The following is a 461,373-nucleotide window of genomic DNA, read 5'->3' as shown; positions in this document are numbered from 1 at the left end:
CACTGTGGGTCTCTCCCGCCTGTCGCTGCCCATGAAAATCGTCGAAGTGCGTCACCCCCTCGTCCAGCACAAGATCGGTCTGCTGCGCGATGCCGCCTTGAGCACCAAGGGCTTCCGCGAACTGGTCACCGAGCTGGGCACCCTGCTGGCCTACGAGGCCACCGCCAATCTGGACACCGAATCGCACGTGCAACCCGGCTGGGCCGGCCCGGTGACCGTGCAGCGGATAGCCGGCGCAAAAATCACCCTGGTGCCGATCCTGCGCGCCGGGTTGGGCATGCTGCCCGGCGTGCTGGCGCTGATCCCGGCCGCGCGCGTGAGCGTGGTCGGCCTGCAGCGCGACGAAGAAACCCTGCAGCCGGTGCCCTACTTCGAACGCCTCACCGGCCGCCTGGAAGAGCGCGATGCACTGATCCTTGACCCAATGCTGGCCACCGGCGGCACGCTGATCGCCACCATCGACATGCTCAAGCGCGCCGGCGCGCGGCGGATCAAGGGCATCTTCCTGGTCGCCGCACCGGAAGGCCTCAAGGCACTGGAAGCCGTGCATCCGGATGTAGAGGTCTACACTGCCGCGATCGACGACCACCTCAACGACAAGGGCTACATCCTGCCCGGCCTGGGCGATGCAGGCGACCGGATCTTCGGGACGCGGGTGGAGTGAGCTGCGGTGGCTTGAAGCCCCTCTGCCTGCGGGGCGAGAAGACACCGCTTGCGCGCCATTGGCGCGCGTGCCTTGAAGCGCCCGCGCCGCAAGCGCGGGCCGGGGCGCGCAGTGGGGGTTGGGGTGAAGGTCCGTCGAGCGAAGCAGTCGGTGAGTCACTTCTGACGGCGCGTGACGACGCGTTTGTCATTGCCGGCATTGGTAGCTCCCCTGAGGCGCACCCTCATCCGGCGCTACGCGCCACCTTCTCCCGGTGGGAGAAGGAACGGCGGCGGCATCGGGCATCGCATTGAAAAACGCACGCCCTACTGCGTCGACGCCTGGATCGCCGCACTCACATACACCAGCGGCGCGTTCCAGTTGATGGCCACCTCGTTGCTGGCATAACTGCAGGTGTTGTCCAGATACGACAGCGCCGGCAGCCTGGAGGGATACGCCACCTTGCAGTCCTTGGCGTCCTGCTGGCCCGGTTGCGGACCGCCGGCCAGCCAGCCCGGCACCGGGGCGTCGATGCCGTCGGCCTCGGAGGGGCGATGGTGGATATGCATCGGGCTGCGCAGCCCGACGCCGGTGACGAACGACAGGCCCAACGGATTGCGCCCCAGGATGTAATCCAGCTGCGACTGCGCGGCATCCAGATACGGCCGCTGCCGGGTCAGCCGATAGCCCTGCATCAACATCATCGCGCGGTTGAGCACCACCGCATTGCTGCCCCACACGAAGTCGGTGTCGGTCATCGCCAGACGCCAGGGCGAGGCCTGCCACTCATCGGCAAGACGCTGCGCCAGGCCACTGATCTCACCCGTGATGCGTGCGCGATCGGCATGCGGGGTGAGCCGGTCGCGATGTTCGGCCAGCGACATCCAGGCCAGGCCGCCCACGTTGCTCCAGCCCGGCACGCTCGCCGGTACGTTGCGCGCAATCATTGCGTCGTAGAAGCCGTCCTCACGCGTGCTCACGTACAGCTCGGCCGCAGCCCAGGCGAATTCGTCGTCCACCTTCGCATCGTCATAGCCGCCGGTGCGTACGTCGTCGGGCTGGCGATAGATCACATCCGGGTGTTGCTGCGCCCACGCCCAGGCACTGCGCGCGGCGTTCAACATGCGCGCCGATGCGCCCGGATACTGCTTGTCGAACGGCGCATAGACGCGGCTGGCTGCCGCCATCACTGCGGCGAAATCCAGCGTGGCGGCGGTGGCCTTCATCACCACGTAGCGTTGTTGCGTGGCCTGCGCCGGCATCACCAGTCCGTCGAACTGCTTGTCGGTGAGCTTGTGGTACACGCCGCCATCGGCCGGGTCCTGCATGGCCAGCATCCATTCCAGATTCCACCAGGTCTCTTGCAGGATGCCGGGCACGCCGGGCGCATCGTCAGGGATGGTCAAGGCCTGCGCCTTGAACAGCGCCGGGTATTGCTCATAGGCGGCCAGCAAGGTGTAGGTGCTGATGCCGGAATTGACGATGTACTTGTTGTAGTCGCCGGCGTCGTACCAGCCCTTGGGCGCACTGATCACGCTGTCGGCCGGGCGCGTGGCCGATGCCGCCGAAGGGTGGATGCGCACCTGCGTATCCGGATGCCCGGCCGCACGCGCATATGGCCCGGCGAACTGCGCCGGCAGCGCAGTACTGGCGCGATTGAAATAGAACGCCTTCAGCGATGCGTCGAGCACGGGCCGATACGCGCCGGCCGCGATCGGGAACGGTTCGGACACCGGCTGCCCGTCGATCTTCAACCGGTAGGTACCCGGCGCGCGCAGGCTGGAAAAATCCGCCACCCGCGCCTGCTGGCCGGCCGGCGTCCACAGCGCGGCGGCCTGCAGCCTGCCCTCCAGCACCTGGCGGCCCTGCGCATCCTCGACCGTGAAACGGTCCGCGGTGGGCGCCGCGCCTTGCGGCAATCCGAGCACCGCAAGCTTGGCCGAACCCGGCAGATAGCCGAGCTGATTGACGTGGATGGCAGCGCCCGTTGCCGCTGCGGCCTGGTCGCCGGTGGTATCGGCCGCGCAAGCGGCGATGGGCGATGCGATCACCATGCCGGTGAGCAGAGTCTGGAAAATGTTCATGCCACGATGGTCGCTGCATTGGCGCAGGGCGACAAGTCCAATCCAGGCATAGGCAACCGCGTGGAAATGCATCGCTGCGGCCGCGTGCCTGCATCGATGGAGGCGAGCACCTGCGGCCAACCGCAGCATCGCGCAGGCCATGCCATGGCACGGCGCGGAACATGCAATGGGACAACACCCGCTGCCTTCCGACCATGCCTGCCCTCGCCGACGAGGACAGGCATATCTCGATCACTCAGCGATCAGCGCGCCGCAGCCTCCAGCTGCACCTGCGCCTTGCCCACCGGGTTGCGCGGGTCGCTCCCGCCGGTGAGCACGTTGCTGCGCTTGTCCCATTCCACCGTCTGCAGGTTGCCCCAGACGTGGCTGGAACCGCGGCCGCCCTCGGCGGTATCGCCCGGCAGCTTGAGCGCGTGGCCCATCGCCTGCAGCGCCTTGGCGGTCTGTGGCGAGAACGCATTGCTCTCGGCCTCGATCACGTCCGGCAGCCACTGGTGGTGATAGCGCGGCAAGGCGCTGACCTGCTGCGCGTCCAGGCCGGCGTCGTAGCCCAGGATGCCGAGCAGCACCATGGTGATGATGCGGCTGCCACCCGGCGTGCCGATCACCGCGACCTTGTCGGCCGATTCCATGAAGGTCGGCGTCATCGAGCTGAGCATGCGCTTGCCCGGCTTGGGCGCGTTGGCCGCGTAGCCCATCACGCCGAAGGCATTGGGCGTGCCCGGCTTGAGCGCGAAGTCGTCCATCTCGTCGTTGAGCAGCACGCCGGTGCCCTTGGGGATCAGGCCCGAGCCGTACAGCAGGTTGACGGTCTGGGTGGCGCCGACGCGGTTGCCTTCGCCATCGATGATGGAAAAGTGCGTGGTCTCGTCGTCTTCCAGCGGGGTCGGGTTGCCCGACAGCAGGTCGCTGGGCGTGGCCTTGTCAGGGTTGATCGTGGCGCGCAGGCCTTGCGCATAATCCTTGCTGGTCAGCACGCGCTGCGGCACGGCGACAAAATCCGGGTCGCCCAGGAAGAAGGTGCGGTCGCGGTAGGCGCGGCGCATCGCTTCCACCACCAGATGGGTACGGTGCGCATCGTCGAGCGTGTCCAGTTCCCAGCCTTCGAGGATCTGCAGCATGGCGGCAAGTGCGATCCCGCCGGAGGACGGCGGCGGCGCGGTGGTGATCTTCCAGCCGCGGTAATCGAACTGGATCGGCGTGCGCTGCTTGACCCGGTACCCGGACAGCTCGGCGGCCTTCCACTGCCCGCCGGCCTGCTTGACGCCGGCCAGCAGTTTCTTGGCAGTTTCGCCCTTGTAGAAACCATCGAAGCCCTTCTCACCGAGCAGCTGCAGGGTATGCGCCAGCTCGGGCTGCTTGAAGATGTCGCCTTCGGCAATCGGCTTGCCGCCGCGCAGATATACCTCACGCGTGCCGGGATAACGCTCCATCACCTCGCGCCGCGAGGCATAGCCCTTGGCCATGCGCGCATACACCGGGAAGCCTTCGCTGGCGATGCGGATCGACGGCGCCAGCGACTGCTTCAGCGGCAGCCGGCCGTGCTTGGTGGCCAGCTCCACCAGTGCTGCCGGCAGCCCGGGAATACCGGCCGACCAGGGGCCGTTGACCGAGCGGTCGCGGTCCAGCGCGCCCTGCTTGTCGAGGAACTGCGCCTCGCTGGCCGACTCGGGCGCGGTCTCACGCGCGTCCAGCATCACGTCCTTGCCGGTCTTGGCATCGTGCAGCAGGAAGAAGCCGCCGCCACCCAGCCCCGAGCTGATTGGCTCGACCACCGCCAGCGTGGACGACACCGCGATCGCCGCATCGAACGCATTGCCGCCCTCGCGCAGGATCTGCAGGCCGGCGTCGGTGGCCAACGCATGACCGCTGGCAATCGCCGCACCGGGCGGGTGCCCCGCCACCGGCGAGGTCGTGGCTGCTGCAGGCTTGGCGCCATCGGCAGCCCAGGCCGGCGGTGCCAGCACCAGGGCCAGCAGCAACAGGCCGCGCGAAGAGAAACGTCGGGAAAAGATGCTCACGGGGCGGGAGGCTCCTGTTCGTACAGTTCGGGGTGGTCGCGCTGCAGCTGCATGAGCTTGGCGAGCAGTTGATCGTGGGTTTCCGGTATCGCCGGATCCGGGTCGATGCATTCGACCGGGCACACCACCACGCATTGCGCTTCGTCGAAATGGCCCACGCACTCGGTGCAACGTGCCGGGTCGATCACGTAGATGGTTTCACCCATCGAGATGGCCTGGTTCGGGCACGCCGGCTCGCAGACATCGCAGTTGACGCAGAGCTCGTTGATCTTCAGCGACATATCGGCACCACCATGCGATGCGGCGCGGCGCGATGCAACGCCAGGCGCTGGAACGCAACGTACTGCCGGAAGCAGACGCACGGGGCGTGGCGCGATGCACGGACAACGCCACGCGTGTGGCCGGCAACCGGTCCGAGCGGACCGGCGCCGACGGCGTGCGGGATCAGCAGCATGCTGCGATCCCGCACGGCGGCCGGACGCGCCCTCCCGCGCCTCCGGCCTGGTACGGCATTACTTGGCTTCAACGAAGGTGTATTCCACGCCCTTGGGCTGGACGATGCCTTGCACCCGCGCATTCTCAGCCGCATTGCCGATGAACAGCACGCGCACGCCCTTCATCGAATCGGCCGGCACGTCCTTGAACGCGGCGTCGATCAGGTCGGCCATCTTGGTCGAGGCGGACGAACCGAAGGCCAGCATGTTGCCCGGCTGCACGCCGCGCGCGAGTGCGGTCTTGACGCTTTCCAGCTGACGCTCGTAGCTGCCGGCGAACTCGGCATCGGACTCCGGCGGCAAGTAATACAGGAACGGGCTGTTGGTGGTGGTGCCCAGGTTCTGGCCGACCACTTCCTGCAGGTACTTCTTCCAGCCGGCGTTGTCGTCCTTGGCCGGCGCGGTCAGCGCAGCCGGAGCGGCGGCGGCGGTCGGTGCCGGCTCTTCCTTCTTGCAGGCGGTGACGGCCAGAGCAGCGACCGAAGCGAGCACCAGCGCGCGCATTGTGTGTTTCATGAAACTCCTCCCTTTGAAAAGCATGTGGTGATGTGACTGCTAGAGAATCAGGCCTGCGCGCGGGACTCGCGCACCTGCCGCAAGGCTTCGACGACCGAAGCCGGAACGAAACCGGACACGTCCCCGCCCAGCCGCGCGATTTCGCGCACCAGCGAGGACGAGATGAAGCTGTACTGCTCGGCCGGGGTGAGGAACAGCGTCTCCACCTCCGGGATCAGATGGCGGTTCATGCTGGCCATCTGGAATTCGTATTCGAAGTCGGACACCGCGCGCAGGCCGCGCAACAGCACCCCGGCGCCCATGTCGCGCACGAAGTGGGCCAGCAGCGTGTCGAAGCCGCGCACTTCCACATTGGCATGCGCGGCCAGTGCTTCCTGGGCCAGCTCCACGCGGCGCTCCAGCGGCAGGGCCGGACCCTTGGAGGGGCTGTAGGCCACGCCGACCACCACGCGCTCGAACAACGGCGCGGCGCGGTTCACCAGATCGATATGCCCGTTGGTGATCGGGTCGAAGGTACCGGGATAGACGGCGGTGCGGCTATTGGCCACGCTCATACGGAAACTACCGGGGTCGGATCGCCGTTCAGTGTAGCAGCGGCCCGGCGGTACAGCGCATAGCGCACCTGCTGGGTGGCGCCTTCGCGGTGCAGATGCCAGCCGGCCGGCACCTGCGGCGGGACCTCGGCCGGGCCTTCCAGGTACAGCCAGGCGTCGGCGCTCAGGTGCGCGGGCAGGCGTTCCAGCACGCTGGGCCACAGCCCGGCGGCAAACGGCGGGTCGACGAAGGCGATGCTGGCCTGCGCCACCGGCGCACGCTCCAGCCAGCGCAGCGCATCCTCCTGCAGCACCTGCACCTGATCGGCCGCATCCAGCCTGGTCACGTGCTGGCGCAAGCGCTGCACCAGGCCAGGGTCGCGTTCGATCAGGGTCGCGTGCGCGGCGCCGCGCGACACCGCCTCCAGGCCCAGCGCGCCCGACCCGGCAAACAGGTCCAGCACGCGCGCACCGGGCAGGCGCGGCATCAGCCAGTTGAACACCGTCTCGCGGACGCGGTCACTGCTCGGGCGCAGGCCGGGCAGGTCCGGCACCGCCAGCTTGGTGTTGCGCCAGCGCCCGCCGACGATGCGCACCTGCCCTTCCGCGCCGCGTGGCGCCGGCCGTGCGGGGCGGCTCATCGCCACACGCCGGGTGCGGGCGAACGGGTGCAGGACGGCGGCAGTGCAAATGGCGACATGACTCAAGGCAGACGGGTTGGCCGGCCATGATACCGCCGCGATCGCCGCAACCACCCTCCCCGATCGCCATGGACGCAGGCCATCTGGCGCACGCCCGCCTTGAAAAATCCCCACGCGGCCTCATCCCCCAGGCCATCGGCCGCGTTGCGGCCTGGGCCACCATGGAGCACGACCCCAATGACCGTTGATACCGACAAGCAGACGCTTGGCTTCCAGACCGAGGTCAAGCAGCTGCTGCAGCTGATGATCCACTCGTTGTACTCGAACAAGGAAATCTTCCTGCGCGAGCTGGTCTCCAATGCCGCCGACGCCGCCGACAAGCTGCGTTTCGAGGCACTGGTGAAGCCGGAGCTGCTGGAAGGCGGCGGCGAGCTGCGCATCCGCGTGGACTACGACAAGGACGCGCGCACCGTCACCATCGACGACAACGGCATCGGCATGAGCCGCGAGGATGCGGTCTCGCACCTGGGCACCATCGCCAAGTCCGGCACCGCCGACTTCCTCAAGCACCTCAGCGGCGATCAGAAGAAGGACGCCAACCTGATCGGCCAGTTCGGCGTGGGTTTCTACAGTGCCTTCATTGTCGCCGACCAGGTCGACGTGTACTCGCGTCGCGCCGGCCTGCCCGCCAACGAGGGCGTGCACTGGTCCTCGCGTGGCGAAGGCGAGTTCGAGGTCGCCAGCGTCGACAAGCCCGAGCGCGGCACCCGCATCGTGCTGCACCTGAAGGACGGCGAAGACAGCTTTGCCGACGGCTGGACGCTGCGCGGCATCCTCAAGAAATACTCCGACCACATCGGCCTGCCGATCGAGATGCGCAAGGAGCACCACGGCGAACAGGCCGACGCGCCCGTCGAGCCGGAGTGGGAAGCGGTCAACCGCGCCAGCGCGCTGTGGACGCGGCCCAAGTCCGAGATCAAGGACGAGGAATACCAGGAGTTCTACAAGCACGTCGCGCACGATGCCGGCAACCCGCTGGCGTGGAGCCACAACAAGGTCGAAGGCAAGCTGGAATACACCTCGCTGCTGTTCGTGCCCGGCCGCGCGCCGTTCGACCTGTATCACCGCGATTCGGCCAAGGGCCTGAAGCTGTACGTGCAGCGCGTTTTCATCATGGACCAGGCCGAGCAGTTCCTGCCGCTGTACCTGCGTTTCATCAAGGGCGTGGTGGATTCGTCCGACCTGTCGCTCAATGTGTCGCGCGAGATCCTGCAGTCCGGCCCGGTGGTCGACTCGATGAAGTCGGCGCTGACCAAGCGCTCGCTGGACATGCTGGAGAAGCTGGCCAAGGACAAGCCGGACGACTATGCAACGTTCTGGCGCAACTTCGGCCAGGCGCTGAAGGAAGGCCCGGCCGAGGATTATGCCAACCGCGAAAAGATCGCCGGCCTGCTGCGCTTCTCCTCCACGCATGACACCACCGGCGCGCAGAGCGTGGGCCTGGCCGATTACGTGGGTCGTCTGGCCGAGGGCCAGGACAAGCTGTACTACCTCACCGGCGAAAGCTACGCGCAGATCAAGGACAGCCCGCACCTGGAAGTCTTCCGCAAGAAGGGCATCGAAGTGCTGCTGCTCACCGACCGCATCGACGAGTGGCTGATGAGCTATCTCACCGAGTTCGACGGCAAGTCGTTCGTGGACGTGGCACGCGGCGACCTGGACCTGGGCAAGCTGGATTCGGAAGAAGACAAGAAGGCACAGGAAGAAGTCGCCAAATCCAAGGAAGGCCTGGCCTCGCGCATCAAGGCCGCCCTGGGCGACGACGTGGCCGAAGTGCGCGTCTCGCACCGCCTGACCGATTCCCCGGCAATCCTGGCCATCGGCCAGGGCGACCTGGGCCTGCAGATGCGTCAGCTGCTGGAAGCCAGCGGCCAGGCCGTGCCGGAGTCCAAGCCGGTATTCGAATTCAACCCGGCCCACCCGCTGATCGAAAAGCTGGATGCGGAACAGGATATGGACAGGTTTGGCGATTTGAGCCGCGTGCTGTTCGACCAGGCTGCATTGGCAGCGGGTGACAGCCTCAAGGACCCGGCCGGGTATGTGAAGCGGTTGAATAAGTTGTTGTTGGAGTTGTCGGCGTAAGCCTTGCGACACCTTTGGTGACACACCAAGACCGGCGCATGCGCCGGTCTTTTTTTTGCGTCTCTCTTCTGTCGGGCACGCCCGGTGCCTGCGCGCATCGTGCGCGCTACGATCAGGGCGCGGGCAACGTCATCGACGATCTACTGCGACAGCATTCACGCCGACTCCAACACCCAGCATCCGAATGCCGGTCCGGCCGAATAGCCAGTTTCCGGTTCAATACGGATCTGCAGGATGGCGCGGCCGGCGACCGCTGCAGGCAAGGCGTAATCCACGTCGACGAAGTCCAGGCCGCGGTTGCCGTCCAGGCGTTCGTTGGCGATGAGTTCGCCGTCGGCGAGGATGCGGAAGCGGCGGCGGGTTTCGTCGCCCCAGTAGCGTAGGCGCAGGATGCGGGCCTTCGCGGTGTTGCGCAGGGTGAAGGCGATGAAGCCGCCGGTGCGGGCGTCACGACCGGCGCGGCGGCGGTAGCTCAGTGCGTAGGAGCTTTCGCTGTGCAGGCCGTGGGCTTTTTCAGAGGCTTCATCGCCCAGGGCAATGCGGTCCAGTGCGCGCGTGTCCAGCGCCTGTTGTTTCGCGTCTGCTGCGGCCTGCTCGGCTTGATGCTGCTGCCATGCAGCGGCGTCGCGATGCTCCAGATAGGGCGCGCTGCGGCGATCGAACTGCGCGTAGAACGGCGAGAAGCGCCACAGCTGGTCGCCGTGGCGGTAGTCGAATGCGGTCTGGCCCGCCACCGGCTGCAGGCGCTGCAAGACCTCATCGCCGCCGATCAACGCCAGGGTCTTGCCCGACCAGGGCTTTGCCGCATCGCCTAGGTCAGCAGCCAAGACCAGCGGCCCGCGCAGCACCGAGACCCAGGCCGGGTCGTCCGGCGTGGCTTCCAGGCGCAGCGGCATCTCGAACGACAGCGTGAGCGTGTCGCCGGCGCGCCAGACGCGGGCGACGCGCAGGTAGCCCTCGTTGACGGTGGCATCGACCGGTTGGCCATTGAGCTGCAGCCTCGGCGACTGCGCCCAACCGGGCACGCGCAGTGCGAGCGTGCGTTGCTCGGCCGGCGCGGCGTCGATGCGTAGCGAGGCGCTGCCCTGCTCCGGCATCGTGCTGCGCAGGGTCATGTCCAGCCCGGCAGCATCGCGCACGCTGGAGGGCACATACAGATTGACGTAGACGCCCTGCCCGTCCTGCCAGTAAATGGAATCGCCGAACTGGGCATGCGCTTCCATGCCGCTGCCGACGCAGCACCAGAAATCGTCGAACGGGGACGACCAGGCGCGCGCTTCGCCGGCCAGCATCGGTGTCATGTAGGTGAACATGCCGGTGCGCGGATGCTGCTGCGCCATCACGTGGTTGAGCAGCGTGCGCTCGTAGTAATCGAAGAACTCGGCCTGCGGGCCCCACTGGTACAGATGCCGGGTGAGCTTGAGCATGTTGTAGCTGGCGCAGTGCTCGCAGGTCTGCTCGGTGACAAACTTCGAAATGCTGTCCGGCTGCTGGAAATACTCGCGGTCACCGTTGCCGCCGATCACGTAGGTATGGTGGTCGGTGACGGTGTGCCAGAAGAAGCGCGCGGCCGCGCCCGACGCGGCATCGCCGGTGACCTCGTACTCGCGTGCCAGGCCGATCAGCTTGGGAATATTGGTATTGGAATGCTGGTGCACCAGCTCGTCGCGTTGGGCGATAAGCGGATCCAGCACGGCGTGATGGTGCAGGCGCTGCGCCAGTGCCAGCCATTGCGCATCGCCGGTCCGCACATGCAGCTCGACGAAGGACTCGTTGAGGCCACCGAATTCGCAGGACAGCACCTTCTGCAGCTGCGCATCGTCCAGCGCCGCGAAGATGCCCTGCAGATAACCGGCCAGGCTTACCGCCACCTGCAGCGCCTGTGCATTGTCGCAGTGCGCATGCACGTCGAGCAGGCCGGCAAACAACTTGTGCCAAGTGTAGAGCGGTGCCCAGCTGCCGTTGAGGTAGAACGGCGCCGGGTCGATCTTGCCGCGCCTGAGCTCATCGAACACCGCGCGGCCGCTTTCGATCTTCCCTGCTGCATTCTTTCGGGTGAAGCCAGCCACATAGCCATCGCCTGCGTGCGCCTGGCAGCGTGCCAGCTCTGCGACCAGGTACCCGGCGCGCGTGCGGCATTGCGCATCGCCGGTCTGCGCATGCATCAGTGCCAATGCGCTGAGATAGTGACCGAGCGTATGCCCGGCGATGGTGTCCGCCTCCCAGCCGCCGTATGCAGGCGCCTTGGGATCGAGGCCGGCGTACAGCATGAAGTTGTGCAACAGCCGGTCCGGCTCCAGCCGCATCAGGTAACGACGGTTGGTGTGCAGCGCGTCCAGGAACAACGACGGCGTGAGCCGCACCTGCGCCAGCGGCACTGCGCGGACGCTGCCGGGTTGTGCGGCGCTGGCCTGCGCCGGAAAGCGCAGGAAACCCGCCGCAACCGCCAGGCTGCTCCAGGCCAGAAAACGGCGCCGCGACAGACTAGGCGCGTGGTCGTTGGGCAACTCGATCGGATACGTCTCGGTCATGGGCTCAGCTTAGCTCCTGTCGGCGCGCACAGACCGCGCGCGCCGTTGCAACAACCGCCTATGCAATCGCGACAACACGCGCGTGCATACGCATGACGCCCACGACCGATGGCATCTGGCCGCACGCCACCGCGACACACCGGCCCGATCAGAACTTCACCGTGGCACGCGCCCAATAGAACCGACCGAGCAGATCGTAGGTGGCCACATCGGTATTGGCGTTACCGACGTTGTTGGAGTAATACAACGGCGGCTGTTTGTTGGCGATATTGTCCACGCCCACTTCGAAGCGCGTGTGCCACGGTTCGACGTTGTAGCCGAGCTGCAGGTTGTTGTAGACGTAGGCGCCGATCTTGCGCACCACCATCGGCTCGCTGGAATCGGCCGACAGGCTCTGGTCCGGATCCGAATTGCCGATGGCGGTGTGCCCCACATAACGGATGCGCCAGGTGGCGCTCCAGTCGTCCAATGCCCAGTTCACCGTGCCCAGCGCACGCCAGCGCGGAAAGTTGCCGTAGGCCTGGGTGTAGCGGCCGACGTTGTGGATGGTGACCGAGCTGGGGTCGGTGGTATCGGGCAGCACGTCGTAACGGGTGAGATAGGTGCCGTTGAGCCCGGCGCTGAGATTGCCCCATGCGGTGGGCGGCGCGCGGTAGGTCAGGTTGAAGTCCATGCCCTTGGCCCACAGCTTGCCCAGGTTGACGGTGGGTTCGGCAATGTAATTGATGGTGCCGTTGCCGTTGCGATGGATCAACGCGCAAAAGGAGCTGGCCGGGTTGGCGAAGCATTGATTGAGCACGGTCTGCGCCGACACCGTGGTGATGGTGTCTTCCAGATCGATGCGCCACCAGTCCGCGCTCAGCGACAGCCCATCGATCCACTGCGGGTCGTACACCAGTCCCACGTCGTAGGACTTGCCGGTTTCCGGCTTGAGCTGGTACCCGGCCACTGCTGCGCCGGACACCTTGCCCGACACCTGGCCATCGGATTGCTGGTAGCTGCCATCGGTGGGCACATTGGCGCAGGCCACGCTATTGCCACCCGTGTAGCCATTGCACGGGTCGTTGACGGTGGCCGCATCGCCGGCCACGCCGGCGTACAGCTCATTGATGTTGGGCGCGCGGAACACCTCCGACACCGTGCCGCGGATCAGCAGGTTCTCGATCGGGCGATATTCCAGCGACACCTTGCTGTTGGTCTTGCTGCCGACCGAGCTGAAGTCGGAAAAGCGCGTGCCCAGCGTGACGTTCAAGGCGTTGATGCCGGGCAGGTCCTTCAGCAGCGGAAACAGCGCTTCGGCATAGGCCTCCTTCACGTCGAAACTGCCGGCCAGGGTGGACGAACAGAATTCGATCACCCCGCACAGGCCGTCTTCATCGCCGGTCCATAGCGGGTCGGAGGCGGTGGTCGAACGCTCCTTGCGATAGGAGACGCCGGTCGCCAGGCTGACCGTGCCGGCCGGCAGTTCGAACAGCGAACCGTTGGCATTGGCCTCGAATTGCTTGACCGTGTAGACGCTGGTCACGATGGGGTTGACCACCATGCCCTGCAGCGCGGACAGGTTGGCGCTGTCATTGAGGTTGAAGAAGTTCAGCGGTGTGCAGCCGGCGATCGCCGCGCCCGCGCTGCCGCACTTGACCACGCCATCGCTGTCCAGGAACGAGGGGCCAATGGCCTGATTGAACGCGGCATAGTCCAGAAAGCCGTTGTTGATCGACTTCTGTTTGACCTTGCCGTAGTTGAAGGTGGCATCCCACTGCCAGGAACTGTCGCCGAAGCGGCCGCGCAAACCGGGGCTGATCTGGAAGTTGTAGGTGTTGTATTGATAGCTGCGATTGCCCAGCACGGTGGCGCGCGTGTTGAGGTCGTTGTACGAGGTGCCGGTGCTGCGATCGGTGCCGAAGTTCACGCCGAACGGGTTGTAGTAACTCTGCGACGACACCAGGATGTTGTCGCCGTTGGCGAAGATCGGGATCGGCGCAATGATCGAGGCGGATTCGGTTTTACTGAACCAGGTGTTGACGTAGCCCTCGACGTTGTCAGTGAAGCGATAGGTGCCCAGCAAAAACGCATTGGTGCGCTTCTGCGGGGTCTGCAACAGGTTGAACGGCTGGTAGTTGTAGGAGTCGGCGCTGGCGTTGTAACAGTGGAAATCGCCCGGGCCGGCGCGACCGCTCACGCCGCTGTTGAGGGTGACACGCCCGCAGCCGTTGGCTTGCGCAAGCTGCGTGGACTGATCCGAGCCATCGTTGAAATTCACGGTGCCGGTGGGCGTTGCGGACGAACCCTGCTTCACCGGTTGCCCGTTGGTCAACGCAAGCGCGTCCTTGGAATAGTCGCGCGCCGCTGCCGAGACCGGATCGATGTTGTGGTACGACAGGCCGCCGATCAGGCTGCCACGCTCCCAGGTCTTGCCGGTGGTCAGGGTGAAGTTGCGCCGGTTGCCGTCGCCTTCGCTGCTGGTGCCGAAGTCGCTGCTGAACTGCACACCGTCGAACTGGCTGCGCAGGATGAAATTGACCACGCCACCGATAGCGTCGGAGCCATACACCGCGGAGGCACCGTCGCTGAGCACTTCGATGCGCTCGATCATACTGGACGGAATCGCGTTGACGTCGTTGTAGGCCAGACGAATACCGTTGACCAGCACCAAGGTGCGCTTGTCGCCCAGACCACGCAGCGAAATGGCCGACGCACCGGTGCCGCCGCCGTTGTTGGTATACGGATTGGTGGCGTTGCCGGCGATCGATGGCAGCTCCTGCAGCAGATCGCCGACCGTGGCCTTGCCGGTCGCGGCGATCTGTTCCTGGCTGACCGTGACCACCGGGTTGGCGGTTTCGGTATCCACGCGGCGCAGACGCGAGCCGGTGACGACCACGCTGTCCAGCGTTTGCGGCGCGTCACTACTGCCGCCGGCCTGCTGCGCAGACACCGGTGCGCTGACGCCTGCAGACAGCGCCAGCAGCAATGCGGTGCTGAGCATGCTCGGCACCGGGCGCGTGGGCGTGCCGGAGGTCCGGGAGAAAGGCAACAGCGGCATCGGCATGCAAGGCTCCTGATTCGTATGGCAGACAAACGATGGGCAACACACACCCGTGCCGGCGGACACCAGCGCAGGGCAAGATGGATGGCAGACGCGCACGCAGCGAAACTTCTCGCCAGCGCTGTGCTGCAGACATGCAGACAACCTGCGACGCGCATGACCACGCAGGGTCACGCAGCAGCGCGTGTTGTCAAAAAGGGTGTTGGTTCCGCACCGGAGGCGCCCATGCGCTCCAGTTTCATCAGCTGGTCACAATGTGCCTGTGCGCACGCGCTACGTCTTGTCGCATTTGGCGACAGCGCGTGCGGAAAACTGCATGGTTCGCAAATGAACCAGCCTGCCTTGACGTTGCACTCTGCAGCAACGTCTGCAGCTGGACACCACGCGTAAGGCGATGGACGGGACACCCGAGGCGATGTATCGCCTGCAACCATGTGCGATGACAGTCGATCTAAAAGATGACAGTCGATCTAGAAATCGAGCACTGCGCATGCATGCAGCAGCGCGGTGGCGGCAATCAGCATGCACTGCACTGCCCGCCCTGTTTCAGCGGCTGTGGTCTAGCCACTGCAGTCAAACGGTCGGCCGGCAGACCTGCCCTTACGGAATCACGGCGCCTGCGTCGTCGCAGGCTGGTCGTGGTTCCAGTCCGGCGTTGGCGCCTGCTGCATCCAGCGCAGGAAAAAATCCAGCAGGCGGCGCTTGCCGTACTCGCCACCGGCGCCATGATCGCCGCCGGGCACCACCAGCAGGTCGAAATCCTTGCCTGCCTTGATCAGCCGATCGGCCACCTGCAAGGTGCTGGCCGGATCGACATTCATGTCCATGTCGCCGGTGACCAGCAGCAGGTGTCCTTGCAGACGCGCGGCGTTTTCCACGTTCGACGATTCGGCGTACCACGGCCCGACCGGCCAGCCCATCCATTGCTCGTTCCACCAGATCTTGTCCATGCGGTTGTCGTGGCAACCGGAATTGGCCACGCCTGCCACATAGAATTCCGGATGGAACAGCAGCGCACCCAATGCGTTCTGGCCACCGGCCGAGGTACCGTAGACACCGACGCCGCCGTCGATGGCGTACCACGGGTACTGTGCGGCAGCGGCCTTGTGCCAGGCGATGCGATCCGGCAGGCCCGCATCCTTGAGGTTGCGCCAGGCCACATCGTGGAAGGCGCGCGAGCGATTGTTGGTGCCCATGCCATCGATCTGCGCGACCGCAAATCCCAGTGCGGTCAGCGCTGACATGCGGGTGGTGAACGTCTTGGGCACGAAGGACCCCTGCGGGCCGGCGTAGATGTATTCGATCACGCGATGACGCTGCTGTGGCTGCATCTGCATGGGGCGCTGGATCACGCCCCAGATCTCGGTCTTGCCATCGCGGCCGGTGGTGTGGAACGGCAACGGTGGCTGCCAGCCGGCGGCCTGCAGACGGCTCAGGTCGGTGCGCTCTACCGTGCGTGCCAGGCTGCCGTCGGCGCTGCGCCGCAGCTCCAGCACCGGGCCCAGGTCCACGCGCGAGTACAGGTCCAGATACCATTTGCCGTCCGGCGAATAACTCACCTGGTGATCGGCGGCCGCCGGCGTCAATGCAGTGAGCCCGGTGCCGTCCAGACCGATGCGATAGGCATGGCGGTAATACGGGTCCTCGCCGGGTTGCATGCCGGAGGCGGTGAAATACAGCTGGCCTGCGCCCTCGTCGAGGTAGTCGAGCTTGCGCACCACCCAGTCGCCCTGCGTGACCTGGCGGATCACCGTACCGCTGTGGCCGTCGTACAGATACACGTGCTCCCAGCCATCGCGCTCGGAGGCCCACAGGATCTGCGCGCCGTCGGCCAGATCACGCCGCGCATGCTTGCCGCCGTCCTCGTGCGTTCCGCTGAGTTCGGAGTATTCGATGAAGGTGGGCGAGGTCTCTTCGATCAGGGTGCGCGCGTCAGCCGTGCGTGCGTCCACTTCGATGACCCGATACAGCTGGTGCCCGCGCGCGTTGTATTCGAAGGTGAGCCCGCGGCTGTCCTTCCACCAGACCATCTCGCTCAAGCTGAAGGCATTGGGCAGCAGCGTCATCGCCACCGGATGCGCGGCGCGCGTGGCGATGTCGAACAGCACCGGCTGCATCACCGGCAAGGCATCGCCGGGCTTGGGATAGACCTGCTGGTGCAACTTCGGCTGCAGCTGATCGGCCGGCGCCGACTCGATGTAATAGACCATGCGTGGCGGCGGTGCCTTGACCCGATACGCAGCCAGATGCTGCGAGTCCGGCGACCACACCACGCTGTCGAGTGCGTAGTAATCATCGGCACTGCCATCGCGGCTGAGCACGCTGCGCTCGCCACCATCGACCGGCGCGATCACCAGATTGGCCTGCTCCACCCAGGCGCGCCAGCGGCCATCCGGCGATAGCTTGGCCTGCCGCTCGCCCTGCTTGAGCGGCAGGCGCATGTCCATCGACTCGGCCTGCACGTCGCGTTCGGGCACGTGCGCGCAGCGATAGCGGGCCAGATCGCACTGCCAGCCCAGCTTCGCCAGCTGAAAGCCCAGGCGCTGCCGGTCCAGGGTGGGTTCCTCCAGCTGCAGTTGCGTGGCGTCGATGGCTTGCGCACCGGCCTGCGTCAGTGCCGCCGCCAGCCGCGCATGATCGAAGGCCAGCGTGTTGCGACCGCTGGCCGCATCCACCAGGCGGTACTCGATGGCCGGCGCCTGATCGGCACGTACCACGCCACGCCGATACACGAAATGCCCTGCATCGATCCATACCGGCGCCGTCGGTTGCCTGTCGACCAGCGACGCATAGCGATCGGCCAGACCGATCGCCTGCACATACTGCGCCGGTGTGGGCGTGGGCACGGGCGTGGTTGCTACGGGTGCAACGGATGCAGCCGCTGCGCTTGCCGAGAGCGTCCAGAGTGCGATGCTCAGGCACCATGCTGCGACGCTACGCCGCCTGGAGGTCTGGGTGTGATACAGCAGTGGCTTCATGCGTTTATCCGCGGAGATGGTGTGGTCATGGCTGGCACGGTCATCGCGCCAATGGGCCATCACCCGTACCAGGCCTGCACCTTCACCGCCGCTGTGCTGCCGGGCAATGCCACGCGATCGGCATGCGGGCCCTGTGGACGCGCCGGCTTGCCGTCGACGAGCACGCGGGTGAGCTTCTTACCCTTGGGCACGCGCAAGCTCAGCCAGGTGTGCCTGGGTGACCGTTCCGGCAGTTGCACCTCGGCATCGATGCGGCGTGCCGCCACGTCGGCGCGCAAGGTCAGCGTGAGTTTGCCCCAGCGTGTGGGCGCTGCGGTGATGCCGATCGCGGCGCCACTGCCCAGCCATGCGCGCGGCAGCGCACGCGCAAGGAACAACTGCTCGCCTGCGCTGTCGTCGCTGACCAGCATCCAGCGCAGCAGCAACGGGATGGTCATCTGCGCGGGGATGCAGAACAGCGGCATGCCACCGGTGATGCCGCTGACCTCGCCGGCGGTCCAGCTGCCGCGGGTATGCACCTGGTAGCGGTGCGCGTAGACGAACAACAGATACTCTTCGATACGATCCAGCCGCAGCAGCTGTTGCGCATAGCCGTAAGAAATGAAGCCGAGCAAATCGCGACTGCCCGGCTCCGGCGGCGCGATGTTGGCCACCACGCCGATGCTGGTGCCGCCATGGCCGCGCAGGCAATCGATCACCAGGTTGGCCAGGTCGTCGGGCAGCACATCGGCCTGCAGCAATTCCGCATACGCACGGTGCGGCCATTGCTGCTCGCTGGGCTTTTCCTGCAGCAGCGATTGGCGAAACGTGAGTTTGGTGCCCGGCAACGGGCCGATATACGGCGGCGACAGCTCGCGGCGCACGTTGGCACGCAGGCTGGCCTCCAGCCGTATGCGCAACTGCCTGGCGCGATGCTGCCATCGCGTGGCCAGACCGGCATCGCCACCGAGCGTGCTCCAGACCTGGGCGATGTCTTCCCAGCCGCGTATCGTCAGCGCGCTGTTGGCGTAATACGGTTTCCACCACAGCGACGGGTCGGGGAACAGGCAGGCATCGGATTCGTTCCAGCCGTGCAGCAGGCCATGGCCATGCGCGTTGCGCGGTAATGCCAGCGCCTGGTCGTGCAGCTCGCACAGCAGCTGCGCGGTGGCGGCGATCTTGGGCAGCAGGCGGCGCAGCCGCGCCGCATCGCCGGTGTAGCGTAGATAGCGCGCCAGCAGCGACAGGGTCAGCCCGAACTGCCCGACCTCCGGCCCGCGCATGTTCGGCAGGCCATCGTCCTGCACGAAGTCGTCGAAGTAGTTGTCCAGTACCGCAGCGGCCTGCGCGAAGCGGCCCCATTCCAGGTTGGCGTAGAACGAGCTGGTAAAGGTGTCCTGGAAACCGTCGTACTCGTTGCCGTAGTAGTCGCGTTCCACCGCGCCGTACTTCGGATAATCGCCACCGGGGCGCACCACCAGCTCGCGTGCGAACGCGAACTGCGCCATGTCGTTCCAGCTGGCATCGGGCAGCTGCGCCTGCACCGTGCCGTCCAGGGCCTGCTGCCAATACGCGGCGAAGTCGATCAACGCCGCGTAGAACTGCTCAGCCGTGGCCGGCTTGCGCGACGGCGCAAACGCGGGATAGCTGTGGGTGTAATGCACGCCGACGATCTCGCCGCCGCGCACCTGCATCGTGCGATGCCAGGTCTGCACCACGAAGCGATCGCTGGCACGCACATCGGCGAACACCAGCACGTCGTACCAACTATCGACCTCGCCTTCGCGCCGCATCACCTTGCGCACCGCCGGCATCCAGCCACCCAGCAGGCCTTCCTCGCGCCGTTTGATCAACGCCTCTTCGCCCAGCTCGGCGAAGGCGTGTTCCGGCCGCGAGGTGCGGCTGCGGCCGTTGGGCAGGATCGGCATGGTATCCAGGCTTTCGCGCGTGCCGACGAAGGTGGTCCACGGCCAGCGGCCGCCATTGTCCTTGGGGTCGAGCAGCGAGGCCGGCGGCGGCGCGACATCGCGCACCTGCGCCTCGTCCGGGTCGCCATCGCGCAGCAGGCGGTCGGCGAGCAGATCTGCCTCGGCCATCGCCACCTCGGCCAGCGACATCCCGAAGTACGGCTTGCCCTCGGCCGGATAGGCCGGCTCGGTACGTTTGTCCAGGCGCAGCATGCCGCTGTCGGTCCATAGCGTCAGCTGGCCCTGCGGGTTGTCGAGATGCTCGTAGACGGTCCACTGCTGCAGGTGTTCAAAACTGCACAGCTTGCTGCCCACATGCGCGGCCGACGGCAGCGCCTCAAGACGCGGCAGCGCCGGTGGCGGCAACGTCGCCGGGCTGTGCGGCATGCCCGGCAGCGCGAGCGCGGCACCCGCGCCCACCGCCGCGGTTGCCGCCATGCCCTGACGCAAAAAGCTTCTGCGGTCCATCGTCGCGCCCTCGGTTGATCTCATCCACATCCTGCGCGACGGCGCGGCTTGCGTCTTGTGGCAGCTGTCTGGCACGTATGCGGAAATCCGCACACAAGCAGCTGTTGCTGCGCTGCCATCGCAGCAACGGCGCAGCGCCCAGTCACCGCCCCCCTGCCATTTAGCCACGTGACTTTCTGGCCACGCCGGCATCTGCGGTGACAGCCACACTGGCTGCACAGACGCAGGCAGCACTGTCGCCAGACCGCCACGCAACCCAAGCCCACCCACAAGGACCGTCATGCAGCCATCCCTACCGCGCGTCGCGCACAGTGCCCGCGCCGCAGCGCGATTTTTCGATGTCGGCAGCGCGTCTGCCAGGCGGTTGCAACGTCCGGCGCATCGCTGGCTGTGGCTGGCCTTGATCGCGCCCTGCATCGCGCAGGCGCAGGTGGATCTGTCGCAACTGGATGCCGAGATGGCCGCGCCACGCACCCAGGTGCTGGTGCTCGGCAGCGTGCATCTGTCGCAGTTGCCCAAGGGCAGCGATATCGGTGCAGCACGGCTGCAACCATTGATGGACCGGCTGGCCGCGTATGCGCCCACCATCATCACCACAGAGGACCTGGCGGGCGAAACCTGCGACCTGATGCGGCGCCATCCGGCGGTGTATCTGCCCGAGGACACCACGACCTATTGCCCCGACACCAGCGAGGCGGCGCGTGCCACCGGGCTGGACGTTCCCACCGCTCTCGGCCAGGTCCGTGCAGCGCTCCGCAGCTTGCCCAGTGCGCCCACACCGGCACAGCGTCGGCACCTGGCTGCGCTGTTTCTGGCCTCGGGCGAGCCACCATCTGCGCTGGTGCAATGGATGCAGCTTGCGCCAGCCGAACAGCGCAGCGGCGATGGCCTGGATGCGGCGCTGGTGGCGCGACTGCGCAGCATGGAACAGCGCCCCAACGAGAGTTACCAGATCGCCGCACGGTTGGCGGCACGCCTTGGCCTGCAGCGCGTCCATCCGGCCGACGATCACACCGGCGACAACGTGGACGTGGCCGACCCGGCGGCGTACGGCAAGGCAATCCAGGCCGCCTGGGACAAGGCCGCGCCGCGGGCGCGCGCCATGCGTGAGCGCGAGGACCAACTTGCAAGTCAAGGCAAGCTGCTGGAGCTCTATCGCGCGATCAACCTGCCGGCCAGCCAGCAGTTGGCCATCGCGGTGGATTTTCGCGCCGCACTGAGCGAGGGTTCGCCGCAGCGCTACGGCTATCGCTACGTATCCGGATGGGAGATCCGCAACCTGCGCATGGTGTCCAACGTGCGTGCCAGCTTTGCCGACCAACCCGGTGCGAAGGTTCTGGCAGTGGTCGGTGCCATGCACAAGCCCTGGTTCGACAACTGGTTGGGACAGCTGCAGGGCGTGGATATCGTGGATGCGGCGCAGGTGCTGGGCAGTGACGGGCCGTGAGTACAACGCCGTCAGCATGACGCTCCAGGCCAAACGCGAGTCAGTCGAAGGCGCGGTGCCCTCGCCGCTCGCCGGACACGCCCGTGAACCCGCCCGTGGGGGCTCAGTGGCGGCATTGATGCCGCCGCACGGTCCCGCAATCGGTAAGGACATCGCACCCGGGAGCTACGCTAGCGTTGTGAAAAGCGGTCCATCTCGCGGATTCCATCGGCTTGCTGATTTGGGCCGCAACCACATGAACGTTAGCGAATCAGAAGCGCGTCATGCACTGCTTGCACACTGCAAACCGACACTCTCGACTGGCCGTTGGCCGCCCACCGTCGCGGGACCTTACGCGGCATGGATGCCGCGTAAGAGCCTACACGGACGTACTTGCGGCGTGTCCTGCGATGGTGGGCGGGCAACGGCCCTGCGGCCAGCTATCAGACCAGCTGCTCCACGCTTGCGCTCTATCCGCACTGCCCTAAAAACCCGCAGCCAAGACAAGCGCACTATCGAGTCGTCTATCGATACCGGCATAAGCAGAAGCCATCAATTCGCTGACTCCACAAAATGCAGAACGTAAATCCGGTTTCAGGTGCAGCCAGATGCGGCATCAAGGCGAAGGCCGCGCACCTAATGCACCAGACCGACAACCGGCCTTCGTCAATCCAGGCTCTCAGCTCAGCACATCCAGCAAGCTACCCAGCATTTCGTCGGAGCGCCGCAGCGCAGTGGCGTTGGCCTGGAAGTCGTTGCGTGCCGAGAGGCCTTCGACCAGATCGGTGGCCGGTGCCGATGGATCGGCGTTGGCGTCGACCACGCTGGCTGCCACTCCACCATTGAGCTGCGTGCTGGCTGCAACGGCCTGACGCGGACTGCCGTCCACCGGCTGACGCGCCACATTGCTGGCGGCCACCTGCTGGCGCAGTGCGGCGACCTGCATTCCGGAACTGGCGATGCTACTGATGCTCATGATGGCTCCGGTGCAGAAACTGAGAAATAACCAATGACGTTTGTTTACCAACCAATCAACACAATTATTGCCGGCAGTCGCGCCGCACTGCTGTTGTTCTTACGCCCACCGAGGCGCGTGGCGAGCGTGTCTCACGAGGTGGAATCAGCTGACAGGAACCGCAATGACGTGTCCCACCCACCGATTCCGATCACGCCCACCTCACGGCTGCCCAGCCGCCTCACGCAGGCTCAATAGGTGCCTACCCGCACACGCAAGACCACTGGAACCTCTCCCGCCGCATCCACACGACCGAAGTTGAGCCCGTAGTCGGTCTGGTCGCCGTTGAGCTGTCTTTCGACCTGCCAGCGCCCGTCCACGTACCGCCCCTGCTCCACCCGCAACAGTTGTCCATGACGGGTATCGGCCGCCTCGCGGAAAAATTCAATCCGCGCGGCCATTCCGGTGACCAGGAACTCCTCCGGCCCCAGCTGCGCCACCAGCAGCCGGCCGGCGTGGTCGTCGTTGCCGGGCAGGATCGCCGGCGCATCGCCCCACATCGGCGCACCGAACGACACCTTGGCCTGCCAATCGCCGAAGCGCAGCGTGCGTTGCGGCGCGCCGGGCTGTTCGGCCACCGCCTGCAGCCGGCCATCGAAGGCGGCCTGGGCGATCACGCGCTGCAGCGGGGCCAGCAGCTTGAAGTTGGCGGCGTGTGCAGCGATCGCGTCACGGTTGGTCTGGCTGTCCTGGTTGCCATCCATGCCGAACACCGAAAAGCCGATCCCGCCCTGCCCCAGCACATGGAACAGATAGGGCGCGGTGGCCGCCTCGAAGCCGGTCTCCGAAACCCAGGCCGGGTTGTCCGGTCGCGCGTACTGGCCGATGACCTTGGTGTACTCGTTGTAGTCGCTGGTGTAGATATCGGTGCCGATGAAGTCGATCGACGGCGTGGCCGTGCGCCACAGCGCGAACACATTCACCGTCGCACCGCCGGACGGATAATCCATGCCCGGGTAACGCTTGCCCTTGTAGCGCAGCCAGGTGTTGACGTAGAGCGGCAGCGGATAGGCGCGCTTGCCGGCCGCGGCCACCTGTTCGATGTACGCCGCCGTCGCATGCGCATTGAAGGCTTCGGCCGCTTCGGCACCGAACAGCTGCTGCCAGCTGCCTTGCGGCTTGCCCAGTTTTTGCGCGATCGCGGCGGGCACCGGTTGCGCGAACGCCGCCTCACCGGCCGGGCCATGGTCGCGCACCGTGCCGATTGCGCCGGGCTCGTTTTCCACCTGTACCAGGATCACCGTGTGGCGGTCGCCGTCGACCTTGCGCAGGTGCTGCATCAATGCGGTGAACGCACGCACATCTGCCTGCACGTTGGCGGCCACATGCGGCGACAGCACATCCACCGGCTCACCATTGGCATCGCGCATGCGCGGGTAGGTGGCGTCGTCGCGCTTGATCCACTCCGGCACGTAATGCATCTGGCCGTTCTTCCAGCTGCCGAACCACAGCAGGGCCACGCGCAGGCCACGCTTGCGCGCGCCGGCAATCAAGGCATCCACGTTGGTGGTATCGAAGCGCCCGGGCGCCGGCTCGAACTGCTCCCAGTACACCGGCGCTTCCACCGTGTTGGCATGCAGCGCCACCACCTCGTCCAGCGCCTTGGGCAGCACCGCCGGCCAGGCGCTGGAATTGTGCAGCTGCGCGGCCAGCACGGTGTACGGCGCGCCATCGACGAACAGGGCATGGCGGCCGTTCTGGGTAACGTAGCGCGGCAGCTCTTCCGCGCTGGCCAGCAATGGCACGCAACCGGCCAACATCGCCAGCGACCACAGCAGGGCTGCGATGCGGCCGCGCGGCCGCGGCATCTTCAGGGCAAGCAAACGCATCATCGCGCCTCCGACGGTAGTGAATTCCAATGCGGCGTGGGTTCGTCGCGCAGATGGCGCACGAAGAAGTCGTACTGGCGACGCTGCACATAGTCGATCGGCCCGCTAGAGCGGCCTACCGAATGCTCGCCACCAGGCACGTTGAGCAGCTCGAAGTCCTTGCCGGCCTTGATCAGCGCATCGACCACCTGCGCGGTGGAGGCCGGGTCCACATTGCTGTCCTGCTCGCCGACGATCAGCAGCAGGTCGCCCTGCAACTTGGCCGCATTGACCACGCCCGAGGCCTGCGCATAACCGGCATCCACCGGCCAGCCCATCCACTGCTCGTTCCAGCTGATCTTGTCCATGCGGTTGTCGTAGCAACCGGCGAACGCCACGCCCACCTTGTAGAAGTCCGGATGGCGTTCGAGCGCGCCCAGCGTGCTCTGCCCGCCGGCCGAGGCGCCATAGATGCCGACCCGGCCGATGTCGTAGGAAGGGTCCCTGGCCGCCAACGCACGGTGCCAGGCAATGCGATCGGCAAAGCCGGAATCGCCCAGGTTCTTCCACGCCACATCATGGAAGGCCTTGGAGCGGTTGGCGGTACCCATGCCGTCGATCATCACCACGATAAAGCCCAGATCCGCCTGCGCCTGCATGCCGATCTGCTTGTCGCCACCGGAGTGATAGCCAAACGGCCAGAACGTCTTGGGCACAAAGGAATCGTGCGGGCCGGCGTAGATGTTCTCGATCACCGGATACTTCTTGTGCGGGTCGTAATCGCGTGGGCGCACCACCATGCCCCAGATGTCGGTGCGGCCATCGCGGCCCTTGGCCACGAAGGTCTCCGGCGCGCGCCAGCCGGCGGCCAGCAACCTGTCGATCTTGCCCTGCTCCACCTGCTGCAGCAGCCGGCCATCGATACTGTGCAGCTCCATCACCGGCGGCAGATCCGGGCGCGAGTAGACATCGACGTAATGCCGGCCGTCGTCTGCGATCGCCACATCGTGATCGGCATCACTGTGGGTCAGCCGGGTCAACCGGCGGCCGTCGAAATCCACGCTGTACAGCTGCCGGTAGTACGGGTCCTTGCCCGCATCCATGCCGCTGGCGGTGAACCAGATGCGCCGCTGCGCGTCGTCCACGCGCAGCACATCGCGCACGATCCACGGCCCGCGCGTGAGCTGCCGCTTGAACCTGCCGCTGCGGCCATCGACCAGGTACAGGTGCCGCCAGCCGTCGCGTTCGGAGATCCACAGCAACGCGTCGCCGCGCCCATCCACGTCATGGCGAAAGCTGCGGTCGGCATAGACGAAGGTGCGCGCATCCTCGCCAACCGCCACGTGCGCGCGACCGCTCTGCGCATCCACCGCGATCACCCGCATGCGCTGAAAGCCGCGCTGCACGTAGTCGAAGCTCACGCTGCGGCCATCGCTGCGCCACTGCAGCGGCGACAGCGCATACGGATTGGCGAACAAGGCGGTGTCCACCTCGCGGCGCCTGCCATCCACGGCGAACAGCACCGGCCGCTCCACATCCACCGCATCGCCGGGCTTGGGATATAACTGGGTATGCACGCGCGGCTGGCCGCCGCCTGCAGGCGCTGCTTCCACGCGGGTGACGCGGCGGGGCAACCCGGGACGCACGCGATACACCGCCAGCCGCTGCGAATCTGGCGACCAGGCGATGCTCTCCGGGTCGAAGTAATCATCTGCGCGGCCATCGTCGCTGAGCCGGGTCAGCTGGCCATCGGCAACGCGGCGCAGCAGCAGGTTCCAGCCATCGGCGAGCGCTTCCCAGCGGCCATCGGGCGAACGGCGCGGCGTGGTGTCGGCTGGCACCGCAGGGTCGCGCACCACACCGAAGCCGCGTGGACGCTGCTTTGCAGCGGTGTCATCGCGGACGCAGCGGTCGTCCGTCAGGCTGCAACGCCAGGGCGCTTCGCCAAGCGCGAAGCGAATCGCCCCGTCGCTGCGCTCGCCGTCCGGCGCATAGGCAAAGCGCTCGAACGGCAACTGCAACGCGGTGTAGGGTGTGCCGGTCGCTGCACTCAATGCCTGCGCCACGCGCAGCTGATCGAACGCCGGCGTTTTCTGCAGCGTGGCGACATCCATACGGACGAAGGCGAATCCGCCCGGCACCGTCTTGCGGTAATAGAACGTGCCGTTGTCCTGCCATTGCACCGGCCAGGCCACGTTGTCGGTCAGCGTGCTCCAGTGCGCGCGCAAGCCCAGCGCGCGTTGGTAGTCGGCCACACTGGGCGCGGCCTGTGCCGCCGTCGACAGCAACACGATGCACGCAGCCACCCCGTTCAAGCAGCCACGCAACCAGCGCGATGCACCCGCGCCGTGGCGCAGCTCACTCGCCATCGTCCTCCTCCAGCGCCAGCTCATCGCCGCGCAAGCCGCTGCGCGCGCCCCAGTGATAGATGAAGAATGCAATCACCGCCACGCTCAAGGTGTCGAACGGATGCGCGATCCAGCCGTGACCGCCGAACGTGCCGGCCCAGGACACCGCCATCACCAGCACGAAGAACACTATCAACCACAGCGATGCGCGCACCTGGCGCAGCAGGCGTGCCCTGCCCTGGCGCGATGGCAGGCGATACAGCACATACAGCACGAACGCGACCACCTGCAGGCCGAGCAACCACGACAAGGTGGGCCAGGTCGACCAGTAGACGATCAAGGCGGCGACAATGAACGACAGCGGCCCCAGCACGGCAAGGCCACGGACGCGGAACGGCCGCGGCAAGTCCGGCGCACTGCGGCGTAATGCGGCTACGGTGACCGGTGCCACTGCGTAACTCAGCACCAGGGCGGCCGACACCACGCCGATCAGGGTCTCCCACGAGGGGAACGGCAGCGTCCAGAAGATCGACAAGCCCAGGCTCAACCACAATGCCGGACGCGGAATGCCCGATTGCGGATCCACCCGCGTCAGTACCGGCAAGAACCCGCCGCTGCGCGCCCAGCCGTACACCACGCGCGGGGTGGCATTCATGTAGATGTTGCCGGTGCCGCTGGGCGAGACCATCGCATCGCAGATCACCAGCGCAGCCAGCCACGCCATCCCCAACGCCAGCGCGATGTCGTGGTACGGCAGCGCAAACACCTTGTCGATGCCACTCCAGCCCGGCGCCAGTTGCGCGGCCGGAATGCTGCCCAGAAACGCCAGCTGCAGCAGCACGTAGATCACCGTGGACAAGGCCACCGACAGGATCAGGGCGATCGGAATATTGCGCTGCGGGTCGCGCACCTCGCTGGCCACCGACACGATCGGGGTCAGGCCCAGGTAGGCAAAGATGATGCCGCCGGCAGAAATCGCCGCTTCCACCCCGGCCATGCCCGAGGGCGCAAACCCGTGCACGCTCAGGTTGCCCGGATTGAAGTGCTTCATCAGCAGCACGATCACCAGGATCGGCACCAGGAACTTGAAGATGCTGACGATGTTGTTGGCGAGCGCGAAGGTCTTGACGCTGAAATAGTTGAGCAGGAAGAACAGCACCAGCAAGGCCAGTTGCACCAACCAGCCCCACACGCTGGGATGGCTGCCGCCGGGTTGGTTGAGCAGCGGAAACCACGCCGCCGCGTACTGCCGCGCTGCCTCCACCTCGATCGCGATCAGGCTGGAAAACGCGATCAGGGTGATGAAGCCGGTCAACGAGCCGAGCAAGGCGCCATGCGAATACTCCGGGTAGCGCACCACGCCACCGGCGCGCGGCAGCGCGGCACCGAGTTCGCAATACACCAAGCCGAGCAGCAACACCGCGATGCCGCCAAGGATCCACGACAGGATGCCGGCCGGTCCGGCAATGGAAGAGACATGGCTGGCCGAGAACAACCAGCCCGAGCCGAAGATCGAACCCAGCCCGATAAAGGTCAGGTCGGTCAGGCTGAGTCGCTTGTGGAACTTGCCCTGCGTGGTCGCACCGTGTGTGGTCATTGGTCGCCCCGAAGCGTGGATAGCGCGGTTGGTGTTGCGAAGAACGTCGGCTGGTGATGTCCTGGATCAGTCGCTGGCAGAGGCCTTGGCCGCTGCTGCCGCCGACCCGGCAGCATCTTCGGCGGCATACGGCGAGACACCACCGTCGGCGATGAAGCGGTCGATGCGCGCCTCCAGCACCGGCAATGGCACCGAGCCGGTCTGCAGCACCGCATCGTGGAAATGGCGCAGGTCGAATTTTTCGCCCAGGGCGGCTTCGGCCTTGCGCCGCAGCTCCAGGATCTTCAGCTCGCCCAGGTAATACGACAACGCCTGCCCCGGCCAGGCGATGTAGCGGTCCACCTCGGTGGTGACTTCGTGCTCGCTCAAGGCGGTGTTGTCGCGCAGGTAGGCCTGCGCCTGCGCGCGCGTCCAGCCCTTGTGGTGGATGCCGGTATCGATCACCAGGCGGCAGGCGCGCCACATCTGGTAGGTGAGATAGCCGAAGCGGTCATAGGGCGTGTCGTACATGCCCATTTCCTGGCCCAGGTACTCCGAATACAGGGCCCAGCCTTCGCCATAGGCAGAGATGTAGGCGTAGCGGCGAAACTCCGGCAGCCCCTGCGCCTCTGCCGCCAGCGGCATCTGCAGCGCGTGGCCGGGCGAGGACTCGTGCAGCGTCAGTGCGGTCAGGTTGTACAGCGGCCGCGACGGCAGGTTGTAGGTGTTGACCAGATAGATGCCCGGGCCACCGCGCCCGCCGGTGTAGAACGGCGCCAGCTCCGGCGGCACCGGCTCGATCGCGAAGCGTCGGCGCGGCAGCCGGCCGATGTAATCGCCCACCTTGGCGTCCACGCGCTTGGCGATCCAGGCGGCCTGCTTGAGCAACTGTTCCGGCGTCTTGGCATAGAACTGCGGGTCGCTACGCAGGAACTGCAGGAAGGCAGGAAACACCGCCTGCCCGGCCGGTGCCTTGAAGCCGCTGGCGGCGATGGTCTGATCCATCTGCGTGCGCAGCTTGGCCACTTCCTGCAGACCGATCTGGTGGATCTGCTCCGGGCTCAACTCCAGCGTGGTGAATTCGCGGATCTGCGCGCGGTAATACGCCTGCCCGTCCGGCAAGGCTTCGCCGGCCAGCGTGGTGCGCGCGCGCGGCTGGTACTCGTTGCGGATGAAGTCCAGCAGCTTCGCGTAGGCCGGCAGCACCTGCGTATCGATGGTCTGCACTGCCTGCTGGCGCAATTGCGCCTGCACATCGGCAGGCAGCGTGGCCGGCATCTGCTTGAACGGTGCGTAGAACGGATTGGCCTCGCCCTTGGCCTGCACCACGTCGGCGATGGACTGGTCGCGCCCGGTCAGGGTCACCCGGGGCTGGCTGAAACCGCGCGCCAGGCCGGCACGCATATTGTCGGTGTGCTCGGCGAAATAGCGCGGGATATCGGCGAGCATCTTCAGATAGCGCTGGTAGTCCTCGCGCGTACGCAGCTTGGCTTCGGCGCTGAAGCCCAGGTCGCTCCAGAACGCCGAGTCGCTGTTAAACGGCATTTCCCAGGCGCGAAAATGCTGCTGATCCATCAGCACCAGCAGCTGCTGCCGGTACACCTGATAGCTCACCTGATCTTCGGCCGGCAACTGCGCTGCCGGAATCGCATCCAGCTCCTTCAACGTCTGTTGCCAGTACGCGGTGCGCAGGTTTTGCGTGGCCACATCGACCTTGGGCAGATGGTCGGACTGCCTGTCCTGGGTGGCCTGGTTGTCTTCATCCACCGCGCCGGACAGCTGCGCCTGCCGCCAGCGCCATTCGCGCGTGTACAGCGCCTTGAAGCGTGCCGCTGCACTGTCCTGCGTGCTTGCTGCGGGTGCAGGTGCTGCGGCCTGTGCTTGCGACACGGTACCGCCCAGGCTGGCAGCAATCAGCACGCTCAATGCGCTCGCGCGCCAGACGCTGTGGGTGCTCATCCGCGTGCCTCCGGCGCCGCCTTGGCCTGCGCGATCCACTGGCGCACGCGCTGCTGCAGCATCGCCAGCGGCATTGCGCCGCCGCCGAGCACCGCATCGTGGAAGGCGCGCACATCGAAGCGATCGCCGAGTTCTTTTTCCGCCTCCGCGCGCAGCGCAAGAATCTGCAGCTGCCCCAGTTTGTAGCCCAACGCCTGGCCCGGCCAGACGATGTAGCGATCGGTTTCGGACTGGATGCTGGGCTCGTCATCGGACGGATGCGCGTGGAAGAAATCCACCATCTGCTGGCGGTTCCAGCGCTTGTAATGCACGCCGGTGTCGAGCACCAGGCGATTGGCGCGCAACAGCTCGCCGGACAGCCGGCCGTAGTCGTTGTACGGGTCCTTGAAGAAACCGATCTCCTTGCCCAGGCGCTCGGCGTACAGCGCCCAGCCTTCGATATAGGCGTTGTAGCCGGCCTGCTGGCGGAACGGCGGCAATGGCAACGTCTGCGCAAGCGAGATCTGCAGGTGATGGCCCGGCACGCCCTCGTGATAGGCGGTGGTTTCGATATTGACCAGCGTGCGGCTGGCGAAGTCACTGGTGTTGACCTTGACGATGGCCGGCTTGGTGCCTTCCGGATTGCTCTGCCAGTATTCGGCGCCGGGCGCGCTGCGCCGGAATGCCGGCATCGCCTGCACTTCCAGCGGCGTTTTCGGCAGGTGACCGAACAGCTTGGGCAACTCGGGTTCCATCGCGGCGATGTGATCGCGGTACTGCTGCAGGATCTGCTCGCCGGAGCTGGCGAAGTGGCGCTTGTCGGTATCCACCGCCTTGCGGAAGCTGGCCAGGTCGGCAAAGCCCTGCGCCTTGGCGATCACCGTCATCTCGCCTTCGATGCGCGCCACTTCCTTCAGGCCGATCTGATGGATCTCCTCCGGCGCCATGTCGGTGGTGGTCTGGGTATGGATGGCGTAGCGATAGCGGCGTTCGCCATCGGGCAGCGACCATACCCCTTCCTGCGCACGCCCTTGCGCGGCGTACTCGTCGCGCACGAACGCGGCCAGCTTGGTGTAGGCCGGGCGCACCTGCTGCTCGATCGCCGCAAGCAACTGCGTGCGCAGCGCAGCGCGCTGCTCGGACGGCACCGCGGCGTCGAGTTTTTTCAGCGGCGAGGCGAACGGGCTCTGCTCGCCGGTCAGCGCGGCGATCTTGTCGATCTGCTCGGGCAGGCGCTCCAGCAGATAACGCGGCTGCACCAGCCCCTCCTTGGCGCCCTGCCGCGACACCGCGATCACCTGGTCGATCACCGTCGGAATCGTCTGCAGGCGCTTGATGTAGTCCTGATAATCCTTGGCGTTCTCGAACGGAAACGCATCGCCGTAACCGGCCAGCCCCAGCTGGATGCCGCCGATCGGCTCCAGCGGCATCGCATAGGTCTTCAGGTCGATGCCTTCCAGCTTGTCGCGCAACTGGCCGAGCATCATCTGCAGGCTGAGCTGGCGCTGTTCGTCCAGCGTCTTGCTGTCGATCGCTTCGAATTGCGTGAGCAGCTCGGCAGTGGCGGTGCGTTCGGCCTGCACGGCCTGAAGCGAATAGTCGCTCCAACGATCGTTGTAACGCTTGTCGCCGATGATGCTGGCGAACTCCGGGTTGTGCTGCAACTGGTACTGCCATTGCTTGTCCAGCAGCGCATCGAAGGCCTTGGCGGCTTGCTCGCCGGTTGGCGCAGCGGTGGCTGCAGCCGCCGTTTCCGCTGCCGGCGGCGCCGGCTTGCAGGCTGTGAACAAGGCGGCGGCCAGCAGGCCGATGGCGACGGGACGCAGGTGGTTCATGCAGTTACTCCAAGATGCAATGGCGGCTGTAGGAGCGCGCCTGAGCGCGACGGCCTTATCGGGACTGCCCGTCGCGCCCGGGTGCGCTCCTACGCGTGCGTGAGCCTGTAACGGCTCATGCAAACGGTTGATCGATCGCCGGCGACGGCGGGGTAAACCACTGCGCGCCGGTATCGGTGACGTAAAAGTGGTCTTCCAGGCGCACCCCGAATGCACCGGGCACCACGATCATCGGCTCGTTGCTGGCGCACATGCCCGGCTGCAGCGGCTGCGCATTGCCGCGCACCAGATACGGCGCTTCGTGGATCGCCAGGCCGCAGCCATGGCCGGTGCGGTGCGGCAATCCTGGCAAGCGGTAGTCCGGGCCCAGCCCAGCGGCCTCCAGCACGCTGCGCGCGGCCTGGTCCACCGCTTCGCAGGCGAGCCCGGGGCGGATCGCCGCAAACGCGGCTGCCTGCGCCGCCTGTTCCAGATCCCAGATGCGCCGTTGCGCGTCGTCGGGCGTGCCGTAGATCCAGGTACGGGTGATATCGGAGTGGTAGCCCTGCACGGTGCAGCCGGTGTCGATCAGCACCAGCTCGCCTGCACGCAGGTGCTGCACGCCGGGAATGCCGTGCGGGAATGCGGTGGCATGGCCGAACTGCACGATGCAGAAGGTCGAGCCGTTGTCCGCGCCCAGCGCGCGGTGCGCCTCGTCGATGAAGCGCACCAACTGGTCGGTGCCGATGCCTTCCTGCGCGATGCCGGCGGCCAGCCGCTGCACCAGCAAGGTCATGTCGCAGGCCTGCTGCATCAGCGCCAGCTCGGCCGGTGACTTGCACATGCGGCAGCCGTCGATGATGGCCGCGGCATCGCGGATCGCCGTGCCCAGGTGTGCGCGCAGGCCGGTGTGTACGGCAAAGGCGATGCCCGGATCCAGCGCCAGTGCATGCGCGTGGCGGTCGTCCATCACCTGCACCACCAGTGCGTACGGGTCCTCGTGTTCTTCCCACAGATGTTTGGCGACCGCGATCTTCAGCACCGCATCCAGCGAGCCTTCTTCGAACGCGGGGCAGATCAGCACCGGGTCGCCGTCCAGCGTGAGCAGCAGCGCGACCAGCCGCTCGCTCGCGCCCCAGGGCACGCCGGTGAAATAACGCAGCGACGTGCCAGCGCCGATCAACAGCGCATCCACGCCGTGCGCGCGCATCAGGCGGCGTGCGCGTTCGATACGCTGTGTGTATTCCTGCGCGGCGATCGGCGCGGCGCGCTGCGTCCACGGCGTCAATTGCGCGCGCGCCTGTTCCAGCGACAGCCCGCCGATCTGGCTGCTCATGCGCCGGCCCCAAGGTCGGCGGTGCTCCATTGCCCATCGACCAGGCGCGCCACGCCACCCGGATTGCGCTGGCGCAAGTCGGCCGGCAGCAAGGCGTCCGGCACCGCGTCGTAGCTGTGCAAGGCGGCGAAGCGGCGGATCGAACCGGGCATGCCCACCGCGGTGAAGCCTGGGTGCCCGGTGCTGGGGAACGGCCCGCCATGATTCTGCGCCGCGCTCACCGCCACGCCGGTCGGCATCTTGCTGTTGATCAAGCGCCCCACCCGCGCCCGCAGCACCGGGGCGATGGCCTGCCAGGCCGCATCGTCGCTGCCATCGTCCGCGCGGTACAAGGTGCCGGTGAGGTTGCCTTCGAATGCAGCGGCGATTTGCGCCATCTGCGCCACGTCGCGTGCACGCACCAGCAGGCTCACCGGGCCGAAGGCCTCGGTCTGCAACGCATGCGGGCTGGTGAGGAAGGCCTGCGCATCCACGCTCAACAAGGTCGGCGCATGGCGATAGCCGTCTTCGCCGGTATGCCCGCCGGCAAGCAGCGCGGCGCCGGCAGCGCGCAGGGCTGCCACACCGTGTTGCACGCCTTCCACGCCTGCGCTGGAAAACAGCACCATCGGCATGGCGGCTTCGAAGTGCGCCGTGGTCGCGGCCACGAACGCATCGCCGGCCTCGCCCTGTGGCACCACCACCACCCCGGGATTGGTGCAGAACTGGCCGCTGCCCAGCGTGCACGAGGAGAAGAATTCCTGCGCCAGCGCCGCGCCGCGTTCGGCCAGTGCGCCCGGCAGCAGGAACACCGGGTTGACGCTGGACAGCTCGGCATAGAACGGCACGCCGGCCGCATCGGCGGCGGCCTTCAGCGCCAGCCCGCCCGCACGGCTGCCGGTGAAGCCGATCGCCCCCAGCCGCGCATCGCCGGCCAGCCGCAGGCCGGTGGCGTTGTCGACGTGATACAGCAACTGCACCGCCGCAGCCGGCAGGCCCGCCGCAAGCAAGGCTGTGTGCGCAAGCTGCGCCATGCGCTGGCTGGTGGCCGGATGCAGCGGATGCGCCTTGGCGATCACCGGGTTGCGCGCGGCAATGGCCGAGGCGAAATCGCTGCCGGCAATCGCATTGAAGGCGAACGGGAAATTGTTCGGGCCAAACACCACCACCGGCTTGCCGAGCGGCGCCAGATGCGAACGCAGATCGGCAGCGGTGTCGATGATGGGTTGGGTCCAGCTATAGCTGCGCACCGCCTGGGCCGCCTGACGCAACTGCCCGCTGGTGCGCGGCAGCTCGTTGCCGCGCAAGCGTGTGGGCGCCGGCAATGCGGTCTCTGCGTGGGCAAGCGCCACCAGGGTGTCGGCATCGGCATCCAGCGCGTCGGCGTAGGCGTCCAGGAATGCGGCAATCCGTTCGACCGGTGCCGCGGCAAGTTCCGCTGCAACCGCTTGCGCTGCCGCAACCGCGGTTTCGACATCCTCCGCACCGCTGACCGGAAACTGCGGCCCGATCGCCTCGCCCGTGCTCGGGTCGGCGGCACGGAAGCTGGCGCTCGCCGCGCGGCTGGGTTGCCACCGGCCGGCCAGCAACACCTCGGCCTGCTGTGCGGGAGGGGATTGGAGCGTCTCGTTCATTGCGGCACCTTCGGTTGCATGAGGACAGACCCTGCGCACTGTGCGGCAGCGGCCGACCAAAAAACGACGAGGATGCCGCGCTGATGCGACATCCTCATCGACCCACCTCGCGCTACGCCGGCCACCGCGTCCGCGCGTGCATCCGTGCGCGGCGCTCGTCCGGTGGCGTGCAGCGCGAGCTCATCGTCAGGACAGTGTGGGCGCAGTGGCGATGGCATGGTCGATGACCTTGAGCGCGGCCTCGCGCTCGGCACCGTCGACCACCAGGCGCGGCGCGCGCACGCGCTCGCTGCCCAGGCCGACCTTTTCCTGCACCAGTTTGATCAACTGCACGAACTTGGGCACGGTATCCAGGCGCAGCAGCGGCAGGAACCAGTCGTAGAGTTCCTTGGCCGCCGGGTATCCACCGTCGCGCGCGAGTTCGAACAGGCGCACCGATTCCTTCGGGTAGGCGTTGACCAGACCGGCGATCCAGCCCTTGGCGCCCATGCTCAGGCCTTCGACGATGGCATCGTCCATGCCCACCAGCAGCGCCAGACGATCCCCCAGCAGCTCTTGCAGCGCGGCGAAGCGGCGCACGTCGCCCGAGGATTCCTTCACTGCCTGCAGGTTGGGGAATTCGGCGGCCAGCTCGGCGATCTGCGCCGGGCCGAAATCGGTCTTGTAGGCCACTGGGTTGTTGTACAGGATCACCGGAAGGTCGGTGGCGGCGATCACCGCGCGCACATGCGCTCCCATCTCGCGCCAGTCGGTGGAGTAGACGTAGGGCGGCAACACCATCAGCCCGCCGCAACCGAGGTCCTTGGCCGCCTTGGCCAGCGCCACCGCCTCACCGGTCGCCAGGCTGGCGATGCCCGGCACCACCGGCACGCGGCCATTCAATGCGCTAACCAGCGTCTTGAGCACGGCGATCTTGTCGTCCACGCTCAAGGTGGCCGCTTCGCCCAGCGAGCCCAGCGGCACGATCGCGGTGCAGCCGGCATCCACCAGTTGATTGGCGTGCTTGGCGAGGAAGTCGTGATCGATCTCGCCGGAGGCGGTGAACGGGGTGGTGATGGCCGGCAGCACGCCGTGCCAGAACGCAGCAATACTCATGGATGATTCCCTTGCGAGTCGGAAGTGAACGGGTCGGCCAGCGCCGCGAGGCGGACCGGGAACAACGGCGGCCGGCGGCCGGCGTCGGTGGAAAGCGCGGGCGGGCAACGCCCAAGCTCGGCGAGCGCGGTGCCGCAGATGCGGCCCTGGCAGGCGCCCATGCCGCAGCGCGAAGTGAGCTTGGCATCGCGTGCATCGTTGAAGTTGTCCAGCGCGCCCAGCGGCACGTCTTCGCAGCGGCACACCAGCGTGTCCGGCTGCGCCAGCGCGCGGATGCGTGGATCAAGCGCGAACTGCTGTTGCAGCACCCCGGCGAACGCACGCGCGGCACGTCGCTGCGGCTGCAGGCGCAGCGCAGCGTCCGGCGCGTCGGCAGCCATATGCCCGGCCATCGCACCTTCGATCAGCGCGCAATCGCGTCCGCCGATGCCGCAGGCCTCGCCCGCTGCAAAGACCTGCCGCACGCTGGTGCGCAGCAGCGCATCCACATGCACCTGTTGATGCGCGCCGTACGCGTCCAGCCGGCAACCGAGCAGCTGTGCAAGTTCGGTGTTCGGCACCAGGCCATAGCCCACCGCCAGTTGATCGCAGGCAACACGGGTGCGACCGGTGGGCCCTTCGATCTCGATTTCACGCAGTTGCGTATCGCCATGTGCGGCAACGACAAAACTGCCGGCGCGATACGCCACCGCGCGCAATTGCAGACGCAGCGCCACCGCCTGCGCGGCCTTGCCCGGCCAACGCCACAGCTGCAATGCGAACTGCCGCAACGCAGCTGCAGAGGTCTGTTCGTGGATGCCAAGCACCTGCGCGCCATGCCGTTGCAAGGTCGCCGCACTGGCCAGCAGCAGCGGGCCGCTGCCGGCGACCACCACACGCTTGCCGGCCAGCGGCCAGCCCTGTTTGGCCAGCGCCTGCGCCGCGCCGGCGCCGGTGACGCCGGGCAAGGTCCAGCCCGGAAACGGCAGCAGCAATTCGCGCGCGCCGGTGGCCAGCACCAGGGCGGCGTAATGCAGTTGCAGGGGACCGTGCGGGCCATCGGCCAGCAGCCAGCCCGGCTGCGCCAGCAGGATCTGCGTTTGCGTCAGCAGCGTGATCGACGCCGCGCCCTGCACCTGCCGCAACAGCGCGCGCGCATCGGCCGGCGCGCCGTGCCGCACATCGTTGCGCCACACCTGCCCGCCGGCACGCGGCTGCAGGTCGACCACGCCCACCCGCACGCCATGACTGGCCGCTGCCTGCGCCGCCGCCAGGCCGGCCGGGCCGGCGCCGATCACCAGCACATCGAAATGCTGCACGCGCTCAGCCATCGGTGCGTACCTGCATGCCATCGCACGCATCCACCAGGCAGGCGCGTTGCTGGCCGATGCCATCGATGCGCACCCGGCATTCGAAACACACGCCCATGCCGCACAACGGCGCGCGCGGCTGGCCGCTGCACGACTGCCGGAACTGCAGCGTCGCCTGCGCCACCGCAGCGGCCACGCTGGCGCCGGCCGGCACCTCGACCGCTTGCGCATCCACGTGCAGGCGCACCGTCGCGCTCATGCGGCTGCACCATGCACGGCGCGCGCCGGAGCGTACGGGCTGGGGTCGATGGCCGGGGTGCGCCCAAGCAGGCTGTCCACGATCACCCGGGCGCTCCCCAGCGCCGTGGTGACGCCCAGCCCCTCATGACCGGCGGCTACCCACACATCGCGCCGGCCGGGCACCGCCCCGAGATACGGGCGCCCGTCCGGCGTGGCCGGGCGCAGTCCGGTCCACACCCGGATCGCCTGCAACTCGCGCAGCACCGGCAGATAGGCGAATGCGCGCTGCAGCATCTGCTGCAACACCGGCAGCGACAGCGCGCGGTCGTGCTCACCGAACTGGCGCGAGGAGCCGATCAGGATCTGCCCGGTCGGCCGCGGCTGCACATTGAAGGCCACGCTGGTGGCGTCGGCGCCATGCGCCGAATCGGCATAGCCCAGTTCCAGTAGCTGATGCCGGATCAAACCAGGATGCCGGTCGGTGATGACCAGATGGCCCTTGCGCGGGCGCAGCGTCAGCTCCGGCAACAACTGCGGCAAGGCCACCCCGCTGGCCACCAGCACCGGGCCGGCCAACAGCTGGCCATCGTCCAGACGCACACCATGCGCCTGCAACTGCTCCACCTTGCGGCCGGCAAACAGCTGCGCGCCCGCCTTGCAGGCCAGGCTCACCAGATGCCGCGCCACCCGCGGCGGATACACCACGGCCTCACCCGGCACCAGCATGCCGCCGGCCAGGCCCGCCACCAGTTGCGGCTCCAGTGCATACAACTGGCCGGCATCAATGGCGTCGGCATGCAGGCCGGCCGCCGCCAGCCGCGCGATCTTGGCCGGCACCGCCGCCAGTTCGCGCGCATCGCGGGCCACCCACAGCGTGCCGCAGCGGCTGAATTCGGCCTCGCTCAGTTGTGCGAAGCGCTCCCACAGCCGCAGCGAATACGCCGACAACGCCAGCTCGGCCGGGTCGTCGTCCATCGCCACCAGGTGCCCCATCGCCGCCGCGGTGGAACCGCCGCCGATCGGCCCCGGCTCGACGATCGCCACGCGCAGCCCTTCGCACGCGGCCGCCTCGGCGCAGGCCGCGCCGACGATGCCCGCGCCCACCACGATCAGGTCGTAGCTGCGTCGCGTGGACGCTGCCGACGGCGCCGCATCGGCGGCCGGCGCGCTGCCAACTCCCTCCGATGGGGGCCGCACTTCGTCCATCAGGCCACGATGCCCCAGGCGAACGGGTCGGCCGGGTCGATCAGCAACTGCGCGCGCGCGGTGATGTAGGCGTGCCCGCTGATGCGTGGCGCAATGCCGCGCCCGCTGAGGCGATAGCTGCCTTCGAAGGCGCTGCCCAGAATGCCCTGCTGTACCCAGCGCTCGCCTTCGGCCAGCTTGCCGTCGGCGGCCAGGCAGGCCAGCTTGGCGCTGGTGCCGGTGCCGCACGGCGAACGGTCGTAGGCCAGCCCCGGGCACAGCACGAAGTTGCGCGCCACGCCACTGCCGTCCGGTGCGCTGCCGTTGATTTCGATATGGTCGATCTCGCCACCGGCCTCGCCGGTGATGCCGGCCGCTTCCAGCGCCAGCCGGATCGCCTCGGTATAGGCGGTCAGCTCGCGCTGATGTGCCAGGTCCAGCGCACACGGCGCCTGCCCGGTGATGAAGAACCAGTTGCCGCCCCAGGCCACATCGCCACGCACCGGCCCGTAACCGGGCACGTCCACGTCCACGTCGGTCGCGACGCGATAGCTGTCGACATTGTCGACCGACACCGTGCCGTCTTCGGCCAGTTCCACGCCGACCGTGCCGACCGGCGTCTCGATGCGGTGCTGGCCCGGCGAGATGCGCCCCAGCTCGGCCAGCGTACGCACCACGCCGATGGTGCCGTGCCCGCACATGCCCAGGTAGCCAACGTTGTTGAAGAAGATCACCCCGGTGCAGGCGCTGGGGTCGCGGGCCGGCAGCAGCAAGGCGCCGACCATGGTGTCCGAGCCGCGCGGTTCGCAGGCGATCGCGCTGCGCCACTGGTCGAAATCGCGGCCAAACCGCTCGCGGCATTGCGCCAGATCGCCATCGCCCAGATCGGGGAAGCCGGAGAGGACCACGCGGGTAGGTTCGCCGGCCGTATGGGAGTCGATGACGTCGATGGTGTGCATGGCTCATGCTCCCACTGCCGGCTGGCGGACGACTAGCGTCCAATGCGAGTTGCAAATGCGGAAATCCGCACAATCGACAACCCGGTTCACAGCCCCGCGTTTGCGCTAGGATCAATACAGGGCCGCGCCTTTCGTGCAGCCGTCAATCGTGACCGCCACCATGACGCCGATGGACCTCAACCTTCCCGCGCTGGAAATGCAGACGCTGTTCGATGCGCTGCCGGACGTGGTGTTCTTCATCAAGGACAGCGAGGGCCGCTACACCCATTGCAACCTGACGCTGGTGCGCCGGCTCGGACGCAAATTGCGCAGCGAAATCATCGGCCGCTCGCCACTGGAAGTGTTCCCGCTGCCGCTGGGCGGCAGCTACATGATGCAGGACCGCCGCGTGCTGTGTGGCGAGCTCATCGACAACCAGTTGGAGGTGCATCTGTATCCCAACCGCCTGCCCGGCTGGTGTCTGACCTTCAAACGCCCGCTGTGCGAGGCCAATGAGGTGATTGGCGTGGTCGGCATTTCGCGCGATCTGGGCCAGCCCGACAGCCGGCACTCGGCGTACGAGCGCCTGAGCCAGGTGATGGATCACATGCAGGCCAACTTCGGCGACAACCTGCGCGTGCAGAGCCTGGCCGACCTGGCCGGCCTGTCGGTGGCGCAGCTGGAACGGCACTTCCGCCGCGTGTTCCAGGTGACCCCGCAGCAACTGCTGACCAAGCTGCGGATCGAATCGGCGATGCGGCTGCTGTACGGCGACGACAGCATCGCCAGCATCGGGCAACGCTGCGGCTTTGCCGACCAGAGCGCATTCGCGCGTCAGTTCAAGGCAACCGTCGGCATGACCCCGCGCGATTACCGTGCGCTCAAGGGTCAGTTGTAGGCACGCAAACACACGCTGACACACCATTGGCACAAATGCCGAATTCGGCAGCATTGGCGATGCCGCGGCGATGCGGTTTGCGCGGGTTGTTGCACCGCTGTCGCGGCGTGCAGGAGGCGGCGCAGGCAGGCTCGCGCTGAAGGTCGCGTCAAGGCGACCCTGGGCCCGGATGGTAGAATTTCGGGTTTCCCCTACCGCGTTGCCAATGGCCAGCTTTTTCCGCCGTAACAAGCCCACCACGCCCGACAGCGCGCGTACCTCGCGCTATAGCCTGGAAGAACTGGCAGCCGCATTCCCCACCGCGCCGTCTGCCGCCACCCCGGCATCGCCGGTCGAGGCAATGCCGACTGCCGAACCTGGCACATCGGCCACACCATCATCACCCGCGCCTGCCGCACCCGCGCGCAGCGATGCGGTAACGCCGACGCCCGCCGCAACGCCGCCTGCCGCGGCACCGGCCGACCAACTTGCCCAGGACATCGCCACGCGCACTGGCCAGGCGCAGAGCATTGCCGCAGTCCCCAACGCACCCACGTCGTTGGCCACGCCGACGCCTCAGGCATTGCAGGCGCTGCCCGATCCGCTTCCGTCTGCCGCGCCGCACGCTCCCACGGTAGTGGTACCGCCGCCGGTGGTCGTGCAGCCGCACAGCGCACCCGCGCAACCGGCAGGCACGCCTGCGCCGACGCCTGCACAAGGCGCCGCGCCCGCAGTCGTACCGTCGACTGCAACGCCTGCTGCCACGCTTACCGTCGTGACACCCGCTGTCGTGACACCTGCCGCCGCAACAGCTGCGCCCGCAGTGCAACCGGCCGTCGCCCCGTTGCCCACCGCCGCGCCCAGCGTCGTCGCCCCGGCCGTGATCAGCGCCCCAGTGCCGGCCAGTTCCGACAACGACAGCATCGTCGGCCAGCGCGATGCGCTACCTGCCGCCCCGGCCGGCAAGCCTGGCTGGCGCGACCGCCTGCGCAACAGCAGCTTCGCGCGCAGCTTCGGCGGTCTGTTCTCGCGCAACCCCAAGCTTGACGACGACCTGCTCGACGAGATCGAAACCGCGCTGATCACCGCCGACGTTGGCATCGGCGCGACCACCGCCCTGGTCGAAGGGCTGCGCAAGCGCATGAAGTCGCGCGAGTTCGCCGATGCGCAGGCGATGTTCAAGGCCTTGCGCGCCGATCTGATCGCGCTGCTGCAGCCGGTTTCCAAACCGCTGGTCATCGACCGCTCGGCCAAGCCCTTCGTGGTGCTCACCGTCGGCGTCAACGGCGTCGGCAAGACCACCACCATCGGCAAGCTGGCCAAGCGCTTCAAGGACGACGGCAACAGCCTGATGCTGGCCGCCGGCGACACCTTCCGCGCCGCGGCGGTGGCGCAGCTGCAGGCCTGGGGCGATCGCAACGGCGTGGCCGTGATCGCGCAGGGGCAGAATGCCGATGCCGCCTCGGTAGCGTTCGACGCGCTGCAGGCTGCCAAGGCGCGTGGCACCGAGGTGTTGATCGCCGACACCGCCGGCCGCCTGCACACCCAGACCGGGCTGATGAACGAGCTGGGCAAGATCCGTCGCGTGCTCGGCAAGATCGATGCTGCCGCACCGCACGAGGTGCTGATGGTCATCGACGGCACCACCGGCCAGAACGCCATCTCGCAGCTGCGCCAGTTCCATGCCGCGGTCGGCGTCACCGGCCTGGTCGTGACCAAGCTCGATGGCACCGCCAAGGGCGGCGTGGTGTTCGCACTGGCGCGCGAGTTCGGCATTCCGATCCGCTTCGCCGGCATCGGAGAGCGCCCGGAAGATCTACGCGTGTTCGACCCGGTCGCCTTCGTCGATGCGTTGTTGCCGGAAGCACTGGGCAGCTGAGTGGCAGAGGCCTGCCCGCATCTGCAAGCGCTGTGCGCGCAGGCGCTGCAGGCAGGCTGCACGGTGCGCGGAGTGTCCGGCGACTGGTCGCGCGCCAAGCGTGTGCTGGAGTTCGCCCAGCCATTGCCGGCGGCGTTGCGCAAGCAGGCGCGGCGCCATGCAGAGCTGGTTCATTACCATGCACCGGCCGCACCGCACTGGCCTGGCGATGAAGGCTTCTTCTGCGACCAATGCCGGGTTGGACTTGCGTTTCCGCTGCACTGACCGGTCCACCGCCATACGCGCACAGCCGGGCGTCATCCGCCCGCCGTCATCGCCTTCCTTCGCCAGCAGACCCCATGCCAGCCGATCACGCCACTGCCACCGCTGACGCCTTCGTCGACCGCCTGCTGCACTGGTTCGACGGCCACGGTCGCCACGACCTGCCCTGGCAACATCCGCGCGCGCCTTACCGGGTGTGGTTGTCGGAAATCATGCTGCAGCAGACCCAGGTTGCGGTGGTCATTCCGTATTTCCACAAGTTCGTCGCCCGCTTTCCGACCCTGGCCGACCTGGCCGCAGCCGACAACGACACCGTGATGGCGCACTGGGCCGGGTTGGGCTACTACGCACGCGCACGCAACCTGCATGCCGCAGCCCGGCAATGCGTCGCCCTGCACGATGGCGAGCTGCCACGCGACTTCGATGCGTTGCTGGCGTTGCCCGGCATCGGCCGCAGCACCGCCGGCGCGATCCTCAGCCAGGCCTGGAACGACCGCTTCGCGATCATGGACGGCAACGTCAAACGCGTGCTGACGCGCTTCCACGGCATTGCCGGCTACCCCGGCCTGCCGGCGATCGAAAAGCAGTTATGGCAACTGGCGACGACGCATGTGGCGCAGGTGCCGGCCGGCCGCCTGGCCAACTACACCCAGGCGCAGATGGATTTCGGCGCCACGCTATGCACACGCGCCAAACCGGCCTGCGTGCTGTGCCCGCTGCAGGACGATTGCGTGGCGCGCCGCGATGGCCTGGTCGACGCACTGCCCACGCCCAAGCCCGGCAAGGCGTTGCCCGAGCGCGAAGCCACCGCCTTGCTGCTGGAAAACGCAGACAGGCAGATCCTGCTGCAGCGCCGCCCACCGACCGGCATCTGGGCCTCGCTGTGGACGCTGCCGCAGGCCGAGACCGACAGCGGCATGCGCGCATGGTTCGACAAACACATCGATGGCAACTACGACCGCGCCGACGAACTGCCGCTGATCGTGCACACCTTCAGTCATTACCGGCTGCATCTGCAGCCCTTGCGCCTCGGCAAGGTCGCACTGCGCGCGGCGGTACGCGACAATGACGACCTGCGCTGGGTCGCCCGCGCCGATCTCGCATCGCTGGGCTTGCCGGCGCCGATCCGCAAACTGCTCGACGCCCTCTAGGCGCGCACTCAAAGGAATCCGCATGTCCCGCACCGTGTTCTGCCAGTACCAGCAATGCGACACCGAAGGCCTGGATTTTGTGCCGTATCCCGGCGAGCTCGGCCAGCGCGTGTTCGCGCAGATCGGCAAGAGCGCATGGCAGGCCTGGCTGGCGCATCAGACCATGCTGATCAACGAAAACCGGCTGTCGCCGCGCGACCCCAAGCACCGTGCGTTTCTCGAAGCCGAGTTGCAGAAGTTCCTGTTCGAACGCAATGCCGACAAGCCGGATGGCTATGTCGCGCCGATGAGCGAAGAATAAGCACGTCGGGATTCAGCGCGGCCAACAGACCACTGCGCTCACCGCCGGACAGGCGCGGCCTGTGACCGGGATCGGCATGCATCACGCATGCCGTCCAGATCCTGCGCAACACTTCCTTCGGGCCGGGCATTGCTGGCCGCGGCTTTAGCCGTTGTCAGACAGGACAGAGCGAGCGCAGCCAAGGATAGGCCTGCAACGCATCAGCCGCTACACGATCGCAGCGACCATCTGCAGGCGACTTCAGGGCATCGCACCGCCCTGAATCGCACCGCCCAGATGCGTGCGCCTCAACCGACGCCGGTCGGCCCGTCCAGCAGCATGCGGATCCGCTTGAGCAGCTCCTTCTGCGTATACGGTTTGTTGACCACGTCGAACTCCGCGCCGCCCACGTCGGTGCGCTGAATGCTGGCATCGGCATAGCCGGTGGTCAGCAGGACCTTGATCCTGGGCAGCATGCGCCGCGCCTCGCGGGCCAGCACCACGCCATTCATGCCGCCGGGCATGATCAGATCGGTGAACAGCGCATCCACTTCCGCATGCTGCTCGAGTAACTCGATCGCCTCGCGCCCGCTGGCTGCAGAGAGAATGCGGTAACCGGCGTTTTCCAGGAACATCCTGGCCACCACCGCCACGTCCTGCTTGTCTTCCACCACCAGGATGGTTTCGCTGCCGCCCTTGTCGATGGCACGGCTCTTGACGGCCTGCAGGTCGTTCTCGAACTCGTTGGATGCGGGGAAATACAACCGCACCGTGGTGCCTTCGCCCACTTCGCTGTAGATGCGCACGGTGCCGCCGGACTGCTTGACGAAGCCATACACCATCGACAGACCCAGGCCTGTGCCCTGCCCCTCGTCCTTGGTGGTAAAGAACGGCTCCATGACGCGGCTGGCCACCTCCGGCGGCATGCCCAGGCCCGTGTCGCTGACGGCAATGCTCACATAACGACCCGGCGCCAACTGGTGGTGCATGGCCAGATCGTGGCTGGTGATTTCCACGTTCTGGGTCTGCACGGTCACTTCCTTGCGCTCGGACTGCGCCATCGCATCGCGCGCATTGATCAGCACGTTCAACAGCGCCACTTCGGCCTGGGTGGTGTCGATCTGGCAGTTCCACAGCCCCTCTTCCAGCGACTGCCGCAGGCTGATGCCGCCCCCCAGCGTGCGCTCGGCCATGTTGTTCATGCCCGACACCAGGCCATTGAGATTGACCACCCGCCCCCGCAATTTCTGCTTGCGCGAAAACGCCAGCAATTGCTGGGTCAGGGTGGCCGCCTTGGCCGCGGCGGTTGCGGCATGTTCGGCGCTGAAGGCGATGCGTTCGGCATTCCTGGCGGCATCGCCGGAGACCATCATCTGGATCACTTCCAGATGCCCGGACATCACCTGCAGCAGATTGTTGAAATCGTGCGCGATGCCGCCGGTCAACTGCCCCAGCGCTTCCATCTTCTGCGCCTGGCGCAAGGCGTCCTCGGCATCGCGACGACGACTCACGTCCAACTGCGAACCGAAGAAGTAGACCAGGTTGCCTTGCTCGTCGAACACCGGCGAGACGAACAGCGCATTCCAGAACGAGGAGCCATCCTTGCGGTAATTCAGCACCTCGGTGGCGAATTCGCGGCGTTGCTCGATGGACTCGCGCACGTCCTGCACGCTGGCCGGATCGGTTTCCGGGCCCTGCAGGAAACGGCAGTTGTTGCCGATGATCTCCTCGGACGAATACCCGGTCATTTCCAGAAACGCCCGGTTGGCGAACACGATCGGATTGTCGGGCAGATGCGGGTCGGTGACCGTCATCGGCATGCGCGTGGTTTCCACCGCGGCAAAAAAGATATCCGAGCGATGCTTCTCCACAGGCAGGCTGCGAGATTCGCTGATATGAGGCGCCCGCAGCTCTCCGTTACCAGGATCGTTCAAGTGCATGTTCTCCGCGGGGCCATTCCCGTGGTGATAGTCTAGTTGGGGCCGGTGAGTTGATTCCTCACATCCATGAGCCTTTCCCGTACGGCCGCGCCCGCCGATGCAACCCGGCGTGCGGCAGGCAGCACGCGCTAATGCGGCGCCACCTTGGAAAACACGTTGATGACCACCGCACCGGCCACGATCAGGCCCATGCCCAGCAGCGCCGGCGCATCCAGCCGTTGTCCGTGCACGGCCCAGGCCACCAGCGAAATCAACACGATGCCCGCGCCCGACCACATGGCGTAGGCGATGCCGACCGGGATCACGCGCAGCGTCAGCGCCAGGAAATAGAACGAAATGCCGTAGCCCAGCACGGTGAGCAGCGATGGCCACATGCGCGTGAAGCCTTCGCTCGATTTGAGCGCCGCCGTGGCGGTGACTTCTGCGCAGATCGCGATTGCCAGGAATATCCAGTTCTTCATCGCCGCACCTTGCCCGTGGAATGCGGCGACCATAGCGGCAGGCACCGGCTTGCTTGCAAGCGCGCCGCTGTGCGCCATTGCCTGCGCCGTCGCTTGCTGAAAGCAGGCTAATGCAGGCACGGCGGGCGAGCACTGGCAGGCAGGTGCATCGGTCGTTTTGCCGTAGCATGCGCAGGCAGCAAGCAGCTCTTGCGCTTCATTCGGCCGTTCTGGCGCCGTTGCGCGCGTCTTTCCAGCCAGCGCAGGCTCTGGCAATCATGCGATGCCACCATGCCGGGCTACCAGACCCAGATTCACGAGTTGACCTTCGGGCAACTGACCTACGTCATCCGCGCACTTGCCGACAAACAGCAATACGCCGATCCGGACGAGAGTGCGGCCGATGCCGGCATCTCCTCGGCGCAGTGGAGCCTGTTCGGGCAGGTCTGGCCTGCCGGCCAGCTACTAGCAGAAGCAATGGCCACGCGCCCGATCGAAGGCCGGCGCATTCTCGAACTCGGCTGCGGCCTGGGGCTGGCCAGCCTGGTGTTGCGCCGGCGCGGCGCCGACGTGGTCGCCAGCGATCATCACCCGCTGGCAGAGGTGTTCCTGGCGTACAACGCCGCACTCAACTCCCTGGACTCGGTGCCGTATCGCCGGCTCGACTGGGACGCCGGCGCGCTGAACATGGGCCAGTTCGACATGATCATCGCCAGCGACGTGCTGTATGAAACCCGCCACGCCACCATGTTGGCCAGCCTCATTCCCGCGCTGGCCAGGCCTTCGTGCGAGATCGTCATCAGCGATCCGGGCCGCGGCAACGCCAACGCGCTCTCGCGCATGCTGGCGGACATCGGGTTTTCGTTGGTCGCCGGCGAACGCCAGGCCGCAGCGCAGGTGGCCAAGGCGCCGCGCCTGTTCGTCTACCGGCGCAACATGGACAACTGGTGGCCCGCAGAGGGTTAAGTGTCCCTGCCGCGTGACTCGGGTGCAGACGTATCGGCAGACAGCGCGATCGGCCTGCACGGATCGGCCTTGCGCTTCTGGCGCCCGCTCATGCGCATCGGCGGAGCCTGGCGCCGCAGAGCGGGCGCCAAGTCGTCAGAGCCGGTATTCCTTCGGGTCCAGAAACTCGGCAAGACAGGAACCCACGCGCAGTGCCTGCTCGCGCGCATCGCCGCGGTATTCGCCCTGCCCTGCGCCTTCGATCGTGGCGATCGGCGAAGGATGGTCGCGGTGATACACGAACGCCGTCGACGACCACTGGGTCTGTCCAGGGGCCTGACTTTCCATCGTTTCCACGCGGAACTCACCGCAGTAGCCGTGAATCAACGTGCGTCGAAGTGTTCTGTGCGTCATGCCCGGAAGTATCGCCACGCGCAGTTGAAGACCATGTGGAAAACCGCCGCCGCAGGCGCCAGGTCTGCCGGCAAACGCAACAAGTCCATCCGCAGCAATCGCCGCAACGTTGCATCGACAAAACAAGGAAGAGAGTTTGCACATCCGGCGATTGCCGGGACGCCTTGCGAACGAAGGCGTGGAAATGGTGGCCGAGGACGGAATCGAACCGCCGACACGGGGATTTTCAATCCCCTGCTCTACCAACTGAGCTACTCGGCCACTATCGCAACATGCTGCCTGCGTTGCGAGGACGCGCATCATAGCGAGCAGGCGCAGTTTGAGCAAGCGTTGCGATGAACTTTGTTGCGGGCCGGCGCGGCGACCGCGCTTTCCTGCATCGGTTCACACCGCGCGGAAGGCGGCATGGCCTAGCCTGCGCAGATCCCGAGGAGAATGTCATGCGCCTGCCCTGCCTGCTGTTGTCGCTCGCCTTGCTGCTGCCGTTGATGGCTGCGGCCCAACAGCCGGTACGCGCAGTGCCGCAACTGGACATCTCCCGCTATGCCGGGCAGTGGCACGAGATCGCGCATCTTCCGGTGTCGTTCCAGAAGAAGTGCCGCAGCGACATCACCGCCAGCTACACCTTGCGCGACGATGGCTTGATCGGCGTGCGCAACGGCTGCCGCAGCGCCGATGGCGAGCTGACCCAGGCCGAGGGAGTGGCACGGCCGGTCGAGGGCCGGCCCGGGCAGCTGCAGGTGCGCTTTGCGCCGGAGTGGCTGAGCTGGTTGCCGCTGGTGTGGGCCGACTATTGGGTGATCGCGCTCGACCCGGACTACCAATGGGCAGTGGTCGGCGAGCCGGATCGCAAATACCTGTGGATCCTGTCGCGCTCGCCACAGATGCCGCGCGCGCAGCTCGAGCAACTCAAGCGTCAGGCTACGCAGATGGGCTATGACCTGTCGCCGCTGATCGTGGCTGCGCCCTTGCGTTGACGCCAGCAGCCTGAACGCAGGCCGTGCTGCGTCGTGTGCCGCAACGCCTGCGCACGGACACGCCGCAAGGCAGCAAGGCAGCGTCCGTACTGCGTAGTATTCTTGGCGCCGCCTTACACCCGCCAAGGACCTCAGTACATGCGTCGTGCCTACCGTCTCCTGATCGTGTCGCTGGCCTGCGGCCTGCTGCTGAGCGCCTGTGGCGGTGCGGTCCGCCGCGTGTCCGAGCCGGCCGCCAGCATCCAGCAATTGACCGTGCGTGCCGATGGCTCCTGGTCGGTCGATCTGCGGCTGCAGAACTACAGCAGCATCCCGATGCAGTTCGAGCGCGTGGCGCTGGAGATTTCCGCCGGCGATCAGTTGGCCGGCAAGCTCGACCAGAGCGTCGGTATCTCGATCGGCCCGGAAACCGCCGACGTGGTGACCGTCAGCGTGCAGCCGACCTCGCTGGGCCGTCTCACTGTGGCCGATGTGCTCGCCGGCGGCCGCTCGCTGCCTTACTCGCTCAAGGGCACGGTGTGGGCGACGCCGCAGGACAAGAAGCAGCGCGATTTCAGCGTCGAATCACGTAACACGCTCAGCCCGGCCCCCGGCCTCAACGGCGTGCTGCGCTGACGCGCACGCCTTCCCGCACTCGTTTGAAGGATCCCGCATGAGCAGCTACACCGCCCCGCTGACCGATTTCCGCTTTGCCCTGCACGACGTGCTCAGCGCGCAGGCCCTGTTCGCCCGGCTCGGCTATGCCGACGCCAGCACCGACATCATCGACGCCGTGCTCGAAGAAGCCGGCCGCTTCACCGCGCAGGTGCTGGCGCCGCTCAACAGCATCGGCGACGAAATCGGCTGTGCCTTCGACAAGAGCACCCATGCGGTGACCACCCCGCCCGGCTTCCGTGCGGCCTACGACCAGTTCGTGGAAGGCGGCTGGAACGGGCTCACTGCCGAGACGCAGTTCGGTGGCCAGGGCATGCCGCACACGCTGGGCGTGCCGTTGAGCGAAATGATCAACGCCGCCAACCTGGCCTGGGGCAACTTCCCGCTGCTGTCGCACGGCGCGATGGAAGCGCTGCGCCAGCACGGCGAAACCTGGCAGCAGGATGTCTTCCTCAAGCCACTGATCGACGGCCGCTGGACCGGCACCATGTGCCTGACCGAGCCGCATTGCGGCACCGACCTGGGCCTGCTCAAGACCCGCGCCGAGCCCAACGCCGACGGCAGCTATGCCATCACCGGCACCAAGATCTTCATCACCGCCGGCGAGCACGACCTCACCGACAACATCGTGCATCTGGTGCTGGCCAAGTTGCCGGACGCACCGGCCGGCGCCAAGGGCATCTCGCTGTTCGTCACCCCCAAGTTCAAGGTGGACCGCGACGGCAACGTGGGCGAACGCAATGCGCTGCACTGCGGCTCGATCGAGCACAAGATGGGCATCAAGGGCTCGGTGACCTGCGTGATGAACTTCGAAGGCGCGCAAGGCTATCTGGTCGGCCAGCCGCACAAGGGCCTGCAGGCCATGTTTACGATGATGAATACCGCGCGCCTGAGTGTGGGTCTGCAGGGCATCGGCCTGTCCGAGCGTGCGTATCAGAACGCGCTGCGCTACACCCGCGAGCGCCTGCAGTCGCGCGCGCTCAGCGGTGCCAAATTCCCCGACAAGCCGGCCGACCCGATCATCGTGCACCCGGACGTGCGCCGCATGCTGCTGACCATCAAGTCGCTGACCGAAGGCAGCCGCCTGCTGGCGCTGCACGCGGCCAGCCTGGTCGATGTGGCCCACCGCGGCACCACCGAGCAGGAACGCGCCGACGCCGAGACCCTGGTGAGCTTCCTCACCCCGATCTCCAAGGCCTGCCAGACCGAGTGGTCGATCGAGAACACCTACCACGCGCTGCAGTGCTTCGGCGGCCATGGCTATATCCGCGAATACGGCATGGAGCAGCTGGCCCGCGACGCGCGCATCACCACCATCTACGAAGGCACCACCGGCATCCAGGCGCTGGACCTGATCGGCCGCAAGACCGCTGCCAGCCAGGCGGCGGGACTCAAGCTGTTCCTGGCCGATGTGGAAACCTTCGCCAATGCGCAGGAAGGCAATGCCGCGCTGGCTGAGTTCATCAAGCCGCTGCGCGACAAGTGCAGCGAGTGGGCGATGCTGACCCGCGACGTGCTCGATCGCGCCGCCCGCAACCCGGACGAACTCGGTGCCGCCAGCTACGACTACCTGTTCTATTCCGGCTATGTGGTGTTGGCGTACTGGTGGGCGCGTAGCGTGGCCGCTGCCGATGCGTCCGCGCACAGCGAGGAGTTCAAGCGCGCCAAGCGCGAAACCGCCCGCTTCTACTTCGCACGCATGTTGCCGCGCACGCTGACCCATGCCGCCACCATCCGCAGCGGCGCAGCGCCGTTGATGACGCTGGAAGCGGAATTGTTCGGCGAAGCCTGAGCAAGCGTCATCATCGCGGCGGGCTGCCGCTGTCGCAGCGGACCTGGCCGCGATGAGGCGGCACCGATCGGCAAGACGTCGCGCCCTGGTGCGCTCCTACGGCAACACCGCAGGACTCCGCCGCTGTCGTAGGAGCGGACCTGGCCGCGACGAGGCAGTACCGATCGGCAAGACGTCGCGCCCGGGTGCGCGCCTACGGCAACATCCCAGGATTCCGCCGCCTTCGTAGGAGCGGACCTGGCCGCGACGAGGCGGTACCGATCGGCAAGACGTCGCGCCCTGGTGCGCTCCTACGGCAACATCCCAGGATTTCCGCCGCCGTCGTAGGAGCGGACCTGGCCGCGATGAGGCGGTACCGATCGGCAAGACGTCGCGCCCGGGTGCGCTCCTACGGCAACACCGCAGGATTCCGCCGCCGTCGTAGGAGCGGACCTGGCCGCGACGAGGCGGTACCGAACGGCAGGACGTCGCGCCCGGGTGCGCTCCTACGGCAACACCGCAGGATTTCCGCCGCCGTCGTAGGAGCGGACCTGGCCGCGACGAGGCAGTACCGATCGGCGAGACGTCGCGCCCAGGTGCGCTCCTACACGGCTAAGCAAGGCCTGCAAGGCGTCAGAACATGGTTGCGCAGCGGGGCGGCTGCGCGGAGACGTGCCGACCGATGATTGCAAGACGCGCACCAAAGCCGTTCGCTGCGATACACAAACTGTCAACGATCGGGTATAAGCTGTTTTCCCGATGGAGACAGACACGCACGCAGGTGATGTGATCTTCCCCGGAGGCTCTTCTGCTCCGGTCGCGGGCAGCGCTGTCGCTGCAATCCAGCAACTTCCCACCTTGCGCCTGCTGTCGCTCGATGCGCATGGCCGCGTGCTGGACTGGATCAATTGGCAGGACGCCGCCTGTCTTTACGCACGCGATGCGGTGTCCTGGACGCTGGGCGAGCCCTGCATGCAGATCCATGGCGGCATCTCGCGCCTGACCGGCGAGCGCAGCGTGCTGGAACTGCATCCCATCATCGCCGCACGCGGGCACGCGCGTTCGCGTGCGCTGGACCCGACGCCGACCCTCAGCAACACCGCCCTGTTCGCGCGCGACGCGCAGCTGTGCATGTATTGCGGCCAGCATTTCAGTCGCCCGCAGCTGACCCGCGATCACGTCATGCCGGTCTCCAAGGGCGGCCGCGACAGCTGGGAAAACGTGGTCACCGCCTGCTTCCAGTGCAACTCGCGCAAGGCCAACCGGACGCCACAGCAGGCGCATATGCCGTTGCTGGCCGTGCCGTACCGGCCGAGCTGGATCGAACATCTGATCCTGTCCAACCGCAACATCCTCTCCGACCAGATGGCGTTCCTGCGCGCGCAGTTGCCCAAGCGCTCGAAACTGTCGCTGTAGTCCGCCATACCGGCTCGGCGTGATGTTGCGAGCGCCAAATACGACCGTTGGCAATGGCCGATCGAGAGAAAGGCATCATCGACGGTGTCGAGCGATCGGCTCACGACGGCGCATTGCCTCGCATGGCCTCGTACCCGTTATCCCCTGTGCACCGGCTTCATCCGCGAGCCATACGACGGCCAGGCAACCCTGACCTATCCCAGGCCGCTGACCCAGGTGCGGCAGATTGCCGCAGCCCTGGAAACCCGGCGCGTCCGCCTGCGCTGCCAGCACGCTCGGCCATCACTTCCCGCTGACAGCTGAACCGGTTTGCTTGCCGGGCCTTCGCATGGGGAGGACAATACGGCTTCAGAACATTGACACGATGATGATCGACTCCACCCGCTATCCGCGCCTGTCCCGCATCCAGACCCCCGACGATCTGCGCACTTTCGACGAGGCCGATCTGACCGCGATCGCCGAAGAGCTGCGCGCCTACCTCATCGAATCGGTGGGCAAGAGCGGCGGGCATTTCGCGGCCGGACTGGGCGTGATCGAGCTCACCGTCGCCCTGCACTACCTGTATCAGACCCCGGTCGATCAGCTGGTGTGGGATGTGGGCCATCAGACCTATCCGCACAAGATCCTCACCGGCCGCCGCGACCAGATCCACACGGTCAAGCAAAAGGACGGTGTGGCGCCTTTCCCCAAGCGCGAAGAGAGCGTCTACGACACCTTCGGCGTCGGGCATTCCTCGACTTCGATCTCGGCCGCGCTGGGCATGGCGATCGCCGCGCAGCGCAACGGCGACGAGCGCAAGGTGGTGGCGGTGATCGGCGACGGCGCGATGACCGCCGGCATGGTCTACGAGGCGCTCAACCACGCCGGCGGCATGGACCCGGAGCCGAACCTGCTGGTGATCCTCAACGACAACCGCATGTCGATCTCCGAAGCGGTCGGCGGGCTGACCAAGATGCTGGGGCGTGCCAGCGGCAGCCGCACCCTCAACGCCATCCGCGAGGGCGGCAAGAAGATCCTCGGCGACAAGAAGAACAATCCCACCGCGCGCTTCGTGCGGCGCTGGGAAGAACACTGGAAGGGCATGTTCGTGCCGTCCACGCTGTTCGAGGAAATGGGCTTCCACTACACCGGCCCGATCGACGGCCACGACCTGCCCGGCCTGGTCGGCGCACTGAAGACCCTGAAGACGCTCAAGGGCCCGCAGTTGCTGCACGTGATCACCACCAAGGGCAAGGGCTACGAGCTGGCCGAAGGCGACCAGATCGGTTATCACGCCGTGGGCCCGTTCGATCCGAGCAAGGGCCTGGTCGCCAAGGCCGGCGCCAAGAAGCCGACCTATACCGATGTCTTCAGCGACTGGGTCTGCGACATGGCCGCGGCCGAACCCAGGCTGCTGGTGATCACCCCGGCGATGCGCGAGGGCTCGGGCCTGGTGCGTTTCAGCAAGGAATACCCGCAGCGCTATTTCGACGTGGCGATCGCCGAGCAACACGCGGTGACGCTGGCTGCCGGCATGGCGACCCAGGGCGCCAAACCGGTGGTGGCGATCTACTCCACCTTCCTGCAGCGCGGCTACGACCAGCTGGTGCACGACGTGGCGGTGCAGAAGCTCGACGTGCTGTTCGCGATCGACCGCGGCGGCGTGGTCGGCCCGGATGGCGCCACCCATGCCGGCAACCTGGACCTGAGCTTCCTGCGCTGCGTCCCGCACATGGTGGTGATGGCGCCGGCCGACGAGGCCGAATGCCGTCAGATGCTCACCACCGGCGTGCATTACGAAGGCCCGGCGGCAGTGCGTTACCCGCGCGGCACCGGCCCGGGCAGCGCACTCGATGCATCGCTCACCAGCCTGCCGATCGGCAAGGCGCAGCTGCGTCACAGCGGCACACGCATCGCCCTGCTGGGTTTCGGCGCCAGCGTCGATGCCGCAGAAGCGGTCGGCCGCGAACTCGGCCTGACCGTGGTCAACATGCGCTTCGTCAAACCGCTCGATAAAGCCATGCTGCTGGAGCTGGCCAAGAGCCACGAAGGCTTCGTCACCATCGAAGACAACGTCGTTGCCGGCGGCGCCGGTTCCGGCGTGGCCGAGCTGCTCAACGCCGAAGCGGTCACCATGCCGCTGCTGCACCTGGGCCTGCCGGACAGCTTCCAGCATCACGCCAGCCGCGAAGACCTGCTGGCCGAGGCCGGCATCGACCAGGCCGGCATCCGCGCCGCCGTGCTCAAGCGCTGGCCGCAACTGATGGCAGGCAAGCCGCCCGCGTTGAATGCCGCTGCAGGCTGAGGCCTGCGCGGGTCACACACGGCGGCAGTTGCGGCAGGCGGTTGCAGAATCGCCTGCCCGTGCCGGCAATGACGGATGCCGCATGCTGACGCCGATGTAGTGACCCGCAACACGACCGATCCCGCGCGATAACGCATCACACCTGCGGCACCGCCCCGGTGCGTGCAAACGCCTCCACCAGCCGCAGGATGCGCGCCTGCGCATCGATGTCGTGCAGCTCCGTCTGCAATCTGCGCACGCCTACTGGCAGCTCGGTGGCAGCGAGTGCCTCGCGCAACAGCGCAGGCAGGCCGTCCAGCTCGCGCAGCCACCACGACGCACCTGCGCGCTGCAGGCGCGCGGCATGGTCGAACTGATCGTAATCCAGCGGGTAGACGATCGACGGCAAGCCCGCGGCCAGGCAGGCATACAGGATGCCGGCACCGCCATGGTGGACCACCAGCTCGTAGCGATGCAGCTGCTGCGCGTAGTCCACGTACGGCAGGCGCTGGTAGTTGCCGTGCGTCTGCGCTGGCGGCGCGGCGGTATCGCCATCGCTGAAGTGGAAGATCACCTGCGGAAACTGCACTGCGACGGCACGCAGCACCTGGTCCATCCGCTGCTTGACCCATTGCAGATGCGTGCCCAGCGTCACCAGCACATGCCGACGACCGGGGACGAACTGCGGCGGCGCAACCGCCGCGGGCGGCGTGCACAGCTGCGGACCGACGAAGCGCACCGCCGCCGGCCAGCGCCGTGCCAACTCGAACGATGGCAGACCCAGGGCCAGGATGCAGTGCGGCGAATACACCGCCTCGCTGCGATCGCTGCGATAGATCGCCGGCAATCCGGATGCGCGCATCTGACGGCGGTAACACAGGTGCAGGCTCCGTTTGAAGCCGCGCGTCAGCCGCCGCGCCATCGCCTGCCAGATCCGCTGCGCTGCCGTGGATGGCGGAAGCAGGCCGCCGAAATACGCCGGAGGCCCGTCGCCGGTTTCGATCACGCATGGCGACGGCATGCTGGTCCACCAGGCGATGCCCATCGCCTGCGCTGCCAGCCCCGCGCTCGGCAGAGTGAAATCGGCGATCACCAGGTCCGGCCTCCGCTCGCTCCAGCGCTGCCGTACCGCATCGCCCACGCGCGCCATCAGGCCAAGCGCGCTGTGCAACTGTCGGCGCAGCCGCAAGGGATTGTGGCCTACCGCATGCGGTGGATTGGCGATATCGAGCAACTGCCGGTCGGCTTGTGCATCCAGCACGCCGACCGCGCTCAGCCCGCATGCACGGATGCGCGCCAGTGCCGCCGGCGTGCTGATGACCTGGACATCGTGATGTGGCGCCAGCTGCCGGGCGATCGCCAGGATCGGATGCAGATGCCCGCTATACGGCGGCGCGATCAGATCAATGCGCATGTTCCCTCCCCTGCACTGCCTGCTCGACCTGCGCGATGAAGGCCTGGCACTCGGCCAGCACTGTCGCATCGCGCAGATAGTGCAGATGCCCGCAGGCAGGCGTCAGATCGGGCGCATCGGCGAACAGCGCGCGCGAGATCCAGTCGCCGCTGCCCTGGACGACGCGCAGCTGCCCGAACGTGCCAGGCGTATTGCACACCGGGCCATAGGCGAACACCGCAAGACGCGTGCGCAGCGCCTGCGGCAGCCGTAAGGCTGTCAGCAGCTGCAGGCCACAACTGCCGGCCAGTAGTACCGTCGTCGGCACCTGGTCCAGCAGCGCCACCACGCGCATGCGATCTGCATCGGCAACGCGTGCGGCGCGCGCGGCCAGATACTGGCGCGCGTTGGACACGCTGGCACGCCACAGCGGCATGTGCCGGTAAGTTGGACTAGCGGAGCGATACGGATAATTGCAGTCGATCAGCCGCCGGCCCGGGCCTTGCAGCTGCTGCAGAAAATGCTGCTGTTGCATGCTCAATGCGCAACTTTCCGGATCGCTTTGCCCGGTGAGGAAGGCGATCTGCAGGCTGGCGCCGTCAGTCCGCACGAAAATGCCCATCCGGCAACACGCGATAACGCCGGGTGCGCCAGCGGATCGTGCGCACCAGCGCGGCATGCAGCAGATGCAGCGGCTGCAGGCACTCCGCAACGACCGACAGCAATGGACGGTGGCGAACCGCGCCGCTCACCCGCCATTGCACCAGGCACAGCAGCAGCGCACGCAGCAGCACGGTGCCCAGCACCCAGGCCAGCGCCGGCCAGCTCGCCTGCGCGCAGGCACAGACCAGCAAGGCCAGCAGCAGCAACGGCGGCAGCCCCTGCAGCACGCCGATCGCCGAACACACGCCGACGGTCTGCCGACGCAGCAGGATCAACGCAAACAGCATCCATCGATGCATCTGGCGTGCGTAGCTGGCCAGATCCGGCATCGCGGTGCGCATCGCCACCGGCGCAACGGATTGGCGGAGTCGCCCGCCGCGCTCACGCACCAAGGTGGCAACGGCCAGATCGTCGGTGAGCTGCTGCAGTAGCGCAGCAAACCCGCCCCAGGCACGCAGCTGCTCGGTACGCGCGGCATAGCACATGCCGTTGATGGTCAGCGGCGCGGCGAACGGCAGCCAGCCCAGATAGGTCAGCGCCGCGTTGTTGTTGACGAACTGCGACAACAGCCGGCCTGGCAGCGTGGTGCTGTCCTGGTAGTACGGCAGCGCGGTGACCATATCGGCGTCGGTCAGATCCTGCAGCAGGCGCGCGAGCGCGCTGGCGCTCAGCTGTGCATCGTCGTCGAGGATCAGGCTGATCGGCGCGCGCACATGCGCCAGCGCGTGCTCGAGCTTCCAGGCCTTGGGGTTGATGCCGGCTGGCGCGGCCGGCACCCGCATGCGCTGGATGCGTGCATGCGGATGCAGCGCGACCAAGGCATCGGCAACGCCATTTCCCGGGATGTCGTCTGCATCCAGCAACCAGACGAACTGCGCGTTCGGCAGCGCTTGCAGGTTGGCCGCAAGCACCTGCTGCAAATGCGCATCGCCCCCTAGCACCGGCTGCAGGATCGCCACCTCGGCCAGGGTTGCGCTGGCGCCCCCCGCTGGCAGTGCGCGTGCACCACGCAGCACCCACAGCACTGCAGCCGTCTTGACCATCAGCACCGCCAGGTAGGCAGCTGCCACTATCGGAACGACTACGCCCACTGCGCCGCCTGCCAACGCACGAATGCCTCGATGCCTTGTTCCAGACTGACGCTGGGCGGCCCGAGATCGGCGAGCGTGCGGCGTGGGTCGAAGGTCTTGGAATAGGCAAATGCACCCACGCCGAAGCGCGTGATCGGCGGCTCGCCGCGCAGGCGCAGCACGCGATACGCCGCTTCCACCACGCTGGCCATGCGCAGTGCGGTAGCGATGCGCACCTCGCGTTGCGGCAGCGGCAGCTGCAGGCGCGTGAGCAGGTCCAGCAGCAACTGCTGCAGATCCACCGGCTGCGCATTGGTGAGGTTGTAGGCCGGCTGCAACTGCGGCGCGGTCGCAGCGCGATAGAGGTAATCGCACAGCGTAACGATGTAGATCAGGTCGCCGATCACCGGCTGCGTCTGGCCGACGAAGCGTGGCAGCGCCCCCTTGCGCGCAGCGGCGATCACGCGCGGGAACAGCACCGTGTCTCCCGGCCCGAACACCGCACGCGGGCGTAGCACGGATTTGTCGCCCGGATACTGCTCCAGCAGCGTCTCGCCAAGGTATTTGGTCTGCGCGTAGGTGTTGACGAACGTCGGCCCGATCGGGCTGTCCTCGCTGAGGTCGTATTGATGCTCCTCGCGATAGAACACCGAACTGGACGACACATACAGCAGACGCGGGCAGCCATGGCGCTTGCAGAAGTCGATGACGTTGGCAGTGGCCTGGACGTTGTGCAACTGGAACTGCGCGCGCGTGCCCCACGGCGAGGCCAATGCCGCAGCGTGGATCACCACATCCGGCTGCCACTGCAACGAGAACGGCTGGCTCAGATCGATACGATGGTAGTTGGGCAGATCGCTGGCGCGGCGCCCGATGCCGTGGATCTCCACGCCCGGCTGCCCCTGGAAACGTCGCAGGAAGGACCCACCGACAAAGCCGGATGCACCGGTCACGAGAATACGCAGGCTCATCGCCACTCCGGTTGATAACGGTCAAGACTGGGTTGGCAATGCGACGGCAGGATGGCCAACTCCGGATGTGCATGCGACAGCGCGTGCAGCTGCTGCACGGTGCGCCGGAACGCGCGCCAATCATGCATCAACAAACGTGTGGGCCAGGCAGGCCACTGCAGCGCAGACCAGGTCGCCGACGACCACACCGCGTCGGCGCACAGCAACACCTCGCGGTCGTGTTGATCGCGTAACCACAGGCCCATCTGCCCGGGCACGTGTCCGGGCAACGGCACGGCCAGCACGCTGCCGTCCTCGAACAGATCGTAGGCCGCGCCCAGCCCTTGCCAGGCGCCGGTCAACGCACGCAACGGCGCCTGCTCGGCAAACTGCAGGCGCCGATCGAAATCCTCGGGGAGCAGCTGCGGCAACAAGGCACGCCGCAGGCCGCCGATGCGCGAACAACTGCGCAGCTGTTGATAGTCGGCGCGCAGGCACAGGAAGCGCGCGTTGGGCAGATCGCGCAGACCGCCGACATGATCGGCATGGAAGTGCGAAATCAGGCACCAGGCGATCTCCTCTAGCTGCACGCCACGGCGTGCCAGCTGTGCGCCCAGCGTTTCGTGCGCGGGCAGGTGCACCGGCGTGGTCCAGCGATACAGGCGCTCGGGCCAGGGATCGGTCGCGCGGAAAAAATGCTCCGCATACCCGGTGTCGTACAACAGCGCGCCGCGCTGCGGATGCCGGATCAGCACGCTCAACGCGGGAAATTCCACGGCATGCCAGTGGCCGTCCGCACGCACCATGCGCTCGCAATGGCGGCAATGGCCGATGCGCAGCAACTCGAGCGACACGCGCGGCGGCATCAGGGCGCGACCTGGTCGGAACATGCGCACACGCCCTAGTACCGCAACACCATGCCGCCGATCGCCAGCCCGGCACCGGTGCCGAGCAGCGCAACCAGATCGCCACGCTGCATGCGCTGTTCGATCCGGGCGTGATGCAAGGCATGCGGCAGCGAGGCGGCGACCTGGTTGCCGGTGGCCTGCAGGATGCGAATCACCTGATCGGGGCGCAGCCCCAGCGCCTGCACCACATGATCCAGGCCGCCCCCGGAGGCCTGGTGCGGGACCAGGCAGCGCAACGCTGCCGTGGTGGTGCCGGCCTCGCCCAGCAACCGTTCCCAGAATGCAGGCAGATGGCGCGCCGCGAACCGGTAGGCGCCGCGCCCATCCATGCTGAAGCTACGCAAGGCTTCGGGCGACTGTTCTTCGCCGCGCGGATAGCGGGTGCCGCCGCCGCGAATGCGGCACAGCTCCGCGCCATCGCCGTAACTGGACAGGCGGCTGGACAGCAGTGCCGAGCCGTCATCGGCGGCGCTGCGCCCCACGACCACCGCGGCCGCGCCATCGCCAAACAAGCCGGCGGTGGCCGGCGTCGATGCCTCCAGCCCGCCCGATGCCACCTCGCTGGAAACGATCAACACGCACCGGTAGCGCCCGAGCGCCAACGCATTCGCGGCCATGTCCAGCGCCACCAGAAAGCTCAGGCAGGTCGCATTGACGTCGAAGGCCGGAATGCCCGAATCGCCCAGCCCGAGCGCGCGCTGGATCAGCACCGCCTGGCAGGGAATCGGCTGCTCCATGACGCTGCAGGCCGAGATCAGGCAATCGATCTGACCGGGGTCGATGCCCGCGCTTGCCAGCGCCTGGGTCGCCGCCGCCGCACCCATCGACGAAGCCGTCTCGCCCTCGCCCACGTAATGGCGCGTGGCCACTCCCGAGCGCGCGAAGGTGGTGCCTGCCGGCAGCTGCCAGCGTTGATCCAGCTGTTGCGAGGTCACCTCCGTGGCGGGGACATGGCGCCCGGTGCCCAGAATGCACAGCGGCAATGCGTTCAACACGGAGGTCTCGTTGGACAAGGCGCGCAGCATACCGTGGCTGGCGTGGGCCGAGCCGATCGATCGCCGAAGCGCGCAATGCGCATCGCCCGCCTGCGAGGACGGCGATCGGTCAGTCGATCGCCACCTCGTTCCAGACCACAACCGCCGGGCAGTCGTGCCGACGTGTCAGGGCGCTTCCACCGCATATCCCAGCGCCTGCAAGCGCGCCAGATAGCCATCGGCTGCGGTCAGCCGGCTGATCGGCAGCACTGCGAAAGTGCTGCGATTGCGTTGCAGCGCGGCGGTGGCGATGCTCAACCAGTGCTCGCGCATGCGCCGTTCCAGATCGTCGATGCCGCGCTTCCTGGCGGCGCCGGAACTGGCCATGGCGCTCATGCAGGCGGCCTGCGGATCTTCGCGTGGCAACTGGCGCAATGCCTCGATGTCGCCCACCGACCAGGCGTTGGCGCGCTCGACCATCGTGGGCAGGTCGCGCTCGACGGTGACCAGGATGCTGCGGAAGCACGCGGTATCGTCCATGCCACCGGCGCGGAACTCCTTGATGGCCTGGCGCGGGTCGGCGATCTTGTAATCCAGCGCGGTGGGGGTCGGCTTGATCCCGGCGCGCTTGGCGGCACGCTCCACCACCGACCAGATCACCGGCGAGCGCGCCAGGCCGGAGCGTTTGATCGCCGCCTGATACAACTCGCCGGCGGCAAGCATCGGGCGCTTGCGCTCCACCCCACGGTCGCTGCCGAGATAGCGTGCCTTGGCAACCGACCAGCGCGCATACAGATCGGCCGGCAGCAGCTCGCGCAGTTCGCGGCCGTCCTCGTTCTTCATCGCCTTCATCGCCGAGGGCAACAGGGTCAGTTTGCCGAAAAACCCCATGTCCGCATCGATCTGGACGGTCGGGGCCATCAGCACCTGCTGCGACTGACCGATGATCGTTTCCACCTCGGCCGACTGCCACTGCAGCCGCTTCGGCAGCGGCGACACGGTGCCCAGGATCCACAGCACATGATCGCCCTTGCTGACCTTCCACAGGCCTGGGCCGGGCTGCACGCCGCGCACCACCATCGCTTCCAGATCGACCACGGCCGGCGGCGATGGCGCGGCTGGCTGCGGCTTCGTTCCATCGCTGGCCGACGCCAGCAACGACACCAGCATCATTCCCACGCCCCACCCCGCCCGCTGGCCTCGCATCACGTCTCGCCCCCTGTGTGAGAACGCGGACACTACGCCAAGCCGGCCATGGCCGCGTTAGGGAAATGTTCGCCGCCGCAGCCGCAGATGGCTCAGCGTGGATCCAGGCTGGCCAGGTGCGCAGCCAGCGGCGAGGCGCCGTCGAGCAGCGCGAATCCTTCCCAGACGAATCCCGGCGAGACCGTGCAGCCCACCAGGGTGAAATCGCCAAGCGACCGCGCCGCCTGCCAGCACCCTGCCGGCACCACGTGCATCGGCTCGCCGCGCTCGGCGGCATCCAGGATCAGGCGTTGCAGCTGTCCGCTGGCCTCGTCGTAGATCGATAGCTCCAGCGCATCGCCCTGCTGCCAATGCCAGCTTTCTTCCGCATCGACGCGATGCCAGGCGCTGGACTCGCCGGCAGCGAGCAGGAAGCGGATGGCGGTCAGCGCCGGGCGCGGTTGACCGCCCTCGCTCACCTGGCGCACGGACGCATACACGCGACGGAAATGCCCGCCCTCGGGATGCGGAGCGAGTTCGAGCGAATGGATCAAGCTGGCGGCGGTTGGATGCATGCCTACATGCTAAGCCAGCCAACGCCGCGCATGCATCACGGCAGGTGCTTGCCCGCACGCAGGCAGGTGCGGGAGAACACCAGCAGATCCCAGCTATAGCGCTTGAGCAGACGACGCGGCTCGTTGAGCAGCCGGTACATCCATTCCATATGCACGCGCCGTACCCAATCCGGCGCACGCTTGGCGGTGCCGGACAGGAAATCCAGCAACGCGCCGACCCCGAACACCAGCGGCACGTTCAAGGCCTGGCTGTGATCCAGGATCCAACGCTCCTGCAGCGGGTTGCCGAAGGCCACCAGCAGCACATCGGCGCCCGAGCGATTGATGCGCTCGGCCAGGCCCTCGCCGGCGGCGGCAAATTCGCCGTAGCCGTCGCACATGCCGACCACCTGCTGGCCCAGGGTTCCAGTCAAGGTCGCGGCAGCGGTCTTGCCCACGCCCGGACGACCGCCGAGCAGGAAGAACTTGAGCGGCTGCGCGGCCTCGCGACACAGATACGGAATCAGGTCGGTGCCATTGAGGTTGCCGGCAAAGCGGCGGCCATGGATCAGGCGTGCTGCCAGATCCATGCCGATGCCGTCATTGACGATGCGCACGCTGGGCTCGCGCATCCGCAGACGTAGTGCCTGGCATTGCACGATGAAATTGGTGTTGGCGAAAAACACCCGGCGTGGTTGCCGGGCGGCCAATGCGTGAAACAACTCCAGTGCAAACGCTTCCTGCGTGGTGGAAAGCACCGGAAATCCGCCGAGCGGAATCACCACGCCCTGCGGCATCGCAGTGTTGGCGGTTGCTGTCGTCTCCGTATCCACCTGCCGGCCGTGCATCATTGAATCACCAAAGGTCGTAAGGAAACGCGGCCAGCAGCCCGGCCTGCAGTTTCTCCAGGTCGAAATCGCCGTTACCGCCAAGCTTCAGGCACTCTTCCACACTGTTGCCCGAGTGCCACTGCATGCGTCCGGTGCCGTTGTAGTAGTCGTCGTACTTGAAGCGATCCTCGCCGTTGCCCCAATCCAGGTACACCGCCGGAATCCCGTACGCTTCGGCAAGAATCAGCCCGTGCAGCGAACTGCTGATCACCAACTCGGCGCCCAGCAACGCACTCATGAAGGTCGCAGGCTTGACGTTGGGAAACACCAAATGGTCCGCATACGCGCTGTACTTCTCGACCGGCTCGTTGAAATGCGGAACGATGGCAAAGGGGCGCTTGTTTGCCGTTCCCAGCGCATCGGCGGGGAAAAACATTGGTGTCAGCAGACCGGGGTCGCCATAGACCTCCGGCACCGCGATCCCGCGATCGAGCAGGAATTGACGCGTCTTCGGACCACGCACTGCACGCACATCAAGCGTGCTGAAGGTATTTCGCTCAGCGGGAATCTTGCCGTTGATGCCGCTGCCCCAGACGGTGTCGCCGTCCTTGGCAAAATGCAGCACCGACCCGATGGCGATCAGCTTCTTGCTGAGATCACGCTTCTCGATCAGCGTCTTGTCCTGCAAGGAGAGCACACAGGACACAATCACCTTGGACAGATGATCGCCCATGTTGACGCCAGCGTTCTTCGGCTGCCACCAGAACAAGGCACGGCGTTCCGCATGTTCGATCCATTTCTGCAGCAAAGCATTGGCCATAACGAGCAGTCTCCTTCTAAAGTTGGGTGCGCTGCATCAGTGCGAGAGCGCGGCCTCCGAAGAAGCACGCACCGCTGCGCCATCTTGCTGCGGGTACAAACGGGTTTCCGGATACGCACCGGGATTCAGTACGCGGTCGGTGGTGTCGGACCAATTCAGGCATTGGCGGTAACGCACGCGCGGTGCTTCCAGCGCGCGACTGATGGCCGCAATGACCGACTCACCGTTGCCGGGAGTGTAGCCGAAACGCGATTGATACGGCCCCACGACGGCATTTGGACACACCGCAGGCAGGCCGAAGAAATCGTATTGCAGCAACTTCATCGAACTATCGGCCAGATACACCGGCACCTGCTCGGATGCATAAGGTGCGATTCCGAAACGGGCGTGCTTGATGTAGCCGATGGTCTCGGCGTGCTTCATTTCGCCATAGACGACCACATTGTCGCCATAGCCGGGATGCCGGCCCATACCCGAGCCGATCACATGGAACGTGACCTGCGGGAACGCCTTGCTGGCAACCACGAAGAAGTCCGGATCGAACAACATCGAGCCCACCGCGACCGCATGGATGCCCTCGCCGTACGGCGACGGGTCGCCCAGCTGATCCAGGTTGTGATCCACACCGTGACCGACGTGATACACATTGTCGCGGCTTGCCACTTCCTCCGCCATTGCCGGCGACACCAATGCGATCACATCCAGCGTCGGTGCAACCCGATCGAACTCGCGCTCGATATAGGACGCGACATTGATCGTGCTCAGGCCGTCGGAAGCACGATAGACCAGCTTCGCTGCCGGATTGACGCGCTTGGCCAGCTCGATGAAGGCCACCGCGATACCGCTTTCGAACACGATCACGTCCGCCTCGCGCATCCAGTCCAGCAACTGGCGTGGCGGATGCGCGGCATACCAGCGGAACATCGCATCTTCGACAGAACGCAGCCAGGCGCGGCGCGTGTTGAACGGATGCACCGTCGTGCGCCACAGATAGCACTCCACGCCCTTGTGCGACACCACGGTGTTTGCGGTGTCGTCCAGCGGCAGCCGCATGTCGCCCTTCATGCGCGATAGCCGGCTATAGCGCAGCGAGAAAAACCGCGTGGTGCCGCGCAGCGCGAGTTGATCGGTGATGAAGTGGATATTGGCGCGCCGTGGCGTGCGGTAATCGTGGGCGGACAAGACCAGATAGCAAGGCCGGCGAATGCCGGAAGCGGCGGCGGGTGTATCGCTCATGGGCCGTGTCCTATGAATGAGTGGGAGAAAGCATGCAGGAACGCAGGCGAAGACGATGTCGATCTCATTGGCGTGCCTTGGCCTGCCTCAGCAACTTGCGGATGTTGAGAATGGCAATGACGTCGCGACGGAACGCCGGCCAGATCGCCAACGCCAGCAGACAGACCGCCGCCATCGTGGCCGCACCAACGGCCAGCTGCTGCCACAGCGGGCCACCGACGGTGATGGATGCGTAATACGCGCACACGCCCGCCACGCCGTACGCGGTCATCGCGCGCACCGCATTGGTGAACAGTGCAACCACCGGTGCGTCGGAGATCTTGCCGACCCAGATCAGCGACAACGGCCAGGTCACCAGCAGGCCGAACGAATAACCGATCGCCACGCCCATCGCGCCCCAGCGCGAGCCGACGAAGATGCAGCCGATCAGCACGATGCGGCTGACCAGCGAGAACAGCAACTGCGCGCGCATCAGGCCCCTGGCAAGAAACACCCAGTAGGTTGCATAGGACGCGGTCTGGAAAATACCGCCCAGCGTCAGCACCTGGAACAGGGGCACCGCCTCGCGCCACTGCTCGCCCAGCACCAGCACGATCAGCGGCATGGCCAGCGCGCAGGCGAAGGCGAACAGCGCAACGATCAGATGCACCATCACCGTCTGCCCGCGCAGCAGGAAGGCGCTGAAGCGTTCGCGGTCGTCCTGCAGCTGCGACAACACCGGCAACGCCACGCTGGTGGCCGGCGCGTTGATCTGATTCAACGGCATCATCAACAGCTGAAACGCACGGTTGTACAGGCCCAGTGCGTCCGGGCCGGTGCGCCAACCGATGATGACCTGGCCAACGTTGCGGCTGGCATAGCCCAGCAACTGCGCAGCCATCAGGTTCCAGCCGAAGCTCATGAAGTCGCGCATCGGCGCCGAACGTTGGTACCCGCCCGGCAACCAGCGTGCACAGCTCGCCGCGATGATGAAATTGACCACCGCCTGCACCACCTGCTGCACCACCAGCGCCCAATAGCCCCAGCCCAGCAAGGCGGCAGCGACGGCCGCGCCCAGGCCCAGCACCTGCGATCCCACATCGCTGAGCGCGACTTGGCCAAACCGCAGCCCACGGCTCAGATGCGCGCGGTACTGCGTGGTCATGCCGTTGATCAGGAAGGTCACCGCCAGCGCCTGGGAGATCGTCACCAGCGCCGGCTCCTTGTAGAAGTTGGCGATCACATGGGCAGAGGCGTAGACCACCACCGACAGCGACAAGCCGATGCCGCTGTTGATCCAGAACAGGTTGTCGCGCTGCTCGCGGCTGACATGCTTGGCCTGCACGGCAGCGGCAGACAGGCCGAAATCGCGCAGGATCTCGGCCGCACCGACAATCGCGGTGACCATCGCCATCAGGCCGTAGTCGTAAGGCGTCAGGAGGCGCGCCAGCAGGATGATGCCGCCGAACTGCACAACCATCTTCGCCGACTGGCCGATCATGGTCACCGCTGCCCCACCGGCGGCGCGCGAACCGAGGCTGCGCTGTGGCGGCGGCGTGGGGGAATTCATCGTCGGGATCTCTGCGGTCACAGCGCGGCGTCTCCATCCTTGCCGAGCGCTTCCAGGTAGGTGCGGTAGTGCAGCTGTCCGATCCGTGGCCAGTCGCGTTGCGAGAGATCCGGTGCCGGGCCGCGCGGCGCGGCACGCACCTGGTCCAGCATGCCGGTCAGCAGCGCCGCATCGAATTCGCCTTCGTAGAGAAACACCCAGCCCGGCCCCACTTCTTCGGCAATCGCCGCATTGGATTCGCTCCACGGTGCCAGCACCGGGCGCGCCAGCGACAACGCCAGCAACAAGGTGCCGGAGTTGTGCATCTGCCGGTACGGCAGCACCACCAACTCGGCCTCGCTGACTTCGCGTGCGAGCACCGGCTCTTCGACATAAGCCAGCAAGGCACTCACACGCGGATCCTGCGCGCAGGCCTCCTCCACCAGGCTGCGCATCTGCGGCGTGGCCGGATTGCCGACGATACGCAGCTTCAGGCGCGGATCGTCGACCTGACGCATCACCTCCAGCAGCGTTTCCACGCCCTTGTACGGGCGGATCAGACCGAAATGCAGCAGCCGCCCCGGAACCGGCGTGCCTTGCGGCATCTTTGCAAACCACTCGCGATAATGGCCGTGCAGGATGGTGTCAGTGAATGGCGGTCGCGGCGGCGTGGTCGCGTTGATGCGGATCCAGCGACGCGTCAGCCGATCGATCCAGTGCAACAGGCCGCGCTCGCGCCAGCCGCGATCCTCGTGCGGTGCCAGGTTGTGCAAGGTGCGCACCACCGGCGTGCCGGTCAGCTGCAGCTTGAGCAGCAACAGCGCCGCACACATCTGCTTGGCCAGGGTGCCGACCGCGCTGGGATGGCGCAGCAGATATTCCGGCCAATGCATATGCAGCACGTCGTAGCGCGACAGCAGCGCATCGCGCATCGAAAAGAAGCGCGGCTGCACTGCAGCGGGCAGCGATGCGTAAAGCTGGGTCAGATACGGATTGGTGCTGGCATTGGGCTTCTCGGTGGAGAACAGCACGGTGACCTGCGGCTGCGCGGACGCACGCACAGTCGCTGCCGATGCAGGCGCGCTCATCGCACTGCCTCCTGGGTACGGCGGGTGCCCAACGCGGTGTGGTATTCGTCGACGTAGCGCCCGACCACATGCTTCCAGTCGTAGCGGCTCACGTACGCCATCGACGCTGCACGACGCGTATCGAAATCGGCATCCGCCTGCAGCGCAAGCGCCTGTACCTGGTCTGCGGCCGCATCGATCCGGTCGCGGTTGACGATCACGCCCTGCCCCGATTCGCTGGCAAGACGCACGAACGGCGGGATGTCGCTGAGGATCGGAATCAGGCCGGCACTCATCGCTTCGACCGCAGCGATGCCGAAGCCTTCATGGCGCGACAGGCAGACGAAGAACTGCGCCTGCTGCATCAGGCTGCGCAGCTGCTCCTGCGACGGCGACATGCTGAGCTGGACCTTGTCCTGCAAGCCCCGCTCGGCGATCGCCTTGCGCAGGTCGGCCTCGTTCAAATCGTATTCGCGCCCGGCAATGATCAGGCGCCACTGCGGATCGCGCTGCAGTACCGCCTGCAGCAGCTCCAGGGTTTCGATCAGGCCCTTGTTCACCGACCAGCGGCCGAAATACATCATGGTCCGTCCCGGCGTCGCTGCGCCCTGCGCTGCGTATTTCTCCACGTCCACGCCGTTTTCGATCACCCGCAAGCGCGCCGGCGACACCACCTTGGCGAACAGCTCGCCGTCGTTCTCGCTGGTGGCGATCACCCGCGCATACGCCAATGCCGAAGTGCGGGTGAGCGTTTGAAACCATAGCTGCTTCGTCCGCGAGGCATACGCGGTGTGGAAGAAGCCGCCGTGCGTGGACACCACCATCGGCTTGCCATGCAGCGGCCTGGTCAGCGCCAGATAGTCGTAGAAAAAATCGATGCCGTGCAGGTGCACCAGATCGGCCGAGCGGATCGCGCTCAGCACGGACGGCGCCAACGGATAACGCGACGAGCCGCGATAACCGATGCGTCGGATCGGCAAGCCCTGATACGTCTCCTGCTCCGCAAGCTGCGCGCCCGGATCGGTAAACACCCGATCCAGGGTCACGACCTCCACCGTATCGGCACTGGTGGCCTGGTGTTGACGGGCCACATTGAGAACGACTTCCTCCATGCCTCCGATCGAAGGATGGAATTGGCGGACGACATGCACCACTTTCATTACGCCAATCTCCTGTGCCAGCGACGCAGACACATCTGCATGCTCGGCTGATCATTCTGGAAGCTCGTCATTTGCGTTTCAATCCCAACATCCATGGTGCAACGCGCACCAGCACCGCGCGCATCGGCACACTGACCGCGACAGCAAATGCGCTCAGGCCCATCGCCCAGGCCGGTGTGCCGATCAGGCTGCGAGCGATCACACCCGTTCGTGCCACCACACTGGTGAGCACCAGAAACACCAATGTGTGCGTGCACAGGATCAGCAAGGTATTGCCACCGATCCACTGCAGCCAACGCCACTGCCGGACGAAATACGCCACGCACAAGGTCATTGCGGTGCCCAGCAGGCTGACCAGCAGGAATACCGCAGCGGAATGCCCGAACTGCAGATTGTTCACATCCACTTGCCCGTTCCATCCGGCCAGCCACCACCACGCTGCTGCCAGCACCGGCAGTGCCAATGCCCATGCCGAGGCGCCAAGCGCGCGCAGTGCATCGGCGTAGCGCGACAGCCATCCGCCCACGGCGATGAAGAACAGCGCGACAGGCAATACATCCAGCGCCAACGGAAGCCGCAGATGCAACGACGGAAACCAGCCTGCCCATGCCAAGGCGAGCAACAGACTGACTGCCGCCAGGGCCGCCGTCGTCAGGCGCGTGCGCAAGGCGATATAGGCCAGCGTGGTGACGAACAAGGCCGGCAGGAACCACAACGCCGGAAGCACGTACAGACGCGTGCCGTTGGCCCAGAACAGGCCGATAAACGGATCCCACCACGGCAACACATGCGATGGATGCGCCGCGCGGCTGGTCACTCCCATCAGCAGCCAGCAGGCGTAGGCCACCAGGAAAAACGCGACATAGGGAACCAGCAACGTGCGCGCCAATTTCGCAATCGTCGCCACCGTCATTGCGCGGTGGCCGAAGCGCTCGCCGACCCAGCCGGACAGCACGAAAAACAGCGGCACATGAAAACTGTAGGCGAACAACTTGTAGGCGGCCGGCATGCCGTTGGCATGCCCCAACACCACCAGGACGATGGCCAGCGCCTTTGCTGCATCGATCTGCCAATCGCGGGCCAATGCAGGCGTTGGCGCGGCCTTGGCACCCAGACCGCCGTGCCGGGCCGCGTTGGAATACGGTGCGGTCGTCATTGCGCAGCGCTGCTCATGCCGCCACCGGGCGGGCACCCAGGGTCCACGGCGCAAAACGCATCAGCAACAAGCGCAGCGGCACGCACGCGAGCAGCGCAAACACCGTCACGAACACTGCCCAGCCCAGGCCCGGGCGCGAGGCAGCGAATCCGCCAGCCAGCGCCGCGACACCGGAGAGCACGAAGAACACCAGCATATGGGTGCACAGGATCAGCAAGGTATTGCGGCCGATCCACTGTATCCAGGCCCAGCCCTGCACCAACCGTGCGGCACAGATCACCATCAGTGAGCCGAGTACTGCGCTGACCACAAACCCGGCGTGGTTGCGGCCAAACTCCAGCATGTTGACGTCGATGCGGCCGTTACGATCGGCCAGCCAGGCCACCGGCAACGCCAGCAGCACCGTCGCCAGCGCGCTCGCCGGCAAGGAGCTCGGCAGACGTGCGGAGACGTGGATCAGCAAGGCGCCCAGCGCGTAGAAGCACAGCGACACCGGTAGAACGTCCAGGCCGAAAAAAAGCCGGACCTGCTGGCCCGGAAACCAGCGCATCCAGCACCAGGCAAGGATCAACGATGCCACCGCGATCACCACAGGCGACAGCCAGCGGCGCAGCACCACATAGCTCAGCACCGTCACCAGCATCACCGGCAGGAACCATAGCGGGGGCTGCACATACAGATCGGGGCCGATCCCGGTGAACATCGCCACGATCGGCTCCCACCACGGATGGCTGCCCCAGCGCGCCGCCTTCTCGCCGATATTGCGGGTCAGCAACCAGTATGCATAGCCGAGCAGATAAAACGTCACATACGGCAGCAACAGGCTGCGTGCCTGCTTGCTGATGGTCTGCGGCAAGCCGGTGGTCCGCGACGCATAGCCCGCCGCCAGCCAGCCGGACACCATGAAAAACAGCGGCACGTGGAAGCTGTAGGCAAACAACGTCATCGCATGCGGCACGCCCTTGGCGTGGCAGAACACCACCAACAGGATCGCCAGGGCCTTGGTGGCATCGATACGCGGGTCGCGGCTGCGCCCGCCGGTGGCAACGGACGCACCGACGACCGGTGCCACCGGTTGTGGTGCTTGCGTTGCCGCCACACTCATCGCGTACCTCCCGCGGGCAGTGGCAATCGCGCATCCTCGTCGGCCGGATCCTGTCTGGGCAGCTGCTTAGCGCTGGCAGCAGACCAGGTCGGCCGCATGTGCCACAGGCAGCCGCACACGAACCACCACAATGCCGACGTCTTGATCGAGAAGTAGCCGTTGGACACCAGCAGGCTCAGCGCGAACGCAAAGATCGCCAGGTTCTTGAACAACTGCCCTTCCTTGCTCGGCATCAACAACAGGAACGAATACGACAGCAGGAAGGCGAGCACGCCGACGATCGACTGCGATGCGATGAAGTAGGCAATGCCGCTGTCGAAGTAACGGTACGCCTGCGCAAAATCCAGGCCCATCCACGAGTTGAAGGACAGGTTGTTCATCGAATTGACGGTGAAGAAGATCCGGCCCATCGTGTTGTCCTGATAGGCCGTGATCCCGGTGATCCACACCAACAGCCACGCCGTCATGATCACGAGCAGGAAGACCAAGAACGCCAGCCGTTGATCCAGGCGTTTCAACAGCGGCGACAGCAGCACCATCAGCACGCAGGTGCCCGCCGCAAGTCGGCCGTCGGAGGCCACGACCATGAAACCGATCAAACCGACCGACAGGATCAGCATCGCCGGCCGCATCCAGCGCCAGAACACCAGCACGATCGCGGTAAAGAAGCAGATGTAGTTACCCATCGTCACCGGCTCGATGAACATCGAGGAGGCGCGGGGAAGATTGGAGCCCGGCAGGAAGTTGCGCTCGCCCGGACGCGTGGCGCTGACGAACAGGTTGCTGTCTTCGTTCCAGAACCCTTCCGCGCTCATGCCGCGCGCGTTGACGAAGAAGCTCTTCGGGTTGACCAGATCGCCATAAGCGCTGGGCATCGCCAGTTCGAACGCCGCAACCAACGACACGATGATGGTCATGCGCACGAACAGCTTGGGCACCGACCCGGTATAAGCCGAACCAAGCACCACGAACGCAAACACCACCAGCGCGTCGCGGAAGAACTTCGGATCGATCTGCCAGTTCACCAGGAAGCGCACGAACATCAAGGTGACGATCAGCCCCAGGCCGCTGATGATCAATGCAATGCGCTTGCGGCTCATCGAACCCAGGCCGAGCAGGAAACACGCGGCGTAGACCATGAACTCGACTGCGTAAGTGATCACCGGACGTACGGTGAAAACGTTCGCGTTGATCAGCGCCAGCAGCAGGTTGTAACCGACGCCGACCAGCAGCGTCAGCTCGATCAGCAGGTTGTGCCAGCGAACGCGGGCCTCGTCGCTCATTCGGATCAGCATGCAGACGCCTGCTTGAAAGGGGCGGCTGCGATGCAGCCGCCCGCGGCGCTCGGCGCGCCAGGTCGCACACTCCCCGCCATCATCAGTACGCGGTCTTCTGTCCGAGCACACGCACTGCAGTCAGCACGATGATGCGGATATCCAGCCACAGCGACCAGCGACGGATGTAGTCCAGGTCGTACTGGATGCGCTTCTTCATCGTGCGCAGCTCCGGGGTTTCACCACGGAATCCATTGACCTGCGCCCAACCGGTGATGCCCGGCTTGACGTAATGGCGCTGCATGTAGTGATTGATCAGCTTTTCGTAATGGGTGTTGTGCTGCGCGGCATGCGGGCGCGGCCCCACGATCGACATGCTGCCACCGAGCACGTTGAAGATCTGCGGCAACTCGTCCAGGCTGCTGCGGCGCAGGAACGCACCGAAACGGGTGATACGGGTGTCGTTCCTGGTCGCCTGCTGGATGGTGGTGCCATGGTCGTCATGCACACGCATCGAGCGGAACTTGAACATGTAGAACTCGCGCCCACCCAGGCCATGACGACGCTGGCGGAAGAACACCGGGCCCGGCGAACTCATCTTTACACCGACCGCAATCGCAGCCATCAACGGCCACAGGCCCATCAGCGCAACCACGGCCAGGATCTTGTCCTGCAGCGCCTTGGCGACCACGAAGTAGTTGTCGCGGTCCACACCGCCCTGGCGCAGGTTGATCACCGGCACGTTGCCAATCTGCTCGCCGGACTGGTTCAACAGACCGAAGTCGAACAGGTCCGGCACCAGCTTCACGTTGATCGGATAGCGATCCAGGCGCTGCAGCAACTGCTTGATATGGTCACGTTCGCCCAGCGGCAGCGAGATCCACACCTGCTCGACCTGGTTGTCCTTTAGGTACTCGATCAGCGCGTCCGGATCGCCCAGGCACGGCAGCGACTGACGCTGCTCGGTCACGGCGATGTCGTAAGGTGTGCGGAAATAACCGACCAGGTTCATGCCGACCCAGGGGTTGCGGCTGAGGTAGTGATTGATCTTCATCACCGGGTGGCGCAGACCGACCACCACCACCCGCTGCACATCCACGCCCTGGGTGCGCAGGTGATTCAGGAAGCCGCGCAGCACCGTGCGGGCCGCCACCAGCGAGGCCAGCCCACCGACGAACCACAGGCCGATCCAGCCGCGCGAGACCTGCTCGCCAACCTGCACGATCAGCGCATGTACCGCGAACAGCGCAAACACGCCGCCGAATGCACCGCCCAGCACCATCAGCTCGCTCAACAGCCCGCGACCGCGCCAGCTGCGATACAGCGGGAACAGCGCAAAGCAGATCACCGAGTACAACAGCGTGGTGGCGATGGCGACCCGGTACGGTGCCGCAGGCACCCAGGAACCGAAGACGATGCGATAGGCGATCAGCCCGGAAACCACGACCATGGTGAGGTCGAAGACGCGCAGGACCAGATCGGCCGCAGCCGAATACTTGGACAACAATCGCGGCGAGGATGTGGTGTAAGTCGCGCTACTCAAGTCTGCCAAAAGCATGGGGATGTCCTCCAAACTCGATACGGCGCATGCGGGGGAACATACGAAACGCACGCGAGCTTTCAATCATCTCCGTCGGGCGATCACCGCGGTAATACCTACCGACCCCAGATCGCACGACAGCCCTTTGTTTCAACAGAGACAAACTTTCAAACGAAGGAGCCCGAAACATACGGGATCCAACCTTTTCCACGCTGAATCAGTTGTCACTTCAATTAACCATCGTTGTGCAACACGACGATGTCAGTCCAACCGCGTCTGCGCTGCCGTGCCACGCAGGAAGTAGCGCACCAGTGCCACAGCCACACCCAGGAATACGCCAAAGATGAAGCCCAAAGCGAGGTTCAATTTGAGTTTCGGCGAAGTCTTAGACGTAGGCACGTCTGCGGTATCGATGATGGTCACGTTGTTGGCGCCGACGTTGCTCGCCACACCGATCTCCTTGTAGCGCTGCAGGAGCGCATCGTAGAGCTGGCGGTTGGTATCGACGTCGCGCTTGAGCATGTTGTAGCGGATGCTGCGGCTCTGCAGATCGAGCTCATCGTTACGCAATCCGGCGATGCGTTGGTTGAGCAGCTGCTCCTGATGCACCGACGCGTCGTAGGTCGCCTTCAGCGACTGGCGGATATTGAGGACCTCGCCATTGATCTGGCGACGCGACTCTTCGATCTGCGCCTTCAGACGCTGCATTTCCGGATAGTCCGGCTTGAAGGTCGACAGCTTCTGCTGATATTCGGTGTTCAAGCGGATCTGCTCGCCGCGCAGGCTCTGGATCAGCGGATTGCTCAGCACTTGCGGCAGCGACATCGCGTCACCGCTGCTGACCTGACGCCAGGCTGCCTCGGCCTTGATGCGGGCGTCCTGCGCCGATGCCAGCATCGCATTGAGGTCGCTGAGGTTCTGCGCCGGAAGCGATGGCTTGTCGTCGCCCACCGACACGATCTGCTCGTCGGTGGAATAGGAGACCAGATTCTTCTCTGAGTCCTCCACCTTGTCGCGCAACTGCTCCAGGCGCTCGGCCAGGAACTTGGTCGCGAACGAGGATGCCTTGATGCGGCGTTCCTGCGTGCTGACGATGAAGACCTTGGTATAGGTGTTGGCGATCTTGGCAGCCAGCACCGGGTCCGGCGAATCGTAGTTGACGTAGACCAGGCGCGAATTGAGGATCGGCTCGACCACCAGCCCGGCCAGCAGCGTATCGGTCAGGCTGCGCTCGATGATGGCCTGGCGCGAGTCGACCGACTTGCCGGCTTCCGGATTCTTGGCAGCAGCCTTTTCCAGCGCTTCGTCGACCTGCTGCTTGAACGCCGGCTCCTGATCGAGCTTGGCTTCGCGGATTACCGCACGGGCCAGCGAGCGGCTCTGCAGCAGCTGGTACTGGGTCTGGTAGAAATCGCGATCCTGCGGCGATTCCACCGGCATCAGGTTGTCGACATTCACCACGTTGAGCGAGTCGCGCTCGATCTGCAGCGTGCTGGTGGCGCGGTACTTTTCCGGCATCAGCAGGGTGACGCCAAACGCCAGTGCCACTGCCCCGACGGTGATCAGAATGATCAACCAGCGCTGTGAGACCAGCGCGCGCCAGTAGTCGAGCAAGCCAACGTCGGCCAGCTCGAGATGCCCGTGACGATGAGACGGGGAAGAACGATTGTCTGAATTCATACTCATCGGTAAGCGCGCCACACCATCACAAGGGGGGTCAGTTCCAGCATGGTGCGCAGCCAGACGCGTGCGTCGGAGCGGTACACCACAACGATGTCGCCGCCGTAGATCTCAGGATCCGGGTTGGCCCCTTTCTCGATCTGGGTCAGATCGAATCTGGCGATCATCTTTTGACCGTTGACGGTGCGAAACACGATGACGTTGCCGCGGCTGGCCACGGTGCTGACGCCCTTGGCCTGCGCGATGGCCTGCTGCAGGGTCAGGTTGGCGCCGATCACCGGATAGATGCCCGGCTCGTCGACCGCACCGGTCACCGTGACCCGGCGACCATTGGATTCCTGCACGAACACCGACACCTGCGGCTGCTGCAGATAACCGGCGGCGTAGCGTTCTGCCACCAGCTTTTCCAGCTCGCCGACACCCAGGCCGGCTGCCTTGACGTCGCCGATCAACGGCAGCGAGATGTGGCCGTTCTGATCGATGCGGACCTGCCGCTCCAGATCGTCGACCTGGAACACCTTGAACAACAGCAAGTCGCCTGGGGCAAGTCGATACTCCGGTTGCACGGCGGACATCGCGAGCGGATCCGGAAGCGGCAGCGAATCGGCCATCTTCGGACCGGTGCTGCATGCGCCCAGTGCCATCGAGCAGATCAACGCCAGGCTGAGGCCTTGGCAAAATCGTCCGATCAGTTTTTTCATGCGTGTGGCTGGCTGCCTCGGTTGGGTGGGACAGGACCTCGCGCAGCATTCAACCGGCCAACACGCCAGCAAGAACGTACGACAGAGAAATTCATCCCAAGACGCTTGGGATCACGACAGGTGTGACGTGTTGCAGTGCACTATGGCATAGAACCAACGCATCGCAAGACGCTGCTCGCCATTTTTTTGACGGCGTTGGCCTATTGATTCAAGTTCGTCGTTGCGGCGTTAACAAAACGTGATCCAAGTACAAATCCGCCGCCAATGATTTGGAGCATTTTCGGGGACTTAGCGACATTGCGTGACCCAGGTCCATAGCGAACAGAACCGCAACCAAACGGGCTCGGCCAGGCATTTCATGCTGCTGTGCAGTATGCCGATGGACATATCGTGTCAGGCGCATGACAGACCGCCGATCGCATTGTGCGGCGCAACAAAAAAGCCCATGTCCGTGAAGACATGGGCTCCGTGTTTGGTCGGGGTAGCCGGATTCGAACCGACGACCACTAGTCCCCCAGACTAGTGCGCTACCAGGCTGCGCTATACCCCGAAGATGTTGCGTCCGCCGCGAGGGCGGCCTGCGATTATAGCGGCTTTGTGAAACGTTTTCCTAGCGGCGCAGCAGTTGCAGAACCTCTTCCAGCTCCATGCGCACCTGTTTGATGATCTGGTTGCTCAGCGCCGACTCGCTCTTGGCGCCATCGCCTTCAAGACGCAGGCGTGCGCCGCCGATGGTGTAACCCTGCTCGTACAGCAGGCCACGGATCTGGCGCACCATCAGCACGTCGTGGCGCTGGTAGTAGCGCCGGTTGCCGCGCCGCTTGACCGGTTCCAGGCTCGGAAACTCGGTTTCCCAATAGCGCAGCACATGCGGCTTGACGTCGCACAGCTCGCTGACTTCGCCGATGGTGAAGTAGCGCTTGGCCGGGATTGGCGGTAGTTCGCGATTACTGCCCGGATCCAGCATAAGCCTCCACCCGCTCCTTGAGCTTCTGGCCCGGACGGAAGGTCACCACCGTGCGGGCCGAGATCGGAATTTCCTCGCCGGTCTTGGGATTGCGACCGGGCCGTTGATTCTTGCGCCGCAGATCGAAGTTGCCGAAACCGGACAACTTCACCTGACGGCCCTGCTCCAGCGCATCGCGCAGCACATCGAAGAACGCGTCGACAAATTCCTTTGCCTCGCGCTTGTTCAGACCGACCTCGTCGAACAGACGTTCGGCCATCTCCGCTTTCGTCAATGCCATGCCAATCCCCTGGTTACCGCCTCAACTCCGGATCCGGGCGCGGTGTTCGCGCTCGATCACGGCCACCACATCGGCAACGACTGCGTCGACGTCCCGGTCGGTGAGAGTGCGCGAGTTATCCTGCAAAATCAAGCCCATAGCCAGACTCTTGAAACCTGGCTCGACCCCCTGCCCGATGTAGCGGTCGAACAGCTGCACCTCGCGCAACAACGGCCCGACGGTGGTGCGCACGCTGCTCGACAGCGCCGCCCAGCTCACCTCTTCCGGCACCAGGAAGGCCAGATCGCGACGCACCGAGGGGAACCGCGACAGCTCGCCGGCACGCGGCAGCGCACGCTTGACCAACGCCGTCAGCTGCAGTTCGAACGCGATCACATCCACGTCGATGTCCAATGCCTTGGCCAGGCGCGGATGCACCTGCCCGATCCAGCCGATGCACACGCCATCGCGATGGATGTCGGCCGAGCGCCCCGGATGCCCGAAGGGCTGGGCAGAGGGCTGGAACTCCAGCACCGCGCCACTGGCCGCGGCCAGCGCCATCAGGTCGCCCTTCAGATCGTGGAAGTCCACCTTGCGCGCGGGCTCGCCCCACTGCAGCGCCAGGGCATCGCCGCACACGGCCGCGGCGACATGCTGCGACTCCTGCGGGGCGGCGCCGGCATCGGACGCGGCCGCGAACACCTTGCCCAGCTCGAACAGGCGCACCCGCCCGGCCTGGCGGGCGGCATTGCGGCCCAGCGTCGCCACCAGGCCCGGTAACAGGCGCGGACGCATGATCGCCAGCTCGGCGCTGAGCGGATTGGCCAACGGCACCAGGCCGTCGGTCAGCTGCCAGCGCTCCAGCAAGGTGGCGTCGACGAAGGCGTAATTGATGGTTTCCTGCAGCTCGCGCGCCACCAGCTGGCGCCGCACGCTGAGCTCATCGAGCTGGGTTTCGCTCGGCATCGCAATCCGGCTTGCGCCGCCCGGCAGCGTGGTTGGCACGCGATCGTACCCATGGATACGCGCCAGTTCCTCGATCAGATCCTCTTCGATGGCGATATCGAAGCGACGGCTCGGCGCCATCACCTGCCAGCCTTCGGCAACCGCCTCCAGCTGCATGCCAAGCGCACCCAGAATGCGCACGACCTCGGCATCGTCGATCTGGATACCGAGCACGCGCGCAATCCGCGCACGCCGCAGCAGGATGCGCGCCGGCTGCGGCAGATGCTCCGGCAATTGCGCATGCACCACCGGGCCCGGCGTACCACCGGCCAGTTCCAGCACCAGCCGCGTCGCCACTTCGATCGCCTGTGGCGGCAATGCCGGATCCACACCACGCTCGAAGCGATGACCGGCATCGGTATGCAGACCGAACTTGCGGCCACGCCCCATGATCGCCGCAGGATCGAAGTACGCCGACTCCAGGAACACGTTACGCGTGGTGTCGGTGACGCGGGTATCCAGGCCGCCCATCAGGCCGGCCAATGCGACCGGGCGGTCGGCATCGGTGATGGTCAGGAAGCTGTCGTCCAGCGTGACCTGACGCCCGTCCAGCAATGCCAGCTGCTCGCCGCTGCGCGAATGGCGCACGCCGATCGGACCTTGCAGGGTGTCCAGATCGAACGCATGCATCGGCTGGCCAAGTTCCAGCATCACGTACTGGGTGATGTCCACCAGCAGCGAGACCGGACGCACGCCGCTGCGACGCAGCCGCTCGGCCAGCCACACCGGCGTTGTTGCGGCCGGGTCGATACCTTCGATCACCCGTCCGCAATAGCGCGGCGCAGCGTTGCCGGCATGCAATTCCACCGCCAGCGTGTGCGTGGACACCGGCGCCACCGCACCGGCTTCAAAGGCCACCACTGTGCTGGCGCAGGCGGCCGCCACATCGAAGGCGATGCCGCGCACGCTGAAGCAGTCGGCGCGATTGGGCGTCAGCTTGATCTCGATGCTGGCATCGGGCAGCCCCAGATACTCGGCCAGCGCCTGACCCACCGGCGCATCGTCGGGCAGCTCGAACAGGCCGGACGCATCGCTGTCCAGCCCCAGCTCCTTGGCCGAGCACAGCATGCCGTTGGACGCCACCCCGCGCAGCTTGGCCGCAGTGATGGTGAGCGCGCCGATCTGCGCACCGACCAGCGCCAGCGGTGCTACCAGACCGGCACGCGCATTGGGCGCGCCACACACGATCTGCAGCAACTCGCCCTGCCCTGCGTCGACACTGCAGACCTGCAGACGATCGGCTTCCGGATGACGCACCGCCTCGACGATACGCGCCACCACCACCTGCCCCAGCGCCTCGCCCAGTGGCGTGACCTCTTCGACCTCCAGACCGATCGCCGTCAGCGTCGCGGCAAGCTCGTCGCGGCTCGCCTGGATGGGAACGTGGCTGCGCAGCCAATTTTCAGAGAATTTCATGAGGAGCCGGGATTGGGGATTCGGGATTGGGGATTAGCTAAAACGCGTCGACGGAGTCTGGGGCGGACCGGGGCGCCGTTGCGAATCCCCAATCCCGAATCCCCAATCCCCGCCGTCAGGCGAACTGCCTGAGAAAACGCACGTCGTTTTCGAAGAATGCGCGCAGGTCGTTGACGCCGTAGCGCAGCATCGCAAAGCGCTCCACGCCCAGGCCGAACGCGAAGCCGGTGTAGCGCTCCGGGTCGATGCCGACGCTGCGCAGCACGTTGGGGTGCACCATGCCGCAGCCGAGCACTTCCAGCCAGCGGGTGCTGCCGTCCGGCTGCTGCCAGGCGATGTCCACTTCCGCGCCCGGTTCCACGAACGGGAAATAGCTGGGGCGGAAGCGCATCTCGAAATCGCGCTCGAAGAACGCCCGCACGAACTCGGACAAGGTGCCCTTGAGATCGGCGAAGTTGGAGTGCTCGTCGACCAGCAGGCCTTCGACCTGATGGAACATCGGCGAATGGGTCTGGTCCGAATCGGAGCGGTACACCTTGCCGGCCGCGATCATGCGCAGCGGCGGTTTGTGCGCATCCATGTAGCGCACCTGCACGCCGGAGGTATGGGTGCGCAACAGGCGGCCATCGCCGAAATAGAACGTGTCGTGCATTGCGCGCGCCGGATGGTGCGGCGGAAAGTTCAGGGCTTCGAAGTTGTGCCAGTCGTCCTCGATCTCCGGACCATCGGACAACTCATAGCCCAGGCGCGCAAAGATCTCGACGATGCGCTCGAGCGTGCGCGTAACCGGGTGCAATCCACCGCGTTCGCTGCGACGCCCCGGCAAGGTGACATCGATCCGCTCCCCGGCCAGACGTGCATCCAGCGCGGCGTTTTCCAGCGTGTGCTTGCGCTCGGACAACGCCGCGGTCAGCGCATCGCGCGACAGGTTGATCGCTTCGCCAGCGGCCTTTCGCTGATCGGCCGGCAGCGTGCCGAGCTGCTTGAGCTGGGCGGTGATGCTGCCGCTCTTGCCGAGCAATGCGACGCGCAAGGCTTCCAGTTGGTCCGGCGTCTGCGCGGCGGCGACATCGGCCAGCGCACGCTCGGTCAGGGATTGAATCTCACTCATTGCACTCGCGCCTCAACTGCGTCTACCGAACGGTGTTTCCGGATGCACCGGAACGCATTGCCACTCAAATCTGGTCTAGCCCGGCATCCAGTCAGCAATGCCGGCCATCTAAAAACGCAAAAGGGGAAGGACTCGCGCCCTTCCCCCTGCATATCTGCTTGCCCTCGCCGGAGGCCTGCACACGAATGCGCAAGCTCCCTCGAGAAACTACCCCTCCAAAAGTCCGCACATGGATGTGCGGGCTCTTGCGAGGGACTCGCACCTATGCCGCCAGCGCGCCCTTGGCCTTCTCCGCCAGCGCGGCAAAGCCGGCGGCGTCGTGCACGGCGATATCAGCCAGCACCTTGCGGTCCAGGGTGATGCCAGCCTTGAGCAGGCCATTCATGAAACGGCTATAGCTCAAGCCGTTGATGCGGGCAGCCGCATTGATGCGGGTGATCCACAACGAACGGAAGTTACGCTTCTTCTGCTTGCGGCCAATGTAGGCGTACTGCTGCGCCTTGATGACTGCCTGCTTGGCAACGCGGAAGACCTTACGGCGAGCGTTGTAGTAACCCTTCGCCAGGGTCAGAATTTTCTTGTGGCGGCGACGCGCCTGTACGCCACGCTTTACTCGTGCCATGGGTCAGTCCTCAGAGGTAGGGAAGCATACGATCGAGACGGCCAGCATCCTCGGCACGGACGTGGTTCGTCTGCCGCAGGTTGCGCTTCCGCTTGGTCGCTTTCTTCGTGAGGATATGGCTACGGTTTGCGTGGCCGCACTTGTACTTGCCGGAGGCGGTCTTGCGGAAACGCTTGGCCGCCGCCCGGTTGGTCTTGATCTTGGGCATTGCAATGTCCTTGATGGTGTTTTGTCACTGACCCGGGCGGCAGTCTTGCGACCACGCTTTCCATCCTTGCCCTTGCCTGCTTGTAAGTCCTTGATCGAACACGATCCGGACAGGTCCTGTACCGCTTGCGCGGCGCCCCGGCAAAACCGGGCCGCGCAGTATGCCCGTTGCCGGGGATTCTTGCAAATGGATGCTGTCGCCGGCCAGGACGGGCCCGTCGGGCCCACCCTGGCGCGGGATCAGATCTTCTTCTTCGGCGCGATCATCATGACCATCTGGCGCCCTTCCAGGCGCGGACGCGACTCGATGACGATGTCGTCGCCCAGGTCGGCCTCGATCCGGGACGCCATTTCGCGCCCCAGCTCCTGGTGGCTCATTTCACGGCCACGGAAGCGGATATTGACCTTGACCTTGTCGCCCTCTTCCAGGAAGCGGCGCATGTTGCGCAGCTTGATCTGGTAGTCGCCCTCGTCGGTGACCGGACGGAACTTGAGCTCCTTGATCTCGACCTGCTTGGTCTTCTTCTTGGCCTCGTTGGCCTTTTTCTGCTGCTCGAACTTGAACTTGCCGAAATCCATGATCTTGCAGACCGGCGGATCGGCCTGCGGCTGGATTTCAACCAGATCCAGGCCTTCTTCCTCGGCCTTGGCGAGCGCTTCGTCGCGCGACAACACGCCGACCATCTCACCGTCACTGCCGATCACGCGGACGCGCGGCACACGGATTTCTTGGTTCTTGCGGTTCTGTTTGTTGTCAGGGGTACTGATATTGCAATCTCCCAGGGGAATCGAACCGGCGCATCCGGATCATCCAGACCGGCCGGGGTTGGCTCACGCTGCCTGCTCTGCCTGCAGACGTTCGATGAAGGCCGAGACCGTCATGGTCCCGAGGTCCTCTCCCGAGCGTGTCCGCACGGCGACGGCGCCGTTTTCCTTCTCGCGGTCACCGACGACGAGCAGATAAGGCACGCGTTGCAGCGTATGCTCGCGAATCTTATATCCGATCTTCTCGTTACGCAAATCGGCGCTCACACGGAAGCCTTGATTTGCAAGGGTTTTCCGAACCGAGTCGACATAGTCTGCCTGGGCGTCGGTGATATTTGCGACAACGACCTGGACCGGGGCGAGCCAGGCGGGGAAGGCGCCGGCGTGGTGTTCGATCAAGATGCCGATGAAACGCTCCATCGAGCCGACGATCGCCCGGTGCAGCATGACCGGATGCTTCTTCTGGCTGTGCTCGTCCACGTACTCGGCGCCGAGGCGGCCCGGCATCATGAAATCGACCTGCATGGTGCCCAGCTGCCAGGTACGGCCGATCGCGTCCTTGAGGTGGTACTCGATCTTGGGGCCGTAGAAGGCGCCTTCGCCCGGCAGCTCCTGCCACTCCACGCCGCAGACGCCCAGCGCGCTGCGCAGCGCGGCTTCGGCCTTGTCCCAGGTGACGTCGTCGCCAAGGCGCTTTTCCGGACGCAGCGCGATCTTGATCTCGATGTCCTCAAAGCCGAACGCGGTGTAGACCGCCAGTGCCTGCTGATGGAACGCGGTGACTTCGGCTTCGATCTGCGATTCCAGGCAGAACACATGCCCGTCGTCCTGGGTGAAGCCGCGCACGCGCAGGATGCCGTGCAGCGCGCCGGAGGGCTCGTTGCGGTGGCAGGCGCCGAACTCGCCGTAGCGGATCGGCAGGTCGCGGTAGCTGTGCAGGCCCTGGTTGAACACCTGCACGTGACCCGGGCAATTCATCGGCTTGACCGCATAGGTGCGCTTCTCCGACTCGGTGAAGAACATCGCGTCCTGGTAGTTGTCCCAGTGGCCGGATTTCTGCCACAGCGACACGTCCAGGATCTGCGGGCAGCGCACTTCGCCGTAGCCGCTGTCGCGATAGACCTTGCGCATGTACTGCTCGACCACCTGCCACAGCGACCAGCCCTTGGGATGCCAGAACACCAGGCCCGGCGCCTCTTCCTGCAGATGGAACAGGTCCTGCTGCTTGCCGATGCGGCGATGGTCGCGCTTGTCGGCTTCTTCCATGCGCAGGATGTAGGCGTCCAGCTGCTTCTTGTCGGCCCAGGCGGTGCCGTAGATGCGCTGCAGCTGCTCGTTCTTGGCATCGCCGCGCCAGTAGGCGCCGGAAATACGGGTCAGTTTGAAGGCCTTGAGGAAGCGCGTATTGGGCACGTGCGGGCCGCGGCACATGTCCACGTATTCCTGGTGGTAGTACAGGCCCATCGCGGTGATGTCGTCGGACATGTCCTCGATCAGGCGCAGCTTGTACTCCTCGCCGCGCTGGGCGAACACCTCGATCACCTCGGCGCGCGGGGTGACCTTCTTGATCACGTCGTAGTCCTGCGCGATCAATTCCTGCATGCGCTGCTCGATCGCGGCCATGTCGTCCGGCGTGAACGGGCGTTCGCTGTAGATGTCGTAGTAGAAGCCTTCGGCGATGACCGGGCCGATCACCATCTTGACCTCCGGGTACAGCTGCTTGACCGCATGCCCGACCAGATGCGCGCAGGAGTGGCGGATGATCTCCACGCCTTCGGCGTCCTTGGCGGTGATGATGCGCAGGCTGGCATCGTGGTCGATGACGTCGCTGGCATCGACCAGCTGGCCGTCGACCTGGCCGGCGATGGTGGCCTTGGCCAGGCCGGCACCGATCGACTGGGCGACCTGCATCACCGAGACGGGGGATTCGAATTCGCGGCGGCTGCCGTCGGGGAGCGTGATGTTGATCATGGGCAAGGATGAGGTCTGTGCTGGCTGCAGCGCGGCGGCTGCAAGGGAGATCTGCCCGTTGCGGGACAGGCTCGGATAAGGGTATGGCGAGAGGTGGGACGGAAAGAACGCGGCGCGGGCGCCCTGCGGACTGGCGCGGCCGGAATCAGCGGTGGGCGGTGGTAGTGCTCATGTCGCACGCTGGGCCGGCGCGGGGCGCGGGCCACCTTCTCGCAAGGGGTCTTGGAAGCGAATGGTAAACCAATCAGCCCGCTGTTGCGCATGCCGGCACGGGGCCGGCGGGCGCGTGGCATGATGCCGGCCACCTGTGCTGCCAGTGCCGACCATGACCATCAAGGGTAAAGCCACCTCGCTGGATATCGCCTACCTGGCCGGCGTGTCGCAGCCGACCGTGTCGCGCGCGCTGCGCGGCAGCCCGATGGTCAACGAAGAGACCCGCAAGCGAATCCTGCGCATCGCCAAGGAATTGAACTACAAGGTCGACAAGAACGCCTCGTCGCTGCGGCTGCGCAATGCCGGCACGCTGGCACTGCTGTTCTTCGAAGACCCCACCGCCGACGATTCGCTGATCAACCCGTTCTTCCATTCGATGCTGGGCTCGATCACCCGCGCCTGCGCGCTGCAGGGTTACGACCTGCTGGTGTCGTTCCAGCAGCTGTCCAAGGACTGGCAGGCCGATTACGAAGACAGCAACAAGGCCGACGGCATCATCCTGCTCGGCTACGGCGATTATCAGCAGTCGCGCCAGCGGCTGCAGTTGCTGGTCGAACAGGGAACTCACTTCGTGCGCTGGGGCGCGGCGCTGCCGGGGCAGCCGGGCATCTCGATCGGCAGCGACAATTACCAGGGCGGGCTGGATATCACCGAGCATCTGCTGGCGCAGGGCTGCCGCCGCATCGCCTTTCTCGGCCACGCGTCCAACCACTATCCCGAGTTCGAAGAGCGCTACCGCGGCTACGTGGCTGCGCTGAAGCAGCAGGGCTTGGTGGCCGATCGCGCGCTGCAGTTCGACGCGATCACCACCGAGTCGTCCGGCCATGCCGCGTGCCTGGCGCTGCTCGACAGCGGCAAGGCATTCGATGCGGTGTGCGCGGCCAGCGACCTGATTGCGATCGGCGCAATGCGCGCCTTGCGCGAGCGCGGCCTGCGGGTGCCGCAGGATGTGGCGGTGAGCGGCTTCGACGATATCGCATTGGCGGCGTCGGTGGCACCGGCGCTGTCGACGGTGCAGCAGGACACCAAGCAGGCCGGCACGCTCCTGGTGGAAAGCCTGGTGGCGCTGATCCGCGGCGAAGCGGCGCAGAGCCGCACGATTCCGGTGAGGCTGGCGCTGCGTGATTCCTCGCGCAGCAGTGGGCTGCAGCCACCGTTGGGCTGGAGACCGTCCGGCGCGGAGACCGGCGAGGCGGTGCTTGGCCGGGCGGCTGATGGGGCTGTCAGGCGTTGAATCGGGAGTCGGGAATCGTTGGAGCATACGTGGCGGGCTGCGCGGGGTCGGCCGCAGCCATTGACGCCTCGTAGGAGCGCACCCGGGCGCGACGTGGCGTTCCCGGCAATACCCCATCGCGCCCGGGTGCGCTCCTACCTGTTGCGGGCATCGCGCGCGGCTTGCTCGGCCATCTGCGCGTCGAGCTGCCTGCGCAAGGCCGGGTCGGTGATCGGCGCGTCCGACAGCAGCACCCGCACCCCATGCGCGGGCACCGGCGCCAGCAGCCGACGCTGCACCGGCACCTGCTCGCCACTCATCGCGTCGCGCCAGGTGCCGGGCTGCAGAAAACGCGCCACCTCGATGTTCGCCGCCGCATCGCCCTTGTTGAGCAGCACCAACGCCGTCTGGCTGGCGCCCGCATGCTGATAGACCCGCAAAAATGCCGCGTGATCCCCGCGTAGCAGCACATCCACCTGCACGCCGCGTTGCAATGCCGGGGTATCGCGACGCAGCCGCGCGATCTGCTGCAACGGGCCGAAAATCGGGCTGTGCGGTGCAGTGCGGATGCGCTCGGCACCGAAGTAATTGCGGTTGCCTGCATGTTCGGCGCGCCCGCGCATGAAGCCGGTCTCCGAGCCGTAATAGATCACCGGGATGCCGCGCGCGGTAAACAGCCAGTTGTGCGCGTCGATGAAGCCGGTGTCGCTGGCATCCAGGCGCGCCATGTCGTGATTGTCGTAGAAGCTCATCAGCTCGTACGGGTTGGCATATGGCCCCCGACGCAGAAACAGCGGCGCGGCAAGCTTCTCGAACCCGGCCTGCTCATGGCCGAAGACAGCGGACAGCTGCTGCTTCAACGGGAAATCCAGCACGCTGACGCCGGCATTGCGCGCCCAGGTATGCCCGGCAATCTTGCTGGCGTCGTAATCGAAGGCTTCGCCGAACATGAAGAACCCCGGACGTTTTTCGCGGATGCGCGCAACGAAGGCATGCCAGAAACGGTCGGGCATCCAGCCGATGGTGTCGATACGGAACGCGTCGGCGCCCTGCTCCATCCACTGCAGATACGCGCCGGCCAGATAATCGAGCACGGCGGGATTGTTTTCGTTGAGATCGGACAGCTCGGCCAGGCCGCCGCCGGTGTTGTAGAACGCGTGCAGCGGAACGTGCTGCGGATCCAGCTGCGCCGGTGGCAGATTCTGGTGATCGGCGACCAGGCGGCCATCGGCGTCGTACAGCTTGCCGAAGCCCGGCTGCGCCACCGGCATGCTGTAGGCCGGCGAGCCGTGATTGCCCACGATATCCAGCACTATCTTCAAGCGGTTGGCATGCATGGCGCGGGTGAAGCCGGCAAAGTCCAGGCCCGGACTGGGCAGATGCTCGTCGAGCTTGTAGAAATTCACGCCCCAGTAGCCGTGATAGCCGGTCTTGCCGTGGTCGCTGAGCGTACTGCCGCAGCTGATCGGCTTGCCGCCGGTGAAGGCCTCATCCGGATTGTCGACAATCGGCGTGATCCATACCGCGCCAAAGCCCATGTCGCGGATGTAGTCGGCATGTTCGACGATGCCCTTGAAGTCGCCCCCCAGGTAACCGATGTTGTCGCCGACTCCATCTGCGCAAGGCGTCGGCACATCGAACGTGCGATGCGCACCGCCCTGGTCGCGCTGGTCGTTGCCGGGGTCGCCATTGACGAAACGGTCGGTCACCACGAAATACACCGCGTCGGCAGCGAACGGCTCCAGCGTGCCGTAGTAATCGCCGGGTGCAGCCGCCGCGCTCGCCGCTCCTGCAGATACGATCAATCCAGCCATCATCACATGCCGCATCACTGCCCTCCCGAGGCCATTGGAACCCGCACCACGCACACACCGGCAATGAGCAAACTGGCGCCACCGATGGCCAGCGCATGGATTGGCTGACCGCCCAGCCAGACGCGCAGCACGAAGCCCAGTGCGCTGGCTGCGACCAGCTGCGGAATCACGATGAAAAAATTGAAGATGCCCATGTACACGCCCATCTTGGCGGCGGGCACGCTGTCGGACAGCAAGGCATAGGGCAGCGACAGGATCGAGGCCCAGGCAAAGCCGACACCCAGCATCGACAGCAGCAGCCACTGCGGGTCGCGGATCACCAGCATCGACAACAGCCCGGCCGCACCCAGCCACAGGTTGCACAGATGACTCCAGCGCAGGCCTATCGCACGCACCAGCAGTGGAATGACCAATGCCGCCAACGCCGCAAATCCGTTGTAGGCGCCAAACAACACGCCTACCCAGTTCGCACCTTCGTTGTAGGCCGCCGATGCCGTGTCCTTGGCACCGAAGTGCACCTGGGTGACTGCGGCGGTGGTGTAGATCCACATCGCAAACAGCGCGAACCAGGAGAAGAACTGCACCCAGGCCAGGCGTCGCATCGTCAGCGGCATGCTGCGCACGTCCTGCACGATCGCCACCAGCATGCCGGTCGATGGCAACACGCGCGCCAACGCAAGCAGCACACCGTAGGCGATGCACAGGCCGGCCAGCACATAGAGCATGCGGTCGCCGTGCTGCCAGGCGATCGCAGCGGCGAGCAGCACACCGATGCCGCACCACAGCACACTTGCACGTTGCGGCGGCAAGGTGCCGGCGATCGCTGCAGCCGCTACCGACGGATGCGCATCGTCAAAACCGGCAAGCTGCTGCGGGCTGTATTCGCGCGTGCGCAGCACCGTCCAGCTGATCGACAGGAACAGCACCGCGGCACCGAGGTAGAAGGCGTAGCGCACGCTGTCGGGCAACTGCCCCGGCGGCGCGGTATTGGCCACGCCCCAATGCGTGAGCAACCAGGGCAGGAAACTCGCCACAATCGCGCCAACCCCGATGAAGAAGCTCTGCATCGCATAGCCGGTGGGCCGCTGCGCCGGTGGCAGTTGATCGCCGACCAGGGCGCGGAATGGCTCCATCGAGATGTTGATCGATGCATCCAGCACCCACAACGTGCCGGCGGCAATCCACAGCATCGGCGCGTTGGGCATCACCAGCAAGGCCAGTGTGGTGAATACCGCGCCGACCATGAAATACGGACGTCGGCGCCCCCATGGCGTCCAGGTGCGGTCGGACAGGTAGCCGATGATGGGCTGCACGATCAGACCGGTGAGCGGTGCGGCGATCCACAGACCGGGCACATCGTCGACCTGCGCCCCCAGGGTCTGAAAGATGCGGCTGGCGTTGGCGTTCTGCAGCGCGAAGCCGAACTGGATACCGAGAAAGCCGAAACACATGTTCCAGATCTGCCAGAAACTCAGGCGTGGCTTGGCGGTCATTGCGCAGCCTCCGTGCTCGCTGCGGGGCCGACCAGCAGCGCGCTCACCTGCGCGGTGTTGACCACGCCATCGCGACCACCGCGGCCGCCGTTGTACTGCGCAAAATGCGCGAGCGCGCTCATGTTGAAGCCGTTTTCCAGCCGGAACCTGCACTGCTGCCCGTCTACCACAGTGAAGCTGACCTGCGTGGACAGCTGCTCGCCCACGCTATGCGGCATCACCACGACCTGCGACTGCGTCGCCTGCCCCGGGCATTCCAGCAGCAGCCGCTTGACCGCCGCAGTGACGCCGGTATTGATCGGCCCGTTGGGGTTGCGATAACGCAGCGATACGCGATGCTGGCCCGCGCGCGTGGCAGTCCAAACCCAGGCCTCGCTGCCCGGGACTTCCTGCAACGGGCCGAGCGTCAACGCGGGACTGTGGAGCGACTCCAGGCCATCGGCGCGGCGGGTCAGGCTGAGCACGTGCAGCCGGCCGTCCTCGCGCAGGTCTAAGTGCCGCGTGGCGTCCAGCGCATGCCCATCCATGTACAGCGTCGTCCCAGCTGGAATCACGATGCGGTGGCCGTCGCCCTGCCGTTGTGCGACGGGCGCCTCCGGCGTGCTGGGTGCGAACACCTGGCCTGGCTGCGGCGGGGCGGTGGTATCGGCCTTGCGACCGATCAGATGCACCAACGTGGTCTGGCCTTGTTGCTCGACCTTCCCCGCCACCAGCAACTCACCCGCACTCGCCGTCGGCCGCTGCAGCACATAGCGTCGGGCGCCCTGTTCAAGCACGATCTGCTGGCGATCGCCAAACAACAACGGCACCAACGTACGCGGCAGTTTCGGCGTCACGCTGCCATCGGCACCAATGCCGAACACGCCTTCCAGCACCGCGGAGAGATAGCCGGCAACCGACCACAACTGGCGCGGCGAATTCACCACCGGGCCACTGCGGGGCCCCTCCTCCACATGCACCGCCAGGCTCTGCATCTCGTAGTTTTCCATGTTGGAACCAGCCAGCGCGCTGCCGCGCATCAACGACTGCAGCTCCAGCGCAATGCGCGGCGCGTCGTCCAGCTGGCGTGCGGCGCGTAGCGCGTACGCACTGACGAAGGGCCAGACGGCGCGATTGTGATAAATCGGCTGTTCGGCGTCCTGCGGCCACACCACCGGGCTGCCGCCGGCAACCAGCGGATACCCGCGCAGCGCGGCACGTGCACGCTCCTTCGGAAACACCTCGGCCAGCACGCCAAGCGACACGCCGAGCAGATCGACCTTGGCATAGCGCACCGGATGCGCCGCATTGCCCAGATAGCTCACATACTGATTGCTGGGCGCATCCCAGAAGCGCGTGGCGATGGCCTGACGCAGCGCATCGGCCCACTGGGCGTACCTGGACGCACGCGCATCGCCATGCTGGCGCGCCAGCTGCTCGGCCAGGCGCAGGGCCTGGTAGTGCAACACGTTGGTGGACAGGGCGAAGGACTCGGCAATGAAGCGCACATCCTGGCGCGTCCACTCCGGGTAGGTCTGCTCGCGCCAATCCAGAAACGAGGTTTCGCCGCGGTAGAGGCCGATCTGCGCATCGAAGACCGCGTCACGATCCTGCGCGAGGGTGGCCTGCAACGCCTCCCACACCTCTTCAGCGAACGCCTTGTCATCCAGCAGGCCGCGCGCGGCAAGAAACCACACCACGCGGTCGCTGCTGATCGGCCAGCTGCCACCGGAGCCGGTGTCCTGCGCAACAAACACCCCTGGCGTCTGCCCATCGCGCGCCGCCGACAGCTTGAAGCGCAGCGCATTGCGCGTGCGCTCCGGCTCCAGCCGCGCCAACGCCAGATCGGCGGCGAAGCTGACATCGCGCGTCCACACGTAAGGCCAGCGCTCACCGGTTTCGAAACACGCGCAAGGCACCGGCTTGCCGTCGTTGAAGGCCGGATCGCGAATCGCCTCGACACGGTCGTCGGCCATTTCCTGCTGCGCCATGGCGAACAGGGTGTCAAACAACGGACTGGCGGTATGGGTGCGCATCGGCTGCGGCCCGATGCGGCGCTCGCCCTGCGGCCAGCGCAACACGAAACCGCCGTCTTCGAGCGCCTGCGCTTGCGCATGGCGGCCCTGGAACTCCAGCTCATCGGCCAACACCGGCGAGCTTGCCGCAACGCCGAGCGTTGCAGCCATGCAGATCATCTTCAGCATCGAAGCGGCCAGACGGCTTGCACCGTCGGCCTCCCTCCCTCGTTGCACGCGTTGTAGTGCGCGGCACTGGCGTGCCACGGGCGCGGACCCTCCCAGGTGCCGTGACGCCATGGTAGACGCGCGCTCAGCGGTTCCGCATCAATGCATACGTATTCATGGCAATGGCCGCAGTGCAGCATGGCCCATCCACGCCACAGCGCTGCATAGTCGCCGCTGACGCAACGGCCGCCTTGGGAGGGGATATGCCGCTGGTTTCACATCGCGTGCGTTCGATAGCGCGCGCCGCACGCAGTGCGCGACTGCTTGTCCTGTTGCTTGGCAGTCTTGCGGGCATCGCGCAGGCCGAGCGCATCGCCATCAGTGCCGATTCGCCCGGCAACGTCCTGCAGGTCACACTGGAAGTGGACGGCGGCACGCCCTACTACCGCGTGCAACGCCTGGGCCAGCCGGTGCTGGAACGCTCGCGCCTGGGTTTCCAATTGCGCGACGGGCGGCTGGACCGCGGCCTGGTCGTCCTCTCGCAAGCACGCCAAGCCCATGACGATACCTGGGAACAACCCTGGGGCGAGACGCGCCTGGTGCGCAACCACTACAACGAACTAAGCGTCAGCCTGGGCGAACGCAGCGGCGCGCAACGCCGCTTCGATGTGATCTTGCGCGTGTACGACGATGGCATCGGCCTGCGCTATCACTTTCCCGAGCAGGCGGGATTGCGCGAAGCCATCATCGACGAGGAAGTCACCGAATTCGCCGTCGCGCAACCGTCCGAGGTATGGTGGATTCCGGCAGGCGAGCCGATCCACTACGAATACCTGTATCAGCGCACGCCGTTGAACCAGGTCGCGCTGGCACATACGCCGCTCACCTTGCGTACCGAGAGCGGGCTGCATGTCGCGCTGCATGAGGCGGCGCTGGTCGACTACGCCGGCATGTGGCTGCGCCGTACCGAAGGCCGGCGCCTGCGCGCGCAGCTGTCACCCGCTGCCGAAGGCTGGAAGGTGCGGCGCAAGCTGCCGTTCGATACGCCGTGGCGCACGCTGCAGATCGCCGACCAGGCCACCGGGCTGGTGGAGTCCAACCTGATCCTCAACCTCAACGCGCCCAACGCCCTGGGCGATGTGGGCTGGGTCAAGCCGTCCAAATACGTCGGGGTGTGGTGGTCCATGCATCTCAACCAGCAAACCTGGGCGACCGGGCCGACACACGGCGCCACCACTGCCAACACCAAGCGCTATATCGACTTCGCTGCGGCACACGGCTTTCGTGGCGTGTTGGTGGAAGGCTGGAATCCGGGCTGGGACGGCGAATGGTTCGGCAACGGCGGCAGTTTCGATTTCACCAGGCCGACACCGGATTTCGACCTGCCCGCGCTGAGCAAATACGCCGCCGGCAAGGGCGTGCATTTGATCGGCCATCATGAAACGGGGTGCGCAGTGGATCATTACGAAGACCAGATTGCCGAAGCGATGGACCTGTACGCCCGGTTCGGCGTGGACTCGGTCAAGACCGGCTATGTCTGCGACGACGGCCAGGTGGAACGTCGTAACCCGGCAGGCGGCACACCGCTGCGCGAATGGCACGACGGCCAATGGATGGCACGCCATCATCTGCGCGTGGTGCAGGAAGCTGCCGCGCGCCACCTTGCAGTCAATGCGCACGAACCGATCAAGGACACTGGCCTGCGCCGCACCTATCCCAACTGGATCTCGCGCGAGGGCGCGCGTGGCATGGAATACAACGCCTGGGGCCAGCCACCGAATCCGCCCGAGCACGAGGTCAACCTGGTGTTCACCCGCCTGCTCGCCGGGCCGATGGATTACACGCCCGGCATCCTCAGCCTGAAAGGCCGCAACGGCCAGGCGATTCCCAGCACGCTTGCGCGCCAGCTGGCGCTGTACGTGACGCTTTACAGCCCGATCCAGATGGCTGCCGATCTGCCCGAGCATTATCTGCAGCACCGCGATGCCTTCCGCTTCATCGAGGACGTGGCGGTGGATTGGGATCAGACCCGCGCCTTGAATGGCGAAGTCGGCGACTACGTCACCATCGCGCGCAAGGATCGGCATAGCCGCGACTGGTTCCTGGGCAGCATCACTGACGAGCATGGCCGGCTGCTGCAGGTGCCGCTCGGATTCCTTGAGCCGGGCGTGCGCTACACCGCGCAGATCTATCGCGACGGCGACGGTGCGGACTATGTCAGCAACCCATTCGCCTTTGTCAGCGAACAACGCCAGGTCAGCAGTGCCGATACGCTGGAGCTGCGTCTTGCGCCAGGTGGTGGGCAGGCGATTCGCTTCGTGCCGGTGGATGGCAGGCGCTGATTTGGTCGCAACGGGCTGAGGAGCCCTTCAACGCGACCGAGTGCATCACGCAACGGCACCGCAACCGCTGCAGATTGCGCATTGGCGTTTCCTCACGACAGGCCAGGAGCGTACCGCGCCGCAGCAAAGCCGGCGTGGAATCGATTCCAGCGCCATCAGCCGGGTTGAATACGTATGCATTGCCCGTTTGCACCCAGATGCCGTGTCTACCATACGTCGCAGTCGTGATGTCCGTCGTGGCGCGCGATGCAATGCATCCAGGCGTCTGCCGGATCGAAAATTCAAAGAACAACATGTACCTGGGAGGGGAAAATGTTGAAGCACAAGCGCTCTGCGCTGAGTATCGCCCTGGCCGTTGCCATGGCACCGACGTTGGCTGCCGCGCAATCGGCAACGCCGGCGCAAGCAACCGACACCGAACAAACCGCCGGCGCGGTGACCGACTTGGACAAGGTCCAGGTCACCGGCCTGCGCCGCGCGATCGAAGGTGCCATCTCGGTCAAGCGGGATTCGACCTCGATCGTGGAAGCCATTTCGGCCGAAGATATCGGCCGGCTGCCCGACGTCAGCATCGCCGAGTCGCTCGCGCGCCTGCCTGGCCTGGCGGCGCAACGTGTGGCCGGTCGCGCACAGGTCATCAGCGTGCGCGGGCTGTCGCCGGACTTCTCCACCACCCTGCTCAACGGCCGCGAAGTGGTCAGCACAGGCGATAACCGCAGCGTGGAATTCGACCAGTACCCGTCCGAACTGGTCAGCGGTGTCACCGTCTACAAGACGCCCGACGCCGGCCTGGTCGGCCAGGGCCTGTCCGGCACCGTCGACATGCAGACTGCGCGCCCGCTCAGCTACAACGAGCGGGTGATCGCCATCGGTGGCCGTTACCAACGCAATTCGCTGGGCAAGGCCGCCAACGTCGACCCATACGGCAACCGCTTCAATGTCAGCTACATCGACCAGTTCGCCGACCGCACCATCGGCCTGACCATCGGCTACGCACACACCGACATGCCGATCCAGGAAAATCAGGTCGGCTTGTACGAGCCGTGGCAACCGGTCAACGCACAGCGCCCGCGCCCCGGCGTGGCCGACGGCGTGTATTTTTCCGACGGCATCAAGGCATTGCGCCGCACCGGCAACCAGAAGCGCGACGGCGTCATGGCCACCTTGCAATACCGCCCGTCCAACGCCTGGACCAGCACGCTCGACGCCTTCCACACCAAGGCCGAGCAGATCGACACCGCCAACCAGTTCGAGCTCAACCTGAGCAACTACAACGGTGGCTACACGCCGGGCCTGAACATCAGCAACGTGCGCGTCAACGACAGCAACAGCTTCACCGGCGGCGACGCCAGTGGCGTCTATCCGCTGGTCCGCGGCATGTACAACAAGCGCGAAGACACCATCGATGCGTTCGGCTGGAACAACGAGATCACTGCCGGTGCGGTCAAGATCACTGCCGATCTCAATTACTCCAAGGCCACGCGCGACGAACTGAACCTGGAAAACAATCTCCAGCGTGCGCCGATGCCACAGCTGGATACCGTCGGCGTAACGGTTGTCGGCAACGGCTTCTCTCAGCTAGCGCCCGGAATGGATTACTCCAATCCCGATCAGCTGTTTCTCACCAACACCATCTACGGCTCCGGCTACGGCAAGGTGCCGAGCGTGGAAGATGTGCTCAAGGGCGCACGCCTGCAGGCCAGCTTCCCGATGCCCGAAGCGCTGAGCTGGTTCTCGGATCTGGATGTGGGCGTCAACTACGCCAATCGTGAAAAACAGAAAACCCAGCCGGAAGGCAACATCACCCTTGGCGCGCAGGGCGAATCCACCATCGCATCGGACCTGCAATACGCGCCGGTCAACCTGGGCTTTGCCGGCATCGGTGCCCTGCCCGCCTGGAACGTCCCGGCGGTGGTCTCGCGTTACATGCTGTTCAATCCCAGCGACGATGCCTCGTTCCTGGTGTCCAAGGCCTGGACCGTCGAAGAGAAGATCACCACCGCCTGGCTGCGCGCCAATCTCGATACCGAATGGGGCGATGTGGGCGTGCGCGGCAATATCGGCGTGCAGCTGCAGAGCGCCGACCAATCCTCGCGCGCAAATTATTGGGACGCGTCGCAGCCGGCAGGCAGTGAAGTGCGCCCGATCGACGACGGCAAGACCTATCGCGACTGGCTGCCCAGCCTGAATCTGGCCTTCCAGTTCCCGTACGAACAGACACTGCGCTTTGCGATGGCAAAGCAGGTCGCACGCCCACGCGTGGATCAGCTGCGTGCCTCGCTGGAATTCGGTGTCGACACCTCCACCGGCCGCCCCGGCGCCAGCGGCGGTAACCCGATGCTGGACCCCTGGCGCGCCAACGCCATCGACCTTTCCTACGAAAAGTATTTCGCCGAGCGCGCCTACGTGGCCGCCGCGTTTTTCTACAAGGACCTGAAGAGCTACATCTACACCCAGAGCCGCGACAACTACGACTTCTCCGCGCTGGTGGCCGGCTATGTGCCGCCGCCGGGCTCGGCGCCAGTACTGACCACCGGCACCTTCAGCGCCCCGTTCAACGGCAAGGGCGGCATCCTGCGCGGCGTCGAACTCACCGCTTCGCTGCCGCTGGATCTGGTCTTCGCTCCATTGGAAGGTTTCGGCATCCAGGCTAGCGCCACCTTCAACGACAGCGACGTCAAGATCCGCGACCCGGAAAGTGCTTCCAGCGTCGGTGACGGCGAAATCAGCCTGCCCGGCCTGTCCGAACGCGTCTACAACCTCACCGCCTACTACGAGCACAAGGGCTTCGAAGCACGCGTCAGCCAGCGCCGCCGCTCGGACTTCATCGGCGAGATCGGCAACTTCAACGGCAACCGCACGCTGCGCTACGTGGTCGGCGAAAACATCACCGATGCGCAGATCAGCTACAGCTTCAACGACAGCAGCGATCTTGCCGGCCTGACCTTGCTGCTGCAGGCCAGTAACCTCAGCAACTCGCCCTACCGCACCTATGCCGAAACCAAGGACCGTCCGCTGGAATACATCGAATGGGGCCGCACCTTCGTGCTGGGCGTCAACTACAAGTTCTGATGAGCTGTGAACTGCAAACGATGCGCTGATTGGCGACATCTTTGTCTGTGGCCACATCGCTAACTGCGGCTACGCTACCTACGTGACAACCGGCGCATCACCTGGCTGGCCGGCCCCGGTGCCAGCCCTCTCCACCGGGACACCAAAGCCCCTCTCCCGCCGGGAGAGGGGTTGGGGTGAGGGTTCGGCACAAGCGCAACGCGCGCCAATCAAGCAGGGCCAGTTCTGCTCTGTCGGGCTCCATGGGCCGTCATTCAAGATGCGGCCTCTAACTAAAAGAACCGAATGCTCTCCTGATCAAAACGACAACATTGACCAAAGAAAACCCGCCGATGTGACACCGGCGGGTTTTCTTTTGATCCAAGATTTTCAAAATCCAAGCTTGCATTGCCCTTCGCAAAGCGCACAGGATCGACCGCCACCTGCGCATCAGCACCTCCCTGCGCATAGCATTCGCCTGTCGCACCGGAACGGGGCCAATCTCCCGACACCATCAGCGCCTGCCTGCACCAACACGAATCCAAGCCGTTGCTGCAGGGCCGCCGGCAACGCTGACGTCCTCGCAGTCCATTGCCATCCACATGCAGCCTTTTAGTCAAACCACCCCCGACTGGCATGGAGAACAGCACACCCTGCCTCATCCAGAGAGCAAGGACCTGATCGACTGGGAAATAGCCGCACAGCTGGCGTAACGCTATAAATGCTTGGCAAACCAAGCAATCGTCACTACAAAAAAAAAGCGAGGCATTCCCCTAAGGAATGCCTCGCCGCGTTCCAGACAATCACGCACAGACAGCTAGCTGGCGCGACACACCGTCAGCGAACTTCGATCGCACAAACCACTGCATGCCCGGCCAAGCGCAGGCAGTCATGTTCGATGGCTCCGCGCTCCACGCCGGGCACATCGACCTGCTTCCACGCGCCAGCCGGCAGCCCAAGCTCGGCTGCATCGGCCGACAGATTGAATGCCAGCAACATCACCTGGCCGGCGTGCTCGCGCCGGAACATCAGCACAGGTTCGGCGGTGTCGTAGAACGTGATCGCCCCCTCGCGCAGCGCAGGCTCGCCTTTGCGCCAAGCCAGGAACTGTCGCACCGCACTGAGCACGGACAACGGATCGTCCTGCTGCACGCTCACCGCAGCCGCACGATGCTCCTCAGCCAGCGGCAACCACGGCTTGCCGCTGCTGAACCCTGCCGACGGCGCATCCGTCCATGGCATCGGCGTGCGGCAGCCATCGCGACCCTTGAAGGTTGGCCAGAAGGTGATGCCATACGGATCGCGCAGATCCTCGAACGCCACATCTGCCTCGCCCAGGCCCAGCTCCTCGCCCTGGTACAGGCAGATCGAGCCACGCAGCGAACACAGCATTGCAACCACCATCCGCGCAAACGTCGGCGATGCATCGGCCCCGCCCCAGCGTGTCACCGCGCGCACCACGTCGTGGTTGGAAATGGCCCAGCATGGCCAACCTTCCAGCATCGTGGCTTCGAGCCGGCTCACCGTCTCGCGGATATAAGCAACACTGTAGTCCTGCACCAGCAGCTCGAAGCTGTAGCCCATATGCAGGCGGCCATGAGCGGTGTACTCGGCAGTGGTCGCCAGCGAGTCCTCCGACGAGATCTCGCCAAGGCTCACTGCATTCGGATAAAGATCCAGCAGTCCGCGCAAGCGCTCGAGGAACGCTAGATTTTCCGGCTGCGTGTTGTTGAAGTAGTGGTACTGATACGCGTAAGGGTTGTCGGCACTGAACCCACGCCCCACCCGCTTGTCGGCCGGCTTGGCCGGATTGTCACGCAGCTGCGCATCGTGGAAGCAGAAGTTGATCGCATCCAGGCGGAACCCATCCACCCCCCGATCCAGCCAGAAGCGTACGTTATCCAGCGTCGCCTGTTGCACCTCGGTGTTGTGGAAATTGAGGTCCGGCTGATCCACCAGGAAGTTGTGCAGGTAATACTGTTCCCGCCGCGGCTCCCATTGCCACGCCACCCCACCGAACAGCGACAACCAATTGTTCGGCGGCGTCCCGTCCTCACGCGGATCGGCCCACACGTACCAATCCGCCTTTGCGTTGGTCCGGTCCTGCCGGCTCTCCTGGAACCACGCATGCGCGATCGAGGTGTGGCTCAACACCTGGTCGATCATCACCTTCAAGCCAAGGCCGTGCGCCTTGTCGAGCAGCCGATCGAAATCGTCCAGCGTCCCGAACAGCGGATCCACTGCACGGTAGTCCGCGATGTCGTAGCCGAAATCGGCCATCGGCGACTTGAAGAACGGCGAAATCCAGATCGCATCCACGCCCAACTTGGCGATGTAGTCGAGTTTGGCGATGATGCCGGGCAGATCGCCCACCCCATCGCCATTGGAATCCAGAAAACTGCGCGGATAAATCTGATAGATGACGGCCCCGCGCCACCATGGTGTCTGCGACATTTACGCCCCTCCCGGGCCATTGCGGGCGCCAGATAGACGCTCAGCCAAGTCCGTTAGCGTAGCTGTGCCCACCGCATGCGGGGCATTTTTGCATACGTATTCATAGCGCTACGAAGCGACGCGCAAATACCTCAGAAACTTGCATTATGACGCGCACCATTTCACTCGTCGTCAAGGGAGATGGCAGGGAAGAAGCTTCACTCAAAAAATCAAACCGTCGCATATGGAATGTTGTTCTGCGACTGAAACAACCTTAGAGCAAACGACACTAAATACGATTTAATAAAAAATCTTAATCAATCAGTATATAGCCCGTACACCAATCCGTGACGGGCTTTAAAAACGTTGCGTCTACAGGGGAGAGGTTATGCGCGACTCTCAAGGTCGTCGTCTTTGGCCCGCTTGCGTTTTCCCGAGCCCTTTCGGTTCGCATAAAAGTCTTCCAGCCACTGCTCCGGCGTCAGCTGGTCTACGCTTACACCCAGCTTGTCGGCTTTCCGCGACAAAATTTGATGCATGATTTCAATATTGTCGGTTGAAGATGAAATCACCGAAAGGGCATCATCCATCCCACGCAGGTTGAGCTGGCACACCGCCGAGGCATGGCCCTGCTTGACCAGGAAGCAACGCGAGCGCTCGTCCAGCGACACCACCACCTGATATTCGGCGTCGGTGAGCTTGAGCCCCTCCATGTAGTCATCGCGGCTGGCGCTGGGATTGGGCAGCAGGATCATGGTCGCGGTCTGTTCGATCAATGCAGCGGCGATGTCGCTGGCAAGTGCATCCTCCGGACTTTGGGTGGCAAAAATACCCAGGCCATTCTGCTTACGGATGGTCTTCTGCTTGTTCTTGGCGAATTCCTTCAGCCCACCCTTGCCGTCCAAAATCTTCCAGAACTCATCCATCACGTAGATCAGCGGACGGCCATCAATCAGCGCCTCCAGCCGATGCAGCAGATAGTTGATCACCGGCACACGAACTTCTGCATTATCGATCACATCGGTGTAGTCGAAGCCGATGATCGATGCGCGCGTCAGGTCGATGGTGTCCACCGGATTATCGAACACCCAGCCGAGCGAATTGCCGGCAGTCCAGCGGCGCAGGCGCGCATATAGCCCATCGTCGCCCATGTTCGGCAGGCTCTTACGGAAGTTGCTCATGCTGCGCAGATGCATCGGCGTGTCCAGCATGCCCTCCACCGCACGATAAATGTCTTCTTCCTCGCGCGAACTGTACTCCGACTTGCCGCCCAGCACCTTCATCAGCTCAGCCAGAAATTGCGTGTTGGCCTCATTACGCTCGCACTGAAACGGATTGAAGCCGGTCGGGGAGCCGTTTTCTAAGGCCAGATAATTGCCCCCGCAAGCGCGCACGAAGATCTCCGCGCCGCGATCCTTGTCGAAAAAGAAGATCGTCGGGATCGGATCGAACTTCTGCACCTGACTCAACAGGAAGTTGATCAGCGCCGTCTTGCCGGTACCGGACTTGCCGATCACCATGGTATTGCCGATAGCCTTCTCGCCCAAGGAATTCTCCGCCGGATGCGTGGCGTGGAAATTGAAGTAGTACGGCTGGCCGTTGGTAGTCTGCAGGGTTGTGACACAGTCGCCCCACGGATTGTTGTGCTGCTTGCCCTGGGCGAAATTGTGCAACGGCGACAAACCGAGGAAATTGAGCGAACTCAGATTGGCAATACGCGTGCGGAAACGCCAATTTCCCGGCAGCTGCGCGTAGAACGACGAGGCAATTGCAAGGTCTTCCTTGGACGACACGAAGCCGGCGTTTGAGAGCTCGGCACGCGTGGTCGCGATTTGTCGGGCAAGCTTTTCCTGGCTATCGGCATACACCGCTACAGTGAAGTGATATTCGCCCAGCACGAAGTTGCCCGAGGCCACATCATCCATTGCCAGATCGAGATCGCGGATCTGGCTAGACGATTTGTCGCCCGAGGAAATCATCATGCCCTTGGTACGTTCCAGCACCTTCAGCGCGTCGTGGCGACCGACCGGGCTGAAGGAATGCGTCATGACATACTCGAAATCAAGATACTTCAGACCATTGAGAATGCCGGGATAGGTTCCGTCTGCGTATTCCTTGATATTCAGGATTGCGCCGAAGTGATTGATGCCATCTGGCGTGCGGATGACGAAGTCACCGGTCTTGTTTGCGAACATATGTTTGCTGACAGGCAGATACGCTGGAACCGGCGCCTGCAGCACCGGGACCGGCTCGTCAATGCGATTTAATAAGTAACCAAGAAACTCTAAGGTCTCAGAAAACACCACACCGTTCTTAGCTTCGTACATCCCAAGCCGATAGGGGGAATAGTCTTTGAGCACCGCCTCCACGTTGGTCGCCAGCTCGATCACCTTCGCAATCGCCTGCTCTTCTTCGACCCGAATCCTGTCAGGATCACTGGATTTCTCGACCAGTCGGCGTCCGCTAACCACTGGGCGGTAAATCATGCTGAAATATAATTCATTCTGCATGATTTTCTGGGACGACAACGCTGCGTAGTATTCGTTGGACAGTGACTGATTAAAAGCCTGCTGGAAACGGCCGGAGTTGCCGATCCTGCGACGACGTCGGACATCATGTGCCCAGAACGCCACGTTGGCGAAATCAGGCGCGCGCAGGGTCTGTACAAGACGGTTGAACGTATTGTGTCGCTGTTCCAGCTCGAATTCGTCACGTCCAACGAAAGGCAGACCCGCAAGATGCCAAATCAAAAGATAGTCACCACCGGTCGTTTTTAGAACGGACGGTGCGACATGCGTCGAAATGGAGACGAATTCGCTGATCGGACTATCTGGGCTGAACATGGCCTTACCAGTTTAAGAGGAAGCATCACAGTTATGTAGTCGCGCAAAGCGCCAACCCCACGCGACTTGCGGGCGTGGGGTCGGTTAATAGCCTATTCGCTTACTGACGTTTTCCAGCGGGATTCTTTCGATATTCGTTAGGACTGAACACCCACATTCCCGAGTAACGTTCGGCATTCCGCGCGCGCATGCGAAATAACCAACGCAACCCCAGCAACCTGAAGATCATCTCGTCTCGTTTTGCCATCTGCTGCATAGCAAAAATAATGACCGGAATTGTCAACAGATACCAAAGATCAAAATACATTCCCAACAGCAGGCCACTGCCGGCACCGATGAAAAACGGGATGTAAGGCACTCCCAGGAACATCGCCGGACGGGTACACCCACGAAAGAGAACGTCTTTATGCATAGTACTGAGCAATTTGAAGCAGCGTCATGGAGGCAGCGGTGCAGTCCTGACCACTACCGTCTTTGCCAATCACCATGTTAGCAATCTGGGCGGCCGCGCCGATCAATACACCACCGATCAAAATCGGAGACACTTCAGAAATTCGCTTGTGAGCAAATGCAATTTGATAGCCGGCAATGATCACCGCAATCGTGACAACAAGCGCTGAGCCCATGTTCAACAGACCATTGACGTTTTCAAGGAAACCGCACATCTTTTCGCCGGTCTCTCCGAGGCCACTACCATTTGTTGCCAAGGCCCCACCGGCGACCAGTAGCAACGAAGTAAATACCAGCGCTTTCAGGGCTTGGGTTCCAATCATCTTGGCGTCGGCGGCCGTCTTCTTGTCAACTTCAAACTTCATGTCAATCTCCTTGGGAACAGGGGGGGGTCTAGCAGCCAATCCGTGGCAGGTTTTCCATCCTGGTTAAAAAACAAATGCGGTATCTACCTGCTGTGTTGCAGGCATCGGTCGTGCCGGGGCCACACTGGCCGGTGTTTGATTCGTTACGGCTGGGGTTTGCTGCATGCCTACAGGTAGGGCAACCCCCCGCCCCTGCCCGGTTGCCTTGACGACATATAGCTCGTCGTCGGCAGAACGGGCCGGGGATACCTGGGGCGGTGGCAATTGCGCTGCTGTGGGCAATGCAAGCATAGGGCCTTGCTGTGAAGCTTCTGTGCGCCCGGGATTTGCAAGGTCCTGAATCCGACGTGCCACGATCGCATCGGCTAGCTCGGTGGCTGCCTGACGCAGGGGATTTTCGACACGAACCTTGATCGGGCGATTCGGAACCACGGCGATCGGCTCGGCTCCTGAAGATGCCACCGACTGACGAATGGAGGCATAGATCTTCTGGACATAGCCATGCTTGAAGCCGGTTTCGAAATTACCTGAATAGTAGCAACTGAATGACTTGCCCCAGTTGGCACCCGATCGCGAATGACACTCGGCCAGAATTCTGGAAGCAGCCACTAGGTTAGGACACTTGGCAAATGCCATCTCGTAACTAGTCAGCCCATACTTCTGCAGGTTGTAGCGATTGACCTGGCCAAGTCCCAAGGAGAAATTGTAGCCCTTCTGCTCCAGCATCTTGGCCGTAGCCACGGCTTCTTCCAGCCCACGCGGTTCGCGTACCAGTCGACCGCCGACCACGCCGATGGCGTACGGATTGCGCGAAGACTCCACGCGAACGACGTGCTGCATGACCTCACCGGGGACGGCAAGTCCAGTACAACCCATCAATTCCATGCCAGGCAGCATAGCGGTCTCCTTGAAGCTGAATCAACGTCAATCATTGGCGGCCGGTCAGCCGCCACGCAGGGTTCTTGCCGGATCGAAATCGATCCCGGTAATAAAGCGGCGCCCGGCGTGCGCCTTGATGTGCACCACGATATCGATGGTCATACGCAGCAGCCGTTTGATCACCTCGAACTCCAGGCCGGAACCTTCGTTCGACGCCTTCACCATGAGCGCCAGCTGGTCCCAGGTCTGCTCTACGCTGCCAGCATGGCAGCTGGTGATCGAACCTGGGTGGCCGGATGCGCAGTTACGGATGAAGTAGAACGATTCATCGCCGCGCAACTCAGCCAGGATGATTCGATCCGGCTTCATACGCAGGCACGCCTCCATACAGCTCTTAGCAGTCACATTACTCGCACTTTGGCCGCCTTTCGAGTACAGCAGGTGCACCGAATTGGGCTGACTGATGAATAGCTCGCGGGCGTCTTCGATGGTGACCAGGCGTTCCTCGTTCGGAATGTGATTGACCAGAGCCTTCATGAAGGTGGTCTTGCCGCTACCTGTCGCACCCGCAACCACTACATTTTTCTTGTAAAGCACCGATTTTTTGAAGAATTCGGAATATTCCCTGTTGCGACGCAACTCGAGCAGTTCGCGGTCGTGATCGCTGACATCGGTAACCTGCTCAAGCACCTGGTCGAAAAACCCGTCGCTGGTGTACTGCTCAAGCGTCTTGGTGTGCTTGGACGGCAAGCGAATCGTGATCGAGACCTTGCCGGCATCGCAGGCTGGCGGAATAACGAACTGCGCACGCTGACCGGTGGGGAAGGTAAGCGACACCACCGGATCGGCATCGGTAATGCGCTGCCCGGTATTGCTTTCATTGACGACAGCCGTGCAAAACTGCCTAGCCCGATCAAAGGTCAGGGATGGCACCTCCACACGTTGCCAGCCATTGATCGTCTCCAGGTATAGCTCACCGGGACGATTGATGCAGATTTCTGTGACTTCGGGCGAATTCAAATAGTCCAGGATTCCCAGTACCGAGTACTGGTAATCCAGGAAATCATTCGAGATCCGCGCAGTCGGAGAATCATCGATCGTCATGGCGGTCGTCGCGCTCACTTAGGCAGCACCGCCGAGAAATCGACATCCTTTGCAACATAAACGTTCAGTACCGTCCCTTGATTGATCGTCAGCGTTGCAGGTCGACGCCCGGATTTTTCCACCGCCTGCTGCGCGAGTTGCTGCACGCTCTGTGCGGTATTGCTCTCGAATGGCTGCTGCGTGATTACTCCAGAACCCAAGCCAATGGTGGTCGTCTCAGGACCATACTCTGCAGCCGCGTACTTGAACGCATCGCTTAAAAGACTGATGAACAAGGCAGAAGCGATCTTGTTGCCCCAGTGCGCATCGTACTGTCCGGGGTGACCGGCGCTACCGAGCGTGTCAATACCTGGGCCGACCAGAGTGACATCGAGCCCGGTAGGCGTAGTCACGCGATCCCAAACGACTTGCAGGCGCCGGGTAGTTGGCTCGCCGGCGCCATATTGACCAAGCATCTTCGAACCCTTCGGCAACAGCAGATTATGCCCGTTGATCGAATAAACCGGTTCTGTAACGATGCAGGATGTGTAGCCACCGAAGTCGGAAATGATCCGCGTTTCGAGAATGCAACGGATATAGGTACCGCGCACGAGCAAACCGTCAGGATTGCTGATTGGCTTGGCCAGCGTAACCTGCTCATCTTCTTGAGCTCTAGGTTGTGCACCGGGCTGACCCGGCATCCCGGGAATGCCGTCACTGCCGCCAGCTGCAGCGGACTGCTCGGCCAGAATGCGTCGCTCCAGCAAGGTCGGAGCCCGCGGACGCTCTGGAACGGCAGCTATGCTGTCGCTATCGTCGGTAGGCATGGGCGGCAGCGGCGGCAAACTTGGCTGTTGCACAAGAGGCACCGGAGCCGTCTCGACGGGTGCGATCATATTTTGCGGAAGCGCCGGCGCGACGACCGTCTCGGCACGCGGCTTGACCGGTGCAGAATCGTCCGAGCCGTCTTTCGCTAACCAGAAAATTGCCAAAAGCAACAAGCCGGCAATCAGTGCGAGAAAAACCATCGCCTTGCGGTTCAGCCGTTTGATGTCGCTGGACCGCAACACAGGCTCATTCGCATCCAGATCCGGCTCCGCAGCCGCCTGCTGGCGCGCGAAATAAGGATTGCTGCGCTCGTCGTACTCGTTTGTCGTGGGCTCGTCCGCTCGGTTGTCCCGGGAGCGTTCATCAGGGCTGTTTGGAATGTTCGAGTTCACTTTTGCTTGTTCCTTCGCAGGCCGACGACATTATCGCCATGACGAACCACCAGGAAGGGATAGGTTCCATGAACGATCAAGGTATTACCCTCAACGGTCGTATTCACGAGAAAATCCTCGCTATGCTCTTTCTCGCGAGCAAACACCGCTGGGAAGTTACCAGTAGGGAATCGTGTTAAATCCATATTTATATAAGTGAATTTACCGTCATCATAGACCCGACTCGGAACTAGCCAGGACTTTTTAGTCCGTGTGGCATAGTCATAGTCGTAGTAATAGCGACGATCCTTGAGAATTTTTGCATTCAGCAGCGGACCATTCTTGGCGGCAGCTGCATCTTCGACGTTGTTGAAGCTCGTATCCTTGGGATAACTGAATACGACTTTGTATTGTACGCCGGCCTGTTTGGCCTGCTCCAAGCGCTGCCAGTCGGTCGCAACGACCTTGAGCTCGAGGATATAAGAATGCGTGGCCGTACGAATCATCATATTCGTATCGACATCGACATTCTTGGGCTTCAAATAAAAGACATTTTCACGACGGGTCAGCTCCCAGCCCCCAGTGAAACCGGTGCTGTAGTCGAGAATCTTTTCATTGGGACTGAGTTCGATCTGGGTGGTGATGCCCAGTCCGGTACGCACCTGATAGATGCGGTCAGGTGCATATTCGTATTCTTGTACGACCTGGGCTGCAGCCGAGAATGCGCACAATACAAGTGGCAATACTGCAGCCAATGCAGCCCTGTAGGGGTTAGAGGGTTTCATCGACCGCTTGCTCCATTGACATTGTTCGGCATCCCTTGGGGTTGGATCGTTGGCTGGGCTTGAATCTGGCCGGCCGGCTGAGGCTGTGCCTGGCCAGGATATCCGGGCTGCTGCACCGGGGCGCTACCTGGAACAACCTGCATGCCCTGCTGCACCGGAACACCGGCCGGCGCTGCGGCGCCAACTGCATTCGGATCAACCGCGCCAGGTGTTATGGGCTGCTGATAAGCGGCGGCCTGTGGCGCAGCTTGCGCTTGCGTGCTGATCGCGGACGGAGCGGCGGGCAAGGCCGAGTAATCGTTATCGACACGATAATCGGTCACTCGGAAACCTAGCGGATTTTCCACCCTAAGGCTATCATTCATCTGGAGGTTATCCTGGTACACGAACCCCATAGTTGCAATCTTGCTATCCAGCAGCGTGGTGACAGTAGACGTCTTGTCGTAGACATTCCGCTGAAAACGTACCGTTGCGCCGGTATAAGGCTTACCCTTGCCGCCGATAAGGGTGATGCTAAGAATATTGATGCGGACTGCCCGCAACCTTCCATACGTGTTGAAAGGCCTCATTGGATTATTGCCGGCGTGCAGTGCGCGATACTCGGCAAGTACATTCGTCGCGGCCATCGAGGCGACCGTATTCCAATCACGATCACCGATCGTGGACGCATCAAATGATTCACGCGCCAGAATGAAACGCGCGATATTGCTGCGCGCTAACGCCTCGCTGGTACTGATTGTTCGCCCGCCGTAATTCGCTTCGAGCTTGGCGATGGTACTGGTGCCAGAATACGCATCAGCCATTACCAGGTACGGAACCTTCTCTTTCAGCGGCAGCATGTAGTAGTAGCCGCCGGCCGTCATGACGGTAATGAGCATGGAAACGGTCGCTACCATCCATGCACGCTTTTCGCTGCGGCGCGCGAGATCGGCGATGCTCACCTCGTAGTTCACCGCTTTCTGGACGGCTGCACCCACTTGGGCAGATCCGTCCTTTTCACTGACCTTCTTACGCAACATGTCTAGATCCGTCACCGTAAGGCCTTGTCAGGCCTGAAACTATCGCCGCGACGAGCGCGGGCACATGGGAGGCTTGAGCTCAGTCACCGACCGAATGCCGTTAGCATCGGATCAGCGGTTCAGCTCTTAGAGCTTGGCTCCAGACGATACCGGCACCGGCTGTACCAGCAGCTTGTTGGCAGAGACCGAGACCGAGACACCTTGCGCTGCGTAGACCGCGCTCAGCTCGGTGGCGGCTTGCTGCACGCTGGTGGTGCTGATATTGGAAACCGGGGCGATCAGGGTGTAGTCCGAAGGCAGGTTGTAGGACAGCTGCATGTTGGAATCCGCAGCCCACCGCTCCAGCATCGTCTTCAACGTGCCGTCCATCGGCGTAGCCTGATACGTGTAGGAGGTGTAGAGCGGAATTTCGGTAGGGGCTTCGTCAAAGTGATTGACGTGCTTCCAACGTCCACCAAAATCGGGAGCAGGCTTGGTCGCGCAGGCACCGACCAACGCAGCGACCACCAAGACCAGCGACAGCTTGGACACATACATCGGATTCACTCTGACTTCTCCAACTCATGAGATTTCGGGCTTAAGACGGACAGCACAACAGCTCCGCTCACCCTGGGGCGGCGGAGTGAATCTGTCTTTGATGACTCGCTTGAGCGGACATGCCTGGCCGACCCAGCACACATAGGCAGGTCAGCACCACGCCACGCAATCGATAAAAATGAATACGCCGAAGAACCATCCATAGCCTTACTCCTGTACGACCCCGTCCGGCGCCGCCCCTCTTAACAAAAAATCAACACTGCGCGAATTCTGGGTAACTTTGCCCTTAACGAACACATGAGTCAAGAATTACCGGCGCCCCTTCGCAGCCGTTGTGCGACAACCGTCACAACCTGATGGGAAGCGTTTTCACGTCTGTCTTGGGCAGCAGGCGTGCGGTGAAATAGCGGTCTTCGTAGTAGCGGATCTTGTCGCATTTCACCGGATGCGGGATGCCTTCGTACAGGAAGACCTCCTTCTCGTTGCCCATCGCCTTCAGCTCCTGCGGCAACATGAGCGCACGCCGCTCCTCGGAAATACTCCGGGTGGTTTCCCTGCCGCGTGTGACGTTCTTCTTCTTGATGGTGGTGTAGCCCAACATCTCGGAGTAGTCGTTCGCATCCTGCTGCTCGCGCGGCGCGTAGAGGATTTGCAGCGCATGGTTGGTGATGATGGTGCGCGACAGATCCTTGCCATAGGTGGCGTCCAGCTGCGCCATGCTCTGAATGATCGGCAGCAGGCGAAGGTTGTAACCCGCCATATAGGCTACCGCGGTGGCAATGATGTCCACTTTGCCGATCGAGGTGAATTCGTCCATCAACAGCAAGCATTGATACTTGAGTTCCGGATTGGACTTCGGAAGCTCGCGGGTATTGAGGTTGATGATCTGACTGAAGAGCAAGTTGATGATGAGCCGGCTTTCGGCCAGCTTGTTCGGCTGGATGCCGATGTAGATCGTCATCTTCTTCTTGCGCAGGTCGGTGAGCAGGAAGTCGTCCGCGCTTGTTGCCGCATCTAGGACCGGGTTGATCCACGCGTTGAGCGGCTCCTTCAGGGTTCCCATGATGGACGCAAAGGTCTCATCGGCCTGTGACAGCATGTTGGCAAACGCTGAGCGCGCATTGCTGCTGAGGAATCTGCGCTCGGACAGTGACTTGAGGTATTTCTTGAGGTCTGTGCCATCCCCGGACGAGAGGCGATAGATGCCGCCAAGCGTGGGAGCCCCTGCCCCGCCCGGGAAGCCGAGCGACAACTCTTCGTCCTGGTTTTCGAACAGATACAGGGCGAACGCCATGAACGCGTTACGTGCCTGACTGACCCAGAACTTCTGGTCATCCGACCCGTCGGGATACAGCATCGCGGCGATGCTCATCAGATCCGACACACGGAAGGCGGGGTCGCTGGACACGTAAGTCAGCGGATTCCAGCGATGGGTGCGCCGGTCTTCGGCGAAGGGATTGAAGAGGAAGACCTCATGCCCCTGACTGGCGCGCCAGCCGCTGGTGAGGTCGAAGTTCTCCTGCTTGATGTCCAGGACCACTACCGATTCCTGGTACTCCAGCAGGTTGGGAATGACCACGCCGACGCCCTTGCCGGAGCGCGTTGGCGCGGCCAGGATCACGAACTGTTGCCCGCTCAGCCGTACAAGCTTGCCGTTGAACTTGCCCACCACAATGCCGTTGCCGCTCGGCTTGAACAAACCGTGCTTGGAAAGGTCTGCCGCTCCGGCAAAGCGCGCGTCGCCATGCAGCGCCCGCGCCTTCGGCTTGAGCAGGAGCACGACCGTGATGGCCCAGATGATCCCGGGCAGACCAAAGCCGAGAATGCCGGACAGCTTGATCTTGGTTGCGTAAGGCGCCACTTCCGGCAAGCCCAACGCCTTGACGTAGCGGTAGTAGGTATCCCACGCGTACAGCGCGGTATCGAGCCGCAACAACAGAAGCGTCAGATATCCGGACAGGAAATATCCAACAAGCAATGTCACCACGGTGGCGATTGCAATTAGTTTGGCTTTGGACACGCGGCCCTACTCCTTGGCTTACTTCTCGACGGCACTCAGCGACGAACGACGGGTCTGTGATCGAGCAGATCCGACTTGCGTCCGCCACTCTCGCTCTCGACGAGCGAGTCGATCCAGACTCTGGCTTGATCCAGGGAAAGATCCGGCGTGATCCGGGTTCCGGCATCCGTCACCACGGCATAGGCCACCACAGCGTCGGGCGCATAGGTGTCTTCCCGGGTGATTGCCACGACACGGTACCCGCCCCTGGTCAGCACGGTGTGCTGATACTCGTCCATCGCCAGCCTTCCTTTTCGTCAGCGCGGAGGCGATGCTAAAGCAAGACGTGTGATGGAGAAAGCGGTTTCGGTGAAGCCGGCACAACCGCGCGCGCATTCGAGGCAAGGCGCGGATCGGGATGGGTCAGCGCCGGCGGAATTCCGTCAGCACTTGATGTGCTTTCTTGGCAACACACGCGCCTGGCACTAAAAAACCTGCTCACCGCTTCGGGGAAAGGGTGACCAGCGCTGAGACGAAATGGCACGCTGAGCGGAAGCTTGGCCTGACGCCAGGGCCTCGTCCGCAGGGGCGAAAGAGTGCCCAGCTTGCTAGCCAACCGTTCCGCCGTCCGCAATACCCGACTACTGCACGAAATTCGTCCAACACGCCTGGTCAATGCACAGAAGGAAGTGAAAGCGATCGTCGAAGACCAAATACAGGACACGCGGAAGCTGCAAGAGCTGCTGCGTAAGTGACTTTCGGATCCGCGGCAGCAGTAGCTGCCGATGTTGAAGCCACTCAAGTCGCCATGCTGCTGGACTTGGAGTGGTGGGCGGTACAGGGTTCGAACCTGTGACCCCTACCATGTCAAGGTAGTGCTCTACCGCTGAGCTAACCGCCCGTTTCCTGCGTCAGCATTGCGCTGTGCAGGGCGCGCATTCTAGCGCAGGGTTTGGATCACCACAAGCCCTCCCTGCGCTCGAACCTTCGGGCTGTCGCCCTGCCCTACGCCAGGCTGGCAGCTTTCAGTTTTTGGATCTGGTCGCGAATCTGCGCGGCCGCCTCGAACTCCAGGTCCTTGGCGTGCTGGTACATCTGCTGCTCCAGGCTCTTGAGCTTGCCGGCGATCTGGGCAGGCCCCATCGCGCGGTAATCGGGCATTTCCTCCGCCACCTGACGCGACTTCGAGCGTCCCTTGCCTGCCTTCTTCTCGGCGGCATCCTCGCGCGCACCTTCCATGATGTCGGAAATCGGACGCGCCACCGATTTGGGCGTGATGCCATGCTCCAGGTTGTACTCGACCTGCTTCTCGCGGCGACGGTCAGTCTCGTCGATCGCGGCCTGCATCGAACGCGTCATCTTGTCGGCATACAGAATGGCCTTGCCGCGCAGATTGCGCGCTGCGCGGCCGATGGTCTGAATCAGCGAGCCGGTCGAACGCAGGAAGCCCTCCTTGTCCGCATCCAGGATCGCCACCAGCGACACTTCCGGCATATCCAGGCCCTCGCGCAACAGATTGATGCCGACCAGCACGTCGAACTTGCCCAGACGCAGGTCGCGGATGATCTCCACGCGCTCCACCGTGTCGATATCCGAATGCAGATAGCGCACGCGGATGCCGTGCTCGCCGAGGTACTCGGTGAGGTTCTCGGACATGCGCTTGGTCAACGTCGTCACCAACACGCGGTCGCCGAGCTTGATGCGCTCCTGGATTTCGGACATCAGGTCGTCCACCTGCGTTCCGACAGGACGAATCTCGACCACCGGATCGATCAGGCCAGTTGGCCGCACCACCAACTCGGTGATTTCCCCCGCAGACTCGCGCAACTCGTAGGGACCCGGCGTGGCCGACACGTAGATGCTACGCGGCGAACGTGCCTCCCATTCCTCGAAACGCAGCGGCCGATTGTCCAAGGCCGACGGCAGCCGAAAACCGAACTCCACCAGTGTCTCCTTACGCGAGCGGTCGCCCTTGTACATCGCGCCGATCTGCGGAATGGTCACATGCGACTCGTCTATGACCAGCAGCGCATCCGGCGGCAAGTAGTCGAACAGCGTCGGCGGCGGCTCGCCGGGCGCCTTGCCGGTGAGATGCCGCGAGTAGTTTTCGATACCGTTGCAGAAGCCGACCTCGGCCATCATTTCCAGATCGAACTGGGTGCGCTGCGCCAGGCGCTGCGCTTCGACCAGCTTGTTCTGCGAATACAGCTGCTCCAACCGTTCCTTCAATTCGTCCTTGATCGTATCCACCGCGCTCAACGTGCGCTCGCGCGTGGTCGCGTAATGCGTCTTGGGGTACACGGTGTAGCGCTGCAGCTTGCGCAGCGTTTCGCCGGTCAACGGATCGAACAGCGTCAGCCGCTCGATGTCGCCATCGAACAACTCGATCCGCAACGCCTCGGTGTCGGATTCGGCCGGGAACACGTCCAGCACTTCGCCGCGCACGCGGAACGCGCCGCGGGTCAGCTCGAATTCGTTGCGGGTGTACTGCAGATCGGTGAGATGGCGGATCAACTGACGTTGATCGATGTGCTCGCCCACCGACAGGATCAAGCGCAGCGACAGATAGTCTTCCGGCGCACCCAGGCCGTAGATCGCCGACACTGTGGCCACCACCAGTGAGTCGCGACGCGACAGCAGGGTCTTGGTCGCCGACAGACGCATCTGCTCGATGTGCTCGTTGATCGAACTGTCCTTCTCGATGAAGGTGTCCGACGAGGGCACGTAGGCCTCGGGCTGGTAGTAGTCGTAGTAGCTGACGAAGTACTCCACCGCGTTGTGCGGAAAGAACGACTTGAACTCACCGTATAGCTGCGCCGCCAGCGTCTTGTTCGGCGCCATCACCAGGGTCGGTTTCTGCACCTGCTGGATCACGTTGGCAATGGTGTAGGTCTTGCCGGAGCCGGTCACGCCCAGCAAGGTCTGCTTGGCCAGACCGGCCTCGAAGCTGGCCACCAGCTTCTCGATGGCAGCAGGCTGATCGCCGGCTGGGGAGTACGGGGATACGAGCTGGAAACGGTCGGTCATGAAGCGGATCTCGGGGGGAGGACTGCACAAATGGCGGAGGCCACTTTCGGTGAAAGTCTGACACCTCATCACGTGGGAGCCGACCTTACCTGAGCCTTGGACGCCGTAGAGACTGCTTGCTTCGAGCCGAGGAGCAGGACGGTGAAAGCAGTGACTCGTTCGTATGCAAAAGGGTACACGGCGCTACAGCTAGTGATCGTGATGGCGATCGTCGGGATCATGGCGGCCATCGGCCTGCCCAGCTTCAAAGGTCTGGTCGAGTGGCAGCGCGCACAGGCACGGGTTCACTTGCTCACCGCACACTTGGCGATGGCGAGGAGCCTGGCCATCACCCATCGCCTGCCAGTTAGCGTCTGTCCATCCGTCGACGGTGCCAGTTGCCGACCTGACAGTGACTGGGGCCAGGGGTGGATTCTTTTTAAGGATCCAGCGCGCAGTGGGCAGCCTGCGGACGCGGGCTCGATCCTGCGGGTCGAGCAGTATGCTGCGAGCGAGGGCATCAGCATCACTGGAACGATTGGCCGATCGCTTGTCCGATTTCTTCCGAACGGCCGCAACGGCGGCACCAACATCACGATCAGCCTCTGCACCCGTGCGCAGCGCCTGGCAGACGTCATCGTCAACAACTCAGGGCGGACGCGCTCTGTCCGCTACAGGCAACCAACCTCCTGCCCTGCACGGTGAGCTACAGCAAAAACGAAGAGGCCGCGACTAATCGCGGCCTCTTCAACATCTTGGCGCCCGAAGTTGGACTCGAACCAACGACCCCCTGATTAACAGTCAAGTGCTCTAACCGGCTGAGCTATTCGGGCGGGGAGGCGTATTCTAGATGCAAGCTTTCGATAGTGCAACACCCCAGGCTCTGGCTACCAGCACCCTTGGGTCGTGGCAGCACTCGGCGTCTTCACCCCCGCCTGATTCAGTGTCATCGTGCCGCAGGTATCCCTAGCCTGATTGCCTTGTGGCGTGGCAGTTATCGTGAAGGTGGCCTGGTTACCAACGAACCTGATGGTGTATTGGGCAGTCCCGCCCTCACGCGGCGATTGGATGGTCGTCGAGCCGTTGCCAAAAAGAAAATTCGCATAGGTGTTGTTCGTCGTATGCGAGCGCTCGGCCAATTGCGCGTATTCGACCAGATCCGCCTTGGCCTGCGCGCGGCGCGACTTGCGGATATGTTCGGCATAGGAGGGATATGCCACTGCCGCCAGAATTCCGACGATAGCGACAACCACCATCAATTCAATCAAGGTGAAACCATCGCCCCTAGTGTACTGAGACAGCCGACGAGAGGCGAAACGGGACAGGCGTAGCGACATTGAAAACCTCCGTCACTGAATCTGGCGCCAGGATTGGCGACCGCAGGGATAAGGGACATACATGGGCGCGGCGCCTGCTACGTTGACGACCATCCAGCAACCCGCACCTGACGGGACAGCGGGCGCGGCTGAACCGTCTTTTGGATTGACTTTGGGTTCAAGCCGAGGCACGACCGATACACCAACATCCTTGACCGGAGCATTTCCGCCAGTGTTGAGCGAGATACCGGCGGAACCGGTAGCAAGCGTGGAACCACTGATGCCCCCCATTCGAACACCAGATAGTGCGCCTATGCCGGTACGCGGGTTCAGGCCAAACAACCAATTCACACCATCGGTACTGCAACCGCTACTTGCAGCAAGTGGCGCGTAGGTGGGCATGAACAGAATTCCCGAAACAAGTTCCGGATAACCCACAAACCGTTCACCAGCCGGCAGATCCACATACCATCCCAGCGATGTTGTTGGGACAGTACCCACCTGCAGGGTACGCGTCCCGCTACCAGCAACGGTTGTGACTGAGTATGGCGTCAGGCTCGCTCTGCTCAAGGTCGTAGCGATCACGCCATCTATCTGATCCGTAAATCCATACAAGCTTTGTATGTGCTGCGAAGAGCTCGGCAGGCTGTCGTCATTGAACGAAAAACTACCGGTACCAAATAATACAAGGACTCCGCCGTTTTCACCGGAAGCTGCCTGCAGTCCGCCGGTAATGGGTTGCCGGTAGGTACGCCCACCCTCGACATATGTCGCCGTGGTAAATGCAGGCACAGTCACCGAAGCTGCGGTCGAGGTGAGATCAAACTTCCAGATGGCACCACGAAGATCGGCACCATAAACCGTATCGGCATAGCCATCCCGTGTACGAGCAGGCATGCCAGACGGGTCGGTCGTCAGGTTGTCCACCCGATCCAGGACAATGATATTACCCAGCCCGTTCCGGCCACTGATCGCGTTCCCCGGCTCCGTTGCCTCGATCATACGAACGACCGGGGTTGAAGACGTTCCGATGTCCACCACGAACAAGACAGCCTTGCCGTTAGCGCTGTCATAGCCGTTACCAAAGATCGCTTTCCAGCTCACCGTGCCATTAGCAGCACGTACTGGGACAATGACCGGCTTACCGAGCACGTGTCCAATATTGGAGCGCACCGTAGCATCACCACTGAGATCGTTGATCTCCCACAGGCGACTGCCACTACCAAACGCGCCCGGATTGGTCACATCCAGGGCAAACGCACCGCGGCCACCAGCCCCGGTCGTGCCAACCAGTGTCGTCTTCCAGCTGTTGTTGTAGTAGGTATCTCCCACCGCAAGCGGACCATCGACGAAATAGCGATGATCAAACGGCTGAGCAGAGGCTTTGTTGGCTTGATAAGGCAGTAGCAGATTACCCATGTGGCCGTAGGAAGTTGCCGGAATATAGGCAAAGCGCTCACGTCCCCCACCACCGACGACAGTCCCACTACCATTCATGCCACCGTCGAAAGCATGCAACATGCCGTCGTTGGCCCCCGCATATACCATGTACCCTTGATTGGCGCGCTTGGTATTCAAGTAGTTGGTATAGGTCGTTCCCAGTGTTCCTCCCAAAGCACGGTATCCGTAGTCATCGATAGGCGCACTGATCAACGGTGCAGAGTTGATGATATCGCCTAGGACGGTGGTCCGGTCACGCAACTTGCCCTTCTGCTGGACCTCACCACTTCGATCTCCCAGTAGATAGCCAGCCGCTGTCGCCGCCGTTGCTCCAAGATTGATTAAATCTTGCTCCGAACAGATAGATTGACTTGGATATAGTGTCCGTGACAAGCCGCAAAGACCACTCAGACTGATTGTCGTACCATCAAATTTACGAAAATTAGTTCCGTCACTAAAGAAAACATTGCGAGCAGCAGATGCAGGCATTTGTTCGGAGGCTTCCCAAAACGGGGTAAAACGGGCCTCTCTTGTCTCCGGATCGACAGACGCCTGACTGGCCTTAAGCTTACTGGACCAATCAGTCCCATTATTTCTGATTTGGTATTCAGGCGACACAGTCAGGGAGCCCGCACCAATGCGAGCACCCGTTAAGGCCAGAGTTCCAGAAGGAGAATTAGCTGCACTGGCCGCCGAAAGAACTTGGCGCATCGCACTAGTCACTTCATCAGGGCTCTTGGCATTAATGAACTGACCGCGACTGTTAATAGTGGCATGCCAGAGTTCGTCGATCACGCGACCGTCATCATCCGCAGTTGGGTTCCCATTACTATTCCAGTCGGGTGGATTAGCATATGGATCGCCGGTGGCCGCTTGATTAACTTCGTATATATTCCCCTGCGCACCTAGAGTAATTGCATAGAAATTCATATGCAAATCCTTCTGACAATCCAGTCGCTTCCAGTCAGCAGACGTCTTGGAAAGTGTCGCGCACTTGTCATCCACGGGTACAAGTCCGGCCGGAAAACTTGGGCCAGTCACCAGTGGAGTAGAAGTGCCCGAATAGTAGCTCGCAGCAATATCGGCAATCGTATTGCTATAAGAGTCAGCGAATGGAGCGCCAGAGAAATCAACCGTACCGGTAGAGTCGGCATTGCCGTACCCACTGACAGAATTGTTAGCGTTCGTATATCCGTCGGTAAATAACATGCCGCCGTTCTTTTGGCATGCGCGCAGGACCGGCGCACCATCCCCGGTTCGCAAGAACTGCCTTCCCAAATAGTCGACAGCCGTACGATTTGGGGTACCGCCATTCGGCTTGAGACGGTAAATCAAATCGAACAATGAGGTACGCGCGGCGTCGTCGTCCATGTCGTACATGGTAGCCGCGGTCAAATTATTGATAGTGAAGTAGCCGACCCGCATTTTGTCGACGTCGGCCAACGATCGGGACGCGGATCCGACGATCGACAAGATACGATTATGACTATACTGAAACCAGTTGGCAAAATTCTGCCGCGCATTATTATATGCCGCAGTATTAGACCCATAATTGGCTGCCAATATCTGATAACGACGCATATTGCACCCGGGACCACAGGCATTTGCAATGATCGGCCTATTGACGTCACTGGTTAGATACCCAGCTGGAGCCGGGGCATCCACTGGCAGATAAAAAGTTGCCGGCACATAACCCATTTGTACCGCACAATTCGCCGCGACTGAGACTGCTGAATTCAACGTAGTCCAGCGCCCGCCACTGCTCGGCAAGCCATTACCGTTATTTGAGTTACATGATCGCGCACTTGATCGATAGCGTGTTCCAGCAGGAATTGTCATTCCCGTCAAAAACTGGAATGACTCGCCATCGCTTTCACGATAGGCAAGGTCATAGATAGTGTTGTACCCTGCACTGAAATCATTGCCATAGACAAGAGGATTACGCGGATCAACTCTTGCTTGGTCGAATGTAGCCGCCGGCCAAAGATTGGCGCTTGTTGACGTTTGCGCAGGAGGCGTCCACGGCTCATAGAGAACACTGGGATTATAGTAACCAGCATTGTAAGTTGGCGAGCGCGCAAACCCGAAAACGTCGAGCGGAGGAATTGCACGACCAATTGAATAAGACGAGTTATATCCAGAGTGCGGAAACAAATAAACATAACAATCGGAAAAGTTGTTTGCACACGACTCACTGGAATTAAAAAATACACCAGCCGAACTGAAGAAGCTGCTACCGTTCCACTGCAGACGCCCATCTCCGCCCTTGAAGATGCGCTCGAACGTCATCGAATTCGAGTCATCCACTGCCATGATAAATGCTGGCGGAATTGAGGTCGCGTTATTCAGCGGAGCTTGCGCCAAAGCTCCCTGTCCTTGCGCAGCAATCAGGCCGTAAATGAAATAGCCGCCAGCCGCGACAAGAACGATTGCAGAGACGACAACGGCTCGGAAAATGCGACGGGACATATCGGCAGCCTCAGAGCTTGAAAATGGTGTCGATCGATGCCGATGACGAGGCATCTGTTGCGGCATCGTTAGCGAATGTAGTGATTTGATATACCGGAGTCACGGGATCGAGCGGATCCCCCATCGCAAGCGACCCCCCGCCGATGATGCACGAGTCGATGCGCCTTACGTTGACCGCCTCACTCACCGATGTTGCCTTGCTGCGTCCCCATTCAACCGGATCAAATGCGGCATCACAGTTTTGCTGGATATCGGTATCAACCAAGGGAGCGCTTGTTGGCGCATCCGTACGATTGGCAATGGCCTCAATGGCACGCTCGCTCCGACGCGTCACTCCTTCAGCATGTTGGAAAGCAATATTGGTCGCCAAGTAATTGGATGCCATTTTTTCCTGCATCCCCGCTACTTGCATCCCGGCAATTCCGATCAACGCCAACAGGATTAGCATGATCAGTGCAACATAGAGCACCGCGCCACGAGGGCGAGCGGGCATAGGACGCAGGCGAGCGTAAGCATTCATAAGTTAGTTCCCGAACAGTCGATTACGCAAGGCGATCGTGGACTCGTACGTCATTCTGTACCGCCCGTCAGTTTGGGCAGGCGGCGCAAAAGACACTCCCAATGCACTTGGATAGCGCAGCGCACTCGCCGGTCTCTCTGCTGTGGCAGGTGACGGACTACGGGCAAGAATACCGACCTGGACCTGCCCCACTCGCCGCCACTGCCCAGCCGCTGCAGCATCTGTACCAATAGAAACATCACTTGCAGTCGCTTGTGTATTGATGTTCCCCAATGGTGGGGAGGTGGTGGACATGCTGGCGGTCTGATCAAGACCGAACAGCAGTTGCATGTTCTCGATACCTTCAACCAGTTCCTCGGGCGTTCCGTAATCGTCAACGCCGTTAGAGCGCGCCCGCATCAGCGCCGGCTCGCCCGTTGTTGCCGAGGTCCCGATGTAATACACCAGCGATTCCGCACGGTAGATCAACGCTTGGCCGGTTGGCCTTGCCGAGTAGTTTGATAAATTGGTTCCGTTGGCGGTGATCTTGCCGCTGGCGTAGACGCCCTTGAACACCGTTGCATGGGCACAGTCAGCGATTCCAAATACAGTCGGAGCCGCCTGCCCCCCCTCGGTCAGGCGCAGGCCGTTAGTGGCGTTGAAGCTGACCACGCTGTTACTGCCCGACGTGAGCGAAGTGATCGGCACGCTCTCTGGGGCCAAGTAGCGTAAGACCAGGATGTCGCTGCCCCCGCGCGGATTTAACTTGGAAATCGATGCTGGAAGATTTGTTGGCACAGCCCAGGTGGCCCCGATAGTCAGAACGCCGAGCGGCTTTGTATTAGGCGCTTCGTAACCTTGCACGCTAACGCTGAAATCCAATGGATGACCCGAACCGCTTGCGGCGCCGGTGGTGATGACCGGGTCCCCCTCGCCACGCACAAAATGTGCCTGGTCATTGACACAGCCAAAATGCCCTGCCATGCGTATGTCGCGCTGCAAGAACTCCAAGGCAAACCGCCCGTTCTCCTGCGCGCGCGCACTCCCTTCTGCAAGCATTGATGCGGTACGGGATGCCGAGAAGACCTGGATAACCCCCAGCATCAATACCAAGCCGATCACCATGGCGATCATCATCTCGATCAAGCTGATGCCTGCAATCGCACGCTTGGATACAGAGCTACAAGTCATAGCTGAGACACCAAGGTGAACGTTGTGAGCGCATCCGGGTTGCTTGCATCCCAGCGCTGATCGCCCCAACTGATGCCAACGGTTACCTGGCCGTTGGCATTAAGCACGGTCGCACTGGCGCCTTCTCCTAATGCCTGTACCACCTGACACTTCCAGCGTGCGACGTTGGTTGCGATAGTGAGATTGGTCCCAAGCGGGCGGCTGCAGCTGGCAGCAGTGACCGTGTTCGCCGAAAAGGTGGCGTCGGTATACCAGGACGATTGAAAACGATTGCTGCGCATCTGGTCCAGCAAGTCGTAAGCCAGGTTGGTGGCCTGGGTGCGATAGTTGGCGCTCTGCACGAATCTCACGTTGGCGGTCTGCAACAGCGCAAACCCGAGCAAACCAAACGCAAGAACGATAATGGCGATCAACACTTCGAGCAGGCTGAAGCCGTCGGAACGAGCGCGAGATACAAAGGATCGGGGGAGCATCACTGACAGGCGCCTTTCTGGGAGGTGATCTGACCGGCACCGTTGACGACTAACGTGCGACGCAATGCCTGCCCATCACACGTGGTTGGCTGCAGCGTGATCTGCTGATTGGTGGAAGCAAGCCTACGCCCCCGTCCATCGAATGCAATCGCGGTGCCGGAAGGACCGGAATTGCTCAGCGACCGGTCTATCGAAACGAAACGCAGGACGGTGTCGCCGCTCTTGAAGGCTCCGTCTCCGTCAGTATCCGCCCAAGCCAGCATCCCGCTCCCCCAGTTGTTGTCGCAAGCGGTTCCCGATGCACTACCGCAAACCCCACCACCTCGGCGATTGCGTATCGCCTCACTGCGGGCGAGAGACAGTAACCCGAGGGTCTCATTGGCGCTGCTCGCTACCCGATTGGAGCGAATTACTCCACGAAAGCTTGGAAGCGCGACCGTAAGCAAAATTGCCAATACGGCGATCGCAATCATCAATTCCACAAGTGTGAAGCCGGTAGATCGGCGAAAAGACATTGGACGCTCCCCAGCGTGACCTAGCCAAGATGCTTCGACTGCCCCCTCAGGAACAAGCACCGGGGGGACGAACGGTCGTTTTAGGGTTGCCGACGTGAGTGTTAAGACTTACCGGGCCTACAACCCGCACTCGGCCCGCCCCCTCCCCCCTCCCCCGGAAGTAGGATCTAAATCCAGAAGGCGTTAAGTCACCACCCGATAGCAAGGCCGGTAGTCCCCCGAAATCTTCATCCGGCGCTGCTCGACGAAGCCGCGCAGCAGTTCGTCCAGGGCCTGCATGATGTCCGGGTCGCCGTGGATTTCGAAGGGGCCGAATTCCTCGATGCGGCGCATGCCGTCTTCCTTAACATTGCCGGCGACGATGCCGGAGAAGGCACGCCGCAGGTCGGCGGCCAGCGCGGGCGCTGGGCGGCCGTGGTGCAGGTCGAGGGCGGCCATGGCCTCGTGGCTGGGTTCGAACGGCTGCTGGTACTCGAGCGGGATGTGGACGGACCAGTTGAAGTAGTACGAATCCTTCTGTTCCTTGCGGTGCGCGCGCACGTCGTGGATGCCTTCGGCCATGCGACGCGCCACGGCAACCGGGTCGCCGACGATGATCTCGTAGCGGGAAGCGACAGCTTCGCCCAGGGTGAGCCGGATGAAGCGGTCGATCTGCTCGAAATACGGCGCGGCAATGGTCGGGCCGGTCAGGATCAGCGGGAACGGCAGGTCGGCGTTCTCTTCGCGCAGCAGGATGCCGAGCAGGTAGAGGATTTCCTCTGCCGTGCCGACGCCGCCCGGAAACACCAGGATGCCGTGGCCGATGCGGACGAAGGCTTCCAGGCGCTTCTCGATGTCCGGCATGATCACCAGGTGGTTGACGATCGGATTCGGCGACTCGGCGGCGATGATGCCCGGCTCGGTCACACCGATGTAGCGCGTGTGATGCTTGCGCTGCTTGGCGTGCGCGATGGTGGCGCCCTTCATCGGGCCCTTCATGGCGCCCGGTCCGCAGCCGGTGCAGATGTCCAGACCACGCAGGCCCAGCTCGTAGCCCACCTGTTTGGTGTAGAGATATTCGTCGCGCGAAATGGAATGGCCACCCCAGCACACGACCAGGTTCGGGTCCGACGGCTGCAGGATGCGCGCATTGCGCAGCTGCCCGAACACCGCGTTGGTGATGCCTTCGCTGGTGTCCAGATCCCCGCGCTGGGCTTCCAGCTCGATTGCCATGTAGGCCAGGTCGCGCACCACGGCGAACAGCAGTTCGGCAACACCCCGGATGATCTCGCCATCGACAAAGGCCATCGCCGGTGCGTTGCTTAGATCGATGCGGATGCCGCGGTCCTGCTGGTTCACTTGGATATCGAAATCCGGATACAGGTCGCGCGCTGCGCGCGGGTCGTCCGACGCGCTGCCGCTGGTGAGCACGGCCAGCGCGCAGCGGCGCAACAGCTCATGCATGCCACCGCTAGAGGCATCACGCAGACGCGCAACTTCCGCCTTGGACAACACGTCCAGGCCACCACGCGGGTAGATCCGCGCATCCACCACCGGCAGCGCCCGTGCTGCCGTACTGCTGAGTTCCATAGCTTGCTCCTGTCGTATCTCAGAACTTTAGCGTACTCACCCGCACAAAAGAAAACGGCCGGGAGAACCCGGCCGTTTCTGCAAGCTTCGAGACGCTAGCCAACTTTAGAACTGGTAGCGGAAGCCCAGCTGCAGCGCCCAGCGGGAGATGCCCTTGTCGTCGTAGATGGTTGACGGATCAGGCGTATTGAAGCGGTAAACGTATTTACCGGTAGCCGCATCGATACCGCCGTACTCAACCACGCCGCGCATACCCGGGAACGCGTACTCGTCCACACGGCCCCACTTCTTATTGAGCAGGTTTCCGACGTTCATCACGTCAAGCCAGATCTGCGCCTTGTTGCCTTCCAAGAAGCCAGGCAGCTCCTGCTCGATGTGCAGGTCGAACTGGTTTACCCACGAGTTGCGCACTGCATTGCGCTGCGCAACCTGTCCCTTATGGGACGACAAATATTCATCATTGTTGACGAAGTTCCAAAACGCAGCTTCTTCCGCTGCCGAGCCAAAGCGAACATCACCCGGACCTGCGGGGATGTACAGCAGATCGTTCAAGCGGCTGTCGCCATTTGCATCGTTGTCAAAGGTATAGCTGTAGGGACGGCCACTACGGCCCTGGTAGATCAGGCCGACCTTGGTGGCAAAGTCGCCGAAGAAGTTGTGCTTCCACTGCAACGTTCCGAGGAAGCTATTGCGGATCTCATAAGCAGACGTCGCATTGACCTCTTCGTTGGCCTGAAACACCGCCGTATTGCCCAGCTGCGAACCGGAGGTGGAGCTTGTCAGGCCACTCACTTCGTCGGCATTGGCGAAGGTATAAGCCAGGCTCCAGGACCAATCGCTATCGTTGAACGGCTTATTCAATCCAACGGTCAGGCTCTGGCTGCCACCCTTGCTGGTAGAGCGCGCAATGATCGCATCGTTGTAGCTGCGATAACGATTGCCACGCGGGTCGACCGAAATGCCAGTCGGCTGAGTTCCGTTGACATTCCAGTTGGCGGGATTTAAGCCCGCCTGATTCCAATAGATCTGACGGCCATCCTGACCGACCGCAGTCGGTCCGGTCTGGCTAAGATTCAGCTGTTGGTAGTAAATAGCTTCTTTGACCTTCGTAACGACGCCCTCGACCGACGCCACTACACCGTACCAAGGCAACTCGGTATCGAACGCCAAGTTCGCCTTCCACACAGCAGGTTGACCCAGATCCTTGTCAACGAAGTCGACAGACTGAGTGGCGCCGTTCAACGTCCCGTTACCACGCGGCTGGTTGTTGATGTCCGGCGTAAACGCGATGCCGTTGCTATTGACCAGATTTACGCTTGAGAAGTTGTAATCGGTGTAAGCCAGACCGGTATTCGAGTAAGGATTGGACAGCCATACCGACGCCGCTGCGCCTTGGAACAGGCCAACACCGCCACGCAACTGCGTGGGACGGTCTGCATCGAAGGTGTAATTGAACCCAAAGCGCGGCTGCAGCAGCCCGTTGCCATCTATGGTTTCGTCATTACGGACACCAAACGTGGTCGAGGCAGCTGCATTATATTGCGGCTTGTTCTTCACCATCGGCTCGTCGTAACGGACACCGAAGGTCAAGGTCAGGTTGCTGTTGACAGCCCATGTGTCCTGCAAAAATAGGCCGACATTCTTCATGCCCCACTGAGCTGCGATATCGTCGATATTTCCGCTGGTGGACTGAGAGTAACGGTAGCTAGCCGGACGATTGTTGCGATAGTCGGCAATCGAGTTGAAGTTGTACGAACCAAAGACACGCTGAGCAAACAAGTTGAAGATGTCGTTGTCTTCGTAGTCGCCACCAAACTTCAGGGTGTGATCATCCAGATACAGATTGGCAGCAAAGAACGCATTCCACGTTTCAGTACGCAGTGCATTGGCCTGTGTACTCTGCTCGGTACCGAAGTTGACGAAGTTGTTGCCGATCCGGACACCGACAGCCGGCAATTGCGAGGCAGCGTCACGCACTGCAGAATAATCGCGGTAGGAAACCTTGGCTTCGGTAGAGAACTTCTCCGTCCAGTCACTGAACAATTGAGCGGTGTAGGTTTCAAGCTCGAAATTGCGGGTGTAATGGTACGAGTTCAATGACAAGGCGGTAGCGCTGAAGCCATTGAGGTTAGCGGTCTCCTGTTCGGACTTGCCGTAACGAAACGAGGCGCGGTGCTTGTCGCTGATGTTCCAGTCGATCTTAATGCCCTTCTCTTCCGACTCAGAATCAAGTGCTGGCAGAGCCAGTGTTCCCGGGTCGAAGCCATAGACATTGCGCGAAATGTCGACGATCTCGTCAACCTGTGCCTGGCTCACGCCAACGATATTGCTGGCGCCCGAGCCGGTCGGACCGTAGCCGGATGCTCCGGTGAATACGCCTTTGCCCTTGTACTTTTCGTAGTTAGCGAAGAAAAACAGCTTGTCCTTGACAACCGGCCCCCCCAGGGTCAGACCATAAGTGGCTTCATTATCGAACAGCTGCGGGCGGATACCGTTTTGGTTCTTTCCGGACCAGTCGTTCTCACGATAGGTTCCATAAACTGAACCGTGAAATTCGTTGGTACCAGACTTGGTCACGGCATTAATGACGCCGCCGGTGCCACCGGTGATGGCCACATCGTAATTGGCCACGTCCACCGAGATTTCGTCGATGACGTCCATCGAGAACGGCTGGCGCGGAGTCGGCAGGCTGTTGGATTCCAGTCCGAAAGCATCGTTGGTGCTGATGCCGTCAACGCGGATCGCGTTGTAGCGCGGGTTCTGGCCGGCGATGGAGATTTCGTTGCGCGCCTTGTCGGTCTGCGCGACGCGCGGATCCAGACGCACGTAGTCCTGCAGGTTGCGGTTGATCGACGGCAGCGACTCGATTTCTTCGCGGGTCACGTTGGTGCCGGTGCCCATCTTGTTGGCGCTGAAGATCGCTGAGCCGTAGATGCCTGCGATCGCCTGCACGGTACCGAGCGTGGCCAGATCGCCACCCAGGGCTGCATCAACCTGATTGACCTTGTCCAAATTCAAGTACACGCCTTCACGCGTGGTGTTGCCCGCGCCGGAAGCGGTAATGGTGATCGTGTACGGCCCACCCACACGCAGGCCGCGCGCGTTGTAGCGTCCGCTGGCATCGGTGGTGGCGCGGCTGACCGTGCCCGATTCGACGTGGGTGATCGTCACTTCGGCATTCGGCACCGGTTGACCGGCGCTGCTGGTCACCAGGCCAGCGACGCCGGCAGAGGTGCTCTGGGCGAACACGGGGGCGGCGGCGAGTGCGGCGACAAGGCCAAGCGTCAGCTTGGACATGCGGAGACAGCGGGGGTGGGTCATTTCGGTAGCCTCGATACAGGTTGGGCAGTGACAAAAAGGCGCAGTCAGCCCAACCGTTCCCGGGGGTGGGCTGCCGATGATCTGGGGTCCCTTGCCGCGCGGCTGGTTGCTGCCGCAACGGTTAACAACAGATTAACACGCTAAGGCCTGATTGTGACGGCGGCGTGACAAAGTTCGCGCGGTGCAACATGAACTTCGCATGTGAAGGCCTAAACGCCAGCTTGCGCAAAGTCGCGCGGCATTTGCGACTGGCGTCGCGCTATCGAGCTGGCTTGTCGCAAACCGGCAACGTTTGGCCTGAAAACGCAGCGCTGGCTATCGGCCGCCATCCCGCGCTGTGGTCGCCAGACACCGCCAGCCGCTCATGCCACGGGTCGGCGACGCGGCTTCAAAGCCCGCCAGGCATCCAACAAGCCGTCCCCATGCCACGCACCCTGCCCGCCCATCGCCAACTGGACTCAGATCGACACCGGCAGCTTGAAATAGGTGCCAAGGCCGTCCAGAAACATCTGCACCGAAATGGCCACCAGCAACATGCCCATCAGGCGCTCGATCGCGGTCAGTGCGCGATGACCGAGCAGTTTGTACAACAGCGGTGCCGAGGCCAGGATGGTGGATGCACCGATCCAGGCGATCATCAGCGCCAGGCTCCAATCCCATAACCGGGTGGGTTCGTTGCTGCCCATCAGCATCACTGCGGCCATGCCGGACGGGCCGGCCACCAGCGGGATCGCCAGCGGCACGATGAAGGGCTCGCCGTCGGGAATCTCGCCCATCAGGCCTTCCGGGCGCGGGAAGATCATGCGGATGCCGATCAGGAACAGCACGATGCCGCCGGCGATCGCCACCGACTCCTGGCGCAGATGCATCAGCTCCAGCGCGTACTTGCCGCCCCACAGGAACGCCATCAGCACGAACAGGGCGATCAGCAACTCGCGCGCGAGCACGAAGCGCTGGCGCTTCGGCGGCAGCGGCTTGAGCACACTGAGAAACACCGGAATGTTGCCCAGCGGGTCGAGGATCAGAAACAGCAGCAGTGCCGCCGACAGAATGGTCATGCGGAAGGACTCCAGATCGCGCCGCGGTGCGCGCCACCGGCCGTGGACAACAGGGTGACGCAGGCGGCGGCATAGCGCGTGGGGTCCAGCGCTTCGCTGTCTTCCTGATGGGTGAAGGCGCGCGCGCGCAAGGCGGTGCGCATCGGGCCGGGCTGCAATCCGCTGATGCGGACCGGGCCGGCGACGGTTTCGTGATGCAGGCTGGCGAGCAGGCCACGCTGTGCATGCTGGGCAGCGCCATAGGCACCCCAGTACGCCTGGCCAACACGTGCCGGGTCATCGACGACGAAGACCACCGCCGCATCGCCTTGCTGCCGCAACAGCGGCAGGCAGGCCTGGGTCAACCAGGCGCGCGCGGTGAGGTTGATATGGAGGTTGCGTGCGAAGTCGGCAGGCGCCGCGAGTTCGGCCGGGGTCAAGCCGGCAAAATCGGCGGCGCAGTGCAGCAGGCCGTGCAGGCCACCGAGCTCGGACTGCAGCCGCTGCGCGAGCGTGGCGTAGTCGTCCGGCGTGGCACCGGCCAGATCCAGCGGATACAGCAACGGCTCCGGACCCAGCTTGGCGACCGCGTCGTAGATGCGCTCCAGCGGGCGCAGCTTGCGGCCGAGCAACACCACGGTCGCACCGGCGGATGCACACGCCTGCGCCGCCGCGCTCCCCAGCCCGCCGGCTGCACCGGTGATCAGCACCACGCGGCCGGCAAGTGCCGCCGCGTCGGGCCGGGCCTGCGCCAGACTCACGGCTGGTAGGCCTCGCTGACGATGCGCTTGAGCTCGCCGGCTTCGAACAGTTCCAGCGTGATGTCGCAACCGCCGATCAGCTCGCCGTGGATGAACAGCTGCGGGAAGGTCGGCCAGTTGGAATAGCGCGGCAGATTGGCGCGCACTTCGGGCTCTTCCAGCACATTGACCGTGCGCAACTGATCGGCGCCGGCAGCCACCAGGGCCTGCACGGCACGGCTGGAAAAACCGCACATCGGAAATTGCGGGGTGCCTTTCATGAACAGCACGATCGGGTGTTGTTCGACTTCGGCCTGGATCCGTTCCATCACCGGCATTGGACTCTCCTGACTGGGAGCGGCAGGCCCGACCGCCGGGTCGGATAGACTTCCGCAAAGGCGCGCATTGTAAGCCTTCAGCGCGACCTGTCGCCGCACTCCCTTCGCTGCCCTTGCCATCATGCCGATCGAACACCTTGCACTGCCCTACTCCCGCGTCGCCCTGGAGCCGCATCTGTCTGCCGCCACATTGGAGGCGCACCACGGCGTCTGTCACCGCAGCGAGGTCGATCGGCTCAATGCGCGCATCGAAGGCAGCGAGTTCGCCGAGCTGACGCTGGAAGACATCATCGCGCAGGCGCAGGGCACGCTATTCCATCTGGCTGCGCAGGTGTGGAACCACAATTTCTATTGGCAGTGCCTGCGCCCGCGCGGCGGCGGTGAGCCGCTGGGCCGGCTGGCCGACCGCATCGCCAAATCGTTCGGCGACTTCGTGCATTTCAAGCAGGAATTCAACCGCGTCGCCCTGGGCAGCTTCGGCTCGGGCTGGGTGTGGCTGGTGCAGCGCCCGGATGGCGCACTGGCGATCGTCGCCACGCCGAATGCGTCCACGCCGCTCACCGGGCCGGACACCCCGCTGCTCGCCTGCGACCTCTGGGAGCACGCCTATTACCTGGATTACCGGCAGGACCGCGCGCAGTACCTGGACGCGTTCTGGAAGCTGATCAACTGGGAGTTCGTGGCCAGCCGGTTGGGTTAGCCGCTTGCGCCGTCGCAACAGGTCAACGATCAGGTGACCTGTTGTAACAGCGTCCGGCGGCGTCGCGCACTGCGTGCATCTTCGCCACGGACCTGCGCATCGGCGAGGCCAGCAGTGCCACCGATGGCTCTGCGAATCACCCTTCGCTCAAGCGCGCGAGCACCGGTCCGACCTGCGCATCACGCTGCAGCGCGGCGCCTGCGTCGCTCAGGGCCCGAGCAAGCAGCTGTGGCGTCTCGGCGTGCAGTGTGGCATGGCCGACCTTGCGGCCCTCGCGCGATTGCTTGCCGTAGTCGTGCCAATGCCCACCGGGCACCGCCAAAAATGCAGTCGCGTCCGGCATCGCGCCCAGCCAGTTGAGCATGCAGGCATGCCCGCGCATCGCGGTACTGCCAAGCGGCAGACCGAGCACGGCGCGCACATGATTTTCGAACTGTGAGGTCTCGGCACCCTCGATGGTCCAATGCCCGGAGTTGTGCACGCGCGGCGCCATCTCGTTGGCGAGCAACTGGCCATCGCGTACGAACAGTTCCAGCGCGAACACGCCGACGTAGTCCAGCCGCTCGGCGATCGCACGCGCATGCGTCTCTGCCGCAGCCTGCAAGCCGGCATCCACACGCGCCGGCGCAAGACTGGCCGAGAGCACGCCGTCCACATGCCAGTTCTCGGTCAGCGGCCAGGCGCGGAATTCGCCATCACGCCCACGCACTGCCACCACGCTGACCTCGCGCTCGAACGGCACGAAGGCCTCCACGATCAGCCCGACCTTCGCCGCCTGCGCGCCGAGCGCGTCCCATGCGGCGTCGGCATCGGCCAGCGTCTTGATGCGGAACTGGCCCTTGCCGTCGTAGCCGAAGCGACGTGTCTTGAGCACGCACGGCGTGCCGATACGGGCCAATGCAGCGTCGAGCCCTGCACGGTCGTCGATGGCGGCGAACTCGGGCACCGGAATGCCGAGCTCGCGGAACAGGGTTTTTTCGCTGAGCCGGTCCTGCGCCACCGCCAACGCGGCAGCGCTGGGAAACACCGGCACCTGCGCAGCCAACTGCTGCGCGCCGGCGGCCGGCACGTTTTCGAAATCGAAGGTGATCACATCCACGTGCGCGGCGAATGCGGCAAGCGCGGCGGTGTCGTCAAAGGCGCCTGCCTGCAGCGGCGCCACCTGCCCTGCGCAGGCATCGGTGGCCGGGTCGAACACCGCAAACCGCAAGCCCAGCGGCGCACCGGCCAACACCAGCATGCGGGCCAACTGGCCGCCCCCCAGAATGCCGACCGTGGTCATTGGCGCGGGTCGTCGCTGGCCATGACATCGTCGGTCTGCCTGGCGCGGAACTGCGCCAGTGCCTGACCGATCTGCGCCTGCTCCGGCGCCAGCATCGCAGCGGCGAACAAGGCCGCATTGGCCGCACCGGCATTGCCGATCGCAAACGTCGCCACCGGAATTCCGGCCGGCATCTGCACGATCGACAGCAACGAATCCATGCCGTTGAGCGCCTTGGACTGTACCGGCACACCGAGCACCGGCACCGCCGTCTTGGCCGCCAGCATGCCCGGCAGATGCGCCGCACCACCGGCACCGGCAATGATCGCGCGCAGACCGCGTGCGCCAGCCTGCTCGGCATAGCTGAACAACACGTCCGGTGTGCGGTGCGCCGAGACCACCTTGACTTCGTAAGGCACGCCCAGCGCATCGAGCTTCTGAGCTGCGTGTTGCATGGTTTCCCAATCGGAACGGGAACCCATCACGATGCCGACCAGCGGCGCGGAGTGGTTGGAGGTCATGGCCCTGCCCTGCGGTAAAGACGTATTCTAGCCATCTTCCACGCAAGACAAGACTTCGATGGATCGCAAACTGCTCGACCTGCTGTGCTCGCCCGACACCCGCCAGCCGCTCTCGCTGCTCGACGGCAAGGGCCTGGAGGCACTCAACACCGCCATCGCCGGCGGAACCCTGCAGCGTGCCGACGGCACCGCGCAGACACAGCCACTGCGCGAGGCGCTGATCACGCGCGACCGCAAGCAGATCTTCCGCGTCGACGACGGCATTCCGGTGCTGCTGGCCGAAGAAGCCATCGGCACTGCGCAGATCGCCGACTTCCCCGAAAAGTGAATCCTTCTGTTCGCACCACCGTGCCGGAGGCGCCACCGGCCGCGCTGGTGGAGGCCGATGTGGCGCGCGCGCTGGCCGAGGACATCGGCAGCGGCGATGTGACCGCGGCGCTGTTGCCCGATCAGCCAGACAGCGCATACCTGCTGTGCAAGCAGGACGCCGTGATCGCCGGGCGGCCGTGGTTCGACGCCACGCACCGCGCGCTCGATCCGCAGGTGCGGATCGACTGGCAGGTGCACGAAGGCCAGCACGTCGCCGCCGGCACGGTGCTGGCGCTGCTGCATGGCCGCAGCCGCAGCCTGGTCAGCGCCGAGCGCACCTCGCTCAATTTCATGCAGACGCTGTCGGCTACCGCGACCGCCACCGCTGCATACGTGGCTGCCGTGGCCGGCACCGGCACGCGCATCCTGGATACTCGCAAGACGCTGCCCGGCCTGCGCGCCGCGCAGAAATACGCGGTGCGCTGTGGCGGTGGCGACAATCACCGCATCGGTCTGTTCGACACGGTGATGCTCAAGGAAAACCACATCCGCGCCGCCGGCTCGCTGAGCGCCGCCGTGCATGCCGCTCGTGCGCAGCAACCGCAGTTGCCGCTGGTGGTGGAAGTGGAAACGCTGGAGCAGTTGCGCGAGGCCTTGCAGGTCGGCTGCACGCGCATCCTGATCGACGATTTCGACCCGGTAATGCGTCGCGACGCGGTGCGCATCGTTGCCGCCCTACCGCGCGAACAACGCATCCCTCTGGAAGTCTCCGGCAGCGTGGATCTGGCCGGCATTGCGGCCATTGCAGCCGATGGGGTGGATTGCATCTCCATCGGCGGGCTCACCAAGCACGTGCACGCGGTCGATCTGTCGCTCAAACTCGGCCCACCGCCGCGCTGATTTCACGCGTGCCCGCAGCCGGCTCTGTCAGCCTGCTGCGATTGTTCTGTGCAGGATCTGCGATGACTGTAAAACCTTGGCCGTGGCTCTGTCTGGTGTTGGCCGCATGGGGCGGCACCGCGGCCGCCGCGGAAGTCTGCGATGTGCCCCCGCGCTTCGGCACCAGCCCTGCAGCAATCGCCATCGTGCGCAGTGCCTGCAACGAGCACCGCTTGTGGCAGCACCCGTTTATCGATGCCAAGGGCCGTCTGGCAAGCCTGGGCGTGACCGAGGCCGAATCGGGCTATCTGGCCGACCACGGCGTGGTCGCGTGGCAACGCGTGGCCGGCTACTGGCGCGACAGCGGCACGCTGGCATCGATGGGCGGCCGCCCCGGCGCATCGAGTTGCGCGGCACTGGATGGCACGCGCTACACCGCCAGCGATTGCCGCGCGTTCCTGATCGACAACCCGTGGTCGGCCGCCTTCATCTCGTGGGTGATGACGCAGGCCGGATTGAGCGGTTTCCACCGCTCTGCACGCCATCTGGATTACATCCGCAGCGCCTACAACGATGGCGCCAGCGGCCCGTACCAGTTCACCGACCCGGCGGTGGAAAAACCAGCCCCCGGCGATCTGCTGTGCCTGCTGCGCGGGCGCAGCGCTGCGCTCGGCTACGCCGGCCTCAAGGCCGGGCTTGGCGGCAGCGCGCCGATGCCGTGGCAATCGCATTGCGACGTGGTGATCGCCGCCAACGTCGGTGGCGATCGCACCCTGTACCTGATCGGCGGCAATGTGTTCAACACGGTGATGATGCGCAAGATGCCGCTGGACCGCGCCGGCCGCGTGGTGTTGCCGACGCCCCAATCCGACGGCAGCCAGGACCAGAGCGAAGACGGCCTGGGCATCGCCAGCGAGTGCACGCCGGCACACGAAGAACTCTGCGACTTCAATCGACGCGACTGGGCGGCCCTGTTGAAGCTGCGCCCGGATGCGGTGATGACGGCGCCACCACCGGTCGAACCGCTGCCTTCGCCAACCACCTTACCCACCACGATGCCACCGGGTTTCCCGCGCGTGGTGCCGCCGCGTCCGGAAACACAGCCCGCGCCGACACAGCAGCCCAGGTAAGCAAGGCTCAAAGCCCCGCTCCCATCCGGAGAGGGGTCGGGGTGAGGGTACGGCGGCGAAGTCTTGGCCAAGGCTCAACCACGCGAGGCTTCGTCCGTACCCTCATCCGCCCCTGCGGGGCACCTTCTCCCGCAGGAGAAGGATCAAGTCAGGCGCCCTTGCCGAACACCCAACAAAAAAGCGGGCCGAAGCCCGCTTTTTCGTGACGCATCAACCAGCAGCGATTACTCGGCCGACGGCGGAACGCCCTCGCCTTCTTCCACTGCCTTGATCGACAGACGGATACGGCCCTGCTTGTCCACTTCCAGCACCTTGACGCGGACCAGATCGCCTTCCTTCAGCTTGTCGCCGACCTTTTCCACGCGCTCGCTGGAGATCTGCGAGACGTGCACCAGGCCGTCCTTGCCCGGCAGGATGGTGACGAACGCACCGAAGTCCATGATCTTGGCGACCTTGCCTTCGTAGATGCGGCCCGGCTCCACGTCCGAGGTGATCTGCTCGATGCGCGACTTCGCAGCCTGCGCAGCAATGGCATTGACCGAAGCGATGATGATCGTGCCGTCGTCCTGGATGTCGATCTGGGTACCGGTTTCCTTGGTGATGGCCTGGATGGTCGAGCCACCCTTGCCGATCACTTCGCGGATCTTGTCCGGGTGGATCTTGATGGTCAGCAAGCGCGGCGCGTAGTCGCTCAGTTCCTGACGCGGAGTGGTCAGCGCATGCGCCATCTCGCCGAGGATGTGCAGACGGCCGGCCTTGGCCTGCTGCAATGCCTGCTTCATGATTTCTTCGGTGATGCCTTCGATCTTGATGTCCATCTGCAACGCGGACACGCCTTCGGAAGTGCCGGCAACCTTGAAGTCCATGTCGCCGAGGTGATCTTCGTCACCCAGGATGTCCGACAGCACCACGAAGTCGTTGCCTTCCTTGACCAGGCCCATCGCGATACCGGCGACCGGCGCCTTGATCGGCACACCGGCGTCCATCAGCGCCAGCGAGCTGCCGCAGACCGATGCCATCGAGGACGAACCGTTGGACTCGGTGATTTCCGAGACCACGCGGATGGTGTACGGGAATTCTTCCAGGCTCGGCATCACCGCCAGCACGCCGCGCTTGGCCAGGCGACCGTGGCCGATCTCGCGACGCTTCGGCGCGCCGAAACGACCGCACTCGCCCACCGAGTAAGGAGGGAAGTTGTAATGGAACAGGAAGTTCTCTTTGTACTCGCCCGAGACGGCGTCGATGACCTGACCGTCGCGTGCGGTGCCGAGCGTGGTGATCACGATCGCCTGGGTCTCGCCGCGGGTGAACAGCGCCGAACCGTGGGTACGCGGCAGCACGCCGGCCTTGGCGCTGATCGGACGCACGGTATCCAGTGCACGGCCGTCGATGCGCACCTTGGTGCTCAGCACCGAGCCGCGCATGGTCTGGTATTCCAGCTCGCCGAATTCCTTGGACAGGTCACCGGCAGCCCAGCCTTCGACCGTGGCGCGCGGTGCCAGCGCACCCAGCACGTCCTTCTTGATCGCCGAAATCGCGTCGCGGCGCTGCAGCTTGTCGCGCACCTGGAACGCCGACGCGAGCTGGTCGCCCACCGCTTCCTTCAGCGCAGCGATCATGCTGTCGTTCTTGGCCGGAGCCACCCAGTCGGACGGCTTGGTGCCGGCTTCGACGGTCAGCTCGTTGATGATGTTGATGACCTTCTGCATCTCGCGATGGCCGAACGTCACCGCGCCCAGCATCACTTCTTCCGACAGCAGTTCGGCTTCGGACTCGACCATCAGCACCGCATTGGCGGTACCGGCCACGACCAGCTCCAGCTGCGAATCCTTCAGCTCGGTCACGGTCGGGTTGAGGATGTATTCGCCATTCTTGTAACCGACCTTCGCCGCAGCGATCGGGCCGTTGAACGGGGTGCCGGCCAGCGACAGCGCGGCCGATGCGCCGATCAGCGCGGCGATATCCCCGTCGATGTCCGGGTTCATCGACATCACGGTGGCGATGATCTGCACTTCGTTCTTGTAGTCCTCCGGGAACAGCGGACGGATCGGGCGATCGATCAGGCGCGAGATCAACGTTTCCTTCTCGGTCGCACGTCCTTCGCGCTTGAAGAAGCCGCCCGGGATGCGGCCGCCGGCGTAGAACTTCTCCTGATAATCAACCGTCAGAGGAAAGAAGTCCTGCCCTTCGCGCGCGCTCTTGGCGGCGACGGCGGTGACCAGCAGTACGGTGTCGTCGAACTTGACGATGACGGCGCCGCCTGCCTGGCGAGCGATTTCGCCCGTCTCCAGGGTGACGGTGTGCTTGCCGTACTGGAAGGTTTTGGTGATTTTTGCCACGGAGGTTTTTTCCCTTAGGTGTTGCTGTCTTCGTTGGACCGTCGTCGACCCATGCCGAGAACGGGCGGCCGGGAGGCTCCGGCCCATGAACTGCATGCTGCAGATAACGTGATGCGAATGACCAAAACAAAGCCGCGGCGCATCGCTGCGCCGCGGCGGTGTGACTCGATTAGCGGCGCAGGCCGAGCTTCTCGATCAAGGACTTGTAACGCTCGTTGTCCTTCTTCTTCAGGTAGTCGAGCAGGCTGCGGCGACGGTTGACCATCTGCAGCAGGCCACGACGGCTGTGGTGATCCTTCTTGTGGGTCTTGAAGTGACCAGTCAGCAGCTCGATGCGCGCGGTCAGCAGGGCGACCTGCACTTCCGGCGAACCGGTGTCCTGGGCGCTGCGCTTGTTGTCTTCAATAACTTTCTGGGTGTCGACGGACATGATGTTTACTCGATAGATGCGTGGTCGGCAGGAACGTGCATGACGCACCGCCGGACTCGCCGTTTGCTAGGGATGAGCGCGCTTGGCGCTGGAGGTGCCCCGATCGGGGCCGCAAAATTGTAACGTCGTGCGGGCCCGGGAACAAGTTGACTAAACCTTAACAAGCCCCTGCTTCGTTCAGTCCATTGAACAATCGCTGCGGCGACAAACGCCCCTCCGCGTCCACCAGGCCTAGCCCTGAGGGGATCCCGTCGGGTCCGAACACGGCCACCTGGCCGGTCGGGAATGCAGGATCGCGCAGACGCTGACCCATGCGAAAACGCGCCGCATGCGACGCATCGAGCACGATCCGCGCAAAATCGGCCAGTCCGGCCTCGATCGGCAGCAATAGCTCCTGCGCGTCGGTGCCCGCTTCCAGGGCTGCCGACAGCGCTTCCAGCGTGATCATCTGCGGCGCGCGAAACGGCTCCACCCAGAGCCGGCGCAGCGAGGCGATATGCGCACCGCAGCCAAGCACCTCGCCCAGATCGCGCGCCAGGCTGCGGATATAGGTGCCCGAGCCGCAGGTCACACGCAACTGCAGCCGCGGCGCGGCGTAACCGAGCACATCGATCGCATGCACATCGACCTCGCGCACCGGCGCCTCGATCACCTCGCCACGGCGAGCCTTGGCGTACAGCGGCTCGCCACCCTGCTTGAGCGCAGAATAGATCGGCGCCTGTTGGCGGATGCGCCCGATGAAGGGCGTCAGCGCTGCACGCAGCGCGTCTTCGCCCAGTGCCGGCAACGCACGCTCGCGCAACACCTGACCATCGGCATCGTCGGTATCGGTGGTGACACCCAGCACGATCTCGGCGTCGTAGGCCTTGGCCGAACCGAGCAGCAGGCCGGCAATCTTGGTGGCCTCGCCCAGACACAGCGGCAGCAAGCCGGTGGCCAGCGGATCCAGGCTGCCGGTGTGGCCGCCCTTTTCGGCACGCAACAAACGGCGCGCGGACTGCAAGGCCGTGTTGGAGCTGACTCCAGCCGGCTTGTCGAGCAACAGGATGCCGTGCAACGGGCGATAGACGATACGGGGTTTCAACAGATCGGTGCTCGAATCGGGCACTGTGCGTGCCCGTTGAAATCGGGGCCGCTGATCGACAGGCGGCGGGCCGGCAGCGCTCAGCGCTGCTCGGCGTCCTCGTCGCTGGATGCGGCCTCGGGGCCGACATCGTCCAGGTCACGCAGCAGGTTGTCGATACGCTCGCCGCGGTCGACCGAATCGTCGTAATGGAAATGCAGCTCGGGCACGTGGCGCAGCTTCATCGCGCGCGCCAGCTGCGTACGCAACTGACCGGCGATTTCCTTGAGCCCCTTGACCGCTTCGGCCGAGCGTTCCTGCTGCAGCGCGGTGACGAACACCTTGGCATGCGCCAGGTCGCGGCTGATTTCGACGTCGGAAACGCTGACCGACGGCAGGCCGTGGTCGCGCACGGCCGCGTGCACGATCGTGCCGAGGTCGCGACGCACCTGCGCCGAAACGCGGTCGGTGCGATGAAATGATTTGGTTGGCATGGTCATGGACCTGGTTGATTCGGAGGGCCAATTGGCACCGAAGCCAAAAACGGACGCGGGCGGCCATGCCGCCCCCGCCTTGCAGAACTCGCGTTGCAACTCCGCCTGGCGGAGTCCGGGGCCCGCAGGCCCCGGCAGCCCTTACAGCGTGCGGGCGACTTCGATACGCTCGAAGCACTCGATCTGGTCGCCGGCCTTGACGTCGTTGTAGGCCTTCACGCCGATACCGCACTCGGTACCGTTGCGCACTTCCTCGACGTTTTCCTTGAAGCGACGCAGCGATTCCAGCTCGCCCTCGAACACCACGACGCTGTCGCGGAGTACGCGGATCGGCTTGCTGCGCTTCACCACGCCTTCGATGACCATGCAGCCTGCAACCGCGCCGAACTTCGAGCTGCGGAACACATCGCGGACCTGTGCGATGCCGATGATCTCTTCGCGGATTTCCACGCCGAGCAGACCGGAGGCCACCTGCTTCACCTGGTCGATCACGTCATAGATGATCGAGAAGTAACGCAGATCGATGCCGTTGGACTCGACGATCTTGCGGGCCGAGGCATCGGCACGCACGTTGAAGCCGATCACCGTGGCCTTGGAGGCCGCTGCCGAATTCGCATCGGATTCGGTGATGCCGCCCACGCCGGAGTGGATCACGTTGATGCGGATGTCGTCGTTGGACAACGCCACCAGCGATTGCTTGAGCGCTTCCACCGAGCCCTGCACGTCGGCCTTGATCACCAGGTTCAGCACCTGCTGGCCTTCACCCTTGCCCATCTGGGCCAGGATGTCTTCCATGCGGTTGCTGGCCGAGGCCACCAGACGCGACTCGCGACGCTTGGTTTCGCGCTGCTGCGCCACGTCCTTGGCCAGACGCTCGTCGTCGACGACCACGAAGTCGTCGCCGGCTTCCGGCACGCCGGACAGGCCGAGCACCTGCACCGGGATCGACGGGCCGGCCGAGGCCGGCTGGTGGCCGGTCTCGTCGAACAGCGCACGCACGCGGCCGTACTGGATGCCGCACACCAGGTAATCGCCACGCTTCAGCGCGCCCTGCTGCACCAGCACCGTGGCCACCGGGCCGCGACCCTTGTCCAGCGAGGATTCGATCACGGTGCCGCTGGCGCGGCCTTCGGCCACTGCCTTGAGTTCCAGCACTTCGGCCTGCAGCGAGATCGCGTCCAGCAGCGTGTCCACACCGGTACCGACCTTGGCCGACACTTCGATGAACTGGGTATCGCCACCGAACTCTTCGGCCACCACGTTTTCGGCCAGCAATTCGTTCTTGACCCGCAGCGGATCGGCACCGGCCTTGTCGATCTTGTTCACCGCCACGATCAACGGAACGCCTGCCGCCTTGGCATGCGCCACCGCTTCCTTGGTCTGCGGCATCACGCCGTCATCGGCTGCAACCACCAGCACCACGATGTCGGTGATCTTGGCGCCACGGGCACGCATCGAGGTAAACGCGGCATGGCCGGGCGTATCCAGGAAGCTGATGACGCCACGGGCGGTTTCGACGTGGTACGCACCGATGTGCTGGGTGATGCCGCCGGCTTCGCCGGAGGCGATCTTGGTGCGACGGATGTAATCCAGCAGCGAGGTCTTGCCGTGATCGACGTGACCCATGATGGTCACCACCGGCGGACGCGGCGTGGCATCGCCCTGCGCATCCTCGGCATGTGCCAGCAGCGCATCCTCGAAGTCGGCATTGTCGGCACGCACGGCCTTGTGGCCAAGTTCTTCGGTCACCAGCGCGGCGGTGTCATGGTCGATGCTCTGGGTGATGGTCGCCATGACGCCCATCTTGAACAGCGCCTTGACCACGTCGCCGCCCTTGAGCGCGAGCTTCTGCGCCAGATCAGCCACGGTGATGGTCTCGCCGATCGCCACTTCGCGCACCACCGGTGCGGTCGGACGTTCGAATCCGTGCGGACCGCTGTTGCCCTGGTTGCCACCACGGCCATTGTCGTTGCCACGACGCGAGGACGACGAGCCCGGACGACCGGTCGGCTTGCCGCGCACGTTGGAACGGCGCGCACGATCTGCCGCGGACAGGTGCAACTGCCCGGCAAAACGCTTGGTCGCATCGTCGTCCTCGACACCGGCCACCATGACGTGCGAACCGCGCGTCTTGTGCTTGGCGGCATTGGAACGGTCGTCCGGACGCGCCGGCGTGGCCGGGCGCGATGCCGGCGATGCGCCAGCCGGACGGGCCGGACGCGGCGCAGACGACGGCGACGGTGCGCGTGCGGCAGGTGCTGCAGACGGTGCGGGTGCGGCAGCCACCGGCGCCGGCGCACTGGCAGCCGCAGCGGCTTCCTCGGCAGCCTTGCGCTCGGCTTCGGCGCGGTCGCGCGCAGCCTGTTCCTCTTCGCGCTTGCGCTGGATCGCCTCGTCGCGCAGGCGGTCGCTTTCGGCCAGTGCCTGCTGCTCGTCGAGATTGCGCTGACGCGAAGCGGCGAGCTTGGCCAGGATGTCGGCGCGCTCTTCGTCCGGCGTCATCGGCGCAGGACGGCCGCCGCCTTCGTTTTCGGACTTCACATAGGTGCGCTTCTGCCGCACTTCCACGTTGACCGTGGTCTTGGTGCGGCCGGCGCTGACCGTGACTTCCTGCAGCTTGCGCCGGTTGAGGGTGATCTTCTTGGCTGCTTCGCTCGCCGCCTCGGCAGGCGTCTCGGCCTTGCCATGCGTGCGACGCAGGAAGCCAAGCAGTTTCATCTTCTCGGTGCTGGTCACGACCTGGTCGGGACCGCTGAACTTCATTCCGGCCTCGGCCAGTTGAACCAGCAGTTTATCGACCGGCGTATTGACCAGTTCGGCAAGCTTGCGGATGGTGGTTTGCTGCGACATTCGGATCCTATGATCTGGTTGGCGCCCCCTCGCCCAGAGCAAGGGAAACGCTGATTCTAAGCCCTGATGGGGTCAGGGCGCGGTTCATTGCCGGCTCATTCGCCGCGCTCCAAACGGGCGATCTCCTCGGCGCGGGCCGCCAGGATCAGCGCCGCGGCGCGCTCCTGGGTCAGACCCTCGATGCCGAAGTCGACGATCTCGTCCGCTGCCAGGTCGGACAAGTCCTCGCTGGTGCGCACGCCGTGCTCGGCCAGAGCAAAGGCCGTTTCCTCGTCCATCCCCTCCAGCGCCAGCAGGTCCTCGGTGGGCTGAGTTCCTTCCAGGCCTTCTTCTTCTGCCAGCGCAGCGTTGAGCAACGCATCGCGGGCGCGGGCGCGCAACTCTTCGACGATGTCTTCGTCGAAGCCTTCCACCGCCAGCAACTCGCCGACCGGCACGTAGGCGATTTCTTCGACCGTATTGAAGCCTTCAGTCACCAGGATCGCTGCGATTTCCTCGTCCACTTCCAGGCGATCCATGAACAACTGGCGCGCGGAGGTCTGCTCGGCTTCGGACTTGGCGGCCACCTGGTCGGCGGTCATCACGTTGAGCTGCCAACCGGTCAGGCGGCTGGCCAGGCGCACGTTCTGGCCGCCCTTGCCGATCGCCTGGGCCAGGCGGTCTTCGGCCACGGCCAGATCCATCGAGTGCTTGTCTTCATCGACGATGATCGACTGCACTTCGGCCGGCGCCATCGCATTGATGACGAAGTTGGCCGGGTTCTCGTTCCACAGCACGATGTCCACGCGCTCGCCATTGAGCTCGTTGGATACCGCCTGCACGCGCGAACCACGCATGCCGATGCACGCGCCGATCGGATCGGTGCGGGTATCGTGCGCGATCACTGCGATCTTGGCGCGGTCGCCCGGATCGCGTGCGCAGGCCTTGATCTCGACCAGGCCCTGACCCACTTCTGGCACTTCGAGCTTGAACAGCTCGATCATGAATTCCGGCGCGGCGCGGCTGATGAACAGCTGCGGGCCACGTGGCTCCGAACGCACTTCGGCCAGATAGCCGCGCACGCGGTCGCCGGGGCGCAGCACGTCACGCGGAATGCCCTTGTCCTTGGGAATGAAGGCTTCGGCATTGCCGCCCAGATCGACAAAGATGTTGCCGCGCTCGGCGCGCTTGACCACACCGGTGATCAACTCGCCGACGCGATCCTTCCAGGCATCGACCACCTGCTGACGCTCGGCCTCGCGCACACGCTGCACGATCACCTGCTTGGCAGCCTGCGCCGCGATACGGCCGAAGTCCGGGTTTTCGATCTGTTCTTCGATGTAGTCTCCCACCTCGACGCCGTCGGCTTCGTCAACGGCATCCATCAGACGCACCTGGCGATCCGGGGATTCCATCACGACATCGTCGGCAACCACTTCCCAACGACGATAGGTTTCGTAGTTACCGTCCTTGTGGTCGATGGTCACGCGCGTCAGCACGTCCTGGTCGGGATAGCGCTTCTTCGCTGCGGAAGCCAGCGCGGCCTCGATCGCATCGAAGATCACTTCGCGCGGCACGCCCTTTTCGTTGGCCACCGCATCCACTACCAGCAAAAGTTCCTTGCTCATTTCGTCACTCCGCGCGCGGCTTGCCAGCCGCCGACTCGTTGGATGGTTTCTTCTTGTCGTGCCCGGGTTTTTTCGGGCCGGGCTTGTTCGGTTTTTGCGGGGCCAGGCCCAGGGCGACCCAATCCGGCAGGATGCGCGCCTTATCGATGTTGTCGAAGCCGATCTGCACATCCTTGCCGTCGACGGCGAAGACCACCGCATCCGCCTCGGAGTCGATCCGCACGATCTGGCCCTGGAAGCGGCGCCGGCCATCCTGCGCCAGCTTCAGCACGATCTTGGCGGACTCGCCAACGTGACGGCCGAACTGCTCCAGCGTGAACAACGGACGGTCCACACCCGGCGAGGACACCTCGAGCGTGTAGTTGCCGGTGATGGGGTCTTCGACGTCGAGCTGGGCCGAGACTTCGCGGCTCACACGCTCGCAGTCGTCGACGTTGATGACACGCTCGGGCTGTTCGGCCAGCGGCACATCGATGTACAGGCGCAATGTGGCGCCACCTGGAGCGGGAAGATATTCCACACCCAGCAGTTCCAAGCCCAAGGACTCAACCGTTGGACTCAGCAGATTCGCGATTTCGGTCGCTTTTTCGCTCACAGACTGCCCTGATCAGATGATTGCCAGTAGAACCCCGGCAACCGGCAGCAAACTTTCCGGTTCCGGAAAAAACAAGGGGCCCGATGGGCCCCTTGCGTGAAAAAAGCCCGACCTCTCAGGGTCGGCGCAAAGACGGGAACATGCGTCTTTGCGATCCAAGAAGCTGAAGGACTGCCCTAAGGCATTGCATTAAAGCAGTACTTCAAAACTTGGTAGCGGGGGCAGGATTTGAACCTGCGACCTTCGGGTTATGAGCCCGACGAGCTGCCAGACTGCTCCACCCCGCAGCAGAAGCGGAATTATGAAGAACTTGAGCGGCAATTGCAAGCCCTAGTTTTTCATCGATTGAAAACCCCGGGGGGTCTTCAACGTCGCGGCAAATGATAACCGCATTGCAACAAAAACGAAACAGCAATCACGACTTTATTTCAGCCCTCCCTCGACGGCGCGCGTAACACACGCGCCGCGAGGTCATACAAGGACGCCTGACTCAGGCGAGGCCTGCAAATGCACGCTGGCACCACACCATGATCGGGCTCCAGGCCAGGCCCAGCGCAAGCAACGCAAGCGCGTTGACACCGAGCACGGTACCTAGCACACGATCGTTGTTGGCCGGCAACGGCTCGCCCACCGGCTCATCGAAGTACATGACCTTGATGACGCGCAGATAGTAGAAGGCGCCAATCACCGCGCAGAGCACGCCGACCAGGGCCAACCACAGCATGTCGCCCTTCACCGCGGCGCCGAGCACCGCCAGCTTGGTCCAGAAACCCAGGAACGGCGGGATACCCGCAAGCGAGGCCATGATGCACAGCACCAGGCCGGCCATCCACGGATTGCGTGCGTTGAGTCCCTTGAAGTCGTCGATATTCTCCGCTTCGAAGCCATTGCGCGACAACGCGATGATCGCACCGAACGCGGCAGTCGACATGATGGTGTAGCTCACCGCGTAGAACATCGCCGCCGCATAGCCTTCCTCGCCACCCCCGGCCACGCCCATCAACAGAAAGCCGATGTGCGAGACGGTCGAGTACGCCAGCATGCGCTTGAGATTGCTCTGCGCAATCGCCATCAGGTTGCCGATCACCAGCGACACCGCGGACAGGCCGCCGATCAACAGATGCCACTGCGGCGACAGCGGCCCCATGCCAACCTCGAGCAGGCGATACGCCATACCGAAGGCAGCGAGCTTGGGCGCAGAGCTGATGAACAAGGCGATCGGCGCCGGCGCACCCTGGTACACGTCAGGCAACCACATGTGGAACGGGGCAGCACCCAGCTTGAAGGCCACGCCGGCGATCATGAAGATGGTGCCGGTCAGCAGCAGCGTGCGCTCGTTGGAGCCTTCGATCGCGTCGTGGATGCCGCTCAGGCTCAGCGTACCGGTGGCGCCGTAGACCAGCGACATGCCGTACAGCAGCAGGCCCGAGGCCAACGAACCGAGCACGAAGTACTTCATCGCCGCTTCGGTGGCCAGGCCGTTGTCGCGATTGGAGGCGACCAATGCGTACGAGCACAGCGCGAGCAGTTCCAGGCCCAGGTACACCATCAGCAGGCTGCCGGCCGAGGTCAGCAGCATCATGCCGGCGGTGGCGAACAACACCAGCACCGGGATCTCGCCCTGATAGAGATTGCGTTCGCGCAGGTAGGTCCAGCCATAGACCAGGCTCAGGCCACTGACCAGCACGATCACCGTCTTCATCACGTCGGCCGCAGTGTCGCGCACGAACATGCCGTGGAAGATCTCGCCCTGCCCGCCCGTACCGGTCGCCAACAGCGCGAACACCACCGCGAGCACGGCGACGGAGAACAGGTGGGTCCAGACCTTGTTCCGCTGGCTCACGAACAGGTCGAGCATCAGCAGTGCAAAGGCGCCGCCGATCAGCACCAGCTCCGGAACAAGCGGAGCCAGGTCAGCGGTGGTCAACGGCGCGAGCGTTGGCGTGGTCATCATCAAATCCTGGAAATCAAAACGTACGGCAAGCTGTTACAGCTTGGACGCGGCAATCTGGGTAGCCAGCTTGGCGATCGATGGTTCCATCAGATCGGTCAGCGGCTTCGGATACAGGCCCAGGGCCAGCACGCCAACGGCGAACACCCCCAGCACGAACGCCTCACGGCCATTGATGTCCTTCAGCTCGGCCACATGGGCATTGGCCACTTCGCCGAAGAACACGCGCTTGTAGAGCCACAGCGTATACGCGGCGGTGATCACCAGCGTGGTGGCGGCAGCGAAGGCAACCAGCGGATGCTTCTGAAAGCTGGCCAGGATCACCATGAACTCGCCGACGAAGCCACTGGTACCCGGCAGGCCGGCATTGGCCATGAAGAACAGCATGGAGAACGTCGCGAACCACGGCATCACGTTGACCACGCCGCCGTAATCGGCGATGCGGCGGGTATGCATGCGGTCGTACAGCACGCCGATGCAGGAGAACATCGCACCGGACACGAAGCCGTGCGAAATCATCTGCACCATCGCACCCTGCAGGCCCAGACGGGCGGCGTCGGTGCTGCCGTACTCACGGACCAGGGTGAAGGCGATGAAGGTGCCAAGGGTGACGAAGCCCATGTGCGCGATGGACGAATACGCCACCAGCTTCTTCATGTCGTCCTGCACCAGGGCCACCAGACCGACGTAGACCACCGCGATCAGCGACAGCGTGATCACCAGCCAGGCGAACTCGTGGCTCGCATCCGGCACGATCGGCAGGTTGAAGCGCAGGAAGCCGTAGCCACCGATCTTCAACGCGATCGCAGCCAGGATCACCGAGCCGGCGGTCGGCGCCTCGACGTGCGCATCCGGCAGCCAGGTGTGCACCGGGAACATCGGCACCTTGACCGCAAACGCGATCAGGAAGGCGAAGAAGATCCAGGTCTGTTCCTTGGCGGTCAGCTGCAACGCGTACAGGTCGGCCAGCTGGAAGCTACCGCCCTTCAGGTACAGGTAGACCAGGCCCACCAGCATCAGCACCGAGCCGAGGAAGGTGTACAGGAAGAACTTCATCGCCGCGTAGATGCGCCGCGGACCGCCCCAGACGCCGATGATCAGGAACATCGGGATCAGCATGGCTTCGAAGAAGACATAGAACAGCATCGCGTCGGTCGCGGCAAAGATGCCGACCGTGACGCCTTCCAGGATCAGGAAGGCGGCGACGTACTGATTGACGCGCTTGTCGATCGAGCGCCAGGCACCGATCAGCGCCAGCACCGTCACCAGCGTGGTCAGCACGATCAACGCGACCGCGATGCCGTCCACGCCCAGGTTGTAGCCGATGTTGTAGGCCGGGATCCAGGCATGCAGTTCGATGAACTGCAGGGCGTCATTGGCGGTGTCGTAGCCCAGCAGCGGCAGACTCAGCACAAAGGTCGCCACCGCCACCGCCAGCGATGCCCAGCGGGCAGTCTCGGCGTTGCGCAACGCAAGGATCAAGGCGCCACCGATAATCGGCAGCCAGATCAAGATAGACAGTAAAGGCCAGTTCGACACGTTTTCTTATTCCGTACAGGTCAACGCCAGAAATGCATCAGTACCGCCAACAAGGCGATCAAACCGATGATCATTGCGAAGGCGTAGTGATAGAGGAAACCGGATTGCGTGCGACGCAGCAGATTTGCAGCCAGGTCGATCAGTCGGGCAGAACCATTGACGACGACACCGTCGACCACATGGGTATCGATGGCACGTGACGCCTTGCCAAGGACCACGCCGCCACCGGCGAAGCCATTGATCCAGAGCTTGTCGAAGCCGTACTTGTTTTCCAGCAGCCACACCACCGGCGCGAACGCCTTGCGCGACTTGGTAGCCAGTTCCGGCTTCCACAGATAGAACAGCGCAGCCAGCAGCAGGCCGGCGACCGTCAGGAAGAACGGTGCCGCCATCATGCCATGCAGCGCGAAGGCGACCGGGCCATGGAACTCTTCGGCCAGTGCGCCGACGGTGTCACGCGCCGGATCGTAGAAATCGACGATGCCGGTGAAGAACGACACTGCCTGCCCCTTGAGCGCATGCGCGGCGTGGTGGCCCTGCCAGTCGGTGCCGAACAGCATCGGACCGATGGTGAAGAAACCGATCGCCACCGACGGGATCGCCAGCAGGATCAACGGCAGCGTCACCACCCACTTGGATTCGTGCGGCTCGTGGGCACCATGGTGGCCATGACCGTGGTCGTCGTGGCCGTGCGTATCGTGTGCATGCACGTCGTGCGCATGACTGTCGTGCGCGTGGACCTGCGCCTCGGCATCGGTGTGCGCACTGTCGTGGTGTGCATGCGCATCGTGCGCATGGGCATCGCGGAAGCGTTCCTTGCCGTGGAAGGTCAGGAACAGCAGGCGGAAGCTGTAGAAGCTGGTCACCAGCACGCCGCCGAGCACTGCCCAATAGCCATAGGTCGCGATCCAGCTATGCGACTCATGGGCATGGTGTGCGGCTGCCTCGATGATGGTGTCCTTGGAGTAGAAGCCGGAGAAGAACGGCGTGCCGACCAGTGCCAAGGTACCGATCACGCTGGTCCAGTAGGTCACCTTCATGTACTTGCGCAGGCCGCCCATCTTGCGCATGTCCTGCTCGTGGTGCATGCCGATGATGACCGAACCGGCCGCCAGGAAGAGCAGCGCCTTGAAGAAGGCATGCGTCATCAGGTGGAACACGGCGGCCGAATACGCCGACACGCCCAGCGCCACGGTCATGTAGCCCAGCTGCGACAGCGTGGAGTACGCAACCACGCGCTTGATGTCGTTCTGCACGATGCCGATCAGGCCGGTGAAGAAGGCCGTGGTCGCACCGATGAACAGGATGAAGTTCAACGCGGTTTCCGACAGCTCGAACAGCGGCGACATGCGCGCGACCATGAAGATGCCGGCGGTCACCATCGTCGCGGCATGGATCAGTGCCGAAATCGGGGTCGGGCCTTCCATCGAGTCCGGCAGCCACACGTGCAACGGCACCTGCGCCGACTTGCCCATCGCGCCGATGAACAGGCAGATGCAGATCAGCGTCATCACGCTCCACTCATGCCCCGCGAACAGCTGCACCTTGGCACCGGCCATGGTGGTCGCGTTGGCGAACACGGTGGAGTAGTCCAGCGAGCCGAACCACAGCAGCACACCGGCGATGCCGAGAATGAAGCCGAAGTCGCCGACGCGATTGACCAGGAACGCCTTCATGTTGGCGAACACGGCGGTCGGGCGCTTGAACCAGAAACCGATCAACAGGTAGGACACCAGACCCACCGCTTCCCAGCCGAAGAACAGCTGCAGGAAGTTGTTGCTCATCACCAGCGTGAGCATGGAGAAGGTGAACAACGAGATGTAGCTGAAGAAACGCTGGTAGCCCGGGTCTTCTTCCATGTAGCCGATGGTGTAGATGTGCACCAGCAGCGACACGAAGGTCACCACCACCATCATCATCGCGGTCAGGCGATCGACCATGAAGCCGACATGCGCCGAGTAGTTACCGACATCGAAGAAGGTGTACAGGTTCTGGTTGAACGGGCTGGCGCCCTGCTCCACCAGTTGATACAGCGTCAGGCACGACAGCATGCAGCTGACCGCCACACCCAGGATGGTGACGTATTGCGCGCCCTTGCGCCCTACCTGGCGACCGAACAGGCCGGCGATGATGCTGCCGACCAGCGGTGCAAGCACCACCGCGATCAACAGACTCTTGGAGAGAGTGATTTCCATCTACAGGTCAGCCCTTCAACGTATCGACTTCGGCCACATTGATCGTGCGGCGCGTGCGGAACAGAGTCACCAGGATCGCAAGGCCGATCGCAGCCTCCGCGGCGGCAACGGTCAGGATGAAGAACACGAACAGCTGACCGGCGGGGTCGCCAAGCTCGCGCGAGAACGCAATGAAGTTGACGTTGACCGACAGCAGCATCAGCTCGATCGACATCAGCAGCACGATGACGTTCTTGCGGTTGAGGAAGATGCCGGCCAGGGAGATGCAGAACAGCACCGCGCCCAGTCCCAGCAGGTGGCCCAAGGTAATCAAGACTTCGCCTCCTGTCCGTCGGCCGCATCCAGCTTCGGCGCGACCTGTACCGGCTTTTCAACCGCCATTTTGACCATGCGCAGACGATCGCCCGCCTTCACTCGCGACTGCTCGCCCGCATTCTGGTGCTTGATGCCGGTGCGCTTGCGCAGGGTCAGCATCACCGCGGCCACCACGGCCACGGTCAGGATCACCGCGGCGAACTCGAACGGCAGCAGGAACTGGGTGTAAAGGGTCTTGGCTAGCCAGGTCAGGTTCGACACGTCGGCGGCCTGCGCAGCGGCGTTATCGGCCGGGAACGGTGCGGCACTGCGCGCCTTGACCCCGATCAGGGTGACCATCTGCGCCAGCATGGCAACCGCCACGATGACACCGACCGGCATGTACTTGACCCACCCTTCGCGCAGGCGGCTGGTGTCGATGTCCAGCATCATCACCACGAACAGGAACAGCACCATCACCGCGCCGACGTAGACCAGCACCAGCGTCACGCCGAGGAACTCGGCACCGACCAGCAACCAGATGCATGCCATCGAGAAGAAGGTGAGGATCAGGCACAACACGGCGTACACCGGGTTGCGCACGCTGATCACCGCACCGGCGGACACGACCGCGACGGCGGAGAAGGCGTAAAAAGCAATAGTGACCCAGTCCATCATGACCTCAACGGAAGGCGGCATCGGCAGCGCGACGCTCGGCGATCTCGGTTTCAAACCGGTCTCCGATCGCCAGCAGCTGCGGCTTGTTGACAATGTTCTCGCCACGCTTCTCGAAGTGGTACTCGAGGATGTGCGTCTCGACGATCGAGTCCACCGGGCAGCTTTCTTCGCAGAAGCCGCAGAAGATGCACTTGAACAGATCGATGTCGTAGCGCGTGGTGCGGCGCGAGCCGTCTTCGCGTTTGGCCGAGTCGATGGTGATCGCCAGCGCCGGGCACACCGCTTCGCAGAGCTTGCAGGCGATGCAACGCTCTTCGCCGTTGGGGTAGCGACGCAATGCGTGCAGGCCACGGAAACGCGGCGACTGCGGGAACTTCTCCATCGGATACAGCACGGTGTACTTGGGCTTGAACGTGTATTTCAACGTCAGCCACAGGCCGCCTAGCAGTTCGAGCAGGAGCAGGCTCTTGAAGTAATGGGTGATCTTGTTCATCAGTTACACGCCCTTCTGGATCACGCCGTAAAACACCATCAACGCCGTCACTGCGATCCACACGATCGTGAGCGGAATGAACACCTTCCAGCCCAGACGCATGATCTGGTCATAGCGGTAGCGCGGGAAGCTGGCACGGAACCAGATGTAGGCGCTGGCGAAGAAGAACACCTTCATCAGCAGCCACGGCCAACCGCCCTTCCACACCCAGTCGATCCACGGCGAGATATCCGCGTTGACCCAACCCTGGATCGGGCTCAACCAGCCGCCGAGGAAGAAGATCGAGATCAGAAAGCTGACCAGGATCATGTTGGCGTATTCGGCCAGGAAGAACAGCGCGAACGCACCGCCCGAGTACTCCACCATGTGGCCGGCGACGATTTCCGATTCGCCTTCCACCACGTCGAACGGAGCGCGGTTGGTTTCGGCGACGCCGGACACCCAGTACACGATGAACAACGGGAACAGCGGAATCAGGAACCAGTCGAAGAAACCGGAGCTGCCCGCCTGCGCGAACACGATCTGGCTCAGGTTGACGCTGCCGGAAGCGATCATCACGCCGACCAGCGCAAAGCCCATCGCGATTTCGTAGCTGACCACCTGCGCGGCCGAGCGCATCGCACCCAGGAACGCGTACTTGGAGTTGGATGCCCAGCCGGCCAGGATGATGCCGTACACGCCCAGCGAGGTCATCGCCAGCAGATACAGCAAACCGACGTTGGCGTTGGACAGCACCAGCTGCGCGTCGAACGGCACTACCGACCAGGCCGCGAAGGCCGGCGCCAGGGTCAGCAGCGGCGCAATGATGAACATCGCCTTGTGCGAGCTGCTCGGTTGCACGATCTCCTTGAACAGGAGTTTGAACACGTCGGCGAAGGCCTGGAAGATACCCATGCCCACGTACATCGGCCCGTGACGCACGTGCATCCAGCCGATCAGCTTGCGCTCCCAGACCACGTAGAAGGCCACCGACACGATCACCGGCACGGTGATCAGCAGGATCTTCAGCACGGTCCACAGCACCACGCCGCCATCGCCCAGACCGACAAACCACTGGTGCAGGGGATCGACCAGGTTCAACAGCAATTCGTTCATGCAGCCACCACCGTTACACGACCGGCACCGAGCGGCGCGGTTGCGCCATGGCCGGATTCGATCCACACCGTGCCCGGTGCGACGCGCTTGTCCAGCACCACCGGCAACGTCGCCTTACCGGCATCGGTACCGACCTTGACCATCTGACCAGCGCCGACCTGCAACTGCGCAGCCTGCTCCGGATGCATCGCCACACACGGCGCGATGTTGAGCGGATGCGATTGCAGCGCGGCGGCGCGACGCACCACTGCATCGGTGCGATAGATCGCAGCGGTGGCGGCAACTTCCAGCCCGTCGCTGGCCGCAGCCGGCTGCGCCGAGGCGACAGGGCTGACGGAACGGTTCTGCATGCCGGCACGCAGGCCGACCAGATCGATGAATTCGAAACCGGCCAGACCCAGCTCGCCACCGAGCGCACGCAGTACGCGCCAGCCTTCGCGGGCTTCGACCGGCAGACGACCGGCGGCACGTGCGGTCTGCACGCGGCCATCCAGATTGGTCAGCGATGCGTCGATTTCCGGCAGCGCACCGATCGGCAGGATCACATCGGCCACGTCGCGCGTCGAGGCGCAGGCGAACTGGCTAAACGCGACCACCTTGGCACCCGCCAAGGCGCTGCGTGCAGCGGCGGCATCGGCGAAATCCAGACCCGGCTCGATGCCATACAGCACGTAGGCCTGGCGCGGCTGCGCCAGCATGCCGGCGACATCGCGTGCGGTCGGCAGCACACCCTGCGACACCAGACCGACCGCGTTCGCCCCCTGCGGGATGCGGCACAGCGAGGCGCCGGTTGCAGCGGCAAAGTCGCGTGCAGCGGCACGCAATGCAGCAGCCTGCGGGTGGTTTTCAGCCAGTGCACCGACCACGATCACCGCGCGCGTGGCGCCCTTGACCGCATCGCGCAACGCCGCATCGTCCAGAGCACCGGCCAGCTGCGACGGCGCAACGACCGTACGGCTTGCCTGGGTGAAGGCAAAGTCGAAATCGACCGGGTTGACCGAATGGATCTGCGTTCCGTTCTGGATGCTGGCCTTGCGCAGGCGGGCATGCAGCAACGGCAGCTCGTGACGTACGTTGGTGCCGAACAGCACCACCACATCGGCGCGCTCGATCTCTGCCAGCGGCGTGGCGAACGCTTCGGCCGCCGCGGCATCGGAGAAATCACGGTTGAGCAGGCGGTGATCCAGATTGCCGCTGTTCAGGCCTTCGGCCAGACGTGCGAGCAAGGCGCCCTCTTCGTTGGAGGTGGACGGATGCACCAGCACACCGAGCTGATCGCCGGCGTTGTCACGCAGGATCTGCGTCGCGGCGGCCAGACCTTCGGCCCAGCTCACCTCGGTCCACTGTCCATTGACCTTCTTCAGCGGCTTGACCGCACGGTCTTCCGCATACAGGCCCTGATGCGAATAACGATCGCGGTCGGACAGCCAGCACTCGTTGACCGCCTCGTTCTCGCGCGGCACGGTGCGCAGCACTTCGCCGCGACGCACGTGCAGGAACAGATTCGAGCCCATCGCATCGTGGTAACCGAGCGACTCGCGCGCCATCAGCTCCCACGGACGCGCACGGAACTGGAACACCTTGTTGGTCAGCGCGCCCACCGGGCAGACGTCGATGACGTTGCCGGAGATTTCGGTGGTCAGCGGCTTGCCGTCGTAGGTGCCGATCTGCAGGTTCTCGCCGCGATACATGCCACCCAGCTCGTAGGTGCCGGCAATGTCTGCGGTGAAACGCACGCAACGGGTGCACTGGATGCAGCGGGTCATTTCGGTGGCAACCAGCGGACCGATGTCCTCGTCCGGCACCACGCGCTTGCGTTCGTTGAAGCGGCTGACCGAACGGCCGTAACCAAGCGACACGTCCTGCAGTTCGCACTCGCCGCCCTGATCGCAGATCGGGCAGTCCAGCGGATGGTTGATCAGCAGGAATTCCATCACGCTGCGCTGGTACTTCAGCGCCTTTTCGCTCCGCGTGGTGACCTTCATGCCGTCCATCACCGGCGTGGCGCAGGCGGGCGACGGCTTCGGGGATTTCTCGACGTCCACCAGGCACATGCGGCAGTTGGCCGCGATCGGCAGCTTCTCGTGGTAGCAGAAGCGAGGGATCGGGATGCCGGCCTTGTCGGCCGCCTGGATGATCATCGAACCCTTCGGCACCACCAGGGACTGACCGTCGATCTCGACGGTGACATGGTCCGGTGGCACGTTGGGGTTCACTGGTTGGGCGCTCATGCGGCCACTCCGACGTGCGTGTCGACGATCGAACGACCGTTGACGATGTAGTACTCGAACTCGTCCCAGAACTGGCGCAGGAAGCCTTGGATCGGCCACGCCGCCGCCTCGCCGAAGGCGCAGATGGTGTGTCCTTCGATCTGGCCGGCAACGGTGCGCAGCTGATGCAGGTCTTCCATCGTCGCCTTGCCGGCGACGATGCGCTCCAGCACGCGGTGCATCCAGCCGGTGCCCTCGCGGCACGGAGTGCACTGGCCGCAGGATTCCTTGTGGAAGAACTGCGAGATGCGGCAGGCGAAGCGCACGCAGCACACGCTGTCATCCAGCACCACGATCGCACCCGACCCCAGGCCGGTGCCGAGCGCACGCAAGGTGTCGTAGTCCATCTGCAGCCCGGCGACCTGGTCGGCCTTCAGCACCGGCATCGACACGCCGCCAGGCACCACGCCCTTGAGCTTGCGGCCCGGACGCAGGCCACCGGCCATTTCCAGCAGTTCGTCGAAGGTGGTGCCGAGCGGCACTTCGAAATTGCCGCCCTTCTGCACGCAGCCGGACACCGAGAAAATCTTCGGGCCGCCGTTCTTGGTCTTGCTCAGCCCCAGGAACCATTCCGGGCCGTTGCGAATGATCGCCGGCACCGACGCATAGGTCTCGGTGTTGTTGATGGTGGTCGGCTTGCCGTACAGGCCGAAGTTGGCCGGGAACGGCGGCTTGTAGCGCGGCTGGCCCTTCTTGCCTTCCAGCGATTCCATCAGCGCGGTTTCTTCGCCGCAGATGTAGGCACCGGCACCCAGCGCACCGTAGATATCGATATCCACGCCGCTGCCGAGGATGTTCTTGCCCAGCCAGCCGTTGGCATAGGCATCGGCCAGCGCCAGCTCGAAGTTCTCGAACGGCTCGTGGTGGAACTCACCACGCAGGTAGTTGTAGCCCACGGTCGAGCCGGTGGCGTAGCAGGCGATCGCCATGCCCTCCACCACCGAGTGCGGGTTGTAACGCAGGATGTCGCGGTCCTTGCAGGTTCCCGGCTCGGATTCGTCCGAGTTGCACAGGATGTACTTCTGCATCGTGCCCTTGGGCATGAACGACCACTTCAGGCCGGTCGGGAAGCCTGCGCCGCCACGGCCGCGCAGGTTAGACGCCTTGACCATCTCGATGACGTCGGCCGGCGCGATCTTCTCTTCGAGGATCTTGCGCAGCGCGGCGTAGCCACCGGTTTTCAGATAGCTCTCGTACGACCACGGGGTGTCGTAGTGCAGCGTCGTGTAGACGACCTGATGCGGCAACGGCGCCGGACCGACCGGGCCTGAGGGTGCGTGATGATGTGCCATGTCTTACTCCAGCCCGTCCAGCAGCGCGTCGACCTTCTCTTTCGTCAGGTGCTCGTGGTAATGGCCGTTGATGACCATCATCGGCGCTGCAGAGCAGGCCGCCAGGCACTCTTCTTCGCGCTTGAGGTAGACGCGGCCATCGGCCGTCGACTGCCCCAGCTTGCAACCCAGTTTCTTTTCCGCGTGCGCCAGCAGATCTTCGGCGCCGTTGAGCCAGCAGCTGATGTTGGTGCAGAACGCCACGTTGTGGCGGCCGACCTTCTCGGTCTCGAACATCGAGTAGAAGCTGGCGACCTCGTAGGCCCACACCGGCGGCAGGTCCAGATACTTGGCCACGCCGACAATCAGCTCGTCGGTCAGCCAGCCCTGGTTCTGCTCCTGCGCAGCGTGCAGGCCCTGCAGCACGGCCGAACGCTTGCGATCGGGCGGGAACTTGCTCAACCAGTGATCGATGTGCGCGCGCGTCTTGTCGCTCAGCACCACCTGCGGATCGACGTCGCGCGCCGCTTCGAAATTACCCGTCGCCTTCATCGGTCAACCTCACCGAAAACCAAATCGTAAGTACCGATCATCGCCACGACGTCGGCCAGCAGATAGCCACGCACCACTGCGTCCATCGACGACAGATGCGCAAAGCCCGGCGCGCGCAGATGCACGCGGAACGGCTTGTTGGCGCCATCGGACATCAGATAGCAGCCGAATTCGCCCTTGGGCGCTTCAACCGCGCAATAGGTTTCGCCAGCCGGCACGCAGTAGCCTTCACTGAACAGCTTGAAGTGATGGATCAGCGCTTCCATGTCGTCCTTCATGCCTTCGCGGCTTGGCGGAGCGACCTTGAAATTGGTGACCATGACCGGGCCGGGGTTGGCCTTCAGCCACTTCACGCATTGCTTGATGATGCGGTTGGACTCGCGCATCTCGGCCACGCGCACCAGATAGCGGTCGTAGCAGTCGCCATTGGTGCCGACGGGCACGTCGAACTCCACCGCGTCGTACTTGGCATACGGCTGCTTCTTGCGCAGGTCCCATTCGATGCCCGAGCCACGCAGCATCGGGCCGGTCATGCCCCAGGCACGCGCCAGATCCGGGCTGATGATGCCGACGTCGACGGTACGCTGCTTCCAGATACGGTTGTCGGTCAGCAGCGTCTCGTACTCGTCCACACGCGACGGGAACGTATTGGTGAAATCCTCGAGGAAGTCCAGCATCGAGCCTTCGCGCGCTGCATTGAGCTTCTTCAGCGCCCCACCCTTGTGCCAGCGGGATTCTTTGTACTTGGGCATGCGGTCGGGCAGATCGCGATACACGCCGCCGGGACGGTAGTAGGCAGCGTGCATGCGCGCGCCACTGACCGCCTCGTAGACGTCCATCAATTCTTCGCGCTCGCGGAATGCATACAGCATCACCGCCATCGCGCCTAGGTCGAGTGCGTTGGAACCGACCCACATCAGGTGGTTCTTGATGCGGGTGATCTCGTCGAACATGGTGCGGATGTAATGCGCACGCTCGGGCACTTCGATGCCCATCAGGGACTCGATCGCGCGCACGTAGGCGTGCTCGTTGCACATCATCGACACGTAATCCAGGCGGTCCATGTAAGGAACCGACTGGTTGAACGGCTTGGATTCGGCAAGCTTCTCGGTGCCACGGTGCAGCAGGCCGATATGCGGATCGGCACGCACCACGGTCTCGCCGTCCATTTCCAGGATCAGGCGCAGCACGCCGTGCGCCGCAGGATGCTGCGGGCCGAAGTTCATCGTGTAATTGCGGATTTCCTGCTTGCTTTCGACAGGATTGCTCGCGAAGGCATCGGTTGCCTGGCGGAACTCACTCACTTGGCGGTCTCCGACTTGCCCACTTCACCAGCGGCAGTCTCATAACGGGCATCGTCGCGGATCACGCGCGGCACACCGACGCGCGGCTCGACCGAGGTCACCGGCTCGTACACGACACGCTTGCGCTCATCGTCGTAACGCACTTCAACGTTGCCGATCAGCGGGAAATCCTTGCGGAACGGATGGCCGACAAATCCGTAGTCGGTCAGGATGCGGCGCAGGTCCGGATGGCCATCGAAGACGATGCCGAACAGGTCGAAGGCTTCGCGTTCGAACCAGTTCACGCCCGGCCAGATATCTGTCAACGACACCACCACCGGCACCTGCTCGTCCGGTGCGTAGCAACGCACGCGCAGACGCTGGTTGTGCTGGTAGGAGATCAGCTGCGCGACCACCGCAAAGCGCTGCTTGGGCATGTGCTGCGGATGGGCGCCATCGGAGCTTTCCTGGCTGGGAAATTCGCCCCAGGCGAAACGACCGACGGCCTTGCCCTCGACGCCGCGGCTGAAGCCCTGCGACGACACGTCGGCGGTATCCCACTCGTCGCTGCCGTAGCCCAGGTAATCGACGCCGCACAGGTCGCTGAGCTGTTCGAAACCGAGCTCGTCGCGCAGGGCCAGACAGGTGGCGTGCCAATCGGCCGCAGCGACTTCCAGCGTCACTTCGCCGCGCGGCAATGCCACGGCGATCTGCGCACCGGCGAAACGTGCCGCAAGTCGGTCAGTGAAGGAAGATGCTTGCTCTGCCATGGGGGCTTGGCTGCTCTCAGTAGAAGAAGACGGGTGTCAGCGCGCGATGGTCTGGGTACGCCAGATCTTCTTCTGCAGCTGCAGGATGCCGTATACCAGCGCCTCGGCGGTCGGCGGGCAACCGGGGACGTAGATGTCCACCGGCACGATGCGATCGCAACCGCGCACCACCGAATACGAATAGTGATAGTAGCCGCCGCCATTGGCGCAGCTGCCCATCGAGATGACCCACTTCGGGTCCGGCATCTGGTCGTAGACCTTGCGCAGCGCCGGGGCCATCTTGTTGACCAGCGTGCCGGCCACGATCATCACGTCGGACTGGCGCGGCGACGGGCGGAACACCACGCCGTAGCGGTCCAGATCCAGACGCGCGGCGCCGGCATGCATCATCTCGACCGCGCAGCAGGCCAGGCCGAAGGTCATCGGCCACATCGAGCCGGTGCGCGCCCAGTTCAGCAGCGCATCGACGCTGGTGGTCACGTAGCCCTTCTCGAGCAGCGGGTTTTCGCCTTCCGGGCGCAGGATGTCTTCCACCCGGCCTTCCGGCATCGGGTTGGTCATCAGACGATCCAGGGTCTGAATCACTCCCATTCCAGCGCTCCCTTCTTCCACACGTAGATAAAGCCGAGGAACAACATGCCGACGAACAGACCCATGGTGACCAGCGAACGTGCGCCGATCTCCATGAACACCTGCGTCCACGGCACGATGAAGATGATTTCCAGATCGAACACGATGAACTGGATCGCGATCAGGTAGTAGCGCACGTCGAACTTCATGCGCGCGTCTTCGAAGGCTTCGAAGCCACACTCGTAAGGCGAGAGCTTGCGCGGGTCCGGACTACGCGGACCGAGGAATCGACCGACCAGCATCAGCACGATGCCGATACCGGTGGCGACGATCAGAAACAGCAGACTCGGCAAATATTCGGCCAGCACAGCGATTCTCTCTTGCCTCTGCCCGCACGCGCCGCGTGCCGGCATGGGGTATAGGCAGACCCCGCGCGCGACCAGCGATGCGCAGGAACTGCAGCCAAACAATGGTGCCCAAGAGGGGACTCGAACCCCTACGACCTAAGTCGCTACCACCTCAAGGTAGTGCGTCTACCAATTCCGCCACCTGGGCATACGTTGCGCCGCTGGGCATCCCAGTGCGCAGCGTATTGTAACCGGCTTCAGCGTTTTTGTGCTGGTTCTGAAGCGTTTTCTTCGCGTGCCGCGGGCGCCTGCTGCACCGGTGCGGATTGCGCCGGCGTTGCAGCCGGAGTTGCGGCAGGAACTGGCTGCGAAGGCGCGGTCGGGACTGCGCCGGCGGCCGGCGCCTGCGGCAACGGCTGAGTCAGCTCGCCCGCGGCGGCGGGCGCCGGGGTGGCCGACTGCGACATCACGCCCAGGTTCTGGTCGGTCGGACGTGCGCCGTGGGTGGCGTACCACGCCATGAACAGGCTGATGCTGAAGAACACCACCGCCAGCCACTTGGTCGACTTGGACAGGAAGTTCGACGCGCCCTGCGAGCCGAACACGGTGCCCGACGCGCCGGCACCGAAGCCGGAACCGGCTGCCGCACCCGCGCCACGCTGCATCAGGATCAGCGCAATCATCGCCAGCGCGACCAGCACGTAGACCACATTGAGGATCAACATCAGCATTTCGAAATCCGTCCCCGGACAAAACTTAATGGGTTAACAAGCGGCCGCCGCACGCGCGATGGCCAGGAAATCCTCGGCGACCAGCGAGGCGCCTCCGACCAGCCCGCCATCGACGTCGGGCTGCGCAAACAGCTCGCTGGCGTTATCGGGCTTGACACTGCCCCCGTACAGGATGGGCAGAGAATCGGCAATTCTAGCATCCGCCTTCGCGACTTCGCCACGCAGGAACGCGTGCACCGCCTGCGCCTGCTCCGGGCTGGCGGTGCGGCCGGTGCCAATGGCCCAGATCGGCTCGTAGGCGAGCACGGCGCGGGCAAAGCCCGCGCTGCCCACCAGCGCCAGCACCGGCTCGAGCTGGGCGCGCAGCACCGCCTCGGTCTGGTCGGCCTCGCGCTGTTCCAGCGACTCGCCCACGCACAGCACCGGAATCAGACCGGCATGCATGGCGGCGGCGAATTTATGTGCCACCAGCTCACTGCTCTCACGATGGTACTGGCGCCGTTCGGAGTGGCCGACCAGCCCGTACTCGGCGCCGACATCGACCAGCATCGTGGCCGAGACTTCCCCGGTGTAGGCGCCCTTCTCGTTACTGCTGACGTCCTGGGCACCGAAACACAGATGGTGTTCCTCGAAATCCTCGATCAGGTCGCCCAGGTAAGGCAGTGGCGGCAGGATGACGACATCGACACCCTCCAGGGGCATGTGTGCGGCGATCTGGGCCACCAGTTCGGTGGCGAAGGCGCGGCTGCCATGCAGCTTCCAATTTCCGGCAACGATCTTTCGACGCATCAGGCGCAGGTTCCTGAGTGGAAGACAGGCGACAGAATAGCCCATGCCCTGTCGGCAGCCGGCACACTTCTGTCCGTTGCCTGTCCTCCCCCTCCTCCAGCAGGAACCTGCCATGTCCGTTTTGCCTGTCTTCGCGCTGGTCACCGGCGCCTCCAGCGGCATCGGCCGCGAGATTGCGCGTGCCTACGCAAGGCGTGGCGTGCCGCTGATCCTGACCGCGCGCCGGGTCGACCGGCTGCAGGCGCTGGCCGAGGAGTTGCGGCCCTTGGTACGGGTGGAAGTGGTGCCGGCCGATCTGGGCGATCCCGCCGCGGTCGAAGCATTGGTTGCGCAGATCCAGCGCAATGGCTGGACGGTGGGCACCCTGGTCAACAACGCCGGCTACGGCGTGCCGGGCCGCTATCTGCACAACGACTGGGCCACGCATGCACGCTTTCTGCAGGTGATGGTGGGCGCGGTGTGCGAACTGACCTGGCGGCTCTTGCCGATGATTCGCGCCAGCGGCCAGGGCCGCATCCTCAATGTGGCCTCGTTCGCCGCACTGACGCCGAGTGCCGACGGGCAGACGCTGTACGCAGCCAGCAAGAGCTTCCTGCTGCGCTTCAGCGAATCGCTGGCACTGGAGAACGCCGACTGCGCGGTCAAGGTCTGCGCGCTGTGTCCCGGCTTTGCCTGGTCGGAGTTTCACGATGTCACCGGCACCCGCGCGGCGATGTCCAGCCTGCCCCGCTGGGCGTGGCTGCAGGCCGACGACGTGGCCGAGTACGGCATTGCCGCGCTGGAACGCGGCCAGGTGCTGGCCGTGCCGGGCTGGCGCTATCGCCTGGTCAATGCGGCCTTGCGCGTGATGCCGCATGCGCTCGCACTGCGCCTGATGGCGCGTGGATCGCAGCGAGTGCGTCCGTTGCAGTGAGAGGCGGCGGCGCATCGGCTGCCTGCAGCGTCTTGCCTGCGCAGCCACACACCCGTGACCGCGCGCCGCTTGCAACTGCCCGCTTGTCCGTTGCCATGGTCACCACCGGTACCGGCCGCGGCCTCCCTCCTGTCTGCAGCGCAGGGCGACTGGCAATACGTCGCGAGCGGACGTCGGATGCTGTGAACGGCCCCGCCCACAGCCGCAGCCCGTGGCTGGAAACATGGTGTTACGAGCAGCGACCACGCGCGCCCATCGCTGCGCGCGGTAGCGATGCGACAGCCTCAGTGATTGACGATTTCGCCGTGCATGGCCGCCAACCGCGCCAGCAGACGGTTCTGCGTGCGGCGCGGAATCTTGCGCTGATCCATCGCCCAGTTCAGATCCTCCACCAGCGCATTGAAGTCGCCTTCGCGAATGGCCAGGTGCGCGTGCGCCTGCTGCATCGACTTGGCGGTATCCGGGCACGGGCCGTCGGCGACATGACAGAACTTCTGCACCAGGCGCTCGTTGAGCATCACGATGTTGACGCGCGCGAACTTGTCGACGATGCGTTGATCGTCGGCGATGCGCGACAGCATGGTTTCCACCAGCGCTTCGATTCCGGCCTGCCCGCCGAGTTCGTCGTAGAGCGTGGGGCGCGGTTGCGTGGTAGTGCAGGCACTCATCAGCGCCAGCATGCACAGCAAGGGCCAGCGCAGCCGTCGATTCATCAGAACGCCACCTGCAGGGAAAGATAGGGCCCGCGCTGGTCGGTGAGCGTGGCGATGTCGCCAAGCTCGGCCCAGGCCGCGGTCAGGGACACATGCTTGCTGGGAAACCAGGCCACGAATGCATCCGCCCAGGCCTGCTCGCGGGCGAAGCCGAGATTGTCGGGCTTGTCGCGATATTCCACGCCGACCACCCACGCCGGCGACAGCACGACGGCGGCGCTGGCTTCGCCGACCAGCCGATAGGCGTTGCGGCGATCGCCGCCGAAACCGAGCAAGCCGGTCTGATTGGCGCGGGTCGCGCGCAAGGTGCCGTTGAGCAGCAGTTGATAGCCGCCCGCGGCCTGCAGGAACAACCGGCTGGCACTGACATAGACGTCGGTGCCGTGATCGTCGCGCGCGCCGATCGCCAGCGGCAGCGTGCCATTGCGCAGGCGTTTGTACTGCACGCCCACGCTGACCTGCGGCGCATGTCCGTAGACCAGATCGCCGTAGACCCGCAGCTTGGCGCCGAACACGTCCTGGCCAAGCGCATTCCATGGCAGGCCCAGCCGATCCTGCAGGGTGCCCAGATCCAGCCGTTGCCGCGCCAGCGAAAGTTCCAGCCGGTTGCCGACCGTCAGCGCGGCACCTTGCACGTCGAGCCGGTAATCGCCGCTGTCCACATGCGTGGCGAACAGCACGCTGCCCAGTTCGTCGCGGGTGCCGTAGCCCGACAGCGTGGCCCACGGCACGATGCCGCCACCGCTGCTGCCTTCGATCATCGACACGCCACCGGTGGCGAGCAGACGCCCGTCGCCGGCGATCGCCGACGCGGGTGCACTTGTTAGCCCGGCCAGTGCCGCAGACAGCAGCGCGCCTCGCCATTTGCTCATCGATGCACTCCTGCCTGCACCGCCGGCGCCAGATCGAGTTGCCGCATGCACCAGGCGACCAGCGGCACTTCTTCCAGTGGCGGCGAATACAGATAGCCCTGCACCATGTCGCAGCCATAACCGCGCAGCAGCCCCAGCGCGGTGGCGTTCTCCACGCCTTCGGCGATCACGCTCAAGCCCAGGTTGTGCCCGAGATCGATCGTGCTGCGCACGATGAACGCATCGTCGGTGCCCTCGGCCAGTTGCATGACGAAGCTCTTGTCGATCTTCAATTCGTTCACCGGCATGCGCTTGAGTTGCGCCAACGAGGAATAGCCGGTGCCGAAGTCGTCGATGGACAGACGCACGCCGACGCTGCGCAGCTGGTGCAGCATGTGCAGCGCCGATTCGACATCGCGCATCAGCGCGCTTTCGGTCAGTTCCAGCGTCACCGACTGCGCCGGCACCGCGTGATGTTCCAGACGGCCACGCACGTAATCGGGCAGGCCGGGGTCGGACAGATCCAGTGCGGAGAGATTGATCGCCATGCCCAGTTCCAGCCCCTGCCTGCGCCATTGCGCCTGGCAGCGCAGCGCCTCGTCCAGCACGAAGCGGGTCAAGGGATGGATCACGCCGGAGTGCTCGGCCAGCGGAATGAATTCATCCGGGCCGATCGCCCCGAGCACCGGATGCTGCCAGCGCACCAGCACCTCCACCTGTTCGACGCGATCGTTGCGCAGGCAGATCTTGGGCTGGAAGCGCAAAGTCAGCTCGTTGCCGCCGATGGCCTGGCGCAGATCACCGGTCAGGCGCAGCCGGCGCAGATGCTGCTCATCCTGGCCCAGGCGATACACGCTGGCGCCGACGGTGGTGACGTTGCTGCCCTGGCGACGCGCGATGTCCGCGCGCCGCAACAAGGTGTCCGGATCGGCGCCGTGTTCGGGAATCAGGGCGATGCCGATGCTGGCTTCCAGCTGGATGCGCGCCTGCGGCAGCGCCAGCGGGCGGCGCAACTGCAGCAGCAAGCGCTGTGCATCCTGCTGCACGGTGGTGACATCGGTCTGCGCCACCACCACCATGAATTCGTCGCTGCCCAGCCGCCCGACGAGATTGGGTTCCTGCACCACGTCGGCAAGGCGGCGGCCTGCTTCGACCAGGACCTGGTCGGCGAAATCGTGGCCCAGGCTGTCGTTGAGTTCCTTGAAGCGCTCCAGATCCAGGATCAGCACCGCGGCCGTGCCGCCGGAGGCCACGGTCTGCTCCACCACATCCTTCAGCCGCTCCAGCAACCAGATGCGATTGGGCAGACCGGTTAGGGCATCGTGGCGCGCCTGATGCAGGATATGCTGCTCGCGACTGGCGATCTGCTGCTGCATGCGACCGAAGCTGTCGGCCAACTCGGCCAGTTCGCGCCCCGAGGGCACCTCGACCGCGGTGTGGTAGTCGCCGCGCTGGATGCGCCGCGCTGCCTGCACCAGCTGCGCGACCGGCCTGCTGACGCTACGCGCCAGGAAGATCGCCACACCCAGCGCCGCAGCCGTGGCCAGGCCCGCCAGCAGCAGAATGCGCAACTTAAGCACACGATAAGGCGCCACCGCGCGATCCAGCGAGGCCTGCAGCGCGACCCGCACATGGCTGTCGCCCTGGATCGACTGCAGTTTGACCAGGTAACGCGACTCGGCCAGCGTCAACGCGACCGCCGCGCCCTGCGCGCGTTCGGCAGTTGGCAACTGCTGCGCGAACTCGGCGCGCGCGGCCGGCTCCAGCGTGGACGCCAGCACCCGCACCGGCGGACCATCGGTGAAGAAGGTCGCATCCAGCCCGGTGGTGGAACGGAAATCCTGCGCGAGACCGTCGCCGGATTCGTTGCCGATCGCGATCCAGCCCACCCGGCTCGGTGCCAGTACCTGCACCACCGCCAGCCGCACGATGCGTCGGTCCAGTGCGACCACGCCCACCGCACGCCCATCGCGCTGCGCCTGCTGCAGCAGGGTCTGCACTGCGCGCAGCTGTTCGGCTTGCGGCAGATCGGCAAGCCCGGTCAAAAATTCGCCATCCGGCGCCAGCAGCAGTGCTGTCTGCGCCGACATGCGCGCAGCGTGGTTGCGCAATGCCGATTGCATGGTCGGCACATCGCCGCTGGCCACGGCCGCGCGGAAACCGAAATCGTCGGCCAGCACCGAGGCCGACTGCATCAGCTGTTCGTCGCGGCGCAGATTGATGCGTTGCCAGACGCGCTCGCCGATCTGCAGCTCTTCGCCAAGTTGCGCCTTGACGCTGCGCTCGGTGGCGACCTGCACCGCGATGAAGGTCAATGCCTGCGTGGCGAGCACGACCAGCACCAGAAACGCCGCGATGCGGGTATGCAGGCGCATGGCCTTCATGGCTTGGGCTTCTGCGGGTCAGCGCGGCGGAACTTGTCCTGCAGCGCGCGCACCCGCGCATCCGGAGGTGCCACCGCTGGTGCGGGGCCGCTGGTCTGCAAGGTCACGCGCCGTTGCACGGCCTCGCGCGCAAGCGCCACCGGCTCGGCGAGCGCGGCGCCCTTGATGCGCGGATGCCAGACCCGCAAGGTGTAGTTGCCTGCCGGCGCATCCAGCTGCACGCGACCGTCGCTGCCGGTCTTGCCGAAATACGGCGTGTCCACCACCACGATGTAGCCCAGCATCCAGTCGTGGATATTGCAGCCCACCGTCACCAGCCCAGCCTGGTCAAAGCGCACCGGCGCGGCAGTGCTGCCCTGGAACAGCGGCAACTCGAACCGCTTTGCGGCAGAGAACGAATAGACCTGATGACGAATCTGGTCGTTGTTGGGAAACCGCACCAGGGTGCCGGTGCGCACCGCCAGCACCGCAGGCACGAACTGCGAATTGACCTGGTCCATCTCGACGGTTCTGGGCGCGCCGCTGGCGGCCACCGGACGTGCCGGCTCCAGACTCACCACCGCATCGACCAACATGCCGTTGGCATCGACAACGGTGACGCTGAGCGGCGTCGCCAACGCACAGCTTGCGGCGCAGTACGCCAGCAACCCCGCAACCGGGCCGATCCGTTTGAACCACTGCGTCCGCATGCGCCCCCCAAGCCTAGTGCAATCGGCAGCGCACGCCAGGCGAATCCGACGTCGCGCTAGCGATCAGACTGGGTTATCGGCTGAGGTGAATGCAAGCTTTAACCAGCCGCCAGCAGAATTTTATGAATCAAACTGTGGCGGAGGTCATCGCCGATGCTGCGAGCGCAGCCGCTGGCTGCGCTGTCGCGGCTGCGAACGGATTACTTTAGCTTGATCTCGCGCAGACGTTCTTCCAGAAAACCGTGCGCGGTAATCGGCTCGGGATAACGGCTCGGATTGTCGGCGGTGATGCACGAAGGCAGCACGTCGATCAGGAAATCCGGATTGGGGTGCAGGAAGAACGGCACCGAATAGCGCGGCTTGCGCGCCTGTTCGCCCGGCGGATTGACCACGCGATGGATGGTGGACGGATACACGTGGTTGGTCAGGCGCTGCAGCATGTCGCCGATGTTGACCACGATGGTGTCGGCGTCGGCAGTGAACGGCACCCACTCGCCATCGTTGGAGCGCACTTCCAGCCCGGCCGCGCTGGCGCCAACTAGCAGGGTGATGAAATTGATGTCGCCGTGCGCACCGGCGCGCACATTGGGGATGTCGTCGCTGGTGATCGGCGGGTAGTGGATCGGCCGCAGGATCGAGTTGCCGTTGTTTGTCTTGTCGACAAAGTAGTCCTGCGGCAGGCCGATATGCAGCGCCAGTGCCGACAGCACGCGCGAGCCCAGGTGGTCCAGCTGCTGGTACAGGCGATAGCCGCGCTCACGGAAGCCGGGGACTTCTTCGGGCCACAGGTTCGGCGCCATCACCGCGCGGTACGGCGAATCGTCCGCGATCTCGCGACCGATATGCCAGAACTCCTTCAGATCGAAATGCTTGGAATCCTTGGCGGTCTCCACGCCGAACGCGGTGTAGCCGCGCGCACCGCCGCTGCCTTCCACGTGATAGCGACGCTTGACCTCCTCGGGCAGTGCGAAGAACGCCTTGAACACGTCATACGCCGCGTCGATGTCGGCCTGCGCGATGCCGTGGTTGCGGATGCCGGCAAAGCCCCACTGCCGATAGGCCGCGCCGAGCTCGGCGACGAAGGCGTCGCGGTCGCTGTCGAAACGGGTGATGTCCAGGGTCGGGATGCGGGCGCTCATACGGATATCTGCAGTTGAAGTCGGGAAGTCGAAAGGAAGGCCTGCCGCTCAGGACAGCAGGCGATACAACAGGTAGAACGTCGCGGCCTTGGCAAAGACCACGCACACACCAATGATCAGCGACTCACGCCGCGTCACGCACGGCTCCGGAAAGACGGTCGAGCGTGTCCTGCATCAGGCCGGCGTCGTCGGCTTCCACGGTCACGCGCACCACCGGCTCGGTGCCGGACGGACGCAGGAACGCGCGCCCACGGCCCTGCACGGCGGCCTGCGCCTGCTGCAGCGCCTGCTGCACGCCGGCGGCCTCCACGATCGCCTTGGCCGCCCCGCCTCCCAGCCGCACATTGACGGTCTTCTGCGGCACCTTGCTCAGGCTGCCCAGGGCCTCGCGCAGGCTCTGCCCGTCGCGCCCCAGTGCCTCGAGCACCTGTAGCGCACTGACGATCCCATCGCCGGTGGTGGCGCGATCCAGGCACAGCAGGTGGCCGGAGGTTTCGCCGCCCAGCGTGCCGCCGCCCTCGACCAGGGCCTGGTGCACGTAGCGGTCGCCGACCTTGGCGCGCTGGAACGGGATGTGCAATGCGGCCAGCGCCTGTTCCAGACCGTAGTTGGTCATCAAGGTGCCGACCACGGTGCCGGTGAGCCGGCCGCTGGCCTGCCAGGAGCGCGCGAGCACGTAGAGCAGATCGTCGCCATCGACCGGGTTGCCCTGGTCGTCGGCCATCAGCACGCGGTCGCCATCGCCATCGAAGGCGATGCCGAGCTGCGCACCGCTCTCGCGCACCTTGGCGGCGAGGTTGTCGATATGGGTGGAGCCGACACCGGCGTTGATATTGAGCCCGTCCGGTGCGGCACCGATGACGACCACATCCGCACCCAGCTCGCGGAACAGCATCGGCGCGATGTGATAGGTCGCGCCATGCGCGCAATCCAGCACCATCTTCAGGCCGTGCAGGGTGAACCCGCGCGCCACGCTGGCCTTGCAGAACTCGATGTAACGGCCGATCGCATCACGGGTGCGGATCGCCTTGCCCAGGCGCTCCGATTCCACGGTGTGGAACGGCTCGTCCAGCGCGGCCTCGATCGCCGCTTCAGTGGCGTCGTCGAGCTTCTCGCCTTCGGCAGAAAAGAACTTGATGCCGTTGTCGTAATGCGGGTTGTGCGAGGCGCTGATTACCACGCCGGCATCGGCGCGCAGGGTGTTGGTCAGGAAGGCGATGGCCGGGGTCGGCATCGGGCCGATCAGCTGCACGTCGGCGCCGGCAGCGACCAGGCCGGCTTCCAACGCGGCTTCGAACATGTAGCCGGAAATCCGGGTGTCCTTGCCGATCAGCACCAGCGGGCGCTTGCTGCGGCCCTGGGTGAGCACCCGACCGAGCGCATTGCCCAGCCGCAGCACGAAATCGGCCGAGATCACGCCCTGCCCGACTCGACCGCGGATGCCGTCGGTTCCAAAATACTTGCGACTGCTCATGCGTTGCGGTGTTCCTGCCTACGGGTGGACGCACGCGCAGCGGCGCGTGCGACGGTGTCGCGCATGCGCGCAACCACTGGCCTCATGCGGCCGCGTCCTGCGGATGCGGCTGGCGCATCATCATCGCGGTCAGATCGGCGATGCGGTCGCGCAGGTCGCGGCGGTCGCAGATCTGGTCGATGGCACCGTGGTCGAGCAGGAACTCCGAACGCTGGAAGCCTTCCGGCAGGGTCTCGCGCACGGTCTGCTCGATCACGCGCGGGCCGGCGAAGCCGATCAGGGCATGCGGCTCGGCGATATTGATATCGCCCAGCATCGCGAACGAGGCCGACACGCCACCGGTGGTGGGATGGGTCAGCACCGAGATGTACGGCAGGCCGGCTTCGCGCAGGCGACCGAGCGCGGCGGAGGTCTTGGCCATCTGCATCAGCGAGAACAGGCCCTCCTGCATGCGCGCCCCGCCGCTGGCGGAAAAGCACACGAACGGGCAGCCGACTTCCAGCGCCACTTCGGCCGCGCGTGCGAAGCGCTCGCCGACCACCGAGCCCATCGAGCCGCCCATGAAGGCGAAGTCGAAGGCGGCGGCGACCAGCGGATTGCCCTTGAGCGTGCCGCGCATGGCGATCAATGCGTCGTACTCGCCGCTGCTCTTCTGGCTGGCCTTGATGCGCTCGCCGTAGCGCTTCTGGTCCTTGAACTTCAGCACGTCGACCGGGCCAAGCTGGGCGGCGATCTCGGTGGTTGCGGTGTCGGGATCGAACAGCGAGTTCAGGCGCGCGCGCGCGCGGATCGCCATATGGTGGTCGCACTTGGGACACACCTCGAGGTTTTCCTCGAGCTCGGGGCCGTACAGCGCGCTGCCGCAGTTGCTGCACTTCTCCCACAGGCCCTCGGGGACGCTGCGCTTCTTGGCCGGGGTGTTCTCGGTGCGGATGCCGGAGGGCATCAATTTGCTGAGCCAGCTCATGCGTGTATGACAATCCATGCAGGGCGGCCATGAGGGCCGCAGAGGGGCGACAGTCTAACGCGCCGGGAGAAAGCCGAGGTAGCGCGGAGGCTAAATGCGGGGCCGGCATGGCCCGGCCAGCGCCTGCCGCGCCGGCGCTTGAAGGCAGGCGCGCCAGATGGCGCGCAGGCCGCGCCGTCTCCCCCGGAGCAGAGAGCGGCGTTGGCTTCAGGCCTGGTCGAGCGCCTGGCGCAGTGGGGCCAGGAAGGCTTCGGCGCGTTCGCGGGCGCTGCGGACGTCGGTGGCCTCGGCCAGCGCGGCGACCAGGGCGCTGCCGACCACCACCCCTTCGGCGTCGACGGCCATCGCGGCGGCGCTGGCGGCGTCCTTGATGCCGAAGCCGGCCACCACCGGAGCGCCGGCACGCCGACGCAGCTGGCGCAGGCGGTCGCTGGCGGCATGGGTGTCGAGCAGATTCGAGGCGCCGGTGACGCCGGCGAAGCTGACGTAGTAGAGATAGCCCTGGGCGCTGCTGCACAACATGTCCAGGCGCTGCTCGCTGGTGGTCGGCGAGGCCAGCGCGATCAGGGCCAGGCCGACCTCGGTGAAGATGGTGCGGGTCTCGGCCGCTTCTTCGGGCGGCAAATCGACCAGGAGCAGGCCATCCACCCCGGCAGCGACGGCGGCTTCGGCGAAGCGCCGGGTGCCATGGATCTCGATCGGGTTGAGGTAGCCCATCAACACCACCGGCGTGGCGGCGTCTTCGCGGCGGAATTCGTGCACCGCCTCCAGCACGTAGGCCAGGCCGGCACCACGGCCCAGCGCGCGCTCGGAGCTGCGCTGGATGGTGGGGCCGTCGGCCATCGGGTCGGAGAACGGCACGCCCAGCTCGATGACGTCGGCACCGGCACGTACCAGCGCGTGCATGACCGGTACGGTGGCTTCCAGCGACGGGTCGCCGGCGGTGATGAAGGGGATGAGCGCCTTGCGGCCATCGGCGCGCAGGCGCTGGAAGGTTTCGTCGATACGACGCATTGAAAGACCTTGCAAGAAAGTTAGAGGCGGTGCGACCGCTTCAATGGATGTCCTGGTACATGGCAGGCGGCAGCTCGGTCAATGCCTGGGCCTCGACCTCGAGGTCGAAACTGTCCAGGCAGCAGCCGCAGCCGCTGTTTTCCGAGCAGCTGCGGATCTGCGGCGCCCAGCGGTCGAGCCAGGCGAACAGCAGCTCCTGCTCGCCCGGTTGGTCGGCCAGCGCGGTCACCGTGACGCGCCGCAGTGGCATCAGACCTGCACGCCTTCGCGCGCGGCGATGGTGTGCACGTCCTTGTCGCCGCGGCCGGACAGGTTGCACAGGATCAAGGCGTCCTTGGGCATCTCGCGCGCGAGCTTGATCGACTGCGCCACCGCGTGGCTGGATTCGAGCGCGGCCAGGATGCCTTCGGTATGCGCCAGCAGATGGAAGGCGGCCATCGCTTCGTCGTCGGTGATGCCCTGGTAGACCGCGCGGCCGCTGTCGGACAGGAACGAATGCTCCGGGCCAACTCCCGGGTAATCCAGCCCGGCGGAGATCGAATGGGTTTCGGTGATCTGGCCGTCGTCGTCGCAGATCACATAGGTGCGGTTGCCATGCAGCACACCGGGGCGCCCGGCCGCGATCGACGCCGCATGACGGCCGCTGGCGATGCCGTCGCCGGCCGCTTCGGCGCCGTAGATCTTGACGCCCGGGTCGTTGAGGAAGGCATGGAACAGGCCGATCGCATTGCTGCCGCCACCGACGCAGGCGCTGATCGCGTCCGGCAGGCGGCCGAAGTCTTCCAGCATCTGCGCGCGCGCTTCACGGCCGACAATCGCATTGAAGTCGCGCACCATGCGCGGATACGGATCCGGGCCGGCCACGGTGCCGATGATGTAGAAGGTGTCCTGCACGTTGGTGACCCAGTCGCGCATCGCCTCGTTGAGCGCGTCCTTGAGCGTGGCCGAGCCGGAGGTCACCGGGATCACCGTGGCACCGAGCAACTTCATGCGGTAGACGTTGATCTTCTGCCGCTCGATGTCGGTGGCACCCATGTAGACCACGCACTCCAGGCCTAGCCGCGCGGCGACCGTGGCGCTGGCCACGCCATGCTGGCCGGCGCCGGTCTCGGCGATGATGCGGGTCTTGCCCATGCGGCTGGCCAGCAGGGCCTGGCCGATGGTGTTGTTGATCTTGTGCGCGCCGGTGTGGTTCAGGTCCTCGCGCTTGAGCAGGATCTGCGCGCCGCCTACTTCGCGGCTCAGGCGCTCGGCGTGGTAAATCGGGCTGGGCCGGCCGACGTAATGCTTGAGATCCTTGTCGTACTCGGCAATGAAGGCCGGATCCTGGCGCGCCTGGTCGTAGGCGGCAGCCAGTTCCTGCAACGGGCCGATCAAGGTCTCGGCGACGAACCGGCCGCCGAACTTGCCGAAGTGGCCGGCAGCGTCCGGATAGGCGTGAAAGTCACTGATGGGCTGGGCCGACATGGGAATCCTCTGCAGCGATGCGATCATACAAGAAGCATTACTGTAGCGCAGCCACGGCGCGCGATAAATCGATAAGATTGCCGCAACCTGTGACCTGGACTCACATATGAGCACCCTGCTTCCACCGCTGGCAGCGCTACGCGCGTTCGAATCCGCCGCGCGCCTGCAGAGCGTCAGCCGGGCCGCGCAGGAGTTGCACGTGACCCATGGCGCCATCAGCCGGCATGTGCGCTCGCTGGAACAGGCCCTGGGCGCGGCACTGTTCACCCGCCAGGGCCGTGGCTTGGTGCTGACGCCTGCCGGCGCCCGGCTGCGCGATGCGACCGGTGAGGGCTTTGCGCTGATCGGCGACACCTGGGCGGCATTGCGGCGCCCCAGCAGCGAGGCGCCGCTGGTGCTGGGGTGCTCGGGCAGCCTGCTGGCGCGCTGGGTCATCCCGCGGCTGGGCCGGCTGCAGCGGGATCTGCCGCAGGTGCGCCTGCACCTGTCGGCCAACGAGCAGGCGCCCGGCCCGGATCTGGACGGCCTGGATGCGGCACTGCTGCTGGACACCCCGCCCTGGCCAGGCGACTGGCAGGTGCACGAGCTGGGGGTGGAGTGGATTGGCCCGGTGCTGAGTCCGCAGTTGGCATCGGCGACGCAGCTCGCTGGCAGAGCGCCCGCCGCCCTGCTCGATCACGCCTTGCTGCATACCCGCTCGCGCCCGCAGGCCTGGCCGGAATGGGCACAGAGCCACGGCGTGGCAGCCGAAGCACTGCGCTTCGGCACCGAATTCGAACATCTGGTCTACCTGCTGGAAGCCGCCGCCGCCGGCCTGGGCGTGGCGATCGCACCGCAACCGCTGGTTGCCGCGGACCTGGCCGCCGGACGCCTGCTGGCGCCCTGGGGCTTCACGCCAACCCGCGGCCGCTGGGTGCTGTGCGCCGCAAGGCGCAATCCGGATCCACGCATCGACCAGCTTGCCGGCTGGTTACGTAGCGCGCTTTCAGAAGATCAGCAGCGCACCACGGATGCCGCAGGCGTCTGATTGGAACGCTCAGTGATCGGAGAGACTACGACTAAGCAATCAATCATCGGAGGACACGAAAAATCTAGGGCAATTAAAACAACGAAGCAGACTGCCTACTCCGATTCCCCAATCCCCAATCCCCAATCCCCAATCCCCAATCCCGATTCTCGAATCCCGATTCCCAACTCACCCCATCTCGTGACAATCGGCCCGGCGCACTTCTTCGACGAACTTGCGCATCATGTGGCCGTCCTTGATCCCGGGCGCCAGCTCCACGCCGCTGGACACGTCCACGCCCCATGGCAGCGTTGCCACGATCGCATCGAACACATTGTCGGCGGTGATGCCACCGGCCAGCAGAAACGGGCGATGCAGGCCGGTCGGCAGGCGCGACCAATCGAAGGTCTTGCCGGTACCGCCGCCTGCGCCGGGCGCATGGCTGTCGAACAGGAAACCGGCGGTATTGGGGAAGGCGAGCTGCAAGGTTCGCGCGTTGGCGTCCTCGCCGTTCATCCCGCCGCTGCCCATCGGCACCGCCTTCAGATACGGCAGGTTGAAGCTGCGGCAGAACGCGTCGTCTTCCTCGCCATGGAACTGCAGCAAGGTCGGACGTACGGTGCGCACCACCTCGCGCACTTCTTCCTTGGAATTGTTGCGGAACAGCGCCACCACATCGACCATCGGCGCGGTGGCCTGGCGCATTGCGCGCGCCTCGGCCGGCGCCACGCGGCGCGGGCTGCCATGCGCAAAGATGAAACCTACCGCGTCCACACCCAGCTCGCCGGCCAGTCGAATATCACCGGCGCGAGTCATGCCACAGAACTTGATACGGGTGCGGTACAGCGATCGATTCATTGGGTTACCTCAGCGGGCAGATGCCACTCTGCGGGATACAGCGGCCCGACGAAGACCAGGCCTTGTGGCGGCGCTGTCGGCCCGGCCACCGTGCGGTCGCGGCCGGCCAGCAACGTCGCGATCCAGTCGCCCGGTTGTTCCCCGGTTCCGATCAGGATCAGCGAGCCAACAATATTCCGCACCATGTGATGAAGGAATGCATTGGCCTGGACTTGCACCTCCACCACCTCGCCGATGCGTTGCACGCTGATGGCCTGCAGGTTGCGGCGTGCATGCAGGGCCTGGCACTGCACGCTGCGAAATGCGCTGAAGTCGTTCTCGCCCAGCAAGGCCTGCGCGGCTGCGTGCATGGCATCGGCATCCAGCGGGCGCCGCTCCCAGCTCAAGGTCTGGCGATACAGCGCCGGGCGTATCTGCCGATTCAGCAGGCGATACCGGTAGCGGCGTGCGCGTGCGGAAAACCGCGCATGGAAGTCGGCGGCGGCCGGCACGCACCAGCGCACCGCGATCGAGGGCGGCAGGCGCGCGGTGGTGCCCAGCATCCAGCCACGCGGCTCGCGGCGCGCATCGCTGTCGAAATGCACCACCTGGCATTCGCCGTGCACGCCGGCATCGGTGCGGCCTGCGCACACCACCTGCACCGGGGCATCGGCCACCGAGGACAGCGCCGCCTGCAGGCTGGCCTGTACGCTCGGCCCGCCATGTTCCCCCAACTGCTGCCAGCCCTGAAACTCGCTGCCGTCGTACTCCACGCCCAGCGCGTAACGCATCGGAACCTGCCTGTTATCGAATCGATGGAGCGCGCGGACTAGCCGACCGTGCGCTCGGACCACACTGCCAGCGTGTTACCGCCCGGCTCGCGGAAATGAAAGCGGCTGCCGCCGGGAAAGCCGAATACCGGCTTGACGATCTCGCCACCGGCCGCGCGAACGCGCTCGGCCATGGGCTCCAGCGCGTCGGCATACAGCACGACCAATGGGCCAGCGTCTCCCGGCGCTACCGCGGTGGCGCGATAGAAACCGCCGTCCAGACGACCGTCGTTGAAGGCCAGATAATCCGGGCCATAGGCCTGAAACTGCCAGCCGAATACGGCTTCGAAAAAGGCGCGGCTGGCCTCCAGATCGAGCGAGGCGAATTCCACGTAATCGATGCGGCGCTCGCGTGCGGCGGCCATGCTGTCCAGCGCCGGACTCATGCCAGGCGTTCCAGCAGTTCGGCGGCCTCGGCGCGGCTGGCCTCGTCGCCGGTTGCCGCGACCTCCAGCAGCAGGCCGCGTGCAGTGTCCCTGTCGCCAAGGTCCATGTAGGCCACGGCCAGCTCCAGACGATCGCGCCCTGCCGAGACGAATTCCCTGCTGTTCACCGGGCTGGGCGCAGCGGCGGGGGCGATGGGGGCCGGATCGATATCCAGGCGGTCCTGTGTGGCGACCGACGCGGACGGCATGCCCGGCGGCAAATCGCTGCTGGCGTGTGCAACGTCACCGTGCGGCGGCTTGCCGTCTTCCGGCTGCGCGAGCGCGGACCTTGGCGGCTCCGGCACCGCGTCCTCGGGCGCAACGAACGCCGGCTGCTCTACCGGAGGCGCTGGCGGCGTTGCGCGCAGCGAGCGCCAGTCCTCGCTGGCGACCACCGGCGGCGCGGCGGCAGGCTCGGACAGCAGCGGCTCGCGGCGCAGCACATCGGACAGCGGTTGCTGCGTCTGGTAGGCGCGTTCTTCTTCGCGCAGATCGGCTTGTTCGAATTCGGGGTCGTGCAGCACATCGTGCTCGCTGGGCACGGTGGCCTGCGTATCGTCCTGCGGTTCGGCGGCGTCTGCCGCGGCACCGACCGGCACGAAATCGAACTGACGCCGCGGCAACGGCGGCAGCGGCGAGGGTTTGCGCCGGCGCGCCGCCAGCCAGGCGACGACCGCCGCGACGATCAACACCAGGCCACCGATCAGCCACAGCGGGAACCCGCTGCCCTGCTGTGCCGCAGCCGGCGTCTCCGACAGCCGCTTCTGCGCGGCCGCCAGGTCGGTGTCCTTCATGGCGATCAAGGCCTGCTGTTGCTGCTTGAGCTTTTCCAGATCGGCCACGCGGGTGCGCAGATCCTGTAATTCCGCATCGCGGGTGGCGATGTCTTCCCTGGCCTGTTGCAACTGTTGGTTGGCCGCCATGTCGCCCTCGCCTTCGGCACTGGTGCCGGACGTGGCGCCGGCGGTGTTGGTCTGACTCGCCACTGCAGGGGCGATCTCGAGCCGCGCGCCGGCACCCGCCGATGCCGCCGCTGCGGCAGGCGCGGGCGTTGCGGCCGCAGCGCCGGCCTCGGCCGGCTGTGGAATCGCCGAGCGCGCCTGCCGCCACTGCGCGGCCTGCTCGCGCACCATCACCGCCGCTTCGGCGGCGCCGACCTGCGCCAGCGCATCCTCCTGCGGGGTGCGCAGCACTGCGCCCTGCTTCAATCGGTTGATGTTGCCGCCGATGAAGGCGTCCGGGTTGGTACGCAGCAGCGCCAGCATGGTCTGGTCGAGCGAATGCCCGCTGGAACGGGCCACTGCGGCCGCGATCTCCGACAAGGTCTGGCCCGAGCGCACCGCCGGCAACGCATCGCCGGCCGGCACCGGCGCGGCAGCGCGCGTGCTGGAACGTGCGCCAGGCGCCGCCGCGTCGGCGGCCTGTCCGGCGCGTTCGGCGGCGGTTGCGGGCGCGGCGGCCGGCGCGCGTGCGATGGCATTGCTGGCCCCGGCGCGCGGCGCCTCGATGCCTGGCTCGGCGATCGCCGCGGCGGTGTTGGGCGCATCGACCAGTGCGGAATACTCGCGCACCAGCCGGCCCTGACCCCACTCCACCTCGATCAGGAAGTTGATCGCCGGCTGCTCCACTGCCTGGCTGCTGGTCACACGGATCACCGCACGCCCGCGCGCGTCCTGCGCGAACTGGAACTGCAGGTTGCTGACCAGGCCCTGCGGGCGCTCCAGGCCGACCCGTGCAAACGTGGTGGCCGATGCCAGCGCCACGCGTGCGTTGTCGAGTTCGCCCGGCTCGTTGGAGATGACCGGGATCTCGGCCACCAATGGCTGCCCGGGCCTGGACAGCACCCGGATATCGCCCAAGCCCAACGCCATGGCAGCGCCACTGCAGGCCATCAGCAGCAGCGCACCTATCCCTTGTATCGGACGCATCGCGCCCCCGCCCCTATGTTTCATGGGCATCAATATAGCCGCTGCATGAGCGAAAAAGTCGGCGACCCGACGCAGAGCGCAGATGCCGCCGCGATGCCGCGATGCGACATGCATGCTGTAGGCCATCGACAGTGCAGTGGTAGGAGCGCACTTGTGCGCGATGAGGCTTCACTGGGAGAGCTTCATCGCGCGCCAGCGCGCTCCTACGGGACTACGGCGATCAACCTTCCTGTGCGACCAGCTCGGCCAGCTGCACGGCGTTGAGCGCGGCGCCCTTGCGGATGTTGTCCGAGACGATCCACAGATTCAGGCCGCGCGGATGCGACAGGTCCTCACGGATACGGCCGACGAACACCGCGTCCTTGCCGGAAGCATGCGTGACCGGCGTCGGGTAGCCGCCAGGCTTGCGCTCGTCCACCACTTCCACGCCAGGCGATGCGGCCAGCAGCGCGCGCGCGTCTTCGACGCTGATCTTGTCGCGGGTTTCGATCGCCACTGCTTCAGAGTGACCGTAGAACACCGGCACGCGCACCGCGGTGGGATTCACCTGGATGGAGTCGTCGCCCAGGATCTTGCGCGTCTCCCAGACCAGCTTCATCTCTTCCTTGGTGTAGCCGTTGTCCTGGAAGTCGTCGATGTGCGGAATCAGGTTGAAGGCGATCTGCACCGGGAAACGCTGCGGGTCGATCTGCTGGAAGCTCAGCAGCTCGCTGGTCTGCTTGCCCAGCTCTTCCATCGCCGAACGCCCGCCGCCGGAGACCGACTGGTAGGTCGCCACATTGATGCGCTCGATGCCGTACTTGCGGTGGATCGGGCCGAGCGCGACCAGCATCTGCATGGTCGAGCAATTGGGGTTGGCAACGATGCCGCGCGGGCGCTGCTTCAGCGCTTCGGGATTGACCTCCGACACCACCAGCGGCACGTCGTCGTCGTAGCGGAACGCGGAGGAATTATCGATCACCACCGCGCCGGCGGCGGCGAACTTGGGGCCGTACTCCTTGGACACGCTGCCGCCTGCGGAGAACAGCGCGATGTCCACGCCGGCGGGATCGAAGTCGGCCAGGTCCAGCACATCGACCTTGCCGCCATTGAACTCCACCTGCCCGCCGGCCGAGCGCGCCGAGGCCAGCGCGTACAGGGTGGCGACCGGGAAGTTGCGCTCGGCCAGGATGCTCAGCATGGTCTCGCCGACAGCGCCGGTGGCGCCCACGACCGCGACGTTGAAACGACGGTTTTCGTTGCTCATGAGATTGTCTTTATCGAATAAGGAAAGTGGGGAATACGCTTGCGCAGTGGGTTCGGGGAACCTCCAAAGCTGGCCGCGGAGGTTCCCTATCGTTTGGTCGTGACGGTTTTGCCGGCGCCGGTGCTGGTCGCTTCGCCAGCGCGCGCGCCGCCCTGTTTGGCAGCAGCCACCGCATCGGCATTCAGCGCGCTCGGCGGATGGCCGGCATTGGCGCCTTTGCCCAGCGCGGCAATCAGGTTGTCCACCGCCAGCTGCACCATCGCGCGGCGCGTGGCCAGGCTGGCGCTGCCGATATGCGGGGTGAGCACGACGTTGCGCAGGGCCAGCAGCTCGGGACGGACGGACGGCTCGCCTTCGTAGACATCCAGGCCGGCACCGGCCAGGCGCCCGTTGGCGAGCGCATCGGCCAGCGCGATTTCATCGACCAGGCCGCCGCGCGCGATATTCACCAGCGTGGCGGTGGGGCGCATCTTGCCCAGCGCCGCGGCATCGATGATGTGGTGCGAGTCCTTGGTGTACGGCAGCACCAGCACCAGGTGATCGGACTGCGCCAGCAACGTGTCGAGGTCCACGTACTGCGCGCCGAGCGCCTGTTCGGTGGTGGCCGGCAGCTGGCTGCGGTTGTGGTACAGCACGCGCATGCCGAAGCCATGCGCGCCGCGGCGGGCGATGCCCTGCCCGATCCGGCCCATGCCCAGGATGCCCAGCGTGCTGCCGTGGAGATCGGCACCGAGCATGGTCTTGAACGACCACTGCCCCCACTGCCCGTCGCGCAGCCAGCGCTCGGCTTCGGTGATGCGGCGCGCGGTGGCCATCAGCAAGGCAAAGCCGAGATCGGCGGTGGTCTCGGTCAGTACATCCGGGGTGTTGCTGGCCAGGATGCCGGCTGCGCTGAGCGCATCCAGATCCAGGTTGTTGTAGCCCACGCCGACGTTGGCGATCGCGCGCAGTTGCGGTGCAGAGGCGATTTCCGCCGCGCCGATACGCTCGTTGAGGGTGATCAGCGCACCGTCCAGCGACGCCAGCCGCGCAGCCAGCTCGGCCGGCGAATACGCGGTGACGCGCGCAGTGGTGGTCAGCTCGAAATGCTCGCCCAACTGCGCGACGACATCGTCGAACAGCGGCTGGCTGACCCACACCTTGGCGCGGGGCGACTCAGACATCGGCCTGACCGGGAATGCGTGGCGCCACCTCGCCCACATCGCCGCACTGGGCGCGATGACGCAAGGCCTGGTCCATCAGCACCAGCGCCATCATCGCCTCGGCGATCGGGGTAGCGCGGATACCGACGCAGGGGTCGTGGCGGCCGGTGGTGATCACATCGACCACCGCGCCGTCCGCGTCCACGGTCGCGCCGGGCAGGCGCAGGCTGGAGGTCGGCTTGAGCACCATCGAGGCGGTGATCGCCTGGCCGGTGGAAATCCCGCCCAGGATGCCGCCGGCATGATTGCTGAGAAAGCCTTCCGGGGTGATCAGGTCGCGGTGTTCGGTGCCCTTCTGCGCGGCGCTGGCGAAACCGTCGCCGATCTCCACGCCCTTGACCGCATTGATGCTCATCAAGGCCGCGGCCAGTTCGGCATCGAGCTTGCCGTAGATCGGCTCGCCCCAGCCCGCGGGCACGCCACCGGCCACCACGTCCACGCGCGCGCCGACCGAATCGCCGGACTTGCGCAGCGCGTCCATGTAGGTCTCCAGCTCCGGCACCTGCTCGGCATGCGGCCAGAAAAACGGGTTGTCCTCGACCGCATTCCAGTCGAAACCGGTCGGGCGGATCTCGCCCAGCTGCGATAGAAATCCGCGCACCAGCACGCCGTAGCGCTGCTTGAGCCACTTCTTGGCGATCACCCCGGCGGCCACACGCATGGTGGTCTCGCGCGCGGACGAACGCCCGCCGCCGCGCGGATCGCGGATGCCGTACTTCTGCCAATAGGTGTAGTCGGCGTGCCCGGGACGGAACTGCTGGGCGATGTTGCTGTAGTCCTTGCTACGCTGATCGGTGTTGCGGATCAGCAGGCCGATCGGCGTGCCGGTGGTGCGGCCTTCGTAGACGCCGGACAGGATCTCGATCTCGTCGGCTTCGCGGCGCGCCGAGGTATGCCGGCTCTTACCGGATGCACGCCGCTGCAGATCGTGGGTGAATTCTTCCGGCGCGATCTCCAGGCCCGGCGGGCAACCGTCGACCACGCAGCCGATCGCCGGCCCGTGCGACTCGCCGAAGGTGGTGACCGTCAACAGGCGGCCGAAACTGTTACTGCCCATGACGGCATCCTCTCAACATTGCAGCAGGTGGCGTGGCGCGCAGGATGCGCGGCAGGTGACGTGCCGCCACCAGCATCGGTGCCACCGCCAACAGGCCGCTGAACACCAGCGCAAAGACATCCAGCTTAATGCGCCCACTCAGCAGCCAATCGGCGAGCAGGTGCAGCGCAACGCCAGTTCCGACCAGCAGGCCGAGTGCCACAATGAGCGTGCGGCGCCGATGCGCACGCAAGGCCGCATCCGAACTGACCACCACGATCCACGCCGACACCAGGCCGAAAAACGCCATCAGGCCGAAGCCGATCTCCGCCCCCGCCCTCAACAAGCGCTCTGGCAAGGGACCGCCGTACATCGGGTCGAACAGGCGGTACACCACGTCGATCAAACTGAGCGGAATGCCGACACCGAAGATGGACACCGGCACCAGCAACAGCAGATCGCTCAGCTGCGGACGCGCGATGGACGACTCAGCGCGCACTGGCCAGCTCGGCGATGCGCGCGCCGTGCGCGATCAGCTCGCGGCATTCGACCGCGAAGATGCCCATCTGCCCCACCTTGAACTCGACCCAGGCCAGATCCACTTCCGGCAGCAGCTTGATCAGGTGCTGCTCGGACTCGCCCACTTCGCAGATCAGCAGACCGTCTTCGCTGAGATGCTGCGGCGCATCGCGCAGGATCTTCAGCACCAGATCCAGGCCGTCGTCGCCCGCACGCAGACCCAGCTCCGGCTCGTAGGAATACTCCTGCGGCAGCGCGTCGGTTTCGTCGTTGGTGACATACGGCGGATTGGTGACGATCAGGTCGTACTGGCGGCCACCCAGCCCGGCGAACAGGTCCGACTTGAGCAGGGTGACATTGTCGGCATGCAGGCGCGCCTTGTTTTCGGCGGCCAGTGCCAGCGCGTCGTCGCTGATGTCAACGCCGTCCACATCCCACTGCGGGTTGTAGTGGCCCATGGCGATCGCGATGCAGCCCGAACCGGTGCACAGGTCCAGCGCGCGGGTGACTTCGCGTCCGCCCAGCCAGGGTTCGAAGCCGGCCTCGATCAGCTCGGCGATCGGCGAACGCGGCACCAGCGCACGCGCATCGCTCTTGAAGCTCAGCCCGGCGAACCAGGCCTCGCCGGTCAGGTACGCCGCCGGCACGCGCTCGTTGATGCGGCGCTCGAACAGGCCCAGCACCTGCTCCTTTTCCGAGCGCAGCAGGCGCGCCTGACCATAGGCCGGGCCCAGATCGTGCGGCAGATGCAGGCTGTGCAGGACCAGTTGGGTGGCCTCGTCCAGCGCATTGTCGTAGCTATGGCCGAAGGTCAGACCGGCTGCATTGAAACGGCTGGTGCCGTAGCGGATCAGGTCGATGATGGTGTGCAGTTCGTCGGCCGCGGCGGCAGTCATGGCAACAACTAAAGAGGAATCGGCCCACGATTATAGAGGTCGGATCGGTATCATGAGCGTCCGTTGCACTGGAAACCGCCATGTTCAATCGCAATACCGGCATCGTGCTGCTGGTGGCGCTGGCCGCCGGCCTGGGGCTGTTGCTGGGCCAGAAGTTTCTTGGCGCCGCGCCCAGCTCGCCCTGGCCGCCCACCCGCACCATCACCTTTTATCCGCAGCCACGCACGCTGCCGCAGTTCAGCCTGCGCCAGTCCGACGGCACCCAGCTGGTACCCGGTGAGCTGCAGGGACATTGGACGCTGGTGTTCCTGGGCTTCACCTTCTGCCCGGACGTCTGCCCGACCACGCTGACCGATCTGGCGGTGGCGCAGCAGCAGTGGGAAAGCATCCCCGATGGCCTGCGCCCGCGCGTGCTGTTCGTGTCGGTGGACCCGCAGCGCGACCCGCCGGCGCGCCTGGGCGAGTATGCGCATGCCTTCCACAAGGACACCCTGGCCGCCACCGCCGAGGTGCCGGCGCTGCAGCGCTTCGCCACCGCGCTGGGCTTTGTGTTCCAGAAAGTGCCGGGCAAGGGCTTTGCGGACAATCCCAACGACTACAGCATGGATCACTCGGCCGGCATCGCCGTGCTCGACCCGCAGGGCCGCCTGGCCGGGCTGATTCGTCCCCCGCTCGACCCCAAGGCGATCGCCGCCGACCTCCAGCAACTGACCAAGGTAACCGCTCCGTGAGTCTCGTCACTTCCCTGACCTACGTGCTGCCGCACCGGTTGCTGTCCTCGCTGGCGCGCGCGCTGGCCTATTCCGATACGCCGTCCACCAAGCAATGGTTGATCGACACGGTCACGCGCAAGTTCGGCGTGGACCTGGGCGAGGCACTGGAACCGGACCCGCGTGCCTATCCCACCTTCAATGCATTCTTCACCCGCGCCTTGAAGCCGGGCGCACGCGTGCCCGACGCCGATCCTGCGGCGCTGCTGATGCCCGCCGACGGCCGCATCAGCCAGCTCGGCCCGATCGAGAACGGCCGCATTTTCCAGGCCAAGGGGCAGTCGTTCACTGCCGCCGAATTGCTCGGCGACGCCGAAGCGGCGCAGCCGTTCAACGACGGCCTGTTCGCCACCGTCTACCTCTCGCCCAAGGACTACCACCGCGTGCATATGCCGTGGACCGGCACCCTGCGCGAGACTGTGCACGTACCCGGCCGCCTGTTCAGCGTCGGCCCGGATGCGGTGCGCAATGTGCCGCGGCTGTTCGCACGCAACGAGCGCCTGGTCTGCCACTTCGACACCGACTTCGGCCCGATGGTCTCGGTGATGGTGGGCGCGCTGCTGGTGTCGGGCGTGGAAACGGTGTGGAGCGGCGTGGAGATCCCGCGCTACGGCGACCGCATCACGCGCAAGGACTATCGCGGCAAGGGCATCGTGCTGGAGCGGTTTGCGGAGATGGCGCGCTTCAATTACGGCTCGACCGTGATCGTGCTGCTGCCGCCCGGTGTCGCAAAGCTCGATGGCGGACTTGCCGCGGAGACATCGGTGCGCCTGGGGCAAGCGCTCGCCCGTCGCCAGATGGGCTGATCACCGCCGCGCGCCTGCGATGTTCGCTTCGGTGATGCAACAGCGACGCCCTCGTAGGAGCGGGCCTGACCGCGACAGGCCTCCTCGACGACGTTCAATGCGCAGGCGCATGTCGCCCTCCCAGTCTTCGATGTAGAGCGTTCTCGCCTACGTTGGAACTACCCGGACTGCTTCGTCGCGGCCAGGTCCGCTCCTACCACGGCGCAGCCCGGCGCAGTGCCCCGATGCGGTGCGCCTGCCTACGCTGGCCGACGATCTCCGCTGATCAATTCGATGGCCTACTCCGATGCAGGAGCATGGGTCTGCGACGAAAACGCCGCCGCGACGGTGTCATCGCCGCCAGACCAGCTCGCTACAAGACCGATGCCCACTCAGGCTCCCAACAAGACGATGCGGGCGTAGGAGCGGGCCCGACCGCGACGTGGCATGCGCAGTGAGGCTGGGGGGCTTGGGCCTTTCTGCCTCCAGCCCCCGCTTCGGAACTGCCTTGCCTGTGCCGGAACTACCCGGACTGCTTCGTCGCGGCCAGGTCCGCTCCTACGGGGCGGCCTACCGCTTCTAACGGAGCGCGGCCCGGCGCAGCTTGCCGAAGCAGCTGGCCGATGCTCTAACGCACGCGGTACTGCAAGCGCTACTCAGCGATCGCAGCCGGCCAGCTTGATGCTCTGCCCTGGCTTGAGCGCATACGACGGCGCCTTCAGGCCATTGGCCTTGGCCAGCTCCTTGATCTCGCACTGATACTTCTGTGCGACGCGGCCGAGCGTGTCGCCCCTGGCGATGGTGTAGCTGCGCGCCTGCCTGGCCTTGGGCTTGGCAATCGCCGGCTGGCCGGTAGCCACGGTGGTCGGCACGCCGGCCATCGGGCTGACATCGCCCACCGCCACGCTGGGCACGTACTCGGGGGCGCTGCTGCTGCGCACGATCGCGCTGTTGAGATCGGCGGTGATCAGCGTGCGCGCCAGGTCCGCGCGCGGGCCGTTGACGCAGTAGCGCGTGTACAGGCTGACGATGCGGTTGGTGGCGTTGATGACGGTACCGGCCGGGATCCAGCCATCGGATTCATAGCGCGGGTTGAGGTTGCGCAACGCACGCATGTAACCGTCGCGCGTGCCCATGCTGCCCAGGCAGATGGTGAGTTCGTAGATGGTGGTCGACTTGGCCAGCTTCAGCGTGGCCGGCTGCGCGTCGAGCTTGGCGAAGTCCACACCGTACTGGCGCGGGTGCAGGAAGATCCATGCCGCAGCGATCACCATCGGCACGTAGTCCTTGGTTTCGGCCGGGAACTGGTTGTAGACATCCTGCTCCCAGAACCCGCGCCCGCCGCTCTGCGAGAACACGCGCGCGGCACGGCCTTCGCCGCCGTTGTAGGCGGCCAGCGCCAGTTCGATGTTGCGGTTGAGCCCGGCCATGCGCTCGTTGAGGTAGGCAGCGCTGGCTTCGGCGGCGCTGCGTGCATCAAAGCGCGTGTCGAAGCCGGTGCCATCCGGGCCCAGCCCGAAACGGCGCCCGGTGGCCGGCATGAACTGCATCAACCCGGCCGCGCCGGCACGCGAGCTGGCGTGCACCTTGCCGTTGGATTCCTTGGCCATGATGCCGAACAGCAGCGCCTCGGGCAGGCCGCGCTTCTGCCATTCCGGCCACATCACCCCGCGCAGGTTGCTGTAGTTCTCGTAGCTGGTCAGCAGCGCCGGGCGCATGTCGGTCAGCCAGCGGCGGATGCCGGCCTGCACGGCAGGGTTGTACTGCACCATCTTGTCGAAATCGTGGCGCTGGTCGTTGAGCAGCGTGGCCGCACGCGCCGCCTCGGGCACGCCGTTCGCCGCCGGGCCGAGGTGGTCCGGGTCGGCCTGCAGCAGGGTGTCGTCGTCCTGCGGATCTTCGGCGGCCGGCGCTTCGGCATCGGCGCGCGCCTTCAGCAGGCGCTTGTAGGTGGCCAGCTGATTGGCGACCAGGCAGCCGCGCTGCTTGATGCAGGCGTCGATGACGTCTTCCATGTCCTCCAGCGCGGCATCGCCTTCGGCGGTGCCCTTGGGGTCGGAGTTGTTCACCAGCACCAGCGCATCGCGGTAACGCTTTTCGGCGGCGGCCATGCGGGCATCGAGCACGGCGGCCTTCTCCGTGTCGCGTTTGGAAATGGCGTGGGCAGCGGGGACGACAGACATCAGCGCCACCACGACCAGAACCGGCCATGGGCGCAAACCAAAATGAGCGAGCGGCATCGTAGGCAGTACAGCGGAAAGGCAGGCAGGGTAGCCGCCGGGGCGACACCGGGGCAAGGCGGCGGGGCCGGCAGGGTCAGTGGGCCGTTAGCTTGGCAGTGGCGCAGCGGGCCTGGAACGCCTTGGGGAACGGCGGCAAGCGGCTGGCACACCGGCTGCGTCATTGCACCGCCTGTCGGCCGCCGGCAGCCGGACAGCGCGGTCGAAATCCGGGGTCAAGCCCCGCCCGGTCTGCGCGGCCGGATTGCCCGCTAGAATCCGGCGTTTCCCACCGGATCTGCGCTATGGCCTCGTTCCTGCTCGGCAAAGGCGTCACCGACGACATCCCGGTCGTGCTGGAAGGGCGCTTCGGCAATCGCCACGGACTGGTGGCCGGCGCCACCGGTACCGGCAAGACCGTGACCTTGATGACCCTGGCCGAAGGCTTCTCGCGCATGGGTGTCCCGGTGTTCCTGGCCGACGTGAAAGGCGATGTCGCCGGCCTGGCAGTGGCAGGCGACGGCGCCGCCGGCGTGCTGCAGCGCGCCACGGAGATCGGCATCACCGATTACGCGCCGGCCGCCAGCCCGGTGGTGTTCTGGGATCTGTACGGCCAGCTCGGCCACCCGGTGCGCACCACCGTCAGCGAGATGGGCCCCACCCTGCTCGCGCGCATTCTGGAACTCAACGACACCCAGTCCGGCGTGCTCGACATCGTCTTCAAGCTGGCCGACGACCGTGGCCTGCTGTTGCTGGACCTGGACGACCTGCGCGCGCTGCTTGGATTGGTGGTGGAAGAACGCAAGGAGCTGTCCACCAGTTACGGGCTGGTCTCCAGCCAGTCGGTGGCCGCGATCCAGCGCGCCCTGCTGCGGCTGGCGCAGGACGGTGGCGAGCACTTCTTCGGCGAGCCGGCGCTGGAGCTGGCCGACCTGATGCGCGTGTCTGCGGACGGCCGTGGTGTGATCGGCATCCTGGCGGCCAATCAACTGGTGCTAAAGCCGAAGCTGTATTCCACCTTCCTGCTATGGCTGCTGTCGGAACTGTTCGAGCGTCTGCCCGAGGTGGGCGACCTGGAACAACCCAAGCTGGTGTTCGTGTTCGACGAAGCGCATCTGCTGTTCGACGACGCACCCGCCGCGCTGGTGCAGCGGATCGAACAGGTGGTCCGGCTGATCCGCTCCAAGGGCGTGGGCGTGTATTTCTGCTCGCAGTTTCCCGACGACATTCCGGACAACATCCTCGGCCAGCTCGGCAACCGCGTGCAGCATGCCCTGCGCGCGTTCACCCCGCGCGACCAGAAGGCGGTCAAGACTGCGGCGCAGACCTTCGTGGCCAATCCCAAGCTCGATGTGGCCACGGCGATCTCCAGCCTGGGCACCGGCGAGGCGCTGGTGTCGCCGCTGCAAGGCAAGGGGGTGCCGGCACCGGTGCAGCAAACGCTCATCGCCCCGCCACGCTGCCGCATGGGCGCCATCAGCGAGACCGAACGCGCGCAGGTGCGCGCGGCCAGCCCGGTCGGCACCCGCTACGACACCGCGATCAACCGCGAATCGGCTGCCGAGCTGCTGGCACGCCGCGTCGAACAGGTCGCCGAACACAACGCCGCACCGCCGGCACGCACGCGCGAAGAAGACGATGCGCACGACAGCGGCTTCGGCAAGGCGGTCAAGGACGCGGTGTTCGGCACCGGCCGCCGCCAGGGCATGCTCGAAGCGATGGCCAAGCAGACCTCGCGCACGGTGGGCAACAAGATCGGCCAGCAGATCGTGCGCGGCATCTTCGGCAGTATTTTTGGTGGGAAGCGTTGAGTAAAACGAATAACCACAGGGACGAACACTATGGGCAAGATATGGATGCATCTTTGTGGGATTGCCATGCTTGTTCTGACTGCAACTTGCGGAGCACAGGAAAAAACACGCAACCCCAACTACGACTACCACGATCCTGGCTATGGCCCAATCAAGTGGCCATTGCGCAGCCAGCACCTTCTCGCCGGCCATTACTCAGGCCTCTTGCAGATAGAGGGCGAACACCCTGAATGCGCAAGTGCACACGCTGACTTGTGGCTGGAAGCCGCCGTCAAGGATCAGAAAAGTCATCGCTATACGTTGAAGTACACCTGTCTGTCTGGACAAGATCCTAAAAAACATCACAGACAGACAGTGACCTTGCGTAGTACGTGGTGGGTGGATGAGATCGCGGGCAGCTGCTTGATCTTGCAAGCAGAGCCCGACCCACGCTTTTCCTATCCCTCTCCGCTCTACGGATTCCGGATTGATGAAACTGACAACCCCAAACCCGGTGTTGCTGAGTTCCTATCCCAGGATGGCGGAAGCTGTCAGAGCGGCGGAGCATCCGAATACCAGGACAAGTTCCTGAGGCGCGTGCATTGAGTTGCAAGCGACCTAGATCTTTGGCAGCCGATTCTGACGCGCTACCGCCATAGCGCAACGTGCTGCTCTATGCCAACACACCATGCAACTTGGCGTACTGCAGCAGCATGATGGTCTTGGCGTCGGCGATTTCGCCCGAGCCGATCATCGCCAGCGCTGCATCCAATGACAGTTCCAGCACTTCGATCTCTTCGCCGTCTTCTTCAAGCCCACCGCCCTCGCTGACCTTGTCGCCGTCGAAGTATTCGCCGACGAAGAAATACAGACGCTCGGTCACCGAACCCGGGCTCATGAAGGCCTCGAACACCTTGCGCACGTTGTCGATGCGGTAGCCCGTTTCTTCTTCGGTTTCCTTGCGGATGCAGGTCAGCGCATCGTCCCGGTCGAGCAGGCCGGCGCAGGCTTCGATCAGCATGCCGTCCGGATTGCCGTTGAGCAGCGTGGGCAGGCGGAACTGGCGGGTGAGCATCACCGTCTGCTTGGCCCGGCTATACAGCAGGATGGTGGCGCCATTGCCACGATCGTAGGCTTCACGTGACAGGGTCTGCCAGCGGCCGTCCTTGCGTTGAAAATCGAACGTGACCTTGCGCAGCACATACCAATTGTCCGAGAGCACATCGATGCTGCGAATGCGGACCTGCGGGTTGCCGGTGACAGAAGGATTCAAGCGACACTCCCTGTGATGCGAGCGACGGCAATGCCAGGGGCGCGGCGCGCCCGGTCACTCGTATGGGCCGCAAGATTGCGGCGGGCCATTATTTTACCTATCGCTCTCCCGGTGCGTCACACAACGCATCGGTGGTCTGTCGATGCGCATCCGATGCTATCGGACACAGCAAGCTTCAATGCAATGCCGGCACTGACGCCTGGCCTGGCCAGCAATATCCAGACCGTGCCGGCGACATGTCGCCGGCCTGTGCCCATTCCAAGTTTAATTGGCTCGCCCTCCCCCCAATTGCGTGACGACGCGCCCCACCGCACAATCCGGTCACATCACACGCCTGGGGAGCGTCATGGAAGACCGTTTTCGCGCACGCAAGGTTGCCGCGCAGGCCGCGCCGGCACCGTTCTGGACCCGCATTCCCGCCATTGCCACCTATCCGCTGCGCGGCTCGGCGCTGTACGCATTGATTGCGCTGACGCTGTGCAGCGCGCTGCTGGTGCTGCCGGGCATTCTGAAACTGGTGGTCGCCGGCGTGCTGGGCATGGCGACCTACACCTATGCCTTCGACATCCTGCGCCATACCGCCGACGGGCAAGCCGACGCGCCCCGGCTGGGCTACAACAGCTTCGACAGCGCGGTGCTGCGGCTGATCCTGCTGGCGCTTGCGCTGGGCATCGTCATTGGTGCGGCGGGCGTGATGGCGGGCAAGCCTGGCCTGACCATCGCCTATCTGGCAGTCCAGTTGCTGCTGCCGGGCATGATGATTGCGCTGGCCATCGACGGCAGCCTGCGCCGCGCCCTCAATCCTGCCGTGTCGATCGACATGGCAGTGCGCATCGGCTGGCCGTACCTGGCTGCATACGGTCTGCTGTACGTGATCCAGGGCAGCGCCACTGCGGCGATCTTCATTGCGGTGAAGTATCTGCCGCCGATCGTGCGCGAGGCGACGATGGTGATCGCCTCGATCTGGAGCCTGTTCGCCAGCTTCCACCTGATGGGGTATCTGGTTTACCAGTACCACGAAGAACTCGGCTACGTGCCCAGCGGCGATGCGGCGTTCGAGCGCGAAGACCCCGATCAACGCCTGCTCGACGAAGCCGAACAATACCTGCGCGACGGACACTCCGACGAGGCATTCCAGGCCCTGCGCGGGGCGGTGCGTTCGCGTGCGGTGAGCCTGGCGGTGCACGAGCTGTATCAACGCCTGCTGCGTCAACACCATCGCAACGATGAACTGCGCGAGCACACCCGCCAGTACATCAACCGCCTGCTGCAGGAAAAGCAGGAGCGTCGCGCGCTCGCACTGCAGCGCGAAGCGCTGGACGGCGACTCCACGTTTACCCCGCTGACGCCTGAGCACGCCACCTTGCTGGCCGAGCGCGCCAAGATGGCCGGGCAATTCCAGCTGGCGACCGACGGCCTGCTTGCGGCAATCGCCGCATGGCCGCGCGATCGGCTGATGCCGGCCTGGTCGCTGGATGCCGGCCTGCTGTTGGGCGAGCGGTTCGGCCGCGATGAGCAGGCGCGCGCAGTGCTGCAAAACGCACTGGCTCAATGCGACGACGATGCACTACGCGCGAAGCTGGAAGCCGCGCTGAAAGCGGTGGCGATTCAACCAGCTTGAGCAGCCAACAGAATTTTAAAGTCGACAGGTAAATCCCCAAAATTAGCGCATCTTGCGACATGCACTGCTCGCAGCCCTGCACACCAACCATCTCGACTGGTCCTTGCCCGCTCACCGTCGCGGGACCTTACGCGGCATGGATGCCGCGTAAGAGCCTACAAGGACGTACTTGCGGCGTGTCCCGCGATGGTGGGCGGGTAAGGACCCTGCAGCAAGGCCGAAGATCGACTGCTCTGCAATTGATCCATCCGCGCTAGACAATTCTGCTCGAGGCAGAAGAAACAACAGCAACCCGGACCTCGCGTAGCAATGTCTTTCAAGTGCAGTCAAATGCCAGATCAAAAGCTCCGGTGAGTCGAGTACGGCGCCCTCACCGCTTGCGTTGGCAGCACGGATCAAGCAGAAACCACTCACCCGTTCTCGAGCAAAAAGCGTGCCTTGCTGGCCTGTGCCTGCTCGGGAAACTGCTCCAGCAGCTGACGCAGCAAGCGCGTACGCTGCGCGCCGTCCTGCAGCTCGCCGTGCCGCAGCGCCAGCACGAACCAGTGGTGCGCCAGCTCGGCGCGCGGCATCCCCGACTCGCCTTCCTTCAACAGACGTTCGGCATCGGCCAACAATCCCGTGCGCAGACATGCACCGATCAGCGCCATGCGTGCCGATGGCGCGTACCCGATCCCGGCCTTGCCCAGTTCGGCAGCGACTGTCAGCTGGATGCGCGTCTGCTCGGCGTGGTGCGTGTGCAGCTGCAACAGCGTCTGCGCATGCTGCAGGCTGTCCTGGTTGCGGCCGGCATTGCGTGCGGTGCGGTAGCGTGCCAGCGCCACGTCCAGGTTATGCGGCTGTTCGCTGGCCAGCTCCGCCAACAGCCGCTCGGCTTCCACGTTCTCCATGCGTCCCAGATGCCGCTGCGCGCGCTCCCAGCGATCGTCCACCAGCACTGCCTCGCTCTCCTGCATGAAGGCCGGGCGCGTGCGCCGCAACAGCACCAGCACGACACCGAGCACGGCGCCACTGACCAGCCCACCGGCGTGTGCCTCGAAGGCGACGCTACCGTTGTCGCTCCATAGCAGGCTGTACAGCTCCCAGCCCAGCCACAGCGGCAGCAGCAGGATCGCCGGCCCGCGTACGTAATCGAATACCACAAAGAACCAGTAGAAGAAGCGCACCTTGCGCCTGCCCCAGACCACGCAGAACGCGCCCATCAAGGCAGCGATCGCACCGGAGGCGCCCAGGCCGCCGCCCGGCGCGCCCCAGCGCCACCACAGGCTGGCCGCGCTGGCACCGAACCCGCCGAGCAGATACAGCAGCAGGAACCAGCCGCTGCCGATCGCACCTTCCAGCAAGGTGCCCAGCGCCAGCAGAAAGAGCATGTTGCCCAGCAAATGATCGAAGCTGCCATGCAGGAAGGTGGCCGTCAGCATCCTCGCAGGTGACCACTCGGAGCTACGCTGCAGATGCCGCAACGTGAACACCTTGGACAGGCGCGCATCGTAGGGCACGCGCAATGTGCGCCATTCGCGCAGACGCTGCTCGTCCTTGAACAATGCACCGCTGCGCAATGCCTCTGTAAAGACCAGGTCGTGCATCGTCAGCTGCGCCAGGTAGGCAAGGCGTTGCCGCGCCGGCACGCTGTCCAGCCTGGCCTGGCGCGCAGCGCGCAACTTGGTGTCGTCGGTCTGCTGCAGATAGCGCTCGTGGGCTTGCGCCTCCACTGCACCGAGGCCCGACTCGACGTAGTAGCGCACCGCGTTTTCGACCAGCGCATCGTCCTTGCGTTGATAGCCCAGGTACACCACCACATTGGCCAACACCAGCAGCAGCGTCACCCAGGGAATGTTCTGGCGCGACCAGGGCTTGTGCAGCGGCATCAGCAACATGACAACGTCCGTGTCCGAGAGAGCGCAAAGCTTCGCCGTGCGACGGCAGATGCGCAAGCCGGCCATGCGCGCTAGCATCGCGGCCCCGCTGTCCGATACACCGCCCATGAGCCGCTGGCGCCCGCCCGCCGAAAAAAGCACCGCACTGATCACGCCCGACGGCCACGCCCGGCTCAAGGCCGAGCTGGAAGAGCTGTGGCGCGTGCGTCGGCCGGAGGTGGTGCGTGCGCTGGCCGCCGCAGCGGCAGAAGGCGACCGCTCGGAGAACGCGGAGTACACCTATCGCAAGAAGCAGCTGGGCGAGATCGACCGCCGCGTGCGTTATCTGAGCAAACGGCTGGAAGCGCTGCGTGTGGTGGATACCGCACCGACCGATCCGCGCGCGGTGTTCTTCGGCGCACAGGTCGAACTGGAGGACGCCGACAGCGGCGAGCTGCTGCACTACCGCATTGTCGGCCCGGACGAAACCGACGCCGGACGCGGCTGGATCAGCATCGACTCGCCCTTGGCGCGCGCCCTGCTGAAAAAACTTGTGGATGACGAGTTCGAAGCGCAGTTGCCGTCGGGCAAGCACACCTTCGTGGTGGTGTCGGTGGAATACGCCAGCCAGTAGGCGAGTGATCGCACTCTGCTGACCTGCGTGTAGGAGCGCACTTGTGCGCGATGGGGCGTTATCGATAAGGCCTCATCGCGCGCAAGCGCGCTCCTACGGATAGATGTGCAAGAACCAGCGTCCAGTTACACCATCTGCAGATTCAACGGACGTCCCTGCTGGATTGCGACATTGGCCGGCAATGCATCGCCGAACAGATCGTGCTCGTCACTGTCGGTGATTTCCACATCGACCAGGTCGCCGACCTTCAAGCCGCGCTCGCCGCCGTTCTGGATATGCACCAGGCCGTCGATTTCCGGGGCGTCCGCGCGTGAGCGCGCCACCGCGATATCGTCCTCGATCAGGTCGACCAGGCATTGCTGCACGCTGCCGATCTTGGCCTCCAGCCGCGCGGCGGAAATCTCCGCCTGCCTGGCCATGAAGCGCGCCAGACGCTCCTGCTTGAGCTCTTCCGGCACCGGATCCGGCAACGCGTTGGCGCTGGCACCCTCCACCGGCGAATACGCAAACGCGCCGACGCGATCGAGCTGGGCCTGATCCAGGAAGTCGAGCATGGATTCGAATTCGGCATCGGTTTCGCCGGGGAAGCCGACGATGAAGGTGGAGCGCACCGTGATCTCCGGGCACATCGCCTTCCAGCGCTGCACGCGCTCGAGGGTTTTTTCCACCGCACCGGGCCGCTTCATCAGCTTGAGAATGCGCGGGCTGGCGTGCTGGAACGGAATGTCCAGGTACGGCAGCAGCTTGCCTTCGGCCATCAGCGGAATCACATCGTCCACGTGCGGGTACGGATACACGTAGTGCAGCCGCGTCCACACGCCCAGCTCCGACAGGCCTTCGCACAGCGCCTTCATGCGGGTCTGGTACATGCGATCGCGCCACGGGCGCTCGGCATATTTCAGGTCCACGCCGTAGGCCGAGGTGTCCTGCGAGACCACCAGCAATTCCTTGACCCCGCCACGCACCAGGCGTTCGGCTTCGCGCAGCACCTCATCGACCGGACGCGAGGCCAGATCGCCGCGCATCGAGGGAATGATGCAGAAGCTGCAACGGTGGTTGCAGCCTTCGGAGATCTTCAGGTACGCGTAATGGCGCGGGGTCAGCTTGATGCCGTAGTCGGGCACCAGATCCACGAACGGGTCGTGGCGCGGTGGCAATGCGGCGTGCACCGCCTCCATCACGCTCTGGTAGTCCTGCGGGCCGGACACCGCCAGCACCTGCGGGTAGGCCTCGCGGATCTGTTCCGGGCGCTTGCCCAGGCAGCCGGTGACGATCACCTTGCCGTTGGCGTTCATCGCCTCGCCGATCGCATCCAGCGACTCGGTCACCGCCGAGTCGATGAAACCGCAGGTGTTGACCACCACCACGTCGGCGGCGTCGTAACTGGGCACGATGTCGTAGCCCTCCACGCGCAGCTGGGTGAGGATGCGTTCGGAGTCGACGAGCGCCTTCGGGCAGCCAAGGCTGACGAAGCCGACTTTGGGGTTCAGCTGGGACATGGAAGCAGGAGCCTGGGAACGGAGCGGCCTGGGGCCTGAGTGGAGCAATTATAGCGGCGCGCGGGCAGCGCTCTGAACCGCGCCGCGGGCAGGCAAGGTCATCTTAGCGAGACCCTCACCTGCAGCGCCGCCGATCCGGTCGATAATGCGCCCCTTCCCCTACCGCAGCAGGAGTCCCCATGGGTCACTGGACCACGCTCGACACCCCCGACGGCCAGGTCGCCGCCTGGCACGCCACCCCGACCTCCAGCCCGCGCGGCGGCCTGGTGGTGATCCAGGAGATCTTCGGTGTCAACGAACATATCCGCGCGGTGGCCGACGATTACGCCGCACGCGGCTACGAAGTGCTGGCGCCGGCCTTCTTCGACCTGGAAGAGAAGGACGTGCAGCTGCCCTACGACCAGGAAAGCCTGCAGCGCGGCCTGGCACTGGCCAATGCGGTCGGCCTGGAGCGCGCGGTGGAGGTGGTCAAATCCGCCGCCACCCTGCTCGGCCGCGCCGGCAAGGTCGGCACCGTGGGCTATTGCTGGGGCGGCTCGGTGGCGCTGCTGTCGGCGATCCGCCTGGGCCTGCCCTCGGTGAGCTACTACGGCGGCCGCAACACCCAGTTGCTGGACGAAACCCCGAAGGCGCCGGTGATGTTCCACTTCGGCGAGCAGGACACCAGCATTCCGCCCGAGGCGATCCAGGCCCATCGCGAGAAGCTGCCGCAGATGGAAACCTTCGTGTATCCGACCGGCCACGCCTTCAATCGCAGCATCGACCCCACGCATTACGACGCCGACAGCGCCGAACGTGCACTGGAGCGCACCCTGGGCTTTTTCGAAGCGCATCTGGGATGAGCGGGACTGCAGCCGGCACGTCCGGGGCGAGCGGCTTCCAGCTCGATGCGCGGCTGGCCGCAGACAGCGTGTTCGTCGCCGACGGACCGCTGTCACAGGTGCGGCTGATGGACGACAGCCGCTTCCCGTGGCTGGTGCTGGTGCCGCGCGTGGCCGATGTCAGCGAGTGGATCGATCTGGATGGCGGCCAGCAGCGTCTGTTGCTGGCCGAGATCAATCAGCTCTCGCAGTTGCTGCGGGTCGAGCCCGGGGTCGCCAAGCTCAATATCGGCGCGCTGGGCAACATCGTGCGGCAGCTGCACGTGCATCTGGTCGGCCGGCATCCGGGCGATGCGGCTTGGCCTGGCCCGGTCTGGGGCAGCGGCAGCGCGCAGCGCTTCGAGGCCGACGCGCTGCACCAGCATGTCGCTGCGTGGGCGCAGCGGCTACGATAGGCACCCGTCTCACAACCACCTGTCCGCATGAAATCCAATGTCGTCGCCGCGCTGATCCTGATCCTCGTCGGCCTGCTGTTCCTGGCCAACAACCTGGGCTGGACCAATGTCAGTCTTGGCCGGCTGATCGCCACGTGGTGGCCGGCGGCGCTGGTCGCCTGCGGTGTGGGGATGTTGTTTGGGCGGGGCAAATAGTCGGGAATCGGGAATCGGGATTGGGGAATCGTAAGAACGCGCTTCTGGCGCTGTTGGTTCCCGAACTGTCCGGCTGTAGCTGCTGATCTGTCACTGATTGGATGCGGCAACGCGCCTTGACGCGCGGCTCTCGCCCGTGCGCGTGATGGGCGCTAGCGCCCAAAAATATGGAATGGAGCGATTCCAGCAGTCGATCAGCCCCAGCGCCGGGTCAGAGCGCCGACATCCCTTCTCCCATCGGGAGAAGGTGCCCCGAAGGGCGGATCAGGGGACGCGCGCAGCCTCATGCGCTAGCCGACTGCACCCGTAGAGAGGCAGGACTCCTGTATCCCCGGGACTGCCAGCAAACACGACACGGCCCCCAATACAGCCATGACCTGGCCGACATGACGTTTGTCATCTGCAAGTGTTGACTTCCGGCACCTGATCGGTGGGTGTATTGCGCGCAGCATGGGCGCACACCTACCGAGGACATCGCCATGCACTATCGCCTGATTCCCGCCCTGTTCCTGATCACGCTGGGCACGCTGTTTCTGCTGGACAACCTCGGGCTGGCCCGTATCGACCTGGGCAACCTGGTGTCGACCTGGTGGCCGGCGTTGCTGATCGCCGCCGGCGTGCGCCAACTGCTGCGCTACCGCGAGCGGGCCACCGCAACCTGCTGAAGGCCGCGGCTGCTCCACTGCATCAGGTGCGCGGCAGGGTCACGCCGGTCTGGCCCTGGTACTTGCCGCCGCGGTCCTTGTACGAGGTCTCGCAGACTTCGTCGGACTGGAAGAACAGCATCTGCGCCACGCCTTCGTTGGCGTAGATGCGCGCCGGCAGCGGCGTGGTGTTGCTGAATTCCAGCGTGACGTGGCCTTCCCACTCCGGCTCCAGCGGGGTCACGTTGACGATGATGCCGCAGCGCGCATAGGTGCTCTTGCCCAGGCACACCACCAGGGTGTCGCGCGGGATGCGGAAGTATTCCACCGTGCGTGCCAGCGCGAAGCTGTTGGGCGGGATGATGCACACATCCGATTCGATATCGACAAAGCTGCCCGGATCGAAGTGCTTCGGGTCGACGATGGTCGAGTTGATGTTGGTGAAGATCTTGAACTCGCGCGAGCAGCGCACGTCGTACCCGTAGCTGGAAGTGCCGAAGCTGACGATGCGCTGGCCGGCGGCATCGTGCTTGATCTGGCCGGGTTCGAACGGCTCGATCATCGCGTGCTGTTCGGCCATGCGCTTGATCCAGCGGTCGCTCTTGATGCTCATGCGGTGTTCCTTGAAGACGGAAGGCGGCAGACCGAGCGGCCCGCGCGAAAGGCAGCGAATTCTAGCAAGCGGCCGGCACCAGCGCCGGCCTGCGCGCTACAGCAGCGACGCCGAAATCGGGATGCTGGCGCGCGGCCGCTTGCCCAGCTCCTCGGACAGGCGCGCGGCAGCGGCCAGATAGGCCTGCGCTGCCGCCGACTCAGGTGCGGCCACCACGATCGGCTGGCCGGCATCGCCCTGCTCGCGGATCGCGATCGCCAGCGGCAACGACCCCAGCAAGGGCACGCCGTACTGGGCGGCCATGCGCTCGCCGCCGCCTTCGCCGAACAGGTGCTCGCGGTGGCCGCACTGGCTGCAGGTGTGCACCGCCATGTTCTCGACGATCCCGAGCACCGGCACCTCGACCTTTTCGAACATCTTCAAGGCCTTGCGCGCATCCAGCGTGGCGATGTCCTGCGGCGTGGTGACGATGACCGCGCCGGCCACCGGGATCTTCTGGGACAAGGTCAGCTGGATGTCGCCGGTGCCCGGCGGCAGATCGATCAGCAGGTAATCCAGGTCGTCCCACAGCGTGTCGTTGAATAGCTGGGTCAATGCCGAGGTCGCCATCGGCCCGCGCCAGATCATCGGCGTGTCCTGATCGACCAGCAAGCCGATCGACATCGCTTCGATTCCGAACGCGCGCAAGGGCTCGATCGACTTGTTGTCCGGGCTGTCCGGCCGCCCGCTCAGGCCCAGCATCGCCGGCACGCTCGGCCCGTAGATGTCCGCATCCAGTACACCGACGCGCGCGCCCTGCTGACGCAAGGCCAGCGCCAGGTTCACCGCGGTGGTGGACTTGCCCACCCCACCCTTGCCGGAGCCCACCGCGATCACATTGCGGATGCGCGGATGCGGCGCCAGCGCGCCCTGCACCGCGTGCGCGGGGATTCTGCGCTCGCCGCTCATGCGCGTGCGCTCCGGGAGGGGTCGATCGCCTTGCTTGAAGCGTATTGCACCATCGTCGTCATTGCCTGCCTGATTCGTCGTGCGCTGCCAACACAGCGATGGCTGCATCGCCAGGCGCAGCGCATGGGAAGACCGGCAGTTTACCGGCTCGGCCACAGGCAGATGCGTTTCAAGCTGCCACCAGACATCGGCGCTGCTCGCTTACTTATGTGTCAAATGGCGACAAATTTCACAAATGTGGACACATGATTAAGGAATTGTTACGTTCGAGATTCAGTTCAGCCAGCGCTCAGCGAGCACAGCTGTTTCGCAAAATCCCAGCGAGGAATCCGCAAGGTCATGTCGAGCCGTCTTCCGCAACACACCCCGCGTCATCGTTTGAGCACCGCGTTGTTTGCGGTGCTGGCCGCTTCTGCCGGCCACGCTGCCGCGCAGTCAGAAAACGGGCTCGCACCCGGCACCACCGATCTGGACAAGGTCACTGTCACCGGCTCGCGCATTGCGCGTACCGGCTTTGTCACGCCCTCGCCGGTCACCGCAATCAGTGCCGAGGAAATCCGCGCCACCGGCGCGACCACCATCAGCGACCTGATGGCGCGTATGCCGGCGCTGGCACCGAGCTACACACTGGGCAATTCCACCCGCTTCATCGGCACCGCCGGCCTTGGCCTGCTCGACCTGCGCGGCATGGGCGTGGACCGCACCCTGGTCCTGGTCAACGGCCGCCGCCACGTGGGTTCCAGCCCGGGCTCGACTGCGGTGGACGTCAACACGATTCCGGTGGAATGGGTGGAACGCGTCGAAGTCATCACCGGTGGTGCCTCGGCCGTCTACGGTGCCGACGCAGTAGCCGGCGTGGTCAACTTCATCCTCAAGAAGACCTTCACCGGATTCGAGACGCGCGCGCAGACCGGTCTGGCCGATGAGGGCAATTACAACCGCTCCTTCGCCAGCTTCTCGGCAGGCAGCGACTTTGCGGACGGCCGTGGCAACATCGCGGTGTCGGGCGAATACAGCAAGCAGGACCGCTTCGGTCGCGGCAACCGCGCCATCGGCCGCGAGTACCTGGTGTCGGTTCAGAACCCCGCGTTCGATCCGAGCCAACCGCCGAGCGAGCGCAATCCGCAGAACGTGCTCAGCGGCCCGGGCGGCAATCATTCCACGTCCTACGGCGGCACCTTCAACCTGGGTACCTTCGATTTCCGCAACCCGGCCAGCTATGGCAACCGCTACCTGTTCAACCAGGACGGCAGCTTCCGCCGCAACCGCTACAACGGCACGGTGGTCAGCAACACCTCGTGCGTGGACTGCGATTTCGTCGATCTGAATGCGGTCGCCGACCTGCAGCCCGGCTTCGATCGCAAGAGCGTCAACACCATGATCAACTTCGAGGTCAGCGAGAACCATCGCCTGTTCTTCGAAGGCAAGTACAGCGAGACCGATTCGGAATTCTTCGGCCAGCCGGCCTTCGACAGTTCGCTGCGCGTACGCCGCCAGAATCCGTATGTCAGCCCTGAACTCGGTGCGCTGATGGATTCGCGCGGTGCCACGCAGATCCTGATGAACCGCTTCAATGTCGATGCCGGCCGTCGCGGCGAGAACATCGAGCGCAAGACCTATCGCGCGGTGCTCGGTGCCGAAGGCAACTTCACCGACAACTGGAGCTATGACGTATCCGCCAACTACGGCAAGACCACGGTCGACCGCCTGAACCTCAACAACCGCATCAACGAGCGCTGGCAGGCCGGTATCGATGCCGCACGTGATGCCAGCGGCAACATCGTCTGCCGCACTACGCTGGATCCGAACGCGATCAATCCGCACACCAATCGCGTCTATTCGGCGCTGGCACGCGAAGGCTGCGTGCCGTTCAGCGTGTTCGGCAGCGGCGCGGTGACCCCGCAAGCAGCCGCATGGTTCAACACCACCGCGCGCTCGCAGGCCAAGATCCAGCAGACCGTGTTCAGCGCATCGGTGGCCAACAGCAACCTGCTGTCGCTGCCGGCCGGCGACATCGGATTTGCCGGTGGCGTGGAATACCGCAAGGAGCAGAGCGAGGAAATCACCGATCCGCTGGCGGCCTCGGGCGCGACCTTCCTCAACGCCATCCCCAACAGCGGTGGCGAATACACCGTCAAGGAAGTCTTCGTCGAGAGCACCATTCCGTTGCTTGCCGGCCTGCCGGGCGTGGACCGGTTGGCACTGGATGTGGCAGGACGCTATTCGGACTACGACAGCATCGGCTCGACCAAGACCTGGAACGTGGGCCTGGACTGGACCATCATCCCGTCGCTGCGTCTGCGCGGTACCGTGGCACAGGCAGTGCGTGCGCCCAGCATCGGGGAGCTGTACGACTCGCAGAGCGAAAACTTCGCGACCATCAACGACCCCTGCAACTACCTGCCGACCAACACCAACCGCCCGGGCACCGCGGGCGATGTGGCATTGCGCCAGGCCAACTGCAGTGCGCTGGGCGTGCCGGTGGGCTGGATCGATACCTTCACCTCCACCCGCCCGGGCGTGAGCGGCGGCAACCCGGAACTGAAGCCGGAGCGCGCGCGCAGCCTGTCCTATGGCCTGGTGTGGCAGCCGGAGTTCTTCGACGGCTTCGGCATGTCGATCGACTACTGGCGCATCGACCTGCAGGACGCGATCGGCACCGTGACCGCAGAGACCAATGCCACGCGCTGCGTGGACAATCCAGGCGGCATCAACAACAGCTTCTGCGGCTTCGTGCAGCGCGCCCCGCTAGGTGGATTCACCGACCCGCAGGGCCGCATCTACCCCGAGCACAGCATCATCGGCTGGCAGGCGCTCAACGAGAACCTGTCACGCTCGCGGCGTGTGGGCGTGGATCTGGAAATGGACTACCGCTTCCAGCTCGGCGAAGGCAACACCGTGCTGCGCCTTGTCGGTACGCGCCTGATCCAGTCGCGCGAATGGGTGTTCCAGGACTTCCCGGCCGAATACGACGAGTACGTGACCTACGTGACCGATCCGCGCTGGCGCGCGCAGTTCCAGACCAAGTACAACTGGAACGAATGGCGTGCCTCGTGGGACATGAACTATGTGGACGGCAACCTGCGCGTGACGCCGGAGAGCTACAACAGCAATCCGGGCTCGGCCAGCCCGATCAAGAACGGCTCGTACACCTACCATAACTTCCAGTTCGGCTATCAGTTCCCCGGCTCGAAGATCGACGTCTACCTCGGCATCGACAACGCCTTCGACAAGGATCCGCCGCGCAACTACTTCGGCTCGGACTTCACCTCCGCGCTGTACGACAACATCGGCCGGTTCTTCTACCTGGGTACGACTGTCCGGTTCTGAGCGCTGTTGACGATGCATCGAAAAGACCCCGTTCGACGGGGTCTTTTTTTGACTTCATGTTTCATATGAAACCAGTAACTCCGGACGCGACACTCTCAAGATGAACGCGGCGCCATGTAGCGTCCGGTTAGTCGGCGCAATGTCATGCCGCATCGCACGCACTGACAAAAATGAATACTCGTGCCGCACACGTCCGCGATTGTTCGCATACCCTGCAATTTGTGCGCAGATCCGCATATTTGATGCGGATCTCGCCCTTTTCATTAACCAATCATTCAAACCGCTTGCGACCCAGACCACACATTCATTACGTTCGGGTTAAGGCCATCTGACTCTCCGGTGACCGCCACTTCTCCCGATACCCAGCTGAAAGGTTAGGAATGAGCAATCAAATTCGTCGCCATGCCCTCAAGCGCACCGCTCTGGCTGTTGTGCTCGGCGCCTGTCTCGCCAATGGCGCGGTCTACGCACAAAGCACCACAGGCAGCATCTACGGTAGCGCTCCCTCGGAAGCCGGCAGCACCATCGTCGTTCAAAGCGACACCGGCCTCAGCCGGACGATCACCATCGACGCCAACGGCCGTTACAACCTCGGCTCGTTGCCGGTCGGCGCTTACACCGTCACCTTGAAGCGTGGCGATCAGGTCGTCGACACCCGCAAGAACGTGCAGCTGCGCGTGGGATCCGGCACCGAGGTGTCGTTTGCTGGCGCAGCTGCCAGCGGCAGCACCGATGCAACCACGCTCGGCGCGATCACGGTCACTGCCGCCAATGCACCGAAGATCGACGTCAGCTCCACCAGCTCGCGTTCGGTGATCACGTCCGAACAGCTGGCAACCCTGCCGCTGGGACGCAGTGCGGAAGCGATTGCGCTGCTTGCTCCCGGTGCTGTCTCGGGTGCCGGCGCATTCAACAACGGTTCGCGCTCCGTCGTGTCTTTCGGCGGCTCGGGCGTTACCGAAAACGCGTATTACATCAACGGCTTCAACGTCAGCAATCCGCTGAGCAACCTGGGCGGCGTCAGCCTGCCCTATGGCGCCATCGACCAGCAGGAAACCTATACCGGCGGCTATAGCGCCAAGTACGGCCGCTCCACAGGCGGCGTGATCAACCAGCTCGGCAAGCGCGGCACCAATGAATGGCATTTTGGTGCTCAAGCAGTATGGGAGCCAAAATCACTTAGCAGTTCACGTGGCGATGTATGGTTTCCAAGCAATACACTGAACCCTAACCCTCGTTACCGTTACGAAGATCCTGAGCTCCCGGGCACGATCTATCGCAGCAGCAAGGACGATGTCCAGAGCCGCACAGTCTATAGCGCATATGCGGGTGGCCCGCTTATCGAAGACCGCCTGTTCGTATTTGTCGCCGGCGAAACGGACAAGACCGACGGTGCTGCGACCAATACCTCGGTTGCTGCAACGAACCAGGGCCGCAATCATTATGAATACAGCTCGCCCAAATTTTATGGAAAGCTGGACTGGAACATCAACGACAGCAATATCGTTGAATACACTCGAATCGAGAATACGGATCGCAGATCGGGTTATTATGGCGGCTATGATTACGAAACCCGCTCTGATACCGGCCCGTCAGGTCTCTATGCCGATACGTACAAACTGAAAGACACGTACGACATCTTCAAGTATACCGGCTACATTACAGACGACTTGACACTAAATGCGACGTGGGGCAGAAGCACGCAACACAATCAGCAATTTAATCCATTGATCTCTTCGCTCCCATTCATTGCCGGATTAAATCTGCAGAATCCTGCCATTACGGGCGGAACGCCAGTTTCCAATGCACAGGCAACCAATCGCTCGAAGGCAGAGGACCCGATCAACAAGACCCGTAATCTTCGTCTTGAGCTGAACTACCGGTTGGGCGACCATGACTTGACCGCAGGCGTGGACAACATGTACTTCAACGCCTATGACGAAGGCGTTCGTACAACAGGCCCTGGCTATCAGTGGATCTATGGCCGCGCGGTAGACGAAGTTAGCCCTGTCCGTGGCACGCTAGGTGTTGGCGCCACCGGTCCGGGCACCAATGGTTACTATGCGCAGCAGCGCATTTTCACCACAACTACAAGCATGGCTGTGGAGCAGAAAGCCTATTACCTAGAAGACCGCTGGCAGGTCAACGACAAATGGCTGCTGACGCTGGGCATCCGCAATGACAAGTTCACCAACTTCAATAGCGACCATGTTGCCTATGTAGACAGCGGTGATCAGTGGGCGCCGCGCATTGGTGCAAGCTGGGACGTTTTCGGCGATTCATCACTGAAGGTCTTTGCAAATCTCGGGCGCTATTATCTTGCACTGCCTAATCAGGTCGCTATCCGCGGAGCATCGGCGTCGACCTATACTGATGAGTATTTCGCATACACCGGTATCGATTCAAATGGAGAGCCAACTGGTCTACGCCCAATCGGGCCTGGCCCGGTGTCGAGCAATGGTGAGTACGGCCAGGCCCCGGATCCGAATGCCTTTGCGCCAACCGATTTGAAGTCCCAGTACCAGGATGAATTCATCTTGGGCTTCGAGAAGACGTTGGGTGAAAGCTGGAACTCGGGTGCAAAGGTCACGTATCGCAAGCTGCAGGCCGCCATCGACGACGTCTGTGATACCGGCCGTATGGCTGACAAGATCGATGCTAGCGGTGGCGATTCCAGTTCGGTGGCCATTCCCGGCTGCGTGATGTTCAATCCTGGCAAGACCAATACGTACAACCTGCCTAATTCGGATGGATCCGGATACACGCAGGTCGCCATGTCGCAGTCGGACTGGGGATTCACCGACAAGGCCAAGCGCAGCTATGTATCGGTTGATCTGTTTGTGGAACATCCCTTCGATGAAAAGTGGTACGGCCGCGTCGATTACACCTGGTCGCACAGCTATGGCAATACCGAAGGTCAGGTGAAGTCCGACCTCGGCCAGGCCGACGTGTCCAAGACGCAGGATTGGGACTCGGCCGAACTGATGTACTACGCCGGTGGCAGCCTGGCTAACGATCGGCGTCACCAGCTCAAGGCGTTCGGGGCATATCAGATCAATCCGGAATGGATGGCGTCAGCAACACTACGGGTCATGTCCGGCACGCCTATTTCCTGCCTTGGCTTCTATGGCGGGCCGGATGCTGCAGAGGTCGATTACGATCCGATTGGCTACGGATCGTCCTACCACTACTGCGGCGGGCAGCCGTCCAGTCCAGGTGATGCAGGTAGGACGCCCTGGTTGAAGAATCTTGACCTGGGACTTACTTACCGGCCCACCTTCGCCGATCACAAGCTTGCCTTTAGCGTCCAGGTATTCAATGTTCTAAACGATCGGGCGGCTACTCGCGTGGATGGCGTGTACGAAGGTGATTCGCCGTTTGTTGTCTCCAATACCTACGGTATCGGCGTTTACGATGCTGCTCGGCAGAACTTCAACTACAACCCGCCACGCTATGTCCGCCTGACCGCCTCTTACGATTTCTGATGCGGCAAGACGACCGGAGACGTCACGACGTCTTCGGCGCGTCATCAGTACTTGCTCCAGGCCCCGGTTCGTCCGGGGCTTTTTTTATGCGGCCTGCCTCAGCCGTGAAGAATCACCCGCGCTGCATTATGCCCAGGCGCTCCGGTCACCCCGCCGCCCGGATGCGTGCCGGACCCGCATAGATACAGCCCGGCAATCGCGCCGCGATAGGCGCCCTGCCCCAGCATCGGGCGAGCGCTGAAAAGTTGATTGAGGCTGAGGGCGCCGTGGAAGATGTCGCCGCCGATCAGCCCGAAGATGCGTTCCAGATCGAGCGGGCTGAGGATCTGCCGGCCCAGTACCGAGGCCGCGAATCCGGGTGCATAGCGCTCGACCGTCGCGATCATCAACTCGGCCACCTCCTCGCGATGATCGTCCCAATGCCGGCCATCCGGCAGCTGCGGTGCCACGTGCTGGCAGAACAGGCTGGCCACGTGTTGACCGGGCGGTGCCAGCGTGTCGTCCAGCGTGCTGGGAATCAGCAACTCGACCACCGGTTCGCGTGACCATCCCGAAGCGCGCGCATCCTGCCAGGCACGGTCCATGTAATCCAGGCTGGGCGCCAGGATGATGCCGGCAGTCAGATGATCGCCCGTGCCCGGCAAGGCGGTGAAATCCGGCAGCCGCGAGAGCGCGACATTCATGCGGAAGGTGCCCGATCCGCAACGGTAATGCGCCATGCGTTCGCGTGTCGCCGCGGGGACATCGTCCGGCTGCATCAAGCGCTGATACAGCAGCTTCGGATTGACATTGGCCACCACTGCACGCGCACGCAGCGTCTCTCCTTGAGCGGTGATGACACCGACCGCACGCCCCTGCTCCACCAGCACGCGCGCCACTGCGCAGCCGGTGCGAATCGTCACGCCAGAGTCGCGCGCACTGGCGGCCATCGCCTGGGTGATCGCGCCCATGCCGCCGATGGCGTGCCCCCAGGCGCCTTTGACGCCATTGCTTTGCCCGAACACGTGATGCAGCAACACGTAGGCGGTGCCCGGCGTGTAGGGGCTGGCGTAATTGCCGACGATGCCGTCGAAGCCGAATAGCGCCTTGATCGGAGCGCTTTCGAACCAGCGATCCAGATACTCGGCGGCCGAAATCGTGAACAGGTCGAGCAGTTCCTGCCGCAACGCGAGCGGTAGCTCCTGCAGCTGCAGCCCCAGCTTGCCCGCGCGCCATAGCTGCGGCAACGCGCGCAGCCATCCACCATCGCTGACATCCGGCGGTGGCTGCAATGCCAGCGCACGCAAGACATCGGCCAGTTGCTCCAGGCGCGCTTCATAGGCAGGCAATGCAGCGGCATCGCGCGCGGAGAACTTGCCGACTTCCAAGGCAGTGCGCCCCGCGCCGGCCAGCAGGTACTCGCCCGTCGGCAATGGCAGAAAGTTGTTGATGCGGCGCGCCACCACGCGCAGGCCATGTCGCTCCAGGTCAAGATCGGCGATGACCTTGGGTTGCAGCAACGACACCGTGTACGCCGCCACCGAGTTGCGAAACCCCGGATGGAATTCTTCGGTGACCGCTGCGCCGCCAACGACGTCGCGCGCTTCCAGCACCACTACCCGCTTGCCGGCTTTGGCCAGGTAGGCGGCGCAGACCAGGCCATTATGGCCAGCGCCGATGATCAGGGCATCCAACGGTTCGAAGGCGGTAGGCATGCGCTTGTATATAGCACTGCTTGCACAGCAGGAGCATTCAGGTACTCGCCCCTCTCGACCGCCGCCCGCGCAACGACACAGACTGCCAGACCAGGTAAGCACAGCCTCAAGCACAGCGCACAGGACGCGAAAACACCGGGCCGCCACTGCGCTGGTGCCCTGCGCAGGACTGCCGCCCATCCGGACATCGTCGGGCCGGTTCACCTACACATGCCGCACCCATGACCTTCGACACCATGCCATCCGGCTGGCGAGGCGTAGAGTGCCGGCCACAGCCCCGGCGACGGGGCTTCCCACATCTGCTCCTGGAGCCCTTTGTGATTCGTACACCTCATTTGTTGACCCTGTCCCTGGCCGTGGCCGCCGCGCTGAGCGGTTGCAAGAAATCCGAAGACGCCGCGCCGGCCGCGCCCGCGGCCGATACCGCTGCAACCACCCCGGCGGCTCCCAAGGCACTGACCCTGGACCAGAGCAAGCCGCCGGCCGTGAACCAGTTCACCGCCGCCGACCTGGATACCAACGGCAACGCCTGCACGGATTTGAATGCGTACGCCAACGCCAAGTTCCTGGCCGCCAACCCGGTGCCGAGCGATCGCACCAGCTGGGGCGCGTTCGAGATGCTCGACGAGCGTTCCAATGCGATCCAGCAGCAGTTGGTCGAACAGGCCGCGGCCGACACCAGCGCCACCGGCGTGGAAAAGATCGTCGGCGACCTGTGGTCCACCGGCATGGACGAGGCCAAGATCAACGCCCAGGGCATCGAGCCGCTGAAGCCGGAACTGGCCGCGATCGACGCCATCAACGACCAGGCCAAGCTGGTCGACTATCTGCGCAGCAGCGCCGCCAAGGGCAACAACGAGCTCTTCAGCTTCGGCGCCGAGGCCGACTTCAAGAAATCCAGCCAGAACATCGCCTATGCCATGCAGGGCGGCCTGGGTCTGCCGGATCCGGAGTACTACACCAGCGCCGCCAACAAGGCCAAGCTGGAGGCCTACCAGGCGCACGTGGCCAAGGTGCTGGAACTGTCCGGCGTGGCCGCGGCCGATGCCGCCGCGCAGGCCAAGCAGGTGGTCGCGTTCGAGACCCGTCTGGCCAAGGTCTCCAAGACCAGCACCCAGATGTCGCGCGATGCCTCGCTGGCCTACAACCCGATCTCGCCGGCCGATGCCGACAAGCTCACCCCCAACTGGTCGTGGACCGAGTTCTTCAAGTCGCAGGGCGTGGCCACGCCGGAGATGTTCTCGCTGGCGATCCCGGCCTTCCACCAGGAAGTGAGCAAGATGATCGCCGACACCGATCCGGCGATCTGGCGCGCCTACCTGCGCTTCCACACCGTCGATGGTGCCTCGCCGTTCCTCAGCCAGCCGTTCGTCGATGAGAACTTCGCGTTCTATAACCAGACCCTGCGCGGGCAGAAGCAGATCAAGCCGCGCTGGAAGCGTGTGCTGGCGACCATCAATGGCCAGACCGGCGAAGCGCTGGGCCAGATGTACGTCAAGGTCGCCTTCCCGGCCGATTCCAAGGCCAAGATGGAAACCCTGGTGACCAACCTGCGCACCGCGCTGAAGGCCCGCATCGAAAAGCTGGACTGGATGAGCCCGGAGACCAAGACCAAGGCGATCGCCAAATGGGAAAGCTTCACGCCCAAGATCGGCTACCCGGAAAAGTGGCGCGAGTGGAACGGCTTGAACACCAGTCGCGACAGCTACCTGGGCAACGTGATGGCCGCGTCCGAGTACAACTACAAGTGGAACCTGTCCAAGATCGGCAAGCCGGTGGACAAGACCGAATGGGGCATGAGCCCGCAGACGGTCAACGCCTACTACAACCCGTTGCAGAACGAGATCGTGTTCCCGGCCGCGATCCTGCAGCCGCCGTTCTTCGACCCGAATGCGCCGGAGGAAATGAACTACGGCGGCATCGGTGCGGTGATCGGGCATGAGATGACCCACGGCTACGACGACCAGGGCAGCCGCTTCGGTGCCGATGGCAACTTCATCGCCGATCCGGGTTGGTGGACGCAGAAGGATCTGGACGCCTTCAAGGCACGCACCGGCAAGCTGGTCGCGCAGTTCGACGGCTATCGCACCCCGGCCGGTGACAAGGTCAAGGGTGACCTGACCCTGGGCGAAAACATCGCCGACCTGGGCGGCCTCAACACCGCCTACGACGCGATGAAGACCGCCACCGCCGGCAAGGACGACCCCAAGACCGACGGCATCACCCGTGACCAGCGCTTCTTCCTCAACTGGGCCACGGTGTGGCGCCGCAACTTCACTCCGGAAGAACTGGTGGTGCGCCTGAAGACCGATCCGCATGCCCCGGCCAACTTCCGCGCCATCGGCGCGCCGTCGAACATGCCGGCGTTTGCCGCCGCGTTCTCGTGCAAGGCCGGCGATGCGATGGTGCGTCAGGGCGATCAGCAGGTCGTGATCTGGTAATTGCGCAAGTGCGGTAGTTCGGGCGGGCGGCGATCGAAAGATCGTCGCCCGTTTTTTCCTTCGGTTTTTCTGTTGCGTCCGCGGGGAAATCACGGCCGGCCACATGCATCGCCATCGCCGTCACTGCATCCAGCCCCACCCCGAACACGCGCTGACGATCAATGGGTGTCGCCCGGAACGACGCTTCTTCCCGGGCTGTGCGCGCAACTGGCGCGAACAGATCCGCGAGCAGCAGCAACTGGTCTATCTGGCCCCGGGCCCGCATGCGCCCGGCAGCCTGCGTGCCACTGCCGTCCCTTCGAACATGCCGTCCTTCGCACAGGCTTTCGCATGCAAGGCAGGTGCTCCGATGGTGCGTGCCGAAAAAGACCGCGTGGTGATCTGGTAGGCGGCTGCAAGCGCTTTCAGCTCGATCGCAACATGCACAGGCCCGCGCTTGCGGGCCTGTCGCATTCATGCAGGCGGCCGGCACCGAAGACCGGCAGTAGCTCGCGCCCGCCTGTACGGGGCGCAGCCTTGCTAAACTCCGCCGACTTCAATCTGGCCACCCTTCTTCTCGATGCCCACCATTCGTCCGCTTGCCCTCGCTCTTGGCTTCAGCCTGATCACGCTGCTGTCCGCCCCCGACGCCGACGCCGCTCGCAAGAAGAAGGCCGCTCCCAAGGCCCCGGCCGTGTCGGCGGCCTGCACCGATTTCTACGATTACGCCAATGCCGGTTGGCTCAAGGCCAACCCGGTGCCGCAGGCCGGCGCCGTCACCGCGCTGGGCCAGCTGTCCGAGCGCGCACTTCAGCAGCAGCGCGAGTTGCTGGATGCGTCGATGAAGGCGCCGCAGGGCAACGTGCAGAAATTGCTCGGCGACTTCTGGGCCAGCGGCCTGGACGAGGCCTCCGTCGAGAAGGACGGCTCCAACCCCATCGCCCCCTTGCTGTCGCGCATCGACGCGATCAAGAAGGCCAAGGATGTGCCCGCTTCCATCGCAGCACTGCATCAGGTCGGCATCCCGGTCGGCTTCAACTTCGGCCCCGACGTGGACCTGAAGGCGCTGGATCGCCACATCGGGTATTTCATGCAGGGCGGCATGGGCCTGCCGGACCCGGCGTTCTACACCCGCACCGACGCCGACACCCAGGCGCTGATGGGCCGCTACCGCGCCTACGTCAAGCAGATCCTGGCGCTGACCGGCACCCCGGCCGACAGGCTCGACGCCGATGCCGCCTCGGTGCTGCAGATCGAGACCGCGCTGGCGCGCAGTGCGCAGTCGGTGCAGGGCATCAACAACCCGTTCAACAACTACGCCCCGATCGCCACCAAGGAGCTGACCAAGCAGTACAAGAATCTGCGCCTGGCCGACTTCCTGGAGGCGCAGGGCGTCAAGGACGACCTGGTGTCGATGGCCGACCCGGCTATGTTCAAGCAGCTCGACAGCATGATCGTCAGCATCAAGCCGGACCAGTGGAAGGCTTATCTGCGCTGGCGCGTGGGCGATGCGATGGCGCCGTACCTGTCCAAGAGCTTCCACGATGCCGAGTACCAGTTCCGCGGCCGTCTGCTGCGTGGCGATGCGCTGCCGCCGCAGCGCTGGCAGCAGGTGCTGGACGCGATCAATATCGCCGCTGGCCCGATGCTCGGCCGCGAATACGTGGCGCGTTACCTGAGCAGCGACACGCGCCGCCAGGCCGAAGCGATCGCCGACCAGGTACGCGACGCGCAGCTGGCCGCGCTGGAGCGCACCGGCTGGGGCAACGGTGAAGTGATCGCCGAAGCCAAGGCCAAGCTGGCGGCGATGAAGATCGAAGTCGGCGCACCGCGTCGCGATCTGGATTACACCGTGCAGCCGATGGGTCGCGGCAGCTTCGGCGGCAACATGCTGATCGCCTCGACCTGGCGTCACCGCGAGGAGATGAAGCGCATCGGCAAGGGCAACGCCGACCGTCGCTGGGACGTGTTGCCGCAGCAGCCGGCAGTGGCCTACGACATTGCGCAGAACCGCCTGATCATCACCGCCGCTGTGCTGCAGGCACCGGTGCTCACCGCCGGCAGCACCCCGGCCGCGCAGTACGGCGCTTACGGCGCGCTGGTCGCCCACGAAATGACCCGTGCCATCGACGCCAAGGGCTCGCTGGTGGATGCCAAGGGCGAGTTGCGCAGCTGGTGGACGCCGGCCGAGAAGAGCAGCTGGACCATGCTGACCGGCAAGGTGGCCAGCCAGTTTGGTGCCTACCCCTACCCGGGCGTGCCCAACGTCAAGGTCAACGGTGCGCAGACCGCCGAAGAAAACCTGGCCGACCTGGCCGGCGTCGAACTGGCCTGGCAGGCCTTCAGCAAGGCACAGCCAGCGGCCACCGAGGCCGACAAGCAGGCGTTCTTCACCGCCTGGGCCGGTTTGTGGGCCCAACAGCTGTCGCCGAACGAAGCGGTGCAGCGTGCCAGCGCCGACATCCGGGCGCCGGGCCAGTGGCGCACCAACGGCCCGCTGTCCAACCTGCCGGAGTTCGGTGCGGCATTCAGCTGCAAGGCCGGCCAGCCGATGCAGCGCGTGGATGCCGAGCAATTGAAGATCTGGCGCTGAGTCAAGCGCCAGGAAGTCACTGGCAATCAACACGCAGTGGCAGGCAATAAAAAAAGAGCGCGGACTCCGCGCTCTTTTTTTGTGCCTGGCATTTAGTCCATCCCAACATTTGGTAGGAGCGGCCCCGGCCGCGATGAAGCCTTACCGGTAACGCCCTATCGCGGCCAGGGCCGCTCCTACGGATCAGTGTGGATCCGCCACGCCGCGACTATTTCAACGCATCACACGCATTCAACGCACCACACGCAGCGGCGGCTTGCGCCCCTTGCCACCACTCTTCCTGCCGCCGCTGCCGCCAAACGGCGACTGCCCGCGCCAGTAACGGATCATCAGCCAGCCGAACAGCATGCCGCCCAGATGCGCAAAGTGGGCCACGCCCGGCTGCCAGCCGGTCGCACCCAGGACCAGTTCGATCGCACCGAACACGATCACGAAGGTGCGCGCCTTCATAGGGATCGGCGGAAACAGCAGCATCACCCGCTGATTAGGGAACAGCATGCCGTAGGCCAGCAACAGGCCGAACACACCACCCGATGCACCCACCACCGGCGCCCCGCTCTGGGTGAACCAGGCCATCAGCAACTGACACACACCGGCACCGGCAACGCACACCAGGTAATAGGTCAGAAAGCGCTTCTGCCCCCAGGTCTGCTCCAGCGCCGCGCCGAACATGAAAAGCGCCAGCATGTTGAAGAACAGATGGTTGAAACCGCCATGCAGGAACGCATAGGTCAGCAACTGCCACGGCATGAAGCTGGCGCCGGGCGAGAACGCATCGAAGCCATTGGAAATTGGCCATAGCATCAACGAGGACAGCGCCGCATCGGAGGGCAGCACGCCGGCGCCCAGGTCGCCCAGTGCCCATTGCAGCAGGAACAAGCCAATATTGGCGATCAACAACGCTTTGGTGACGGGCGGCAGTTGGGGCATGACGGCATCCTTCGGAATGCCAACCATCATAACGGCAGGCTTATGAAGGTCCCCACACGGCGGCATCCAACCGCTGCGCGGCGCTGGCACGGCGCACCCGGCCCTGCTCGACCACCACGCCTTCGGCACGCAGCCGCCGGCATTGCTCACGGTAGCCGGACGAGCCTTCCGGCAACGCGATCCGGCCATCGCTGCGCAGCACCCGGTGCCACGGCAGCTGCGGATCATCATTGCCGCTGAGCACGCGCGCCACCAGCCGCGCCCGCCCGGGCAGGCCGGCGCGTAGTGCGACCTCGCCATAGCCGGCAACCTGGCCGGAAGGTATTGCCCGAATCGCCGCAAGAATGCGCAGCCGCGCCTGTTCGCCGGAGAGCGGCTCGGCGTTGGAGGCGGCGCGCGCAGATGGATTGGCGGATCGACGCGTCGTTGGTTTGCGGGGCTTGGACATCGCGCAAGGATGCCAGCTATGGGATTGAAATCCCTCTTCCGTCCGAGCGAGGAGGCAGTGTTTGCGCGCGGGGCTGCAGCAAGTTATGAAACGCAGGGGCCGACGCCAGTCCCTGCATCCGGCAGGGCGCTGATGCCCTCGTCGGCCCGGTCACAACTGCCGCACCAATGCATCAGTGCATCAACACGATCTCTTCCGACGAGGTGGGATGGATCGCCACGGTCTCGTCGAAGTCGCGCTTGGTCGCACCCATCTTCACTGCCACCGCAAAGCCCTGCAGCATTTCGTCGGCACTCTCGCCCAGCAGATGCACGCCGACCACGCGCTCCTGTTCGCCCACACAGACCAGCTTGAACAGGCTGCGCTGCGGCGCGTCGGCCAGCGCGTGCAACATCGGGCGGAAGTTGCTGCGGTAGACACGCACCGCGCTGCCGTGCCGCGCGCGCGCCTGCTCCTCGGTCAGTCCGACCTGCCCGAGCGGCGGATGCGAGAACACCACGCTCGGCACGCCTTCGTAGTCCATGCGCGCATCCGGCTGCTTGCCGAACAGGCGATCCATCAACTTGCGTCCCGCCGCGATTGCCACTGGCGTCAGTCCGACCTTGCCGCCGACATCGCCGATGGCATGGATGTTCGGCACGCTGGTGGTCTGGCCTTCGTCCACCACCACCTCGCCCTTGTCGCCCAGGCGCACCCCGACCTCTTCCAGACCCAGCCCCGCCGTGTTGGCGCGCCGGCCGGTGGCGAAAAACACCTTGTCGAAGACGTCGTTGCCCTGCTCGCTGGGGTGCGCGGGATGACCATGCACACGCAGCCTGCCTTGTGCATCGCGCTCCAGGCCGGTGGTGGAAAACCCGAAATGCAGGCGCACGCCCAGGTGCCGCAGGTTGTCGGCCAGTTGCAGGGTCAGCTCGGCATCGAAGCGCTCCAGCAACCGCTCGCCCTGCACGAACAGGTGCACCCGGCTGCCCAGCGCCTGCAGCAGGCCGGCGATCTCCACCGCGATATAGCCGCCGCCGACAATCGCCACCTGCGCGGGCGCATGACAGAGATTGAAGAAATCGTCGGACACCTCACCGTGCTCGGCACCTTCGATGTCCGGCCGCAGCGGATGCGCACCGGTGGCGATCACGATGTGCTCGGCGGTCACCGGCACGCCGTCGCTGCCCATGATGGTATGGCGATCCTGCAACACGCCGCGCTGCGGAATCATGACCACGCCATCTTCGTCGAGGCGGCGCCGATAACTGGCGTGGATGTTGCCGATGTAGCCCTGCCGGTGGGTGACCAGTTCCTGCCAAGCCAGGGTCGGTCGCGGCACATCGAAACCCAGCGCCCCGGCCAGCTCGATCTTGCCGGCCAGATCGGCCGCCAGCCACATCGCCTTCTTCGGCACGCAGCCGAGATTGACGCAGGTGCCGCCCAATTCGTTCGGCTCCATCATCGCCACGCGCGCGCCATACTTGGCCGCGCGAAACGCAGCGGCTAGTCCACCGGAGCCGCCTCCCAGGATCACCACGTCGTAGTCGTACCGGGCACTCATGCGAAGCGCTCCGCCCGGTAGGGATGCGGGTCCAGCGCAGGTGCGCGGCCCGTGATCAGGTCGGCCATCAGTTGTCCGCTTGCAGTGCTCATGCTGATGCCGAGCATGCCATGTCCGGCTGCGAGCCAGACGTGAGGACGGCCCGGCACCGCGCCCAGCACCGGCACGTCGTCCCAGGTCATCGGCCGCCATCCATACCAGCGCTCGATCACGGCCGGACCGGCCGGCGCATGCAGATAATCGGACGCTGCGCGCTCCAGTGCCGCCAGGCGCGTGGGGTTGAGGTGGGTGTCGTGCCCGGAGAATTCCATCGTGCTACCGATACGCAGACGATCGCGCCATGGCACCACAAACACCCAACGGTCCTTCAGCACCACCGGGCGACGCGGCATCAGCGCCGGTGCGGTGTAAGTGATCGAATAGCCCTTGCCGGCCTGCACCGGCAGACGCAATCCCAGTTGCGCCGCCAGCAGCGGCGACCACGGGCCGGTTGCGATGACCACCTCGCGCGCCTGCAGTCGCCCACGCGCGGTGTGCACGCACGCGCCACGTGCGTCCGGCACCACCGCATCGACGCAGCACTGCGCCTGGATCACCGCACCGCGCGCGCGCAGCACTCTTGCCAGTTCTGCGGTGTAACGCTCCGGGCGCAGATGCGCATCGCCGGGGAAATGGATCGCACCGGCAATGCCCGCACGGAATGCCGGATCCTGGCGCTCGTAGTCGGCACCGTCGATCATTTCGGCCTGGATACCCCACTGCGCAAGCACGCCGCACTCGTGGCGATAGTGCGCAAAGCGGCGCGCATCGGCAAACACGTAGTCCAGCCCATCGCTGCGAAATTCGCAGTCCAGCGCATAGCGCTCGACCCAGTCGTCGAAACGTTGCCGCGCATCGCCCAGCAACGCCGCGCGCGCCTGCGCGCTGGCCTGCCAGTGACGCGTATTGCAGCGCTGCGCGAACTGCAGCAACCAGCGCCACAGCGCCGGGTCCAGACGTGGCCGGATATACAGCGGCGCGTCCGGCGTCAGCATCCATTTCAGCGCCTGCGCGATCATGCCCGGCGCTGCCAGCGGCGGCGCATGGCTCGGCGTGATGGTGCCGCAGTTGCCGTACGACGTCGCCGCACCCACCGCGCCGGCGTCGAGCACGTGCACCTGCCGGCCCGCTTCGACCAGTGCCAGCGCAGTCGCCAGCCCAATGGCGCCGGCACCGACCACCACCACATCGACAGGCGCGGCGCTCATGTGCGCACTACCCCACGCGCGCGTCGCTGCGGCGCATCGGCGGCACACGCAGATAGGTCACGCTGCGCCATAGCCACTCCATCGGCCCGAAGCGGAACCAGCGCAACCACCATTGGCTCAGCACCACCTGCAACGCAAACAGCGCCAGCGCGAACGGCAGCTGCCATACGCGCGGCAGCTGCTCGAAATAGCCCAGCCCGTAACCGTAGAAGATCCACGTGCACACCAGCGACTGCAGCAGGTAGTTGCTCAGCGCCATGCGTCCGGCGGGCGCAAGCCAGGCCAGGCGCGGCGCCAGGCGCACCACCCACGCCGCATAGCCCAGGCTCATCAGCGGGCCGGCAATCAGCGACAACGCGAACGCACCCGACAGGCGCAGATCCAGCCGCGCCGGATCAATCCACGGCTCCAGCGCGTAACTCACCCCCATCACGCCCAGCCCGAGCGGCAGCACCACGTAGCGCAGGGCCCGAAACAGGCGCGGGAAGCGCTCGGGCGCGGCGATCGCGCCACTGCGCACAAACCAGCTGCCCAGCAGGAACATGCCGAGCATCGCCGGGCCATTGATGCTCAGCCCGGTCATCGCGTGCTGCAGGTCGTGCCAGCGCTGCAGCGTGGCCTGCGCATAGCTGCCGCTCCCGAAGGCGGCGCGCTGCGCCTGCACGTTCGCTGCCGCCTGTTGCGCCGCATCGGCCATCGCGGCCTTCCATTCCACGGCAGCCGCCGGATCGAGCTGCATCAAGGTGCCTGCGACGCCGTACAGCAGCGTCAACGCGGGCGCGCAACAGTAGACCAGCGCGGCAAACCACGGCAGCGTCACCGTCGGCACCGAGCGCGTGGCCAGCAGCAACAAGGCCAGCAACGCGTAGGTCACCAGCACATCGCCGGACCACAGCAGCAGCGCATGCAGTAGGCCGATCACCAGCAGCCCGACGGTACGGCGCAGATAGGTGCCGAACAACCCACGCCCGGCCTGCGCGGCACGTTGCGCCATCACCGCAAAGCCCATGCCGAACAGCAGCGAGAACAGCGTATAGAACTTGCCCTGCACCAGCAGGTACACCAGCGCATCGGCAACCCGGTCGGCGCCGTGCCAATGCGGCTCCACGCCGGTGACCGCCAGATCGAGCGGACCGACGAAGGCTTCGATATTCATCAGCAGGATGCCCAGCAGCGCAAAACCGCGCAGCACGTCGAGCACCGCGATTCGCTCGCTGATTGCGATGGGCAGCAAAGGATCGCGCGGAGTCATCTCGGCTCGGGCAGCGCGGCGCGGCGATCGCGGCGCGCAACATGCAAACAGCCCGCCGAGATGGCGGGCCGCGGAAACACATCCAGCCAACGCTGGTCACACGGACACGATCGGCGCGTGCAAGCCGGCATCACCGTGCGGTGCATGCCGATCCTGCAGATAGACCGCATCAGTCCGTCTGCCACACAGGCCGCGTGACGACTGCGCTCAGTGGTGATGGCCGCCTTCGCCATGCACATGCCCGTGATCGCGCTCTTCCTGGGTGGCTTCACGCACCTCGATGATCTCCACGTCGAAGTGCAGGTCCTTGCCGGCCATCGGGTGATTGAGATCGACGTCGACCACGCTCATGCCGACCTTCTGCACCGTCACTGCGCGCGGGCCGAAGTTGGTCTGCAGCACCACCTGGGTGCCCGGGACCAGCTTGGTGGCGCCGAAGTGCTTCTTGGGCACGCGCTGGCTCAGGCCTTCGCGGTATTCGCCGTACGCTTCGGTGGCCTTGACGTCCACACCGAAGCTGTCGCCGGCTTCCTTGTCCATCATGGCCGCTTCCAGGCCCGGAATGATGTTGCCGTGGCCGATCATGATCGCCAACGGGTCACGCTCCTTGGAGCTCTCGATCGGCTCTTGGCCAAGCTCGGAAACGGTGTAGTGGAAGCGGACGACGCTGTCTTTTTCGATCTTCATGCCTGGCTCTGGATAGGCTGCCCGGTGGCAGACGGTGGAGGACGGCTTGTCGGCCGCCGGGTGCGCCGCCATCATGGCGACCTTTCGAACCGCCCATTATCCCGGCTCCATGCATATCACGCCAGTTTTCGCCGCCCGCGCCCGCCGCGCCGCGGCCAGTTCGTTGCTGGGCCTGCTCGTGCTGCTGGGCGGTTGCGCACAGGCGCCGGTCCGTCGACCGGCCGCCACCCCGCCACCGGCACCGCGTGTCTGGCCGCAGGTGCCGCCGTCCAACCCGGCCGCCGCCAACAACATCCTGATGCGTGCGCTGGGCCTGGTCGGCACGCCGTACCGCTTCGGCGGCAATACGCCGGAAACCGGCTTCGACTGCAGCGGGCTGGTCACCTATGTCTACAAGGATGTGCTGGCGCTGTCGCTGCCACGCACCTCGCGGGAGCTGGCCGCGGTACAGGGCCCGCGCATCCCGCCGGAGCAACTCACCACCGGCGACCTGGTGTTCTTCGGCTCCAGCGGCAACGTGACCCATGTCGGCATTTATGTCGGTGAAGGCCGTTTCGTACATGCTCCGAACACCGGCGGTACCGTCCGCTTGGATTTCCTGGATGGCGCCTACTGGCGTGACCATTATTCAGGTTCAAAACGGGTTTTGCCCTGATATGTGATGCGCATCACATTTCATAAAACGGAAATTTAACCTTTTTTGAACGTAACGATTCTTTCACCAAGGCATCATCCCGCATCGACAGCAGAATTGTGATTCCCGCGTGACGAACGACGAACAGATCAACACTGGCGCCGCACCGCTTCCGCCCCGGAAACCGCTCCGCCTGCTATGCGCCACTGCCCTTTGGCTCGCAGCCCTACCCGCCCTGGCCCAGACCGCCAACGGCACCGCATCCGCTCCGCAGACGACCACGCCAGACAGCGCCGTCGCCGCCGAGAAAGCCGCAACCCGCAGCCGCGCCGACGCCGCTGCCACCGCAACACTGGCCGCCCTGCTTCCGCACCTGGCCGCCAACGACGCCATTCCGCTGATGGACCGCTCGGCGATGTTCGCCGGTGACCTCAGCCGCCTGCTGGCCAATTACGACGTCTCCCAGAGCGCAGCCAATGCTGCCCAGAACGCCGTGGCCGACAGCCGTGTGCAGGTGATCCTGCAACGCGCCATGGCCCTGCTCGGCACCCCGTACGTCTGGGGCGGCGAGTCCACCGAAGGTTTCGACTGCAGCGGCCTGGTCGGCTATGTGTTCAAGACCGCCCTGGGCATCGACCTGCCGCGCGTCTCGCGCGACATCGCACGCGACGAATCTGCTGAACTGATCAAGGACCCCAACGCGCTCAAGGCAGGCGATCTGGTGTTCTTCGGCAGGCGTGGTCGCATCGACCACGTGGGTCTGGTGGTCGGCGATGGCAAGTTCCTGCACGCGCCCAGCCGCGGCAAGGACGTGCGCGTGGATTCGCTGGCCAGCGGTTACTGGAGCGAGAAGTTCATCCAGGCACGTCGGGTGCTTTGATTTCGAGTACCTGATCCACTGCATGACAGAGGGGCCGCGGATTCCGCGGCCTTTTGCGTTGTGGACAATCTTTGCGCGGAAGCTCCCTACCGTCGCCGCGCACGCATCTGGATCCCGTACGCAGCACCACACACCTCGCCACCCCGATCAGCGCGCGGCATCGGCCTGGTAATGCGCCATGGTGTCCTCGATGCCCTTGCTAAGTTCCATCACCTTGAGCGCGTATTCGGCCAGGCGCTGATCCTCGGGCGTGCCCGGCCGCCAGGAAGGCACTTCCACCGGCGTGACACCATCCGGGTCCATCGCCACGAACACGATGATGCAATGCGTGCAGAGCCGCGAGTCGCCGCCCATCGGGCTGCGCGCTCGCACATCGATGGCGAAGTGCATGCTGGTGCGCCCGGTGTAGACCAGCTTGGCCGACACCGCGACCAGATCGCCGATCCGCACCGGCGCCACGAAGCGGATGCCGCCCACCGCCACGGTGACGCAGTAATGCCCGCTCCAGCCACTGGCTGCGGCAAAGCCGACCTGGTCGATCCACTTCATCACCACGCCGCCATGCACCTTGCCGCCGAAGTTGACGTCGCTGGGCTCGGCCAGAAAACGAAATGTCAGATCACGCTGTTGGCCAATCACCGCCCGCCCCCATCAATGGATGAGCTGGCAGTGTGCCATGCGGGTGGGACGTCAGCGCACCCAACGCAAACGCCTGACGCTGCGTCCGGCAGGGCCGACGCTTCACTCAGGAACGCAGCGCATCCAGGTTGTCCTGCCTGCGCAGACACAGCCAGGGAAAGTGGGGTTGTTTCATCCTGAGCATCCGCCGCAGGCGCGCACCCGGGCGGCGCGGGTCGAACAGTCGCTGCACCACAAAGCGGTCGAAGCTGGCGTAGGTGTGCTGGTGGTAATGCGCGGCCAGCGCCGGAACGCCCAGTTCGGTGAAGTAGCGCAGGCTGCGCGCGGCGCTTGCGTTGGCGGCTTGCGCATCCGCATACAGCGGGCTGTCGAGGATGTGCAGCTCGCCGCCGTCGCGCAGTTGGGCGAGCAGGCGCACGACCAATGCCGCAGGGTCGGCGAAATACTGGATGCAGGCCGGGACCACGATGACGTCGAACAGATCGCGTGGCAGCGCCAGGGTCTGGATGTCGGCGGCGATGAAACTCAGGCGCTGGTCGTGGCCGAACACGCGCGCGGCCTGGGTCAGCTCGGTGCGGTTGACGTCGATGCCGCAGACGTCGCGCTGCAGCGACTGCGCCAGCAGCTGCGACAGCCAGCCGTTGCCGCAGCCCAGTTCGGCAATGGCGCCCTCGCCTGCCTGCGCGCGCAGGTGCTGGACCAGCAAGGCGCTGGACAGCGCACGCACCTGCCATTCCAGACTGGCGCCGAGCTTGCCGCCGGGACGCGGCAGGCTGCGCACCTGTGCATCGGTGTAGAGCCGGCCTTCCTTGCGCCGAACCTGCAGATACTGCTGCTCGAACGGGTCGTCGGCCAACGACCGCTGCACCAACACGCCGTCGACGCTGTGCAACTCGGGCAACTGCTGCAGGCGGTCGCGCAGCGTGGGAAATCCAGCGCGCATCGGCGGCGGTCAGCGCTGCGTCGGCGCGCGATCGGTCAGCGGATCTTCCAGGCCCACGTTGGTCGAGGCCGACTCGTAAACGGCCTTGTCGAGCAGGCCGGTTTCCTTGGCCACCAGCACCGGCACCAGCATCTGCCCGGTCACGTTGGTCATGGTGCGCATCATGTCGAGAATGCGGTCGATCGCGTACAGGTAGCCGATCACTTCCAGCGGCAGATTGGCCGCGCTCAACACCACCGTGGCCATGATCACCGCGGTGCCGGGCACGCCGGCGGTGCCGAAGCTGCCCAGCACCGAGGCGATCAACACCACGAAGTACTGGTTGGCGGTCAGCGGCACGCCGGTGTATTGCGCGATGAAGACCGCGCACAGGGCTGGATAGATCGCGCCGCAGCCGTCCATCTTGATGCTGGCGCCCAGCGGCACCGCGAACGCGGCGTAGTCCTTGCTGACTCCCAGATTGTGCGTAATCGAACGCATCGCCACCGGCATCGCCGCAAAGCTCGACGAACTGACGAAGGCCACCTGCATGCCAGGCGCCGCACCACGGAAGAACTTCCACGGGTTGAGCCCGTGCGCCAGCAACAGGCTGCTGTAGACCACCAGGATATGCAGGGCGCAGGCCACATATAGCGCAAGCACGAAACTGCCGAACGGCAACAGTTTTTTGAAGCCGTAGCTCCCCACCAGGCCAGCAATCAGCCCGAAGGTGCCGAGCGGGGTCATCTCCAGCACGAAGCGGGTGACCTGGATCATGATGTCGCTCAACTGCGCGGTGAGCTTGCGTGCCTCGGCCACGCGCTCGCCGAGCTTGACCATCGCAAAGCCCAGCAGCGCGGCGAAGAAGATCACCGGCAGGATCGATCCGCGCCCGGCCGCCAGCACCGTTTCGCCGGCCGCATTGGTCTTGGTGCCGATGCCGGTCAGTGCGTAGAACGGGTTGGAGGGCACCACGTCCAGCAGCACCTTGATCGGGCTGGGCACATCGCGCGGTTTCCAGGCCGAATCCACGCTCAGGCTGAAATGGCCGGCGCCGGGTTGCATCAACGTGCCCACTGCCAGGCCCACGCCCACCGCCAGTGCGGCGGTGATGACGAACCACAGGAAGGTACGCCCACCGAGCGCGGCGACGGATTTTTGCCCGTGCAGCGAGGAGATCGCATTGATCACCGCAAAGAACACCAGCGGGATCGCGATCATCTTGATCAGGGTGACGTACAGATCGCCGAGCGGGCCGAACCACACATCGGCGGCCGGGCCCATGGCAGCGCCGGCGATTGCGCCGAGCACGAAGCCGGCCACCACGCGTTGCCAGAACGGAATGCGCAACCAGGCCGAGACCAATGTCATGCGTCGAATCATCCGGGGGGAGAGTGCATGCACCATAGCCCAGGCCCGCGTCTCCCGCGAGGCCACGACTGGAACAGCGGCGTGTCATCTGTGTGACACCAGGCATCCCGGCATAATGCGCGCTGATTCAGTCACGAGTTCGATGCCGATGCGTTACCGCCTGCCTGCCCTCGCCGCCCTGACCACCGTGAGTGTCGCCGCCTGCGCGTCCAGCGCCGGCACCAGCGCATCCGCGCCCACCGCCGTGCGTGTGGAGGTACCGCAGGTGGTGCATCCCGCCGGCGAGACGCCGCAATGGTGGTACCGCTCGGGTGCCGCGCGCGCAGCCGGCAACGGCGCGATGGCCGGGCGCGCGCGCAACGTGATCCTGTTCCTGGGCGATGGCATGAGCCTGACCACGGTGGCGGCAGCACGCATCCTGGATGGCCAGCGCAAGGGCGGGCCGGGCGAGGAGAACCTGCTGTCCTGGGAACAATTTCCGGCCACCGCCTTCAGCAAGACCTACAACACCGATTCGCAGACGCCGGATTCGGCCGGCACCATGACCGCGATCACCACCGGGGTGAAAACGCATATGGGCGCGATCGGCGTCAGCAGCGGCAACCGCAGCGACTGCGCCGACAGCCTGGGCAAGGGTCTGCTGAGCTGGCTGCAGTTGGCCGACAGCGCCGGCATGGCCACCGGCATCGTCACCACCACCCGCCTCACCCATGCCACCCCGGCGGCGACCTATGCGCATTCGCCGGACCGCAACTGGGAAAACGACACCGACCTGCCCGAGTCCGCCCGCACTGCCGGCTGCCAGGACATCGCCCAGCAACTGCTGTCCAGCGCGCGCTTCGGGCGTGGCCCGCAGGTGGTGCTGGGCGGCGGACGCAGCCAGTTCCAGACCGTGCAGGAGCGCGATCCGGAATACGACGACAAGGTCGGCCTGCGCCTGGACGGCCGCGATCTGGTCGCCGAGTGGAAGCAGGCGCACCCGCAGGGCGCCTACGTGTGGAACGAACAACAGTTGCAGGCGGCCGCCGGCGCGCCCGCATTGCTTGGCCTGTTCGAGCCGGATCACATGCAGTTCGACCACGACCGCAATCGCACCGCGCAGGGCGAGCCCAGCCTGACCGAGATGACCCGTACCGCGATCCAGTCGCTGTCGCGCGACCCGAACGGCTTCGTGCTGATGGTCGAAGGCGGCCGCATCGATCACGCCAACCACGCCGGCAATGCCTACCGCGCGCTCGACGAAACCGTCTCGCTGTCCGATGCAGTACGCGCCGCCGTGCAGACCGCGCCGCCGGACACGCTGATCATCGTCACCGCCGACCATTCGCATACGCTCAACTTCGTCGGCTACCCGGTGCGCGGCAACCCGATTCTGGGCAAGGTGCGCGGCACCGGCGGCGAAGAAGGCGACCGCAGCCAGCTGGCCACCGACCTGGCCGGCCAGCCCTACACCACGCTGAGCTACGCCAACGGCCCCGGCTACACCGGCGCCAGCAATGCGCAGCCGGCCGGCCCCAAGAAGTACCCGCACGAACCCAGCAACAGCGAGCCGGCCGCCGGCCGCCCGGACCTGACCCACGTCGATACCGAGGCGCCCAGCTACATGCAGGAATCGCTGGTGCCGACCAAGTCCGAAAGCCATGGCGGCGAAGACGTCGGCATCTGGGCCACCGGCCCGGGCAGCGCAGCCTTCCGCGGCACGCTGGAAGAGAACGTGATCTACCACGTCATCGTGCAGGCCACCCCGCGCCTGCGCGAGCGCCTGTGCAAGGCCGGTACCTGCGACAGCACCGGCGTGCCGGTGGAGTTGCCGCAGTCGGCCACGTTCGAGACTGCGGCCAAACGCTGATGGGCAGGCTGCGCGCAGCGCGGACGGTGGCGGCGCGGCATGCCCCGCCGCCGGCGTGCGGATGCAGCGTCGCAGCACGCCATCTGCATCGATGACCGGATTGCTGCCACCCGCGGCGCCGCCCGGCCCGGTGCTGGTCGCCTACAGCGGCGGCGTGGATTCGAGCGTCTTGCTGCACCTGCTGGCAGCGACGCCGCGTTGTCGCGACACGGGGCTGCGTGCGGTGCATGTGCATCACGGCCTGCATGCCGATGCCGACGCCTGGGCCGCGCATTGCCAGCGCCAGTGCGATGCCTTGCAAGTCCCCCTGCAAATTGCGCACGTGCAGGTCGCGCGCGACAGCGGCCTGGGGCTGGAAGCGGCGGCACGCCATGCACGCCATGCCGCGTTTGCCGCGGCATTGGCGCCCGGCGAATGGCTGGCGCTGGCGCACCATCGCGACGATCAAGCCGAAACCTTCCTGCTGCGCGCATTGCGCGCTTCCGGCCCGGACGGCTTGGCAGCGATGCGCGCGCAGCGTCCCTTCGCCGCCGGCATGCTGTGGCGCCCCCTGCTGGCGCATGCGCGCGCCGAGGTGCTGGCGTATGCGCAGGCACATCGCCTGCACTGGATCGAAGATCCCAGCAACGCCGACGCCCGCCACGACCGCAACTTCCTGCGTACTCAGCTGATGCCCGTATTGCAGCAGCGCTGGCCGCAGGCCGCCGAGGCACTGGCGCGCAGCGCGCAGCTGAGCGCCGAAGCCAGCGACCTGCTGTTGCAGGAGGACACCGCGCTGCTGCCCGACCTGCTGACCGCCGCCGGCGCACTGGATCTGCAGGTCTTGCGTGCGCAGCCGGCAACACGTCGGCCGCGGCTGCTGCGCGCCTGGGTGGCGGCAGCGCAGGCGCCACCGCTGCCTGCGCACGGCGTTGCCGCCCTGGAGCAGGAAGTCGACGACGACGCGCCGGATCGGCAGGCCTGCTTTGCCTGGCAACAGGTGCAGGTACGCCGCTGGCGCCAGTGCCTGTACCTGCTGCGTCCGCACAGCGCGTGGCCGGCGTCATGGCAGGCCTGCTGGGATGGCGCAACCCCGCTGCCACTACCGGATGGCGCGCAACTGCAGTTGCACGGCGCACCCGGCCTGCGTTTCGCGCAATCGCTGCTGGTGCGCGCGCGCCAGGGGGGCGAACGCATCGTGTTGCCGCAGCGCGCGCATTCGCACCGGCTCAAGCACCTGCTGCAGGCGCTGGATCTACCGCCCTGGCAACGCGCGCGCCTGCCGGTCCTGTGGGCCGACGGCCAGGTGCTGGCAGCCGGCGACCGCATCGTCTCGGCGGCATTGAACGACTGGCTGCGCGCGCATGGCGCATCCTTGCGATGGCGCGACCACGCCACTGCGAATTGACCCGCCTGCCTGCGCGCCGCACACTTTGACGATGGTCAAAAAATCCTTGAACGAAACATCCCCGGTCGCCCGCTTCGAACAGTCGCTGGAAGAACTCGAGCAACTGGTGCAGAAGATGGAAGTCGGCGACCAGAGCCTGGAGCAGTCGCTCACCGCCTACGAGCGCGGCATCGGCCTGTACCGCGACTGCCAGCAGGCGCTGGAACAGGCCGAACTGCGCGTGCGCATGCTGACCGACCCCGCGCGCCCCGATCTGGCCGAAGACTTCCAGGCGCCGTCGCAGGACGGCGGCTGAGGTGAGTTCGGCGTTGTTCGAGCACTGGATCGGCCGCACCGAACGCAGCCTGGAGGCCAGTCTGCCAAGTCCCACCCTGGCGCCGCAGCGACTGCACGCCGCGATGCGGCACGCGGTGCTGGGCGGCGGCAAGCGCATGCGCCCGCTGCTGGTGTATGCGACCGGCGCACTGTTCGGCGCCGACGAGGACAGCCTGGACACGCCCGCGGTGGCGGTGGAGCTGATCCACGCCTATTCGCTGGTGCACGACGACTTGCCGGCAATGGACGACGACGCCTTGCGCCGTGGCCAGCCCACCGTGCACATCGCCTTCGACGAAGCCACGGCGATCCTGGCCGGCGACGCGCTGCAGACGCGCGCCTTCGAGCTGCTGGCTGCGGCCCCGGTCAGCGCGGAGCTGCGGGTCGGCTGGCTGCAGAGTCTGGCCACCGCCGCAGGCGCTGCCGGCATGTGCGGCGGCCAGGCGCTGGATATCGATGCCACCGGCCAGTTGCAATCGCTGCGCGATCTCGAGCGCATGCACGCCCTCAAGACCGGCGCGCTGATCCGCGCCGCGGTGCGCATGGGCGCGCTCACAGGCGCTGCCGCAGCCGACGACCAGCAACGCCTGGATGCGTTTGCCGATGCGCTGGGCCTGGCGTTCCAGGTCCGCGACGACATTCTGGATGTGGAATCGAGCTCGGCGCAGCTGGGCAAGACCGCCGGCAAGGACGCCGCGCAAGCCAAGTCCACCTATCCGGCCCTGCTCGGAATGGACGGCGCCAAGGCCAAGCTGGCCGAACTGGCTACCCGCATGCACGACATCCTGCAGCCCTACGGTGCGCCCGGCGACACGCTGGCGACGCTGGGCCGGTTTGCGGTGGACCGCGCGCACTAGCGCTCCGCGTTCGTTCGAGCTGCCGCACAGGCGCGCCGGGCGCCTCGTGCGCCGATGCCTGGCGACATGCACAGGCTCCGCCGATGCGCAGGGCGAGCGGCCGCGCAGCTGGCTTCAACGCCCCCACGCACGGCGACTACGGCAGCGCGTTCGACTTCAGCAGCCCCCAGCGATCAGGCGCTCGCACCGGCCTTTGCGCATACCGTGCGCCAGCGCACGGTGCGGCTGCAGCACACCGCCCTGCAAGCGCTGCGCTGCGTCACAGAACGTAACTTCTCCTTCCATACATTTTTCACATGAAAACTTCGGCAGGGCGGCAATATAGTGTGGAGTAATGCACACTTTCGGGCTGAATTGTCGCCATCGGTGTCCGCATTTGTCATTGCCTGACTACCGGCAGGCCAAAAACCGCATCAATCGGTTCTCTTGTTGCGTCTGCTCGCTCTGCCTAGGTTGACCTGCCCGCGTCCGCGGACATCCCCCGACCACATGGAGAGTCACTGGTGAAGAACGTTTTTCTCGCATCGTTTGCAGCAGGCACGCTGGCCGTTGTTGGCGTGCTCGGTTCGGCGCAGGCGCAGTCCGTGCGCGGCCCGGTCCCGTTGACCATCGAACTGGCGCCGGTCGCCGATCAGGCCGGGCGACACCAGGGCAAGATCGCGGTGACCGTCACCAACAACGGCAGCCAGATCGCCCGCGTGCCGACCTATCAGCTGCCGCTGCAGACGCTGGACAACGGCATCCTGGAAGTGAGCCGCGATGGTGTGCCGGTGACCTACACCGGACGCCTGGTCAAGCGTGGCCTGCCCAAGGCGGCGGACTTCACCATCCTCAAGCCGGGCCAGAGCGTCAAGGGCGAGGTCGATCTGGCCGGCGCCTACGATCTGTCGACCAGTGGCAACTACACCATCCAGGTCCGTTCGTCGCTGCAATATGCCTCGCTGTCCGATGGCAGTCTGATGAAGGCCGCCAACGGCCAGCCGGCCGTGGCCACCAGCACGCCGCTCACGGTCTGGCTGGACGGCGCGCGTCGCGGCGTGCAGCGCCAGCTCGCGATCGGTCCGACCGCCGTGGTTAATGGCATCAACTACCTCAACTGCAGCACCACCCGCACCAATCAGGCCGCCAGTGCCGTCACTGCCGCGCGTACTTACTCGCAGAACGCGCGCAACTACCTCAATGCCGGCAGCACCGGTGCGCGCTACACCACCTGGTTCGGCGCCTACAACGCCTCGCGCTACAGCCGGGTCAGCTCGAACTTCGTCAACATCGACAACGCGCTGGACCAGAACAACGGCCAGCTGACGATCAACTGCAGCTGCGAAGCGGATCTGGCGGACGCCTTCGCCTACGTCTATCCGAACCAGCCGTACGAGATCCATGTCTGCAATGCGTTCTGGAGTGCATCGACAACCGGCACCGACTCCAAGGCCGGCACGCTGGTGCACGAGACCAGCCACTTCACGGTCGTCGCCGGCACCCAGGACCGTGTCTACGGCCAGTCCGGCGCGCGCAGCCTGGCGATCAGCAACCCGGCCCAGGCGATCACCAATGCCGACAGCCACGAGTACTTCGCCGAGAACACCCCGGCGCAGAACTGATCGCATCATCGTCTGAAACGACAAAGGCCCGGCATCGCTGCCGGGCCTTTGTCATTTCCACCGCGCCGGATTACTTGATCAGGCGCAGCGTGAACGGATAACGGTAGTGTTCGCCGTTGTTGGCCTTGACCGCGGCCAGGATGCACAGCACCAGGTTGGCGATCCACACCAGCGTCGGCACGAAGAACAGGATGCCGAACGACACGATGGTCAGGATCACCGCAGCCACATAGGCAATGATCACGGTGATCTGGAAGTTCAACGCTTCCTTGGCCTGATCGGTGGCGAACGGCTTGGACGGGTTGGCGTCCTTGCTGATCAGCCAGATCACCAGCGCGCCGATGAAGGACGTCAGGATGCCGAGCAAGTGCGCGGCCAGCGCCAGGGTGCGCTCCTCCGACGGTGTGCTGGTCCCGATCGGCGGCGGCGGCGGTACGGCGTGCGACTCGAATTCGCTCATCATGTCTCCCCATGCATGGTTGTGGTGCGGCGGACTATAACAACGATTCAGCCAGCCACCAGTGCGGGAAGACATGGTCTCGGTGCTGCACGGCGGCTACCGCCAGGCAGAGCGGCAAGACGCGCGCGCGCCGGACGCTGTGTAGTTGGGCAGTTGGCGCAGCAGCCCTGCTCAATCACGGTCAGCTATCGCCTGCCACAGTCATGCGGTTGACCAGCACCGAGCCGATCTTGACGTGCGAGCGCGGATCGACATCGCTGCCGACCGCCTCGATGCCGGCGAACATCTCGCGCAGATTGCCGGCGATGGTCAGGCCGTCGACCGGATAGGCGATCACGCCGTTCTCGATCCAGAAGCCACCGGCGCCGCGCGAATAATCGCCGGTCACCGGATTGACGCCGTTGCCCATCAGCTCGGTGACGAGCAGGCCGCGCGACATGCCGGCAACCAGCGAAGCCAGATCGCCGGCGTTGGCGGTGACCTGCAGGTTGTGCACGCCGCCGGCGTTGGCGGTGGTCTGCAGGCCCAGCTTGCGTGCGGAGTAGCTGCCCAGCACATAGCGCTGCAGCACGCCGTCACTGATCAATGCCGAACGCCGCGTCGCCACGCCTTCGCCATCGAAGGCGGCCGAGCGCAGGCCGCGGCGCAGGTGCGGCAGTTCTTCGATGTTGAACCAGTCCGGGAACAGTTTGCTGCCGACACTGTCGAGCAGGAAGCTGGCGCGGCGATACAGCGCGCCGCCGGAGACCGCGCCGAGCAGATGCCCGACCAGCGAGCGCGCCACTTCCGGCGCGAACAGCACCGGCAACTGGCCGGTCGGCAACGAGCGTGGCTGCAGCCGCGCCAGGGTGCGTTCGGCGGCGTGGCGGCCGATCGCTTCCGGCGCCTCCAGGTCTTCGCGCGCCAGCGCGCTGCTGTACCAGCCATCGCGCTGCATGCCGTCGCCCTGGCCGGCAATCAGCGCACAGCTGATCGAATGATGGGTGCCGCGCTCGCGGCCGATGAAACCATGCGAGTTGGCGTAGACCGACAGGCTGAGCCCGGTGCTGGCCGAGGCGCCGTCGGAGTTGCTGATCCGCGCATCGGCATTGCGCCCGGCGCTCTCGCAGGCCAGCGCCAGGTCCACCGCGGTGTCGGCGTCCAGTGCCCACGGATGCCAGCTGTCCAGCTCGGGGAAGTCGCGCGCCATCAGCTCCGGGTCGGCCAGGCCGGCAGCGACATCGTCCTCGGTGTAACGGGCGATCGCGCAGGCCTGGGCAACGGTCGATTCCAGGCTGGAATCCTGCAGATCGGCGGTGCTGGCGCTGCCCTTGCGCTTGCCGAAGTACACGGTGACCGCAATGCCGCGGTCGCGGGTGGATTCCACCGTTTCCACATCGCCCAGGCGCACGTTGACGTCCAGGCCGCGCTCTTCGCTGCAGCTCACTTCGGCCTGGGTGGCGCCGGCGGCACGGGCGCGCTCGAGCAGGCGCTGCGCGATGTCGGTGAGCGCATCCAGGCGCTGCAGGCTGTCGTCCTGGACACGTGTTTCGGAGGAGAGTGCGTTCAATGCTTTATCCTAGTCTCAATGATGAATAACTTCTTGTTTCGGATGGATGGCAATGCGCGGACGCGACGAAGACACCGGTGAATTCCGCGGCGCCAGCCGCAGCCAGCAGCGGCGCGAGGCGCTGGAAATCTTCGACCTGGGCGAAAAGCTGGTGGCGCTCACTCCGGCGCAGCTGGCCAAGTTGCCGGTGCCCGAATCGCTGATCCCGCATATCGAGGAGAGCAAGCGCATCACCTCGCATATCGCGCACAAGCGCCAGCTGGCGTTTCTGGCCAAGCACATGCGCCGCGAGGACGACGAAACGCTGGCCGCAATCCGCGATGCGCTGGATGCCAACAGCGACACTGCGCGCCGCGAAGTGGCCGCGATCCACCGCGTCGAGCGCTGGCGCGAGCGCCTGCTCGCCGAAGGCGACGTGGCGCTGGCCGAACTGCTGGAAACCTACCCGGCCGCCGACCGCCAACAACTGCGCCAGCTGGTGCGCAACGCCATCCACGAGCGGGCCAAGAACAAACCGCCGCGCGCCTACCGCGAGCTGTTCCAGGTGCTGCGCGAGTTGTCTCAGGAGCAGGGATTGGAGAGTGGGGAATCGGGATTGGAAGACGACGAATCCGCGTCGGACGCCGACGAATAAGGCTCCGCCCGATCCATCAAAATCCGCAACGGCCATCCCGGCTGTTGCCAATCCCAAATCCGGGCTCCCGGATCCACCCAAGCGGAACCCACCACACCCCGCAGTCCCCGCTGTTGCGAATCCCGAATCCCGATTCCCAAATCCCCGCATCTCAGGCCTGCGTTCCACCAACGGTGATGCCGTCGATCAGCAGCGACGGCTGGCCGACACCGACCGGCACGCTCTGCCCGTCCTTGCCGCACACGCCCACGCCTTCGTCCAGCGCCAGGTCGTTGCCGATCATGCGCACCTTCTGCATGGTTTCCGGGCCGTTGCCGATCAGCGTGGCGCCCTTGACCGGCGCGGTGACCTTGCCGTCTTCGATCAGGTAGGCCTCGGTGGCCGAGAACACGTACTTGCCACTGGTGATGTCGACCTGGCCGCCGCCGAAGTTGACCGCGTAGATGCCCTTTTTCACCGAGCGGATCATTTCCTGCGGATCGTGCTGGCCGGCGCGCATGTAGGTGTTGGTCATGCGCGGCATGGTCAGGTGCGCGAACGATTCGCGCCGGCCGTTGCCGGTCGGCGCCACGCCCATCAGGCGCGCGTTGTGGGTGTCCTGCATGTAGCCGACCAGCACGCCATCTTCGATCAGCGTGGTGCACTGGGTGGACGTGCCCTCGTCGTCGATATTGAGCGAGCCGCGGCGGCCATCCAGGGTGCCGTCATCGACGATGGTCACGCCCGGCGAGGCCACGCGCTCGCCGATGCGGCCGGCGTAGACGCTGGTGCCCTTGCGATTGAAGTCGCCTTCCAGGCCATGCCCTACCGCCTCGTGCAGCAGCACGCCGGGCCAGCCCGGGCCGAGTACCACCGGCATCACGCCGGCCGGTGCCGGAATCGCATCCAGGTTGACCAGCGCCTGACGCAGCGCTTCGCGGGCAAAGCCTTCCGGGCGGCCATCGGCGAACAGTTCGGCATAGCCGTAACGGCCACCGCCGCCGGAGTAACCGGACTCGCGCCGCCCGCCCTGCTCGACGATCACCTGCACGTTCAGGCGCACCAGCGGGCGCACGTCGGCGGCGAGCACGCCGTCGCTGCGCGCGATCAGCACCGTGTCCACCCCGCCGGACAGGCTCACCATCACCTGCTTGACGCGCGGGTCGGCGGCGCGCACGTACTGGTCGATACGGCGCAGCAGATCGACCTTGGTCGCGCTGTCCATGTCGTCGATCGGGTCGGTGGCCGGGTACAGCGCACGGCCGTTGCCGCGCACCAGCGAACGGGTGGATTGCGCACCGCCCTCGCGCGAGATTGCGCGCGCGGACTGCGCCGCCTCCAGCAAGGCATCGCGCTGGATGTCATCGGAATAGGCGAAACCGGTCTTCTCGCCGGCAATCGCGCGTACACCCACGCCCTGTTCGATGGAATGCGCACCGTCCTTGACGATGCCGTCTTCCACGCTCCAGCTCTCGCGTCGCGAATGCTGGAAGTACAGGTCGCCGAAGTCGATGCCCGGGCCCAGCAGGGCGCCGAAGGTGCGGTCGAGATGGCCGGTGTCCAGGCCGGAAGGAAGCAACAGCCGGGTTTCGGCCAGAGTGAGAGCGTTATCGGTCATGCAGTCAGGATGGGGCCCGCGCGCCGGGGAGACAAGTCGTTCGGCTGAACATGCGGCACGGCTATCATCGCGGGCCCATCGCCACGCCGACGCCCGCGCATGAAGCTCACTGCCCACGTCCTGGATGGCCATACGCTGGACATCCGCCCCGCCCCGCACGAGCGCGACTGGATGGACGCCACCGACCAGCGCTATGCCTACCGCTGCCTGCCGCTGGCGATCGCCAATGCGCATGGCTGGGAGCTGCTGTGCCAGGCCGGTTTCGAGGCGAGTTGGGACGGGCGCGACAGCCTGGATGCGATCCGGATCAGCGCCGATGCCGGCGCCGCCTCACCGGCCATCAGTCACTTCGGCTACGGCGTGCTGACCTTCCACGTACCCTGCCTGTTTCGCACCGATGCCGGCATGGATCTGTTTGTCACCGGGCCATTGAACCGGCCCAAGGACGGCATCGGCGCGCTGAGCGGCATGGTCGAAACGGACTGGAGCCCGTACACCTTCACCATGAACTGGAAGTTCACCCGGCCCGGGCAAGTGCGCTTCGAGGCCGGCGAGCCGTTCTGCCATCTGTTCCCGCTGCCGCGCCAGCTGATCGAACAGGTGCAGCCGCAGTGGAAGCCCTTGTCCGAGGCGCCGCAACTGGCGCAGCAGCATGCCGACTGGACGCGCAGCCGCACGCAGTTCCTGCAGGAACTGCCGGATGCGCAGTCGGTCGCCGCGCGCGAGAAATGGCAACGCGGCTATTTCCGTGGCGTCGCCGGTGCCGATCAGGCGCCGGTGCAGGGCCACCGTTCGCGCCTGCGTCTGCCGATGTTCGTGCGCGCCGACAGCGACGGCGACAGTCCGCTCGACTGAGTGCATCGCTGCATCGGCGCACGGGACGTGCCCGCTGGCGCGCGTGCTGCGTTCGATCGACTTGCCTGCCGTAAGGCCTGAGCGCCCGCGACGACTCAGCAGCAATACCCCCAGCGCGCCCGCGACCGGGCGCGTTAGCGTGGCGACCGACCGGGCGTGCCTGGCGTTGCCGTGGGCGCGCCTTCTGCCGGCGGCTTGCCGGGCGCCCGCTCGCGCACTTCGCGCTCCACCACGTCCACCTGCGGATCCTTCCACGGCCCGGTGACGTGATAGGTCTTGGCGCCGATCGCCCCCAGCGGTTTGCCGAGCACCGCATTGGCGGCCGCGCCCACCGCCGCTCCGACCGGGCCGCCGGCCACCGCGCCAACCACGGTGAGCAGATTGCCGGCCTTGGGGTTCACGTCCACGGTCTGGTCGAAGGTCTGCGCGCGCAGGTCGGTCTGCCCCCGGATGGCGATGTCGGCGGCCGGGCCTTCGATGCGGATCGCATCGGTGCGCGCGAAGCCCTCGCCGAAGCGCACCTGGCCGTCCAGCTTGTTGAAGGCCAGCCCCTTGGAGAAGAAATCGCGGAAGTCGAACATCAGCCGGCGCGGCAACTGCGCCACGCTGAGCAGGCCGAGCACGCGACCGGCGCCGGGGTCCACTTCCAGCAGCTGGCCGTTGCGCACGTCGATCTTGAGGTCGCCATCCAGCGAACCGAGCGCAAACCCGGTCGGCGAGCCCTGCCAGCCGGCATTGAGTTCCAGCTGGCCTTCGCCGCCGCGCAGCTGGCCGCCCAGGGTGAGGTTCTGCAGCAGGTTGCCGAGATTGCGGCTGTCCACCCGTGCCGACAGCCGGGTGCTGGCGGAGTCGCCCTTGCCGCGCCAGGCACCGGTCAGGCCGATGTTCTGGTCGTTGGAGCGCAGTTGCAGCTGGTCCACCTGCATGCCGTCGGTCAGCCGGCTGCTGCGCAGGGTGGCCGCGCCCAGGGTCATCTTGCCGACCTGCAGGTCGTCGATGTCCAGCGACAGCGGCGGGATCGAGACCGGGTCGAACTCGGCCACCGCGCGGCGCGCCGGTTCCGGCAAGGCACCGGCCAGCGGATCGCCCGGCTCGGGCACGGCCGGCTCGGCCGGTGCAGCCACCGGCTGCCAGTGCACCGTGCTCAGCTTGCCCTGCACGGCAGCGCCATCGGCATTGGGCACGCTGAGCTGGCCGGCCAGCGACGGGCCGTCCAGGGTCACCGCCACCGCGTCACGGGTCGGCCGCAGGCGCAGGCGCGTCTGCGGGAACACGCCGCCGATCATCAGCAACCGGTCGGCCTGCACATCCACCTGCTGCAATGGCACGGCGTCCTGCTTTGGTGCTGCCGGCTGGCCCGGCAGTGGCGGCATGTCCGGCTCGCTGCTGCCGCGCGCCAGGCTGATCCAGTCGATCGCATCCAGCGAGGCAGTGCGGCCGGTGACCACCAGGCCGTTGGCGGGCGGCCGCTCGGTGACCGTGTCGGTACCCATGACCACGCGCACGCCGGTCTGGTTGCCCTGGCTGCTGGCCTTGAGCGCAACCAGCTTGCCGAAGGCCACGTCGATGTCGCCATCGCCCACCGGCAAGGCCACCCTGACCTGCGTGTCCAGCGGCTGCGTGGCCGCCTTGTCCAAGGGTGCGGGCAAATCCAAAGTGATGCCGACCAGCTGCGAGCGCAGCGTCAGCAACGCCTGCGCGTCGGCCTGCCCCGGCGAGGTCAGCGGCACGTCCACGCCCACCTGCCATGGTGCGCTGCCATGCACGTAGGGGCGCAACCATTCCATCTGCGGCGCGCGGTCGAACAGCTCTTTCGCATCCAGGGTGGCGCCAAAGCGCGCCTCGAAGGCCTGCTTGGGGTCCTGCACGAAGCCACCGGCACGCAACGACAACTCGCCGCCGCGGCCCTGGTGCTGCACGCTCAGGCGCTCGGCGGCAAAGCCGCTGTCGCGGTACTCGGCCTGTCCGCTGACCTGGTCGAAGGCCAGGTTCCAGCGCGCATCGCCCAGCCTGGCGCCCTGCAGCGCGACCGTGCCCTGCAGATGGCCGCCCACGCCGCCGGTGCGCAGGGGCCGCAGCAGGTCGAAGCTCACCGCTGCCGGGCCGGACACCGTGAGGTTGCGCAAGGTGTCGCCATAGCGCTGCTCCAGCGGGCTCTTGCGCAACATGCCCAGCAACTGCGCGGCATCGGCCCGGGTGGAGGCGCGCACGTACAGCTCGGAGGTGGCGAAGCTGGGAATGCCCGCCTCCAGCGACGCGATCGGCGCACCGGCCAGCTCGCCCTTGCCCAGCAGGGAAAATCCGTTGCCGATAAAGCGCAGATCGGCCTGCACCTGCTCCATCGCCGGCCAGTCCGGATTGAACGGAATCACACCGTCGCGGATCTGGCCGAAGGCCTCGAACCGGCCGTCGTTGTTGTCGAACGGCCAGTCGTCCAGATCGCCGCTGACCAGGCCGGTGCCGCCGGCGATCACGCCACCGGCAACCGCCGTGTCCAGCCAGTCGATGGCCGCCTTGCTCATCTTGGAGCGGATCCAGAACTTGCGCGCCACCGGCAGGGCGACATCGTCCAGTTGCGTGGCCAGCTGGATGCGCGGGCGGCTGCCATCGTTCTGGAACCACAGCCCGCCGCGCACGCTGGCGCCATAGTCCCTGGCCTGCACGCGCAATGCCGGCGTGGCGACCTGCCAGCCGGCACCGTCGCGCCAGCCCACGATGCTGCCGGCCAGCTGCAGCTCGTGCACCACCCCGAAACCGGTCGGCCAGTCGAAGCGCAGCGTGGCATCCGCTGCGGGGTCGAACTGGATTGCCTGCGCATCGCCATCGATCCGGCCGCGCAGGCCGCTGATGCCCGGCGCGTTGCCCACCGGCAGAAAGCCCAGTTCCTCGATCCGGCCCTGCGCGCGCACCGCTCCGCCCTGCTCGCCGGCGATCTGCAGATCGGCCAGGCGCAATTGCGGCCGGGACAGGCTGAGCCAGCGCCGCAGGCCAGGCGACAGTTGCTCGCTCAAGGCGGCCGCCGCGATCAGGCCCGAGACATCGAGGTGTTTGCCCGCCACCGCATAACGGCGCCCGCCGGCAATGCTCAGCCCGTCCAGCCGCTGCAGCCTGGCCGCCTGGCCCAAGCGCAGCAGCGGCGCATCCATGCGCCAGCCGCCGTCGATGGTCTGCCAGCGCGCGCGCGCTTGCAGCCGCTCCCACGCCAGCGTGCGGCGTGCGGTCTGCTCGGGCAAAGGTGCACCGGACAGACGCAGTTGTTGCAGGTCGGCATCCACGGTGACTGCGGTGATCCGGCGCGCGCGCAACTGCGCCCAGGCCTGCAGGCGTCCGCCGCCGCCATCCACGCGCATGCCGCCGAACTGCAGCAACGCAGCCCAGGCGGCCAGATCGGCCGGGTCGGCTTGCGCATAGGCGCTGCCGTCGCCGCTGTCGCGATCGAACGCGATCACCGTGGTCAACGGTGCGCGCTGCAAGTCGATCCAGGCGCGGCTGCCGACCTTCACCGTCGAGCCGTTGACACGCAGGCGCAGGTCGATGCGCGGCAGCGTGGTGTCCACGCCGATCGACGGCGCGGCCACGCGCAGGCGCGCCTCGGCCACCTGGATCTCGCCGAGCCGGCGCAACGCTTCCAACGGGTCCGAACGCCGCCCGGCCGGCAGGCCCTGCACCGACCAGACGCCATCGTCGCTACGTTGCAGCGTCAGCGCCAGACCACGCAGACGCACCTCGGTCAGCGAGTGGCCGGGCAACAGTCCGGCGTACATCGCCAGCAGGATTTCGGCCTGGCCCACGCGCACCTCGCCATGCGGGCCGATCCGCAGGCCATCCAACCGCAGCAACGGCCCGCGCCGGGTCCATTCGGTCTGCAGGCGATCGAACGCGATCGGCTGGCCGGCGCGCTCGCTCAGCCACGCGGCGATCTGCTGCGGCCGCTGCTCGGCCAACGGCAACGCCTGGCTGGCCGCACCCACCAGCAACGCGATCGCCACCAGCGCAAGCGCGGTGGCAGTGATCGCATAGCGGCGAAACAGACGGAGACGGCGGCGCAGCGGGGTGGGCATCAGGGGCGGGGATTGAGCATTGGAGATTGGGGATTGGTCAAAGCAAAGCCGCGCACGGTGCCGTCAAGCGCCATTATCGGACCAAGCCACGCTACCAGAGCCGGCGTTGACCAATCCCGAATCCCGACTCCCCAATCCCGGACTCACAGCAGCACCACATCGAACTGCTCCTGCAGATACTGGTCGTCGGACTGGAAGCGGATGCTCTTGCCGAGGAATTCCTCCAGCTCGGCCACCGCGGCCGACTCTTCGTCGGTGATGCGGGCCACCACCTTCGACGAGGCGATCACCAGCAGCCGCGCCGCATCGAACTGGCGTACCGCGCGGGTGATCTCGCGGAAGATCTCGTAGGTCACCGTCTCGGCGGTCTTGATGGTGCCGCGCCCGCTGCACTGGCCGCAGGTTTCCGACAGCTGCCGCTCCAGGCTCTCGACGGTGCGCTTGCGGGTCATCTCGACCAGGCCCAGCGGCGAGAATTCGTACACGGTGGTCTTGGCATGATCGCGCGCCAGCGCCTTTTCCAGCGTGCGCAGCACCTGGCGGCGGTGCTCGGCATCGTCCATGTCGATGAAGTCGATGATGATGATGCCGCCCAGGTTGCGCAGCCGCAGCTGCCGCGCCACTGCCTGCGCGGCCTCCAGGTTGGTGCGGAATACGGTTTCCTCGAGATTGCGCTGGCCGACGAACGAACCGGTGTTGACGTCGATGGTGGTCATCGCCTCGGTCTGGTCGATCACCAGGTAGCCGCCGGACTTGAGCGGCACCTGCTTGTTCAGCGCGCGCCCGATCTCGTCCTCGACCCCGTACAGGTCGAAGATCGGCCGGTCGCCGGTATACAGCTCCAGTCGCTCGGCCAGCACCGGCATGTACTTGGCCACGAAGGCCTGCAACTGCACGAAGGTCTCGTTGGAGTCGACCTTGACCTTTTCCACATCGCGGCGGATCAGATCGCGCACCGCACGCAACGGCAGGCTCAGGTCTTCGTAGATGATGCTGCACGGCGGCGCCTCGCGGCCGCGCCGCTCGACCACGTTCCAGACCCGCGACAGGTAGGCGATGTCCTCGGCCAGCGCCTCGGCCGGCTGGCCTTCGGCGTTGGTGCGGATGATGTAGCCAAAGCCGCCGTGCTGGGCCGAGACCTCGCTGACGATGGTCTTCAGGCGCAACCGCTCGGCCTCGTCCTCGATCCGCGCCGACACCCCGACGATCTTGGATTGCGGCAGCAGCACCAGGTAGCGCGAAGGAATACTGATCTGCGTGGTCAGCCGCGCGCCCTTGGTGCCGATCGGGTCCTTGACCACCTGCACCACGATCTCCTGGCCGTCGCGCAGCAGTTCCACGATCGGCACCGCAGCCGCCGGCGGCGGCGGGATCGGGGTCTCCTCGGTATCGACCACGCTGGCCGGTGCCGGCGCCGGGCGCACCACGTCGTTGGCGTGCAGGAACGCGGCGCGCTCCAGGCCCAGCTCGACAAATGCCGCCTGCATGCCCGGCATCACCCGTTGCACCTTGCCCTTGTAGATATTGCCGACCACGCCCCGGCGCCAGCCGCGCTCGATATGCAGCTCCTGCAGCATGCCGTTCTCGATCACCGCGACGCGGGTTTCGCGCGGGGTGACGTTGACCAAGATCTCTTCCGACATCAATGCGCTCCGAGGGCTGTGAGCAACTGCGAGGTGTGAAACAGCGGCAATCCCATCACGCCGGAATAGCTGCCGGCCAGATGGCTGATAAAACGTTCGGCGCGGCCTTGGATCGCATACGCGCCGGCCTTGCCCATCGGCTCGCCGCACGCAACGTACGCGGCGATCTGCGCAGCATCGAGTGGCGCGAAGGTCACCTCCGACACCACCAGCGTCTGCACCGGGGCGCGTTGCGCGCAGACTAGAACCACGGCCGTGAGCACCTGGTGGGTACGCCCGGACAGCAGGCTCAACATGGCGATCGCATCGTCCGAATCGGCCGGCTTGCCGAACACCCGCTCGCCCAGCACCACCTCGGTATCGGAGCCGAGCACGATCGCATCGGGGTCGCTGGCCTGCACCTGCGCCAGGCCGGCACGCGCCTTGTCCAGCGCCACGCGCTGCACGTATTGCGCAGGCGATTCGTCGGGCGCGCGCAGTTCGGGCACGTCCAGTTGCAGGGTCTGGAAAGGCACATCCAAGCGTTGCAGCAGTTCTTGCCGGCGCGGCGACCGGGAGGCGAGATAGAGCATCCGTCCAGCATACCTGTTGCCCCTCCCCGCCCGCTTGCCGATCCGGGCGGCAGTGGTCGCGTTCGACTCACAACATGTTCATCGAACCGGCAACACGCTTCCCCTACAGACAAGGAGATCTCATGCGTACCACCCTCAAACCGTTGTTGCTGGCCCTGTCCATCGCTGCCGGAACCGCCATGACCGCCCACGCCCAGACCGCTCCGAGCTACACCATTCCCAACGACGGCACCCTGCTCAACGTGTCGGCCGAGGCGGAGGCCAAGCGCATACCGGACATCGCCACGCTGTCGGCCGGCGTGGTCACCCAGGCCGCCGACGGCAACGCCGCCATGCGCCAGAACGCCGAACAGATGAGCAAGGTCATGGCCGCGATCAAGGCCGCCGGCATCGCCGACAAGGACGTGCAGACCACCGGCATCAACCTCAGCCCGCAGTACACCTACAAGGAAAACGAAGCGCCCAAGATCAACGGCTACCAGGCCAGCAACACGGTCAGCCTCAAGGTCCGCGACATCTCGCGCCTGGGCAAGGTGCTGGATGCGCTGGTCGCCCAGGGCGCCAACGACATCAACGGCCCCAGCTTCTCGGTCGACCAGCCCGAACCGGCCTACGACGAGGCCCGCGTGGCCGCGCTGAAGAAGGCGCAGGCCCGCGCCGACACCTATGCCAAGTCGCTCGGCCTGAAGGTGCGCCGCATCGTCAGCATCTCCGAAGGCCGCAGCGGCGGCGGCGTGCGTCCGATGATGATGGCCGCCTCGATGCGCTCGGCCAAGGCCGAGATGGACACCCAGGTCGCCCCGGGCGAGAGCACCTTGTCGATCAACCTGGACGTGACGTTCGAGTTGGGTCGTTGACCTGACCGCAACCGCGTTCGGTTTGCTTTCCAGACTGCCCTCCCCGAGGGCAGTTTTTTATTGGGCACGCCAAAAGTTGTGTTGCCTCGCCTTGCGATGACACCTGCCCCGCTTCCGACACGAGTCAGACGTGCCAAATGTGTGCGGATCGATGCGACCGGGGCGAATCGACCAGCCGACCTCCAGCGCGTCGAAATCGCTTGTGCCCGCGCAAGGCTCGCGGTAAACCTACGCTACCGGATGGTGTAGTGCGTCCGGGTCGCGCTGGTCCTTTCCGCAGTTCCGTTGAGGAGGTGGATGATGGTTCGCACGCAATCGCAGGTTTCTTCCCGATCCACCGGCATCGACACCTCGCGCGTTCTGGCGATGAGCACGGCGGTGGCCTTGCATCTGCTCGCCGGCGGGTTGTTGTTGATACCGCTCTCGTACCGGGCGGTTCCGCAGCAGCCCGCACCGAAAGAACGCTGGGTCATGCCTATCACCATCGAGACGCCGCCGCCACCGGTGTTTCCGATCGAGGTAAAGTTCAAGCCGAAGGCAACGCATACATCGCCGACCACGGTGCCGGTGCAGGTGCAGACCCCGGTGATCAGTGAGCCCGCGGTGGTCGACAACGCAACGTTCGCTTTACCTGCGGTCTCGGAAGCGGTGTCTGACAGCGCGCCGGCGATTGCCGCACCCAGCAGCCCGATCGAGGCAGGCCAGCTGCAGTATCTGAGCTCACCGGCGCCGAGTTATCCGGTGGCGGCACTGCGTGCCGGGCAGCAGGGCACGGTGCTGCTGCGCGTGTTGGTCGGCACCGATGGGCGCCCGGCCGAAGTCAGCGTGCAGACCAGCAGCGGTCATCGCGCGCTCGATCTGGCGGCTCGTAGCCAGGTGCTGCGCAACTGGCGCTTCCAGCCGGCGATGCAGAACGGCCAGGCCGTGCAGGCCTACGGCCTGGTGCCGGTGAGTTTTTCGTTGAACTGATGCGTCATCACCTGCGGCGACCCGGATGCCCGGTCGCCGCATGGTCTGGCGTTGCGCAGCCGGCTGCTGCAAGACCACGGTTTCAGCTGTTGCATGCGCATCGTCGCAGTGCGCCTTGCGTGCACGCGACGACGTGCGGTCTCGCAGATCGGGTTGAGGGTACGCCCGGCTACTCGCCCGCACATCCATCTCGAAAGCGCAGCGGCGACGCGCGGCTCACTGCCGTCGCGTATGCCGCTTAGGCGCGGTGGTACGGGTGATTGGCCAGCATCGCCGCAGCGCGGTACAACTGCTCGGCGACGATCAGGCGCACCAGCATGTGCGGCAGGGTCAGCGGGCCGATCGACCAGCTTTCGCTGGCGGTTTTCACCACCTCGGCGGCGTGGCCTTCGGGGCCGCCGATCAGGAACGCCAGATCGCGGCCCTGCCCGCGCCAGTGCTCCATGCGTTGGGCCAGCTGTTCCGAACTGAGCGGGCGGCCCGGGATATCCAGCGCAACCACGTAGGCGTTCTTGGGCAGCGCGGCGAGCACACGGCGGCCTTCGTCGTCGATGGCGCGTTGTGCATCGCGGCCCTTGCCACGCAGGCCGGGTTCGATCTCGACCAGCTCCAGCGGCATCCAGTGCGAGAGACGTTTCTGATATTCGGCAAAGCCCTGCGCCACCCAGGCCGGTGCGCGCTCGCCGGTAGCGATAAGTCGGCATTTCATGACCACATGATATCCGCGTCACAGCTTGGGCATCGGAACCGGGGGGATCACAGCGGTGTCATGGTGCGGTTACAGCGAGCTTCTAGGGTCGGCGCACTACCCAGCCCGCAGGAGTCGTTCGATGCCGATTTTCGATCCCGCCCGCCGCCAGGTGCTCAAGGGCAGCGCTGCCGTGATGGCCGCCGGTGCGCTAGGCAGTTTGAGTGCGCTGCAGTCGCGCCAGGCCCAGGCCGCCAACAGTTCCTCGCCGCCGCTGCAACTTGCCCCGGTGCCTAGCCGGTACGGCCCGCTCGCGCCGGTCGCAGACCAGAGCACCGGACTGCCGCTGCTGCAGCTGCCGCGCGGTTTCAGCTACCGCTCGTTCGGCTGGAGCGGCGACCGCATGGACGATGGCCAGCCCTGCCCCGACCGCCATGACGGCATGGCCGTGGTCGGCCTGCGTCGGCCCGACTGGCGTCCGGGCAGCGATCCGCTGCGCGGCCTGGAATACGTGCTGATCCGCAACCACGAACGCGGTGCGACCACGCCGTTCCGCGCGCCGGCGATGTACGACACCGGCATCGTCAGCGGCACCCAATCCGCCGGTGGCGGCACCACCACGCTGAGTTACGGCCGCCGCGGCTGGGGCAGCCTGGAGCCCAGCCTGGGCGGCACGCTGGTCAACTGCGCTGGCGGCCCGACCCCGTGGGGCACCTGGCTGAGCTGCGAGGAGATCAAGACCAACGCGGTATCCAGCACCGGCCGCAAGCACGGCTATGTGTTCGAAGTGGACCCGGACAGCCAGCGCACCACCGGCCGCCCGCTGGTCGGGCTGGGCCGCTTCAGCCACGAGGCGGTGGCGATCGATCCGCGCACCGGCATCGTCTATCTCACCGAGGACGACCGCAACAAGGCCGGGCTGTACCGCTTCATTCCCAACGACCGCCGTGGGCGCAATGGCTCGCTGGAAAACGGTGGCCGGCTGCAGGCCGCACGCGTGCGCGGGCGGCGCAATGCCGATCTCACCGTCGCCAGCATCGGCCAGCAGTTCCAGCTGGAATGGGTGGACATCGAAGAGCCGGATCTGGACAGCATCGCCGCGCCGGCCGGCTTTGCCGACATCGGCGCCAACGACACCCTGAGCGGGCCATTTGCGCAGGCCTGGGCAGATGGCGCGCTGCGCATGAGCCGTGGCGAAGGCATCTGGTACAGCCACGGCAAACTGTTCATCGTCGACACCAGCACCGGCGTGGATGCGCAGGGCCGGCGCGGTTACGGCAATGGCGCGGTATGGGTGCTGGACCTGTTCACCCAGCGCCTGAGCGCCCTGTTCGTCAGCGGCAATCAGCTGGCCGCACACAACCCGGACAACGTCACCGTCAGCGCGCGCGGCGGCGTGGTGCTGTGCGAAGACGGCGGCGAAAGCCCGGACGAATACGGCCCCGGCGCGCGGCTGCTCGGGCTGACCCGCGGCGGCGAGTCGTTCTATCTGGCCAAGAACAATGTGCAGCTCACCTCACAGCAGATCGCCGATGCCGGCAAGACCATTGCCGAGGGCGACTACCGCGATACCGAGTTCTGCGGCGCCTGTTGGGATCCGCTGGCGCGCACCCTGTTCGTCAACATCCAGACCCCGGGTATCACGCTGGCGATCACCGGCCCGTGGGAGCGCGGGCCGTTGTGAGCCTGCGGCCCTGAGCTGGCTGTCTTAGGCACAGGGCAACGGCCAGCGCTGCCGAACGGACCGGCCTCCGTTCGGCAGCGTCGCTCCGGCCGCCGGCACAACGCCGCGCATGCACGCGCCCCGATTGCAGGGCGGGCAGTGTGTCCAGCCAAGGCTGCGCGCCGCGCGCGCGCGCAGCCGCGGTGGCGGATGTGCAAGCCGACAACCACCATAAAGGCCGGGATCAGAACCAGGGCGCGTCGGGCGCGCCCGCCATGGCGCGCTGCCGCTTCAACCAGCGCTTGAACGATTGCGGGTCTTCCAGCTCGCGCAGGCCACGGCGCGCGTCCAGCAGGTCGTCTTCGACTTCGCGCTTGAGTTGGGCCATCAAACGGCCCAGTCGCTCCGGCTTGGGGCGCGACGGCAGCTCCAGCCCGTATTCGGCGCAAAAGTCGTCCGACTGCTGCTGCACCTGCTGCTGCAGCTGCCTGCACTGCCGATCCAGCTCGCGGTTGTAGTCCTGCAGGCGCGCGGCGCTCATCGCATCCACGCCTTGGGCGTCCATCAGACCGATCTCGGCCTGCAGTTCGAGCAGACCCAGCAGATCACCGGCCTTGTAGGCCGCGTTGAGCCGCTGCATCAGGATGGTGCGCGCGGCATGGTCGTCGGCGCTCTTGGCGCGATCCGGATGCAGATTGCCGGCCAGCTTGCGATACAGCTCGCGCAACGGAGGCGGCTCGGCATTCTCTACCACTGCCTTGTGCTCGGCACGCTTGCGCCGTTGCGTGTGGCGTTGCTGTTGCTGCGCACGCTCCTGCTGCAGGCGCTCGCTGACGCGCTCGTAGAGCTGTTCGGGCGAATCGATGCCATCCAGCTCGTCGGCATCCAGCCCGTAGGTCTGGCCGAGGATCTGCTTCATCAGCGCATCGGATTCGGCAACTTCCTGGTCGTAACCGGCTGCGCTGTGGCGATCGTAGATCGGGCGCAGTGACGCGTGGCCGGCCTCTATCAGCGGGGCGGCGATATCGCACAGCAACTCGGACAGGAAGGCGCGGTCGGCCTTGCCCAGTTTGACCGTGGCATACGCACGGTCGAGCTCTTCGACCAGGGCGATGTCGGCCGCGCGGCGATGGTCGAGCAAGGGCTGCAATTCGGCGTGGTAACGCTCGCGCCACTGCGACAGTGCAAGCTGCCAGGCCTGCAGGTCGGCACGATGCCGCTCCAGGTCGCGCAGCAATCGGTCGAAGCGTTTGCGTGCCGGCGACAGCGGCACGCCGGAGGCGTGTGCGCCCTGGCTGCGCAGCTGTTGCAACGCCTGCGAGGCAGGCGCATCGGTCGGGGGTCGGGCATTGCGTGGCATGCCCGGCTCACTCACTCTTCGGGATCGGCTTCCGCGTCGTCCGGACGCTGGTCACCCACCGTCCACAGACGCTCCAGCGCGTAGAACTCGCGCACGCGCGGCAGCATCACATGCACCACCACGTCGCCCAGGTCCACCAGCACCCACTCGGCCTCGCGCTCGCCTTCCACGCCCAGCGGCATCACGTCCAGCCGCTTGGCGAACTTGACCACTTCTTCGGCGATCGACTTCACGTGGCGGGTCGAGGTACCCGAAGCGACCACCATGTAATCGCAGACGCTGGACTTGCCGCGCACATCGATCTCGACCACGTCCTTGGCTTTCAGCTCCTCCACGGCCTCGCGCACGGTGGCCAGCAGGGCCGGCACGGACGGCGGCGGATTCGGGATGGAGGTCTTGATGACTTGGGCTTGGGTGGTCAAAGCGGGCAACTCGATGGAATTGGCGCGAATTATAGGCCGGTCCGGCCGGCTGCGTGTTCAGCTAGTCGGCTAGGCGCAGCCGTAGAGGCCTTCGTGCGCGATAAATGCCGCCACCGACGCCGGCAGCAGCGCCTGCCAGTCGCCGCCGCCGGCGATGCGCGAGCGCACCGCGCTGGCCGATTCGCCGCGCAACGGCTGCTGCAGCGACCACAGGCGGCCGGCCGGCGAGATGCCCAGCTCGCCCGCCTTGGCGGCCCAGCGGCCCTGCACTGCCGCGGCGAGCTGCGGCGCGGCGGCCAGGTCCAGCGGTGTGCCCGGACGCGCGGCAATGACGAAATGCGCCAGTTCGAACAAGTCTTCCCACTGATGCCAGCTGCTCAGCCCCATGAAGGCATCGGCACCGAGCAGCCAGGCGATCGGTGTCGTGGGGCCGAGCTCGGCGCGCAGCGCGCGCAAAGTGTCGACGGTGTAGGACGGCGCATGGTCGCGGCTGGCGCGTTGCAGCTCGCGGGTGTCCAGCGCCAGCCCGGGGATGTCGGCCAGCGCCAGCTCCAGCATGCGCGCGCGCTGCGCTGCGGTGGCGCCGGGTGCGGGACGGTGCGGCGGATCGGCGGCAGGTACCAGGTGCACCAGCGCGCCCAGTTCATCGCGCGCGACGCAGGCGATGGCGAGGTGGCCCAGGTGGACCGGATCGAAGGTGCCGCCGTAGTACAGGTGGAGCTGGGATTCGGGATGGAGCCGGGATTCGGGAATCGGGATTCGGGAATCGGAAGAGCGTGGGTTCGGCGCTGCCGGGTGGGAGTTGGTGGGCGGCGAGGTATGGGCTGCGCTGCTAGAGGGGGTCGCAGCTGCGGCCTGGTCGGGGGTTGCGCGGCTTGGGGAGGCGGGTCGCGCGTCGCCGTTGGCGGCATCGCCGGCCTTCACGCCAGCAATCTCACCGCGCGGGATTCGGCCACGGCCACCAGCAGGCGTTCCAGGCCGACCCAGGGGTCGCCGTCGGCGCGGCCCTTGGCCATGCGGTCGACCCGCGAGGCTTCGGCAACGAAGCGCTCCCAGCGGCGTGGTTCGGGGTGCCGTTGCAGCGCGCGCTTGAACGGCGCCTGGCGTGATTCCCACAGGCCCTGCGCCTTCATTTCGGCAGCGAGGTTGCCGCCGTTGGCCTGCACCTTGGCCAAGGACGCGGTGCGCAGCAGTTCCTTGATCAGGATCGGCATCAGCGCGGCCACCGCCTCGCCTTCGGCGCGCAGGCCGGCGAGCATGCGGATCGCTGCGGCCGGCTGCCCGGAGAACGTGGTTTCGGCCAGGCGGAACACGTCGTAGCGCGCGGCATCGGCGACCAGCGACTCCATCGCCTCCAGGTCCAGCACCTTGCCATCGGCCAGCAGCATCAGCTTGTCGATTTCCTGCGCGGCGGCCAGCAGGTTGCCTTCCACCCGCTCGCTCAGGCGCTGCACCGCCGCGGCGTCGGCACGCAGGCCGTGACTGCGCAGGCGGCGCTCGATCCAGTCCGACAGCTCGTGCGGTTTGATCGCCCAGGCCACCGAAATGGTGCCGATGCGGCCGATCGCATCGGCCCATTTGCCCTGGTGCGCCTTGCTCCAGTCGTTGGCGGTGATCAACAGCACCACATCCGGCGGCGGGTTGGCGCAAAAGCGGGTGATGACCTCGGCGCCGTCCTTGCCCGGCTTGCCGCTGGGCAGGCGCACTTCCACCAGCCGGCGCGGACTGAACAGGCTGGGCGCGTTGAAGGTCGCATCCAGCTGGTTCCAGTCGAACTCCCGGCCATCGGCGTCGAAGACCTCGCGCTCGCTGATGCCTTCGGCGCGCGCGCGTGCGCGCACCGCATCGGCTGCCTCCAGCACGCGCAAGGTCTCCGGACCGGCGATCAGATAGACCGGCTGCAGCGGCTGATTGGACTGGCCGGCGAGCTGTTCTGGGCGAAGTTCCATGACTACCTAAGTTCCATCACTACGAAGGCACACGCCACTGCACCGTCACGCACAAGACAGCGTCGGCAGCGATCGTCGGGGCATGCTCACCGCGCAGCAAGCGCGACATGCGCCTGGCGCAAGCCAACTCCGCACAGCGTGCGCGGTTGCCCGGCAGATGCGCGGACGGGATGATCACCAGCTGCTCAGTTATTCGACGAAGACGCGGGCGGCAGCGAAGCCGGCACGCTCGATTCCGACGTGGACGGCTGCACCGGCGGTGTGGTGGCCGGCTGCAGCGGCGCGCTGGGCGTGCTTTCCAGCGTCTCGCCGCGCTCCACACGCGCGCGCACGACGCTGTCGATGCGACGCAGGATCGAGGCCGACATGTCCTTGCGCAATTCGTTGGCGAGGATCTCGCGCTCGGTCGCGGTGCCGGTGGCATCCACCGGTGGCGACACGTAGTCGCGCGACAGCTCGATCACCTGCTGCGGCACCAGCACCGAGCCGTTGGCGGTGGTGACGGTGAAGATGGCCGCATAGCGCAGGCTGTATTCCTGCGCGCGGCCCTGGCTGTCGATGGCGATCGGCAGATCGCCCCAGCGCTCGGACAACACCTGCACCTGCGCAAAGCCGGTCTTGGCATCTTCGTCGGCCAGGGTGGCGCCGGCGGCCTTGAGGCCACGCCGCAGCAACTTGGCCAGCTCGCTGTACTGCACCGCGGACTGCACCTTCACCGCAGGCGTGTCCGGCGGCAGCGCCAACGAGTTGCGCAGATGGAAGCCGCAGGCGGTGAGGCTCGAGACGAGCACGAGGGACGCAGCGAAGGCAGTAGGAAATCGAATCATGGGCACAGTCTGGATGAGCGCCCCGGCGGCGGCAACAGGCGGCTAGCCTGCCCGACACCGCGTGAACGGGGCTTGAGAGGGCGCCGCGAAAAACGCAGCGCCCGGGAATGACAAACGCGTCGCCACGCGCCGGTGAAATGAATGACCACACGCCACTGCGGCAATCTCATCTGCGCGTCGCCACACCGGTCCGCGACACTGCCCGGACCGGCGTGGCAACGATCAGCCCGCCACGATATTCACGATCTTGCCGGGCACGATGATGATCTTGCGCACGCTCAGCCCTTCCAGGAACTTGGCCGCGTTCGGCTCGGCCTGGGCCAGCGCTTCGATCTGCTCGCGTCCGACATCGGCGGCCACCTCGATGGTGCCGCGCAACTTGCCGTTGACCTGCACCGCCAGGGTCAGCGCGTCGCGCACCAGCGCGGCGGCATCGACCTGCGGAAACGCGACATCTTCCAGCAGCGTCTCGCCGTGGCCCAGCACCTGCCACAGGGTGTGGCTGGCGTGCGGGGTGATCGGGTTGAGCAGCAGCACCATCGCTTCCAGGGCTTCCTGGCGCACCGCACGGCCCTGCGCACTGGCGTCGTCGAACTTGGCCAACGCGTTGGACAGTTCCATCACCGCGGCGATCGCGGTGTTGAAGCTGTGGCGGCGGCCATAGTCGTCGCTGACCTTGCCGATGGTTTCGTGGGTCTTGCGGCGGATCGCCTTCTGCTCGGCGCTCAGTGCGGCGGCGTCCAGTGCGGCGGCAGCGCCCTCGCCCACATGCTTGTGCACCTGCACCCACAGCCGGCGCATGAAGCGCGCCATGCCATCGACGCCGGCCTCGTTCCATTCCAGCGACTGCTCCGGCGGGGCGGCGAACATCGAGAACAGCCGCACCGTGTCGGCGCCGTACTTGGCCACCATCGACTGCGGGTCCACGCCGTTGTTCTTGGACTTGGACATCTTCTCGGTGCCGCCGATGTGCACCGGCTGGCCGTCGGCAATCAGCACCGCGCCGGTGACGCGGCCGCGCTCGTCGCGCTGGATCTCCACGTCGGCCGGATTGACCCAATCCTTGCCGCCGTTATCGGCATCGCGATAGAAGGTGTCGGCGATCACCATGCCCTGGGTAAGCAGGTTGGTCACCGGCTCGTCGCTGTCCACCAGCCGCGCGTCGCGCATGAGCTTGTGATAGAAGCGGAAGTACATCAGGTGCAGGATCGCGTGCTCAATGCCACCCACGTACAGGTCGGCCGGCATCCAGTAGTTGGCGCGGCGATCGACCATGTCGCGTGCGTTGGGGCTGGTGTAGCGCGCCACGTACCAGCTCGACTCCATGAAGGTGTCGAAGGTGTCGGTCTCGCGCTCGGCCGGGCCGCCGCAATCCGGGCAGGTGGTCTGGCGCCAGGTCGGGTCGGTCTTGATCGGCGAACCGGTACCGGCAAATTCCACGTTCTCCGGCAGCACCACCGGCAACTGGTCTTCCGGCACCGGCACTGCGCCGCACTTGGCGCAATAGATCACCGGGATCGGGCAGCCCCAATAGCGCTGGCGGCTCACGCCCCAGTCGCGCAGGCGGTAATTGACCCGGCGCTGGCCCTGGCCCTTGCGCTCGAAACGCTCGGCCAGTGCCTCGAAGGCGCCGCCGAAATCCAGCCCGTCGAACTCGGCCGAATTGATCAGCTCCAGCGGGCGGCTCTTGTCGGTGTACCAGTCGCGCCACTGGCTGGCGTCCCAGCTCTGCTCGTCGTCGTTGCGCGGCTCGCGCAGCTTGACCACCTGCACGATCGGCAGCTTGTACTTGTTGGCGAACTCGAAATCACGCTGGTCGTGGCCGGGCACCGCCATCACCGCGCCGGTGCCGTAGCCCATCAGCACGAAGTTGGCCACCCACACCGGCACCTGCTCGCCGCTGATCGGATGCACCGCGGTTAGGCCGGTGGCCATGCCGCGTTTTTCTTGGGTTTCCAGCTCGGCTTCGGAGACGCCGCCGTGCTTGAGCGTTTCCAGCAGCGCGGCCAGCTCCGGATTGGATTTGGCCGCATGCAGCGCCAGCGGATGCTCGGCGGCGATCGACACGAAGGTCACGCCCATCAGCGTGTCCGGGCGGGTGGTGAACACGCGCAGCGGGTCCAGCGGTGCACCGTCGGTGTCGCGCACGTCGAACTGGATCTCCAGCCCTTCCGAGCGGCCGATCCAGTTGCGCTGCATGGTCTTGACCGAATCCGGCCAGCCGTCCAGCTGGTCCAGGCCGTCGAGCAGTTCCTGCGCGTAGTCGGTGATGCGCAGGAACCACTGCGGGATCTCGCGTTTTTCCACCAGCGCGCCGGAGCGCCAGCCGCGGCCGTCGATGACCTGCTCGTTGGCCAGCACGGTCTGATCGATCGGGTCCCAGTTCACCACCGCGTTGCGGCGATAGGCCAGGCCCTTGCGCATCAGCCGGGTGAACATACGCTGCTCGTGCACGTAGTACTCGGGCGTACAGGTGGCGAACTCGCGCGACCAGTCGATCGCATAGCCCAGTGATTTGAGCTGGCCGCGCATGTGGTCGATGTTGGCGTAGGTCCACTTGGCCGGCGCGGTCTTGTTCTTGATCGCCGCGTTTTCCGCCGGCAATCCGAACGCGTCCCAGCCCATCGGCTGCATCACGTTGTGGCCGGTCATGCGCTTGTAGCGGCTGACCACATCGGAGATGGTGTAGTTGCGCACATGGCCCATGTGCAGCGCACCGGACGGGTACGGCAGCATCGACAGGCAATAGAACTTCGGCTTGTCCGAAGTTTCGTCGACCTGGAAGGCGTGGGTGGCATCCCAGAACTGCTGGGCGGAGGTTTCGACCTGCTGCGGGTCGTAGGCGTTCGGTTCGACGGTGGACATTGGGAGCGGATGCTCGGGCGGTGCAAAGCGGCACAGGGTACCGCAGTGCAGCAGGTGCTCCAAACGCTTGCCTCAGGTGGCAGGTCTGGCCGGCCAGCGCCAGGCCGCCACCGCGAGCCAGCCGACCCAGGCCAGGAACGCCAGGCGCTGGGCGATCGCCTGCCGCAGCAGGCCCGGCGGGCCGAACGCCAGCACCGCCACCAGCAGCCCCGCGCCCAGGCTCAGCCATGCCAGTGCGCGGGTGCCGGGCTGGTTGAGCAGCGCGGCGGCGAGCAGCAACATGCCCGGCACGAAGGCCACCGCCCACAGCAGCCAGGCGGTGGCATGGGCCTGGCTGGCGCGCCCGTCCAGATCGGTGGGGTCCAGGGGCAAGGCGCCCATGCCGAGAAAGGCCAGCCCGGCCAGTACGATCAACTGCCCGCCCACGCGCAGGCTCCAGCTGGACCTGGCCGGCATGCGCGCCAGCAGGCTGACCCCGGTGGCCATGCCGAGCGCACCGACCAGCACGAACGCCAGCAGGTTGAAGCCCAGCGCATGCGGCACCCCGTTGGCACCGAGCAATGCCACCGGGTGACTGGCCTGCAGGTAACCGGGCAGTGCCACGCCGAAGCCGGCCACCGCCAGCACGAAGACGGTTGCGGCGACCAGGCCCAGGTAGCGCTGGGTGCCATCGATGCGTGTCATTGCCTTGCTCCAACGCGGGGCGCAGGCTGCGCCACCAGGACGCGGCATTGTCGTGCCGGGCGCGCGTGGCGTGAACCCCTGCCGGCGTGACGGCCGGCCACGCGCCATGCGCCCGGGCCGGCCAGCCTTGTGTCGGCCCGGTTTGCCACCATTACCTCCCACTGTTGCCGCAATCACTTCTGGAAGCCCATGTCCGACAAGCCGCACGTATTCGATGCCACCACCGACACCTTCGAGACCGAGGTCCTGCAGAAATCGTTGACGACACCGGTGCTGGTGGACTTCTGGGCCACCTGGTGCGGCCCCTGCAAGTCGTTGACGCCGATCCTGGAAAAGCTCGCCGCCGACTACAACGGTGCCTTCGAGCTGGCCAAGGTCGATGTGGACAAGGAGCAGCAGATCGCCGCCGCGTTCCAGATCCGCTCGGTGCCGACGGTGTTCCTGGTCAAGGGCGGCGAGCTGGTCGACGGCTTCCCGGGCGCGATGCCGGAAGGCCAGGTGCGCGAATTCCTGACCCAGCACGGCGTGCTGCCGGCCGAGCCGCAGGTCGCCGAAGCACTGCCGCCGGCCCCGCTCGAGCCGCAGGACCAGGTCGCCGCGCTGCGTGAGGCGATCGCCGCCGAGCCGGACAAGGACGAGCTCAAGCTGGACCTGGCACTGGCGCTGCTCAAGACCGGCGACACCGCCGAGGCCGAGCAGTTGATCGACGCCCTGCCCGCCAACCTGGCCACCGACGACCGTGCGGTGCGCGCCAAGGCCCGGCTGAGCTTTGCCAATGTGCTCAAGGATGCGCCTGACGCCGACGCGCTGCAGGCCGCCGTTGCCGCCAACGGCGCCGACCTGCGTGCACGCCATCTGCTTGGCGTGCGCCACCTGCTCGACGGCCACGACGAGGCCGCGCTGGAGCAGTTCCTGGAAATGCTGCGGCAGGACCGCGCCTTCGACGACAACCTGCCGCGGCGTAGCCTGATCGATGCGTTCCGGGTGATCGAGGACGAAGACCTGGTAGGCCGCTACCGCCGCAAGATGTCGTCGCTGGTGTTCTAAGCGCCGCCGGCACCATGGCGCCCGGTTTGCTGGCCGGGCGCTGCCGTCACCGCCGCAAGTTCCATACGCATGCGAATGGTATGCTGCAGGCCCGCCCCGCCATGGACCCTGGCCGCATGCGTGCTTCACTGTTCAAGCTCGGTATCAACCTGTGGCCGCCGTACCTGTTCGCCGGCATCCACGTCACCGAGTTGTCGGCCGATTACCGCTACGCACGCGTGGAGCTGCGCCAGCGGCCGTGGAATCGCAATTACGTCGGCACCCATTTCGGCGGCAGCCTGTTCGCGATGACCGACCCGTTCTGGATGCTGCTGACCATGCAGAACCTGGGGCGCGACTACTACGTGTGGGACAAGGCCGGCAGCATCGAGTTCGTCAAACCCGGGCGCGGCACGGTGAGCGCGGAGTTCGTCATCGACGACAGCGTGCTGGCCGAGTTGCGCGCCGCCACCGCCAATGGCGAAAAACATCTGCGCTGGTTCGAAAACGTGGTGCACAACCGCCAGGGCGAGGTGGTGGCGCGGGTGCGCAAGCAGTTGTACGTCAGGCGCAAACCGGCACGCTGACACTGCGCCGTCGGCGCGCTGCTGATGGCCAACACACTGCATCGGTTTCATGCGCGTCGGCTGGACGTGATCGTGGCGTGCGCAAGCCCGTCATGCCCTCGCGCACGCTCACGAGGTGTTGCGCGCGGCATGCGGACTCTGGGGTCTTCCAACCCACACGGACTGTCTTCATGAAAACGCTCAACGTCATCACCCTGGTGCTTCTTATCGTCGGCGGCTTGAACTGGGGCCTGGTCGGTCTGTTCCAGTTCGATCTGGTCGCCACGCTGTTCGGCGGCCAGGATGCCCTGCTGTCGCGTGTGGTCTACACGCTGGTCGGCATCTCTGCGTTGTGGCAGCTGGTCCCGCTGTTCCGTAACGACCATGGCGCCAACGTTCACCACACCAGCCCGCACGTGCGCAACACCCCGTAAGCGCACAGCTGAAGCAGGCATGCGCGTGACAGCACGACGCCGGCGCATTCCGCCGGCGTCCTGCTATGCGTTTATGCACGTTGCGTCCAGGCGCTTTGCGTCCGGGCGCGTGGTCGGCAAGAATCGGGCATCCCTCCCGCTGGCTGCCTTCATGCTTCTGCGCACTGTTGCTTCCGCCTGCCTGCTTGCCCTGGTGTTACCCGCTGCCGCCAACGCGGCCTATCGCAGCCCGCAGCAGATCCTGGATGCCTCGCCGGCCAGCGCCTGGCGCGTGCTCGACCCCGAGCGCACGCTATACCTGGAGCTGGATGGCGGACGGGTGATCATCGAGCTGGCGCCGCAGTTTGCGCCCGCGCACGTGGGCAACATCCGCACCCTGGCGCACGAGCGCTTCTGGGACGGGCTCAGCATCTACCGTTCGCAGGACAACTTCGTGGTGCAGTTCGGCGACCCGGATGGCGAGACGCCGGCCAAGGCCAAGTCGCTGGGCTCGGCGAAGACGCACCTGCCGGCCGAATTCGAACGCCCGTCGCAGGGCCTGGATTTCCAGCGCCTGCCCGACAGCGATGGCTGGGCGGCGCAGGTGGGCTTTGTCGACGGCTTCCCGGTCGGGCGCGACAGTGCCAGCGGCAAGACCTGGCTGGCGCATTGCTACGGCACCCTGGGCGCCGGCCGCAACAACGACGAAGACAGCAGCATCGGCGCCGAGCTGTATGTGGTCACCGGGCAATCGCCGCGCCAGCTCGACCGCAACATCACCGTGGTCGGCCGCGTGGTCAAGGGCATGGAGTTGCTCAGCGTGATCCCGCGCGGACCGGACCCGATGGGTTTCTACGAAGACCCCGCGCAGCGCTCGCCGATCCGCGCCATTCGCCTGGCCAGCGAGGTGCCCATGCCCGAACGCACGCCACTGCAGTTACTGCGCACCGACAGCCAGACCTTCCGCGATGTGGCCGAAGCGCGCCGCAATCGCAAGGACGATTTCTACAAGCGCCCGGCCGGGCATATCGATCTGTGCAACGTGCCGTTGCCGGTGCGGACGCCGCCGGCTGGCTAATTCGGAATTGGGGATTTGGGATTGGGGATTCGTAAAAGCGGGCGCGCTGGCTTAGCGGGCGCGCTGGCTGAAGGCGACGCTGCCCAGGATCAGCACCGCGGCCACCAGCATGGTCCAGGTCAGCGGCTCGCTCAGCAGCGACCATGCCAGCAGTGCGCCGAACACCGGCACCAGATAGGTCACCGTGGAGGCGCGTGCCGGGCCGATGCGCTGGATCAGGCGGTAATACATCAGGAACGCCAACCCGGTGCACACCACGCCCAGCGCGGTGGCGCAGGCCCAGGCGACAGCCGGCACCGGCGTGGTTGGCCACTGCAACCAGGCCAGCGGTGCCAGCAGCAACGCGCTGCAACCCAGCGTGGACGCCGCCGATGCGGCCGGCGGCAAATCGCCCATGTGGCGCTTCACCAGGTTGTAGCCGATGCCGTACAGCAGCGACGCGGTGGCGCCCGCCAGCGCCGCCGGCCCCACGCTCAACCCGGCCGACTTGCCGGTGGCCAGCACCAGCACGCCGATGAAACCGATCAACAAGGCCAGCGCGCGACGCGTGCCGATCTTCTCGCCGAAGAACAGGAAGGCGATCAATGCGGTGAACAGCACCGTCATCGCATTGCAGATCGCACCGATCGCGGCCGGCGCGTGTTGCGCGCCCCACGCGAACAGCAGGAACGGCAACGCGGAGTTGAGCACGCCGATCGCCGCCAGCATCGGCCAGCGACGCAGCGGGAAGCGTTCGCGCGCCAGCCACAGGAACGGCAACAGCACCAATGCACCGAGCGCCAGGCGGATTTCCACCAGCGCCACGGTGCCGAACCTGGGTGCGGCCACGCGCATGAACAGGAACGAGCAACCCCAGACGATGCCGAGAAACCCCAACTCCAGCGTGGTGCGCCATTCGCGTGCCGCAACCGCTGGCTGCGTCGCCGGCTGCGCGCTCATGGCCGCACCTGCGCACGCTGCCGTGATGTGCTGAAACCGCAAGAGACAACATCAGGCAAGCAGACGGGCATGGCACGATCATCGCGATGGGGTACTGCAGCATCGGTTGCAACCGCAGGCGCGACAAGCGCGTAGTATCGAGGCGAGCCACAAATCTCACTCATGCCTCGATGAACCTGCGCCCCACCCTGCTGCCCGCGCTGGGCGTGTTCGCCGCCGCCGCGCGCCACCAGAACTTCGCGCATGCCGCCGAAGAACTGCATCTGACCGCCAGCGCGGTCAGCCACCATGTGCGCAAGCTCGAAGCGCTGCTCGGCGTGACCCTGTTCCAGCGCTTACCGCGCGGGGTCAAGCTCACCGCCGAGGGCCGCCAGCTGGCCGACGCCGCCACCGCTGCATTGGCCGAGATCGCCTCGGTGGCCGGCAACCTGCATCCGCGCGAAGATGCCATCCCGCTGCGCGTGACCACCTTGCGCTCGCTGTCGTACTGCTGGCTGTTGCCGCGGCTGCCGCGCTTCTGTCGCGCGCATCCGCATATCCGCATGGATCTGCAATCGGACGCGGCGTTTTCGCGCTTCGAAGAAGGCGGCCCGGATCTCGGCATCCGCTATGGCCAGGGTGCCTGGCCCGGGTTGACCTCGCATCATCTGATGGACGACGAACTGTTTCCGGTGGCCTCGCCGTCACTGCCGGAGGTCGCTGCGCTACGCACGCCGGCGCAGATCGCGCAATTGCCGCTGCTCACCGACATGTCGCCGCAAGGCTGGCGCGACTGGTTCCGTGCCGCCCAGGTGCGCGGCACCACGCTGCCGCCAATGCATACCTTCAACGACAGCACCGACGCAATGCGCGCGGCCGTCTATGGCCTGGGCGCGGTGCTGGCGCGCAAGCACATCGCCCAACCGTATCTGCAGCGTTACGAGCTGGTGCGCCTGCCCGGCCCCACCCTCAAGGCACGCTACGCCTACTACATCGTGCACCCCAGTCACCGCGTCCCCGGCCCTGCGGCAATGGCGTTTATCGATTGGCTCAAGCGCGAGGCGCTGGACGAGCGCACCCCGATGCCTGCCTTGCCGGCAGAGCTGCTGGCACTGCCTGCGGCCTGAGGTGGCTGCTTGCATCACTGCAACCTTGCATGCCGGGCCCTGCCTGGAGGACTTGAGCGCGGTGCCTGAGCCGGTGCTGCCGGACTGATCTGGCATGCCTGGGCTGCAGGCCGCCAACCGCAAAAACCTTCAGCACCGATCGGCTGCGACCTGCCCCGCGGGCAGATCCCGCGCGCCAGAAATCTGGGCATCCCCCATCACGGCAACGTCGGCGACAGCCGCCAGCCGCGCCCGACCACCGCCGGGCAGTGCCGCGCCGAAAAGACGCTTGACATCGGTCGCCATAAAATCAATTAATTAGCTAATTCGTTAATTGCCTAATTCCTTATGTCCATCGACCGCATCTTCGAAGCCCTTGCCTCCCAGCCCCGTCGCAAGATGCTGGCGTGCCTGGCAGACCAGGAACTCACCGCCGGCCAGATCGGGCAGTTGTTCGAAATGAGCGCGCCAGCCATCTCGCGGCATCTGTCGGTGCTGGAAAGCGCCGGGCTGGTATCCAGCGAACGGCGCGGCCAGTTCGTGGTCTACCGGCTCACCCCGGACAACATGGTCAACACGCTCAGCAGCTTTGCCTTCGAAGTCTGCCCGGCCTCGGCGCCGCTCAAGCGCAAGGCGCGCGCCTTAACCAAGAAGACCTCCTGACCCTCCTCCGGCCGCAAAGGACTCCTGCCGATGTTCAGCACGCCCCAGCAACGCCCTGCCAATGCACAGGCAGGTTTTCCGTCGGTCCGTCTGGAGTCCTACAGCGGCGGTCTGCCAGTGGAGGTCACGCTGATCGCACAGCTGGGCGTGGGCGCAGGCAACCCGTTGATCGAACAGGCCTGCCGCCGCCAGCGCGCGCATCCCAGTTTTCACGATGCGCTGGACGAGCCATCGGCACGCCTGGCCGGCACCGACTTTGCGCACGGCGAATCGACTGCCCTGTTCTCGTTTGCGGTGGGCGCCAACGGCCACCCGTTCCATCGCCACGCCGGCCATCGCATGTTCACCGCCATCACCGGCAGCAGCGGCGCGCAACTGCGCTTCTGCACCGCCTCGATGGAGCAGATCGAACAGGATCCACAGCACTTTCTGGCGGCGTTGCGGCATATCGATCTACCGGCCGACTGCCTATTCACCGTGCGCTTTGGCGGCGGCACCTGGCATCAGTTCGCACCGCTCAAAGCGCAAGCCGCACACCCGGCATTTTTCGCACTGTCCTGCCACAGCGACGAGGCCGGCGGCGCGTTGAGCGATGCGGTGCGCGCACGCGTGCTGTCCGGCACCGCCGATATCGCCACGCTCACCGAAACGCTGCCGGAGGCGGTGATCGGGCTACTGGCCTCGGCGCAGGCACGCGCGCTGCAGATCCCCACCGTACGCCTGTCGTTGGCCGCATCGCCAGGCAGCAGCAGGTCTGCATGGTGCGGCCGGCTGCGCGCGCTCAGCGGCAGGCTGCGCCAGGCAGTGAGCCGGCTGCGTCGACCGGTGGGGTTCGTTGCAATGGCACCGCAGCTGGCGCAGGTCAGCGTGCATGCCGAGCCCAAGCCCGGCTCGCTACTGACCCGGCACCTGCAGGGCTTCGATCATCAGGACAGCGTACGTCTGCGCCTGCAGCCGCATGAGTTGCGTCAACGCGGTGCGCACACTTTGATGGCGTTGCTGCTGGAGGGGTTCACCGAGCGCGCGCCGCGCGGCGTGACCTGGTTGATGCGGCTGCGCAATGCGCTGGTGGCGCCGCTGCAGTTGCGAACTTCTCCGCTGGGCTGCCCGGTGTCTTCGTTGCTGTCGGCACAGCGCGACTGCCTGTTCGCAGGGCGATTCCCGGTACTTGCGCAAGACAACGCGCCACTGGATCGACGCGTGCAGGTATTGCTGGGCGCCGACGACCGCCACCTGGTCTTCCGCAGCAGCGTGGGCGTGGAAGTGCTGGAGGATGGCAGCGTGGAGCTCAGCCTGGAGACGCGCGTGGTCTGCCGCAACAGGTTTGGCCGCGTTTACATGGCCCTGGTGGACGGCGTGCACCATCGCTACATCGCACCGGCGCTACTGCGCACTGCCGCCCAGGCCCTGCTGGTGCCGGTACTGGAGACCACCGCAGCACAGGCAACCGCGCGGCGCCCGTGAGCGGCCAGCGCACGCGGCCATCACCCGATCTTGCCTGACGGCTGCCTAGTCTTTGGGTCCCCAATCCAAGGAAGCTTTCCCATGCCGACTCTTCGCATGCGTATCACCGGCACCGACGACGACGCGCGTGCCATCGCCAACCTGCTGCAGAGCATCGAAGGCATCGAACACGTGGAAGAAGTCGACGACCTGATGCCGCACCTGGATGACGACGATTCCAGCTCGGCCGGCCTGTCCGACGATGAAGGTCCGGGCAGCCACGAGTTCGAAGTGGAAGCAGGCAATGAAGCCACTGCGCAGAAGGTGCGCGACGCCGTGCAGGAACTGGCCCTGCAGCTGGACGTGTTTGTCGAGTACGAATTCGACGAAGGCTGAGCCGGCTGCGTACCGACTGCGCTGCACTTGCGCGCAGTCGGTGTCTGGAGATGTTGCACACCACGTGCTGTACCGCGATCGCGTGCAAGCAGCGCAATCAGGATCGACGTGCTACCGCGCAACGCGTCGAGTAGCTGCGTGAAGTAATCGCCCTTCCTAAAAACATGCGCAGCTAATGCGGCATCGCCGACCAGCTACGCAGTGGATCAGGACATCCGGCGTCGCCGCGCACGCCAGCGCCATGCCTGCAGCAGCAGCCAGGCGACGATCCCCCCCAGCACCAGCACCGGCAGCAACGCCGCCACTGCACGGATCACGAAGGCCACGCTGGATGCGAAGACCTGGCCGAACTCGGCTGCCGCCTCGGCAATCTCGCCCCTGCCCTGCTCGCCACCGGTGCCGCGGAAATTGAGCGTCAGCAACTGCGTGCGCACGCGCCGTTGCTGCTGGGCGGCGTCCTGCTGGGTCTGCTGCGCTTCGGCCTCGATCTCGGCAAGCCGCTTGGACAGGGCCAGCAGATCGGTCACGGCCAAGTCGCGGCGCTGCTGCAGTTCGAGCAGGCGCGCATGTTCTTTCTGCAGGCGCGCCTGTGCCAGCCCGGTATCGGCGATCTGCTGCGCCAGATCCTCGGCACGCGTGCTGCGCGCGGCGACATCGCCATGCTGGCCGGCGAGTTGCACCATCGGCTCGATGCCGTCCGGAGCTAACCGCACGCTGACGCTGCCGCTGGGGTCGCGCCCACCGGCTTGTTCCACCGCCAGCAGCGCGCAGTCGCCGAACTGCGCCGACTGGCAGGCGGTGCGTACTGCTGCGATGCGTTGATCGATCTGATCGGCCGGCAGTTCGATGCGTACATCGTGCTCATACGCCAGCGCATTGCCTTGCGCGGCGGGCGGTGCCGGTGCCGGCGCCGGCGCGCCGCCGTCTGCCGCCATCTCGCCCGACGGCCTGGCACATCCGCTCAGCGCCCAGCCCAGCAACAAGCCGACCGCGTACCACTGCATCCGGCGCCTCATCGGCTGGCTCCATCGGCCACGTGCATGCTCTGCACGGCCAGACCCGGCGCGGACACACCGCGCAGCTTGACCGCCACACTGGCCTTGCCGGCCCTGCAACGCACGCCCGTGCTGAAGCGCGCACTGCCGCGCTGCGGGAAGTGGTGGTGATTGGCATGCTGCCGGTTGAAGCGATGGATTCCCGGCATCTCGGGCGCCGCCTGCAGGCGCAATGGCGCGCGCATGCCGGGCCGCAGCAGGCCACCACGGCGACGGCATGACGCACACGTGCGCTCGCACGCCTCGGGGTTCGGCGCATCGGTGTCCGGGTCGAACGCGATGCGTCCGCAATGACAGCTGTGGGCGTCGTGCATGGTGATCCTCCTTGAAAGCGGCCACTCTAAACCAATGGCGGATGCGGACAAGCGCGCACATGCCTATGCTGGCGGATTGCTTCCATTGGAATCCACCATGCGTCAACGTCTGCTTGTCCTCGCCCTGCTCGCCGGCCTGAGCGCCTGCCAGCAGCAGCCCGAATCGCCGCGCGCCGGCACCCCCGATGCCGCGACGCAGGCTGCGCAGACGCCGGATGCGCGCTTTGCAGCGCTGTCCAAGCGCGCGCTCGACACCTGGATGCAGCTGTCGCCGGTCACCGCCACCCAGACCGGCGATCACCGCTTCGACACGCAGATCGACGATCTGAGCAGCGCCGGGCGCCAGCGCAGCCTGGAGGCCGGCAAGAAGCTATTGAGTGAGCTGGATGCCATCGAGGTGGCCAAGCTGTCGCGCGAGAACCAGGTCGATGCGGCCATTTTGCGCAACCAGCTGCAATCGGAAATCTGGAACACCGAGGTGCTGCAGAGCTGGGCCTGGGACCCGCAGGTCTACAACGGCCTGGCCGGCAGCGCGCTGTATGGCCTGATGGCGCGCGACTTCGCGCCGCTGTCCGAGCGCCTGAGCTCCGCCACGCAGCGCATGGAGAAGATTCCCGGCATCTTTGCGCAGGCACGCGAAAACCTGGACCCGGCCCGCGTGCCGAAGATCCATGCCGAAACGGTGGCCAAGCAGAACAAGGGCATCCTCAGCATCGTCGATACCTTCATCGCGCCCAATATCGGCCAGCTCGGCCCGATCGAAGCGGCCCGCGCGCAGGCCGCCATCGACGATCTGCGCAAGGCCGTGGCCGAGCAGCAGACCTGGCTGGATACCGTGCTGGTGCCCAATGCCAAGGGCGATTTCCGCGTCGGTGCGCAGATCTACGACCAGAAACTGAAATTCGCGCTGCTGTCGTCGTTGTCGCGCGCCGAGATCAAGCAGCGCGCCGAGTCCGAGCTCAAGCGCGTCCGCAGCGAGATGTACGGCATTGCCCGCACGGTGCTCAAGGACAAGCCCGGTGCACCCAAACTGCCCGAGACGCCCAACGACGACCAGCAGCAGGCCGCGATCGAGGCGGCGCTGGAACTGGCCTATGCCGACAAGCCGGCACGCGACAAGGTGGTGGACGATGCCAAGGCCGCACTGGCGCAGTCCACCGAGTTCGTACGCCAGAAGGATCTGATGACGCTGCCCGATTCGCCGGTGGACATCATCCTGATGCCGGAGTTCCAGCGCGGCGTGGCGGTGGCGTACTGCGATTCGCCCGGCCCGCTCGACAAGAATCTCAAGACCTTCTATGCGGTCTCGCCGATTCCCGACGACTGGAACGACAAGCAGGTCGATTCGTTCCTGCGCGAGTACAACAGCCGCATGATCCACCTGCTCAGCATTCACGAAGGCACCCCGGGCCATTACCTGGAAGGCTGGCATTCGGCCAAGTTCCCCTCCACGCTGCGCGCGGTGCTGCGCTCGGGCATGTTCGCCGAAGGCTGGGCGGTCTACACCGAACGCATGATGCAGGAACAGGGCTATCTGGATAACGACCCGCTGTTCCATCTGGTGCAGCTCAAGTTCTACCTGCGCACCATCGCCAACGCCATCCTCGATCAGGGCGTACATGTGGATGGCTGGGAACGCGACAAGGCGATGCACCTGATGACCCACGACACCTTCCAGCAGGAAAGCGAAGCGGCGGGCAAGTGGGTGCGTGCGCAGCTGTCGTCCGCGCAGCTGCCGACCTACTTCGTCGGCGTGCAGGAACATCTGGACACGCGCAAGGCGGTGCAGGACAAGCTGGGCAAGGACTTCAACCTGAAGGCGTACCACGACCAGATGCTGTCCTACGGCGCCCCACCGGTGCGCTTTGCACGCGAGTTGATGCTGGACCAGCCGATCGAGTGATTGATCCGTCTCGCGCACGCGCAAGAGAAGCTCCTGCAAAGCTCCTGCGGATTCGCCCCCCTCTCCCGCATGCGGGAGAGGGGCTAGATCTCGAAGTTACTACGCCCGCCTGCGACCGCTCGCATCGAGCACTCAAGCATCGTTCGCCTCACCCATCCGCCGCAACAAATCCGCCGGTCTGCCGCGCCCACAGGCGTGCATACAGGCCGCCCTGCGCGATCAGTTGCGCATGCGCGCCGGTCTCGACGATGCGTCCGGCATCCATCACCACCAGCCGGTCCATGCGCGCGATGGTGGAGAGGCGGTGCGCAATCGCAATGACGGTCTTGTTACCCATCAACGCGTCCAGGCTGTCCTGGATCGCCGCTTCCACTTCCGAATCCAGCGCCGAGGTGGCCTCGTCCAGGATCAGGATCGGCGCATCCTTCAGCAGCACGCGCGCAATGGCGATGCGCTGCCGCTGACCGCCCGACAGCTTGACCCCGCGTTCGCCCACATAGGCATCGAATCCGCGCCGGCCTTCGCCATCGACCAGCGTGTCGATGAAGCCTTCCGCGCGCGCCTTGCGTACCGCTTCCAGCATCTGCGCGTCGCTGGCCTGCGGCCTGCCATACAGCAGGTTGTCGCGGATCGAACGATGCAGGAGCGAAGTGTCCTGGGTGACCAGGCCGATCTGCCCGCGCAGGCTTTCCTGGGTGACCTGGGCGATGTCCTGCCCGTCGATGAGGATGCGCCCCTGCTCCAGGTCGTACAGCCGCAGCAGCACGTTGACCAGGGTCGACTTGCCCGCGCCCGACGGCCCGACCAGGCCGATCTTCTCGCCGGCACGCACCTGCAGGTCCAGCCCGGCGATCACCCCGCCGCGCTTGCCGTAATGGAAATGGATGTGCTCGAACTGCACCTGGCCGTGCGTCACCTGCAGCGGCACGGCGTCGGGCGCGTCCTGCACCAGCACCGGCTGCGAGATGGTCTGCATGCCGTCCTGCACGCTGCCGATGTCTTCGAAGATGCCGTTGACCGTCCACATGATCCAGCCGGACATGTTGTGGATGCGGATCACCAGGCCGGTGGCCAGCGTGATCGCGCCCACGCTGATCTGGCCGCAGCTCCACAGCCACAACGCCAGCCCGCAGGTGCCCACGATCAGGAAGCCGTTGGCCACCGCAATGGCGGTATCCATCGTGGTGGTCACGCGCGTCTGCCCGCGATGCTTCACCGCCAGCTCGTCGATCGCATCGCGCACATAGGCCTGTTCGCGGCCGGCATGGGCGAACAGCTTGAGCGTGGAGATATTGGTGTAGCCGTCGACGATGCGCCCGGTGGCCTTGGAGCGTGCATCCGACGCGATCCACGCGCGCGCCTTCATGCGCGGCACGAAGAACGCCATCAGCGCGACATACACCACCAGCCAGATCAGCAGCGGCAGCATCAGCCATGGGTCGGCCTGCGCAAACAGCCACAGCGCGCTGCCGGTATAGACCACGATGTACCAGAGCGCATCGACCATCTGCACTGCCGATTCGCGCAGCGAGGTCCCGGTCTGCATCACCCGGTTGGCGATGCGGCCGGCGAAATCATTGTTGAAGAAGCCCAGGCTCTGCCGTACCACGTAGTTGTGCATCAGCCAGCGCGAGCGGTTGCTCAGGCCCGGCACGATCGCCTGGTTGACCAGCAGATTGTGCAGCCCGGTGAACAGCGGGCGCGCCACCAGTGTGATCGCCGCCATCCAGAGCAATTCGCCGGCATGCCGGCGGAAGAAGTCCGCTCCCGGCCGCTCGGCCAGCATGTCGACGATGCGCCCGAGGAAGTCGAACATCGCCACTTCCACCAGGGCCAGCAGCAGCCCGGCGATCAGCGTGGCCAACAGGATCGGCCACAACGGCCGCAGATAATGCAGATAGAACCGCCACACGCTACGCGGCGGCATTTCCCGCTCGATCGGCGGGAAGACATCGATCAGGGATTCGAACCAGCGGAACATCGCAGACACTTTCGGGAAAAACCGGGAGATCAGGCTAGCTGATCGCGCGTCAAGCTGCAGTGGCGCTGGCGTCGAGCTCCTGCAGCATCACCTGCACGGCAGGCTGCGATGCGCGTAACAGTCAACCGGATCGATTTCGCTTGCCCAAGCCATGCATGGCCTGGGCGTCACTGCAGGTCATGCGGCGTCGGTCGCGCTCACTCGCGGACACGTGCGAGCAGGCGGTTGACCTCGGCCAGATCGAAATGGCCCGGATCGAAGCGCCCGGCCAGGGTGGCCAGCTCCTGCACATGTTGCGCATGCTCCGGGTCGGCGATGATCCGCAGCAAGGCCTGGTAGCTGTCGATTCCTTCGCTGCTCTCCGGCGGGCAGGCATTGGCGCCGTCCACGCAACGGGCCGCGCGCAGGCTCGCGTCCGGCGGCAGGATCGCCTCGACCTGGACGCGGTGCTGCCAACCCGCGCCGGCACCGTAGAAGTAGTCGAACCGCTCCAGCTCGCCCACCGCGCTTTCGATGCTGACCCGGGCAGCATGCTTGAGCCGTGGCCGCTCCGGCACATCCAGCCCGGACTCGCCGTAGCGGCCGCCGCCCAGGTCGAATTCGTACGGATGCGCGCCGCTCCAGCCCATCACCGGTTGCAACACACGATGCAGCGTGGCCAGGCGCAGCGATCCGGCCACCAGCACGCGGCGCCAGATCAACGGTGCGCTATCCACCAGCGAAACATGCAGCTGATATACCGGCGCAGGCGCGGGTACCACCTGCTGTGCAGCTTTCTTCTTGGCCTTGGTCATCGGGTCTTGGTCGTGTCTCTCAGTGGCCAGTATGGCGGCAGCGGCCCGCGCCTGCATGGCCCAGCTCCGTCAGCGCTGCGCCATGCGGTGTGCGGTGTGCGGTGTGCGATATGCGGCATGTCGCGCGATCACGCATCGACGATGCCGCCCACCGTCACGCCAGCATCATTCCGCCGCCGCCCTCGCCCGCCCGGATTTACGCCACAACCGCTGCACGCGCCGGCAGGCGCAGGCCGAACAACAGGTCATACAGGATCGGGATCAAGCCCAGCGTCACCAGCGTGCCCAGCGCCAGGCCTCCGATCATGGTGATGGCCATTCCGGTCCACAGCGGCCCGGCAAACAGCATCAGCGGAATCAAGCCGACGATGCAGGTGAGCTTGGTCATCACGATCGGGCGCAGCCGCTTGACCGCTGCGGCGATCACCGCCTCGCGGCGTGGCAGGCCATCGGCAAGCTCGGCTTCGATGCGTTCCAGCAGCAGCACCGCGTTGTTGACGATGATGCCGGCCAGCGCCAGCAAGCCGAAGGTCGCCATGAAACCGAACGGATAGCCGGTGATCACCAGGGCCAGTGCCGCACCGATCAGCACGAACGGGACTGCCGACAGCACGATCAGCAGCTTGCGGAACGAGTTGAACTGCCACACGAACAGCAGCAGGATCGCGCCCAGTGCGTGCGGCATGTATTGGAGCAGGGCCTGGTTGGCCTCGGCAGAATCCTCGAGCTCGCCACCGATCTCCAGCCGATAACCGGGTGGCAGCTTGAGCGCGGCCATCGGCACCGACAGGCGCTCGACGATCTCGGTCGCGGTCAACTGCGGGTTGCGTGCGGTCACGGTGATCGCACGGCTCAGGTTGCGCCGCTGGATCGCCGACGGCTCGCTGTCGTGCAGCACCGTGGCGACCGCCGCCAGCGGCACTGGCGCACCGCCGGCTTGCGGGTACACCAGGGTGTCGCCAGGTGTGCCGTCGGCGGCGCGTTCCTGCGCACTGCCACGCCACACCACGGCCACCGAGCTGCCATCGTCGCGCATCAACGAGGCATCCACGCCGCTGTAGCGCGCCTGTAGCGCCTGCGCAATGTCCTCGCTGCTCACCCCGGCACGCCGCGCCCTGAGCTGGTCCACCTGCACCACGTAGCGCGGAATGCGCGCCTGCCAGTCGTCCTGCACATCCACGGTGCCCGGCAACGCGCGCAGCGCCTTTGCAATCGCAGCGGCGCTGCTGCGCAGTACTGTCTCGTCGGGGCCGACCACGCGATACACCGCCATCCCGGCTTCGGTCGCGCCCAGTGAAAACCGCTTCGGCTCGGCGCGCACGGTGGGGAAGTGGCTGCGGACATGCGCACGTGCCCGCGCTATCACTGCATCGAGATCGGTGCCCGGGCGCACGCTCACGGTGAAGTACGCCATGTTGGCCGCCGGCAGCGGGGGATTGAGGCCCAGCACGATGCGCGGGCCGCCATCGGCGACATAGCCGATGCTGTCCACCACCTCCGGGTTGGCGCGCCGATCGGCCAACCAGCGGCTCAGCGCACGCACCGTGCGCAGGGTTTCGCGCGTATCGCTGCCTGCCTGCAAGGTCACCGGCATCTGGAACTGCAGACGATCGGACTTGGGCAGAAAATCGTAGGGAATCGATACCAGCACCGCGACCGCCACCGCCAGCATCGCCACCATGCCGGCGATAAACAGCGCCTTGTGCATCAGCACGCGCTCGATGAGGCGGCGGTAGCCACGATAAAAGCGCGACGGCTCCTGTTCGCTGCCGTGTGCGACATGTGCCTTGGCGAAATACATGCACAACAGCGGCGTCACCGTGATGCTGAGCAGCCACGAGCCCAGCAAGGTCACCCCGAGCACGGTAGCCAGCGAGCGCAGATATTCGTTGGTGCTGGTCTGGCCGAAGAAGAACGGCGAGAACGCCAGCACGATCACCAACGATGAGGTCAGCAACGGGGTGGCCAGGGAGCGGCCGGCGTCGATGCAGGCCTGACGGCGCTGTTCTCCGGCAACCAGGCGGCGTTCGATGTCTTCGGCAATGACAATGCCGTTGTCCACCAGCAGGCCGAGCGCCAGGATGATCGCCGCGATCGACACCGTCTGCAGCTCCACGCTCAGCACGCGCATGACGATCAGCGAGGCGAAGATGGTCAACGGCACGATCGCGCCGACGATCAGGCCGGTGCGCCAGCCCAGGAACAGCATCACCACCGCCATGACGATGACGATGGTCTCGCCCATGACGTGGTGCATCTTGCCCATCTCGCGCTCGACCACGTCGGCCTGGAAGGTGACCACGTGCTGCGCAAAACCTGCGGGCAATTCCTGCGCGGTCTGGTCCAGCTTGGCGCGCAGCGTTTTGCCGAAGTCGGCGATATTGCTGCCGGGCCTCATCGAGACCGACACCACCACCGCCGGCTGGCCCTGGTAGACCGCAGCGCTTTCCGGCGGATCGGCAGGCATCACCTGTACCTGCGCCAGCTCGCCCAACGCCACTTCGCGCACGCCATTGGCATTGGGTGTCGGCAAGGTCAGCAACAGGTCCCGCAACTGGGCAGGCGAGCGTATCTCCCCGGAAGTCGCAACCGTCATCGCCAGCCCGGACACCGTCGCCAGCCCGCCGGAGGCCACCACATTCTGCGAGCGCAACTGCGCCATTATGCTGGCAGGGCTCAGTCCGGTCGCCAGCAGCCGCGCGCGATCGAACGCCACATACACGCGCTCGTCCTGCAGCCCGTACAACGCCACCTGCTCCACGCCCGGCAGGGTATACAGCTGCTCGCGCAGGCGCCGCAGCGGCCCACGCATCTCGCTCATCGAATAGCCCGGTGCGGTGACTGCGATCGAGGCCACCGACACCCGTCCGAAGTCATCGTCGACCAACGGCCCTTGCGTGCCCGCAGGCAGTTGCGCACCCGCCTCGGCGACCTTGGCGCGCACGCGCTGCCACAACGCCGGCAGATCCTGCACATCGTCGTAGGCGGTCAGCTGCACGATCGCGCTGCCTGGCCGCACCGTGCTCACGATGCGCTTGATGCCGGCCAGTTCGCGCAGGCGCTCCTCGAGGGGGCGCGCCAACAGGGTTTCCACCTGCTCGCTGGGCATGCCCGGAAACGCCACCGACACAATGGTGTCGCGCACGGTGACCGAGGGTTCTTCCTGCGAGGGAAAACCGACGAACGCCACGATGCCGCCGAGCAGGATCATCACTGCCGCGAACAAGGTCAGCCGGCTCGACCTCATCGCCATCCGGGTCAGCATCATGGCGCCTGCCCTCCGCTCAGCTGCGTCTGCATCTGCAACGGCGCCACCGGCTGGCCATCGATCAAGAAGCCCACGCCTGCGCTGACCACCTGATCGCCGGCCTGCAGCCCACGCCGGACCTGGATGCGGCCGCCGACGATCGACCCGAGCTCGACTGCGCGCTCGCGCACGATCCGCTGTGCCGGCTGATACACGAACACGCTGGCCCGTTGGCGATTGAGCCTGGGCAGTACCGCAGACAGCGGCACACTGGGCGTGCTCGCAGCCTGCGCGGGCAACCGCAGCAGCACACTGTCGCCACTGCGCAACGCGTGTGGCGCGCGCACCACCTCCAGAATCGCCAGCGCAGTGGCACCGTTATCCAGTCGGCTGGACAGGCTGCGCAGGCGTAACGTCAGCGGCACCGCAGGCTCGTCGGCCAGCGTGGCCTGCACGGTCTGCCCAGGCGTCAGCCCTGCGGCAGCAACAGGCGGCAGATTGGCGAGCAGTTGCAGATGCGCCTGCCCTTCCAGCTGCAACACTCCCTGCCCCGCCCCCACATCGGCCTGCGGTTGCTGCAGGCGTGCGACCACGGCGCCATCGAAGGGTGCGCGCAGCTCGCCAAGACGCGATGCACGCCGTGCCAGCGCCAGGTCGGCCTTTGCCACCTGCAGTTGCGCGGTTGCCGCATCCGCCGCCGCGCGGGCGGCGGTCAGCGTCGCCGCGGAGCTGGCGCCATCGTCGAACATGGCGTGCTGCTGGCGCAGTTGCAGCTGCCGCTCGCCGGACTGCGCCATCGCCGCGCGCAGGTTGGCGTCGGCCTGCTGCTGGCGCAATTGCAGCGGCTCGGCATCCAAGCGTGCCAGCACCTGCCCTTTCTGTACGCGGTCGCCCACATCCACCAGCACGGCGGCGATGCGTCCGCCGCTCTCGAACGCCAACTCGGCCCGTTGTTGCTGACGCGCCATTGCCGGCACCTGCAGCCACCCATCGCGGCCGGAGCCGAAGCGCTCCAGCTTGACCGCCCGCGGGGTCTCGGCCGCCGGCGCATCCGGCCGGCTGCAGCCGGCCAGCACCAGCAACAGACCGCAACACACCATGGTGCGAAGAACATCCATCATCACGCTATCCCCTGCCATGTGCCGCTCAGCGGCTGTAGGTCACTGCAACCGTGCCGCCGACAAAACTGCGGCGTGCAACCAGCGGGCTGTCCGTGGCGTTGTCCGCATAGCGGGTGCCGGTCACGCTCACGGTGGTGGCCCAGTGATCGCCCAGCGCATGCGTCCAGCTGCTGCCCACCGCGGCGGCATACACGCCGGAACCGGTATGGAAGGCCTGCCAGCGCGTCCGCGCCGCCTGCGTGTCGGTGACCCCAAAATAGGCCTGATTGAAGCGACGATCGCCGGCATGCACATCCAGATCCAGCGTCACCGTGTCGCTGGCGCCATGCAGCAGGGTGAACTCCACGCCGGCGCGATAGCGGTTGCGCCGCGCGTCCTGTTTGAGCGCGAATTCGGCTTCCGCGTTGACGTTCATGTACGGCGTGATCCGCTGCATCACCAGTGTGCGTGCGGTGACCGACCCCGGTACATCGCCCATGCCGGCCAGCACGCGCGAACCCGGACGCCAGTCGCTGTCGCGTTGCAGGCGGCCCAGGTCGTAATACAGCGACTGCGACAGATAGAAGCCGGAATCGCTCTGGAACTGCAGACCCGCGCCACGCGCGGTGTCAAAGAACAGCATGCCGCGCTGGACCACCAGCACCGGGTTGGCCTGCACGCGCGCGCGCTCGGCGCCGGCATACCGCGGTGCCGCAACCGCTGCCGCGCCCACGGTGAGATCGGTGTGGTCGCCCAACAGCCGCGAGCTGCCGGTCAGATCGGTCTGCGCATGCGCAAGGCATGGCAGCAGCAGGCTGGCAACGAACGGCCAGGCACGCAGTGTGGTGTCACGAGGCAGCTGCATGGAAAACAGGATGGCCATGAAAATCTCCGTCAGCGATCAAGAAAGGGATGGCAGGCAAACGCCGTAGAACGCCTGAAACATGGCAATCCGGCTCAACAGGCGTTGGCGTGCGGTGGTCAGGTAATCCAGTTGCACCTGCGTGGCGCGCAGGCGCTCGGTCAGCAGCGTGGTGCGATCTTCCAGGCCTGCGTCCACGCGCCTGCTGAGCCGTGTCATGCGCGATTGCTCACGCTCGGCCTGCGCACGTGCACGCGGTTCGGAGTCGGCCAGGGTGGCGTGCGCGTCGAGCGCATCGGCGACCTCGCGGAAGGCGGACTGGATCGCCTGTTCGTAGGCCGCGACATCGGCGCGCTGGCGCAGCTGCGCCAGGGCAAGATTGGCGCGGTTGCGGCCGCCGTCGAACAACGGCAGGTTCAATTGCGGGCTGAAGCTCCACATGCCGTGGCCGGCGGAAAACAGCCCGTTCAAGCCATCGCTGGCGGTGCCCACGCTGCTGCTCAGGGTGATCGATGGAAAGAACGCGGCGCGTGCGGCGCCGATGTCGGCGTTTGCCGCGCGCAGTTCCAGCTCCGCCTGCTGGATGTCCGGGCGTTGCAGCAACAACGAGGAATCCAGCGCACGCCACGCCGTGCTGGGTGTATCTGCGGCAATCATGCGCTGCAGGTCGCCCGGCACCGGCAAGCTGTCGTAGCCAACCAGCAGTTGCAGCGCGCGCAATGCCGCAGCGTGATCGTCGGCGCCCTGCAAGGCCGCGGCATGGGCCTGATCGGCCTGATGCTGCTGGCCATCGCGCTGGTCGCGCGCGATCAGCCCAATCCGGTACTGCCGCTGTGCGATGGCCAGCAGCGCAGCACTGTCGGCATCGGCTGCTTGCAGCTGCTGCAGCGCCTGGCTGCTTGCGCGTTCGGTGGTGTAGGCGCGCAGCACCTCGGCAACCAGCGCGCCCCGGGCCGCATCGCGCCCATGGGTGCTGGCCAGATAGCGCTGCCGCGCCGCCTCGGACATGGCCTGCAGCTTGCCGAAGAAGTCCAGCTCGAGATTGCCGATGCCGGCGTTGGCAACGACCAGATCCTGCCCGTAGCGCGCGTTCAGGGCCGGATCGTCGAAGCGCTGCCGCACCTGTTGTGCACCCACGCCGATGCTTGGCACGCGCGCGGCGCGCTCGATGCGGTACTGCGCCCGTGCCTGCTCCACCTGCAAGGCGGCGCGACGGAAGTCGCTGTTGTGCGCAAGCGCGCGTTGCAGCAACGGCCGCAGATCGCGATCCGGTGCAAACGCCTGCACAAACGCGCGTTCCTGCAGATTCAGCTCGATCCCCACCGGCTCGCTCGGTCCCCCAGCGGCCACCGCCTGCTGGCTGCCGAAGGTGCCCGGCACGGCCACCGCTGGTCGCTGGTAAGTCGGCGTCAATGAACAGCTGCCCAGCAACATGGCGATTGCCGCATTACGCAGGGCGCGGAAACAACGAGGCGCGGTCATTTGTGGAATCATGATGTCGGAGCACACGAGCCAATCTCGACCGACATCCTCGACCTGCAGCGTCCAGGTTGTTTTCGGGAATTATCCAGATTTGATCGAGACGACAGGGCAACACGCCATGACAGGCAAAAAGGTTCTGCTGGTGGAAGACGATGCAGACAGCGCCAGCATCCTGGACGCCTATCTGCGTCGCGACGGCTTCGACGTTGCCATCGCCGGAGACGGCGAGCGGGCGATTCACCTGCATCGTCAATGGGCGCCGGATTTGGTGCTGCTGGACGTGATGCTGCCCAGGCTCAGCGGTATCGAAGTGCTGTCGGCGATCCGCCGCGCCAGCGATACGCCGGTCATCATGGTCACCGCCATCGGCGACGAGCCGGAGAAGCTGGGCGCACTGCGCTATGGGGCCGACGATTACGTGGTCAAGCCGTACAGCCCCAAGGAAGTGCTGGCGCGCGTCCATGCAGTGCTGCGCCGAAGCGTGGCGGTGCGTGCGCCGGGCGAGCCGCTGCGGCATGGCCGCCTGAGTGTGGACCTGGCCGCAGTGGTGGCCACCGTGCACGACCCGGCCGGGACTCAGCTGGCACTGGACCTGACCTTGACCGAATTCAACCTGCTCGCCATCCTGCTCAAGACGCCGTTCAAGGCATTCACCCGCAGCGAACTGCTCGATGCCTGCCTGCCCGACAGCGATGCACTGGAACGGGTGGTGGATTCGCACATCCACAACCTGCGCCGCAAGCTGGAGGTGCACGGCATCACCGGCGTGCTGGTCACCGTGCGCGCGGTGGGATACCGCTTCCAATGAATGCCCTGCGGCGCTTCAACGCCTGGCGCCGGCAAGCGCCGCTGTGGATGTGGGTGGGCGTGCGGATGAGCGCACTGGCGGTGGTGACCGTGGTGGTGATCGCCTTCGGCATGTGGTGCTATTTCAACCTGCGCGACAGCCTGATCCTGGGCAAGCTGCCGGCGGCGGCCCGCACCGAAATCGAACAACTGCGCGAACAGCCGGTCGCCAACGAGGCACGCCTGTGGCAACTGCTGCAGCAGTACTACGATGTGGAAAATTTTCTGCCCGGGCTGGCCAACCCTGACTGGTGGACGCTGGGGGCCATGGTCGCCCTCTCCATCCCGGTGATCCTGGTCTGCGGGCTGCTTGCATCGCGTCCGTTGTCGCGGCAATTTTCCCAGGTGGCCAGGGCCGCGCATCGGGTCAGCGATGGCGACTTCGGCGCACGCGCGCAGGTGGTGGCAGGCGCACCGGACGAGCTCACGGCGCTGGCGGACGACTTCAACGCCATGGGCGGCAAACTGCAGCAGTACGAACGCGAACTGCGCGAGTCCAGCGCAATGCTGGCACACGAACTGCGCACCCCGCTCAACGCAGCGATGGGCCGCGTACAGGGCATGCTGGACGAGGTCTTCCCGCGCGATCCCGAGCAGCTGCGCCTGGTCCATCGCCAGCTGGAACAGATCAACCGGCTGATCGGCGACCTGCATCTGGTGTCGCTGGCGCGTGCCGGCCAGCTGGTGCTGGAGCCGGACAGTTTCGATCTGCATGAGCTGATTGCCGAGCGGGTGGAATGGGCAGGCCCGACAATCCGCGCGTTGCAGACGACGGTCACCGCGCCGGCACCTTCCGGGCTACGCGTCTGCGCCGACCGCCATCGCCTGGGCCAGGTGTTTTCCATCCTGATCGACAACGCACTGCGCTACGCCGCCGCAGGCAAGGTGCTGGATATCGAGTTGCGCCGCGATGGTGCGCATGTGCTGGTCACGCTCGGCGACCGCGGCCCCGGCGTGGAGCCTGCGCAGCTGCCGCACCTGCTGGACCGCTTCTGGCGCGCGGACAGTTCACGCGCGCGGCATTCCGGTGGCAGCGGCCTGGGCCTGGCAATCGCCTCGGCCATCTGCCAGGCGCACGATGGCCGCTTGATCCTGGGCAATCGCGCCGGCGGCGGGTTGTTGGCCAGCGTGCAACTGCCGTTGTCGCGCTGAGGCGTTCGCGCAGTTGCGCCGCCGCGCTTGCGGCTGCCTGGCATGCCAGGCCGCTGCGAGCATCAACGTTGCTGCAGGCTCGGCACCGCAGCGGTCACGTCGGCATGGCGACGCATGATCCAATTGAACAGCGGCGTGGCCATCAGCGTGGAGAGGATCGCCATCAGCACAAGCACCGAGAACAGGCCTTGTTCGATCACGCCGGCCTGCAACCCGATGTTGATGATGATCAGTTCCATCAAACCGCGTGCATTCATCAGCGAGCCGATCGCCATCGCATCGCGGTTGTTCTCGCCGGTGATGCGTGCGGCGGCCCAGCAGGCCAGTCCCTTGCCGATGAACGATGCGGCCAGAATCGCCACGCCGGCCAGCATGATCTGCGGCTGCAGCAACACGCTCAGCTGCGTCTTCAAGCCGGAATAGGTGAAGAACATCGGCAGCAGGAACACCACCACGAACGGCTGCATCATCTCGCGCAACTTTTCGGTCAATGCTCCCCTGGGCAGGCAGACGCCGAGCAGGAAGCCGCCGAAGACTGCATGGATGCCGATCGCATCCATCGCCCAGGCGCTGAGGCAGAACAGCATTAGGATGACCGCCAACACGCCATTGCTCAGCGGTTGGTCCTGCACCACGTAACGCTCGAGACGACGCAGCAAATGCCGGCCGACAAAGACCATGAACGCCGCATACGCAACGCCGCCGCCGATGGCCAGATAGGCGCTGCCCCAGCTGCCGCCGAAGCTGGCCAGCACCACGGCAAGAATGCACCACGCCGCCGCATCGTCGAACGCACCTGCAGTGAGTGCGAGCGTGCCCAACGGGCTATTGGTCAGCCCGCGCTCGTGGATGATGCGCGCCAGCATCGGGAAGGCGGTGATCGCGATGGCCGCGCCCAGGAACAGCGAGGCCTCCATCAACTTGGCTTTTTCCGAGAACAAGCCCTCCACGTTGATCAGCCACGGACACATCGCAAAGGCCAATGCGAACGGCACCGCGATCCCGGCCAGCGACACGCTCATCGCGCTGCGATAGCGTGCGCGGAAATGATCGCTGCGGAAGTCGGTGCCGACCAGGAACATGTACAGGCCCACGCCGAACTGGGCCAGCACATACAGTACGTCCAGCGTCTGCTTGGGAAACAGCGCCGCCTGCATATCCGGCAGTAATATGCCGAACAGCGACGGACCCAACGCCACGCCGGCAATCATCTCGCCCACGACCTGCGGCTGCCCCACCCGCTTGGCCAGCAATCCCACCAGACGACAGATCAGCAGGATCACCGCAGCCTGCAAGAAGAAATACACCGACATCTGCGGAGTGGTCATGCGTTGGGCAACATCCCTGAGAAGTGCGCGGATCATAACGAGCCATGCCGGCCGGCGATAGCATCATGCAGCTGGCGCCAACGCGCCGTCGGGCGTCGGCACGCCCGCCTGCAGCGGCAGGCCCGACCACGTGACGCATGCCCGCCGAGCCCGGTAGCCGGCACGCGCCGTGATCAATGCATGCTGCAGCGCGCATTGCGGCGCAGATGACACCCGAAAGCCCTGCAACCGGTTGGGGATGGCGTGGACGCCACACCGATACTGCATTGGCCGCCGGCCACTACACGCTCCGTGCAGTGACCGTGCCCCGCTTGCAGGACGAGTGATGTGTCACTTGTGTCCCGTTTGCTCCGCTGCCACCGGCGTCAACACCAGGTCCTGGAAATCGAAGCTGAAATCGGTCAGCGGCGAGATCGCCTCCATCCGCATCTCGCGCACCGCGCCATCCGGGGTCAGCGCGAAATTGACGAAGGCATCGGCATTCAGGCTGCGATCGTCCCAGCGCACGATGAAGCTATCGTGTTGCCAATGCTCCAGCGTGCCGATCAATTGCGCGGTCTTGGAAAACTGCAGGCGCAGGCGCTTGCCGTCCTGACGGATCACCACGTCGCCGTACCACGGGTCGCGATAGGTCGCCGCATAGCTGCGCAGCGGCAGCGACGGCGTGGAGCGCGCCACGCGTGCGTCCCGATGCTTCTTCCAGCTGGTGTCCGCATCGCCATCGGCCTTGGCCACCGCCTTGGCATAGGCAGAGGTCCAATCGGTGGCCGGCACCTGCAGGAATGCATCCAGCACCTGCAGGGTCACCGCATTGAAGGCCGCACCGATCTCCTGATTGGTCAGCACCACCACGCCCAGCTGCTGGTCGGGCACCAGCGTCAGCCGCGACACCATGCCCGGCCAGCCACCGGTGTGCCACACCAGCCGATGTCCGCGGTAATCGCTCAGGCTCCAGCCCTCACCGTAGCCGGCAAAATTGGGGCGTGCCGCCGTCAGCTCCGGCACGGCCGGGTCGGCAATCGCGATCGGCGTGATCATCGACCACATCTCCTGCTGCCGTTTGGCACTGAACAGCGGCGTGCCATCGGGCAGGACGCCGCCGGCCAGTTGCACCTTCATCCACAACGCCATGTCGTGCGCGCTGGAATAGATGCCGCCGGCACCGGAGTTGTTGGACCAGGTCAGCGGCGCGACCGTGCGCAACTCGGTGAAGTCGTACTTGGCATGGCCCACGGCCGCGTTGTCGCCCGGCTGCAGATGGTCGGCATTGAAGCGCGTACCGCGCATGCCCACCGGGGCGAAGATGCGTTGCTGCAGAAACGCCGCATAGGTCTGCCCGGAGACCTGCTCAATCACCTTCTGCGCCACCGCATACAGGATATTGTCGTAGGCGTAGCGATCGCGGAAACCGCCCTTCAACGGCACCTTGGACAGGCGCTGCACCACTTCGTCGGTGCTGTAGCTGGTGGTCGGCCAGAACAACAGATCGCCCGCGCCCAGGCTCAGGCCGCTGCGGTGCGCGAGCAGATCGCGCACACGCATCTCGCCGCTGACGTACGGGTCAGACATGCGGAACCACGGCAGGTGGTCGATGACCTTGTCGTCGAGCGAGAGCTTGCCCTCGTCGGCCAGGATCGACAGCGATGCGGCAGTGAAGGCCTTGGTGTTGGAGGCGATCGCAAACAGCGTGTCGGCCTGCACCGGCGCAGGCTTGCCGATCTCGCGCACGCCGTAGCCGCGCTCCAGCACCACCTGCCCATCCTTGACGATGGCCACCGCAATGCCGGGCACATCGAACTGCTTGCGCACGCGTTCCATCTGCGCGTCGAACTGCTGCATGCCGGCGGGAAGCTCGGCCGCCTGCGTCGTCACCAAGCTTGCCAGCATCAGCACGCCTCCACTCAGCCATCGGTTCACGGTCACTGTCGCACGTCCTCTCGTTCGCTCAGGTCGATCCGCCGGCACTGTCCAGCGACAGCGGCAGCGGTGCCACCAACACGCCGTTGCCATCGGCATACAGCCAATGGCCGGGCACGAAGGCCACGCCGGCAAAATTCACCGGCACATCCACATCACCCAGATCACGCCGCTCGGTACGGCGCGGGCAGGCGCCCAGCGCCAGCACGCCCAGCGGCAGCGTGGCCAGGATCTCCACATCGCGCACGCAGCCATGGATCAACACGCCGGCCCAGCCGTTGGCGACCGCCTGCATCGCGATCTGGTCGCCCAGCAGCGCGTGCTTCAACGAACCCTGCCCGTCCACCACCAGCACACGGCCGTCGCCAGGCGTGGAGGCCAGCTCGCGCACCCGCGAGTTGTCCTCGAAACAGCGCACGGTGACGATCGGCCCGGAGAATGCCGCACGTCCGCCATAGGAGCGGAACAGCGGTTCGGCGATGCTCACCTCGGGAAAGCGGTCACACAGATCGGGCGTGGTCCAGGTCATCGCTGCGGTCCGAAAGTGGCGATCTGCGATGGTAGCGGCATGGCCGCGTCCGCGTAAGCGCCGATCGCCCAGCCGGCGGGCCGGGCGGTGCCTGCATCGAGTGCGCAACGTCTGCATGCCGCCGCGCGCCAACGGCCGCGCCTGCCTGGCAGTGCGCAAGCGGTTTGGCAGCCGCCGCTTTGCTGCGGAGCCGGCGGGGCTATCATCTGGGCGGCTTGCCACATCTGTGCGTCTGCGAACATGCCAGGCGCGCGCTCACGCCAACGTGGAATCTGTCATGACCGATCTGTTCGCCGCCACCCCGCCCGCGCTCGATGGCATCCACGTCGGTATCGGCGGCTGGGTGTATGCGCCATGGCGGGAGGGGATGTTCTATCCGCAAGGGCTGGTGCAGCGCCGCGAGCTGGAATACGCAAGTCGCCACGTCACCGCCATCGAGATCAACGGCACGTATTACGGGACGCAGAAACCGGCCACCTACGCGAAGTGGCGCGACCAGGTGCCGCCCGGGTTCGTCTTCTCGGCCAAGGCACCGCGCCGCATCACCCAGTCGCGCAGACTGGCCGGCACCCAGGCGCAGGTGGACGACTTTATCGGCGGCATTGTCGAGCTTGGCGATACGCTGGGGCCGCTGGTGTGGCAGTTCGAACAAGGGCATCGGCTGCAGGCCGACGACCTGGACGCCTTCCTGTCGTTGCTGCCCAAACGTGCCGGCAAGCGCGCACTGCGCCATGTGCTGGAAATCCGCGACCACGACGCGGTGGATGCCGCGCTGCTGGCATTGGTGCGCCGGCATGGGGTGGCCACGGTGTTCACCGACTCGGACGAGCATCCGTCCTTTGCCGATCTGTCCACCGACTTTGTCTATGCGCGGCTGATGCGCAGCCAGGCGCGCCTGCATGCCGGCTACCCGGCGCCGGCACTGGCGCGCTGGGCCGAGCGCATCCAGGCCTGGCGGCGCGGCGACGATGTGGCGGACCTGCCGCATATCGATGCATCGACGCACCCCGCAGCCACGCCGCGCGAGGTGTTCGTGTTTTTCATCAGTGCCGCCAAGGAGCGCAATCCGGCGGCGGCAATGGCGTTGCTCCAGGCGTTGGGGGCGCGCTGACAGGGGCGTTGCGTCGCGTCTTCGGCGACAATGGCGCATGCCCACGACCGACCTGCGCAAGGCGCAACTGCAAATCCATTTCTGCGTCCTGCTCTGGGGAATCACCGCGATCCTGGGCAAGCTGATCACGCTGCCCGCGTTGCCGTTGGTGTGGTGGCGCATGTTGATCGTGGTGGTGGCCCTGGCGCTGTTGCCGCGGGTGTGGCGCGGATTGCGCGGGTTGTCCGGCAGCGTGGTGCTGGGCTATTGCGGCATCGGCGCCTTGGTGGCCCTGCACTGGCTGACCTTCTACGGCGCGATCAAGCTGGCCAATGCCTCGGTGGCGGCGACCTGCATTGCACTGGCGCCGGTGTTCACCGCCGTGATCGAGCCATGGGTGACGCAACGCCCCTTCCGCCCGCGCGAATTGCTGTTCGGCCTGGCAGTGCTGCCCGGGGTGGCGCTGGTGGTCGGCGGGGTGCCGGATGGCATGCGTGCCGGCGTGGTGGTCGGCGCGATTTCGGCGGTGTTCGTCGGCCTGTTCGGCTCGCTCAACAAGCGCATGGTCGCACATGCCGACCCGCTCACCGTCACCGCACTGGAGCTTGGCGCCGGCACGTTGACCCTGACCGTGCTGGCGCCGGCCATGCCGTTGTTGCTGCCGTCGCTGCATGGCGACCTGATGATCATCCCCAGCCTGCACGACGGCGTCCTGCTGCTGGTGCTGTCGCTGGCCTGCACGCTGCTGCCGTTTGCGCTGGCACTGGTGGCGCTGCGCCATCTCAGCGCCTACTCGGTGCAGCTGGTGACCAACCTGGAACCGGTCTACGCCATCGTGCTGGCGATCGCACTGCTCGGCGAGCAACGCGAGCTGACCCTGCAGTTCTATCTCGGCGTGGCGATCATTCTCGGCGCGGTGTTCCTGCATCCGGTGCTGGAACGCCGGCGCAAGATCGTGCATCCGGAGCTGCTCGGCACTGCCGAGGCGAAGAACATCGTCGACTGACCGCACGGCGCAACCAACAAACGCCACTGTCGCAGCGGCCCAGGCCGCGACCAACCTTATCGATGACGCACCCGCGTGCGCACGCCACCTACCCCAACGCCACCACCTGGTCGCGCCCGCCACGCTTGGCCGCATACAGGGCCTGGTCGGCGCGCTTGATCACCGCGTCCACGCTTTCCTGCGGATGCAGCGTGGCCACGCCGATACTCACCGTTACCGGCAGCGCGATCGTCATCACCGCCACGCTCTGGCGCAGGTATTCGCACTGCACGCGCGCCTGCAGCAGATCCACGTTGGGCAGCAGCAGCACGAACTCCTCGCCGCCATAACGCGCAATGGTGCCGGCACCGGCCACATGCGCACGCAGCAACGCCGACAGTTCGCGCAGCACCACATCGCCCTGGTCGTGCCCATGCACGTCGTTGACGGTCTTGAAGTGGTCCACGTCCAGCAACGCCACCGACAACGGCTGGCCTGCCGCACGCGTCTGTTCCATGGCCGCGGCCAAGGCCACTGAAAACGCGCGTCGATTGGGCAAGCCGGTCAGCGGATCGGTGCGGGTCTGCTCGACCAGATCGGCATTCAGCGCGTCCATCTGCGCGTAATAGCCGGCCAGCTGCTGCTCGTACCATTCGCGCTCGTGCAGTTGCTGGCGCAGGCGCTTGCCGGCCAGGCGCAGTTCCAGCAGATGCGCGGCCTGCCGCGACAATGCCTGCAGGGCAGCACGCTGCTCTTCGCGCAGATGCGCCGGGGTCTGGTCGAAGACGCAGAGCGAGCCCAGCGCCATGCCCTCGCTGGTCACCAACGGCGCGCCGGCATAGAAGCGTACCGCCGCGCTGCCGGTCACCATCGGATTGTCGTGGAAGCGCGGGTCGAGCAAGGTGTCGTCGACCATCATCACTTCATCCGGGCGCAGGATCGCATGCGCGCAGAACGAGATGTCGCGCGATGCCTCGCTGCGCGGCGCGCCATGTGCGGACTTGAACCATTGCCGCTGTTCGTCCACCAGCACCACCGCCGCCATCTGCGTCTCGCACAGCGTGGACGCAATCATGGTGAGGTCGTCGAAGGCACGCTCGGGCGGCGAATCCAGCACTTCGTACTGACGCAGCGCTGCAAGCCGCTCGGCTTCGTTGTCCGGCAATGTCGGTTTGATCACTCTGCCCGCTCCCCAGCTGGCTGTCGGCGGCGGAAGTATGACCGAGCCGGTCATGCACGGCCATCGGGTTGCGCCTGCGCAGCCGATGCACCGTGCTGTTGCGGTTCAGTCCAACGCGCGAGAAACGCTCACCAATCGGTGCGTTGCGGCAGCAGGCCGCGCAACTCCGCATCGCTGAGGTTGCGCCACTGTCCGGGCTTGAGCGCGGCCAGCTTGATGTTGTCGATGCGCACCCGGCGCAGCTGGGTCACGCGGTAGCCGAATTCGGCGGACATCAGGCGGATCTGCCGGTTCAAGCCCTGCTCCAGCACGATGCGGAAGCCGAACTTGGCGATGCGCGCGGTGCGGCACGGCAACGTGGTCTCGTTGTGGATGCGCACGCCACGCGCCATGCCGCGCAGGAATTCGTCGGTGACCGGCTTGTTGACCGCCACCAGATATTCCTTCTGGTGGCGATTTTCCGCGCGCAGGATCTCGTTGACGATGTTGCCGTTGCTGGTCATCAGGATCAGACCTTCTGACTCCTTGTCGAGCCGGCCGACCGGGAAGATGCGCTGCTCGTGGCCGACGAATTCGACGATGTTGCCCTTGACCGAACTTTCGGTGGTGCAGGTGATGCCCACCGGCTTGTTGAGCGCGATGTAGACATGCTTGCGGCCACCGGGCTTGCTGGCGGCGCGCGTGCGCAGCGGCTGGCCGTCCACCAGCACGGTGTCGTCCTCGCCCACCACCGCACCGGTGCCGGCAGCCACGCCATTGACGGTGACCCGGCGTTCGCCGATCAGGCGATCGGCCTCACGGCGGGAGCAGAAGCCGGTTTCGGCGATGTATTTGTTGAGTCGGGTCGTCATCGGCCGATTATCGGCGATTTGGAGCGACGCGCGTGCACCAATCTGCGATCAGGACAGCGCCAGCAACGGCTGCCCGGCGTGCAGCAGCTCGTCCAGCGGGCATGGACGATGCAGGCTGAAACCCTGCACCTGGCCGACACCTGCCTCGCGCAGGCCGGGAATGTCCGCCTCCGACTCAACGCCCTCGGCCACCACTTCGATCCCCAGCGCCAGGCCCACCTGCGCGATCGAGTGCACTGCCGCGCGGTCCACCGCGTCATGCGCGTAGTTGCGCACGAAGCCGCAATCGATCTTGAGGACATCCACGGTGAACTGCTTGAGATAGCCGAACGAGGCCAGGCCGTTGCCGAAATCGTCCAGCGCCACATGGCAGCCGCGCGCACGCACGCTCTGCACGAAGCGCTGCGCGTGCTCCAGATCGCCGATGACCGCGGTCTCGGTGATCTCCATGCACAGCTTGGGCACCAGGCTCGGATAGCGCTCGAACAAGGACCACACGAAATCGAGAAAATCCGGCTGCGCGATCGACTGCGCAGACAGATTGACGTGGCACAGGTCCAGCGTGGCCACATGCATCGGACTGGCCGCCAGCTGCGCGCACAGCGTTTCCAGCACATGCACGTCGACCATGCGCCCCAGGCCGTAGCGCTCCACGGCGGGCAGGAATTCGCCCGGGCTCAGCACCCGCCCGTCGCGCGCGCGCATGCGCACCAGCACTTCGTACTGCAGGCGTTCCGGATCGCTCAACACCTGGATCTTCTGCGCATACAGCAGCAGCCGGTCTTCGGCGATCGCCTGCTGCACCGCGCTGATCCAGCCACCGTCGTGGCGCCGCCGCGCCAGCGCCAGATCGTTTTCGCCGAAGCAGCGAATGCGGTTGCGCCCTTCTTCCTTGGCCGCATGGCAGGCCAGATCGGCGGCGGTCATCAAGGCATTGACGTCGCTGGCGCCCTGGCGGATTTCCACCACGCCGAAGCTGCAGCTCGGCGTCAGCGGCCGTCCGCCCTGGTGGCTCCACGGCTGACCCAGCACCGCATGCATGCGCTCCAGCAAGGACTGCGCCTGTGCCAGATCGGTATTGGCCAGCAGGATCGCAAACTCGTCGCCACCCAGCCGCCCCAGCCAGTCGCCGGGGCGCAACTGCATGGTGATCACATCGGCGAAGTGGCACAGGAACTTGTCGCCCACCGCATGCCCGAAGGTGTCGTTGACCAGCTTGAAGTGATCCAGGTCGACGAAGCACAGCGCATGGCAGAGCTGCGGCGATTGCGGCGGCTCGATCAGGCGCAGCAGTCGGCGTTCGATCTCGCGGCGGTTGATCAGGCCGGTCAAGGCATCGTGGCGCGCATGGAAGGCGACTTCATCGGCCAGTTCGTGCGCATGCGAGACGTCTTCGATCACTGCCAGCACCAGGGTCGGCTCCTCCGGGCCGGGCTCCACCAGCGACGCGCTCCAGCGCCCCCACATCACCCCGCCGTCGGCGCGCAGCAAGCGCCGCTCGCCGGACTGCAGCAGTGTCGGCCAGTCGATCAGGCCGCGGCTGTCCAGCGCGATATGGTCCGGATGCAGCACCTCGGCCAGCGTGCAGGCCTGCAGTTCCTCCGGCCGGTAGCGTAGGATGTTGGCCATCGCGGCATTGGCATCGAGCACGCGGCCGCGCAGGTCGAACTTGACCATGCCCAGCGCCGCCTGCTGAAACGCGGTGCGGAAGCGGCCTTCGTGCGAGAGCAGATAATTGCGGATGCGGCGCATCGCCAGCACGCAGGTGATCAGCACCAGCAACAGGGTCGCCAGGCTGCAGACCACCATCACATCGTGCAGCAGCCGCGCACAGCGGACCAGCAGCGCCTGGAACTGCGCGGTATCGCCGCGCATGCGGCCGTCGAGCAGGTGCAGCTCGTCGCGCAAGGCCTGCAGCGCGCGCGGATCCGGGCGGCTGGCGGCCTGTACGGAGGCGGCCCGGTCGGCCAGGGTGCTCAGCTGCAGCAGGTCGGCGTCGGTGTGTTTCCACATCGCGATGGCGTCGCCCAGATACGGAAAGACATGGCCGTAGCGATACAGCCGCACCATTTGCGGCATGTCCTCACGGGCATTGCGGCCGGCGGCCAGCCCGGCATGGACCGCAGCCCAGTCGATCACCGGCTGCTCGACCGCCTCGCGTGCCGCGCGGTCGCCGAGCGGCACTTCCAATGCGCGGCAGGCGGCCTGCAGGTCGGCCGGATCGCCGCTGCCCAGATAGCGCTCCAGCCAGTACACCGACTCCTGCTGGGCATTGGACCAGTGGCTCTGGCCGACGATCCAGGCCATTGCCCCGGACTGGATCTCGATCACCAGTGCCGAGAGCACCGCCATGCCGACGGCCATGCCGATCAACAAGGCCAAGGGAAGCGTCAGCCAGCCGCGCATCAGGTGCATGGTCCGCCTACCGCTCGTGCCGCCCGCCATCTGCGCCATTGTCATCCTCGCCCCCCCTGCTGCTGCCCATGCGATTCAGGCGCCCAGTGGGCGCCTGAAGGCAGTAGCGGCCGCAACGGCGCAGTCTGTATGGCTGCGCCCGCCCGGCCACGGTCGGCGCGAAACTTAGCATGGCTAACAGGATGCCGCCGACAATCGCTGCGGTACCGACGCGTGACGCGCCTACACCGCTATGCATCGATCAGCATAGCGACTGCGGCGACCGGCCGGATCGGCCGAGCAGCCGCACGCCACCGGGTTGTCAGCGGTGCTTACTCGCCGCGGGGCTTGGGCGGGCCCTTGCGATGCGGCGCGCCGGCGCGGTCCATCGGACGGTTCGGGCCATTCGGGCGACCGGACGGCTTGCCGCCGCGCGGGAAGCGCGGCTTGGACGGCGACGCGGCCGCTTCGCCTTCTTCCAGCTTGCGCATGTTGAGCTGCTGGCCGGACACCCAGACCTTCTTCAGGTGCGTCAGCAGCTCGCGCGGCATGTCGGCCGGCAGGTCCAGGATCGAATAATCGTCCTGGATGTCGATACGGCCGATGTAGCGGCTTTCCAGGCCGGCTTCGTTGGCGATCGCACCGACGATGTTGGCCGGCTTCACGCCGTGGGTGTGGCCCACTTCGATGCGGTAGCTCTCCATGCCGAACTCCGGCTCGCCGCGCGGGGCAACCGGATCGCGACGCGGACGCTCGGCGCCCGCGCCATCGCTGGCGAACGCCGGACGTTCCGCACGCGGCGGGCGTGCCGCGCGCTCGCCATCGGCACGCGGGCCACGCTCGAACTTCGGCTCGAAGCGCGGACGCTCGCCGCGATCGTTGCGGTCGCCGCGATCGTTGCGCTCGCGCGGCGCAAATTCCTCGCGTGCACCGCGCACCGGCGGGGTCAGCAGGAACGGCGCATCGCCCTGCAGCAACTTGGCCAATGCTGCAGCGATATCGATCGCCGGTACGTTGTTCTCGCTCTCGTAGCGCTGCAGAAGATCGCGATACATCTCGATCTGGCCGCCGGCCAGGGTCTCGGTGATGCGGGTCATGAAACGTGCCACGCGGGTGTCGTTGACCGCATCCACGCTCGGCAGCTGCATTTCTTCGATCGGCTGGCGGGTGGCGCGCTCGATCGCGCGCAGCATGCCCTTCTCGCGCGGGGTGACGAACAGGATCGCATCACCGTTGCGGCCGGCACGGCCGGTACGGCCGATGCGGTGCACGTAGCTCTCGGTGTCGTACGGGATGTCGTAGTTCAGCACATGGCTGACGCGCTCCACGTCCAGGCCGCGCGCGGCCACGTCGGTGGCGACCAGGATGTCGAGCTTGCCGTCCTTGAGCTGGGCAATGGTCTTCTCGCGGGCGGCCTGCTGCATGTCGCCGTTGATGGCCGCCGCGGCCATGCCGCGTGCCTGCAGCTTCTGCGCCAGCTCTTCGGTGGCAGCCTTGGTGCGCGCGAAGATGATCATGCCGTCGAACGGCTCGACCTCGAGGATGCGGGTCAGCGCGTCCAGCTTGTGCAGGCCGCTCACCCACCAGTAGCGCTGGCGGATGTTGGCCGAGGTGGTGGTCTTGGCCGCGATGGTGACTTCGGCCGGGTCCTTCAGATAGGTCTGCGCGATGCGGCGGATCGCCGGCGGCATGGTCGCCGAGAACAGCGCCACCTGGCGCTTCTCCGGCAACTTCTTCAGCACCGCTTCGACGTCGTCGATGAAGCCCATGCGCAGCATTTCGTCGGCTTCGTCCAGCACCAGCGTCTTGAGCTGGGACAGGTCCAGCGTGCCGCGGTCCAGGTGATCGATCACGCGGCCGGGGGTGCCGACCACCACATGCACGCCGCGCTTGAGCGCGCTCAGCTGCTGGGCGTAGGGCTGGCCGCCGTAGACCGGCAGCACGCGGAAGCCGGGAATGGCTTCGGCATATTTCTGGAACGCCTCGGCGACCTGGATGGCCAGCTCGCGGGTCGGCGCCAGCACCAGCGCCTGCGGCTTGAGCTGGTTGAGATCGGCATTGGACAGCACCGGCAGCGCGAACGCGGCGGTCTTGCCGGTGCCGGTCTGCGCCTGGCCGAGCACGTCGCGGCCGGCCAGCAGCGCGGGGATGGTGGCGGCCTGGATCGGCGACGGCGACTCATAGCCGACGGCGGCAACCGCCTTCATCACAGCGTCTGAGAGGCCGAGGTCTGCAAACAGCAGCGGCGCGGGAGATTCTTGGGTCATTGGGTAACTCCGGAGGCGCCGCACGGAGCCGGCAGGCGCAAAGCAGCATAGTGTGCGCCCTCAGCCCCCCTGCTGTCGAAATTTCCGTGACAGTCCGTTCAGCTTGTGAGGATTCGCCCGCTGCGGCGAATCATCTCCTCGACCCTTGTCATCCACCCACCCGGCCGGAGCCATGTCCCTGGAATCAGACCTGCACACCCGCTTCAACGCTCTGCTGCAGCAGCACCGCGGCATCGTCCTGAAGGTCGCGGCCAGCTATTGCTGGAACCCGGACGACCGCGCCGAGCTGGCGCAAGACATCACCGTGCAGTTATGGCGCGCATTCCCTGGCTACGACGCCAGCCGGCGCTTTTCCACCTGGATGTACCGCATCGCCTTGAACGTGGCGATCAGCGATCTGCGCGGCCGCAGCCGCGCGCCGCAGGACCCGCTCCCGCTGGAGGCGGTGGCCGACAGCATCGCCGACCCGCTGGCGCGCGACCCGGCACACGCGCAGCAGGTCGCCGCACTCCACGGCTTCATCGCCCACCTGCCGCCGCTGGAACGCGCCTTGATGCTGCTGTACCTGGACGCGCACAGCTACCGCGAGATCGGCGAGGTGCTCGGCATCAGCGAGACCAATGTCGCCACGAAACTCAGCCGCCTCAAGGCGCGCATCCGCGCCGAACTCTGACCACCCACTTCGCCCAAGGAACATTCGATGGAACTCGACGACATGCAACGCGCCTGGCACGCGATGGAACACCGCCTGGATCAGCACGGCACGCAGATCGGCCATATCATCGTCCAGGTGCGTAGCCATGCGGCGCGCACCAGCCTGCGCCCGCTGTGGCTGAGCCAATCCGCGCAATTGCTGTGCGCCGTGGCGCTGCACATCGTGATCGCGCGCAGCTGGCTTGCCCACACCGATCAGGCTGCAGCCATCATCGGCGGCGTGCTGCTGCAGCTGTGGAGCATTGCACTGGCGATCTCCGCACTACGGCAGCTGCAGCTGCTGGCGCAACTGGACTTTGCCGGACCGCTGCTGCCGACGCAGCGCGCGCTCGCGCAGCTGCGGCGCTGGCGCACGCGGGTGGCCCCGTGGCTGGGCGTGGCGTTCTGGGTGCTGTGGGTGGCCGTGGCCGACGCCGGCTGGCGCGGGCTGACCGGCCTGACCCTGCCGCACGACTGGCTGCTGCTCAATCTGTTGGTGGGTGTATTCGGCGGTATCGGCACCTGGCTCGGCTATCGACGGCTGCAGCGCAAACGCCATCCGTGGCTGGAGCGCATCGACAACGCGCATGCCGGGCCCGGCGTCGTGCGCGCCGAAAGCATGCTGGACGAGATTGCACGCTTTCGACGCGAATAAGCGTGCCGCCCCGCACCGCGCCTCCGGCGTCGTGTCCGCCGCTGGCGCGCCTGCGTCGCGCACGACTCCACCTGCCGGGGCTGCGTTCGGCACGGTGGTGTTGCCGGCTGCGACAGGCGGATAATCGCCGTCTTCCTGTCACCGAGCGCACCATGCAATTTCTGGAATTCGACCTGGACGGCGAGTACATCGAACTCAACCAGTTGCTCAAGCTGGCGGGTATTGCCGACAGCGGTGGGCAGGGCAAGGCGATCGTCGCCAGCGGCGCGGTCAGCGTCGATGGCGTGCAGGAACTGCGCAAGACCGCCAAGATCCGCCCCGGCCAGTGCGTGCAACTGGACGATGTGGAGATCCGCGTGCTGCCGCTGGACCCCGATGCGGAGCCGGCAGAATGAGCGTGGTGCAGGTCAGCTGGCGCAACAACGCGCCCTCGGCTGAAGACCCGGACCACGATGTCTATATTTTCTCGATCGACGTCGATTCACTCACGCCGTTCTGGTTCGAGCAGTCGATCCGTGGCGGTCACGCCGAGCGTGGCGGTTGCAGCATGCTGGCCTTGCACGAGCTGGAAGCCTGGCCCGGCGGCTGGCGCGCAGACGTGACCAAGGCCGGCTGCGCCTGGGTCATTCCACTGCTGGAAGACGCCTTGCGCAGCGGCGATGCGCGCACCGCGATCGATGCGATTCTTGCGCGGGTCAATGCGCCGGCCTGATGGCTGCGTGCCCGATGCGGCGCGCGTGACGAAAGCCGACCTCATGCAAATCCGGCCTGATCGAGCCCATCCGATTGCCGAACGAGCACCCGCGAACGGGCCGCTGACCGCATTGCCCGCCCGCATGTCGAACACCGTTACCAGCCACTGCGCGTGAGGACCACAGCGCAGCGCTGCACGCACTGCGCCTCCCTGCTCCCACTTCGATACGTCAAACGCTGCGCTGGGTCAGATGCGCTGCAATCGCCTGCTTGAAGGGCGCCACCGCATGCGCCGCACGCAAGGCACCACGTCGTAGCAGGCGGGCCGGCGCGCGGTCGTCGGTATACAGTGCAGCCAATGCATTGGTCGCTTCATACAGCGGCCGCGTCGCCAGCCGGTGCGCCCGCTCATACCCCTGCAGCAGGGCCGCATCCCCGATGTCGCGCCCGGCGGCGGCAGCGGCGCGCACACGCTCGGCCAGGCGCGCCTGGCTCTGCAATCCAAAATTGAAGCCATGCGCGGTGACCGGGTGCATGCCCACCGCCGCATCGCCGAGCAGCGCGGCACGCTCGGCGATCAAGCGTTGCGCATAGGCCGCCACCAGCGGATAGGCATGCCGGCTGCCGTCCTGCTGCATCGGCCCGAGCCGATGCTCGAATGCCTCGGTCACCGCCGCACTGAAGTCAGCCGCCTCCATCGCCAGCAAGGCCTCCACCTGTCGCGGCGGCAGGGTCAGCACCGCACCGGCGCGATTGCCCTGCAGCGGCAACAACGCCAGCGTCTTGCCGTAGCCAAACCACTCCCAGGCGGCATGCCCGTGCGGCAGCGCATGCCGCATCCGGCACACCAGCATGGTCTTGCCGAAATCACGCAGCTGCGCACCGATGCCGAGCAGGCGCCGGGTGCTGGAAAAGCGACTGTCGGCCGCCACCAGCAGGCGCGCCGATACCGTTTTCCCATCGGATAACTGCAGCACCACGCGGTCGCGCTGCTGCTGCACGGCCTGCAGCGTGCAAGAGCAGCGCATCTCCAACGCAGCTTGCGCCTGCACCGCCTGCCAGGCCGCGCGACGGATCAGATGATTGGGAACCAGCCAGCCCAGATCGCCGGCACCACGCGCGGAGGCGGCGAAGGTCAGCGCGAAGTGCGAATGTCCGTCCATGACGCGGGCGTCGCGCAGCGGCGAGATCGCATCGGCAGGAAACTGCTGCCAGATGCCCAGTTGCTCCAGCAATGCACGCGAGGCATGGGTCAGCGCGATTTCGCGTCCGTCGAAGGCCGGCTCGGCCAGCTGCGCGTGTGGCTGCTGGTCGACCACCAGCACCGACAGCTCACTACCGGCCAACGACCGCGCGAAACTCAGGCCGACCGGCCCGGCACCAATGACTGCGATATCCACCGATTGCATGCCGCGCTCCTTCACCACCAAGACCCAGAGGAGCTAACAAGACCTCGCGTGCAGTGGTCAGCTGGATGCGGTCGGCGCAGAGCAACCGGCATGTCCGCGTGGCACCTGCCGTACCGGGCTCGCACGCCTGGCGGTGAGCGCAGCCGTCTTGGTAGCGGCTCTCAGTTTAACGGCAGTGGTGCTGGCCGGACTTGATCAGGATCAAGCAGTGACCGAACCAGGCAGCCCAACGCAGTCGCAGGCGCGCGATCTGTCGCTGCGTTTTCTCAGCCACTCACCACAGGCTGCGCGCACGCAGCCCGGCCTGCGTCACCAGCCCAGCAACGCCCGCACCAGCTTGACGATGCCCCAGAACGACACCACCCAGATTGCGCTGCGCAGATAAGGAATGCCTGCTGCATACGCCGGCACGTAAGCCACGCGCGCCCACAGGTACAGCTGCACGCCCAGTGCGGTGTCTGCATTGGTACGGCCGGCAACGCTCACCGCCAGTACCGCAGCAGCGAAGATCGGGAAGGTCTCCTGATAATTGCGGAAGGCGCGATCCAGCCGCGCCGCGACGCCGGTCAAGGGCTTGGCGTCGCCATCGCGGGCGCTGGCGTTCCATTTGGTCCCGCGCTGGGCGGTCATGCTGGCCGAGGCGGCCAGCAGTTGCACCAGACCGAGCACCATGGCCCAGCCCAGCATCTGTAGTTCGATGGTCAGTTCCACGCGGGTCTCCCGATGAGCTGCAAGATCACTTGATCGACGCGCGCAGGCTGTAGCCGGCAAGCCGCCAGGTCTTGTCCTCGTCCAGGCGGAAAGACACCAGCTCGCGCACCGGCTGCTGGGCCTTGGCAAACCGGGTCGGGAAGCTGACGTTGACGTACAGGCCTTCGGGCACCTGCGCGCCGGCAGCGTATTTGACCCGTGTCACCGAGCCCTGCCCGCGTCCGACCACCGCCCCCAGCCGCGCACGTTCGGCGCCGATCTGGCTCACGAAGACATCGCGCTTGACCGCGGTCTTGGCGACGCTGGAGGCGCCATCCCACAGTGAGGCCACCTGGTTGGCATCGACCATCTGCGCCACCCGCAGTGCCGCCTGGGTCATCTCGGTGTTCTGTTTGGTCAGCTGCGCCTGCTGCGCCGGGCTGGCCGTGGGCGCCGCCTGGGGAGCGGCGGCCGGACGTGCAGCCGTCTGCGGCTGTTGTGCCAGGACCAGCGAGGGAGCCAACAGCAGTGCGGCAAGCAGACGAGGACGGAACATGGGGCAGATGACCTTGTGCTTAGCAAACGGATGGGAACCGCCGCAGGGTTTGCGGCGAGTGCGGCAGTTTAAGACCTGCGCTGCATGGTGAGGTGAGTGTGCAAGCGACGCGCGAGCCGGGTGCCGGGAACGCACGCCTTGACTCAAAAATCAGATGTCGCCGCCCGGCGGAACCGCCGCGACGCCGCGTGGCCGCCACAGTCGCCAACTGACCCACAGTGCGCGCGCGATGGCAGCGATCAGGGCCGCCAGGCTCAGCCACACCGCCAGCGTCGCCGGCCACTGCACATGGCTGGCCGCAGCGATCACCTGCAGCAGTTCGGCCACGCCAAATCCGGCCAGCACCAGCAGCGCCGATGGCAGATATGCCAGCGCAACGCCTTTCGTCTTTCCAAGCATGTCGCCCCCCGGCTCCGTGGTATGCCGCGACCATAGGCAGCCGGCAGTGCGGTGGGTGTGAAGCTCAGCCCTCGCCCTGGGCGGGGTCCGTTGCGGGCTCGGCAGCCGACTCTGCGGCCGGTGCCGCAGTCGGCGCTCCTGCCTCCGCGTCGGCCGCTGGCGCGGCCTGCGCTGCGGCGGTGGCCGGCAGCGCGGCGGCATCGGTTTCGGCCAGCGGGCTTTCTTCCGGGCAGGCCGCATCCGGGAAGCCAAAGCGCTGCTTCAAGGCCAGGCCGCAGGCGTTGACCGCCTCCAGATCGGCGCCCTCGCCCTTGCACTTCTGGTCGAAGGCAACCAGAAACGCGTCCTTGCGGCGCACGAAGGCGTCGCCGCACTTGCGCATCTGGCGGATGCGCTCCAGGTCGTCCTGCACCGCGTTGGTGCCATCCAGCCCGTACTCGCGCAACTCGTCCATCGTCAGCAGGCGCAGGCTGCGGTTGGGCACGGTCATCATCAGGTCGGCCACCGCCACCGCCACGCCATTGCGCTCCAGATAATCCTTGACGTTGCCGTAGACCTCGCGCAATTCGCGATTGAGTTCCGCGCGCGAGGTGGCCTTGGAACTGATCCGCATCATGCGGTGGATGCCGACCTTGCCGGCCACCAGCCGGTTGTCGCCGGCGGCCAGCACGAACACGCAGGCGCTGTGGCAGATCGAGCCTTCGCGCACCCAGATGGTCCAGTTGGATTCGCCGATGACATCGCCGGCGCGAATCGCCGCTTCCACCTGCCCGCCGCTGGAGTCCAGGTCCAGGATGCGATGCGGCAGCCGCAGTTGCTCGGCCACCGCGGCCAGCCGCCACACCAACGCAGCGAAGCCGGCGTTGATCTTGCCGGCGTAGCGCACCCGCAGCAGGCCGGTGTCGCGACACGGCGCCAGCGCCGCCTCTATGCTGGCGCGGTCCAGCGCAGGCAGCAGCGTGCCGTCGCCGGCTTCGCTGCTGTAATCGGTGGCGCAACTGATCCAGGCCTTGCCCGCGTCCAGCTCCGCCTGCGGCCAGCCGGCTTCGCCGGCCTGTGCACGCGGCCGCGGCGGCGGCGCCACCGGCTCGGGCGTATCCACCGACACCATATGGTCGCCATCGCCCTGCCCCGCGCCGCTCTGCTGCGTCGCGGCGGCATCGGCCGAGGTACTGGTGCGGTCGCAGGCCGCCAGCACCAGCACCAGCACGCATGAAAGGGACAGGCAGAGCAGTTTCAGCATGATGTCAGGCAACGGACCGCGACGGAGATCACCCTCAGTCTATGGCTGAATGGGCGAAGCGTTTGACCCTGCCATGAACGCAGCGGCCCGGTGCAACCCTGTCCGAAAACGGCCAGCCGGGGCCGGGGCGAGCGCATAGACTGGCGCCATGCAGACCGCCACGCCCGACCGACTCCAATGCGACCGCGCCCGCCTGGCGCGCGATGCACGCTTCGACGGGCTGTTCTTCACCGCGGTGCGCAGCACCGGCATCTACTGCCGCCCGGTCTGTCCGGCGCCGCCGCCCAAGCCGGGCAACATCAGCTATTACCCCAGCGCGGCGGCAGCCAGTGCCGCCGGCTACCGGCCCTGCCTGCGCTGCCGCCCCGAGCTGTCGCCGCAGGCGCAGCAGCATCTGGGCGAAGAGAGCGTGCAACGCGCACTGGCGATGATTGCCGACGGTGCCCTGCAGGAGCAGCCGGTGCAGACCCTGGCCGACGCAGTGGGCCTGAGCGCACGCCAGCTGCAGCGGCAGTTCGTGCAGCAGCTCGGTGCCACCCCGATCCAGGTGCACGGCACGCGCCGGCTGCTGCTGGCCAAGCAACTGCTGACCGAGACCGCATTGCCAGTCACCGAGGTCGCGCTGGCGGCCGGCTTCAACAGCCTGCGTCGCTTCAATGCCGCATTCCTGGAAGGCTGCGGGATGCCGCCATCGGCGCTGCGCAAGCAGCGTGCCGAGGTCCCGGGTGGCGAGTTGACCCTGCGCCTGGGCTACCGCCCGCCGCTGGATCTGCCGGCGATGCTGGCATTCCTGCAACGCCGCGCGATTCCCGGCATCGAGCAGGTCGACGCCAGCGGCTACCGGCGCGTGATCGGCACGCCGGGCAACGCAACGCTGATCGAGGTCAGCGCGGCGCCGCAGCGTGCGGAGTTGCTACTGCGCATCGGCGCCACCGACCCGCGCCAGATTCCGCAGATCGTGCGGCGGGTACGCCGCCTGTTCGATCTGGATGCAGACCTGCAGGCGGTGCACGCCACGCTGGCGACCGAGCCGCTGCTGGCCGAGGCGATCGCGCGCCGCCCCGGGCTGCGCGTGCCGGGTGGCTGGGACGGTTTTGAAGTGGCCGTGCGCGCCGTGCTGGGCCAGCAGATCAGCGTGGCCGGCGCGGCAACGCTGGCGGCGCGGCTGGTCGACCGGCATGGCGGCCATCATCTGGAGATGCCGCCCGGCCTGGATCGCATCTTTCCGACCCCGGCACAGCTGGCCGAGGCGCCGCTGGAACAACTCGGTCTGCCGCGGGCGCGCGCCGCCACGCTGCGTGCATTAGCCTCCGCCTGCGCGCAAGGGCAGCTGCATTTCGGCGCCGGCCAGCGCCTGTCCGAGTTCGTCGCCGCCTGCACCGCGTTGCCCGGCATCGGGCCGTGGACCGCGCACTACGTCGCCATGCGTGCGCTGTCGCATCCGGACGCGTTTCCGGCCGGCGACCTGATCCTGCAGCAGGTGCTCGGCACGCCCGAGCGCCTGAGCGAGCGCGCCACCGAAGCGCGCTCGCAGGCCTGGCGGCCGTGGCGCGCCTACGCCGTATTGCACCTGTGGCATCTCGCTGTCGATCGCAAGGACACCCGCTCATGAGCACGTTGTATTACGACACCTTTCCCTCGCCGATCGGCGCGCTCAGCGTGGCCGCCGATGCTGCCGGCGTGCACCACATCCTGTTCGCGCAGAACCGCTACGACGCGGTCGGCCGCGCGCGTTGGCAGCACGCCCCCGATGCGCCGCTGGTGCGCGAGGCGCGCGAGCAGTTGCTCGACTATCTGTATGGCGGGCGGCGCAGCTTCGACCTGCCCCTGGCCCCGACCGGCACGCCGTTCCAGCTGCAGGTCTGGCATACGCTGGCGCAGATTCCGTTCGGGCAGACCTGGAGCTATGCGCAGCTCGCGCATGCGGTGGGACGCCCCGCCGCCAGCCGCGCGGTCGGCGCTGCCAATGGGCGCAATCCATTGCCGATCGTGCTGCCCTGCCACCGCGTGATCGGCGCCAATGGTGCGCTGACCGGCTTCGGCGGCGGTCTGCCGACCAAGCAGGCCTTGTTGCAGCTGGAAGGCTGGTCACCGCGCCAGGGCGCAGCGGCCGACGATCTGTTCGCCGCATCCGCCGCCGGCACGCGCTGACTTCGCGACGTCATTGCCAGGCCGTAAACTGGCGCGATGATCGATCGACGTTTTGTGTTTGCCGCGCTCGCACTGCTCGCGGCCTGCAGTTCTCACGCCCCTTGGCGCAGTACGCCAGCGCCCGCCCCGGCGGCGCCCGCGTCGGCCGGCGCACCGCACAGCGATGTACCGCACAGCGTGCTGCTGATCTCCATCGACGGGCTGCGCGCGGACATGCTCGATCGCGGCATCACACCGACTCTGTCGCAACTGGCACACGACGGCGTACGTGCGCGCTGGATGACGCCGTCGTACCCGTCGCTGACCTTTCCCAACCACTACACGCTGGTCACCGGCCTGCGCCCGGACCACCACGGCATCGTGCACAACAGCATGCGCGATGCGACGCTGGGCGGCTTCTGGCTGAGCAAGCAGGATGCCGTCGGCGATGCGCGCTGGTGGGGTGGCGAGCCGCTGTGGGTGGGCGCGGAAACCCATGGCCTGCATGCCGCAACCTGGTCGTGGCCGGGCAGCGAGGCGGCGATCGGCGGCGTGCGCCCCACGCGTTGGCGCCATTACGAAGAAGGCACCAGCCTGGACGCGCGCGTGGACGAAGTGCGGGGCTGGCTGGCCGCCTCCGGCGCCGACCGCAACCGCCTGGTCACGCTGTATTTCGAACACGTGGACGAAGCCGGCCACGACCACGGCCCGGAGTCGCGCGAATACGCCGACAACGTGCGTGCGGTGGATGGCGCGATCGGCCGGCTGCTGGCCGGCATGCAGCGCGACGGCACGCGCGAGCGCACCAATATCGTCGTGGTCTCCGACCACGGCATGGCCGAGGTGGCGCCCGGGCATGCGATCAGCGTGGAAGACATGGCGCGCCCGGACATCGCCACTGCCGTGACCGACGGGCAGGTGATCGGCTTTGCGCCATTGCCGGGACAGCAGGCCCGCGCCGAAGCCGGCCTGCTCGGTGCGCATGCGCAGTACGACTGCTGGCGCAAGACGGAGCTGCCGGCACGCTGGCACTACGGCACGCATCCGCGCATTCCGCCGATCGTGTGCCAGATGCACGAAGGCTGGGATGCACTGTTCCCGGACAAGCTGGCCAAGCGCCCGCGCGATCAGATGCGCGGCTCGCACGGTTTCGATCCGGCGCTGCCGTCGATGCGCGCGGTGTTCCTGGCGCAGGGCCCGGATCTGGCGCAGGGCAAGCGCTTGCCGGGCTTCGACAACGTCGATGTGTATGCGCTGATGACCCGGCTGCTGGGCATTCCCGCCGCGCCCAATGATGGAAATCCCGCCACGCTGCTGCCGGCCCTGCGCGTGCCGCCGGCCGCCGGCCGCTGAGTGACGCGTCGCGGCCGCGCGGTGCGGATGCGACAATGGCGCCATGTCTGCTCCTGATCCCTCGCCGCGCCGGCTTCGGCTGCGGCCGTTGTTGTCCAGCCAAGGCTGGCGTCGCCGCGCTGCACTGTGGGGTGGCGCAATCGCAGTAGCACTGGTGGCGATCGTGTTCGCCAAGGCCAGCGACGCCGCCTTCCAGTTGTTCCAGCGCATCACCGCGCATTCGATCTGGTGGGCGCTGCTGCTGACGCCGGGCATCTTCGCCCTGCTGGCCTGGCTCACCTCCGGCGCGATGCGGCCGACGCGTGGCAGCGGCATTCCGCAGGTCATCGCGGCGCTTGAACATGACGACGCGGCGTTCCGCCAGACCAATCTGTCGCTGCGCGTGTCGATCGGCAAGCTTGCCCTGACCACCCTGTCGCTGCTCGGTGGCGCCTCGGTCGGACGCGAAGGCCCCACCGTACATGTCGGCGCCAGCCTGATGCATGTGTTCGGGCGCTGGTTCGGGTTTCGCGATCCGCGCGAGCTCTCGCATTTCCTGCTTGCCGGCGGCGCGGCCGGTATCGCCGCGGCGTTCAACACGCCGCTGGCCGGGGTGGTGTTTGCGATCGAGGAATTGAGCGGACGCTTCGAGCACCGCTTCTCCGGCACCTTGCTGACCGCGGTGATCGTCGGTGGCGTGGTGTCGCTGGGCCTGTTGGGCAACTACACCTACTTCGGCAAGGTCGCGGTGGCCTTGCCGCTGGGCCAGGCCTGGCTGGCGATCGCGCTATGCGGCAGCGTGGCCGGCCTGCTCGGCGGCATCTTCGCGCGCCTGGTGCTGGCCAGCGTCAGCGGCAAACCGCGCTGGCTGGCAACGCTGCGCCAGCGCCATCCGGTGCTGCTGGCCGCGCTGTGCGGGGTGGCCTTGGTCGGGCTGGCGCTGGTGTTCGGGCAAGGCGCGTTCGGCACCGGCTACGAGCAGGCACGCAGCCTGGTGCAGGGCCATGCAGTGGTCGGCCACGAATTCGGGCTGATGAAGCTGCTGGCCAATCTGGTCTCCTACCTGGCCGGCATTCCGGGCGGGCTGTTCTCGCCGGCGCTGGCGGTGGGCGCCGGCATCGGCCACAACCTGTCGGTGCTGATGCCGGGCGTGGACCCGCGCACCTTCGTGCTGCTGGGCATGTGCGCGTATCTGACCGGCGTGACCCAGGCGCCGTTGACCTCGGCGGTGATCTCGCTGGAACTGACCGACACCAGCCAGATGCTGTTGCCGATCCTGGCTACCGTGCTGATCGCGCGCGCAATGTCCGGGCTGGTGTGCAAGACGCCGATCTATCGCGGCCTGGCCGAACAGTTGCTGGCGCCGACGCCGTCCCGCACCTCGCCGGCTACGGCGACGACGCACTGAACATCCCAGGCGGGAGAGCGGCGCAGGGCCGACCGACCGCAGTGTGCAGCTGCCGGCCGTGACCGCCGCACACTGCGGCCGGCGCTGCCGTGCCATGCGCGAACCGACGCCAGCGGCGCGCAGGTCGCCGCTTCGACGCAGGCCGGTAGCCTAATTGCTGCTCGGGCGAGCGCTGCAGCGCGCGTCTGCGCCGATGCCGGACATAAAAAAAACGCGGCGCAAGCGCCGCGTTCTGGTGTCGCGAAGCGGGCTAAGGATCAGCCGGCCTTGGCAACGGTCTTCTTGGCCACAGCCTTCTTGGCCGGCGCCTTGACCACGCCCTTCTTGGCAACCGGGGCAGCTGCACCCACGACAACCTTGCTCACCGCGTGCGAACGCGAATTGCCGTAGCTGGAATTGTAGCGCTTGCCCTTGGCGGTCTTGCGGTCACCCTTACCCATGTTCGTCGACTCCTGAATGTGAATACTGAATACAAAATCCCCGCGCTGAACACGGGTCTGGCGAGGTTTACGCCGGCGGCGCCCTCGCGCAAGGCCGGCAAGCCTACCACGTAGGCCCTGCCCGCGCAGCCCGGGCTAGTGCGCGCAGCTGGCGTCGTGGACGTGGGCGTGCCCGTGGTTCAGACGCAGGTTGACCAGGTGGGCGATGCCGACCAGCGCGCCGCCGAGCGTCATCACCACCGCATGCGGCACCACCGCGTGGTGCAAGGGGTCATAAAGCAGGCCGGCCCACAGCAGCAACAAGCCCGGCAGCAACAGTGCCAGCGCGTGCAGCGCCTTGTGGCGGCGATAGCCCAGCACCAGGCTGAACAGCCCCAGCAGCGTCACGAACACCACGATGGCCAGTTCGACCCCATCGCCCAGCCAGAACGACAGGCCCAACGACGGGGCCAGGGCCAGCACCAGCGGCAGCACCGCGCAATGCACGGCGCATAGCAGCGACCCGGTCGCACCGAAGCGGTCGAGCACATGGCGAAGGGACGGTAGAGGCATGACTTCCAGCAGGGGCTCGCGGCGACGTGGAATAATATAACATCTTCCTTGTTCCAGACCCGCACCGCTGCATCGCGCAGGTGAGCGGGTCCTGCCGTCGGCACAGCAGCCAAGCTGCGCCTTATCATTGATATACAGTAACAATCACAGAGTCCGGCCCGCCATGCACCCTCGCCTCGCTTTCTCGTTCCGCCGCTCCACGCTCTCGCTGGCGTTGACCAGCCTGCTGGCGCCCGCCCTGGCCCTGGCCGAGGACGCACCGGCAGCCGCCGACCCGCAGACCCCGCCCAGCTCGGACACGCGCCACGACGCCACCGCTTCCAGTGGCCGCCATATCAAGGACCTGGACAAGGTCGTCGTCACCGCCAGCCCGTTGCGCGATGCGGCCGGCGAGTTGAGCCGCCCGGTCGAGGTGCTGGCCGGCGAGCGTCTGGACGAGGTACGCAGCTCCAGCCTGGGCGAGACCGTGGCCAGCCTGCCCGGCGTGCAGAGTTCCAACTTCGGCCCCGGCGTCGGCCGGCCGATCATCCGTGGCCTGGACGGCCCGCGCGTGGCGGTGCTGCGCGATGGCCTGTCGACCCAGGACGTGTCCACGGTCAGCCAGGATCACTCGCCGGCGATCGAGCCGTTCCTGGCCAACCAGATCGAGGTGCTCAAGGGCCCGTCCACGCTGCTGTACGGCTCCGGCGCGATCGGCGGCGTGGTCAACGTGGTCGACGGGCGCATTGCCGAAACCCCGGTGGACGGCTTCAGCGGCCGCGCCGAAGTGCGCTTCGACGGCGGCGACAAGGACGGCAACACCGACATGTTCCGCGTCGATGCCGGCAATGGCAGCGGCCTGTCGATCCACGCCGACGGCGTGTACCGCAACCAGAACGATTACGACACCCCGCAGGGGCGCCAGCTCAACAGCTGGATCGACTCCAAGGTCGGCTCGGTCGGCGCCTCGCTGTCCGGCGACTGGGGTTTCGTCGGCCTGTCGGCCTCGCGCTTCCGTGACAGCTACGGCAACCCCGGCGAGCCGGGCGACCCGACGATCGGCGAGCGCGGGGTGTCGTTGAAGCTGCAGCAGGACCGCTACGACCTCAAGGGCGGGCTGACCGATCCCTGGGGCGAAGGCAGCGCACTGCGCTACAGCTTCGGCCACACCGATTACGCGCACACCGAGTTCGAAGGTGCCGAAGTCGGCACCGTGTTCACCAAGCGCGCCAACGAAGGCCGCGTGGAAGCCTCCTTCACCTTTGGCGGCGGCTGGCAGACCGCGTTCGGCCTGCAGGGCAGCGACACCACCTTCCAGGCGATCGGCGAGGAATCCTTCGTGCCCAAGACCGACACCCGCTCGCTCGGCGTGTTCGGCGTCGCGCGCAACAGCTGGGAGCGCGTCACCGCCGAAGTCGGCGCGCGCGTGGACAAGGTCAAGTACCGCACCGACATCGGCGTGGACCGCGACTTCACCCCGACCAGCTTCTCGGCCAGCGGCGGCTTCCGTTTCAACGAACAGTGGCGCCTGACCGCCAACCTCGACCACGCCGAACGCGCACCGGCCGAGGAAGAGCTGTTCGCCAACGGCCCCCACATCGCCACCCTCGCCTACGAGATCGGCGATGCGGATCTGAAGACCGAAAAGGCCAACCAGGCCGAGCTGGGCCTGAACTTCCAGAACGCATGGGTGGATGCCAAGATCGCCGCGTACTACAACCGCTACAACGACTTTGTCTACATCGTCGATACCGGCGGCCAGTGGTTCAACGAAGAAGACAACGACTTCCTGCCGATCCGCCAGTGGACGCAGAACGATGCGGTCTTCCACGGTTTCGAGGGCGAGGCCACCTTCCATCTGGCCGACAACGACACCGGCGCGTGGGATCTGCGCGTGTTCGGCGACACCGTGCGTGCGCGCCTGAAGGATGGCGGCAACCTGCCGCGCATCGCACCGGGCCGCGTCGGCGCGCAGATGCGCTGGAACGCCGATGCATGGCGCGCCTCGCTCGGCGCCACCCGCACCATGAAGCAGGACAAGGTGGCGGTGAACGAAACCCCGACCGACGGCTATACCTTCGTCGATGCGCATCTGGCCTACCACGTGGACCGTGGCAGCAACGCGTGGGAAGTGTTCCTGGACGGCAACAACCTGACCAACCAGGACGCACGCGTGCACACCTCCTTCCTCAAGGACGACGTGATGCTTCCCGGCCGCAGCGCCTCGTTCGGCGTGCGCCTGTTCTTCTGACGGTACCTCTCTCCCGCCGTCATAAGCGAGGCCGCCTCCGGGCGGCCTCGTCATGTCCGGCGGCGGGGCTGCCGGCCTCGGCGTTCTGCACTGCTGCGCGCATTGGCGCGGCGATGACAGCCCTGCGCTGCAATGCCACTCGCAGCGGCGAGCCGATGCGCTGCATTGCACGGGCTGGCTCGACGCCCCGCTGACCGATCACACCGAGGCCGCTTGCCGGCGTTGGCCGATAGCAAGGCTGCCGGTGCGCACCAACGCATGTACCAGTGCCGACATTGGCGCGGGTTGAGCGGTATGCGATTGCCTTGCAGACTCGATCGGGCGTACGTCGACGGACAAGCGCCCCAAGTTCGCCACGCGCTTGCCAATAGGTGCATATGCACGCAAAGTGCGAGCATCCTCGTGGAGCATCGCCATGTCCGGGACCGGCCCCTGCACCTGCTTCCAGCTGCGCCGCGCCGCACGGCGTACCTCGCAGCTGTACGACCATGCCCTGGCGCAGGTGGGCCTGAGCCTCAACGAATACTCGATCCTGCGCCGGCTGGTCAGCGCACAGCCGTTGGGCGCGTTGGCGCACTCGCTGGGCATGGATCGCACCACGCTGACCCGCAATCTCAAGCCGCTGCTGGCGGCGGGCTGGGTGCAGGCACGTCGCGGCGAGGATGCGCGCCAGAAAGTGGTGGTATTGAGCCGCAGTGGGCGCGGGCTGCTGGTGCGCGCCCTGCCGCATTGGCAACGCGCACAGACGCAGCTGGAAACGCTGTTCGGCAGCGCTTCCACCGCGCAGCTGCACGCCACCCTGATGCAACTGGATGCGGCCCTGGACGCGGAGGCAGCGGCATGAGCACGTCTGCGAGCGCCCGCACCGGCGCGCAGTGGGGCTTGCTGCTCACCGCCTCGGCCATGCTGATGCTGACGATGGGCGCACGCCAGACCACCGGCCTGTTCGTGGAGCCGATCCATCGCCAGACCGGGATTGGCATCGCGTCGATCAGCTTCGCGCTGGCGGTGGGGCAACTGATCTGGGGCGCGGTGCAGCCGGTATTCGGCGCGATCGCCGATGCGCGCGGGCCACTGCCGGTGCTGCTGTTCGGCGGCGTGCTGTTGTCGCTGGGCCTGGGACTGAGCCCGTGGCTGGCCAGCGAGTGGGGCCTGATCGTCTCGCTGGGCATCCTGGCTGCCGCCGGTGCGGGCGCCGGCAGTTTTTCGGTGCTGATCGGTGCCACTGCCGGACGTCTGGCGCCGGAGCGGCGCTCGTTCGCGGCCGGGCTGATCAATGCCGGCGGCTCACTCGGCCAGTTCGTGTTTGCGCCACTGGTGCAGCTGATGATCGGCGCCGCCGGCTGGGCCAGGGCGATGACCGGGCTGGCGATGATCTCCCTGCTGACCTTGCCGCTGGCCTGGCCGCTGCGACGCAGATCGCCCCCGCCGGGCACGCACACGCCGATCGCAAGCGACGACATCGGCTTGCGTGCGCAACTGCAGGTTGCCCTGCGCGATCGCAGTTACTGGTGCCTGCATCTGGGCTTTTTCACTTGCGGGGTGCATATCGCGTTTCTGGTCACGCACCTGCCCGGCGAGATCGCGCTCTGCGGCCTGCCCGCCAGCGTGTCGGCGGTGTCGATCGCGTTGATCGGCCTGTTCAACGTGGCCGGCAGCCTGGTCGCCGGCAAGCTCGGCGAACGCATCCGCATGAAGTGGCTGCTGTGCGCCTTGTATGCCAGCCGCGCGGTGCTGATCGGCTTGTACCTGATCGCGCCGCCGACGCCGCTGACCTTCTACCTGTTCGCCGCGGCACTGGGCTTTACCTGGCTGGGCACGGTGCCGCCGACGGCAGGTTTGATCGGCAAACTGTTCGGCCCGCGCTACCTGGGCACCTTGTTCGGCCTGACCTTGTTGTCGCACCAGATCGGCGGCTTCTTCGGGGCGTGGCTGGGCGGGCTGGCGCTGGAGCGCTTCGGCGATTACAGCTGGATGTGGTACGCCGACATGCTGCTGGCAGTCATCGCCGCACTGATCAACCTGCCGATCCGCGAAGCCGCGCCGGTACGCGCAGCAGCGTAAAACGGGCCCAAGCGCGCACCTGCCTATCGGCCTGCATGCAGCGACATCGCTGCGCCATTGCACGGTGCCTGGCAGCGCATACGCAAAAGCCATCGTGCCGCGACGATGGTTCGCATCAGCTGCCGCTGTGGTGCGCGTTGGAACGACCCACACGCAATCCGATAGCGACACACGTGCACTGCGCACGCGCTGTCTGGCGCCTTGCCGCATTGATCGATGGCGAGCATATCGCCTGCACCGAGTGCCGCAGCGCACAACAGCTTTTGCCGGCAACTCCGTTAGAACAACAGCGCGACGTGTGTCGCTGCGTTGCGCGACCGGCCACTGTGACGTGCTGCCGGTCACCCTTTGGCGGCGCGTGTACGACGCGCGCATTGCCGCCAGCTGCGACGTCATCCCAGGAGAGCTTTCATGACCGCATCGATGCCCCGCTATGCCCTGTCCCTTGCCATCGGCGCCCTGCTTGCGCCTGCCGCGCATGCGCAGACGTCCACCGCCGAGCCGCGCAGCGAGGCCACCACGCTGGATGCAGTGATCGTCAGCGGCACCGCGCGCTTCAAGGGCCTGGCCAAGCGCGATGCCAGCTTCTCGATCACCACCGCCAGCCCGGAGCAGATCCAGCAGGCCGTGCCGCAGAGCACTGCGGACCTGCTGAAGATCGTGCCCGGCGTATGGGCCGAGCCCAGCGGTGGCGGCACCGGCGCCAATATCTTCGTGCGCGGCATGCCATCCGAAGGCGATGCGCCGTTCGTGACCATGCAACTGGATGGCTCGCCGCTGTTTCCGCCGCCGACCCTGTCGTTCCTGGAAAATTCCACGCTGTTTCGCGTCGACGACACGGTCGAGCGCATGGAGGTGTTGCGTGGCGGCTCCAGCCCGATCTTCTCCAACGGTCAACCGGGCCTGACGGTCAACTTCATCCAGAAAAAAGGCCAGGACGAGCCCGAAGGCAGCGTACGCCTGACCGGCGGCAACAACGCGCTGCGCCGCATCGATGTCTTCAACAGCGGGCCGATGGGCAATGGCTGGTACTACAGTGTGGGCGGTTTCTTTCGCGAAACCGACGGCGTGCGCGACCCGCAGTTTTCCGCCGACAAGGGTGGCCAGTTCAGCGCCACCTTGAGCAAGCGCTGGGACAGCGGCGAGCTGTCGTTCTACGCGCGGCATAGCGACGACAACAATGCCTTCTATACCGCCATTCCGCTGCTGTCGCGCAACAACGGCAACGACCTGTCCAGCTTCCCCGGCCTGAATGCTCAAACCAGTACCCTGCTCGGCCGCGACTTCCGCAATGTCGACCTGCTGGTCGGGCCAGATGGACAGACCATCCGCCGCGATCTGGCTGACGGCCGCGGCGTCAACATCGATGTGTTCGGCGGCGAACTGAACTGGGAGACCGGTGACTGGACCATTGCCGACCGCTTCAACGTGATGAGCGGCAGCGCGCCGACCTATGCGTTGTTCACCGGCGATGCGCCAGTGCGATTGAGCGATTTCATCGCCAGTTACGGCACTACCGGCAGCGGTAGCTTCACCAACGGCGGCGGTGCGGTGGATGGTAATCAGCAGGTGCTCGAAGCCGGCTGGTGGTCGGTGGACAAGCGCCTGAATTCGGTCACCAACGATTTGCGCCTGAGCCGCGAATTGTTTACGGGCAACACGCTCACCGTGGGCGCGTACTACGCCAGGTACTCCTCGGCCGACACCTGGTACCTGGGCAACACCATGCTGCTCACCGCGCAGAACAACGCGCGCCGGATCGATCTGGCGCTGGACAACGGCCAGCAGGCCACGCGCCAGGGTTTCACCAGCACCGCGTTCTTCAATCTGCGCGCCAACTACGATGGCGAGAACATCGCCGCCTTCGTCGCCGACGAATGGGAGCTCAACGCGCGGCTGCGCCTGGACCTGGGCGCCCGCTACGAACGCCAGAGCGTCACCGGCGATGTGCACGACACCGCCACCGTCGATCTGGACGGCAACCCGGACACGCTGTACGACAACGCCACCTCGCTCGCCCTGGCCAGCACGCGCCGCATCGACCAGGACGATGAGGCATTCTCCTGGACGGCGGGGCTGAACTTCACGCTCGATACCCACAACAGCCTGTTCGCACGCGTCAACTCGGGGGTGAAGTTCCCCGGCTTCGACAATCTGCGCGATGGCCAGAATCGCGTGCAGGAAGTGGATCAGTACGAACTCGGGCTCAAGTCCGGTGCCAGCAGCTACGACCTGTACCTGACCGCGTTCTACAACACCTTCAAGAACTCGCCGTTCCAGGCGTTCCTGGCCAATGGTGAAAACTTCACCACCGTTGGCGACTCGCGTGCGCGCGGGCTGGAGGTGGAAGGTGCCATCCGCCCGTTCGGCGGCTTCGAGCTGGCCGGCACCGGGGTGTGGCTGGATGCCAAGTACCGCAACTACCGCGAGTTCACCGGCAACCAGGTGATGCGCCAGCCCAAGCGCCAGTTCCGCATCACGCCCAGTTACTACTGGATGCTGCCGTTCGGCGACCTCAAGGTGTTTGCCACCTATTCCTACATCGGCGACCGCTTTGCGGACCTGGCCAACAGCCAGCGGCTGCCGTCCTACGACATGCTCGACATCGGCGCCAACCTGCATGTGGGCGAGCACTGGGAAGTGACCGCCAGCGGCAGCAACGTCACCGACACGCTGGGCCTGACCGAAGGCAATGTGCGTGTCCCGGGTGCAGCGACCGGCGGCGTGTTCATGGGCCGGCCGATCGCCGGACGGCAGTACCAGATGTCGGTGGCGTATCGCTGGTAGGCAAGCCAAGACGTCATCCCGCGCGGCAGTCCACGGCTGTCGCGCGGTCCACGTCCGAGCGCGCGGCCACGTCCTTGAACGCGCAACGCGGAAACGCAGGCGCGGCGCATGCCTGCCTGTGGCAGTGGTCCAGCTGCTACGCCTTCGCGGCCATGCGACCACTGCGCTTTCTCACCGCCGGCATCGGCTGCGCAACCGCGCACCGGGAGCCGATCGACGCCCTGTCGCATCCGCCATTCAACCCGGATGCGCTCTTCCGGCTCTTTCGAGACATCGAGGTGCCCTATCCCGAGGTAGTTCCGCGCACGGCACGGCCATTGTGATGCGGCATCACACCGGCAGCGGGCTGCGTTCGGCAAAGTGCCCACGCCAGTACGGGTAATATGGATACGGTGGCTCCACCGCGCTCACTGCATCCAGGCGCGCGCGTTGCGCGTCCGTCAGCGACCAGCCCACCGCACCGAGGTTCTGGCGCAGCTGCGCTTCGTCACGTGCGCCGATCAGCACCGTGCTCACGGTGGGCCGTTGCAGCAGCCAGTTGATGGCGATCTGCGGCACGCTGCGGCCGCTCTCGTCGGCAATCGCGTCGAGCACATCGACGATGTCGAACAGGCGCTCGTCGCTGATCGCCGGGCCGGCGGCCGCAGTGGCATGCAGGCGACTGTGTTCGGGCAATGCCTGGCCGCGGCGCAGCTTGCCGGTCAGGCGCCCCCAGCCCAGCGGACTCCACACCACCGCGCCCACGCCCTGGTCGATGCCCAACGGCATCAGCTCCCATTCGTAATCGCGCCCGGCCAGCGAGTAATAGGTCTGGTTGGCGACAAAGCGGCTCCAGCCCTGCGCATCGGCCACCGCCAACGACTTCATCAGCTGCCAGCCGGCGTAATTGGACGCACCCAGGTAGCGCACCTTGCCGGCGCGGACCAGCCCATCCAGCGTGGACAGGGTTTCTTCCACCGGCGTCATCGCGTCGAAGGCATGCAGCTGCAGCAGATCGATATAGTCGGTGCGCAGGCGCCGCAACGAGGCATCCACCGCGCGCAACAGGCGGAAGCGCGAGGCACCGGCATCGTTGGGCCCATCGCCCAGGCGCAGGCCGGTCTTGGTCGAGAGGATCACCTGATCGCGGCGGCCCTGCAGCGCCTGGCCGAGGATCTCTTCAGAGGCGCCGTCCGAATATACATCGGCGGTGTCGAACAGGTTCAGGCCCGCCTCCAGGCACAGATCGATCATGCGCTGCGCCTGCGCCACATCGGTATCGCCCCATGCAGAAAACAGCGGCCCCTTGCCGCCAAAGGTACCGGCCCCCAGACCGAGCACCGGGACCTTGAAACCGGAACGGCCGAGAAAACGTGTCTCCATCGCAATGCTCCTTGAAACCGAAGGAAAATCCGCGCGCTGCCGGTCGATCCGGCCACGCGCGATGCCAGGCGCCAGGCTCCGCTCGCCGATCACCCGCGCGAGCGCGCAAGGCCGCCGGTTGCGCGGTCACTGCGCTCGTGCCTAAGAAACGAATCAACCCGCCTGCGCGCACACGCCCGGCGCGGCGGTACGCCGGCGTTGCAGTTGCACGCTCCACAACGCGATCCCCAGGCCGAGCGCGCTCAACAGCGCGGCAACCCAGGGCGTGGCGACCAGGCCGGCATGCGTGGCGATCACCACGCCGCCCAGCCAGGCGCCCAGCGCATTGCCCAGATTGAACGCGGCGATATTGAGACTGGAAGCCAGGTTCTGGCCGGCACCGCGTGCATGCTCGAGCACGCGCAACTGCAGCGGCGCCACGGTGGCGAAGGCGGCCACGCCCAGCAACCCGACGAACACCACCATCGCGGTCTTGTTGTGCAGGACCAGGCCCATCGCGGCGAGCACCACCACCAGTGCCGCCAGGCTGCCCAGCAACGCGGCGGTGGGGCGCCGGTCGGCCAGACGCCCGCCCAGCAGATTGCCCACGATCATGCCGACGCCGAAGACCAGCAACACCGGCGACACCGCCGTCTGCGCAAAACCGCTCACGTCCACCAGCAACGGCTGGATATAGGTGAATACCGCGAATACGCCGGCATAGCCCACCACCGTGATCGCCAGGGCCAGCAGCACCTGCCCGCGCCCCAGCACTGCCACTTCCTGGCGCCACGACACCGGCGCGGCCGCGCCCGCGTTCGCCGGTACCCACAGTGCCACCGCGGCCGTGGCCAGCACGCCGACGACCGCAACCGCCCAGAACGTCGCCCGCCAGCCCAGTTGCAGGCCCAGCCAGGCGCCAGCCGGCACGCCCAGCAGGGTGGCCACGGTCAGGCCGGCAAACATCAGCGAGATCGCCGAGGCACGGCGCTCGGCCGGGACCAGCGAGGTGGCCACCACCGCGCCCACGCCGAAGAAGGTGCCGTGCGCCAGCGAGGTCAGCACACGCGCGACCATCAGGCTGGTGTAGTCCGGCGCCAGCGCGCAGGCCACGTTGCCCAGGGTGAAGATCGCCATCAAGCCGACCAGCACCGCCTTGCGCGGCAGCCGCGCACTGGCCAGGGTCAGCACCGGCGCCCCGACGAACACGCCCAGTGCATAGCCGCTGATCAGCAGGCCGGCGGCGCTGAGCGACACGCCCAGGTCGGTGGCCACCTGCTGCAGCAGGCCCATGATCACGAACTCGGTGGTGCCGATGCCGAAGGCACCGATGGTCAGCGCCAGCAGCGCTGGCGGAAAACGGGAAGAACGCGCGGAAGCGGACATGGGCATGGACCAGGGAAGACAAGCCACAGCCTGCGCTCAAGCGTCCTAAGCAAAAACCCCTGTTATCCTGATTCACTATCAAGCAATCATTGAGAATCGCATGGACCGCCTCGGCGATATCGCGCTGTTCCTGCGCGTGCTCGACTCCGGCTCGATCACTGCCGGCGCGCGCAGCCTGGACCTGTCGGTGGCGGTCGCCAGCCAGCGCCTGAAGCGGCTGGAGCGCGACCTGGGCGTGCGCCTGCTGCACCGGACCACGCGCCGGCTGCACCCGACCCCCGAAGGCCAGCGCCTGGCCGAGCGCGGACGCGTGCTGGTGCAGGATCTGGACGCGCTGGCCGACGATCTGCGCGAGAGCGCGCACGCGGTCGGCGGCATCCTGCGCATGACCATGTCGGCCTCGTTCGGGCGGCAGTACGTGTCGCCCTTGCTCCCGGAATTCCAGGCCCGTCATCCACGCGTGCATATCAGTGCGCACCTGAGCGACGACCTGGTGGACCTGGTCAGGCAAGGCTTCGACCTGGCGATCCGCATCGGCCCGCTGGACGACTCCGGGCTGGTGGCGCGGCGCATCGCCGACAACCGCCGCACCCTCGCCGCCTCGCCCGATTACCTGCAGCGCCATGGCACCCCGCGCACGCCGGACGACCTGGCCGGGCATGCCGGCGTGCTGCTGATGGGCCGCGACGGCCGCCAGGATGTCTGGCAGTTGCAAACCCCGGAGGGCGGCCTGGTGCGCGTGCGCATGCAGAGCCGCTTCGAAAGCAATTTCGGTGAGTTGATCCGCGATGCGGCCGTCGCCGGCCAAGGCATCGCGCTGCATTCGTACTGGCATATCGCCGAGGAGCTGCGCAACGGCCGGTTGGTCGAGGTACTTCCCGATTACCCGCCGCCAACCTCGCAGATCAACGCGGTGATGCCGGCGCGCCAGCTGCAGCCACCGCGTGTGCGTGCATTCGTGGATTTTCTGCAGGAACGCCTGGGCGACGTGCCGCCGTGGGAGCTGGGCGGTTGAACGCGAGCGCGTCGGTCGCGTCGGCCGATGCCGGCTGGACGCGGATCGATGCGTGGCTGCGAGGCGACGTCTTGGTTGGTTAGTGGCTGGATTCGGTCGAGTCGCGCTGTTGGATCATTGGTGGCCGGCGATCTGTGAGTTCGCTGCAGTGCCCCTGCCCGCTCGCCACCGCGGAGCACGTTGCAAGCCGGAGAGCCCGATATGGGGATTTGCGGAGAGATCAGCTGTAAGGCAGGCGATCTGCAGCTTGGCTGCAGGGCTCTTGCCCGCCCACCATCGCAGCACACGCCGCAAGGCAGAGTGGACGATCTACGGCGTTGCGGATAGCTCAGCTGTAAAGCGGGCGATCTGCCGCTTAGCTGCGGGGCCCTTGCCCGCCCACCATCGCAGGACACGCCGCAAGTACGTCCATGTAGGCTCTTACGCGGCATCCATGCCGCGTAAGGTCCCGCGGCGGTAGGCGGGCAAGGACCTGTCTGGATGGTCGGTGTGCACGATTAAAAGCAGTGCCAGATGCGCGTTGTTTGATGCCGATGTGCCAGCTCAACGCCCGATGCATCTCGAGCGACAACCAGTCGGGATGTTCGGTGAGCATGGGCAAGCACAGTGCGTCATGCGCATTTGGACAGCGATGTACCTGCGCGACCCAACAGTCAACGACCAATGCACTTCGCGCGACAAGCAGCTCTTATGCGAGCACCGACCACCTTTCTGGTGCGGTGTCCTCGCCGGTTGCGGGACCCTTGGCGGCATGGAGGCCGCCAAGGAATCTCCACGGATGGATTCACGGCGTGTCCCGCAAGTGGTGAGGGCACCGCACACTCGACTCCCCAATCAGCAAAATGCGTACGGCAGCCACGTTGACACCGTCGCTCTAGCGTCAAGGATGTGGTTGGCGTCCTAGCGGCTCCGTTTAGCGTCCCGCACGCAGCAAGCGCCGGTGCAATCCACGCCGCTGCGCTTCGCTGAGCAGATGCCCATGCGTGTTCAACAATCCCAGAATCTGCTGATGCGCTTGCGCCGTGCGGCGCGCAAGTTCGGCCGTGGCGGCAGCCTCGAGCGCCTTCCAGTCGGCCGGGCTTGCCGGTGCGGGGATGGTCGAACGTTTTGCGGGCATGGGACGGGGTCGTCACGGGAACAGACACCCATGATACGGCGCGTGTGTGAGCGCAGGATCGTGTCTGGCCTGCGATTGTCGGGCGTCGGGCGCGCACAGGCCTGACAGCCTGTGCCGGCGCCACCCGGCGCTGCCTTTGCCGCTGCTGCGGCCGGCATGCGGGCTCCATGACGGTGGGTCTTGTACGATCGACGGCATCGCGGCCGAGCCGCCTGGTGCCACCGCCGAGTCCTGCATGTCCGCCTTGACCGAGATGACCGACATCCTGCTGCGCCATGCTCCTGGCGACGGCATGCACGCCACCCGGATTGCCGGGCTGCAGATCATGCGCAGCGCCTCGCCCACCGTGTCGGTGCCCACGGTCTACACGCCGATGCTGTGCCTGGTGGCGCAAGGCCGCAAGCAGGCGATGCTGGGCGCGGCGGCGTATCTCTATCACCCGCAGATGTATCTGGTGGCCTCGGTGGATCTGCCGATCGTCGGTTCGGTGATCGAGGCCAGCGCCGCGCAGCCGTATCTGTGTTTCTGCCTGGATCTGGACACCGCCGTGCTGAGCGACCTGGCCGTTAGCCACCCGGAGCTGGTCGAGCCGCAACGCGATGCGGCGCAGGCCGGCTTGTTGCTCAACCACAGCACGCCGCCATTGCAGGACGCTGCAGTGCGGCTGGCGCGTTTGCTTGACCAACCGCAGGAGATCGCCGCACTGGCGCCGCTGGTCCTGCGCGAAGTGCTCTATCGCCTGATGGCCGATCCAGCCAATGCGGTGGTGCGCCAGATGGCCATCGCCGACAGCCGGCTCAACCAGATTTCCAAAGCCATTGTCTGGCTGCGCGAGCATTACGCACAGCGCTTCCGCATCGAGCAGATCGCCGATCTGTCGGCAATGAGCCGCTCCACCTTTCATGCGCATTTCAAGGCGGTCACCTCGATGACGCCGCTGGAATATCGCTCGCATCTGCGCGTGCACGAAGCGCGCCGGCTGATGCTGGCCGAAGCGCTGAATGCCGCCGATGCCGGCTTTCGCGTCGGCTACGAGAGCGCCTCGCAATTCAGTCGCGACTACGCACGCATTCTCGGCGCGCCGCCCGCACGTGACGCGCAGCGGTTGCGTGCCGGAGCACAGGCTGCGACACAAGCGGCGTAAGCTCATTCGTGCGCAGTGACGCAGCGGAGCCTAGTCACGCGCTCCTGCACTAAGCGACATGCATCACCTACGATGACGCGGCAGACCGCACCACGTCACCGTTGAGCGCCGTGTCACTCGGCCGCGTACTGCGCCTCGCTGACCTGCTCCAGCCAGGTCACCGGCGAGCCGTCCTGCGCTTCGGCGATGGCGATATGCGACATCGCCACCGTGGCGTTGGCACCGTGCCAGTGCTTGACGCCCGGCGGAATCCACACGATGTCGCCCGGGCGGATCTGCTGCGCCGGCTTGCCCCATTCCTGCACGCGCCCGGCACCGGCGGTGACGATCAGCGTCTGCCCCAGTGGGTGGGTGTGCCAGGCGGTGCGCGCGCCAGGTTCGAAAGTCACCGTGGCGCCGCCCACCCGCGCCGGCGCGTCGGCCTGGAAGGGCGCATCGATGCGCACCTTGCCGGTGAAATAGTCGGCCGGGCCGGCCGCAGATGCGGCGCCACCGGCCTTGCTCACCCTGATCGTCTGTTGCTCTTCACCACCGGGCGTGACGGCGGCCATCATCGACAGCGACATCGCAGTTGCGAACAGATTCATGGCAGTGCTCCTCGATCCAAGTGCCTGCACTGTAGCGCGCGTGTGCTCCGGCATTACCCTGGCAACCGCGCATGCACCTAGAAACACAGCGCATCAATGCGGCAATGACACCTCGGATTTGAAGCCATCACGCACCATCGCGCATGATGCAGCGGCATGAATGGCATGCGCTGGAGTCGGCCGTCGCAAGCAATGGCGCGGGAAAATCTCAACGATCCGCAGGCCTTCGTCACCGTGGCGCGCCAGGGCAGCTTCACCCGTGCCGCCGCGCAGCTGGGCGTCTCGCAATCGGCGCTGAGCCATACCGTGCGCGCACTGGAAACACGCCTGGGCGTCCGTCTGTTGACCCGCACCATGCGCAGCGTGTCGATAACCGAAGCCGGCGCACGCCTGTTCGACACCGTGGCACCACGCCTGGAAGAGATCGACGACGAGCTGTCCGCGCTCACCGACTTCCGCGACAAGCCGGCCGGCACCATCCGTATCACCACCGCCGGCCACGCCGCCGATGCCTATATCTGGCCGGCGTTGTCGAACGTACTGCCCAACTATCCCGACCTCAAGATCGAGGTCACCGTCGATTAAGGGCTGGCCGACATCGTTGCCGAGCGCTACGACATCGGCATCCGGCTGGGCGACCAGGTCGCGAAGGACATGATCGCGGTGCCGATCAGCCCGGTGCAGCGCATGGCGGTGGTGGCGGTGCCGGACTACTTCGTGCACCACACCATCCCCGCCGCGCCGGCCGAGCTGGCCCGGCACAACTGCATCGGCTTGCGCCTGCCCACCCATGGCGGTTTGCTGCCCTGGGATTTCGAAAAGGACGGCCGCGAGGTCAAGGTGCGCGTGGACGGGCAATGGACCTTCAACGGCAGCAGCGCCATCCTGCGTGCCGCGTTGGCTGGCGGCGGACTCGCGTTCTTGCCGGAAACCATGTTGCTGGAGCATATCGCCGCCGGCCGGCTACGCCGCGTGCTGGAGGACTGGCGCGAGCCGTTCGATGGCTCACGCCTATTACCCCGGCCGCCGCCAATCCTCGCGCGCACTCAAGGTAGTGATCGACGCATTGCGGCACGATCTGACGCGCTGACACGCCCGTGTAGGAGCGTGCCTGCGCGCGACCAGGCCTTTCTCGGTAACGCCCCATCGCGCGCGGGCACGCTCCTACAACGGCGTCGGCTTGCGGACGGGTTGAGGGGGGGTGATCGACGCATTGCGGCTTGACCTGGTGCGGTGACACGCTCGTGTAGGAGCGTGCCTGCGCGCGACCAGGCCTTCTCGGTAACCCCCCATCGCGCGCGGGCACGCTCCTACGACAGCGTCGGCTTGCGGCCGGGCTGAAGGGGTGATCGACGCATTGCGGCACGCTCCGGCGCGGTGACACGCTTGTGTAGGAGCGTGCCTGCGCGCGACCAGGCCTTCTCAGTAACGCCCCATCGCGCGCGGGCACGCTCCTACGACAGCGTCGGCTTGCGGACGGGTTGAAGGGGGTGATCGACGCGTTGCGGCGCGCTCCGGCGCGCTGACACACCCGTGTAGGAGCGTGCCTGCGCGCGACCAGGCCTTTCTCGGTAACGCCCCATCGCGCGCGGGCACGCTCCTACGACAGCGTCGGCTTGCGGCGGGTTTGAAGGGGTGATCGATGCGTTGCGGCACGCTCCGGCGCGCTGACACGCCCGTGTAGGAGCGTGCCTGCGCGCGACCAGGCCTTCTCGGTAACGCCCCATCGCGCGCGGGCACGCTCCTACAACGACCTCGGCTTGCGGCCGGATTAAAGGGGGTGATCGATGCCTTGCGGCACAACCTGGCGCGCTGACACACCCGTGTAGGAGCGTGCCTGCGCGCGACCAGGCCTTCTCGGTAACGCCCATTGCGCTGCCCTGCCGCCGCCGCTAGAACCCGCTCGGCACCTCGCGCTTGCCCTCCGCTGTCACCACCGCCGGTTGCGGCCGATACGCGCGCAGGAACAGCGCCACCGCACTGGCGACATACCCGTGCTGCGTGGCGGCCGGTGCCTGCCACGTGTCGCCACGCAGCGCTGCATTGGCTGGCATCCCGGTCATCAATCCAAAGAAATGCACCGAGGCATCCGGCAGATTGTCGATGACCAGGCTGCCCTGCTCCACTTCGCGCGCCAACACCGCACGCATCGTGGTGTCGTAGCGTTCGAAGCCCAGCGTCCACATCTCCTCGCGTATCTGGCTGGGCAGTGCCGGCGGCCGCACCAGGCCGTAGGCGGCATCGCCCAGCGCATTGCTGGCCGCCATGCGCACGACCGCGTCGGCGATGGCGAGCAGACGCACGGGCAACGGGCCGCGCATGTTCAACAGCGCCTCCCAGGGATTGGGCGACTGGTGCGCCAGCGCCTCCAGGGTGGTGCGGAACAGCACCTCCTTGGACGCGAAGTGCGCATACACCGTGGCCTTGGACACCATTGCGCGCTCGGCGATGCTGTCCATGCTGGTCTTGTCGAAGCCCTGGCGTGGAAATAGCTCGGCTGCCGCGCGCAGGATCGCGCCACGCTTGTCGTGCGGTGCGCGCCTGGGCGCCGGGGCCTCGGCAGCGGCGTCATCCACGTGGCTGCCCCGTCGCCGTCGTGGCCACTGCCGGGTCGGCCGATTGCAGCCAACCGCCACCCATCGCCTTGTAGAACGTCGCCAGATTGGTGAAGCGCGACAGCTGCGTGGTGATCAAGTTCTGCTGCGCGCTGTACAGCGCGCGCTGCGCATCCAGCGCCTGCAGGTAGCTGTCCACGCCGCGTTCGAAGCGCGCCTGCGACAGCCGGTAACTGTCGGCAGTGGCATCGACCAGGGCCTGTTGCGCCTGCAATTGCCGGCCCAGGGTCTCGCGTTGCGCGAGCGCATCGGAGACCTCGCGGAATGCGCTCTGGATCGCCTTTTCGTACTGCGCCACTTCGATATCGCGGTTGGCCTTGGCCATGTCCAGGTTGGCGCGGTTACGCCCGGCGTTGAAGATCGGCAGCGTCAGCGTGGGCACGAAGCTCCAGGCGCGGGTGCCGGAATCGAACAGGTTGGACAGGCTGCTGCTGGACGAGCCGGTCGATGCAGTCAGGCTGATGCTCGGGAAGAACGCCGCGCGCGCCGCACCGATGTTGGCGTTGGCCGCACGCAGGTTGCGCTCGGCCTCCAGGATGTCCGGGCGGCGCTGCAGCAACTGCGACGGCAACCCGGTCGGCACGCTGGCCAGCACGTTGCCGTCCACGCTGGCGCCGTCGGGCAAGGCCTGCGGCAACAGCCCCGCCGGCACTTGCGTGCCGACCAGCAGCACCAATGCATTGCGGTCCTGCGCCACTTGCGCGGTGTAACGCTCCACATCCACGCGTGCGGATTCCACCGTGGTCTGCGCCTGGCGCAAGCTGAGCTGCGAGGCCACACCCAGCTCGAAACTGCGTTGTTGCAAGCGATAACTGTCGCCCTGGCTGCTCAAGGTGGACTGCGCCAGCTGCAGCAACTGCTGATCGGCCGCCAGCGTCAGATAGGCGGTGGCCACTTCGGCCACCAGGCTGATATGGGTGCTGCGGCGTGCCTCGGCAGTGGACAGGAACTGCTGCAGCGCCTGTTCCTTGAGACTGCGCACACGTCCGAACAGATCCAGCTCGTATGCACTGACGCCGATGTTGGCGCTGTAGGTCCGGAACACCTGCGGCTGGCCCGGAATGGCCAGCTCCGACGGCGTGCGCGCGTTATTGGCGGTACCGGTGCCCTGCACGGCGGGCAGCAGCGCAGCGCGCTCCACCCGGTACTGCGCACGTGCCACCTCGATGTTGAGCGCGGCCACACGCAGGTCGCGATTGTTCTCCAGTGCCAGCGCGATCACCTGCTGTAGCGCCGGGTCGGTGAACACCTGCCGCCAGCCGATGTTGGCGATATCGATCGCCTGCGCGGGGCTGGCCGTATCGGTGGTAGTGGATGCCGTCGAGAGCTCGGTGCCGGCAAAGCGCTCGGGCACCGGTGCGTCGGGCCGTGCATAGCGCGGCATCAGCGTGCATCCGGACAGCACGCCGGCCACCGCGATCGCGGTCAATGTCATGCGGATCGGTGTCATCTCAGTGTCCTGCCGGTTGCGGTGCGGGCGAAGTGGGCTGTGCGCGGCGGGTGAACAAGCCGCTGATCAGCACGAAGAACAACGGCACGAAGAAGATCGCCAGAATCGTGCCGGACAACATGCCGCCGATCACCGCGGTGCCCAAGGCATGCTGCGCGCCTGCACCGGCACCACTGCCAAGCACCAGCGGCACCACGCCCAGGATGAAGGCCAGCGATGTCATCAGGATCGGCCGCAAGCGCATGCGTGCTGCCTCCAATGCGGACTCGATCAGGCTCTTGCCGCTTTCATGCAGTTCCTTGGCAAATTCCACGATCAGGATCGCGTTTTTCGATGCCAGGCCAATCGTGGTGAGCAGGCCCACCTGGAAGTACACATCGTTCATTTTCCAGGTCAGCATCGCGCCCAGCAGCGTGCCGAACACGCCCAGCGGCACCACCAGGATCACCGAGAACGGAATCGCCCAGCTTTCGTACAACGCGGCCAGACACAGGAACACGATCAGGATCGACAACCCGTACAACAGGCCGGTCTGGCCGGTCGAGGATTTCTCCTGCCGCGACAACCCGGTCCACTCGTAGCCGATGCCCGGCGGCAACTTGGCCGCCGCCGCTTCGACGATCTGCATCGCCTCGCCACTGGACGCAGCACCCGGCATCGCCATGCCCAGGATCTCCACCGACGGCACGCTGTTGTAGCGCTCCAGACGCGGCGAGCCCGAACTCCAGCTGGCAGTGGCGAAAGCGTTGAACGGCACCATCGTGCCGGCGCTGTTGCGCACGAACCAGCGGTCGATGTCCTGCGGATTCATGCGGTACACCGCATCGGCCTGCAGCATCACCTTCTTGACGCGGCCCTTGTCGATGAAGTCGTTGACGTAGGTACTGCCCCAGGCGCTGGAGAAGGTGTTGTTGATATCGGCGATCGACACACCCATGGCCTGCGCCTTGTGCGAATCGATTTCCAGCTTGAACTCGGGCGTGTCCTCCTGCCCGTTCGGGCGCACCGCCACCAGCCGCTTGTCCTGCGACAGCTCGGCCAGCAGCTGGTTGCGCGCCTGCATCAAGGCCTCGTGGCCGAGGTTGGCGCGGTCCTGCAGCATCAGGTCGAACCCGGTCGCATTGCCCAGCTCCGACACCGCCGGCGGTGCGAATGCAAACACCTTGGCATCGCGGATGGTGCTGAAGAACGCACCGGCCTTGCCCGCCACATCGGTGACGCTCTGGCCCTTGCCGGTGCGCTCGTCCCACGGGCGCAACTTGACGAAGGCAAAGCCCACGTTCTGGCCGGTACCGGCAAAGCTGAAACCGGAGACCGCGAAAATGCCGGCAACCGAGTCCTTCTGATCGACCAGGAAGTGATGCTCCACCTGCTTGAGCACCTCGCCGGTGCGCGCATCGGTGGCACCGGGCGGCAACTGCACCAGCACGAACAGCGTGCCTTGGTCCTCGTCCGGCAGGAAGCCCACCGGCAGCTTCATGAAGCCGAACACCACCAACGCCAGCAACACCGCGTAGGCCAGCATGTAGCGCCAGCCCTTGCCCAGCATGTGCCGCACCACGCCCTGATAGCCGTTGTTGCCGCGATCGAACATGCGGTTGAACCAGCCGAAGAACCCGGTGGTCGCCAGACCATGGCCCTTCTCCACCGGCTTGAGCAAGGTGGCGCACAGGGCCGGGGTCAGGATCATCGCCACCAGCACCGACAAGGTCATGGCCGAGACGATCGTGATCGAGAACTGCCGGTAGATCACACCGGTGGAACCACCGAAGAACGCCATCGGCACGAACACCGCGGCCAGCACCAGGGCCACGCCGACCAGCGCGCCGGAGATCTGGTCCATCGACTTGCGCGTGGCGTCCTTGGGCGACAACTGCTCCTCGCCCATCACGCGTTCGACGTTTTCCACCACCACGATGGCATCGTCCACCAGCAGGCCGATCGCCAGCACCATCGCGAACATGGTCAGCGTGTTGATGGTAAAACCGAACGCCGCCAGCACGCCGAAGGTGCCGAGCAACACCACCGGCACCGCGATGGTCGGGATCAAGGTCGCGCGGAAATTCTGCAGGAACAGGTACATCACCAGAAACACCAGCACCACCGCTTCGATCAGCGTATGCACCACCTGCTCGATGGAGATGCGCACGAACGGCGTGGTGTCGTACGGCTTTTGCACCTTCATGCCGGGCGGGAAGAATTTCTCCTGCTCCTCCAGGCTCTTGTCGATCGCGCGCACCGTATCCAGCGCATTGGCGCCGGTGGCCAGCTTGATCGCCAGACCGGCGGCCGGCTTGCCGTTGTAGCGGCCCACCGTGTTGTAGCTCTCGCTGCCCAGCTCGATGCGTGCCACATCGCGCAGGCGCACCTGCGAGCCATCGGACTGCGTGCGCAGCAAAATGTTCTCGAACTCCTCGGCGGTCTTCAGCCGGGTCTGCGCGGTGATGGTGGCATTGAGTTGCTGGTTGGGCACCGCCGGCAACGCGCCCAGCTGGCCGGCGGAAACCTGCGCGTTCTGCGCCTGGATCGCGGTGCGCACATCCACCGGAGTCAGGCTGAAGTTGTTCAACTTGTTCGGGTCCATCCATACCCGCATCGCGTACTGCGAGCCGAACAAGGTGGTGTCGCCCACGCCTTCGACGCGGCTGATGGTTTCCTGCACGTTGGCCGCCACGTAATCGGACAGGTCCGAATCGCTCATGCTGCCGTCTTCGGAAGTGAAGGCCAGCACGTTGAGGAAGTTGGTGGCCGACTTGGTCACCGTCACGCCCTGCTGCTGCACTTCCTGCGGCAGCAACGGCGTGGCCAGCGACAACTTGTTCTGCACCTGCACCTGCGCAGTGTCCGGATCGGTGCCGTTGTCGAAGGTCAGCGTGATGGTCACCGCACCGCTGGATTCGCTGGTGGAGGCCATGTAGGTGAGGTGGTCCAGCCCCTTCATCTTCTGCTCGATGACCTGGGTGACGGTGTCTTCCAGGGTCTTCGCCGAGGCGCCCGGATAGTTGGCGGTGATGGCGACGGCGGGCGGCGCGATGCTGGGGTATTGCGCAATCGGCAAGGTGGCGATGGACAGGATGCCGGCCAGCATCACGATGATGGCCAACACCCAGGCGAAGATCGGACGATCGATAAAGAAGCGTGCCATGACGTGTGATCCCGCCTCAGTTGGCCGCACGCGGTGCGGTCGGGGCGGAAGGAGTGCCGGCGGCTGCACTGCCGGCACCGGCAGCCGGCCTGCCCTTGGGCTGCCACGGCACGGTCTTGACCTTGATGCCGTCGCGGGCGCGCGAGACGCCTTCGACCACCAGTTGCTCGCCGGCCTTCAGGCCGCTGCGCACCAGCCACTGGTCGCCGACTTCGCGGTCGGTTTCCAGCACGCGCAGGTGCAGCTTGTGATCGGCACCGACCACGAAGGCGGTGGGCTTGCCGGCGCCATTGCGCGAGACCGCCTGCTGCGGCACCAGCACGCCCTGCTCCTTGATGCCTTCCTGCAGCACCGCGCGCACATACATGCCCGGCAACAACTCCGCATTCGGGTTCGGGAACACCGCGCGCAAGGTGATCGAGCCGGTGTTCTGGTCGACGGTGACATCGGAGAACGCCAGGTGGCCCTGCAGCGGATAGGTGCTGCCGTCTTCCAACAGCAGCGACACCTTGGCCGCGTCGTCGCCGGCCTTCTCCAGCTCGCCGCGCGCCATCGCCTGCTTCAGGCGGAGCAAGGCCGCGCTGGGCTGGGTGACGTCGATGTAGATCGGGTCCAGTTGCTGGATGGTGGTCAGCGCGGTGGCCTGGTTGGCGGTCACCAAGGCGCCCGGGGTGACGCTGGAGCGGCCGATGCGGCCGGAGATCGGCGCGTCCAGGCGCGCGAAGGCCAGGTTGATGCGCGCGGTTTCCACGCTGGCCTTGCCGGCGGCCACATCGGCCTCGGCCTGGCCCAGCGCTGCGGCGGTGTCATCGCCATCCTGCTGGCTGATCGCCTTGATCTGCACCAGTTCGGTGTAGCGCTCGGCCTTGAGCCTGGCAGTGCGCAGGTTGGCCTGCGCCTTGGCCAGGGTGGCCTGGGCGCTGGCATAGCTGGCGCGGTAGGTCGCCGGATCGATTTGGTACAGCGTCTGCCCGGCCTTGACGTCGCCGCCCTCGGTGAACTGGCGCGACTGCACGATGCCGCCTACCTGCGGGCGAACTTCGGCGATCAGGTAGGGAACCGTGCGTCCAGGCAGCTCGGTGGTCAGGGTCACCGGCTGCGGCTTGACGCTCAGCACGCCCATTTCGGGCATGCCCTCCTCCGGCGGCGGGCCGCCCGGCGGGCTGCCGCAGGCACTGAGCAGGACGGTGGCAGCAACGGCAGCAGCGAGCAGGGGCAGGCGAAACGAAGCATGAGGACGCACGAGGAGGTCTCCGACGGGACGCAGGATGGTTAAATCTAAACGGTACGGTTCGGTATCCTAATAAGCGCATCCGTGGGCGTCAAGCATTCCTGCCCAGTCGGTATACTTAAGCGCCCCAGGGAGTCAGTGGATGCGGGTCAGAACCGAAGAAAAACGCGACGCCATCGTGCAGGCGGCCAGCGAGGTGTTCCTCGAACTGGGCTTCGAAGGCGCCTCGATGTCGCAGATCGCCGCCCGCGTCGGCGGCTCCAAGCGCACGCTCTACGGCTATTTCCCGTCCAAGGAGGAGTTGTTCGTGGCGTTTGCCAAGGACATGTCCGACCGCTACATCGACCCGCTTCTGGACGCGCTTTCGCAGAGCAACGGCCCGGTCGCCGAGACCCTGCAGCGCTTCGGCGAGGACATCCTCGGTTTCCTGTGCGCGCCCAGCTCGATCACCATCTGGCAGACCATCATCGGCGTGTCGGGGCGGTCGGACGTGGGCGCGCTGTTCTTCAATTCCGGTCCGGAAGAAGGCGTGCAACGCATGGCCGATTACCTGCAGACGCAGATGGATCGCGGCGCGATCCGCTGCGCCGACGTCCTGATCGCGTCAAGGCAGTTCGGCGGGCTGCTGGAGGCGGAAACCCTGATGCCCTGCCTGTTCGGCGCACTCAAGGACCCCTCGCCCGAGTATCTGCGCGGCGCCGCGCAGCGCGCGGTCGCCCTGTTTCTGGCGGGCTATGGGTGCAAGACCGACGCCGCGGCGTGATGCGTGGTGGTGTCTGATAGCTCGGGTAAGAGTCGCTGGCGACCCCACTGATGCGCATGCATGGCACTCGTGCATGCGCGTACTGCTCGAAGCTTGGTTGCTGTGACAACAACAGCGCATTTGTCTGCAGCAGATGGCTGCGTCTGCGCACTGCCGGCAACTTATAGAGCGGCTAACAAAACTCTGTCACGGCAGCTGATCTGCTGCCTGGCTGCAGGGCCCTTGGGCGCCTAAAGTCGCGGCACACGCTGCAAGTACGTCCCTGCAAGCTCTTGCGCGGCATCCATTCCGCGTAGGTGCGGCGACGGCTTGTTAGCCGCTCCAGGTGAACCGCCCTGAGTTTGCCTTGCGATGCTTACTCGGCCACCGCGCACTTGGCGCACAGGCCGTGTACTTCCAGCGTCTGCGCCTGCGGCTGGAAGCCCAGCGCCTTGGCGCGCGCTTCCAGTTGCGCCACCACCTCGCGGTCTTCCAGTTCCACCGCGCTATGGCAGCGGTCGCAGATCAAGAACGGCACCGAGTGCTGGGCGCTGTTGGGGTGGTGGCAGGCGACGAAGGCGTTGACCGACTCGAGCTTGTGCACGAAGCCGTTGGCCATCAGGAAATCCAGCGCGCGGTACACCGTGGGCGGAGCGTCGGCGCCAACGCCCTTGCCCTCGCGCACCCAGTCCAGCAGTTCGTAGGCCTTGACCGGCTTGCCGGCGTCGGCGATCAGCCGCAGCACATTGGCGCGGATCGGCGTCAGCCGCAGGCCGCGCTCGCTGCAGGCGCGCTCCACCGCGCGCACGAAGCCGTTGGCGTCGTCGACATGGTGATGCGGTGCAGTGCAGGCGTGTTCGTTGGTTTTCATCACAGGCTCCGGCGGTCAGCCCGCCCCTATCTTGATGAGTGCCGCATCGATGCGTTTCAAGGCGCCCTCGCGTCCGGCCAGGTACACCGTCTGCGAAATGTCCGGGCTGACCTGGGTGCCGGTGATGGCCACGCGCAGCGGCTGGGCCACCTTGCCCATGCCCAGCTCCAGCGCGGCGGCCGCGTCGTGCAACGCGGCCGAGACGGTCTCCACGCTCCATTCGCTCTGTGCCGCCAGCAGTTCGCGCGCCTTGCCCAGCGGCACTTCTGCGCCCAGCTTGAGGTGCTTCATCACCGCCGCTTCGTCGTAGGTTTCCAGCGGCTGGTACCAGACCACGGCTTTTTCGGCCATTTCCTTCAAGGTCTGCACGCGTTCGCGCAGCGCCACCACCACATCGGCGGCGGCCGGGCCGGCGGCGACATCGATGCCCAGCCTGGCGAGCTGGTATTCCAGCTGCGGGGCGATGCTGGCCGGGTCGTCGGTCTTGAGGTAGTGCTGGTTGACCCAGCCCAGCTTGGCCATGTCCAGCCGCGCGGCCTTGGAATTGACGTTCTTCACGTCGAACAGGTCGAGCAGTTCCTGCCGACTGAACAACTCCTGGTCGCCGTGCGACCAGCCCAGACGGGCCAGGTAGTTGATCAGCGCATGCGGCAGATAGCCGGCGTCCTTGTACTGCATCACGTCGGCCGCGCCGGTGCGCTTGGACAGCTTGGCGCCCTGCTCGTCCAGGATCATCGGCATGTGCGCGAACTTCGGCACCGGGGCGCCCAGCGCCTCATAGATATTGATCTGGCGCGGAGTGTTGTTGATGTGGTCGTCGCCGCGGATCACCTCGGTGATGCCCATGTCCCAGTCGTCCACCACCACCGCGAAGTTGTAGGTGGGGAAGCCGTCCGGGCGGAAGATCACCATGTCGTCGAGCTCGCTGTTGGCGATCTCGATGACGCCCTTGATCAGGTCGTCGAACACCACCGTGCCGCCGACCGGATTCTTGAAGCGGATGACCCGGTTGGGGTCGTCGCGGTACGGCAGGTTCTGCTCGCGGGCGGCGCCGTTGTAGCGCGGCTTTTCCTGCCTGGCCATCGCGGCCTCGCGCATGGCGTCGAGTTCCTCGCGGGTTTCGTAGGCGTAATAGGCCTTGCCCTGGGCCAGCAGCTGCTCGGCGACCTCCTGGTAGCGGGAGACGCGCTGGGTCTGGTAGATCGGGCCCTCGTCGTAACCCAGGCCCAGCCATTCCATCGCCTCCAGGATGGCGTCGATCGCGGCCTGGGTGCTGCGCTCACGGTCGGTGTCTTCGATGCGCAGCACGAACTGCCCGCCGCGGCGGCGCGCCTCCAGCCAGCAATACAGGGCGGTGCGGGCGCCACCGATGTGCAGGTAACCGGTGGGGCTGGGGGCAAAACGGGTGCGGCAGGTCATGGAGCGCTCGGCAAAACGGGAGTCGGCCGATTTTACCTTGACCAGCGCAGGCCTGCCCGCGCGCGGCTCAGCGGTTGCGCAACAGGTCGCCGTAGACCACGTCATCGCCGCCACTGCGCGCCGGGCCGGGCGCGTCGTACAGCACCAGCCAGCTGGGCGTGTCGCCGGCCAGGTGGCTGGGAAGATTGCAGATCGCCTCGGCGCGGTCGCTGTCGGTGCCGTGCGGCAACACCGCCGATTCCAGCAGCGCGTGCTGAAAGCGCACCGGCGCCTGGTTGGCGGCCAGCACTGCACGCGCGCCCGGCCATTTGAACAGGCGGATTTCGCCGTTCAGCACCATGGTCGGGCCCGCCAGCAGGTACAGGTCGTCGCCGGAATAATGCAGGTCGCGGATGCCCAGCCCGCCCAATTGCAGGAAGTGCTTGCGCAGCAGCGTGCCGTCCTCGTCCAGCGGCGCCAGGCGCAGGTGCTCGCCATGCGCCTGCACCCGGATCTCCAGCAGCGCCGACCAGCCGCGCAGCACCGGGCCACGCAGGCCCAGCAGCAGGCGCTCGCCGTCCACCACGATGCCTTCGATATCGAAGCCGTTGTCCTTGCCCGGGATCTTCAGGAACGGGCCGAAGTGCGGGTCGTCGGCCAGCAGCTCGGTGAGCTGGTTGTGTTTGGCATCGCCCTTGAGCCGCAGCGCGCGACGGCCGTCAGCGGCTTCGCGCACCAGGCGCGGGGTGCCGTCGGCATCGCGCTCGATCGGCAGGCAGGCCAGCAGGCGGCGATTGGCGTCGAGCTTGAGCTTGGTCAGGCGTTTGGCGTTTTCGGCATCGTCGCGACTGCGCTTGGCGTTCTTGCGCTTGAGCCCATGCGAGCCGATCACCCAGAGGAATCCCTCCGACAGCGCCATGCCTTCCAGATCCGCCTCCTCGGCCGCCTCGCCGGGCAGGTCCAGCAACTCGGCCAGCGCAAAGCTCTGCCCCTGGCCGAAGCGCAGCGTCTCGCGCTTCACGGGGTCGAGCCTGCGCAGGCGATCCACCGCGCAGGCCTCGTCGCCGGCCACCCACAGCCAGTCGTCGGTGAAGGCCGCACCGGACAGATTGCTGTGTACCAGCGCGCCGGGCGCGAACTCGAGACGGACGCTGTGCGGAATCAGGGTTTTCTTGGCCATGGGAACCTGGTGGAAGGTATTGCAAGGGATGAAAGTGGCTGAGGTACCGTAGCGCGCGGTCACCACTTGAGGCACGGCGCGTGAACGTTGCAGCGTACGTATGGCAGTGCCGTCGCGAACACCGGCTGCGCTCGCCCGACGATGAACATCGTCCTTTGAGGACCACGCTCTATCAGTCGAAGGTGGCCAGCCTGGCACGTGCAACGTGAGCGCCCAATTGACCGACCCAATCGCGATCGTTGGCGACCTGGGCCTGCGCGCGGCTGGCCTCGAAGGCGGCAAAATCCAGCTCCGCATACGCCCACACGGCAGTGCCCTGGGTCTGCGCCAGCACGCCATCGGCCGGGAAGCCGACATCCATCGGTGCGAACACCGCCGCTTCGCCGGTATTGACGTCCAGCGCCGGGCTCCACGGTGCTTGCCCGGCCGTGACCGATTGCGCGACGAACACACGGTTTTCCAGCGCGCGCGCCAGGCAGCCGACCCGTACCCGCATCGCCCCGGCAGCGGTGTCGGTGCAACTGGGCACGATCAACAGCCGCGCGCCGGCCTCGTACTGCGCGCGCACCGGCAGCGGGAACTCGCTGTCGTAGCAGATCGCGATCGCCGCACGCACACCATCCAGGTCGAACACCTTCAGCGCATTGCCCGGCTCGATCAGCCCGGCGGCCTTTTCGAAGCCGGTCAGCTGCAGCTTGTCCTGCCAGCCATGCCGGCCATCGGGGGTGAACCAGTCGCTGCGATTACGGTAACGGCCCTGGCCCAGGTCCAGCAGAAAGCTGCCGGCCACCAGATGCAGCTGATGCTGGCGCGCCAGGCCGGCAAACAGCTCCAGCCACGGCGCACGCAGCGCCTGGATCGCCGCCAGCGACTCCGGCAACCCGGCAGAAATCTGCGGACCGAAGGTCGCGCCCAGCTCCAGCGACAGATACTCCGGCAGCACCAGCAGGCGTGCGCCAGCGGCGGCAGCCTCGCCCACCAGCGCCGACTGGCGTGCGGCGAACGCGGCAAAGTCGGCAGGTTTGCCGATCGGGTATTTGGCGACGGCAATTTTCATCTACGGGCCTGGTTGCGATTGATCGATGGCGTAAGAAGTGACTCGGTCACGGCGGCAGTGGCCTCGTCCATACCCGCAGACTGTGGTCGATCTCGCCGTGTTGCAACTCTGTCCACGCCAATTGCACGCGCATGTCTGCTTGCGGTGCATAGCCACGCTTGCGCCAGAACACGTCGTTGGGTCGATGGTCGGCCGGCTTGCGCGGATCGTCTTCTGCGCGTTCCACCGCGCAGAACGCAGTGAGCGCGAAGCAGCCCAGTGCATGCGCATGCGCCTCGCGCTGGTCGAAAAATGCGTGGCCGATTCCCTGCCCGCGATAGTCCGGCAGCAGCACCGATTCGCCGAAATAGAACACGCTGGCCGGGTCGATGCCGGCTGCACGGAACGGCGCATGGAAGGCTTCGCTGTCGTCGAGCAGCGGCAGCCCGGTGGAGGCGCCGATCACCGCATCGCCATCGCGTGCCAGCACGAACACGCTGTCCGGCGAGGCCGCGTAGGCGGCCAGATAGCCGCGCTCGTAATCGGCATCGCCTTCGTACAGGTATGGCCAGGCACGGAACACCGCGATGCGCAGTTGCGCCACCGCAGCCAGATGCGGCAGCACCTGCGTGCCGCGCACCGTTTCAACGATCAGGGAGGAGCCGCTCATGCCGGCCATGGTAAGCCAGCCTGGCGCAGCTGCGCCGCCGTGCATCAGCGCAGCCAGCCGCCATTGCCCGGAGCCGCCGCAGCCGGCTGCTGCCACAGCAACCACACCGCCGCCTCCTCGCTGGCCAGCAGCACACCGAGCAGTGCATCGGTGCTGCGCGCCCAGTAGCTGCCGTTGCTCAATCGCTGCCACGGCCCGTAGCGGCGCGGACGCGCGGTGCCTGCCGCCGCGTCCTGCCGCTGCGCCGCCTGCAGGAAGCCGCTGCCGCCCAGGCGCAATGCCTGCGCGGTGCCTGCATGCAGCCGCAGGCCGATCACGCCGCGGCGTCCGTCGCGGCGCAAGGGCAAAGCCGACAACGGAGAAGCGTCCCAATACTGCGGCAGCGCTGCGGGAAGCAGCGCCACCGTGTCGATCCCGGCGGGCAGCAAACGCTGCGCCCGCCGGTGCAACTGTGCGTGCGTGCGCATGTCGGCCTCAGCGCAGGCTGTTGCCAAGCTCGTACCAGTCGAGCTTGCGGGTCACCCACATGATGCTGGCCAGGATGCCGAACAGCAGCAACGATCCCATCAGCAGCGAGTTGTCTTCGGAGATCAACAGGCTGTAGAGCACCCCGTACAACGCCGTGAGCATCGCCGAGAACCCGGCTGCACGCGCCCAGCTGCGCAACACCCCGGACAGATAGAAGAACTGCAGGCCGATACACGCCGCGGCAGATACCAGATACGCCTGCCAGAACGCGATGTGCTCGGACAGGCTCAGCAGCAGCAGGAAGAAGATCGCCAGCGCCAGACCCACCAGCAGGTACTGCAGCGGATGGATCGGCAGACGCTTGATCAACTCGAACAACACGAACGCCACAAAGGTCAGCACCACGAACAGGATGCCGTACTTGCTGGCCCGGTCGGCCTGGGTATACACGTCCACCGGATCGACCAGCCGCACCTCCAGCGTGTCCAGCGACGACTGGCTGGACTGCAGCTGGGTCTGTGCACCGGTGGCCAGCGACGACAACGACCAGCTCGCATCGAAACCGCGCGCACCGATCGTCGGCGCATTCGGCAGGAAGCGCCCGCCGAACAGCGGATGCGGCCAGGCCGAGCGCAGCGCGATGTCGTTGTTGTCGGCAATCGGTGCGATCGCCAGGCTGCGGGTGCCGTCCAGCACGAACGACATCTCCACCAGCTTGCCATCGCCCAGCGTGCCGGCCAGCGCATCGCCCAGCGGCTGCAGATCGGCATGGATACCGGCCGAGCGCCCCACCAGGCCGCCGGCCCCGCTCTCCAGCGGCAAGCTGCGGCCGTCCACCCGCAGGCTCGGCGTGCCGACCAGGCCGCGCACATCGGAAATGCCTACCGCCAGATGCGGCCGGCCATAGCGGCGACCGGCCACGGCCGGATACTCGAACGGGTCGAACTCGGCCTTGAGCCTGGCCTTCCACGAATACACCTGCACACGGAACAGGCCGATCTTGCGCTCGGACGGGGTCAGCTCGCCGCTCAGGGTGAGCGTGCGCGGGGTCTGCAGCAACTGGCCGTCGCGCTTGCGCCAGACCTTGCGCGGGTTGCCTTGCTCGTCCGGCTCGGTGACCTGTACGTCCTCGGTAAACGGCAGCACCCGCACCGGCGCGATGAACTGCTGCTCGCCGGCCTTGCTCTGCGCCACCCGCTCCACCGCCTCGTCACGATAACGCGCACGGTCCTGCACCGTGCCGCGGATCAGCAGCAATGGAATCAGCAGCAACAGGATCAATCCGCCAATGGTGGCGAAGCGCAACAACAGTTTCAGGGATTTCATCGACCTTCCTCAGTCTGGGAGGTCGCCAGGGTGCGTTGTGCCGGTGTCGCAGGTTTGAGGCGAATTTGAAGCGAATGTGAAGTGGGCGATCGGCAGGCTCGGCGGCCGGCACTGTGATCCCGTTAGGAAATGCAGGTTTTGCCCTGCAAAAATGCAACAGAGGCCCAGGACATGCTTCCGTTGCATCGCCAAGGCTTCGCATCACCGCCGCGCGCTTCGCCGCCAGGCGCAACGATGCCAGTGCAGTTGCGCATCACGGGGCCATTGCTTCTCGAGTCTGCGTTGATCACGGCGTTCCAGTTCCGTGGTTCCGCGGCATCCGCATTCAACGTTACGCGCCGCAGCGGCGGTGTCGCACACGCTTGCCCGCTTGCAGGCCGTGGTTCCACAAACGCGCACGACTGCATTCCTCTCTCGCCTGGAGTTTGCCTTCATGACCAAGCAACGTTCGCTCACGCTCTGCCTGCTCGCTGCCCTGAGCCTGTCCTCCGCCGCCGCACAGGCGGCAATGCACGGGATGGGCCTGAAACCCTCGTCATTGATGCAGCCGGTCACTCCGTTGTTCGGCATTGCCAGCGCCGCCAAACCCCTGCCCGCCACGGTCGACCTGACTGCCTGGGCAATTACCCCGGGCGACCAGGGCCAGGTGGGGTCGTGTGCGTCATGGGCAACCGCCCACACCCTGACCGGCTGGTATGCCAACGCCAACAAGCAGGCGCAAACCCGCTTCGCCCCGATGTATCTCTACAGCCAGGTCAACGGTGGCGTCGACGAAGGCTCCACGCTGGAAGCGCCGCTGGACGTCGCGCTGGCCCAAGGCATCGACACCGAGCAGCATTATTCGTGGGGCAACTACAACTGGAAGAACCCACCCACCGCTGCCGACCGCGCCAACGCCGCCAAGAACCGCACGCCGTACCGCAAGTACACCGTGCTGTACTCGGGCGACGGCAATGGCGGGCGGGCCCTGATCGAACAGATCAAACTCGCGCTGGCCTCGTCCACGCCGGTGGCGATCGGCTTCTATGTCAGGCAGGGGTTCGAAGACCTCACGCCAAAAAACCAGGTCGACTACGACACCAAGACGCCGATCCTGGGCGGGCACGCCGTGATCGCGCTGGGCTACGACAGCGAAGGGCTGCTCGTCGAAAACAGCTGGGGCACCGAGTGGGGCAACAAGGGCTTTGGCAAGCTGTCCTGGTCGGTGGTCGCCAAGGACGTCATCGGGGCCGACGTGGTGCACTGACACACAGCGGCTGCGCACGGTGAGGCGCGGCGGACACGGATGCGGCATGTGCCTGGCGCATGCCGCTTGCGTGCCACCGCGATGCCGCCGCCGTCGGCCGCAGGCCTGTGCACTGACGGCACGCAATGCGGTTCAGAGCCGCCGACACACCTGCTGCACAGCCGCCAGGCGGGCGCGGACGGCGCGCGGAATCGGCGCGTATCACTCGGTTGCTGGACCCACCTGACGACTGCTCGCTACGTTCTGCGGTTTGTAAGCGCACTTAGCCGATGGGCAGGCGCAGGGTCGCGATCGCGCCGCCACCCTCGCGGTTACCCAGCGTGACCTCGCCACCATGCAGGCGCGCGACTTCGCGTACGAACGGCAGGCCGAGGCCGGAGCTGCGCTGTCCGGTCTGCGGGCGGGCCAGCGAATAGAAACGCTCGAACACCCGTTCCAGTGCGTAGTCCGGCACGCCGCTGCCGCGGTCCTCGACCACCAGCTGCAGCTGTTCCTCCAGCACCTGCGTACGCAGCTGGATGGTGCTGCCCTGCGGTGAAAACGCGATGGCATTTTCCAGCAGGTTGATCAGCGCCTGGCGCAGCAGGAATCCATCGCCCAGCACGTACTGCCCGCGCGCGGTGTCGGATGCGGCATCGCGTTCCAGTAGCACGCCGGCCGCTGCCGCGCGCGGCAGCACGGCATCCACGGCCGCCTGCAGCAGTCCAGCCACCGCGATGCGCTCGCGCGTCTGCAGCCAGCCGTGCTGTTCCACCTCGGCCAGTGCGAGCAGCTTGTCGATGGTTTCGGTCAGGCGCAGCTCCTGCGCGCGGATGCTGGCGACAAAGTGCTGGCGATCGGCTTCCGGCAGTGGCTCGCTCAACAGTTCGGACGCACCCCGGATTGCCGCCAGCGGGCTCTTCATCTCATGCGTCAGCGACTGCACGTACTGCTCGACGTAGGCCTTGCCTTCCAGCTTGCGCCGCATGCTTTCCAGCGCCTGGCCCAGGTCGCCGATTTCATCGCCGCGCGGCTCCGGCGGCGGCACCGGCACGCCGGCGCTCACCGCCTGTGCGTAGCGATTGAGCCGGCCGATGCCGCGCATCAGCCACCAGGTCATCCAGATGCCGATCAGCGCGGAAATGCCGATCAGCCAGGCACCGCGCTGCAGGATGTTGCGCTGGCTGGCCTCGATGAACGGGTCGATGCTGCGATTGGGCTGCGCCAGCGTCAGCACGCCGATCAACTTGGCCGGGTCATTCGGCGCGTAGATCGGTGCGGCCACATGCATCACCGTGGCGGTCGGGTCGCCATCGACCTCGGGGCTGGAACGCGCGCCGTATTCGCCGCGCAAGGTGCGATAGACATCGTTCCAGCGCGAGTTGTCGCGGCCCACATCGCGGCCCAGCGAGTCGAACACCACCACGCCGCGCGCGTCGGTGACGGTGACGCGGTAGGCCACATCGTTCTTGCGGAACCGCCACACCCAGGCCTTGGGGTCGCGCCGCTGCGCCTGCGCCACGTTGCGCGCAAAGCTGCCGCTGGCGATGGTGCCGGCAGCCAGCTCGCTGCTGGCCATTTCCGCCAGCACATTGGCCGCGTCCACCAGCGTGGATTCCATCGCCTGGCGCACACCCGGCTTGACCTCGTTGACGAACACCCGCATCACGAAGAACGCGGCCAGCCCCACGATCAAGAAGAAGCCCAGAAACAGCTTGAGACCGAGCCGCATCTCAGGCCCCGGTCCGAAGAACACCACGACGCCTGCGCGCGGCCATGGCTATAGCTCCAGCGCGTAGCCGAGGCCACGGTGGGTGCGGATCGGGTCGGCCGGCACGCCGGCCTGGCGCAGCTTGCCGCGCAGCGTCTTGATATGGGTGTCCACGGTGCGGTCTGCGCTGTCGGCAGTGGCGTCCCAGCCGCGGTCCATCAGCTGCGCGCGGCTCAGGATCGCGCCGGGGCGCTGCAACAGCGCCGACAGCAGAGCGTACTCGTAGCGGGTCAGCGGCAGCAGTGCATCGCCGTAGCGGATGCGGCAGCCCTCGCGGTCGATCGCAAACGCGCCATGCGGCTGCCAGCCCGGCTCCGCCACGGCGGCCGCATGGCGACGACGCAGCCGCGCGCGCACCCGCGCCACCAGCTCGCGCGGGGAGAACGGCTTGGCCATGTAGTCGTCGGCGCCCAGTTCGAAGCCGAGCACGCGGTCGATCTCGTCGTTGCGCGCGGTCAGGAAGATCACCGGCACGTCGCTGAACCCGCGCAGCGTGCGGCACACCTCGAAGCCGTTGATATCCGGCAGGCCCACGTCCAGCACCACCACATCGGCCGGGTCGGCACGCAGGCGCGCCAATGCGTCACGGCCCAGCAGGCAGTGTTCGGGCGCATAGCCTTCGCTGCGCAGCGCGTACAGCACGGTATCGGCAATGGCGGCTTCGTCTTCGACGACGAGCACGCGGGCGGGGGACTCGGACATGGCGCGCAGCATAGCCGCATGCTGGCGCGGCCCGTACACTGCCGCGATGAACTATCGCCACGCCTTCCATGCCGGCAACCATGCCGACGTGCTCAAGCACATCGCCTTGCTGGCGCTGATCGACACCCTCAAGCGCAAGGACACGCCGTTCTTCGTGCTCGACACCCACGCCGGACGCGGGCGCTACCAGCTCGGCGGCGAGGAAAGCCGCAAGACCAACGAGGCCGATGCCGGGGTGATGCGGCTGATGGCCGAGTCGACCCTGCCCGAGGTGGTCGAACGCTATCTGCGCGCGGTACAGGCCGACAACCACACCGTCGCCCGCCAGGCCACGCCCGGCCAGAAGCCGGCGCGCCCCACCGCCGGCATCCAGATCAACCATTACCCCGGCTCGCCGTTGCTGGCGGCGCAGGCGCTGCGCGAACAGGACCGCATGGCGTTCTGCGAGTTGCAGCCGGAAGAGGCCGAGGCGCTCAAGCGCCTGTTCGCCAGGGACAGCCGCGTGCGCGTGCATGCCGGCGATGGCTACGAGGCGATTCGCGCCTTCGTGCCGCCGCGCGCGGGCGAGACCAAGATCGGCCGCGGGCTGGTGCTGATCGACCCGCCCTACGAGGCGCAGGAAGCCGAGTACCCGCAGGTCATCCATAGCGTGCGTGAGACGCTGGCGCGCTGGCCACAGGCGATCTGCATGGTGTGGTACCCGATCAAGCTGCGGCGCAGCCTGCAGCCGTTCATGCGCAAGGCGGCCACGCTGCCGGCCAAGTCGGTGCTGGTGGCCGAGCTGCAGGTGCGCCCGGACGACTCGCCGCTGCGCCTCACCGGTAGCGGGCTGCTGATCGTCAATGCGCCATGGCAGTTCGACCAGGTGCTGGCACCCGCGCTGCCGGTGCTGAAGCAGCACCTGGGCGAGGCAGGTGCCTCGACCCGGCTGGAGTGGCTGCGCCAGGACGCCTGAGTTGCCTGTACCGGGCGCCTGCTCGCGCTGGCGAACGCGGCTGCATACTCACGACTGGATCACGGTATCGCTCGGTACAGTGATCAGGGAAGCACTGCCACCCCCTGACGACCCCCAGCGGCGCACCGGATTCATTCACGGTTGTGCGCTGGGCGGGTGCCAGAATCTTCCGATCTTTAAGGAACACCGGTCATGGCCATTCGCAATCGCATGCCTCCCTGGCATGAAAACTTCAGTCTGCCCAATGGCCGCACACTCCTGCTCCGTCCGATCCGTCCCGAGGACGGTCCGCCGCTGCAGGGTGCTTTCAGCCTGTTGGGGCCGGAGGAAATCCGCGCGCGCTTCGTGCGTTCCTCCGCCGAAATCACCCCGGAGATGGTGCAGCGCCTGACCCATCCCAACCCCAAGAGCGAAATCGTGCTGGTGGCCGCCGAACAGTTGCCGCCGGGCGAGGCGCTGGTGGGCGCGGTGGCGCGTGCGGCACTGGTGCCGGGCACCCGCCAGGCCGAGTACACCATCCTGGTCAGCAGCTTCGTCGCCGGCCAGGGGCTGGGACGGCAGCTGATGCGCAAGCTGGTCAAGTGGGCACGGCGCAAATACCTGGATTGCCTGTTCGGCGACGTGCTGCAAAGCAATGTGCCGATGCTGCAGCTGGCCGAGTCGCTGGGCTTCAAGCCACAGCCGCATCCGGAGTCGCCGGAGTTGGTGCGGATGGTTCTCGAGCTGGATGCCTGAGGGGCTGGGATTCGGGATTCGGGATTCGGGATTCGGGATTCGGGATTCGGGATTCGGGATTGGGGATTGGGGATTGGGGATTGGGAGGGCCGCCGCGCCCTTGAGTCACCTGGCTTTGGTTGTTGATCTGTCGCTTGGCTGCAGGGCCCTTGCCCGCCCACCATCGCAGGACACGCCGCAAGTACGTCCTTGTAGGCTCTGGCGCGGCATCCATGCCGCTCAAGGTCCCGCGACGGTGAGCGGGCAAGGACCTGTCGAGATGGTCGGTGTGTATGGTTTCAACAAAACAACCGGCAACTGTCTGGTGCGGTGCCCTCACCGATTGCGGGACCGTGTGGCGGCATGGATGCCGCCACCGAGCCTCCACGGATGGATTCACGGCGTGTCCCGCGAGCGGTGAGGACGCCGCACCCCCGACTCACCTGGCTTTGGTTGTTGATCTGTCGGGATGGTCGGTATGTAGATGGCGAGAGCGCCGCACATCCGACCAAGGCGGCGCAGGTAGCCCGACGCCGGCTTTCACGCCGGATGGACCGGCCGTGGTGGGTGCTCTGATAAAATTGCCGGCTGATGCCGTCGCCAACCACCTTCCCCTCTCCGCCGCTGCCCAAGTCCGGCCAGCTCCGCGCCTATTGGCGCGCTCCGTCTTCGCCGACTGCGCTGGCCTGGTCGATCGCACGCGCCGCCGAGGCGCATGCCGGCCCGCTGCTGGTGATCGCCCGCGACAACCAGAGTGCGCATCAGATCGAGGCGGATCTGCATGCCTTGCTCGGCGAGCACGCGACGCTGCCGGTGGTGCCCTTTCCCGATTGGGAAACCCTGCCCTACGACCAGTTCAGCCCGCACCCGGAGATCATCAGCCAACGCCTGGCCGCACTGCATCGGCTGCCCGCACTGAGCCGTGGCGTGGTGATCGTGCCGGTGCAGACGCTGATGCAGCAATTGGCACCGCTGAGCTACATCGTCGGCGGCAGTTTCGATCTCAAGGTCGGCCAGCGGCTGGATCTGGATGCGGAAAAACGCCGCCTGGAAAGCGCCGGCTACCGCAACGTGCCGCAGGTGATGGACCCGGGCGATTTTGCAGTGCGCGGCGGCCTGCTCGACGTGTTCCCGATGGGCGAAGCCACGCCGTTGCGGATCGAGTTGCTGGACGAGGATATCGACTCGATCCGCGCCTTCGACCCGGAATCGCAGCGCTCGCTGGACAAGGTCGAGGCCGTCAAGCTGCTGCCCGGCCGCGAAGTGCCGATGGACGATGCCAGCGTGGAGCGTGTGCTGGCCTGCCTGCGCGAGCGTTTCGACGTGGACACCCGGCGCAGCGCGCTGTACCAGGATCTGAAATCGGGGCTGGCGCCGTCGGGGGTGGAGTATTACCTGCCGATGTTCTTCAGCAAGACCGCCACCTTGTTCGATTATCTGGACAAGCGCGTGCTGCCGCTGGTCGCCACCGGCGTTTCCAATGCGGCGGACACGTTCTGGGCGCAGGCGCAGGACCGCTACGAGCAACGCCGCCACGATGTGGAGCGCCCGTTGCTGACACCGGACGAGTTGTATCAGTCGCCGGACGCACTGCGCGAGCGGCTCAACAAGCTGGCGCGCATCGAAGTCTGGGCCAGCGACCATCCGCGCATCGACGAGGCCGCCGCGCTGGGCGACCAGCCGTTGCCGCCGCTGCCGGTGGCGGCAAAAGACGCCCCGGCCGGTCAGGCGCTGGCCTCGTTCCTGGACCATTACCCCGGCCGTGTGCTGGTGGCCGCCGATACCGCCGGCCGGCGCGAAGCCTTGATGGAAGTGCTGGCCGCCGCGCAGCTGAAGCCGGAGGTCGTCGCCGACCTGCCCGCCTTCCTGGCCGCGCCCAAGCTGCGCTTCGGTATCACCGTGGCGCCGCTGGAAGACGGCTTTGCGCTGGACGCCCCGCAGATTGCGGTGCTGACCGAGCGCCAGCTGTTTCCCGAGCGCGCCAACCAGCCGCGCCGCAGCCGCCGGGTCGGACGTGAGCCGGAAGCGATCATCCGCGATCTGGGCGAGCTGTCCGAAGGCGCGCCGATCGTGCACGAGGACCACGGTGTGGGCCGCTACCGCGGTCTGATCGTGCTCGACGCCGGCGGCATGCCCGGCGAGTTCCTGGAAATCGAATATGCCAAGGGCGACCGGCTGTATGTGCCGGTGGCGCAGTTGCATCTGATCAGCCGCTATTCCGGCGCATCGGCCGAGACCGCGCCGCTGCATTCGCTGGGCGGCGAGCAATGGACCAAGGCCAAGCGCAAGGCGGCCGAAAAGGTCCGCGACGTGGCGGCCGAACTGCTGGAAATCCAGGCCCGCCGACGCGCGCGTGCCGGCCTGGCGCTGCAGGTGGACCGGGCGATGTACGAGCCGTTCGCGGCCGGCTTTCCGTTCGAGGAAACCGGCGACCAGCTGGCGGCCATCGATGCGACGCTGCGCGATCTGGGCAGCAGCCAGCCGATGGACCGCGTGGTCTGCGGCGACGTCGGCTTCGGCAAGACCGAGGTGGCCGTGCGCGCCGCATTTGCCGCCGCCAGCGCCGGCAAGCAGGTCGCCGTGCTGGTGCCGACCACGCTGCTGGCCGAGCAGCATTACCGCAACTTCCGCGACCGCTTCGCCGATTACCCGATGAAGGTGGAAGTGCTGTCGCGCTTCAAGAGCACCAAGGAGATCAAGGCCGAGCTGGAGAAGGTCGCCAGCGGCGAGATCGACGTCATCATCGGCACGCACCGGCTGCTGCAGCCGGACGTCAAGTTCAAGGACCTGGGCCTGGTCGTGGTCGACGAAGAGCAGCGCTTCGGCGTGCGGCAGAAGGAAGCGCTCAAGGCGATGCGCGCCAACGTGCATCTGCTCACGCTCACCGCGACCCCCATCCCGCGCACGCTCAATATGGCCATGGCCGGGCTGCGCGACCTGTCGATCATCGCCACCCCGCCGCCGAACCGGCTGGCGGTGCAGACCTTCATCACCGCCTGGGACAACGCGCTGCTGCGCGAGGCTTTCCAGCGCGAGCTCAGTCGCGGCGGGCAGCTGTACTTCCTGCACAACGATGTGGAAAGCATCGTGCGCATGCAGCGCGAGCTGTCCGAACTGGTGCCGGAGGCGCGCATCGGTATCGCGCATGGGCAGATGCCCGAGCGCGAGCTGGAGCGGGTGATGCTCGACTTCCAGAAGCAGCGCTTCAATGTGCTGCTGTCGACCACGATCATCGAATCGGGCATCGACATCCCCAATGCCAACACCATCATCATCAACCGCGCCGACCGCTTCGGCCTGGCGCAGTTGCACCAGCTGCGCGGCCGCGTCGGCCGCTCGCATCACCGCGCCTATGCGTACCTGGTGGTGCCGGATCGTCGCTCGATGACCTCCGATGCGGAAAAGCGCCTGGAGGCGATCGCCTCCATGGACGAGCTCGGCGCCGGCTTCACCCTGGCCACCCACGATCTGGAGATCCGCGGTGCCGGCGAGCTGCTGGGCGAAGACCAGAGCGGGCAGATGGCCGAGGTCGGTTTCAGCCTGTACACCGAGCTGCTGGAGCGCGCGGTGCGCAGCATCCGCCAGGGCAAGCTGCCGGACCTGGATGCCGGCGAGGAGGTCCGCGGCGCCGAGGTCGAGCTGCATGTGGCCGCGCTGATTCCCGAGGATTACCTGCCCGACGTGCACACGCGCCTGACGCTGTACAAGCGCATCTCCAGCGCACGCGATGCCGATGCGCTGCGCGAATTGCAGGTGGAGATGATCGACCGCTTCGGCCTGCTGCCGGACCCGGTCAAGCACCTGTTCGCGATTGCCGAGCTCAAGCTGCAGGCCAATGCGCTGGGTGTGCGCAAGCTGGACCTGGGCGAGAACGGTGGCCGGCTGGTCTTCGAGGCAAAACCGGCGATCGACCCGGTCGCGGTGATCCAGATGATCCAGAAGCAGCCCAAGATCTACACCATGGACGGCCCGGACAAACTGCGCATCAAGCTGCCGCTGCCGGAAGGCGCGGACCGTTTCAACGCCGCACGCGGCCTGCTGACGATGCTCGCACCCAGGTAGAAACGCGCGCCGGGCGGTTGCGCCTGCTTTACGCAGCGTGCTGGACCGTGCAGGACGCAAGGATGCGTCGAGCGCGTCGCAGGCGGGGGCGCTGCGAATCCAAGCCGATGCGGCATTTTCACTAACGCCCAACGCCGCAGACGATGCCGGCGCGGTCCCATGTTGCCTGTTTCATGCGTGTTCCCCGCTGCGGTCACGCACATGCGCCCGACGCAGCGAGTGAAGAAGTCGGCTGAAAGGTAGTGCGGTGTCCTGCACGACTGTCCGGGACACCGGCTTCCTGAGTCTGCTTGCGACAAAGCTGAGCAGTTAATACGCGGGAAGTGATGGATTTCGCAAATCCGTCACCGCGGTGAATTTGGCCTAAATATTCCTGCCGCGCGCCGATACCTGCATGGACCGACGTGATCGCCGTGTGCAGAGCTGCCCATGCGACCCCGCGCCGGAGCGACCTTTTCCGCGTCAGGCACGCATCCGTGCGCCACCGCATCGCTTGAGGCATCCATGAACACGCCACTGTCCGATCTACCTGCGCCGCTGACGCTCGCCCTGGAAGGCGAGATGACCATCCGTCGCGCTGCCGAACTCAAGCCGCTGCTGCAGCCGGCCTTGCTGCATCCGGGCGGGTTGCACCTGGACCTGGGCGCGGTCAGCGAGATCGACACCACCGGCCTGCAGTTGCTGCTGGCGACCAAGCAGGCGATCCAGGCCGACGGCCGGCCGTTTTCGCTGACCGACTCCAGCCGCGCGGTGGTCGATGTGATCGAACTGCTCGGCCTGCTCGAAGCCTTGTATCCGCATGCGGTTGCGGGTATCGGCGAACGCATTCACTAAGGGACCGGCAACGCGTATGGATATGAACCAGCTGATGCAGACCTTCCTGGCCGAGAGCCGGGACCTGCTCGAAGACATGGAACGTCACCTGCTCGAAGCCGAGCGTGGCGAGTCCTCGCCGGATGCGGTCAACGCGATCTTCCGTGCGGCGCACACCATCAAGGGCTCGGGCGGCCTGTTCGATCTGCCGCAGCTGGTCGGCTTCACCCATGTCGTGGAAAGCGTGCTGGACCTGGTGCGCGACGACGCGCTGACGCTGAGCTCGGAACTGATCGCGCTGCTGCTGGTGTGCTGCGACCATATCCATGCCCTGGTGGAAACCGCCGCCGACCCCGCTCACGCCGATGCCGACGCACTGGCGGCAGAGGCCGACCCCCTGCTGGCACAACTGCAGACCTACCTGCAGGCCAGCGCATGCGGTGTCACCGCCTCCGCCATCCAGCACAGCACCCCGGAAAAACAGAGCGGTTACTGGCGCATCACGCTGAAACTGTTCGCCGACGCGCTGCGCTACGGCAACTCGCCGCTCAAGCTGATCCGCAACCTGCGCGGGCTGGGCTCGGTCGAGTCGATCAGCACCGACGTCAGCCAGCTGCCGAGCTTCGAAGCGCTCGATCCGGAAGCCAATTACCTGGGCTTCCAGATCCTGCTGCGCAGCGATGCCGACCGTGCCGCGATCGAGGACGTGTTCGAGTTCGTGCGCGAAGACTGCGACCTGGAGATCCTCTCGGTGCCGGCACCGATGGACGCCAGCGCCGTGCCTGCCAGCGAGCCGGTCGTGGCTGCCGCGCCGGTGGTCGGCACGCTGGCTGCCGTGCCGGCCGCAGCGCCGGCACGCGCGCCGCAGGACACCGGCGCACGCAGCCCCGACGCGCGCTCGATCCGCGTCGATGCCGACAAGCTCGATCGCATGATCGATCTGGTCGGCGAACTCATCATCGCGGTGGCCGGCACCAATGCCAACGCACAGCGCACCGGCGACGCGCAGTTGCTGGAATCGGCCTCGATCCTGGCCGGCCTGGTGGAAGAGGTGCGCGAAAGCGCCCTGCAACTGCGCATGGTCAAGATCGGCGGCACCTTCAGCCGCTTCCAGCGCGTGGTGCACGATGTGGCGCGCGAACTCGGCAAGGACATCGCGCTGGTGGTGGCCGGCGAGGACACCGAGCTGGACAAGTCGGTGGTGGAAAAGATCGGCGACCCGCTCACCCATCTGGTGCGCAACGCCATGGACCACGGCATCGAGCCGGCAGACGTGCGCGTGGCGCGCGGCAAGCCCGCACGCGGCACCGTTGGTCTCAACGCGTATCACGACTCCGGCAGCATCGTCATCCAGATCACCGACGACGGCGGCGGCCTGAACCGCGACCGCATCCTGGCCAAGGCACTGGAACGCGGTCTGATCGAGCCGGGCCGCCAGCTCAGCGACCGCGAGGTGTTCGCGATGATCTTCGAGCCGGGGTTCTCCACCGCCGAAAAGGTCACCAACCTGTCCGGGCGCGGCGTCGGCATGGACGTGGTCAAGCGCAACATCACCGCGTTGCGCGGCACCGTGGAGATCGACAGCAGCGCCGGCGTGGGCACCACCATCTCGGTGCGGTTGCCGCTGACGCTGGCCATCATCAACGGCTTCCAGGTCGGCGTCGGCAAGTCGGTGTTCGTGGTGCCGCTGGACGTGGTGGAGGAATGCGTGGAGTTCACCCCTGACTACGCCAGCGACTACATCGACCTGCGTGGCAGCGTGCTGCCGTATGTGCGCCTGCGCGAACTGTTCGCGCTTGGCGGCAGGACGCCGGCGCGCGAAAGCATCGTGGTGATCCGCCAGGGCGCCCAGCGCTTCGGCCTGGTCGTGGACACCTTGCTGGGCGAATGGCAGACCGTGATCAAGCCGTTGTCCAAGGTCTTCGCGCAGGTCAAGGGCATCAGTGGCTCGAGCATCCTGGGCAGCGGCGATGTCGCGCTGATTCTCGATGTGCCCAGCCTGCTGCAGCAATTGCATCCAAACCAGGACGCCCTGGCGGCCTGAGTCACCACACCAGCACTCCCCACATCGCCGCGTCATTCGTTGTTCCCTGAGCCCAGGAAGCTGCCGCCATGTCACACCGTCTCCCGATCGCCACGCAGTTGTGGTTCACCGCCGTCCTCGCCCTCGCCTTGCCCGTCGTGGTGGTGGTCGCCGGCTTTGCGCTGACGCTGTCGCACGGCGCCCTGCTCGCCGCCAGCGTCCTGGCCGCGCTCGTCAGCGGCGCGTTGCTGTTCCATGCGATCCGCATCGCAACCGGCTCGCTGCAGCTTGCCACCACCACGCTGGATGCCTTCGCGCGCGGCAACTTCGCCGTTGCCTTGCCGCAGCTGCGCGATGAGCAGGCCTGCGAGGTGCTGCGTGCGCTGCGCCAGGTGCAAGGCAACATCGCCCACGTCAACGAGGAGATCAACCGCGTTTCGCAGGAACACGATGCCGGCGAGATCGATGCACGCATCGACGTGGCGCGTTTCGACGGCGACTTCCGCGCCATGGGCGAAGGCATCAACCGCATGGTCGCCAGCCACATCGCGGTCAAGAAGCAGGCCATGGCGTGCGTGGCCGAGTTCGGCCGCGGCAACTTCTCCGCCGAGCTGGAACGCCTGCCGGGCAAGAAGGCCTTCATCAACGAGATCGTCGAGCAGATCCGCGGCAACCTCACCGGCATGGTCGCCGAGGTCAACCGCATGGCGGCCGAGCACGACGCCGGCGATATCGACGTGGTCATCGACAGCCAGCGTTTCAGCGGCGATTTCCGTCGCATGGCCGAAGGCATCAATGCGATGGTGGCCAGCCACATCGCGGTCAAGAAGCAGGCCATCGCCTGCGTGGCCGAATTCGGCCGCGGCAACTTCACCGCGCAGCTGCCGTTGCTGCCGGGCAAGAAGCGCTTCATCAACGAAACCCTGGAACAGGTGCGCGGTAACCTCACCGGCCTGATCGCCGAGATCAACCACATGTCGGCCGAGCACGAGGCCGGCGACATCGACGTGGTGATCGACAGCAGTCGCTTCGACGGCGATTTCCGCAGCATGGCCACCGGCATCAACCAGATGGTGGGCGCGCATATCGCGGTCAAGAAACTGGCGATGGGCGTGGTGGCCGAATTCGGCCGCGGCAACTTCGAGGCACCGCTGGCGCAGTTGCCTGGCAAGAAGGCCTTCATCAACGACACCGTGGAGCGTGCGCGCGGCAACCTGCGCAGCATTTCCGAAGTGATCCAGGTGATGGGCGCAATGGCCGACGGCGATCTCACCCACACCGTGGAAGGCCGCTACGAAGGCGCGTTCGCCGACATGCAGCGCTACGTCAACACCACCATGAGCCGGCTGACCGAGATCGTCGATGAGGTCAACCGCAACGCCGAGAACCTGGCCAGCGCCTCCGAACAGGTCAGCGCCACCGCGCAGGCGCTGGCCCAGGCCGCCAGCGAACAGGCTGCCGGCGTGGAAGAGACCAGCGCCTCGCTGGAACAGATGACCGCCTCCATCGCGCAGAACACCGAGAACGCGCGCGTCACCGACAGCATGGCCGCCAAAGCCGCCAGCGAAGCGGCCGACGGCGGCGACACCGTGCGCGCCACCGTGGTGGCGATGAAGGACATCGCCAAGAAGATCGGCATCATTGACGACATCGCCTACCAGACCAATCTGCTGGCGCTCAATGCCGCCATCGAGGCCGCGCGTGCCGGCGAACACGGCAAGGGCTTTGCGGTGGTGGCGGCGGAAGTGCGCAAGCTGGCCGAGCGCAGCCAGATCGCCGCGCAGGAGATCGGCGAGGTGGCCGGCTCCAGCGTGGACCTGGCCGAAAGCGCCGGCCGCGTGCTCGGCGAGATGGTGCCCTCGATCCGCCGCACCTCCGACCTGGTGCAGGAAATCGCCGCCGCCTCCGAGGAACAGACCGCTGGCGTCAGCCAGATCAACACCGCCGTCGGCCAGTTGAACCAGACCACGCAGTCGGCCGCGGCCAATGCCGAAGAGCTGGCCGCCACCTCGGAGGAAATGAGCGCACAGGCCGAACAGCTGCAGCAGTTGATGGGCTTCTTCCGGCTCGGCAACGGCTCGCGTGCGGCGGCGTCGACCAGCAGCAAGCCTGGCCCGCGCCGGATCGCAACGCATGGCAGCAGCACCGCGGTCAGCGCACCGCCGCGTCGCAGCAACGTGCGCCAGATCAGCGCGGTGGCGACCACCGCCGATGCGATCGACGAATCGCAGTTCGCCAGCTTCTGAGGAAACGACGATGCAACCGCACAGCGCAGCCATCACCACCACACGCACCGTTGCGCCGTCATCGACGGCACCGCAGCAATACCTGACCTTTCTGCTGGGCACGGAGATGTTCGGCCTGGGCATCCTCGGCATCAAGGAAATCATCGAATACCGCGCCCCCACCGACGTGCCGATGATGCCGCCGGCGCTGCGTGGCGTGATCAACCTGCGCGGCGCGGTGGTGCCGGTGGTGGATCTGCAGCAACGCTTCGGCCGCAATGCCAGCGCGATCACCAAGCGCAGTTGCATCGTGATCGTGGAAATCGCCCATGACCAGACGCATCAGGTGCTCGGCCTGCTGGTGGACGCGGTGAGCGAAGTGCTGGAGATCGCACCCGACGCCATCGCCGGCGCGCCCAGTTTTGGCGCCGGCATCGCACGCGAGTGCATCCATGCGATGGCCAGGATCGGCGAACGCTTCGTGATCCTGCTCGACGCCGACGCGGTGCTGGGCAACGACGCACTCGCCCAGCTGCCTGTCGCCGAGCTGGCAGCCTGACATGTCCAGCATGCACGCAAGGACTCCCATGCGCCCCACCCTTCTCTCCTGCAGCTGCGCGCTGGACGGCCCCGTGTTGGTCGTCGACGACAGCGTGGTCCAGCGCGAACACGCGATGGCGCTGTGCCGCCAGCTCGGCGCCGTCGCGGTCGATGGCGCGGTCGACGGCCACGCCGCGCTGGCCTGGCTGGGCAGTGCGATTTCACCATCGCTGCTGCTGATCGATCTGGAAATGCCGGGCATGGACGGCGTGCAGCTGCTCGATGCGCTGGCACGCGGCAAATACAGCGTGCCGGTGGTGGTGGTCTCGCAGCGCGGCGGCGCCCTGATCGATGCGGTGATGCAGCTCAGCCGCAGCGCCGGCGTGCGCGTGCTCGGCGGCATCGAAAAGCCGATGCATCTGCAGGACCTGGCCAACGTGCTGGAGTGCGAACCGGGACTGGCCACGAACGCGCCTGCGTTTGCACAGCCGGCGATATCGCCGCTGATGTCCAGCGGTGGCGCGGCGGCATCGCGGCTGGACCGGGCCATGCGCCGCGGCGAAATCCGCGTGGCCTACCAACCCAAACTCGATCTCAGGGATGGTCGCCTGCGCGGTGTGGAAGCACTCGCGCGCTGGCGCCGCCCGCAAGGCGACATGATCGGGCCGGAGCGCTTCATTCCGCTGGCCGAACGCGAAGGTCTGATCCATGCCTTGACCCAGCAGGTGATCGACCTGGCGGTCGCCCAGCTGGTGGACTGGCGCGCAGAAGGCTTCGAGCTGAGCCTGGCCTTGAACCTGTCGCCCAACCTGCTCAGTGAGCAGGGCTTTCTCGAACAACTGTGCGGCAAGCTGGGCGACAACGGCCTCAGCCCTGCCGATCTGGTGCTGGAACTCACCGAGAGCGCCATCGTCGAGCCGGCCAATGCCCTGAGCATGCTGGCGCGCCTGCGCCTGCATGGCTTCGGCCTGTCGATCGACGACTACGGCACGGGGTTTTCCTCGCTGCAGCGCCTGGCCAGCATTCCCTTCACCGAACTCAAGCTCGATCGCAGCTTCGTGCATGCCGCCCATCGCAGCCGCAGCCAGCGCACCGTGCTCGAATCCACGCTGGAACTGGCGCACCGGCTCGACCTCACCGCCGTGGCCGAAGGGGTGGAGACCCCGGACGACTGGCGCCTGCTGCGCGAGCTGGGCTGCGACCTGGCGCAAGGCTACCTGATGGGCTCGCCGATGCCCGGGCCGATGCTGTCGGAATGGTGGCGCGAACACGCCGTGCGCATCGCCCGCCTGTGCGGCAACGCGCTGCCCAGCGATGCGGATGTCGCCTGACATGAGCACGTCCACCGCCATCACCGAACAGGAATTCGGCCGCTTCCAGCGCTTCATCTTCGAAGCGGCCGGCATCAGCATTTCCTCGGGCAAGAAGGCCATGTTGTGCGGCCGCCTGGGCAAGCGCCTGCGCGAACACCAGTTCAGCAATTACACGCAGTACCTGCAGTTGCTGGAAAGCCGCCAGGACCGCGCCGAGATCCAGACCGCGATCGATCTGCTGACCACCAACGAAACCTACTTCTTCCGCGAGCCCAAGCACTTCGAGCTGCTGCGCAAGCTGGCCGGCGAACATCGCGGCGGCCTGCCGTTCCGCTGCTGGAGCGCGGCCAGCTCCAGCGGCGAAGAGGCCTACAGCATGGCGATGGTGCTGGACGACGCCTTGCAGGGGCGGCCGTTCGAAGTGGTTGGCAGCGACATCAGTACCCGCGTGCTGGCCAAGGCGCGCACCGGGCACTACGCGCTGCAACGTATCGACGGCATTCCGCAGGCGTATCTCAAGCGCTATTGCCTGCGTGGTCAGGGCGAATACGATGGCACCTTGCTGGTGGAGCGCCGCCTGCGCGACCGGGTCAAGTTCGTGCATGCCAACCTCAACACGGCCCTGCCGATGCTGGGCAGCTTCGATGCGATCTTCCTGCGCAATGTGATGATCTATTTCAATGGCCAGACCAAGCGCGAGGTCATCCTGCGCGTGCTGTCCAACCTCAAGTCGGGCGGATATTTCTGCATCGGTCATTCGGAAAGCCTGAGCGAACTCGACATCGATCTGGTCCAGGTGGCACCCTCGATCTTCCGCAAGGCCTGAGCCAAGGATCCGCCGTGTCGATAGCCCTCAACCGCCCTGCCGCCAGCCCTAGTTCCATCAAGGCCATGGTCGTCGACGACTCGGCGGTGGTGCGCCAGGTGCTGGTGGGCGTACTCAACGACGCGGCCGACATCGAGGTCATCGCCACCGCGGCCGACCCGTTGCTGGCGATCGAGAAGATGCGCAAGCAATGGCCGGACGTGATCGTGCTGGATGTGGAAATGCCGCGCATGGACGGCATCACCTTCCTGCGCAAGATCATGAGCGAGCGCCCCACCCCGGTGGTGATCTGTTCGACGCTCACCGAAAAAGGCGCACGCGTCACCATGGACGCCCTGGCCGCCGGTGCGGTGGCCGTGGTGACCAAGCCGCGACTGGGGCTCAAGCAGTTCCTCACCGACTCGGCCGAGGAACTGGTCAATACGGTGCGCAGCGCCGCACGCGCCAACGTCAAACGGCTGGCCGCGCGGGTTGCCGCAGCGCCGCTGGAAGCGGAGGTCAAGCACACCGCCGATGTGATCCTGCCGGCGCAAAGCGGGCGCGCGCTGGCGCAGACCACCGAGCGTATCGTCGCCATCGGCACCTCCACCGGCGGTACCCAGGCGCTGGAAGAAGTGCTGACCGCCTTGCCGCGCGTCTGCCCCGGCATCGTGATCGTGCAGCACATGCCGGAGAAATTCACCGCCGCCTTCGCCGCGCGCCTCAACGGCCTGTGCCAGATCGCAGTGAAGGAAGCGGCCAACAACGACCGGGTGATGCCGGGCCGCGCACTGATCGCGCCCGGTGGCAAGCATCTGCTGCTGCGCCGCAGTGGCGCGCAATACTTTGTCGAAGTGATGGAAGGCCCGCCGGTCAACCGGCATCGGCCGTCGGTGGATGTGCTGTTCCGCTCGGCCGCACGTGCGGCCGGCAGCAATGCGCTGGGCATCATCATGACCGGCATGGGGGACGACGGCGCAGCCGGGCTGCTGGAAATGCGTCAGGCCGGCGCGCGCACGGTGGCGCAGGACGAGCACACCAGCATCGTATTCGGCATGCCCAAGGAAGCGATCAAACGCGGCGGCGCCGACCGCATCCTGCCGCTGGGCGCGATGGCGCGCGAGATCGTGACACAGCTGCAGTAGCGCACTGCACGCGCGCAGCGCAACTACAACTGCGACTCCAGCGGCAACCAGCCCATCACCGTCGCCGCGCCACGCCGCCACACACTGGCTGCGGGCTCCTGCGACCACACCTCGGGCGGTTGCGCCGCATCGTCGTGCCAGCGCAACTCTCCCTGCTCCAGGGTCACGCGGTAACTCACCGGCGCACCGATCTTGCGGTTGTAGACCTGTTCCAGTTGCGCGGCCACTGCGCGATCGTTGAACAGCAGGCCCATCTCGGTATTGAGGTTCATCGAGCGCGGATCCAGATTGAACGAGCCGATGAAGCCGCTGCTGTCGTCCACCACGAAAGCCTTGGTGTGCAGGCTGGCCCCGCTGGACCCGAACAGGCTGCCGTCCGGCTTGCCCATCGGCTTGAGCTCGTACAGGCGCACGCCCTGGGTGAGCAAGGGCACGCGGTAACCGGCATAGCCGCTGTGGACGGCAACCACGTCGTTTGCCGCCAGCGAATTGGTCAACACGCTGACGCGCACATTGCGCCGGCGCAACTGGCCGATCCAGCGCATGCCTTCCTCGCCCGGCACGAAGTACGGCGAGATCACCTTCAGCTCGCGCTGCGCGCGCGCCATCTCGCCGATCAGGATTGGCGTCATCCAGTCGGCCTGCGGTGGTGCGCCTTCGGCCTTTTCCGGCGGGTCGGAGACGATGCGCGCCTGCTCCAGCCAGTGCACCTGGCGCTGGCCCTGCGTCAGGGCCTGCACGCTCGGCGACTGGCGCAGCCGCTCCACGTAGGGATGCGCGCGTGCCGATGCCAGGCCGGCGTCCAGACTGCCGCGCAACGCGTCCAGTGCCTGCGGCCGTGCGGTCACCAGCGCGGCCAGCGGCAAGGCGTTGGGGCTGTTCCAGTACGCATCGAAGACCTGCTCGGCCTGGCCCACGGCCGGCCCCATCAATGCCGCATCCATGTCCATGAAGTTGGTGTCGCGCGCCGCATCGAAATACTCGTCGCCGACATTGCGGCCACCCACCACCGCCATCCGGCCATCGGCAATCCAGGCCTTGTTGTGCATGCGCCGATTGATGCTGAACATGCGCAGCACCATCTCCACGCCGCGCATCAGCGTGCCTTCGCGCGCACGGGTGGGATTGAACAGCCGGATCTCGATCAGCGGGTGGCTGTCCAGCGCCGCCAGCACTGAATCGCTGCCGTGGATGTTCATGTCGTCCAGCAGCAGGCGCACGCGCACGCCGCGATCGGCCGCATGCAGCAGCTCGTTGTGCAGCAGGTTGCCGGTGAAGTCCGCATGCCAGATGTAGTACTGCAGATCCAGGCTGCGCCCGGCCGCACGCGCGGTGAGCGCGCGCACCGCAAACGCGTCGACGTTGTCGGGCAGGATCACCATGCCGGTCTGGCCGGCATGTGCCTGCTGCAGCGGCGCGACGACCCGATCGATCGGCGTGGCGATCGCCGTGGCAGGCAGCGCATGGCTCACCGCACCGCGCTGACGATCGGCAAAGCGTCCGTAGCCGTACAACGACAGCACGCTGCCCAGCACCAGGATCAGCACACCGATCGCGATCGCCTTGAAGATCTTTCGCCTTGTCACTGCCGCTCCCTGCCATTCGGAGCGCGGCAGTCTAGACGTTACGCAGGCAGCCCGATGTGCAGACGCAGCCGCAAGCAGGCTCTACAAAGCCGCTAAAACGCGGCAACTGCAGCACACGCGGTCGCAACCGCGCGTGCTGCAGTTGCGCCGATCACCAGATTGCAACGCGTTGCTTGTCCCCACGCACCATCGCATCACCGGGCTTGCACTGGAATGCCTGCGCGAATGCCGGCATGTTGGACGGCGCGCCATTGGCGCGGAAATTGGCCGGCGCATGCGGATCGGTGTTCAGGCGCACGCGCAGTTCGCCGTCGGTGAAGTTGCGGCGCCACACCGTGGCCCAGTTCATGAAGAAGCGCTGGTCCTGTGTATAACCGTCGATATCCTTGCCGGCGTCGGGTTGTTCCTGCAACGCCATCTGCAGCGCGTCGTAGGCCACGGTGAGACCGCCCAGGTCGCCGATGTTCTCGCCCAGGGTCAGCTTGCCTTTGACATGTACGCCGGGAATCGCCTCATAGCCGTCGAACTGCGCCACCAGCTGATCGGTGCGCTGGGTGAACAGCTTGCGGTCCGCATCGGTCCACCAGGTATCGAAGTTGCCCTTGGCATCGAACTGGCTGCCCGAGTCGTCGTAGCCATGCATCATCTCGTGCCCGATCACCGCGCCGATACCGCCGTAGTTCAACGCCGGGTCGGCCTTGGGATCGAAGAATGGCGGCTGCAGGATCGCCGCCGGAAACACGATCTCGTTGCGCGTGGCGTTGTAGTACGCATTGACCGTCTGCGGGGTCATATGCCACTCGCGCTTGTCGACCGGCTTGCCGATCTTGTCCAGCATGTAGCGGTAGTTGAACGCCTGCGCGGCCTGCATGTTGGCCAGGAAGCCATCGCCACGGGTTTCCAGGCCCGACCAGTCGCGCCATTGGTCTGGGTAGCCGATCTTGGGCGTGAAGCTGGCCCACTTCTCCAGCGCGCGCTGCTTGGTTTCCGCGCTCATCCAGTCGAGTTTTTCCAGCCGCGCCTTGAGCGCCGCCGAGAGGTTCTGCACCAGTTGCTGCATCTGCTGCTTGGACTCGGCCGGGAACGCGGACTGCACGTACAACTGGCCCAGGGCCTCGCCCATCGCCTCGTTGACCGCGTTCAAGGTGCGCTTCCAGCGCGGCAGCATGTCCTGCTGGCCACGCAGCGTCTTGGCATAGAAATCGAAATTGGCCTGCTCGAACGGTTTGGCCAGATACGGCGCTGCCTCATCCACGCTGTGGAAACGCAGGTAGGCCTTCCAGGTGTCCACCGGCGTGTCGGCCAGCATCGCATCGAGCTCGGCGAAGTAACCCGGCTGGCTCAGCGAGAAGGTCCCGGCCGGCACCTTGAGCGCGCTGAAGAACGCCTGCCAGTCGAAATGCGGCGTGACCGCATTGGCGCCGGCCACATCGACCGGGTTGTAGCGCTTGGCCGGGTCGCGCAGTTCGATGCGCGACAGCGAGGCATTGGCCAGGCGCGTTTCGAACGCCATCACCGCCTTGGCCTGGGTTGCCGCCTGCGCTGGCGCAACGCCGGACAATTCCAGCACGCGCGCGATGTAGGCCACGTACTGCTCACGGATCTTGGCCTGCGCCGGATCGGTGTAATAGCCCTTTTCCGGCAGTCCCAGACCGCCCTGGCCCGCGTAGGCGATCATCTGTTCGGAATTCTTGTAGTCGGCATTGGCGCCAAACGAGAACACGAAGCCCTGGCCCTTGGCATAGCTGTCGCGCAACCACGCGGCGATGGACGGCGCATCGGTCAGCGCATCGATCGCCTTCAGCTGCGGCTGCAGCGGCGTGATGCCGGCCTTGTCGATCGCCGCTTCGTCCGAGCCGGTGCGCCACAGGTCGGCGATCTTGGCATCCACCGAGCCGGCCGACAGGTTGCCGCGCGCCAGTTGCTCCACCAGCGCGTGCTGGATGGTCAGCGAACGCTCGGCCAGCACTTCGAAACTGCCCCAGCTGGTGCGGTCCGATGGCACCGGATTGGCCTTGAGCCACTTGGCGTTGACGAAGCCGTTGAGGTCCTGGCACGCGTTGATGGCCGGATCCAGATCGTTGATGCCGAAGGCCACGATCGGTGCATCGAGCTTGGACACATCCACCCTGGTCGGTGCGGCCGGCGTTGCGGCCGGTGCCGGCTTGGCGCTGTCGTCGGAACTGCCGCACGCCGCGAGCGTCACCGCGATGGCCACCGCAAGCGACAGTGGCGCGAATTTGCTCAACATCTTTCCATTCTCCAAGGCAGACGACCGCGTCGGACGCAGTCAAAAAAGTAGGCAATCAGCGCAGACACACCAACCACACCATCATCGCAACGGCACCGCAACGCCCTGACGTCCGGTGCCGCGCCTTATCGAAGAACGCACAACGACCGACAAGACACTGCGCGTCAGCCGGGCACGCGCGTGCCAGCGCCATCTACCGCCGCGGAAATCACCCAGCAGTCCGGCGCAGCAGCGCGCCATCGACTGCCATCATTTACGTGCATACACCGGCGCCATCAACAGATACACCGGATACGCCAGTGCCATCAGCACCAGCGCGACCTCATGCCCGGACGCTGCCTCCGCCCAGGATTCCATCTGCCGCGACGGCCCCAGGAAACCGAACATCAGCAGCGCCACACCCATGACGCAGATCAGCAGCGCCACGCCGATCGCCGAAGCGGACACGCTGCCCCAGGCCAGCATCGCAAACGCAGCGCTGCCACCGGCCAACAGCAAACCCAACGTGACCAAATATGCGCGGCAGTAGGTGGCACTCATCTGTTGTCTATTACGCTTGCTGGACATCATGTCTCCCCTGCAAGAACACACGCATGCTGCCCTGCGGTACCCGTTCGATCCGCGAACAGGCGCCGCCTGCGTGTCAAACCCGCACGCCTCGTTCAAACGCGCGTTGCGAAACACACGCCACGCTGCGCGCCATGCACGCAGCGCAGCCGGCGGATGCGGCGATTACTTCGCCTTGCCCTGGTTGGCCACCGCTTCGGCGGCACGCTTGGCCGCTTCCGGGTCGCCCAGATAGCGGAAGCTTTGCACCTGCAGGTTGTCGTCCAGCTCGAACAGCAACGGGATGCCGGTCGGGATGTTGAGCTCCAGGATCTGCTCGTTGGAGACATCGTTGAGGTATTTGTACAGCGCACGCAGCGAGTTGCCGTGCGCGGTCACCAGCACGGTCTGCCCGGCCTTCAACTGCGGTGCGATCGCGTCGTGCCAGTACGGCAGCACGCGCACCAGCGTGGTCGCCAGCGACTCGGTACCCGGCAACGCATTGCGGTCCAGCGTGGCGTAGCGACGGTCGTGACACGGATGCCCCGGGTCGTTGACGTCCATCGCCGGCGGCGGGATGTCGTAGGAACGGCGCCAGATCTTGACCTGTTCTTCGCCGTGCTTGGCCGCCGTCTCGGCCTTGTCCAGCCCCTGCAGGCCGCCGTAGTGGCGCTCGTTGAGGCGCCAGCTCTTGGACACCGGCAACCAGTCCTGGTCGAGTTCCTTCAACGCGCCCTGTAGCGTGTGGATGGCGCGCTTGAGCACCGAGGTGTGCGCCACATCGAACTGCAGGCCTTCGTCCTTCATCAGCTTGCCGGCCGCAGCGGCTTCCTGGCGGCCTTGCTCGGTGAGTTCCACATCCACCCAGCCAGTGAAACGGTTGTCCAGGTTCCATTGGCTCTGGCCATGGCGCAGCAGTACGAGTTTGCGGGTCACTACGGTTCTCCGATTGGGGGCCGATCAGCCTGCGATTGTAACGGCAGCCAGCGCATCGCAGGCGTGCACGACACCGCCACGTCCGGCGCGCGATGCTGCAGCCATGCAAACGATCGATCCCGTCTTTGCCGGTTGGGATGGCAGCGTCATCCAGGCGCGACAGTTGCAACAGCAACTGGCACACCGCGTGGTGCTGCAGGACCAGGCCGGCGCAACACCGCAGCTGCTCGCCGGCTTCGACGTCGGCTTCGAAGACGACGGCCAGACCACGCGTGCGGCCGCGGTGCTGCTGGATGCAGACACGCTGCTGCCGCTGGAAACGCATGTCGCGCGCGTGCCCACCTCGATGCCCTACGTACCGGGGCTGCTCAGCTTTCGCGAGCTGCCGGCCTTGCTGCAGGCGCTGGCACTGCTCTCGCGCCCGCCCGATCTGGTCTTCATCGACGGCCAGGGCATCGCGCATCCGCGCAAGCTCGGCATCGCTGCGCACTTTGGCGTGGTGACCGGCTTGCCCAGCATCGGCGTGGCCAAGCAACGCCTGGCAGGCAGCTTCGTCGAGCCGGGACCCGAGCGCGGCGACCACAGCCCGATCCTGCTGGGCGGCACGCAGATCGGCTGGGCGCTGCGCAGCAAGCTGCGCTGCAATCCGCTGATCGTCTCGCCGGGCCATCGCGTCTCGATGCAGGGCGCGCTTGACTGGACGCTGCGTACCCTGCGCGCCTATCGCCTGCCCGAGCCCACGCGCCTGGCCGATCGGCTGGCCTCGCGGCGCGGCGAGATCGCCCTGGACACCACGGCGCCCGCACAACTGTTCTAGCGCGCGACGGTCAATCGCGATCGACCTGCTGCGTGCCTGCAGCCGTCGTCCGCGACGAACGAGCTCGGCGCGCCCGCGCTGGCCGCCAGCGCGCCATGCAACGACGTTCCAACGCGCGGCATTCAGGCACGGCGCGCATCGGCGCTAGCGATACCGGCGCGAACTCTTTCGCAATCGAGCGATGATGCTTGCTGCGACAAGGCACGTCATCGTCGCGAAAGATTTCATTCCTCCCATCAATGCAGCACATCGCTGCACGCGGCTCGACTGCCATCGCGCGGCATGCGCCGCTCGCCCTTGAAAACACGTCGCCCGCCTCGTACGTGACACTGCCTCCGGGACGATCTGTCTTGGTGGAGCGCTCGCCCGGCCACGTGCGCGCATGCAAAGCTGGCGACCACTCCAGCCACCGCGAGCCGCCGCCATGACCACCTTGATCGCTCCCCGCGTGCACGACATCGGCGGGCTGGAAGTCCGCCGCGCCGTGCCCACGCTGCAGGCGCGCAGCGTCGGCCCGTTCGTGTTCGTCGACCATATGGGCCCGGCGGTGCTGGAGCCGGATCACGGCATCGACGTGCGTCCGCATCCGCATATCGGCCTGGCCACGGTCACCTTCCTGTGGGCCGGCGAGATCGGCCACCGCGACACCTTGGGCTCGTACCAGGTGATCCGCCCCGGCGACGTCAACTGGATGACTGCCGGCCGCGGTATCGCCCACTCCGAACGCACGCCCGGCCCCGAGCGCGCTCGCACGCATGCGCTGCACGGCATGCAGACCTGGATCGCACTGCCGCGCTCGGCCGAGGAAACCGCGCCCGCCTTCCATCACCACGCCGCCGCCAGCCTGCCGCAGCAACGCCGCGATGGCGTCTGGCTACGCGTGATCGCCGGCCGTGCGTACGGCGAGGAATCGCCGGTGCAGGTGTTCAGCGGCACGCTCAATGTCGCGCTGGATCTGCAGCCGGATGCGGAGATCGACCTGGACACCGGCCATGCCGAACGTGCGCTCTACATCCTGGAAGGCGAGGCGCAGCTGGATGGCGCCGACGTGCCCGCGCGCCACCTGATCGTGCCCTCGCCCGGCAGCCGCGGACGCCTGCGCGCCAGGACGCCGCTCAAGGCGATGCTGCTCGGCGGCGAGCCGCTGGATGGCCCGCGCCACCTGTGGTGGAACTTCGTCTCCAGCTCCAAGGAGCGCATCGAGCAGGCCAAGGACGACTGGCAGGCCGGTCGCTTCGGCAGCATTCCCGGCGACGACAAGGAATTCATTCCGCTGCCGGAAACCCCGGCCCCCAAACCGGTCAACTACCCCTGACCGCAGGCTGTCGCGCGAGCGCCGCGCAACCCACCCAGGTCTCGAAACGGAAGTGCCGGTGTGCACGACCGATTGCAGCCCAGTCTGCGAATTGCGCTTGAGCTTGCAGCCACACCTGTGGTAGTGATGTCCCCATAGGTTGGGGACAGCTTGCGTGCGGGCACAGCCGGGCGGGGAGCGCACGGGCTGATGCGGCGACACGCGCGACGACGCTGTCCCTGCGCAGACATCCAACGCCGGGGAACACTTGAATGAAGTCCGCATCCTGCCTTGTCGGCCTGAGCCTGTTGCTGGCCGCCGCCACCGTTCACGCCCAAACCTCACCGGTCTGCCCGCCGCTACCGCCAGCCTCCGGGCTGCAGTGGAGCGAGCTTGCAGGCGCGGACTATCTGGTCTGCAAGGCCATGACTGCCGACGGTCGCCAGGTGGTCGGGGTGATGCTGACCACCCGCGACCCGGCGATGACGCTGGCGCGCGACCGACGCGCGGAGAAAGGCCAGATCCAGCAGGAGGAGTTCTACTGGTACAAGCTCGACCTGGGCGGCCGCGAGCTGCCGGGCATGGAGTCGCGCCGCGTCACCGTGGTCGAGCTGGGCAAGAAGCGCTACGCGCAGCTATGGATCGACGGCGCCAACAGCGAGGAACTGGCCTCGATGCAGTCGCTGGTGCAGAACATGGACCTGCAGCCGGCCAGCCTGGCACTGCAGCGCTGAGGCAAGCGGTCGTGACGCGCCAGGGCCGGCTCGCCTGACGCGGTCTTTCAGGCGAGCCGGCGGAGCACTCGCATGCGGCTCGCCTGCGCTTTCAGACGTCCGCCGCCGCAGCTGACGCGTCGCCGTCGCCCTGCAATGCCGTCTCGATCCGCACCTCGCCGGTGAGCAGGCGATGGATCGGGCACTTGTCGGCCACCTCCAGCAGGCGCGAACGCTGCGCATCGTCCAGCGTGCCTTCCAGCTCGACCTGCCGCGTGATCCGCGTGCCCGCAGCGCCGCGCTGGGTGTAATGCAGATGCACATGCACCGCCGTCAACGGCCACTGCTTGCGCGCGGCCACCATCGACACCGTGATCGCGGTGCAGGCGCCCAGGGCGCCCAACACCTGCGACTCCGGGTCCGGCCCGGCGTCGGCGCCGCCATTGGCCGGCTGGGTGTCGCCGCTCCAGCTATGCCGACCATCATGGATGCTCACGGTGTACGGCACCGCGCCGGTGCTGACACTGACGGGCCGGTCACTCATGCCGCGGCCCCGCGGTGGCTGCAGCGCGCCGGCTCAAAACCGGCCTTCCTGGAAATCGACGAAGGCCTGCATCAGTTCCTGCTTGGTGTTCATCACGAACGGGCCGTGCCGCATCACCGGCTCGTTGAGCGGGCGGCCCGCCACCAGGATCAGCTGCGCACCGTCTGCACCGGCCCGCAGCGTCAGGCGCTCGCCGCCGCCGAGCACCGCCAGTTCCTGCGCCGGCAGCACACGCGCGGCATTGCCCTCGCCCACCGTCACCGCGCCTTCGAATGCGTAGGCAAACGCGTTGTGGCCGCTGGGCAGCACATAGTCCCAGGCCGCATCCGGTGCCAGTGCGATATCCAGGTACACCGGTTCGGTGGCCGGTTGCACGATCGGGCCACGCACCTCGCCCACTGCGCCGGCGATCACCTTGACCGTGACGCCAGGTGCCGGCTGGGCGACCGGAATGCGTTCCGGGGCGTACTCCTGGTATTTGGGGTCGGTCATCTTGTCGCGCGCCGGCAGGTTCACCCACAGCTGGAAGCCGCGCATGCGCCCGGATTCCTGCTCGGGCATTTCCGAATGGATCAGCCCGCGCCCGGCCGTCATCCACTGCACGCTGCCCGGGGTCAGCAGGCCCTCGTTGCCGTGGTTGTCCTTGTGGCGCATGCGCCCGTCCAGCATGTAGGTCACCGTCTCGAAGCCGCGGTGCGGATGGCTGGGAAACCCGGCCAGATAGTCTTCGGCCTTGTCGGTGCCGAATTCGTCCAGCATCAGGAACGGGTCCAGGTCCGGCAGCTGCTGGGTGCCGATCACGCGGGTCAGCTTGACTCCGGCACCGTCGGAGGCAGGCATGCCACGGATGGTGCGCAGCACGTGCGCCGCTGCGGTGGTGGTGGTGCTCATCGACCTCTCCCTGCGTGAATGACTGGCTCGAATAATGGATGCAGCCGGCACGCGGCCCAACCGCGACCGGCGCAACCGATCGTTCCAAAACCCGCCGGCACCGCCGCGCGATCCGGCAGGCGGCGCCAAGACGCTCTACAACTAAAGTTTTACCCCGGCCCGGAACGGCGCCATTGACCCCGGGCGGGCAGAGGGTGACCCTTGGGTGAATCGTTCCTGAGGGGCATGCATGAAAGGGTTCTCGAAGCTGGCCTGGGGCGCGCTGGCGCTGCTGGCCGCGTTCTGTCTGGGCACCGTGGCGCTACGCCGTGGCGAACACATCAACGCGTTGTGGATCGTGGTGGCGGCGGTGTCGATCTATCTGATCGCCTACCGGTTCTACAGCCTGTTCATCGCCGACAAGGTGATGCAGCTGGACGTCACCCGCGCCACGCCCGCGGTGGCCAACAACGACGGCCTGGACTACGTGCCCACCAACAAGCACGTGCTGTTCGGCCATCATTTCGCCGCGATCGCCGGTGCCGGGCCCCTGGTCGGCCCGGTGCTTGCCGCACAGATGGGCTACCTGCCCGGCCTGCTGTGGCTGGTGGTCGGCGTGGTGTTCGCCGGCGCGGTGCAGGACTTCGTGGTGCTGTTCCTGTCCAGCCGCCGCAACGGCCGCTCGCTGGGCGATCTGGTACGCGAGGAAATGGGCCAGGTGCCCGGCACCATCGCCCTGTTCGGCGCCTTCCTGATCATGATCATCATCCTGGCGGTGCTGGCGATGGTGGTGGTCAAGGCGCTGGCGGAAAGCCCGTGGGGCATGTTCACCGTCATCGCCACGATGCCGATCGCGCTGATGATGGGCGTGTACATGCGCTACATCCGGGTCGGCAAGATCGGCGAGATCTCGGTGGTCGGCCTGATCCTGCTGCTGGGCGCGATCTGGCTGGGCGGCAAGGTCGCGGCGGATCCGAGCTGGGGCCCGGCATTCACCTTCACCGCCAAGCAGATCACCTGGATGCTGATCGGCTACGGCTTCGTCGCGTCGGTGTTGCCGGTGTGGCTGCTGCTGGCGCCGCGCGATTATCTGTCCACCTTCCTCAAGATCGGCACGATCCTGGCGCTGGCGATCGGCATCCTGGTGGTCATGCCGGATCTGAAGATGCCGGCACTGACCCAGTTCGCTTCCACCGGCGACGGCCCGGTCTGGAAGGGCGGTATCTTCCCATTCCTGTTCATCACCATCGCCTGCGGCGCGGTTTCCGGTTTCCATGCGCTGATTGCCTCGGGCACCACGCCCAAGCTGCTCGCCAATGAAGGCCACATGCGCTACATCGGCTACGGCGGCATGTTGATGGAATCGTTCGTGGCGGTGATGGCGCTGGTGGCCGCATCGATCATCGAGCCGGGCATCTACTTCGCCATGAACAGCCCTGCCTCACTGGTCGGCAGCGACACGGTGGCGGTGGCGGCCAAGGTGTCCGAATGGGGCTTTGCGATCACGCCGGAGGTGCTGGAAGCCACGGCACGCGACATCGGCGAGCACAGCATCCTGGCACGCGCCGGTGGTGCGCCCACCCTGGCGGTGGGCATCGCGCAGATCCTGCACCAGCTGCTGCCGGGCGAAGACACCATGGCATTCTGGTACCACTTCGCGATCCTGTTCGAAGCACTGTTCATCCTGACCGCCGTGGACGCCGGGACGCGTGCGGGCCGCTTCATGCTGCAGGACCTGCTGGGCAACTTCATCCCGGCGTTGAAGAAGACCGAATCGTGGGCGGCCAACATCATCGCCACCGCCGGTTGCGTGGCGTTGTGGGGCTACCTGCTGTACACCGGCGTGATCGACCCGTTCGGCGGCATCCAGACCCTGTGGCCGTTGTTCGGCATCTCCAACCAGATGCTGGCCGGGATCGCACTGATGCTGGGCACGGTGGTGCTGTTCAAGATGAAGCGCGACCGCTACGCCTGGGTCACCCTGGTGCCGGCGGTGTGGCTGCTGATCTGCACCACCTATGCGGGGCTGATCAAGATCTTCGACAGCAACCCGGCGCAGGGCTTCCTGGCGCAGGCGCACAAGTACCAGGACGCCATCGCCAGCAACACCATCACCGCGCCGGCCAAGACGGTGGCGCAGATGCAGCAGATCGTCACCAATGCCTACGTCAATACCGGGCTGACCGTGCTGTTCCTGTTCGTGGTGGGTTCGATCCTGATCTACGCAATCAAGACCATCGTGATTGCGCGCCGCAATCCGCAGCGTAGCGACCGCGAAACCCCGTACGTGGCCTTGCAGCCACACCAGATGGCGGATCTGTAATGGGCACCCAACTCGTTCTCGCCAGCCAATACCAGGTGCATCGCCGCATCTGGCGGCGGCTGATCCAGACCGCACGCCTGTGCTGCGGCATTCCCGATTACGACAACTACGTGCGCCACATGCTGGAAAAACACCCCGACAAACCGGTGATGGACTACCCCACCTTCTTCCGCGAGCGCCAGGACGCGCGTTACGGCGGCAAGAGCGGGTTTCGCTGCTGCTGACCGGATGATCGGATAGGTGGCGACTCGGAACGCAACAGGGCGCGATGCGAATCGCGCCCTGTTGCGTTGATGGCTTGGGATTGGTGGCAGGATTCTTGCCCGCTCACCATCGCGGTACATGTCGCAAGGTAGAGCGGCTGATATACGGCTCTGCGCATGGATTGGTTGTAGAGCGTGTGTCTGTGGCTTGGCTGCAGGGTCCTTGCCCGCCCACCCTCGCGGGACACGCCGCAAGACAGAGCGGCTGATCTGCGGCTCTGCGGATAGATCAGTTGTAGAGCGGTGTGTCTGTGGCTTGGCTGCAGGGCCCTTGCCCGCCCACCGTCGCGGGACACGCCGCAAGTACGTCCTTGTAGGCTCTTACGCGGCATCCATGCCGCGTAAGGTCCCGCGACGGTGAGCGGGCAAGGACCAGTCGAGAGGGTCGGTGTGCGTGGTTGCAAGCAGTGCATGAGGTGCATTGGTCGGATCGGTGTGCGTCGACCAGCGTCTCACCACCCCTCTGTCATTGCAGGTCGATTGCACGGTCCGGCCAGTCGGTTGCAGAACGAGAGGCCTGCGATTGCGCCACCATCGACACTGCGTCCAAGACGTCCTGCCGGCAGCTCTCAGCTAGCGCGTTTTTGCGCCAGCCGCTCGAACAACGCAGGCAACTCGCGCATATCGTCGAACACCGCCAGCACACCGATGCGACGCAGGGTGTCGGCGTGGCCCTGCGGAATATGGCTGGCGCCGGTAAACCCCAGCACCTGCATGCCGGCCGCCAGTGCGGCAGTGGCACCGGTGGGGCTGTCTTCGATCACCAGGCAGCGCTCCGGCGCAACGCCCAGGGTGCGTGCAGCCAACAGATAGACATCCGGCGCCGGCTTGGGCCGCTCCACCATGTCGGCACTGAAGATGTGCCCCGCCGCGCGTGCGGTGAGCCCTACCCGCTCGACCGAGGCAATCACATTGTGGCGGCGGCTGTTGGAAGCCACCGCCAGCGGCAACGGAATCTGCTCCAACGCGTCACGCACGCCGGCAATCGGCTGTACCTCGGCCTTGATCAAGGCTTCGCTGCGCGCCTGGATCTGTGCCAGCAAGGTCTCCGGCAGCCTTACTGCGAAGTGTTCCTGCACGCGTAGCAATACCTCGCGCGTGGTCTGCCCGAACGTTGTGCCGAGCAACTGCTCCAACGCCTCGGCCGGCACGAAGGCCGCCAGCGCCTCGCGCATCACCCGGTCGGCCAATATTTCGCTGTCGACAAGCACGCCATCGCAATCGCTGATCAGTAATTCGTAGACCATTGCACCCATCTGCTCGCAAAACACCATTATGCCGGCCGCGTTGTGACCGTTGGCTGTGGCGGAGTGCATGCGCGCGTGAGGCCCATCGTGATGCATCGGCACCATGCCGACACCACGACGACAAACGGCCTCGACCAGCGAAACCTGCGGCGCCGGCATGTCACAAAATCTTACCGCGCGTCGTCCAGGCAGCTGGTAGGATCGGCCCGGCTGCGGAAGGACACACCGCAGTGCCACCAGGAATGCGATCAGGAGAAGGAGATTTCGATGCAGACGCGATTCCCCACCCTGCTCGTTCTTGCGACCTCGTTTTTCGCGGTCTCATGCACCGCCTCGCCCGGTGCCAAGGAGCAAACCACCATGTCAGCTACGCTGCAGGACCACACCGTCGCCTTCCGCGACCCCGGCCTGACCGATATCGCCAACGCCATCGCGCACGGTGATGTCGCCCGAATCCGCACACTCGCACCGACAGTCGATCTCGCCGCACACGGCGACCAGAACGTCACCTTGCTCGAGTGGGCGATCTGGAACGAACAACCCCGTGCCCTTGCGGCATTGCTCGATGCCGGCGCAGATCCGTCGTTGCCGGGCATGGACCAGGAAACGGTCGTGCATATGGCGGCCATGGCGAAGGATGCGGAATATCTGAACATCCTGTTGCAGCACAAGGCGCCGGTCGATGTGGTCAGCGCGCGCGCCGGGTGGACGCCATTGTTCCGCGCCGTGCAGAGCAAGCGCGATGCGCAGACCGCGTTGTTGATCGAAGCAGGCGCCGATGTACAGCGCGTCGACAATACCGGCAACAGCGTGCTGCACCTGGCCGCACAAAGCGGCGCGGCAAGCCCGGCAGTGCTGCAATTGCTCGAGGCCGGGGTGGATCCCACGCTGCGCAACGCGCAACAGAAGACCTTCCAGGCGTATTTCTTCACCACCCCGGACCGCCTGCTCAATGCCGCCGGCCAGAAGACCAGGTCGGACGTGCGCGCATGGTTGAGCGCCCACAACATTCCCGTGGAAAGCAGCCGCTAAGCGGGCTTTTCGCACGACGAACGCAAGGAGCCGCGCATGAGCCCGTCAAATTCCTCGTCCACCCCATTCGCTGAGTCGATGCGTGGACAGCAACCGCAGTCGGAAGACCGCCAGTTCCCCGCGCTGCTGCAAGACCTCTATGCCACTGCCTCGCAGCGACGCGAAGGCGGCGCCGAAACCTTTGCGCCGCTGCCCAACGGCTGGACGCGCATGGACGACAGCACGCTGCAACGGGCGGGCATCGACCCCGGCCTGCTGCACGATGCCAAGAGCGGCTTCGATGCCGCGTTCTACCGCAACGAACAGGGCCAGGTGGTACTCGGCTTCTGCGGCACCGACGAAGGCAAGGACTGGAAGCACAATCTTGGCCAGGGCCTGGGCTTCGACGACGCGCAATACGCGTCTGCCATCCAGCTCGGCAGCCAGGCCAAGCAGGCGTTCGGCGACCAGGTGGTGATCTCGGGGCATTCGCTCGGCGGCGGCCTGGCGGCCGCGTCGGCGATGGTCAACGACATCCCCGCCGTGACCTACAACGCCGCCGGCGTCAACGACCGCACGCTGGAACGCCAGGGCCTGGATGCCTCGGCAGCCAAGGACTACGCCAGCAGCGAGTTGATCCGCGGTTACCACGTCAAGAACGAGATCCTCACCCATCTGCAGGAAGACAGCATTCCGCTGAAGTGGGCGATGCCCAATGCGGCCGGCCATCAGATCGAGCTGCCGGAACCGGACCCATTGTCGTTCGGGAGACGCCTGGTGCCGGGCATGATGTTGAAGCATCGCCTGGACCTGCACGGCATGGACTCGGTGATGAAGGCACAGGAGATGCAATCGCCCGGGCAGGCGCAAGGTGCAGGCAGCCAGTTGTTCAACGACGCGGTGGTGCGCCTGGACGGCCAGCGCGAACGCCTGGGCCTGCGTGACGACACCGCGTTTCTCAACACCGCCGCCAGCGTGGCCGCGCGTGCGAGCAGCGACGGCCTGCAGCGGATCGACCACCTGGTGCCCAACCGCGACGGCGACAGCCTGATTGCGGTGCAAGGCCGGATGGACGACCCGGCGCATCTGCGTAGCCATGTGCAGACTGCCTCGGCGGCCAACGAGCCGGCGCACGGCAATGTCGATCAGCTGCAGCAGCACAATCAGCAGCAGTCGCAGCAAAGCACGCAGCAGGAAGCGCAGCGGCGCGGCCTTCAGCAGTAACCATGACCGGGCACTGGCGCTGGCCAGTGCCCGCCTCAAGGCTGACAGCACCTCGCAAGCGCTCGCCGAAGGGATGTAGCCAGTACATCCGGCACTGCGCCAATGCGTGATACCTCCAGGTAACCCCGGCACTTCCTGCCCCCCCCCCCCGACGACTACACCGACCGTGCGACGGTCGGTCAGCCCGCTCCCGCCATCGCGCGCAAGGTGATGCCGACCAGATAGGCCAGATAGGTGCCGGTGGCGTAGCCCATCGTGCCCAGCAGCACGCCGACCGGGGCCAGGGCCGGGTGGAACGCGGCGGCCACCACAGGTGCCGAGGCCGGCCCACCGATATTGGATTGCGAGCCGATCGCGAAACAGAAGAATGGCACCCGCAACAGGCGGGCCAGGCCCCACAGCAACCCGATATGCACCGCGATCCAGATCAGCCCGAGCAGGAACAGCCAGGGCCGGTCCAGCAGCGCCAGCAGATCCATCTGCATGCCGATACAGGCGATCAGGAAGTACAGCAGCAGTGAACCGATCCTGGAAGCTCCGGCTCCTTCCAGCGTGCGCGCACGGGTGAAGCTCAGCAGCAAGCCGATGCTGGTTGCCAGCACCACCACCCACACGAACGGCGTGTCCAGGCTGAACTGGCTGGACCAGCGCAGCTTGGCCTTGCACCACGCAGCCAGCGGACTGGCCAGCGCGTGCGCCAGCCCGACCCCGCCGAACGCCACCGCCACGATCACCATCAGGTCGGCCAGGCTGGGAATGCGCGCGTGTTCGGCCTGGAACCGCGCCATGCGCTCCTGCAGCGCATCCAGCGCGCGGGTATCGGCGCCGCTGCGCGCATCGATGCTGCGCGCGCGCCCGGCCAGGAAGATCAGCGCCGCCATCCACACATAACCGACGCCCACATCCACCACTGCAAACTGCCCGAAGGTGGTGGCATCCACATCAAACACCTCGCGCATCGCCAGCATGTTGGCCCCACCGCCGATCCAGCTTCCCGCCAGCGCGGCCATGCCGGCCCAGGTATCGCCGGCCACCGTGGCCGGATGCACCCAGCCCATCACCCAGAACGCCACCACCGCGCCCAGCATGATGCTCAGTGACGCGCCCAGGTACATGGCGACCAGCTTGGGCCCCAGCCCCAGGATGGCGCGCAGGTCGATGCTCAGCGTGAGCAGGATCAGCGCGGCCGGCAACAGCACGTCGCGCGCGATCGGGTTGTACAGGCGGGTATTGGCACCGTCGATCAGGCCGACGGTGTTGTAGATGCCCGGCAGCAGGTAACACAGCAGCAGCGCAGGCACCACGGCGTAGAAGCGTCGCCACACCCCCTGCTCGCGCGAGGAGGTCCAGAACACTGCTCCCAGCGTGGCGGCGATCAGGCCGAAGACCACGATATCGTTTTGGATCAAGGCAGAACCGGCGGCATTCACTAGGGGCGACATTCTCGACTAGGGGCCGCCAAGGTGCGGATCGCAGCAAGAATGGCCGATCGGTCGTGTCCAGTCGACTGGATCTGCGGGCGAGCACCGGCGTGACTGCAAGGCCGCCGGCTGGCGCACTGCGCTAGGGTTGCCGGGTGCGTTTGGTCGGCCACCCTGCCCGGGCAGGATCGTCAGCGTCTTCCTTGCGCTTTCTGCAAGCGGCCGGCTCGGTCAGCCGTAGCGACGCACCACGCGCTCGCCTTCGGCGGTCTTCAACACCACGCCGCTGGGCTGACCGGTGGTCATGCAATGCAGCTTGGCCATCAATTCGGCATTTTCCAGCGCGCCCTGCTCGCGCAGATAACGCAGCGGCGACCACTGCGGCCGGGTCACCCACCAACCGCCCTGTTCGGGATGAATACGCACAACATAACGGGACTCGTCCATCAGGGCCTCCGGCCGGCAGATGCAGCGGTACAACGACGGAAGTGGGCAGCGCGCAATGGCGCAGCCCACCAGCGATGGGAGTGCCGGGGTCCCGTTGGGGATGCCGGCGCGCCCTTACTCAAGGGGCCGCGGGAGAGTGGCCTAGGGCCCCGCGTCCGGCATAGCCAGCATGTCTTTTTGCTAATGCCAACGCCGTCGGGCGGACACTGGCATGAAGGTAGGAAAATTCTTACGTGACACCGATCGACGCTGGCGCTAAATTCGCGCTCGAGCGGCGACCAGACGTCGCGGCTGGCCGTCAACGGGCGCAGACGGCGCGGGGGAATTCGTCGCTCTTGAAGATGCCTCGGGGGAGGGGTCGCATGCATCTGCTCAGGAAGTTCCAGTTTCCGGTCAAGACCGCGATGGTGGTGGGCTATATCCTGGTGATCAGGGAAGCGCTCGTGCTGTGGTCGTGAGACAACCTAGCCCCCAGGCTGCCGGATAGCGCGTCAAGCACCCGTCACGGTGTCTCAATCCGCATCCACCCAGCCACGCTGTTGCGCTGCGGCCAGGTCGGCGGGCGTGTCCACGTCCAGCGCGAGCGCCGGGGCGCTGACGCAGCCCAAGCTCTGCACGTCCAGGCCGGCGAACAAGCCGCGCAGGCCGCTGTCACCGTGGAGCGGCACGTCGGCCCAGGCCGCATGGGTGACCACCGCCGGGATACCACGCACACCGGCGTACCCGCTGGTGGCGCATCCGGATGCGGCCCGGTCCGCTTCTTCCAGCAAGGCGCGCAGATGCGGCGTATCCAGCGCGGGCTGGTCGCAGCCCAGGATCAGGCTGCGCCTCAGCGACGTATCGTCCTGCACATGCTGGCGCAGCGCCGCCAGGCTGGAGCCCATGCCGGCGGCCCAGTCGGCATGACGTAGCACTTCCACCTCCAGGCCTTGCAGGACCTCGCTCAATGCGTCGGCATCGGCGCCCAGCACCACCACGCAGCGGCGCGGCGCCGTCTGTAGCGCGATGCGTGCGAAACGCCGCAACAACGGTTCGCCGTCGCGCAACAGCAATTGTTTGGAACGCCCTAACCGACGTCCTGCACCCGCGGCGAGCAGCAGCGCAACGTGATCGCTGCTCATGCGTCCGATGCCAGGGCGCGCGGCGAACGATGGCGCGACGTACGCAAGGTCGGGCATACATCGACGAGCGCACTGCTCCGGACCTGGCCGAGATGACCGGCAACAAAAGGCGACGGCAATCGAGCTGCGTCGCCAGAGACGTCGTCGTAGTGATCAAGTAATTCGGTCATGGCGACGTGGTGTGCATATTGGGGATGCGCCAGCCTAAAGAGGTAACTGTGCGCGCGGAGTGACTAAATGCAACGCATTCTCCGATCCAGGGAATGACGCTTTCCGACGTCTACCACCCGACCGTTGCGCATTGCACTGCTGCGCCAGCAGGACGAAGAAATGTGCGCAGCTGCGGTAGCGCTGCGATCACGACGGCAGCGACTGATTGCCAGCCTTGGATGGCGCAATTACCGGCAGAAGCGCGGATCACAAGAGCATGCCTTAAAAGGCATATCAAAAATTACCTACCCTCCAAACGGATACTTTTCAGCACCAGAAACTTCATCGACAACCACGCACCTACCATCTGGCGACTGCACATTGAAATTCGTATCGAAGTTAATGCAAACGCGCGATTGTAGTGCCCTGCCCGTTCTCACGGCGACACGGCTCGGAGTGGCTAACGGAACGTAGCGAGCGGTCGTCAAGCCGATGCGGATGGCGCCGAGCAATCGCAGTATGAGTGGTACCTACGACTACTGTCCGCGCTCTGCATGGCGGTGAGCGCCGCCGTCTTGGTGGCCGTTCCTAGCCAGCCAACGCAGCAGCAGCCTGCCCATCGGCGACCGCCTGGGTGGCTTCGGCAATGATGCCCAGTGCAATCGTATGCGGGGAGGAGCGCCCCATGCGCCAGCCCGCCGGCAACCGCAATCTGGCCAGCGCGGCATCGTCATAGCCGAGCGCACGCAGTGCCTGCAGGCGTGCTTCCCGCTTCTGGCGGCTGCCCAGGATGCCGATGCAGGCAGCCCTGGAGGCGAGCCCGCGGCAGGCGACCTGCAGGTCGCTGTCGCCGTCATGTGCGAGGCTGTAGAGCGCCGTGTCCGCATCCAGATGCAGGTCCTGCAGCGCGTCGCCCAATGCACGGCGATCGTAATGGTCGGCGGCCAGGCCGGGCGGTGGTTCGCTGGGACCATGCGGCCGCAGCACGCGTACCTCGATACCCATCTGGCTGGCCAGCGACACCAGCACCAGCAGCGCAGGATCGGCACCGACCAGCACCAGCCGCAGCGGCGGCCGGTGCGTACGCAAAAATTCATCCGGACGCAGGTCCTGCGCGCTGACCGGGTAACGGACGGCGCCGGTGCTCCGATCCAGCGCGACATGGAACGGGCGACGGTGCTGGCGCGCATTGCGCCAGCGTGCCAGATGCTCGCCCAGGTCCTGGACTGGCCAGACCAGCACGCCGATACGGCCGCCGCAGCTGAGCTGGATGTCCAGCACCTGGCTGCCTTCGCCGTAGTCCAGCCAGCGCGGCATGCCGTCGCGCAAGGCGGCGCTGGCTTCGTGCGCCACTGCCGCTTCCACGCAGCCGCCGGAGACGTAGCCGGCCACCCGGCCGTCGGCACTGATGGCCATCTCGCTTCCCAATGGGCGCGGCGAGGAACCTTGCACATCGATCAGCGTGGCAATGGCCACGCGCTGCCCCGCCCGATGCCAGGCGGTCAGCGTGGGCAGCAGGTCATCGTGCAGGGCATAGCTCGGCCATGCCGGCCACGCCGGCTCGGCCGGCGCCGCATGCGTGACCGGGGCCACCACCGCACTCACGCGCGCAGCAACTCGGGCAGATGCGGCAGCAGCTTGTCCAGCGTCACCGGGTAATCGCGGACGCGCACGCCGGTGGCGTTGTAGACCGCATTGGCGATCGCCGCTGCCACGCCGCAGATGCCCAGCTCGCCGACCCCCTTGGCCTTCATCGGCGACGACATCGGGTCGCTTTCTTCCAGGAAAACCACCTCCTGATGCGGGATGTCCGCATGCACCGGCACTTCATAACCGGCCAGGTCGTGATTGACGAAGAAGCCCAGCCGCTTGTCCACCGCCAACTCTTCCATCAGCGCCGCACCCGCGCCCATGGTCATGCCGCCGATGACCTGGCTGCGCGCAGACTTGGGGTTGAGGATGCGTCCGGCCGCGCACACCGCGAGCATGCGGCGGATGCGCACCTCGGCGGTGGCGACATCCACGCCGACTTCGACAAAGTGCGCGCCGAAGGTGGACAGCTGATGCATCTTGGAAAGCTCGCCGAACTCGATCTTGTCCTCCACCACCAGGGCGCCATTGGCCGCGGCATCACCGAGCGCGATGCGCTTGCCGCCGGCACGCACATGGCTGTCGGCGAATTCGGCCTTGGCCGGGTCCAGCCCCAGCTGCTTGGCGACGGCTTCGCGCAGTTTCACTGCCGCGGCATACACACCGGCTGTTGAACTGTTCGCACCCCACTGGCCGCCGGAACCGGCCGAAGCAGGAAAGCTGGAATCGCCGAGGCGCACATTCACCCAGTCCAGCGGCACGCCCATCATCTCCGCAGCGGTCTGCGCAATGATGGTGTAGGAGCCGGTACCGATATCGGTCATGTCGGTTTCCACTACCACCCGGCCGCCCTGCTCTAGCCGCATGCGTGCACCGGAGGTCATCACCGGCGCGTTGCGGAACGCGGCCGCCACGCCCATGCCGACCAACCAACGCCCATCGCGGTTGCTGGCCGGCTTGGCCTTGCGCTTGGACCAGTCGAAACGCTTTGCGCCGTCTTCCAGGCACTTGACCAACTGACGCTGCGAGAACGGACGCTGCGGGTTTTCCGGATCCACCTGGGTGTCGTTGACGACGCGGAACTTGACCGGATCCATGTCCAGCTTCTCGGCCATCTCGTCCATGGCCACTTCCAGCGCCATCAGACCCGGCGCTTCGCCCGGCGCACGCATCGCGTTGCCTTCGGGCAGATCGAGCACCGCCAGGCGCGTGGAAATCAGCCGATTGGCACCCGCGTACAGCAGCTGGGTCTGCGCGGCCGCGATTTCCGGGCCGCCCTCGGGCAGGTCGCCGGACCAGCTCTCGTGCGCGATCGCGGTGATCTTGCCATCACGCTGCGCACCGATACGGATGCGCTGCACGGTGGCCGGGCGATGCGTGGTGTTGTTGAAGATCAGCGGCCGCGGCAGCATCACCTTGACCGGGCGTCCGACCTGGCGCGCGGCCAGCGAGGCGAGCACCGCATCGGCACGCAGGAACAATTTGCCGCCAAAGCCGCCACCGATGTACGGCGACATCAGACGCACGTTTTCGCGCGGGATCCCCAGCGTCTTGGCCAGATCGCCCGCGCTCCAGTCGATCATCTGGTTGGAGGTCCACACGCTCAGCTTGTCGCCTTCCCACATCGCGATCGATGCGTGCGGCTCCATCATCGCGTGCGAATGATCGGGCGTGGTGTACTCGGCATCCAGCTGCACCGGCGCTGCCACAAAGGCGCTATCGAAATTGCCGACCGCACTGTTCGGTGCCCCGCCCTCCTTGGTGACCTTGGCGCCATCGCGGGCCTTTTCCAGATCGTAGGCGCCGACATGGCGACCGTAGTCGACCTTGATCAGCTGGCCTGCGGCACGTGCCTGCTCGAAGGTCTCGGCAACCACCACCGCAATGGCCTGGTGGTAATGCTGGATCTCCGGGCCGCCGAGCAGTTTGGCCGTGTTGTACTTGCCTTTCTGCAACTTGCCTGCATTCTGCGCAGTCACGATGCCGAGCACGCCCGGCGCATTGCGCGCTGCGCTCAGATCGATGCTGCGAATGCTGCCTTTGGAGATGCCGGCGCCAACGATATGGCCATAGGCGGTACGGCCAGGCAGATCGTGATGCTCGTACGCATACGGCGCCTGCCCGGTGGTCTTGAGCGGACCGTCGATACGATCGACCGGCTTACCGACCACCTTGAGCTGGTCGATGGGATTGGTACTGGCGGGAGTGTCGAATTTCATATCAGGCCCTCGTGTCGGCCAGGATCGCGGTCAAGGTGCGCTCAACCAGCGGCAGCTTGAAGGCGTTGTGTTCGGTAGGTTGTGCGCCGTCGAGCAGCACGGAGGCAATTGCACGTGCGCCCTGGCGCGACTGTGCTTCGGCCGCCTCGCTGCGCCACGGCTTGTGGGCGACACCGCCGACGCCAACCCGCACGCTGCCGTCGCGTTGCACGACCGCCGCAACCGACACCAGGGCGAATGCGTAGGAGGCACGATCGCGCACCTTGCGGTAGACATGCGTGCCGCCGAGCGGTTTGGGCAGGCTCACCGCAGTAATCAATTCGCCGCGTTCCAGCACGGTTTCCAGGTGCGGCGTCTTGCCAGGCGCACGGTAGAACTCGGACAACGGCACCGCACGCGTCTGTCCATCCGGACGCACCGTTTCAACCACCGCATCCAGCACGCGCATGGCAATGGCCATGTCGCTGGGATGGGTGGCGATGCACTCCTCGCTCACGCCGATCACCGCCAGCTGCCGGTTGAAGCCACCGATCGCCGCGCAACCGCTGCCCGGCAGACGCTTGTTGCATGGCTGGTTGGTGTCGTAGAAATACGGGCAACGCGTACGTTGCAGCAGATTGCCTGCGGTGGTGGCGCGGTTGCGCAGTTGCCCCGACGCACCTGCCAGCAATGCGCGCGACAGCACGGCGTAATCGCGACGCACACGGGCATCGGCTGCCAGATCGGTATTGCGCACCAGGGCGCCAATGCGCAGGCCGCCATCGGGTGTTTCCTCGATGGTATCCAGGCTCAACCCGTTGACATCGATCAGGTGCGAGGGCGTCTCGATCTGCAGTTTCATCAGATCGAGCAGGTTTGTACCGCCAGCGATGAACTTGGCACCCGGCTGGCGCGCCGCTTTGGCCGCAGCGTCGGCAGGCGAAGTCGCACGCTCGTAGCTAAACGCCTTCATGCGCGCTCTCCCGCAACATCATTGATCGCATCGACGATGTTGGAATACGCACCGCAGCGGCAGATGTTGCCGCTCATGCGCTCCTGCAATTCCGGCGTGGTGAGCCTAGTCTTGGCAGTCAGATCGTCGGTGACATGGCTGGGGATGCCGCGCTTGACTTCGTCCAGCACCGCCACCGCCGAACAGATCTGCCCGGGCGTGCAGTAGCCGCACTGGTATCCATCGTGCTTGACGAAGGCCGCCTGCATCGGATGCAACTTGTCCGGCGTGCCCAGTCCTTCGATGGTGGTGATCTTGCCGCCCTGATGCATCACCGCCAGCGACAGGCAGGAATTCATCCGCTCCCCATCGACGATCACGGTGCAGGCACCGCATTGGCCATGGTCGCAGCCCTTCTTGGTGCCGGTCAGATGCAGGTGTTCGCGCAGGGCATCCAGCAAGGTGGTGCGATTGTCCAGGGTCAGCGTCACCGGCTTGCCGTTGACTTCGAACGCGACCTGGCTCGATGCGTTGGCAGGCTCGACTGCCTGCCGCTGCGACATCGCATTGGCGGCAGTGGCCGCCATCGACTGGGTTGCGGCAACGCTGGCTGCCGACGCCGTGCCAGCGATCAGTACCTCGCGACGGGTCATCTTGATATCTCTCATGGCTGGCATCTCCAACAATGCTGGCTTATACAGTTCTTAAATAATGTGCAGCGCGGGCGGTCACAATCGCGTGAGCATGCGGCGAGTGTGTGCGGGCGCGAATCGGCGGTATGGCCCGATTCTAGAGGCGCTGCAGGCGGGCATTGACGGCATGGACTGCATGCGCCTATGAAACGCGCTCATCATTGTTGGAATGGGTTGCGTACTCGCTATACAACGATCGTGTGTGCTGGCAGCTCGCGTTTTGCAGCGCGCCTCAGGTTCTTGAAGTGGTTCGAGACCTTTCCATGTGCTGACAACGACGATGTCATCTGCGTCTGCGCGCGTGCTTCCATCTACACGCCGCGGTGCTCCATTGCATCCGGATGCGCTGCATTGAGAACATCCGGACACGAACGACCGCTCTTGAGCGGCAGCCAGCGCGTGGCGATCGGCCGTCAGGCGAGTGTGGATAGCGTGGAATTGCGATGTGTGCGAGTGATCCATTCCGATCCCACGCAGCGGCCGCGCCCGCCTGACGGCAAGCGCGGCACGTTTTCAACCGCTTCTAGAATTCCAGCACGATCTTGCCCAGATGGCCGCCCGCCTGCTGCAGCGCGAAGGCCTCGGCGATATCGTCGAGCGCGAAGGCGTGATCGATCACCGGCCGCAGCGGCAAGGCATCCAGTGCACGCACCAGCTGCTGTTGATGCGTGCGACTGCCGACCACCAGCCCCTGCAGGCGCTGCTGCCGGCCCATCATTTCCGCGGTCGGCACCGGGCCCGCGGCACCGGTCAATACGCCGATCAAGGCGATATGTCCGCCGACCCGCGCAGCGCGGATCGATTGCGCCAACGTGCCCGGCCCACCGACCTCGACCACGTGATCCACGCCACGGCCATTGGTGATCTCCAGCACCTGCGCCGACCACTCGGCATGCTGTCGATAATTGATGACATGGTCTGCGCCCAGCGCGCGCGCCTTGGCCAGTTTTTCGTCGGACGACGATGTCGCGATGACGGTGGCACCCATCGCCTTGGCGAACTGCAATGCAAAGATCGATACGCCGCCGGTGCCGAGCACCAGCACGCTGTCGCCGGCCTTGAGTCCGCCGTTGACCACCAGGGCGCGCCATGCGGTGACGCCGGCCGTGGTCAGGGTCGCCGCTTCGGCATGGCTGTAGCCGGCCGGGGCGTGTGTGAACGCATGGGCGGCGGCCACCACCGCAGAGCGTGCATAGCCATCGACGCCATCGCCGGGCGTGGTGGCAAAGCCGGCATGCAGCGGCTCGCCATCCAGCCACTCGGGGAAGAAGGTGGACACCACATGATCGCCAACGGCGAACTCATCCACCTCAGGCCCGACGGCCTCGACCACGCCGGCACCGTCGGACATGGGGATACGGCCGTCAGCGGTCGGCATCTGCCCTGACACCACGCCAAGGTCATGGAAATTCAACGAGCTTGCATGCAGCCGCACCCTGATCTGACCGCGTGCCGGCTGCCCGGGGTCGGGCAAGGCAACACCATGTAATGCATTCAGGCCTGCAGGCTGAGCTAAACGAATCGCGCGCATGGGGGCGCTCCTTACTGTGATCGGTCTTCGGGATAACACGCCGGGCGTTATCCGCATGCAGTCGAGCTGGCTTTGGAATCTGTTCTGGGCTCGCGATTTCGTAGCAGCATCGAGCGCGTAACGACAGCAGGCTGGACAGCAACGCAGTCGCATACCGGGCGAGCTGCCGTGCAACGCATGAGGCATCAATCACAGATCGGCATTGCGCCTCACGATGCAAACGATTCCACCCAGCGCCCACGGCTAAGCTGGCACGGCGGTTGCAACGTTCTGATGTCCAGACAGGTAACTCCCGTGACATCACCCGGCAAGCGGCGACGGCAACGAGCACAACGCATCGCGCTGCACTTCGTGCTGGGCATTTCGTGCCTGCTGCTGCTTGGTTCGGAATACTGGTCCATCCACGACGAGCGTACGAGTGCGCTGCGTACCGCCGAAGCGCAATCGTTGAACCTCGCCAATTCGCTGGCGCAGCATGCCAGCGATACCCTGACGATCGCCGATGCCGTGCTGTCGGGACTGGTGTCGCGGGTGGAGCACGACCAGGGCTCGGCCAGTGCGGGACCGGTCATGCATGACTTTCTGGTGCATGAAGCGCGTCGCTCGGACCGGCTGCATGGCATTTTCATCTATGCGGCCGACGGCAGCTGGGTAAGTTCGTCACTGGACAGCACGCCCAGGAAGCACAACAACGCCGATCGCGCCTATTTCAAATATCACCGCGACCATCGCGACGCCTTGTCGCTGGTCGGGCCGCCGGTGCAGAGTCGCTCCGATGGCAGTTGGGTGCTCACCTTGAGCCGGCGCCTCAATACCCCCCGCGGCGAATTTGCCGGCGTGGTCCTGGTCACGCTGCAACTGAAGTATTTCCAGAACTACTACAGCACCTTCGAGGTCGGTCCGAACGGCACCATCGGCATGACCAATGACGACGGCATCGTGCTGGTGCGCCGGCCCGACAAACCGGGCGTGATCGGCACCTCAATCGCAGGCACTTCGATCTACGTCACCATGCGTGCGCGCAGGCATGGCACGGCCACCTATCGTTCGCCGATCGACGGCGTGGAGCGCATTTCCAGCTTTGCGCCAGCGCAGGCCTATCCATTGACCGTATTGACCGGGGTCGCCGTCGATGACGCGTTGGCCAACTGGCGGCAATCCGCACGCCAGCGAATCCTGATCGCCGCCCTGGGATGCGTATTGTTGTTGGGCGTCGGTATCTGGCTGGATCTGCAACTGCGCCGCATGCATCGCAACGAGGACAAACTCAGCTCCGAAGCCTGGATCGATGCACTCACCGGCATTGCCAACCGCCGTGCGTTCGACCACCGGCTCTCGCGCGCCTTGCAGCAGGCCGTGCATCGACAGGCGCCGCTGTCGGTGCTGATGATCGATGTCGATCATTTCAAGCTCTATAACGACACCTATGGCCACGTCAACGGTGACGCCTGCCTGCGCCTGGTCGCGCGCGCGATTGCCGGTTGCTCACGGCGCAGCGAAGACATTGCCGCGCGCTACGGCGGCGAAGAGTTCGGCATGATCCTGCCGCAGACAGATGCCGCCGGCGCACTGCGGCTGGCCGACGCAATTCGCAGCGCCGTCGCCGGGCTCGGGCTGATGCACCTGTCCAGCCCGACCAGCGCACACGTCACCGTCAGCGTCGGCGTCGCGACGTTCGAACCGGGCGAAACGCCACGCACCCCGGATGCCTTCGTGCAAGACGCCGACTTGGCCTTGTATCGCGCCAAGCAGAACGGCCGCGACCGGACGTCGGCGTAGCGCAACTGGCAGTAAGAACTGCCCGTAACGTCAGGCAGGCGCGGCCCATGTCCGGAATCGGCATGTGTCAGGCAGACATTCCATGGGTGTTGGGTGTGCGGCGTTCTCAGCTACCTCGCGATTGCGCGCGAGGTGCTGTTAGCCACGCTTGGTGGACAGGTCAGTGGCGCCGTCGTACTGGCCCAGGTCAACCTGCGCGTCGAGGGCGCTTCGGATCGGAACAGCACGGCCCGCGTCGATATCACCAGTGCAGAGCAAGCAAAAGGCCCGCGCAATGCGGGCCTTTTGAATGACAACCAGGCTTGGCTATCGATCAGAACGGGATATCGTCGTCGGCAAAGTCGTCCATCGGCGGTGCCGACTGCTGCTGGGCCGGCTGCTGACGACGCGGGGCGTAATCCTGACCGCCACCCTGACCACCACCGCCACCGCCTTGCTGCTGGCGCGGCGCCTGGCTGCGCTGCGGGCGATCGCCGCCCATGCCGCCACCGCCGCCGCCTTCGCCACGGCCGCCGAGCATCTGCATCTCGTTGGCGACGATGTCGGTGCTGTACTTCTCCACGCCGTCCTGGCCGGTGTACTTGTCGTAACGCAGCTCGCCTTCGACGTACACCTGCGAGCCCTTGCGCAGGTACTCGCCGGCGATCTCGCCCAGCTTGCCGAAGAACACCACGCGGTGCCACTCGGTGCGCTCCTGGTTGTTGCCATCGCGGTCCTTGCGCATGCTGGTGGTAGCCAGACTCACGCGCGTGATCGCCATGCCGGCCTGGGTGTACTTGGTGTCGGGATCGTTGCCGAGGTTGCCGACGAGGATGACTTTGTTGATGCCGCGGGCCATAGATGCTTCCGAGATGATGCGCCGGCGCCAGTGGGCGCGGCGGTGAATGTCTTGGTGCCAATGTTACCGCACCTGCCGGCCACGGTCCCGGCGGATCGCCGCAGCGCCGGGCCGGGAAATGCCGCGCCGGCAGGTCGGAATCCGGACGCTCCCGGACAGGCCCGACGCTGGCGCCGCAAGGGTTTGCGGCCACGCTGGAGGCCGTCGGACACGGCCAGCGGGACGGATCTGGCCCAGACACCTATAATCGGCGCACATCACGAACGCCTGCGCATGACCATCGCCGAAGACCTCCCCACCGTCCTGGGCCTGCCCCAGATCCAGTCCCTCGCCGCGCCCGACATGGCCGCCGTCGATGCGCTGATCCGCCGCCGTCTGGCCTCGGATGTCGTGCTGATCAACCAGATCGCCGATCACATCATCTCCGCCGGCGGCAAACGCCTGCGTCCGATGCTGGTGATGCTGGCCGGCCACGCCGCTGGCGGCTCCGGCCCGGAGCACCATCAACTGGCGGCGATCATCGAGTTCATCCACACCTCCACCCTGCTGCACGACGACGTGGTGGACGAATCGGACCTGCGCCGCGGGCGCAGCACCGCCAATGCGCTGTGGGGCAACGCGCCCAGCGTGCTGGTCGGCGATTTCCTGTATTCGCGCAGCTTCCAGCTGATGGTGGAGCTGGATCGCATGGAAGTCATGCAGATCCTGGCCGACACCACCAACCGCATCGCCGAGGGCGAGGTGCTGCAGCTGCTGCACGTGCACAACCCCGACACCGACGAAGCCGCCTACCTGCGCGTGATCGAGCGCAAGACCGCGGTGCTGTTTGCCGCCGGCACCCGCCTGGGCGCGCTGGCCTCGGGCGCGGATGCGCAGGTGCAGCAGCGCCTGTACGACTACGGCATGCAGTTGGGCTTTGCCTTCCAGATTGCCGATGACGTGCTCGACTACGCTGCCGACGCCGCGGACCTGGGCAAGAACCTGGGCGACGACCTGGCCGAAGGCAAGGCGACCCTGCCGCTGATCCACGCCATGGCGCACTCGGATGCGGGCACCCGGGAGCGCCTGCGCCAGATCGTCGAACAAGGCGATGCGAGCGCAATGCCCGAAGTGCTGGCGGCGATTCATGCCACCGGCGGCCTGGATTACAGCCGCCAGCGTGCCGCCGAATATGCCGCCGCTGCCGAACAGGCGCTGGACACGTTGCCGCCCAGCCCCGCAGTTGCCGCATTGCGCGGCCTGGCGCGGTATGCGGTGCAACGCACGCATTGAGCCGGGTGGCGGCAGGTTCGCCTGCCGCGCTCACTGAACGGGCTGACAGCCGACGGTCACCCTCGCCTTTCCGGCGGAAACGCTGCCGCAACCCATGCCAGGGTTGCGGCGCCTTGTCACACGGCCTCTGAACGCGTCACACACCGATGCTGCGTGCGCCATCCGATCCATGTCCGGGATCGGCACCCCACTCCCGCACCGCATGTCTGCACGCCATCCGCCATACCCGACGACCGCCAGTGCGGCGGTCAGCCGCCTCTGGCCACCTCGTCAATCGCCAAAGCGTTCGTCGAAGAAATCGCCGAGCATGCGGTAGGCACGTTTCGCCGCACGCGGGTTGTACAGGCAGCCTGGGGGGCTGTTGGCATCGGCTTCGGCAAAGCAATGCACCGCGCCGCTGAAATTGACGAACTGCCAGTCCGCGCCGGCCGCATTCATCTCGGTTTCGAAGGCGGCGATGTCCGCCTTGCTCACGCTCTTGTCGTCGGCGCCATTGAGCACCAGCAGCGGCGTCCTGGCCGAACCGGCCGTCGCCGGGCTGGGCGTGGCGATGCCACCGTGCAGGCTGACCACACCGGCCAGTTGCGCACCGGCGCGCACCAGCTCCAGCACCGTGGTGCCGCCGAAGCAGAACCCCACCGCACCGATGCGCGATGCATCCAGCGGCGCCTTGCCGGCCTGCGCCTTGAGCACATCCACCGCCTTCAGCGCGCGGGCGCGCAGCGTCGGCGGGTCCTTCTTCAGCGCACCGGCAAACTGCCCGGCCTCGCTGTCGTTGGCCGGACGCTTGCCTTTGCCGTAGACGTCGGCAACCAGCACCACGTAGTCGTCGCCGGCCAGTTGCTTGGCCTTGGTGACCGCCGAATCGTTGACCCCGCGCCAGTTCGGCACCATCACCAGCCCTGGGCGCTTGGCGGCACCGGCGTCGTCGTAGACCAGCACGCCGCTGAAGGTGTCCTTGCCGATCGTCCATTCCAGCGGTTTGGCCTGCATCGCTGCGGCGGCGGGCAACGCCAGCGACGCCAAGACACCGAACAACCCAACGCCACGCCATCTCCATTGCTTGTGCATTTGCCTGCTCCCGGGAAGGTCCGGCGAGTGTAGGCGCTGCCGCCGTGCACACCGGGTCAGCGTGGACGCCGACGGACCGATCGCATCGGCGTTCTGCCACGGCCGTCGAAAAAACCCGGGGCGGATGGCGCCGTCGCCCCGTGCGCAGCAACGCAGCGCTACTGCACGCCCAAGCCGGGAATCGCGCTGATCGCCGCCGGATCGAACCCGGCCAGCTGCGCAAAATGGCGGCCGCGCGCAACATAGTCGCTATAGGCGCCGAAGCTGGGCGCACCCGGCGATAGCAGCACCACGCCGCCCTGCTCGCCCAGCGCCTGGCTTGCCAGCCGCATCGCGTGTTCCAGGTCGTCGGCAGCATGCAGACCGAAGCGGCCGCTCGCGGCCAGCGGAGCCAGCAACGCATGGATCCGCGGCCCGTTCGCGCCCATGGTGACGATTTCCAGCGGCGCCTGCTGCGCCATCTGCGCGGCAAAATCCTGCCAGTCCAGCCCGCGATCGTGGCCACCGACCAGCAAAGCCACGCGGCGTTGCGCAAAGCAGGCCAGCGCCGCCAATGAGGCATGCGGGGTGGTGCTGATGGAGTCGTTGACGTAGCTGATGCCGTCCACGCTGCCGAGCAACTGCAGGCGGTTCGGCAACGGGCGGAAGCTCGCTGCGGCCGGCGCCAGCGCCGCCGCGTCCAGCCCCAGGGCTTCCAGCGCTGCCAGCACCGCGCACAGGTTGCGCCGATTGTGTTCGCCGGGCAGCGGCACGTTGGCGGTGTCAAACACCGGCTGCTCGCCGCGATACACCACATCGCCGCGCAGGTGCCAGCCATCGGGATGGTTGAACCAACGCACCTCGCTGTCGGGCAACTGCAGCTGGGTCAGATGCGGATCGGCGGCATTGAGCAAGGCAATGCGCGGGCGGCCTTCGGTGACCAGCGCCAGCTTGTCGCGCACGTAGCGCGCCTCGTCGCCATGCCAGTCCAGATGCTCGGGAAACAGGTTCAGCACCAGCGCCAATTCCGGACGCGCGCCGCTGCGCCCCACTTCGCCGGTCTGATAGCTGGACAGCTCGATCGCCCAATAGCCCGGCGCCGGTTGCGGCGCCAGCACTTCCAGCAAGGGTTGGCCGATATTGCCGACCAGGGCGGTGCGATGGCCGGCCGCACGCAGCAGATGCGCCAGCAGCGCGGTGGTGGTGCTCTTGCCCTTGGTGCCGGTGACGCAGATGGCGCCGGGCACATAGCCGTCTGGCCGCGCATGCTCGGCAAACCACAACGCGGTGCCGCCGATGAATTGCGTGCCATGCTCGGTTGCGGCGGTGTGCGCCTCGGGACGATACGGGCTGATGCCGGGCGATTTCACCACCACATCGAACCGGCCCAGCGCCTGCGCGCTGGCGTCGGTTTCCACATGCAACGCAGCATCGGCCAGCGTCTCGAGCTCGCGCGCTTCGTCGGCGTTGCAGAACACCGTCAGCGTTTGCGTCGGCAACGCGGCGCGTAGTGCGCGATACGCGGCGCGTCCTTCGCGCCCCCAGCCCCATAACGCAACCGCCTTGCCCTCAAGCTGCGAAATTCGCACGCACGCGCTCCCACAGCGCCGACGGAATCCGGTATTCGCCGTCGATGGCCAGCAACGGCTCCAGCTGCAGCGCCTGCTGGTCCAGCTGCGGCTGGATCTCGCGGATGAAACGCAGCACCAGCGCGTCTTCCTTCCATTCGGCACGGCTGGCCAGCACCGCCATCGCCGCGCGCGATTCGCGCCCTTCGCCGACGCATTCGAACGGCTTGTGGTCCTGGAATTCCAGCAGCGCATCGTAGCCGCCGGCCTGGGTTGCATCGTCGAGCAGATTGCGTCCGAAGATCTTGACCAGCCGCGTCTTGGGCATGAACGGTGCCAACGCCAGGAACACGAAATGGCACTTCGGGCAGACCCCGCACCAGCGGTGCACCGGGCGCTCGCCCATGATGTGGAAGTTGCGGTTGCAGCTGGAAAAATGCGCGTCGTAGTGATCGGTCTTGGCGAACTGGCGCGCCACCGCCAGCTCCGACAACGGCCGCAGCAGCGAGTAATAGCGCAGGTCGGCCGCCACGTGCCGCTGCACGTAATCGCCGAACGCCTGCTCGAACGCCCAGCCCTTGGACCACTGGTGATTGACCTCGCCGGTGCCGGGAATCTGGCTGCCGTAACTGGCCGAACGCTCGTTGGAAAACACCACCTGGTCCACGCCATTGAGCAAGGCCGACAACACCAGGATGGCCGAGTTCACCGCAGTGACCGGGATATGCCCGTTCCAGGCGCCCTGGCGATTGAGCTCGAACAATTCCGGCGCCAGCACGCGGCCGATATTGAGCACTGGCAGGCCGGTGCGCTCGGCGCAGGCACGGATCAGCTGCGAGCCGCCGATCCAGCTGACGGTCTGGTCGACACCGGCATGCCGCAGCGCTTCGATGCTGACCAGCGAATCCTTGCCGCCACCGATCGCAACCAGGGCATGCTCGCGCAGGCCCAGCGCCGGCGCATCGCCGGCAGCCGGTGCCGTTACCGGCAAGTGGATCTTGCCGTGCAGGTTCAAGCCATTGCGATAGGCGAACTCACCCAGGCCGTGCAGGTAGACGCTTTCCACCAGCGCAGCGGTATCGGCATCGATGCTGTAGCTGTCGATGGCAATGGTCGGCGGCACTGCGGCCTTGTAGTAACTCACGCCCGCAATGAGGTGCAGCAACTGCAAGGCCTGTTGCACGGCGGCGGCACGCGCGCCGTCCAGCACGAATGGCGCGCCGGGCACGGCAACGGTTTCCACAAGTTCCGGCCCCTGATCGAAGGCATACACCAGCGTCGCCACGCCGGTCTGCGCGTCGAGTGCGCAACGCACGAAACGGAAGGTGGAAATCTGGTGTTTGTCGAAAGCGCTCATGGACTACCTGCAGGAACACGTACGCGACGCAGATAACGCCGGCACAGGACATATTCAATCATGGAAAACGGCACCGCAGCCCACAGCAGCGGCAGGCAACCGAACAGCACCGCCAGCAACAGCACATCCGGACGTGCAGCCGTGGCATCGCCTGACACCGCGAAGGCGATGGCGAGATACAGCGCCACCGCCGGCACATAGCTCAGCGCGCTCAACAGCACCGTGCGCACCGCCATCCCGCCACTGCGACGCGTGGGACCGCGCGCGTCGCGCCGACGTTGCCAACGCCCGGCCAACCATGCGCCGATACCGGCGGCGACCAGCGCGGGCAGCGCCCATTTGAAGGTGTCGCTCCACGGCATGCCCAGGCTCAGTTGCTGCAGCGCGGTGGCGAACACGATCGCAGCACCACCGGCCAGCGTACTGAGTGCAATGAACTCAGCCTGCGGGCGCATCGATCACCTCTTCGCGCGGCAATTCGCGCTGGTTGTAAGTGCTGGCCATCGAGTAGCCATAGGCACCGGCATCGGCCAGCAGCATCACATCGCCCGGCGCGGTGGCGGCAGGCAGACGACGACGCTTGCCGAACACATCGGAGGATTCGCAGATCGGCCCGACGATATCGAAGCTGCCATCGGCTGGCGCATCGAGCTGGCTGAGGTTTTCGATGTCGTGCCAGGCGTCGTACAGCGCGGGGCGGATCAGCGTGTTCATGCCTGCATCCAGGCCCACGCGCTGCACGCCGTCCTTCTCGATCACCTGGGTCACCTGCGCCAGCAGCACGCCAGCTTCGGCCACCAGGTAGCGGCCCGGCTCGATCGCCAGCCGGTAGCCCGGATGCACCGCCTTGACCTCGGCCAGGCCCTTGGCCCACAGCTCCAGATCGAACGGTTCGTCCTCGGCGCTGTACGGAATCGGCAGGCCGCCACCGATATCGATGGTCTCCACCGTGCCGATGCGGCGCGCGAAGCCGGCCAGTTCGTCGTACATCATCCTCCAGTGTTCGCCGGTCTCCACGCCACTGCCCAGGTGCGCATGCACGCCGGTGATGGTGACCTCCAGCGTGCGCGCCACTTCCACGAACTCATCCACGCGCGTGGACGACAAGCCGAACTTGGACGCCTTGCCGCCGGTGTTGACCTTCTCGTGATGGCCATCGCCATGCCCCAGGTCGATGCGCAGCCACACGTTGCGGCCACGGAAAACCTCCGGCCAGCGCCGCAATGCTTCGACGTTGTCCACGGTGACGGTCACGCCCAGCGCAAATCCGGCTTCGTATTCGGCCTTGGGCGCGAAACTCGGGGTGAACAGCACGCGCCGCGGCGACAGCTCGGGCAAGGTATCGAACACGCGGCGCAGCTCGCCGTGCGAGACGCATTCCAGCCCGAACCCGGCCTGTTCCAGCGCCATCAGGATCGCCGGATGCGCATTGGCCTTGATCGCGTAGTAGCGCTGATCCACCGCCGCGATCTGCGCCAGCGCCTGCGCACGCGCACGCACCGTGGGCAGGTGATAGACGTAACGCGGCGTGCCGGCCTTGGACAGTGTCAGCAGGTGCGCGCGCTCGGCATGCCACCACGGCGTGGGCCGCGGGCGCACCGAGCCGATGATCTCGCGCCAGCGCGGCCCGAACACCTCGCCTTCGCTCACCGGCATCGCGCCACTGTCGATCAGTTCCGCATGCAGGATCGGCAGCAGGCCATCGGCATCGGCTTCGTCGATGACGAAGGTCAGATTCAGGTCATTGGACGACTGCGAGATCATGTGCACGCGCTCCTGCCCGAACGTGGCCCACACGTCGGAGAGCTTGTGCAGCAGCGAGCGCATGCCGCGCCCGACCAGGGTGATCGCCGCACACGGCACGATGATCTTGACCTTGCAGATCTGCGACAGATCGGCCGACAACGCCGCCAGCACATCGGTGTTGACCAGGTTCTCGGACGGGTCCAGCGACACGGTGACATTGGTCTCGGCCGAACCGATCAGGTCCACCGACAGGCCATGTTTCTTGAACAGGGTAAATACATCGGCCAGGAAGCCCACCTGCTGCCACATGCCGATGCCTTCCATCGACACCAGCACGATGCCGTTGCGCCGGCTGATCGCCTTGACGCCCGGCACCGGCTCGGCATTGCCGTCGATGCTGGTGCCGGGCAGATCGGGGCGCTCGGTATCCAGGATCGCCATCGGCACGCCGGAATCGCGGCATGGCTTGATCGACCGCGGATGCAGCACCTTGGCACCGGTGGTGGCGATTTCCTGCGCCTCGTAATAGTCCAGGCGGGTCAGCAGCCGCGCGTCCGGCACGTCCTTGGGATTGGCGCTGAACATGCCGGGCACATCGGTCCAGATTTCCACCCGGCTGGCGCCGAGCAGTGCACCGAAGTACGCCGCCGAGGTATCCGAACCGCCACGCCCCAGGATCGCGGTGCCGCCATCGGCGTGCCGCGAAATGAAGCCCTGGGTGATCAACAGGCGCGTGGGCTGCGCATCGAAACGCGTGCGCCAGTCGGCGTCGGACTGCCACTGGCAGGACACCGACAGGCGCTTGGACCATTCGCTCTGATTGGGCTGCGGCGGCAGCGCCGACAGCCACTGGCGCGCATCCAGCCAGCCCATGTCCAGGCCGCTGGCATGCAGATACGCCGCACCGATGGTGGAAGACAGCAACTCGCCCTGCCCCAGCACCTCGGCCTGCCAGTCCAGCGTGCGGGTTGCCGCGCGCGCGTCGCCGATCAATGCATGCAGGGCGGCAAGGCGCTCGCCCAGCACTGCATCGGCATCCAGTTCCAGCTCGGCCAGGAACTCGCGATGACGCTGCTCCAGCGCCGCCACGCGCTGCGCGCTGTCGGCGGCGCCATCGGCAATCGCGGTGAGTTCGTTGGTCACGCCCGACAGCGCGGACACCACCACCAGCACGCGGCCGCCGGTCTCGTTGGCCCGTTTGCTCGCCAGTTTTCCAATCGTGTCCCAGCGATGACGACGCGACACCGAGGTGCCGCCGAACTTGAGGACGATCCAACGATCGGTAGAGTGGGGAGCTGACATGGAGATAGGCGTTTAGGATGAGGGGGAAGACGCCCGGTACGCCGGGCGGAACCTCCGATTCTACTGCCAATGCCGCCCCATGACCCCGTGTACGGTCACAGCCTGCCGGCAGCCACGGCCATCACCGCAACGGTTTGCGCTGCAACCATCGACGCGCCTTCCATCGACCGAGATCCATGCCCCATGAGCAAGCACCGCTACCTGCAATTGGATGTGTTCGGCGGCCAGGACGGCCACGGCAATCCGTTGGGCGTGGTCCTCAACGCGCAGACGTTGTCGTCGGAGCAGATGCAGCAGATGGCCGCCTGGCTGAACCTGTCGGAGACGATCTTTTTCCTGCCAGTCAGCGCGCCCGATGCGGACTACCACATCCGCATCTTCACGCCACGTGCCGAGCTGCCGTTCGCCGGCCATCCCAGCGTCGGCGCTGCGTGGGCGGCGGCGACGCACGGGCTGGTGGCGTTCAAGCCTGATGGCCGGATGCGCCAGCAATGCGCTGCCGGCGTGCTGCCCGTAGAGGTGATCGACCGGCATGGCGCCGTGCTGGTGCGGCTGCGGGCACCGCGTGCGCAAGCAGTCGAAACCGGCGATGCGCATGTTGCGGCATTGCACGAGGCCTGCGCCGGTCTGCGCATGGCCGAACGCCCGGCCGCACTGTGGAACAACGGCCCCGGCTGGTGGCTGCTGGAACTGGCCGACGCGCAGGCGGTACGCCAGGCGCTGCCCGATCTGGCGGCGATCAGCCGCCTGACCCAGGCCAGCGCAGCCACCGGCCTGGCCATCTACGCCCCGCAGGCCAATGGCGATGCGGACCTGGTGGTGCGCGCCTTCTGCCCCGGCGACGGCATCCCGGAAGATCCGGTCACCGGCAGCGCCAACGCCTGCATTGCCGCGCGCCTGCACGGCGAAGGCCGCGTGCCGGGCCAGGCGTCGCGCTATGTCGCCAGCCAGGGGCGCGAAGTCGGCCGCGACGGCCGTGTGCACGTGGAGGTGGATCACGAAGGCGAAGTCTGGATCGGCGGAACGACCAGGCAAGTGATCGAAGGCCGCATCGATTGGTAAGCTGCCGCGCCCTGTTCGCCGAGCCGCCACCATGACCACCCGCCGTTTCCTGCAACTGGATGTGTTCTCCGCCCGCCCCGGCAGCGGCAACCCGCTGGCGGTGGTGCTGGATGCCCAAGGCCTGGACGATGCCGCGATGCAGGCCATCGCACGCTGGACCAAGCTGCCGGAAACCACCTTCGTGTTTGCGGCGCCGGATGCGCACAGCAGCTATCGGCTGCGGATGTTTTCCCCGCAAAAGGAAGTGCCGTTTGCCGGCCACCCCAGCGTCGGCACCGCCCACGCGGTGCTGGAAGCCGGCCTGGCCGCGCCGGACGACGGCGTGCTGATCCAGGACGGCATCGCCGGCCAGCTGCCGCTGCGCGTGGAGCAGATCGCAGGCCACCGCAGCATCGCCATCCGCACCCCGCGTGCGCGCGTGGCCGAGCAGGTGGAGGCCGACGACCCGCGCCTGCGCGATGCGGTGGGCAGTTGGCCACTCGGCAGTCTGCCGCCCGCCTTGATGGACGGCGGCCGCACCTGGTGGGTGGTGGAACTGGCCAGCGAAGCGGCGCTGCGCGGCCTGCAGCCGGACTGGGACGCGATCGCCGCGCTGGCCGAATCCACTGGCAGCATGGGCGTGTTCGCCTATGCCCGCGCCGCAGCGCCCGGTGCCTATGATCTGGCGGTACGCGCCTTCGTCGGCAATGGCCGGCGCTTCGAAGATGCAGCCTCCGGCGCGGCCAATGCAGTGCTCGCCGCCTGGCTGGACAACCGCCAGGCACTGCCGGGCAAGGAACGGCGCTACGTGGTCAGCCAGGGCCGCGAGATCGGCTTCGACGCCTTGCTGGAATTGCGCATCGACGCCAATGGCGATGTGTGGTCTGGCGGCCAAGTGCAGACGGTGATCCGCGGCACGCTGGATTGGGCGTGATCGCGCCTGATCCCGCAGGCTGAAGAGTGCTTGCGCGGAAACAAAAAACGCTGCGGTGGCCCGCAGCGTTTTCGTCATTCCACCGGCCGATCTCGATCGCCTGAGCGTAGCGTGCGGCAGCGCGGCGGTCAGTCGGGGCGCACGTCCACGCGCACGCGGATACGATCGCCCGGGTTGTAGTCGCTACGCGTATGATAGGTGCGGCCGGCGTATTCGTAGGTCACGTCGTAGCCATCGACACGGTCGCGTTCGCGACGGTAGGACACCGGCTCGCAGACGCTGACGTTACCCTGATAGTTGCGATTATTGGCTTCGTAGATCGAGCGGCCCGCCGCGACGCCGGCCATGGTGCCGACCGCGGTGCCGACCAGTCGGCCATTGCCGCCACCGACCTGGCTACCTAGCACCGCACCGGCAATACCACCGATCACGCTGGCCACGCCACGGTTGGACACACCGGCCTGGCCGTAGCTGCCGCCATCGCGGTAGTAGCCGTCGTTGCGGGTGTAGTAGCCATCGGCCGGGCGGTTGTAGCAGCGCTCGCTGCTGCGCTCGTTGTACGAATCGGTCACGATGATCGGGTCCACGCGCACTACCCGCGCATATTCGTAGCGACCATCCTCATCGCTGCCACGTCCGTAGTAGCCGCTGTCATAGCGCTGCGCCGTTGCATTGCCTGCAACTGCCAGACCCATCATCAGAGCACCAAGCACAAGAGTTTTCATTGCGGCAGCTTCACAGGGAGGACACGCTGCCGATGCTCGGCCTGCGCCAGTGAAACCGCCCTGAACCAAACCGCCCTTGCAACGCCCTATTCAGGTCGCCGCCAGCTGCGTGCGCCGGCAGTCATCGCCGGCGCACGCAGGGAATCACGCCTGGTTGGAAAACTCGCTTTCCAGACTGATTGGCACGGCGCTCAGCGCCTTGGACACCGGGCAGTTCTTCTTCGCGGTGTCGGCCAGTTCGCGGAACTTGGCTTCGTCAATCCCCGGCACCACGGCCTTGAGCTTGAGGCGGATCTGCGACAGCTGCGGGCCGCCTTCCATCGACAGATCCACGTCTGCGCGCGTATCCAGCGAGGTCGGCGGAAAACCGGCTTCGCTCAGCTGCGCCGACAGTGCCATGGTGAAGCAGCCGGCGTGCGCGGCGGCAATCAGCTCTTCCGGGTTGGTGCCCTTCTCGTCGCCGAAACGGCTGCTGAAGGCGTAGCGGGTCTTGTCCATCAGCCCGCTTTGCGGCGTGCTGAGCTGGCCCTTGCCGGTCTTGAGGTCGCCTTCCCAGTGAGCGGTGGCGTGACGCGAAATACCCATTGCGATCTCCTGCGATGAAAGGAGCGGCCACGATAGGCGAGTGGATGTTATGGCGTGGTGCCTGGATTCGGGAATCGGGAATCGGGAATCGGGAATCGGGAATCGGGAATCGGGAATCGTAAGAGCAGGCCGTGTGCGGGTTCTGATGGCAAGGGCTTTGCGAGCGTCTTGGCGGAGACGCGCGGCCGGCGGCGACCGCGACCGCAGTGTGGGTGCGCGGTCGCGTCGCTGGGCTGGCTCAACCCAGCAGGGTTTCCAATACGGCCATGCGCACCGCCACGCCGTTGGCGACCTGGCGCAGCACGCACGATTGCGCGCCGTCGGCGACTTCGTCGGTGATTTCGACGCCGCGGTTGATCGGGCCCGGATGCAGCACGGCGGCGTCGCGGCCGGCGCGTGCCAGGCGCTCGCGGGTGAGCCCATATACGGCGTGGTATTGCTCCAGCGACGGCACAAGACCTTCTTCCATGCGCTCGCGCTGCAGGCGCAGCATCATCAAGGCGTCGGCACCTTCCAGCATGGCGTCGAAGTCCTGGCCGACCACGCAACCATCCAGCATGTCGTCGTCGGGCAGCAGGCTGGCCGGACCGCAGACGCGGATCTCGCCGGCGCCCAGCGTGCGCAGTGCATGCAGGTCCGAGCGCGCAACGCGTGAGTGCTTCACGTCGCCGACAATCACCACCTTGAGCTTGGAAAAATCGGTGCCCTTGGCCTGGCGCAGGGTGAGCATGTCGAGCAGGCCCTGGGTGGGATGCGAACTGCGTCCGTCACCGGCGTTGATCAAGGCGGTGCCCTCGCCTGCGGCCGCGGCCAGCGCTTCCACCGCACCGTCGTCGGGATGGCGCACCACGAAGCCGCGTACGCCCATCGCCTCGAGATTCTTCAGCGTGTCGCGCGCGGTCTCGCCCTTGCGGGTGGAAGAAGTGGAGGCATCGAAGTTGAGCACGTCCGCGCCGAGTCGCTGCGCAGCCAGATGAAACGAGCTGCGCGTGCGCGTGGACGGTTCAAAGAACAGCGTGCACACCGCGGTGCCGGCGAGCACGCTGCGCTTGCCCACGCGCCCCACCGCCGCATCGCGGATCTGGCCGGCACGATCGAGCAGCTGCAGCAGCGTGGTGCGCGGCAGTCCTTCCAGGGTGAGCAGGTGGCGCAGGCGTCCGTCCGAATCGAGTTGCATGGTGGTCATCGCAGGTCGGGAGTGTCAGGGAAGAAGAGTGGCTTGGTCGGGCGCGGCCAACCAGCGTTCGACGATCACCGCGGCCGCCATCGCGTCCAGCGCCTCGGCATCGCGGCGGCGCTTGCGCCCGTCGGCGCGCTCGCGCGCGAAGCGCTGCGCGGCTTCGACCGAACTGGAGCGCTCGTCGATCAGCACCACCGGCAGCGCATAGCGCTCGCGCAATTGGCGGGCGAAGGCATGCGCGCGCTTGCGTGCGGGCTGGTCCTTGTCGTCCAGGGTCAGCGGGTCACCGACCACCAGGCCGTCGGGGCGCCATTGCTTGTGCACGCGATCCAGCGCGACCCAGTCCGGGCCATTGGCATGCACATTGATGACGGCCACCGCACGCGCACCGGCGCCGAGCGCAGTGCCGATGGCCACGCCGATGCGGCGCGATCCCACGTCGAAGCCCAGCACCGTGCCATCCGGGCGGATCGCGCCCGCCTCAGGCATGCCCGGAATAATCCGTCAGCCGGAACAGATCCACGCCGATACGCCCGGCAGCGGTCTGCCAGCGATCTTCCAGCGCGGTGGCGAACAGCACATTGGCATCCGACGGCGCGGTCAGCCAGCTGTTCTCGCCCAGTTCGAACTCCAGTTGCCCCGCGCCCCAGCCGGCACAGCCCAGCGCCACCAGCGCATTGCGCGGCCCTTCGCCGGCCGCCATCGCTTCGAGAATGTCGCGCGAGGTGGTCAGGTAGACACCCTGCCCCACTTCCAGGCTGGAATCCCAGTCGCGCGCATCGTCGTGGATGACGAAACCGCGCTCCGGGTGCACCGGCCCGCCGCTGAGCACGATCTGCTCGCGCAGGTGCTCGTCGACGGTGTCGATGCCCATCTGCGACAGGACCTCGCCCAGCGTGTATTCGGAGGGCCGGTTGACCAGCACGCCCATGGCGCCGTTCTCGTCGTGCTGGCAGATCAGCGCGACGCTGCGCGAAAAGGTGGGATCGGACAGCGCCGGAAGCGCGATCAGCAGTTGGTTGGCCAGAGGCGTGGGCAAAACAGACATGGCCGCATTCTAGCCGTTCGTTCTGCCGCGCGCAGAGCCGATGCGATACTTGGGGGCAGACTAACGCCAAGGACCGACGATGCAGACCACACCAGAATCCGTCACCGCGGTCGCCGATGCGCCATTGCCCCGCCGGATCCGCACATTCATCGTGCTGATCGCACTGCTGCAGGGCGGCCTGCTGTATCTGGCCGCACTGGGCCAGCAACACGGCGTGTGGCCCTTCACCGACTTGGGCGCGCGGATCTGCTGGTACACCGTGGTGCTGACGGTGCCTGGCCTGGTGCTGCTGAGCGTGCAGGATCTTCGCGATTGGCGGTTGTGGCAACACGTGGCGGCAAGCACGCTGGTATTGGCCGCCCTGGGCAGCTGGGCGGCGTGGAGCGCCACCGGCGCGCCGACCCTGCAGATCGCCACGGTGCTGTGGTCGTTCGGCTTCACCGTCACGGTCGGCTGGTTCGTCGCCCTGCCCTGGCTGCAGCACCGGCAACTGCACGGTCATTGGCGGGCGGGCTACCACGCCCTGTTCGAATACGCCTGGCAGAACGCGCTGACGCTGGCGCTGGCACTGCTGTTTGTGGGGGTGTGCTGGATGGTGCTGGGGCTGTGGGCCAGCCTGTTCGCGCTGGTCAAGATCAGCTTCTTTGCCGAACTGTTCCGCGAACAGGCGTTTGTCTACCTGGCGACCGGCGTCATCACCGGGCTGGGCATCCTGATCGGGCGCACCCAACACCGCGCGGTGCAGGTGTTGCGGCAGATCCTGTTCGCCCTGTGCACCGGTCTGCTGCCGCTGCTGGCCGGCATTGCGCTGCTGTTCCTGCTGGTGCTGCCGTTCACCGGGTTGCAGGCGCTCTGGCAGACCCGTTCGGCCGCCACGATCCTTATCAGCCTGGTGTTCGGGCTGGTGCTGTTCACCAACGCGGTGTACCAGGATGGCAGCGGGCTGCCGCCGTATCCGCGCTGGTTGCGTCGGATGATCGAGGCCGGCCTGCTCAGCCTGCCACTACACGCAGCGCTGGCCGCATACGCGGTGGGCCTGCGCATTGCGCAGCACGGCTGGACCAGCGACCGCGTCTGCGCCGCATTGCTGGCCGCACTGGCGCTGGCCTATGCGGTGGCCTACGCGTTGGCGGTGTTGCGACCACGCACCGATCGTTGGCTGCCGCAGCTGGCCGGCGGCAACAAGGTGCTGTCGTGGGTGGTGATCGGCCTGGCCGTGCTGGTCAACACTCCCGTGCTCGACCCCTACCGCATCACCGTGCAGAGCCAGATGCAGCGCCTGGCCAGCGGCACGCAAGAGAGCGTAGACAAGAACCTGGAATTCCTGCGCTTCGAAAATGGCCGCCGCGGCTATCTGGCGGTGCAGTCGCTGCGCCAAACCCCCGCCTTTGCCGGCAACCCCGCACGCAAGCAGAAGCTGGAACAGCTGTTGGCGCGCACCAGCCGCTGGGGCGGCAATGACAGCGTGGAAGATCAGAAGGACAAGCAGCTGACCGACCTGGCCAAGATCCGCCAGCATGTGACCGTGGCAGCCGGCCAGGCAGACCCGCCGGCGGACTGGTGGCAGTACCTGATGAGCTCCAAGCCGCTCTCGGGCGCTTGCACCCAGGGCAACAGCAACTGCGTGGTCAGCAGCAGCGACATCGATGGCGACGGCCAGCTCGATCTGCTGCTGTGCAATTTCAACGGCGACTATGCGGTCGCCTGCGAGCTGCAGACCCGCAACCGGCATGGCTGGTATCAGGCCGGTACCGCACAGCTCTATTCCCTCGACGACGAGGCCATGAGTGAAGTGAGCCAGGCGCTGCGCAAAGCTCAGATCCAGACACGGCCCACCCGCTGGCCGGACCTGGCGCTGCCGGGAGACCGACGCATCCACATCCGACCCAGCGAAGAAGGCATCCGTCCGGAGTCCCGGCCATGAGCGGCTATTGCGCCATCGCACCGGGCCACCCGATTCATGGCCATTACCACGACCACGAATACGGCTTTCCGCAGCGCGAGGAGCGCGAGCTGTTCGAACGCCTGGTGCTGGAAATCAATCAGGCCGGCCTGAGCTGGGAAACCATCCTGCGCAAGCGCAGCAACTTCCAGCACGCCTACGACGGCTTCGACGTGGACACGGTGGCCGCCTATGGCGAGAGCGACATTGCGCGGCTGCTCGGCGATGCCGGCATCATCCGCAACCGGTTGAAGGTGCTGGCGGCCATCCACAATGCGCAGGTCATCCAGCAGTTACGCGCTTCGCACGGCAGTTTCGCGCAATGGCTGGATGCACAGCATCCGCTCGACAAAACCGCCTGGGTCAAGCTGTTCAAGAAGACCTTCCGCTTCACCGGCGGCGAGATCACCGGCGAATTCCTGATGAGCCTGGGCTACCTGCCAGGCGCGCACCATGCCGATTGCCCGGTGTTTAAGCGCATCCAGGCGCTGTCGCCGCCGTGGCTGCAGCACGGCAAGGCCTAACGGCGGCATCAGCGCGCAGACGCCGGCAGGCAGTTGCCCTGCCGCAGCTGCCGCGGGCATGCGCATATACCGCTCCGGCGTGATGGGTGCCGCTGCCGATCGCAGCGGCACCAAGGGCTTCAGGTAACGCGTTGGATCAAACGCCCATATAACGATGCGGGCGGTGATTGAACATCAGCACCAGGCTCAGCATCAACGCGCCCAGCGCCGAATACAGCACCTTGTCCGGGGTGAGGACACTGAAGGCGACCAGCATCAGCATCGCATCGAAACTCATCTGCACCTTGCCGGCGCTCCAGCCGCGCTCGCGCTGCAGGTACACCGCCAGGATGCCGATGCCGCCCAGGCTGCCGCGATGGCGGATGAAGAACAGGATGCCCAGGCCCGCCAGCGCGCCGCCGACGATCGCCGAAAACAGCGTGCTGATGTGCGCGTAATCGGCCCAGCGCGGCAGCAGGTCGGTGAGCGCACCGCAGGCACCCACCGCGGCAAAGGTCTTCAGGGTGAATTCCCAGCCCATGCGGCGCACGCTCAGCCAATAGAACGGCAGGTTGACCAGCACGAACACCAGGCCGAAGTTCCAGTGCAGCGCGTAATGCAGCAGGAACGCCACGCCGGCCATGCCGCCGATCATCAGGCCGCCCTTGGCGAAGATCGCCAGGCCCAGCGAAGCCACCAGCGTCGCCAGCACCATGCCCTGCACGTCCTCGGCCACCGAGTGGTGAAACGCGTGATCGTCGGCCGGGGTGCCGGCCGAATCCGGTGGGGGCGTCAACGGACCGGAGGTCATCACTGTGCCGTCGTCGGGCAACGGCTGTTGCTCCGGACGGAGATCGGAATCGGGAAGGCTCACGGGCTGGGCACTGCGGTGGGGTGCGGATATTAGACACTATCGGCCCGCCTGGTTACATCTGAAACGTCACCCCACGCGTGCGTTGCGCCGCTGCACGTTCATCGGCCATGGCGGCGCCCGCCGCCGGCATCGCGCGCGAAACAGCTGCAAGCAGCACGCTGGATCGGATTCAGCGCAGACCTCCTTCCATGCACGCCTGGCCATCCGCCACGGCGTGCAGCGCTCATGCAGGCGCTCAGCGAACCTCGGCGATCTCCACGCCATCCAGGCCCTGCGCCAGGGTCTTGGCGTCGCCGCCCTGCGACAGCTTGATGCGCAGGCGCACCTCGTTCTGCGAGTCGGCGTAGCGCAGCGCGTCTTCGTAGCTGATCTCGCCGGCCTGGTACAGCTCGAACAGGCTCTGGTCGAAGGTGCGCATGCCCAGGTTGGTGGATTCCTTCATGATCTCCTTGAGCTTGTGGATCTCGCCGTCGCGGATGTAGTCCTGCACCAGCGGCGTGCCCAGCATGATCTCCATGGCCACGCGGCGGCCGCGCCCATCCGGGGTCGGAATCAACTGCTGCGCGACCACGCCCTTGAGATTGAGCGACAGGTCCATCAACAGCTGGTTGCGCCGGTCTTCCGGGAAGAAGTTGATGATGCGGTCCATCGCCTGGTTGGCGTTGTTGGCGTGCAGGGTGCACAGCACCAGATGGCCGGTTTCGGCGAAGGCCACGGCATGATCCATGCCTTCACGGGTGCGCACCTCGCCGATCATGATCACGTCCGGCGCCTGGCGCAGGGTGTTTTTCAGCGCGTTTTCCCAGCTGTCGGTATCGATGCCGACTTCGCGCTGGGTGATGATGCAGCCCTCGTGCTTGTGCACGAATTCGATCGGGTCTTCGATGGTGATGATGTGCCCGGTGGAATTCTGGTTGCGGTAACCGATCATCGCCGCCAGCGAGGTGGACTTGCCGGTGCCGGTGGCGCCGACGAAGATGATGATGCCGCGCTTGGTCATCGCCAGCGTCTTGATCACCGGCGGCAGGCTCAACTCTTCCACCGTGGGGATGCGCGTTTCGATCCGGCGCAGCACCATGCCGACCTGGTTGCGCTGATAGAAGCAGCTCACGCGAAAGCGCCCGACCCCGGACACGCCGATGGCGAAATTGCACTCGTGGGTCTTTTCGAATTCTTCGCGCTGCGACGGCGTCATCACGTTCAACACCAGATCGCGGCTCTGTTGCGCGGTCAGCGGGGTCTGGGTGATCGGACTGATCTTGCCGTGCACCTTGATCGCCGGCGGCATCCCCGAGGTGATGAACAGATCCGACGCCTTCTGGTGCGCCATCAGCTTGAGGAAGGAGGTGAAGTCGATGGTGCTCATGGCGTGCTCCTCGGGAGCAGGGATTCGGGATGGGAGATTCGGGATTCGCAAGAGCGGGGTCCGGTCAGGGAGCCGCCGTTGCGAATCCCCAATCCCGAATCCCTAATCCCGGCTACTCGAATATCCGCTTGTCCTTGGCGTACTCGCGTGCCTGGTTGCGCGTGATCAGGCTGCGCTTGACCAGGTCCTGCAGATGCTGGTCCAGCGTCTGCATGCCGTATTGCTGGCCGGTCTGGATCGAGGAATACATCTGCGCCACCTTGTCCTCGCGGATCAGGTTGCGGATGGCCGGGGTGCCGACCATGATTTCCCAGGCTGCGGTGCGTCCGCCGCCGACCTTCTTCAGCAGCGCCTGCGAAATCACCGCACGCAGCGACTCGGACAGCATCGAGCGCACCATCGGCTTTTCGCCGGCCGGAAACACGTCGATGATGCGGTCGATGGTCTTGGCCGCCGAGCTGGTGTGCAGGGTGCCGAACACCAGGTGGCCGGTTTCGGCGGCGGTCAGCGCCAGGCGGATGGTCTCCAGATCGCGTAATTCGCCGACCAGGATGATGTCCGGATCTTCGCGCAGCGCCGAGCGCAGCGCCTCGTTGAAGCCGTGCGTATCGCGGTGCACTTCGCGCTGGTTGATCAGGCACTTCTGCGAGGTATGCACGAATTCGATCGGATCCTCGACCGTGAGGATGTGGCCGTATTCGTTCTTGTTGATGTAGTCGATCATGCCGGCGAGCGTGGTCGACTTGCCCGAACCGGTCGGGCCGGTGACCAGGATCAAACCCTGCGGCTGGTCGATCAACTGGCGGAAGATCGGCGGGCAGCCCAGGTCCTCCAGCGTCAGCACTTCGGACGGAATGGTGCGGAACACCGCACCGGCGCCGCGGTTCTGGTTGAACGCATTGACGCGGAAGCGCGCCAGCGACGGAATCTCGAACGAGAAGTCGACCTCGAGGAATTCCTCGTAATCGCGACGCTGCTTGTCCGACATGATGTCGTAGACCAGCGCGTGCACCTGCTTGTGGTCCAGGGCCGGAATATTGATGCGACGGACATCGCCATCGACACGGATCATCGGCGGCAAGCCGGCCGACAGATGCAGGTCCGATGCCTTGTTTTTGACGGAAAACGCCAATAGTTCAGCGATATCCATGCGCTGCTTTTCCCCTAGGCTGCGATTGGAAGGTACTCCCCGAGCGGCAGTATAGCGTTCTGGCTGCTGGCGGGAAGCGGCGCGCGGCCGGTTCAGGCCGGCGCCGTCGGGCGCGCCTGAAGGCGTTGGTTTGGGCACGCGGTGCGGGCACGGTCCTTGCCTGGGCCAGCGCCGCACCGATCGCCAGCTCGCCCCGCCTGTGGGCAGGCTCGGCGCGGGCTGGCGCCACTGCAGCGTCATCGCCAGCCCGATCCGACGCGCCGGCTGGAAGGACGCAGCCGGGGGCGGCACTATAGCGTTCCTTTCCCGCCTGGATTGCCACGTGCCGGCTTCGTCGCTGCAGCAGATTCTCGATGCCATCCACGCCGCCGCAGCTCGGCACGCGCGCGCCGATGTGCGCCTGCTGGCGGTGTCCAAGACCCGGCCGGCAGATGCGGTTGCCGCGCTGGCGGCGCAGGGCCAGCGCGCATTCGGCGAAAACTACGTGCAGGAAGCGCAAACCAAGATTGCCCAACTGCAGACGCTGGGACTGGAGTGGCACCTGATCGGCCACCTGCAATCCAACAAGGCCGAACTGGCCAGCCAGTGGTTCGACTGGGTGCAGACCGTGGACCGCGCCAAGCTGATCGCGCCGCTGGCCAACCACCGCCCGGCCGGTCGCGCACCCTTGAATGTGCTGATCCAGGTCAACATCGACGACGAGGACAGCAAGCACGGTTGCGCGCCGGAGGCGGTCGACGGCCTGGCCGCGGCCATCGCGCTGCAGCCGCGGCTGCAACTGCGCGGCCTGATGGCGATCCCCGCGCCATTCCCCGAGCAGGCGCGCCGCATGGCAGCGTTTACCCGCATGCAGGCACTGTTCGAAGAACTCAAGCGCGGCTACCCGCAGGTGGATACCTTGTCGATGGGCATGAGCTCGGATTTTGCCGAAGCGATCGCGGCCGGCGCGACCATGGTGCGGGTCGGGACTGCGTTGTTCGGCGAACGCGGCTCGTCGGCTGCTGCAGCATCCTGACCGTCCGTCCCGATCGACTTCGCGTAGCACATCGCCGTTTCCTCTTACTTAAGGTGTCGCAATGACTCTGCCCTCCTCGCCCGCGCCTTCCGCTGCAATCACCGCATTCGTCGGCGGCGGCAACATGGCGCGCAGCCTGATTGCCGGGCTGATCCGGCAAGGTATGCCCGCAGCCAGCATCCGCGTCGCCGAGCCGGTGGCTGAACTGCGCGATGCGCTGTCGCGCGACTTCGGCGTGCATGCGGTGGAGCAGGCGCGCAGCGCCGTGGAAGGCGCAGCCATCTGGGTGCTGGCGGTCAAGCCGCAGGTGCTGCCAGCGGTATGCGCGCAGCTGGCCGATCTTGCGCAGGCGCAGCAGCCGCTGCTGCTGTCCATCGCCGCCGGCATCACCGCTCCGCAGCTGGAGCGCTGGTCCGGCGGCGAGCTTGCGGTGGTGCGCGCAATGCCCAACACGCCCGCCCTGCTCGGTGCCGGCGTCACCGGCTTGTATGCCAATCCACGCGTCTCCGACGCGCAACGCGCGCAGGCAACCGGCCTGCTGGAGAGCGCCGGCGTCACCGTCTGGATCGACGACGAGGCGCAGATGGATGCGGTGACCGCGGTCTCCGGCAGCGGGCCGGCCTATGTATTTCTGCTGGCCGAAGCGATGGAAGCCGCCGCGCAGGCGCAAGGCCTGCCAGCCGACACCGCACGCACGCTGGTGCTGCAGACCCTGCTCGGTGCCTCGCGCATGCTGACCGAATCGGGCGAAGCACCGGAGCTGCTCCGCCGCCGGGTGACCTCGCCCAACGGCACCACGCAGGCGGCAATCGAGACATTTCAGGCCGGCCAGTTCGAAGCGCTCACCGCCAAGGCGATTGCCGCAGCGACCGAGCGCGGCCGTAGCCTGTCGGCGGCCAATGATTAGTCGACCGGTGACGGGACATCATCCAAAGCAGGAATGTCTCGCAGCGGCCAGCCGTGCCGCGCGCGGGAGTGCCACGGCGACCGTGCAGTGGAACCGTCACGACACGTCGCGCATCGGCGCCTGCCAGGTGCAGGAAAAACCCGGCGCACGTGACTGGCGCAGATGGCAGCAACAGCGCGAACGCAGCGGGTCGACGGATCGAAGCCGGCAACGCCAGACGTCTCCTGCAAGGCGTAGCCACGCAGCAACGCTGATCGCGGCAGCGAACGCCACCGCCAGCTGCACGCCGTAGCCACTCCTCAGCGGCGAGCGCGATGCAAAACGCACACACGGCTTCGCGCAAACGATCTGCTGCTATGCGTCAGACACCGCATCGCCCTGCGCCTCGCAGCCGTGTCGACAGCGCTTTCGCGGAGGTTTTCTGCCGCCGGTGAACGAATCCCCGTCAAAAGACGCTTTTTTTCGGTTGTTTCATCGTTTCCCTATTGGCGGCGCGCAGCAGTTGCCCTACATTTCGCGTTGCCGACTGGGTCGGCAGACCCAACACCACCAACGATCACGGAACACATAACTCATGGCAAAAACCGCCGCTAAGAAGGCTGCCCCCAAGAAGGCAGTGAAAAAGGTCGCCGCGACCAAGACCGCAAAGCCGGCCAAGGCCGCTGCTGCCAAGTCCGCTGCGCCGAAGCCGATCAAGGAAGCGCTGAGCAAGACCGGCCTGGTCGCGCACATTGCCGAATCCACCCAGCTGGCTCCGAAGGACGTCCGCGCTGTTCTGGCGACGCTGGAATCGGCCGCTCATTCGTCGCTGAGCAAGAAGGGCGCGGGATCGTTCACCCTGCCGGGCATGCTGAAGCTGACCAGCGTCCATGTGCCGGCCAAGCCGAAGCGCAAGGGCATCAACCCGTTCACCAAGGAAGAGCAGACCTTTGCAGCGAAGCCGGCCAGCTTCAAGGTCAAGGCTCGTCTGCTGAAGAAGTTGAAGGACGCCGCGCTCTAATCGAGCACGCCTGCGTTGTCACGAAGGCGGCCTGCGGGCCGTCTTTTTTTTGCGCGCGCGTGACCGCCCGCATCACTCCCCACATGCCGCTCATCGCCGCTTGCCTACCCTGCACGCTGATTTGCAACGCAGCAGGTGCATGTGACCGATCCGTCGTCTCCTCGCCCACCCACACCGCCGTCATCGGCAACCCGCAGCCCCGCGCGCCGGGTGCGCCGGCTGCTGGTGTCGATCGCGCTGCTGTGCGCCCTGGGCGTGGCCGCGCGCTGGGCATGGCAGTTGCCGGTCGCCGAACAACTGCGGACTAGTTGGGAGCTGTCGCGCATGCCGCCACCCGTGCAGTTGTCGGTTCCGGTCGAAGGCGTGCAGGCGCGCCGCATCGCCGACACCTTCGGCGCACCGCGCGGTCGCGACCGACGCCATGCCGGCGTGGATATCTTCGCGCCGCGCGGCACGCCGGTGCTGTCCGCAACACGCGGGGTGGTCAGCGCCATCCGCGATCAAGGCCTGGGCGGCAAGCAGGTCTGGGTGCTCGGGCCGGCGATGGAGCGCCATTACTACGCGCACCTGGACGATTGGGCCGCCGGGCTGACCGTTGGCGATGTCGTCGAGCCCGGCACACCGCTCGGCATGGTCGGCACCACCGGCAACGCGCGCGGCACGCCGCCACATCTGCACTATGGTGTCTATGGGCGCAACGGTGCGTACGATCCACTGCCGCTGCTGCGCAAACCCGTGCCACAGCCGGCACAGTGAGCATGCTGGAACACTGCGTCATGGCCTGAGCTATCGAGGCCGTTGCTGGCTACGCCTATGGTGGAGTCAGCCCAAGGAACGACGCCCCCTCCATGTCCCGAAAACGCTATCGCATTACGGTCACGCCCATCGAGAGCGATGGCCGCCCCTGCAGCGATCGCTGCACCATCGAATTCGAACAGCGCTCGCGGGCCGACTGGATGCGGCTGCTCGAGGAACTGCACCTGCGACGCGATCTGAGCAGCGACGAATGTGCGGCGCTCACGGTCGGCTCGCAGCTGCTGGAAGACCTGGCCGCCCGCCCGCGCGCGCAGCCAAGCGATGCACTGGAGGCCTTGCGGCCAAAACTGCAGTTGCTGCTGGAACGCCTGCAACGCGTGCAACCGGCCGCCGGCACCTGAGACCGGCGTCGCGGCGACCGCTACACTGCGCGCATCGGGGAGAGGAGATGCGCCATGCGCGGGTTGGGGATCGTCATGCTGGCAGCGGCAATCGCCGGTTGCAGTTGCCATCGCAGCGCTGACAAAGAAACGGGCAACGCGGCAGCGTCCTCGCACGTTGCAGCGGCGACGCAAACGCCGACTACCGCCACCACAGACAACACGCCCGCACGACCCACAAGCGATGCCACCCCTGACGATGCGGTTGCGCGCGCCAACTTCGCCAAAGCAAGCGCGACCGTGCAGCGATACCTGGGCGCGTTGCCAGGTGCGGCACGTGGTGATGCCGATGCACTGTGGAGCGGCGGTCGTCCTGCGCCGGTGCCGGACGATGCGGCGCTGCGCGGTATCGGGAATATCCAGTCGATGCGTATCAATAACGACGCGCCCATCGCACTGGATCAGGAACAGCCCCCGCGCCGGATCGAAGTGCCGGTGCAACTGATCGTGCGCACCGACACCGGCACCCAACGCCTGGTCGGCGCCTACCGGCTGCAGCCGCGCAGCGGCAGCGACGACTGGGAGATCTACTCGGCCACCCTGCACCCGGTATTGCGCTAACCCACGGTTCACCGGCAACGACTAAGGTGATCGCACCTGTTGCCGGAGTCACCCGATGAAACTGCGTTCGCTTGCCGGATCCATGCTTGCCCTCGCTCTGGCGCTACCCACGACCAGCGCGTGGGCAACGCCGCAGATCCAGGGACCCCAGATCAGCGTACAGGGCAGCGACCTGCAGCAATTCCTGGGTGGCCGCTTCCCGCAGACGCACGATGCGCTGGGCGGCCTGGTCGAGATGACGGTCAGCAATCCGGCACTGTCGCTGCCGCCGGGCGACCGGCTCAAGATGGCCTTCGACCTGGCGCTTGCCACTGCCGGCGGCGCGCCGGCACCGGTCGGCAATGTGACCTTGACCAGCGCACTGCGCTACGACACGGCCAAGCAGGGCTTTTATCTCGACCAACCCACCATCGATGATTTCCGCCCGGCCAACGCCGGTGCAAAACTCGACCACAGCACCCGCCAGCTGCTCAACGCCTGGCTGGCCGATTACGCGCGCAAGGAGCCGATCTATCGCATCGATCCGGCCATCGCAGCGGTGATGGGCAATGTGCAGGTGGAGTCGGTCGGCATCCAGAACGGCCGCGTCGCGGTGAATTTCAACCAGAACATCGAGCAACTGGTGCCGGCCGCTGCACTGTCCGGGAAATAGGCTGACGCGCCAGTTGCGACGCATGGCTTGAAACACGCCGTCATGCCGTCGCGCCGATCTGCGCAAGCGGCCCTCGGATCAAGACAAAGGCCCGGCATCACCACGCCGGGCCTTTGTTTTCATCTCAACGTTGCTAGGGACCGATCAGGCCACCAGGGCCTTGGCCACTGCAGCGGTAAAGGCCGGGATATCGTCGGGCTTGCGGCTGGTGATCAGCGACCCGTCGACAACCACCTCCGCATCCTGCCAGCGTGCGCCGGCATTGCGCAGGTCGGTCTTGACCGACGACCACGAGGTGACGTCGCGATCGCGAACCAGATCGCTTTCCACCAGCAGCCACGGGCCGTGACAGATCGCGGCGACCGGCTTGTCGGCACTGGCAAAGGCCTGGATGAATGCGATCGCCTTGGCGTCACCGCGCAAGGTGTCGGGGTTGAGCACCCCGCCAGGCAGCACCAGCGCGTCGTAGCTGTCGACCTTGGCCTGATCCAGCCGCTGGTCCACCTGCACCGAATCGCCCCAGTCGGTCTTGTTCCAGGCGCGGATCTGCGCAGCGTCGCCGGGCGCAATCACATCGACCTTGGCGCCCCAGGATTCCAGCAGGCGCTTGGGCTCAATGAGTTCGGATTGTTCGAAGCCATCGGTGGCCAGCACTGCGATGGTCTTGCCAGAGAGCGAATACGACATGCGGGGACTCCTTACTGAAAAGAAGCCCGCACGCTAGGCGCGTACCTGTTGCGCATGAGTGAATCGATGTGTGCGCCGCGTCAGTGCGACGCCGGCACCGGTGCTCAGCGCTTGGGCTGCAGCATCGTGCCGGTGCAGTTCTTCGACCCGCAGCGGCATGCCCAGATCTTCTTCAAACGCGGCGTATGCCGCTCGGCCAGGGTGATGCCGTAGTTATAGGTGAGCTCTTCGCCGGCCTTGATCGCGCGCTTGGCCTCGATGAAGATCTTGTCCTTGCTGCGGTCGTCGCCTTCGGCCTCTTCGATCACCGCTTCGCAATTGGGATTGCAACTGTGGTTGATCCAGCGCGCGACATTGCCTTCGTAATTGGCATCCAGCACGTAGTCGTCGCTGAGCGTGAACAGGAAGGTGTGGCCACTCTCCACATCGCCAGTGTCATCGGCATCCACTTCCGCGTGCGTGCGCAGCCGCCCCTTGTACTGGATGATGCGCTCGCCCTTGCGGAGCGCGGCGAGGGCGAACATGCCATTGCCGTGGATACGTGACTTGCGGGCGGCAACTTTGCGCGACATGAAGGGGTCCAGTGATGGGGCCGCTCATTGTGACTGCAGCGCGACGATGCGCCAAGCACAAGCGCAGCAGTACCCGCAACGGCTGCTGCTTGCCGGCGGCTGAACCAGGCAGGTGGCCCTGCCCTGGCTAAAAGCGTACAATTTCGGTCCGCTTTAGGATTTATCGCATTCCTCATGTTGCGCGTCACCAAACTCACCGATTACGCCACCGTCGTGTTGACCGTCCTGGCAGCGCGCTGCGGCCAGGTGCTCAGCGCCAGCGAACTTGCCGAGCAGGCCGGCCTGGAAGCGCCGACCGTGAGCAAGATCCTCAAGCCGCTGTCGCAGGCTGGCCTGGTCGAAGGGCTGCGCGGCGTGCACGGCGGCTACCGGCTGGCGCGCGCGGCCAGCGAGATCACGCTGGTGGAAATCGTCGAGGCGATGGAAGGCCCGCTGGCGATCACCGAATGCAGCCAGGACCACAGCCAGTGCGGCATCGCGCAGACATGCGGGGTGCGTTCCAACTGGCGCCTGATCAACGACGTGGTCGGCGATGCATTGCGTCGCGTCACGCTCGCACAGATGTTGCAGCCCCTCTCTCTCCCTGGCGACAGCCGTCGGCGTTCCATCGCCGCACGCGTCGCGACCACCTGACCCTGTAGGCAGCCCGATGGCCACCGAACTTGCACCCCCGCAGAATGCCGAAATTATCGAACGGCTGGGCCGACGCTATGACGCCGGCTTCATCACCGAGATCGAATCGGACTCGCTCCCGCCAGGCCTGGACGAGGACGTCATCCGTGCCTTGTCGGCCAAGAAGGACGAGCCGCAATGGATGACCGACTGGCGTCTTGAGGCGTATCGCCACTGGCTGAAGATGCCGATGCCGGAATGGGCGAAGCTGAAGGTCTCGCCGATCGACTTCCAGGCGCTGAGCTATTACTCCGCGCCCAAGGGCCCGAAGTACGCCTCGCTGGACGACGTGCCCAAGGAACTGCTCGACACCTACGACAAGCTCGGCGTGCCGTTGCACGAGCGCGCCCGGCTGGCCGGCGTGGCGGTGGATGCGGTGTTCGACTCGGTCTCGGTCGGCACCACCTTCCGCAAGGAACTGGCCGAAAAGGGCGTGATCTTCTGCTCGATGTCCGAGGCGATCAAGGAACATCCGGAGATCGTCAAACAGTATCTGGGCAGCGTGGTGCCGGTCGGCGACAACTACTTCGCCGCGCTCAACTCGGCGGTGTTCTCCGACGGCAGCTTCGTGTTCATTCCTGCGGGCGTGCGTTGCCCGATGGAACTGAGCACCTATTTCCGCATCAATGCCGGCCATACCGGGCAGTTCGAGCGCACCCTGATCGTGTGCGAGGACAAGGCCTACGTGTCGTATCTGGAAGGCTGCACCGCGCCAATGCGCGATGAAAACCAGCTGCACGCGGCGGTGGTCGAGCTGGTGGCGCTGGAAGATGCCGAGATCAAGTATTCGACCGTGCAGAACTGGTACCCGGGCGACGAGGAAGGCCGCGGCGGCATCTACAACTTCGTCACCAAGCGTGCCGAATGCCGTGGCGCGCGCAGCAAGGTCACCTGGACCCAGGTCGAAACCGGCTCGGCGATCACCTGGAAGTATCCGTCCTGCGTGCTGATCGGCGACGACTCGGTCGGCGAGTTCCACTCGGTGGCGCTGACCCATCACCGTCAGCAGGCCGACACCGGCACCAAGATGATCCACATCGGCAAGCGCACCAAGAGCAAGATCGTCAGCAAGGGCATCAGTGCAGGCCGCGGGCAGAACACCTATCGCGGTCTGGTCAAGGTGGACCGCAATGCCGACGGCGCGCGCAACTACACCCAGTGCGACTCGTTGTTGATCGGCAAGCAGTGCGGCGCGCACACCTTTCCCTATATCGAGGTGAAGAATCCCGGCGCCACCGTCGAACACGAGGCCACCACCTCCAAGATCAGCGACGACCAGCTGTTCTATTGCCGCGCTCGCGGCATCAGCCAGGAAGACGCGGTGTCGCTGATCGTCGACGGCTTCTGCAAGCAGGTATTCCGCGAGCTGCCGATGGAGTTCGCGGTGGAGGCCAAGAAGCTGCTGGAAGTCTCGCTGGAAGGCAGCGTCGGCTGACGCTGCCTGCAGGGATTCGGCATTGGAGATTGGAGATTCGCAACGTCCCGCTCCCTGCCATCCCGGCTCTTCTGCTGTTACCAATCCCAAATTTCGAATAACCAATCCCATGCTTACGATCAACAACCTCCACGCCAGCATTGCCGGCAAAGACATCCTCAAGGGCCTGTCGCTGGACATCCAGCCGGGCCAGGTGCACGCCATCATGGGGCCCAATGGCGCGGGCAAATCCACGCTGGGCAACGTGCTGGCCGGGCGCGACGGCTATGAGGTCAGCGCCGGCACCGTGCAGTTCGAAGGCAAGGACCTGCTCGAGCTGCCGCCGGAAGAACGCGCGGCCGCCGGCCTGTTCCTGGCCTTCCAGTACCCGGTGGAAATTCCCGGCGTCAACAACACCTACTTCCTGCGCGCCGCACTCAATGCGCAGCGCAAGGCGCGTGGCGAAGACGAGCTGGACTCGATGCAGTTCCTCAAGCTGGTGCGGCAGAAGCTGGCCGTGCTGCATCTGAAGGACGAGCTGCTGCATCGCGGCGTCAACGAAGGCTTCTCCGGTGGCGAAAAGAAGCGCAACGAGATCTTCCAGCTGGCCGTGCTCGAGCCCAAGCTCGCCATCCTGGACGAGACTGATTCGGGACTGGACATCGATGCGCTCAAGAGCGTGGCCGACGGCGTCAACGCGCTGCGCTCGCCGGAGCGTTCGTTCCTGGTGATCACCCACTATCAGCGCCTGCTCGACTACATCACCCCGGACGTGGTGCATGTGCTGGCCGAAGGCCGCATCGTGCAGAGCGGCGGCCCGGAACTGGCGCTGGAGCTGGAAAAGCACGGCTACCACTTCCTCAAGGACCGCGTGGTGCCCGAGGCGGCTGCCTGATGAGCGCCCTGCTGGAATCCCTCGCCCGCGGCTTCAGCGGTAACGATGCGCGCCGGGTCGAACTCGATGCGGCGCTGCAGGCCGGCCTGCCCGGCCCACGCGCCGAAGCCTGGAAGTACACCTCGCTGCGGCAGCTGGAGCGGCGCAGCTTCCAGCCCGCGCCGCTGGTGCCGACGCTGATCGATGCCGCGCTGCTGGACGAGATCCCGTCCCCGCGGCTGGTGTTCGTCAACGGCCGCCCGTCCGACGCATTGAGCGATCTGTCGACACTGCCGGACGGCGTGCAGCTGGACACCTTGTCAGCGTCGCTGGCCGCCGGCGACGAGGCGCAGCAGTTGCTCGGCCGCCGTTTCGAAGGCAGCGATGAAATCTTTGCGCGCCTCAACGCTGCGCTTGCCGACGAAGGCGTACTGGTGCGCGTGCAGGACGGCGCGCAGATCGAGACGCCGCTGCATCTGGTCTTCATCGGCGTGGCCGGCGAGCACGACCTGTCCTGGCACCACCGTCACCTGATCGAACTGCGTGCCGGCGCGGCACTGAACGTGGTCGAGCACCACCTGCATGTCGGCGATGCCGCGCATCTGCACAACAGCCTGATGCATGTGCATCTGGCCCAGGATGCGGTGCTGTCGCATGCGCGCGTGCAGGCCGACAGCGCGCACGCAACGTCGCTGCTACGCACCGATGCGGTGCTGGCGCGCAATGCGCGCTACCAGCGCGTGGACCTGGAACTGGGTGCCAACCTGTCGCGCCACGAGCTCAACGTGCGCCTGGAAGGCAACAACGCCCAGCTCACCGCCAATGGCGTGCTGCTCGGCAACGGCCGCCGCCATGTCGATACACGGCTGGGCATCGCGCACATCGCACGCGACACCACCTGCGAGCTGGTCTGGCGCGGCGTGGGCGCCGATCGCAGCCGGGTGGTCTTCCACGGCGGCATCAACATCCGTCCCGGCGCCGATGGCACCGACGCGCGGCTGTCGAACAAGAATCTGCTGCTGTCGGCCAACGCCGAGATCGACACCCAGCCGGTGCTGGTGATCGATGCCGAGGAAGTGCAGGCCGCGCATGGCGCCACCGTCGGCCAGCTCGACGACAATGCCTTGTTCTATCTGCGCTCGCGCGGCCTGCCGCAGGCCGAGGCGCAGCGCCTGTTGAGCGCCGCGTTCTGCCACGAGCCGCTGCGCGTGCTCCCCGCCGCGCTGACTGCGGTGCTGGCGCTGCAGCTGGACCGCGCACTGGCCTCGGCAGGCGTGGCATGAACGCGCCCGCCGCCACGCAACTGGCCGCGCCGGACTGGGAGCGCGTGCGCTCGGATTTCCCGCTGCTGATGCGGCAGGTGCATGGCAAGCCGCTGATCTATTTCGACAACGCCAACACCGGGCAGAAGCCGCTGCAGGTCATCGCCGCAACCGACGAGTTCTATCGCCGTCAGAACGCCAATGTGAGCCGCGCGGTGCATGCGCTGGGCACCGAGGCCACCGACGCCTTCGAAGGCGCGCGCAGCAAGCTCGCCCGCTTTCTCAACGTGCGTGCCGACGAACTGGTGCTGTGCAGCGGCACGACCTTTGCGATCAATCTGGTCGCCTATTCCTGGGCGCTGCCGCGCCTGGGCGCCGGCGATGTGATCCTGATTTCGCGCATGGAGCACCACGCCAACATCGTGCCGTGGCAGTTGGTAGCGCAACGCACCGGCGCGACCATCCGCGTGGCCGAGATCACCCCGGACGGCGCGCTGGATCTGGACGCCTTGCGCAAGGCGATGACGCCGGAGGTCAAGCTGCTGGCGATCACGCATGTGTCCAATGTGCTGGGCACGGTCAATCCGGTGCGCGAGATCTGCCGCGAGGCGCGCAAGCGCGGCATCGTCACCGTGGTGGACGGCTCGCAGGCCGCGCCGCATCGGCGTATCGACGTGGCCGGCATCGGCTGCGATTTCTACGCCATCACCGGCCACAAGATGTGCGGGCCCACCGGCACCGGCGCGCTGTGGGCACGGCGCGAACACCTGCAGGCAATGCCGCCGTTCCTGGGCGGCGGCGAGATGATCAAGGAAGTCAGTTTCGAGGGCACGGTGTTCAATGATGCCCCGCACAAGTTCGAAGCCGGCACCCCCAACATCGCCGGTTTCATCGGCCTGGGCGCGGCAGTCGATTACCTGGAGTCGGTCGGGCTGGCGCACGTGGAAGCGCGCGAAGCCGAGCTGCTGGCACATTTCACCGAAGAACTGCAGCGCATCGACGGCCTGCGCATCTTCGGCACCACGCCGGACAAGGCCGCGGTGGTGTCGTTCCTGATCGAAGGCGCGCATGCCCACGACCTGGCCACCCTGCTCGACCTGGAAGGCGTCGCGGTCCGCTCGGGCCAGCACTGCGCGCACCCGCTGCTGCAGTACTACGGCGTCGCCGCCACCTGCCGTGCCTCGCTGGCGTTCTACAACACGCATGACGAGATCGAGCGCTTTGTTGCTGCGTTGGTGAAGGTGCGTCGCCTGCTGGGTTGACGGCGGTGATTGGGGATTCGGCATTGGGGATTCGGAAGACCCCTTCGCCGCCTTGCAGCGCGTGCGCCAGACCTCCGTGCGTTGGCGCACGTGCCCATGGCAAGACACAGCGCAACGCCCCAATCCGGACATCCGACACGGTGCAAGAAACGGCGTTCTCGCGCTTTTACGAATCCCCAATCCCGACTCCCGCTAAACTGCTCCCATGCAGACCACCACTTTCCGTACCGCCACCGTCGACGATATCGACGCCCTTGTGTCGCTGGTGACCTCGGCCTATCGCGGCGATGTCAGCCGCGTTGGCTGGACCACCGAGGCCGATTTTCTCGACGGCGCGCGGATCGATCCTGGGGTGCTGCGCGAGGACCTGTTGCGCGACCGCAGCCTGGTGCTGCTGGTCGAACAGGACGGGCGCCTGCTGGCCTGCGCGCATATCGCCGACGACCACGGTGCCGGCTACTTCGGCATGTTTGCGGTGGATCCCTCGCTGCAGGGCAGCGGGCTGGGCAAGACGCTGCTGGCCGAGGCCGAGCGTATCGCCTACACCGAGTGGCAGCTGCCGGTGATGCGCATGACGGTGATCGACATCCGCGATGAGCTGATCGCGTTCTACGAGCGACGCGGGTACCGCCGCACCGGCGTCTTCAAACCGTTCCCGTATGGCGACGCGCGTTTCGGCGTGCCGCTGCGCCAGGACCTGCGCTTCGAGGTGCTGGAAAAACCGCTTGGCGGCGCAGCGCCGTGAGCGACACCTGGACCTTCGTCTGCGCCAGCGAGGCGCTGCTGCCCGGCGAGCTGCAGACCGTCTGGGATGAGGTGACCGACACCCCGATCGTCATCTTCAACCTCGACGGCGAGCTGTATGCGCTGGAAGACCGCTGCAGCCACGAAGACTACGAATTGTCGCCGGGCACGTTCGACCCGGCAGAAGGCAGCATCGAGTGCCTGCTGCACAGCGCCCGCTTCGACATCCGCGACGGCCGCCCGCTGTGCGCACCGGCCTACACCGCGGTGCCCAAGTTCCCGGTCAAGCGCGAACACGGCGGCATCTGGACCCGCGACGACCGCTGACACCGGCCGGACCCGTGGGTGACCCGGTCGCCATGAGCGCAGACCGCTCAGGACGCTGATCCGCAGTCTCGGCCCCGTCCGGCGCGTGCCCGGGCGTTCGCAGATCCGCGCCCCGCAGGAAAAGGACGCGCTGCCACGCCAGCGAGCTCGACCAGTCGTGCAAGCGACACCTCGGCCCGCCAGCAGGCGCAAACCCGCGCGGTTCCCCATGCAAGCCCGCATCGATCGCCGCACTGGCCTGACACCTCAGGCGGCGCGATTGCCCGGCGCATGGCGCCAGCCGACAAAGATTGCAAAGAAGAATGATTTGCATTTAAGATCGCAGCCCTTCAGGCCTTCTTAACAACTGGCCTGCCCTGCGATCCCCATGCGCCCAGCTCTGCTCGACACTTTTTTCCCGATCCTGCCCCGCATGCGCCTTGCTGCGCAGCGCCTGTGCGTGTCCGGGGACTGGTCCGGCCGACTGGCCGCCTCCGGCTAGCGGGCACGCGTTCCCCGATCCGCTTCCCATCCCGCATCCGCCGAGCCATCGCCAGGCCGGAGCCTCTCTTTCTTCTTCGAGACGCCTCATGACTCCCAGGATTTCCCCGCTCACTTCGGCCGTGTTGCTGACGCTGTCCGCTCCTGCCCTCGCCCAGCCTGGCGATGCGCCGGCGCCTCCGGGCGCGGTCGATCTGGACGCCATCCGGGTGCAGCAGGAACGCGCGCAGAAACCGTCCTCGCCCAAGTACACCGAGGTGCTGCGCGACACGCCGCAGACGATCACCGTAGTGACCAAGCAGACCATGGACCAGCAGAACCTGCTGTCGCTGCGCGATGTGCTGAGCACCCTGCCCGGCATCACCTTCGGCGCCGGCGAAGGCGGCGGTGGCTATGGCGACAGCATCAACCTGCGCGGCTTCACCGCCAGCAGCGACATCACCACCGATGGCGTGCGCGACAGTGCGCAGTACAGCCGCAGCGACACCTTCAACCTGGAAGCGGTGGAGCTGATCAACGGCGCCAACTCGGCCATGTCAGGCGCCGGCTCGGTCGGCGGCAACATCAATCTGGTCACCAAGACCGCCGGCCAGGGCGACTTCACCCACGTCGTGGTCGGTGGCGGCAGCGACCGCTATGGCCGGCTGACTGCCGACAGCAATTACGACTTCGAAAACGGCACCGCCGTGCGCCTGAACGCGATGGGCCACACCCAGGACGTGCCGGGGCGCGACGAGGAGTTCCGTCATCGCTGGGGCTTTGCGCCGTCTGTGGCGTTCGGCCTGGGCTCGGATACCCGCTTCACCCTGAGCTACCTGCACCAGCACGACAACAACCTGCCGCAGTACGGCGTGCCGTTCGCACTCAGCCCGTTCAACGACGGCCCGCTGCCGGGCGTGGACCCGGAGACCTTCTTCGGTTACCGCAATACCTCGCGTCAGGAAATCGACGTGGACATGCTGACCGGCGTGCTGGAAATGGATTTCGACGACAACGTCAAACTGCGCAGCCTGGCGCGCGTGCAGCGCGTCGACCAGACCACCAATGCCACCGCACCGCAGGGCACATGGTGCCTGCCCAACGGCACCGACCCGTACACCGGCCGCGCCTGCGTCGGCCAACCGGCGGCCAGCTGGAACCCCAACAGCGGCCCGCGCGGCCTGGTCCGCGAGACGGAAAACTTCATCGCGCACAGCCAGACCGACCTGACCGCCACCTTGCATACCGGCGCCATCGAGCACCGTGTGGTCGCAGGCGTGGCCTTCAGCAAGGAAGACTTCGAACTCAATAGCGGCACCACCTTCCGCAAGGCCGATGGCTCCACCACCGGCATCACCTACCCGGTGCAGTCCTTCGACAATCCGTACAACATCTGGACCGGACCGCAGAATTACTTCCGCACCGGGCGCAGCAAGGGCAGCCTGACCAATCAGGCGGTGTACCTGTTCGACACGCTGCAGTTCAACGAACAGTGGATGCTCAACCTGGGCGGCCGCTACGAGCACAACGAAGGCGACAGCACCACCTACACCGTCAACGCTGCCGGCAACGTCACCGGTGTGAGCGCGGGCTTCCCGGCTGGCAGCGAAGAGGACCTGTTCTCGTATCGCGCCGGCCTGGTGTTCAAGCCGGCCGAGAACGCCAGCCTGTATCTGTCCTACGCCAACAGCAAGACACCGTCCAAGGCCTCGGTCAACGGCTCGTGCACGCCGATCGCCACGGCCACCGCCGGCGCCAACTGCAATGTCGAGCCGGAGACGGCGGTCAACATCGAACTGGGCGGCAAGTGGGACGTGCTGGACCAGCGTCTGGCACTGACCGCTGCGCTGTTCCGCAACGAGCGCGAAAACTACAAGGTCAACAGCGGCGATCCGCTGATCCCCGAGCAGGTGCTGGATGGCAAGGCACGGGTGGACGGCATCGCGCTCGGCGCCGCCGGTTACCTGACCGACCGCTGGTCGATCTTCGCCAACTACACCTTCCTGGACAGCGAAGTGCTGCAGAGCGTGTCCAACCGCACCGAGAGCCTCACCGGCGACCCGGTGGCCGGACGCGACCTGGTGCAGACCCCGCGCAATGCCGGCAACATCTGGACCACCTATACGCTCAATCAGTGGACCTTCGGCTACGGCGTCACCTATCAGGGCGGTTTCTATCCCAACAACGCCTCGGCCGCGGCCTATCGCAAGACCGACGACTACTGGGTGCACCGCGCGATGGTCGGCCTGCGCGTCAACGACTGGCTCAGCCTGCAGTTGAACGTCAACAACCTGTTCGACGAGGAGTACTACACCAGCGTGCGCAACAACCTCACCGTCAATGCGGCCGGCACCGTCACCGCCGGCAGTGGCTGGGCACTTCCGGGCGAAGGCCGCTCGGCGGTGTTGAGCGCCACCTTCAGTTTCTGACCCAATGACACGCCGCCCGCACGACGCGGGCGGCGTGGAGACCACCGCATGTTGCTGCCCATTCCCGATGTGCTCAGCCCCGCCCAGCTCGCCGAGCTGCGCGCGCGGCTGGACGCGGCCGACTGGGCGGACGGCCGCATCACCGCCGGCCATCAGTCGGCGCAGGCCAAGGACAACGCACAACTGCCCGAAGACAGCGCCGTCGCACGCGAGGCCAGCGCGCTGGTGCTGGACGCACTCTCGCGCAGCAGCACGTTCTTTTCGGCGGTCTTGCCGCGGCGCATCTATCCGCCGCTGTTCAATCGCTACAGCGGCGGGCAATCGTTCGGCTACCACGTCGACAACGCGATCCGCTACGACCGCAGTCGCGGCGGCGCAGATCCCGTGCGCACCGATGTCTCCGCTACCTTGTTTCTCAGCGACCCGGACAGCTACGACGGCGGCGAGCTGGTGATCGAAGACACCTACGGCACGCAGTCGGTGAAGCTGCCGGCCGGGCACCTGGTGATCTATCCCGGCACCAGCCTGCATCGGGTGATGCCGGTGACCCGCGGCGCGCGTGTCGCCTGTTTCTTCTGGACCCAAAGCATGCTGCGCGACGATGCGCAGCGTCGCCTGCTGTTCGAACTGGATGTGTCGATCCGGCGGCTCACCCAGGACACCCCTGGCCATCCGTCGCTGATCCAGCTCACCGGCGTGTATCACAACCTGTTGCGGCAATGGGCCGATGTCTGAGCCCGCACTGGACCCGGCGCAGCTGATCGAGCTGCTGCACACGCACCCCGATCGCGCGGTCGCGCTGCTACGCAAGGCCGCCGAGCGCCAGGATCTGGCCGCGCAACTGCTGCTCGCCCAGCTCTACGCCGAAGGCCGCGGCATCCCCGCCGATCCGGCCATGGCGATGCTGTGGTACGAGGTCGCCGCCAATGCCGGGCATGCGGAAGCGATGAGCCAGTTGGGGCGCTGCCACGAACTGGGCTTCGGCACCGCGTGCAATGAGGTGCTGGCGGCGCTGTGGTACCGCCGCGCCGCCGAGCATGGGCTGGATTGGGGCATGTACAACCTCGCCCATCTGTACGGCTCCGGCCGCGGCGTGGCGCAGGACCACGCGCAGGCGTTGGCGCTGTATCGCACCGCCGCCGAACGCGGACATGCCAAATCGATGAACTTCGTGGCGCGCTATCTCGACCAGGGCCTGGCCTGCGCTGCCGATCCGGTCGCCGCGCGCCACTGGTACCGACGTTCCGCCGAAGCCGGCGATTTCCGCGGCCAGGCCGGTTACGCGACCTTGCTCGCAGACGCCGGCGACATCGATCAGGCCGAGCGATGGATGCGCCGTGCGATCGCCGGCGGGCATGCCGGCTTCCTGCAACAACTCACGCCATTGCTGGCGGGTGCAACGCAGCCACGTCTGCGCGCGTTGCTGGGCGAAGTGGCCGCGCGGCAATCTTACCTGCAGCCGTCGCTTGCGGCGGGTGTGGCCTGAGCGCGCCATGGCGACCTCCAACGACACTCTTGCCACCACCCAGCAACGCCGCGGTTTCTGGCTGCGCATGCTGCATCAATGGCATTGGATCAGTTCGGCGCTGTGCCTGATCGGCATGCTGCTGTTCGCCATCACCGGGCTGACCTTGAACCATGCCGCGCGCATCGAAGCCAGCCCCTCGACCGAACACCGCACGCTCACGCTGCCGCCGGCCCTGCTCAAGTCCCTGGGCAGCCGCGAGGACGGCGATGCCCCGCTGCCGCCACGCGTGGCGCAATGGCTGGGGCGTGAGCTGGATATCAGCATCGGCACGCGTGCCGGCGAATGGTCGGCCGACGAGGTGTATTTGGCGCTGCCGCGTCCTGGCGGCGATGCCTGGCTGAGCCTGGACCGCGGCACCGGCGCGATCGAATACGAGCGTACCGGGCGCGGCGCCATCGCCTATCTCAACGATCTGCACAAGGGACGCAATGCCGGGCCGGCCTGGGGCTGGTTCATCGACGTGTTCGCCATCGCCTGCCTGGTGTTCTGCATCACCGGGCTGTTCCTGCTGCATCTGCATGCGCGCCAGCGCCGCATGACCTGGCCATTGGTCGGCCTGGGTCTGCTGATTCCGTTGCTGCTCGCCCTGCTGTTGATCCACTGACTTTTTCCTACCGGAGACGATCATGCGCGCCACCCTGACCATCGCCCTGAGCGGCCTGCTCGCCATGCCGGCATACGCCGCCACGCTCGACATCAACGTCGAGATCCCCAAGCTCAACGTCGCCGAATATCACCGCCCATACGTGGCGATCTGGCTGGAAGGTGCGGACCAGAAGGTCGCCGCCAATCTGGCGGTCTGGTATCAATCCAAGGACACCGCCGAAGGCCACGGCACCAAGTGGCTGCCGGACCTGCGCCAGTGGTGGCGCAAGAGCGGGCGCACCCTCGAGGTGCCGGTCGACGGCGTCACCGGCCCCACCCGTCCGGCCGGCGCGCATGCGTTGTCGTTCTCCGACACCAAGGGCGCGTTGAAGTCGCTGCCGCCCGGCCAGTACACGCTGGTGGTGGAAGCCGCGCGCGAGGTCGGCGGCCGCGAGCTGGTCAAGGTGCCCTTTACCTGGCCGGCAAAGTCTGCGCAGACCGCCAAGGCCAGCGGCAGCAGCGAGCTCGGCGCCATCAGCCTGGTCGCAAAACCCTGAGCATTGCCTGCTGATGGCGGCCGCGCGCAGCACACGCGGCCGGCCACGGCGCAGCTGCGCAATGCATCGCGTTGCCAGACACATTCGCTTCCCACGCATCCACGCAGCGCCATACCTGCGCGCTGATCAGACACGTGACCCACTGTCCTCATCGTCCTTCAAGGAGTTGTCATGAAACGTTCGCTCGTCCTGATCGCCATGCTCGCCGCACTGCCGCTCAGCGCACTCGCCCACAAGGCCTGGTTGCTGCCGTCGCAGACCGTCATCGCCGGTGAGGCGCCGTGGATCACCGTGGATGCAGCGGTGTCCAACGACCTGTTCTACTTCAACCACGTGCCGCTGCGCCTGGACAACCTGAGCATCACCGCGCCCGATGGCAGCGCGCTCAAGCCGGAAAATCCGGCCACCGGCAAGTACCGCAGCGTGTTCGACCTGCAGCTCACCCAGCCGGGCACCTACAAGCTGAGCATCGTCAACGCCGGCCTGTTCGCCAGCTGGAAGGAAGACGGCAAGCCCAAGCGCTGGCGTGGCGACGAAACCCGCTTCGCCACCGAGGTGCCGAAGAACGCGCAGGATCTACAGGTCTCGCAGTCCTTCAATCGGGTGGAGACCTTCGTCACCCGCGGTGCGCCGACCACCACGGTCTTCAAGCCCGCCGGCAAGGGCATCGAGTTGATTCCGGTGACCCATCCCAACGATCTGGTTGCCGGCGAAGCGGCACAATTCACGCTGCAGCTGGATGGCAAACCGGCCGCCGGGCTGGAGATCGAGATCGTGCGCGGCGGCACCCGCTATCGCGATGCGCAGAACGAGATCAAGCTCAAAACCGATGCCAAGGGCGGCTTCAGCGTGACCTGGCCGGAGCCGGGCATGTACTGGCTGGAAACCACCACCGAAGACACCAAGACCTCGCTGCCGCAGGCCAAGCAGCGCCGCCTGGGCTATGTCGCCACCCTGGAAGTATTGCCGCAGTAATCTGCCGGCACGCGGCAGGAGCGCACACAGCGTGCATCCTGCCGCCCCATCCTCATAAGACCCGTCCATGCCCGCATCGTCTTCCGCCGACCACGCCATTGCCACGCTCGGCGGCCGCAGCATGGGCACCACCTGGAGCGTGAAGCTGGTGGCGCCGCGCGGACGCGATCTGCACCCCTTGCATGCGTGCATCCAGGCCGCGCTGGATCGCGTGGTCGCGCAGATGAGTACCTGGGAGGCCGATTCGGATATCAGCCGTTACAACCGCGCACCGGCGGGCAGCTGGCATCACCTGCCCGACGAATTCCACGCAGTGCTGAGCGCAGCATTGGAGACCGCACAGGCCAGCGAGGGTGCCTTCGATCCCACGGTTGGCCCGATGGTCGAGCTATGGGGCTTCGGCGCCGCCGGCACGCGCCGGCGTGTGCCGGAAGCGCAGGCGATCGCATTGGCGAGCCTGCGTTGCGGCTGGCAACGCCTGCAGCTGGATGGCAGGCGTGTGCTGCAGCCGGGCGCAGCGGCGCTGGATCTGTCCGGCATCGCCAAGGGCTTCGGTGTGGACTGCGTGCATCGCGCATTGCTGCAGTCGGGTATCGACAGTGCATTGATCGAGGTCGGCGGCGAATTGTTCGGCTACGGACGCAAGCCCGATGCCAGCGCGTGGCGCGTGCTGGTCGAATCCGCCCCCGACGAAGATGCCGGCAGCGCGCTGCCACCACGCGTGCTGGTGCTGGACGGCCTGGCGGTCGCCACCTCCGGCGATCGCTGGCACCGCTTCGATGCCGATGGCACACGCTACACGCACACCTTCGACCCACGCACCGGCGCGCCCGTTCCGCATGCCCCTGCGGCGGTCACCGTACTCGCGCCCGATGCGATGCAGGCCGATGCCTGGGCCACCGCGATGACCGTGCTTGGCGTTGATGCCGGTCTTGCCCATGCACGCAAGGCGGACCTGGCCGTGCGATTCCTTGCACGCAAGGACGGCATCCTGCTCGAATCCATGAGCCCGGCATTCGAACGCCACCTGTCCGCGTCATGAGCAACACCACCTCACGCGTGTGGCTGGGCAACGGGCTCGCTCTGCTGGCGCTTGCGGTCATCGTCGGCTGGCTGGCCGGCCTGCATGAGGGCGCATGGTGGAGCCCACCCACGCCGCATCGCTGGCAACTGGCAGCGCTCGGCCTGGCAATGTATCTGGGCCTGTGCGCGGTCGTGCTGCTGCGTGCCCGCAAGCGCGTCGGCGCACAACGCGCAGACGCCAGCGGCGTGTTGATCGTCTGGGCAAGCCAGACCGGATTTGCGCGTGAGCTGGCGCAACGCAGCGTTGCCGCGCTGCAATCGGCCGGCGTCGGTGCGCATGCGCTGCCGATCGAAGCCGTCGATAGCGATCAACTCGCACGCGTGCCGCGGCTGCTGTGCATCGTCAGCACCACCGGCGAAGGCGATGCGCCCGACCATGCGCAGGCCGCTGAGCGCGCCTGGCGTGCCGACCACGCACAGGATCTGACGGCGGTGCAGTACGCAGTGCTGGCGCTTGGCGACCGTGGTTACGCGCACTACTGCGCGTTCGGCCGACGCCTCGACGATCGCCTGCAGGCGCGCGGCGCCACTCGCCTGTTTGAACGCATCGAGGTCGATAACGCTGACCCCAACGCCCTGCAGCACTGGCAACGCCGTCTGGCGGAACTGGCGCCCGCACTCGCGACGCAACCCGACTGGAGCCTGCCCACCTACACCACCTGGCAGCTATGCGAACGTGTCCACGTCAATCCCGGCAGTGCGGGTGCGCCGATTTACCGGCTGCGCCTGACGCCATGCGATGGCGCGTTGCCGCAGTGGAGCGCAGGCGATATCGCGGAGATCGCACCGCGTCACGCCCCGGATGCGGTGGAGTCCTGGCTGCGGCGTAACCACTACGATGGCGCGCAGCAGATCGACAGCCGCCGCCTGCGCGACTGGCTCGGCGGCGCACAACTTCCCATCGATGCCGATGCCGCTTTCGGTATCGATGTGGGTGCCGGTGCCAGCCCCGATGCGGAAGCGGAAGCAGAAGCCGGAGTCAAAAGCGACCGAGGTGTGGGTGCGAATACAGGTGCGACTACAGGCAGAGCTAGAACTGCAGGCGACAGTTCCACAATGGACGCAGAAGCAATGGTGCGCCGCCTGGTCACCCTGCCCCATCGCGACTATTCGCTCGCATCCATTCCCGAGGAAGGCCATGCAGAACTGCTGGTACGCGAGCATCGGCACGCCGACGGCAGCCTGGGGCTGGGTAGCGGCTGGCTCTGCGTCCATGCACCGATCGGCGCAGCCATCGCGCTGCGCCTGCGCAGCAACCCCGGCTTCCACCCGCCCGCACCCGACCAGCCGATGCTGCTGATCGGCAATGGCACCGGCATCGCCGGTCTGCGCGCGCATCTGCGTGCACGCATCGCAGCCGGCGCGCGGCGCAACTGGCTGCTGTTCGGCGAACGCAATGCCGCGCACGACGCGCTGTATGCCGACGAGTTGCAGCAGTGGCATCAGGACGGCTGGATCGAGCGCCTGGATCTTGTCTACTCGCGCGATCAACCACAGCCACCGCATTACGTCCAACACGCGCTGGCCGCGGCCGCCGATCGCCTGCGTCATTGGATTGATCAAGGTGCCTGCATCTACGTCTGCGGCAGTCTGCGCGGCATGGCACCCGAACTCGACCGCACGCTGGATTGCATCCTCGGAGCCGATGTCAGACAGGAACTGCTGGGCAGCGGGCGCTATCGCCGCGACGTGTACTGAACCATCGCACGCGGCACCGCCAAAAGCGCTCAACAAAGCGATTACGCAGACACTCACAGCGCGTCTGCTGCTGAAATCCGCAACATCCCTGCTTGCGGTGGCTGCGCGCTAGACGCACCGGCTGATCCAGGACCGCGCTCCGGCTTCCCCATTCTCTCTCGATCACCGCATTACGCTGCCAGATCGACCAGATTGCTCGTTGTCGCGCTGCCGCCAATGCTGCGGTACTGCCCCACGGCCATCTGCACCAACGCTGCATACGCCTGCTGTGTGCCGTCGCTGCTGGATGCATCGGCCGATGACGGCGGTCGCGGTGGCGGATCGCGCGGCTGCATCGCCTCCTGCAGCTCCTGCAGACTCAACGCCCCGCTCTTGTCGCTGTCGAGCAGGTCCAGCAGCTGCGTGCTCGACGCACTGTCGCCATTGACCAGCGTGCTCAATTCACCGCTGCTGACACTGTCGTCGCCATCGCTGTCCAGGCCGGCAAACAAGGACTGCACATCCTGTCCTTGCTCACCCGGCGGTGGCGGAGGCGGCGGCAAGGCCTGCGCCAGTTCGCTCTCGCTGACGGTGCCGCCACCATCCTGATCGAGCATGCTCAGCAGCCCGTCGATGTCGATCTTGCTGTCGTCATCGCTATTGGACGACAGCGCGGTCGATAGCTCGGACGCGGTCAGGCTGCCATCGCTGTCGCTATCGATGGATTTGAACAACTGCGTCAGCGGATTGGTTTTTTCCGCCTGTGCGGCGGATGCGGCGTTGCCGGTGGTCGCACTGCGGCTTGCATAGGACGGGTAGGCGGCATAGCCGGCTCCGACCGAGCTGATGGTACTCATGGTTTCCCCCTGGAATTGCCGGAACCACTCCCGGCGCCTGCACTGTTCCCTAGCCAGTTGGCACAGCGATGCCGTCGCTTGTCTGCGTTGACACGAATGCATCCGGGCGCGTGCCAGGAGGCGCGCCCTGCTCGCAGATACGTGAAAGGCCCTAGACCGGGCTCACCCGGATCGCCAGCAGCTCGCCGCCGCCGTCGAGCACATGGCGCGTGCGTGTGGAGGCGCTCAGCCACGCGGTATCGCCGGCAGCCAGCGGTGGCAGGCCACTCTCGCGCCCGAAGCTGGCCTGGCCTGCCAGCAGGTGGATCGCCCAGGCGCTGCGCGGGTCGGCGAAAAACAGCATGGTGCCGACCAGCGGCCGGTGCAGCAGTTCGGTCTGCAGCCGATCGCGCCGCCACATCAGGTTGAAATCCTGGGTTGGCCCGTCGAGCAGCGTGGCATGTACCGTTTCCTCGCCTGCAAATCGGACGCGCTGGTGCGGCGGCAGCAACTCGCAGCTGCGATGATTGCTGCCAGGAACGTCGGCAGCGGCGCCGGCGGCATGGTCGCCCTGGTCAGCGCCACTGGCCTTATTGCCATTGCAATTGCAATTGCCATTGCCACTGCCGCTATCGCTTTTGCTGACGCCGCCGCTAGTAGCCGTGCCGATGCCAATGCCTGCATCGGTGCCTGTGCTGGTGTCGTTGCCTGTGCTTGTGTCGGTGTCGCTGACCCTACCGCTGACAGCATCGCCAAACTGCAGCCGCATGCCATTGCCGTGCAACAGCACCAGCTCGCGATCGATGCCCGGGAACGCGGAAAACGCCGCATCCTGCTCGATCTCGGCAATCGACAGGCGTAGCGACCACGCATCGGCGTCGCCGAGGCGCAGGATCTCGCGCGTCCAGCCCAGTTGATTGCGCCACCGCTCGCGGCGGTACTCGGTGGCCGGAATCACCCGGCTGCTCAGGTCTGTCAGCTGCATGGGCGCATTGTGCCGCAAGCGCGGCGCCAAGCCGTCATGCGGTGCTTCAGGGCTACTGAAGTGCCTGAGCCTCAATGCCAAGTTTCAACTCGAGGGTGTGGCCGATACCCACGAAGCGGCGGGTGCCTCACGGAGTGAGTAGCGCTTCATGCGGAGGGCGCTGGTTTCCCGCAGTCATCGATGCTTGCGTGCGCTCGCAACCCACGCGGACCCAAAACGAAAAACGCCCGGCTGCACATCCAAGTGCAACACCGGGCGATTCCACGTCCTTGTCGGCTTCCAGCCATCCCCCAGACATCCTGTCCAGTTAGGTTGCGGCCACGCATCCTCGCGTCGAACCGTATCTCGGATCCTTTCCCGTTAACGCCGTCCCACCGGTTTCACCGCCGCCCCCTTGGCAGCCTTCTTGGCGGGAGCCATCGTGGCTCCCACTTCGATCAGGTCTCGATTCCGTTCGACCGTCTTGAGTCCGATGCCCTTGACCAGTGCCAGTTCCTCGGCACTCTTGAAGGGACCGTTTGCCTGTCGGTGCTCGACGATTGCCTCGGCTTTTGATCGCCCGACGTTCGTCAGCACCTTGTCCAATTCCTCAGCAGACGCGGTGTTGATATCGACCTTGTCGAGTGCATACGCATTCGAGGACAACAGCAACACCAGTAGCAGGGACTTCAGGGCTACGGTAAATGACTTCATTGCAACGCTCCTTGTGGCTTGGGTGATTGTCCTAGCCAGCATTCCTGCCGGCCGAGCCAGTGTCCCGCGCCACATGCAGCAATCCTATCGCCAACGAACTTTTCACACAGCCGGTGAACTGCGCGCCGCCTTGTAGGGAAATACCTACCCCCAGGCACGGGCGTAGAATGTGCCGTTACGTCACGTATTCGGAGCCTCCATGGACAGCGCCAAGATCGACCAATTCATCAGCGACACCTGGGACCGCGAGATCGTCCCGCAATTGGTCGATTACATCCGCATCCCCAATAAATCGCCGATGTTCGACGCCGATTGGGTCGCGCACGGCTATATGGAGCAGGCGGTCACCCTGATGGAAACCTGGGCGCGCGCGCAGGCCATCGAGGGCATGCAGGTCGAGGTGGTGCGCCTGGAAGGCCGCACGCCGTTGATCTTCATCGAGATTCCGGCAACCGGTGTCGAATCGGGCGACGACACCGTGCTGCTGTACGGCCACCTGGACAAGCAGCCGGAGATGACCGGCTGGGACGCCGACCTCGGCCCATGGGAGCCGGTGCTGCGCGACGACAAGCTGTACGGGCGCGGTGGCGCCGACGATGGTTACGCGATCTTCGGTTCGCTGGCGGCGGTACTGGCGCTGCGCACCCAGGGCCTGCCGCATGCACGCTGCGTGGTGCTGATCGAGGCCTGCGAGGAATCCGGCAGCTACGACCTGCCGGCCTACGTCGACCATCTGGCCGCACGCATCGGCAAGCCATCGCTGGTGGTGTGCCTGGATTCGGGCTGCGGCAACTATGAGCAGCTGTGGTGCACCACCTCGCTGCGCGGGCTGACCGGCGGCAACCTGAGCGTGAAGGTGCTGGAGGAAGGCGTGCATTCGGGCGATGCCTCCGGCGTGGTGCCGTCCAGCTTCCGCCTGCTGCGCCAGTTGCTGTCGCGGATCGAGGACGAAGCCAGCGGTCGCATCCTGCTGGACGGACTGCATGTGCAGGTGCCGGCCGAACGGCTGGCGCAGGCCAAGGCCGCGGCGGCGACGCTGGATACCGCCATCTTCGACAAGTTCCCGATGGTCGAGGGCCTGGTGCCGATGCACGACGACCTTACCGAGCTGGTATTGAACCGCACCTGGCGCCCGGCGTTGTCGATCACCGGTGTGGATGGCATGCCGCCGCTGGCGTCGGCCGGCAACGTGCTGCGTCCGCAGACCGCGGTGAAGCTGTCGCTGCGTCTGCCGCCAACCGCCGACGGCAAGGCCTGTGGCGAACTGCTGAAAGAGGCCTTGCTGCGCGACCCACCCAACGGCGCACAGGTGACGCTGGAACTGGAAAAGGCCTCGTCGGGCTGGAATGCGCCCGAGATGGCGCCATGGCTGGCAAAAGCCATCGACGACGCCAGCCTGGCGTTCTTCGACAAGCCGGCGATGTACATGGGCGAAGGCGGCTCGATCCCGTTCATGGGCATGCTGGGCGAGAAGTTTCCTGGCGCACAGTTCATGATCACCGGCGTGCTCGGCCCGCATTCCAATGCGCATGGCCCCAACGAGTTCCTGCACATCCCGATGGGCAAGCGGGTCACGGCCTGCGTGTCCAAGGTGATCGCCGAGCACCACGCCGCCTGCCTGCGAGGCGAGACCAGCGGCTCGCCGGTGGTGGCCGACAGCGGCACCCGTCATGGCGGGCATGGCTGCTGCTGATTGACCCCTGGACCGCCCCGCGCATGCCGGGGCGGCCCAGGGGCATTGCCGTGCGCTGCGGCACGCGCATGGACATAACCCCAACGCCTTCGTCGCAGTCGGTGCTGCCCATGTGGTTGCCGCGGCGGCGAATGCTAGTCTGCCGCTCCCACTTCCCTCGGTGCCTGCGATGAACAATCTCTTCGGTAGCGACAGCTGGCTTTACATCATTCTGGTCGGCTTCGTGGTCGGGCTGCTTGCCCGTTTCATCACGCCCGGCACGCAGCGGCTGGGTTGCCTGCTGACCATCGTGCTGGGCATCGCCGGTGCATTGGTGGCCAGCTGGTTCGGCCGTTACATGGGCTGGTACCACGCTGGCGAACCGGCCGGTTTCCTCGGCGCGTTGCTGGGTGCGATCGCGATCCTGGCGCTGCTGCGGCTGTTCAGCGGCAGCAAGCGTTGATCGACCCGGCGTCGCTGCCGACCTGGCGCCTCACTTCACGACACAGCATTCACCCATGACGTCATCGTTGACTCCCGATACCGCGCGCGCTGCGCTTCGTCTGCAATGGGCGCGGCAGGCGTTGAACGACCCTGAGGTCACGCTGCAGCGTGCCTCGGTCGATGCGGGATTCCGCAGTTACTGGCGTACCCAAGGACGCGGCGTGGACCGCATCCTGATGGATGCGCCACCTGCATTGGAAAACGTGGCGCCCTGGTTGCGCATGCACGCTCTGCTCGGCACCCACGGCGTGCGCGTGCCGCAGGTGCTTGCGCAGGATCTTGAAACCGGCTTCCTGCTGCTGGAAGACCTGGGCGTGCCGACCCTGGCGCAGGTGCTGACCGACGCCAATGCCGACGCGTTGCTGGATGCTGCGATCAGCCAGTTGCTGCTGCTGCAGCGCATTGCGCCGCCTGCTGACAGCGGCGTGTTCGGCGAGGCGCTGCTGCAACGCGATGCAGGCCTGTTCGAAGAATGGTTTCTTGGTCGCCACCTGGGCCTGCAGCTGGATTGCGGCCAGGCCGAACAACTGCAGTTGGTGCAGCGCCGCTTGATGGACAACGCACTGGCGCAGCCGCGCGTCTTTACCCACCGCGATTTCATGCCGCGCAATCTGATGCCGGTCGGCGACGGGCCGGCGGTGCTGGATTTCCAGGATTGCGTGATCGGGCCGATCGCCTACGACCCGATCAGTTTGTTCAAGGACACCTCGGTGAGTTGGCCGCTGGCGCGCGTGGATGGCTGGCTGGAGCGCTACCACGCGCGTGCCGCAGCGGCCGGATTGCCGGTGCCGCCGCTGGCGCAATTCCTGCGCGATGCGGACTGGATGGGCGTGCAGCGGCACCTGAAGAATCTCGGCATCTTCTCCCGCCTGAGCCATCGCGACGGCAAGCACTGGTATCTGGATAACGTGCCGCGTTTCATCGTCTATCTGGACGAGGTGTTGCCGCGTCATCCCGAGCTTGCGCCACTGATCGGCCTGCTGGAAGACCTGATCAAACCTGCCCTGGCGGCACGCTCCGCACAGGTCGGCGCATGAAGGCACTGATCTTCGCCGCCGGTTTCGGCGAGCGCATGCGTCCGTTGACCGAGCGCACGCCCAAGCCCCTGCTGTCGGTCGGCGGCACACCGCTGATCGTCTGGCATCTGCGCAAGCTGGCCGCGCTGGGCGTGGACGAGGTGGTGATCAATACCTCGTGGCTGGCCGAGCAGTTTCCACAGGGACTGGGCGATGGCAGCGCGTTCGGGCTGCGGCTGACGTACTCCTTCGAGGGCGCCACCCCGCTGGAAACCGGCGGCGGCATGTTGCATGCGTTGCCGTTGCTGGGCGAGGCCCCGTTTCTGCTGGTCAACGGCGATATCTGGACCGATTTCGATTTTGCGCAGCTGTCGGTTGCGCCGGCGGGCCTGGCGCAGTTGGTGCTGGTCGATCAACCCGCCTATGCGGCGCGCGCAGACTTTGCGCTGGATGCCGATGGCAAGGTGCGCGCAGATCTGCCCGCGACGCTGACCTACGCCGGCATCGGCATGTATCGACCGGCGTTGCTGCGCGATTGGCAGTCGGTCATCGGCCAGCTCCCAGAGCACCCCGGCACCGCGCCGCGCTTCGCGCTGGCGCCGATCCTGCGCGCGCAGATGGCATCAGGCCTGATCGATGGTATCCACCATGCCGGGCGCTGGACCGATGTCGGCACGCCGCAGCGATTGGCGGAGCTGGATGCCCGGTTGCTGCGCGACGGCGGCTGATCGCAACCACGCCGCTGCAAATGCCTGGCCGCGCGTCGCGCATTGCTAGAACTCCAAACACCGACCATCTCGCCGGACTTGCAGCCAAACCGCCGGCGCCGCTCCTGCTCTTGTCCATGCGCACCGACCATCCCGACAGGTCCTTGCCCGCCTACCGTCGCGGGACCTTGAGCGGCATGGATGCCGCGCCAGAGCCCACAAGGACGTACTTGCGGCGTGTCCTGCGATGGTGGGCAGGCAAGGGCCACGCAGCCAACCCGCAGATCAGCTGCTCTACAAGCTTCAGGCGATGTGCCTCGAATGCCCGGACACGGCGATAGATGTGCAGATGAGAAGCGCTAAGCAACCTGCGCCTACCTAGCGCTGAGCGCAGTAATTCCGTCAGCCGCTCGAAGAGCCGCGATCCTCCAGCACCCGCCGCAGGAACGGCACGGTGATGCGGCGCTTGGCAGCCAGCGATTCGCGATCCAGCCGGTCCAGCAATGCCACCAGTCCTGCCAGTTCGCGTTCGCTATGGGTCAGCAGCCAGTCGATTGCCGCCTCGTCCAGTGCCAGTCCGCGCCGTTGCGCACGATCGCGCAACACCGCCGCGCGCCCTGCGTCGTCGAGCACCGGCAGGCTGATGCGGACGCATTGCGACAGCCGCGAGCGCAGATCCGGCAATACCAAGGCCAGGCCGTCGGGCATGTGCCGCGCGGTGTACAGCAAGGTGGTGCCGGCAGCGCGCGCGCGGTTGTGGAAATCGAACAGCGCCACTTCGTCGTCGCGCTGCCCGGCAATGCTTTCCACGCCGTCCAGTGCGACCAGGCTGCGCCCTTCCAGCGCTTCCAGCGCATCGCGCAACCGGCCAGTGGCAGCATGCAGAGGCAGGTACGCTGGGGCGCGCCCGGCCTGCTCGGCGGCGGCGCACAACGACAGCGCCAGATGCGTCTTGCCGGTGCCGGCGGGGCCGGCCAGATACAGCCAGTCGCTCACCTGCCCGACTGCCAACGCCTGCAGCTGCGACAGCAGGCCGTCGGGCGCAGCGATGTAACTATCGAATCGCTGATCGGGCGGCGCGCGTAGCGCCAGTGGCAACTGCGGAACGCTCACAGCCGATCGGTGTCCTTGCTTGGGTCGATGATCACGCTGCGCTCGTTGGTGGACTGCAACACGATGCCGGCACGTTCGCCCGCATACAGATCGCTGCGCGTGTACTGCTCATGCGCATAGCGCAGCAGCACATTGGCCACCGCCGCCACCGGCAGCGCCAGCAGCATGCCGAGGAAGCCGAACAACTGGCCGCCCGCCATCACCGCGAAGATCACCGCCACCGGATGCAGGCCGATCTTGTCGCCGACGATGCGCGGCGTCAGCACATAGCTTTCCAGCAGCTGGCCGACGGTGAACACCACCCCGACGCCAATCAGCAGCTTCAGGTCGAAGCCCTGCGCCTGCACCACCGCCGCCAGCAGGGCGAGCACGATACCGGTGGTGGCGCCCAGATACGGAATGAAGCTGATCAGGCCGGCGATGATGCCGATCAACAGGCCCAGATTGAGCCCGATGATGGACAGGCCGGCGGCGTAGATCGCCCCCAGCGCCAGCATCACCAGGAACTGGCCGCGGATGAAGCCACCCAGCACGTCGTTGGATTCCTGCGCCAGCCGGCTCACGGTGCCGATGTAGGCGCGCGGAATGACCGCGGCCACACGCTCGACCAGGCGGTCCCAGTCGCGCAGGAAATAGAACGCCAGGATCGGCAGCAACGCCAGGTTGATCACCCAGGTCACCATCGCAAAACCCGACCGCTGCACGTAGCCGAAGAAGGTCTTGGCGGCGCCGCCGGCCTGCTCCCAGTGGCTGCGGATCCAGTCGATCAGGCGCTCCGGGTCCAGCCAGCCCATCAGCTCCACGCCGGTCTTAGCTTCCAGCCACGGGATCGCGGTACTGATCGCCCAGGCACGCATCTGCGGCAGCGCGTCGATCAGGGTCATGATCTGGCGCTCGATCATCGGCACCAGGATCATCAGTGCCAGCACGAAGAGTAGCAGCGCCAGCACGAATACCAGCACCACCGCGATGTTGCGGGAGCGGCCGGCGCGCTCGATACGGTCCACCAGCGGGTCGCCCAGCCAGGCCAGCAGCAGCGCCAGCACGAACGGCGTCAGGATCGGCGACAGCAGCGATACCACCCACAGCACGCCGACAGTCACCGCCACCCATTTCAGGCGACGCAGAAACAGGGCGATCTCGGCTTCGGGAGTCAAAGTCATTTCAGGCGGTACTCGGCGTGCTCGTTTTCGAGAATGATCGGGCCCTCGGTCGGCACCGACACGGGCACCAACGGGCTGTTGTCGCCGAGCATACGGTTGAGGCCGGAAATGCCCGTGAGCAATTCCAGGTCCACTTCCATGCGGTCGCCATTGGCGCTGACCGGGCGGATGCTGCGCACCACCGAAACGCCCTGCAATGCGGCAGAGACGCGCAGGTAATCGTCGGCGCTGCCGATCCCGGTGATCACCGCGCGGTAAACCCCGGGCACCCCCGAATCCACCCGCTTGGCGTAGCGCTTGACCAGCGCATCGGCCGCGCCGTCGGCACCGGCAGCCATCGCGCGACGCGCGTCGGCGTCGCTGCTGGTCCAGCTGGACAGCACGTTGCCGTTGTCGACGAAGACCCAGTCGGCGGTCCAGCCGGCGTCATTGCGGTAGAGCTTGCCGATCAACTGCATCGGCGGGCTGTACTTGGCCGAGGCGCGTGCCACCGTGGCGGTGTCCTTGCGCCAGATCGCGCCGGCCAGCACCTGCTCGGCGGCCGCACCGCCGGGCAGGCCGAGCCGGTAGCCGCGCTCGATCGCCCGGTCCAGCACGCTGCGCGCGGCATTGGCCTGCGCCACGCCGACCAGGCGCGGGCCGCTGCCGTCGTCGATGGCCAGCCACAGCACCGGCTTGGGCCGCGGCAGCGGCCACACCGGCAGACCCAGCGCGGCGATCAGGCCATCCACGTCAGATTGCCGGAAGCGCGCCACCAGCACGGTGCGGAAGGTCGGCGCGCCGGTGCGCGAGGTGCCCTGGTCCTGACGGTAGTCGTAGTTTTCGACATAGCCCGGCGCGCCGCGCAATGCCTGCGAGACGCCGGGGCGGCTCATCACGCCGCGGTCGCCGGAGACCTTGCCCAGCACCGCGCCCAGCGCGCGCGCCAGCGCACCGGGGCGATCGGACTCGCTCTGGCTGTTGACCGGCACTTCGGCCTCGTAGGCACTTTGCGCCTTGGCGACGTCGCCTTCGGTGCGTAGATCGGCCTGCGCAAAGGCTGGCGCGAGGGGCATGGCGACCACGAGGGCGAGAAAGAAAGCGAGACTGCGGCGCATCGACGGTTCCATGACGTAAGCGTATCCGGGTGAATTGTTGCCCGAATGGGACGCCAGCGCCAACGTGGCTGCTAAAATCGCCGCCTTTACAGCCGAGCCCTCCCCGCCCGTGACCAGCCCAACGCCTTCCAATCCCTCGCCCATGACCTACCGTGAGGCAGGTGTCGACATCGATGCCGGCAATGCATTGGTCGAACGTATCAAGCCGCTGGTCAAGCGCAGCTTCCGGCCGGAGGTGATGGGCGGCCTGGGTGGTTTTGGCGCCTTGTTCGACCTGTCCGGCAAGTACCGGGAGCCGGTGCTGGTGTCCGGCACCGACGGCGTCGGTACCAAGCTCAAGCTGGCGCAGCAGCTGGGACGGCACGACACCATCGGCATCGACTTGGTCGGCATGTGCGTCAACGACGTGCTGGTGCAGGGCGCCGAGCCGTTGTTCTTCTTAGATTATTTCGCCACCGGCAAGCTGGACGTGGACACCGCCGCGGCGGTGGTCGGCGGCATCGCGCGCGGCTGCGAGCTGTCCGGCTGCGCCCTGATCGGCGGCGAAACCGCCGAGATGCCCGACATGTATCCGCCGGGCGAGTACGACCTGGCCGGCTTCACCGTCGGCGCGGTGGAAAAATCGCAGCTGCTGGACGGCGCGCAGGTGCGCGCGGGCGATGTGTTGATCGGCATCGCCTCGTCCGGCCCGCATTCCAATGGCTACTCGCTGATCCGCAAGATCTACGAACGTGCCGGCTCACCGGCCGAGCTGGTGCTGGACGACGGCGTCAAGCTGATCGATGCGCTGATGGCGCCCACCGCGCTGTACGTCAAGCCGATCCTGGCGCTGCTCAAGTCGCAGGGCGACAGCATCCACGCCATGGCGCACATCACCGGCGGCGGGCTGACCGAAAACATCATCCGGGTGATCCCCGACGGCCTGGGCCTGGACATCGACGCCAAGGCCTGGACGCTGCCGCCGGTGTTCGCCTGGCTGCAGCGCGAAGGCGCGGTGGCCGATGCCGAAATGTGGCGCACCTTCAACTGCGGCATCGGCTTCGTGCTGATCGCCGCCCCCGAGCAGGCTGCCGCGCTGGAACAGGCGCTGGATGCGCAGTCGCTGGCGCATTGGCGCATCGGCCAGGTGGTCCCGGCACAGGGCGACGAGCGCGTGCGGATCGGTTGATCGAGGAGAGCTGCATGGACGCTTCCCCACGCGCACTGCCGGCATCGGCCAGCGCTGACGATCTCCAGCACCTGAAACTGCTGTCGGTCTTTCACTATGTGCTGGCCGCGATCACTGCGCTGTTTTCGCTTTTCCCGTTGATCCATCTGTTCATGGGCATTGCAATCATCACCGGGCACCTGCCCATGACACATGCCAGTGCGGACGCACCATCGATGGATCCGCGATTGTTCGGCTGGTTCTTCGTGGTGTTCGCGGCTGTGTTCATTGGCTGCGGCCTGACGCTGGCGGCGTTCATGGCCTACGCGGGCCGCTGCATTGCCCAGCGCAGACGGCATCTGCTGTGCCTGATCGTGGCCGGCATTTCCTGCTCCTTCATGCCGTTCGGTACCGTCGTCGGCGTGTTTACGCTGGTGGTGCTGCTGCGCCCGCAGGTCAAGGCCTTGTTCGCGCCGACCGCCACCGCCGCGTGACGCGCCCTGCCCCATGACTTCAGCGAATCCAGCCCCATGAGCCTGCGTCTGGCCGTCCTGGCCTCCGGCCGTGGCAGCAACCTGCAGGCCATCCTCGATGCCATCGGCAGCGGCCGGCTGCCGGCCGCGGTCGTCGGCGTGTTTTCCGACCGCCCGCAGGCGCCGGCACTGCACAAGGTCGATGAGGCATTGCGCTGGAGCGCCAGCCCGCGCGACTTTGCCGACCGTGCGGCCTTCGACGCTGCGCTGGGCGATGCAATCGCCGCCGCGCAGCCGGACTGGGTGATCTGCGCCGGCTACATGCGCATCCTCGGCGAGCCGCTGGTGCGTCGCTTTGCCGGGCGCATGCTCAACATCCACCCCTCGCTGCTACCCAAATACCGCGGCCTGCATACCCATGCCCGCGCACTGGAAGCCGGCGATACCGAACATGGCGCCAGCGTGCACCTGGTGGTGCCGGAGCTGGATGCCGGCACGGTGATCGCGCAGGCGCACGTGCCGGTGCTGCCCGGCGACAGCGCCGAGCAGCTGGCCGCGCGCGTGCTGGCGCGCGAACACCCGCTGCTGCTGGCCACGCTGGACCTGCTCGCCAGTGGGCGCGTGGAGGTGCGTGGCGATGGCGTCCATATCGACGGTCAGTGCCTGTTTACGCCACTGCGACTAGAGTCCGCTGACACCGCCTTCGCCTGAATGCGGATACGCCCTCCTCATCCTGTCTCGGACATCCTGGCGGCCCCGTGCCTCCCTCCCAGCGCATGAAACTCCTCCCGATCGCGACCGCGCTGTTGACCACTGCCCTGCTCGCCCCGGCCGGTGCCGGCCGTGCGCAACAGGCGGCTGCCGTGCCTGCGCCAGCGGCCCCTGCTCCAGCTGCGGTGCCACCAGCGGCGCCGGCCTCTGCAGCGGCCCTGCCTGCCAGCACCTGGACGCCGCCGCCGCTGCAACCCTTCGTGGCCACCTACCAGGCGTTCTACCGCGGCAAGGAAGCCGGCGATGCCACCATGCAGGTCAGCAACGGCGAAGGCAGCCAGTGGCGTATCGACATGTCGGTGCGCGGCCGCAAGGGCTTTGCCAGCATCCTGGGGTTGAACCTGGAGCAGAGCACGGTGTTCCGCGTCGATGGCGACACCTATGTACCGTTGAGCCAGAGCACGGTGCGCAAGGCGATGTTCTTCGGCAAGAAGGTCACCGGCGTCTACAACTGGCAGACTGCCAGTGCCCAGTGGGATGGCGATCTGAAGAAGGAGCGCCAGCAGGCGATTCCGTTACAGCGCGGCGACCAGAGCGCGCTGTCGCTGAACCTGTCGCTGATGCGCGACGCGCAACCCGGACGCAGCCTGAGCTATCGCTACGTCGATGTCGGCCGGGTGCGCAAGTACGACTACAAGGTCGCCGATGCCACCGAAGTGGTACAGGTCGGCGACCTGAGCTACGACGCGTTGCGCGTGTACCGCGTCAACAGCGGCGACAACGAAACCATCCTCTGGATCGCCAACGGCGTTCCCACGCCGGTGCGCATCCTGCAACGTGACAAAGGTGAGGATCAGGTCGATCTACGCCTGGTCGAATACCAAGGAGCCTGACCCATGCACACTGTTTCCCGCACCTGTTCGCTGATCGCCGCTGCTGCACTGGCCGTGGCCAGCCTGCCCGCGTTCGCCATGCAGCCGTTCCAGGCCGATTATTCGGCCAACTACATGGGCATGCAGGCCAATGGCACCATGACCCTGGCCGCCGCCGGCGCCAATCAGTGGCGCTATACGCTCACCATCCAGAACCAGCTGGCCAACCTGACCCAGAGCACGGTGTTCGAAGAGAGCAACGGCCAACTGCGTCCGGTCAGCAGCAACGACACCTCGTCGATGATGGTCAAGCGCCGCAACGTCACCGCCAACTACGACTGGAAAACCAGCCAGGCGACCTGGGGCGGCGACATCAAGCCGGACCGTCGTGGCCCGGTGAAGTTGCAGCCCGGCGACATGGATGCGCTGCTGATCAACCTGGCCATTACCCGCGACCTGGCCGCCGGCAAGCCGCTGAACTACCGCATGGTCGACGAAGGCCGCATCAAGCCGATGAGCTACAAGGTGGTCGGCAAGGAAACCATCACCGTCAACGGCAAGCAGGAACAGGCGACCAAGGTGTCGCGCGTGGACGGCGACAAGGAACTGATCGCCTGGGTGGTCAAGGACCTGCCGGTGCCGGCACGCCTGCTGCAGAAGGAAAAAGGCCAGGACGCGCTGGATCTGACCATCAAGGGCCTGCGCTAAGCGCCAGGCACGCCTGGTAGGAGCGTGCCCGCGCGCGACGGGGGCGTTATCGGTAACGCCCCGTCGCGCGCGGGCACGCTCCTACCAGGGCATGGGACTTGCTCTCCCGGCATCCTGCCTCCCACAGCGATGAAGAGCCCGGCTGCGAGCCGGGCTTCCTCCTTCCGATCGGCGTGCGGCGGACGCTGCGCAGCACGCAGAAACGCTCGACTCTCAGGGCTTGGCCGCCGCCTTGTCGTCGCCGCTGGAGAACACCGTGCGGCAGTCCACGCGGATCTGCTCGCCGGTGCTGCGCCAGTAGAACAGGTCGCAATGGCGCTTGCCTTCGACAGTCTTCTTGACCGCCACTGCATAGAACGACTGCGCGATCTCGTCGCGGCTGGCGGTGCCGTCGTTGTTCCAGTCCATGTCCTTGAACTCGACGCCCTGGGTGATCGCCATGCCCACCGACCAGGCATAGGCCAGCCACGCCAGGATCAGCACGATCACGCCGAGCAGGATCTTGCGCCGGGTGGTGAAGCGCCCGCGCAGGATCATGCGATGCGCCGGATGGTCGCGCCCAGCGCCCCCAGCTTCTCCTCGATGTTTTCGTAGCCACGGTCCAGGTGGTAGATGCGATCGATGGTGGTGTCGCCGTCGGCCACTAGGCCGGCCAGGATCAACGATGCCGACGCGCGCAGGTCGGTCGCCATCACCGGCGCGCCGCTGAGGCGCTCGGTGCCGCGCACGATCGCGGTATGGCCTTCGACCTGGATGTCCGCACCCAGGCGCAGCAGTTCGTTGACGTGCATGAAGCGGTTTTCGAAGATGGTTTCGTTGATCACGCCCACCCCGTCGGCCACGCAGTTGAGCGCCATGAATTGCGCCTGCATGTCGGTGGGGAACGCCGGATACGGCGCAGTGGTCAGGTTGACCGCACGCGGGCGCTTGCCGTGCATGTCCAGTGTGATGCTGTCGGCAGTGGTGGTGATGCTGGCACCGGCTTCGGTGAGCTTGTCCAGCACCGCGTCCAGGGTGTCCGGACGGGCGCGGCGCACGCTGACGCTGCCGCCGGTCATCGCCGCGGCGACCAGGAAGGTGCCGGTCTCGATGCGATCCGGCAGCACCGCATGGTGTCCGCCGCCCAGGCGCTCCACGCCCTGCACCACGATGCGCGGCGTACCGGCACCTTCGATCTGCGCACCGAGTGCGATCAGGCAGTCGGCCAGGTCGGTGACTTCCGGCTCCATCGCCGCGTTTTCCAGCACGGTGGTGCCTTCGGCCAGCACGGCGGCCATCAGCACGTTCTCGGTACCGGTGACGCTGACCATGTCGAACACGTAGCGGCCGCCCTTCAGGCGCCCGTTGCTGGTGGCCTTGATGTAGCCGTTCTCCACGCTGATCTCCGCACCCAGCGCCTGCAGGCCCTTGATGTGCTGATCGACCGGGCGTGAGCCGATCGCGCAGCCGCCGGGCAGCGACACCTCGGCGGTGCCGTAGCGCGCCAGCAGCGGGCCGAGCACCAGGATCGAAGCGCGCATGGTCTTGACCAGTTCATAGGGCGCGACCTGGTGGGTGACCGAGCGCGGGTCGACCAGGATCGAGCGGCCCTTAGCCAGCGTGCCTTCGTCGATGGTGACCTCGGCGCCCAGTTCGCTGAGCAGTTTCACCGTGGTGATCACATCGTGCAGATGCGGCACGTTGCTGATCTCCACCGGCGCATCGGCCAGCAGGGTCGCGCACAGGATCGGCAGCACCGCGTTCTTGGCGCCGGAAATATTGACCTCACCGTGCAGCGCTTGGCCGCCGGTCACTACGATTTTTGCCATGGGAGCTTGGGGAATCCGAAAAGGGATGTCGGGGGAATGAGAAGGGTGGCCAGGAGCCGGCCGGGCCGCTGGCAGTCGGGGCGCAGGCGCAGCCCGACCAGCCAGGACCCGGCTGACGCTCAGCCTTCGTCGGGCGTCAGCGTCTTGAGCTGCAGCGCGTGGATCGCGCCGCCCATCAGTTCGCCCAGGGTCGCGTAGACCATGCGATGACGCGCCAACGGGGCCTTGCCGGCAAATGCGGGGCTGATCACGGTCGCCTCGAAGTGCACGCCGTCGTCGCCGTGCACGTCGACGCGGGCTTCGGGCAAGCCGGATTCGATGAGTTTACGGATGGTTTCGGCGTCCAAAGGGCGTTTCCTCATAAAATGAGCGCACATTCTACTCTTCACCCGAGTCCCGCATGGCCGTCTCGCACCTGCCCTCCGCCACCGTCAGCGACGCCAGCCTGGTCGCCAGCGGCCAGCGCGTGCTGGAGATCGAGCGCGAGGCGCTGGCCAGCGTGGGCGCGCGGATCGGCAGCGACTTCGCCGCGGCCTGCCGGCTGGTACTGGCCTCGCGCGGGCGCGTGGTAGCCACCGGCATGGGCAAGTCCGGGCATATCGCGCGCAAGATCGCCGCCACCCTGGCCTCCACCGGCACGCCGGCGTTCTTCGTGCATCCGGGCGAAGCCGGGCACGGCGACCTGGGCATGATCACCGAGGCCGACATCGTGCTGGCGCTGTCCTACTCCGGCGAATCGGACGAGGTGCGCATGCTGCTGCCGGTGCTCAAGCGCCAGGGCAACCCGATCATCGCCATGACCGGGCGCCCGAACTCCTCGCTGGCGCAGGCCGCCGACGTGCACCTGGACGTGAGCGTGTCGGCCGAAGCCTGCCCGCTGCATCTGGCGCCCACCTCCAGCACCACCGCCTCGCTGGCGATGGGCGACGCGCTGGCCGTGGCGCTGCTGGACGCGCGCGGCTTCACCGCCGACGATTTTGCGCGCTCGCACCCGGCCGGCAGCCTGGGCCGGCGCCTGCTGCTGCACATCACCGACGTGATGCACAGCGGCGATGACCTGCCGCGCGTGCGCGAGGACGCCAGCCTGAGCGAGGCGCTGATGGAAATGAGCCGCAAGCGGCTGGGCATGACTGCCGTGGTGGACGCGGACGGGCGCCTGATCGGCCTGTTCACCGACGGCGACCTGCGCCGTGCGCTGGACAGCGACATCGACGTGCGCAGCGCCGGCATTGCCCAGGTGATGACGCGCAACCCACGCACCATCGGCGCCGACCAGCTGGCCGCCGAAGCCGCACGGCTGATGGAGGATTACAAGATCAACGGTTTGATCGTGGTCGACGCGCAGCAGCGCGCGGTGGGCGCATTGAACATTCACGACCTGTTGCGCGCCAAAGTGGTTTAACAGGTTCAGTTTTCTACCGTTGGAACCCCGTTCTCACCGATTCGTGCCGATGCCCTATTCCCCTCTGCAACACCTGCCCGCCGACATCACCGACCGCGCCGCGCGTATCCGCCTGGCCTGTTTCGACGTCGACGGCACCCTGACCGACGGCCGTCTTTATTACGACCATGCCGGTAACGAGAGCAAGTCGTTCAATGTGCTCGACGGTCAGGGGCTCAAGCAGCTCGACCATGCCGGCATCCATGTCGCGCTGATCACTGCGCGCGCCAGCCTGTCGGCGGAAAAGCGCGGCCAGGATCTGGGCCTGCACGTGCAGATCGGGGTCAAGAACAAGCGCCTGGCAGTGCTGGCCCTGTGCCAGGAGCACGGCCTGTCGCTGGACCAGGTGTTGTTCATGGGCGACGACCTGCCGGACCTGCCGGCCCTGCTGGCGGTCGGCCTGCCGGTGGCACCGGCCAACGCGCACCCGTGGATCGCCGAGCGCGTGCAGTGGCATACCCGGGCACGTGGCGGCGAAGGCGCCGCGCGCGAGGTCTGCGATGTGGTGCTGGCCGCGCAGGGCCAGGTCGAGGGCATCATCGAAAGGTTCTCCGCATGAGCTGGAACTGGCGCACCACCCTGGGCGTGGCGCTGTTCGCCGCCGCGGTGATTTCCGGCTGGTCGGCGTGGCAGCAGCGCGCGCGGCCGGTCGCCGCAGTGACGGACGATGCGCGCGCCGACTACGTGCTGCGCGACTTCGAACTGATTGCGCTGGACAAGGAAACCGGCAAGGAATCGATGACGCTGCGCGCGCCGGAGATGCATCGCAACCGCGCCGATCGCACTTCCGAAGTCACCACCCCGGTGTTCCTGCTGCCGGACAACACCAATCAACCGTGGACGCTGCGCTCCAAGACCGGCTGGATCAGCCCCACGGGCGACGAGCTGCGCCTGCGCGGCGATGTCGAGGGCGACAGCCCCACCGGCGGCGCGACCCCGCCGACCACGTTCCGCACCCAGAGCCTGGACGTGTTCCCGAAGCAGAACCTCGCCAAGACCGCGGCCCCGGTGAGCATGAGCCGGCCGGGTATCATGCAGAGCGGGGTCGGCTTCGAGGCCGATCTCAAATCACGCCAGTACAAGCTCCTTTCCCAGGTCAAGACCCGCTATGAACCGAATGCTGCCCGCTAAACTGGCGTTTGCCGCGCTGCTGCTGCCCGCCCTTGCGATGGCAAAGACCAGCGACCGCAATCAGCCGATGGCGATCGACTCCAATGCCAACGATTGCAACATGCTCGACGACAGCGGCAAGTGCCGCTTCAGCGGCAATGTGGTGATCACCCAGGGCACGCTGGAAATCCACGCCGACACCGCCGACATCTTCCAGAAGAACGGCCAGACCGACCGTGTCGTGCTGACCGGCAAGCAGGCCACGCTGAAGCAGCAGATGGACGACGGCGCGATGATGAACGGCCAGGCCGACAACATCGAGTACCAGGTCGCCAACGAAGTCATCGTGCTGACCGGCAATTACAAGGTCGACTCGCCCAAGGGCACCAACGCCGGTCAGCGCATGGTCTACAACACCAAGACCGGCAATATGCAGAGCGGCGGCGACGGCAGCCGCGTGCGCACGATCATCCAGCCCAAGACCGCAGCGCCGGCGGCAGCAGCGCCTGCGGCGACGCCGGCCGCCAAGCCCGCGGCCAAGCCGAAGGGGAAGAAGTAATGCTGGTCGCCACCGGTCTGCGCAAGAAGTACAAGCAACGCGAAGTGGTCAAGGAATTCGGCCTCACGCTCGAGGCCGGTGAGGTGGTCGGCCTGCTCGGCCCCAACGGTGCCGGCAAGACCACCTGCTTCTACATGATCGTCGGCCTGGTCGAGGCCGATGCCGGGCGTATCGAGCTGGACGGCCGCGACCTCACCGCCGAACCGATGTACGCCCGCGCCAAGCTCGGTGTCGGCTATCTGCCGCAGGAGCCGTCGATCTTCCGCAAGCTCACCGTGGCCGACAACATCCGCCTGGTGCTGGAGCTGCGTGAAGAGCTGGATGGCGCCGGCCGCGAGAAGGAACTGGTCTCCCTGCTGGAAGAGCTGCAGATCACCCATGTGGCCGACCAGCTCGGCGCCAGCCTGTCCGGCGGCGAGCGGCGGCGCTGCGAGATTGCGCGGGCGCTGGCGGCCAAGCCGCGCATGATGCTGCTCGACGAACCCTTTGCCGGTGTCGATCCGATTTCGGTCGGCGAGATCCAGCGCATCATCATCCACCTCAAGGAACGCGGCATCGGCGTGCTGATCACCGATCACAACGTGCGCGAAACCTTGGGAATCTGCGACCGCGCGTATATTCTCGCCGAGGGGGGCGTGCTGGCGCAGGGGGCACCAGATGCGCTGCTAGCCAATCCCGACGTCCGTCGCGTGTATCTGGGGGAAACTTTCCGCCTTTGAGCGCGTCGCCGCGCCATCGATTCTTCCAGTCAGTGCCCGCATGAAAGCCCGGCTCCAGACATCGCTAGGACAGCAGTTGGTCATGACGCCGCAGTTGCGTCAGGCGATCAAGCTATTGCAGATGTCCACCACCGAGCTGGAACTGGAAATCGCCGAAGCGGTGGAGACCAATCCGCTGCTGGAATGGGCCGACGAAGCCGCGCATGCGGCCAGCGAGCTGCCGGTGGACGCGTCGTCGGCCGCCTCCACCGACGACACCCCGCGTGAGGAACCGGCACCGGCCGAGCGCGATGACGACTGGTCGCAGGACGAACTGCAGTGGACCGGCTCGGGCAGCGGCGGCAGCTTCGACGACGACGAATCCGGCGATGCCGCCGAGCGCGTGGCCGAATCCGAAACCCTGGCCGACCATCTGTTGTGGCAGCTGCACCTGTCGCCGCTGTCGCCGCGCGACCGCCAGATCGGCGCGCTGCTGATCGATGCACTGGATGAGGACGGCTACCTGCGCGAGCCGCTGTCGGCGATTCTGGAAACGCTGGCGCTCGGTGCGGCGGTGGACGAGGCCGAAGTCCTGACCGTGCTGCACCAGATCCAGCGCTTCGACCCGGTCGGCGTGGGTGCGCGCACGCTGGGCGAATGCCTGGCACTGCAGCTGGCGGTACTCGACCCGGCCACTCCGGGGCGCGAGCTGGCGCTGCAGATCGTCGCCGGCCCGCTGGAGCGCCTGCCGCGCAGCGGCGTGGCCGGCCTGGCGCACGAACTCAAGCGCTCCACCGCCGATGTCGAGCAGGCGGTCCAGCTGGTGCGCTCGCTGGACCCGCGCCCGGGCAAGCAGATCGGCGACCTGTCGCAGGACACCTACGTGGTGCCGGACTGCGTGATCTGGCGCCAGCGCGGCGTGTGGCGGGCCTCGCTGGCCGGCCGCGCGCAGCCCAAGGTCACCATCCACCGCGGTTACGAGAACCTGATCCGCAGTTGCGGCGAGTCCGACGCCGGCTACCTGCGCGGCCAGCTGCAGGAGGCGCGCTGGCTGCTCAAGAGCCTGGAGGCGCGCGGCGAGACCCTGCTGCGGGTGGTGCGCTGCCTGCTGCAGCACCAGGCCGGGTTCCTGGAATTCGGCGCGCAGGCATTGCGGCCGCTGACCCTGCGCGAGATCGCCGGCGAGCTCGGCCTGCACGAATCCACCATTTCCCGCGCGATCGCGCGCAAATACGTGCGCACCCCGCGCGGCACCATCGCGCTGCGCTCGTTCTTCGCCTCCGGCATCGACACCGACAGCGGCGGCGAGGCTTCCAGCACCGCCATCCAGGCCATGATCCGGCGCCTGATCGAGGCGGAAAACCCGCGCAAACCGCTGTCCGACGCCAAGTTGGCCGATCTGCTGAAAACTTCCGGCGTACCAGTGGCGCGGCGCACCGTTGCGAAGTATCGTGAGGCCATGAACATTTCCGCCTCCCACGAACGCGTCCGTATCGCGTGACGTTGCACCCACCGCAACGCCGGCCTGCGCCGGGTAAGTCGGAGCACCGGAAAGGTTCATTGGCCCACCGACCAATGGAGGTATCCGATGCGTATCGAGACGTATGGCCACCAGCTTGAAGTGACCCCCGCGCTGCGGGAGTACGTGGCAAGCAAGCTGCAGCGATTGCAGCGCCATTTCGACCAGCACTGTGAAGTCCGAACCCAGCTGGCCGTTCGCAAGCCAGACCATCACGTGGTCGCCACCGTCAACCTCCCCGGTCGCACCCTGCACGCAGATGCCAGCGGCTCCAGCATGTATGCGGCTATCGACCTGCTGGTCGACAAGCTCGACCGCCTGGTGCTCAAGCACAAGGAAAAGAAATGTAACCACCATGCACGCGAGGTGCGCGACAATCCCGCATGACGCTTCCCGCTTGATGCCCTCATGCCTTTAACCGATCTGATGGCGGCCGTGCGCACCGTGGTGTCGCCGGCCGCCGATCGCGACACCGTCCTGCATGCCGCCGCCGACCTGCTGTCCTGCCGCCAGGCCGGTGCCGACGAGCTCTACGCCAACCTGTGCGAACGCGAGGCCCTGGGCAGTACCGCCATCGGCCACGGCATTGCCATCCCGCACGGGCGCTGCCCCAACCTCACCGAACCGCGTGGCGCATTGCTGCGCTTGGACACCCCGGTGGCCTTCGGTGGCGACGAGCCGGTGGACCTGATCTTTGCGATGGCGGTGCCTGCGCACTACACCCACCAGCATCTGATGCTGCTGTCGGAACTGGCCGAGCGGTTTTCCGACGCGGACTTCCGTCAGCAGTTGCGCGCCGCCCCCAATGCCGACGCCTTGATGGCGCTGCTCACCGACGCACCGCCAGCACAGGCCAGCGCCGCATGAATACCAGCATCACCGCACGCGAACTGTTCGACCAGCAACGCGACAAGCTGGCGCTGCGCTGGGTGGCGGGCCAGAAAGGCGAGCACCGCGAGATCGAGGCCGGCAGCAACAACGCACGCCGCCCGTCGCTGGCCGGCTATCTCAATGTGATCTATCCCAACAAGGTGCAGATCCTGGGCACCGAAGAGCTGGCCTGGCTGGACTCGCTGGATGCGCGGCAACGCTGGGAAACCATCGAGAAGATCATCCAGGTGCAGCCGCTGGCGCTGGCGATCAGCAAGAACCAGTCCTGCCCGGAAGACCTGCGCGCGGCCGCCGACGAATCCAACACGCCGCTGTGGATCTCGCCCAAGCGCGGCCACGAGTTGCTCAATCACCTCTCCTACCACCTGGCGCGCACGCTGGCGCCGCGGGTCACGCTGCATGGCGTGTTCATGGAGATCTATTCGATCGGCGTGCTGATCACCGGCGAGGCCGGCTCGGGCAAGAGCGAGCTGGCGCTGGAGCTGCTCAGCCGCGGTCACCGGCTGGTGGCCGACGACGCGCCCGAGTTCACCCAGATCGCCCCCGACGTACTCGACGGCACCTGCCCGGAACTGCTGCAGGACCTGCTGGAAGTGCGCGGCCTGGGCGTATTGAACGTGCGCGACATGTTCGGCGACACCGCGGTGAAGAAGAACAAGTACCTGCGCCTGATCGTGCACCTGACCCGCCCGATGACCGAGCCCACCCCGTCCGGCTACGAACGCCTGACCGGCGATTCCGGCAGCCGGCACGTGCTGGATCTGGACGTGCCGCTGATCACCCTGCCGGTGATGCCCGGGCGCAATCTGGCGGTGCTGACCGAAGCGGCCACGCGCCTGCATATCCTGCGCACCAAGGGCATCGACCCGGCGGCGATGTTCATCGCCCGCCACAGCAACCTGCTGGAGCGACGCACGCCATGAGTACCGCGCCCTCCACGTTGATGATCGTGAGCGGGCTGTCCGGCTCGGGCAAATCGGTCGCGTTGAAGACCTTCGAGGATCTGGACTACTACTGTTCGGACAACCTGCCGGTGGAGCTGCTGCCGGATTTCGTGCGCAGCCGCCTGCGCGGCAATCCGCTCGGCGACCAGCGCCTGGCGGTGGGCATCGATGTACGCAGCCGCAGCGACCTGACCCAGCTGGCGCAATGGCGCCAGGCCGCGCAGGAATACGGCATCGAGGCGCGGCTGCTGTTTTTCGAGGCCGGCGACGAGGCGCTGATCAAGCGCTACGCCGATACCCGCCGCCGCCACCCGCTTAGCCATCTCGGCCTGGCCTTGCCGGAAGCGATCACCCGCGAGCGACAGTTGACCGAACCGCTGCGCACGCAGGCCGATGCCATCATCGACACCAGCGCGCTCAACGTGCACCAGCTGCGTCGCCGCGTGGTCACCGAGTTCGCGCTCGGCAGCAGCGACCGGCTGTCGCTGCTGTTCGAATCGTTCGCCTACAAACGCGGCGTGCCGGCCGAGGCCGACTTCGTGTTCGATGCGCGCGTCCTGCCCAATCCGCACTGGGACCCGGAACTGCGCCCGCTGACCGGCCGCGATGCCGGCGTACGCGAGTATCTGGACAAGGAACCGGACGTGGTGCGCTACAGCGCGCAGATCGTGGACCTGCTCGACACCTGGCTGCCACGACTGCGCAACGACACCCGCAGCTACGTGACCATCGCCTTCGGCTGCACCGGCGGCAAGCACCGCTCGGTGTATCTGGCCGAACGCATGGCGCGGCATGCGCGCGAGCAGGGCTGGCCGGAGGTGGCGACGTTTCATCGCGAGCAGGACTGAAGGGCTGGGATTGGGGAATCGGGAATCGGGAATCGTCAAAGCGGTGTCATGCGGCTTGGAATGTGCGAACGGTCGATGACAGCGTGCTTTGAAGCTTGGCCTTGCGGGTTGGCCTCGGCATCGGGTCCCTGCCCCGCGCTTGCTGTCGAGGCTTTGATCTTGGTGGCTCATTTGGAGCTGCAGGCCGTCCTTGTCACTATTGCTTCCTTAGTTTTGCTGCGGGCGCAGATTGTTCGGCTGGCAGACATTGGGTCTGCGGGAAAAACTTTTGATCGGTGCATTCGTCTGCGCGTTCTGATCGGGGACTGCCTGGCAAGTGCGCGCTGCAGCGTTCGCTTGTGATGCGGTTCGCATCGGCAGACTGCGGGCGTCGCGATCATTGCCATGTGGTCAGCGGCGCGCTTGCTGCATGCGCTGCATGCGACACGCTGCAGCGGTCCTAAACGGCTATTCATTTCGCAACACATCGGTGTCGGCAAACGCTATCGCGCGGTCACACCGACCTGTTAACGTTTCGGCATGGCCTGTGGCATTCTCCTCATTACTCATCCCGGCATCGGCGCGGCGTTGTTGAACGTGGCGACGGGGCTGTTGCGGCAGTTGCCGCTGAAGACCGAAGCGTTCGATGTGCCGCTCGATGCAGACCTGGACGCCTTGCTGCCCCAGGCCTCGTCGGCGATGCGACGGGTCGACAGCGGCGACGGCGTGCTGGTCATGACCGACCTGTACGGCGCCAGCCCCAGCAATCTCGCCAGCCGGTTGGCAAAGCTCGGCACGCCGGTTCGCCGGGTGTCCGCGCTCAGCCTGCCGATGCTGCTGCGGGTGATGAACTACCCCGAACAAGGATTGCAGGAGCTGCCCGCCACCGCGGCGGCAGGCACCCGCAACGGAGCGATCATCGACGATGCTTGAACGCGAACTCATAGTTTCCAACCGACTCGGACTGCATGCGCGGGCAACCGCCAAGCTGGTGCAGACGCTGTCGTCCTATCGCAGCAATGCCACCCTGGCGGCCAAGGGCCGCGAGGTGAATGCCAAGAGCATCATGGGCGTGATGCTGCTGGCCGCCGGCCAGGGCACCAGCGTGGTGGTGCGGCTGGATGGCGAGGACGAAGCGCAAGCGCTGCAGGCGCTGGTGGACCTGTTCGAGCGTCGTTTCGACGAGGACAGCTGAGCATGCGCCGCGTCGGTGCGGGGCTGACCGACAGGGCGCGTCCGCGCCAGGGCCGCACATGAGCCTGCGTTTGCGTGGACATGCCGCCTCGCGCGGCAACGCACTCGGACGCGCGCGCGTGCGCCAGAGCCACACGCTGGAAGTGGCCGAGCAACGCGTGCCCGCCAGCCAGGTGGAAACCCAGCTGCAGCGTCTGCACGTGGCGATCGAGGCAGCACGCACCGAGATGCAGCAGCTGCGCGACCGCCTGCATGGCGCGCTTGCGCGCGAAGTCGGCGAGTTCCTCGAACTGCATGCGCTGTTGCTCGACGACCCGGAGCTGCTGCAAGGCCTGGACGAGTTGATCCGCACCCACCGCTACAGCGCCGACTACGCCTTGCGCGTGCAGCGCGACCGGTTGGCGGCGGTGTTCGACGGCATGGAGGACGCCTACCTCAAGAGCCGCATGGACGACCTGGATCACGTCATCGGCCGCATCCATGCGTTCTTGCACAAGCGCGCGCCCGACCTCAAGGGCGTGGCCGGCGAGATCCTGGTCTGCGACAACGTGGCGCCGTCGGAGCTGGCGCAGCTGCAGGCGCAAGGGGTGGTCGGCATCGTCACCACCGCCGGCAGCGCGCTGTCGCACAGCGCGATCCTGGCGCGCAGCCTGCACCTGCCGCTGGTGGTGGGGGTGAGCGATGCGGTCCAGCGGATCGACGATGGCGACGTGTTGATCGTCGATGCCGGCTCCGGCCAGGTGATCGTCGATCCCAAGCCCGAGCATCTGCGCGACTACCGCGAGCGCCTGCGCGCGCTGGCCAAGGAACAGCGCGAACTCGGACGGCTGCGCTCCAAACCCACGCGCACGCGCGACAACGTCGATATCACGCTGCTGGCCAATGCCGAATCGCTGGAGGACGTGGCCAGGGCGCACGCGCTCGGCGCCAGCGGCCTTGGCCTGTATCGCACCGAATTCCTGTTCCTGCAGCGCAGCGAGTTGCCGGACGAAGAAGAACAGTTCCACACCTATCGCGACACCGTGCTGGGCATGAGCGGGCGACCGGTCACCATCCGCACCCTGGATCTGGGCGCGGACAAGGCCGACCGCACCGGCCTGACCTTGAGCGATGAGGACAACCCGGCGCTGGGCTTGCGCGGGGTGCGGTTGTCGCTGGCCCGCCCTGCGGTGGCGCAGGCGCAGTTGCGCGCGATCCTGCGCGCCTCCGGCTACGGACCGGTGCGCATCCTGGTGCCGATGGTCAGCGGCCGCGAGGAGGTCCAGTCGCTGCGCCGGCAGATCAAAAAGCTGGCCGCGCAATTGCGCGAACAAGGCCACGAGATCGCCGAGCACATCCCGCTGGGCGCGATGATCGAAGTGCCGGCTGCGGCCCTGGCGCTGGACTGCTTTATCGACGACATCGATTTCCTGTCGATCGGTACCAACGATCTGGTGCAGTACCTGCTGGCGGTGGATCGCAACAACGAGGCATTGGGCGAGCTGTATTCGCCGTTGCATCCGGCGGTGCTGCGCCTGATCGCGCAGGTGATCGCCACCGGGCGCGCGTACGCCAAGCCGGTGGCGGTGTGCGGCGAGATCGCGGGCGACCCGCGCTTCGTGCCGATGTTGCTGGCGCTGGGGCTCACCGAGTTCAGCCTGCATCCGGCCACGCTGCTGGAAGTGCGCCGTGCGGTGCGCGACATCCACCTGGGCGAGTTGCGCGTGCAGGGCGACAAGCTGCTGCGCGCGCGCGACCGCAAAGGCATCGAGAAGTGGCTGACTACCGTCGCGCAGGGCCTGGCGCGCTGAGCGATCGCGTCATCGCGCAGGCGATGTTCTAACGCGTTGCGAGCGGCACTGTATGTTTCGTCACCGTGCGCAAGCGATAATGCCGTGCTGACTCAGCAGCGCGTCTTCCATCGGGACGTGTCCACTCTTCCAGGGAGCCGCGCATGGCCGAAGCCGTCCGCCACGACAAGACCGCGCGCCAGCTGCGACTGCTGTCCGATGCGCTCGATAGCGGACGCCTGGGCCCGGTACGCCGGCTGGTCAATACGCTGGCGCCGGCGGAGATCGGCAACCTGCTGGAGTCGCTGCCGCCCGGCAAGCGCGAAGTGGTGTGGGGGCTGGTCGACCCGGAAGACGACGGCGAGGTGCTGCTGCATGTCGGCGATGAAGTGCGCGAAAGCCTGCTGGCCGACATGGACACCGACGAGATCGTCGCCGCGGTCGAAGACCTCGACATCGACGATCTGGCCAATCTGGTCGAAGACCTGCCCGACACCGTCATCGACGAAGTGCTCAAGTCGATGGACCGCGAGAACCGCGAGCGGCTCGAACAGGTGCTGTCGTACCCGGAGGACACTGCCGGCCGCCTGATGAATCCGGACGTGGTGACGGTGCGTGCCGACGTCAATGTCGATGTGGTGCTGCGCTATCTGCGCCTGCGCGGCGAGCTGCCCGACCACACCGATCACCTGTACGTGGTGAGCCGGCGCCATCAATACCTGGGCCGGGTGTCGCTGGCCGCGCTGGTCACCCACGAGGACAGCACGCCGGTCAATCGCCTGATCGACGACGAACAACCGGCGATCGATGTCGGCGATGGCTCCGACGAGGTCGCACGGCGCTTCTCGGACCACGACTGGATCTCCGCGCCGGTGGTGGACGACAACAATATCCTGCTCGGCCGCATCACCATCGACGACGTGGTCGACATCATCCGCGAACAGGCCGAACACCAGGCCATGAGCGCGGCCGGTCTGGACGAGGACGAGGACATGTTCAGCCCGGCGCGGCGCGCCTTCCGCCGCCGCCTGATCTGGCTGGGCATCAACCTGTGCACCGCGTTCCTCGCGTCCAGCGTGGTCAGCCGCTTCGAAGGCACGATCGAGAAGCTGGTGGCGCTGGCGGCGTTGATGCCGATCGTCGCCGGCATGGGCGGCAACGCCGGCACCCAGGTGCTGGCCCTGATGGTGCGCGGCCTGGCGCTGGGCCAGATCGGCTCTTCCAACGTGATGACCCTGCTCAAGAAGGAGCTCACCGTCGCGCTGATCAACGGCCTGGTGCTGGGCGTGGGCCTGGGCCTGATCGTGCTGGCCTGGTTCCAGCAGCCGATGCTGTCGCTGGTGATCGGCACCGCGCTGACCTTGAATATGCTCACCGCCGCATTCGGCGGGGTGCTGGTCCCGGTGACGCTGAAACGCCTGGGCTTCGATCCGGCATTGGCCGGCGGCGTGATCCTGACCACGCTGACCGACGTGATGGGGTTCCTGAGCTTCCTCGGCCTGGCGACGCTGATCCTGCTGCCGTAGTCGCCGTGTCGGGTCATGACGATCAACGTTGCACCGAGCACACCGCAGCGACAATCAGATGAATATTCGACAGAAATCGCCGCAATGCGACATGCCAGCACAGCTGCATGCGGCGATACTGCGGGTATGTCATCGGTCTGGGGGTGTGCGTGATCCGTCGTTGTCTTGTTCTTGCGATTCTTGCGCTGCTGCTGGCCGGCTGTTCCAGCATGGCTGAGCGCCACCACGACGGGCGCCGCGGCCATTTCGTCACCCGCACGCTGCAGCTGGAAGGACGGCTCTACCGCTATCAGGTGTTTGTGCCGACCTCCAAGGCGCCGCAACCACGCCCCATCGTGCTGTTCCTGCATGGCTCGGGCGAACGCGGCGACAACGGGCGCGATCAGGCCGAAGTGGGCGTCGGGCCTTACCTGAGCGAACACACCGCCGAGTTCCCGGCGCTGGTGGTGCTGCCGCAGGTGCCCGATGACGAGGAGTGGCTGGGCATCAATGCACGCATGGCGATCGCCGCGCTGGATGCGGCCAGTGCCGAATTCGGTGCCGACCCGCAGCGCACCTATCTCACCGGCATCTCGATGGGCGGCTATGGCGCCTGGGAAATCGGCCTGATGCAGCCGCAGCGCTTTGCCGCGATCGTGCCGATCTGCGGTGCGCTCAAGGCGCCACGCGATGAGCGTCGCACGCTCTACGTCAGCCTGGTGGCCAAGGAAGCCGACCCGTACACCGCTGCGGTCACCCAGCTCAAACACGTGCCGATCTGGATGTTCCATGGCGCCAAGGACGACTCGGTGCCACCGCACGACGACCGTGCGCTGTACCGCGCCGCCAAGGGCATCGGCGCCAACGTGCGCTACAGCGAATATCCGGACGGCAACCACAACGCCTGGGACGCGACCTACGCAGACCCGGCGATGTGGGAGTGGATGTTCAGGCAACGCCTGCGCTGAGCAGGCGGCGCACCGCGCCGATGCGGTCTGCGCCCGCTCAGTGGTGATAGCCGGTATCGGCGGTGATCTTGCCGCGGAACACGCGGTACGACCACACCGTGTAGCCCAGGATCAGCGGCAGCAGCACCACCAGGCCGATCAGTGCGAACAGCTGCGACGACGGCGGCGCGGCGGCCTGCCAGATGGTGTAGACCGGCGGCACCAGATACGGCCACATGCCCAGCACCAGGCCGAGGAAGCCGAGCACGAACAGGCCCATCGCCAGCAGGAACGGCGGCGTATCCGGCCGCCCCGCTTCGGTGCACCGCCAGAGCGCGAACCCGACGATGGCGACCAGCACCGGCACCGGCATCAGCCACAGGTAGTGCGCGCCGCTGAACCAGCGGTCCATCACATGCGATTGCAGCGACGGCAACCACGCGCTGACCAGGCCGATGAAGATCAGCACGCTGATGGTCAGCGGCCGGCTCAACTGCCGCGCGAGCTGCTGCACATGACCTTCGGTCTTGAGGATCAGCCAGGTGCTGCCGAGCAGCGCGTAGCCGAACACCAGCGCCGCGCCGGTCAGCATCGCGAACGGACTGAACCAACCCCAGATGCCGCCGACGTAGCGGTCGTCTTCGATCGGCAGGCCCTGCACCAGCGCGCCCAGGATCACGCCCTGCGCAAACGTGGCCAGGATCGAGCCGGCAGCGAAGGCATTGCTCCACAGCCGCCGCGAGCGATGCGCCTTGAAGCGGAACTCGAACGCCACCCCGCGGAACACCAGCGCCATTACCATCAACAGCACCGGCAGATACAGCGCCGACAGGATCACCGCATACGCCTTGGGAAACGCCGCCAGCAGCCCTGCCCCGCCCAACACCAGCCAGGTCTCGTTGCCGTCCCAGATCGGCGCGGCGGTATTCATCATCAGATCCAGCTGCGCTTCGTCCTTGCGGAACGGCGCCAGGATGCCGATGCCGAGCACGAAGCCGTCCAGCACCACGTACATCAGCACCCCGAAGCCGATCACCGCGAACCACGCCACCGGCAATACGCTGCTCATGTCCATCATGCGGCTCCGTCGATCGGTTCGTCGGCCGCCGACAACGGCCGTGCCGGGGTGTGTTCGCCGTGGTCCAGCTGCGGGGCGTCATGCGGGGTCGGGCCGATCTTGCCGATCTTGACCAGGTACCAGATGCCCCAGCCGAACACGAACGCATAGCCGACCACGTACACCGCCAGCGAGATTGCGGTCATCAGCGTCGATTGCGGGCCCACGGCATCGGCAGTGCGCAACAGGCCATAGACCACATACGGCTGCCGCCCCATCTCGGTGACGAACCAGCCCGACACCAGCGCGATGAAGCCGCTCGGCAACATCCAGCGCCAGGTCGCCAGCAACCAGCGCCACTGCAGCAACTTGCCGCGCCACCAGGCGAACGCCGAGACCCAGGCCACCAGCAGCATCAACGAGCCCAGCCCGACCATGATGCGGAAGGCGAAGAACACCGGCAGCACCGGCGGGCGATCGGCCGCCGGCACCGAGGTCAGCGGCGCAATGCTGCCTTCCGCACTGTGGGTCAGGATCAGGCTGCCCAGGCGCGGGATCGCCACCTCGTAATCGTTGCGCTCGGCCTGCGCATTGGGCAGGGCGAACAGCACCAGCGGAAACCCCTTGCCCTGGCCTTCGTCATGCCAGTGCGCTTCCATCGCCGCGATCTTCATCGGCTGGTGCTTGAGCGTGTTCAAGCCATGCATGTCGCCAACGAAGATCTGCAGCGGCACGGTGATCGCCGCGAAGGCCACCGCCAGCTTGAGCATGCGCAGCCCGGCCTCGCGGTGCACGCCGCGATGCAGATACCACGCCCCCACCGCACCGACCACAAAGCAGGTGGTGATGAACGAGCCCAGCGCCATATGCGCAAGCCGGTACGGGAAAGAGGGGTTGAAGATGATCTTCAGCCACGCCACCGGATGCACGATGCCGTCCACCACCTCATAGCCGGCCGGGGTCTGCAGCCAGCTGTTGGACGACAGGATCCAGAACGTGGAAAACAGCGTGCCCAGCGCCACCATGCAGGTCGCCAGGAAATGCAGGCGCTCGGAAATACGCCCCCAGCCGAACATCATCACGCCCAGGAAGCTGGCTTCGAGGAAGAACGCGGTCAGCACTTCGTAGCTCAGCAACGGGCCGATCACGCTGCCGGCGATCCGGCTCAGCTCCGGCCAGTTGGCCCCGAACTGGAAGGCCATCACGATGCCGCTGACCACGCCCATGCCGAACGACACCGCGAAGATCTTCTGCCAGAAGAAATACAGCTCGCGCCACACCGGCAGCCGGGTGCGCAGCCAGCGCCACTCGAGAAATGCCAGCAGGCTGGACAGCCCGATGGTGAACGCGGGAAACAGCACGTGGAATGCGATGACGAACCCGAACTGGATCCGCGATAACAGCAAGGCATCCATGGAGAATCCTCCAGGAAAAAGATGGGGCAGCATCAGCGCACAGGCTGCAGGTCGATTGCCGAACACCAGTGCCGGTCGATCGCGACCTCTGCGCTACGGGATCATGATAAGGACGGTCGTGCTTGTTCCCGATGCGACACGGCGTCGCATCTGCGGCAAATTGCCGCGCTTGTGCAGCCAGCAGCGGCCCACAACCCGCAGCGAACGGTCGCCAGGTGGGTGCGGACGGCGCGCCCGGAACCGCAGCGCAGGCGTGGCTCATGCCGATTCGTAGCACCGGCCGCGCCTGCCTGACGGCGGCGTTGTAGTTCTGTTGGCTCTCTGGGCGATGCTACACCCGGGGTGCACTGCAGCGCGCATTTCTCGCACGCAGACGCGTTGCACGCAGGCCGGTCACTGCGATGCATCCGGCTCTCGCAGGTGCACACCGGCACGCGATGGAAGCTTGCCGCGCTGCCCCACCGCATCCGCACGCAGGTCACCGGAAAACGCTACGGCCGCACCCGCTCCCAGACCCGCAGGAAATTGCCGCTATACACATCGACGATGCGTTGCGTGGGCCAGCCGGCATCCATCATCGCCTGCGTGAGCCTGGGCAGATCCGCGCCGCTGCGCAGACCGGTCGGCAGGCTGGAAATGCCGCCATCGAAATCGCTGCCGAAACTCAGGTGCTTCCACGGATCCTCGACGATCCCCATGGCAGCGATCTGTCGGGCAAAGGCTTCGTAGTAGCCGACGACAAAGGCGAGATCGGCATCCATGTTCGGCTTGCCGTCGGCCAGATAGGCATGTTGCAGAAAGTACGGCGCCAGAATGACGCTGATGCAACCACCGGTCTGGACGATGGCACGGATCGCCGCGTCGTCGAGCCCGCGGTCGAGATGACGCGACGGCCGCGTCTCGGCGCCACGGGTGACGCTGCGCGAGGCGGCATGCGAGGCGAAGGCCGGCACGTTGCGACGGACGCAGATGGCGCAGGTATCGAGGACGCCCTGGCTTGAGGTATGCGAAAGATCCAGCAGCAGTCCGACATCGATGCAGCGCTCCACGACCTTGCGGCCGAATTCCGACAGCCCCGCGCCCTCGATCCCGCGCCACGGATTGAGCGGCGCATAGCCGGCCTGGGAGATGTCGGTATGGCTGAAATGATTGAGCGTCACATAGGCGGCGCCGGCGCTGGCAGCGATGCCCAGGCGCTCCAGCCGCAGCGCCTGGCTGCGGGCTCCGCGTGGGCCGAGCATATGCGCACCCTCCAGCGACAGGATGGCGCAGCAAAGACCCTCGGCCCGAACCGCGCGCAGCTCGGCGGCGCTGCGTGCCAGCCGCATCCGACCGTTGCTCGCGGCCACCATCTCCTCGACATAGCGCTGATGCTCCACCCAGTTGTTCCAGGGGTCGAGAAACGGCGCGCCGAAGAGGTTCTCCCACAACGCGTGGGCGCTGAAGCAGGCAGCGCCGTAGCCGCCGGCCAGAAAGTCCGGGCCGCTGACGTGGTACATCAGCGGTTGGTTGCGACCTCTTGGCGAGGTCTTGGACATCAGCCAGAGGATCAGCGAGCGCCGCTGCGCTTTCCAGTCGCCCTTCCAGTAGTCGAAGCCACCCAGGCGCGACAGATACAGCGAATCCAGATGCGTGTCGACCGGATAGGCCAGCGCATGCACCGCCTCCAGTGTGCGGGCGGCAGGCAAGGCAGCAGAATTCTCGGACGAAACGGCATGCATGCACGAACCCCGGCGATGATTGCTGAAACAATCAAGGAATGAAGCGATGCATTTTCATCGTCGCGCGCTGGCGCGCCGATGTTTTCCAGCCAACCGATGCAACGAACAGAATCGGCCGAATGACAGTAGCCGAGCGGGATCGGCAGATCCAGCCACTCGCCTGTCTAATGGAGAAGGAAACCGCAAGACTGCTTGCGTGTTCTCGCTTCGACGGTGTGCAACAGCGCACTGCCGCCGTGGTTGCGTTGCTGGACGATCACGCACTCAGCCGCGTTGACCTATACGCTCATGTCCGCGCACGCACGCGTCGCGCCACTTCGCTGACCACGGCGATGAAGACAGTCAGACCGACCATCGACAGGAACTGCGCGCGGGTGTCCGCCGAAGACGCCAGCAGCACGAAGATCACCGCCAGGATCGCCAGGGCCAGCAGGGTCAGAAACGGATAACCCCGCATGCGGAACGGCAACGCGATGCCGGCGCGGTCGGCGCGTGCACGCAGGATCAGCTGCGACAGCAGCGAGATCGTCCACACCAGCAGGCAGGTGGCGCCGACGATGTTGAGCAGCATCGGCAACACCTTGTTGGGGTACAGCAGTTCCAGCGCGGCTGCGGCAAACCCGAACAGCACGCTGGCGATCACCGCCACCAGCGGCACCTGCTCGCCGCTGGTCCTGCCAAGCAGCCGCGGCGCTTCGCCGCGCTGGGCTAACGAGAAGATCATCCGCGAGGCGCCGTACAGATTGGCATTGAGCGCCGACAGCAAGGCCACCACGGCGACCAGGGTGATGGCGGGGGCCGCGCCGGGAATGCGCGCCACCTCCAGCACGGCGGCAAACGGCGAGCTGAGCGCCGCGCTGGTCCACGGCACCACTGCCACGATCACGCTGATCGAGCCGATGTAGAACACCAGGATGCGCCAGGCCACGGTGCGAATCGTGCGTGCCAGGCTGCGGCCCGGGTCGGCGGTTTCCGCCGCGGCCACTGCGACGATTTCGGTGCCGCCGAAGGCGAACACCACCACCAGCAACGCCGAGCCGATGCCGGCCAGCCCCTTCGGTGCGAATCCGCCGTTCTGGGTGAAGTTGGACAGCCCCGGCGACACCACGCCGGGCAACCAGCCGGCCAACAGGGCCACACCGATCAGCAGGAACACCACGATCGCAACGACCTTGAGGATGGCGAACCAGAATTCGAACTCGCCGAAATTGCGCACGCCGAGCAGATTGATCGCCGTGAAGGTGGCCATGAACACCACCGCCAGCAATGGCACCGACAACGCCGGCCATACCGAGGCGAGCAGGCCCGCCGCGCCGACCGCTTCGGCGGCGATCACCACCACGATCTGCAGCCACCACAACCAGCCCACCGTCGCACCGGCGGTCGGCCCCATCGCGTCGGCTGCGTATACCGAAAACGCACCGCTGGCCGGCTTGGACGCGGCCATTTCGCCCAACGCGTTCATCACGATGATCACCAGCGCTCCGGCGATCAGGTACGACACCAGCACTGCCGGCCCCGCCGCGTGGATCCCCACGCCCGAGCCCAGGAACAGCCCGGCGCCGATCGCCGTGCCCAGGCCCATCATCATCAATTGCCGCGGTTTCAGCGCGTGGCGCAAGGTGGGCGCGGCGGACGGAGCGTGCTCAGCAACGGGATCGGTTGGAAGCGGCATGGACGGGCTTGCATGGATGGGATCGCGACACGATACCGCGTCGCGGCGCCTGCCGCGCCTCTTGACGCCGGCGCCGGAGCGAGGTCGATCAACCTTGGGGGCGCTTGCCTGCATCCACCGCCAGGGATCACCGCCACGTGCAACCACCGGTGGCCGCCGTGCCTGGCCGCGAACCGGCCAGGCGCGAACCAGCTGCACCCAAAGACAAGAATCCCCGGCCAGGCCGGGGATCCATGTGACCGCACCCTATTGTCGCTTACTCGGCCAGGTTGGTGCCCGCACCGGCGGTGGCGATCACCTTGGCCTTGACCTGTGCGGCCGGGGTGATGCTATAGGTGTAGCCCAGCGGTTCGGGGAACACCTTGGTGGTGATCCAGTTGGTGGCGTTGGCGTACGGCTTGCTGCCATCCGGGGTGCCCCAGGTGATGCCGCTGCCGACGTAGTTGTTGATCAGGTCCCAGTAGCCGATCTCGCTGCTGTCGCGCGAGGTCACCGGGTTCTTGATGTTCTCGAAGTAGTTGGACTCGATCTTGGCCACCCCGCCCATGCGCACGTTGATGCCCGAGGTGGTGACGTTGTTGAAGTAGTTGTTGTAGATGTGGCTCAGTCCACGCCGTTGCAACGGCACGCGCGATTCGACGTTCTCGAAGCGGTTGTGGTGATAGGTGGTGCGCGCAGCCGAATTCTTGGTGTCGCTGTCGCTGTATCCGTTGAGCGCGACCTTCTGGTAGTTGTAGACGTGGTTGTAGGACACGGTGACGTGATGGACGCCCTTCTTCATGTCGATGCCGCCATCGAAAGACGCATCGCCGGCGCCCGAGCACTTGGTCAAGGAGGCGAACACGGTGTTGTGGTCGACCCAGATCTTGGACGGCGAGCCGCTGGAATTGCCTTCCAGCGAGATCGAGTCGGCATCTTCACCGCCCTGCAGCAGGCCGATGGTCATGTTCTGGATGATGACGTTGCTGGAGTTGCCCACCACCCAAAGCCCGAAGTTGGCCGACGAGCCGTTGGCCCCCTTGATGGTGATGTTGCTCTTGTTCTTGATCTGCACGGTCTTGGCCGGCAACTTCCACTGCGCGCAGACGTCCTTGATGCTGCTGAAGTCGAACTTGCCGGTGTAGTTAAGCACCAACCCGCCGCTGCCGGAATAACTGTCGATCGCAGCCTGCATCGCCTCGAAGGTGGTCACGGTGACCGGTGTTTTGTTGCCGCCGCCGGTGGTGCCGGCACCGTACCCGACCGGGCCGGCGATGGCGCCCGCAGCGCAGGCGGACAGGGCAAGCGCAACTGCGCCCTGAAATGTCTTGATGATCATGCAGCCTCTCCCAAAGTGTGGAAAAGCGATGCGTGCTGCCTGCGCCGGAGCGACGACAACAGCAAAGCGGTGCGTGGGGGCCGCATTCTTCGCGCGATTTAACACATAAAACAATTATCCATCACTGAAACTTTGACGCACCACGGTGTTCTCCGTGCAGGACATGCAAAAGAGACAGCACGAGACACCCGGGACAGGACACCATTGTGGCGTGCACGGTGTTTTGCTCTGTATGCAGATGTGTTTTTCATGCATGCAAACGCAGGCCGATGCCGGTTTACTCACGCGCGCGTTCGACCGCAGTTGCTGGTGGCAAATGCGTTTTCTAGGCATCGAAGTGCGACACGCAATGGTGCGCGGCGGTCACTGCACACGAACGTGTGTTGTGAGCATCATTGGTGCGTAGCAGCAGCGCCATCGCAGACACATGCGGTTTGCGAGGTTTGTGTGGTTTACACGGCATTTGATGCCGCGTTGCAGAAGACGATGCGTGATTGCGCTTTTGGATCAATCGCGACAATGGGCGAGCACTGGCGCGACGACCAGCCTCTCTCGACATGGTCAGGCCGCGTAGGTCCGACCACGTGTGCGTCAGGTGGTGTGCGACCGTAGCTGGCAATCCGCATTGAATGTGTCGGCTCAACGACACGCGGTTGAGGCACAGCTGCGTGTATCAACACGACTGCTCTTCACGACCACTCTTCGAACCTTGCTCGCACGATGCGCAAGCAAGGCAGCGCATGCTCAATCGCGACGCGTCGCAGCGGCGCACCGCAGCCGGGCACGCTCAGCTTCACGGCACTTACATACACCCACCCCACCCCATCCACTCAAACAGCGCGGCTGGCCTGCAGGGAGGCATGCACCAGCTGCTCGCCGGGCCACGGCGTCTGGTCGTCGAGGAAGTTGCCGACCAGGCGCATGCACGCCGGGCGTTCTTCCACATGCGGCATATGGCTGGAATTGGCGAACACATGCCACCGCGCGTCCGGAATCAGGCGTGCGTACGGCTCCACCGTTTCCGGTGTGGCCTCGTCGTACTTGCCCGACAGCACCAGCGTGGGCGCGTTGATGCGGTGCAAGCGCTCGATGATGCTCCAGTTGCGCAGGCTGCCGACCACGTGGAATTCGGTCGGGCCGTTCATGGCGTGATACACGGTCGGGTCGGCATCGATGGCGGCGAAGGTGCGCGCCACTTCGGCAGGCCACGGCAGCACGCGGCAGACGTGCTGGGCGTAGAACACCTGGCTTGCGGCGCGATAGGCCGGGTCGTCCAGGGTGCCGGCCGCTTCGTGCGCGTCCAGCGCCGCCTGGATGTCCTCGGGCAGGCGCGCGCGCAGCCGCAGCGCCGCAGCGCGCCACAAGCCCATCGATGCCGGGGAGTTGGCAATCACCAGCGCACGCAGGCCGGCCGGCCGCCGCACCGCATGCTCGGCCGCCAGCATCCCGCCCCAGGACTGCCCGAGCAGCGCGTATTGCGACAGTCCCAACTGCGTGATCAAGGCCTGCAACTCGTCCAGAAACAGCCCCACCGTCCAGAAACCGGGGTCTGCATCGGGAAGATGGGTGGACTTGCCGTTGCCGAGCTGGTCGTAATGGATCACCGCGCGGCCATTGGCTGCCAGGTCCTTGAAGCTGTCCACATAGTCATGGGTGCAGCCGGGGCCGCCGTGCAGCACGATCAGCGGGCAGGCGTCGCTGCGCAGGTCGCCGGTGATGCGGTACCAGGTCCGGTACCCACGGAATTCGACGTAACCCTCGGTGGACTGCATGACCTGCGCCTGCTAACGGCAAGAATGAGCGCCGAGCCTAGCGAGGCAACCGCCGCGCGTTAACTGGCAAAACTCACAGGTTCGTGGCGCTTTCGAAGCTCGGGGCCGGCTGCGCGGGCGGCCGGGCGCATCATCGGTCGCCAGGACGGGCACCAACCCGTGCAGCGATTGCACCTGCCGATCACAAACTTCCACCACAGGGAAATCGCCTATCGCGGCTTGCCGTCGCAGTCGCTGAACACGCCGCGCTTACGGCTCCAGCAATCGATAGTGCATGCCGCGCACGACGGCCTCGACGCGATTGCGCGCGCCCAGCTTGCGCGCTGCCGAGTTCAGATGCAGGTTCACCGTGGCGGTGGAACGGTTGAGCGCAGCGGCGATGCTCTTGGCTGTCAGCCCTTTTGCCGAATACTGCAGGCATTCGCGCTCGCGGCGGGTCAGCGCGATGTGGTGGCAGCGGCGTTCCTGCGGATCGAGCAGTTCCTGCGCGCGTGCCTGGAAGGTATGCGCCAGCAGCAGGAATGGCGACAGCTGCGCTTCGGCCAGCCGTGGCGCCTCGGCCGCGACCGCATCGACCGCAGCGCTGAATGTCGCGAACGCGCCACCCGGCAGGTGCAGGGGCACGGTGACACCGGTTCCCATACCGCTATCGCACAGATAACGCGTGACCTGCCGATGCTGGCTGCCGACGTATTCCACGCCCTCCATCTCGCCGTCGCTGCGGTAGGACCACACAAATGGCGTGGTGCGGCGCGTCGCACGCTGCTGCACCGGGTCATGCTGGTAATAGCCGTGCTCGCACCAGATGTGCTGCATGTCGCCCGGCGCATTGCGCTGCATGAACACCGACGGGGTGATCAATGCCCCTTCCAGACTCAGCGGGACCGGCGCGTAGTCGTAGACCAGGGACTGGAAGCCCAGCCCGCAGACGTCGGAAAACACCCGGTCCAGGCAGGCATTGAGCGTGTGCAGCGCCTGCAGGTCGCGGCCCAGGCTGGCCAGAGTGTCGAACATGTGGGGTCCTTCGGTGTCGACGTACGCCGCTGGATGACATCCGGCATGGAAAACCTAGCATTTTTACCAATGGATGGGCTTGGCGGCCACATTATCGTCACAATGCCAGTCAGCTGGCTGCACTGCAGCATCGACGTGCAGACGCTCCCACGGCGCCTGCGTCGCGACCCGGCATCCCTTTCAGCGGACACCTGCATGACCGACACCCCCCGCCGCAACGATGCGGCCGCGCTGGAACGCTTTGGCTACACCCAGGAGCTCAAGCGGCAGCTGACGCTCAAGGACCTGCTGATCTACGGGCTGGTATTCATGGTGCCGACCGCGCCGTTCTCCATTTTCGGCGGCGTGTTCGACATCAGCGCCGGGATGGTGCCGCTGACCTATCTGCTCGGCTTCGTGGCGATGCTGTTCACCGCGTTGAGCTACCAGCAGATGTCGCAGGCGTTTCCGGTCGCCGGCTCGGTGTATGCGTATGTGGGACGCGGCCTGAGCAGCGGCATGGGCTTTCTGGCCGGCTGGGCGATCCTGCTGGATTATCTGCTGGTGCCCACCCTGCTCTACGTGGTCGGCGCCAACGCCATGCACAACGTATTGCCGGCGCTGCCGCAGCCGGCGTGGATCGCCTTCTTCGTGGTGTTCAACACGCTGGTCAACCTGCGCGGCATTGAAACCACCGCGCGTGCCAATCGCTTCTTCCTCTACGCGCAGCTGGTGGTGCTGGCGGTGTTCGTGGTGCTGGCCAGCCTGGCGATCCAGCGTGGCGTCAATGGTGCGCACTGGAACCTGCGTCCGTTCTACAACCCGCAGGCCTTTTCGCCGCAGCTGATCTTCAGCGCCTTGTCGGTGGCGGTGGTGTCGTTCCTGGGCTTCGATGCGATCTCCACGCTGTCCGAAGAAGCCCGTGGCGGCAATCGCGTGGTCGGGCGCGCGACCCTGCTGGCGCTGTTGCTGGTGGCGGGCTTGTTCGTGCTGCAGACCTGGCTGGCCGCGCTGCTGCAGCCCACCCTGCAACGCTATCCCGACGCGCAGGCCTCCAACGATGCGTTCTTCGAGATCGGGCGCCTGATCGCCGGGCCGTGGTTGCAGATCGTCATTGCACTCACGGTCGCGATCAGTGCGGCGATCGCCAACGCGTTGGTGGCGCAGGCCGCCACCTCGCGCCTGTTGTTCGCCATGGCGCGCGACCGCCAGCTGCCGGCCTTTCTGCGCTACATCCATCCACGCACCGGCGTGCCGCAGCGCGCCATCCTGCTGGTGGCAGGCCTGAGCATGGTGCTGGGCGAAGTCTTCGTCGGACAGATCGCGCTGCTGTCCTCGTTGTGCAATGTCGGCGCACTGACCGCCTTCATCCTGTTGCACGTGGCGGTGCTGTGGCATTTCCGCGGACAGGGCCGCCGCGTGCTGTTGCATGTCGCCACGCCGTTGATCGGCATCGTGATCCTGGCCTATGTGCTGATCAATGCTGACCGGCATGCGCAACTCGGCGGCACGGCCTGGATGGTGGTCGGGCTTGCAGTGTTGGCGTTTTTGAAAGCCAGCGGTCGCTCGACCGACTTCCGCGCCAGCGACGCGTTGGAGTAATACGTCGCGAGCCGATATGCAGCCTTGCTGCTGGCTGCCGGCGTGCGGCGACATGCCTGCTTGCAGGAACGTTGAGCGCACCTTGTTAAAGCCCGCCAAGGTTATGCGCGCTCGCCATCCCGCATGCAGCGTAGCTACCTGCATCGCCTGACAGCTTGATCAAGGCGGCGCTGCCGGTGCGCTGCGCGACCGCAGTTGCCGCAGGTAGAGCGGCGTACGTGTTGCAGATATGCGGCGCCATGCGCATGCGCAAGGCCACTGGCAGGCGCGCACACGTCAACTGCTGCGTGCAAAACACGATTATCTTTTTATCGACCGCCAATCTCTGAACGAGATTTTCAGCACATATTCAGCTTTAAACATTCGCTAGTCTCGTTCGGCGCCAACGATGGCGCCCGCACGCTGTGGCCCCCGCTGCAGCCTGTCGTTCCCTGATGAGAAGGACTACCCATGAATCGCAAAAATGCCTTGTACCTGGCGCTGTTTTCCGCCGTTTCCGGCGCTGCACTGGCAACGCCGCCGACCGAAATGGATGCGGCACCGGTGAGTACCGCGCCGCAGGCGGCCAAGCTCGGCGCAGCGACGTTGCAGTCGGCAAGTCTGCGTGGCGGCATCCTGCCCACGCGTGTGGTGCAACTCACTGCGCCCACCAGCACCGAGATCGGTCGCGTGCGTGAGCGTCGCATCGCACAGGTCAAACATGGGCAGCCCTTGCAGATCGGGTTTTCGCGCGCGGTTGCCAAGCCTTTGGTGAATCTGGCCACGCTTGATTGGCAGATGGCCAAAGACGGCTCACGCGTGGCGACCTTGAAGGTCGGCTCCGCGCAGGCGGCCTCGCTGCGTGCATCGCTGATCCTGCGTGGTGCCGGCGCCACGCCGGGCGATCCGTCCAAGGTGACGCTGCGCTTTGCCGGCGACGATGGCCGGGTGTTCGAGCAATCCGGTGCCAGCTTCTCCGCCAGCGGCGACGCCATCGGCTGGTCGCCGACCGTCAGCGGCGAGAATCTGTTGGTGGAGCTGTCGCTGCCGGCCGGCCAGTATCCGGAGAACTTCAGCTTGAGCATCCCGCAGCTGTCGCACCTGGACATCAGCCCCACCGCCAGCGCGCGCGACATGATGACCATCGCCATCGGCGAGAGCGACTCCTGCCAGAACGATATCGTCTGCCGCGCCAATCCCACCGCCGGCTTCACCAATGCCGCAAAGGCGGTGGCGCGCATGGTGTTCACCACCAGCCAGGGCTCGTTCCTGTGCACCGGCACGCTGCTCAACAACACCAACTCGCCCAAGCGCAACCTGTTCTGGACTGCAGCGCATTGCATCAGTACGCAGACGGTCGCCAACACACTGCAGACCTACTGGTTCTACGACGCGGCCACCTGCAACGGCAATACCGCCAGCTCGCAGGCCACCACCTTGACCGGCGGTGCATTCCTGCGCCACGCCAACACCACGCGCGATACCGCGTTGCTGGAACTGAAGACCGCACCGCCAAGCGGCGCGTTCTATGCGGCATGGAACAGCGCGGCGATCGGCGCGACCGGCACCTCGATCGTCGGCATCCACCACCCGTCCGGTGACGTCAAGAAGTATTCGCTGGGCACCGTCAATGGGCTGAGCACCAGCATCGACGGCAAGAGCCCGCTGTACCGTGTGGTCTGGAACGATGGCGTCACCGAGGGCGGCTCGTCCGGCTCGGGCCTGTTCACCGTCGCCAGCGGTGGCGCCTACCAGCTGCGCGGCGGCTTGTACGGCGGCTACTCGTTCTGCACCGCGCAGACCGATCCGGATTACTACTCGCGCTTCTCGGACGTGTATTCCAGCATTTCCACCTACTTCGGCCCGTAAGCGGGCGATGTGCGTGGCAGGCGGGTAGCGCCTGCCACGTGCGACTGCGCCTGGCCTGTGCAGAGTGTGGTCGATTGCTTGATGTGCTGTGTGGATCGATCTGTACGGGTTGATGTTTTGTGCGCTGACCTTTGGACCCCATCGGTCACGCGCGTCAGTCGTGATGCACTTCATCTGCAGTGCCCGGATGATGCAGACTTGGCAGCTCGTCCTTCACCTGGATCGGCATGCCCGTTCAACGCACTCCTTGTGTCATCGCCGTAGCTGCACTCCTGGCCTTGTCGCTACAGGTCACCGCCCATGCAGCCGGCAAACCCGCCAATCGCGACGACGTCAAGGCCTACGCGCTGCAGCTGTGCCTGGACAACAACTATGAGCGTAGCGGCAAATACACGTCAGACCAGCTGCGCGATCGCTCGTATCTGCTGACGACCTATGCGCTCGACAATGCCAAGACCGGTGCCACCGACCGCCTGCATCGTTTCGTGGCCGAGCAGACGGCAGACTTCCATCACGCCGAAGTGCCGATGAAGGACGAAGCCCGCCGCGGCCCGTTCAACAGGATCTTCGCGCAATGCATGGCGTTTTATCGTTCGCCTGCGTTGAACGCGTTCATCGCACGGGAACTCTGAAGGCAATCGATGCAAGCCCACCGTTGGAAGGCAACGGATGGATCCGCGTAGCCGATTCGGGGCGGGCCATCGGACCGAGCAGTGCACGCACCGCGTGCATCGCAGGTGCAGCTCTCCTGCATCGGGCGCGGGCATGCCAGTGCCGAGGTTTACGTGAGCCATTCGCAAACCTGGCAGCCCCACGCTAGTCTGAGTCAGTGCCACGCCCCCCTGGCACATCCTCTCCCCCGCTTCGACAGGAGCCGTCATGTCCGCCTCTTCGCCACGCTCTTCCCGTCGCCAGGTGCTGCGCATCGCGCTGGCAGTGGCCACGCTGAGCGTGACGAGCCAGCTCGGTGCCGCACTACGGCGCGCACCGAAGGAAGACCCTGCGCCGTCAGACCCGGCGTCACCGGCGCCCTTCCCGGCCAAGGGCAGCGTGCTGGTGCTGCTCGGCACCAAGGGCGGCCCCACGCCATCACCGCTGCGCGCCGCGGCCGCCAACGCGCTGGTCATCGACGGGCAGCCCTACCTGATCGACTGCGGCAATGGCGTTGCACAGCAACTGGCCAAGGCCGGCATCCGCCTGCCTGCGCTGCGCGACATCTTTCTGACCCATCACCACTCCGACCACAACGCCGACCTGCTCAACGTGGTCTGGCTGGCGTGGGCCAGCGGACTGCAGACGCCGGTGCATTTGTACGGCCCGCCCGGTATCGCCAGGATGGTGGATGCCTTTGTCGAGATGAATGCCATCGACATCGATGCGCGCATCCGCGAAGAAGGCCGCCCGCCGTTCAAGCAGCTGATCCATGTGCACGAGTTTGACCAGCCCGGCACGGTGCTGCAGAACGACCAGGTCACCGTCACCGCGACGCTGGTGGATCACTACACGCTCAAGCCGGCGTTCGCCTACCGTTTCGCCGCGCGCGACCGCACGGTGGTGTTCTCCGGCGACACGCGCTACCTGCCTGCACTGGCCGAATTCGCAAAGGACACCGACATCCTGGTGCACGAGGTGATGTACCTGCCCGCGCTGGAAAAGATGCTCAAGACCAACGACAACGCACCGACCTTGCTCGACCATCTGCTCAAGAGCCATTCCACCAGCGAGGAAGTCGGCAGGATCGCTTCAGCGGCCAACGCAAGGATGCTGGTGCTCAATCACTTTGTGCCTGGCGGCGACCCCACGATCACCGATGCGATGTGGAGCGAGGGCGCGCGCAAGCACTATGCCGGGCCGATTGTGGTCGGCAAGGATCTGATGCGCTTGTAGCGAAGCAGTTGGGCACTGTAGCGATGGATCCGGCTGCGCACTGTCATCAGCGCATTCGACCCGTATCCGGCGGTGATATCGCCAATCGCTATCAAGCGGCACGCAATCACCAGACATCGTGCAGAGCGGGCACGACACAGCAGGCGACACTGGATCTGTGGTCTCGTGTGCCCAAGAGCGGCTAACACGTAGCAAGCAGTCGCCAGGTGGACGTGGACGGCGCGCTCGGAACCGGGGTGGAAGGGCGCGACGAGCGTTTCCGGTGACGCTCAATCGAATCGCGCGCAAGCGCGCTCCTACATTGGTCTGGCACGCGCCGACTGCC

The 461,373-nt window shown here is 65.8% G+C and carries 399 protein-coding genes, 6 tRNA genes, 2 other RNA genes and 2 pseudogenes; 156 read left to right on the top strand and 253 right to left on the bottom strand.

The features are described 5' to 3' along the window. Positions 1-31 precede the first annotated feature (31 nt). Positions 32-664: a uracil phosphoribosyltransferase gene (upp, locus tag ABQ137_RS14195; RefSeq protein WP_024940024.1), complete on the top strand. Its 633-nt coding sequence runs from the start codon at positions 32-34 to the stop codon at positions 662-664. Between the two features lie 305 nt (positions 665-969). On the opposite strand, the gene ABQ137_RS14190 is transcribed toward upp, so the two are convergent. The 7 genes from ABQ137_RS14190 to rsmD all read right to left on the bottom strand — a co-directional run bounded on the left by ABQ137_RS14190 (position 970) and on the right by rsmD (position 6,998). Next, positions 970-2,727: a glycoside hydrolase family 9 protein gene (locus tag ABQ137_RS14190; RefSeq protein ID WP_349782930.1), complete on the bottom strand. Its 1,758-nt coding sequence runs from the start codon at positions 2,725-2,727 to the stop codon at positions 970-972. 242 nt (positions 2,728-2,969) lie between these two features. Next, positions 2,970-4,748, bottom strand: a complete 1,779-nt coding sequence (gene ggt / locus ABQ137_RS14185) for a gamma-glutamyltransferase (RefSeq protein ID WP_184456192.1) — start codon at positions 4,746-4,748, stop codon at positions 2,970-2,972. Continuing rightward, entirely contained in the window at positions 4,745-5,029 is a 285-nt protein-coding gene (locus ABQ137_RS14180) for a YfhL family 4Fe-4S dicluster ferredoxin (protein ID WP_003489796.1), read from the bottom strand. The genes ggt and ABQ137_RS14180 overlap by 4 nt, the downstream gene beginning before the upstream one ends. Beyond that, positions 5,020-5,202: a hypothetical protein gene (locus ABQ137_RS14175; RefSeq protein ID WP_349782927.1), complete on the bottom strand. Its 183-nt coding sequence runs from the start codon at positions 5,200-5,202 to the stop codon at positions 5,020-5,022. Before ABQ137_RS14175 ends, ABQ137_RS14180 begins: the two co-directional genes overlap by 10 nt. A gap of 58 nt (positions 5,203-5,260) precedes the next feature. Further along, positions 5,261-5,758 (bottom strand): hypothetical protein, encoded by a 498-nt coding sequence (locus ABQ137_RS14170; protein ID WP_039516474.1) that lies wholly within the window; start codon positions 5,756-5,758, stop codon positions 5,261-5,263. A 47-nt stretch (positions 5,759-5,805) separates the two neighbouring features. After that, a complete protein-coding gene (coaD, locus tag ABQ137_RS14165; protein ID WP_016903280.1) occupies positions 5,806-6,312 on the bottom strand; it encodes a pantetheine-phosphate adenylyltransferase in 507 nt (168 codons plus the stop codon). After that, complete coding sequence (gene rsmD / locus ABQ137_RS14160; RefSeq protein ID WP_349782925.1) at positions 6,309-6,998, bottom strand: 16S rRNA (guanine(966)-N(2))-methyltransferase RsmD; 690 nt, start codon at positions 6,996-6,998, stop codon at positions 6,309-6,311. Before rsmD ends, coaD begins: the two co-directional genes overlap by 4 nt. A 171-nt stretch (positions 6,999-7,169) precedes the next feature. On the opposite strand from rsmD, the gene htpG reads away from it, so the two are divergent. Further along, positions 7,170-9,074: a molecular chaperone HtpG gene (gene htpG / locus ABQ137_RS14155; protein ID WP_349782923.1), complete on the top strand. Its 1,905-nt coding sequence runs from the start codon at positions 7,170-7,172 to the stop codon at positions 9,072-9,074. Positions 9,075-9,229: 155 nt separating this feature from the next. Here htpG and ABQ137_RS14150 read toward each other — a convergent pair whose 3' ends face one another. From ABQ137_RS14150 to ABQ137_RS14135, 4 genes are all read right to left on the bottom strand, one after another. Then, positions 9,230-11,605 (bottom strand): beta-L-arabinofuranosidase domain-containing protein, encoded by a 2,376-nt coding sequence (locus ABQ137_RS14150; protein WP_349782921.1) that lies wholly within the window; start codon positions 11,603-11,605, stop codon positions 9,230-9,232. Positions 11,606-11,753: 148 nt separating this feature from the next. Continuing rightward, entirely contained in the window at positions 11,754-14,651 is a 2,898-nt protein-coding gene (locus ABQ137_RS14145; protein ID WP_349782919.1) for a TonB-dependent receptor, read from the bottom strand. A gap of 605 nt (positions 14,652-15,256) precedes the next feature. Then, positions 15,257-17,626, bottom strand: a complete 2,370-nt coding sequence (locus tag ABQ137_RS14140; protein WP_349782917.1) for a S9 family peptidase — start codon at positions 17,624-17,626, stop codon at positions 15,257-15,259. Between the two features lie 59 nt (positions 17,627-17,685). Further along, positions 17,686-20,040, bottom strand: coding sequence for a glucosidase family protein (locus tag ABQ137_RS14135; RefSeq protein ID WP_184613648.1), 2,355 nt, complete (start codon positions 20,038-20,040; stop codon positions 17,686-17,688). 280 nt (positions 20,041-20,320) lie between these two features. On the opposite strand from ABQ137_RS14135, the gene ABQ137_RS14130 reads away from it, so the two are divergent. Then, positions 20,321-21,487 (top strand): DUF5694 domain-containing protein, encoded by a 1,167-nt coding sequence (locus ABQ137_RS14130; RefSeq protein ID WP_349782915.1) that lies wholly within the window; start codon positions 20,321-20,323, stop codon positions 21,485-21,487. A gap of 658 nt (positions 21,488-22,145) precedes the next feature. Here ABQ137_RS14130 and ABQ137_RS14125 read toward each other — a convergent pair. The 13 genes from ABQ137_RS14125 to ABQ137_RS14065 all read right to left on the bottom strand — a co-directional run bounded on the left by ABQ137_RS14125 (position 22,146) and on the right by ABQ137_RS14065 (position 39,682). After that, positions 22,146-22,442: a flagellar basal body rod protein FlgC gene (locus tag ABQ137_RS14125; RefSeq protein ID WP_024940013.1), complete on the bottom strand. Its 297-nt coding sequence runs from the start codon at positions 22,440-22,442 to the stop codon at positions 22,146-22,148. Positions 22,443-22,672: 230 nt separating this feature from the next. Further along, entirely contained in the window at positions 22,673-24,313 is a 1,641-nt protein-coding gene (locus ABQ137_RS14120; protein WP_349782913.1) for a DUF5597 domain-containing protein, read from the bottom strand. Beyond that, positions 24,310-26,658, bottom strand: coding sequence for a S9 family peptidase (locus ABQ137_RS14115; RefSeq protein ID WP_349782911.1), 2,349 nt, complete (start codon positions 26,656-26,658; stop codon positions 24,310-24,312). Before ABQ137_RS14115 ends, ABQ137_RS14120 begins: the two co-directional genes overlap by 4 nt. Then, a complete protein-coding gene (locus ABQ137_RS14110) occupies positions 26,648-28,234 on the bottom strand; it encodes an APC family permease (protein ID WP_104554145.1) in 1,587 nt (528 codons plus the stop codon). Before ABQ137_RS14110 ends, ABQ137_RS14115 begins: the two co-directional genes overlap by 11 nt. 66 nt (positions 28,235-28,300) lie before the next feature. Next, complete coding sequence (locus tag ABQ137_RS14105; RefSeq protein WP_349782909.1) at positions 28,301-30,172, bottom strand: DUF885 domain-containing protein; 1,872 nt, start codon at positions 30,170-30,172, stop codon at positions 28,301-28,303. Then, positions 30,169-31,986 carry a DUF885 domain-containing protein gene (locus tag ABQ137_RS14100; RefSeq protein ID WP_349782907.1) on the bottom strand — a complete coding sequence of 606 codons (1,818 nt, stop codon included), beginning with the start codon at positions 31,984-31,986 and terminating at the stop codon, positions 30,169-30,171. The genes ABQ137_RS14105 and ABQ137_RS14100 overlap by 4 nt, the downstream gene beginning before the upstream one ends. Before the next feature lie 115 nt (positions 31,987-32,101). After that, the gene (locus ABQ137_RS14095) at positions 32,102-33,301 is read right to left on the bottom strand and encodes a M24 family metallopeptidase (protein WP_126966016.1); all 1,200 of its coding nucleotides are present in this window, start codon (positions 33,299-33,301) and stop codon (positions 32,102-32,104) included. Further along, positions 33,298-34,914: an aldehyde dehydrogenase family protein gene (locus ABQ137_RS14090; protein ID WP_349782905.1), complete on the bottom strand. Its 1,617-nt coding sequence runs from the start codon at positions 34,912-34,914 to the stop codon at positions 33,298-33,300. The genes ABQ137_RS14095 and ABQ137_RS14090 overlap by 4 nt, the downstream gene beginning before the upstream one ends. 186 nt (positions 34,915-35,100) lie before the next feature. Then, on the bottom strand, positions 35,101-36,009 hold the full coding sequence (locus tag ABQ137_RS14085) for a dihydrodipicolinate synthase family protein (RefSeq protein WP_167709101.1): 909 nt from the start codon (positions 36,007-36,009) through the stop codon (positions 35,101-35,103). Then, positions 36,006-37,319: an FAD-dependent oxidoreductase gene (locus tag ABQ137_RS14080; RefSeq protein ID WP_349782903.1), complete on the bottom strand. Its 1,314-nt coding sequence runs from the start codon at positions 37,317-37,319 to the stop codon at positions 36,006-36,008. Before ABQ137_RS14080 ends, ABQ137_RS14085 begins: the two co-directional genes overlap by 4 nt. Then, positions 37,312-37,557: a 2Fe-2S iron-sulfur cluster-binding protein gene (locus tag ABQ137_RS14075; protein ID WP_349782901.1), complete on the bottom strand. Its 246-nt coding sequence runs from the start codon at positions 37,555-37,557 to the stop codon at positions 37,312-37,314. Before ABQ137_RS14075 ends, ABQ137_RS14080 begins: the two co-directional genes overlap by 8 nt. Then, on the bottom strand, positions 37,554-38,744 hold the full coding sequence (locus ABQ137_RS14070) for an NAD(P)/FAD-dependent oxidoreductase (RefSeq protein ID WP_349782899.1): 1,191 nt from the start codon (positions 38,742-38,744) through the stop codon (positions 37,554-37,556). The genes ABQ137_RS14075 and ABQ137_RS14070 overlap by 4 nt, the downstream gene beginning before the upstream one ends. Further along, the gene (locus tag ABQ137_RS14065) at positions 38,744-39,682 is read right to left on the bottom strand and encodes a proline racemase family protein (protein ID WP_349782897.1); all 939 of its coding nucleotides are present in this window, start codon (positions 39,680-39,682) and stop codon (positions 38,744-38,746) included. The genes ABQ137_RS14070 and ABQ137_RS14065 overlap by 1 nt, the downstream gene beginning before the upstream one ends. Before the next feature lie 160 nt (positions 39,683-39,842). Here ABQ137_RS14065 and ABQ137_RS14060 point away from each other — a divergent pair, with 160 nt between their 5' ends. From ABQ137_RS14060 to ABQ137_RS14040, 5 genes are all read left to right on the top strand, one after another. Next, a complete protein-coding gene (locus ABQ137_RS14060; RefSeq protein ID WP_024937898.1) occupies positions 39,843-40,559 on the top strand; it encodes an AraC family transcriptional regulator in 717 nt (238 codons plus the stop codon). A gap of 205 nt (positions 40,560-40,764) precedes the next feature. Then, entirely contained in the window at positions 40,765-42,417 is a 1,653-nt protein-coding gene (gene ftsY / locus ABQ137_RS14055) for a signal recognition particle-docking protein FtsY (protein WP_349782895.1), read from the top strand. Next, entirely contained in the window at positions 42,418-42,681 is a 264-nt protein-coding gene (locus tag ABQ137_RS14050) for a hypothetical protein (RefSeq protein WP_349782893.1), read from the top strand. It abuts the gene before it with no gap. Between the two features lie 74 nt (positions 42,682-42,755). Next, positions 42,756-43,829, top strand: coding sequence for an A/G-specific adenine glycosylase (mutY, locus tag ABQ137_RS14045; RefSeq protein WP_349782891.1), 1,074 nt, complete (start codon positions 42,756-42,758; stop codon positions 43,827-43,829). Between the two features lie 22 nt (positions 43,830-43,851). Then, positions 43,852-44,130, top strand: a complete 279-nt coding sequence (locus tag ABQ137_RS14040; protein WP_016902008.1) for an oxidative damage protection protein — start codon at positions 43,852-43,854, stop codon at positions 44,128-44,130. 287 nt (positions 44,131-44,417) lie between these two features. Here the strand turns inward: ABQ137_RS14040 and ABQ137_RS14035 are convergent, their stop codons facing one another. Beyond that, on the bottom strand, positions 44,418-46,043 hold the full coding sequence (locus ABQ137_RS14035; RefSeq protein WP_054592577.1) for a hybrid sensor histidine kinase/response regulator: 1,626 nt from the start codon (positions 46,041-46,043) through the stop codon (positions 44,418-44,420). Between the two features lie 134 nt (positions 46,044-46,177). After that, positions 46,178-46,510 (bottom strand): SMR family transporter, encoded by a 333-nt coding sequence (locus ABQ137_RS14030; protein ID WP_039523025.1) that lies wholly within the window; start codon positions 46,508-46,510, stop codon positions 46,178-46,180. A 270-nt stretch (positions 46,511-46,780) separates the two neighbouring features. Between ABQ137_RS14030 and ABQ137_RS14025 the strand changes: the two genes are divergently transcribed. Then, positions 46,781-47,455, top strand: coding sequence for a class I SAM-dependent methyltransferase (locus ABQ137_RS14025; protein ID WP_046343203.1), 675 nt, complete (start codon positions 46,781-46,783; stop codon positions 47,453-47,455). 135 nt (positions 47,456-47,590) lie between these two features. Here ABQ137_RS14025 and ABQ137_RS14020 read toward each other — a convergent pair whose 3' ends face one another. Together ABQ137_RS14020 and ABQ137_RS14015 are read right to left on the bottom strand one after the other, a co-directional pair. Then, positions 47,591-47,992, bottom strand: a complete 402-nt coding sequence (locus ABQ137_RS14020; protein WP_349782889.1) for a hypothetical protein — start codon at positions 47,990-47,992, stop codon at positions 47,591-47,593. Between the two features lie 41 nt (positions 47,993-48,033). Continuing rightward, a tRNA-Phe gene (locus tag ABQ137_RS14015) sits at positions 48,034-48,109 on the bottom strand. 179 nt (positions 48,110-48,288) lie between these two features. Here ABQ137_RS14015 and ABQ137_RS14010 point away from each other — a divergent pair. From ABQ137_RS14010 to dxs, 5 genes are all read left to right on the top strand, one after another. Further along, positions 48,289-48,825: a lipocalin family protein gene (locus tag ABQ137_RS14010; RefSeq protein WP_046343208.1), complete on the top strand. Its 537-nt coding sequence runs from the start codon at positions 48,289-48,291 to the stop codon at positions 48,823-48,825. A 138-nt stretch (positions 48,826-48,963) separates the two neighbouring features. Next, positions 48,964-49,440, top strand: a complete 477-nt coding sequence (locus ABQ137_RS14005) for an LEA/WHy family protein (RefSeq protein ID WP_039522095.1) — start codon at positions 48,964-48,966, stop codon at positions 49,438-49,440. Between the two features lie 37 nt (positions 49,441-49,477). After that, the gene (locus ABQ137_RS14000) at positions 49,478-51,271 is read left to right on the top strand and encodes an acyl-CoA dehydrogenase C-terminal domain-containing protein (protein ID WP_349782887.1); all 1,794 of its coding nucleotides are present in this window, start codon (positions 49,478-49,480) and stop codon (positions 51,269-51,271) included. Positions 51,272-52,009: 738 nt separating this feature from the next. Further along, positions 52,010-52,666: an HNH endonuclease gene (locus ABQ137_RS13995; RefSeq protein WP_039815122.1), complete on the top strand. Its 657-nt coding sequence runs from the start codon at positions 52,010-52,012 to the stop codon at positions 52,664-52,666. A 367-nt stretch (positions 52,667-53,033) separates the two neighbouring features. Continuing rightward, positions 53,034-54,950: a 1-deoxy-D-xylulose-5-phosphate synthase gene (gene dxs / locus ABQ137_RS13990; RefSeq protein WP_349782885.1), complete on the top strand. Its 1,917-nt coding sequence runs from the start codon at positions 53,034-53,036 to the stop codon at positions 54,948-54,950. 136 nt (positions 54,951-55,086) lie between these two features. Here dxs and ABQ137_RS13985 read toward each other — a convergent pair whose 3' ends face one another. The 29 genes from ABQ137_RS13985 to thrS form a co-directional block, all read right to left on the bottom strand. After that, positions 55,087-56,343: a glycosyltransferase gene (locus tag ABQ137_RS13985; protein WP_102251774.1), complete on the bottom strand. Its 1,257-nt coding sequence runs from the start codon at positions 56,341-56,343 to the stop codon at positions 55,087-55,089. Then, on the bottom strand, positions 56,333-56,944 hold the full coding sequence (locus ABQ137_RS13980) for a hypothetical protein (protein WP_349782882.1): 612 nt from the start codon (positions 56,942-56,944) through the stop codon (positions 56,333-56,335). Before ABQ137_RS13980 ends, ABQ137_RS13985 begins: the two co-directional genes overlap by 11 nt. Further along, positions 56,922-58,076 carry a glycosyltransferase family 21 protein gene (locus ABQ137_RS13975; protein ID WP_349782880.1) on the bottom strand — a complete coding sequence of 385 codons (1,155 nt, stop codon included), beginning with the start codon at positions 58,074-58,076 and terminating at the stop codon, positions 56,922-56,924. Before ABQ137_RS13975 ends, ABQ137_RS13980 begins: the two co-directional genes overlap by 23 nt. After that, positions 58,067-59,026 carry an NAD-dependent epimerase/dehydratase family protein gene (locus ABQ137_RS13970; protein ID WP_349782878.1) on the bottom strand — a complete coding sequence of 320 codons (960 nt, stop codon included), beginning with the start codon at positions 59,024-59,026 and terminating at the stop codon, positions 58,067-58,069. The genes ABQ137_RS13975 and ABQ137_RS13970 overlap by 10 nt, the downstream gene beginning before the upstream one ends. After that, entirely contained in the window at positions 59,023-59,871 is an 849-nt protein-coding gene (locus ABQ137_RS13965) for an MBL fold metallo-hydrolase (RefSeq protein ID WP_054592598.1), read from the bottom strand. Before ABQ137_RS13965 ends, ABQ137_RS13970 begins: the two co-directional genes overlap by 4 nt. A gap of 35 nt (positions 59,872-59,906) precedes the next feature. Beyond that, on the bottom strand, positions 59,907-60,938 hold the full coding sequence (locus ABQ137_RS13960; RefSeq protein ID WP_349782876.1) for a 3-oxoacyl-[acyl-carrier-protein] synthase III C-terminal domain-containing protein: 1,032 nt from the start codon (positions 60,936-60,938) through the stop codon (positions 59,907-59,909). Positions 60,939-61,073: 135 nt separating this feature from the next. Next, positions 61,074-62,093, bottom strand: coding sequence for a TraB/GumN family protein (locus ABQ137_RS13955; RefSeq protein ID WP_349782983.1), 1,020 nt, complete (start codon positions 62,091-62,093; stop codon positions 61,074-61,076). Positions 62,094-62,185: 92 nt separating this feature from the next. Then, positions 62,186-62,647, bottom strand: coding sequence for a cupin domain-containing protein (locus ABQ137_RS13950; RefSeq protein ID WP_349782874.1), 462 nt, complete (start codon positions 62,645-62,647; stop codon positions 62,186-62,188). A 35-nt stretch (positions 62,648-62,682) separates the two neighbouring features. Further along, on the bottom strand, positions 62,683-63,477 hold the full coding sequence (locus tag ABQ137_RS13945; protein WP_349782872.1) for a WecB/TagA/CpsF family glycosyltransferase: 795 nt from the start codon (positions 63,475-63,477) through the stop codon (positions 62,683-62,685). A gap of 4 nt (positions 63,478-63,481) precedes the next feature. Beyond that, positions 63,482-64,276 carry a polysaccharide pyruvyl transferase family protein gene (locus tag ABQ137_RS13940; RefSeq protein WP_039522111.1) on the bottom strand — a complete coding sequence of 265 codons (795 nt, stop codon included), beginning with the start codon at positions 64,274-64,276 and terminating at the stop codon, positions 63,482-63,484. A 36-nt stretch (positions 64,277-64,312) separates the two neighbouring features. Then, entirely contained in the window at positions 64,313-65,512 is a 1,200-nt protein-coding gene (locus ABQ137_RS13935) for a GumK N-terminal domain-containing glycosyltransferase (protein WP_047128907.1), read from the bottom strand. Between the two features lie 64 nt (positions 65,513-65,576). Continuing rightward, positions 65,577-67,061, bottom strand: coding sequence for a lipopolysaccharide biosynthesis protein (locus ABQ137_RS13930; RefSeq protein ID WP_349782870.1), 1,485 nt, complete (start codon positions 67,059-67,061; stop codon positions 65,577-65,579). A 17-nt stretch (positions 67,062-67,078) separates the two neighbouring features. Further along, the gene (locus tag ABQ137_RS13925) at positions 67,079-68,128 is read right to left on the bottom strand and encodes a glycosyltransferase (protein ID WP_349782868.1); all 1,050 of its coding nucleotides are present in this window, start codon (positions 68,126-68,128) and stop codon (positions 67,079-67,081) included. Beyond that, positions 68,125-69,267: a glycosyltransferase family 4 protein gene (locus tag ABQ137_RS13920; protein ID WP_349782866.1), complete on the bottom strand. Its 1,143-nt coding sequence runs from the start codon at positions 69,265-69,267 to the stop codon at positions 68,125-68,127. The genes ABQ137_RS13925 and ABQ137_RS13920 overlap by 4 nt, the downstream gene beginning before the upstream one ends. A gap of 67 nt (positions 69,268-69,334) precedes the next feature. Further along, a complete protein-coding gene (locus ABQ137_RS13915; RefSeq protein ID WP_503021216.1) occupies positions 69,335-70,423 on the bottom strand; it encodes an acyltransferase family protein in 1,089 nt (362 codons plus the stop codon). A gap of 13 nt (positions 70,424-70,436) precedes the next feature. Beyond that, entirely contained in the window at positions 70,437-71,528 is a 1,092-nt protein-coding gene (locus ABQ137_RS13910; RefSeq protein WP_349782861.1) for an acyltransferase family protein, read from the bottom strand. Next, positions 71,525-72,811, bottom strand: coding sequence for a polysaccharide biosynthesis protein GumE (locus ABQ137_RS13905; RefSeq protein ID WP_167709914.1), 1,287 nt, complete (start codon positions 72,809-72,811; stop codon positions 71,525-71,527). The genes ABQ137_RS13910 and ABQ137_RS13905 overlap by 4 nt, the downstream gene beginning before the upstream one ends. A 94-nt stretch (positions 72,812-72,905) precedes the next feature. Next, positions 72,906-74,360 carry an undecaprenyl-phosphate glucose phosphotransferase gene (locus tag ABQ137_RS13900; protein ID WP_046343239.1) on the bottom strand — a complete coding sequence of 485 codons (1,455 nt, stop codon included), beginning with the start codon at positions 74,358-74,360 and terminating at the stop codon, positions 72,906-72,908. Between the two features lie 243 nt (positions 74,361-74,603). After that, complete coding sequence (locus tag ABQ137_RS13895; protein WP_179465573.1) at positions 74,604-76,043, bottom strand: GumC family protein; 1,440 nt, start codon at positions 76,041-76,043, stop codon at positions 74,604-74,606. Next, complete coding sequence (locus tag ABQ137_RS13890; protein WP_016903310.1) at positions 76,025-76,723, bottom strand: polysaccharide biosynthesis/export family protein; 699 nt, start codon at positions 76,721-76,723, stop codon at positions 76,025-76,027. Before ABQ137_RS13890 ends, ABQ137_RS13895 begins: the two co-directional genes overlap by 19 nt. 473 nt (positions 76,724-77,196) lie before the next feature. After that, positions 77,197-77,273, bottom strand: a tRNA-Pro gene (locus ABQ137_RS13885). Positions 77,274-77,333: 60 nt separating this feature from the next. Beyond that, the gene (locus ABQ137_RS13880) at positions 77,334-77,690 is read right to left on the bottom strand and encodes a MerR family transcriptional regulator (RefSeq protein WP_005995911.1); all 357 of its coding nucleotides are present in this window, start codon (positions 77,688-77,690) and stop codon (positions 77,334-77,336) included. After that, complete coding sequence (locus ABQ137_RS13875; RefSeq protein WP_002811076.1) at positions 77,671-77,970, bottom strand: integration host factor subunit alpha; 300 nt, start codon at positions 77,968-77,970, stop codon at positions 77,671-77,673. The genes ABQ137_RS13880 and ABQ137_RS13875 overlap by 20 nt, the downstream gene beginning before the upstream one ends. A gap of 21 nt (positions 77,971-77,991) precedes the next feature. Beyond that, entirely contained in the window at positions 77,992-80,370 is a 2,379-nt protein-coding gene (gene pheT / locus ABQ137_RS13870) for a phenylalanine--tRNA ligase subunit beta (protein WP_349782859.1), read from the bottom strand. Between the two features lie 115 nt (positions 80,371-80,485). Then, the gene (pheS, locus tag ABQ137_RS13865; RefSeq protein WP_016903312.1) at positions 80,486-81,481 is read right to left on the bottom strand and encodes a phenylalanine--tRNA ligase subunit alpha; all 996 of its coding nucleotides are present in this window, start codon (positions 81,479-81,481) and stop codon (positions 80,486-80,488) included. Between the two features lie 262 nt (positions 81,482-81,743). Then, positions 81,744-82,103: a 50S ribosomal protein L20 gene (rplT, locus tag ABQ137_RS13860; protein WP_003484828.1), complete on the bottom strand. Its 360-nt coding sequence runs from the start codon at positions 82,101-82,103 to the stop codon at positions 81,744-81,746. Positions 82,104-82,113: 10 nt separating this feature from the next. Continuing rightward, positions 82,114-82,311 carry a 50S ribosomal protein L35 gene (rpmI, locus tag ABQ137_RS13855; protein WP_002811096.1) on the bottom strand — a complete coding sequence of 66 codons (198 nt, stop codon included), beginning with the start codon at positions 82,309-82,311 and terminating at the stop codon, positions 82,114-82,116. A gap of 239 nt (positions 82,312-82,550) precedes the next feature. Next, positions 82,551-83,093: a translation initiation factor IF-3 gene (gene infC / locus ABQ137_RS13850; RefSeq protein WP_080591364.1), complete on the bottom strand. Its 543-nt coding sequence runs from the start codon at positions 83,091-83,093 to the stop codon at positions 82,551-82,553. A 48-nt stretch (positions 83,094-83,141) separates the two neighbouring features. Beyond that, positions 83,142-85,046 carry a threonine--tRNA ligase gene (gene thrS / locus ABQ137_RS13845; protein ID WP_046343264.1) on the bottom strand — a complete coding sequence of 635 codons (1,905 nt, stop codon included), beginning with the start codon at positions 85,044-85,046 and terminating at the stop codon, positions 83,142-83,144. A gap of 325 nt (positions 85,047-85,371) precedes the next feature. Here thrS and ABQ137_RS13840 point away from each other — a divergent pair, with 325 nt between their 5' ends. After that, positions 85,372-86,493 (top strand): LacI family DNA-binding transcriptional regulator, encoded by a 1,122-nt coding sequence (locus ABQ137_RS13840; protein WP_161961054.1) that lies wholly within the window; start codon positions 85,372-85,374, stop codon positions 86,491-86,493. 134 nt (positions 86,494-86,627) lie between these two features. Here the strand turns inward: ABQ137_RS13840 and ABQ137_RS13835 are convergent, their stop codons facing one another. Genes ABQ137_RS13835 through ABQ137_RS13825 form a run of 3 tightly spaced genes read right to left on the bottom strand, consistent with a single transcriptional unit; the run spans position 86,628 to position 91,962 of the window. Then, entirely contained in the window at positions 86,628-88,289 is a 1,662-nt protein-coding gene (locus ABQ137_RS13835) for an alpha-amylase family glycosyl hydrolase (RefSeq protein ID WP_349782982.1), read from the bottom strand. Positions 88,290-88,300: 11 nt separating this feature from the next. Beyond that, positions 88,301-89,779, bottom strand: coding sequence for an MFS transporter (locus ABQ137_RS13830; RefSeq protein WP_349782857.1), 1,479 nt, complete (start codon positions 89,777-89,779; stop codon positions 88,301-88,303). After that, a complete protein-coding gene (locus ABQ137_RS13825; RefSeq protein ID WP_349782856.1) occupies positions 89,776-91,962 on the bottom strand; it encodes an alpha-L-rhamnosidase-related protein in 2,187 nt (728 codons plus the stop codon). The genes ABQ137_RS13830 and ABQ137_RS13825 overlap by 4 nt, the downstream gene beginning before the upstream one ends. Positions 91,963-92,204: 242 nt before the next feature. On the opposite strand from ABQ137_RS13825, the gene ABQ137_RS13820 reads away from it, so the two are divergent. Both ABQ137_RS13820 and ABQ137_RS13815 read left to right on the top strand, forming a co-directional pair. Beyond that, positions 92,205-94,283, top strand: coding sequence for a glycoside hydrolase family 97 protein (locus ABQ137_RS13820; protein WP_349782855.1), 2,079 nt, complete (start codon positions 92,205-92,207; stop codon positions 94,281-94,283). A 312-nt stretch (positions 94,284-94,595) separates the two neighbouring features. Next, positions 94,596-97,355, top strand: a complete 2,760-nt coding sequence (locus ABQ137_RS13815) for a TonB-dependent receptor (RefSeq protein WP_184518671.1) — start codon at positions 94,596-94,598, stop codon at positions 97,353-97,355. An 816-nt stretch (positions 97,356-98,171) separates the two neighbouring features. On the opposite strand, the gene ABQ137_RS13810 is transcribed toward ABQ137_RS13815, so the two are convergent. The 14 genes from ABQ137_RS13810 to uvrB form a co-directional block, all read right to left on the bottom strand. Beyond that, positions 98,172-99,788: an alpha-glucosidase gene (locus ABQ137_RS13810; RefSeq protein WP_184518668.1), complete on the bottom strand. Its 1,617-nt coding sequence runs from the start codon at positions 99,786-99,788 to the stop codon at positions 98,172-98,174. 365 nt (positions 99,789-100,153) lie between these two features. Continuing rightward, on the bottom strand, positions 100,154-102,610 hold the full coding sequence (locus ABQ137_RS13805) for a VirB4 family type IV secretion/conjugal transfer ATPase (protein WP_349782854.1): 2,457 nt from the start codon (positions 102,608-102,610) through the stop codon (positions 100,154-100,156). A gap of 100 nt (positions 102,611-102,710) precedes the next feature. Continuing rightward, positions 102,711-103,022 carry a VirB3 family type IV secretion system protein gene (locus ABQ137_RS13800; RefSeq protein WP_064485051.1) on the bottom strand — a complete coding sequence of 104 codons (312 nt, stop codon included), beginning with the start codon at positions 103,020-103,022 and terminating at the stop codon, positions 102,711-102,713. Continuing rightward, positions 103,015-103,425, bottom strand: coding sequence for a TrbC/VirB2 family protein (locus ABQ137_RS13795; RefSeq protein WP_054592549.1), 411 nt, complete (start codon positions 103,423-103,425; stop codon positions 103,015-103,017). The genes ABQ137_RS13800 and ABQ137_RS13795 overlap by 8 nt, the downstream gene beginning before the upstream one ends. Before the next feature lie 63 nt (positions 103,426-103,488). After that, positions 103,489-104,310 carry a lytic transglycosylase domain-containing protein gene (locus tag ABQ137_RS13790; RefSeq protein ID WP_054592596.1) on the bottom strand — a complete coding sequence of 274 codons (822 nt, stop codon included), beginning with the start codon at positions 104,308-104,310 and terminating at the stop codon, positions 103,489-103,491. A gap of 57 nt (positions 104,311-104,367) precedes the next feature. Then, complete coding sequence (virB11, locus tag ABQ137_RS13785) at positions 104,368-105,408, bottom strand: P-type DNA transfer ATPase VirB11 (protein ID WP_179465821.1); 1,041 nt, start codon at positions 105,406-105,408, stop codon at positions 104,368-104,370. Positions 105,409-105,422: 14 nt separating this feature from the next. Continuing rightward, on the bottom strand, positions 105,423-106,607 hold the full coding sequence (locus tag ABQ137_RS13780; RefSeq protein WP_311770023.1) for a TraB/TrbI/VirB10 family type IV secretion system protein: 1,185 nt from the start codon (positions 106,605-106,607) through the stop codon (positions 105,423-105,425). Then, a complete protein-coding gene (locus tag ABQ137_RS13775; RefSeq protein ID WP_065031746.1) occupies positions 106,604-107,371 on the bottom strand; it encodes a TrbG/VirB9 family P-type conjugative transfer protein in 768 nt (255 codons plus the stop codon). Before ABQ137_RS13775 ends, ABQ137_RS13780 begins: the two co-directional genes overlap by 4 nt. Further along, entirely contained in the window at positions 107,368-108,390 is a 1,023-nt protein-coding gene (locus ABQ137_RS13770; RefSeq protein ID WP_184518660.1) for a VirB8 family type IV secretion system protein, read from the bottom strand. The genes ABQ137_RS13775 and ABQ137_RS13770 overlap by 4 nt, the downstream gene beginning before the upstream one ends. Before the next feature lie 126 nt (positions 108,391-108,516). Beyond that, complete coding sequence (locus tag ABQ137_RS13765) at positions 108,517-108,927, bottom strand: TcpQ domain-containing protein (RefSeq protein WP_024937947.1); 411 nt, start codon at positions 108,925-108,927, stop codon at positions 108,517-108,519. Between the two features lie 346 nt (positions 108,928-109,273). Further along, positions 109,274-110,947, bottom strand: a complete 1,674-nt coding sequence (locus ABQ137_RS13760) for a type IV secretory system conjugative DNA transfer family protein (protein ID WP_184518657.1) — start codon at positions 110,945-110,947, stop codon at positions 109,274-109,276. 35 nt (positions 110,948-110,982) lie between these two features. Further along, positions 110,983-111,225 (bottom strand): hypothetical protein, encoded by a 243-nt coding sequence (locus tag ABQ137_RS13755; protein ID WP_024937949.1) that lies wholly within the window; start codon positions 111,223-111,225, stop codon positions 110,983-110,985. A 527-nt stretch (positions 111,226-111,752) separates the two neighbouring features. Beyond that, positions 111,753-111,827: transfer RNA gene (locus tag ABQ137_RS13750), tRNA-Val, on the bottom strand. A 104-nt stretch (positions 111,828-111,931) separates the two neighbouring features. Beyond that, complete coding sequence (gene uvrB / locus ABQ137_RS13745) at positions 111,932-113,953, bottom strand: excinuclease ABC subunit UvrB (RefSeq protein ID WP_184518655.1); 2,022 nt, start codon at positions 113,951-113,953, stop codon at positions 111,932-111,934. Positions 113,954-114,094: 141 nt separating this feature from the next. Between uvrB and ABQ137_RS13740 the strand changes: the two genes are divergently transcribed. Next, positions 114,095-114,637 carry a GspH/FimT family pseudopilin gene (locus tag ABQ137_RS13740; protein WP_184518652.1) on the top strand — a complete coding sequence of 181 codons (543 nt, stop codon included), beginning with the start codon at positions 114,095-114,097 and terminating at the stop codon, positions 114,635-114,637. Positions 114,638-114,688: 51 nt separating this feature from the next. Here the strand turns inward: ABQ137_RS13740 and ABQ137_RS13735 are convergent. From ABQ137_RS13735 to grxD, 12 genes are all read right to left on the bottom strand, one after another. Next, a tRNA-Asn gene (locus ABQ137_RS13735) sits at positions 114,689-114,765 on the bottom strand. 54 nt (positions 114,766-114,819) lie between these two features. After that, positions 114,820-115,269 (bottom strand): type IV pilin protein, encoded by a 450-nt coding sequence (locus tag ABQ137_RS13730; RefSeq protein WP_081008611.1) that lies wholly within the window; start codon positions 115,267-115,269, stop codon positions 114,820-114,822. Between the two features lie 12 nt (positions 115,270-115,281). Beyond that, positions 115,282-119,157, bottom strand: coding sequence for a pilus assembly protein (locus tag ABQ137_RS13725; RefSeq protein ID WP_260297186.1), 3,876 nt, complete (start codon positions 119,155-119,157; stop codon positions 115,282-115,284). A gap of 10 nt (positions 119,158-119,167) precedes the next feature. Next, complete coding sequence (locus ABQ137_RS13720; RefSeq protein ID WP_184518649.1) at positions 119,168-119,677, bottom strand: pilus assembly PilX family protein; 510 nt, start codon at positions 119,675-119,677, stop codon at positions 119,168-119,170. Between the two features lie 3 nt (positions 119,678-119,680). After that, positions 119,681-120,847, bottom strand: coding sequence for a PilW family protein (locus ABQ137_RS13715; RefSeq protein ID WP_184518646.1), 1,167 nt, complete (start codon positions 120,845-120,847; stop codon positions 119,681-119,683). Next, on the bottom strand, positions 120,844-121,320 hold the full coding sequence (pilV, locus tag ABQ137_RS13710; RefSeq protein WP_054592542.1) for a type IV pilus modification protein PilV: 477 nt from the start codon (positions 121,318-121,320) through the stop codon (positions 120,844-120,846). Before pilV ends, ABQ137_RS13715 begins: the two co-directional genes overlap by 4 nt. Further along, positions 121,320-121,835, bottom strand: a complete 516-nt coding sequence (locus ABQ137_RS13705; protein ID WP_039816784.1) for a GspH/FimT family pseudopilin — start codon at positions 121,833-121,835, stop codon at positions 121,320-121,322. Before ABQ137_RS13705 ends, pilV begins: the two co-directional genes overlap by 1 nt. A 183-nt stretch (positions 121,836-122,018) precedes the next feature. Continuing rightward, a complete protein-coding gene (gene ppnN, locus ABQ137_RS13700) occupies positions 122,019-123,404 on the bottom strand; it encodes a nucleotide 5'-monophosphate nucleosidase PpnN (protein ID WP_016901083.1) in 1,386 nt (461 codons plus the stop codon). A 105-nt stretch (positions 123,405-123,509) separates the two neighbouring features. After that, positions 123,510-126,725: a TonB-dependent receptor gene (locus ABQ137_RS13695; RefSeq protein ID WP_349782850.1), complete on the bottom strand. Its 3,216-nt coding sequence runs from the start codon at positions 126,723-126,725 to the stop codon at positions 123,510-123,512. Positions 126,726-127,183: 458 nt separating this feature from the next. After that, complete coding sequence (locus ABQ137_RS13690; protein ID WP_006450537.1) at positions 127,184-127,783, bottom strand: YhgN family NAAT transporter; 600 nt, start codon at positions 127,781-127,783, stop codon at positions 127,184-127,186. Further along, a complete protein-coding gene (locus ABQ137_RS13685) occupies positions 127,780-128,523 on the bottom strand; it encodes an SDR family NAD(P)-dependent oxidoreductase (protein WP_102256524.1) in 744 nt (247 codons plus the stop codon). Before ABQ137_RS13685 ends, ABQ137_RS13690 begins: the two co-directional genes overlap by 4 nt. Continuing rightward, positions 128,520-128,840, bottom strand: coding sequence for a Grx4 family monothiol glutaredoxin (grxD, locus tag ABQ137_RS13680; protein ID WP_006450539.1), 321 nt, complete (start codon positions 128,838-128,840; stop codon positions 128,520-128,522). Before grxD ends, ABQ137_RS13685 begins: the two co-directional genes overlap by 4 nt. 121 nt (positions 128,841-128,961) lie before the next feature. Between grxD and ABQ137_RS13675 the strand changes: the two genes are divergently transcribed. Next, entirely contained in the window at positions 128,962-129,540 is a 579-nt protein-coding gene (locus ABQ137_RS13675) for a superoxide dismutase (RefSeq protein WP_024937960.1), read from the top strand. A gap of 136 nt (positions 129,541-129,676) precedes the next feature. Here the strand turns inward: ABQ137_RS13675 and ABQ137_RS13670 are convergent, their stop codons facing one another. Beyond that, positions 129,677-130,822 carry a 5-(carboxyamino)imidazole ribonucleotide synthase gene (locus ABQ137_RS13670; protein ID WP_349782848.1) on the bottom strand — a complete coding sequence of 382 codons (1,146 nt, stop codon included), beginning with the start codon at positions 130,820-130,822 and terminating at the stop codon, positions 129,677-129,679. Beyond that, the gene (purE, locus tag ABQ137_RS13665) at positions 130,819-131,322 is read right to left on the bottom strand and encodes a 5-(carboxyamino)imidazole ribonucleotide mutase (protein ID WP_039510673.1); all 504 of its coding nucleotides are present in this window, start codon (positions 131,320-131,322) and stop codon (positions 130,819-130,821) included. Before purE ends, ABQ137_RS13670 begins: the two co-directional genes overlap by 4 nt. A 58-nt stretch (positions 131,323-131,380) precedes the next feature. Here purE and ABQ137_RS13660 point away from each other — a divergent pair, with 58 nt between their 5' ends. From ABQ137_RS13660 to ABQ137_RS13650, 3 genes are all read left to right on the top strand, one after another. Next, the gene (locus tag ABQ137_RS13660) at positions 131,381-131,650 is read left to right on the top strand and encodes a Trm112 family protein (protein ID WP_024937963.1); all 270 of its coding nucleotides are present in this window, start codon (positions 131,381-131,383) and stop codon (positions 131,648-131,650) included. Then, positions 131,647-132,531: a carboxylating nicotinate-nucleotide diphosphorylase gene (nadC, locus tag ABQ137_RS13655; RefSeq protein ID WP_349782846.1), complete on the top strand. Its 885-nt coding sequence runs from the start codon at positions 131,647-131,649 to the stop codon at positions 132,529-132,531. The genes ABQ137_RS13660 and nadC overlap by 4 nt, the downstream gene beginning before the upstream one ends. A gap of 62 nt (positions 132,532-132,593) precedes the next feature. Next, positions 132,594-133,640, top strand: a complete 1,047-nt coding sequence (locus ABQ137_RS13650; RefSeq protein WP_024937965.1) for a DUF2272 domain-containing protein — start codon at positions 132,594-132,596, stop codon at positions 133,638-133,640. A gap of 224 nt (positions 133,641-133,864) precedes the next feature. On the opposite strand, the gene pnp is transcribed toward ABQ137_RS13650, so the two are convergent. The 25 genes from pnp to tpiA form a co-directional block, all read right to left on the bottom strand. After that, complete coding sequence (pnp, locus tag ABQ137_RS13645) at positions 133,865-135,979, bottom strand: polyribonucleotide nucleotidyltransferase (protein WP_054592535.1); 2,115 nt, start codon at positions 135,977-135,979, stop codon at positions 133,865-133,867. 169 nt (positions 135,980-136,148) lie between these two features. After that, on the bottom strand, positions 136,149-136,409 hold the full coding sequence (gene rpsO / locus ABQ137_RS13640; RefSeq protein ID WP_003485583.1) for a 30S ribosomal protein S15: 261 nt from the start codon (positions 136,407-136,409) through the stop codon (positions 136,149-136,151). A gap of 157 nt (positions 136,410-136,566) precedes the next feature. Beyond that, positions 136,567-137,493: a tRNA pseudouridine(55) synthase TruB gene (gene truB, locus ABQ137_RS13635; RefSeq protein WP_054592593.1), complete on the bottom strand. Its 927-nt coding sequence runs from the start codon at positions 137,491-137,493 to the stop codon at positions 136,567-136,569. Between the two features lie 80 nt (positions 137,494-137,573). Continuing rightward, on the bottom strand, positions 137,574-137,966 hold the full coding sequence (gene rbfA, locus ABQ137_RS13630; protein WP_024937968.1) for a 30S ribosome-binding factor RbfA: 393 nt from the start codon (positions 137,964-137,966) through the stop codon (positions 137,574-137,576). Positions 137,967-138,107: 141 nt separating this feature from the next. Beyond that, the gene (gene infB, locus ABQ137_RS13625) at positions 138,108-140,816 is read right to left on the bottom strand and encodes a translation initiation factor IF-2 (RefSeq protein WP_160954463.1); all 2,709 of its coding nucleotides are present in this window, start codon (positions 140,814-140,816) and stop codon (positions 138,108-138,110) included. A 95-nt stretch (positions 140,817-140,911) separates the two neighbouring features. Continuing rightward, entirely contained in the window at positions 140,912-142,423 is a 1,512-nt protein-coding gene (nusA, locus tag ABQ137_RS13620) for a transcription termination factor NusA (protein WP_024937970.1), read from the bottom strand. 4 nt (positions 142,424-142,427) lie between these two features. Continuing rightward, positions 142,428-143,018: a ribosome maturation factor RimP gene (gene rimP, locus ABQ137_RS13615; protein ID WP_024937971.1), complete on the bottom strand. Its 591-nt coding sequence runs from the start codon at positions 143,016-143,018 to the stop codon at positions 142,428-142,430. A gap of 210 nt (positions 143,019-143,228) precedes the next feature. Continuing rightward, positions 143,229-143,305 (bottom strand) — tRNA-Met (locus ABQ137_RS13610). A 203-nt stretch (positions 143,306-143,508) separates the two neighbouring features. Then, the gene (gene nuoN, locus ABQ137_RS13605; protein ID WP_039523046.1) at positions 143,509-144,969 is read right to left on the bottom strand and encodes an NADH-quinone oxidoreductase subunit NuoN; all 1,461 of its coding nucleotides are present in this window, start codon (positions 144,967-144,969) and stop codon (positions 143,509-143,511) included. 36 nt (positions 144,970-145,005) lie between these two features. After that, the gene (locus ABQ137_RS13600; RefSeq protein WP_024937973.1) at positions 145,006-146,508 is read right to left on the bottom strand and encodes an NADH-quinone oxidoreductase subunit M; all 1,503 of its coding nucleotides are present in this window, start codon (positions 146,506-146,508) and stop codon (positions 145,006-145,008) included. A 20-nt stretch (positions 146,509-146,528) separates the two neighbouring features. Next, on the bottom strand, positions 146,529-148,703 hold the full coding sequence (gene nuoL, locus ABQ137_RS13595) for an NADH-quinone oxidoreductase subunit L (RefSeq protein WP_104575949.1): 2,175 nt from the start codon (positions 148,701-148,703) through the stop codon (positions 146,529-146,531). Positions 148,704-148,710: 7 nt separating this feature from the next. Next, positions 148,711-149,016 (bottom strand): NADH-quinone oxidoreductase subunit NuoK, encoded by a 306-nt coding sequence (gene nuoK / locus ABQ137_RS13590; RefSeq protein WP_006450557.1) that lies wholly within the window; start codon positions 149,014-149,016, stop codon positions 148,711-148,713. Then, positions 149,013-149,675, bottom strand: coding sequence for an NADH-quinone oxidoreductase subunit J (locus ABQ137_RS13585; RefSeq protein WP_172837831.1), 663 nt, complete (start codon positions 149,673-149,675; stop codon positions 149,013-149,015). Before ABQ137_RS13585 ends, nuoK begins: the two co-directional genes overlap by 4 nt. 4 nt (positions 149,676-149,679) lie before the next feature. Next, positions 149,680-150,168, bottom strand: coding sequence for an NADH-quinone oxidoreductase subunit NuoI (gene nuoI, locus ABQ137_RS13580; protein WP_002810206.1), 489 nt, complete (start codon positions 150,166-150,168; stop codon positions 149,680-149,682). A 3-nt stretch (positions 150,169-150,171) separates the two neighbouring features. Continuing rightward, positions 150,172-151,263: an NADH-quinone oxidoreductase subunit NuoH gene (gene nuoH / locus ABQ137_RS13575; RefSeq protein WP_024937976.1), complete on the bottom strand. Its 1,092-nt coding sequence runs from the start codon at positions 151,261-151,263 to the stop codon at positions 150,172-150,174. Next, positions 151,260-153,494 carry an NADH-quinone oxidoreductase subunit NuoG gene (gene nuoG, locus ABQ137_RS13570; RefSeq protein ID WP_349782841.1) on the bottom strand — a complete coding sequence of 745 codons (2,235 nt, stop codon included), beginning with the start codon at positions 153,492-153,494 and terminating at the stop codon, positions 151,260-151,262. The genes nuoH and nuoG overlap by 4 nt, the downstream gene beginning before the upstream one ends. After that, positions 153,491-154,825 carry an NADH-quinone oxidoreductase subunit NuoF gene (nuoF, locus tag ABQ137_RS13565; RefSeq protein ID WP_024937978.1) on the bottom strand — a complete coding sequence of 445 codons (1,335 nt, stop codon included), beginning with the start codon at positions 154,823-154,825 and terminating at the stop codon, positions 153,491-153,493. Before nuoF ends, nuoG begins: the two co-directional genes overlap by 4 nt. Before the next feature lie 3 nt (positions 154,826-154,828). Then, a complete protein-coding gene (nuoE, locus tag ABQ137_RS13560; protein WP_016902996.1) occupies positions 154,829-155,356 on the bottom strand; it encodes an NADH-quinone oxidoreductase subunit NuoE in 528 nt (175 codons plus the stop codon). Then, on the bottom strand, positions 155,353-156,660 hold the full coding sequence (locus ABQ137_RS13555) for an NADH-quinone oxidoreductase subunit D (RefSeq protein WP_016902995.1): 1,308 nt from the start codon (positions 156,658-156,660) through the stop codon (positions 155,353-155,355). The genes nuoE and ABQ137_RS13555 overlap by 4 nt, the downstream gene beginning before the upstream one ends. Continuing rightward, on the bottom strand, positions 156,657-157,409 hold the full coding sequence (locus tag ABQ137_RS13550; protein ID WP_349782839.1) for an NADH-quinone oxidoreductase subunit C: 753 nt from the start codon (positions 157,407-157,409) through the stop codon (positions 156,657-156,659). Before ABQ137_RS13550 ends, ABQ137_RS13555 begins: the two co-directional genes overlap by 4 nt. A 36-nt stretch (positions 157,410-157,445) precedes the next feature. Then, the gene (locus ABQ137_RS13545; RefSeq protein ID WP_016944318.1) at positions 157,446-158,000 is read right to left on the bottom strand and encodes a NuoB/complex I 20 kDa subunit family protein; all 555 of its coding nucleotides are present in this window, start codon (positions 157,998-158,000) and stop codon (positions 157,446-157,448) included. Further along, on the bottom strand, positions 157,991-158,347 hold the full coding sequence (locus ABQ137_RS13540) for an NADH-quinone oxidoreductase subunit A (RefSeq protein WP_003485539.1): 357 nt from the start codon (positions 158,345-158,347) through the stop codon (positions 157,991-157,993). Before ABQ137_RS13540 ends, ABQ137_RS13545 begins: the two co-directional genes overlap by 10 nt. A 102-nt stretch (positions 158,348-158,449) precedes the next feature. After that, positions 158,450-158,534 (bottom strand) — tRNA-Leu (locus tag ABQ137_RS13535). 49 nt (positions 158,535-158,583) lie between these two features. After that, positions 158,584-159,057, bottom strand: coding sequence for a preprotein translocase subunit SecG (gene secG, locus ABQ137_RS13530; protein ID WP_104562346.1), 474 nt, complete (start codon positions 159,055-159,057; stop codon positions 158,584-158,586). A 33-nt stretch (positions 159,058-159,090) separates the two neighbouring features. Then, the gene (tpiA, locus tag ABQ137_RS13525) at positions 159,091-159,846 is read right to left on the bottom strand and encodes a triose-phosphate isomerase (protein WP_016902991.1); all 756 of its coding nucleotides are present in this window, start codon (positions 159,844-159,846) and stop codon (positions 159,091-159,093) included. Between the two features lie 112 nt (positions 159,847-159,958). On the opposite strand from tpiA, the gene ABQ137_RS13520 reads away from it, so the two are divergent. Next, the gene (locus tag ABQ137_RS13520; RefSeq protein WP_184518616.1) at positions 159,959-160,759 is read left to right on the top strand and encodes an SDR family NAD(P)-dependent oxidoreductase; all 801 of its coding nucleotides are present in this window, start codon (positions 159,959-159,961) and stop codon (positions 160,757-160,759) included. Between the two features lie 284 nt (positions 160,760-161,043). Here ABQ137_RS13520 and ABQ137_RS13515 read toward each other — a convergent pair whose 3' ends face one another. From ABQ137_RS13515 to trpB, 10 genes are all read right to left on the bottom strand, one after another. Beyond that, positions 161,044-161,472, bottom strand: a complete 429-nt coding sequence (locus ABQ137_RS13515) for a group I truncated hemoglobin (RefSeq protein ID WP_039526490.1) — start codon at positions 161,470-161,472, stop codon at positions 161,044-161,046. After that, on the bottom strand, positions 161,472-162,344 hold the full coding sequence (locus ABQ137_RS13510; RefSeq protein ID WP_046343343.1) for a DUF3034 family protein: 873 nt from the start codon (positions 162,342-162,344) through the stop codon (positions 161,472-161,474). The genes ABQ137_RS13515 and ABQ137_RS13510 overlap by 1 nt, the downstream gene beginning before the upstream one ends. Beyond that, positions 162,341-164,707 (bottom strand): putative bifunctional diguanylate cyclase/phosphodiesterase, encoded by a 2,367-nt coding sequence (locus ABQ137_RS13505; protein ID WP_349782835.1) that lies wholly within the window; start codon positions 164,705-164,707, stop codon positions 162,341-162,343. Before ABQ137_RS13505 ends, ABQ137_RS13510 begins: the two co-directional genes overlap by 4 nt. Further along, entirely contained in the window at positions 164,704-165,396 is a 693-nt protein-coding gene (locus ABQ137_RS13500; protein ID WP_102253854.1) for a methylamine utilization protein, read from the bottom strand. The genes ABQ137_RS13505 and ABQ137_RS13500 overlap by 4 nt, the downstream gene beginning before the upstream one ends. 200 nt (positions 165,397-165,596) lie before the next feature. Next, positions 165,597-166,535, bottom strand: a complete 939-nt coding sequence (locus ABQ137_RS13495; protein WP_039816401.1) for an isopenicillin N synthase family dioxygenase — start codon at positions 166,533-166,535, stop codon at positions 165,597-165,599. Positions 166,536-166,659: 124 nt separating this feature from the next. Then, positions 166,660-168,009 carry a phosphoglucosamine mutase gene (gene glmM, locus ABQ137_RS13490; RefSeq protein ID WP_024937989.1) on the bottom strand — a complete coding sequence of 450 codons (1,350 nt, stop codon included), beginning with the start codon at positions 168,007-168,009 and terminating at the stop codon, positions 166,660-166,662. 82 nt (positions 168,010-168,091) lie between these two features. After that, positions 168,092-168,976, bottom strand: a complete 885-nt coding sequence (gene accD, locus ABQ137_RS13485) for an acetyl-CoA carboxylase, carboxyltransferase subunit beta (protein ID WP_016902982.1) — start codon at positions 168,974-168,976, stop codon at positions 168,092-168,094. Positions 168,977-169,183: 207 nt separating this feature from the next. Further along, the gene (gene trpA / locus ABQ137_RS13480) at positions 169,184-169,990 is read right to left on the bottom strand and encodes a tryptophan synthase subunit alpha (RefSeq protein WP_046343351.1); all 807 of its coding nucleotides are present in this window, start codon (positions 169,988-169,990) and stop codon (positions 169,184-169,186) included. A 40-nt stretch (positions 169,991-170,030) separates the two neighbouring features. Continuing rightward, a complete protein-coding gene (locus ABQ137_RS13475) occupies positions 170,031-170,240 on the bottom strand; it encodes a hypothetical protein (RefSeq protein WP_016903690.1) in 210 nt (69 codons plus the stop codon). After that, on the bottom strand, positions 170,240-171,457 hold the full coding sequence (gene trpB / locus ABQ137_RS13470) for a tryptophan synthase subunit beta (protein ID WP_016903691.1): 1,218 nt from the start codon (positions 171,455-171,457) through the stop codon (positions 170,240-170,242). The genes ABQ137_RS13475 and trpB overlap by 1 nt, the downstream gene beginning before the upstream one ends. Positions 171,458-171,563: 106 nt before the next feature. On the opposite strand from trpB, the gene ABQ137_RS13465 reads away from it, so the two are divergent. Beyond that, a complete protein-coding gene (locus ABQ137_RS13465) occupies positions 171,564-172,484 on the top strand; it encodes a LysR family transcriptional regulator (protein ID WP_349782833.1) in 921 nt (306 codons plus the stop codon). Positions 172,485-172,652: 168 nt separating this feature from the next. Here the strand turns inward: ABQ137_RS13465 and ABQ137_RS13460 are convergent, their stop codons facing one another. The 9 genes from ABQ137_RS13460 to prmB all read right to left on the bottom strand — a co-directional run bounded on the left by ABQ137_RS13460 (position 172,653) and on the right by prmB (position 181,382). After that, the gene (locus ABQ137_RS13460) at positions 172,653-173,321 is read right to left on the bottom strand and encodes a phosphoribosylanthranilate isomerase (protein ID WP_016903693.1); all 669 of its coding nucleotides are present in this window, start codon (positions 173,319-173,321) and stop codon (positions 172,653-172,655) included. Continuing rightward, on the bottom strand, positions 173,318-174,091 hold the full coding sequence (gene truA, locus ABQ137_RS13455) for a tRNA pseudouridine(38-40) synthase TruA (RefSeq protein ID WP_016903694.1): 774 nt from the start codon (positions 174,089-174,091) through the stop codon (positions 173,318-173,320). Before truA ends, ABQ137_RS13460 begins: the two co-directional genes overlap by 4 nt. A 38-nt stretch (positions 174,092-174,129) precedes the next feature. Beyond that, positions 174,130-174,516, bottom strand: a complete 387-nt coding sequence (locus ABQ137_RS13450) for a VOC family protein (protein WP_349782830.1) — start codon at positions 174,514-174,516, stop codon at positions 174,130-174,132. After that, a complete protein-coding gene (locus ABQ137_RS13445) occupies positions 174,513-176,483 on the bottom strand; it encodes a motility hub landmark protein FimV (protein ID WP_349782829.1) in 1,971 nt (656 codons plus the stop codon). Before ABQ137_RS13445 ends, ABQ137_RS13450 begins: the two co-directional genes overlap by 4 nt. A 220-nt stretch (positions 176,484-176,703) precedes the next feature. Then, the gene (locus tag ABQ137_RS13440) at positions 176,704-177,729 is read right to left on the bottom strand and encodes an aspartate-semialdehyde dehydrogenase (protein WP_024939553.1); all 1,026 of its coding nucleotides are present in this window, start codon (positions 177,727-177,729) and stop codon (positions 176,704-176,706) included. 86 nt (positions 177,730-177,815) lie between these two features. Further along, a complete protein-coding gene (locus tag ABQ137_RS13435; protein ID WP_065032461.1) occupies positions 177,816-178,892 on the bottom strand; it encodes a 2-hydroxyacid dehydrogenase in 1,077 nt (358 codons plus the stop codon). Continuing rightward, positions 178,885-179,988 carry a chorismate synthase gene (gene aroC, locus ABQ137_RS13430; RefSeq protein WP_039522212.1) on the bottom strand — a complete coding sequence of 368 codons (1,104 nt, stop codon included), beginning with the start codon at positions 179,986-179,988 and terminating at the stop codon, positions 178,885-178,887. Before aroC ends, ABQ137_RS13435 begins: the two co-directional genes overlap by 8 nt. After that, a complete protein-coding gene (locus ABQ137_RS13425; protein WP_167709159.1) occupies positions 179,978-180,466 on the bottom strand; it encodes a hypothetical protein in 489 nt (162 codons plus the stop codon). The genes aroC and ABQ137_RS13425 overlap by 11 nt, the downstream gene beginning before the upstream one ends. Beyond that, complete coding sequence (gene prmB / locus ABQ137_RS13420) at positions 180,456-181,382, bottom strand: 50S ribosomal protein L3 N(5)-glutamine methyltransferase (protein ID WP_016903701.1); 927 nt, start codon at positions 181,380-181,382, stop codon at positions 180,456-180,458. Before prmB ends, ABQ137_RS13425 begins: the two co-directional genes overlap by 11 nt. 80 nt (positions 181,383-181,462) lie before the next feature. Between prmB and ABQ137_RS13415 the strand changes: the two genes are divergently transcribed. Further along, the gene (locus ABQ137_RS13415; protein ID WP_054592520.1) at positions 181,463-182,113 is read left to right on the top strand and encodes an SCO family protein; all 651 of its coding nucleotides are present in this window, start codon (positions 181,463-181,465) and stop codon (positions 182,111-182,113) included. Then, the gene (asd, locus tag ABQ137_RS13410; RefSeq protein ID WP_154832269.1) at positions 182,110-182,958 is read left to right on the top strand and encodes an archaetidylserine decarboxylase; all 849 of its coding nucleotides are present in this window, start codon (positions 182,110-182,112) and stop codon (positions 182,956-182,958) included. The genes ABQ137_RS13415 and asd overlap by 4 nt, the downstream gene beginning before the upstream one ends. Positions 182,959-183,593: 635 nt before the next feature. Here the strand turns inward: asd and ABQ137_RS13405 are convergent. Next, on the bottom strand, positions 183,594-185,177 hold the full coding sequence (locus ABQ137_RS13405) for a transglycosylase SLT domain-containing protein (RefSeq protein WP_104554077.1): 1,584 nt from the start codon (positions 185,175-185,177) through the stop codon (positions 183,594-183,596). 284 nt (positions 185,178-185,461) lie between these two features. On the opposite strand from ABQ137_RS13405, the gene ABQ137_RS13400 reads away from it, so the two are divergent. Next, positions 185,462-186,967, top strand: coding sequence for a helicase HerA-like domain-containing protein (locus ABQ137_RS13400; protein WP_349782823.1), 1,506 nt, complete (start codon positions 185,462-185,464; stop codon positions 186,965-186,967). 66 nt (positions 186,968-187,033) lie between these two features. After that, a complete protein-coding gene (locus ABQ137_RS13395) occupies positions 187,034-187,552 on the top strand; it encodes a hypothetical protein (protein ID WP_349782979.1) in 519 nt (172 codons plus the stop codon). 67 nt (positions 187,553-187,619) lie between these two features. Here ABQ137_RS13395 and nudK read toward each other — a convergent pair whose 3' ends face one another. Next, a complete protein-coding gene (gene nudK / locus ABQ137_RS13390; protein WP_349782821.1) occupies positions 187,620-188,219 on the bottom strand; it encodes a GDP-mannose pyrophosphatase NudK in 600 nt (199 codons plus the stop codon). Positions 188,220-188,565: 346 nt separating this feature from the next. Here nudK and ABQ137_RS13385 point away from each other — a divergent pair, with 346 nt between their 5' ends. Further along, on the top strand, positions 188,566-189,840 hold the full coding sequence (locus tag ABQ137_RS13385) for a hypothetical protein (RefSeq protein ID WP_349782819.1): 1,275 nt from the start codon (positions 188,566-188,568) through the stop codon (positions 189,838-189,840). Between the two features lie 410 nt (positions 189,841-190,250). Here ABQ137_RS13385 and ABQ137_RS13380 read toward each other — a convergent pair whose 3' ends face one another. Beyond that, complete coding sequence (locus ABQ137_RS13380; RefSeq protein WP_349782817.1) at positions 190,251-191,717, bottom strand: rhomboid family intramembrane serine protease; 1,467 nt, start codon at positions 191,715-191,717, stop codon at positions 190,251-190,253. 106 nt (positions 191,718-191,823) lie between these two features. Between ABQ137_RS13380 and greB the strand changes: the two genes are divergently transcribed. Continuing rightward, positions 191,824-192,330, top strand: coding sequence for a transcription elongation factor GreB (gene greB / locus ABQ137_RS13375; protein WP_349782815.1), 507 nt, complete (start codon positions 191,824-191,826; stop codon positions 192,328-192,330). A gap of 125 nt (positions 192,331-192,455) precedes the next feature. Here the strand turns inward: greB and rimO are convergent, their stop codons facing one another. Then, positions 192,456-193,829: a 30S ribosomal protein S12 methylthiotransferase RimO gene (gene rimO / locus ABQ137_RS13370; protein ID WP_047128955.1), complete on the bottom strand. Its 1,374-nt coding sequence runs from the start codon at positions 193,827-193,829 to the stop codon at positions 192,456-192,458. Between the two features lie 179 nt (positions 193,830-194,008). Between rimO and ABQ137_RS13365 the strand changes: the two genes are divergently transcribed. From ABQ137_RS13365 to ABQ137_RS13350, 4 genes are all read left to right on the top strand, one after another. Then, positions 194,009-194,671, top strand: coding sequence for a dienelactone hydrolase family protein (locus tag ABQ137_RS13365; RefSeq protein WP_016905084.1), 663 nt, complete (start codon positions 194,009-194,011; stop codon positions 194,669-194,671). Further along, positions 194,668-195,105, top strand: coding sequence for an HIT domain-containing protein (locus tag ABQ137_RS13360; protein WP_024939538.1), 438 nt, complete (start codon positions 194,668-194,670; stop codon positions 195,103-195,105). Before ABQ137_RS13365 ends, ABQ137_RS13360 begins: the two co-directional genes overlap by 4 nt. Positions 195,106-195,132: 27 nt before the next feature. Continuing rightward, on the top strand, positions 195,133-195,300 hold the full coding sequence (locus ABQ137_RS13355) for a LiaI-LiaF-like domain-containing protein (protein ID WP_006452352.1): 168 nt from the start codon (positions 195,133-195,135) through the stop codon (positions 195,298-195,300). A 479-nt stretch (positions 195,301-195,779) separates the two neighbouring features. Then, positions 195,780-195,965, top strand: coding sequence for a LiaI-LiaF-like domain-containing protein (locus tag ABQ137_RS13350; protein ID WP_024939537.1), 186 nt, complete (start codon positions 195,780-195,782; stop codon positions 195,963-195,965). Positions 195,966-195,987: 22 nt separating this feature from the next. Here ABQ137_RS13350 and dcd read toward each other — a convergent pair whose 3' ends face one another. Together dcd and apbC are read right to left on the bottom strand one after the other, a co-directional pair. After that, positions 195,988-196,557 carry a dCTP deaminase gene (gene dcd, locus ABQ137_RS13345; RefSeq protein WP_010366727.1) on the bottom strand — a complete coding sequence of 190 codons (570 nt, stop codon included), beginning with the start codon at positions 196,555-196,557 and terminating at the stop codon, positions 195,988-195,990. A gap of 96 nt (positions 196,558-196,653) precedes the next feature. After that, positions 196,654-197,505, bottom strand: a complete 852-nt coding sequence (gene apbC / locus ABQ137_RS13340) for an iron-sulfur cluster carrier protein ApbC (RefSeq protein WP_024939536.1) — start codon at positions 197,503-197,505, stop codon at positions 196,654-196,656. Between the two features lie 339 nt (positions 197,506-197,844). On the opposite strand from apbC, the gene ABQ137_RS13335 reads away from it, so the two are divergent. Further along, entirely contained in the window at positions 197,845-200,835 is a 2,991-nt protein-coding gene (locus tag ABQ137_RS13335) for a TonB-dependent receptor plug domain-containing protein (RefSeq protein ID WP_184518577.1), read from the top strand. Between the two features lie 380 nt (positions 200,836-201,215). Continuing rightward, the gene (locus ABQ137_RS13330; protein ID WP_024939534.1) at positions 201,216-204,320 is read left to right on the top strand and encodes a TonB-dependent receptor; all 3,105 of its coding nucleotides are present in this window, start codon (positions 201,216-201,218) and stop codon (positions 204,318-204,320) included. A 98-nt stretch (positions 204,321-204,418) separates the two neighbouring features. Here ABQ137_RS13330 and ABQ137_RS13325 read toward each other — a convergent pair whose 3' ends face one another. After that, entirely contained in the window at positions 204,419-206,014 is a 1,596-nt protein-coding gene (locus ABQ137_RS13325; RefSeq protein WP_349782811.1) for a phytoene desaturase family protein, read from the bottom strand. A 338-nt stretch (positions 206,015-206,352) separates the two neighbouring features. Here ABQ137_RS13325 and ABQ137_RS13320 point away from each other — a divergent pair, with 338 nt between their 5' ends. From ABQ137_RS13320 to ABQ137_RS13310, 3 genes and pseudogenes are all read left to right on the top strand, one after another. Next, positions 206,353-208,455 (top strand): M13 family metallopeptidase, encoded by a 2,103-nt coding sequence (locus tag ABQ137_RS13320; RefSeq protein ID WP_349782977.1) that lies wholly within the window; start codon positions 206,353-206,355, stop codon positions 208,453-208,455. Between the two features lie 127 nt (positions 208,456-208,582). Beyond that, a pseudogene (locus ABQ137_RS13315) lies at positions 208,583-208,843 on the top strand (M13-type metalloendopeptidase); the annotation flags it as partial. Between the two features lie 171 nt (positions 208,844-209,014). Then, the gene (locus ABQ137_RS13310) at positions 209,015-211,027 is read left to right on the top strand and encodes a M13 family metallopeptidase (protein WP_024939531.1); all 2,013 of its coding nucleotides are present in this window, start codon (positions 209,015-209,017) and stop codon (positions 211,025-211,027) included. A 231-nt stretch (positions 211,028-211,258) separates the two neighbouring features. Here the strand turns inward: ABQ137_RS13310 and ABQ137_RS13305 are convergent, their stop codons facing one another. The 6 genes from ABQ137_RS13305 to ABQ137_RS13280 form a co-directional block, all read right to left on the bottom strand. Continuing rightward, entirely contained in the window at positions 211,259-211,957 is a 699-nt protein-coding gene (locus tag ABQ137_RS13305; protein ID WP_349782809.1) for a rhomboid family intramembrane serine protease, read from the bottom strand. A gap of 40 nt (positions 211,958-211,997) precedes the next feature. After that, positions 211,998-212,405 (bottom strand): MGMT family protein, encoded by a 408-nt coding sequence (locus ABQ137_RS13300; RefSeq protein ID WP_184456335.1) that lies wholly within the window; start codon positions 212,403-212,405, stop codon positions 211,998-212,000. 172 nt (positions 212,406-212,577) lie between these two features. Continuing rightward, entirely contained in the window at positions 212,578-213,948 is a 1,371-nt protein-coding gene (gorA, locus tag ABQ137_RS13295; protein ID WP_349782806.1) for a glutathione-disulfide reductase, read from the bottom strand. After that, the gene (locus tag ABQ137_RS13290) at positions 213,945-215,195 is read right to left on the bottom strand and encodes an NAD(P)/FAD-dependent oxidoreductase (RefSeq protein ID WP_349782804.1); all 1,251 of its coding nucleotides are present in this window, start codon (positions 215,193-215,195) and stop codon (positions 213,945-213,947) included. Before ABQ137_RS13290 ends, gorA begins: the two co-directional genes overlap by 4 nt. 7 nt (positions 215,196-215,202) lie before the next feature. After that, positions 215,203-216,447 (bottom strand): DUF418 domain-containing protein, encoded by a 1,245-nt coding sequence (locus ABQ137_RS13285; protein WP_102256551.1) that lies wholly within the window; start codon positions 216,445-216,447, stop codon positions 215,203-215,205. 207 nt (positions 216,448-216,654) lie between these two features. Further along, positions 216,655-217,134: an FKBP-type peptidyl-prolyl cis-trans isomerase gene (locus ABQ137_RS13280; protein ID WP_024939526.1), complete on the bottom strand. Its 480-nt coding sequence runs from the start codon at positions 217,132-217,134 to the stop codon at positions 216,655-216,657. Between the two features lie 46 nt (positions 217,135-217,180). On the opposite strand from ABQ137_RS13280, the gene ABQ137_RS13275 reads away from it, so the two are divergent. Continuing rightward, a complete protein-coding gene (locus ABQ137_RS13275) occupies positions 217,181-217,789 on the top strand; it encodes a C40 family peptidase (RefSeq protein WP_175430018.1) in 609 nt (202 codons plus the stop codon). Between the two features lie 109 nt (positions 217,790-217,898). Continuing rightward, on the top strand, positions 217,899-218,648 hold the full coding sequence (locus ABQ137_RS13270) for a C40 family peptidase (protein ID WP_016903983.1): 750 nt from the start codon (positions 217,899-217,901) through the stop codon (positions 218,646-218,648). A 147-nt stretch (positions 218,649-218,795) separates the two neighbouring features. Here the strand turns inward: ABQ137_RS13270 and ABQ137_RS13265 are convergent, their stop codons facing one another. The 3 genes from ABQ137_RS13265 to ABQ137_RS13255 form a co-directional block, all read right to left on the bottom strand. Next, positions 218,796-219,287, bottom strand: a complete 492-nt coding sequence (locus tag ABQ137_RS13265) for an acyl-CoA thioesterase (protein WP_024939524.1) — start codon at positions 219,285-219,287, stop codon at positions 218,796-218,798. Between the two features lie 106 nt (positions 219,288-219,393). Continuing rightward, on the bottom strand, positions 219,394-220,230 hold the full coding sequence (locus ABQ137_RS13260) for a class I SAM-dependent methyltransferase (protein ID WP_349782801.1): 837 nt from the start codon (positions 220,228-220,230) through the stop codon (positions 219,394-219,396). Positions 220,231-220,239: 9 nt separating this feature from the next. Then, positions 220,240-221,580, bottom strand: coding sequence for a dicarboxylate/amino acid:cation symporter (locus ABQ137_RS13255; RefSeq protein ID WP_046343426.1), 1,341 nt, complete (start codon positions 221,578-221,580; stop codon positions 220,240-220,242). A 142-nt stretch (positions 221,581-221,722) separates the two neighbouring features. Between ABQ137_RS13255 and ABQ137_RS13250 the strand changes: the two genes are divergently transcribed. The 5 genes from ABQ137_RS13250 to ABQ137_RS13230 all read left to right on the top strand — a co-directional run bounded on the left by ABQ137_RS13250 (position 221,723) and on the right by ABQ137_RS13230 (position 227,589). Further along, positions 221,723-223,429: an alkaline phosphatase gene (locus tag ABQ137_RS13250; protein ID WP_349782975.1), complete on the top strand. Its 1,707-nt coding sequence runs from the start codon at positions 221,723-221,725 to the stop codon at positions 223,427-223,429. 91 nt (positions 223,430-223,520) lie between these two features. Then, complete coding sequence (gene tilS, locus ABQ137_RS13245; RefSeq protein WP_349782798.1) at positions 223,521-224,816, top strand: tRNA lysidine(34) synthetase TilS; 1,296 nt, start codon at positions 223,521-223,523, stop codon at positions 224,814-224,816. A 31-nt stretch (positions 224,817-224,847) separates the two neighbouring features. Further along, a complete protein-coding gene (locus ABQ137_RS13240; RefSeq protein ID WP_016903977.1) occupies positions 224,848-225,111 on the top strand; it encodes an exodeoxyribonuclease VII small subunit in 264 nt (87 codons plus the stop codon). A 1-nt stretch (position 225,112) separates the two neighbouring features. Then, complete coding sequence (locus ABQ137_RS13235) at positions 225,113-225,988, top strand: polyprenyl synthetase family protein (RefSeq protein ID WP_047126805.1); 876 nt, start codon at positions 225,113-225,115, stop codon at positions 225,986-225,988. Positions 225,989-226,491: 503 nt separating this feature from the next. Then, positions 226,492-227,589 (top strand): M35 family metalloendopeptidase, encoded by a 1,098-nt coding sequence (locus ABQ137_RS13230; RefSeq protein WP_054591517.1) that lies wholly within the window; start codon positions 226,492-226,494, stop codon positions 227,587-227,589. 70 nt (positions 227,590-227,659) lie between these two features. Here the strand turns inward: ABQ137_RS13230 and ABQ137_RS13225 are convergent, their stop codons facing one another. Together ABQ137_RS13225 and pmbA are read right to left on the bottom strand one after the other, a co-directional pair. After that, a complete protein-coding gene (locus ABQ137_RS13225) occupies positions 227,660-228,124 on the bottom strand; it encodes a DUF4870 domain-containing protein (RefSeq protein ID WP_054591518.1) in 465 nt (154 codons plus the stop codon). A 106-nt stretch (positions 228,125-228,230) separates the two neighbouring features. After that, entirely contained in the window at positions 228,231-229,598 is a 1,368-nt protein-coding gene (gene pmbA / locus ABQ137_RS13220) for a metalloprotease PmbA (protein ID WP_102251695.1), read from the bottom strand. A gap of 52 nt (positions 229,599-229,650) precedes the next feature. On the opposite strand from pmbA, the gene yjgA reads away from it, so the two are divergent. Then, positions 229,651-230,232 carry a ribosome biogenesis factor YjgA gene (gene yjgA, locus ABQ137_RS13215; protein WP_039526393.1) on the top strand — a complete coding sequence of 194 codons (582 nt, stop codon included), beginning with the start codon at positions 229,651-229,653 and terminating at the stop codon, positions 230,230-230,232. Positions 230,233-230,383: 151 nt separating this feature from the next. Here yjgA and tldD read toward each other — a convergent pair whose 3' ends face one another. After that, positions 230,384-231,829 (bottom strand): metalloprotease TldD, encoded by a 1,446-nt coding sequence (gene tldD / locus ABQ137_RS13210; protein ID WP_024940782.1) that lies wholly within the window; start codon positions 231,827-231,829, stop codon positions 230,384-230,386. Between the two features lie 99 nt (positions 231,830-231,928). Here tldD and ABQ137_RS13205 point away from each other — a divergent pair, with 99 nt between their 5' ends. Next, positions 231,929-232,684: a DUF6065 family protein gene (locus ABQ137_RS13205; protein ID WP_104593234.1), complete on the top strand. Its 756-nt coding sequence runs from the start codon at positions 231,929-231,931 to the stop codon at positions 232,682-232,684. Between the two features lie 134 nt (positions 232,685-232,818). Here the strand turns inward: ABQ137_RS13205 and ABQ137_RS13200 are convergent, their stop codons facing one another. The 3 genes from ABQ137_RS13200 to ABQ137_RS13190 form a co-directional block, all read right to left on the bottom strand. After that, complete coding sequence (locus ABQ137_RS13200; RefSeq protein WP_349782794.1) at positions 232,819-236,745, bottom strand: YhdP family protein; 3,927 nt, start codon at positions 236,743-236,745, stop codon at positions 232,819-232,821. Between the two features lie 143 nt (positions 236,746-236,888). Then, on the bottom strand, positions 236,889-238,388 hold the full coding sequence (gene rng, locus ABQ137_RS13195) for a ribonuclease G (protein ID WP_016903751.1): 1,500 nt from the start codon (positions 238,386-238,388) through the stop codon (positions 236,889-236,891). Next, positions 238,388-238,960 carry a Maf-like protein gene (locus ABQ137_RS13190; RefSeq protein ID WP_184456352.1) on the bottom strand — a complete coding sequence of 191 codons (573 nt, stop codon included), beginning with the start codon at positions 238,958-238,960 and terminating at the stop codon, positions 238,388-238,390. The genes rng and ABQ137_RS13190 overlap by 1 nt, the downstream gene beginning before the upstream one ends. A 122-nt stretch (positions 238,961-239,082) precedes the next feature. Between ABQ137_RS13190 and ABQ137_RS13185 the strand changes: the two genes are divergently transcribed. Further along, the gene (locus ABQ137_RS13185) at positions 239,083-239,817 is read left to right on the top strand and encodes an SIMPL domain-containing protein (RefSeq protein WP_065049755.1); all 735 of its coding nucleotides are present in this window, start codon (positions 239,083-239,085) and stop codon (positions 239,815-239,817) included. 233 nt (positions 239,818-240,050) lie between these two features. Here the strand turns inward: ABQ137_RS13185 and ABQ137_RS13180 are convergent, their stop codons facing one another. Beyond that, complete coding sequence (locus tag ABQ137_RS13180) at positions 240,051-240,290, bottom strand: hypothetical protein (RefSeq protein ID WP_245229919.1); 240 nt, start codon at positions 240,288-240,290, stop codon at positions 240,051-240,053. On the opposite strand from ABQ137_RS13180, the gene ABQ137_RS13175 reads away from it, so the two are divergent. Beyond that, positions 240,178-240,786: an energy transducer TonB gene (locus ABQ137_RS13175; protein ID WP_425479514.1), complete on the top strand. Its 609-nt coding sequence runs from the start codon at positions 240,178-240,180 to the stop codon at positions 240,784-240,786. The genes ABQ137_RS13180 and ABQ137_RS13175 overlap by 113 nt on opposite strands. A 238-nt stretch (positions 240,787-241,024) precedes the next feature. On the opposite strand, the gene rlmH is transcribed toward ABQ137_RS13175, so the two are convergent. Beyond that, the gene (gene rlmH, locus ABQ137_RS13170; protein WP_184518553.1) at positions 241,025-241,495 is read right to left on the bottom strand and encodes a 23S rRNA (pseudouridine(1915)-N(3))-methyltransferase RlmH; all 471 of its coding nucleotides are present in this window, start codon (positions 241,493-241,495) and stop codon (positions 241,025-241,027) included. Positions 241,496-241,616: 121 nt separating this feature from the next. Between rlmH and ABQ137_RS13165 the strand changes: the two genes are divergently transcribed. After that, complete coding sequence (locus ABQ137_RS13165) at positions 241,617-243,158, top strand: alkaline phosphatase PhoX (protein ID WP_126965938.1); 1,542 nt, start codon at positions 241,617-241,619, stop codon at positions 243,156-243,158. Between the two features lie 223 nt (positions 243,159-243,381). Here the strand turns inward: ABQ137_RS13165 and ABQ137_RS13160 are convergent, their stop codons facing one another. The 7 genes from ABQ137_RS13160 to ABQ137_RS13130 form a co-directional block, all read right to left on the bottom strand. Then, positions 243,382-244,497, bottom strand: a complete 1,116-nt coding sequence (locus tag ABQ137_RS13160) for a J domain-containing protein (RefSeq protein WP_349782790.1) — start codon at positions 244,495-244,497, stop codon at positions 243,382-243,384. 11 nt (positions 244,498-244,508) lie between these two features. Continuing rightward, positions 244,509-244,919: a ribosome silencing factor gene (gene rsfS / locus ABQ137_RS13155; protein ID WP_016903759.1), complete on the bottom strand. Its 411-nt coding sequence runs from the start codon at positions 244,917-244,919 to the stop codon at positions 244,509-244,511. A gap of 69 nt (positions 244,920-244,988) precedes the next feature. Next, the gene (nadD, locus tag ABQ137_RS13150; RefSeq protein WP_349782788.1) at positions 244,989-245,843 is read right to left on the bottom strand and encodes a nicotinate-nucleotide adenylyltransferase; all 855 of its coding nucleotides are present in this window, start codon (positions 245,841-245,843) and stop codon (positions 244,989-244,991) included. After that, positions 245,840-246,868 (bottom strand): DNA polymerase III subunit delta, encoded by a 1,029-nt coding sequence (holA, locus tag ABQ137_RS13145; RefSeq protein ID WP_349782785.1) that lies wholly within the window; start codon positions 246,866-246,868, stop codon positions 245,840-245,842. The genes nadD and holA overlap by 4 nt, the downstream gene beginning before the upstream one ends. Before the next feature lie 185 nt (positions 246,869-247,053). Then, complete coding sequence (locus ABQ137_RS13140) at positions 247,054-247,695, bottom strand: LPS-assembly lipoprotein LptE (RefSeq protein ID WP_349782783.1); 642 nt, start codon at positions 247,693-247,695, stop codon at positions 247,054-247,056. Positions 247,696-247,917: 222 nt separating this feature from the next. Further along, entirely contained in the window at positions 247,918-250,560 is a 2,643-nt protein-coding gene (gene leuS, locus ABQ137_RS13135; RefSeq protein ID WP_349782781.1) for a leucine--tRNA ligase, read from the bottom strand. Between the two features lie 72 nt (positions 250,561-250,632). Next, a complete protein-coding gene (locus tag ABQ137_RS13130) occupies positions 250,633-251,244 on the bottom strand; it encodes a DUF998 domain-containing protein (protein WP_039522279.1) in 612 nt (203 codons plus the stop codon). A 189-nt stretch (positions 251,245-251,433) separates the two neighbouring features. Between ABQ137_RS13130 and trxA the strand changes: the two genes are divergently transcribed. The 4 genes from trxA to ABQ137_RS13110 all read left to right on the top strand — a co-directional run bounded on the left by trxA (position 251,434) and on the right by ABQ137_RS13110 (position 254,327). After that, positions 251,434-252,291, top strand: a complete 858-nt coding sequence (gene trxA / locus ABQ137_RS13125; RefSeq protein ID WP_039522282.1) for a thioredoxin — start codon at positions 251,434-251,436, stop codon at positions 252,289-252,291. Between the two features lie 116 nt (positions 252,292-252,407). Beyond that, the gene (locus ABQ137_RS13120) at positions 252,408-252,857 is read left to right on the top strand and encodes a DUF4442 domain-containing protein (protein ID WP_349782779.1); all 450 of its coding nucleotides are present in this window, start codon (positions 252,408-252,410) and stop codon (positions 252,855-252,857) included. A 170-nt stretch (positions 252,858-253,027) separates the two neighbouring features. Further along, on the top strand, positions 253,028-253,270 hold the full coding sequence (locus ABQ137_RS13115; RefSeq protein WP_065032494.1) for a DUF378 domain-containing protein: 243 nt from the start codon (positions 253,028-253,030) through the stop codon (positions 253,268-253,270). Positions 253,271-253,421: 151 nt separating this feature from the next. Next, the gene (locus tag ABQ137_RS13110) at positions 253,422-254,327 is read left to right on the top strand and encodes a peptidylprolyl isomerase (RefSeq protein ID WP_039523066.1); all 906 of its coding nucleotides are present in this window, start codon (positions 253,422-253,424) and stop codon (positions 254,325-254,327) included. Positions 254,328-254,378: 51 nt separating this feature from the next. On the opposite strand, the gene ABQ137_RS13105 is transcribed toward ABQ137_RS13110, so the two are convergent. Continuing rightward, entirely contained in the window at positions 254,379-255,266 is an 888-nt protein-coding gene (locus ABQ137_RS13105) for a DMT family transporter (RefSeq protein WP_349782776.1), read from the bottom strand. Between the two features lie 170 nt (positions 255,267-255,436). Between ABQ137_RS13105 and ABQ137_RS13100 the strand changes: the two genes are divergently transcribed. Further along, positions 255,437-256,372, top strand: a complete 936-nt coding sequence (locus ABQ137_RS13100; protein WP_039522288.1) for a LysR substrate-binding domain-containing protein — start codon at positions 255,437-255,439, stop codon at positions 256,370-256,372. A gap of 129 nt (positions 256,373-256,501) precedes the next feature. Here the strand turns inward: ABQ137_RS13100 and ABQ137_RS13095 are convergent, their stop codons facing one another. Continuing rightward, positions 256,502-256,657 (bottom strand): hypothetical protein, encoded by a 156-nt coding sequence (locus tag ABQ137_RS13095; protein WP_349782774.1) that lies wholly within the window; start codon positions 256,655-256,657, stop codon positions 256,502-256,504. A 42-nt stretch (positions 256,658-256,699) separates the two neighbouring features. On the opposite strand from ABQ137_RS13095, the gene ABQ137_RS13090 reads away from it, so the two are divergent. The 3 genes from ABQ137_RS13090 (at position 256,700) to ABQ137_RS13080 (ending at position 258,853) form a co-directional block, all read left to right on the top strand. Then, positions 256,700-257,014: a metalloregulator ArsR/SmtB family transcription factor gene (locus tag ABQ137_RS13090; protein WP_024939743.1), complete on the top strand. Its 315-nt coding sequence runs from the start codon at positions 256,700-256,702 to the stop codon at positions 257,012-257,014. A 30-nt stretch (positions 257,015-257,044) separates the two neighbouring features. Then, on the top strand, positions 257,045-258,478 hold the full coding sequence (locus ABQ137_RS13085) for a DUF2867 domain-containing protein (RefSeq protein ID WP_184518545.1): 1,434 nt from the start codon (positions 257,045-257,047) through the stop codon (positions 258,476-258,478). An 81-nt stretch (positions 258,479-258,559) separates the two neighbouring features. Beyond that, positions 258,560-258,853: a hypothetical protein gene (locus ABQ137_RS13080; protein WP_046964921.1), complete on the top strand. Its 294-nt coding sequence runs from the start codon at positions 258,560-258,562 to the stop codon at positions 258,851-258,853. Positions 258,854-259,059: 206 nt separating this feature from the next. Here ABQ137_RS13080 and ABQ137_RS13075 read toward each other — a convergent pair whose 3' ends face one another. Then, positions 259,060-259,869, bottom strand: coding sequence for a DUF4349 domain-containing protein (locus ABQ137_RS13075; protein WP_349782771.1), 810 nt, complete (start codon positions 259,867-259,869; stop codon positions 259,060-259,062). Continuing rightward, entirely contained in the window at positions 259,866-260,222 is a 357-nt protein-coding gene (locus ABQ137_RS13070) for a GFA family protein (RefSeq protein ID WP_184518541.1), read from the bottom strand. Before ABQ137_RS13070 ends, ABQ137_RS13075 begins: the two co-directional genes overlap by 4 nt. A 97-nt stretch (positions 260,223-260,319) precedes the next feature. Between ABQ137_RS13070 and ABQ137_RS13065 the strand changes: the two genes are divergently transcribed. Further along, entirely contained in the window at positions 260,320-262,125 is a 1,806-nt protein-coding gene (locus ABQ137_RS13065; protein ID WP_046346002.1) for a DUF885 domain-containing protein, read from the top strand. Positions 262,126-262,273: 148 nt separating this feature from the next. Here the strand turns inward: ABQ137_RS13065 and ABQ137_RS13060 are convergent, their stop codons facing one another. The 6 genes from ABQ137_RS13060 to ABQ137_RS13035 all read right to left on the bottom strand — a co-directional run bounded on the left by ABQ137_RS13060 (position 262,274) and on the right by ABQ137_RS13035 (position 271,603). After that, positions 262,274-264,106: an ABC transporter ATP-binding protein gene (locus ABQ137_RS13060; RefSeq protein ID WP_184518539.1), complete on the bottom strand. Its 1,833-nt coding sequence runs from the start codon at positions 264,104-264,106 to the stop codon at positions 262,274-262,276. A gap of 197 nt (positions 264,107-264,303) precedes the next feature. Further along, positions 264,304-264,900 (bottom strand): plasmid pRiA4b ORF-3 family protein, encoded by a 597-nt coding sequence (locus ABQ137_RS13055; RefSeq protein WP_184518536.1) that lies wholly within the window; start codon positions 264,898-264,900, stop codon positions 264,304-264,306. A gap of 196 nt (positions 264,901-265,096) precedes the next feature. Further along, positions 265,097-268,168: an efflux RND transporter permease subunit gene (locus tag ABQ137_RS13050; protein WP_349782767.1), complete on the bottom strand. Its 3,072-nt coding sequence runs from the start codon at positions 268,166-268,168 to the stop codon at positions 265,097-265,099. Continuing rightward, entirely contained in the window at positions 268,165-269,265 is a 1,101-nt protein-coding gene (locus ABQ137_RS13045) for an efflux RND transporter periplasmic adaptor subunit (RefSeq protein WP_349782765.1), read from the bottom strand. The genes ABQ137_RS13050 and ABQ137_RS13045 overlap by 4 nt, the downstream gene beginning before the upstream one ends. Positions 269,266-269,293: 28 nt before the next feature. After that, positions 269,294-270,112: a MipA/OmpV family protein gene (locus tag ABQ137_RS13040; protein ID WP_308409875.1), complete on the bottom strand. Its 819-nt coding sequence runs from the start codon at positions 270,110-270,112 to the stop codon at positions 269,294-269,296. A gap of 36 nt (positions 270,113-270,148) precedes the next feature. Beyond that, the gene (locus tag ABQ137_RS13035) at positions 270,149-271,603 is read right to left on the bottom strand and encodes an efflux transporter outer membrane subunit (protein ID WP_503021215.1); all 1,455 of its coding nucleotides are present in this window, start codon (positions 271,601-271,603) and stop codon (positions 270,149-270,151) included. A 106-nt stretch (positions 271,604-271,709) separates the two neighbouring features. Here ABQ137_RS13035 and ABQ137_RS13030 point away from each other — a divergent pair, with 106 nt between their 5' ends. Both ABQ137_RS13030 and ABQ137_RS13025 read left to right on the top strand, forming a co-directional pair. Then, positions 271,710-272,399 carry a response regulator gene (locus ABQ137_RS13030; RefSeq protein WP_349782761.1) on the top strand — a complete coding sequence of 230 codons (690 nt, stop codon included), beginning with the start codon at positions 271,710-271,712 and terminating at the stop codon, positions 272,397-272,399. Further along, positions 272,396-273,589 carry a sensor histidine kinase gene (locus ABQ137_RS13025; RefSeq protein ID WP_104607840.1) on the top strand — a complete coding sequence of 398 codons (1,194 nt, stop codon included), beginning with the start codon at positions 272,396-272,398 and terminating at the stop codon, positions 273,587-273,589. The genes ABQ137_RS13030 and ABQ137_RS13025 overlap by 4 nt, the downstream gene beginning before the upstream one ends. A 62-nt stretch (positions 273,590-273,651) precedes the next feature. Here the strand turns inward: ABQ137_RS13025 and ABQ137_RS13020 are convergent, their stop codons facing one another. From ABQ137_RS13020 to rraA, 3 genes are all read right to left on the bottom strand, one after another. Next, positions 273,652-274,917 (bottom strand): cation:proton antiporter, encoded by a 1,266-nt coding sequence (locus tag ABQ137_RS13020; protein ID WP_349782758.1) that lies wholly within the window; start codon positions 274,915-274,917, stop codon positions 273,652-273,654. A gap of 330 nt (positions 274,918-275,247) precedes the next feature. Next, positions 275,248-276,840 (bottom strand): serine hydrolase, encoded by a 1,593-nt coding sequence (locus ABQ137_RS13015; RefSeq protein WP_166770767.1) that lies wholly within the window; start codon positions 276,838-276,840, stop codon positions 275,248-275,250. Positions 276,841-276,862: 22 nt separating this feature from the next. After that, on the bottom strand, positions 276,863-277,363 hold the full coding sequence (gene rraA / locus ABQ137_RS13010) for a ribonuclease E activity regulator RraA (RefSeq protein ID WP_024939752.1): 501 nt from the start codon (positions 277,361-277,363) through the stop codon (positions 276,863-276,865). Positions 277,364-277,640: 277 nt separating this feature from the next. Here rraA and ABQ137_RS13005 point away from each other — a divergent pair, with 277 nt between their 5' ends. Both ABQ137_RS13005 and ABQ137_RS13000 read left to right on the top strand, forming a co-directional pair. Next, positions 277,641-278,474 (top strand): DUF72 domain-containing protein, encoded by an 834-nt coding sequence (locus ABQ137_RS13005; protein ID WP_184518519.1) that lies wholly within the window; start codon positions 277,641-277,643, stop codon positions 278,472-278,474. A 37-nt stretch (positions 278,475-278,511) separates the two neighbouring features. After that, the gene (locus ABQ137_RS13000) at positions 278,512-279,459 is read left to right on the top strand and encodes a DMT family transporter (protein ID WP_184518516.1); all 948 of its coding nucleotides are present in this window, start codon (positions 278,512-278,514) and stop codon (positions 279,457-279,459) included. Positions 279,460-279,547: 88 nt separating this feature from the next. Here ABQ137_RS13000 and ABQ137_RS12995 read toward each other — a convergent pair whose 3' ends face one another. From ABQ137_RS12995 to ABQ137_RS12980, 4 genes are all read right to left on the bottom strand, one after another. Beyond that, positions 279,548-280,672 (bottom strand): GGDEF domain-containing protein, encoded by a 1,125-nt coding sequence (locus ABQ137_RS12995; RefSeq protein ID WP_202397395.1) that lies wholly within the window; start codon positions 280,670-280,672, stop codon positions 279,548-279,550. A 74-nt stretch (positions 280,673-280,746) separates the two neighbouring features. Next, positions 280,747-281,469: a pseudouridine synthase gene (locus ABQ137_RS12990; RefSeq protein WP_016903964.1), complete on the bottom strand. Its 723-nt coding sequence runs from the start codon at positions 281,467-281,469 to the stop codon at positions 280,747-280,749. Positions 281,470-281,517: 48 nt separating this feature from the next. Further along, the gene (locus ABQ137_RS12985; protein WP_167709197.1) at positions 281,518-283,923 is read right to left on the bottom strand and encodes a putative bifunctional diguanylate cyclase/phosphodiesterase; all 2,406 of its coding nucleotides are present in this window, start codon (positions 283,921-283,923) and stop codon (positions 281,518-281,520) included. A gap of 272 nt (positions 283,924-284,195) precedes the next feature. Then, complete coding sequence (locus tag ABQ137_RS12980) at positions 284,196-286,130, bottom strand: DEAD/DEAH box helicase (protein WP_046343498.1); 1,935 nt, start codon at positions 286,128-286,130, stop codon at positions 284,196-284,198. Positions 286,131-286,302: 172 nt separating this feature from the next. Here ABQ137_RS12980 and ABQ137_RS12975 point away from each other — a divergent pair, with 172 nt between their 5' ends. The 4 genes from ABQ137_RS12975 to ABQ137_RS12960 all read left to right on the top strand — a co-directional run bounded on the left by ABQ137_RS12975 (position 286,303) and on the right by ABQ137_RS12960 (position 288,190). Next, a complete protein-coding gene (locus ABQ137_RS12975; RefSeq protein ID WP_349782755.1) occupies positions 286,303-286,803 on the top strand; it encodes an RNA polymerase sigma factor in 501 nt (166 codons plus the stop codon). A 27-nt stretch (positions 286,804-286,830) separates the two neighbouring features. Then, positions 286,831-287,478 (top strand): hypothetical protein, encoded by a 648-nt coding sequence (locus ABQ137_RS12970; protein WP_184518509.1) that lies wholly within the window; start codon positions 286,831-286,833, stop codon positions 287,476-287,478. Positions 287,479-287,630: 152 nt separating this feature from the next. Continuing rightward, entirely contained in the window at positions 287,631-287,873 is a 243-nt protein-coding gene (locus ABQ137_RS12965) for an RNA-binding S4 domain-containing protein (RefSeq protein WP_047126838.1), read from the top strand. After that, the gene (locus ABQ137_RS12960) at positions 287,870-288,190 is read left to right on the top strand and encodes a hypothetical protein (protein WP_184518505.1); all 321 of its coding nucleotides are present in this window, start codon (positions 287,870-287,872) and stop codon (positions 288,188-288,190) included. The genes ABQ137_RS12965 and ABQ137_RS12960 overlap by 4 nt, the downstream gene beginning before the upstream one ends. A gap of 211 nt (positions 288,191-288,401) precedes the next feature. On the opposite strand, the gene ubiM is transcribed toward ABQ137_RS12960, so the two are convergent. The 6 genes from ubiM to ABQ137_RS12930 all read right to left on the bottom strand — a co-directional run bounded on the left by ubiM (position 288,402) and on the right by ABQ137_RS12930 (position 292,468). Further along, positions 288,402-289,580, bottom strand: coding sequence for a 5-demethoxyubiquinol-8 5-hydroxylase UbiM (gene ubiM, locus ABQ137_RS12955; protein WP_349782752.1), 1,179 nt, complete (start codon positions 289,578-289,580; stop codon positions 288,402-288,404). A gap of 31 nt (positions 289,581-289,611) precedes the next feature. Then, positions 289,612-289,687, bottom strand: a non-coding RNA gene (locus ABQ137_RS12950) — sX9 sRNA. A gap of 202 nt (positions 289,688-289,889) precedes the next feature. Beyond that, the gene (locus tag ABQ137_RS12945; protein ID WP_039522329.1) at positions 289,890-290,291 is read right to left on the bottom strand and encodes an MAPEG family protein; all 402 of its coding nucleotides are present in this window, start codon (positions 290,289-290,291) and stop codon (positions 289,890-289,892) included. A gap of 25 nt (positions 290,292-290,316) precedes the next feature. Next, on the bottom strand, positions 290,317-290,826 hold the full coding sequence (locus ABQ137_RS12940) for a DUF4019 domain-containing protein (RefSeq protein WP_047126840.1): 510 nt from the start codon (positions 290,824-290,826) through the stop codon (positions 290,317-290,319). Between the two features lie 150 nt (positions 290,827-290,976). After that, positions 290,977-291,225, bottom strand: a complete 249-nt coding sequence (locus tag ABQ137_RS12935) for a hypothetical protein (RefSeq protein ID WP_054591543.1) — start codon at positions 291,223-291,225, stop codon at positions 290,977-290,979. A 64-nt stretch (positions 291,226-291,289) separates the two neighbouring features. Continuing rightward, positions 291,290-292,468 (bottom strand): COG3904 family protein, encoded by a 1,179-nt coding sequence (locus ABQ137_RS12930; protein ID WP_349782749.1) that lies wholly within the window; start codon positions 292,466-292,468, stop codon positions 291,290-291,292. Positions 292,469-292,616: 148 nt separating this feature from the next. Here ABQ137_RS12930 and ABQ137_RS12925 point away from each other — a divergent pair, with 148 nt between their 5' ends. The 4 genes from ABQ137_RS12925 to ABQ137_RS12910 are packed head-to-tail and all read left to right on the top strand — an operon-like array spanning position 292,617 to position 297,338. Beyond that, positions 292,617-294,080: an AlkA N-terminal domain-containing protein gene (locus ABQ137_RS12925; RefSeq protein WP_024939919.1), complete on the top strand. Its 1,464-nt coding sequence runs from the start codon at positions 292,617-292,619 to the stop codon at positions 294,078-294,080. Further along, positions 294,077-294,619 (top strand): methylated-DNA--[protein]-cysteine S-methyltransferase, encoded by a 543-nt coding sequence (locus tag ABQ137_RS12920; RefSeq protein WP_349782746.1) that lies wholly within the window; start codon positions 294,077-294,079, stop codon positions 294,617-294,619. Before ABQ137_RS12925 ends, ABQ137_RS12920 begins: the two co-directional genes overlap by 4 nt. A 36-nt stretch (positions 294,620-294,655) precedes the next feature. Continuing rightward, a complete protein-coding gene (locus ABQ137_RS12915; RefSeq protein WP_349782744.1) occupies positions 294,656-295,951 on the top strand; it encodes an alkaline phosphatase family protein in 1,296 nt (431 codons plus the stop codon). A gap of 43 nt (positions 295,952-295,994) precedes the next feature. Then, positions 295,995-297,338, top strand: a complete 1,344-nt coding sequence (locus ABQ137_RS12910) for a chloride channel protein (RefSeq protein WP_024939916.1) — start codon at positions 295,995-295,997, stop codon at positions 297,336-297,338. A 257-nt stretch (positions 297,339-297,595) separates the two neighbouring features. Here the strand turns inward: ABQ137_RS12910 and ABQ137_RS12905 are convergent, their stop codons facing one another. Beyond that, positions 297,596-297,778 (bottom strand): 30S ribosomal protein THX, encoded by a 183-nt coding sequence (locus tag ABQ137_RS12905; protein ID WP_016904806.1) that lies wholly within the window; start codon positions 297,776-297,778, stop codon positions 297,596-297,598. A gap of 135 nt (positions 297,779-297,913) precedes the next feature. Further along, complete coding sequence (locus tag ABQ137_RS12900; RefSeq protein ID WP_024939915.1) at positions 297,914-298,330, bottom strand: MerC domain-containing protein; 417 nt, start codon at positions 298,328-298,330, stop codon at positions 297,914-297,916. Between the two features lie 163 nt (positions 298,331-298,493). On the opposite strand from ABQ137_RS12900, the gene ABQ137_RS12895 reads away from it, so the two are divergent. The 5 genes from ABQ137_RS12895 (at position 298,494) to ABQ137_RS12875 (ending at position 305,734) form a co-directional block, all read left to right on the top strand. Continuing rightward, positions 298,494-300,560, top strand: a complete 2,067-nt coding sequence (locus ABQ137_RS12895) for a TonB-dependent receptor (RefSeq protein ID WP_349782742.1) — start codon at positions 298,494-298,496, stop codon at positions 300,558-300,560. Between the two features lie 415 nt (positions 300,561-300,975). Then, complete coding sequence (locus ABQ137_RS12890; protein WP_039522359.1) at positions 300,976-301,404, top strand: MarR family winged helix-turn-helix transcriptional regulator; 429 nt, start codon at positions 300,976-300,978, stop codon at positions 301,402-301,404. Then, positions 301,401-302,624: an MFS transporter gene (locus ABQ137_RS12885; RefSeq protein WP_349782739.1), complete on the top strand. Its 1,224-nt coding sequence runs from the start codon at positions 301,401-301,403 to the stop codon at positions 302,622-302,624. The genes ABQ137_RS12890 and ABQ137_RS12885 overlap by 4 nt, the downstream gene beginning before the upstream one ends. A gap of 411 nt (positions 302,625-303,035) precedes the next feature. Beyond that, a complete protein-coding gene (locus ABQ137_RS12880) occupies positions 303,036-305,411 on the top strand; it encodes a TonB-dependent receptor (protein ID WP_349782737.1) in 2,376 nt (791 codons plus the stop codon). Positions 305,412-305,485: 74 nt separating this feature from the next. Then, positions 305,486-305,734, top strand: coding sequence for a hypothetical protein (locus ABQ137_RS12875; protein ID WP_184378747.1), 249 nt, complete (start codon positions 305,486-305,488; stop codon positions 305,732-305,734). 7 nt (positions 305,735-305,741) lie between these two features. Here the strand turns inward: ABQ137_RS12875 and ABQ137_RS12870 are convergent, their stop codons facing one another. Together ABQ137_RS12870 and ABQ137_RS12865 are read right to left on the bottom strand one after the other, a co-directional pair. After that, positions 305,742-306,773, bottom strand: coding sequence for an aldo/keto reductase (locus tag ABQ137_RS12870; RefSeq protein WP_024939909.1), 1,032 nt, complete (start codon positions 306,771-306,773; stop codon positions 305,742-305,744). Positions 306,774-306,926: 153 nt separating this feature from the next. Further along, positions 306,927-308,138, bottom strand: coding sequence for an MFS transporter (locus ABQ137_RS12865; protein ID WP_184518472.1), 1,212 nt, complete (start codon positions 308,136-308,138; stop codon positions 306,927-306,929). A 100-nt stretch (positions 308,139-308,238) separates the two neighbouring features. On the opposite strand from ABQ137_RS12865, the gene ABQ137_RS12860 reads away from it, so the two are divergent. Next, positions 308,239-309,153, top strand: a complete 915-nt coding sequence (locus tag ABQ137_RS12860; RefSeq protein WP_104543398.1) for a LysR family transcriptional regulator — start codon at positions 308,239-308,241, stop codon at positions 309,151-309,153. 913 nt (positions 309,154-310,066) lie between these two features. Here ABQ137_RS12860 and ABQ137_RS12855 read toward each other — a convergent pair. Beyond that, positions 310,067-310,270 carry a hypothetical protein gene (locus ABQ137_RS12855; protein ID WP_024939907.1) on the bottom strand — a complete coding sequence of 68 codons (204 nt, stop codon included), beginning with the start codon at positions 310,268-310,270 and terminating at the stop codon, positions 310,067-310,069. A gap of 235 nt (positions 310,271-310,505) precedes the next feature. Here ABQ137_RS12855 and ABQ137_RS12850 point away from each other — a divergent pair, with 235 nt between their 5' ends. Further along, a complete protein-coding gene (locus ABQ137_RS12850; RefSeq protein WP_043088272.1) occupies positions 310,506-311,414 on the top strand; it encodes an AraC family transcriptional regulator in 909 nt (302 codons plus the stop codon). A 113-nt stretch (positions 311,415-311,527) separates the two neighbouring features. Here the strand turns inward: ABQ137_RS12850 and ABQ137_RS12845 are convergent, their stop codons facing one another. Then, positions 311,528-312,001, bottom strand: a complete 474-nt coding sequence (locus tag ABQ137_RS12845; RefSeq protein ID WP_039526286.1) for a (R)-mandelonitrile lyase — start codon at positions 311,999-312,001, stop codon at positions 311,528-311,530. A gap of 192 nt (positions 312,002-312,193) precedes the next feature. On the opposite strand from ABQ137_RS12845, the pseudogene ABQ137_RS12840 reads away from it, so the two are divergent. Next, positions 312,194-313,091, top strand: a pseudogene (locus ABQ137_RS12840) (LysR family transcriptional regulator). An 802-nt stretch (positions 313,092-313,893) separates the two neighbouring features. Here the strand turns inward: ABQ137_RS12840 and ABQ137_RS12835 are convergent. Genes ABQ137_RS12835 through ABQ137_RS12820 form a run of 4 tightly spaced genes read right to left on the bottom strand, consistent with a single transcriptional unit; the run spans position 313,894 to position 320,454 of the window. Continuing rightward, on the bottom strand, positions 313,894-314,577 hold the full coding sequence (locus ABQ137_RS12835; protein ID WP_184378755.1) for a TetR/AcrR family transcriptional regulator: 684 nt from the start codon (positions 314,575-314,577) through the stop codon (positions 313,894-313,896). Beyond that, entirely contained in the window at positions 314,570-316,066 is a 1,497-nt protein-coding gene (locus ABQ137_RS12830; RefSeq protein ID WP_184378757.1) for an efflux transporter outer membrane subunit, read from the bottom strand. The genes ABQ137_RS12835 and ABQ137_RS12830 overlap by 8 nt, the downstream gene beginning before the upstream one ends. A 1-nt stretch (position 316,067) precedes the next feature. Next, the gene (locus tag ABQ137_RS12825) at positions 316,068-319,211 is read right to left on the bottom strand and encodes an efflux RND transporter permease subunit (protein ID WP_349782733.1); all 3,144 of its coding nucleotides are present in this window, start codon (positions 319,209-319,211) and stop codon (positions 316,068-316,070) included. A 16-nt stretch (positions 319,212-319,227) separates the two neighbouring features. Then, positions 319,228-320,454, bottom strand: a complete 1,227-nt coding sequence (locus tag ABQ137_RS12820; protein WP_349782731.1) for an efflux RND transporter periplasmic adaptor subunit — start codon at positions 320,452-320,454, stop codon at positions 319,228-319,230. 130 nt (positions 320,455-320,584) lie between these two features. Here ABQ137_RS12820 and ABQ137_RS12815 point away from each other — a divergent pair, with 130 nt between their 5' ends. Continuing rightward, positions 320,585-321,205: a TetR/AcrR family transcriptional regulator gene (locus tag ABQ137_RS12815; protein ID WP_184609001.1), complete on the top strand. Its 621-nt coding sequence runs from the start codon at positions 320,585-320,587 to the stop codon at positions 321,203-321,205. A 355-nt stretch (positions 321,206-321,560) separates the two neighbouring features. Here the strand turns inward: ABQ137_RS12815 and ABQ137_RS12810 are convergent, their stop codons facing one another. The 7 genes from ABQ137_RS12810 to creD all read right to left on the bottom strand — a co-directional run bounded on the left by ABQ137_RS12810 (position 321,561) and on the right by creD (position 328,133). After that, complete coding sequence (locus ABQ137_RS12810) at positions 321,561-322,055, bottom strand: transcriptional repressor (RefSeq protein ID WP_024939899.1); 495 nt, start codon at positions 322,053-322,055, stop codon at positions 321,561-321,563. A gap of 15 nt (positions 322,056-322,070) precedes the next feature. Continuing rightward, positions 322,071-323,474: a glutamate--tRNA ligase gene (gene gltX / locus ABQ137_RS12805; RefSeq protein WP_054592981.1), complete on the bottom strand. Its 1,404-nt coding sequence runs from the start codon at positions 323,472-323,474 to the stop codon at positions 322,071-322,073. Positions 323,475-323,541: 67 nt separating this feature from the next. Continuing rightward, a complete protein-coding gene (locus ABQ137_RS12800) occupies positions 323,542-324,633 on the bottom strand; it encodes a DUF3616 domain-containing protein (RefSeq protein ID WP_349782728.1) in 1,092 nt (363 codons plus the stop codon). 172 nt (positions 324,634-324,805) lie between these two features. Then, positions 324,806-325,690, bottom strand: a complete 885-nt coding sequence (locus ABQ137_RS12795; RefSeq protein ID WP_349782726.1) for a carbon-nitrogen hydrolase family protein — start codon at positions 325,688-325,690, stop codon at positions 324,806-324,808. A 46-nt stretch (positions 325,691-325,736) separates the two neighbouring features. After that, positions 325,737-326,387: a GNAT family N-acetyltransferase gene (locus ABQ137_RS12790; protein WP_349782972.1), complete on the bottom strand. Its 651-nt coding sequence runs from the start codon at positions 326,385-326,387 to the stop codon at positions 325,737-325,739. Further along, the gene (locus ABQ137_RS12785) at positions 326,384-326,806 is read right to left on the bottom strand and encodes a hypothetical protein (RefSeq protein WP_349782724.1); all 423 of its coding nucleotides are present in this window, start codon (positions 326,804-326,806) and stop codon (positions 326,384-326,386) included. The genes ABQ137_RS12790 and ABQ137_RS12785 overlap by 4 nt, the downstream gene beginning before the upstream one ends. 7 nt (positions 326,807-326,813) lie before the next feature. Continuing rightward, positions 326,814-328,133 (bottom strand): cell envelope integrity protein CreD, encoded by a 1,320-nt coding sequence (gene creD, locus ABQ137_RS12780; protein WP_167763957.1) that lies wholly within the window; start codon positions 328,131-328,133, stop codon positions 326,814-326,816. A gap of 433 nt (positions 328,134-328,566) precedes the next feature. Between creD and ABQ137_RS12775 the strand changes: the two genes are divergently transcribed. Then, positions 328,567-329,379 (top strand): C1 family peptidase, encoded by an 813-nt coding sequence (locus ABQ137_RS12775; RefSeq protein ID WP_166770724.1) that lies wholly within the window; start codon positions 328,567-328,569, stop codon positions 329,377-329,379. A gap of 262 nt (positions 329,380-329,641) precedes the next feature. On the opposite strand, the gene creC is transcribed toward ABQ137_RS12775, so the two are convergent. Beyond that, positions 329,642-331,090: a two-component system sensor histidine kinase CreC gene (creC, locus tag ABQ137_RS12770; RefSeq protein ID WP_349782721.1), complete on the bottom strand. Its 1,449-nt coding sequence runs from the start codon at positions 331,088-331,090 to the stop codon at positions 329,642-329,644. A 48-nt stretch (positions 331,091-331,138) separates the two neighbouring features. Beyond that, the gene (gene creB, locus ABQ137_RS12765) at positions 331,139-331,843 is read right to left on the bottom strand and encodes a two-component system response regulator CreB (protein ID WP_349782719.1); all 705 of its coding nucleotides are present in this window, start codon (positions 331,841-331,843) and stop codon (positions 331,139-331,141) included. A 34-nt stretch (positions 331,844-331,877) separates the two neighbouring features. Between creB and ABQ137_RS12760 the strand changes: the two genes are divergently transcribed. The 10 genes from ABQ137_RS12760 to ABQ137_RS12715 all read left to right on the top strand — a co-directional run bounded on the left by ABQ137_RS12760 (position 331,878) and on the right by ABQ137_RS12715 (position 346,426). After that, complete coding sequence (locus tag ABQ137_RS12760; protein ID WP_349782717.1) at positions 331,878-332,786, top strand: 23S rRNA (adenine(2030)-N(6))-methyltransferase RlmJ; 909 nt, start codon at positions 331,878-331,880, stop codon at positions 332,784-332,786. A 192-nt stretch (positions 332,787-332,978) separates the two neighbouring features. Further along, positions 332,979-333,521, top strand: a complete 543-nt coding sequence (locus ABQ137_RS12755; RefSeq protein ID WP_039526258.1) for a GNAT family N-acetyltransferase — start codon at positions 332,979-332,981, stop codon at positions 333,519-333,521. Positions 333,522-334,091: 570 nt separating this feature from the next. Further along, a complete protein-coding gene (mfd, locus tag ABQ137_RS12750) occupies positions 334,092-337,562 on the top strand; it encodes a transcription-repair coupling factor (protein ID WP_046343545.1) in 3,471 nt (1,156 codons plus the stop codon). A gap of 504 nt (positions 337,563-338,066) precedes the next feature. After that, a complete protein-coding gene (locus tag ABQ137_RS12745) occupies positions 338,067-338,396 on the top strand; it encodes an STAS domain-containing protein (RefSeq protein ID WP_016905011.1) in 330 nt (109 codons plus the stop codon). A 16-nt stretch (positions 338,397-338,412) separates the two neighbouring features. Further along, positions 338,413-340,419, top strand: a complete 2,007-nt coding sequence (locus ABQ137_RS12740) for a chemotaxis protein CheA (protein WP_349782714.1) — start codon at positions 338,413-338,415, stop codon at positions 340,417-340,419. 68 nt (positions 340,420-340,487) lie between these two features. Beyond that, positions 340,488-342,644, top strand: coding sequence for a methyl-accepting chemotaxis protein (locus tag ABQ137_RS12735; protein WP_349782712.1), 2,157 nt, complete (start codon positions 340,488-340,490; stop codon positions 342,642-342,644). Between the two features lie 10 nt (positions 342,645-342,654). Beyond that, positions 342,655-343,182 (top strand): chemotaxis protein CheW, encoded by a 528-nt coding sequence (locus tag ABQ137_RS12730; protein ID WP_349782710.1) that lies wholly within the window; start codon positions 342,655-342,657, stop codon positions 343,180-343,182. Positions 343,183-343,210: 28 nt separating this feature from the next. Next, positions 343,211-344,494, top strand: coding sequence for an EAL domain-containing response regulator (locus tag ABQ137_RS12725; RefSeq protein ID WP_046343551.1), 1,284 nt, complete (start codon positions 343,211-343,213; stop codon positions 344,492-344,494). 1 nt (position 344,495) lies between these two features. Next, entirely contained in the window at positions 344,496-345,302 is an 807-nt protein-coding gene (locus ABQ137_RS12720) for a CheR family methyltransferase (protein WP_024939356.1), read from the top strand. Then, positions 345,299-346,426: a protein-glutamate methylesterase/protein-glutamine glutaminase gene (locus ABQ137_RS12715; RefSeq protein WP_349782970.1), complete on the top strand. Its 1,128-nt coding sequence runs from the start codon at positions 345,299-345,301 to the stop codon at positions 346,424-346,426. The genes ABQ137_RS12720 and ABQ137_RS12715 overlap by 4 nt, the downstream gene beginning before the upstream one ends. Before the next feature lie 23 nt (positions 346,427-346,449). Here ABQ137_RS12715 and ABQ137_RS12710 read toward each other — a convergent pair whose 3' ends face one another. The 4 genes from ABQ137_RS12710 to gpmA form a co-directional block, all read right to left on the bottom strand. Further along, a complete protein-coding gene (locus ABQ137_RS12710) occupies positions 346,450-348,012 on the bottom strand; it encodes a phospholipase D family protein (RefSeq protein WP_349782708.1) in 1,563 nt (520 codons plus the stop codon). Positions 348,013-348,163: 151 nt separating this feature from the next. Continuing rightward, positions 348,164-350,263: a M13 family metallopeptidase gene (locus ABQ137_RS12705; protein WP_226427218.1), complete on the bottom strand. Its 2,100-nt coding sequence runs from the start codon at positions 350,261-350,263 to the stop codon at positions 348,164-348,166. A gap of 249 nt (positions 350,264-350,512) precedes the next feature. Beyond that, positions 350,513-350,830 (bottom strand): hypothetical protein, encoded by a 318-nt coding sequence (locus tag ABQ137_RS12700; RefSeq protein ID WP_065032546.1) that lies wholly within the window; start codon positions 350,828-350,830, stop codon positions 350,513-350,515. A gap of 165 nt (positions 350,831-350,995) precedes the next feature. After that, entirely contained in the window at positions 350,996-351,745 is a 750-nt protein-coding gene (gene gpmA, locus ABQ137_RS12695) for a 2,3-diphosphoglycerate-dependent phosphoglycerate mutase (RefSeq protein ID WP_016904068.1), read from the bottom strand. A 103-nt stretch (positions 351,746-351,848) separates the two neighbouring features. Between gpmA and nfi the strand changes: the two genes are divergently transcribed. The 3 genes from nfi to ABQ137_RS12680 all read left to right on the top strand — a co-directional run bounded on the left by nfi (position 351,849) and on the right by ABQ137_RS12680 (position 354,590). Then, a complete protein-coding gene (gene nfi / locus ABQ137_RS12690) occupies positions 351,849-352,562 on the top strand; it encodes a deoxyribonuclease V (protein WP_126965891.1) in 714 nt (237 codons plus the stop codon). 424 nt (positions 352,563-352,986) lie between these two features. Further along, complete coding sequence (locus tag ABQ137_RS12685; protein ID WP_349782705.1) at positions 352,987-353,877, top strand: pirin family protein; 891 nt, start codon at positions 352,987-352,989, stop codon at positions 353,875-353,877. A gap of 251 nt (positions 353,878-354,128) precedes the next feature. Beyond that, a complete protein-coding gene (locus ABQ137_RS12680; RefSeq protein ID WP_054592994.1) occupies positions 354,129-354,590 on the top strand; it encodes a hypothetical protein in 462 nt (153 codons plus the stop codon). A 91-nt stretch (positions 354,591-354,681) separates the two neighbouring features. On the opposite strand, the gene ABQ137_RS12675 is transcribed toward ABQ137_RS12680, so the two are convergent. Beyond that, complete coding sequence (locus ABQ137_RS12675) at positions 354,682-355,113, bottom strand: OsmC family protein (RefSeq protein ID WP_184608977.1); 432 nt, start codon at positions 355,111-355,113, stop codon at positions 354,682-354,684. A 33-nt stretch (positions 355,114-355,146) separates the two neighbouring features. Next, entirely contained in the window at positions 355,147-356,004 is an 858-nt protein-coding gene (locus ABQ137_RS12670) for a pirin family protein (RefSeq protein ID WP_167709225.1), read from the bottom strand. A 229-nt stretch (positions 356,005-356,233) separates the two neighbouring features. On the opposite strand from ABQ137_RS12670, the gene ABQ137_RS12665 reads away from it, so the two are divergent. Together ABQ137_RS12665 and ABQ137_RS12660 are read left to right on the top strand one after the other, a co-directional pair. Continuing rightward, positions 356,234-358,306, top strand: a complete 2,073-nt coding sequence (locus ABQ137_RS12665) for a carbon starvation CstA family protein (RefSeq protein WP_054592997.1) — start codon at positions 356,234-356,236, stop codon at positions 358,304-358,306. Next, positions 358,306-358,530, top strand: a complete 225-nt coding sequence (locus tag ABQ137_RS12660) for a YbdD/YjiX family protein (RefSeq protein WP_016904074.1) — start codon at positions 358,306-358,308, stop codon at positions 358,528-358,530. The genes ABQ137_RS12665 and ABQ137_RS12660 overlap by 1 nt, the downstream gene beginning before the upstream one ends. A gap of 608 nt (positions 358,531-359,138) precedes the next feature. Here the strand turns inward: ABQ137_RS12660 and ABQ137_RS12655 are convergent. After that, positions 359,139-359,843, bottom strand: coding sequence for an HAD family hydrolase (locus ABQ137_RS12655; protein ID WP_349782968.1), 705 nt, complete (start codon positions 359,841-359,843; stop codon positions 359,139-359,141). Positions 359,844-360,083: 240 nt separating this feature from the next. Between ABQ137_RS12655 and ABQ137_RS12650 the strand changes: the two genes are divergently transcribed. Together ABQ137_RS12650 and ABQ137_RS12645 are read left to right on the top strand one after the other, a co-directional pair. Beyond that, on the top strand, positions 360,084-360,848 hold the full coding sequence (locus tag ABQ137_RS12650; protein ID WP_160954507.1) for an ankyrin repeat domain-containing protein: 765 nt from the start codon (positions 360,084-360,086) through the stop codon (positions 360,846-360,848). A 36-nt stretch (positions 360,849-360,884) separates the two neighbouring features. After that, positions 360,885-362,051 carry a Tle-like phospholipase domain-containing protein gene (locus ABQ137_RS12645; RefSeq protein WP_349782702.1) on the top strand — a complete coding sequence of 389 codons (1,167 nt, stop codon included), beginning with the start codon at positions 360,885-360,887 and terminating at the stop codon, positions 362,049-362,051. Positions 362,052-362,230: 179 nt separating this feature from the next. On the opposite strand, the gene ABQ137_RS12640 is transcribed toward ABQ137_RS12645, so the two are convergent. The 3 genes from ABQ137_RS12640 to ABQ137_RS12630 all read right to left on the bottom strand — a co-directional run bounded on the left by ABQ137_RS12640 (position 362,231) and on the right by ABQ137_RS12630 (position 365,040). Beyond that, a complete protein-coding gene (locus ABQ137_RS12640; protein WP_349782966.1) occupies positions 362,231-363,481 on the bottom strand; it encodes a DUF819 family protein in 1,251 nt (416 codons plus the stop codon). 222 nt (positions 363,482-363,703) lie between these two features. Then, a complete protein-coding gene (locus ABQ137_RS12635) occupies positions 363,704-363,919 on the bottom strand; it encodes a hypothetical protein (RefSeq protein WP_024939372.1) in 216 nt (71 codons plus the stop codon). A 512-nt stretch (positions 363,920-364,431) separates the two neighbouring features. Continuing rightward, positions 364,432-365,040, bottom strand: coding sequence for a nucleotidyltransferase family protein (locus tag ABQ137_RS12630; RefSeq protein ID WP_167763945.1), 609 nt, complete (start codon positions 365,038-365,040; stop codon positions 364,432-364,434). A gap of 263 nt (positions 365,041-365,303) precedes the next feature. On the opposite strand from ABQ137_RS12630, the gene ABQ137_RS12625 reads away from it, so the two are divergent. Continuing rightward, positions 365,304-365,612, top strand: a complete 309-nt coding sequence (locus tag ABQ137_RS12625; RefSeq protein WP_349782699.1) for a hypothetical protein — start codon at positions 365,304-365,306, stop codon at positions 365,610-365,612. Positions 365,613-365,778: 166 nt separating this feature from the next. Here ABQ137_RS12625 and ABQ137_RS12620 read toward each other — a convergent pair whose 3' ends face one another. From ABQ137_RS12620 to ABQ137_RS12600, 5 genes are all read right to left on the bottom strand, one after another. Further along, positions 365,779-366,795 (bottom strand): XdhC family protein, encoded by a 1,017-nt coding sequence (locus ABQ137_RS12620; RefSeq protein ID WP_065032552.1) that lies wholly within the window; start codon positions 366,793-366,795, stop codon positions 365,779-365,781. Further along, complete coding sequence (gene paoC, locus ABQ137_RS12615) at positions 366,792-368,999, bottom strand: aldehyde oxidoreductase molybdenum-binding subunit PaoC (protein ID WP_349782697.1); 2,208 nt, start codon at positions 368,997-368,999, stop codon at positions 366,792-366,794. Before paoC ends, ABQ137_RS12620 begins: the two co-directional genes overlap by 4 nt. Before the next feature lies 1 nt (position 369,000). After that, entirely contained in the window at positions 369,001-369,951 is a 951-nt protein-coding gene (locus ABQ137_RS12610; protein WP_039526229.1) for an FAD binding domain-containing protein, read from the bottom strand. Continuing rightward, entirely contained in the window at positions 369,948-370,598 is a 651-nt protein-coding gene (gene paoA, locus ABQ137_RS12605) for an aldehyde dehydrogenase iron-sulfur subunit PaoA (RefSeq protein WP_374057802.1), read from the bottom strand. Before paoA ends, ABQ137_RS12610 begins: the two co-directional genes overlap by 4 nt. Before the next feature lie 547 nt (positions 370,599-371,145). Continuing rightward, positions 371,146-372,153 (bottom strand): zinc-dependent alcohol dehydrogenase family protein, encoded by a 1,008-nt coding sequence (locus tag ABQ137_RS12600; protein WP_349782695.1) that lies wholly within the window; start codon positions 372,151-372,153, stop codon positions 371,146-371,148. Positions 372,154-372,426: 273 nt separating this feature from the next. On the opposite strand from ABQ137_RS12600, the gene ABQ137_RS12595 reads away from it, so the two are divergent. Beyond that, positions 372,427-373,932, top strand: a complete 1,506-nt coding sequence (locus ABQ137_RS12595) for a sensor domain-containing diguanylate cyclase (protein ID WP_349782693.1) — start codon at positions 372,427-372,429, stop codon at positions 373,930-373,932. Between the two features lie 313 nt (positions 373,933-374,245). On the opposite strand, the gene ABQ137_RS12590 is transcribed toward ABQ137_RS12595, so the two are convergent. Beyond that, positions 374,246-374,770 (bottom strand): single-stranded DNA-binding protein, encoded by a 525-nt coding sequence (locus tag ABQ137_RS12590; protein ID WP_016902371.1) that lies wholly within the window; start codon positions 374,768-374,770, stop codon positions 374,246-374,248. Positions 374,771-375,043: 273 nt separating this feature from the next. On the opposite strand from ABQ137_RS12590, the gene ABQ137_RS12585 reads away from it, so the two are divergent. Continuing rightward, positions 375,044-376,042 carry a polyprenyl synthetase family protein gene (locus ABQ137_RS12585; protein WP_016902370.1) on the top strand — a complete coding sequence of 333 codons (999 nt, stop codon included), beginning with the start codon at positions 375,044-375,046 and terminating at the stop codon, positions 376,040-376,042. A gap of 270 nt (positions 376,043-376,312) precedes the next feature. On the opposite strand, the gene ABQ137_RS12580 is transcribed toward ABQ137_RS12585, so the two are convergent. The 5 genes from ABQ137_RS12580 to ABQ137_RS12560 all read right to left on the bottom strand — a co-directional run bounded on the left by ABQ137_RS12580 (position 376,313) and on the right by ABQ137_RS12560 (position 383,065). Beyond that, positions 376,313-377,113 (bottom strand): dienelactone hydrolase family protein, encoded by an 801-nt coding sequence (locus ABQ137_RS12580; RefSeq protein ID WP_065049950.1) that lies wholly within the window; start codon positions 377,111-377,113, stop codon positions 376,313-376,315. Positions 377,114-377,271: 158 nt separating this feature from the next. After that, a complete protein-coding gene (gene murD, locus ABQ137_RS12575) occupies positions 377,272-378,681 on the bottom strand; it encodes a UDP-N-acetylmuramoyl-L-alanine--D-glutamate ligase (protein WP_349782690.1) in 1,410 nt (469 codons plus the stop codon). Continuing rightward, positions 378,662-380,017 carry a UDP-N-acetyl-alpha-D-muramoyl-L-alanyl-L-glutamate epimerase gene (gene murL, locus ABQ137_RS12570; protein WP_349782688.1) on the bottom strand — a complete coding sequence of 452 codons (1,356 nt, stop codon included), beginning with the start codon at positions 380,015-380,017 and terminating at the stop codon, positions 378,662-378,664. Before murL ends, murD begins: the two co-directional genes overlap by 20 nt. Beyond that, positions 380,014-380,472: a hypothetical protein gene (locus tag ABQ137_RS12565; RefSeq protein WP_349782687.1), complete on the bottom strand. Its 459-nt coding sequence runs from the start codon at positions 380,470-380,472 to the stop codon at positions 380,014-380,016. The genes murL and ABQ137_RS12565 overlap by 4 nt, the downstream gene beginning before the upstream one ends. Continuing rightward, positions 380,456-383,065, bottom strand: a complete 2,610-nt coding sequence (locus ABQ137_RS12560; RefSeq protein ID WP_104622964.1) for a bifunctional aspartate kinase/diaminopimelate decarboxylase — start codon at positions 383,063-383,065, stop codon at positions 380,456-380,458. The genes ABQ137_RS12565 and ABQ137_RS12560 overlap by 17 nt, the downstream gene beginning before the upstream one ends. A gap of 183 nt (positions 383,066-383,248) precedes the next feature. On the opposite strand from ABQ137_RS12560, the gene ABQ137_RS12555 reads away from it, so the two are divergent. Together ABQ137_RS12555 and ABQ137_RS12550 are read left to right on the top strand one after the other, a co-directional pair. After that, positions 383,249-384,127 (top strand): PhzF family phenazine biosynthesis protein, encoded by an 879-nt coding sequence (locus ABQ137_RS12555; RefSeq protein ID WP_054591428.1) that lies wholly within the window; start codon positions 383,249-383,251, stop codon positions 384,125-384,127. Between the two features lie 31 nt (positions 384,128-384,158). Further along, positions 384,159-385,040 (top strand): PhzF family phenazine biosynthesis protein, encoded by an 882-nt coding sequence (locus ABQ137_RS12550; protein ID WP_054591429.1) that lies wholly within the window; start codon positions 384,159-384,161, stop codon positions 385,038-385,040. Between the two features lie 128 nt (positions 385,041-385,168). Here the strand turns inward: ABQ137_RS12550 and ABQ137_RS12545 are convergent, their stop codons facing one another. From ABQ137_RS12545 to ABQ137_RS12525, 5 genes are all read right to left on the bottom strand, one after another. Then, positions 385,169-385,765, bottom strand: a complete 597-nt coding sequence (locus ABQ137_RS12545) for a glycine zipper 2TM domain-containing protein (protein WP_349782686.1) — start codon at positions 385,763-385,765, stop codon at positions 385,169-385,171. A 144-nt stretch (positions 385,766-385,909) separates the two neighbouring features. Continuing rightward, on the bottom strand, positions 385,910-386,350 hold the full coding sequence (locus tag ABQ137_RS12540) for an OsmC family protein (RefSeq protein WP_016902361.1): 441 nt from the start codon (positions 386,348-386,350) through the stop codon (positions 385,910-385,912). Positions 386,351-386,588: 238 nt separating this feature from the next. After that, the gene (locus tag ABQ137_RS12535) at positions 386,589-387,536 is read right to left on the bottom strand and encodes an aspartate carbamoyltransferase catalytic subunit (protein WP_016902360.1); all 948 of its coding nucleotides are present in this window, start codon (positions 387,534-387,536) and stop codon (positions 386,589-386,591) included. A gap of 15 nt (positions 387,537-387,551) precedes the next feature. After that, a complete protein-coding gene (gene ruvX / locus ABQ137_RS12530) occupies positions 387,552-388,019 on the bottom strand; it encodes a Holliday junction resolvase RuvX (protein ID WP_024939388.1) in 468 nt (155 codons plus the stop codon). Beyond that, positions 388,012-388,578: a YqgE/AlgH family protein gene (locus ABQ137_RS12525; protein WP_011051924.1), complete on the bottom strand. Its 567-nt coding sequence runs from the start codon at positions 388,576-388,578 to the stop codon at positions 388,012-388,014. The genes ruvX and ABQ137_RS12525 overlap by 8 nt, the downstream gene beginning before the upstream one ends. A gap of 79 nt (positions 388,579-388,657) precedes the next feature. On the opposite strand from ABQ137_RS12525, the gene ABQ137_RS12520 reads away from it, so the two are divergent. Both ABQ137_RS12520 and ABQ137_RS12515 read left to right on the top strand, forming a co-directional pair. Beyond that, positions 388,658-390,502, top strand: a complete 1,845-nt coding sequence (locus ABQ137_RS12520; RefSeq protein WP_349782685.1) for a DUF4153 domain-containing protein — start codon at positions 388,658-388,660, stop codon at positions 390,500-390,502. Continuing rightward, positions 390,499-391,044: a DNA-3-methyladenine glycosylase I gene (locus ABQ137_RS12515; RefSeq protein WP_349782684.1), complete on the top strand. Its 546-nt coding sequence runs from the start codon at positions 390,499-390,501 to the stop codon at positions 391,042-391,044. Before ABQ137_RS12520 ends, ABQ137_RS12515 begins: the two co-directional genes overlap by 4 nt. Positions 391,045-391,180: 136 nt before the next feature. On the opposite strand, the gene ABQ137_RS12510 is transcribed toward ABQ137_RS12515, so the two are convergent. From ABQ137_RS12510 to ABQ137_RS12500, 3 genes are all read right to left on the bottom strand, one after another. Then, complete coding sequence (locus tag ABQ137_RS12510) at positions 391,181-391,855, bottom strand: YitT family protein (RefSeq protein ID WP_024940756.1); 675 nt, start codon at positions 391,853-391,855, stop codon at positions 391,181-391,183. Positions 391,856-392,132: 277 nt separating this feature from the next. Further along, entirely contained in the window at positions 392,133-393,263 is a 1,131-nt protein-coding gene (locus ABQ137_RS12505; protein ID WP_016902355.1) for a PilT/PilU family type 4a pilus ATPase, read from the bottom strand. A 112-nt stretch (positions 393,264-393,375) separates the two neighbouring features. Further along, positions 393,376-394,413 (bottom strand): type IV pilus twitching motility protein PilT, encoded by a 1,038-nt coding sequence (locus ABQ137_RS12500; protein WP_003489919.1) that lies wholly within the window; start codon positions 394,411-394,413, stop codon positions 393,376-393,378. Positions 394,414-394,735: 322 nt separating this feature from the next. Between ABQ137_RS12500 and ABQ137_RS12495 the strand changes: the two genes are divergently transcribed. From ABQ137_RS12495 to ABQ137_RS12465, 7 genes are all read left to right on the top strand, one after another. Continuing rightward, positions 394,736-395,428: a YggS family pyridoxal phosphate-dependent enzyme gene (locus ABQ137_RS12495; protein WP_349782683.1), complete on the top strand. Its 693-nt coding sequence runs from the start codon at positions 394,736-394,738 to the stop codon at positions 395,426-395,428. 61 nt (positions 395,429-395,489) lie between these two features. Further along, positions 395,490-396,335: a pyrroline-5-carboxylate reductase gene (gene proC / locus ABQ137_RS12490; RefSeq protein ID WP_349782681.1), complete on the top strand. Its 846-nt coding sequence runs from the start codon at positions 395,490-395,492 to the stop codon at positions 396,333-396,335. 574 nt (positions 396,336-396,909) lie between these two features. Beyond that, complete coding sequence (locus ABQ137_RS12485; RefSeq protein ID WP_026064288.1) at positions 396,910-397,335, top strand: HU family DNA-binding protein; 426 nt, start codon at positions 396,910-396,912, stop codon at positions 397,333-397,335. A gap of 135 nt (positions 397,336-397,470) precedes the next feature. Then, a complete protein-coding gene (locus ABQ137_RS12480; RefSeq protein WP_184378846.1) occupies positions 397,471-398,091 on the top strand; it encodes a M23 family metallopeptidase in 621 nt (206 codons plus the stop codon). Between the two features lie 92 nt (positions 398,092-398,183). After that, positions 398,184-398,492 (top strand): DUF3861 family protein, encoded by a 309-nt coding sequence (locus tag ABQ137_RS12475; protein ID WP_024940752.1) that lies wholly within the window; start codon positions 398,184-398,186, stop codon positions 398,490-398,492. A gap of 75 nt (positions 398,493-398,567) precedes the next feature. Then, positions 398,568-399,092: a hypothetical protein gene (locus tag ABQ137_RS20690; RefSeq protein ID WP_372358784.1), complete on the top strand. Its 525-nt coding sequence runs from the start codon at positions 398,568-398,570 to the stop codon at positions 399,090-399,092. A gap of 55 nt (positions 399,093-399,147) precedes the next feature. After that, positions 399,148-399,744: a YceB family lipoprotein gene (locus tag ABQ137_RS12465; protein WP_184378848.1), complete on the top strand. Its 597-nt coding sequence runs from the start codon at positions 399,148-399,150 to the stop codon at positions 399,742-399,744. 144 nt (positions 399,745-399,888) lie between these two features. Here ABQ137_RS12465 and ABQ137_RS12460 read toward each other — a convergent pair whose 3' ends face one another. Further along, positions 399,889-400,431: a type 1 glutamine amidotransferase domain-containing protein gene (locus ABQ137_RS12460; RefSeq protein WP_167763927.1), complete on the bottom strand. Its 543-nt coding sequence runs from the start codon at positions 400,429-400,431 to the stop codon at positions 399,889-399,891. 104 nt (positions 400,432-400,535) lie between these two features. Continuing rightward, on the bottom strand, positions 400,536-401,003 hold the full coding sequence (locus tag ABQ137_RS12455) for an SET domain-containing protein (protein ID WP_016902346.1): 468 nt from the start codon (positions 401,001-401,003) through the stop codon (positions 400,536-400,538). 174 nt (positions 401,004-401,177) lie between these two features. On the opposite strand from ABQ137_RS12455, the gene ABQ137_RS12450 reads away from it, so the two are divergent. From ABQ137_RS12450 to ABQ137_RS12380, 15 genes are all read left to right on the top strand, one after another. Further along, on the top strand, positions 401,178-401,636 hold the full coding sequence (locus tag ABQ137_RS12450; protein WP_016902345.1) for an SUF system Fe-S cluster assembly regulator: 459 nt from the start codon (positions 401,178-401,180) through the stop codon (positions 401,634-401,636). 16 nt (positions 401,637-401,652) lie between these two features. Further along, on the top strand, positions 401,653-403,110 hold the full coding sequence (sufB, locus tag ABQ137_RS12445; RefSeq protein ID WP_024938771.1) for a Fe-S cluster assembly protein SufB: 1,458 nt from the start codon (positions 401,653-401,655) through the stop codon (positions 403,108-403,110). A gap of 109 nt (positions 403,111-403,219) precedes the next feature. After that, entirely contained in the window at positions 403,220-403,984 is a 765-nt protein-coding gene (gene sufC, locus ABQ137_RS12440; RefSeq protein ID WP_039519836.1) for a Fe-S cluster assembly ATPase SufC, read from the top strand. After that, the gene (gene sufD / locus ABQ137_RS12435; RefSeq protein ID WP_184433973.1) at positions 403,984-405,246 is read left to right on the top strand and encodes a Fe-S cluster assembly protein SufD; all 1,263 of its coding nucleotides are present in this window, start codon (positions 403,984-403,986) and stop codon (positions 405,244-405,246) included. The genes sufC and sufD overlap by 1 nt, the downstream gene beginning before the upstream one ends. Then, positions 405,243-406,487, top strand: coding sequence for a cysteine desulfurase (locus tag ABQ137_RS12430; RefSeq protein ID WP_024938768.1), 1,245 nt, complete (start codon positions 405,243-405,245; stop codon positions 406,485-406,487). Before sufD ends, ABQ137_RS12430 begins: the two co-directional genes overlap by 4 nt. Before the next feature lie 205 nt (positions 406,488-406,692). Next, entirely contained in the window at positions 406,693-407,232 is a 540-nt protein-coding gene (locus ABQ137_RS12425; protein WP_211920526.1) for a GNAT family N-acetyltransferase, read from the top strand. Continuing rightward, positions 407,229-407,558, top strand: coding sequence for a non-heme iron oxygenase ferredoxin subunit (locus ABQ137_RS12420; RefSeq protein WP_024938766.1), 330 nt, complete (start codon positions 407,229-407,231; stop codon positions 407,556-407,558). Before ABQ137_RS12425 ends, ABQ137_RS12420 begins: the two co-directional genes overlap by 4 nt. A gap of 569 nt (positions 407,559-408,127) precedes the next feature. Then, the gene (locus ABQ137_RS12415; protein ID WP_349782676.1) at positions 408,128-410,446 is read left to right on the top strand and encodes a TonB-dependent receptor; all 2,319 of its coding nucleotides are present in this window, start codon (positions 408,128-408,130) and stop codon (positions 410,444-410,446) included. 48 nt (positions 410,447-410,494) lie between these two features. Beyond that, on the top strand, positions 410,495-411,181 hold the full coding sequence (locus ABQ137_RS12410) for a Fe2+-dependent dioxygenase (RefSeq protein ID WP_047126919.1): 687 nt from the start codon (positions 410,495-410,497) through the stop codon (positions 411,179-411,181). Next, on the top strand, positions 411,174-411,932 hold the full coding sequence (locus tag ABQ137_RS12405) for a tetratricopeptide repeat protein (protein WP_349782674.1): 759 nt from the start codon (positions 411,174-411,176) through the stop codon (positions 411,930-411,932). Before ABQ137_RS12410 ends, ABQ137_RS12405 begins: the two co-directional genes overlap by 8 nt. Before the next feature lie 7 nt (positions 411,933-411,939). Further along, the gene (locus ABQ137_RS12400) at positions 411,940-412,578 is read left to right on the top strand and encodes a PepSY-associated TM helix domain-containing protein (protein WP_349782672.1); all 639 of its coding nucleotides are present in this window, start codon (positions 411,940-411,942) and stop codon (positions 412,576-412,578) included. Between the two features lie 22 nt (positions 412,579-412,600). Continuing rightward, complete coding sequence (locus ABQ137_RS12395; protein ID WP_039519819.1) at positions 412,601-413,116, top strand: DUF2271 domain-containing protein; 516 nt, start codon at positions 412,601-412,603, stop codon at positions 413,114-413,116. A gap of 171 nt (positions 413,117-413,287) precedes the next feature. Further along, on the top strand, positions 413,288-414,091 hold the full coding sequence (locus ABQ137_RS12390) for a DUF4198 domain-containing protein (RefSeq protein ID WP_102253727.1): 804 nt from the start codon (positions 413,288-413,290) through the stop codon (positions 414,089-414,091). A gap of 67 nt (positions 414,092-414,158) precedes the next feature. Further along, a complete protein-coding gene (locus ABQ137_RS12385) occupies positions 414,159-415,133 on the top strand; it encodes an FAD:protein FMN transferase (protein ID WP_349782670.1) in 975 nt (324 codons plus the stop codon). Continuing rightward, on the top strand, positions 415,130-416,872 hold the full coding sequence (locus tag ABQ137_RS12380; protein ID WP_349782668.1) for a flavodoxin domain-containing protein: 1,743 nt from the start codon (positions 415,130-415,132) through the stop codon (positions 416,870-416,872). The genes ABQ137_RS12385 and ABQ137_RS12380 overlap by 4 nt, the downstream gene beginning before the upstream one ends. Before the next feature lie 170 nt (positions 416,873-417,042). Here the strand turns inward: ABQ137_RS12380 and xopAW are convergent, their stop codons facing one another. The 3 genes from xopAW to ABQ137_RS12365 form a co-directional block, all read right to left on the bottom strand. After that, positions 417,043-417,708, bottom strand: a complete 666-nt coding sequence (xopAW, locus tag ABQ137_RS12375; protein ID WP_184613384.1) for an EF-hand domain-containing protein — start codon at positions 417,706-417,708, stop codon at positions 417,043-417,045. A gap of 151 nt (positions 417,709-417,859) precedes the next feature. After that, positions 417,860-418,672 (bottom strand): HutD/Ves family protein, encoded by an 813-nt coding sequence (locus tag ABQ137_RS12370; RefSeq protein ID WP_349782666.1) that lies wholly within the window; start codon positions 418,670-418,672, stop codon positions 417,860-417,862. A gap of 360 nt (positions 418,673-419,032) precedes the next feature. Further along, on the bottom strand, positions 419,033-419,407 hold the full coding sequence (locus ABQ137_RS12365) for a ComEA family DNA-binding protein (RefSeq protein ID WP_308409822.1): 375 nt from the start codon (positions 419,405-419,407) through the stop codon (positions 419,033-419,035). 157 nt (positions 419,408-419,564) lie between these two features. On the opposite strand from ABQ137_RS12365, the gene ABQ137_RS12360 reads away from it, so the two are divergent. The 4 genes from ABQ137_RS12360 (at position 419,565) to murU (ending at position 423,285) form a co-directional block, all read left to right on the top strand. After that, positions 419,565-421,058, top strand: coding sequence for a M20 family metallopeptidase (locus ABQ137_RS12360; protein WP_349782664.1), 1,494 nt, complete (start codon positions 419,565-419,567; stop codon positions 421,056-421,058). 169 nt (positions 421,059-421,227) lie between these two features. Then, entirely contained in the window at positions 421,228-421,500 is a 273-nt protein-coding gene (locus ABQ137_RS12355) for a GlsB/YeaQ/YmgE family stress response membrane protein (RefSeq protein WP_054591453.1), read from the top strand. Positions 421,501-421,555: 55 nt separating this feature from the next. Next, on the top strand, positions 421,556-422,578 hold the full coding sequence (locus ABQ137_RS12350; protein ID WP_349782662.1) for an aminoglycoside phosphotransferase family protein: 1,023 nt from the start codon (positions 421,556-421,558) through the stop codon (positions 422,576-422,578). After that, positions 422,575-423,285: an N-acetylmuramate alpha-1-phosphate uridylyltransferase MurU gene (gene murU, locus ABQ137_RS12345; RefSeq protein WP_349782660.1), complete on the top strand. Its 711-nt coding sequence runs from the start codon at positions 422,575-422,577 to the stop codon at positions 423,283-423,285. Before ABQ137_RS12350 ends, murU begins: the two co-directional genes overlap by 4 nt. 381 nt (positions 423,286-423,666) lie before the next feature. On the opposite strand, the gene hda is transcribed toward murU, so the two are convergent. The 3 genes from hda to ABQ137_RS12330 are packed head-to-tail and all read right to left on the bottom strand — an operon-like array spanning position 423,667 to position 426,649. Then, a complete protein-coding gene (gene hda, locus ABQ137_RS12340; RefSeq protein WP_245102719.1) occupies positions 423,667-424,377 on the bottom strand; it encodes a DnaA regulatory inactivator Hda in 711 nt (236 codons plus the stop codon). Beyond that, positions 424,374-425,540: an AI-2E family transporter gene (locus ABQ137_RS12335; RefSeq protein ID WP_039813322.1), complete on the bottom strand. Its 1,167-nt coding sequence runs from the start codon at positions 425,538-425,540 to the stop codon at positions 424,374-424,376. Before ABQ137_RS12335 ends, hda begins: the two co-directional genes overlap by 4 nt. Further along, the gene (locus ABQ137_RS12330; RefSeq protein ID WP_054591457.1) at positions 425,537-426,649 is read right to left on the bottom strand and encodes a DUF2066 domain-containing protein; all 1,113 of its coding nucleotides are present in this window, start codon (positions 426,647-426,649) and stop codon (positions 425,537-425,539) included. Before ABQ137_RS12330 ends, ABQ137_RS12335 begins: the two co-directional genes overlap by 4 nt. 22 nt (positions 426,650-426,671) lie before the next feature. Here ABQ137_RS12330 and purM point away from each other — a divergent pair, with 22 nt between their 5' ends. The 5 genes from purM to ABQ137_RS12305 all read left to right on the top strand — a co-directional run bounded on the left by purM (position 426,672) and on the right by ABQ137_RS12305 (position 430,548). Then, a complete protein-coding gene (gene purM, locus ABQ137_RS12325) occupies positions 426,672-427,805 on the top strand; it encodes a phosphoribosylformylglycinamidine cyclo-ligase (RefSeq protein WP_179465435.1) in 1,134 nt (377 codons plus the stop codon). Between the two features lie 14 nt (positions 427,806-427,819). Next, the gene (locus tag ABQ137_RS12320) at positions 427,820-428,278 is read left to right on the top strand and encodes a hypothetical protein (RefSeq protein ID WP_024938747.1); all 459 of its coding nucleotides are present in this window, start codon (positions 427,820-427,822) and stop codon (positions 428,276-428,278) included. A 36-nt stretch (positions 428,279-428,314) separates the two neighbouring features. Next, positions 428,315-428,968 (top strand): phosphoribosylglycinamide formyltransferase, encoded by a 654-nt coding sequence (purN, locus tag ABQ137_RS12315; protein WP_349782657.1) that lies wholly within the window; start codon positions 428,315-428,317, stop codon positions 428,966-428,968. A 65-nt stretch (positions 428,969-429,033) separates the two neighbouring features. Then, the gene (locus ABQ137_RS12310) at positions 429,034-429,861 is read left to right on the top strand and encodes a DUF3108 domain-containing protein (RefSeq protein WP_184550925.1); all 828 of its coding nucleotides are present in this window, start codon (positions 429,034-429,036) and stop codon (positions 429,859-429,861) included. Between the two features lie 3 nt (positions 429,862-429,864). After that, positions 429,865-430,548 carry a DUF3108 domain-containing protein gene (locus ABQ137_RS12305; protein ID WP_016904621.1) on the top strand — a complete coding sequence of 228 codons (684 nt, stop codon included), beginning with the start codon at positions 429,865-429,867 and terminating at the stop codon, positions 430,546-430,548. Between the two features lie 213 nt (positions 430,549-430,761). On the opposite strand, the gene ABQ137_RS12300 is transcribed toward ABQ137_RS12305, so the two are convergent. From ABQ137_RS12300 to ABQ137_RS12290, 3 genes are all read right to left on the bottom strand, one after another. After that, entirely contained in the window at positions 430,762-431,085 is a 324-nt protein-coding gene (locus ABQ137_RS12300) for a hypothetical protein (protein ID WP_046343664.1), read from the bottom strand. Further along, positions 431,082-432,356, bottom strand: coding sequence for a UDP-N-acetylglucosamine 1-carboxyvinyltransferase (murA, locus tag ABQ137_RS12295; RefSeq protein WP_039515184.1), 1,275 nt, complete (start codon positions 432,354-432,356; stop codon positions 431,082-431,084). The genes ABQ137_RS12300 and murA overlap by 4 nt, the downstream gene beginning before the upstream one ends. 119 nt (positions 432,357-432,475) lie before the next feature. Beyond that, complete coding sequence (locus ABQ137_RS12290) at positions 432,476-432,703, bottom strand: BolA family protein (protein ID WP_016905061.1); 228 nt, start codon at positions 432,701-432,703, stop codon at positions 432,476-432,478. 53 nt (positions 432,704-432,756) lie between these two features. On the opposite strand from ABQ137_RS12290, the gene ABQ137_RS12285 reads away from it, so the two are divergent. From ABQ137_RS12285 to ABQ137_RS12215, 15 genes are all read left to right on the top strand, one after another. Continuing rightward, entirely contained in the window at positions 432,757-433,758 is a 1,002-nt protein-coding gene (locus ABQ137_RS12285) for a KpsF/GutQ family sugar-phosphate isomerase (protein WP_024938742.1), read from the top strand. A gap of 49 nt (positions 433,759-433,807) precedes the next feature. Continuing rightward, positions 433,808-434,356 (top strand): KdsC family phosphatase, encoded by a 549-nt coding sequence (locus tag ABQ137_RS12280; RefSeq protein WP_024938741.1) that lies wholly within the window; start codon positions 433,808-433,810, stop codon positions 434,354-434,356. Further along, positions 434,353-434,928 carry an LPS export ABC transporter periplasmic protein LptC gene (gene lptC / locus ABQ137_RS12275; protein WP_349782654.1) on the top strand — a complete coding sequence of 192 codons (576 nt, stop codon included), beginning with the start codon at positions 434,353-434,355 and terminating at the stop codon, positions 434,926-434,928. Before ABQ137_RS12280 ends, lptC begins: the two co-directional genes overlap by 4 nt. Further along, positions 434,906-435,466, top strand: a complete 561-nt coding sequence (lptA, locus tag ABQ137_RS12270) for a lipopolysaccharide transport periplasmic protein LptA (protein ID WP_349782652.1) — start codon at positions 434,906-434,908, stop codon at positions 435,464-435,466. Before lptC ends, lptA begins: the two co-directional genes overlap by 23 nt. Then, positions 435,466-436,185, top strand: coding sequence for an LPS export ABC transporter ATP-binding protein (gene lptB / locus ABQ137_RS12265; protein WP_016904606.1), 720 nt, complete (start codon positions 435,466-435,468; stop codon positions 436,183-436,185). Before lptA ends, lptB begins: the two co-directional genes overlap by 1 nt. Positions 436,186-436,225: 40 nt before the next feature. After that, entirely contained in the window at positions 436,226-437,665 is a 1,440-nt protein-coding gene (locus ABQ137_RS12260) for an RNA polymerase factor sigma-54 (protein WP_104590144.1), read from the top strand. Positions 437,666-437,752: 87 nt separating this feature from the next. Continuing rightward, positions 437,753-438,070 carry a ribosome hibernation-promoting factor, HPF/YfiA family gene (hpf, locus tag ABQ137_RS12255; RefSeq protein WP_016904608.1) on the top strand — a complete coding sequence of 106 codons (318 nt, stop codon included), beginning with the start codon at positions 437,753-437,755 and terminating at the stop codon, positions 438,068-438,070. 21 nt (positions 438,071-438,091) lie between these two features. Beyond that, positions 438,092-438,550: a PTS sugar transporter subunit IIA gene (locus tag ABQ137_RS12250; RefSeq protein WP_026064839.1), complete on the top strand. Its 459-nt coding sequence runs from the start codon at positions 438,092-438,094 to the stop codon at positions 438,548-438,550. Next, positions 438,547-439,497 carry an HPr(Ser) kinase/phosphatase gene (gene hprK / locus ABQ137_RS12245; RefSeq protein WP_016904610.1) on the top strand — a complete coding sequence of 317 codons (951 nt, stop codon included), beginning with the start codon at positions 438,547-438,549 and terminating at the stop codon, positions 439,495-439,497. Before ABQ137_RS12250 ends, hprK begins: the two co-directional genes overlap by 4 nt. Beyond that, a complete protein-coding gene (gene rapZ / locus ABQ137_RS12240; protein WP_024938736.1) occupies positions 439,494-440,366 on the top strand; it encodes an RNase adapter RapZ in 873 nt (290 codons plus the stop codon). The genes hprK and rapZ overlap by 4 nt, the downstream gene beginning before the upstream one ends. 519 nt (positions 440,367-440,885) lie before the next feature. Then, positions 440,886-441,278 carry a PTS sugar transporter subunit IIA gene (locus ABQ137_RS12235; RefSeq protein ID WP_016904612.1) on the top strand — a complete coding sequence of 131 codons (393 nt, stop codon included), beginning with the start codon at positions 440,886-440,888 and terminating at the stop codon, positions 441,276-441,278. Next, on the top strand, positions 441,271-441,540 hold the full coding sequence (locus ABQ137_RS12230; protein ID WP_016904613.1) for an HPr family phosphocarrier protein: 270 nt from the start codon (positions 441,271-441,273) through the stop codon (positions 441,538-441,540). Before ABQ137_RS12235 ends, ABQ137_RS12230 begins: the two co-directional genes overlap by 8 nt. A 58-nt stretch (positions 441,541-441,598) precedes the next feature. Continuing rightward, positions 441,599-443,329, top strand: a complete 1,731-nt coding sequence (gene ptsP, locus ABQ137_RS12225) for a phosphoenolpyruvate--protein phosphotransferase (protein WP_184518359.1) — start codon at positions 441,599-441,601, stop codon at positions 443,327-443,329. Positions 443,330-443,472: 143 nt separating this feature from the next. Next, positions 443,473-444,834, top strand: a complete 1,362-nt coding sequence (mgtE, locus tag ABQ137_RS12220) for a magnesium transporter (protein WP_016904202.1) — start codon at positions 443,473-443,475, stop codon at positions 444,832-444,834. Between the two features lie 107 nt (positions 444,835-444,941). After that, on the top strand, positions 444,942-445,781 hold the full coding sequence (locus tag ABQ137_RS12215) for a carboxylesterase family protein (RefSeq protein ID WP_160954518.1): 840 nt from the start codon (positions 444,942-444,944) through the stop codon (positions 445,779-445,781). Positions 445,782-445,818: 37 nt separating this feature from the next. On the opposite strand, the gene cydB is transcribed toward ABQ137_RS12215, so the two are convergent. The 8 genes from cydB to ABQ137_RS12175 all read right to left on the bottom strand — a co-directional run bounded on the left by cydB (position 445,819) and on the right by ABQ137_RS12175 (position 455,732). After that, positions 445,819-446,835, bottom strand: a complete 1,017-nt coding sequence (gene cydB / locus ABQ137_RS12210; protein WP_039519768.1) for a cytochrome d ubiquinol oxidase subunit II — start codon at positions 446,833-446,835, stop codon at positions 445,819-445,821. Continuing rightward, entirely contained in the window at positions 446,835-448,232 is a 1,398-nt protein-coding gene (locus tag ABQ137_RS12205) for a cytochrome ubiquinol oxidase subunit I (RefSeq protein WP_016904205.1), read from the bottom strand. The genes cydB and ABQ137_RS12205 overlap by 1 nt, the downstream gene beginning before the upstream one ends. 185 nt (positions 448,233-448,417) lie before the next feature. Next, positions 448,418-448,494: non-coding RNA, sX9 sRNA (locus ABQ137_RS12200), on the bottom strand. Between the two features lie 229 nt (positions 448,495-448,723). Next, positions 448,724-449,953 carry a dipeptidase gene (locus ABQ137_RS12195; RefSeq protein ID WP_184518356.1) on the bottom strand — a complete coding sequence of 410 codons (1,230 nt, stop codon included), beginning with the start codon at positions 449,951-449,953 and terminating at the stop codon, positions 448,724-448,726. A gap of 286 nt (positions 449,954-450,239) precedes the next feature. Next, positions 450,240-451,628, bottom strand: coding sequence for an amino acid permease (locus ABQ137_RS12190; RefSeq protein WP_349782648.1), 1,389 nt, complete (start codon positions 451,626-451,628; stop codon positions 450,240-450,242). Between the two features lie 256 nt (positions 451,629-451,884). Then, positions 451,885-452,946, bottom strand: a complete 1,062-nt coding sequence (locus tag ABQ137_RS12185; RefSeq protein ID WP_046343682.1) for a pectate lyase family protein — start codon at positions 452,944-452,946, stop codon at positions 451,885-451,887. A gap of 830 nt (positions 452,947-453,776) precedes the next feature. Then, positions 453,777-454,718 carry a proline iminopeptidase-family hydrolase gene (locus ABQ137_RS12180; RefSeq protein ID WP_039813374.1) on the bottom strand — a complete coding sequence of 314 codons (942 nt, stop codon included), beginning with the start codon at positions 454,716-454,718 and terminating at the stop codon, positions 453,777-453,779. 249 nt (positions 454,719-454,967) lie between these two features. Continuing rightward, positions 454,968-455,732: a LuxR family transcriptional regulator gene (locus ABQ137_RS12175; RefSeq protein ID WP_016904441.1), complete on the bottom strand. Its 765-nt coding sequence runs from the start codon at positions 455,730-455,732 to the stop codon at positions 454,968-454,970. A gap of 195 nt (positions 455,733-455,927) precedes the next feature. Between ABQ137_RS12175 and ABQ137_RS12170 the strand changes: the two genes are divergently transcribed. The 4 genes from ABQ137_RS12170 to ABQ137_RS12155 all read left to right on the top strand — a co-directional run bounded on the left by ABQ137_RS12170 (position 455,928) and on the right by ABQ137_RS12155 (position 461,048). Then, on the top strand, positions 455,928-457,313 hold the full coding sequence (locus tag ABQ137_RS12170; protein WP_184518353.1) for an APC family permease: 1,386 nt from the start codon (positions 455,928-455,930) through the stop codon (positions 457,311-457,313). Between the two features lie 450 nt (positions 457,314-457,763). Continuing rightward, a complete protein-coding gene (locus ABQ137_RS12165; protein WP_065032591.1) occupies positions 457,764-459,161 on the top strand; it encodes a trypsin-like serine peptidase in 1,398 nt (465 codons plus the stop codon). A gap of 227 nt (positions 459,162-459,388) precedes the next feature. After that, complete coding sequence (locus ABQ137_RS12160; RefSeq protein WP_104594501.1) at positions 459,389-459,793, top strand: hypothetical protein; 405 nt, start codon at positions 459,389-459,391, stop codon at positions 459,791-459,793. Between the two features lie 247 nt (positions 459,794-460,040). After that, on the top strand, positions 460,041-461,048 hold the full coding sequence (locus tag ABQ137_RS12155) for an MBL fold metallo-hydrolase (protein ID WP_184518347.1): 1,008 nt from the start codon (positions 460,041-460,043) through the stop codon (positions 461,046-461,048). Positions 461,049-461,373 lie beyond the last annotated feature (325 nt).

This window comes from Xanthomonas sp. WHRI 8393 (assembly GCF_040203315.1).
GTDB classification, from domain to species: domain Bacteria; phylum Pseudomonadota; class Gammaproteobacteria; order Xanthomonadales; family Xanthomonadaceae; genus Xanthomonas; species Xanthomonas arboricola.
The sequence above is the reverse complement of the archived record's forward strand: the minus strand, read 5'-3'. Positions and strand labels throughout refer to the sequence as shown.

Excerpts from the sequence above, each read along its gene's own strand:
- rng (WP_016903751.1), bottom strand. The coding sequence starts at position 238,388 with ATGTCGGAAGAGATCTTGGTCAACGTCACCCCGCGCGAAACCCGCGTC.
- ABQ137_RS12175 (WP_016904441.1), bottom strand. The coding sequence starts at position 455,732 with ATGTTCGACACTCTGGCCAGCCTGGGCCGCGACCTGCAGGCGCTGCAC.
- ABQ137_RS13950 (WP_349782874.1), bottom strand. The coding sequence starts at position 62,647 with ATGCATCCAACCGCCGCCAGCTTGATCCATTCGCTCGAACTCGCTCCG.
- ABQ137_RS12545 (WP_349782686.1), bottom strand. The coding sequence starts at position 385,765 with ATGAAAACTCTTGTGCTTGGTGCTCTGATGATGGGTCTGGCAGTTGCA.
- pheS (WP_016903312.1), bottom strand. The coding sequence starts at position 81,481 with ATGAGTGAGATTCAATCCCTGACCGAGCGTGCGCTGGCCGATGTCGCC.
- ABQ137_RS14115 (WP_349782911.1), bottom strand. The coding sequence starts at position 26,658 with ATGGCGAGTGAGCTGCGCCACGGCGCGGGTGCATCGCGCTGGTTGCGT.
- apbC (WP_024939536.1), bottom strand. The coding sequence starts at position 197,505 with ATGAGCGGCGAGCGCAGAATCCCCGCGCACGCGGTGCAGGGCGCGCTG.
- ABQ137_RS12880 (WP_349782737.1), top strand. The coding sequence starts at position 303,036 with ATGACCGCATCGATGCCCCGCTATGCCCTGTCCCTTGCCATCGGCGCC.
- ABQ137_RS12365 (WP_308409822.1), bottom strand. The coding sequence starts at position 419,407 with ATGCTGGCTAGGACAATCACCCAAGCCACAAGGAGCGTTGCAATGAAG.
- ABQ137_RS13690 (WP_006450537.1), bottom strand. The coding sequence starts at position 127,783 with ATGACCATTCTGTCGGCGGCACTGCTGCTGTTTCTGATCCTCGACCCG.
- ABQ137_RS14030 (WP_039523025.1), bottom strand. The coding sequence starts at position 46,510 with ATGAAGAACTGGATATTCCTGGCAATCGCGATCTGCGCAGAAGTCACC.
- uvrB (WP_184518655.1), bottom strand. The coding sequence starts at position 113,953 with ATGACCGACCGTTTCCAGCTCGTATCCCCGTACTCCCCAGCCGGCGAT.
- ABQ137_RS13585 (WP_172837831.1), bottom strand. The coding sequence starts at position 149,675 with ATGATGGACTGGGTCACTATTGCTTTTTACGCCTTCTCCGCCGTCGCG.
- ABQ137_RS12560 (WP_104622964.1), bottom strand. The coding sequence starts at position 383,065 with ATGTCAGCTCCCCACTCTACCGATCGTTGGATCGTCCTCAAGTTCGGC.
- ABQ137_RS12610 (WP_039526229.1), bottom strand. The coding sequence starts at position 369,951 with ATGAAGGCGTTTAGCTACGAGCGTGCGACTTCGCCTGCCGACGCTGCG.
- ABQ137_RS13915 (WP_503021216.1), bottom strand. The coding sequence starts at position 70,423 with ATGACGACCGCACCGTATTCCAACGCGGCCCGGCACGGCGGTCTGGGT.
- lptA (WP_349782652.1), top strand. The coding sequence starts at position 434,906 with ATGAACCGAATGCTGCCCGCTAAACTGGCGTTTGCCGCGCTGCTGCTG.
- nusA (WP_024937970.1), bottom strand. The coding sequence starts at position 142,423 with ATGAGCAAGGAACTTTTGCTGGTAGTGGATGCGGTGGCCAACGAAAAG.
- ABQ137_RS12925 (WP_024939919.1), top strand. The coding sequence starts at position 292,617 with ATGCAGACCGCCACGCCCGACCGACTCCAATGCGACCGCGCCCGCCTG.
- ABQ137_RS12400 (WP_349782672.1), top strand. The coding sequence starts at position 411,940 with ATGGCGACCTCCAACGACACTCTTGCCACCACCCAGCAACGCCGCGGT.
- ABQ137_RS12645 (WP_349782702.1), top strand. The coding sequence starts at position 360,885 with ATGAGCCCGTCAAATTCCTCGTCCACCCCATTCGCTGAGTCGATGCGT.
- nuoI (WP_002810206.1), bottom strand. The coding sequence starts at position 150,168 with ATGAACAAGATCACCCATTACTTCAAGAGCCTGCTCCTGCTCGAACTG.
- ABQ137_RS12565 (WP_349782687.1), bottom strand. The coding sequence starts at position 380,472 with ATGCGCCCGCAGGCTGAGTTCATTGCACTCAGTACGCTGGCCGGTGGT.
- ABQ137_RS12815 (WP_184609001.1), top strand. The coding sequence starts at position 320,585 with ATGCGGGTCAGAACCGAAGAAAAACGCGACGCCATCGTGCAGGCGGCC.
- ABQ137_RS13065 (WP_046346002.1), top strand. The coding sequence starts at position 260,320 with ATGCGTCAACGTCTGCTTGTCCTCGCCCTGCTCGCCGGCCTGAGCGCC.
- ABQ137_RS13955 (WP_349782983.1), bottom strand. The coding sequence starts at position 62,093 with ATGCGAGGCCAGCGGGCGGGGTGGGGCGTGGGAATGATGCTGGTGTCG.
- ABQ137_RS12670 (WP_167709225.1), bottom strand. The coding sequence starts at position 356,004 with ATGAGCACCACCACCACCGCAGCGGCGCACGTGCTGCGCACCATCCGT.
- ABQ137_RS13075 (WP_349782771.1), bottom strand. The coding sequence starts at position 259,869 with ATGAGGCGCCGGATGCAGTGGTACGCGGTCGGCTTGTTGCTGGGCTGG.
- ABQ137_RS12895 (WP_349782742.1), top strand. The coding sequence starts at position 298,494 with ATGCACCCTCGCCTCGCTTTCTCGTTCCGCCGCTCCACGCTCTCGCTG.
- ABQ137_RS13070 (WP_184518541.1), bottom strand. The coding sequence starts at position 260,222 with ATGCACGACGCCCACAGCTGTCATTGCGGACGCATCGCGTTCGACCCG.
- ABQ137_RS12505 (WP_016902355.1), bottom strand. The coding sequence starts at position 393,263 with ATGAGCACCATCGACTTCACCTCCTTCCTCAAGCTGATGGCGCACCAG.
- ABQ137_RS13260 (WP_349782801.1), bottom strand. The coding sequence starts at position 220,230 with ATGCGCGCTGGATTTCCCACGCTGCGCGACCGCCTGCAGCAGTTGCCC.
- ABQ137_RS12830 (WP_184378757.1), bottom strand. The coding sequence starts at position 316,066 with ATGACACCGATCCGCATGACATTGACCGCGATCGCGGTGGCCGGCGTG.
- ABQ137_RS12580 (WP_065049950.1), bottom strand. The coding sequence starts at position 377,113 with ATGCACAAGCAATGGAGATGGCGTGGCGTTGGGTTGTTCGGTGTCTTG.
- ABQ137_RS12300 (WP_046343664.1), bottom strand. The coding sequence starts at position 431,085 with ATGATCCTGCGCGGGCGCTTCACCACCCGGCGCAAGATCCTGCTCGGC.
- ABQ137_RS12625 (WP_349782699.1), top strand. The coding sequence starts at position 365,304 with ATGACGCTTTCCGACGTCTACCACCCGACCGTTGCGCATTGCACTGCT.
- murL (WP_349782688.1), bottom strand. The coding sequence starts at position 380,017 with ATGAGCGCTTTCGACAAACACCAGATTTCCACCTTCCGTTTCGTGCGT.
- ubiM (WP_349782752.1), bottom strand. The coding sequence starts at position 289,580 with ATGCAATCGGTGGATATCGCAGTCATTGGTGCCGGGCCGGTCGGCCTG.
- ABQ137_RS12485 (WP_026064288.1), top strand. The coding sequence starts at position 396,910 with ATGGCAAAAACCGCCGCTAAGAAGGCTGCCCCCAAGAAGGCAGTGAAA.
- ABQ137_RS12705 (WP_226427218.1), bottom strand. The coding sequence starts at position 350,263 with ATGTTGAGCAAATTCGCGCCACTGTCGCTTGCGGTGGCCATCGCGGTG.
- leuS (WP_349782781.1), bottom strand. The coding sequence starts at position 250,560 with ATGTCCACCGTCGAACCGAACGCCTACGACCCGCAGCAGGTCGAAACC.
- prmB (WP_016903701.1), bottom strand. The coding sequence starts at position 181,382 with ATGACTGCCGCCGCGGCCGACGAACTGCACACCATCATCGACCTGATC.
- ABQ137_RS13020 (WP_349782758.1), bottom strand. The coding sequence starts at position 274,917 with ATGACCACTCCGCAGATGTCGGTGTATTTCTTCTTGCAGGCTGCGGTG.
- ABQ137_RS12660 (WP_016904074.1), top strand. The coding sequence starts at position 358,306 with ATGGGCACCCAACTCGTTCTCGCCAGCCAATACCAGGTGCATCGCCGC.
- ABQ137_RS13670 (WP_349782848.1), bottom strand. The coding sequence starts at position 130,822 with ATGACCACGGTCGGCATTCTGGGGGGCGGCCAGTTGGCCCGCATGCTG.
- pheT (WP_349782859.1), bottom strand. The coding sequence starts at position 80,370 with ATGAAATTCTCTGAAAATTGGCTGCGCAGCCACGTTCCCATCCAGGCG.
- ABQ137_RS12360 (WP_349782664.1), top strand. The coding sequence starts at position 419,565 with ATGGACAGCGCCAAGATCGACCAATTCATCAGCGACACCTGGGACCGC.
- creB (WP_349782719.1), bottom strand. The coding sequence starts at position 331,843 with ATGCTGCGCGCCATGTCCGAGTCCCCCGCCCGCGTGCTCGTCGTCGAA.
- pilV (WP_054592542.1), bottom strand. The coding sequence starts at position 121,320 with ATGCTCCCCCGATCCTTTGTATCTCGCGCTCGTTCCGACGGCTTCAGC.
- ABQ137_RS12595 (WP_349782693.1), top strand. The coding sequence starts at position 372,427 with ATGTCCAGACAGGTAACTCCCGTGACATCACCCGGCAAGCGGCGACGG.
- ABQ137_RS12475 (WP_024940752.1), top strand. The coding sequence starts at position 398,184 with ATGTCCCGAAAACGCTATCGCATTACGGTCACGCCCATCGAGAGCGAT.
- ABQ137_RS13970 (WP_349782878.1), bottom strand. The coding sequence starts at position 59,026 with ATGAGCCTGCGTATTCTCGTGACCGGTGCATCCGGCTTTGTCGGTGGG.
- ABQ137_RS12900 (WP_024939915.1), bottom strand. The coding sequence starts at position 298,330 with ATGCCTCTACCGTCCCTTCGCCATGTGCTCGACCGCTTCGGTGCGACC.
- ABQ137_RS13795 (WP_054592549.1), bottom strand. The coding sequence starts at position 103,425 with ATGAAGTTTGAAGTTGACAAGAAGACGGCCGCCGACGCCAAGATGATT.
- ABQ137_RS12370 (WP_349782666.1), bottom strand. The coding sequence starts at position 418,672 with ATGCAGCTGACAGACCTGAGCAGCCGGGTGATTCCGGCCACCGAGTAC.
- ABQ137_RS13355 (WP_006452352.1), top strand. The coding sequence starts at position 195,133 with ATGAAATCCAATGTCGTCGCCGCGCTGATCCTGATCCTCGTCGGCCTG.
- ABQ137_RS12230 (WP_016904613.1), top strand. The coding sequence starts at position 441,271 with ATGCTTGAACGCGAACTCATAGTTTCCAACCGACTCGGACTGCATGCG.
- ABQ137_RS14130 (WP_349782915.1), top strand. The coding sequence starts at position 20,321 with ATGCAGCCATCCCTACCGCGCGTCGCGCACAGTGCCCGCGCCGCAGCG.
- purE (WP_039510673.1), bottom strand. The coding sequence starts at position 131,322 with ATGACCTCCAACCACTCCGCGCCGCTGGTCGGCATCGTGATGGGTTCC.
- ABQ137_RS13520 (WP_184518616.1), top strand. The coding sequence starts at position 159,959 with ATGTCCGTTTTGCCTGTCTTCGCGCTGGTCACCGGCGCCTCCAGCGGC.
- ABQ137_RS13035 (WP_503021215.1), bottom strand. The coding sequence starts at position 271,603 with ATGATTCCACAAATGACCGCGCCTCGTTGTTTCCGCGCCCTGCGTAAT.
- ABQ137_RS13305 (WP_349782809.1), bottom strand. The coding sequence starts at position 211,957 with ATGCCCCAACTGCCGCCCGTCACCAAAGCGTTGTTGATCGCCAATATT.
- ABQ137_RS13250 (WP_349782975.1), top strand. The coding sequence starts at position 221,723 with ATGCCGATGCGTTACCGCCTGCCTGCCCTCGCCGCCCTGACCACCGTG.
- rpsO (WP_003485583.1), bottom strand. The coding sequence starts at position 136,409 with ATGTCCGTCGACACCCAGAAAGTTATTGAAGACAACAAGCGCAGCGCC.
- ABQ137_RS12905 (WP_016904806.1), bottom strand. The coding sequence starts at position 297,778 with ATGGGTAAGGGTGACCGCAAGACCGCCAAGGGCAAGCGCTACAATTCC.
- ABQ137_RS12980 (WP_046343498.1), bottom strand. The coding sequence starts at position 286,130 with ATGACCCAAGAATCTCCCGCGCCGCTGCTGTTTGCAGACCTCGGCCTC.
- rpmI (WP_002811096.1), bottom strand. The coding sequence starts at position 82,311 with ATGCCCAAGATCAAGACCAACCGGGCGGCGGCCAAGCGTTTCCGCAAG.
- ABQ137_RS12170 (WP_184518353.1), top strand. The coding sequence starts at position 455,928 with ATGACCGACACCCCCCGCCGCAACGATGCGGCCGCGCTGGAACGCTTT.
- paoC (WP_349782697.1), bottom strand. The coding sequence starts at position 368,999 with ATGAAATTCGACACTCCCGCCAGTACCAATCCCATCGACCAGCTCAAG.
- ABQ137_RS13080 (WP_046964921.1), top strand. The coding sequence starts at position 258,560 with ATGCCGACTCTTCGCATGCGTATCACCGGCACCGACGACGACGCGCGT.
- paoA (WP_374057802.1), bottom strand. The coding sequence starts at position 370,598 with ATGAGAGATATCAAGATGACCCGTCGCGAGGTACTGATCGCTGGCACG.
- ABQ137_RS14145 (WP_349782919.1), bottom strand. The coding sequence starts at position 14,651 with ATGCCGATGCCGCTGTTGCCTTTCTCCCGGACCTCCGGCACGCCCACG.
- ABQ137_RS12655 (WP_349782968.1), bottom strand. The coding sequence starts at position 359,843 with ATGGTGTTTTGCGAGCAGATGGGTGCAATGGTCTACGAATTACTGATC.
- ABQ137_RS12735 (WP_349782712.1), top strand. The coding sequence starts at position 340,488 with ATGTCACACCGTCTCCCGATCGCCACGCAGTTGTGGTTCACCGCCGTC.
- ABQ137_RS12520 (WP_349782685.1), top strand. The coding sequence starts at position 388,658 with ATGCAGACCACACCAGAATCCGTCACCGCGGTCGCCGATGCGCCATTG.
- ABQ137_RS12930 (WP_349782749.1), bottom strand. The coding sequence starts at position 292,468 with ATGCTGAAACTGCTCTGCCTGTCCCTTTCATGCGTGCTGGTGCTGGTG.
- ABQ137_RS13695 (WP_349782850.1), bottom strand. The coding sequence starts at position 126,725 with ATGACCCACCCCCGCTGTCTCCGCATGTCCAAGCTGACGCTTGGCCTT.
- ABQ137_RS14150 (WP_349782921.1), bottom strand. The coding sequence starts at position 11,605 with ATGACCGAGACGTATCCGATCGAGTTGCCCAACGACCACGCGCCTAGT.
- ABQ137_RS12785 (WP_349782724.1), bottom strand. The coding sequence starts at position 326,806 with ATGCGCACGCACGCACAGTTGCACCGGCGGGCGCAGCGTTTGCTGCCC.
- ABQ137_RS14140 (WP_349782917.1), bottom strand. The coding sequence starts at position 17,626 with ATGAAGCCACTGCTGTATCACACCCAGACCTCCAGGCGGCGTAGCGTC.
- sufB (WP_024938771.1), top strand. The coding sequence starts at position 401,653 with ATGGCCACCGAACTTGCACCCCCGCAGAATGCCGAAATTATCGAACGG.
- nuoH (WP_024937976.1), bottom strand. The coding sequence starts at position 151,263 with ATGAACGAATTGCTGTTGAACCTGGTCGATCCCCTGCACCAGTGGTTT.
- ABQ137_RS12330 (WP_054591457.1), bottom strand. The coding sequence starts at position 426,649 with ATGGAACCGTCGATGCGCCGCAGTCTCGCTTTCTTTCTCGCCCTCGTG.
- ABQ137_RS13025 (WP_104607840.1), top strand. The coding sequence starts at position 272,396 with ATGAATGCCCTGCGGCGCTTCAACGCCTGGCGCCGGCAAGCGCCGCTG.
- ABQ137_RS12865 (WP_184518472.1), bottom strand. The coding sequence starts at position 308,138 with ATGTCCGCTTCCGCGCGTTCTTCCCGTTTTCCGCCAGCGCTGCTGGCG.
- ABQ137_RS13875 (WP_002811076.1), bottom strand. The coding sequence starts at position 77,970 with ATGGCATTGACGAAAGCGGAGATGGCCGAACGTCTGTTCGACGAGGTC.
- creC (WP_349782721.1), bottom strand. The coding sequence starts at position 331,090 with ATGCGGCTCGGTCTCAAGCTGTTTCTGGGCTTCTTCTTGATCGTGGGG.
- aroC (WP_039522212.1), bottom strand. The coding sequence starts at position 179,988 with ATGGGCAGTAACAGTTTCGGCCGCCTGTTGACGGTCACCACCTTCGGC.
- ABQ137_RS13100 (WP_039522288.1), top strand. The coding sequence starts at position 255,437 with ATGAACCTGCGCCCCACCCTGCTGCCCGCGCTGGGCGTGTTCGCCGCC.
- xopAW (WP_184613384.1), bottom strand. The coding sequence starts at position 417,708 with ATGAGTACCATCAGCTCGGTCGGAGCCGGCTATGCCGCCTACCCGTCC.
- ABQ137_RS12745 (WP_016905011.1), top strand. The coding sequence starts at position 338,067 with ATGAACACGCCACTGTCCGATCTACCTGCGCCGCTGACGCTCGCCCTG.
- ABQ137_RS13925 (WP_349782868.1), bottom strand. The coding sequence starts at position 68,128 with ATGAGCGCGCCTGCATCGGCAGCGACTGTGCGTGCGTCCGCGCAGCCG.
- ABQ137_RS14070 (WP_349782899.1), bottom strand. The coding sequence starts at position 38,744 with ATGGACGAAGTGCGGCCCCCATCGGAGGGAGTTGGCAGCGCGCCGGCC.
- lptB (WP_016904606.1), top strand. The coding sequence starts at position 435,466 with ATGCTGGTCGCCACCGGTCTGCGCAAGAAGTACAAGCAACGCGAAGTG.
- ABQ137_RS12990 (WP_016903964.1), bottom strand. The coding sequence starts at position 281,469 with ATGACGACCCGACTCAACAAATACATCGCCGAAACCGGCTTCTGCTCC.
- ABQ137_RS13840 (WP_161961054.1), top strand. The coding sequence starts at position 85,372 with ATGACCATCAAGGGTAAAGCCACCTCGCTGGATATCGCCTACCTGGCC.
- murA (WP_039515184.1), bottom strand. The coding sequence starts at position 432,356 with ATGGCAAAAATCGTAGTGACCGGCGGCCAAGCGCTGCACGGTGAGGTC.
- accD (WP_016902982.1), bottom strand. The coding sequence starts at position 168,976 with ATGAGCTGGCTCAGCAAATTGATGCCCTCCGGCATCCGCACCGAGAAC.
- ABQ137_RS12590 (WP_016902371.1), bottom strand. The coding sequence starts at position 374,770 with ATGGCCCGCGGCATCAACAAAGTCATCCTCGTCGGCAACCTCGGCAAC.
- ABQ137_RS12165 (WP_065032591.1), top strand. The coding sequence starts at position 457,764 with ATGAATCGCAAAAATGCCTTGTACCTGGCGCTGTTTTCCGCCGTTTCC.
- ABQ137_RS12460 (WP_167763927.1), bottom strand. The coding sequence starts at position 400,431 with ATGTCGTATTCGCTCTCTGGCAAGACCATCGCAGTGCTGGCCACCGAT.
- rraA (WP_024939752.1), bottom strand. The coding sequence starts at position 277,363 with ATGACCTGGACCACGCCCGATCTGTGTGACCGCTTTCCCGAGGTGAGC.
- holA (WP_349782785.1), bottom strand. The coding sequence starts at position 246,868 with ATGGAACTTCGCCCAGAACAGCTCGCCGGCCAGTCCAATCAGCCGCTG.
- ABQ137_RS12525 (WP_011051924.1), bottom strand. The coding sequence starts at position 388,578 with ATGTCTGTTTTGCCCACGCCTCTGGCCAACCAACTGCTGATCGCGCTT.
- grxD (WP_006450539.1), bottom strand. The coding sequence starts at position 128,840 with ATGCCGGTGATGGAACGGATCCAGGCCGAAGTCGAACAACACCCGATC.
- ABQ137_RS13675 (WP_024937960.1), top strand. The coding sequence starts at position 128,962 with ATGCCGATCGAACACCTTGCACTGCCCTACTCCCGCGTCGCCCTGGAG.
- ABQ137_RS14090 (WP_349782905.1), bottom strand. The coding sequence starts at position 34,914 with ATGAACGAGACGCTCCAATCCCCTCCCGCACAGCAGGCCGAGGTGTTG.
- ABQ137_RS12960 (WP_184518505.1), top strand. The coding sequence starts at position 287,870 with ATGAGCGTGGTGCAGGTCAGCTGGCGCAACAACGCGCCCTCGGCTGAA.
- rplT (WP_003484828.1), bottom strand. The coding sequence starts at position 82,103 with ATGGCACGAGTAAAGCGTGGCGTACAGGCGCGTCGCCGCCACAAGAAA.
- ABQ137_RS14075 (WP_349782901.1), bottom strand. The coding sequence starts at position 37,557 with ATGAGCGCGACGGTGCGCCTGCACGTGGATGCGCAAGCGGTCGAGGTG.
- ABQ137_RS13890 (WP_016903310.1), bottom strand. The coding sequence starts at position 76,723 with ATGAAAAAACTGATCGGACGATTTTGCCAAGGCCTCAGCCTGGCGTTG.
- ABQ137_RS12205 (WP_016904205.1), bottom strand. The coding sequence starts at position 448,232 with ATGGATGCCTTGCTGTTATCGCGGATCCAGTTCGGGTTCGTCATCGCA.
- ABQ137_RS13985 (WP_102251774.1), bottom strand. The coding sequence starts at position 56,343 with ATGCGCATTGATCTGATCGCGCCGCCGTATAGCGGGCATCTGCATCCG.
- ABQ137_RS13185 (WP_065049755.1), top strand. The coding sequence starts at position 239,083 with ATGCGTACCACCCTCAAACCGTTGTTGCTGGCCCTGTCCATCGCTGCC.
- ABQ137_RS14085 (WP_167709101.1), bottom strand. The coding sequence starts at position 36,009 with ATGAGTATTGCTGCGTTCTGGCACGGCGTGCTGCCGGCCATCACCACC.
- ABQ137_RS13835 (WP_349782982.1), bottom strand. The coding sequence starts at position 88,289 with ATGATGGCTGGATTGATCGTATCTGCAGGAGCGGCGAGCGCGGCGGCT.
- ABQ137_RS13040 (WP_308409875.1), bottom strand. The coding sequence starts at position 270,112 with ATGCAGCTGCCTCGTGACACCACACTGCGTGCCTGGCCGTTCGTTGCC.
- ABQ137_RS13085 (WP_184518545.1), top strand. The coding sequence starts at position 257,045 with ATGTTCAGCACGCCCCAGCAACGCCCTGCCAATGCACAGGCAGGTTTT.
- ABQ137_RS12720 (WP_024939356.1), top strand. The coding sequence starts at position 344,496 with ATGAGCACGTCCACCGCCATCACCGAACAGGAATTCGGCCGCTTCCAG.
- sufC (WP_039519836.1), top strand. The coding sequence starts at position 403,220 with ATGCTTACGATCAACAACCTCCACGCCAGCATTGCCGGCAAAGACATC.
- ABQ137_RS12920 (WP_349782746.1), top strand. The coding sequence starts at position 294,077 with ATGAGCACGTTGTATTACGACACCTTTCCCTCGCCGATCGGCGCGCTC.
- ABQ137_RS13395 (WP_349782979.1), top strand. The coding sequence starts at position 187,034 with ATGCTTGTTCTGACTGCAACTTGCGGAGCACAGGAAAAAACACGCAAC.
- ABQ137_RS13880 (WP_005995911.1), bottom strand. The coding sequence starts at position 77,690 with ATGCTGGATCCGGGCAGTAATCGCGAACTACCGCCAATCCCGGCCAAG.
- ABQ137_RS13350 (WP_024939537.1), top strand. The coding sequence starts at position 195,780 with ATGCACTATCGCCTGATTCCCGCCCTGTTCCTGATCACGCTGGGCACG.
- ABQ137_RS12680 (WP_054592994.1), top strand. The coding sequence starts at position 354,129 with ATGAAGTCCGCATCCTGCCTTGTCGGCCTGAGCCTGTTGCTGGCCGCC.
- ABQ137_RS13110 (WP_039523066.1), top strand. The coding sequence starts at position 253,422 with ATGCTTCTGCGCACTGTTGCTTCCGCCTGCCTGCTTGCCCTGGTGTTA.
- ABQ137_RS13465 (WP_349782833.1), top strand. The coding sequence starts at position 171,564 with ATGAGCACCCTGCTTCCACCGCTGGCAGCGCTACGCGCGTTCGAATCC.
- ABQ137_RS14040 (WP_016902008.1), top strand. The coding sequence starts at position 43,852 with ATGTCCCGCACCGTGTTCTGCCAGTACCAGCAATGCGACACCGAAGGC.
- nuoG (WP_349782841.1), bottom strand. The coding sequence starts at position 153,494 with ATGAGCGCCCAACCAGTGAACCCCAACGTGCCACCGGACCATGTCACC.
- ABQ137_RS13385 (WP_349782819.1), top strand. The coding sequence starts at position 188,566 with ATGGAAGACCGTTTTCGCGCACGCAAGGTTGCCGCGCAGGCCGCGCCG.
- ABQ137_RS13930 (WP_349782870.1), bottom strand. The coding sequence starts at position 67,061 with ATGAATTCCCCCACGCCGCCGCCACAGCGCAGCCTCGGTTCGCGCGCC.
- ABQ137_RS13115 (WP_065032494.1), top strand. The coding sequence starts at position 253,028 with ATGAAAACGCTCAACGTCATCACCCTGGTGCTTCTTATCGTCGGCGGC.
- ABQ137_RS12825 (WP_349782733.1), bottom strand. The coding sequence starts at position 319,211 with ATGGCACGCTTCTTTATCGATCGTCCGATCTTCGCCTGGGTGTTGGCC.
- ABQ137_RS13280 (WP_024939526.1), bottom strand. The coding sequence starts at position 217,134 with ATGAAGATCGAAAAAGACAGCGTCGTCCGCTTCCACTACACCGTTTCC.
- ABQ137_RS13255 (WP_046343426.1), bottom strand. The coding sequence starts at position 221,580 with ATGACATTGGTCTCGGCCTGGTTGCGCATTCCGTTCTGGCAACGCGTG.
- ABQ137_RS13335 (WP_184518577.1), top strand. The coding sequence starts at position 197,845 with ATGTCGAGCCGTCTTCCGCAACACACCCCGCGTCATCGTTTGAGCACC.
- ptsP (WP_184518359.1), top strand. The coding sequence starts at position 441,599 with ATGAGCCTGCGTTTGCGTGGACATGCCGCCTCGCGCGGCAACGCACTC.
- ABQ137_RS13805 (WP_349782854.1), bottom strand. The coding sequence starts at position 102,610 with ATGTTCAGCCCAGATAGTCCGATCAGCGAATTCGTCTCCATTTCGACG.
- ABQ137_RS13825 (WP_349782856.1), bottom strand. The coding sequence starts at position 91,962 with ATGCTGAAGATGATCTGCATGGCTGCAACGCTCGGCGTTGCGGCAAGC.
- ABQ137_RS13460 (WP_016903693.1), bottom strand. The coding sequence starts at position 173,321 with ATGAATCGATCGCTGTACCGCACCCGTATCAAGTTCTGTGGCATGACT.
- ABQ137_RS12350 (WP_349782662.1), top strand. The coding sequence starts at position 421,556 with ATGACGTCATCGTTGACTCCCGATACCGCGCGCGCTGCGCTTCGTCTG.
- ABQ137_RS14010 (WP_046343208.1), top strand. The coding sequence starts at position 48,289 with ATGCGCCTGCCCTGCCTGCTGTTGTCGCTCGCCTTGCTGCTGCCGTTG.
- ABQ137_RS13120 (WP_349782779.1), top strand. The coding sequence starts at position 252,408 with ATGCGTGCTTCACTGTTCAAGCTCGGTATCAACCTGTGGCCGCCGTAC.
- proC (WP_349782681.1), top strand. The coding sequence starts at position 395,490 with ATGACTCTGCCCTCCTCGCCCGCGCCTTCCGCTGCAATCACCGCATTC.
- ABQ137_RS12395 (WP_039519819.1), top strand. The coding sequence starts at position 412,601 with ATGCGCGCCACCCTGACCATCGCCCTGAGCGGCCTGCTCGCCATGCCG.
- ABQ137_RS12975 (WP_349782755.1), top strand. The coding sequence starts at position 286,303 with ATGTCCCTGGAATCAGACCTGCACACCCGCTTCAACGCTCTGCTGCAG.
- ABQ137_RS13505 (WP_349782835.1), bottom strand. The coding sequence starts at position 164,707 with ATGAAGGCCATGCGCCTGCATACCCGCATCGCGGCGTTTCTGGTGCTG.
- ABQ137_RS12775 (WP_166770724.1), top strand. The coding sequence starts at position 328,567 with ATGACCAAGCAACGTTCGCTCACGCTCTGCCTGCTCGCTGCCCTGAGC.
- trxA (WP_039522282.1), top strand. The coding sequence starts at position 251,434 with ATGTCCGACAAGCCGCACGTATTCGATGCCACCACCGACACCTTCGAG.
- ABQ137_RS13980 (WP_349782882.1), bottom strand. The coding sequence starts at position 56,944 with ATGGGCATTTTCGTGCGGACTGACGGCGCCAGCCTGCAGATCGCCTTC.
- ABQ137_RS13400 (WP_349782823.1), top strand. The coding sequence starts at position 185,462 with ATGGCCTCGTTCCTGCTCGGCAAAGGCGTCACCGACGACATCCCGGTC.
- ABQ137_RS13940 (WP_039522111.1), bottom strand. The coding sequence starts at position 64,276 with ATGGCCAATGCTTTGCTGCAGAAATGGATCGAACATGCGGAACGCCGT.
- dxs (WP_349782885.1), top strand. The coding sequence starts at position 53,034 with ATGATCGACTCCACCCGCTATCCGCGCCTGTCCCGCATCCAGACCCCC.
- ABQ137_RS12185 (WP_046343682.1), bottom strand. The coding sequence starts at position 452,946 with ATGATCATCAAGACATTTCAGGGCGCAGTTGCGCTTGCCCTGTCCGCC.
- ABQ137_RS12860 (WP_104543398.1), top strand. The coding sequence starts at position 308,239 with ATGGACCGCCTCGGCGATATCGCGCTGTTCCTGCGCGTGCTCGACTCC.
- ABQ137_RS12870 (WP_024939909.1), bottom strand. The coding sequence starts at position 306,773 with ATGGAGACACGTTTTCTCGGCCGTTCCGGTTTCAAGGTCCCGGTGCTC.
- ABQ137_RS13770 (WP_184518660.1), bottom strand. The coding sequence starts at position 108,390 with ATGTTGCGTAAGAAGGTCAGTGAAAAGGACGGATCTGCCCAAGTGGGT.
- lptC (WP_349782654.1), top strand. The coding sequence starts at position 434,353 with ATGAGCTGGAACTGGCGCACCACCCTGGGCGTGGCGCTGTTCGCCGCC.
- virB11 (WP_179465821.1), bottom strand. The coding sequence starts at position 105,408 with ATGACGATCGATGATTCTCCGACTGCGCGGATCTCGAATGATTTCCTG.
- ABQ137_RS12700 (WP_065032546.1), bottom strand. The coding sequence starts at position 350,830 with ATGTCCAGCAAGCGTAATAGACAACAGATGAGTGCCACCTACTGCCGC.
- ABQ137_RS12755 (WP_039526258.1), top strand. The coding sequence starts at position 332,979 with ATGGCCATTCGCAATCGCATGCCTCCCTGGCATGAAAACTTCAGTCTG.
- htpG (WP_349782923.1), top strand. The coding sequence starts at position 7,170 with ATGACCGTTGATACCGACAAGCAGACGCTTGGCTTCCAGACCGAGGTC.
- ABQ137_RS12855 (WP_024939907.1), bottom strand. The coding sequence starts at position 310,270 with ATGCCCGCAAAACGTTCGACCATCCCCGCACCGGCAAGCCCGGCCGAC.
- ABQ137_RS14135 (WP_184613648.1), bottom strand. The coding sequence starts at position 20,040 with ATGGACCGCAGAAGCTTTTTGCGTCAGGGCATGGCGGCAACCGCGGCG.
- ABQ137_RS13920 (WP_349782866.1), bottom strand. The coding sequence starts at position 69,267 with ATGAAAGTGGTGCATGTCGTCCGCCAATTCCATCCTTCGATCGGAGGC.
- ABQ137_RS12235 (WP_016904612.1), top strand. The coding sequence starts at position 440,886 with ATGGCCTGTGGCATTCTCCTCATTACTCATCCCGGCATCGGCGCGGCG.
- rbfA (WP_024937968.1), bottom strand. The coding sequence starts at position 137,966 with ATGCCAACCAAATCATTTCATCGCACCGACCGCGTTTCGGCGCAGGTG.
- ABQ137_RS12195 (WP_184518356.1), bottom strand. The coding sequence starts at position 449,953 with ATGCATGCCGTTTCGTCCGAGAATTCTGCTGCCTTGCCTGCCGCCCGC.
- ABQ137_RS12915 (WP_349782744.1), top strand. The coding sequence starts at position 294,656 with ATGATCGATCGACGTTTTGTGTTTGCCGCGCTCGCACTGCTCGCGGCC.
- ABQ137_RS12885 (WP_349782739.1), top strand. The coding sequence starts at position 301,401 with ATGAGCACGTCTGCGAGCGCCCGCACCGGCGCGCAGTGGGGCTTGCTG.
- ABQ137_RS13510 (WP_046343343.1), bottom strand. The coding sequence starts at position 162,344 with ATGAGCAAATGGCGAGGCGCGCTGCTGTCTGCGGCACTGGCCGGGCTA.
- ABQ137_RS13550 (WP_349782839.1), bottom strand. The coding sequence starts at position 157,409 with ATGGCAGAGCAAGCATCTTCCTTCACTGACCGACTTGCGGCACGTTTC.
- ABQ137_RS13095 (WP_349782774.1), bottom strand. The coding sequence starts at position 256,657 with ATGGCGACCGATGTCAAGCGTCTTTTCGGCGCGGCACTGCCCGGCGGT.
- ABQ137_RS13160 (WP_349782790.1), bottom strand. The coding sequence starts at position 244,497 with ATGCCACGCAATGCCCGACCCCCGACCGATGCGCCTGCCTCGCAGGCG.
- ABQ137_RS13765 (WP_024937947.1), bottom strand. The coding sequence starts at position 108,927 with ATGTATGTGTCCAAGCTGTCGCTGGTCTTGGTGGTCGCTGCGTTGGTC.
- rlmH (WP_184518553.1), bottom strand. The coding sequence starts at position 241,495 with ATGAAATGCCGACTTATCGCTACCGGCGAGCGCGCACCGGCCTGGGTG.
- nuoE (WP_016902996.1), bottom strand. The coding sequence starts at position 155,356 with ATGAAGGCGACGGGTAATTTCGAAGCGGCGCGCGACGTCGATCCGCAG.
- ABQ137_RS12810 (WP_024939899.1), bottom strand. The coding sequence starts at position 322,055 with ATGAAAACCAACGAACACGCCTGCACTGCACCGCATCACCATGTCGAC.
- trpB (WP_016903691.1), bottom strand. The coding sequence starts at position 171,457 with ATGTCGGCCCAGCCCATCAGTGACTTTCACGCCTATCCGGACGCTGCC.
- ABQ137_RS12430 (WP_024938768.1), top strand. The coding sequence starts at position 405,243 with ATGAACGCGCCCGCCGCCACGCAACTGGCCGCGCCGGACTGGGAGCGC.
- ABQ137_RS12465 (WP_184378848.1), top strand. The coding sequence starts at position 399,148 with ATGAAACTGCGTTCGCTTGCCGGATCCATGCTTGCCCTCGCTCTGGCG.
- ABQ137_RS13965 (WP_054592598.1), bottom strand. The coding sequence starts at position 59,871 with ATGCCGCCGCGCGTGTCGCTCGAGTTGCTGCGCATCGGCCATTGCCGC.
- ABQ137_RS12455 (WP_016902346.1), bottom strand. The coding sequence starts at position 401,003 with ATGTCGCGCAAAGTTGCCGCCCGCAAGTCACGTATCCACGGCAATGGC.
- ABQ137_RS13545 (WP_016944318.1), bottom strand. The coding sequence starts at position 158,000 with ATGGGAGTGATTCAGACCCTGGATCGTCTGATGACCAACCCGATGCCG.
- ABQ137_RS13475 (WP_016903690.1), bottom strand. The coding sequence starts at position 170,240 with ATGCCACTGCGGCGCGTCACGGTGACCGCGCTGGCCGACCAACCGGGC.
- ABQ137_RS13445 (WP_349782829.1), bottom strand. The coding sequence starts at position 176,483 with ATGCGTCCGATACAAGGGATAGGTGCGCTGCTGCTGATGGCCTGCAGT.
- ABQ137_RS14025 (WP_046343203.1), top strand. The coding sequence starts at position 46,781 with ATGCCGGGCTACCAGACCCAGATTCACGAGTTGACCTTCGGGCAACTG.
- ABQ137_RS13200 (WP_349782794.1), bottom strand. The coding sequence starts at position 236,745 with ATGCCCACCCCGCTGCGCCGCCGTCTCCGTCTGTTTCGCCGCTATGCG.
- ABQ137_RS12155 (WP_184518347.1), top strand. The coding sequence starts at position 460,041 with ATGTCCGCCTCTTCGCCACGCTCTTCCCGTCGCCAGGTGCTGCGCATC.
- dcd (WP_010366727.1), bottom strand. The coding sequence starts at position 196,557 with ATGAGCATCAAGAGCGACCGCTGGATCAAGCGCATGGCCGAACAGCAC.
- ABQ137_RS12585 (WP_016902370.1), top strand. The coding sequence starts at position 375,044 with ATGACCATCGCCGAAGACCTCCCCACCGTCCTGGGCCTGCCCCAGATC.
- ABQ137_RS14105 (WP_349782909.1), bottom strand. The coding sequence starts at position 30,172 with ATGAGCACCCACAGCGTCTGGCGCGCGAGCGCATTGAGCGTGCTGATT.
- ABQ137_RS12725 (WP_046343551.1), top strand. The coding sequence starts at position 343,211 with ATGCGCCCCACCCTTCTCTCCTGCAGCTGCGCGCTGGACGGCCCCGTG.
- ABQ137_RS12730 (WP_349782710.1), top strand. The coding sequence starts at position 342,655 with ATGCAACCGCACAGCGCAGCCATCACCACCACACGCACCGTTGCGCCG.
- ABQ137_RS13365 (WP_016905084.1), top strand. The coding sequence starts at position 194,009 with ATGGGTCACTGGACCACGCTCGACACCCCCGACGGCCAGGTCGCCGCC.
- ABQ137_RS13225 (WP_054591518.1), bottom strand. The coding sequence starts at position 228,124 with ATGTCTTCCCGCACTGGTGGCTGGCTGAATCGTTGTTATAGTCCGCCG.
- ABQ137_RS13725 (WP_260297186.1), bottom strand. The coding sequence starts at position 119,157 with ATGTCCCGTCGCATTTTCCGAGCCGTTGTCGTCTCTGCAATCGTTCTT.
- ABQ137_RS12630 (WP_167763945.1), bottom strand. The coding sequence starts at position 365,040 with ATGAGCAGCGATCACGTTGCGCTGCTGCTCGCCGCGGGTGCAGGACGT.
- ABQ137_RS12685 (WP_349782705.1), top strand. The coding sequence starts at position 352,987 with ATGACCACCTTGATCGCTCCCCGCGTGCACGACATCGGCGGGCTGGAA.
- ABQ137_RS13055 (WP_184518536.1), bottom strand. The coding sequence starts at position 264,900 with ATGACCAAGGCCAAGAAGAAAGCTGCACAGCAGGTGGTACCCGCGCCT.
- ABQ137_RS12305 (WP_016904621.1), top strand. The coding sequence starts at position 429,865 with ATGCACACTGTTTCCCGCACCTGTTCGCTGATCGCCGCTGCTGCACTG.
- ABQ137_RS12160 (WP_104594501.1), top strand. The coding sequence starts at position 459,389 with ATGCCCGTTCAACGCACTCCTTGTGTCATCGCCGTAGCTGCACTCCTG.
- ABQ137_RS13325 (WP_349782811.1), bottom strand. The coding sequence starts at position 206,014 with ATGCCTACCGCCTTCGAACCGTTGGATGCCCTGATCATCGGCGCTGGC.
- mgtE (WP_016904202.1), top strand. The coding sequence starts at position 443,473 with ATGGCCGAAGCCGTCCGCCACGACAAGACCGCGCGCCAGCTGCGACTG.
- rapZ (WP_024938736.1), top strand. The coding sequence starts at position 439,494 with ATGAGTACCGCGCCCTCCACGTTGATGATCGTGAGCGGGCTGTCCGGC.
- murU (WP_349782660.1), top strand. The coding sequence starts at position 422,575 with ATGAAGGCACTGATCTTCGCCGCCGGTTTCGGCGAGCGCATGCGTCCG.
- ABQ137_RS13995 (WP_039815122.1), top strand. The coding sequence starts at position 52,010 with ATGGAGACAGACACGCACGCAGGTGATGTGATCTTCCCCGGAGGCTCT.
- ABQ137_RS13290 (WP_349782804.1), bottom strand. The coding sequence starts at position 215,195 with ATGAGCGCCGCGCCTGTCGATGTGGTGGTGGTCGGTGCCGGCGCCATT.
- ABQ137_RS14080 (WP_349782903.1), bottom strand. The coding sequence starts at position 37,319 with ATGGCTGAGCGCGTGCAGCATTTCGATGTGCTGGTGATCGGCGCCGGC.
- ABQ137_RS14000 (WP_349782887.1), top strand. The coding sequence starts at position 49,478 with ATGAGCAGCTACACCGCCCCGCTGACCGATTTCCGCTTTGCCCTGCAC.
- ABQ137_RS12635 (WP_024939372.1), bottom strand. The coding sequence starts at position 363,919 with ATGGACGAGTCCCGTTATGTTGTGCGTATTCATCCCGAACAGGGCGGT.
- upp (WP_024940024.1), top strand. The coding sequence starts at position 32 with ATGAAAATCGTCGAAGTGCGTCACCCCCTCGTCCAGCACAAGATCGGT.
- sufD (WP_184433973.1), top strand. The coding sequence starts at position 403,984 with ATGAGCGCCCTGCTGGAATCCCTCGCCCGCGGCTTCAGCGGTAACGAT.
- ABQ137_RS13440 (WP_024939553.1), bottom strand. The coding sequence starts at position 177,729 with ATGAGCAACGAAAACCGTCGTTTCAACGTCGCGGTCGTGGGCGCCACC.
- ABQ137_RS13140 (WP_349782783.1), bottom strand. The coding sequence starts at position 247,695 with ATGATTCGATTTCCTACTGCCTTCGCTGCGTCCCTCGTGCTCGTCTCG.
- ABQ137_RS13830 (WP_349782857.1), bottom strand. The coding sequence starts at position 89,779 with ATGACCGCCAAGCCACGCCTGAGTTTCTGGCAGATCTGGAACATGTGT.
- ABQ137_RS13820 (WP_349782855.1), top strand. The coding sequence starts at position 92,205 with ATGCCGCTGGTTTCACATCGCGTGCGTTCGATAGCGCGCGCCGCACGC.
- ABQ137_RS13285 (WP_102256551.1), bottom strand. The coding sequence starts at position 216,447 with ATGACTCCGCGCGATCCTTTGCTGCCCATCGCAATCAGCGAGCGAATC.
- ABQ137_RS13405 (WP_104554077.1), bottom strand. The coding sequence starts at position 185,177 with ATGCCGCTCGCTCATTTTGGTTTGCGCCCATGGCCGGTTCTGGTCGTG.
- ABQ137_RS14005 (WP_039522095.1), top strand. The coding sequence starts at position 48,964 with ATGCGTCGTGCCTACCGTCTCCTGATCGTGTCGCTGGCCTGCGGCCTG.
- gorA (WP_349782806.1), bottom strand. The coding sequence starts at position 213,948 with ATGAGTGCCCGGTACGACTACGACGTGGTGATCCTGGGAGGCGGCTCC.
- ABQ137_RS13660 (WP_024937963.1), top strand. The coding sequence starts at position 131,381 with ATGGATCGCAAACTGCTCGACCTGCTGTGCTCGCCCGACACCCGCCAG.
- ABQ137_RS13815 (WP_184518671.1), top strand. The coding sequence starts at position 94,596 with ATGTTGAAGCACAAGCGCTCTGCGCTGAGTATCGCCCTGGCCGTTGCC.
- ABQ137_RS13450 (WP_349782830.1), bottom strand. The coding sequence starts at position 174,516 with ATGAGTCCGGCGCTGGACAGCATGGCCGCCGCACGCGAGCGCCGCATC.
- ABQ137_RS12890 (WP_039522359.1), top strand. The coding sequence starts at position 300,976 with ATGTCCGGGACCGGCCCCTGCACCTGCTTCCAGCTGCGCCGCGCCGCA.
- infB (WP_160954463.1), bottom strand. The coding sequence starts at position 140,816 with ATGTCGCAGCAAACCACCATCCGCAAGCTTGCCGAACTGGTCAATACG.
- ABQ137_RS13905 (WP_167709914.1), bottom strand. The coding sequence starts at position 72,811 with ATGAGCGACGAGGCCCGCGTTCGCTGGCACAACCTGCTGATCGAGCTG.
- ABQ137_RS12260 (WP_104590144.1), top strand. The coding sequence starts at position 436,226 with ATGAAAGCCCGGCTCCAGACATCGCTAGGACAGCAGTTGGTCATGACG.
- gltX (WP_054592981.1), bottom strand. The coding sequence starts at position 323,474 with ATGACCTGCCGCACCCGTTTTGCCCCCAGCCCCACCGGTTACCTGCAC.
- ppnN (WP_016901083.1), bottom strand. The coding sequence starts at position 123,404 with ATGGAACTCAGCAGTACGGCAGCACGGGCGCTGCCGGTGGTGGATGCG.
- ABQ137_RS14175 (WP_349782927.1), bottom strand. The coding sequence starts at position 5,202 with ATGCTGCTGATCCCGCACGCCGTCGGCGCCGGTCCGCTCGGACCGGTT.
- secG (WP_104562346.1), bottom strand. The coding sequence starts at position 159,057 with ATGCTGATGTTGATCCTCAATGTGGTCTACGTGCTGGTCGCGCTGGCG.
- ABQ137_RS13045 (WP_349782765.1), bottom strand. The coding sequence starts at position 269,265 with ATGGATGTTCTTCGCACCATGGTGTGTTGCGGTCTGTTGCTGGTGCTG.
- ABQ137_RS13515 (WP_039526490.1), bottom strand. The coding sequence starts at position 161,472 with ATGAATCGACGGCTGCGCTGGCCCTTGCTGTGCATGCTGGCGCTGATG.
- ABQ137_RS13650 (WP_024937965.1), top strand. The coding sequence starts at position 132,594 with ATGACTGTAAAACCTTGGCCGTGGCTCTGTCTGGTGTTGGCCGCATGG.
- ABQ137_RS13800 (WP_064485051.1), bottom strand. The coding sequence starts at position 103,022 with ATGCATAAAGACGTTCTCTTTCGTGGGTGTACCCGTCCGGCGATGTTC.
- ABQ137_RS12425 (WP_211920526.1), top strand. The coding sequence starts at position 406,693 with ATGCAGACCACCACTTTCCGTACCGCCACCGTCGACGATATCGACGCC.
- ABQ137_RS12320 (WP_024938747.1), top strand. The coding sequence starts at position 427,820 with ATGGACGCTTCCCCACGCGCACTGCCGGCATCGGCCAGCGCTGACGAT.
- trpA (WP_046343351.1), bottom strand. The coding sequence starts at position 169,990 with ATGCGTCGTATCGACGAAACCTTCCAGCGCCTGCGCGCCGATGGCCGC.
- ABQ137_RS12600 (WP_349782695.1), bottom strand. The coding sequence starts at position 372,153 with ATGCGCGCGATTCGTTTAGCTCAGCCTGCAGGCCTGAATGCATTACAT.
- ABQ137_RS13005 (WP_184518519.1), top strand. The coding sequence starts at position 277,641 with ATGACCGATCTGTTCGCCGCCACCCCGCCCGCGCTCGATGGCATCCAC.
- ABQ137_RS14170 (WP_039516474.1), bottom strand. The coding sequence starts at position 5,758 with ATGAAACACACAATGCGCGCGCTGGTGCTCGCTTCGGTCGCTGCTCTG.
- ABQ137_RS12450 (WP_016902345.1), top strand. The coding sequence starts at position 401,178 with ATGTTGCGCGTCACCAAACTCACCGATTACGCCACCGTCGTGTTGACC.
- ABQ137_RS13790 (WP_054592596.1), bottom strand. The coding sequence starts at position 104,310 with ATGGAATTGATGGGTTGTACTGGACTTGCCGTCCCCGGTGAGGTCATG.
- ABQ137_RS12415 (WP_349782676.1), top strand. The coding sequence starts at position 408,128 with ATGACTCCCAGGATTTCCCCGCTCACTTCGGCCGTGTTGCTGACGCTG.
- nuoL (WP_104575949.1), bottom strand. The coding sequence starts at position 148,703 with ATGGAAATCACTCTCTCCAAGAGTCTGTTGATCGCGGTGGTGCTTGCA.
- ABQ137_RS14100 (WP_349782907.1), bottom strand. The coding sequence starts at position 31,986 with ATGAACCACCTGCGTCCCGTCGCCATCGGCCTGCTGGCCGCCGCCTTG.
- ABQ137_RS13435 (WP_065032461.1), bottom strand. The coding sequence starts at position 178,892 with ATGTCTGAGTCGCCCCGCGCCAAGGTGTGGGTCAGCCAGCCGCTGTTC.
- tpiA (WP_016902991.1), bottom strand. The coding sequence starts at position 159,846 with ATGCGTCGAAAGATCGTTGCCGGAAATTGGAAGCTGCATGGCAGCCGC.
- ABQ137_RS14065 (WP_349782897.1), bottom strand. The coding sequence starts at position 39,682 with ATGCACACCATCGACGTCATCGACTCCCATACGGCCGGCGAACCTACC.
- ABQ137_RS13935 (WP_047128907.1), bottom strand. The coding sequence starts at position 65,512 with ATGAGCGATACACCCGCCGCCGCTTCCGGCATTCGCCGGCCTTGCTAT.
- ABQ137_RS12795 (WP_349782726.1), bottom strand. The coding sequence starts at position 325,690 with ATGAAAATTGCCGTCGCCAAATACCCGATCGGCAAACCTGCCGACTTT.
- ABQ137_RS14020 (WP_349782889.1), bottom strand. The coding sequence starts at position 47,992 with ATGTGCAAACTCTCTTCCTTGTTTTGTCGATGCAACGTTGCGGCGATT.
- ABQ137_RS12405 (WP_349782674.1), top strand. The coding sequence starts at position 411,174 with ATGTCTGAGCCCGCACTGGACCCGGCGCAGCTGATCGAGCTGCTGCAC.
- hpf (WP_016904608.1), top strand. The coding sequence starts at position 437,753 with ATGCGTATCGAGACGTATGGCCACCAGCTTGAAGTGACCCCCGCGCTG.
- ABQ137_RS13300 (WP_184456335.1), bottom strand. The coding sequence starts at position 212,405 with ATGTCCAAGCCCCGCAAACCAACGACGCGTCGATCCGCCAATCCATCT.
- ABQ137_RS12665 (WP_054592997.1), top strand. The coding sequence starts at position 356,234 with ATGAAAGGGTTCTCGAAGCTGGCCTGGGGCGCGCTGGCGCTGCTGGCC.
- ABQ137_RS13050 (WP_349782767.1), bottom strand. The coding sequence starts at position 268,168 with ATGATGCTGACCCGGATGGCGATGAGGTCGAGCCGGCTGACCTTGTTC.
- greB (WP_349782815.1), top strand. The coding sequence starts at position 191,824 with ATGAGCCGCTGGCGCCCGCCCGCCGAAAAAAGCACCGCACTGATCACG.
- ABQ137_RS13310 (WP_024939531.1), top strand. The coding sequence starts at position 209,015 with ATGCCCACCATTCGTCCGCTTGCCCTCGCTCTTGGCTTCAGCCTGATC.
- ABQ137_RS13755 (WP_024937949.1), bottom strand. The coding sequence starts at position 111,225 with ATGGACGAGTATCAGCACACCGTGCTGACCAGGGGCGGGTACCGTGTC.
- ABQ137_RS12385 (WP_349782670.1), top strand. The coding sequence starts at position 414,159 with ATGCCCGCATCGTCTTCCGCCGACCACGCCATTGCCACGCTCGGCGGC.
- nuoF (WP_024937978.1), bottom strand. The coding sequence starts at position 154,825 with ATGGCACATCATCACGCACCCTCAGGCCCGGTCGGTCCGGCGCCGTTG.
- ABQ137_RS12535 (WP_016902360.1), bottom strand. The coding sequence starts at position 387,536 with ATGACCACCATGCAACTCGATTCGGACGGACGCCTGCGCCACCTGCTC.
- ABQ137_RS13090 (WP_024939743.1), top strand. The coding sequence starts at position 256,700 with ATGTCCATCGACCGCATCTTCGAAGCCCTTGCCTCCCAGCCCCGTCGC.
- ABQ137_RS12280 (WP_024938741.1), top strand. The coding sequence starts at position 433,808 with ATGCCCTATTCCCCTCTGCAACACCTGCCCGCCGACATCACCGACCGC.
- ABQ137_RS12910 (WP_024939916.1), top strand. The coding sequence starts at position 295,995 with ATGTCTGCTCCTGATCCCTCGCCGCGCCGGCTTCGGCTGCGGCCGTTG.
- ABQ137_RS12335 (WP_039813322.1), bottom strand. The coding sequence starts at position 425,540 with ATGACTTTGACTCCCGAAGCCGAGATCGCCCTGTTTCTGCGTCGCCTG.
- ABQ137_RS12190 (WP_349782648.1), bottom strand. The coding sequence starts at position 451,628 with ATGCCGCTTCCAACCGATCCCGTTGCTGAGCACGCTCCGTCCGCCGCG.
- ABQ137_RS13360 (WP_024939538.1), top strand. The coding sequence starts at position 194,668 with ATGAGCGGGACTGCAGCCGGCACGTCCGGGGCGAGCGGCTTCCAGCTC.
- ABQ137_RS12180 (WP_039813374.1), bottom strand. The coding sequence starts at position 454,718 with ATGCAGTCCACCGAGGGTTACGTCGAATTCCGTGGGTACCGGACCTGG.
- ABQ137_RS14060 (WP_024937898.1), top strand. The coding sequence starts at position 39,843 with ATGACGCCGATGGACCTCAACCTTCCCGCGCTGGAAATGCAGACGCTG.
- ABQ137_RS13165 (WP_126965938.1), top strand. The coding sequence starts at position 241,617 with ATGCCGATTTTCGATCCCGCCCGCCGCCAGGTGCTCAAGGGCAGCGCT.
- ABQ137_RS12355 (WP_054591453.1), top strand. The coding sequence starts at position 421,228 with ATGAACAATCTCTTCGGTAGCGACAGCTGGCTTTACATCATTCTGGTC.
- ABQ137_RS12390 (WP_102253727.1), top strand. The coding sequence starts at position 413,288 with ATGAAACGTTCGCTCGTCCTGATCGCCATGCTCGCCGCACTGCCGCTC.
- tldD (WP_024940782.1), bottom strand. The coding sequence starts at position 231,829 with ATGACCGATAACGCTCTCACTCTGGCCGAAACCCGGCTGTTGCTTCCT.
- ABQ137_RS12550 (WP_054591429.1), top strand. The coding sequence starts at position 384,159 with ATGACCACCCGCCGTTTCCTGCAACTGGATGTGTTCTCCGCCCGCCCC.
- coaD (WP_016903280.1), bottom strand. The coding sequence starts at position 6,312 with ATGAGCGTGGCCAATAGCCGCACCGCCGTCTATCCCGGTACCTTCGAC.
- ABQ137_RS14110 (WP_104554145.1), bottom strand. The coding sequence starts at position 28,234 with ATGACCACACACGGTGCGACCACGCAGGGCAAGTTCCACAAGCGACTC.
- tilS (WP_349782798.1), top strand. The coding sequence starts at position 223,521 with ATGACCGGATTGCTGCCACCCGCGGCGCCGCCCGGCCCGGTGCTGGTC.
- ABQ137_RS12410 (WP_047126919.1), top strand. The coding sequence starts at position 410,495 with ATGTTGCTGCCCATTCCCGATGTGCTCAGCCCCGCCCAGCTCGCCGAG.
- ABQ137_RS13495 (WP_039816401.1), bottom strand. The coding sequence starts at position 166,535 with ATGAGCGCCCGCATCCCGACCCTGGACATCACCCGTTTCGACAGCGAC.
- ABQ137_RS12800 (WP_349782728.1), bottom strand. The coding sequence starts at position 324,633 with ATGGCCAAGAAAACCCTGATTCCGCACAGCGTCCGTCTCGAGTTCGCG.
- ABQ137_RS14125 (WP_024940013.1), bottom strand. The coding sequence starts at position 22,442 with ATGAGCATCAGTAGCATCGCCAGTTCCGGAATGCAGGTCGCCGCACTG.
- ABQ137_RS13060 (WP_184518539.1), bottom strand. The coding sequence starts at position 264,106 with ATGTTCCGCTGGTTCGAATCCCTGATCGATGTCTTCCCGCCGATCGAG.
- ABQ137_RS13415 (WP_054592520.1), top strand. The coding sequence starts at position 181,463 with ATGTTCAATCGCAATACCGGCATCGTGCTGCTGGTGGCGCTGGCCGCC.
- ABQ137_RS13105 (WP_349782776.1), bottom strand. The coding sequence starts at position 255,266 with ATGAGCGCGCAGCCGGCGACGCAGCCAGCGGTTGCGGCACGCGAATGG.
- rimO (WP_047128955.1), bottom strand. The coding sequence starts at position 193,829 with ATGTCCCAGCTGAACCCCAAAGTCGGCTTCGTCAGCCTTGGCTGCCCG.
- ABQ137_RS12970 (WP_184518509.1), top strand. The coding sequence starts at position 286,831 with ATGGAACTCGACGACATGCAACGCGCCTGGCACGCGATGGAACACCGC.
- ABQ137_RS12500 (WP_003489919.1), bottom strand. The coding sequence starts at position 394,413 with ATGGATATCGCTGAACTATTGGCGTTTTCCGTCAAAAACAAGGCATCG.
- ABQ137_RS13720 (WP_184518649.1), bottom strand. The coding sequence starts at position 119,677 with ATGAATGCTTACGCTCGCCTGCGTCCTATGCCCGCTCGCCCTCGTGGC.
- ABQ137_RS12515 (WP_349782684.1), top strand. The coding sequence starts at position 390,499 with ATGAGCGGCTATTGCGCCATCGCACCGGGCCACCCGATTCATGGCCAT.
- ABQ137_RS13910 (WP_349782861.1), bottom strand. The coding sequence starts at position 71,528 with ATGAGTGTGGCGGCAACGCAAGCACCACAACCGGTGGCACCGGTCGTC.
- ABQ137_RS13190 (WP_184456352.1), bottom strand. The coding sequence starts at position 238,960 with ATGCTCTATCTCGCCTCCCGGTCGCCGCGCCGGCAAGAACTGCTGCAA.
- ABQ137_RS12760 (WP_349782717.1), top strand. The coding sequence starts at position 331,878 with ATGAACTATCGCCACGCCTTCCATGCCGGCAACCATGCCGACGTGCTC.
- ftsY (WP_349782895.1), top strand. The coding sequence starts at position 40,765 with ATGGCCAGCTTTTTCCGCCGTAACAAGCCCACCACGCCCGACAGCGCG.
- ABQ137_RS12250 (WP_026064839.1), top strand. The coding sequence starts at position 438,092 with ATGCCTTTAACCGATCTGATGGCGGCCGTGCGCACCGTGGTGTCGCCG.
- ABQ137_RS12995 (WP_202397395.1), bottom strand. The coding sequence starts at position 280,672 with ATGACCGGCTCGGTCATACTTCCGCCGCCGACAGCCAGCTGGGGAGCG.
- ABQ137_RS12935 (WP_054591543.1), bottom strand. The coding sequence starts at position 291,225 with ATGCTTGGAAAGACGAAAGGCGTTGCGCTGGCATATCTGCCATCGGCG.
- ABQ137_RS12310 (WP_184550925.1), top strand. The coding sequence starts at position 429,034 with ATGAAACTCCTCCCGATCGCGACCGCGCTGTTGACCACTGCCCTGCTC.
- ABQ137_RS12940 (WP_047126840.1), bottom strand. The coding sequence starts at position 290,826 with ATGTTCCGTCCTCGTCTGCTTGCCGCACTGCTGTTGGCTCCCTCGCTG.
- mfd (WP_046343545.1), top strand. The coding sequence starts at position 334,092 with ATGCCGTCGCCAACCACCTTCCCCTCTCCGCCGCTGCCCAAGTCCGGC.
- ABQ137_RS13730 (WP_081008611.1), bottom strand. The coding sequence starts at position 115,269 with ATGTCGCTACGCCTGTCCCGTTTCGCCTCTCGTCGGCTGTCTCAGTAC.
- ABQ137_RS12555 (WP_054591428.1), top strand. The coding sequence starts at position 383,249 with ATGAGCAAGCACCGCTACCTGCAATTGGATGTGTTCGGCGGCCAGGAC.
- ABQ137_RS13330 (WP_024939534.1), top strand. The coding sequence starts at position 201,216 with ATGAGCAATCAAATTCGTCGCCATGCCCTCAAGCGCACCGCTCTGGCT.
- ABQ137_RS14180 (WP_003489796.1), bottom strand. The coding sequence starts at position 5,029 with ATGTCGCTGAAGATCAACGAGCTCTGCGTCAACTGCGATGTCTGCGAG.
- ABQ137_RS12850 (WP_043088272.1), top strand. The coding sequence starts at position 310,506 with ATGTCCGCCTTGACCGAGATGACCGACATCCTGCTGCGCCATGCTCCT.
- mutY (WP_349782891.1), top strand. The coding sequence starts at position 42,756 with ATGCCAGCCGATCACGCCACTGCCACCGCTGACGCCTTCGTCGACCGC.
- ABQ137_RS12675 (WP_184608977.1), bottom strand. The coding sequence starts at position 355,113 with ATGAGTGACCGGCCCGTCAGTGTCAGCACCGGCGCGGTGCCGTACACC.
- ABQ137_RS13180 (WP_245229919.1), bottom strand. The coding sequence starts at position 240,290 with ATGACCCAGCGTTCTTTCGGTGCGGGCTGCTGCGGAACCGCCCGGTAC.
- ABQ137_RS13380 (WP_349782817.1), bottom strand. The coding sequence starts at position 191,717 with ATGTTGCTGATGCCGCTGCACAAGCCCTGGTCGCGCCAGAACATTCCC.
- ABQ137_RS20690 (WP_372358784.1), top strand. The coding sequence starts at position 398,568 with ATGCTGGCAGCGGCAATCGCCGGTTGCAGTTGCCATCGCAGCGCTGAC.
- ABQ137_RS12965 (WP_047126838.1), top strand. The coding sequence starts at position 287,631 with ATGCAATTTCTGGAATTCGACCTGGACGGCGAGTACATCGAACTCAAC.
- ABQ137_RS12285 (WP_024938742.1), top strand. The coding sequence starts at position 432,757 with ATGGCCGTCTCGCACCTGCCCTCCGCCACCGTCAGCGACGCCAGCCTG.
- ABQ137_RS13000 (WP_184518516.1), top strand. The coding sequence starts at position 278,512 with ATGCCCACGACCGACCTGCGCAAGGCGCAACTGCAAATCCATTTCTGC.
- ABQ137_RS13500 (WP_102253854.1), bottom strand. The coding sequence starts at position 165,396 with ATGCGGACGCAGTGGTTCAAACGGATCGGCCCGGTTGCGGGGTTGCTG.
- ABQ137_RS13030 (WP_349782761.1), top strand. The coding sequence starts at position 271,710 with ATGACAGGCAAAAAGGTTCTGCTGGTGGAAGACGATGCAGACAGCGCC.
- ABQ137_RS13705 (WP_039816784.1), bottom strand. The coding sequence starts at position 121,835 with ATGTCTTTTCGCCGATCTACCGGCTTCACACTTGTGGAATTGATGATT.
- thrS (WP_046343264.1), bottom strand. The coding sequence starts at position 85,046 with ATGATCAACATCACGCTCCCCGACGGCAGCCGCCGCGAATTCGAATCC.
- ABQ137_RS12380 (WP_349782668.1), top strand. The coding sequence starts at position 415,130 with ATGAGCAACACCACCTCACGCGTGTGGCTGGGCAACGGGCTCGCTCTG.
- ABQ137_RS12215 (WP_160954518.1), top strand. The coding sequence starts at position 444,942 with ATGCGGCGATACTGCGGGTATGTCATCGGTCTGGGGGTGTGCGTGATC.
- purN (WP_349782657.1), top strand. The coding sequence starts at position 428,315 with ATGAGCCTGCGTCTGGCCGTCCTGGCCTCCGGCCGTGGCAGCAACCTG.
- ruvX (WP_024939388.1), bottom strand. The coding sequence starts at position 388,019 with ATGCCTGAGGCGGGCGCGATCCGCCCGGATGGCACGGTGCTGGGCTTC.
- cydB (WP_039519768.1), bottom strand. The coding sequence starts at position 446,835 with ATGGACATGAGCAGCGTATTGCCGGTGGCGTGGTTCGCGGTGATCGGC.
- ABQ137_RS13205 (WP_104593234.1), top strand. The coding sequence starts at position 231,929 with ATGAAGCTCACTGCCCACGTCCTGGATGGCCATACGCTGGACATCCGC.
- ABQ137_RS13945 (WP_349782872.1), bottom strand. The coding sequence starts at position 63,477 with ATGATGCACGGCCGGCAGGTGGATACGGAGACGACAGCAACCGCCAAC.
- ABQ137_RS13900 (WP_046343239.1), bottom strand. The coding sequence starts at position 74,360 with ATGCTTTTGGCAGACTTGAGTAGCGCGACTTACACCACATCCTCGCCG.
- ABQ137_RS13775 (WP_065031746.1), bottom strand. The coding sequence starts at position 107,371 with ATGAAACCCTCTAACCCCTACAGGGCTGCATTGGCTGCAGTATTGCCA.
- ABQ137_RS13960 (WP_349782876.1), bottom strand. The coding sequence starts at position 60,938 with ATGCTGCGCGCCTTGTCCAACGAGACCTCCGTGTTGAACGCATTGCCG.
- ABQ137_RS14095 (WP_126966016.1), bottom strand. The coding sequence starts at position 33,301 with ATGAGCAGCCAGATCGGCGGGCTGTCGCTGGAACAGGCGCGCGCGCAA.
- yjgA (WP_039526393.1), top strand. The coding sequence starts at position 229,651 with ATGCGCGGACGCGACGAAGACACCGGTGAATTCCGCGGCGCCAGCCGC.
- truA (WP_016903694.1), bottom strand. The coding sequence starts at position 174,091 with ATGCGTTACGCGCTGGGCGTGGAGTACGACGGCAGCGAGTTTCAGGGC.
- ABQ137_RS12650 (WP_160954507.1), top strand. The coding sequence starts at position 360,084 with ATGCAGACGCGATTCCCCACCCTGCTCGTTCTTGCGACCTCGTTTTTC.
- glmM (WP_024937989.1), bottom strand. The coding sequence starts at position 168,009 with ATGAGCAGTCGCAAGTATTTTGGAACCGACGGCATCCGCGGTCGAGTC.
- ABQ137_RS12845 (WP_039526286.1), bottom strand. The coding sequence starts at position 312,001 with ATGAATCTGTTCGCAACTGCGATGTCGCTGTCGATGATGGCCGCCGTC.
- nfi (WP_126965891.1), top strand. The coding sequence starts at position 351,849 with ATGCAAACGATCGATCCCGTCTTTGCCGGTTGGGATGGCAGCGTCATC.
- creD (WP_167763957.1), bottom strand. The coding sequence starts at position 328,133 with ATGAAATCCCTGAAACTGTTGTTGCGCTTCGCCACCATTGGCGGATTG.
- ABQ137_RS13240 (WP_016903977.1), top strand. The coding sequence starts at position 224,848 with ATGGTCAAAAAATCCTTGAACGAAACATCCCCGGTCGCCCGCTTCGAA.
- ABQ137_RS14120 (WP_349782913.1), bottom strand. The coding sequence starts at position 24,313 with ATGATGCGTTTGCTTGCCCTGAAGATGCCGCGGCCGCGCGGCCGCATC.
- ABQ137_RS12985 (WP_167709197.1), bottom strand. The coding sequence starts at position 283,923 with ATGGCGCAGATGGCGGGCGGCACGAGCGGTAGGCGGACCATGCACCTG.
- ABQ137_RS13810 (WP_184518668.1), bottom strand. The coding sequence starts at position 99,788 with ATGTCGCAGACACCATGGTGGCGCGGGGCCGTCATCTATCAGATTTAT.
- nuoN (WP_039523046.1), bottom strand. The coding sequence starts at position 144,969 with ATGACCACGCCAACGCTCGCGCCGTTGACCACCGCTGACCTGGCTCCG.
- ABQ137_RS13130 (WP_039522279.1), bottom strand. The coding sequence starts at position 251,244 with ATGACACGCATCGATGGCACCCAGCGCTACCTGGGCCTGGTCGCCGCA.
- ABQ137_RS13715 (WP_184518646.1), bottom strand. The coding sequence starts at position 120,847 with ATGACTTGTAGCTCTGTATCCAAGCGTGCGATTGCAGGCATCAGCTTG.
- ABQ137_RS14190 (WP_349782930.1), bottom strand. The coding sequence starts at position 2,727 with ATGAACATTTTCCAGACTCTGCTCACCGGCATGGTGATCGCATCGCCC.
- hprK (WP_016904610.1), top strand. The coding sequence starts at position 438,547 with ATGAATACCAGCATCACCGCACGCGAACTGTTCGACCAGCAACGCGAC.
- ABQ137_RS12740 (WP_349782714.1), top strand. The coding sequence starts at position 338,413 with ATGGATATGAACCAGCTGATGCAGACCTTCCTGGCCGAGAGCCGGGAC.
- ABQ137_RS12540 (WP_016902361.1), bottom strand. The coding sequence starts at position 386,350 with ATGGGTATTTCGCGTCACGCCACCGCTCACTGGGAAGGCGACCTCAAG.